Origin of the sequence: Oceanobacillus sp. FSL K6-0118, assembly GCF_038006665.1 — a bacterium.
GTDB classification, from domain to species: domain Bacteria; phylum Bacillota; class Bacilli; order Bacillales; family Amphibacillaceae; genus Oceanobacillus; species Oceanobacillus caeni.
This window is the reverse complement of record NZ_JBBOVR010000001.1, coordinates 1-461,373: the sequence shown is the minus strand read 5'-3', so window position 1 is coordinate 461,373 and position 461,373 is coordinate 1. Positions and strand designations below refer to the sequence as shown.

Below are 461,373 nucleotides of genomic sequence, written 5' to 3'. Positions count from 1 at the left end.
GGACTTCATGACTTGTCTTTTTCTTTGTTCCACGCACAAATACACCATCTGCCTCGGCAAATAAAAATTCCAATTCTTTCCCCTTTGGTAAATAGGCAGCTTCCTCTAATTCAGCTAACAATTCTTCATCAGCTTGCGCTTGTGCTTTTCCTACACGCTTCACCATACTTCCCACTGTCGTATGACTAAGATTCACGGCAGTCCATTCACTTAATATGCGTGCAGTTTCTCGGTACGTACTCTCACTAGCCAACTCCGCCACTTTTACTTCAACTAAAGGACTATGTCGCTGATATTTTCTAAATCCAACCCACTCATCAAAAGGATAATGCGCTTTCCCATTGATATCGTGCATTAATGTATGCGTAAAACGAACTGCCCCAAAGATAAACTGAATTGTCTTTTCATCTTCTCGTTCAACCGTCCAACCCTTACTTTGCATTCTTCTTTTTATCGTTTGATTAAGTTGTGTAAATACGCTCCCCATCAGTTTAGTAAGGAGATCATATACATAAATTTGAACATGTTCCTCAAAGTCAATTAAATCATTTGTATCCTTTAATAATTCGCTGATTTTTGATATAATTGTATTCATGAAAAGGCCTCTTTCAAATGTATTTGCCGGTCAGCATACATTTATGATAGAGCGCCTTTTCTTTTTTTTCTAGAATTTTGTTTCAAATCCCCGAGAACTATTTTACACATAGTCGTGATGTCTTTTTGGAATAACAAGATAGCACATACCAAAATAGAAAGGTTCGTTTAAATTGGATAAACCTAATTTATGGACAAAAGATTTTTTAATTGTATCTTTCACCAATTTTTTCCTTTACTTTATTCATTACCTATTAATTTCCACCATTGCGATATTTACGATAGATCAGTTTCATGCTTCAGAATGCATGGGTGGTTTGGCAGCAGGAATCTTTATCATAGGGATGCTTTTTGGTCGGCTTTTTTCAGGGAAATACATCGACCAAGTTGGCCAAAAGAAAATTCTTTTTATCGGCTTTATTTTTTCTGTTATAACCATACTTTTATATTTTAGTATTACAAACTTACCTATTCTCTTTCTTGTGCGTTTTTTGCATGGTGCTGCTTTTGGAGTAGCCTCTACTGCCACCGGTACGATTGTACAACACATTATTCCAGATACACGTAGGGGTGAAGGTACTGGTTACTACGGATTAAGTACAACACTTGCATCTGCAGTTGGTCCTTTTTTTGGAATCTTAATCAATCAACATTTAGGTTTCAGGATGAACTTCGTTGCATGTACCGCACTTATAGGAATAAGTTTTCTAGTTTCACTTTTCTTAAAGGTGCCTAATGTGGAATTCCATAAAGATCCATTAGAAAAAGAGAAGGGCTTTAAACTGAGCGATTTCTTTGAAGCGAAAGCAATTCCAATTTCCATTGTAAGTATTTTAATTGGCATCAGTTATTCAAGTGTTCTTTCATTTCTGACCGTATATGCACAAGAAATTAACTTGGTCAACGCTGCCGGTTTTTTCTTTGTTGTTTATGCTATTGCCACTTTAGTAACAAGACCTTATATGGGCAAACTTTTTGACATGAAAGGGGATAATGCTGTTATGTATCCCGTCCTTATTGTTTTTGCCCTCGGTTTAATCATATTAGGTCATGCCCATCAAGGGATTATACTTTTATTATCTGGTGCTTGTATTGGGATTGGTTATGGAACATTTATTACCAGCGCTCAAGCTATAGCTGTTAAGGCATCACCTAAGAGTCGTATTGGCTTGGCAACATCAACATTCTTTATGTTTGCAGATTTCGGTGCCGGCTTTGGACCGTTTTTACTTGGATTTTTAATTCCTCTCACCGGCTATAGAAACTTATATGAAACAATGGCCATTTTGGTTGTGGCTGCTACTGTATTATATTATTTCTTGCATGGAAGAAAAAAGAGTCATGAAACGTCTTCTTATGAAGAAACCTTAGTTTGAAAAAATAAGGTTAAAAATCTTTAATAAAAAGCTGCCCTAACAAGATTTATTAGGGCAGTTTTTCATTTGCATTAGAACTATAAGGGGTTCAACCAAGTCTATTAAGCTAGTGATCTTTACTCCACTCCCACAGCTTCAGAAACATTACGTCTTGGAGGCATAAGATCTTGTGGAATTAAACTTTCATACTGATCCCCATCAAGACGGTTTTTAAATTCCTCCCTGGCTTGAGATAATAAATCTTCATCCTCTAAAACACGAATTGCTGTACAAGCCATTGTTTTTCCGGCAAGTAGCATTCCTTGGTGAGCATAGTTCTGCTTTCCTTGCGCTACCACTTGCCATGTATGGAAAGGAGTAGCTAATGCCCATGTAGATGTGTAGCACTGAGCTGTTGGAACCTTCCAGCTAACATTCCCAACATCGGTTGACCCGTTCATGAATGATAATTTCTCCGAGTAAGGAAGAATCACATCAGCAATTGGTCTTTCATCCAATTGGGAAGCGTATTCCTTATCAAATAGTGACTTTGCACTTTCCCTACCTTCATCGGTAAAAGTCTGATACATTGCCTTGGCAAATTCAATATCTTGATCATTCAATTCTGGGAATCCCAATTCATCCATTTGTTGATGCATAACCCGCTCCAATGTACTGTTTGGAATCAAATTATGACAAGATCCTTCAATTTGATGCTCCATTTCTGTTTCAGTCATTAAGGCAGCTCCACGCGCAATATTTTCTACACGTTTATACAGATTTTGTACCTGTTCCGGTTTAGGGGCTCTAATTAAATAGGTAACCTCTGCTTCCTTTTGTACAACATTCGGTGCTAACCCTCCAGGATTCGTAATAGCATAATGAACGCGAGCATCATCAATCATATGTTCACGCATATAATTAACACCAATGTTCATTAATTCAACAGCATCCAAGGCACTTCTTCCAAGATGCGGCTCCTGTGCTGCATGGGCACTGCGACCATAAAACGTAAAGGTTGCATGAATGACGGCGTTTGAACTCGTATGCGGAACGGCATTCATCGTATAAGGATGCCAGGAAAAAGCAACATCAAGCGAATCAAATACACCCTCTCTGGCCATAAATGCCTTTCCATATCCACTTTCTTCTGCAGGGCATCCGAAATATTTAACGGTTCCTGGAAGGCTATTGGTTTCCATATAATCTTTAACCGCAATCGCTGCAGCCAATGAGCCCACACCAAGTAAATTATGCCCACATCCATGTCCATTCCCTTGTGGTATAATCGGATCATATGACTTGCTTCCTGATTTTTGGCTGAGACCTGAGAGTGCATCATATTCTCCCAGTATTCCAACAACCGGTTTTCCTCCACCGAAACTAGCTACAAAGCCAGTTTCAAGTCCTGCAACATCCCGCTCCAATGTAAACCCTTCATCTTCCAACGCATTACTCAATAAATCTGCTGAACGAAATTCTTCAAATCGCGTCTCAGCAAACTCCCACACTTTATTGGCCAATTCCTTAAATTTTTCATCTTTACTATCTACTAAAGTTGATATTTTTTCTGTTACACTCATGATCATATATCCCCTATCTTTAAGTATATTAACAACATTATTTCTCTCGGTCTAAATACCTTCTATGTTAAATAACTCCTTGTATACGCAATACAATCTCGGCTATAATCGCGGAACCAAGAAATGTACCCAATAAAACACATGTTCCAACAACAATACTCCGCCAACCCAATTTTGCAAAATCGGCCCATGAACGCCCGACAGCAATCCCCGCATAAGCCAGGATTGGTGTTGTTAAGGCAAGTAAGTTTACTTCCTCCGTCCATTTAATTAAATACCCTGATCCAGGTGTTACCGGCAAAGAAAGAACCATCCCAATCACAGAGATATAAACAATGGCAGGTAAATTTAACGGCAAAACTTTTTGGATGACCAATCCAGCTACACAAACGAGAATGATAATAATCATTCCGGGAGCTGCCGTTAGCGGCATGACATGATAGCCAACCCAATTGCCCAATATTGCAATGATACCAATAATCGTCAAAACAAAAGTCCATTCCTGAATACTTTTTAACATGTGTCATCCCCCTATTTTAGCCTTTGGTTCGGCATCCTGTTTTGCCTTGTCACCTTTAAATTTCGAAAGTATCTCATAAAGTTTTTCTGTCAATGGAAGTGCGAAAAAAATACTTACAAATAATCCTGTTGAAGCAGAAATAACGTTGCTCGCTGCAGCAAAAGCCACGATACTTTCCTTCATATCAGGAAACATAGTAACCAGCGGACCACTGGCAGCAGCCATCATGCTCGCGCTTCCGACCCCTGACGCCATTGCAAATGCCAACGGATGAATCGGTGTAAGAGAGACTAACAACCCGGAAATTAAGCCCAGGAACATAGCTCCAAATAAGGTTCCATAGATATACATGGCCATTACACCCCGTCCTTCCGGGGAATTGAAACCATATTTATCTGTGATCAATGCTAAATTTCCTTCTCTCCCTAAAGAATGGGTCATTCCAATGCTCTCTCTTTTCATTCCGATTGCAATCGCTACTGGAAGAGCTAGAAATATCGTGCCAAAGTTGCCAAGTTCCTGTAGTAATAAAGCTGGTCCGGCCTTAATAATTTCCTCAATCCCCGGGCCAATCGCGAAACTAAATTTCGTACACAATAAACTTGCCGACAAAAATACAATAGAATCGGCATTTATCGACATTCTTTCTTTTACAACAGGTGTGAAATAGAGCACTAGACCAAAAACCACGGCATAGAGCATGGGTAATAGCAAAATAACTCCTGGTCCCAATGAGATCTCGTGAGTCCCAATCCCCTCCGCTAATAAAACCAATATAAGCACAATAAGATGCAAACGCCAATCTTTCCAAAGTTTAGGCTGCTTTTCTTCCACTTTTCCTTTCCCCCCCTATCATCATTTGCTGATGAAAATTAACCCCATGATTCCAATAATAGGCCTCACCGTCCCATATGTTTGACCGTAGTGAGAATAAGAATTTCACTACAAGTGAAATTCTTATAACTATAAGACTATATGATAGTGTCCCCAACCTATTGGAATCGGTTTCATAATACATTTTCGGTAATGTCCTTAATTATAGATAAAGCTCTATTTTAAGTCAATATGGAATTATTAGAATATTGTGGGAGGTAGGAATAAAAACTAGTTTTGTAACATATTCTATATAATTTTTTAGACGATCACGTGAATAGGTACTTTCCTTACCAATTACTTCCGCATACCCCTTCTTAAAATAACTATAGCATTATCCATAAAATCGGGATATAGTTTGATTGAATCAACGGAGTAACAAAAGAACTTATGTTTGTATCAGAATGGGGAACTTTTAAATACAGAAAATTTAATAAAGGAGAGTATAATCAATGTCCTGGAACTACCAAAAGTACTTACATGTTTACGCTCAGCATAGTCATCATCAAGAATCTTTTATAGTAGGGAATAGAAAGGCACTATTAGAGCTCCGTAAGCTAATAGATATAGCTTTATCGAATGGTAAATCTATGGGAGACTTTTTCCCTTCTGATGATGAAGGGTTTCAACTTTACGTTGGTGTTGTAGAAAGTGAGGATACCTTTAACTCGTTAGAAATGCCCTATACAGAACAATTTGGAGAGATAAATCACAATAATTATTTTATTAATCTTAAAGATGACCCGAAAGCACCTTATTCTCCAGTAATTTTATTTCCTGATAATGAGAAAGAAGAAGATAGTTAGTATTTAACTTAATAACTCAAGTTTCGGAGTTAGAAAACACGCATAAACTTCGAAACTTGAGTTAATTAAATAAACAAATTACGATTAGGAACAAAATCCAGCTATGTTTTCCAGGGAAAGGATGTTTTTATGCGAAAATTGTTTGTTTTACTGTGTTGTTCCGTCTCTATTTTATTTTTGATTAGTGCTTGTGAAAGCAAAGAAGACACATCGGTAGAGATTGGAGAGGAGTTTTTGAAGGAATTCTATAATGTTGAAGATTCAAATGTTGATTTGGAGGAAATGAACGAGGAACAACTAATTGATCATCAAAATAAATTCTCAACTTATTTCACAGAAAAGGAATTTAAAGACCTAGCAGACAAAAGGTTTTTTTTAATACCACAAGAGGTAGCAAGCAAAAAAGATAATACTATTTCTTTAGAAAACATTAAGTTTGAAAAAAATGAACAAGACCAATCAGAAAGTGAATCGTACGATTATAATCATTCATTTACTTTGGTATTTACTGATTCAGAAGGAAATGAGGCAGATAAAGTAAAAATAGAAGGTGAAATGACTATTTTAGATACCGAAGATGGATTAAAAATTGACCGTTATTACGATGGAGAAACCCTAAGGGATATACTGTATCGTTAAACTGCCGTTTCTAATTTAGCTGTTGTTGGGCTAACTGATGATTTAGTAGATGAGGATATATGTTGTGCAAAAAAGGATAGATGAACAGGAGTTTTTTCTGCTTAAATCTATCCTTTTCTTTGTTACCAGACAATAAAACTAGATGGGAATAAATGATGAATAAAAATTTTTCATTGCAGCAAGGATTAAGGGATAACATAACTACAAAAAACTGTTTTCACAACCACAAAACCTTTTCGTTTATAGTTGTTTGTCTTTTATCAATGATTTAGAGAGTTACACACCTATGTTTTGTCTTTTCACAATAACTATTTTATTAATCTAAAAGATGACCCGAGATCACCTTATTCTCCAGTAATTTTATTTCCTGATAATGAGAAAAAAGAAGATAGTTAGTATTTAACTTAATAAAACCTTGTTGTATTTTCTATTTTGAGGGACCTAATTTATAACTTTTAAATCGAGTAGGAGGAGGCGACTAACCTCCGACCTCTCACACCACCGTACGTACGGTTCCGTATACGGCGGTTTCATTTAAGTCCAACGTAATGTTTGATATCGATAATATAGACTCTTCAGCCCTTGGTTTGACCAGTATCGGTCACCAAGGGCTTTATGCAAGATTGGGCTATTGGCTATTCGCCAATAGGCTTTCCTTGTGTTTGCCCATTCCCACGCTTTTCCCTTATTGATTCCTTGTTTCATTAAGTTCTTATACTTTGTTTTGACTTTCTTCCACTCCTTCCAACGTATCATTCGCAGCCTTCTTCGAATCCAGCTATCTAGACCTTTAAATATAGAAGGTGTATCTGCCAGTTGATAATAACCAAGCCAGCCCACTAGGTATCGATTTAACTTCTCAATCCTATCCTTCATGTTCATAGACTTCCTTCTAGAAGTTAGTTCTCTAATACGTTGTTTGAAACGTTGGACACTTTCTTTAGAAACCCGAATCTTCGGTTTTTCCTTATGGACAGTGAAAGAAAAGCCAAGGAATTTGCGTTTCCATGGACGGTCTACTGCACTTTTCTGTTCATTTACTTTTAATTTAAGTTTTCCTTCGATGAATTTAGTAATACTTTTCATCACTCGCAAACCGGCTCTTTTGGAGCGTACATAGATATTACAATCGTCCGCATAGCGGACGAAATGAAGTCCTCTTTTCTCCAGTTCCTTGTCTAACTCATCTAGGACAATATTTGAAAGTAGTGGACTTAATGGGCCACCTTGCGGCGCTCCTTCTGTGTTTGGACGCACTATCCCGTCCTCCATTACACCTGCTTGTAGATATCTGCGAATTAGTTTAAGCACTCTGGAATCATTAATCCTTTGGCTCAATGTACGCATTAATCTATCGTGATTAACTTTATCAAAGAATTTCTCTAAATCCATGTCGACGACCCAACGATATCCTTGTTTAATATAGTTTCTTGCTTCTCTTACAGCGTCATGACCTCGCCTTTTAGGACGAAATCCATAGCTATGTTGAGAGAATGTTGGGTCATAAATATCTGTTAGGACTTGTGCAATTGCTTGTTGGAGGAATCGGTCCATCACAGTAGGAATCCCCAACTTCCTCTTCCCGCCGTTTGGTTTCGGGATTTCGACACGACGAACGGGTTGAGGATAGTAGGTTCCCTTTTCGAGTTGTCCTCGAATGGTAGTCCAGTGTTCCAAGATATGCGCTCGTAGGTTTTGTACGGGCATTTCATCTACACCGTGACTTCCTTTATTTCCTTCTACGCGTGTTAGCGCTTGTATTAAGTTTTCCCGTGATAGTATTCTCTCCAACATGGTATCTAACTCCTACGTGAATTGTCCGTCCTTCTTGTGTGGCAACTACTTTCAGCCCTTCTAATGTCCCCCACGGATTCACCGTTTCCTCCATTAGGAAGGAATAAATGTTTCTGCTTCATTAAGTGTTGCGTACGTAAAGTGGCAATTCTCCTTAAATGATTCAGCCCTTCCTAGATATTCTAGAAGTATCTAGTACTATGGCTTCTGCTGATTTCTGATAGTTCAGCGAACATTCGCATGTTCGGTTACGCAATGTGTTGCGCATTTCTAACAGACCTCCCCGGGTAAGGATGCAATCTTTCCTTCCACCTATCTGCTTCATTTACTCTGTATCACCTTCGACAGAAAGGACTTTGTTTTGTTTTGCAAACTCATCCAATGATACCTAGCCTTATATGAAGTTTGTGTTCCTCAGACCGGAAGTTTGCCGCCCGCTTCCTTCAGATTCCGCGTCACCACGGACACCCTTGCGTTGAGCTAACCGCTACTTCTGTCTTCACGGCTCGGGACTTTCACCCTAGAGATTGCACCCATGCCGGGCGCACAAAAACAGCTGATTTTCCAAACAGAAAACCAGCTGTTCCTTCTTATATTTAGGCTTCAACATCATAGCCTTGTTCTTCAATAGCTTCTTTCATGGCATCCACATTTACTTTTGATTCGTCAAAAGTAACATCTACTTTGCCAGCTTCTAAATTAACTTCAGCTGCTGATACGCCATCTAATTTTTTTAATGCACCTTCAACAGACATTTTGCAATGACCACATGTCATACCTTGCACATTTAATGTTTTTTCCATTACTTTTCACCTCCTTTAAAAGGGAGTTCCGCCTTATAATTTCACACGTTTTAAGCGAAGGGAGTTAGAAACAACACTTACGGAACTTAATGCCATGGCTGCACCAGCAATCCATGGGGCAAGTAGTCCAATTGCTGCAACCGGGATTCCTGCTGTATTGTATCCGAAAGCCCAGAAAAGGTTTTGACGGATATTTCGAATGGTTGCATGACTGATTCTAATAGCTTTCGGTATGAGTAACAATTCTCCACCAAGAATCGTCAAGTCAGCAGCTTCTATAGCCACTTCTGTACCAGTTCCAATGGCAATTCCGATATCTGCAGTCACTAGTGCAGGTGCATCGTTCACACCGTCACCAACCATTGCTACCTTTTTACCCTTATCTTGAATTTCTTTGACCTTATCTGCTTTTTCTTCAGGTAACACCCCGGCAATCACTTGATCGATTCCTACTTGTTTTGCAATTGCTTGAGCTGTTCTTTCGTTATCCCCTGTTAACATGATAACTTCTAAACCTTGTTCCTTTAACTCTCTAATTGCTTGTGGTGCTGTTTCTTTAATGGTATCAGCAACCGCAACAATACCACGATATTTCCCATCAATGGCTATCAACATTGCTGTTTTACCATTCGTTTCAAATTCAACTAATTCCTCTTCATTACCTTTCATATCAATTTGGTAATCATTCATTAGTTTTCGATTTCCAACGAGAACTTGTTTTCCAGAAATCTTAGCTTCAATACCATGGCCAGGTATCGCATCAAATTCATCCACTTCTACAAAGTCCATATTCTTCTCTGTTGCATATGCCACGATAGCCCCTGCAAGTGGGTGTTCTGATCCTTTTTCCGCACTAGCTAACAATTGTAGTGTTTCCTCATCACCAGTAAAGTCCGTTACTTCGGGTTTCCCTTTTGTAATGGTTCCTGTTTTATCTAGAACAATGGCATTTAACTGATGCGTTCTTTCTAAATGTTCTCCACCTTTAAACAAGATGCCACTCTCCGCAGCCCTTCCTGTCCCTACCATGATGGAAGTTGGTGTTGCTAAACCTAACGCACATGGACAGGCAATAACAAGTACAGCAATTGCTGCAACTAAGGCAGATTCAAATTGACCAGGTTGGACAAAGGCTATCCATACGATAAATGTAAGAATGGCAATCCCTACAACGATTGGTACGAAATAGCCTGAAATGACATCAGCCAATCGTTGAATCGGTGCTTTAGATCCTTGAGCTTCTTCCACAACTTTAACAATGGATGCCAGGGCAGTATCTTTCCCAACTTTTGTAGCTTCCATTTCAATCGAACCATTTTTGTTTATCGTTGAACCGATTAAGCCAGCGTCTACTTCTTTTTCAATCGGAATGGACTCCCCTGTAATCATTGACTCATCCACAGATGTTCTTCCCTTTACAACTATACCGTCTACAGGTATCTTTTCTCCTGGTTTTACAACTAGTCGATCACCAACGACCACTTCATCCACTGGAATCATGATTTCCTCGCCATTTCTTATAACGCGTGCCTCTTTTGCTTGTAAATTAAGTAAAGAAGATAGTGCATTCGTTGTCTGGCTTTTTGCTCTTGCTTCCAAATATTTACCAAATAAAATTAACGTAATTAATACAGCACTCGTTTCAAAGTATAAATGCGGCATATATTCAGGGTTGCCAATGGTTTTGAATGCTTCGTATAAACTATAGAAATAAGCAGCACTCGTACCTAGTGCAACAAGCACATCCATGTTGGCTCCACCATTACGAAGGTTCTTATAGGCACCAACATAAAATTGCCAACCGATGATAAATTGAACAGATGTTGCTAAAGCAAATTGGAACCACGGATTCATGAATATATCTGGTATGGTCATATTAAATAAATGAACCAACATGGTTACTAATAGCGGTGCAGCTAATACGGCTGAAATGATTAATTTCGTTTTCTGATGCTTTAGTTCCTTTTCTTTATGCGTTTGCTTTTCAGCTGCTTCCGCTTTAGGCTTCGCATCATAACCCACATTTTTGATTTTTTCAATCAATGCTTTGACATCTGTGAGCCCTGGATTATATTCAATCGATGCAGTTTCTGTTGTTAAGTTAACCGTTGCGTGCTTTACTCCTTCTTGCTTATTCAATACCTTTTCAATTCGGTTCGAACAAGCTGCACAGGTCATTCCAAACACATCTAATTCAGCATTTTCCATTAAAACACCATAGCCGACATTTTCGATTTTCTTCGTAATATCTTCTATAGATGTTTTATCAGGATCATATTCTACAGTTGCCTTTTCTGTCGTTAAATTAACCTGGGCATCCACACCGTTCATTTTATTTAAAGTTTTTTCAATCCGGTTGGAACATGCAGCACAAGTCATTCCTGTTACCCCAAGTGTTGCATGATTTGTTTCACTCATCATAGATCCCCCCTTACTTAGAAAACTGTTTTAATACTCCCATCAATTCATCAATGGCTTCTTTACCTTCCCCTTGTTTGATCGCATCACTAACACAATGGTTGATATGTCGTTCAGTGACAGCGAAACCTACATTTTTTAAGGCGGATTGAATGGCACTTATTTGTACTAAAATATCCATACAATAGCGATCATCTTCCACCATTTTCTGTATTCCACGAACTTGACCTTCTATTCGTTTTAAACGATTAATAACTTTTTGTTTTTCATCTTGTGATCTTGGTTTACTTGGATGATCATGTAAGAATTTTTCCAAATGAATCACTTCCTTTTCTTTTATACTTATACTATACCCCCATATGGTATATTTGTCAATAAAAATACCTTGGAAATATTAAGACCAGGCCCGTTGAATAAAATCCTGAGGCTTCTTTTACTGTACGTTCTTAAAATTATCCACATTCTTATTAACTATACAAGTAAATATGAGTTGTATTTATATCACTTTAGACGATTCATTTTCTCTGTTGAGGTGAGCGAGTAAACAGAAGTGCCAGTAAAGCACCAGGATATCAGTACTCATGCTCGGAAATCGGGACGCGTGCTCGAAATATCAGCACTCAACTACTTAAAGAACTTTATATTAACTTATAAAATGATCCTTGCCGACCCTCTTCCAGAATTAAAAAAATATCTCTCTTTTTTTACCCATTTGTGAATAGGCAGCAATTGTAGGGTATAATTTTTTAGAGGGATATATCTACTCACAGAACGCCGCTGAACAATACTAAAAGGTCCATCACGCGTTGTGCGAGTACAAACATCCCTTAGCTTAATTTATTCTACCGGTGAAAGTTCTGCCTCCGTTACCCATTTATGATTTTCCACTTCCTTACCAGTCTCTGTATCCGTGTAGCTCACCATGTAAATGGTTGTTGGTTCTGCTGAGTCAATCGTAGCTTTTCCGCCATCCATTCCTTCCATATGATCCGCATTTAATACCACTTCATCGCCAACTTCAAATGGTTTTTCTCCAGCATTTTCAATTTCTTCATGAATAACCCATTTATGGTTCTCTACAGGCTCTCCACCAGTTGTTGGGGTGTAGGAAACAGCATAAACCGTTGTCTCAAATGCACCTGTAATGGTTGCTGTGGCACCATCCATTCCTTTCATGTGATTTGCATGCATAACGGCTTCACTTCCAACTGGATAAGTTGCGTTCTCTGCAACTTTTAAATCTTCCGGAACTTCACCTGAACTTGAATGATTCATCTCTAAGTGATCCATTCCCTCTTCCGCGGAATCAGAAGCTTCTTCATTCAAATCCATGTTTTCATTCGACTCACTTTCTGTACCTTTATTATCTTTAGGTGTCGTTTCATCATTTCCTGCACAAGCCGTTAAAACAAAAGCTAGCATTAAAGAAAAAAATCCAATTAATAGTTTTTTATTTTTCATTATCCCTATCCTCCACTCGAGTGAATTTAATGTTACAGCGATCAGATTCTAAGACTTCCTCCTTTTGAACTTCTGAATATTCATGTTGGTTATTTACTTCTAATTCCCCACTTTGAAGTGGATTATTCCCAGTAATTATTCCATAAACTAGGATAACCAACAGCATACACAAAATACCTAAAAAAGCTCAGGTCCATTATTATTCACATACCGGTCAAGGGTATATTTTTTTAAAAAAGAGAATATGCTACAGAAGCTCGACCACCCTACTTATGCAACATCGTAGCCTTGTTCTTCAATAACTTCTGTAATATCTTTCAAGTCCACCTTTTTTGGATCAAAGGTTACGTCTACTTTCCCATCTTGCAAATGAACTTTTACGCTTTCTACACCGTGTTTTATTTGCTATTTGCATTACCTCCTTTTTTATTTGCCTTAATGTTAACATACCCCCATCGGGTATTGTCAAATGAAAAATTTATTTCATTATCCTCGAGATAGTTATCACTAATTCTGAAATGTTTTCTAGATTCCATTTCTCTAACCGTTCTATAACATATGTGTTAATGTGAATTTCCAACAGTAACCGGTAAACGGAATGCGATGCAGATTGTAGGGCAGACATTTGATTCTGTCATGAAACAGTAGTCACGACTTTAAAGAAATACAGCATAAAAAAAGCCTAATTTCAAGCTAAAATAACGAGAAATTAGGCTTTCCTTCATCCACCACTGATGGTTAGTCGCTCTTATCGGACCTTTACAGGCAGTTGATCTCCCACCTACCTTCTTTGTTCCTAAGAAGCTTGAGGGGGGATATGGGGTATTCAATAATTGTTTGCCACTTTAGCAATCATCCTTTTACATTTAACCATGATTCTTAGTGATGATGTGACGGTTCGTTTTTTATTTTGCAAAGAATTGAGTTGTCATGTTTATGCGCCTCTGTCTCTAGTTGAATCGTTACATGCATAATCCCTAAATGTTCAAGGTCGTGTTCAATCTTGCGTAACACATTCTCACTTTCTGCAATCGTTAGCTGATCATCGACCACAGCATGGCAGGAAAGTGCATTTAGTCCACTAGTAATTGTCCAAACATGTAAATCATGAATGCTCTGAATCCCGTTTACTTCTTCAATGGTTTGAATAACATCATTAACATCAACATTTTCTGGTGTTCCTTCCATGAGAACATGAATCGCTGCTTTAGACACATGGTAACCACTTCTTAATACAAGAATGGCGACAATGACACTCGCAAGTGGATCCGCCCAACCCCAGCCGAAGAACATGATAAGCAGTGCAGCAATAATCGCTCCGACAGATCCAAGCATATCGCTTATTACATGTAAATAAGCCCCACGCATGTTTAAGTTTTCCTCTACATCTGCGCCACGTACCATAATCCACGCAACAAGAACATTAACAGCTAGGCCAATGATACTGATAGTTAACATTCCTGTTGTTGCGACTTCAGGCGGATTTGCGAAGCGCCCAATTGCTTCATAGAAAATAAACAAAGCAATAGCAATTAACGTCACACCATTTAATACAGAAGCTAAAATCTCAAATCGCTTGTAGCCAAATGTCTTACTTTTACTCGCTACCTTTTCTCCTAATTTAAACGCAATTAATGCAATCCCTAATGAAATAGCGTCACTTAGCATGTGACCAGCATCTGCTAAAAGGGCAAGACTATTTGTTAAGTAGCCCCCTATCGCTTCCACAATCATATAAACGGTAATGATTAAAAATGATATTAATAGCACTTTTTTATTTGCGCCATGTGTATGATCATGTCCATGGTCATGTCCCATTATAAGTCCCCCCTTATATTTATATATATGCATATAACAATATATTTTACATCGCTTGCCACTTACTTAATTATATAAATGTCAAAACTAACTGTGACAAGCGTGGTCTATCATTTGTTGCAAAATAAGCATAACGTGAGCATCATCGTGGGAATAGTAAAGTGTTGTTCCTTCGCGGCGGTATTTCACAAGCCGTAAGTTCTTCAAAAACCGTAATTGATGAGATACGGTAGATTGTCGGATATCTAAAGTATCTGCAATTTCGTTTACAGAACATTCCTTTTTAAAAAGTAAATTAAGAATTCGGATTCTTGTAGGATCCCCTAATGCTTTAAAAGTTTGTGATACGATAAATATTGTTTCGCTATCTAAATCTTGAGTAAGACCATTTTCATTTCCAAATTCCTCCATTTTATTCCCTAACCCCCTTGCATCATCTCATACAGAATATAATTATAAATTGATTATCCTTATATGAATATATTAACATATATACATTTATGGTACAATGATATACAGTTAAAGTCTCAAAAAATCCAGGTTGGGTAATTTCATTATATTAACGCGGCCATACATAATAAAATCAAGACGTTTTATTGCTTGTTGTGTATTAACTATAGCCACGAAGTCTTTAGATACGTTTCTATATTCGATTATTATTCGAACCCAGACTGAAACAAGTTTATTTTGTTCCAGTCTGTTTTACTTTTTTCAATCTTTCTTCTGCAATCGCCTGTAATTTAAACTTTTGAATTTTCCCGGTTCCCGTCAGTGGCCATTCGGAGGCCTCCACAAACCAAATATGTCTCGGTATTTTAAAACGGGCTACACGTTCCCGGCACAGGTTTCTGATTTCTTGCTTCGAGCAGCTTTCCCCTTCTTTTAATTCAATGAACGCTGCACCAGTTTCTGTTGTTAACTTATCCGGTACACCAACAATATATACTTGATTGACAGCAGGATGCATTGATATAACGTCCTCTACCTCTTTTGGAGCTACGGTTTCTCCAGATACCTTGTAGAGGTCTTTACTTCTTCCTAATAACCGGATATAGCCATTCTCATCAATGGTTCCCAAATCACCGCTACGAATATAGCCTTCTTCATCAATAGCAAAAGCTGTTTCCTCTGGTTTTTTATAATAGCCTTTTGTTACAACGTTGCCTCGAACTGCTAACTCACCAACGGAGCCGCTTGGTAAGGTTTCCCCAGAATCTGGATCAATGACCTTGTATGTTACACTTTTATCTCCAAAATCTGGATCCCCAGCCACTCCTGCTGTTTTCACCTTTCCAACAGTTGTCGATATAATTTCTAAAGGATCACCGATTTCTGTCAGCATTGTTGTAGAGGATGCTTCTGTTCCTCCACAGCCTGTACCAATCTCTGTCACTTCCAGCTCTTCTACTGCACGTTTCCAAAGAGGAACTGGTGATGGAGCGGCACAACATAACAACGCATAGAGATGATTCAGTTTAGTATTTTTAATTTCTGGTCGATTCAATAAAGCTACCAGCATCGAAGGAACCGCCAGAAAATCATGAACTTTGTATTTTTCCATCAATTCCAATGATTGCAGTGGCTGAAAGGCTTGACAGGTAACCATCCCTCCACCTAAAAAGGAGGCTGCAAATAAACCTTCTTGTAGAAAATAAACATGATACATCGGCAACGGTGCATAAATTCGCCTTCCTGTCTCATAAGCTCTTGTACAACAAGTCGCGAATCCGGAACGCAGCATCATATCATCAGTAAGCATCACACCTTTTGGTAAGCCAGTAGATCCTGACGTATAAATAATCGCAGCACAGGAATCGGGATCATTTGTTTCCTGCATACGTTGATCAACAACCGCATTCTCTACCGCTTCGGCTCCCTTTACAAAATGACTCCAATCTTGGTAAATTGCTGGAGCTTCTTCCTTCTTCATTGGAATACAAACAGCCTGTTTAAAAGGACTTTCCGCATCCCCCTGGAGGGTTGCAATTACGCTTTTTAATGATTCCGCATGTTCTTGCTTATTCGCAACTTGATGTAAGAAAAGCCAGTTTGTATCCGATTGACGAAGCATATAGGTCAACTCTTCCTTTTGGAGCTGTGTATTCAACGGAACAACAATAGCTCCAATCATCGAAGAAGCAATAAATAAGGCGATGTAATCTGGATCATTTTCCATTAAGATAGCGACATGATCATCCGGCTGTACACCTAGATGAATCATTGCTTTGGCATAACGTCGTGACCTTTTCCAAATCTCTTCGTATGTCACCGTATATTCTGGCATCATAATCAGCGGATAATCCCGATAATGCTGACATTGCCTCTCAAAGTGGGCTGCAATTGTCCGTTTCTCCCATTTAGGATAAGCCGATTTTAAAGCCTCTCTTCTTTGCTCTACACTTAAACAAGTTTCTAGCATCTTCTATCTCTCCATTCATCATTTCATTCATTAAGGAGCTTGCCAAATAAGAATTCCATTTTGACCACCAAAGCCAAATGAATTACTCATCGCTGTTGTAATACGCTGCTTGCGGCTCTTATTTGGAATGATATCTAACGGTGCTTGTTCATCACGAATATTAGAATGAAGTGTTGCAGGAAGTATCCCTGTTTCTAGTGCTCTTATGCACGCAATACTCTCAATAGCTCCCGCTGCACCAAGTAAATGACCTACACTTCCTTTAATGGAGCTGACAGGTATTTCATCAAGCTTTTCCCCGAAGATAAGTCTTAATGCCTTCGTTTCTGCAATATCTCCAGCTGGTGTTGACGTCGCATGTGCATTAATATAATCAATATCAGTAGGAGTTAATCCTGACGAACGAAGCGCTCGCTCAATTGCCAATGCGGCACTGGTTCCTTCAGGGTCTGGTGACGTATCATGATAAGCATCATTGGAAGCCCCGTAACCTTTTAGTATTGCATAAATATGCGCCCCTCTTGCCTTGGCACGTTCTAATGGTTCTAGGACAAACAAACCTGCCCCTTTTCCCATTACCATTCCTGTCCGCTCTTTATCGAACGGACGAGACCATGTCGAAAAGTCTTCCGGCCCTTTCGTTGCTAGTGCCCCTGCATCTCCTAACCCAGACAGAAATACATTGGACCAAAGGCTATCTACCCCTCCAGCAAGAATATAGTTTAATTTCTGTTATTTCAATGTACTGATTCTCATAATCCGCTTCTAGTTTTTCGAAATTTAGTTCCTGGCCGGCTCTTCTGTTCATATAATCTTTACTCCATTCAATGTCAGATACAGGGCTGATATAGTGAATGGTGAATTCATCCATCGCTGCTATATCATTGTCTTCATAATGGAATATGAGGGATTCATATAGTTCGTCTGGCTGTGCGTTACTTGTATCATCAATAACCATATCTTCAGGGAAATGAAGAGTGAAACCATTTGTCTTTGAAATCAATGGGTAGTAGCCACTTTTAACTTGGTCAGTAGACTGCATATATTCTCTTGTGTATTCATCTTGAAATGCCGGCACATTAGGTAAATCATTCGGATCCATCTCAGAAGGGGAGAGGGACTCTTTTCCATTACTCATATTGCATCCTCCTAAAATCAGCGTTGTAAGTATCACAATGATTGCAAATTTATATTTCACGCAGCGTTACCTCCATAAGGTTTGGATTGTTGCTGTAATGTAGTCCATAAAAATTATACAAAACACATCCAATCATTCCCAGCAATAGTATGGTACTTTTCCTAAAACGGTTCTTTAGTCTCGGGGATATGTACCAGTATGAAGCCATAATGAAAAAGGAGCTTGAACAAATCATCTTGCATTCACTAGCAAAAAAATATCAAAATCAAAGTGATGATAAGTTAAGGGTGCTTGCAACTATATTAAGTTGGATGATTTACGGAGCTTCATTAGATTGGAAAGAGAATAGCAGCAAATCATCAGAGGAATATTTAGAAGAAACAAGTTTATCTATTAGGCAATTATTGAAGAATGAAATATCGTAAATTCAATTGAAAAGCAAATTGATATTGGATTATGATTGGGCCCCCAACGAATTTTGCGTAAAAAAATCCAAAGGTCTGCCGGGAAAACACCGGAAAGACCCTCGGATTGGGAACATTAATTTTATTTAAGGAACGTTAATTTTTTATAGGGACAACCACAAGTATCCTCTAAAATTAATTTATTCTACTGTTACACTTTTCGCAAGGTTTCTCGGCTTATCAACATCACAGTCACGATGTAATGCTGCGTAGTATGCCAATAATTGTAAAGGCACGATGCTAACCAATGGGGTTAGAAGTTCATGAACCTTTGGTAAGACAAAAGCATCCGTGTCTTCTTCTAAACCTTTCATACTAACTATTAAAACATTCGCACCACGAGCTACTACTTCTTGAACATTACCACGAATAGAATAGTTTACATTTTCATGCGTGGTAACTGCAATAACTGGAGTTCCCTCTTCAATTAAAGCAATGGTTCCATGTTTAAGCTCTCCACCAGCAAAGCCTTCCGCCTGAATGTAGGAGATTTCTTTTAATTTAAGTGCACCTTCTAAAGAAACATTATAATCTCCGCTTCTTCCGATGAAAAAGGCATTGCGAGTTGTTGGTAAATACTCTGCAGCTAAACGTTCAATTTCCTCTTTCTCATCTGTTAGAACTTCCATCGCACTAGAAACAATTGCTAACTCTTTAATCAAATCTATTTCTATATCTTTTCCTTTAACAGCTGCTGTGTCTGTTGCCAAAATAGCAAGTACAGCAATTTGAGCAGTATATGCTTTAGTTGAAGCAACAGCAATTTCTGGGCCAGCATATAGCTGTAGTGTATAATCAGCTTCACGAGAAAGGGTGGAACCTGGCACATTTGTAATCGTTAGTGCTGGGTATCCTAGTTCTTTAATTTTTACTAATACAGCACGGCTATCTGCTGTCTCACCACTTTGTGAGAGGAAAATAAATAAAGGTTTTTCGGAAAGCAATGGCGTATTATAAGAGAATTCACTTGCAACATGGACCTCGGTTGGTATGTTAGCTAGTTTTTCCAATAGCTCCTTACCAACTAATCCTGCATGATAGCTCGTTCCTGCTGCTATAATATAAATTCGATCTGCTTTCTTCATTGCATTACGAATATCATTATTAAGTTTTAGTTCGTTATTTTCATCTTGATATTCCTTAATAATATTCCGAATAACAATTGGCTGTTCATCAATTTCTTTTAACATATAGTGTGGGTAAGTTCCCTTTTCTATATCACTTGCATCAATTTGTGCCGTATACGGTTCACGTTCTACAACTGTACCATCTAGTTTTTGAATTTGCACATGATTACGTGTAACTAATACAATTTCTTTATCATTAATTTCAAGATATTGATTGGTTTCCTTAAGTGTAGCCATTGCATCACTTGCAATGACATTAAATCCATCACCTAAACCGATCAATAATGGACTCTTATTTTTAGAAACATATAGTGTTTCCGTATCATCCACATCAATCATTCCGATTGCATAAGAACCTTTTAAAAGTTCCATCGCTTTACGAAAAGCTGTAAGAGTGTCTTGGTGTTCTTGATAAAATTTATCGATTAATTGAACGATAACTTCTGTATCTGTTTCACTTAGGAATGTAACATCACTTAAATATTCTCTCTTTAAGTCTTGATAATTTTCAATTACACCATTGTGTACAATTGTGAATTTACCTGATGTACTTTGATGTGGATGTGCATTTGTTATACTAGGGATTCCATGTGTTGCCCAACGAGTATGACCAATCCCCATCGTTGCTTGTACGGATTCATCCACACTTTCTTTCAATTTAGCAATACGACCTTTAACTTTCGTAAGATGAACGCCCTCTTCATTCAAAACAGCAATACCTGCTGAGTCATAGCCACGATATTCTAATTTTTCTAATCCGTGTAATAAAACATTCTTTGAATCATTATTTCCTATATAACCTACAATTCCGCACATTTCATTGTCCTCCTATGATAGGGGCAGACAAACGTTATACTTATTAATATTAATCCTTGGGGCGCTTTTCTGCCCCTTTCTCGTATTTTTTTCATAGTCATCTTGCATCATTCCTTTGTGCAATAAGTCGCCTTATTGTTTTTGGAACAAAGCTAAACGATTGAGATGTGCAATCGGGAGGCATCCGCCGAAACTTCGATAACCTCCACCTCGTCAACTATTTTCCCCTGTCGTCCGGAAAATAGTCCTGGCGCTTTAAAATAAAGTAACTACTATGCTCCTTTCCATATAGAAATAAGCCTAAAACATATTCTATATTAAATCAGCTTTAGACTTAATTTATTCTACCCAATGAAAACGCCTTCGGTCAATAAAAAGCTTCGAGTAGATCATATTAATTTATGTATAATATGTCTTTCTTGTGAACATGTTAGGTAATTTTGATTTTCTATATAATGTTTTATCAGATAAAATAAAAAAACTGCTCCAGCTTTTCTTGGAGCAGTTTTCTTATTTTATTTAAGACCAAATAAATCCTCTACTATTTTTACAATACGGTCTACGTATTTTTCACATTCTTCTTCCGTTGAAGCTTCTACCATGACACGGATTAATGGTTCTGTTCCAGATGGACGTACAAGAACACGGCCGTTTTCACCTAATTCGTGCTCCACTGCTTCTACTTCTTTAAGAATTTGTGAGTTGTTCAATGCTTCTTCCTTATTGGTTACTTTCACATTTTTCAAAACCTGAGGATAAATTGTCATTTCTGCCGCAAGCTCTGATAAGGCTTTTCCAGTTTCTTTCATTACATTTACAAGCTGAAGGGCAGAAAGCATTCCGTCACCTGTTGTTATGTAATTTAGGAAAATGATATGACCAGACTGTTCTCCGCCAAGATTATAACCGCCTTTACGCATTTCTTCCATGACATAACGGTCTCCCACAGCAGTTTTACTACTTTTAATTCCATTTTCATCAAGAGCTTTATAAAATCCGATATTACTCATAACGGTTGAAACGACTGTATTATGGCGTAAAAGGCCGCGTTCATTTAAAAATTTACTACAAATATACATAATTTGGTCGCCATCTACAATATTTCCTTTTTCATCTACAGCTATTAAACGATCACCATCACCATCAAAAGCTAAGCCAATGTCAGCGCCTTTTTCCTGGACAAATTCTTGAAGCTTCTCAGGGTGTGTAGACCCCACTCCATCGTTAATGTTTAAACCGTTTGGACTAGAGCCGATAGAATAGATTTCTGCCTCTAGATCTGCAAATAAGTGTGTTGCAAGGCTAGAAGTTGCACCATGAGCACAATCAACTGCAATGGTTATTCCTTCAAAGTCATTATCAATCGTATCTTTTAAGAAGGATAGATATTTTTGACCACCTTCGAAGTAATCATTGATTACCCCAATATCTCCTCCTATTGGACGAGGAAGTTTATCCTCTCCATCAATAATTTCTTCAATTTGATCTTCTTGCTCGTCACTTAGTTTAAACCCATCTGGGCCAAAGAACTTAATTCCGTTATCTTCAACAGGATTATGAGATGCGGAAATCATGACTCCTGCATGTGCGCTTAACGCTTTAGTTAGATAAGCTACTCCCGGGGTTGAGATAACCCCTAGCCTCATCACTTCCGCTCCAATGGAAAGAAGTCCAGAAATTAGCGCATTTTCTAACATGGTACCGGAAATTCTTGTGTCACGACCTATTACTACTTTCGGTTTTTCAGTTTGCTGTGTAAGTACATAGCCACCAGCGCGGCCTAATTTAAAAGCTAATTCTGGAGTAAGCTCTTTATTTGCTATACCTCTTACCCCATCTGTCCCAAAATATTTTCCCATGTCTTACCTCTCCTTTATTTCCAATTCAGGTGTTAATAGGGGTTGTAACCAGACTATTCAATATCAACCTGAATTTGTTCCAGTTCGGTCGAAATAGAAATATCATCAGATTTAGCCTTCATCTCTATTTCCACCGGCAAATTATGCTGCCCTTTGTTTAAACCAGATCCATTAGCATATAATCGAATATCGTCCTTCGTAATTCCACCAACTTCTGCTTCATTTCCTACTAACGTGACGTCCATCTTTTTATCTTTAGGTTTTAAAAATTCTACAGCTTGTCCATCTATTCCATCAACATGAACAGGAACATCCTCTAATGTTTTTGTTTGTTCTAGCTCTACACCTACTTCAATTGTATCCTTTCCGGGAACAACTACACCTTCGGGTAAAGCAAGTCCGACCTTAATTACCCCTGTCTCTTTAATTTGGGACAGGTCAATCTCTTCTGTGGAAATAGACTCCATGCCTGCAAGTATATCACTTGTTGCAAAAACTTCCACTTCTTCTATTTTGGGCTTCAATGAAATTAGTGAATATCCTTCAGGTAGTTCACCTTTTGTTTTAATATCTAATTTCACCTTTTTACTTGGATGATTTACTTCCGTCGATACTTTAACCTTCTCTGGAGTAACATTAGCATTAAGAACGTTACCCTGTACGTCATATATATTTACAGGAAGTTCTTGGTTTTCTATAGGCTCTTTAACTCCAGCAACATCGACAAATACTTTCACTACTCCAATACGTTCAATAATATTACGCGAACTTGTTATTGTTACTTCTGAAGGATTAATCGTATAGTCACCAAGTTCATAACCAGCTGGTAATTTGTCTTGATTAACAAAGTCTACGGAGACCTCAAAATTCTTCTCTGCCTTTTCTTCAATATAAACATCAATTTCACTTGGCTCAATAGTCATTTTTAATTGATTGGAAACATCATGTTGAATTTCTACAGTATGTTCTCCTTCTTCCAATCCTTCCAAATCAACAAATACTTCAAAGTTTCGTTGTAAAACAATAGGACGTAAATAATTTGGTGGGCCTTCTAAAGATACCGTCACAAATTCTGGTACACCACTTACAACATAATTGTCATTATCCATCCTAATTTCTACAGGAACATCATCTAGCGTTTGGGTTTCTGTATTACTCTTTGAAACAGCAGAATCCGTATGGGTAGAATTAACGGTAGTATTTACAAAGATGTATAATATGACAGCAAAGGACAATGAAACTAAACGAACAAACCATTTGCTTTTAAACCAATTATCCATTTACATCTTCCCTCCGATTCTTAATCTTCTTTTTGGAGGCTTCTTCAATGTATGACAGATGGGCATTAAGCATTTGTTTTAATGTTTCTTCATTAATATCTCTATGCAATTCACCATTTTTTGTACATGAAATGGCACCTGTTTCTTCTGATACCACAACAGTTAAAGCATCTGTTACCTCACTTATCCCCATAGCGGCACGGTGCCTAGTTCCTAACTCTTTTGAGATAAATGGACTTTCGGATAACGGAAGATAACATGCAGCTGACATAACTTTCCCATCTTTAATAATTACTGCACCATCATGTAAAGGGGTGTTTGGTGTGAAAATATTGGTTAATAATTGGTGTGTTAAATTACCACCTACCAAAATTCCGGTTTCCATATATTCACCAATTCCAGTCTCGCCTTCTATCGTTATCAAAGCACCTATTCTTCGTTTCGCCATATATTTACAAGATTCAACGATAGATTCTATATTTTTAGCAATAATCTCTTCCTCTGATTTTGAACTTCTGGAAAACAAATTACCTCTTCCTAATTGTTCTAAAGCCCTTCTAAGTTCGGGTTGAAAGAGTATAATAATTGCAAGAAAACCCCAAATAATTGCCTGGTTTGTCAGCCATTGTAATGTTTGTAAATTAAAGACATTACTTATCGCCCATACAAGTAATACGACAGCTATCCCCTTTAAGAGTTGGATTGCTTTCGTACCCCGTATTAACATCATTAATTTATATAATACATACCAGACGAGAGTAATATCTACGCCTAATCTAAGTAGATCGAGAAAATCCAATCCCCCATCAAGCATGCGGCACACATCCTTTTTCACTTTATTAGAAAACTTAGCATTCGCTTTGGCTTTAGCGAATGCCGTAGTTGCACTTATGCAAATCTTCACGATGGGGCGAGTAATCGAAGCCCCAGACTGGAAAGATTTCTATCCTTTCCTACCTGCCAAAAAAGTTTAGTAAAATTAACAATTTATTTTTTAAACATGCTGTTATTATAACAAAATATACCTATAGATAGAAAGCAATATGTGAATTTTAAAACGATTCATCTATCTAATTATTAGAGGTTGTTCAAAAGTCCAGGCAAAATGACACTTCCTCCTTGAACAGCACTATTAGAAAAACTGGAATTCGCTATTAATCTGGGCAAATGCCTTTAGTTGGCAGTCATGCAGGATAAAAGAACTAATTCTTTCTTATCCTGCTGAAAAGGCAAAAACATTTTTAAATAAGGTCTTTACTTGAAACCACAACCATTCAAAAACTCTATCTACAATTTGTAGCTCTCCATTAACTTCGCCCGCAGAAGCCATTAGCTTCCCATTTATTGGTTTTTCATTAATTAACTTTCCATTAATGATTGTTACATCCCCATCAACAACACCCATCACTAACAAGTCCCCATTTTGAATAACTAGGTCTTCATCTACGACAACATCTTCTGGCACAATCACAGTATCACCCTGAACAATGAGGTCTTCCTGTTTAGATACGACTAATTCGTTATCTTGATTCCATTGTGAAAATACACCGCTAAGCATTAAAATAAAGAAAATTGCTGCAGCTGTTAAAATAGGATGTGTTTGAAACCATCGTTTGTATTTAATACGTTTCTTTTCTTTAGGTAGTTTACGCATAACATTATTCGTAAATCCAGATGGCGCCTGAATATTTTCCGCACTTTGTATCATACTAATACTTTGTGTTAACTCTTCGAAGTGATTTCTACAAGCCTCACACTTTTCAATATGAGTAAATAGTTCCATTTCTTTTATTTTATCTATTTCTCCATCTAAATACTGGTGCATAAGTATAATCTTTTCCTTATGAATCTCCATAGGTTACACTCCTTTACACGTGACGAAGCCTTTTTCTCAAAGCTTCCCTTCCTCGGTGAATCCTAGTCTTAACCGTTCCAATTGGAATATCCAAAATACTTGCAATCTCTTGAAGGGAAAACTCTTCTAAGTAACGAAGAATTATAATACTACGATACTTCGGTGGTAATTCAGAAATCTCTTGATGAATATAATGGTTTAATTCTGAACTTTCTACTTCTTCACTTGGTAGAGGATCATTAGAAGAAAGCTGGGAATACATCGTCAAACCTTCTGCCCCTTTAATTTCTGCATCAAGGTAATAATCTGGTTTACGCTTTCTGATTCGATCAATCGTTAAATTAGTAGCTATTCTATATAACCATGTTGAAAATTTCCTGTTTTCATCAAATGAATCAATATTAATATAAGCGCGAATAAATGCCTCTTGAGCGATGTCTTCCGCCTCATGTTTGTTACCAAGCATTCTAAAGCAATGTTGATAGATTCTATCCTGGTAGAAATCAACTATCATGCTATATGCTGCTTGATCACCTTTTTTAACTCGTTTAATTTTTTCTCTAATTAATTGTTCCATTAACGTACCTCCGCTTATTTTGCGGTATTTATATTACGAACAGGTTATACATAAGGTTTCCTTTTTTAATAAAATAATTATTTAATATAGACACAAAAAAATGTCATAGTTTCACTTAGTTTAAGTTTGCTTTTATTGGGGTATTTTCATAATATAGTATACTAGATAGGAGGTAAGTTTTGGTGACAAAATATATTTTATTAGAAAAAATTGAAAAATGTCGAAAAGAAATGATTTTATTAAGTAATAATCATGATTTCACTTCCGAGGCTGTTGTTTCTTCTAGTATGAAGCTTGATGAATTAATTAATCTATATCAAAAACTTATATAATGCTTCTCACCAAGAACTTACTATCATAACTAAAAGCATACAATTTTTATATATTAAAGTGCGTGTTCAAAAAGAAGGTTGAAAAGGACCGAGGTTGTTTAAAAATAAAATGGCGCCTATCGTAACTGGATTGTTTTAGACGTTTGTATATGTAAAACACCTGATTTTCCAATTTGGAATAATCAGGTGTTTTTTTCTAGCTATTATTCTTTATCTCTGTAGCACCACTATGATTTGGTTTTATGCTTAATGGCTTGATCCCATTCTCTTCCCAAACCTTTAGTAGTTGTTCCGCTTTTTTCTTTGTCGGCATAAAAGCAATACCGCAGTCACCGCCACCAGCTCCTGATGGTTTTCCAGCACCACCAAGTTCTTCCGCTAAATCACATAATTTTGCTAACATAGGAGTTTCAATAGGTGCATTAGCATCCCGTCCTAGTTTAGCAAGTGCTTTTCTATTTTCCTTTACACCTTTATAGAGTAGTGATTCGTCCGATTGCTTCAACCCCATAAAAAGTGTACGAACAGCCGCTCTGCTATTTTCGAGAAATTCCTCAAAGAGTTTTGGTTTTTCTAATTTTAATTGTAAAACTTTATCTACTAGTTCAGCGGTAGAAGCAGCTTTTCCCGTCCAACCAACACAGAAATATATATGTTCTGGTATTTCTAATGGTTCAACAGAAAAATAAGTCCAATCTCTTTCTAATAATGATGATATAGATAGAGACTTATTATATTCTTCTAATAGCCATTCCGCTTGAAATGAAGCGTAATTTAATATTCCTCCATATGTTGAGGCTGCAACATCGGCTCCAGAACCATTCTTTTGCGCAATAACATGGGACAATGCCGCCAATCTAAAAATAAGATCCTTACTAGGCTCTTCTGGTAGAAACAATTTTAACATTGCAGTTATAACAGATGTTACAACCGCAGCACTTGATCCTAATCCATATTTAATCCCAGATTTATCATCAAGTTCACTACGTATCGTTAGTTGGAAGGGTGATAAAGCCACTCCCTTTTCCTGCAAATATGTACTTGCTATAGTCATCGCTTTCTGAACAAAACTGACCCGCGGATTATCGGTATAAATGCTTACTTTTTTATTCTCAATCGTAAACTTAATGTTTTCCAACTGAAAATCTGATAATGTCAAACTACTTTCAGCCGATTTCTTGATGTCAGCATAAACAAAACGATTTACAGCTAATACAGCCAGATGCTCAGAAGGATGTAATACTGCATATTCGCCAGCAATCATTAATTTCCCAGGCGCCTTAATGGATATAGATTTGTTCACCAATATATTCAACCCCTACAGATAGGTTACTCCAGGTCCTATTTTACTTAAAGTTACATTTTGAACGTCAGGAATATCTTTCAAGATCTTCTCTACTTGTTCTTCATTTTCTGGTAAATAGAGTACTTTAACATTTGGTCCCGCATCAATGGTAAAATATGCTGGTATACCTTTTTCCCGCATTTCCTGTACCGTCTGCATTACTCTCATTGTAGAGTCATGCCAATACGTGAATGGCGGAGCTGCTCCTAACGTTGTTGCATGCATTTTTAAACAATTGGCCTCCGCAACAGCGCCTACTTTTTCGAAATCCTTTGTTGCGATACCTACTTTAATTTCCTTTAAGTCGTTCGGAATACTATCTAACCAACCAGAGTAAAATGCAGAGGTCTCCACTGTACGTTTCATCCCTGCTCTACTGGAAATCTTTTTCATTTTAGAATTCAATTCAACAGCAGCTACACGCACATCCCAATGATTTTCTGTTTGTATTTGAATAGCTTGGGAATCCATACCATCTTCTCTTTCCCCCATATCCCATTCCACAAACCCGCCATATATGGAGCGGCAAGCAGACCCAGACCCTTGTCTAGTTATTCGAGATAAATCCTCATGGGTTAAATCCAATCCTAAAGCACGAGTTCCTGCAGCAGCTAAAGCTGCAAAACCAGAAGCAGATGAGGCAAATCCTGCGGCTGTAGGTACCTCATTAACGGAATTTACTCTTGCATACAAATTCTGTTTCCCTGCTGTCTCTCTAATTAAATGGAGAAACCGGGAAACGCGACGATACGCTTCCCCGGTAATCACTTCATTATTAAGCACGAATATATCTTCAGAAAGATCTTCATCAAAGGCTACAGAAGTAGTTGTATAAAAGCCATCTAATGTGATAGATAAGCTACTATTTGTTGGCAAAATTAATTCTTCGTTTCTTTTTCCCCAATATTTTATCAGAGCAATATTCGTATGCGCCTTTGCTGTAGCCTTCATTTTATATCTCCTCTTTAACCTATATTAATTCTGTTTTTTTAATACAAATGGCCATACGGCATGTGCACCGTATTTCCTTAGCTTTTCAGCAAGCTGTCTTGAATGAACCTCATTTCTTGCTAAGGCAATAATACAGCCGCCATTTCCTCCGCCAGTTAATTTTGCTCCCAAGGCCCCTTCTTGCCGAGCAAAATTAATTAATCGATTTAATCCTGCATCACTAACCCCTAAAGCTTCTAATTCGCGTTGAGCTTCATCAAGTAACCCACCTAAAATGTGTTTTCCTGCTTTTTCTAAGGCACTTTTTGCTTGATGAGTTAATTCACCGATCTTTTCCAATTTACGTTGTATTCTTTTAGGAGTTGATTTAAGCAAGCGTGCAACAGACTCAACAGATAACCGAGTATCGCCTACCCGCCCTGAATCTGCAACAACAAAATAGTAATCTTCTTTTAAATCGAGATACTCGATTGGAAAGTCTTTCTCAAACCATACTGGTGACCTTGACGTGATTGTCAAAGTATCAATACCACTTGGCTGACCATGTGCAAAGGTTTCTGCAATATTAGCTAGCTCCAAAAGCTCATCTTCAGAATACGTTCGATTCGCAAAAGCAAATAAGGAACGAACAATTGAAATGGCTACTGAAGCACTAGAGCCTAAGCCCTTTCCAGGAGGGATAGAAGAGCTAATACGGATTAATAAGTCTTGTTTAGGTATGTCTAAATAGTCTAACGTTCTATTTACACATCTAACAATCCCTTGTAATGATTCAGGGGCGTGAACCATCGGGCCGTGATAAAAAGCACTATCTATTTTAATAGAGCCTGAAACCTGCTCAATAACTGTTTCAACACCTATTAATGGAAAAGGAATCGCAATAGCGGGTTGTCCGTGTACAACCGCATGCTCCCCGATTAATATTAATTTACTATGAGCTACACCAATAGCCGTCTTTTCTGTTGTTGTTACTTTTTCTGCACTCATTTTTTATATTGTTCCACCAATTCTTTAGCTTTTCCAACACGGATTTGCTTTTCTTTAATTAATTCTTGAGCAATAATATCAATCATCTCCCCTGTAGCTCCTGCCGCAATTGCAACAGAGCGGGAGTGCAATGCCATATGTCCTTTTTGAATACCATCTGTTGCTAGGGCTTTGAGCGCACCAAGATTTTGGGCTAATCCTACAGCTACAATAACTTCCGCTAGCTCTTTAGCCGATTTTACCCCTAATAAATCTAATGAAAATTTAGCTAGAGGATGAACACGTGTAGCCCCTCCAACCGTGCCAACCGACATTGGTAATTCCAATTCGCCTACTAAATTCCCATTTTCATCTTTAAACCAATTAGTCATAGAACTATACTGGCCATTTCTTGCTGCATACGCATGAGCGCCTGCTTCTACCGCTCTCCAGTCATTTCCGGTTGCGATAACAATTGGATCAATACCGTTCATAATTCCTTTATTATGTGTTACAGCCCGATAAGGATCCGATGCTGCAAATTGATAAGCATGAATTACTCCGTCGCGTACTTCTTCTCCAGAAAAATCTCCTGTCTGTAATAATTCTGGAGATATGACACAACGTGCTTTCGCAAGACATCTATCTGCATAATTCGATAAAATTCGCAAATATACTTTGCCTTTAGTTATTTCTTCAACAAGCGGTGCAATGGATTCAACCATTGTATTAATCATATTAGCTCCCATTGCATCACATGTATTAATGTAAAGGTGGATGATAAGCATTTGACTATAAACTGAGTCAGAACCCTCATTTAAAATTCTAACGTCAAGATCCTCTGCGCCTCCACCTCTCGAAACAATGCTTGGATAGGCATTATTCGCAGCTTCTAATAAAACCGATTTATTTTGAAGTATTTCTTCTTTTGCTAATATGAAGTCTGAACATCCTACAACTTGAATCTGGCCTATCATCACTCTTTCGGTCGACTCCGTAGTAAATCCTCCAGCGTTTCTCACGATTTTTGCAATATGACTTGCTGAAGCTACTACGGATGCCTCTTCAATAGCCATAGGAATTACGTATTCCTTACCGTTAATCAAGAAGTTCAACCCTAAGCCTAACGGCAATTCAAAGGTTCCGATAACATTCTCAATCATCTTATCCGCTGTACCCACATCTAATGACGAATCAATTATTAAATTTTCAATATCTTCATCCTGAAGTCCATGCAACCTACTCAAAACTTCAAGCCGCTCTTGAACAGTCATATTATAAAATCCTGGAATTCTGGAAGTATCCATACTTATCATCCTTTTTATATACAAAAATTCAAATAAACCAGTGTAAAATGATTCAAAGATTTCTTCTATTTATTATAACATGCATAGGTAAATTCATAATTAAATTATTTTTTTATCATACTATAATTTATCATCATTTTCTTAGAAAAACTAGTATTTGTTCGCCTTTAATATTTCTTATATTAACATTCGCTAAATGATTAGGAGAATGTTGCCTGAATTGCACTCATTCTGAAGAAGATAATTATTCTTTCTTCCTTTCGTTAAAAAAGACTATCTTATTCATTATGTAAAAAGTTACCTTAAAATGCAAATAAACAAGGCCATAGTCTTGACCTTGTTTATATTAAGATATTTCAGTAATTGTTGGTTAATTCATGGTGAGCCATGAAGGATTCGAACCTTCGACCCTCTGATTAAAAGTCAGATGCTCTACCGACTGAGCTAATGGCTCGTATGGCTGGGCCACTAGGATTCGAACCTAGGGTACACGGGATCAAAACCCGATGCCTTACCGCTTGGCTATGGCCCAACGATTCTAGTGGTGGAGGGGGGCAGATTCGAACTGCCGAACCCAGAGGGAGCGGATTTACAGTCCGCCGCGTTTAGCCACTTCGCTACCCCTCCATATTATTACCCAATCTATATTTATAATACTTATTTTTTAGAGGTTGTTCAAAAAGTCCGGTGAAAATGACACTTCGACGTTTCTAGTTGGCTTTCTTTTCCGCTCCTTGGAAAAGAAATTACTTTTCCGGCGTGCAAAAGCGTCTGCTCACGTATTAATTGCATACGTTCCGCTACTCAAAGCTACGCCGTCTCGAACTGCGACGCACACGACGTGCTAATGTCGGCGTTGCAGCAAGATGTTGCGCACTTAGCCGACCTCGGTCCTTTTCATTCTCCTTTTGAACAGCCATTTAAATAAATGATGCCGGCCAGAGGACTTGAACCCCCAACCTACTGATTACAAGTCAGTTGCTCTACCAATTGAGCTAGGCCGGCATGGTGGAGGATACAGGGCTCGAACCTGTGACCCCCTGCTTGTAAGGCAGGTGCTCTCCCAGCTGAGCTAATCCTCCGACACACAGGATGTGTTAGTGCATGCGTTGTAATAAATTTTTACGGTGGGACGAGTAATCGTAGTCCCAGGACGTCGCATACTTAACATGCATTCCTTGAAAATGGTGACCCGTACGGGATTCGAACCCGTGTTACCGCCGTGAAAGGGCGGTGTCTTAACCGCTTGACCAACGGGCCAGTTAAGTTTTTAAACTAGTCAAAGACTGACGAATTTTATTATACATAGTTCCACATAATTTGTAAATAGTTATTTTAAACTTTTTTATAGATTATTGTTATTAACCCTCCATTTAGTAGTAAGTAATAATATCTATTATTAAATATTTTATTTCTATCAGCTTATTAGGTTATAATGGACAAAAAGATAATTATGGAGGGTTAACCATGTCAGGGTTATTAGAAGGAAAAAACATTGTTGTAATGGGCGTTGCAAACGAAAGAAGCATCGCTTGGGGAATTACCAAATCTTTACACCAAGCTGGTGCAAATCTAATATTTACGAATAGACAGGAACGTTCTTATAAAAAGTTAGTAAAACTGTTAGAGAAACACGAAATTGAGCCTAAATTAATTGTATCTTGTGATGTTGCCAGTGACGAGAGTATTAATGAGGCATTTGCCAAAATTAAAGATGAAATTGGTGTAATTCATGGATTAATTCATTCCGTAGCTTTTGCAAACCGTGAAGAACTACAGGGGGAATATGCTGACACTTCACGAGATGGATTTCTTCTTGCTCAAGAGATAAGTGCCTATTCATTAGTTGCAGTTACGAAAGCTGCTAAGGAAATAATGACAGAGGGCGGGAGTATTGTTACTCAAACCTATTTGGGAGCAGAAAGAGTCATTCCAAATTACAACGTCATGGGAGTTGCTAAAGCATCACTGGAAGCAAGTGTGCGTTACTTGGCAGAAGACGTTGGAAAATATGGTATTCGTGTAAATGCTATTTCTGCTGGGCCAATTCGTACTCTTTCTGCAAAAGGAGTATCTGGATTTAATGAAAAAACTCATCTTTTAGAAGAAAAAGCACCTTTACGCCGTGGGGTAGACCAAGATCAAGTAGGTGATGCAACATTATTCTTCGTTAGTGACCTATCTAGAGGAATAACAGGTGAAGTACTACACGTTGACTCTGGGTTCCATATCATCGGTGGGTAATTTTCTTTTAGAAAACTTGAAGATTAATTTTCTACTTTCAGAGTTTTTTGCATAGAAAATTAAAAAGTTGCGTTCTAATGATTTAGGAAAAAACGAAAGTGTGTGACAAGTTTAATGTTAACTTATTACACACTTTCAAATTTTTATTCTATCTCATATCGTGATTTTATCTAGCTGACTATTAAATTAAACGCACCCCTCATTCCTCCCAAACAATTCAAGAAAGGCCCTTTGTTTATCTTTGGATTTCCTATATTCTTCATTCGTGATGGTTTTTAATAATTTTGTTTTTGTTTTTTTGCTCAGGTTGGAATGTTTCACTTTTTCCCGGGCCACAGCAAGGAAACTAAGATATTGTTCATAAGAATCGTCATAGATTTCCCCCAGTTCATTACAAATTACTTTTGACAACCCAGGGCTAGCTCCTTCTGTTGCTACACTGATCGTCAATTTCCCTCTCGATAGCTTCGCGGGGACTTGAAAATTGCCAAGTTCCTGATTATCTACAACATTGACAAGTTGATGGTTTCCGGCTGATGATGCAACGAATGCGTTAACTTCCCTACTATTTGTGGCTGCAATTACAATCCAGGTAGCTTCCAGATCAGTTGGTTCAAATTCCTTATTTCTCCAAGAAATTTGCTTATCAATAAACAGTTTTTCTACATTTGCATGGAGCTTCGGGCTAACGACAGTTACGCTTGCACCAGCCTGTATCAAGCTAACTATTTTTCTGTAGGCGATCTGCCCACCACCTACAACGACCGCATCCTTCCCTTTTATGTTCAGCATTATGGGATATGATTCCATTCTTTAACCACCCTGTAAGCAAACTTTATATAGACCCATTTTTTTATTTTTTAATGTTATAAGGCTTGGCATTCGTCAAGCCTTTGGATGAATGCCGTAGTTGCACTTATGCAAATCGGAGACCTAAAAAGAAAATCTTGTACTTTCCGTTTTGCTACATAGGGCCATTTTTAATCATGGAAGTCTAATCCCGATTGTACTTCTTTCACATGACCTGCACGGATTACAAAGTCCCCAAAATGTTCGCCCTCTTGCCTTTCCTTTGCGTATTGAAAAATAAGCGGCCGAAGCAATTCTAATATTTCTTCTTCACCGATATTTTCCCGGTAAAGTTTATTCAGCCGGTCTCCAGCAAAACCAGCTCCTAAATACATATTATATTTACCCGGCCCTTTGCCGATAAAAGCAATTTCTCCTAAAGCGGGACGTGAACATCCATTTGGGCAACCCGACATGCGTATAATAATTTCTTGATCACGTAATCCCGCCTCGTCGATAATCAACTCCAGTTTATCTAATAGTAAAGGCAGATATCGTTCCGACTCGGCCATCGCCAGCCCACAAGTTGGGAAGGCAACACAGGCCATTGAATTCCGTCGCAATGCGGAATACTGCTTCCCATCTGTTAATCCATATTTCTCAATCAGTTGAATAATGTCCTGTTTTTCGTGTTCCGACACATTACTTATAATTAGGTTTTGGTTCGGAGTAAGCCGGAAATCACCGGTATGAATTTTGGCGATTTCGCGCAAACCGGTCATCAATGGATATTCATCCGAATCTTTAATCCGACCGTTTTGGATAAAAAGAGTAAAATGCCATTTGTCATTACTTCCCTTCACCCAACCGTAACGGTCTCCATTATGATCGAAATGATAGTTACGCGGTGCTTGCAGTTTCCAACCTAACCTTTCATTGAGTTCAGTAACAATCCACTCCAGTCCCCGTGCATCGATGGTATATTTGAATCTAGCATTCTTTCTTACGGACCGGTTACCATAATCACGCTGGATCGTGATCACCTTCTCTGCTACTTCGATAAGCTTATCTGGTGTACAGAAACCAATTACTCGGGCTAACTGAGGATATGTTTCCTTATCACCATGCGTCATCCCCATGCCGCCTCCAACAGCAATATTAAATCCCGCAAGTTTTCCATCTTCTATAATTGCTATAAATCCTAGATCTTGGGAAAATACATCAATATCGTTAGAAGGTGGAACTGCCACGCCAATCTTAAATTTGCGCGGTAAATAGAGTGCACCATACATCGGCTCCGTCTCTTCCGCTGTTTCCTGACTATCAACCACTTTTTCCCCATCAAGCCAAATTTCATGATAAGCGTTTGTTTGTGGCGAGAGATACTCACTTAGTTTCTGAGCCCACCCGTAAACTTCGCTGTGAATTTCGGACTGATAAGGATTCGGATTACACATGACATTTCGATTTACATCACCGCAGGCTGCCAATGTATCCATCAATGCCGCATTAATTTCCTGAATGGTTTGTTTCATATTCCACTTTAAAATTCCATGCATTTGAAACGACTGTCTAGTAGTTAATTTGAGTGTTCCATTGCCATATTTACAGGCCACATCGTCCATCACCAACCATTGCTCCGGTGTCGCAACACCACCCGGAGCACGCACACGTACCATGAACTGGTAAGCTGGTTCTAACTTTTGACGCCTACGTTCATTTCGCAGATCCCGATCATCTTGCAAGTAACTTCCATGAAACTTCATTAATCGATTATCGTCATCGGGTATCCCTGAACTGATCGGATCTTGGATTGTCTCCATGAGCTTCCCACGCAAATAGTTACTCTCACGCTTTATCCGCTCCACATCACTAGGTGTTCCGGGCTGCGGGGGTAAAATCACTTTATTTGTCATTTCGTTAACTCCTCTCACTCTTGTCTCAATATACATCACGTTGATATCGCTTCTGCTGTTGCAGTTTAGCTAAATAATCCGCTGCTTCCTCTGCACTCATGCCGCCTTCCTTTTCAATGATTTTGAGTAAGGTAGCATGGACATCGGTTGCCATGTGCTTTTCATCACCACAAACATAAATGACTGCTCCTTCTTCTAACCATTGGAAAAGTTCTTGACTTCTTTCCAGCATCCGGTGCTGCACATAAACCTTTTCGTCTGTATCACGAGAAAATGCTACATCCATCCGTGTTAGCACACCTTCCTTCAGCCATCGCTGCCACTCAACTTGATACAGAAAATCTGTAACGAAATGTTGATCGCCAAAGAACAACCATGTTTTCCCGCTTGCATCAATTTCCTCCCATTCTTCCAAAAACGCTCTGAATGGGGCGACTCCAGTACCAGGCCCAACCATAATCAATGGTGTATCAGGTTCGTCTGGTAATCTAAAATTATCGTTACGCTGAACATAAACCGGCAAGGTATCACCTGGTTCTGTACGTATAGCACATTGTCCGGAACAGACCCCCTCCCGAATACGACCATGTGCCTCATAACGAACCGTCCCGATTGTGAGATGCACCTCATCCGGGTTTGCCTTAAAGCTACTTGCGATAGAATATTGTCGAGCAGGAATCTTTCTAAGAATCGAAACAAATTCATCAGCAGGAATATCCCACGGTCCAAAATCACGTACAACATCTAATAAATCTCGGCCATAACTATATTCCTTCCATGCTTCGGTTTGCTCCGAATGCAATAATTCCTTTAGGTTATTATTAGACGAAAGCAGTGCCAGCTTTTGCAGTAGTGGTTTCGTTAATACCGTAATCTCGTAATGCTTACGTAATGCTTCTTCCAATGGAATGATCTCGTCGTTCTTCAACTGTATTGGCGTTGCAGCATCCCACCCCATCTCCGCAATCAAGCTATCTACTAAAACGGAATCATTTTCTGGGTAAATAGCTAAGCTATCCCCTGGTTCAAATTCTAAATGAGATCCTTCGAGTGATAATTCCAGATGACGTGTTTCCTTATTCGATCCACGTCCATTCAAATTTATATTTTCAAGGACTTCAGCTTGAAAAGGGTTCGTTCTTGAATAAGTCGATTTTTCCACAACTTCCAAAGTAGCTGCTGCTTGCTTATTAGAAATTCCACCCGTTTTCTCCTGTAATTCTGTTAATTTCGATGTGACACTTGCAAACCATTCTGCAGCCGGATCATCATAATCCAAGTCACAATCAATACGAGGACTCATTTGTTTGGCACCTAATTCTAACAATCGTGCATCAAATTGTTTTCCCGTTTCGCAAAAAGAATCATAGGAACTATCTCCTAAGGACAAAACAGAATAACTTAACTGATCTAACTTTGGCGCTCTTTTGCTAAAAACAAATTCATAAAATGGCAAGGCATTATCTGGTGGGTCACCTTCACCTTGCGTACTGACAATCAACAACAGGTTCTCCAATTTTTTTAATGTCTTCGGTTTAAAATCACTCATTGAAGCAAGGGTTACTTGGAAATTCTGTGCTTTTAACTTTTTAGAGAAGTCTTCTGCCAACGCTTGACCATTACCTGTCTGTGACCCATATAGAATGGTGACTTCCGTTACAGATGCAGGAACTTCCTGCACAGCTGTACTTCCAGATATCTGCGGCTTACTACCTGTTGGGATTGCACTTAAATATCCTCCCAACCAAATTTGTTGCGTCTCCGTCAACATTGGCAGAAGCTGGTTAAGTAGTTCTGCCTGTTTTTCATCAAAGGGACTGTTTTTTACCTGAAGTTGCATTTCTTTCCACCTCTTTCACAAACGGAACTTCCGATTATTTCAATCTGATTTTTTCACTTTTTTCAACTTGAACGACATAGTTATCTTGGATGACTAATGTAATACGCCCATAATTCATCGTTTCTAGCATCGTATTAATTTTTTCAATGGTAAGATTGATATTATTTTGTTTACGATTTGACATCCATACCATCCTTTCAAGAAAATCAATTTGGATTCGGTTCTTTCTCAAGTAACCCCTTTACCTGTTCTACCAGTACTTCTTGGGTATTTTTATGATAACCAAGGTTTTCACAGAGGATGAACTGTTCTTCGGAGGTTGATTGGTCAAAGATTTTTTTTGCTATATTATTCATTAAAATTCCCGTGAATAATAAATACGGAATAATAAATACTTGCTTTTTAGCCGTTTGCTTTAGTTTTTGCAATGCCTCATCAAAACTAGGCTTTGCCCCGTAAAGGAAACAAACATCAACTTGGTTAATCGCATATTTTTCTTTCAGTAGTTGAGCAATCTTGGTTAAATCACGCTTGACAGCTGGATCACTACTACCTCTCCCTACAAGTAAAACAGATGCATCGTTCCTAATAGCTACCTGTTGTTCACGTATCCGGTCGTATAGACTATCTATCATTTTCGTATGAATCCCAAGTGCACTTCCATATGTAAAAGTGACGTTTGGATACTTGTTCTTCCCAATTTCGATTTCTACTGGAATATCTTCTTTGGCATGTTTCGCCGTTAAAAGAAGGATAGGGACAACAGCAATATGTGTGGCACCTTTTTCAACACAGACTGCAATTCCCGATTCAATACTTGGTTTCGCTAATTCTAAAAAGCAAATTTCTTGAATCGGAACATCGATCAGTGGTTTGCAATGTTCAATAAAATGAATAACTTCTTCGACACCTGATTTTATCCGGCTGCCATGACCAACATATAAAACGGCCTGCATATCCATTCACACCTTCCGGGTAGTTATACAAATGTTTCCTCCATAATTCTTTGATTCAATCCTTTTTGTTCAAACCACTGAATTTCCTCTCTTAGTTTCACAACTTCTCCGACAATAATCATGCTTGGATTTTTTATTTCAGACTTTCTAGCAATCTCGGTAATGGTAGAAAGCGTGCCAGTAATCGTATGTTGTTCTTCTGTTGTCCCCAAATGCACGAGTGAAACCGGCGTGCTTTCAGGTCGACCATTCTTCATCAATTGCTCGCAAATGTAAGGTAAATTACCGACACCCATGTAAATGGCCAACGTATCAATACCTTTTGCAAGGCTTTCCCAGTGAATCGTGTCATTTTTACCAGCCTGCATATGACCTGTTACAATAGCAAAACTAGAACTGAGATCACGATGGGTGACAGGGATGCCTGCATAAGCAGGGGCAGCAATTCCCGATGTAATTCCTGGAACCACTTCAAAGACGATTCCATTTTCCGCAAGTGCCTGCGCTTCTTCTGCTCCTCTGCCAAAAACAAAAGGATCCCCGCCTTTGAGACGGGTAACAACCTTTCCTTGCTTTGCATACTTAACCATAAAGTAGTTAATTGTCTCTTGTTTCATAGCGTGATAGGTTGGAAGTTTTCCGCAATAAAGCAAGTCTGCACCTGCTTTCGCATAATCTAACAATTTCTTATTAATTAAACGATCATACAGGATAACATCTGCTTCTTGAATAGCCTTCTTTCCTTTAACAGTGATTAAATCAACATCACCGGGCCCAGCCCCTACTATATATACTTTCCCCATCTCTTTTCCTCCCTCTTACCATTACCACTCCGTAAAATTACTAGTTTTCGATTTTTTCCCGCTGCAATCCTGCTATTAATACATTAATCACTTCTGGACGACTAAAGGTAGCTGGTGGCTGCTCACCGTTTCGGAGCATTTCTCTTACCTTCGTACCTGACAAGATGACATGGTCACTTGCATCATGTGGACATGTTTTTGGTGTTGCCATACTCGCACATTGATTGCAATAAAAGCTATGCTCAAAAAATAATAATTGGATCCCGAGTTCTTCTGCCGTAAAGTTACTGAATATTTTTTGGGAATCATATGTCCCGTAATAATTACCAACACCAGCATGATCACGGCCAACGATAAAATGTGTGCAGCCAAAGTTCTTTCTTACCATCGCATGGAAAACAGCTTCCCTTGGTCCTGCGTAGCGCATTGCTGCCGTAAATACACCTAAAAACACACGGTCTTTTGCATAATAGTTTTCTAGTAATACTTCATAGCTTTTCAGGCGAACATCTGCTGGAATATCGTCTGACTTCGTTTCACCTACTAGTGGGTTTAGAAATAAACCATCCACTATTTCTAAAGCAGACTTTTGAATATATTCATGTGCCCGATGAACCGGATTTCTTGTTTGAAATCCAACGACTGTCTTCCACCCAAGCGCTTGGAATTTCTCACGTGTTTCCCTCGGTTCGAACCTGTAATCAGAAAACTCATCCAGTGGGCGATGTTTAATTAATGTAATGATTCCACCCAAATACACATCTGGACGTTCAAACAACTTTTTCACGCCTGGATGCTCCTGCTCTGTTGTTTGATATACAAGTTGTGCTTCCTTTTCCTTATCCGGTGTAAAAATATCTGACACTTCTATTACCCCGTAGACTTCTCCATCTTTCACCAATTTCACAAAACTGCCAACCGTGATTCTCGCTGCATTCTCCTCTGTTGTTGGTAGTGTAATTGGAATGGTCCACGGCTCACCTGTTGTCAATCTCATATTAGTGAGAACAGAATGATAATCTGCTTCCGTGAGAAATCCACTTAAAGGACTGTAAGCACCGGTTCCAATTAAATCCAAGTCACTGATTGAAATTTCGTCTAGTTCTACAGATTCCGTTATCGTACTGTATGGAAAATCAGGATTCCATCGATTAATTAATTTCCCACCATGTGGTTGGCTTAAGCTCACGTAAATTCCCCCATTTATTATGATTTTTGATGCAAGCCGCACTCTGTCTTTAAGTGATTTGCCCAGCGCCCTTCCCTTGATCCACTCTTTGTGTCGCCAGGCAATGTACAAGGAAAACAACCGATACTTGGATAACCTTGATCATGAAGAGGGTTATAGGCCAATTGATGCTTCTTCACATAGTCCCAAATCTCCGTCCAAGACCAATGAATGAGCGGACAGATTTTAACCGATTGGAACGTTTCATCTTTATTAATAAAATTAGTCTTTTTCCTTGTGGCTGATTGCTCCCGCCTAAGCCCAGATATCCACGCAGTTACACCACTTAATGTTTCCCTAAGCGGAATCACTTTCCTCATATAACAACAGCGGTCCGGCTGTCTTTCCCACAGTTTATCGCCATATTTTTCAGCTTGCTCCTCTACCGTTAAGACAGGCTTTTTCATTTCAATTTCCAATTGTGGATACCGTAGCTTCACTTCTTGAATGAGATCCATCGTTTCCTGAAAATGAAGTCCAGTATCAAGAAACACTACTTTCGCATTCGGTTTTATTTGCGAGATTAAATCAATCATCACAATACCTTCAACCCCAAAACTACAAGCATACACAAGTTCATCATCATAAGTGTCATAAGCCCACTTTAATACGTTTAACGCACCTTTGGATTCATCTTCACTATTATGGAAAAAATCACCGTCATACGTATACCACGACTCGTATGTCAACTTCGCCATCAACATCCCCCTAAAAAAAGGCGACTTTAATCAACCGTTGATTAAAGTCGCCTCTAGTATGTATAGTCAGCGAAAAGCCTTTATAAAATTATAATAGTTATTGTTTCATACCTTATTAGCTTCTAGGTTTCTAGTCAGCTAATAATTATTGATTATAATATACCAACTATTCCGATTAGTCAAGTGCGTTTAAGGAAATACTTACCCCTTTTTTCAAAAGTGTTGCAACCATACATCTTTAGATATATTCTTTATCTTTTAAATAAGTAAGTATGACTTCGACAGATTCTTCAATGCTTAATTTCGTTGTATCTAGCGTTATTTCGGGTTCACGAGGCGCTTCATATGGAGCATCGATACCCGTAAAATTTTTTATTTCTCCCAATCTCGCTTTTTTATAAAGTCCCTTTGGATCACGTTTTTCGCATGCTTCCAAACTTGCTTTTACATAAATTTCGATGAATTCATCGGTCTCAACTAGTTCACGTACTTGATCACGATCTTTGTGATAAGGGGAAATGAAAGCTGTTAATGTAAACAGCCCTGCATCAACCATTAATTTTGACACTTCTCCGATTCTACGTATGTTTTCCGTTCGGTCTTCTGAACTAAATCCTAAATTTTTATTTAAACCATGACGAACATTATCACCGTCAAGGCGATAGGTGTGAATCCCCTTTTTATGCAATGCTGTTTCCAACTTCACTGAAATCGCGGACTTTCCCGAACCAGATAATCCTGTAAACCAGAGAATAGCACTCTTGTGGCCATTTAAATTCCTGCGATCTTCCTTTGTTACTTCTGATTCATGCCAAACAATATTGGTTGACTTTGTCATTATATTTTCCCTCCTAAAACCAAACGTGATAAATAACAGTTACCGCTGTAATCATCACTAATATACTTAGTGGTGTGCCTACTTTTACATAGTCACTAAATTTATAACCACCTGGGCCATAAACGATTAAATTGGTTTGATAGCCGATTGGTGTAATAAAACTTGCTGAAGCCGCAATCGCGATCAATACTGCAACTCCCATTGGATTAAGTTCTAAAGATTGAGCCATTTCTAAACCAATCGGCAACATTAGAATCGCAGCAGCACTGTTTGTAAGAAATTCAGTAAAAATGTTCGTCAAAATATACAACACGATTAAAACTACTATGATTCCAGATGATGCACTTACTACCAGTAAACCTGACGCTATCCATTCTGCTAACCCTGTTTTTGTCATTGCTACGCCAATTCCGAATGAACTTGCGATTACTAGTAATACATCAAATTGTATATATTTCTTCGCTTCTTCCGCATGTATCATTTTTGTAATGAACAAGATAACCACTGCCAATGCCATTGCTTTAACCATGGACAACCAGCCAATCGATACAACTATAATCATTCCAATGAAAAGCGTAATGGAAAACCAATCTCTCCAAGCATCTTGATTCAGAGTTTTCGGCGGATCTAATTGGGAAACAACGTAAAAATCATTTGCTTGTTGATACTTCTCTACAAAATCCATGCCCGCTAATAACAATAAGGAATCCCCCGGTTTCAAAATAACGTCCCCAACCTTCCCTTGAATTCGTTCATTATTCCGATGGATCGCAATCACCCCCGCATCGTAGCGCGAACGGAACTGCGACTGTTTAATGGACTTAGATAAAAGCACGGACTGATGGGAAACAACTGCTTCGATTAAACTTGTTTTACCATTTTTAAGGTCATCAAGTTCCAGATCCGTGCCCGTTCTTAGCTTTAAGCCATGGATTTTTTGCAACTCGGCGATTGTAGCTATCTCCCCCGCAAAGATCAAGCGGTCGCCAGCCTGAATAATGGTTGAATTTCGAACCGGAGAAACACGTTCATTTCGACGAATAATTTCAATTAAATATAATCCATCTAAGTTACGTAATCCTGCTTTCATAACACTTTGATTCACATGTGGAAAGAAATCCTCTACTTCCATTTCCGCAATATACGACTTCACATCTTCCTTCACTTGTTGGCGAAATCCTTTATGATCAGGTAACAACTTTTTCCCTATTGTGAATAAATAAAGAAAACCGACCAGTGTTATTGGAATTCCAATCACTGTTAGTGTAAATAATGAAAATCCCTCCAAACCATAATCAAGTAACATCCCATGAACGACAAGGTTTGTAGAAGTTCCCATGAGTGTAATGGTTCCACCTAAAATCGTGACATAAGATAATGGAATCAGGAATTTCGATGGTGAAAACCCGTGCTCCTCACACCAATTTTTTATAATCGGTGTAAATGTGACTGCAATAGGTGTGTTATTAAGGAATGCAGAAAACATCGCAATAGGTACAAAAAAACGCATCATCGCATCTGTTTGTGTACGACTATTTTTCAACCAATATTTCATCACTCGGTCAATAACGCCACTTTTTTGTACTGCACCGGCAACAATAAATAAAAGAGCAACTGTAAGCATTCCTTCATTAGATAAGCCACTGAATGCTTCTTCTGGAGTCAAAATCCCGGTAATTAATAAGATAATTAAAACTGAAAAAATGATCATTCCCGGTTGCGCTACTTCTAATAACAAGCACACGAGCATCCCGATAATCAAAACAAGTACGGCAATCATTTCCAAAGACATCGTTTCCCCCCTTTCTGTGTTCGATTGATTTTAAACGACAAAAAAGGCACCTTTTTAATCGGGTCACATAACCGATTAGAAAGATGCCTTTAGTTGACTAATAAGCATTTATATTATTCATCTGGAAATTTAAATCAATTCTATATTATCCGAATTCTTCTGTCAATAGAATTCGGTGATTTATTTTTATTAATCTTATAAGTTTACTTGTAATAATTACAGAAAACCATATCCAGAAGGAAACCGTCCGCAATACTCATACATCGTTTAGGGTAAGGAGAGAAAATGTTTAATACCCGAACAATTATTAAATTTATGTTTACAATCGCAACTGAGAGTTATTGAAGCGTTACAAAGATGTAAAAAGAGGATTTCTATAACCTTTTTTATGACATATGCAGAAGATGTCAATATAAAAGTTATAATTTGTTTAGAATCTGATAAGAGTTTTTAAACGATTTATAAGAAGAACGTCGTTGAATTATATAAACTTAAAGTTGAAGGGCCAATTAAAAATATGAGTATAAGAAAAGGAGAAGGAAAAATTTGAGAATGTGTTTTATAAAGTTTAAAAAAGTATTATAATAAAAATTATGTAGATACTATAGAGTGGAAAAGCAAGAATTTTGGTAATATCAATTAAGAGTGATTGGATTAATTAAAGTGGGTCAGGGTATTGAATTAATCAGTTAATTTGAACGGAGTAGGCTGTTTGAAAATTTAAGTAAAGATATTGTCACAATAGAGCAACTCTCATTAATCTATGTATATATGGTTATTTCAGATATGGTATATCACTACTTAAATTTATTGCTCATTGACAATAATGATAAACAGAACGATTCATTTCTTGAAAGTGATCATTATATCGATTCCCAGTTTACTTATGTTTCATTGGACACTCTTCTAGATTTAATTGTAGGAACTTAACCGAAGAGTGTCCATGAAACTTTACTATATAAGTTGTGATAATATTCCACCTAAAAGATAGGTTAACGTGTATAAAATAATGTTAACTTTTATATAAAGTAATAATAATGAAACAATAAAGAAAAGGATAAAGAAATAATTGCACCATTTCATATAAATTAGAACGTACTTAATAACGTCAATAAATGTGATAGCATTAATATTTACTTTTTTATCTACCATAATCTTTTACTTTACATTTTCTCTTTTCTTTTTACTATCCATATAGACCTTAGTTAAAATTAAATAGAAAAACCAAAAAAAGATAATCGTTAAAATAATAGGTGTTAAATTATCGGTATTCACCCCTAAAGTTGTATATAAATCCCAGCCGTCGGCATTTTCCTCGACTTTTACAAATAACGAATTGAAAAATGAGGTTGTATATCCAACTTCATCATGAGTAAACATCAGCTTGATCAAACTAATTACTAAGATTATTACCGTACTTATCACAGCTGACACTAGAGTTCCAATGATAATATTAACTATCTTCATGTAAAAACTCCTCCTTTAGTGTTTTTAATCCCAAACAACTTATGTATATAACGAAAATATATAAAATCATCATTAATATGCTATTGTACAGTTTTGAAAAATTTAGGAATTGTAATATTAATGATATAAATCCTGAAATTATTACGATTATTAAAAATCCAATAAAAGGTGAGAATGGATTGTCCTTTTTTGCCGGGAATAGAATTCCAATCAAAGTTGATAGTATAATTATTAAAAGTAATTGACCAAAAATAATTAGAGTATCATAAAGATTAACGTTACCTTTATTTATAATAAGCCCTAATATCAATATTGGTAATGAAGTTATTAATATGTATAGATACTGACTGATAATTAGATTAATATAATCTTTAATTGCACTATAGTTAAATCTATAGTAATTTATTCTAATTGAATCAGTTTGAGTATAAATATATAGTCCTGATGTAGTAACTAAAAACATGGCATATAACGGATTCAATATATCTAGAATAAGCAAAGAAATCGATAAAAAATATGCAATTATAAGAGTTGTTATATTTTCCACTCTTCTCGATATTTGTAAAATATACAAATTAAACATAGTTAGTCTAAGTTTAGTAGGCTTTTTAATTTTTAAATATAGATTATCTTCTGATCCGAAATTATTAGGAATATAAAGAATGATCATTAATAGTACAAAAATGATTATTACAAAAATTAAGGATGTAACAATAAATCCATAATTACTATACAATTCTATGTAAAATTGAGACCAATGATTAAATTCACCAGTTTTATAATTTATAATATTTATAGATTGCATTATATCTAGATATAATATTGCCAACATAACAATAAAACCTAGAATTGAAACGAGTGCACTTACTTTTTCTAATTTAATTAAATTTAATACGTATATGATTATGGAATTAATCAGTTGTAATAATAAATACCCTGTTAAACTCGTAAAGAAAATTGTGCAAATTAGTAAAGGAATGTAATGAAAGTTAGTGCGTAATACTACTGCAATAATAACGGCGATACTAATTAGAAAAATAATAGTTAAAGACATAAGCAATTCAAAAATAATAAATGAACTATTTCTTTCATTATGTGTAATTGGCAACTGATTTGTTATTTTTAAGAAATCCCCTTTTTTCAAGAAAATAATTCTAGTAAAAACGAATATAATCATCGTCCAAACGATAATATTTACACCTTGCATTTTAATAATAAAATATATAAAGTTAATTTGTTCGGAAACATCGGTGTCATCTAAAAAATTATATAGAAAAACTGTGGTTACCGTAATAGTTACTATTGTAGCAATAAAGATGAAAGCTTTAAATATTTTCTCTTTTAATATACCCACACTTAGAATTCTTCTTAAAATAAATAGGAAATATAGCTTTTGTAAATTAAAAATATTTTTCAATTTCATTTTTCATGCCCTCATAATCTATAAGCTCTTTAAAAACATTTGTTAAATTAGAACCAGTCTTGAGAATGTTTTCAATAAGATCATCTATGTATATTACACCATTATTAATGAGTAACACCCTATATCCTATCTCTTCAACTAATTCTAAATCATGGGTACACATTATTATGGAACCACCACGTCGTTTGTATTGTTCAAATAATAGTTTGGTTGCTTCTTTTGCTTCCACATCTATACCATTCAATGTTTCATCTATAATAATAATTTTATTGTTAATCATAAATGCACTAACTAATTGAATCTTTTTCCTCATTCCATGAGAGTAACCTTCTATCAATTGATCTAATTTAGAATCTAAAGAATAATACTCTACTAAGCGAGATAACTTTTCTTTATCCAATGGTGTATCATAAAAATCACATATCATTTCTATATATTCTTTACCTGTTAAAAAATCCGGTAAAAAATCCTCACTAGATAAATATATAATTTCTTTTTTAACCGATGGATTATCATGGGAAGTTTTATTAATGGAAATAGACCCTTCTTGAATTTTAAGTAAATCTACTATTAACTTAATAAGCGTTGTTTTTCCACTTCCATTAGGGCCAGCAATTGTTAATAGTTCTCCTTTATTTAAATTAAAACTTACGTTGTTTAGAACCGTATTTTTTTTGTCATAAGAATAAACAATGTTATGAATGTTAAGCATATATTCCTCCTATAAGATTAATTATAAATACCTGAATTATTCATAGAAAACTTTTGATAAATTTTGAATGCCTATCTATCAAGCATTTCAACCGAATTGATCATGCATCAAATAAATGAAAAAAGAATCCATTTCTGTTAAAGTTAAATCACGACAAAATAACCACAGAAAGGATTCTTATAATGGCTACTTTACCGCAATTAACGTTAGATTTCAATCGTCAAATTAAAATGAATAATTCAGGATTAAATATATTTATAAAAAATTCATTTGATATAAGACCTGCATCAGAAAAAAGAAAATGCCTTTGATAATAGTGAATTAAATAGTAGCTAAGCATAATCATACCTATGCCAATCCTCGCTAGACTCGGCCCAATAAGAAATCTTTCTTTTGAGATAAAATCTATATACTTATTTATTATTCTCACTAGTTTACCTCCTCTATTAACAACTATAGAACTGGTACGGTTTGTGAATATTCTTGCCACCCTAAATCCATATATTTAGTATCCGGCTTGTAGTTAGGGTTGTTGCGTTCTGAATAAGGAACTGGATCCCTAAACGATAATCGAACTTGAATCATTTCAATATCTTCATTAGGAAGATAATAATTAGCAACGGAACTACCAAATCTATTAATTAATTCAACCCCTTGTTCCGTTGTTAGCTCCTCATGTTCCTTAAATATATCTTCAACTAAGTTATCATCTGATCTTTTTTCTTCTGTTTTTTTATTATACTCAACGTAGATTTCGGATGTTGGATATAGTGACGACACTAATCCGCTAGTTATTCTAGCCATTCGATTTGTTGGACTAATAAAATTTTCATTATTATTTGAAATAAATATTTCTGTACCATTAATCCATTCCGTTTCTACACTTTTTCCTTCCTCATTCTTATACTTATTTAAGTTTACCTAAAAATAAAGATTGACTTCCAACAAAAAACAGGCATTGAAAAGTTCAACCTAATAAATGGACTTTTCGATGCCTATTTTAGTCTTTTTTAATCAAAATGTACGTAATTTATTGGAAATTAAAAAGAAAAAGCCTACCTAAATATGCTAAAATTTTATTTGGACAAAACAAAATATACAGCATAAAAAGGAGTCTTTTTCTATGACCAATTATAACACATTTAGCCAGGCAATTTACACTACTAAACGTTCCATTTATGATTTTTCTTCAAAATTGACAGAAGGAATGCAAAAACCCAATAAAAACTTTATCCTAGATATTTTATTTGGCATGGCAAAAAGCAAATCTGTTTTGCTTTCCAACATTGCACGCACTCTAGAAGAGCCCATCGATACGATACAAACCGTCAAGCGACTTTCCAATCGTATGGATGAGTTTCATGAAACAACCGAGCTGTTGGAGAACTATGAAGAACTAATAAAACCTTTCCTGCAAGAAGAAGATAATCTGATTCTGGTAGATAACTCTGAGATTGTGAAACCCACCGCCTGTAAAATGGAAGCTCTTGGGCAAGTGAGAGATGGTTCGACAGGGAAAATTGGCAATGGATACTGGACAACCAATATGATTGCCGTGGCTCCGAGGACAAAGCATCCGATTTCAGTTTATTCTCATTTATACTCATCTGCTGAAAAGGGATTTATCAGCGAGAATGATGAAACATACAAGGGCTTGGATTACGTAGATCAGCTTTTAGGCGAGAAGAAAGCAACCTTCGTCATGGACCGTGGGTATGACAATATAGAAGTCATGAAAAAAATCCTCAAGCAGGAGAATAACTTTATCATTCGGTTGAAGAAAAATCGAAATTTATTGTATCAGAATAAAAAGTTCTCCGTACATGATTTGGCAATCAGAAGAAAAGGGAAAATCAATTTTCGTTCTGAAATAAAGGGAACCGTCTATGATTTGAAAGTCTCTCATCTTACTGTAGAAATCCCCTCGCTTAAGGGAAAAAAGTTCACGATGATTGTTGTGTATGGATATGGCAAAGAGCCGATGGTGCTGCTTACAAATAAGCGAATCCAGAAAAAAGCAGAGGTAATTTCTGTTTTAAAAGCCTATATTACTAGATGGCGTATCGAAGAAATGTTTCGCGTGCAAAAGCAAGAATTTGAATTAGAGAATATTCGAGTTCGTACCTTGCCCAGACTGAAGAGAATGTTTTTACTCTTGTCCATCATGGTTACGTTTATGACACTGAAAATAGAAAAGCAAAATGGATTTTTTCATAGTGTGATTGAACGGGCAAAGGGCATAAAGGCAAAGGATCAAATTAAGATGTTTCTATATCGTTTTTCGGCGGGAATGGAAGCCATACTGAAAAAAGATGCTTATGGGATTCGACATTTTAAATACATAGAAAAGCCAAAAGATTCACGACAACTAACATTTCAACTTTAGACCAATTAATTGAATAGTCAGAATAGACATACTGCGTAGTATGTTTATTTGTATTGGAAAAAACTTGCTTCTTCATTGAAACTGCAAAAAGTTTTCCCTAAAGAATCTCAATATGACGAAAACATGTTCTTATAGGGGAAAAAAAGGTAAACTTAAATATACTTAGCCTTGACAAGTATTTCATTATCTTTAACTAAAGGATCTGGTGCAAATAAATGCCAATTCTGTGAAAAAAGAGGTTGTGTATAACTATCAATAAAACCTCTATGTTTTAAACTTAACGGGTTAGTAGGTATTACGTGTAAAATAATTATCGAAAAGTGAAAAACGGTAAATAGAATTAAAGATACAGAAATACCGAATAAAATGAACGTTTTTGCATTCTTATTTTTATCCAAAATTTTACACTTCCTTATCTTCAATAATATTAGTAATTTTACGGATATACGTACCATCTTCCATTATTTTTTTTATAAATGGATAAAAATTTCTATTTACAATTTTTCTTTCATACCAATTTAGGTTGTTCAAAACAACAACCACACTTATCTTTCTACTTAATTGATCTTCATAAAATAATGAAATACTTTTACTTCTCTCTGTGTTCCCCTCCTTGTATAAAAGTGTGTTATTACCAAATTTGGATCTGTTTAGTACCTTTTTTAAGTAAGCAACATTCTTAATTTGATCCCCCCTAATTTTCTCCATAAGCACAGCTAATTCTGATGCTGTACCCTTCGGAAGTCTGTCTTCCCATAAACGATTTGTTTTTTTATTATGTAAGTCAAAATCATATTTAATCCTTGTATCATTATTAATTTCTTCTAAGACTGTCTGGGACATCCTTTGATACTCTTGATCATTCATTTTCTTTATTTCTTCATATACTTTATTATTGTTGTATCCTTCTTTTGATAAATACCTATGTGTAAAATAGTTCTCGGGGATTTGAAACAAAATTCTAGAAAAAAAAGAAAAGGCGCTCTATCATAAATGTATGCTGACCGGCAAATACATTTGAAAGAGGCCTTTTCATGAATACAATTATATCAAAAATCAGCGAATTATTAAAGGATACAAATGATTTAATTGACTTTGAGGAACATGTTCAAATTTATGTATATGATCTCCTTACTAAACTGATGGGGAGCGTATTTACACAACTTAATCAAACGATAAAAAGAAGAATGCAAAGTAAGGGTTGGACGGTTGAACGAGAAGATGAAAAGACAATTCAGTTTATCTTTGGGGCAGTTCGTTTTACGCATACATTAATGCACGATATCAATGGGAAAGCGCATTATCCTTTTGATGAGTGGGTTGGATTTAGAAAATATCAGCGACATAGTCCTTTAGTTGAAGTAAAAGTGGCGGAGTTGGCTAGTGAGAGTACGTACCGAGAAACTGCACGCATATTAAGTGAATGGACTGCCGTGAATCTTAGTCATACGACAGTGGGAAGTATGGTGAAGCGTGTAGGAAAAGCACAAGCGCAAGCTGATGAAGAATTGTTAGCTGAATTAGAGGAAGCTGCCTATTTACCAAAGGGGAAAGAATTGGAATTTTTATTTGCCGAGGCAGATGGTGTATTTGTGCGTGGAACAAAGAAAAAGACAAGTCATGAAGTCCATCATGCGATCATTCATGAAGGTTGGAGTAAAAATGGGAAGCGTATTTCCCTAAAGAATCCACAGGTCATCATGACAACCAAACCAACGAATGATTTTTGGAAAGAAGTCCAGGCGTATACAGCTAATCATTATTCCTTAGAAAACACTCAAGTTGTCACCAATAGTGATGGTGGTCCCGGTTATACGGCAGAACGTTTTCAAGAGGCTTTCTCACAGTCTAGTTATCCTGTTTTAAATCAATTGGATTCCTTTCACATTTCTAAAGCACTGAATCGAACTTTTGGAGTTAAAAAGAGCGAGTTTAAAGAAGGTGTACAAAAGGCAATCAAAGAACACGAACTGGATGATTTCATACGTTGGATGGATACATTGGAGAGCACTTTAGAAACGGATAAGCAGTTAGAAAAGGCCGAGGATTTTCGTAGATATATTGGCGGTAATTGGGATCGAATTTTTGATTGGAGAGAAAAAGTTGAGAATCCACCAAAAGAGGCAAGGGGCATGGGTGCAATGGAATCCAACCAACGACATATTTCATTCCGAATGAAAAAGCGTGGAATGCATTGGAGTTTAGAAGGTAGTGAGGCAATGGTGAAGATCAAACAAGGGATTCTAAATAAAACATTACGATCCGTCTATTTGAGAGACCAAAGGCGAAGTGTAAGAAAACAACGAGACGTGAAAAAAGTGGTTCGTATGACTGAATTTCTACGCCAGGAAACCCAGCCGTCAATTGGAGCAAAACAAGGTAAAATAAGCCTAAATACAGCTCATTCATCAGCTATTGGACAGTTAATAAAAAGTTTTAGATAACACCCTGATTTTTAGGTAAGGTTCTTGGTTTTTAGAACGTTACCTAAAAATTGGGGACAGCAAGCGACAAGGGTCGCGCGGTAGCCGAAAAAGTGTACAAAAATAGAGTGCCGGAAATATTGGTGTGAAAGACACACCGAGAAAAACTTGACGCATACGATAAATACTCAGGGATTAACAACGCTCCTGTAAAGGAATATAATGGTTCTTGTCTAGTCAAACCAAGTTCATGTTTAATCGTGTGGTTTATATTTTCTATCCCTAATAATCTAATGAGAAAATCCGTATTGGCATTTGAACTAAAGATCATCATGCCCCGCATTACTTCTTCTAATGTAAATTCTTCTAATTTCTGTCCTTTGTTTTTGTTTACGTCATCTAACCACTTCCTACGTGCCCCTCCATCAGTTTCCTCAACATAAAACCGATTTAATGTTTTAGATTTCACTAATTCATTAGGATCTACAATTCCCTTTTCAACCTGATCTGCGAATTCTATTGCAATAAACCATTTTACTATACTGGCGATATTAAGAGGATCATCCCCATCCTTGTTTAACACCTCTTTACCATTTTCAAAGATTACAATGGAACTCTCATCAGATTTAATAATTTGTTGTAAAATCTTATCTTCATTAATTTTAATTACATTTAAATAATAAATTATTCCAATTATAATTAGTATAATACCAGTAATAGTTGTAACCCTTTTCATCCTTATCCCTCATTTTATTACAATATTAACATAATAGGGTAATTTTTTTGTAAAGTAAATTAAATTTTTACAAAAATACGATATATATATCGCTTATTAATCTACTAGATAACACTTCCACTAAATAAGATTTGGTATATACGTATTAACCTTTTTGTATTAACTTAATTTTGAGACTTAATATAATATATTGACATTAATTGAAACATTATTTAATATTACAGTTGTTAGGGGGGAGAAAACGATGAAAAAGGGGAAAAAAGCTGTAACATTGTCGTTAGCAAGTTTACTAGCATTTAGCGTTTTTACTACTTCAGTAAGTGCTAGTGTCAGTTCTTCAGATGTAGACAGAATACCTGAAACTGTTTCGGTTACTGAATCTGAAGTTGGTACAGTAGAGCCTCAAAATCTTCCTGCTGTGGCTCGTGGGCTTGCTAAGGCAGGTAAGGAAGCGTGGAATTGGTATAAAAAATACCAAGAAGGAACAACACCATACTTAGGTTCAGACCAGAATTTGTCAGATACATCTATCCACGATGAAGTAACTGAAGACTTAGAAGTTATTTTTGACTAATACCAAATAAAAGATTCCTGTCAAATGGGTGATGGAATTTCCATCACCCATTCTGTCTTTCCTTATTATAAATAACTCTGAAAAACACAGTGGTATAAAATTATTTTTGATTATTTACAGTTCAACCAAATACTTTCTAAATTTTTTAAAACATCATTTCTGTATGTAATATCCTCAATTATTTTTTTATTAAACTCCATTAAACTTAAATTAGATTTTTTTCTACCAGTATTATTTATAAAGACACCTAATAAATAGTTATTGTCTTCTTTATCCTCTAAATACATAAGCGAATTGATTATATTTATTGTACTCCCCCCTTTATATGCTACATATTTGTAGGGGGATTCCTTTCGTAAAATACCACTAAATAATTCTTTATGATGCTTGTTCTTTAAAAGTTCTTTAAAGACGCAAACGTAGTCAACCAATCGTCCTCTTATAAATTTATTTGATTGTATTTCTTGTATTCTTAGCGCTGAGGCTCTAAAAATATTATATGTATTTATGAACTTTTTTTCTTGATCTGCTCCAATTTTTTTGTGAATTTCCATACTTAAATTTATATATTCTTCTTCCGATATTTGATTTAACTTATCAATGGCTTTTCTTACCGATAGTTTTTCTTTTTTAATTAAAAATCCTGGTATTAATCCTGCAGAGGAAAAGGGATAGATAAAATCGTGACTTTTTATGTTAAAAGATTTTAGTTTATTGTTTACATTTTGAACTCCTAATCTTTGCAAAAGATATTCAGAGTTTGCGTTTGAGCTAAATTTTATCATTCCTTGACATATATTCATTAATGTAGGTGTTTTAGTAAGTGTTTTTTTCCACATAGCATGGGCTCCTCCATCGCTATGTGGAATATAATATCTATCTATAATATCTAGCCCTACTTCTTCATCTTTATCAAGTTCCCCCCTTGAAACTTGATCTATAAATTCAGATGCTATGATAATTTTTACTATACTTGCTAAAGGTAGAAGTGTTTCCTCTCTGTATTTTACTATCAACTCCCCGTTTCGCTCCAACATAATAGAAGAATTGTTAAAATTATTTATCAATAAATCAACTACTTTTTCCGATGCAGGTTTTCTTTTTAATAATTTCAATTCAATTCATTCCTCCCCATAGAAATTAAACAGCTCAAATAGTTCTTGTATTCTTCAAATTTCCAAAACAAATTCGTCTTTTCAAAGAAACGTTTGTTACCCCAGAATACAGAACATTCTATCATATCTTAATCAATACCAACAATCTAACCGAATAATATTGGATTCATATTCAGACACTTCTTAGATTTTGATGCCCCTATTAGGTATCCACCAAATTTGAACCTCACAGTAGAGCATCTAAAAAAATAATTAATGTTTATATAGAAGTTTCCCATAACTAACTTTTATAATCTCCTGGACAATTAAAAAGAAGGGAATTTACTTCCTTTTAAATATACCCTCTTTCTTTCAAACTAATAAAACCGTTATCACTATAAAATTGATCTAAAAAATGGACACCCAAAATGGAGAGTTTTATACTATAGTCATTGTCTTTTTAGGAGTGTTTAAAAATCGGTAAACATTATGATAAGTCATTTAAGATCAATGCAGCTAAACAAGTAGTAAATGAAAATAGGAAAATTGTAGATGTAGCCAAAGAACTGGATTTAGTACCTCAAACGTTACATAAATGGGTAAATGCTTATAAAGAGAACAGAGAAAATGCCTTTGTAGGGAGTGGAAATAATCGCATAACGCAAAAAATTTTATCCGAAAAAGAGAAGTATATTCGAGACCTTGAGGAATAAAATGCCATTTTGAAAAAAAGCAAACATCTTTCCAACCGCCCAAGAGATATTTATGAGTTTATTCATAATCATCGTGACGAATTTAGAGTGAAGAAAATGTGCCGCGTATTAGACGTTTCTACGAGTGGCTACTACAATTGGGTGGGACATTCACAAAGCGATCAAGAAAAGAGAAGGGAATCTTTAACTAGACAAGTAAAACAGGTATACATCGAATATGAAGCAAAGGTTGGTAGTCCAAAAATAACCCAAATCTTGAACAAAAGAGGTATAGATGTATCTCGGACAACTATCTCTCGTATACTGCATGACAATAAAAATTACTGGAAAAGTAGCTATACGGCATACAGCAACGATATCGGTCTTACTAGCTATGGTAAATATTTAACCAATACTACTGATGTTGTGTTGGATTTCCCTCATAAAGATTGTGTCTTGCAAAATAACAAAAATGGGGAGAACGAATTTCTCCATCGCGTGTTAGCTAAGGATGATATTAGTAAAATACTATCTCCAAGGGTACTTTCTCATATCAAAAGGTATGATGAGAACGGAGAACATCAAATAACAAAGTTTAAAGATACAGACAATCTTATTATTAAAGGGAATAACCTTATTGCTTTATACACATTGAAGGAACGATTTAAAGATAAAATAAAGTTCATATATATTGACCCACCGTACAATACAGGCGTATATCATTTAAAGTATAATGATTACTTTTCTCATTCTACCTGGCTGACTTTTATGAAAAGTCGATTAGAGGTAGCAAAGGAGTTACTAAGAAAAGATGGTGCCATCTATATTCATTGTGACGACAATGAGCAGGCTTATCTAAAAGTTGTTTGCGACGAGATTTTTGGTAGAAGGAACTTTGTTACTCAGATTGTTTGGAAACGTACAAATAGCCAACAGAATTCTGCGCAAATCGCTAATGTTAAAGACTATATACTTATCTTTGCAAAAGACAAGAAACAATATCAGATTAATAAAATCCCTTTATCGGATAGTGCTTATAAAGCTTATAAATATGAAGATGAAAATGGTAAATTTAGGATAGATAAAATCTTTGATAAAGAGCATGGTTACTATACATACGATATTCATTCCCAATCTGGTAAAAAGCTAAGTGGACCGTGGGTTTATAAAGAGTCAGCGTTCATAAAGTTAAATAAAGTTGGAAAGATATATTGGTCTAAAGGAAAAGATGTGTATCCATATAAAAGGCTTATCTAAAAGAGGATACGAAACAAATTCCTCATGATTTCTGGGGAACTGGATTCGGTACAAATCAACAAGGTACTGCTGAAATTAAAAGCCTGTTTCGGGAAAGGGTATTTGATTATCCTAAACCAGAGATGCTCATGTATCATCTATTAAAGATAGGTAGCAATGTAAACGATATTGTTCTGGATTTCTTTATGGGATCCGCAACAACACAGGCTGTAGCGCACAAAATGAATATATCGGTATTGAAAAGATGGATTACATACATAATGTATCAGTCGAGAGATTAAAAAAGGTAATTCAAGGTAAACAGGGTGGCATCTCTAAAAAAGTAGGTTGGCAAGGTGGAGGAAGCTTTGTTTATGCTGAATTAGGTGATAAAATCAAATAAAAAGGTAATCATGCAACAAACCGATGGTCATTACCTTTTAAAAAACTATGACAGTGACGTGTATTAACTGTTTCATTATAACATTTATTTTATCTATTATTGACCCCCTTCCTCATACCCCTTTTCACTCCTATTTTATTTTCAACTATGTTTTAAACTTTACATAAACAGAATAAAAAGGACGATGTGCTATAAACAGTACGCGTCCTTTTGACAACTTCACCGCTCGAAGTGAGGAGTTACTCTAGTTGTTATTTTCAGAAGAAGAACCCTCCATGCATTGTCGCGATTCCGGGTGGTCTTCTTTTTGAGACTTTTTTACTAATTGATTCAACACAGCAGCACATCTTCCATATGCGCTTTGTTGTCATTGATCCTTCTCAATTTCTCCTTTTTATGTATTTTCCGTCACACACCTTATAATCTATAGAGATCCCATCTATATCATTGAGCTTCCCGATTAAAAGTTCAATTTTTCGACTTGCTAATTCAGATATTATTTTATTAATAAATTTATCAAATTGCTCCTCACCTTTAGCAAAGATATCCTGATTATCTGATATTTCTTCCGTTGCTACATAAATAACATCTTCCATTTCAACTATAAGATCCCATCAAATGTGCCCCTGACCCTTATATCAGTTATTTTCCAATTATTTTAACTAAAAGAGCAAATTAATTATTTGTAATAATTTGTAATATTATTTGTAAAAAGGTATTACAAAATTTGGCAAATAATGGTAATTATGAAAAAAAAGGGGGTTTTTAAATGTATAAAAAAATTGGAACTCTATTATTATTTTCAGCTATTTTATTAACAAGCATTTTTGGGGTTCCTTCCAATGAAGCTTCTGCTTACAAAAAGGAAGGGTGGAAGTTAGGCTACCAAGTGCAAAGTTACAAATGGGGGGCTAGTTTGAAGGATGGTGTAATTAAAACTGGTTGGAAAAATGGTGCAAACAGTTGGAAAAGTAAAACTAGCACAAACGTAGGGGTAAACTTTTTTTACCATAGTAGTTCTGTCCATTTTTTAACTAGATTCACAGAGAAGGATTCTAATTATTTTGGAAAAATGAATGTTAATTATAACACAAAAACAAAAGTTGTGACAAAATACGCTGGATATCTAAATGATTATGCAGTAAAAAATTCAAAGGTAGCGCAAAGTACAGCCGTTCACGAATTAGGTCATGCATTAGGGATTGCTCATAATAATGGTACTTCCATTATGAATTCAAATAGAGATAGAAATAAAATGATTACCCCACAAACTGACGATGTAAATGGGGTAAAAAGTATTTATAAATAATAGAATGGAGGGAAAATTATGAGTAAAATTAAGAAGATTAGTATTTTAGTTGCGTCTATTGTTTTTGTAGGAATACTTAGTTTTTCGTTTTATAACAACGTTAATGAAGCTCAAGACAATCAAGAAGAAAAAGGCCCAGAAAATAACAACTCGCAGGATCAAACTATTTTAGCATCAAAAGATTTTAGTTCAACTAGTAGTCTTGATGATATGGTTTATAATTCAGATTTTATCGCCGTTGGTAGCTATGAAAGCTTAGATGAAATATGGAATATGGCTGCAGATCCAGAGAACGAAGACGAATATGTAGAAGGACACTTATATAATTTTTCTGTATCCGAAGTTTTTAAAGGGGAAAATATGAATAGTATAAAAATAAATCACCGTTATTCTGAAAATATTCCAGTTGAAATAACTTCAGGAGACGAGGAGATTTCACCTGAAGGTATTCTAATTAAAGAAGCGACCACAACTGAAAATTTTGTTGTCGAAAACAAAGATCCATTATTTATTGAACCGGATTTTTCCAAAAAATATATTGTTTTTCTAAAAAAAGGTGATACAGGAAATTATTACGCAGCAATTGAGCCTTATTTAATTGAATTTGATGAAAATGAGGTTGCTGTATTAAAAAGTAATCTACTTAACTTAGACGAACAGGATTTGTCAATAGTAACAGAAATTGATGGGCATGAAATAGTTATTCATAATGACATTCACCAAAATATAGACGATAATATTTCCGGAAAAGAATATAGTGAAATTAAGGAAAGTATTATCAGCTTAATTAATTAGTAAAAACTCCCTGCTATTAAACAGGGAGTTTTTAGCCTTCTGATAAAGCCAAATACTTTTTTACTACTCCATTTTCCTCTACAATTAATATATATTCTTCATTTGTCGAAAAAATTTTAGTGTTTGGTGATAGTTTTGATGCAGTCCCATCTTTAAATTTGCTTTTTGAGGTCTCTTTGATTATACCAATTTCCTTATCTTTGGTTACATTAACATCATTTACCCATTCAATACCCGTTTTATATATTATACCTTTTATCTGAAATATATCAGCATCTGGGTCATCTCTTAAGACTTCTTGAGCAGTAGGTGGTTTACTCGAAGTAGTTTTTTCATTAACATCATTATTACAAGCAACAAGAAAAGATAGAACTAGCAACATATTAATACCCCAAAAGATTATCTTTTTATTCATATAACACTTCCTTATTCTTATACTACAATTATATTATCATGTTTGTAACATAATTGTAAGTCTCTTCTGAAAACTATAGCGACAAATAATGCTAGGGAGAAATCCCCTACTTTTCTTTAGATCCAACAATATGGGCTACCCTAAAAAGACTGACGAAATCAGTTTTATTGGTGGTAGAATGGATATGGGAAATACAATGTATAAGAATAAAAATCTATCTTTCGAAGTGAAGAAAGACCTTTTATTGTAACGCAAAATAACACTTAAAACTAGTGAAAAGTAAAATTAAAAGTGACAAATATCACCGAAACGGCCTCAATACTTTTTAAGTTATGATACCATTAGTTTTTAATGAAACAAAAACCAACATTTTCATTCGACTTTTATCTGTTCCTTATTCAACTAAAGCGCAAATCCTTAAAGTCTCTTTATTCAACTTCTTTAGTGGGAGAAATTAAGATACTTAGTCCACCTTCTCCATAATCCCACATCTTAACCCATGGGAGATGTACCATCTGGTAATTCAAACACCCTTTGTTCCAATAGTTTAATTGATTCACTTAAACCAATGCAACCATGTGAAAAAGTAGCTGGATGAATCGTAACTTTTCTACCTGTATCGTTAAAATATATAAACTTCATTACTCTATCCACCCTTCAGTAAAACTACCCGCTTTTTCAATCCCCCCTATATACTAATACGGATAATACCTTTTTTATACTAAATCTGTAATATCAATCATAACCGGTTCTTAAACTCCTTCATTAGAACAGCTCCTTTTCATACTCTTTAACGATTTTATAGAAACTGTTTTTCTTTAATTCTAGTAGTTCCATGAATTGAACGCCAGTTATTTCTTTGCGTTTCCATCTATCGTAGTTTGTTTCCAACGTATGACGCTGATCCTTGCTTAATGTTTCTAAGTTTAATTGAGGACGTCCCAGGTGTTTTCCCTGTGCCTTTGCCAAAGCTATTCCTTCGGCTTGACGTTTACCAATATTCTACGCGTTCACGTTCAGCCATAAACGACAGGACTTGCAGTACTAAATCACTTACGAATGTTCCGAGCGTATCCTTGTATTGAGTCGTGTCGAGCAATGGAATATCTAATACTTTAATGTCCGCCTTGATTACCTCTGTAATTTCCTTCCACTCGTTTTGAATTTCCCTTGAATTACGTCCAAACCTATCCAATGAATGAATATAAAGCAAGTCGCCTTCACGCAATATATTTTTAAGAGCTTGATACTTCGGTCTGTTGAAGTTTTTTCCACTCTGCTTATCAACGAAAATGTCCCGGTCATCAATTCCTAGTTTTTTGATTTCCACTATTTGGCGTCCCTCGTTTTGTTCCTTACTTGATACTCTTATATAAGCAAATGTCTTTGTAGCAATATAGCCAGCCCCTTGTTTATTTTCTTGAATTAAATATACACCAGATGTTTATAAAGGTAAACAGCATTTAACAAACGTTTATAAATTATTTTTACAACGTTTAAGGACAATAAAGTGGTACTGTTTTGGTAGTTTGTAAAGGTATACGTTTATAAAGTAAGCGTCAAATAGCCCACACCTAGTATTAAGGTATGGGCTATTTTATACTCTAACTAAGATTTAATTTGAACTTTGACAGTTAATGGAATAGTCGTTGACCAAGGTAGGAGTTGATCCATCGCTTCTTCGTTTGTTGAATCAATGTTTGGCAACTGCTCAAATAGATACTTCAAATATTCAAATGGGCTTAGCCCATTCTCCTTTGCAGTTTCTACTATACTATAAATAATTGCGCTCGACTCAGCACCCTTTGGTGTATTACTAAACAAGAAATTTTTTCTTCCGATCACGAAAGGTTTAATAGAGCGCTCACTTCGGTTGTTATCAATTTCTAATCGCCCATCCTCTAAAAAGACGGTTAATTTATTCCATTGGTTTCGACAATATTTAATTGCTTTACCGAGGGCACTTTTCGGCAAGACTTTTGGTGTTTGCATTTTTAGCCATGTTGAAAAAGCCTCCAAAATTGGTTGGCTGCGTTTGATTCGTATTTCATAACGTTCCTTTGGAGTCTTATCCAGACACTTGCGTTCAATCGCAAATAATTGGTTACAATATTCCAATCCTTCGGTTGCAGTAACCTTTGATTTGTCTGCCTCTTTTGGCAAGGATTTTAATGCCTCATCAAACTTTCGCCTTGCATGGCTCCAACAACCAGATAAGGTGACATTAGGAAGACTATCGTAACCACCGTACCCATCGACATGCAAGTATCCCTTGAATTCCGATAGGAATCTTTTTGGATGTTTACTTGCTCGTGATCGTTGGTATTCAAATAGAATATTCGGTGGACGGTCACGTCCATTACGATAGAGCCACATATACGATTTCGAATCGGCTGATCGTCCTGGTTCTCGTAAAACTTGAACCGTAGTCTCATCTGCATGTAGAATATCTTCCTGCAAAAGATGATACTTCATTCGGTCATATATTTTGGACAACCAACGGTTGGCCCCCTCTACCATCCAATTGGCTAGTGTTTGACGAGAAAGGTTAATACCTAGATATTTTAATTGGCTTTCCTGTCGATATAAAGGTAGGCCTTCGGCATATTTTTGATTCATAATATAAGCAATAATTGAAGGTGAAGCATAGCTTTTCGGAAAAACAGGCAATGGCATTTTTGCCGTCACGATAGGAGTTTCTATCTCATCCTTTTCACATTGACGACAAGCATACACATGACGGACATGCCTTACGACTTTTACCTGAGCAGGTATCACTTGTAGTTCTTTTCGAATTTCTTCGCTCATTTTGTGTGTTTTATTACCGCAACACGAACAAACCTGTTCCTCAGGAGATAGTTCATATTCTATCGTCTCTATTGGCAGGTTTTCCATCAATTCTTCTCTTGTTTTCCGAGACTTCTTGCGTTGATATGTAATAGTATCAAGCGTAGGTTCTTCAATATTTAAATCAGCTGTATCTTCCGCCTCATTAAACAATGGTAGACTCATTTGATCGTCATTCGTTTTTTCACTGGAAACACCATATTTTTGTTTTTGAAGTAAGCGAAATTGCTCCTCATACCATTTTAGTTTTGCTTCCAACTCTTGATTGCGTTCTTTATAATATTCAATTGAGTCAATTTCATAATTGCTCTTTTTAAAAATACAAAGACTTACAGAATTTCTAAATTGTATTTTTAAAAACAGAAATCATGCAACTTGTTGCTGGTTTAATTGTGCATTAATACGGTCTGCAGCTAGCTTTGAAGCATTGTAAATAAGGGTAACCATGTCAAAGTGAATTTTGGCACGTTTCCCGGTACGATAACGCACATTGTTAAGCTGAAAGAATTCCTTAAGATACGCATTGACCCGTTCAACAGCGGTACGACGTTTGAAGATTTTTTTCCATGCCTGAGAGCCACGGGCTGGCGCGGTATATCTTCGAAGGTCTGTTGTAATCTTTACTTTATACACCTTTTGGCAGATACCTTCGTCAGCCAAAGGACAGTCACTACATTCCTTCGGTCTTGTATACTTTAACGTTTCATACTTGGCATCAAAACTATCATAACGATAAGAATGCTCTCTAAAACAAGTTGGGGCAAAGTGTTTATCAAAGCCAATAGGCTCCCCTTCGTTTCGCTTATTGTATGCAATGACGGATTGTTGTCCCATTCGATGAACCTGTTCATATAAGGGTTCATAATCATAGCCAGCATCCATTGTTTGATAGCGTAATGGAAGTTGGAGGCGTTCATGAATTCCTTTCAGTAAAGGGATAGCTGCCTTACCGTCATTTAGGCTTCCGGATGAAAAAAGAGCTTGTAGAATATATTGACTGGATGTACCAACGGCCAAATGACCCTTGTAGCCAAACCAGAAAACATTTTGTCCCTCTGAGTTCTTTTTCACACCCCATTTAGGGTCTTGAGGAACTTCAGCACGTAGTTCGACTATAGGAACATCTAATTGAGCCTCAATTTTTCTATCATATAAAGGCAAATCGGCATCCGTTTCAGCTTGTTCTTTAAGCCATTGTTCACGCTCTTCTTTGGATTTGCGGCCACGTTTTTTTGGTTCGGGTTTTGGCTTTTCTTCTTTTGGCGGTGCTTGGTCACGTGCTTCAAAATGGGTGGCATCGATGGCAGCTGTATCATCCATGATAAACCCTTCTGCAATTGCTTGAAGAACAACCTTATCTCGTTCTATTTCTAAGACATTGCACGCCTCTAACTTCGTTACAAGTCGAGAATAAGAGGCCTCGGAGGGGACCGAGTCTGATACCAAAAATCCGCAATTCAATTTAAATGCAACATCATCATGAAGCCGTTTAATAAGGTCCTTAATCGTCGGAATACGTTCGACATATCTCACAAAAGTGGAAATAATCATGGCAGCATAATTTAGTTCTTCAGGCGCACCTAACCGTGATTTTTTGATAACTTTAGGATAAATGTTATCCAAATTGATCGCTGATATAATGGCATCATATTTTTGGGTAGGTTCCATGTCGTATAATTCTTGAATGCTAAATAAGCTAGTTTGTCGTATAATGGTCAAAGGGAGCACTCCTTCTGTCTTTTTGGTTGTTTCATCAACTACCATTATACAAGATTTGGGGAGGTGCTTCCTTTTTTATGTTATTAATCCCTTGTCCCGCAGGGGCTGAGAATTATGAAATTCATTCAATTGTGTGCTCATTATTGTTCTCTACTATTTTTTCCATAAATTAAGTATACGAAAAAGAACCCAACTTGACTAGTCGAATTCTTCCTATTTTAATAGATTATTTAATCTATAGAATGGTACGTGCTTTCACCTCTGGATGCGCCTGTTTTTGTTGTATAGGTAGTCCATCTAGTAACCAACGAAGTTGACGATAACTAATGTGCATTGGGGCCTCGTCCTTGTCAGAGGGCCAGTGGAATTTCCCACGTTCCAACCTGCGATAATGCAGCCAAAATCCATTATGTTCCCATTGAAGGATTTTTAATTTGTCTCGTTTTCGATTGCAAAATACAAATAGGCAAGGAGAGAAAGGATCGAGATCAAATCCCTCCTTGACAAGTACAGCTAATCCATCAATAGATTTTCGTAAATCAGTACTTCCACGCGCAAGATAAACACGCTCAATATTTGTCTCATTTAACATCTATTCTTAATGCCTTTACTACTTCTGAAAGAAGAGATGGATCGAATCCATGTTTAATTTCAATAGATGCTTGTCCTAATTTTATAAGGATAGAAGAATCTGGATTATTATCGTACTTATCTACCTCAACTGACAGCCACTTAGATGAAGTGTTATCAACTTTTGGATCAGTATTTAGTTTCTTCTTCCAGTAATAAAACTGGCTTTCATGTACATTATTCTCATCGCACCATTTAGCAATGCTTAGTCCACTTTGTTTGTACGAAGAAATGCGTTCTTCCCAAACTAGCCTTTTCTCTTTGCGTGTCATGAAAAAATCCCCCTTAAAGATTTTCTTAAGGAGATTATTACATAGCCCAATTAATATTAGAAGGTGGTCTATATTTGACGCTTACTTTATAAACAAGAAGATATGAAAAAAACTAATTACTTTTTTGAATTTCTACCAATTCTCATGTAGAAAGTAATATATAACTCGTAAGATTTAATACCGTCTTTTAATGAAATTAAAAAAGCCGATGTTTTAGATCGACTTTTAATTTCTTTTTATTAAACTAAAGCACCCGTTAGTAACAAAAACTACTAATTATTTTACTCATTCTTTTTCCATATATATTGCTAATAATTGTTTTTGTTGTTCTATATCCTCTAATTCATTAATACCAAACTCGTCTATAATCCAACTCATACTGATATTTTCAGTATGTGGTCTCACTACCCTTATATATGGGTTTGAGTCATCATAGTAAAAAGAGGTTGTAAAAGGTATATAATAATAATTAATATCCTGATTACTAATAAATTGCTGCAACCCTCGCACTATATCAGTTATATGCGGTTTATACCTAGTTGGAATACCTGCTCGATATGCTTGGTCAGTTATATTTCCCTTAAATTTAGCTTCACGAATAAAATTAATCTGACTATAGACATTTGTTAGTTCTCCATTTAATAAATGTATTAATAAAATAATATAGTCTATACCAACCCTTTTTCCAATTTCACTATTACTCCTTCCTTTTGTAAATCTATCTCTATAACGATTACTATAAAAGGAAATTTCGTTTATGATGCCATTATATTTAGACTTTTTGCCTATACTTAACACGGATTTAAGAAGCAATTCTAGTAGCTGCATATAAGGTTGCTCAAACGTTGGATTGGTTTCAATTTCATCTACCAATAAATGATACATTTGAGCATCAAAAGAATCTTCTTCTAGAAATCCTTTAATCTGGTTCGAAAAAATTGGATAGTTATTAATTTCTTTACCATGTTCATTGATATTTTTTAATAGTTTTATAAAGGTTTGTCCATTAATTAGATCTATATTTTTATTTTCAGCAAATCTAACGGCTTTTGGTGAAAAGCCACTTGATGTAACTAAAATGCCTTTCAAGGCTTGACGATCTTGAACAACACCATATAAATCTCGTACTTGCGGCTCACCAACATTATTTTTCCAAAGTTTACATTGAATTAAGTAAGTCCCTTTAAAAACTTCCCCGTCATATACAGCTTCAATATCAATACCTCCATCTCCAGAAGCCGGAGTTAAAAAGGTTCGGAAACCCCTAGACCGAAAAATATGGGCTGTTAATTCTTCAAATTCTAATGGAGTAAGTTGACCAAAATTCATTATATTCGCCTCATTTCAACACAGAATATTAATTTATCATCTACAACTCTTCCGCCCGTTAGTTTAAGTACATTTTTTCACATAAACTGCGTTTATCTTAACATACTTATTTTGGCTTCACCACATAGTTTCGAGAAGGTATTTTATATATTCCATTTTTTATTCTTTATGACTTTAGAACAAATATGCACCTTTATCTCTTAAAGAATAGCTAAGAGACAGCTCTCATATTTTATTCATTCAGATGACGTTAGTCCTAAAATAAACTAATTACGTATTTATTTTGCAAGTAGTTTCATATCAACTTTCTCATTCTTCTTGTCCAATTTTTAGACAAATGCTAGTTCAAAAAATAATTACATAAATTATTTTAATGGGTAATAAAAAACGCTATATACAACTTCAGAACCTAGGTATACCAACAGTTAAAGCTTAATATTTTGTTTCCATTTTTCCTTTAGATTACTCGTAAAATTTTTAAGTTGGATAAGAAATTAACCGGAGCATCAATTAACTTGTTTTATACTTAACCTAGTTTCAAACAAATTCAATAGAAGTATAAAGTTAATTCGTATCGAGATTACACTCGAAGTTGATACAACATTTTTGGATTACATTTCAGATGATTGATTAAGTTAGGAGGGATTACAAATTGATCGAAGCACCATTTATAGAAGTTAAAATTGATGATGAAGTTTTAGAACAGCAAATCTTTAAACACATTGAAGAAAAGATGATAGATATCGGACATGATAAAATTTTTTATAGTTTAGATGATTTGACACACATTACTTCATTCTCAAAGGGTCACATTATGAATACTTTCTTTGATGATTCACGTTTCAAACACATTAGACGCAGAGTAGGTCGTAAGTGGGTATTCCCTGTTGAAGAAACAAACGAGTTTTTAAAAGAATGGATTAAAGAACAACCAAACGAATAAAATTGAATTTAGGAGAACCATACGCTATTCTAATAGAGTATGTAACTGTTCTCCTTTAATTTGAAAGGATTGAAGGAAAATATGGCAGTAGAGAAATTAAAAGAAAATGGGATTGTAGTAGCTTATCGCTCCAATGTGTACTATAAAGGTAAGCGATTCATTGGAAAGCGGAGACATTCTAAGAAAGAAGCAGAATTAGATGAATTAGAGCAAAAAAGAGATTTACTTACTGGTAATTACTTTGAGGAATCTCACAAAACATTAGATAGAGGTTTTGATGATTACATGACATTAGTAGCACCTAAACGTTTAGGTGCTACAGCTTTAAAGGGTGCAGAATCTTATTATAAAAAGCATATCCAGCCAGTATTTGGTTTTCGAGAGATGGTAGGAATAAAATCTATTGAGATTCAAAAGTTTCTTGTACGAAAAGAACAAGAGTTATCCAATTCATCCATCATCAAATTGTATACACTAATGAATCAAATTTATAAGATGATGATTAAATGGGATGAATTAAAATCTAACCCTTTAGACGGTGTTCAAAAGCCACAACCTAATTATAAAGAAAAAGAGACGTGGACGAAAGAAGAATGCCATGAGTTTTTATCAGCTGCACAAGAATATCAAAGCTATATAGTATTTTGGCTTGCGATACAGTTCGGTTTACGTTTCTCTGAAGCTCTTGGCTTGCAATGGAAAAATATAGACTTTAAAAATAAAGTCTTACATGTCGAACAAGCGTATCATGAACTAGAAAAAGAATTAGGTAGATTAAAAACAAAATCATCTCGTCGCTCCATTTCATTATCAGACCAACAAGTGGAATTCCTAAAGCAGTATAAAGAAAGACAAAGCCCCAAAAGCGACATTGTTGCTGCGAACTCACACGGAGATTTCATGATGAAACGAAATGTTCGGCGAGCTATGAATCGCATTTGTGAACGTGCCGGAGTTAAACAGATTTCATTTCACGAATTAAGACATACACACGCCACTATAATGTTAGAAATGAATGAGCACGTGAAGATTGTTCAGGAGCGATTGGGACACGCCAAGTCGGAAACAACTAATGATATTTACTCACATGTTCGCCCACAAGTTCATCAAGATGCAGCACAGCGTTTTTCGGATTTTTTCGAGGTACAATAAAAAGGGAAAGGAAAGGTCGTCACTGTTTCGTCACTGAAAACAAAAAGACTTTTATCCTAATATGGATAAAAGCCTTATATATCAAGAGCTTCCAACAGGATTTGAACCTGCGACCCCTTCCTTACCATGGAAGTGCTCTACCTACTGAGCTATGGAAGCACAAAAATGGCTCCACAGGTAGGATTCGAACCTACGACCGATCGGTTAACAGCCGATTGCTCTACCACTGAGCTACTGTGGAATAATCTAAGATTAATATGTAACTGCCTGGCGGTGTCCTACTCTCGCAGGGGGAATCCCCAACTACCATCGGCGCTGGAGAGCTTAACTTCTGTGTTCGGTATGGGAACAGGTGTGACCTCTCCGCCATCACTACCAGACAGCATTTTATGTATGATACAAGTATTATTATATATTGAATCTTATCTAAAGTCAAGTATCGAAAGGTATTTATACCTTAAAAACTAAATAAGAGTAAATTATAACATCAAAAGAATTTAGTTAAGTCCTCGATCGATTAGTATTTGTCAGCTCCACGTGTCGCCACGCTTCCACCTCAAACCTATTAACCTCATCGTCTCTGAGGGATCTTACTCATTTAAAATGATGGGAAGTCTCATCTTGAGGGGGGCTTCATGCTTAGATGCTTTCAGCACTTATCCTTTCCATACGTAGCTACCCAGCTATGCTCCTGGCGGAACAACTGGTACACCAGCGGTATGTCCATCCCGGTCCTCTCGTACTAAGGACAGCTCCTCTCAAACTTCCAACGCCCACGACGGATAGGGACCGAACTGTCTCACGACGTTCTGAACCCAGCTCGCGTACCGCTTTAATGGGCGAACAGCCCAACCCTTGGGACCGACTACAGCCCCAGGATGCGATGAGCCGACATCGAGGTGCCAAACCTCCCCGTCGATGTGAACTCTTGGGGGAGATAAGCCTGTTATCCCCGGGGTAGCTTTTATCCGTTGAGCGATGGCCCTTCCATGCGGAACCACCGGATCACTAAGCCCGACTTTCGTCCCTGCTCGACTTGTAGGTCTCGCAGTCAAGCTCCCTTCTGCCTTTACACTCTGCGAATGATTTCCAACCATTCTGAGGGAACCTTTGGGCGCCTCCGTTACCTTTTGGGAGGCGACCGCCCCAGTCAAACTGCCCGCCTGACACTGTCTCCGAACCGGATCACGGTCCTGGGTTAGAAGGTCCATACAGCCAGGGTGGTATCCCACGGATGCCTCCACGTAAGCTGGCGCTCACGTTTCTAAGGCTCCCACCTATCCTGTACAAGCTGCACAGACATTCAATATCAGGCTACAGTAAAGCTCCACGGGGTCTTTCCGTCCTGTCGCGGGTAATGCGCATCTTCACGCATCGTATAATTTCACCGGGTCTCTCGTTGAGACAGTGCCCAAGTCGTTGCACCTTTCGTGCGGGTCGGAACTTACCCGACAAGGAATTTCGCTACCTTAGGACCGTTATAGTTACGGCCGCCGTTTACTGGGGCTTCGGTTCTAAGCTTCGGGCGAAAGCCCTAACTCTTCCCCTTAACCTTCCAGCACCGGGCAGGTGTCAGCCCCTATACTTCGCCTTTCGGCTTCGCAGAGACCTGTGTTTTTGCTAAACAGTCGCTTGGGCCTATTCACTGCGGCTCTACTCCGTAGAGCACCCCTTCTCCCTAAGTTACGGGGTCATTTTGCCGAGTTCCTTAACGAGAGTTCTCCCGCTCACCTTAGGATTCTCTCCTCGCCTACCTGTGTCGGTTTGCGGTACGGGCACCTGTGACCTTGCTAGAGGCTTTTCTCGGCAGTGTGAAATCAGGAACTTCGGCCAGAAGGCCTCCCCATCACAGCTTGAAATGGCCAGGCGGATTTGCCTACCTGACTTTCTCACTGCTTGGGCGCACACATCCATCCGTGCGCATTCCTTATCCTACTGCGTCCCCCCATCGCTCAAACGGTCATGAGGTGGTACAGGAATATCTGCCTGTTGTCCATCGCCTACGCCTTTCGGCCTCGGCTTAGGTCCCGACTAACCCTGAGAGGACGAGCCTTCCTCAGGAAACCTTAGGCATTCGGTGAAAGAGATTCTCACTCTTTTTTCGCTACTCATACCGGCATTCTCACTTCTAAGCGCTCCACCAGTCCTCACGGTCTGACTTCACAGCACTTAGAACGCTCTCCTACCATTGTTCGTAAGAACAATCCACAGCTTCGGTGATACGTTTAGCCCCGGTACATTTTCGGCGCAGAGTCACTCGACCAGTGAGCTATTACGCACTCTTTAAATGGTGGCTGCTTCTAAGCCAACATCCTGGTTGTCTAAGCAACTCCACATCCTTTTCCACTTAACGTATACTTTGGGACCTTAGCTGGTGGTCTGGGCTGTTTCCCTTTCGACTATGAACCTTATCACCCATAGTCTGACTCCCAAGTTTAAGTATCTGGCATTCGGAGTTTGACTGAATTCGGTAACCCGATGAGGGCCCCTAGTCCAATCAGTGCTCTACCTCCAGTACTCATCATCTTGAGGCTAGCCCTAAAGCTATTTCGGAGAGAACCAGCTATCTCCGTGTTCGATTGGCATTTCACCCCTACCCACACCTCATCCCCGCATTTTTCAACATACGTGGGTTCGGGCCTCCAGTCAGTGTTACCTGACCTTCACCCTGGACATGGGTAGATCACACGGTTTCGGGTCTACGACCGCATACTAAATCGCCCTATTCAGACTCGCTTTCGCTACGGCTCCGTGTCTTCCACTTAACCTTGCATACAATCGTAACTCGCCGGTCCATTCTACAAAAGGTACGCCGTTACGCATTAACGCGCTTCGACTACTTGTAGGCACACGGTTTCAGGTACTCTTTCACTCCCCTCCCGGGGTGCTTTTCACCTTTCCCTCACGGTACTGGTTCACTATCGGTCACTAGGGAGTATTTAGCCTTGGGAGATGGTCCTCCCGGATTCCGACGGAATTCCACGTGTTCCGCCGTACTCAGGATCCACTCCGGAGGAAATTCTTTTTCGATTACAGGGCTGTTACCCTCTTTGGCTAACCTTTCCAGGTTGATTCATCTAAAGAATTTCTTTGTAACTCCTTGTGGAGTGTCCTACAACCCCAGAGAGCAAGCTCTCTGGTTTGGGCTGTTTCCGTTTCGCTCGCCGCTACTTGGGAAATCGCATTTGCTTTCTCTTCCTCCAGGTACTGAGATGTTTCAGTTCCCTGGGTGTGCCTCTTATGCCCTATGTATTCAGACATAAGTCCTGTTCCATTACGAACAGTGGGTTTCCCCATTCGGAAATCCTCGGATCTAAGTTTACTTACAACTCCCCGAGGCATATCGGTGTTAGTCCCGTCCTTCATCGGCTCCTAGTGCCAAGGCATCCACCGTGCGCCCTTATTCACTTAACTAAGTTTACAATGAATAAGCGTGCTATTATATAGCCTTGCTTTAAATCTAGTTTCAGCTCCTAACGACTAGCGTACTTCCTTCACCTTCGTACGATAAGTCAACATCGATTCACTATCGTTCATCGTGTTTCCTTTATCTCCTGCGGCTCAGTCCAGTCCGTACGTCGTTGAACAGTCGCTTCAGCCTTTTGATTGATGTCTTGTTTACTCTTATTTAGTTTTCAAGGTACAAAAATGGAGCCTAGCGGGATCGAACCGCTGACCTCCTGCGTGCAAAGCAGGCGCTCTCCCAGCTGAGCTAAGGCCCCGTTTAAATTATATGATGGTGGGCCTGAGTGGACTCGAACCACCGACCTCACGCTTATCAGGCGTGCGCTCTAACCAGCTGAGCTACAGGCCCATCTATAATTAAAAAATTGCTCTCTCAAAACTGAACCAAACAACACAGTATGCTTCATCCAAATTAGGATGTTCCGTAATGTCCAGCTGCAGCACCCAGCGACTAGCAAACTACCTTCACCTCCGTACGATAAGTCAACATCGATTCACTTACGTTCATCGTGTTTCCTTTATCTCCTTCGGTAGAAGAATGTCCGATTAAAATCGCCGCTTTGCGCGGCAACATCGGACCACCTGGCATGGCCAGGCGCAGTTTGTACGTCGCTAACCGGGTGCTTCCGCTTTTCGTATATCCTTAGAAAGGAGGTGATCCAGCCGCACCTTCCGATACGGCTACCTTGTTACGACTTCACCCCAATCATTGGTCCCACCTTCGGCGGCTGGCTCCAAAAGGTTACCTCACCGACTTCGGGTGTTACCAACTCTCGTGGTGTGACGGGCGGTGTGTACAAGACCCGGGAACGTATTCACCGCGGCATGCTGATCCGCGATTACTAGCGATTCCGGCTTCATGTAGGCGAGTTGCAGCCTACAATCCGAACTGAGAATGGTTTTATGGGATTTGCTTGACCTTGCGGTTTCGCTGCCCTTTGTACCATCCATTGTAGCACGTGTGTAGCCCAGGTCATAAGGGGCATGATGATTTGACGTCATCCCCACCTTCCTCCGGTTTGTCACCGGCAGTCACCTTAGAGTGCCCAACTTAATGCTGGCAACTAAGATCAAGGGTTGCGCTCGTTGCGGGACTTAACCCAACATCTCACGACACGAGCTGACGACAACCATGCACCACCTGTCACTTTCGTCCCCGAAGGGAAATCCCTATCTCTAGGGAGGTCGAAAGGATGTCAAGACCTGGTAAGGTTCTTCGCGTTGCTTCGAATTAAACCACATGCTCCACCGCTTGTGCGGGTCCCCGTCAATTCTTTTGAGTTTCAGCCTTGCGGCCGTACTCCCCAGGCGGAGTGCTTAATGCGTTAACTTCAGCACTAAGGGGCGGAAACCCCCTAACACCTAGCACTCATCGTTTACGGCGTGGACTACCAGGGTATCTAATCCTGTTCGCTACCCACGCTTTCGCTCCTCAGCGTCAGTTACAGACCAGAGAGTCGCCTTCGCCACTGGTGTTCCTCCATATCTCTACGCATTTCACCGCTACACATGGAATTCCACTCTCCTCTTCTGCACTCAAGTCCTCCAGTTTCCAATGACCCTCCACGGTTAAGCCGTGGGCTTTCACATCAGACTTAAAAGACCGCCTGCGAGCGCTTTACGCCCAATAAATCCGGACAACGCTTGCCACCTACGTATTACCGCGGCTGCTGGCACGTAGTTAGCCGTGGCTTTCTGGTTAGGTACCGTCAAGGTCAGGTCAGTTACTACCTGACTTGTTCTTCCCTAACAACAGAGTTTTACGATCCGAAAACCTTCTTCACTCACGCGGCGTTGCTCCGTCAGACTTTCGTCCATTGCGGAAGATTCCCTACTGCTGCCTCCCGTAGGAGTCTGGGCCGTGTCTCAGTCCCAGTGTGGCCGATCACCCTCTCAGGTCGGCTACGCATCGTTGCCTTGGTGAGCCTTTACCTCACCAACTAGCTAATGCGCCGCGGGCCCATCTATAAGTGACAGCTTACGCCGCCTTTCAAACTTCTTATTATGCAATAAAAAGTATTATCCGGTATTAGCTCACGTTTCCGCGAGTTATCCCAGTCTTATAGGTAGGTTGCCCACGTGTTACTCACCCGTCCGCCGCTCGTTCCACTCTCTTCACCCCGAAGGGATCAGAAGAGCTTCCCGCGCTCGACTTGCATGTATTAGGCACGCCGCCAGCGTTCGTCCTGAGCCAAGATCAAACTCTCCAAAAAAAGTTTGTTTAGAATTAACATAATTAATTCTATGTCTTAGCTTTTTAGAAGTGTTACCTTCTATTTTTAAAAGAAAACGAGTTTCCTTTTATCTTAACATACTGGTTGTTTTGTTCAGTTTTCAAAGAGCAATTCATGTCGTCTTTTAACGACAGATATTAATTTATCATACTACATTTTCTTTGTCAACAAGTTTTTGAATGAACTTTAAAATGTTCTTTCGTTTTTCTAGCGACAAGAAATAATATAGCACATGATCATAGTAAATTCAATAGAAAATATAGAAGAAAGAGTATTCTAATTTAAATATACAACTAACCCCACTATTTCCTAGACGCTTTCGGCATATATTTTATACAATCCTTTTCATTCCCTAATCGACGTAGCAATTGAAATAATACATGATACCTATCTTTCATTGCCGCTTTTACACTATTATCAATTCTAGTATCTTCTAAATCAATTCGTATTTCTTCCAATTCTCTTTTAACCATATACTCCATTTCCCTTTTTTCCATTTTATTAATAAGTAAGCCCAACATTTCCTTCACCTCTTCTAAATAAGTAAATTCTTAAACATCTTCATTTACTATTCCCATTTTTTTATAAAAAGTATCCTCATTTTTAATTTTTGTTAAAGTTCATCTAATAGCTTGTTCATATTTATATTTATCCCTCATAGAATCTTATAAGGGATAAAGTTACTTTGGGGGAATTATAATGAAACATTTTCATGTTTGGAAATTCGGTCGCTTAAAGCGATGGGCACTTATTGCAATACTTGCATTTTTCACTGCTATGATATTGTGGGTTAATGAAAATGGGAGTTTTTCCGTTATTTCATCGAAGGAATCGGCTGCTATAAGTAAAGGAAATGCAGATGATCCTAATATCGCATTAACGTTTAACATTAGTTGGGGGGAAGAAAAGGTACATGAGATTTTAGAAAAACTTAAACAGAATAACATCCAAGCTACATTTTTTGTTAGTGGGGAATGGGCTGAGCGTCATCCAACTATATTAGACAAAATAGTAGAGGAAAAGCACGAAATTGGCATGCTAGGTTACCGTTATAAAAGTTATTTAGATCAGGATATAGAACAAGTTAGAAGAGACTTAATTAAAGCGCAAGAAATTTTTAATAAGCTTGGGTATGAAGATGTAAATCTTTTAAGACCACCAAGTGGAAAATTTAATAAAGAGATTCTTAAACTGGCTGAGGACATGAATTATCAAGTTATACATTGGAATGTTAATCCAAATGACTGGGAAAACCCAGGAACACAAACTATTGTGGACAACGTAATGAAAGGCACGAAAAATGGGGATATCATCCTTCTTCATGCATCAGATTCCGTAAAACAAACTGTCGAAGCTTTAGACACCATACTACCAGGGCTTAAAAATAAAGGATATAACTTTATATCCATGACCGAGCTAATCAATCAAGCACACGCAGATTCAAAAATAGTGGATTAAGAAACAAAGGCGTAAGCGCCCGTTTAGCGACGTACGGACTGGACTGATCCGTAGGAGATAAAGGAAACACGACGAACGGAGTGAGTCGATGTTGACTTATCGCACGAAGGTGAAGGAAGTCTCGCTAGTCGCTGGGCGCTGGAGCCGGACGTGGCCTTTTCTGAATAATTATCCACATGCAGCAAATTTTTTAATTTCGCTAAACCATAAAAAAACCACCAATACAGGTGGTTTTTTTAGGCTTTACTATGTGATGGTCTTTTATTATTGGAAGATGACATATTCTTTTTGGAAGTGAGCTCACTAGACTTTTGATTCATTCGATGTAAGGCAAGTATTTGGTAAGTATTACACGCTAATAAGGGGGCAATCATTAACCATGCATATTCCGTGCCTTCTGCTTGGAGACCTGGAACCCACTCCACCGCAGTCATCACAATCATGAAAAACAATGCTGGTATAAATGCATTTTGCTTTGTTTCTTTTGCCTTTCTTTTCGCAACAAACCAACCGTAAACAAAGAACACAAGTACCATCAAGATATACCAACGAATAGAAACCTCCCCTTTTGTTGCTTGATAAGGAAAATACACTAAGTCAAACAGAACAAATGCAATTAACAATAGTTGAACCGTGGGCCAAAATGAACGAAACAAACTAATTCCATACCGATGAACAAATAAATAAGCAAAGAAACCGGTCATACTAAGTACACTGAAAGTTAAACCAAGACCAATATTAAAAATAAATAATCCAATTAATTCCCAATAATTAAATGGGCTTAAATATGATACATAAATATCAAATTGAACAAAAAAACTAATAATAAGTCCCGCAATTCCACCTATAACAGCTGTTTTAAATAGGAAATTCACCAAATAACGTGTTTTCAATCTCTTAATCCTCCTGATCGTACACATTCTATAATGCGTATTCTAACATGAAAACGCATTTCTTTCCTTCATCATGGCTTATGATTCCAGTAAATTTCTTTAATCGGAATAACTAATGAAGTTTTCATCCTATAGGACGTATAGTTTATATTTCAAAAAACCATATTAAGAATATACGGAAGGAGGATTTCCTAATGTATCGCTTTATATATGTGACAATAATAGGATTTTGCCTCTTATTTTTAACCGCTTGTGGTGGTGGAGGTAATGCTTCCACTAATGATAGTGATTATGATCAAACGAAGAAAATGGTTATAGATATATTACAAACGGATGAAGGAAAAAAGGCACTTACCGACACATTATCTGATGAAAAGTTAAAGAAGGAATTTGTCATAAATTCAGAAGAGGTAAAAAAGGCAATCAACGAAACACTTGTTTCCGATGAAGGAAAAAAGATGTGGCAAGAGATGTTTAAGGATCCAAAGTTTGCAGAAGCCTATGCTAAATCAATGGAAGATTCTCAAAAGGATTTACAAAAAAGCTTAATGAATGATTCTGAATATAAACAGCAAATGATTGACTTATTAAAGGATCCGCAAATGATGTCTCATTTTTTAACTGTTTTAAAGAGCCAAGAATTTAGTTCTTATTTGGAGAAAAGTATACAAAAGACTATTGAGACCCCTACATTTCAGGCAAAAATACAAGAGATATTGTTAAAAGCGGCTGAAGAGCAAGCTAAAGGCCAAGGAGGAAAGAACTCCTCTGAAGGTGGCGGCGGTATTCAAGAAGGTGGCGGTAGTAACGAGAAGAAAGACGGCGGCGGACAAGGTGGAGGCAACAGCGGAGACGGATAGCTTCCTATAGAATGAACAAAGAGGACGTCAGAAAACGCCCTCTTTGTCCATTTATTCTTCAATTTTAGCAATAATTTTTGCTGCCATTTTATGATATTCTTTACCATTTGGATGGTCTTCTTGATACACTCCAGGAGCAAATTCTTCTTCATCTATATAAGGCTGCTGTAATTGCAAGCGACCAAGTACTTTTGTTTTAAGTACTTCGGCTAGCTTATCTCCGCCACCTTGGCCAAAAACATGTTCTTTTTCCCCAGTTTTCTTACTTACAAAATAGGACATATTTTCAACTACACCAAGAATTTCATGGTCTGTTTTCATTGCCATCTGTCCAGCACGAGCAGCTACAAATGCTGCTGTTGGATGTGGTGTGGTAACAATCACTTCTTTACATGTTGGAAGAAGTTCGTGAACGTCCATAGCAATATCACCTGTTCCCGGTGGTAGGTCAAGAAGTAAATAGTCTAAATCTCCCCATTCCACTTCAGAAAAGAAGCTATTCAGCATCTTCCCTAACATTGGTCCACGCCAAATAATAGGTGAATTATCTTCTACAAAGAATCCCATAGATACTACCTTTACACCAAAACGTTCAACAGGAATAATTTTTTTACCACGAACGACTGGGCGTTTTTCAATTCCCATCATATCTGGAACGCTAAATCCATATATATCCGCATCAATAATCCCAACTTTTTTACCCAAGCGAGCTAAAGATACAGCTAAGTTTACGGTAACAGTAGATTTCCCTACTCCACCTTTTCCACTAGCGACTGCAACAAATTTTGTATTTGAGTTACCACCCATCAAAGAAGCTTCTTTAGCTTGATCAACAGCAGGCTGATATTTCTTAATTATTTCCTCGGGTAATTGTTCAAAACGCAGACCTACCGTATTGGCACCGTTTCTTTTTAATATACCAACAATTTCTTGTTGCATCTGCATTTGTTCAGCGGTATTTAATTTAGAAATACCAACTTTAACACTGACATGCTTTTTATCCTCTTTAATGTTTACATTAATTATTCCATCTGTTTCTTCTAACGTTTTATGTAAAAATGGATCTTTTACCTGGCTAATTAGTTTTATTACTTCTTCATTTGTTAGCAAAGAACTCACCATCCCTTTATTCCATGTAAAATCAACTTAGAAAACTTGGCATTCGCTTTAGGTATACGAATGCCATAGTTGCACTTATGCAGACAAGAAGATTTTTATACCTTCCTACCTACTAAAATAAGTATAACATAAATTTTGGAAAACCTAATGAAAGTGAATCCCCTTTCACTCATTATCTTCTGCTTTTATCTCCTCGGTTGTATATCGTAAAATCCCTTCGTAAATGCTTGCCGCCATTTTATCTTGATAATCTTCTTGTTTTAATAACTCTCTTTCCTCTACATTTGATAGAAATCCAATTTCCACTAATGCACCAGGAACTTCCGCATGTTTCAATAGATACATTTCCGTTTTAGCGAGAGCCTCACGATTTGTATTTTCTAAATTACGAATGATTTCCGCTTGAATCATTTTAGCTAAATGTTTGTTTTCATCTTTACTTGGATAATAGAACGTTTGTGCACCTCTCCATTCCGTTGCGGGCAATGCATTCAAATGAATACTAAGAAAAAAATCCGCCTTATGGTCATGGATAAAATTCAAGCGATTACGAATATCTTCTGATTTTCTACGAGAGAGTCCCTTCGTTTCCTCACTAGCTAAATCTTTATCCGCTTCTCTTGTTAGGTGTACTGTTGCACCAGCTTCTTGTAGATATGTGCTTAATTTTTTTGAAACTGCAAGAGTGATGGCCTCTTCCTTAGTTCCATCCTTACCAGCGGCACCTCCATCCGGCCCACCATGCCCCGGATCAAGTACAATGGTTTTCCCTGATAGTGGTAAGGAAAATTTAGTTACATCTAAGCTCTTATTCATTGGAAATTGAATGAGAAATACTAATAAAGCTAATCCTAATAACCAAAAGCCAACTTTTATCATTCGTTTCATCCTTCTCGCCCCTTAACTTGAAGTGCGTGTTCAAAAAGGAGGATGAAAAGGACCGAGGTCGGCTAAATGCGCAACGTCCTGTTGCAACGCCGACACTAGCACGTCCTGTGCGTCGCAGTTCGAGGCGGCGTAGCTTTGAGTACCGGAACGTATGCAGTAAATACGTGAGGAACGGAAAAGCAAGCCAACCAGAAACGTCGAAGTGTCAATTTCACCGGACTTTTTGAACAAACTCTTGAACTATGATTATTTTATGGGACAAGATAAAAGTTTATGACAGATTGCAAAATATGGTATGCTATTATAGTAATTGTAAAATCTATATATAACGCTATTTATAATGGAAAAATTGAATAATCGAAAGGGGTTATTATATGCTTTGGCTAGGAATAGGCATATTAGTAATAGGTGTGGCACTATTACTATTAGCTATCGTTTTAATTAAACCACTTTTTAAACTAGCAGGGGTTCTTAGTAATCTGCAGAAAACAACAGATACATTGCCAAATCAGTTAAAGGAGATCACTTCCCAAACAACGAATGTCCTTGGAGCAGGAGTGGACACTTTAAATGAAATCAACACTCAAGTGAAAAAACTCAATCCTATCTTTAATATTATTGGAGAAATTGGTCAGGCAACAAATAAACTTAGTTCATCCATCGTTAGTAAAGTTAATGGTATTAACAACAGAACTGAAGCCGCCGAGTCCATTTCAACCGCAAAAGGATTGGAAGGTTTTTATGCATTAATCGCACTTGTATTTTTACTTTTTAAAAGAAAATAAGGATGCCCTCCCCTAGGGTCATCCTTATTTTAATCCTCTTTATTAATATCCCGCTTTATATCCTGTAATAAATCTGCACGTTTTTTACCTTCTAAATAAAGCTTCCGATCCAATGCTTTGATTCTATCCTTTACACGATTAGAACCACGAAGGTTTTTATAACCTTTTCTTTCCAATAAAGCAGCTGTAAGTCCACTTGCAAAGGCTAGGACTATGGACAATCCTGTTTTATTGTTCATCAAATTTAGTTCCCTCTTCCTTTTTTAATTCATTACGCTTCTTAAACCAGTAATAAGCGAGTGCAAATGTTCCATATAAACCGCCAACTTTATTTTTTTCTGCCACGTCTCGGGCGCCTTCTGTTTTTGACTTCATCGTATCCGTAACATTCGCAACAGAGGATGTGAATTTTCTCGTTACATTTCCAACATCACCAACCACATAAAATAGTGGACTTAATTGTTTCAATTTATCATTAACATCTGCTAAGGTATTATTACTTTCACTAATCATATCTCCTGTTTTCTTCATAATATCATCCATTTGTTTCGGTAATTGTTCTACTGTCTGGTCCACGCCTTTGAGCACATTTGCCAAATTATTCAACGTATGTCCGATAAAAACAGCTAAAACTAACAAAGCCACACCTATTATAATTACTCCAATTCCAATTAGTGTCATATTCTCATCACATTCCTTCCTGTAACTAATTTACCCTTTTCCACTTCTTAATAACTTGCACAGCCGCTTCTCCCCATTTAATCGCTTCTACCGTTGGACGCAGCTGTTTTTTTATTTTTTCATCGGTTATTCCGTCTTTATAAACTCTATACGTATCATTGATACTATTAATAGAATTACCTACATTTCCAATCGTTTCAAATACACTATCTGTCGCTTTCATATCTTCTGAAATTTCATCAATGGTTGTATGTACTTCCTGAATGGTTTTTGTTAATTGGGGGGTTATGTATTCCAATTGTTTCTCTACATCTCTCATCGTTTCCCCTAGTGAGCTTGTAACATTAGCTAACCGTTTTAAGGTTATGGAAATATATATAGCAGCTATAAAAAATGCAATAGAACAAAGCAAAATACCAAAATAAATAATTTCCACCACGTTCCCTCCTTCTTTATAGATGTTATTATACCACTCACAATTAGAAATAAAAATGCTCCCACTTTATTTAGAAAAATATTCTTAGTAAACTTACCTATTTCTTATCATAAACCTTCTGAGCTTAGCATTTCCAATAAAGACTATCTAATTCAACAAGCGAACGCGGCTTTCACTATCGTCAACGTTCGCTTGTTAAATCTATATTAAGAAGATGTTCAAAAAGTCCAACTTCTACTAAGACCGCCCACGTCCTGTGGGCAGCGTAGAAGTCCTTTTCATCCTTCTTTTTGAACACGCATGTTAAAAGAAATCTGGAAAATAGGTTTGTTTCCTCGGTATTAATCTTTCAAGTATGTGGATATCCCTTTCATTTCCACCAATTAATCCTAACTCATATAATTCTGTTGGTCGTTTATATCCAAAGAACATTGTAGTAAGTTGTTGGATATTACAGCTAATACCTTTATTACTTTCGCTTATCCCTTTTTCGTGGATTACATATATTTTACCATCTACTTCTTCAAGACAATATGTACCTGTATTATCTGGTAAAAAATCATCTTGGACATTAATTTGTAAGGAAATATCTTGAAGCCGGGTTTGACTTACATATTGCTTAAGATAGGAATTCACATCGACAATTCTAGCCATAAAATAGGGGGATACCTTTTGCTCAAACCTTGGTTCATCTATTAGAACTGGTAGATTATCATTTTCCGGCATCTCCATTTGTATTTGATCTGCCATGGAGTCGTGGTTGGCTATGAATTGAAGTAATACTTTTAACCCGTTTAATGAGCAAAAGATGAGTTCCTCCACTTTAAATACCCTGTTCTTTACGGAATAAAAGAGATATCCCTCTGGTTTATGTTCGTTGTTATAAGCTACTACCGTTAATGGTTTATTCTTCCATACACGTTGCTTCCACCATTTTTCATCTCTTATAAGTGAGCCATTAAATTTCTTCATATATGTGTGATAAATGGTATTAAAAGTGGCAATCTCAGCTTCTGTCCTTTTGACATACCCACTCCCATTCCAATTCTTTTTTATTCTTTCCATTGGTATCTGATATTTCTTTTTAGCAAAGGCAATCTCCCAACCGTATTTCCGGTAAAAAGGTACAGAAAAGGGATGGAGATAGGACACCAATTGTCCGTTTTCCTTCATTTTATGTAAGGCATGAGAAAGTAAATCCTTCACCATCCCATTTCTACGATACTCCGGCCATGTAGCGACAGAGCCAATACCTCCCATATCCATAGATATCCCATTCATATCTACAGATAAAGGAATAAGATGAAGCTTTGCAGCAATTTTATTTTGATCCTTTATCCCAAAAATCATATGTCGTTCTGCTTCTTCTTTTTTCTTTTGGAATTCTGCTTCTGTTAGTTCATATTGAAAAGCGAATTGGGATAAGGCAGATATCTCATCATAGTCATTTTCATTTAATGCTACTATTTGTTCATACGAACTACCCCTTTCTTTAGTCGATAACATTTTCATGTTGTTCAATCGCATTACCCATACTAACTTATTATAATAATAAAGGAGACTAATAGAAATCTCCATTCATATAAGGCTAACTAATATAAAAAATGGCTTACCTTTTAAGGCAAGCTCATTTTTTACCCGTATTTTTAAATTGTCATACTTAAGTATCCACCATCAAGCAGAAACCCCACCATTCGTTTCCTATCTTAAATTACCATCCTCGTTAAATGGTATCTCATAAAGATCGGAGACTTGTTCCATATTTGGGTGTTCTTTCACGTAATCTAAAAGTGTCTCTGAAACCTCTATCTCACCTACATGTAAGGTATCCAAAATTCGCACCATTTTTACCTTTGAAAAATCAAGAATATTACATGTCTTAATTGCAGCTTGAATGGCTGCTTTGTCTGTTGGCATTGCTGTAGAGATATGAGTTGGCCCTACAACGGTGGACGTCAACCCATTTGCGTATGTAGCTTCTCTGTCCATCTTGTCAACAAGACGTTGGGTAGTGAAGTCTGCTGTACCAACACCATTGGCATTACCCTCTGTTTGTGGCGTTAAATCTAGTACAATCATTTTCGTAACGTCTGGTCCGCCATGTGCATACGGAGTTGGATACCTTCCTGTAATGTTCGGATCCATTCCATCTCCACTAATGTTCTTACCGATTTGATCGATAACTAGAACATCGATTTGATCAACAAAGATTTTTGGTAATAACTTTTTAGCTAAATCTAGTAATTCTGGTTCTTTCTCTTCAATTTCATTAGCACGCAGCACTTCAATCCTTGCCACTTTGTCAAATGCATTCTCAACTGTCGCAATACCGAATAAAATAGGCATCTTCTCAATGGTCATTTTTGCCATTGCAGGAACGTGCTCCGCCATATGCTTAAACCCTAGTTGATGACATGCTTCTGCCCCTTTTTGTTTCCCCAAACCAATACTAATCATCTTCATAATTCCACTTTCTACTTTACCACGGAAAGCAGTATGGGGTTTTACACGGTTAATTACTACAATTCCATCTGCTTTAGATGCATATTTGTCAATGTAAACCGGTAAACCATTCGGTAGTTCGCCAATTTTAATTACTTCCATCGAAGAGCGAATTTCTGCCCCAACACTCTCTTCTGTTACTCCCAAATGTTCTAATACTGCCTTTTGCCCTGGCCCTGTTGCACCACCATGACTTCCCATACTAGGAACAATAAATGGCTTTGCACCTAAATCTATTAGAAATTGAACTGTAGCTCTAGTAATATCAACTAAAGCATCTGTGCCCCTACTTCCAACTGCCAAGGCAATCTCAGCACCTGGTTTAACCATATCTTTCACTTTCTCTAATTCTTGGCTTAATGTTTCTACTACGTCATCTAGTTTTGATTCATCAAACGTTTGCTTCACCCTAGCCATTCTAGGTACCGGAATATCCTGAACCAGTTCTCTGAGAATACTCATAGAAAACCCACTCCCCACTTTAAAGTAATATATCTTTTAAAAAAATACATTTATATGTAAAAATAAAATCCCCTTATCAAATCCTATTCGTCTCACGACTAAAGTCATGAGTGTTCTAGGCTAATTCATAAAATTTATCATATAGATTTTTTAATTTGTTTATTAAACAAATTATCAGCCTAAGAATATCATTGAGGGGTTTATGCGTCAAGAGAAAACGCTATCAACTAGCAGTAATTTTTATGAACAAAAGCGGAAGCGCCCGTTTAGCGACGTACGGACTGCGCCTGGCCATGCCAGGTGGTCCGATGTTGCCGCGCAAAGCGGCGGTTTTAATCGGACATTCCACCGCCGTAGGAGATAAAGGAAACACGACGAACGGAGTGAGTCGATGTTGACTTATCGCACGGAGGTGAAGGAAGTCTCGCTAGTCGCTGGGCGCTGGAGCTGGACGTGGCCTTCCCTATGACAAGATTTAATAAGCTGAATTTTTATACTCTTCTATCTTCCGTAAAAAAACACAAGAAGGTTTCACTTTTAACCCTCCTGCGCTTTTTCTCTTAATCAATTATATTTTTCATGAATAATTTCACGCCATTGTAAATCTCCACGGTCTAATGAATGTATTAATAACTCCGCGGTCCCCATGTTTGTTGCTAACGGAATATTGTAGACATCGCACAATCTCATTAATGCAGAAATATCTGGTTCATGGGGCTGGGCGGTTAAAGGATCCCTAAAGAAAATAACCATATCCATGTTGTTATCAGCAACAAGGGCCCCAATTTGTTGGTCTCCCCCTAATGGGCCAGATTGAAAGAGATGTATTGCAAGTCCCGTAGCCTCATTTATTCTAGACCCAGTAGTACCTGTTGCGAATAACTCATGCTTTTCTAAACTATATTTATACGCCTCCGTAAAACGGACCATATCATCTTTTTTCTTATCATGGGCAATTAAGGCAATTCTCATGGTATCTCCCCTATCTATGATATTAAAATGTACTCTAGATTAATAGACTTTGTATATACATCTAGTGGAAGGAATCCAGAAAATAGACACTTTTTGAAAACCCTTCCATAATTATTTTAAAATGTTATTATTATATTGAAACTTACTATAACTTTGTTTGATAGACAAATTATACTATTAAACAAGGAATAAATCAAAAGGGGAAAACAACGATGGTTACGGGAGACGGAGCGTATATAAAAAGAATTAATAGAAACCTTATACTCCAAGAGATTATGAATAATGGTCTCATATCTAGGGCAGAATTATCTAAAATAACTGGACTTAATAAAGCAACCATTTCCGTCCAGGTACAAGATTTACTCAAAAAAAAACTCATATACGAAACACAGCAAGAGCACCATGCTATTGGTAGAAGGCCTATTATGTTATCTATAAATGGTTCAGTAGGTTATGTACTAGGGATCGATATAGATTTTTCTTCTATCCAATTCGCTATTACCAACATAAAAGGAAAAGAAGTAGAATATATAAAAATAAATCCTGAGACAAAAGACTATGAGTCCATTGTTCAGTTATTAACTAAATATATCCAACATTATATGAATAAGTTCGCAAATAGTCCTTATGGTTTAATTAGTGTCATTATTGCCGTTCATGGCACAGTGAATAATGATGAAGTCATTAATTTTGTACCGAAATTACAATGGAAACGGAAAAATTTAAAAGCAGATCTGGAAAATCAGTTAGATATAGAGATTCACATCGTAAATAATGCAAATCTTTCCGCATATGCGGAGAAGGTTTATAGCGGGCAAAATGATAATCTAATGTCTCTTATGCTTACTTCTGGGATTGGTGCAGGAATTATTATGGACGACCAAATTCATAAAGGATTCAATGGTTATGCTGGGGAAATGGGACATATGATCATATCACCAGATGGAAAAAAGTGTCCTTGTGGAAATAATGGTTGTTGGGAACTTTATGCTTCAGAGTCTACTCTTTTAATGGAGTTGTCTCAATTGCTAAATCGGCCAACTCTAACTTTAAAAGAGATTGCTGAGTTAATTGAAAGACGAGACTCGACAACCATGGAGTATATCAAACAATTCATTAAATATTTATCAATTGGTATTAATAATATGATTAATTTATATAATCCTGAAACAATTGTGATAAATAGTGGAATCTTACGTATTTATCCGAATACAGTAAAAGAAATTAAAAGCCATCTAAAATCTTCCATTAGTGATTATCGTGAAATTACCATTTCAAAGTTAGGGATAAAAGCTTGTGTAATTGGTGCATGTGCATTTGCAATAAGTAAGTTTTTAGGTATATCTAACCTTAGAATTCAGGATTCTGATCAGTTTAAAGAGCAAACTTCTGTAAATAATCAAACCCCTGAATTAGTGAATATATAAAGAAAGGACTTCCGCTTACAGGGAGTCCTTTCTTTTGTATAAATAGAGTTTTTTAGAACCAGTCTGCGTGGAACACGCCTTCCTTATCTTTACGTTGGAAGGTGTGTGCACCAAAGTAGTCTCTTTGTGCTTGAATTAAGTTAGCTGGTAAATCTTCTGAACGATAGCTATCATAATATGCAATTGCACTAGAGAAAGTTGGTACTGGTATACCGTGTTTCATTGCAACCGTGATTACTTCACGTAGTGCGGATTGATAGTTTTCAACAATTTCTTTGAAATATGGATCTAACATTAAGTTAGCTAGTTGTGGATCACGATCAAATGCATCCTTAATCTTTTGTAAGAAATGAGCACGGATAATACATCCACCACGCCAGATCATTGCGATATCGCCGTATTTTAGATCCCAGCCATATTCTTCAGAAGCGGCACGCATTTGTGCAAAACCTTGTGCATAAGATGTAATTTTACTCATATAAAGAGCTTTACGAATTGCCTCAATTAGTTCTTTACGGTCACCATCATATGAAGCCGCTTCTGGGCCGCTTAAAACCTTGCTTGCTTTCACGCGTTCATCTTTAAGACTTGAAATAAAGCGAGCAAATACAGATTCTGTAATTAATGGAAGTGGTACACCTAGGTCTAAAGCATTCTTACTTGTCCATTTACCAGTACCTTTTTGTCCAGCTTTGTCCATAATTACTTCAACAAGAGGTTTCCCTGTTTCGTCATCCATCTTCGTAAAGACATCAGCTGTAATTTCAATTAGGTAACTATCCAACTCACCTTTATTCCATTCTTTGAATACTTCATGTAATTCACTTGCTTCCATTCCAAGAACATTCTTCATAATGTTGTAGGCTTCAGCAATTAATTGCATATCGCCATATTCGATACCGTTATGAACCATTTTCACAAAGTGTCCGGCACCATTTGGTCCAATATACGTTACACAAGGATCACCATCTACTTTTGCTGAGATAGCTTCAAAAATGGGAGCTACTAAATCGTATGCTTCTTTCTGACCGCCAGGCATTAGAGACGGACCCTTTAAAGCTCCTTCTTCTCCTCCTGAAACCCCAGTTCCAATAAAGTGAATTCCTGTTTCATCTAATCTCTGATTACGACGCATTGTATCTTCATATAACGTATTACCACCGTCAATTAAAATGTCGCCTTCTTCAAGATATGGTTGTAAAGATTCAATGGTAGCATCTGTAGCTGGCCCAGCTTGAACCATCATCATAATTTTTCGTGGTTTTTCAAGAGAATTAACAAATTCCTCTATTGTTTCTGCACCAACAAAGTTTTTACCCTTTGCTTCATTTTCTAAAAAGTCCTGTGTTTTTGCATACGTACGGTTAAATACTGCTACAGAGAAACCTCTACTTTCAATATTCAACGCCAAGTTTTTTCCCATTACTGCTAAACCGATAACACCAATTTGTTGTTTAGACATAGCTCTATCCTTTCTGCAATTACAAATTTTAATCTAATTTATTTATATACTATACAAACTTAGATTTCAAACTATATACTATACCTTTTGTGATTCGTAAAAAACTATGACGAAAATAATTCATATTTAGTTAAGGATTAATTTCTTTCCCCTTCTCTGCTTATTTAATAAATAACCCTGCTACTTCATCTTTATTGTTAAAACTTATTGTGAATACACGATTTTCATCACTGTATTTTGCAACAAGAACAACGATATAATAGCCATCTTTTTCTTCTACAGAGGATTTATCGATTTTTTCAAAGTCACCGGATTCTTCAATAATAGGAGTAAGTTCTTCCATTTGCTCTTCTGGTAATTCTGTTTTCATTTGTTCATTAAACATCTCATGAACTTCTTTATAATTAAGTTCATTTAAAAGTGAAACGACTTCTTCAGCTTTTGAAATATATTTTTCTGAAGTCGAATCATCCACTGTGTTTCCCCCACATGCGACAAGTGTAAGTATTGCCATAAAACCCAATATAGTTGCTAAAAATTTTTTCATAGTACCTCTCCCCTTCTTTTTATCCATAAGCTATAATTGAAAACGGCCAGTGCAATAATGGCTATCGTAACTTCCAAAACAATTAATACACTATCTTGTGGCACATATAACGGTATAATCCCTATCAGTGCATCAACAATGCCATGAATTATAATGGCAAGAAAGATATATATAAATTTTTTTCGAACGACTCCTTGTAATACAATGATCGAAAGCCCTATATGTAATAACATGGCAAAGAAACGTTCGGTACCACTTATAAAGAAATCTGTGCTGTATACAATAGCAGTCGGTAAAAATAACAAGTTTATCGCACGAATTCCGACAAATAACACTGCCTCGATTCCACCATGTCCTACACCAAACCAAAACCCAGATTGCCAATCTCGTTGTCTCATAAAAAAGTACATTGCGATAAAACGAGCAAGTTCTTCAACGATACCTGCTGACAAACCGATGACTATAGCAAATAAAACAGGTTGCATCGCATGAAACATCAAATAGGCAGTGCTGTTTTCTCCTAAATATTGCAATATTGGTATCCGTATCAAAACTTGTGATACAACAAATGCAAGTACACCCAATACAAACGGAATATATCGCTTTTTATAAAACGAATATACTAAAGACATAAGTGGTATTCCCATACTTATAGTTAAAGCAAAAATAATACCAGCCATCCATGTCACTCCCTAATTGAAGTGTATAAAAGCTACCCCCTATATATGCTTGGATGTTGGAAAAATTATCAAGGACTATCTATTTCAAGCGAAAAGCAGTAAACTTTATATTTTACATAAAAATACCCCTTCCTGTACTTCTAGGAAGGGGTTGTAAAGCTAGGCAACCATGCTAGCCTCGCTACACTTTATAACTAGCGTAAGATTATAGATTCATATCCACTAAAATTTTACATTGACTACGATCTTTTGTTAGCAATTCAAAGCCTTTCTCAACAATGTCGTCTAAAGCAATTTTGCTTGTAATTACCGCTTGTCCATCAATGGCACCGCTCGCCAATAGTCGAATTACTTCAGGGAATAAGCGGTTATACGCATAAGACCCACTGATCTTTGCTTCCGTCATGACAATCATATTTGGATTGAATTCTACTGGCTTTTCCCAAACACTTACAACTTTAAATTCACCGCCAGGACGAACGGCGCTAACTCCACTTGTAAATGTAGCTTGTACACCCGCAGCATCATTGGCCACGTTTACGCCACCATTTGTTTTTTCTCGGATAAAGGCTACCGCATCTGTATCAACTGGGTTAATACATGTGTTGCCCCAAGTTCTAGTGCCTTTTGTCGGCGTTCCTCAGATACTTCTACAACAAAGATTTCACTGACTCCCGCTGCTTTAACTGCTTGCAACAGCAATAATCCGATTGGTCCGGCTCCAAATATGGCTGCAGTATCCCCAAGCTTTAACTGACTTTGGCGAACAGCGTGAACCGCAACAGCTGTTGGCTCAACAAGTGCACCTAGCTCCAAACCCATCGTTTCTGGTAAAATTAAGCCTTCGACTAGCTTCCTTAAGGTGCCTTAAAAGGCATTTTGTATTCCAAATAAGGCCCTTTTATTGAATAAAGGATTAATTGGACTTTACTTTTGCTCGGCTTCATATAGCGCTTTAATCAGCTTCCAAAGATGATGAAAACCATGTTTATCGCAAAAGATGTTTATACCTATGCCCAAGAAGGAATTGAAAATAAAATTAAGAACGGATGGTTTGAAGAACCCCCGCAAATGGAAAACCGAATCGGAATTATTAAAGGAAGTGAATGAGTGGGACGAGGGGACAGGTTTTGTTGTCCCTCTGTCCCTTACATACTCCTGCTTAAAAATACTAGTCGTTCTATTTCAGAAAATCCGTGTTTTTTGTAAAAACCTTCAGCCGGTATCCCTCTATCAGTTAATAGTGAAATCATACTTACTCCGTCTGATTTTAATTCTTTTATTAAGTTATTCATCATCTTTGATCCAATGCCAGAATTTTGTTTGTCTGCCACTACACACATTTCATTGATGAAAAATTCGTCGCCACTCCACCAATGTTTTAGATTTCCAAAAATAAATCCTATCATTTCTTCCCCGTCAAAAGCGACAATCCCTTTAAAACCCGGTGTATGTGTGAAATCTTCTAAATAATTCTTAGCCGTTTCCTTTGTCCATTCATCATTCCACGGTTCCTGATTAAAAACATCCATAAATGTACTCGTACATTCCGGGAGGTGTTTTTCTTCAAATAATGCTATTTCCATTTATTTCAACTCATTTCTAAGTGTAGTCGGTTTTTTATATTTAAAACTGTGTTTTTAAGATATGACGCGTAAGACCATGAATGAACAACACCTTTTTTATCTACATGTTTTGGATCAAAGGTGATTTCCACATTAATCCCTTTCGTTTTAAGGTAATCATGATTGTAAATGGTGTTTGCATAACGGTCCCCGCGATCCGGAAATATAGCCGCTATGCCAGCGTTTCATTGACGGACTTGCGACGAAGATGAAATATTTCAAGGATTATGGAAATCAAATGGACTTGCTGTTCCGCTACGCAAAGCGGAAGAAAATCATCAAGGAAAATCCGATGGATGAATTGATCTACCCAGCCTACGTGGACGAGTATAGCAGTCAGGAAGAAGATCAAGGGATCGAATTTTGGGAACGGGATACGGTCAATTATTTCTTGAACCGGACGGAGCAGGAATTTCCGTACCGCGTATATGCGATGTTTCGGACTTTACTATATACTGGCATCCGCAAAGGTGAACTTGGTGCGCTACTCGAATCGGATGTATGCAAAAAAAAAGGAATTGCAGATTAGTAAGAACCTCATTTGGATCAACGAGGAATATCTGTTGCTGCGTCCGAAAACGAAGAATTCGGTGCGCACAATGGTAAAGTTGAAGAAACTGAACAAACAACTACGGGAAGACCGTGGCAATCCCGAAATTGAGAAATTTTTTCCCGCGTCCAAGCGATCTGAAACCAATACGGCTCGCGCATCTGAACGAGCGACTTCATTTCGCCTGTAAGAAATTCAAATTGAAAAATATCAGGGTGCATGGGCTGCGGCATACCCACGCTTCTATGTTGTTTGCATCCGGGGCAAGAATGAAAGACATTCAGCAAAGATTAGGACATGCACGTATCAGTACCACAATGGATATTTACACACACATCACCGAAGATGTAGACGGTAGTTTAAGTAAACTTTTGGCGAGCTACTTGAATAAAGAAACCTTCCCAAGCGAAGAAGAATAATGAGATATAAAAAGGTGTGACACGCGCATGTTCGAATCCCTAAAAACAGCCGAGAGTGAGTCCTTCGAAATTTTTTCGAAAAAAATTACATTCAAATTACATTCACTCGGGTGTTTTTCACCGGTTTTTGGTAAAATAAAGCCCATTTGAAATAAATTCCAAATGGGCGAAATCCTTGATACGATTGGATTTTTAACGTTTTGAGAACTGAGGTGCACGACGCGCGCCTTTAAGACCGTATTTCTTACGTTCTTTCATTCTTGCATCACGAGTTAAGAATCCTTCACGTTTTAAAGTAGAACGATATTCAGGATCTGCTTCTAATAATGCACGAGAGATACCGTGACGAATTGCACCAGCTTGGCCAGTGAATCCACCACCATGAACGTTTACTAATACATCATAAGTTCCTTCTGTTTCTGTAGCAGCTAAAGGCTGGTTAAGAATTAGAAGTTGTGTTTCATATGGGAAATAGTCTTTTGCATCACGACCATTGATTTTAATGTTACCTGTACCTGGTACTAAACGTACACGAGCAGTTGACTTTTTACGACGACCTGTTCCATAATATTGTACTTGTGCCAAAATCATTTACCTCCTTTGATTACCCACGAAGCTCGTAAACTTCTGGTTTTTGTGCTTGATGATTGTGCTCAGATCCTTTGAACACATGAAGTTTCTTAGCCATTTTACGACCTAATGGACCTTTTGGAAGCATACCTTTAACAGTACGCTCAATCATTTCTTCTGTATATTTAGAACGCATTTCTTCAGCATTACGCGCTCTTAGTCCACCTGGATGACCTGAGTGGTTATAGTACATTTTGTCATTTAATTTGTTTCCACTTAATTCTACCTTTTCAGCATTAATGATGATAACATGATCACCAGTATCAACATGTGGAGTGTAAGTTGGTTTATGCTTTCCACGAAGGATAGCTGCAACTTCACTTGCTAGACGACCAAGGCGTTGGCCTTCAGCATCCACTACTAGCCATTTGCGTTCCGTATTAGCTTCATTAGCCATGAAAGTTGTACGCATGATAGTTTCCCTCCAAATTTCATTTAATCGTTCAATTTATTGTTATTCTTATTATTATCATAATTAGTTTCCGGGGCTAATCATGGTTTCTTAAGAAATAAAATGCCATAAATCATATTATAATACATGTGGGGCTGTTGTCAAGCTTCTTCGGTTGCTTTTTCTATTAATTGAGGCTTTACCCATAGGTAACTTTCCACATATAAAGTCCATGAGCGTCTATGGTTTTCCCCACAACTCGTCGATCCCTTTTTTCAAGTAGAATAGGTATATCTTCAGGCTCTCTTTTCCCTTGACCAATATCTAGTAAAACACTAACAAGTATTCTTACCATATTGTACAAAAAACCACTTCCTCGAAAGATAAATTCCACTTGATTATCTTCCCATTTACAAGAAGCTTCATAAATGGTTCTGACTTTATCGCCTTTAACCGTCGCCTTAGAAGAAGAAAATGTCGTAAAGTCATGAGTACCTTCTAAATATTGGCATGCTTCCTGCATTTTTTCCATATCCAGCGAATATGGAAAATGGTACATATAATTTCTCTTAAATAAATCAGGTGTTTCTTGATTTAATATGAAATAATGATATTCCTTCTCTATTACATCGAATCTTGCGTGAAAGTCGGGATGTACCTTCTCCACACTCAGGACATGAATATCATCCGGCAATTGCGCATTTAATGCCTTTTTCCAGCCTGTTTCATGGATCTCCATCGTAGAATCAAAATGTATCACTTGTCCCAATGCGTGTACTCCAGCATCTGTTCTACCTGCACCAATGATACGTATATCTTGACCCTTATGCATTTTACGGAGTACCTTTTCTATCTCACCTTGAACAGTCCGTTTATTTGGTTGTACTTGGTAACCGTTAAATAGGGTTCCATCGTATTGAATAGTACATTTAAACCTTCCCATAAGTGTCAATCCTCATCCATAGGTTCTAGTTACAAATAATAAAATAATGACCACGATAAAAATGATATATACGAATATATCCATTTTTTCAATCTTTAATTCTCTTAGTTTTGATCTTCCTTCTCCACCTTGATACCCCCGTGCTTCCATCGCCATCGCAAGTTCTTCTGCACGCTTAAACGCACTTACAAATAAAGGAACCAATAAAGGTATTACTGCTTTGATACGGTCTTTAATTGGTCCTGTTCTAAAGTCAACCCCTCTTGATGCTTGTGCTCTTGAAATCTTATCTGTTTCCTGCATAAGAGTTGGTATGAATCTTAAAGATATAGACATCATTAAAGCTAGTTCATGTACAGGGAACTTTATCCTTTTTAAGGGCCCTAGCATGTCTTCAATGGCATCTGTAATCTCAATCGGCGTTGTCGTTAGTGTTAAGAGGGAAGTTACTAGAATTAATAGAAAGAAGCGAATGGCTATGGCAATACCTCGAATAACACCACCAGAGTAAAATTTAAAAATCCAAAGGTCAAAAACAAGAGTGCCTTCTTTCGTAACAAATAAATGTAGTAAAAAGGTAAATATAATAAGAAACCAGACAGGTGTTAAACCCTTCAGTATAAAACGAATTGGAACCTTTGAAGCAAACATACTAGCAAAAGCAAAAGCAACTAGGATCGCATAGCTTGGTAAATTATTTGCAAAGAATACAATAAAGACAAAAAAGAATATAATCGTAATCTTTGTTCTAGGATCTAGTCGATGTACAATGGAGTTTCCAGGAACATATTGTCCAATAATTAACGAATTATTCATTCCAACTCATCTCCAATCAGAGCCTGTTTGATTTGCTTTGCTAATTGTTCAGTAGATTGATTGGAAAACGGAATAGAAGTATTAAATTTATGATTAAAACTCGTTATAAACTGGACAATTTCTGGTACATCTAATTGAACTTGCTTCAAAGCATCCTTCTGTACAAAGACGTCCTCTGGGGTTCCTTCTAAATATTTCTTACCTTTATTTAAAATGATGACATGATCCGCATACTTTAAGGCATCTTCCATACTATGTGTAACAAGTACAGTGGTTAAACTCTGTTCTTGATGAAGCCTATAAAACATATCCATGATTTCTTTTTGACCTCTAGGATCGAGGCCAGCAGTTGGTTCATCTAAAACTAAAATATCTGGCTTTATTGCAAGAACTCCAGCTATGGCTACCCGGCGCATTTGTCCACCACTTAAATCAAATGGGGATCGATCTAGAAGATTCTCCGAAAGGCCTACCGCTGACAATGCCTCATGCGTTCTTTCTTTAATTTCACTTTCTGATACACCAAAGTTTTCTGGACCAAATCCTATATCCTTTTCAATCGTTTCTTCAAATAATTGATGCTCCGGATATTGAAATACAACACCAACCTTGCTTCGTAGCTCTTTCATATCACCAGGCTTATGGTCTTTTGTTAATAAATACTTACCTACCTTAACTTTTCCATCTGTTGGTATGGATAGACCATTTAAATGACTAATAAGTGTTGATTTTCCTGAACCTGTATGACCGACAATTGCTACAAAGGAACCTGATTTTATATGGAAAGATAAATCTTCTAATGCTTTATGCTCAAATGGGGTATTTCTCTGATAAGTATAGCTTACGTTCTCAAATGTAATGTCCATAGCTCCTCCAACAACTCTTCGTGGTTTAAAGGTTCCTTTGATATACTTACGCCAATATCCTTTAATGCGTCTGCTAAAGTAGTAACAAACGGTACATCAAGTCCAATCTTTCTCAGTTCTTCCTTCTCAGTGAAAATCTCCCTTGGTACAGATTCCTTCCATACTTCTCCCTTATTCATAACAATAACTCGATTTGCCTGAACGACTTCTTGTAAATCGTGAGTAATTGTGATGAGAGCTAAACCTTGCTTACTTTGCAGCTGTGATACAGTTTGCATAATCTCTTTACGACCATTAGGATCTAGCATGGCAGTTGCCTCATCTAAAATTAACACTCTTGGAGAAATCGCTAATACACCAGCAATTGCAACCCGCTGCTTTTGTCCACCAGATAATCGATGTGGTTCAGTAAACTGATAATCCGACATTCCTACAGCTTCTAGTGTTGATTGGATTCTTTCCACCATCACTTCTCTGGTTATACCACGGTTTTCCATACCAAAGGCTACATCATCTTGAACGGTTGCTCCAACAAACTGATTATCTGGATTTTGAAATACCATTCCGACATCTTTACGTATATCCCAAATAGAATCCTCTGTTACTTTCTTTCCACCTATCAAAATTTCCCCTTCTTGAGGAAATAGTAAACCATTGATTAGTTTAGCGATAGTAGATTTCCCAGAACCATTATGACCTATGATTGCGACCCATTCATCTTCTTTAATTGTAAATGTTACATTCTTTAGTACCCAGGGATCTTGCTCACTATATCGAAATGATACATCTTTAAACTCTATTAAATTTCCTGCCATACATAGTCCCCCTGTTAATCTAGTTGGGAAATACAAACCATACTAAAGTATAATGCGAATATGTTGGTTTCCTAGCGTACAAAAAAAGGGCCTGGATTCACCTCGTGAGAGAATTGAGTCCTGCCCTTGCCGCATGTTGTATCATTAAACTAATTCAACGATAGCCATTTTTGCTCCATCACCTTGGCGTTCACCAAGTTTAAGAACACGTGTATAACCACCTTGTCTATCTTCGTAGCGTGCAGCAACATCATCAAATAGTTTTTGAACAACATTGTTGTCATCATCAGCTTCTTTATTATAAAGAAATGCTGCTGCTTGACGGCGCGCATGAAGATCACCACGTTTACCCAACGTAATCATTTTATCAACGATAGTTCTTAGTTCCTTCGCTTTTGCTTCTGTAGTTTCCACACGTTCATGAATAATTAAATCAGAAGCTAAGTTACGAAGAAGTGCCATACGGGCATCTGTAGTACGTCCTAATTTTCTAGCCATGGACTATAACCCTCCCTTTTTTGAAACTCTAGGTGACTGTAAGTATCAGTCGTCTTCACGTAAACCTAAACCAAGATCATTTAGTTTAAGCTTAACTTCTTCTAAAGATTTACGTCCTAAGTTACGTACTTTCATCATATCCTCTTCAGATTTGTTTGTAAGCTCTTGAACAGTATTAATTCCAGCACGTTTTAAGCAATTATAAGATCGAACGGAAAGATCCAATTCTTCAATTGTCATTTCCATTACTTTTTCTTTTTGGTCTTCTTCTTTTTCAACCATAATTTCAGCATTTTGAGCTTCATCTGTTAGGCTAACAAAAATATTAAAATGCTCCGTAATTATTTTTGCAGCTAAAGAAATAGCTTCTTCTGGACGAATGCTTCCATTAGTTGAAATATCTAATGTTAACTTATCAAAGTTAGCGTCTTGTCCTACACGTGTGTTCTCAACTTGGTAAGATACACGTGATACAGGAGTGAAGATGGAGTCAATTGGAATTACACCAATTGCTTGATCATCACGTTTATTTTCTTCAGCTTGACGATAACCACGTCCAGTTTCTGCCGTAATTTTCATATGCAAGTTACCCTTACTGTTTAAGGTAGCTATATGAAGATCTGGATTTAAAACTTCCACATCACTATCATAAGTAAGATCCCGTGCAGTTACTTGTCCTTCACCTTGAACATCAAGTTCTAATGTTTTAGGTTCATCCGAATAGATTTTTAAAGCTAAGTTTTTTAGATTCAAAACTATTTGTGTTACATCCTCTACTACTCCATCAATCGCAGAAAACTCATGCATTGCTCCGTCGATTTGAACGGATGTAACTGCAGCACCTGGAAGTGAGGATAGAAGGATACGACGCAAGGAGTTTCCTAGAGTGGCACCATATCCACGCTCAAGCGGTTCAACCACGAATTTGCCGAATGTAGCATCATCACTAACTTCAACCGTTTCAATTTTTGGTTTTTCAATTTCGATCATTAAATAAAACCCTCCTTTAAAACGTCGAAACCCCGGCTAGACAAAAGTCTAACCGAAATTCCCCAAAGGCAGTTGGCGTTTCTGCACTACCTTATTATTTTACGTACTGGTTTATCATCGATGCTGTAATAGTGACCATAATCACCGACATTTTAGCTATCATAACCCATTATTGACAGGGTGACAAATTCTATACGGTAAAATTAAACACGACGACGTTTTGGTGGGCGACAACCGTTATGAGGAACTGGTGTTACATCTACAATTGCTGTAACTTCTAAACCAGCTGCTTGAAGTGAACGAATTGCAGCTTCACGTCCAGCTCCTGGACCTTTAACAGTTACTTCTAAGTTTTTCATTCCATTTTCAATTGCAGATTTAGCAGCAGTTTCAGCAGCCATTTGTGCAGCAAATGGAGTAGATTTACGAGAACCTTTGAAGCCTAATGCACCTGCAGAACTCCAGCCAATTGCATTCCCTTGTTTGTCCGTAATAGTAACAATAGTGTTGTTAAACGTTGAACGAATATGTGCTACACCTGATTCAACATTCTTTTTCACACGACGTTTACGAGTATTTGTTTTACGTTCCATTTATGTGAACCTCCTTTACTTATTTTTTCTTATTAGCCATCGTTTTACGTGGGCCTTTACGAGTACGTGAATTATTCTTTGTATTTTGTCCACGAACTGGTAATCCTCGACGATGACGTAATCCTCTGTAAGAACCAATTTCCATTAGACGCTTAATGTTTAATGAAATTTCACGACGTAGATCACCCTCGATAGTATATGCATCTACAGCTTTACGAATATTTGCTAATTCGTCTTCTGTTAAATCACGCACACGAGTGTCTTCAGAAACGCCAGCCTCTTTAAGGATTTTCTGTGCAGTCTTTTTGCCGATTCCATAAATATATGTTAATGAAATTACTACACGTTTTTCACGTGGAATATCAATACCTGCAATACGTGCCATGTATGGATAGCACCTCCTTATTAACCTTGTTTTTGTTTATGTTTCGGATTTTCGCAAATGACCATTACTTTGCCTTTGCGTTTAATAACTTTACATTTTTCGCATATTGGTTTAACAGATGCTCTTACTTTCATAAGTTATTCCTCCTTTTATATGGAGAGTCTATTTATAACGGTACGTAATTCGTCCTCTTGTTAAATCATATGGAGAAAGTTCAACCGTCACTTTATCTCCTGGTAGAATACGAATAAAATGCATGCGAATTTTACCAGAAACGTGAGCCAATACAGTATGGCCATTTTCAAGCTCTACATTAAACATTGCATTAGGCAATGTCTCGGTCACGGTACCTTCGACTTCAATTACATCATCTTTCGCCATCGTGTAGATCTCCCTTCTCAAGTTCAGTCACAATCTCATTTATAAACTTTGATATGGCAAATCGTAATTTCCCATTTGTGACACGACCAGTTTCTAGAAGGCTGTTTTGGACTTCAGGAGAAACATAATCCGTCATCTCAATGTGATGCAGATTCTTTTTCTTTGGTCGATTTGTTTTGCGTTTCTCCCCATCTGCTAGCAAGACATAACGATCATCTACTTGTTCAATAACAATCATATACTGGCCTGCTTCACGTCCTTGCAAAACACGAACAACCTGACCTAACGCGCCCTTAGCACCTTCGTTCAACAAGATCACCTGCACTTAGGCTATAGTTTGTTTGTCACCAATAAAGGTAAATTATAAATAGTGTCACTTTACAAAAAAGGTGTACATGAGTTTTCCCAAACTATCATATTTATTATAACGATTACCAAAGAGAAATGCATCTGTTCGGTGAGAACCGTTAAATTTCGGAATTACTTTTCAAGGAATCCTTGAATATCTTGGAAGACTTTATCTATCTCTTGATCTCCATTTACTTTAACAAGATACCCTTCTGATTCATAAAAATCAAGTAATGGTTGAGTTTGCTCTATATTAACTGATAAACGTTTTTTGACCGTTTCAGCTGTGTCATCGTCCCGTTGAACTAAATGTGAACCATCTTTGTCACAAATCCCTTCAACTTTCGGAGGATTAAATAATACATGATAAGCTGTTCCACAAGTTGGACAAATTCTACGACCAGTAAGACGCTCCACTAATTTTTCTTCCGGTACATCTACATGAATAACATGATCAAGTGATAAACCTAATTCACATAGAAGTTGTTGCAAAGCCTCTGCCTGTGCAATTGTTCTTGGAAAACCATCCAGTAAAAAGCCGTTTTTACAATCGTCTTTACTTAAACGTTCTTTTACTATTCCAACTGTAACTTCATCGGGAACAAGCTCACCTTGATCCATGAATTCTTTAGCTCTTTTCCCGAGTTCTGTTCCTTCTTTAATAGCTAGACGAAACATATCCCCTGTAGATATATGAGGGATGTTATATTTATTATTAATTTTGTCTGCCTGTGTACCTTTACCTGCACCAGGTAAACCCATTAATATTAAGTTCATCGTTTTCCCCTCGCTCTTTGTTGGCAGCAGGAAATTACTTAATAAATCCCTTGTAGTGACGTTTCACTAACTGACCTTCTAATTGTTTCATCGTTTGTAACGCAACACCTACAACGATTAGTAAACTTGTGCCGCCAATTTGTACTGCGGTAGGTAGATTAGCAAGACTACCTAAAACCATAGGTAAGACAGCAACAACAGCTAAGAAAATAGAACCAACAAAAGTTAGTCTATTAATTACTCTTGTCAAATATGTCTCTGTATTCTTCCCGGGCCTAATACCAGGAATGTATCCACCTTGCTTTTGTAAGTTTTCTGCCATTTGCTCTGGATTCACTTGAACAAATGTATAGAAATATGAGAAAGCTATAATTAACGCAATATAGATTACCATACCAATAGGTTGTGTATAATCAAATATCTGTGTAATTGTTGCTGCAACCTTTCCATCAAAGAAACTAGCAATCGTACGTGGCGCAATAATAAATGCAACAGAAAATATTACAGGAATAACACCAGCTGCATTTACTTTTATTGGTAGATGAGTTGATTGGCCACCAACCGTAGAACGATTTACCATTTTTTTTGCATATTGGACTGGTATTTTTCTTAATGCCTCGTTAACAAAAATAACGCCAACTATTACGGCCAAAGCAACCAGGGCAATTAAAGCAACAATAACAATATTGATAAACAATTGATCACCAGGATTAATAAAATACTGGCTATACAACTGTGCCACACCATTTGGTACTGCCGCAACAATACCCGCAAAAATGATGATAGAGATCCCATTGCCAACACCATGTTCAGTAATCTGTTCTCCTACCCACATCAAGAATGCAGTACCAGCAGTTAAAACTATAGCAATTACTAAGAACTTCGCAAAGTTAGGATTTTCAATTAACATTCCTCCAGCTAATGCATTAAATCCTATAGACATTGCAATAGCCTGGATAAATGCTAGCACGATTGTGAAATATCGGGTGAATTGAGCAAGCTTTTTGCGTCCCATTTCACCTTGTTTTTTCCATTCAGTAAACTTAGGAACAATATCCATCTGCAATAATTGCATAATGATGGATGCAGTAATGTAAGGCATAATTCCCATTGCAAAAATGGAGAAGTTTTGTAAAGCCCCACCACCGAATGTATTTAGAAATCCAAATACATTTTGCTGATTGTTCATAAAGTCAATAGCATCATTGTTTGTAAATGGTACTGGTATAAATGTACCTAGACGGAAGACAATTAACATAAGTAGAGTGAAAATTATTTTCCGTCTGATATCAGCAACGCGCCATAAATTGGAGAATGTACGAAACATTAAATCACCTCAGTTTTACCGCCCGCTGCCTCAATTGCTTCCTTTGCAGAAGTAGAGAACTTATGAGCTTTTACTGTTAGATTCTTTTCGATAGCGCCTTTTCCAAGTACTTTAATACCTGCATTTAGTTTGCTTACGATACCTTCTTCTAGTAATAGCTCTGGAGTAATTTCTGTTCCTTCTTCAAAGCGATTTAAAGTTTCTAAATTAACTATTGTATATTCTTTACGATTAATATTAGTAAAACCACGTTTTGGTAAACGTTGAAATAAAGGCATTTGTCCACCTTCGAATCCTGGGCGAACACCGCCGCCAGAACGTGCTTTTTGACCTTTATGTCCTCTACCAGAAGTTTTACCATTTCCTGAAGAAGTTCCACGACCAACACGATTTCTGTCTTTACGTGATCCTTCAGTTGCTTTTAATTCATGTAGTTTCATGCGAGCACCTCCTCTTTACACTTATGTTATTAAACTTCTTTTACCGCTACAAGATGAGATACTCTATTGATCATACCGCGTACGGATGGAGTATCTTCAAGAACTACGGATTGACTAATCTTTTTAAGTCCTAATGCTTCAACAGTTTTAACCTGTTTTTCTTTTCTACCTATAACACTCCGTGTGAGGGTGATCTCTAATTTTTTAGACATAGTATTTCCCTCCTTATTATCCTAACAGTTCTTCTATGGACTTACCGCGCAATTTAGCAACATCTGCAGCACGTTTAAGTTGAGTTAAACCATCCATAGTAGCACGAATCATATTGATTGGTGTATTAGAGCCTAAGGATTTAGTTAAAATATCACCTACACCAGCTAACTCTAAGACCGCACGGACTGGGCCACCAGAGATAACTCCAGTACCTTCAAGTGCTGGCTTCATCAATACTTTACCAGAACCATATCTACCATATACTTCGTGTGGGATACTAGTTCCAACTAAAGGCACAGTGATTAAGTTTTTCTTAGCGTCATCGACTGCTTTTTTAATAGCTTCTGGTACTTCTTGAGCTTTACCTGTACCAAAACCTACATGACCGTTTTTATCTCCGACTACAACGATTGCCGCGAAACGCATACGACGTCCACCTTTTACAACTTTCGAAACACGGTTTACCGCAACAACACGTTCTTCAAGATCAAGTTTATTCGGATCGATACTTGTATTCATCCTAGATTTCCCTCCTTCTTCCTTTAGAATTCTAATCCTGCTTCACGAGCTGAATCAGCTAATGCTTTTACACGTCCATGATAAAGGTATCCTCCGCGATCAAATACAACAGATTTAAATCCTTTATCTTGAGCTCGTTTTGCAATTAGTTCTCCGACTACTTTAGCTGCATCGGTATTTGACGTAGATTCAAGATTAACTTCTTTATCTTTAGTAGAAGCACTTGCAACTGTTACTCCAGTCATATCATCTATTAATTGAGCATAGATATGCTTATTTGAGCGATAAACGTTTAAACGAGGACGTTCCATTGTACCAGCTAAATTTCTACGTACACGGTTATGTCTTCTTTTACGTATAACATTTTTGTCAGGTTTTGTGATCATTTACGTCACTCCTTTCTGCTCTTAACCTTTATTACTTAGCAGTTTTACCTTCTTTACGGCGTACATATTCACCAGCATAGCGAATACCTTTACCCTTGTATGGTTCAGGTGGTCTGATCGCTCTGATGTTAGCTGCAACAGCACCAACTAGTTGTTTATCAATACCTTTTACAACAACTTCGGTATTCTTCGGTACATCGATTTCGATTCCTTCGATTTTTTCGATTTCAACTGGGTGAGAATAACCTGCATTAATAACAACTTTATTTCCTTGTTTTTGAACACGGTAACCAACACCAATGATTTCAAGAGATTTCTCAAAACCTTTACTTACTCCTTCAACCATGTTAGCGATGTTGCTTCGAGTAGTACCGTGTAGTGTGCGATGTTCTTTATGATCACTTGGGCGTTCAACAGTAAGAACATTACCATCTATATTAATCTTCATATCATGATGTATATCTAGTGTCAAAGTTCCTTTAGGGCCTTTAACAGTAATTGTATTCCCATCTTGTTTTACTTCTACACCTTCAGGGATTTCAATTGGCTTAAGTCCTATACGAGACATTCATGGCACCTCCTCTAATTAAAAATATTAATTACCAAACATATGCTAATACTTCGCCGCCTACTGCTTGAGAACGTGCTTCTTTATCAGAAAGCACTCCTTTAGAAGTGGAGACAATAGCAATTCCAAGGCCGTTTAGTACGCGAGGTACTTCGCTAGCTTTAGCATATACACGTAATCCTGGCTTACTGATACGTTTAATACCAGTAATAACCTTTTCTTCATTTTGACCGTACTTAAGGAAAATACGTAGAACACCTTGTTTGTTATCTTCAATTACTTCATAATCTTTAACGAATCCTTCACGTTTAAGAATATCCGCTATTTCAGCTTTAATTTTTGAAGATGGTAGTTCTAATTTTTCATGTTTAACCATGTTTGCATTACGAATACGAGTAAGCATGTCTGCAATTGGATCTGTCATAGTCATTACTAAAATACCTCCTTCCCGAATCGGGGATTACCAACTTGCTTTTTTGACACCAGGAATTTGACCTTTATAGGCAAGTTCACGGAAACAAATACGGCAAAGTTTAAATTTACGAATTACTGAATGTGGACGACCGCAACGTTCACAACGTGTATATTCACGAACTTGATATTTTTGTGGACGTTTTTGTTTCGCAACCATTGATTTTTTAGCCACAATTTTCCCTCCTTGTGTTAGCTCTTTAGCTTATTTTTGGAAAGGCATGCCTAGCCCAGCCAAAAGTTCACGAGCTTCTTCGTCAGTGTTAGATGTTGTAACAATAACGATATCCATACCACGAACTTTATTTACCTTATCATAGTTAATTTCTGGGAAAATTAGTTGTTCTTTAACACCCAATGTATAGTTACCACGACCATCAAAAGCCTTTTTAGAGATTCCACGGAAGTCACGTACACGTGGAAGTGATACTGAAATAAGTTTTTGTAGGAATTCGTACATGCGTTCTCCGCGAAGTGTTACCTTAGCGCCGATAGGCATACCTTCACGTAGACGGAAACCAGCGATTGATTTCTTAGCACGAGTAATAAGTGGTTTTTGACCAGAAATTAGAGATAATTCCTCAACTGCACTATCTAATGCTTTAGAGTTTTGAACAGCGTCACCAACACCCATATTGATAACAATCTTTTCTACTTTAGGCACTTGCATTACTGAATTGTAATTAAATTTATTCATTAAAGATGGTACAATTTCATCTTTGTATTTTTCTTGTAATTGATTCATCATGTCGCCCTCCTTCCTGCAGCGAATTATTTATCTAAAACTTCACCGGATTTTTTAGCGATACGTACTTTTTTTCCATCACGTAATTCATATCCTACGCGAGTTGGTTCACCAGTCTTTGGATCGATTGGCATTACATTAGAAACATGGATAGGTGCTTCAATGTTTAAAATTCCACCTTGTGGATTTTCTTGAGAAGGTTTTGCGTGTTTTTTAATCATATTTACGCCTTCTACTAGTACACGTTCCTTTTTAGGGAATGCTTCTAATATTACGCCTTCTTTACCACGATCTTTACCAGACAATACTTTAACTTTATCACCTTTTTTTACATGCATGCTTTACGCACCTCCTTGACACTAAGTTTACGATCTTATAGAACTTCTGGAGCTAGAGATACGATTTTCATGAATTTAGCATCACGTAATTCACGTGCAACAGGTCCAAAGATACGAGTTCCTCTAGGACTTTTATCGTCACGTACAATTACTGCGGCATTTTCATCAAAACGAATATATGATCCATCTTTTCGGCGAGCACCAGATTTGCTACGTACGATAACAGCTTTTACTACGTCACCTTTTTTGACAACGCCGCCTGGTGTTGCCTGTTTTACTGAACAAACAACAATATCACCGATGTTAGCCGTTTTACGACCTGAGCCACCTAATACTTTAATGGTTAACAATTCACGAGCACCAGAGTTATCTGCAACTTTTAAACGAGTTTCTTGTTGAATCATAACACTGTGACCTCCCTTCGGATTTTTTTAAGATCCGACTTATTATATAATTACAGCTTCTTCCACAACTTCGACTAGACGGAAACGTTTAGTAGCTGAAAGTGGACGAGTTTCCATGATTTGAACGATATCTCCAACTTTAGCTTGGTTATTCTCATCATGTGCTTTAAATTTCTTAGAATATTTCACACGTTTACCATATAATTTATGGTTTTTATAAGTTTCTACTAATACTGTGATAGTTTTATCCATTTTATCGGATACAACACGACCAGTGTAAACTTTACGATTATTACGTTCAGACATTTGAGGCTAACCTCCTCTCAGTTAATCAGTTATTAACGTTTAATTCACGTTGGCGAATGACTGTTTTCATTCTTGCAATTGCTTTTCTTACTTCACGAATACGTGCTGTGTTTTCCAATTGTCCAGTTGCAAGTTGGAAACGTAAATTAAATAGTTCTTCTTTTAATGATTTTACTTTTTGTTCAATTTCGGCAGTGGTTAGATCTCTAATTTCATTAGCCTTCATTGTTTTCACCACCAATTTCTTCACGTTTTACAAATTTAGTTTTAATCGGTAGTTTATGAGAAGCAAGACGCAGTGCTTCACGTGCAACCTCTTCAGATACACCAGCGATTTCAAACATAATTTTTCCTGGCTTAACGATAGCCACCCATCCTTCAGGAGCACCTTTACCGGAACCCATACGTACTTCTAAAGGTTTTTTAGTATACGGTTTGTCTGGGAATATTTTAATCCAAACTTTACCGCCACGTTTCATATAACGAGTCATCGCAATACGAGCAGCCTCGATTTGACGACTTGTAATTCTAGCAGGTTCAACTGCTTGTAAACCATACTCACCAAACGCTACGGAAGTACCACCTTTAGCTTGGCCAGTTAATTTAGCACGATGTTGCTTACGATGTTTTACACGTTTAGGCATTAACATAATGCAATTGCCCCCTTCCTTTATTTTTCTTTTTTAGTTGGAAGGACTTCACCACGATAAATCCACACTTTAACACCTAGCTTACCATAAGTAGTGTCAGCTTCTGCAGTGCCATAGTCAATGTCAGCACGTAGAGTGTGTAATGGTACCGTTCCTTCACTATAATGTTCCGCACGAGCGATATCCGCTCCTCCAAGACGACCAGATACTTGTGTTTTAATTCCTAATGCGCCACCACGCATAGCACGTTGAATCGCTTGTTTTTGAGCACGACGGAATGAGATACGATTTTCTAATTGACGTGCAATATTATCAGCTACTAATTTAGCGTTAATATCAACTTTTTTAACTTCCACAATGTTGATGTGTACTCTTTTACCAGTTAGTGCATTTAAAGATTTACGTAGAGCTTCTACTTCAGATCCGCCTTTACCAATTACCATACCAGGTTTACCTGTATGAATAGTAATATTTACACGATTTGCCGCACGTTCGATTTCAATAGAAGAAACAGCAGCAATCTTTAGGCGATTTTCAAGATATTCTCTAATCTTGATATCTTCATGTAATAAGTCTGCATAGTCTTTTCCAGCATACCATTTTGATTCCCAGTCTTTAATAATTCCCACACGAAGACCGGTTGGATGTACTTTTTGACCCACTAACTATCCCTCCTTCTTTTCTGTTACAACCACTGTAATGTGGCTTGTGCGTTTATTTATTCTGCTTGCGCGTCCTTGTGCACGTGGACGGAAACGTTTCAATGTTGGACCTTCATTTACATAAGCTTCTGATACTACTAAGTTATCAGTGTCCATTTCATAGTTGTGTTCTGCATTAGCAATAGCAGATTTTAATACTTTTTCTACTACTGGAGAAGCACCACGTTGTGTATGTTTTAAAATCGCAACTGCTTCACCAACGTTTTTTCCTCGAATTAGATCAACAACTAAACGAACTTTACGAGGAGCAATACGAACTGTTTTTGCAACGGCTTTAGCTTGCATGCATTAACGCCTCCTCTCATTAACGTTTTGTTTTCCTATCATCGCCAGCATGCCCTTTATAAGTACGAGTTGGCACGAATTCACCTAATTTATGTCCGACCATATCTTCGGTAATGTATACAGGAACGTGTTTACGTCCATCATAAACTGCGATTGTATGACCGATAAATTGTGGGAAGATTGTTGAACGACGCGACCAAGTTTTAACAACTTGTTTTTTATCAGTTTCGTTCAATGTATCAATCTTTTTTAATAAATGGTCATCTGCAAAAGGTCCCTTTTTTAAACTACGACCCATGGATAAACCTCCTTCCGCAATTGAAAGACGGGTGATATTTCCCGTCTGTGATTTCGTTTATTTTTTACGTTTACGAACAATATATTTATCAGACGGTTTGTTACGTTTACGAGTTTTGTAACCAAGTGTTGGTTTGCCCCAAGGAGACATCGGTGATTTACGTCCGATTGGTGCACGTCCTTCACCACCACCATGTGGGTGATCATTCGGGTTCATTACAGATCCACGAACAGTTGGGCGTTTACCTAACCAGCGAGAACGTCCCGCTTTACCGACTCTAATCAATTCATGTTCGACATTTCCTACTTGACCAACAGTTGCGCGGCATGTACTTAAGATAAGACGAGATTCACCAGATGCTAAACGAACTAGTGTGTATTTACCTTCACGTCCTAGAATTTGAGCCTCAGTACCAGCCGAACGAGCAAGTTGACCACCGTTTCCTGGCTTCAATTCAACATTATGAATGATAGTACCAACGGGGATATTTTCTAAAGGAAGTGCATTACCAACTTTAATGTCAGCATTTTCTCCTGATTCAACCTCTTGGCCTACTTTAAGTCCTTTTGGTGCTAAAATATAACGTTTTTCTCCATCAACATAATGGATTAATGCAATATTAGCAGTACGGTTTGGATCATATTCAATCGTAGCAACACGTCCTGGTATTCCATCTTTGTTGCGTTTGAAGTCAATAACACGATATTGACGTTTATGTCCACCGCCTTGATGACGAACCGTTAATTTCCCTTGGTTATTACGACCACCACGTTTATATAACGGAGCTAGTAGGGATTTTTCTGGTTGGTCTGTTGTGATTTCTGCAAAATCAGAAACAGACATATTACGACGACCGTTAGAAGTCGGTCTGTATTTTTTAATCGCCATCTTGTTTCCCTCCTTCTCTTAATTTACTTATTAAGCTTCAAAGAAATCTAGTTCTTTACTATCTTCTGATAGTTGAACGATAGCTTTCTTACGATTTGGGCGAAATCCGCCATAACGTCCCATACGTTTAAACTTACCTTTAAGGTTTAATGTGTTAACTTTAATTACTTTGACACCAAAGATAGATTCTACGGCATCTTTAATTTCAGTTTTATTTGCTTTAGTGGATACTTCAAAAGTGTATTTTTTTTCTCCCATTAAATCTGCGGAATGCTCTGTAATGACAGGGCGCTTAATAATATCACGTGGATCTTTCATTATGCAAGCACCTCCCCTGCTTTAACAGCTGCATCTTTAGTTAAGATTAGCTTGTCATGCGTAAGCAAGTCTAAAACATTTAATTCTTCTACTGTTAATACCTTAACAGATTGTAGGTTATTTGCTGAACGAGCAACAACTTCATCTCTATTATCAGTAACGATTAAAGCTTTATCTGCTACTTTTAATGCTTCTAACATGTTAACAACTTCTTTTGTTTTAGGGGCTTCAATAGAGATACCGTCTAAAACTACTAAGTTATCTTCTTTAACCTTAGAAGATAATGCAGATCTAAGAGCTAAACGACGAACCTTTTTCGGTAGTTTATAGCTATAGCTACGTGGTGTAGGTCCGAAAACAGTTCCACCGCCTACCCATTGAGGAGATCGAATTGATCCTTGACGAGCACGTCCAGTTCCTTTTTGACGCCACGGTTTACGTCCACCGCCGCTAACTTCTGAACGATTTTTAACTTTATGAGTTCCTTGACGTAAAGAAGCTCTTTGCATTACAACTGCTTCGTGTAATACATGAGTATTAGGTTCAATACCGAACACCGCATCGTTTAATTCAACTTCTCCTGCATTACTTCCATCTTGATTAAATAGTGCTACTTTAGGCATGACATATCCTCCCTTCGTCTGTAATTAGTTACCTTTTATCGCACTTGTGATTTTAACGTAAGATTTTTTCGCACCTGGAACATTACCTTTAATTAATAGTAGATTTTTTTCAGCATCTACACTAACAATTTCAAGGTTTTGGATTGTAACTTTTTCAGATCCCATATGTCCTGGTAGTTTTTTACCTTTAAATACACGCATAGCATCAATCGCACCCATAGAACCTGGTCCTCTGTGATAGTGCGAACCGTGTCCCATTGGTCCACGTTGTTGTCCGTGACGTTTAATTGAACCTTGGAATCCTTTACCTTTAGAAGTTCCTGTTACATCCACTTTTTCTCCAGCTTCGAAAACATCAACCTTAATTTCTTGACCTATTTCATAATCGTCAAGATTTGCGTTACGGAATTCACGAACGTAGCGCTTAGGGGCTGTATTTGCTTTTTCAGCATGACCTACTTCTGGTTTTTTTGTGCGAGATTGTTTTTTATCTGCAAAACCGATTTGTAGAGCCTCATAGCCGTCGTTTTCTAATGATTTCTTTTGTAAAACTACGTTTGGCTCAGCTTGAATAACAGTAACTGGTACTAATTCACCATTTTCCGTAAATAGTTGAGTCATGCCAATTTTACGACCTAAGATTCCTTTCGTCATCCGTTACACCTCCTATAATTAAACTTAGTTTTATAATTTAATTTCAATGTCCACACCAGACGGTAAGTCAAGTCTCATTAATGAATCAACCGTTTTTGGTGTTGGATCAACAATATCGATTAGACGTTTATGTGTACGCATTTCGAATTGTTCACGTGAATCCTTATATTTATGAACCGCACGTAAGACTGTATAAACTGATTTTTCTGTAGGCAATGGAATCGGTCCAGATACATTCGCTCCAGAACGTTTTGCTGTGTCTACGATTTTTTCAGCAGATTGATCTAATACACGGTGATCATATGCCTTTAAACGGATTCTGATTTTCTCTTTTGCCATTATTTTCCCTCCTTTACGCCCATATCATAACAGACATTCTCCGTGAAAATTCCTTGACAGCCAGCCATGGCAAAGGGGCCGGGCGTGCCAACAACCTCTCACATCATCACTTTATATGACCAACATTAATAGTATATCAAAAGCGATTGGCCAATGCAACCATTACTTTTAGGCTTTTTTTCGGTCACACATCTAGGTATTATACATACTCATATCAACAATTGCAAGTGATTATGGGATTTTTTTAATTTCGGAAACAAAATGCAGCATGATATTTCCTCCCAATGATAAATGGTATAAAAAAACAGGTAACGCAATTATTGCGTCACCTGTTTCAAAATAAGCATTTATTTAATGATTGTTGTTACAACACCTGATCCAACAGTACGTCCACCTTCACGGATAGAGAAGCGAGTACCTTCTTCAATAGCGATTGGAGAGATAAGCTCAACTGTCATTTCAGTGTTATCTCCAGGCATTACCATTTCAGTTCCTTCAGGAAGATTAATAACTCCTGTTACGTCAGTTGTACGGAAGTAGAACTGAGGACGGTAGTTAGAGAAGAATGGAGTGTGACGTCCACCTTCGTCTTTTGACAAAACATAAACTTCAGCTTTGAAGTTAGTATGTGGAGTGATTGAGCCTGGTTTAGCAAGCACTTGTCCACGGTTGATATCTTCACGAGCAACACCACGAAGTAGCGCACCGATGTTGTCACCAGCTTCAGCATAGTCAAGAAGCTTACGGAACATTTCAACACCAGTTACTGTAGTTTTGCTAGACTCTTCGTTAAGACCGATGATTTCAACTTCGTCCCCAACTTTAACTTGTCCACGTTCAACACGACCAGTTGCAACAGTACCACGACCAGTGATTGAGAATACATCCTCTACTGGCATCATGAATGGTTTGTCGTTGTCACGTTCTGGAGTTGGAACATATTCATCAACTGCGGCCATTAGGTCTACAATTGCTTGTTCGTATTTTTCGTCACCTTCAAGTGCTTTTAGCGCAGAACCGCTAATAACTGGTACATCATCACCAGGGAAGTCATATTCAGATAATAAATCACGAACTTCCATTTCTACTAATTCTAGTAATTCTTCATCGTCTACCATATCAACTTTGTTTAAGAATACAACGATTGAAGGTACACCTACGTTACGAGAAAGTAGGATATGCTCACGAGTTTGTGGCATTGGACCATCAGCAGCAGATACTACTAAGATAGCTCCGTCCATTTGTGCAGCACCAGTGATCATGTTTTTAACATAGTCAGCGTGACCTGGGCAGTCTACGTGTGCATAGTGACGAGTTTCAGTTTCATATTCAACGTGAGAAGTTGCAATTGTAATTCCACGTTCTTTTTCTTCTGGAGCACCATCAATTTGATCGTACGCCATAGCAGTACCAGATCCGTTTTTCTTATTCATTACTGTTGTAATCGCAGCAGTTAAAGTAGTTTTACCATGGTCAACGTGTCCAATTGTACCAACGTTAACGTGACTTTTAGAGCGGTCAAATTTTTCTTTAGCCATTTATAGTTCCTCCTTTAAGTAACAAAAATTATATTTTAAATTTTTATGTGTAACTAAGAAATAATAATTAAACTATTATTTCTTAGCCTTCATACATTTGTTATACGTTACATCTACAAAAAAATCAATTATTCTCCTGCATTTTTCTTAATAATTTCTTCAGCAATTGATTTTGGAACTTCTTCAAAGTGATCAAAATGCATTGAATATGTTCCGCGTCCTTGTGTATTAGAACGTAGAGCTGTAGCATAACCAAACATTTCAGATAATGGTACAAACGCTTTGATAATTTGTGCATTACCGCGAGCTTCCATACCCTCTACACGTCCACGGCGTGATGTAACATCACCCATAATGTCTCCCATGTATTCTTCTGGAATAGTAATTTCTACTTTTTCAATTGGCTCTAGAATAACAGGGTTACATTTGTTTTTGGCAGCTTTAAGTGCCATAGATGCAGCAACCTTAAACGCCATTTCGTTAGAGTCAACATCATGGTAGCTACCATCATATAGTGTAGCTTTTACGTCAATTAATGGATAACCAGCTAATACCCCATTTTCCATTGCTTCTTCAACACCTTGTTGAACAGCTGGAATGTATTCACGAGGTACAACCCCACCAACAATGTTGTTAACAAATTCAAAGCCAGCGCCTTCTTCATTTGGTTCAAATTTGATCCAAACGTGACCGTATTGTCCACGTCCACCAGACTGACGTACGAATTTACCTTCAACTTCAGCCGCTGCTCGGAATGTTTCACGATATGCAACTTGTGGGGCACCAACATTTGCTTCAACTTTGAATTCACGTTTTAAACGGTCAACAATAATATCTAGATGTAGTTCACCCATACCAGAGATGATTGTTTGACCAGTTTCTGGGTTTGTTTCAGTTCTGAATGTTGGATCTTCTTCAGCAAGTTTACCTAAAGCAATACCCATTTTATCTTGGTCAGCTTTTGTCTTAGGCTCAATAGCTACTGAAATAACTGGTTCTGGGAATTCCATGGATTCCAAGATTACTAAGTTCTTTTCATCACATAATGTATCCCCAGTTGCTGTGTCTTTCAAACCAACTGCTGCAGCGATTTCTCCAGAATAAACTGTTGAAATTTCCTCACGGTGGTTTGCATGCATTTGTAGAATACGTCCAACACGTTCACGTTTATCCTTCACAGAGTTCTTCACATAAGAACCAGAATCTAATGTTCCGGAATATACACGGAAGAATGTAAGTTTACCAACGTACGGGTCAGTCATTACTTTAAATGCAAGTGCAGAAAATGGTTCACTATCATCTGATGGGCGAGTTACTTTTTCTTCAGTTCCTGGAATGATACCTTCGATTGGAGGAATATCCGTTGGAGCTGGAAGATAATCAATAACTCCGTCCAACATCAATTGAACACCTTTATTTTTAAATGCTGATCCACAAAATACTGGATAGAATTCAACATTCAAAGTAGCTTTACGAATAGCGGTTTTTAACTCATCGATACTGATTTCTTCACCTTCAAGATATTTTATCATTAGGTCTTCATCAGATTCTGCTACCGCCTCAATAAGATTAGCTCGTAATTCTTCAGCTTGATCTCTTAATTCTTCAGGAATTTCACGAGATTCATCAGTAGTACCTAAGTCATCTAGGTAATAATGAGCTTCCATGTTGATTAGGTCGATGATTCCCTCGAATTGATCTTCAGCACCGATTGGTAACTGAACTGGGTGTGCGTTAGCACCTAGACGGTCTTTCAAAGTCTTTGTAGAATATAAGAAATCCGCACCAGTTTTATCCATTTTATTAATGAATACTATTCTTGGTACACCGTATGTTGTAGCTTGGCGCCAAACTGTTTCTGTTTGAGGTTCTACACCAGATTGTGCATCAAGTACTGTAACCGCACCATCCAGCACACGTAATGAACGTTCAACTTCAACTGTGAAGTCTACGTGACCAGGTGTGTCGATAATGTTAATGCGGTGACCTTTCCACTGAGCTGTTGTTGCAGCAGAAGTAATCGTAATACCACGTTCTTGCTCCTGCTCCATCCAGTCCATTTGCGAAGCACCTTCATGTGTTTCACCAATTTTATGAATACGTCCTGTATAGAAAAGAATACGTTCGGTAGTTGTTGTTTTACCGGCATCAATGTGTGCCATAATACCGATATTACGCGTCTTTTCCAAGGAGAACTCTCTAGCCATGTATTTCTCTCCTTTCTATTACAAACTAACTAATGTTCGTATACTATTACCAACGGTAGTGAGCAAATGCTTTGTTAGCTTCAGCCATTTTATGCATTTCTTCACGTTTCTTAACAGATGCACCTGTATTATTAGAAGCATCTAGAATTTCATTAGCAAGACGTTCTTCCATAGTTTTTTCTCCACGAAGACGTGAATAGTTTACTAGGTAACGTAATCCTAATGCTTGACGTCTCTCAGGACGCACCTCAACTGGTACTTGGTAGTTTGAACCACCAACACGACGAGCGCGAACTTCAAGTACAGGCATTACATTCTTCATTGCCTGTTCAAACACTTCCATTGGATTTTGTCCACTTCTCTCTTGAACAAGCTCAAATGCTTTATAAAGGATTTTTTGAGCTTTACCACGTTTACCATCAACCATGATTTGGTTAATTAAACGTGTAACTAATTTTGAATTGTATAGCGGATCTGGCAATACATCACGTTTTGGTACTGGACCTTTACGAGGCATATGACATCCTCCTTTCACTTAATGTTGATTTGAAATTAATTATTTTTTCGCTTTTGGCTTTTTAGTTCCGTATTTAGAACGACTTTGCATACGTCCTTCTACACCTGCAGTGTCAAGCGCACCACGAACAATATGGTAACGTACCCCTGGTAAGTCTTTAACACGACCTCCACGGATTAATACAACACTGTGTTCTTGTAGGTTATGGCCAATCCCTGGGATGTACGCAGTTACTTCCATGTTGTTTGATAAACGTACACGTGCATATTTACGTAATGCAGAGTTTGGTTTTTTAGGAGTTAGTGTACCAACACGAGTACAAACACCACGTTTTTGTGGAGAATTTACATCAGTTAATGATTTTTTAAAGCTGTTGTAACCTTTGTTAAGTGCTGGAGAGTCAGAAGCTTTAGATTTACTAACTCGACCTTTGCGTACAAGTTGGTTAATTGTAGGCATTTTTGTTTTCCTCCCTTCCTTGTTTAATACTGTAATATAATTGCAGTAACTAGATAGTTTTTCGGCATTTGTAATCCCACACATCCAGGCGGTTCATTTTATAGTAAAAAAATCCAGAGGCTTGACCTCTTAATTAATTACCTTTACCGCAACTACAGACGCATCAACTTCAATGCCACATACGACACCCAACTTCCTTTTGGAATCGACTGACTTACGTGGTATATCAAGTTCATCCGCTAAACTAGCTACTTTTTGCGTTATATGCTCATCAGCATCATTAGCAATAAACACTTCACTTACTTCGCCATTTTTCATAGCTTTCAGTGTTTGTTTAGTCCCAATTATTAGACGTGATTTGACTTGTGTTACTTTATCATAAGACATCTATCATCGTATCCTCCAAAGCAACAAGAATAATCGGAAGCACCTTGAATATAGTACCATTCTACTTTTTTAATGTCAATATCAAATGTCTATTTTTTTTGGTGCTTCCTAACAATTATTCCTTTTTGGTTAGATTAATTATTGTACTATTTCCGTTTCTATCTCTTCTGAAACTTCTTCTTCAGGTTTATCTAATATTGGTTTAATGCGACGATATTGTTGCATCCCTGTACCCGCTGGAACGAGTTTACCAATAATAACATTTTCTTTAAGTCCAAGTAATTCATCACGTTTACCTTTAATCGCAGCATCTGTAAGAACTCTTGTCGTTTCTTGGAAGGATGCAGCTGATAAGAATGAATCTGTTTCAAGAGATGCTTTCGTAATACCAAGTAATACTGGTCTACCTGTTGCAGGGTTACCGCCGTCAAGTAACACAGATTTGTTCGCTTCTTTAAATTGATGTAACTCAAGTAACGAACCTGGCAATACATCCGTATCTCCCGAATCAACAACTCTAATCTTACGTAACATTTGTCGTACCATTACTTCAACGTGTTTGTCGCCAATTTCTACCCCTTGCATACGATATACACGTTGAACTTCGCGTAGAATATAAGCTTGAACACCTTCTACACCTTTAACACGTAATAAATCTTTCGGATCAATGGAACCCTCTGTCAATTCTTGCCCAGCTTCTACTGCGTCACCTATAGATACCTTAAGTCTAGCATTATAAGGTACCGCATAAGAACGCTGTTCCACATCGCCTTGGATAACAATCTCTTGTTTATCTTTGTTTTCATTTATCTCTAGGACACTACCGTAAATTTCAGTAATAACCGCTTGTCCCTTAGGATTACGTGCCTCGAATAATTCTTGGATACGAGGTAAACCTTGTGTAATATCATTACCTGCTACCCCACCTGTATGGAATGTACGCATTGTTAACTGTGTACCTGGTTCCCCGATAGATTGTGCTGCGATAATACCCACAGCTTCACCCACTTCCACATCAGAACCTGTAGCAAGGTTACGTCCATAACATTTTTGACATACACCGTGTTTAGTATTACATGTAAATGCTGAGCGGATAGTAACCTTTTCAATACCTGCTTCAACAATTTCTTTAGCTTGGTCTTCTGTCATTAACTCATTCTTGTTAACTATTACCTTGCCAGTTTCAGGGTGTTTAACAGTCATAAATGCAGTACGTCCTATTAGTCGGTCAATTAATGGTTCAATAACTTCGGTACCATCAACTAATGCTTCTACCTCTAGTCCGCGATCCGTTCCACAATCTTCCTCGCGAATAATAACGTCCTGTGCAACATCTACCAAACGACGAGTTAGATATCCAGAATCCGCAGTCTTAAGCGCGGTATCAGCAAGCCCTTTACGTGCACCGTGAGTTGAAATAAAGTATTCCAATACCGTTAACCCTTCACGGAAGCTAGATTTAATCGGTAGTTCAATAATCTTACCAGCCGGGTTAGCCATTAGTCCACGCATACCAGCAAGCTGTGTAAAGTTAGACGCGTTACCACGTGCACCCGAATCACTCATCATGAATATTGGGTTTCGGTTACTTAGGGATTCCATAAGTTTAGCTTGGATCGTATCCTTTGTAGTGGTCCAGATAGAGATAACACGGTCATAACGTTCCTCTTCTGTAATAAGACCACGACGGAATTGTTTTAGCACTTTATCTACCTTTTCTTGTGCCTCATCTAAGATTGCTTGTTTTTCAGGTAATACTACAATATCAGCGATACCTACTGTCATCCCAGCTTTTGTAGAATAGCTGAAACCCAAATCTTTCATTCGGTCAAGCATTTTAGATGTTTCTGTAATTTTATATCGTTTAAATACTTCCGCAATAATGTCTCCTAAGAAACCTTTCTTAAATGGTTTAACTAATTCACGATTCTTAATTTCATCTTTAATATTTGTTCCCATACTAACAAAATAATTCTCTGGAGTTTTTTCCTCTAGATTCAATCGTGTTGGTTCGTTTATAAACGGGAACGATGCTGGTAAAATTTCATTGAAAATTAGTTTTCCAACAGTAGTTAGCAATAACTGGCTATTTTGTTCTTCAGTGAAAGTTTGGTTGTTTAAACTTGAAGCCTTAACCGCAACTCTCGTATGAAGGTGAACATAACCATTTTGATAAGCTATCCTTGCTTCATTGATATCTTTAAATACACTACCCTCACCAACTGCATTTTCACGTTCAAGTGTTAAGTAGTAGTTACCTAATACCATATCCTGGGACGGTGTAACAACCGGTTTTCCATCCTTTGGATTAAGAATATTTTGAGCCGCAAGCATAAGAAGTCGTGCCTCAGCCTGTGCTTCAGCTGATAGTGGAACGTGAACAGCCATTTGGTCACCATCAAAGTCCGCATTGTATGCAGTACATACTAGTGGATGCAAACGAATTGCTCGACCCTCAACCAAAGTTGGCTCAAATGCTTGAATACCTAATCTATGCAAAGTCGGTGCGCGGTTTAGTAATACCGGATGTTCTTTAATGACATCTTCAAGCACATCCCATACATCTGGATGAACGCGTTCGATTTTACGCTTAGCTGATTTAATGTTATGAGCTAGACCTCTTTCCACTAACTCTTTCATTATAAATGGTTTGAATAATTCTAATGCCATCTCTTTAGGAAGTCCACATTGATACATTTTAAGGTGAGGACCAACAATAATAACAGAACGTCCAGAATAGTCTACACGTTTACCAAGAAGATTTTGACGGAATCTTCCTTGTTTCCCTTTCAACATATGAGACAGTGATTTAAGTGGTCTATTACCTGGTCCTGTGACAGGACGTCCCCTTCTACCATTATCAATCAAGGCGTCAACAGCTTCTTGTAACATACGTTTTTCGTTTTGCACAATAATGCTTGGCGCACCTAAATCTAATAGTCGTTTCAAACGATTATTACGATTAATAACACGTCGATATAGATCATTTAAATCAGAGGTTGCAAAACGTCCACCATCAAGTTGTACCATCGGACGAATTTCCGGTGGAATGACAGGTAGAACATCTAGTACCATCCAATCAGGTTTATTACCTGAATTACGGAATGCTTCTAATACTTCTAGTCGTTTGATTGCTCTAGTACGACGTTGTCCTTGAGCAGTTTTTAACTCTTCTCTTAGAGTTTCCACTTCTTTTTCTAAATCAATATCTTGCAATAATTTACGAATTGCTTCCGCACCCATTTGTGCCTTGAATGTATTGCCGTATTTTTCATAATATGCTCGATATTCTTTTTCAGAAAGAAGTTGTTTTTTCTCTAACGGTGTACTTCCTTGATCAGTCACAATATAGGCAGCAAAGTAGATTACTTCTTCTAGCGCTCTTGGCGACATATCTAATACTAGACCCATACGGCTAGGAATTCCTTTGAAATACCATATATGAGATACAGGTGCAGCTAATTCAATATGCCCCATACGTTCGCGACGCACTTTAGATTTGGTGACTTCAACTCCACAGCGATCACAAACTACACCCTTATAACGTACACGTTTGTATTTACCGCAATGACATTCCCAGTCTTTTGTTGGGCCAAAAATACGCTCGCAGAAAAGGCCATCTTTCTCCGGTTTTAACGTACGGTAATTTATGGTTTCTGGTTTTTTAACCTCACCATATGACCAAGAGCGGATTTTTTCCGATGAAGCTAAGCCAATTTTCATATACTCAAAATTATTTACATCTAGCAAGGAGCCTTCCTCCCTTTTAATGTGCGTTTTTTCATCCAATTTTCAAATAGAGAATTGATGGTATGATGAACCATCAATTCTCTTATATATTCTATTTTCCTTCTACTTCAACTTCCAAGTTCAGTTTACTAGCAGAGTGGGTATCATCTTCTTCTAAATCACGCATGTCGATTTCGTCTTCATGGCTGTTAAGCATTTTAACATCCATACCAAGACTTTGTAGTTCTTTAATTAAAACTTTAAACGATTCTGGTACACCAGGCTCAGGGACGTTATCGCCTTTAACAATGGATTCATAGGTCTTAACACGGCCTACAATGTCATCCGATTTAACTGTTAGGATTTCCTGTAATGTGTATGCAGCACCATAAGCTTCTAAGGCCCACACTTCCATTTCTCCAAACCGTTGTCCACCGAACTGTGCTTTACCACCAAGTGGTTGTTGCGTTACTAATGAATAAGGTCCAGTTGATCTCGCATGCAGCTTATCATCGACCATGTGAGCCAATTTAATCATATACATTACTCCGACAGAAACACGGTTGTCAAAAGGGACACCTGTTCTACCATCATAAAGTACGGTTTTCGCATCTCTTGACATGCCAGCCTCTTCTAGGGTTTCATATACATCTTCTTCTGTTGCACCATCAAATACTGGTGTAGCAACATGAATGCCTAAAAGTCTAGCTGCCATACCTAAGTGAAGCTCAAACACCTGTCCGATATTCATTCGCGATGGTACACCTAGTGGGTTTAACATGATATCAACAGGCGTTCCATCTGGTAAGAATGGCATATCTTCTTCAGGTAATATTTTGGAGATTACCCCTTTATTACCGTGTCGACCAGCCATCTTATCTCCTTCATGGATTTTACGTTTTTGCACAATATACGCACGCACCAATTGGTTTACTCCAGGTGGTAACTCATCGCCGTCTTCACGGTTAAAGATTTTAACATCTAATACTATACCGCCTGCACCATGTGGAACACGCAAGGATGTATCACGTACTTCACGCGCTTTTTCACCAAAGATAGCATGCAATAATCTTTCTTCTGCAGATAATTCCGTAACTCCCTTAGGCGTTACTTTCCCAACTAGGATATCCCCATCAGTAACTTCAGCACCAACACGGATTATTCCATTCTCATCCAAGTTCTTCAATGCATCTTCACCGACGTTAGGAATATCACGAGTAATTTCTTCAGGTCCCAGTTTTGTATCACGAGATTCGGATTCATATTCTTCAATATGAATAGATGTGTAAACATCGTCCTTTACAAGCCTTTCACTCATGATGATCGCATCTTCATAGTTGTAACCTTCCCATGTCATGAAAGCAACTAGAACGTTTTGACCTAATGCCATTTCTCCGTCTTGCATAGATGGGCCGTCTGCTAAAACTTCACCCTTTGTTACACGATCGCCTTCTTTAACAATTGGGCGCTGGTTAATACATGTTCCTGCATTCGAACGAATAAATTTTTGAAGTTTGTATCGATCTAGATCACCTTGAACTTCTTTCCCGTTCACTTCAGATACACGACGCACAAGCACTTCTTTCGCTTCAACTCGTTCTACAATCCCCTCATGCTTACAAATCAATGCAGCACCTGAGTCTTTACCATTCACATATTCCATTCCCGTACCAACAATTGGTGCTTGTGGTTTGATTAACGGCACTGCTTGTCGTTGCATGTTCGCTCCCATAAGGGCACGGTTTGAGTCATCATTCTCTAAGAAAGGAATACACGCCGTTGCAGCAGATACAACCTGCTTAGGGGAGACATCCATATAGTCTATTTTCTCTCGATCAACAACAATGTTTTCCCCTCTAAATCTTGCAATTACTTCATCGTTTTCGAATATATTCTCCTCATTTAAAGGAGCGTTTGCTTGAGCGACAATGTAATTATCCTCTTCGTCAGCAGTTAAATAATCAATTTTATTCGTAACTTTACCAGTATCTGGGTCAACTCGACGATACGGAGTTTCAATAAATCCGTAATCATTCACTTTTGCAAAGGATGATAAAGAGTTAATTAGACCGATGTTTGGTCCTTCAGGTGTTTCGATAGGACACATACGACCATAGTGTGAATAGTGAACATCTCGCACTTCCATACCAGCACGCTCACGAGTCAAACCACCAGGTCCTAATGCAGATAGACGACGCTTGTGCGTAAGCTCTGCCAATGGATTCGTTTGGTCCATAAACTGAGATAACTGGGAACTACCAAAGAACTCCTTAATAGAAGCAATTACTGGTCTAATATTAATTAGCTGTTGCGGCGTTACACTTGACGTATCTTGTATGGACATTCTCTCACGGACTACACGTTCCATACGAGAAAGTCCAATACGGAATTGGTTTTGTAATAACTCACCAACGGATCGCAACCTACGATTACCTAGGTGATCAATATCATCTGTATCCCCAACTTCATGAAGGAGATTAAAGAAATAACTAATTGAGGCTAAGATGTCAGCTGTTGTAATATGCTTCGTATCTTTGTCAACATTACCATTTCCGATTACATTAAGTACTCTTTCTCCACTTGGGTCTGTTGGGTCAATGATTTTCACCGTTTGCAAAGTGATTTCATCATCTAGAACCCCATCATGTGGTTGAAACGTGTTTTCGCCAAGCATATTTTCAGTACGTTCTAAATATGGAATTAACTTATTCAATAATTTACGTTCTAATCGGTCGCCTTTTTCAGCTAAAACTTCACCAGTTTCCGGATCAACTATTGTTTCAGCTAAAACTTGGTTAAATAAGCGATTTTTTATATTAAGCTTTTTATTCATTTTATAACGACCTACATGTGCAAGATCGTAACGTTTCGGATCGAAAAATCTAGAAACTAGTAGACTTTTAGCGTTTTCCACTGTTGGTGGCTCACCAGGACGTAATCGCTCATAAATCTCGAGCAAGGCCTTTTCAGAAGTCTCTGTATTATCTTTTTCTAATGTATTTTTAAGGTAATCATTTTCACCAAGTAAATCTATGATTTCCTGATCGGTACCGAATCCAAGTGCACGTAAAAGTACAGTTATTGGCAATTTTCTTGTACGGTCAATTCGTACATGGGCTACATCCTTAGCATCCGTTTCAAATTCAAGCCATGCGCCTCGATTCGGGATAACTGTTGCTCCAATACCGCGCTTACCATTTTTATCGATCTTATCATTAAAATAAACGCTTGGAGAACGTACAAGCTGAGATACAATGACACGTTCAGCACCATTTATAATAAATGTTCCTGTATCAGTCATTAATGGGAAGTCTCCCATAAACACTTCTTGTTCTTTTACTTCACCGGTCTCGTTATTAATTAAACGAACCTTCACACGAAGGGGAGCATTATACGTAACATCTCTAGACTTTGACTCATCCACATCATACTTCGGCTCACCTAAACTATAATCTACGAATTCAAGTGATAAATTTCCTGCGAAATCCTCAATAGGAGAAATATCCTTGAACATCTCTCTTAATCCTTCTTCTAAAAACCAATCATATGAAGAAGTTTGAATCTCAATTAAATTTGGTAGCTCTAATACCTCATTAATACGTGCATAGCTCCTACGTTTTCGGTGCCGTCCATATTGAACTAGTTGACCTGCCAACTGCTTCACCCCTTAAATAATACGTTTTGTAGAAGTTAATTCTACTATTTTACAAAGGCATGTATATATATAAAACACAGCCAATCAAAAATTGGATATGTTTTGACACAAGATTCACACCTCATAACAATGAGGTTTATAGAAATGCTTTATAAAACAGAAATATGTAGCCACCTATCTATTAGAGCGTATGATCTATAGGATGAAAACTATAACCCCTCTAAAGTTGTAACCTTTTTCGCAAATAATAGTTTACAGATAGATTGATTAAACGTTATAATAAGAAAAAGTAAAAGTAATATTTTCTTTAAAAACCCCGTTTACCTTCCATTATAACAGTTTTTCCTATCATCCATTAATTATACATATTTATTTTATAAAGATCCCTTGACATAAAAATCCCATTATTAGCATCTTCCAATGTTAACACAAGAGGCCTGTTTGGTCAAACATTTATTGCCTTAAAAATATAATAACCTTTATCCCTGGCCATGATATCTACCTCGCCAAATAGCGTTTCAAGTTTCTTTTTCGCCGATGGGGCTCCTTGCTTCTTTTGAATTACCACCCACAACTCGCCATTCGGAAGTAAAACATCTTTTGAATCTCCAAACATATCGTGAACAAGCTTTTTTCCAGCTCTAATTGGAGGATTAGTTATAATAGAGGCGAACTTTCGATCCTTAACATTTGTTGTACTATGACTTTGGATAATTTCAGTGTTATCCTCCACATGATTTTCCATAGCATTTCTTTTTGCTAATTCCAGTGCTCTATTATTAACATCGACCATAATAACATTACGTTTTTGGAAGCTTTTAGCTAAGGAAATACCTATTGGGCCATAGCCGCATCCTAGATCTAAAAAATCACCATCAATTGAAGGTTCGTTAAAGGTTTCAATTAGTAATCTAGAACCGAAATCTACTTCATTTTTCGAAAAGACACCTATGTCGCTAGTAAAAGTAAATTCCTTTTCTCTTAAATTATATTTCCAAGTCTTTGGTGAACTTTTTGATTGAGGTTGTTGTGAAAAGTAATGCTCTGACATTCGGCACCTACTTTACTAATATAATAGCGTAAGTCCAGTTCTTATTTGGACTGAAAAACAGAAGAATTTATTATAGTTGAAAAGAGCTCGGTCGAATATCGACGAGCTCTATTATTTTTATATACTTTAATTATTTAACTTCTACAGATGCTCCAGCTTCTTCAAGTTTAGCTTTAACTTCTTCAGCTTCATCTTTAGAAACGGCTTCTTTAACAGCTTTAGGAGCGTTATCTACTAGATCTTTAGCGTCTTTCAAACCAAGACCAGTGATTTCGCGTACAGCTTTAACAACTTTGATCTTAGATGCTCCAGCACTTTCAAGTACAACATCAAATTCAGTTTTTTCTGCAGCAGCGTCTCCACCTGCAGCTGCGCCTGCAACAGCAACTGGTGCTGCAGCTGTAACTCCAAATTCCTCTTCGATTGCTTTAACTAAGTCGTTCAATTCTAAAACAGTCATTTCTTTGATCGCGCTAATCATTTCTTCTTTAGTCATGATATATTGCCTCCTAATTTATAATTTAATATATTTATTATTTTCCAGTTATTAAGCACCTTGTTCTTCTTTTTGTTCTGCAACAGCTTTAGCCGCATAAGCAAAGTTGCGAATCGGTGCTTGTAGTACGCTAAGCAACATAGAAACCATACCTTCGTAGTTTGGTAGGTCTGCAAGTTCGTTGATTTGATCAAGAGTAGCAATTTTACCTTCGATGATGCCACCTTTAATCTCTAAAGCTTCATGTTCTTTGCCGAATTCCTTTAAAATTCTAGCAGGAGCAACCGCATCATCATTACTGAATGCTAGAGCAGTTGGTCCAACTAAAGTTTCGTTTAGTTCACTTAGTTCAGCTGCATCTGCCGCACGACGAGTCATAGTATTTTTATATACTTTGAATTCAACTCCTGCTTCACGTAATGTTTTACGTAATTCAGTAAGCTCACTAACGTCAAGTCCACGATAATCCACAACTACTGTAGTTTGGCTATTACGGAATTTATCAGTAATTTCCTCTACTAGTTGTTTTTTTTGTTCGATAATACCAGACATTGTTCCACCTCCCAATTATTCTCATATACCGTAGCTATAGTTAATCTAGAGCGATCATATCGAAAAAGCCCTCATGTAGACATGAGGGCTTTTTATTACAAACGTAAATTATCCATTCCAGAAAATTTGTTTATAAAAACCTCGGTAGGATCATTAAGCTTTATATAGCCCCTACTGTCTACGGTATAACATATTATTTTATAACAACGGAAATTATTATAACAAACCCATAAAAGGATGTCAATAACTAATTAACGAAAATCAGAAACATCTACTCTGATTCCAGGTCCCATTGTAGATGAGATAGAAACATTCTTCAAGTATGTTCCTTTTGCAGATTGTGGTTTAACTTTAACAATCTGTTCTACTAATGCTTTGAAGTTATCAGCTAGTTTTTCATTATCAAATGAAATTTTACCGATTGGAACATGAATATTTGATGATTTATCTACACGATATTCGACTTTACCAGCTTTAATTTCATTAACTGCTTTTTCTACATCAAAAGTAACTGTTCCAGTTTTAGGGTTTGGCATTAAACCTTTAGGTCCTAATACACGTCCTAATTTACCAACTTCTGCCATCATATCTGGAGTAGCAACGATAACATCAAACTCGAACCAACCTTGGTTGATTTTGTTAATGTATTCAGCATCTCCAACATAATCAGCGCCTGCAGCTTCAGCTTCTTTTACTTTATCGCCTTTAGCGAACACTAGTACGCGTTGTGTTTTACCAGTACCATGTGGTAAAACCATAGCACCACGGATTTGCTGGTCTGCTTTCTTAGGGTCTACCCCTAAACGAAACGCTACTTCAACTGTTTCATCAAATTTAGCTTTAGCAGCATCTTTTGCTAGTTGAACAGCTTCTGTAATTTCATAAGATTTACTACGATCAATAAGCTTTGTAGCTTCTTGATACTTTTTACCTCTTTTAGCCATTATATTTCCTCCTCTATTGTGGTTATAACGGTAATACCTCCCACTTATAAAAGCGTGATAACTTTTATAAATCGTGTGATCGTTTTATCACACTCACGAAAAAGGTTGCGATTTATGGCAATACTCGCAACCCTATACCGTATTAAGAAATCATTCTAGCAGTTTAGCGACCTGCTAGATTAGTCTTCAATAACAATTCCCATACTTCTTGCAGTACCTTCAACCATACGCATCGCTGATTCTACATCAGCTGCATTAAGGTCAGGCATTTTTGTTTCTGCAATTTCTTTTACTTTATCGCGTTTAAGCGTAGCAACTTTATTACTATTTGGTTCACCTGACGCTTTATCAATTCCAGCTGCTTTTTTAAGTAATACAGCTGCAGGTGGAGTTTTAGTGATAAATGTAAATGAACGGTCTTCAAATACTGTAATTTCTACAGGAATGATTAGACCTGCTTGTTCTTGTGTACGCGCATTAAACTCTTTACAGAATCCCATAATGTTAACACCCGCTTGACCTAATGCTGGTCCAACTGGTGGCGCTGGATTAGCTTTACCTGCTGGGATTTGCAATTTAACTACTTTAATTACTTTTTTAGCCACGAGACACACCTCCTTAAAGTCCGTGATGTGGTAATAGGGGTAATATGTCCCCTCCCACTCATATTAAACACTCATACTCAGAGTGTGAATTAACATAGGAATTTTATCATGAATAATAAAATAATGCAAGGTTTTGTCTAAACAATATATAAGGTTGTTCAAACAGTCCGGTGAAAATGACTCTTCGCATTTCTTCGTTGGCTTGCTTTTCATCCTCTTTTTTGAACACACATTATAGCTATAACTTTTCTACTTGAGAGAAGTCAAGTTCTACAGGAGTTTCCCTACCAAACATATTCACATGGACTTTGATCTTTTGCTTATCAACGTCAATGTTTTCAATGGTTCCTGTGAAGTCAGTAAATGGTCCTTCTTTCACACGGACATTTTCTTGCAATTCGAAGTCAACTTCAACACGGGTTTCGTCAACACCCAACTGTTTTAATAGAGTGTCTACTTCATCCGGTAAAAGAGGTGTTGGCTTCGATCCATGTCCACTTGATCCAACAAACCCAGTTACTCCTGGGGTATTACGTACAACATACCATGAGTCATCTGTCATGATCATTTCTGTCAAAACATACCCAGGGAAAAACTTCTTTTTCACTACTTTTTTCTTACCATTTTTAATTTCAGTTTCTTCCTCTTCGGGTACAATGACACGAAAGATTTTTTCTTCCATGCCCATTGTTTCAACACGTTTTTCTAAATTCATTTTTACTTTATTTTCATATCCTGAATACGTATGAACTACATACCATTGTTTCTCCATTAAACTAGGGCGATTTAGCCCTTCCCTCCCTTAGATACTTTTAGAATTTTATGCAATTTAAAAAACCCGTTTTTTTGCGGGTTTTTGCGTCATCATTATTTATTATTAATTATTAACATTATAACATAATTATAACACAATTATTCAAAAGGTTACTAAAGGAGATTTAATCCTAAAGATATTAACTGATCTATAACCATAAAGAATATGGACATTAACACTACAGTAGTAACGACTATAATTGTATAGTTGATTAATTCTTTCCCTTTAGGCCAACTAACCTTCTTCATTTCTCTCGAAACATTTTTTAAGAATTTAAACAAAGTTGTACCCCCCTACTCTACCAAATGCATTCACTAAAGAACCCATTTATTTCGTCTCGCGATGCAATGTGTGTTTTCCACATATCTTGCAAAATTTGCGTACTTCTAAACGAGTAGATTTTGTTGATACATTTTTATTAGTTGAATAGTTTCTACTTGAACATATTGCACACGCTAGAGTAACCTTTTTGTTCATATTTTCACCTTTATACTGAAGTTTCTCTTCTTTTAAATGTAGCACGGCATACTACATGATGTCAATAAATCAACATATTACACATACATTAATTATAGCTTAATCTCAATTTCATTAGATTCTAATAGCTGTTCTAACTTTTTCTTCACCCGCTGAAGCGCATTGTCAATTGACTTCACATGCCTTTTTAAATCTATAGAAATCTCTTGATAGGTTCTACCATCAAGGTATAATTGAAGTACTTTCTTCTCTAACTCGCTAAGTAGTTCAGATAACTTCAATTCCATATCTCCCATTTTTTCTCTATTAACCAATAATTCTTGCGGATCACTTGCTTTTGAACCCTCAATAATATCCATTAAAGTACGCTCTGACTCTTCATCATAAATAGGCTTGTCCAAAGAAACGTAAGAATTTAGCGGTATATGTTTTTGCCTTGTAGCAGTTTTAATCGCAGTAATAATTTGACGAGTAATACAAAGCTCTGCAAACGCTTTAAAAGAGGTTAGCTTGTCCTCATTGTAGTCACGAATGGCTTTATATAAACCAATCATCCCTTCCTGTACAATGTCCTCTTTATCCGCTCCAATAAGAAAATATGTCCGTGCTTTTGCTCGTACAAAGTTTCTGTATTTTTGTATTAAATAGTCAAGAGCATGACTATTCCCCTGATGAATTAGAGCTAAAATTCCTTCATCATCAAGCAAGTGTATGCTTTTATTTTCTTCTTCTAATCGCTCGATATTCAAGAAAAAAGCCCTCCCAATCCCACACAGTGCACTTTAAAGAACATTATACAGTCCGTTTAAACAAGCGTCAATACTCGTTCCGGGTGATTTTTAAAATATATAGAAAAAACGAAAATGACTAAAAATTATTCGACCCTTTTCGTATTCTGTCGACAATATTCCGCAATACCTACTCGGAAAACTCCCCTCTTCTCATTTTTTCGAACTTGTTTAAGATAGATTCATCCAACTCGATTTTCGTTTGAGGTTTGATTTGTTTATGACTTTCAACATTTTCTTTAATTTGCCGTTCAACATCTTTTAGTTCAATATATAATTCGCGCGCTGACTTTCTTAATGCACCTTGCGCAAAAATGGTACGTTGTTCTGTATAGTCTGAGGTTGCCACATATACTTGAGTTTTAACGTTCTTTAGTTTTTTCACTAATTTTTCAATACATTCGTCGGCTGTTTCCTTTTCTTTGGTGTAAATTATTTCAACGTTGAATTCCTGTAACTTACTTTCAATACCTCTAACATAGTAAGCGTCAAATACAACGATGACTCGATATCCCGAATATGACTGATACTCGGCCATCAACTCAATCAAGCGATCCCGTGCTTGACCTATGTCTTTATCCTTTAATTGCTTTAATCCGTCCCATGCCCCAATAATATTATACCCATCTACTACAACGATAACCATTAGTGCTCTCCCATTGGATGCCGTCTTCGATATACTTCATATAGTAATAGACCACAGGCTACAGAGGCATTTAATGAGGAGACCTTTCCTCCCATTGGAAGACTCACGGTCCAGTCACATTTCTTTTTAACTAATCTACTAATCCCTTTTCCTTCGTTGCCTATAACAACCGCAATTGGTAAAGTGCCATCTAACTTTCGGTAATCTTCTGTTGCTTCTGCTTCTGTACCGACAACCCAAACATTCTCTTCTTTTAATTCATCAATTGTATTTGCGATATTTGTCACTCTTACCACGGGAATATGTTCCATTGCACCAGCTGCTGTTTTTGCCACAGTTGCTGTTAGCCCAACAGAACGTCGCTTCGGAATGATAACACCATGAGCCCCAGTGGCATCTGCTGTTCTTAATATAGATCCCAAGTTATGGGGATCTTCTAATTCATCCAATATGATAAAAAAAGGTTCCTCTCCTTTGTTTTTAGCATTTTGAAACAAATCATCTAATGTAGCATATTCGTATGGCGCCACATAAGCTATCACTCCTTGGTGATTACCGGAATTAATTTGATCAAGTTTCGTCTTCGGTACTTTTTGAATAATTGTACCTGCTTCTTTTGCTAATTGTTTTAGCTTCCCTTGTACATTTTGATTTAAATGTTCTGATATCATGACTTTATTAACAGATCTTCCCGTTTTCAAGGCTTCCATAACGGGGTTTTTTCCCATAATAATTTCTTGATCCATTTTCCTTATTCACTCCTTCCTTCGATAACTTGCACAGCCCTTTTGAGTAACTCTTCTAAACGCTCCCCGTTTTTAGCTAAGTAATGATAACCAATTAGAGCTTCAAATGCTGTACTATATCGATACGTTTGGATACTGATATTTTTTGGCGTGGAGCCGGATTTTGCATTTCTCCCTCTTGCAACAATCCGCTCCTCTTCCTCTGATAAAATGCCTTGCTCTAACCATTCTAGAATAACTTCTGCTTGTGCCCTTCCCGAAACAAATGAAACAGCACTTTGATGCAATTCATTAGGCTTTATTTGACCTTTATTTAGAAGATACTCTCTAATATATACCTCATATACGGCATCTCCCATATAAGCAAGACTTAAACTTTTCATTTGTTTCACATCTAAATTCATGACTACTTATCCTCTTTTCCACCGTACTCCTTGTGGTGTATCTTCTAATATAATACCTTTACTTTTAAGCATATCCCGTATTTCATCAGCACGACCAAAATCACGATCTTTCCTAGCCTGATTACGTTCTTCTATTAAATTTTCGATATCTTCGTCTAACAGTTGTTGCTCTTGTTGAATATTAATACCTAAAACATTTAAGAGAGTAACAATTGTATCCTGGAACTTTCTTATAACATCTGTTGACGTTTGCTCTAGTTGCAGATAAACATTGGCTTCTTTTGCTAAGTCGAATAAGACTGAGATAGCATTTGCAGTATTAAAGTCATCGTCCATCTCATGCTCGAATTTTTCTCTTAACTCATTAATTCTGCCAATCCATTCCGTATGATGGTCAACTAAGTCCATACTTGTTTCTTTTCGATGTTCTAAATTTTGATAAGCTGTTTTGATTCGATCAAAACTATTATGTGCACTTTGTAATAATTCTTCCGTAAAGTTTATCGGATTTCGGTAATGAACGCTTAACATAAAGAAGCGAAGAACTTGAGGATCATACTTAGCTATTAAATCTCTTGCCAACACAAAATTCCCCAGTGATTTAGACATCTTCTCATTGTTAATATTGATATAACCATTATGGATCCAATAGTTTGCAAAGGTTTTTCCCGTATTTGCCTCTGATTGAGCAATTTCATTTTCGTGATGTGGAAAGGTCAAATCTTGCCCACCAGCATGAATGTCTATCGTATCCCCTAAATATTTCTTTACCATTGCGGAACATTCAATATGCCAACCTGGCCTTCCTTTTCCCCAAGGCGAATCCCATGAGATCTCCCCTTCTTTCGCACTCTTCCATAAAGCAAAGTCTAATGGATCATCTTTCTTTTCCCCAATCTGAATTCTAGCACCTGAACGGAGTTCATCAATGGATTGGTGAGAAAGCTTCCCATAACCTTCAAAGGCACGTGGTTTAAAATAGACATCTCCTCCGGCTTCATAAGCATATCCTTTTTCAATCAGTACTGCTATGAAGTCAATAATATCATCCATTGATTCTGTTACTCTCGGATTGTGGGTTGCCTTTTTTACCCCTAATGCATTTACATCTTCTAAATATGCATTAATAAACCTTTCAGAAATGGCAGGAACCTCTTCACCTAATTCATTGGCTGCCTTAATAATCTTGTCATCTACGTCCGTAAAGTTTAGAACATAATCCACTTTGAAATTCCGATATTCAAAATATCTACGCACCGTATCAAAGACAATCGCCGGCCTAGCATTTCCTATATGAATATAGTTGTATACTGTTGGTCCACAAACATACATGCTAACTTTACCTTCAACAAGTGGTTTAAACTCCTCTTTTTCATGTGTTAATGTATTATAAATTTTGATTGTCATACTGTTTTGTTCCCTTCTTTCAATTTGGCTATTTCCTCACGTAAGGATTCCACTTCCTGTTTCAATTCTTTAATCGTATTTGCAACAGGGTCAGGCATATTTTGATGATCTAGGTCTCTTCTCACTCTAACTCCATTTTGAACAACCACTCTCCCCGGCACCCCAACGACTGTACAATTTTCCGGAACATCTCTTACAACTACCGCTCCTCCGCCTACCTTAGAGTTTTCCCCTATTGTAATGGAGCCAAGCACTTTTGCCCCTGTAGAAATTAGTGCATTATCTTTTATAGTCGGATGACGCTTTCCCTTCTCATTTCCGGTTCCCCCTAGTGTAACCCCTTGAAATATAGTTACGTTATCACCAATTTCGCAAGTTTCACCAATAACGACTCCCATTCCATGATCGATAAAAAAACGTCTACCTATTTGGGCTCCCGGGTGGATTTCAATTCCTGTAAAAAATCTACTTAGTTGCGATATTACCCTTGCAATAAAGAATAACTTACGTTTATAAAAGGCATGTGCAATGCGATGCGCCCAAATCGCATGTATACCTGAATAAGTTAGAAATACTTCTAAATATGTTCTAGCGGCTGGATCCTGTTCAAAGACAACATCCATATCCTCTTTCATACGCTTAAATATCCCCATTTTACTTTTCTCCACCCCTATCTATTTCTATTAGAAAACTTGACATTTCCTATTAGGTTAGACAAATACCTTAGTTGCACTTAGAATGTTTTATCTTATCTCTCTACTAAAAAAGACGTCTTTGTGTAATAAATACACAGAGACGCCTTTTTGCGCGGTTCCACTCTGTTTGGAGGTTCTCTCCCAACTTGTGCTCCATTAACGGTAGAGTGCCGCTGTCATGTACTACTATTTCCATAACAGACTCCAAGGGGCACTTCAAAAATGTCACTTAAAACCGCTCTCAGCCTAGGCGATTCTCTCTGGATAAGTCAGCCACTTTCTACTTTCCCTTTTCAACGTTCCTTATATAGTTTCAATTCCGCTTTTATATTTCTAATATATTACATCTCTTTACTTTTGTGAATGGTTACGCTCCTAGTTGTTTCAAAACTTTGTCTAGGCGCGATACAATAAGTTCTTTTCCTAATAATTCAATGGCCATTGGTAATTCTGGGCCGTGCATTTGTCCAGTTGTTGCAATACGGATTGGCATAAATAGTTTTTTCCCACGATGACCGGTTTCCTTTTGCGTTGCCTTTATTTGTGCTTTGATGGAATCCTTAGTGAAATCATCTAAGTGAATGATTTTATCTGTAAACACTTGTAAAACTTCCGGAACTTGTTCTTCTTCTAAAACCTTCCTAGATGCTTCATCTAATGTTATTTCTTCTTTGAAAAACAACTCCGTCAATTCTACTATTTCTTGTCCATAACGTAATTGTTCACGATATAATTCAATAACATTCTCGGCCCACTGTCTTGTTTCAGCATCCATATCCTCAGGAAGCCTTCCAGCTTCGATTAAATATGGCATTGTTAACTCAATAACATCTTCCGTATCTCTTGCTTTAATATATTCATTATTCATCCATTTTAATTTTTGTTGATCAAAGATAGCAGCTGAAGTAGATAAACGTTCCGGATCAAAGATTTTAATTAGTGTTTCCTTATCAAAAATTTCTTCTTCACCAACCGGGGACCAACCAAGTAATGAAATGAAGTTAAATAATGCCTCCGGTAAATAACCTAAATTCTTATATTGCTCGATAAATTGAACAATATGGCTATCCCTTTTACTTAGTTTTTTACGATCTTCATTTAGAATCAATGTCATGTGCCCAAATTTAGGAGGTTCCCAACCAAATGTTTCATAAATCATCATTTGTTTAGGTGTATTTGAAATATGTTCTTCTCCTCTTAATACATGAGAAATTCCCATTAAGTGATCATCAATCGCTACTGCAAAATTATAAGTTGGAATACCATTTTTCTTTACAATAACCCAATCGCCAAAGTCACTAGATTCAAAAGTAATATCCCCGCGAACTATATCATTAAACGTATAAGTTTTATCATCCGGAACACGAAAACGAATACTTGGTTTGCGCCCTTCCGCTTCAAAAGCTAAACATTGATCTTCCGTTAAATTACGATGCGCACCAGAATACTTAGGAACTTGTCCATTGGCTTTTTGTTCTTCACGTTCGGCTTCAAGTTCCTCTTCCGTCATATAACATTTATATGCCAAACCTTTTTCTAACAACTCATCAACGTATTTTTGGTAAATATCAAGGCGCTCTGTTTGCCGATATGGTCCATATTCTCCGCCAATATCAGCACCTTCATCCCATTCAATTCCTAGCCATTTTAGGAATTTAAACTGACTTTCTTCTCCACCTTCTACATTTCGTTTATCATCTGTATCTTCTGTACGAATAATAAACTTTCCATCAAAATGTCTTGCATATAAATAGTTAAAAAGCGCTGTTCTAGCATTACCAATATGTAAATGCCCAGTTGGACTTGGAGCATACCTTACACGAACATCGTTTGTCATTTTTGCTTTCTCCTTTCAAGTTAAAGTAAAATTATATATTTAAAGAAGACTTCCATCAGTAGGGTTTTCCTTCATCCCCACTGATAATTAGTCGCACTTATCGGACCTTTACGGGCAGTTGGTCTCACACCTACCTTCTTTGTTTCCCTAGAAACGGTGAGAGTTTTATTGCCCGTTTAGGCAGGATAAATAATTATGTATACCAAAAAGGAAAGTGATAACGAATACTGTTATCACTTCTACTCTCTCCTTATAAGTTATACCGCTTTTATAATGCTTTTTCAAGTAATTTTGGTTTTGCAAAAATCATTCTACCTGCAGAGGTTTGTAAAACACTCGTAATTAATACCTCAATTGTCTTCCCTATATAATCCTTACCTTCTTCTACAACTATCATTGTTCCATCATCGAGATAAGCTACACCTTGGTTTTGTTCTTTACCATCTTTTATTACCTGTACCACAAGCTCTTCTCCTGGTAAAACAACTGGTTTCACTGCATTTGCCAAATCATTAATATTAAGAACACGAACACCTTGTAAATCACAAACCTTATTTAAATTGAAATCATTTGTAACAATAATTCCGTCAATCACTTTTGCAAGTTTAATTAGTTTACTATCTACCTCATGAATTTCTTCAAAATCACCTTCGTAAATTTCCACTTTAACTGGTAATTCCTTTTGAATTCTATTTAACACATCTAATCCCCTACGACCACGATTTCGTTTCAATGCATCTGAGGAATCAGCTATATGTTGAAGTTCACCTAGTACAAATTGCGGAATAACAATGGTTCCTTCTAAAAAATTGGTTTGACAAATGTCCGCAATTCTACCATCGATAATAACGCTTGTATCTAGTATTTTTACTTTTGGCTCGCTTATTTCCGTTTCGTCAGAGTCCGACATTCTACGTTTTTCCTTTTTTGATGTTCTTAACAGATTGATAAATTCGTCCCTTCGTTTAAAACCAACCTGAAACCCGAAATAACCAAGTAAAATCATAATGAAGAGTGGTAGTACTTGAGATATAACATCTATATTTATATCTTGCAAGGGTATGTTAATAAAGTAAGCAATAACTAACCCAAGGATTAAACCAATACTACCAAAGAATAAATCAACAGCTGGAATTTTAATAAGAGATTCTTCAATCCATTTTAAGAAATTAACAATAAATCCGGCCACCCAATAGGAAATGAGAAAGAATATAATTGCGCCTACGACCATACCAAGATATGGGGATGTCAACCAACTTATATCAGTTAATTTTAATAAATGAATAATAGCTGGAATGTATAAGAATCCAATTGTTCCACCAAGTATTACAAAAAATAGATTAACAATAATCTTTAACAACCCATTCACCTCCTAATTCTATTATTACCGTTCATACAATAAATAATCCTAGTAATTATTAAAAAAACTCGAATTCGCCTATCCTTTTGAGAAATAATTCAAATGAATTACTCTACAGAACATACTTCCTGCATAAGTGCGTGTTCAAAAAGGACCGAGTCGGCTAAGAACGCAACGTCCTGGGATTCTGATTACTCGTCCCGCCGTAAAGATTTGTTGCAACGCTGCTCCTACATAGGGTATGCCGATGTTAGCCGCAAAGGCTGCCTTTAGTCGGCCTTTCTCTAATGCACGTCCTGTGCGTCGGAATTTCGAGGCGGTGAAGCTCCCGGTACCGGAATGTATGCAGTTCATACATAAGGGACGGATAAACGAGCATTTTCAAGAAATTCGAAGTGTCATTTTTACCGGACTTTTTGAACAACATCTATTATATATAAAAGAAAAATAATACCAATTAAATCATAGCATAGCTATGATGAACATTCCATTTGGATAAATGCTAAGAAACATCCTTTTTTTGTACAGCGATACAATACTATCGTTCTATCCCTAAATCCAATGCCTCTTGAACTGATTGAACTCCAATTACTTGGATGTCCCTAGGTGGTGTCCACCCATCTAAATTATTTTTAGGACAAATAACTCGTTTAAAACCGAGTTTGGCAGCCTCTTGCACTCGCTGTTCAATTCGAGAGACCCTTCTAATTTCTCCGGTTAGTCCAACCTCACCTATAAAAATATCATCTGGTCTAGTAGGATTATCCCGAAAGCTAGATGCAATACTGACAGCAATCGCTAAATCAATTGCTGGCTCATCTAATTTCACTCCACCAGCAACTTTTATATATGCATCCTGGTTTTGTAGCATTAATCCAACACGTTTTTCCAAAACCGCCATTAATAACGATACACGATTATGATCTACACCGGTTGCCATTCTCCTTGGGTTTCCAAAACTAGATGGAGATATTAACGCTTGGATTTCCACTAAAACCGGTCGTGTCCCCTCCATGGACGCAACAACCGTGGATCCAGATGTGCCATGAGAACGTTCCTCTAAAAATATTTCTGAAGGATTCATAACCTCTCTAAGTCCCTCTTCCTTCATTTCGAAAATCCCCATTTCATTGGTCGAACCAAAGCGATTCTTTACCCCACGTAAAATACGATAGGTATGATGCCTTTCACCTTCAAAATAAAGAACCGTATCTACCATATGTTCTAGCATTCTCGGTCCTGCAATTGCTCCCTCTTTTGTAACATGACCTACAATAAAGATAGGAATGTTATTTATCTTTGCCAAGCGCATTAATTCTCCTGTACATTCTCGCACTTGGGAGACACTTCCTGGGGCACTAGTTACCTCTTCTTTAAATATCGTCTGAATGGAGTCAATCACTACAAAAGAAGGCTTAATTTGTTCCACATGTCTTGAAATATCAAATAAATTTGTTTCGGAGAGCACATATAGTTCTTCTGATTTAATCCCTAAACGATCCGCTCTTAATTTCGTTTGACGGGTTGATTCTTCTCCTGAAATATAAAGCACAGGTAAATGCTTATCTGCTAATTGTGCTGAAATCTGCAATAATAGTGTAGATTTACCAATTCCGGGGTCACCACCAATTAATACAAGGGATCCCATTACAATCCCTCCACCGAGAACACGATTAAACTCTTTCATAGTCGTCGTAATTCTTGGCTCTTCTTGGGATTCAATAGATGTAATCCGTTCAGGTTGGGCTACCGCACTTCTGGCTACATTAAATATATGTCTCCCTTTACCTGATGATGCTTCCATTTCCTCCACTAAAGTGTTCCAATTATGGCATCCTGGGCATTTTCCCATCCACTTTGCAGACTCATATCCACATTCCTGACACACAAACTTTGTCTTACGCTTCGCCAAGCTTCTCGTTCCCTTCTCCCTTTTAATTGTAACTTACTTTTTTAATGTATAGGTTACATCCTCCTTTCAATTAAAAGCAAATGAACCACAACTTTGCCACAATTTTTTAGTACAAAAATCTTTCTTGTCTTGGGCTTTGATTTCTCGCTCTACCATACTGAATTGCATAAGTGTTGCTAAGGTAGAGGCCAAGTTGTCTAAGATGATGGAAAAGCTAGAAGAACATTATTCTTCTAGCTTTTCATGAAAACTTATGAAAGGAGAATAAAATCGCCTTTATTACTTAAACCGATTTTCACTTTCTGTCCTTTTTCTATCGTTCCTTTTAGCATTTCTTCAGATAATAGATCCTCGATATTCTTTTGAATGGATCTACGTAATGGACGTGCCCCATATTCAGGATCAAATCCCTCGCTAGCAATCTTTTCAATTGCCTTATCAGTAAGGGAGAGGTCTATTTCTTGTTCATATAATCGGTCATGTAACTGTTTAACCATAAGCGTAACAATATCTTTCATATGCTTTCTTTCCAAGGAATGGAAGACAATTGTCTCGTCAATACGGTTTAAAAACTCTGGACGGAATGCTTTCTTTAGTTCGTTCATTACTTTAGATTTCATATCTTTATATTCTTGGTTGTCATCTTCCATTGCAAAACCAACATATTTATTTCGTCTCAATTCGCTTGCACCAACATTAGACGTCATAATAATAATTGTATTTCGGAAATCAACTAGACGGCCTTTCGAATCTGTTAAACGACCATCTTCTAATACTTGCAGTAAAATGTTAAACACTTCTGGATGTGCCTTCTCAATTTCATCAAGTAAAACTACAGAATATGGTTTACGACGTACTTTCTCAGTTAATTGTCCACCCTCTTCATAACCTACGTATCCAGGAGGTGAACCAACTAAACGTGCTGTCGCATGTCGTTCCATATATTCGGACATATCGATTCGAATCATAGCATCTTCATCAGCAAACATCACTTCAGCCAAAGCTCTAGCCAATTCTGTTTTACCAACTCCTGTTGGACCTAAGAAAATAAATGACCCGATAGGACGTTTTGGATCTTTTAACCCCGCACGTGCTCTACGAATGGCTTTAGAAATAGCTACAACTGCTTCTTCTTGACCGATTACACGTTTATGCAAAGTTTCTTCCATATTTAGTAGTCGATCACTTTCATCCTTCGTTAATTTAGAAACAGGAACCCCAGTCCAGCTTGAAACAACGCTAGCAATATCGTCTATTGTAACTTTAGAATCCATTTGTCCTTGTTTTTCTTTCCATTCTTTCTTCGTCTGTTCTAATTCCTCACGATAACGCTGTTCAGAGTCCCGTAAGGATGCTGCTTTTTCAAACTCTTGACTTTGAACTGCTGCATCTTTTTCTTTACGAACCTCTTCTAATTTATGCTCCAATTCCTTTAAATTTGGTGGAATGGTATATGAGCGTAGGCGGACTTTAGAACCAGCTTCATCTATTAAATCAATTGCTTTATCAGGAAGAAAACGATCTGTAATATAACGATCCGATAGGGTAGCAGCCGCTTCAATTGCATCGTCTGTAATCGTCACTCGATGGTGTGCCTCATAACGATCGCGTAATCCACCTAAAATCTGAATGGTTTCCTCCACAGACGGCTGATCTACTTGAATTGGTTGGAATCTACGTTCTAACGCTGCATCTTTTTCAATATATTTACGGTATTCGTCTAATGTTGTAGCTCCGATACATTGTAACTCTCCACGAGCAAGGGATGGTTTAAGTATGTTGGACGCATCAATTGCTCCCTCTGCTCCACCGGCTCCAATTAGTGTATGTAATTCATCGATGAATAAAATAATATTACCAGCCTGACGGATTTCTTCCATTACTTTTTTCAAGCGGTCCTCAAATTCACCACGATATTTGGTCCCTGCGACAACAGTACCCATATCTAAAGTCATAACGCGTTTATCTCTTAATGTTTCAGGAACCTCGTTATCTATTATTTGTTGTGCCAATCCTTCAGCAACAGCTGTTTTCCCTACACCAGGTTCACCGATTAACACAGGATTATTTTTTGTTCTTCTGCTTAATACTTGAATAACACGTTCAATTTCTTTTGCTCGACCAATAACTGGATCAATTTTTCCGTCTCGAGCACTTTGGGTTAAATCTCGTGCTAAAGAATCTAATGTTGGTGTATTAGCACTTGATTGCTGGCCCCCTCTACCTTGTCGGCCGGCTTGTGATTCATTGCTACCTAATAATTGTAGGACTTGTTGTCTTGCTTTATTTAAACTAACTCCAAGGTTATTTAAAACTCTTGCAGCAACACCTTCACCTTCACGAATAAGGCCTAATAGGATATGTTCAGTTCCAACGTAGGAATGACCTAACTTCCTAGCCTCATCTTGTGAAAGCTCTACAACCTTTTTTGCGCGAGGTGTATAATGGATGGATTGCATAGGTTGTTTACCAACACCTATTAACTTTTCCACTTCCTCTTGAATTTGGCTAATCTCTAGGCCTAATGATTGTAAAGCTTTTGCAGCAATTCCATCTCCTTCACGTACAAGTCCTAAAAGGATATGCTCAGTTCCTATATTATTATGACCAAGGCGAACTGCTTCTTCCTGGCTTAACGCTAGTACTTTTTGTGCTCTCTCAGTAAATCTTCCAAACATCATAATAGCTTCCCTCCTAATTCTCTAACTGTAATCTTTCACGGATGAGTGACGCCCTAAGTACATCACGTTCTCGGGATGTTAATGTTTTCTTTGCATAGTGTTGAAGAAATCCTGGTTGTATAAGTACCATCAACTCATTAAGTATATTTCTAGAGGTATCTTTAATGATACCTAAATCTATTCCTAATCGCACGTTTGATATGCAATTAGATGCCTCTTTTGATTCGATTATTCTACTATAAGCTAGCACACCATAAGAACGAAAGATGCGGTCTTCTAATGCGGTAGGTGATTCCCTCATAATTAAATCTCTTGCATTTCGTTCATGATCTATTAGCTGATTTACTACACTTTCCAGATCGCCTACAATATCTTGCTCCGATTTTCCTAATGTGATTTGATTAGAAATTTGGAAAATATTCCCTAGCGCTTCACTGCCCTCGCCATAAATCCCTCGAACAACAAGTCCCAACTGGTTAATAGCTGGCATCATTCGATTTATTTGTCCTGTGAGAGCAAGTGCTGGTAAATGCATCATAACCGAAGCACGCATCCCTGTACCAACGTTGGTTGGACAGGTTGTTAAATACCCTTTATTTTCATCAAAAGCATAATTTACCTTTTCTTCTAACCAATCATCTATTTCAAATGCTCTATCTAAAGCATGACGTAACTGTAAACCAGGAAAATAAAGCTGGATACGAAGATGATCCTCTTCATTTACCATAATAGATACTTGTTCATTTTCAGAAATTATTACTGCCGATTCATTCGTATGTTTAGCAAGATTAGGGCTTATTAAGTGCTTTTCTACTAAAACTCGATTTTCAATAGCAGTTAATTCTCTAATAGGGATAAATTCAAAATTATGATAACTATTAAATGACTTGTTTGCATATTCTTTTTCAATGAGTTTCCTTACTTCTGCAAGTTTCTCCTCTTCAGCAATAATAGGATAAGGTATACTTGCTATATTTCTTGCAAGGCGAATGCGGCTACTCATCACAATATCACTACTCGGCCCTTCTTCACGCATCCAAGGGCTAATAGCATCATTCATAAAATGTTCGAGTGTCATGCATTATCACCTGCTTCTTTATCTCTTATATTAGCTTCAAGCTCCTTAATCTGATCCCTTACTTTAGCTGCCTCTTCAAATGCTTCATTTTCTATCAATTGCTGTAATTGACTCTTGTAATGGTTCAACTGACGTTTCATTTGTATATCATTACCTGCACGTTTAGGTATTTTTCCATAATGTTTTGTATTACCCGCATGAACACGTCTTAATATTGGATCTAATTTATCCGAAAATGTTTCATAACAAGTAGCACATCCAAACTTGCCAACTTGCTTAAATTGAGCAAATGTCATTTTACATTGTGGGCATTGCAGATCTTTCACTTTCTGCAAAGTTGGATTATCTATTTTCGACGTATCAAAATTAAAAAGACCTGATAATAAATTATGAAGAGAATAAGCTTCTTCCTCTGGATACGTCACATAACCTTTTTCTTTTGCACATACATTACATACACTTATTTCCGTCTTTTTACCATTAATAACTTGTGTAAAATGCAGTGTCGCTGGACGTTTATGACATTCTTGGCATTCCACTGTTTCTTCCCCCTTTACAACTACTGGTATTAGAAAACTTGGCATCCGCCAAGCCTTTCGGTGGATGGCTTAGTTGCACTTATGCAGACGGGAAAGATTTTATACTTTCCTACCTGCCAAGGTAATTCCCTTTGTATAGTAAATTTAAACTAAAAATACTTTAGTTGTGATAACATAGCGGTTAAGATTCTGGAACGTATTTCATCTCTTAACGGAAGGTTAAATGCTAAAGTGGTACGTTCCATGGCACTTAGCATAATTTTCGCCTCTCGTTCCGTTATAATTTCCTCTTCTAAGAGTCGATCTAGTATGTCAGTAGCCGATCGTTGGGATATAGTTGGATTAGCCATTTCAATAATCTCATCAATTAATGTAGATTTATCCTTATGCCTCACTCGCATAATACGAATGTATCCTCCACCACCACGTTTACTCTCTACAATGTAACCTTTTTCTAACGTAAAACGAGTATTAATAACATAATTAATTTGTGATGGAACACACTGGAAGCGATTGGCGACTTCACTTCTCTTTATTTCAATTGCATTTTGGCCTTTCATTTGAAAAACAGTTTTTAAATATTGCTCAATGATATCTGAGATATTACTCATCAGATCCATCCCCTCTTGCACGTTGTTAATGTCAGTATTTTCAATGCATTTGACTTTGACTATCTTTGACTATACTCTTATTATACGCCAACATTTTTGAGATGCAAATACCTTTTATATATTTTAGACAAAATTATTGAAAACAAAACCTTACACCTAATTATACGTGTAAGATTTTTAGAATCAAAAGCGGAAACTCCCTTACAGCACGTGTTCAAAAGGAAGGATAAAAAAGACCAAGTCGGCAGGTTCTCCTTATCGTGACATGAGGTAAGGGAGGTCTCACTAAAGCTGGACGTGACTTTTCTTAAAAAAATATAATAAGATAAATTAAAGCTTAATTATGATATGTTTCGTACCCCTGTTAATCTTGATAATTCATCATAAAGGTTTATTTTATCGATTCTTTTGTTCCTTTCAACTTTAATTTGAACATTTCTCATTTTTTTCTCGATATTAGTAATTTCAATAGAAAGAATTTTTACATCAAATTGCTCAAATAAATTTACTAATAAACTCAGATTCGTATTATGGTCAATCGTAATATTTACGGAAGAAAAGGAACGCCTACTTTGAAATAACTTTTCAAAGTTGTTCAGGAATACTAAGCTAATTAATATAATTAATGTAGCTAATATAGCCGCACCATACATACCTAATCCAACAACTAATCCTAAACCTGCCACTGTCCAAATAGACGCTGCCGTAGTTAAACCTCTTATTGTTCCACCGTAAACGATAATCGTACCTGCCCCTAAAAATCCGATACCACTAATTACATATGAAGGTATTCGTGCAGGATCGAAACGTATATTACCATAAGTATCAATTAATGATGAAAAACCATAGAGCGACATTAACATCATTAAACAAGAACCAACACCTACTAAAATATGTGTACGGAAGCCAGCAGAATGATTATTCATTTCTCTTTCAAAGCCAATAAGTCCTGATAGAAGAAGTGCAATTAGTAAGCGAATTGCTATAACATAAAAGTCCTCTCCTAATATTTGATTTACGTAAACTATAGGAAATCCCCCCTATCTAAAAGATATAATAACAAAACAACTCTAAAGATAGAGTGGTATTAAAATTTATGTGTCAATCCTTAATTTTATGCTGTCTTATTATAATTAGGTTCCCTGTCATCGACTTAGTATAAAGAAGACTTCCATCAGAGGGGGTTTTCCTTCATCCCCACTGATGGTTAGTCGCACTTATCGGACCTTTACGGGCAGTTGATCTCCCACCTACCCTCTTTGTTTCCAGAAATTTGAGGAGGAAGGCTTGGAATAAATTCTTTTCCTGTTACCAGAGCGTTAATAAAATACTAAATATTTTTTAATACTGTGGTAAAACCCTTTTATGCAACAAGTATACTTTTTTGTTTTTATGCTTCTTATCCTTACGAAAAGCTTCTTTCAAATCGATTTTTTATAGAACAAAAAACACCTAGGTTGATTGTCCTAGATGTTTTTTCATTTGCCTGGCGGCGCCCTACTCTCGCAGGGGGAACCCCCAACTACCATCGGCGCTGGAGAGCTTAACTTCTGTGTTCGGTATGGGAACAGGTGTGACCTCTCCGCCATCGCTACCAGACAATTGATATTCAATTAGGATTTGTATCCTGAAAACTAAATAAGAGTAAATCAAGACATGAAAAGAAGTTAGTTAAGTCCTCGATCGATTAGTATTTGTCAGCTCCACGTGTCGCCACGCTTCCACCTCAAACCTATTAACCTCATCGTCTCTGAGGGATCTTACTCATTTAAAATGATGGGAAGTCTCATCTTGAGGGGGGCTTCATGCTTAGATGCTTTCAGCACTTATCCTTTCCATACGTAGCTACCCAGCTATGCTCCTGGCGGAACAACTGGTACACCAGCGGTATGTCCATCCCGGTCCTCTCGTACTAAGGACAGCTCCTCTCAAACTTCCAACGCCCACGACGGATAGGGACCGAACTGTCTCACGACGTTCTGAACCCAGCTCGCGTACCGCTTTAATGGGCGAACAGCCCAACCCTTGGGACCGACTACAGCCCCAGGATGCGATGAGCCGACATCGAGGTGCCAAACCTCCCCGTCGATGTGAACTCTTGGGGGAGATAAGCCTGTTATCCCCGGGGTAGCTTTTATCCGTTGAGCGATGGCCCTTCCATGCGGAACCACCGGATCACTAAGCCCGACTTTCGTCCCTGCTCGACTTGTAGGTCTCGCAGTCAAGCTCCCTTCTGCCTTTACACTCTGCGAATGATTTCCAACCATTCTGAGGGAACCTTTGGGCGCCTCCGTTACCTTTTGGGAGGCGACCGCCCCAGTCAAACTGCCCGCCTGACACTGTCTCCGAACCGGATCACGGTCCTGGGTTAGAAGGTCCATACAGCCAGGGTGGTATCCCACGGATGCCTCCACGTAAGCTGGCGCTCACGTTTCTAAGGCTCCCACCTATCCTGTACAAGCTGCACAGACATTCAATATCAGGCTACAGTAAAGCTCCACGGGGTCTTTCCGTCCTGTCGCGGGTAATGCGCATCTTCACGCATCGTATAATTTCACCGGGTCTCTCGTTGAGACAGTGCCCAAGTCGTTGCACCTTTCGTGCGGGTCGGAACTTACCCGACAAGGAATTTCGCTACCTTAGGACCGTTATAGTTACGGCCGCCGTTTACTGGGGCTTCGGTTCTAAGCTTCGGGCGAAAGCCCTAACTCTTCCCCTTAACCTTCCAGCACCGGGCAGGTGTCAGCCCCTATACTTCGCCTTTCGGCTTCGCAGAGACCTGTGTTTTTGCTAAACAGTCGCTTGGGCCTATTCACTGCGGCTCTACTCCGTAGAGCACCCCTTCTCCCTAAGTTACGGGGTCATTTTGCCGAGTTCCTTAACGAGAGTTCTCCCGCTCACCTTAGGATTCTCTCCTCGCCTACCTGTGTCGGTTTGCGGTACGGGCACCTGTGACCTTGCTAGAGGCTTTTCTCGGCAGTGTGAAATCAGGAACTTCGGCCAGAAGGCCTCCCCATCACAGCTTGAAATGGCCAGGCGGATTTGCCTACCTGACTTTCTCACTGCTTGGGCGCACACATCCATCCGTGCGCATTCCTTATCCTACTGCGTCCCCCCATCGCTCAAACGGTCATGAGGTGGTACAGGAATATCTGCCTGTTGTCCATCGCCTACGCCTTTCGGCCTCGGCTTAGGTCCCGACTAACCCTGAGAGGACGAGCCTTCCTCAGGAAACCTTAGGCATTCGGTGAAAGAGATTCTCACTCTTTTTTCGCTACTCATACCGGCATTCTCACTTCTAAGCGCTCCACCAGTCCTCACGGTCTGACTTCACAGCACTTAGAACGCTCTCCTACCATTGTTCGTAAGAACAATCCACAGCTTCGGTGATACGTTTAGCCCCGGTACATTTTCGGCGCAGAGTCACTCGACCAGTGAGCTATTACGCACTCTTTAAATGGTGGCTGCTTCTAAGCCAACATCCTGGTTGTCTAAGCAACTCCACATCCTTTTCCACTTAACGTATACTTTGGGACCTTAGCTGGTGGTCTGGGCTGTTTCCCTTTCGACTATGAACCTTATCACCCATAGTCTGACTCCCAAGTTTAAGTATCTGGCATTCGGAGTTTGACTGAATTCGGTAACCCGATGAGGGCCCCTAGTCCAATCAGTGCTCTACCTCCAGTACTCATCATCTTGAGGCTAGCCCTAAAGCTATTTCGGAGAGAACCAGCTATCTCCGTGTTCGATTGGCATTTCACCCCTACCCACACCTCATCCCCGCATTTTTCAACATACGTGGGTTCGGGCCTCCAGTCAGTGTTACCTGACCTTCACCCTGGACATGGGTAGATCACACGGTTTCGGGTCTACGACCGCATACTAAATCGCCCTATTCAGACTCGCTTTCGCTACGGCTCCGTGTCTTCCACTTAACCTTGCATACAATCGTAACTCGCCGGTCCATTCTACAAAAGGTACGCCGTTACGCATGAACGCGCTTCGACTACTTGTAGGCACACGGTTTCAGGTACTCTTTCACTCCCCTCCCGGGGTGCTTTTCACCTTTCCCTCACGGTACTGGTTCACTATCGGTCACTAGGGAGTATTTAGCCTTGGGAGATGGTCCTCCCGGATTCCGACGGAATTCCACGTGTTCCGCCGTACTCAGGATCCACTCCGGAGGAAATTCTTTTTCGATTACAGGGCTGTTACCCTCTTTGGCTAACCTTTCCAGGTTGATTCATCTAAAGAATTTCTTTGTAACTCCTTGTGGAGTGTCCTACAACCCCAGAGAGCAAGCTCTCTGGTTTGGGCTGTTTCCGTTTCGCTCGCCGCTACTTGGGAAATCGCATTTGCTTTCTCTTCCTCCAGGTACTGAGATGTTTCAGTTCCCTGGGTGTGCCTCTTATGCCCTATGTATTCAGACATAAGTCCTGTTCCATTACGAACAGTGGGTTTCCCCATTCGGAAATCCTCGGATCTAAGTTTACTTACAACTCCCCGAGGCATATCGGTGTTAGTCCCGTCCTTCATCGGCTCCTAGTGCCAAGGCATCCACCGTGCGCCCTTATTCACTTAACTAAGTTTACAATGAATAAGCGTTTTATCGCTTTAAAATTTGATGTCTTGTTTACTCTTATTTAGTTTTCAAGGTACAAAGTTTCAGAGAGATTTGCTCTCTCAAAACTGAACCAAACAACACAGTATGCTTCATCCAAACCTGGATGTTCCGTAATAATCCTTAGAAAGGAGGTGATCCAGCCGCACCTTCCGATACGGCTACCTTGTTACGACTTCACCCCAATCATTGGTCCCACCTTCGGCGGCTGGCTCCAAAAGGTTACCTCACCGACTTCGGGTGTTACCAACTCTCGTGGTGTGACGGGCGGTGTGTACAAGACCCGGGAACGTATTCACCGCGGCATGCTGATCCGCGATTACTAGCGATTCCGGCTTCATGTAGGCGAGTTGCAGCCTACAATCCGAACTGAGAATGGTTTTATGGGATTTGCTTGACCTTGCGGTTTCGCTGCCCTTTGTACCATCCATTGTAGCACGTGTGTAGCCCAGGTCATAAGGGGCATGATGATTTGACGTCATCCCCACCTTCCTCCGGTTTGTCACCGGCAGTCACCTTAGAGTGCCCAACTTAATGCTGGCAACTAAGATCAAGGGTTGCGCTCGTTGCGGGACTTAACCCAACATCTCACGACACGAGCTGACGACAACCATGCACCACCTGTCACTTTCGTCCCCGAAGGGAAATCCCTATCTCTAGGGAGGTCGAAAGGATGTCAAGACCTGGTAAGGTTCTTCGCGTTGCTTCGAATTAAACCACATGCTCCACCGCTTGTGCGGGTCCCCGTCAATTCTTTTGAGTTTCAGCCTTGCGGCCGTACTCCCCAGGCGGAGTGCTTAATGCGTTAACTTCAGCACTAAGGGGCGGAAACCCCCTAACACCTAGCACTCATCGTTTACGGCGTGGACTACCAGGGTATCTAATCCTGTTCGCTACCCACGCTTTCGCTCCTCAGCGTCAGTTACAGACCAGAGAGTCGCCTTCGCCACTGGTGTTCCTCCATATCTCTACGCATTTCACCGCTACACATGGAATTCCACTCTCCTCTTCTGCACTCAAGTCCTCCAGTTTCCAATGACCCTCCACGGTTAAGCCGTGGGCTTTCACATCAGACTTAAAAGACCGCCTGCGAGCGCTTTACGCCCAATAAATCCGGACAACGCTTGCCACCTACGTATTACCGCGGCTGCTGGCACGTAGTTAGCCGTGGCTTTCTGGTTAGGTACCGTCAAGGTCAGGTCAGTTACTACCTGACTTGTTCTTCCCTAACAACAGAGTTTTACGATCCGAAAACCTTCTTCACTCACGCGGCGTTGCTCCGTCAGACTTTCGTCCATTGCGGAAGATTCCCTACTGCTGCCTCCCGTAGGAGTCTGGGCCGTGTCTCAGTCCCAGTGTGGCCGATCACCCTCTCAGGTCGGCTACGCATCGTTGCCTTGGTGAGCCTTTACCTCACCAACTAGCTAATGCGCCGCGGGCCCATCTATAAGTGACAGCTTACGCCGCCTTTCAAACTTCTTATTATGCAATAAAAAGTATTATCCGGTATTAGCTCACGTTTCCGCGAGTTATCCCAGTCTTATAGGTAGGTTGCCCACGTGTTACTCACCCGTCCGCCGCTCGTTCCACTCTCTTCACCCCGAAGGGATCAGAAGAGCTTCCCGCGCTCGACTTGCATGTATTAGGCACGCCGCCAGCGTTCGTCCTGAGCCAAGATCAAACTCTCCAAAAAAGTTTGTTTAGAATTAACATAATTAATTCTATCTCTTAGCTTTTAGAAGTGTTACCTTCTATTTTAAATGAAAACGAGTTTCTTTTATCTTAACATACTGGTTGTTTTGTTCAGTTTTCAAAGAGCAAATTAAAAGTTGGTGGAGCCTAGCGGGATCGAACCGCTGACCTCCTGCGTGCAAAGCAGGCGCTCTCCCAGCTGAGCTAAGGCCCCGTTGAATAATGGTCGGGAAGACAGGATTCGAACCTGCGACCCCATGGTCCCAAACCATGTGCTCTACCAAGCTGAGCTACTTCCCGTTTTATATGGCGCGCCCGAGAGGAGTCGAACCCCTAACCTTTTGATCCGTAGTCAAACGCTCTATCCAATTGAGCTACGGGCGCATATGGTGCCGAGGACCGGAATCGAACCGGTACGGTAGTCACCTACCGCAGGATTTTAAGTCCTGTGCGTCTGCCAGTTCCGCCACCCCGGCAAATAGGGTCTGGAGCGGAAGACGGGATTCGAACCCGCGACCCCCACCTTGGCAAGGTGGTGTTCTACCACTGAACTACTTCCGCGTGTAATGATGTTTATGGTGCGGGTGAAGGGAGTCGAACCCCCACATCCGAAGATACTAGATCCTAAGTCTAGCGCGTCTGCCAATTCCGCCACACCCGCATAATGGTGAGCCATGAAGGATTCGAACCTTCGACCCTCTGATTAAAAGTCAGATGCTCTACCGACTGAGCTAATGGCTCTTAAAAGTGGTGCCGGCCAGAGGACTTGAACCCCCAACCTACTGATTACAAGTCAGTTGCTCTACCAATTGAGCTAGGCCGGCATGGTGGAGGATACAGGGCTCGAACCTGTGACCCCCTGCTTGTAAGGCAGGTGCTCTCCCAGCTGAGCTAATCCTCCTAATTAAGTCTGGCAACGTCCTACTCTCGCAGGGGAACCCCCAACTACCATCGGCGCTGGAGAGCTTAACTTCTGTGTTCGGTATGGGAACAGGTGTGACCTCTCCGCCATCGTCACCAGACATTTAATTAATTAAGACAAGATATATTATATCATTGCTTGTCGAAAAAGCAAGCCTTTTTTTAAAAACTAAATAAGAGTAAATCAAGACATCGAAAGAATTTAGTTAAGTCCTCGATCGATTAGTATTTGTCAGCTCCACGTGTCGCCACGCTTCCACCTCAAACCTATTAACCTCATCGTCTCTGAGGGATCTTACTCATTTAAAATGATGGGAAGTCTCATCTTGAGGGGGGCTTCATGCTTAGATGCTTTCAGCACTTATCCTTTCCATACGTAGCTACCCAGCTATGCTCCTGGCGGAACAACTGGTACACCAGCGGTATGTCCATCCCGGTCCTCTCGTACTAAGGACAGCTCCTCTCAAACTTCCAACGCCCACGACGGATAGGGACCGAACTGTCTCACGACGTTCTGAACCCAGCTCGCGTACCGCTTTAATGGGCGAACAGCCCAACCCTTGGGACCGACTACAGCCCCAGGATGCGATGAGCCGACATCGAGGTGCCAAACCTCCCCGTCGATGTGAACTCTTGGGGGAGATAAGCCTGTTATCCCCGGGGTAGCTTTTATCCGTTGAGCGATGGCCCTTCCATGCGGAACCACCGGATCACTAAGCCCGACTTTCGTCCCTGCTCGACTTGTAGGTCTCGCAGTCAAGCTCCCTTCTGCCTTTACACTCTGCGAATGATTTCCAACCATTCTGAGGGAACCTTTGGGCGCCTCCGTTACCTTTTGGGAGGCGACCGCCCCAGTCAAACTGCCCGCCTGACACTGTCTCCGAACCGGATCACGGTCCTGGGTTAGAAGGTCCATACAGCCAGGGTGGTATCCCACGGATGCCTCCACGTAAGCTGGCGCTCACGTTTCTAAGGCTCCCACCTATCCTGTACAAGCTGCACAGACATTCAATATCAGGCTACAGTAAAGCTCCACGGGGTCTTTCCGTCCTGTCGCGGGTAATGCGCATCTTCACGCATCGTATAATTTCACCGGGTCTCTCGTTGAGACAGTGCCCAAGTCGTTGCACCTTTCGTGCGGGTCGGAACTTACCCGACAAGGAATTTCGCTACCTTAGGACCGTTATAGTTACGGCCGCCGTTTACTGGGGCTTCGGTTCTAAGCTTCGGGCGAAAGCCCTAACTCTTCCCCTTAACCTTCCAGCACCGGGCAGGTGTCAGCCCCTATACTTCGCCTTTCGGCTTCGCAGAGACCTGTGTTTTTGCTAAACAGTCGCTTGGGCCTATTCACTGCGGCTCTACTCCGTAGAGCACCCCTTCTCCCTAAGTTACGGGGTCATTTTGCCGAGTTCCTTAACGAGAGTTCTCCCGCTCACCTTAGGATTCTCTCCTCGCCTACCTGTGTCGGTTTGCGGTACGGGCACCTGTGACCTTGCTAGAGGCTTTTCTCGGCAGTGTGAAATCAGGAACTTCGGCCAGAAGGCCTCCCCATCACAGCTTGAAATGGCCAGGCGGATTTGCCTACCTGACTTTCTCACTGCTTGGGCGCACACATCCATCCGTGCGCATTCCTTATCCTACTGCGTCCCCCCATCGCTCAAACGGTCATGAGGTGGTACAGGAATATCTGCCTGTTGTCCATCGCCTACGCCTTTCGGCCTCGGCTTAGGTCCCGACTAACCCTGAGAGGACGAGCCTTCCTCAGGAAACCTTAGGCATTCGGTGAAAGAGATTCTCACTCTTTTTTCGCTACTCATACCGGCATTCTCACTTCTAAGCGCTCCACCAGTCCTCACGGTCTGACTTCACAGCACTTAGAACGCTCTCCTACCATTGTTCGTAAGAACAATCCACAGCTTCGGTGATACGTTTAGCCCCGGTACATTTTCGGCGCAGAGTCACTCGACCAGTGAGCTATTACGCACTCTTTAAATGGTGGCTGCTTCTAAGCCAACATCCTGGTTGTCTAAGCAACTCCACATCCTTTTCCACTTAACGTATACTTTGGGACCTTAGCTGGTGGTCTGGGCTGTTTCCCTTTCGACTATGAACCTTATCACCCATAGTCTGACTCCCAAGTTTAAGTATCTGGCATTCGGAGTTTGACTGAATTCGGTAACCCGATGAGGGCCCCTAGTCCAATCAGTGCTCTACCTCCAGTACTCATCATCTTGAGGCTAGCCCTAAAGCTATTTCGGAGAGAACCAGCTATCTCCGTGTTCGATTGGCATTTCACCCCTACCCACACCTCATCCCCGCATTTTTCAACATACGTGGGTTCGGGCCTCCAGTCAGTGTTACCTGACCTTCACCCTGGACATGGGTAGATCACACGGTTTCGGGTCTACGACCGCATACTAAATCGCCCTATTCAGACTCGCTTTCGCTACGGCTCCGTGTCTTCCACTTAACCTTGCATACAATCGTAACTCGCCGGTCCATTCTACAAAAGGTACGCCGTTACGCATGAACGCGCTTCGACTACTTGTAGGCACACGGTTTCAGGTACTCTTTCACTCCCCTCCCGGGGTGCTTTTCACCTTTCCCTCACGGTACTGGTTCACTATCGGTCACTAGGGAGTATTTAGCCTTGGGAGATGGTCCTCCCGGATTCCGACGGAATTCCACGTGTTCCGCCGTACTCAGGATCCACTCCGGAGGAAATTCTTTTTCGATTACAGGGCTGTTACCCTCTTTGGCTAACCTTTCCAGGTTGATTCATCTAAAGAATTTCTTTGTAACTCCTTGTGGAGTGTCCTACAACCCCAGAGAGCAAGCTCTCTGGTTTGGGCTGTTTCCGTTTCGCTCGCCGCTACTTGGGAAATCGCATTTGCTTTCTCTTCCTCCAGGTACTGAGATGTTTCAGTTCCCTGGGTGTGCCTCTTATGCCCTATGTATTCAGACATAAGTCCTGTTCCATTACGAACAGTGGGTTTCCCCATTCGGAAATCCTCGGATCTATGTTTACTTACAACTCCCCGAGGCATATCGGTGTTAGTCCCGTCCTTCATCGGCTCCTAGTGCCAAGGCATCCACCGTGCGCCCTTATTCACTTAACTAAGTTTACAATGAATAAGCGTTTTATCGCTTTAAAATTTGATGTCTTGTTTACTCTTATTTAGTTTTCAAGGTACAAAGTTTCAGAGAGATTTGCTCTCTCAAAACTGAACCAAACAACACAGTATGCTTCATCCAAACCTGGATGTTCCGTAATAATCCTTAGAAAGGAGGTGATCCAGCCGCACCTTCCGATACGGCTACCTTGTTACGACTTCACCCCAATCATTGGTCCCACCTTCGGCGGCTGGCTCCAAAAGGTTACCTCACCGACTTCGGGTGTTACCAACTCTCGTGGTGTGACGGGCGGTGTGTACAAGACCCGGGAACGTATTCACCGCGGCATGCTGATCCGCGATTACTAGCGATTCCGGCTTCATGTAGGCGAGTTGCAGCCTACAATCCGAACTGAGAATGGTTTTATGGGATTTGCTTGACCTTGCGGTTTCGCTGCCCTTTGTACCATCCATTGTAGCACGTGTGTAGCCCAGGTCATAAGGGGCATGATGATTTGACGTCATCCCCACCTTCCTCCGGTTTGTCACCGGCAGTCACCTTAGAGTGCCCAACTTAATGCTGGCAACTAAGATCAAGGGTTGCGCTCGTTGCGGGACTTAACCCAACATCTCACGACACGAGCTGACGACAACCATGCACCACCTGTCACTTTCGTCCCCGAAGGGAAATCCCTATCTCTAGGGAGGTCGAAAGGATGTCAAGACCTGGTAAGGTTCTTCGCGTTGCTTCGAATTAAACCACATGCTCCACCGCTTGTGCGGGTCCCCGTCAATTCTTTTGAGTTTCAGCCTTGCGGCCGTACTCCCCAGGCGGAGTGCTTAATGCGTTAACTTCAGCACTAAGGGGCGGAAACCCCCTAACACCTAGCACTCATCGTTTACGGCGTGGACTACCAGGGTATCTAATCCTGTTCGCTACCCACGCTTTCGCTCCTCAGCGTCAGTTACAGACCAGAGAGTCGCCTTCGCCACTGGTGTTCCTCCATATCTCTACGCATTTCACCGCTACACATGGAATTCCACTCTCCTCTTCTGCACTCAAGTCCTCCAGTTTCCAATGACCCTCCACGGTTAAGCCGTGGGCTTTCACATCAGACTTAAAAGACCGCCTGCGAGCGCTTTACGCCCAATAAATCCGGACAACGCTTGCCACCTACGTATTACCGCGGCTGCTGGCACGTAGTTAGCCGTGGCTTTCTGGTTAGGTACCGTCAAGGTCAGGTCAGTTACTACCTGACTTGTTCTTCCCTAACAACAGAGTTTTACGATCCGAAAACCTTCTTCACTCACGCGGCGTTGCTCCGTCAGACTTTCGTCCATTGCGGAAGATTCCCTACTGCTGCCTCCCGTAGGAGTCTGGGCCGTGTCTCAGTCCCAGTGTGGCCGATCACCCTCTCAGGTCGGCTACGCATCGTTGCCTTGGTGAGCCTTTACCTCACCAACTAGCTAATGCGCCGCGGGCCCATCTATAAGTGACAGCTTACGCCGCCTTTCAAACTTCTTATTATGCAATAAAAAGTATTATCCGGTATTAGCTCACGTTTCCGCGAGTTATCCCAGTCTTATAGGTAGGTTGCCCACGTGTTACTCACCCGTCCGCCGCTCTTTCCACTAATTTCATCCCGAAGGGATGAAATTAGCTTCCAGCGCTCGACTTGCATGTATTAGGCACGCCGCCAGCGTTCGTCCTGAGCCAAGATCAAACTCTCCAAAAAAGTTTGTTTAGAATTAACATAATTAATTCTATCTCTTAGCTTTTAGAAGTGTTACCTTCTATTTTAAAAGAAAACGAGTTTCTTTTATCTTAACATACTGGTTGTTTTGTTCAGTTTTCAAAGAGCAAATGTTTATCACCGCTTTGTAACAGCGACTTTATTAATATAACATGGCGAGTTTTGAAAGTCAACACTTTTTTAAAACTCTTTTTTGTTGTCTCTCTTATTAGAGAAGCAACGTTTAATAATTTACCACTTATCCATATTAAAATCAAGTACTTTTTTACAAAAAGTTAACAAAGTTAATATAGAGTTGCTTCTGACTAATTGTTTTATCTTTACTTCCCTTTTAAATTAGCCTGTGCTTAATAATTCTCCCAGTTGGATTTTCGAGTGCAATTCTTTGAAGGTAATTTTCGTTGGTACTTTATATTACCTGTTTGCCCTAATGAAACTTCCTTAAAAAGTTAAGATCGTACATTCTCATCTTTACACGTTCCTAACATTTTTACCAATTAGTATTTTTAAGCACTCATAATACCGCCATTTTTTTGCAGCATGAAAAAAAGCTTTGAACTAAAACTTAGTATTAGTTCAAAGCCTTTATATTATTTATTACGCATCTGAGGGAATAAAAGAACGTCCCTAATAGATGGTGAATTGGTCAATAACATGACTAGACGATCAATACCTATTCCAAGCCCACCTGTTGGAGGCATACCATATTCCAACGCCTCTAGGAAATCCTCATCCATAAGATGCGCTTCATCGTTTCCTTCTTCTCTTTCTTTCACTTGTGCTTCAAAACGTTCACGTTGGTCAATTGGATCATTTAATTCACTAAATGCATTCGCATGTTCACGACCAACAATAAATAGCTCAAAGCGATCTGTAAATCGTTCATCTTCTTTATTTTTCTTAGCTAATGGTGAAATTTCTACAGGGTGACCATAAATAAAGGTTGGTTGAATTAATGTTTCTTCTACCTTTTGTTCAAAGAACTCATTAACAACATGTCCAAATGTCATTGTTTCTTTTACTTCAACACCATATTCCTTTGCAAGTTCGCGAGCTTCCTCATCGCTCATTTTATTCCAAAAATCAGCACCTGTTTCTTCTTTAACTGCATCAACCATATGAATTCTCTTCCATTTCGGCTCTAGATCAACTTCATATTCGCCATAGGAAATCTTCGTCTCCCCAAGTACATCTTTTGCAATATGTGCAACTAGGTTTTCTGTTAAGTCCATAATATCGTGATAATCAGCATATGCTTCGTATAGTTCTATCATTGTAAATTCAGGGTTATGACGCGTCGATACACCCTCATTACGGAATACTCGTCCAATCTCATAAACCTTCTCTAATCCACCGACAATAAGACGTTTCAAATGCAATTCGATAGCGATACGCATGTATAGCGGGATGTCGAGTGCATTATGATGAGTAACAAATGGGCGTGCTGCAGCTCCACCAGGGATACTATGCATCATTGGTGTTTCTACTTCTAAATAACCATGATTATTTAAATATTCACGCATGGATTGAATAATTTTACTACGTAGAATGAAAGTTTCTTTACTTTCCATATTAGTAATTAAATCTAAATATCGCTGACGATAGCGTTGTTCTACATCCTTTAATCCATGATATTTTTCCGGTAATGGTCGTAAAGATTTTGTTAATAGGTGAAATTCATCCACTTTAATAGATAATTCACCCATATTCGTACGGAAAATTTCACCTTTAACTCCTACAATGTCTCCAAGGTCAATGGATTTAAATACTTGGTACGCCTCTTCGCCTACCTCATCTTTACGAACGTAAATCTGGATTTGTCCACTTAAATCTTGAATATGTGCAAAGCCAGCTTTTCCTTTTCCTCGCTTTGTCATGACTCTTCCGGCAACCGTAGCTTCTTCTTTAACTTCTTCTAATTCTTCTTTAGAAGAAGATTCAAACTTCTCTATTATATCCTTCGCTAAATGGGTTCTTTCAAATTTACTTCCAAATGGATCTAAACCTTTTTCTAAATAGTCATTTAGCTTCCCACGTCTTACAAGCATCTGTTCATTTAACTCTTCTGACACAATAAACCCTCCAGTCCTATTATAGGTGTAAGTATATAAGAAAAAAACAGTTTATTCACGTATATCGAATTAAAACCTTATCTTCTAACGCATTATAACCTTTTGATTTATTTTAAATACTTCAATTGTATGGTATGTACTTCATCATATTTATTTAAAAAGCTGCCAGTAAAGCCGCTGGCAGATTTCTTGGTAGAAAAGAAGGTATGAAACTTTACTTTCAGCTTCAACTTTTCTACATAGTTATATAAGGATGTAATAATTGATCACGTGATTCAACGAGGTTATTTTCTTTATAAATTACTCCATTGTAATTTCCTCTTTTGGTATATCAAGAACATCCGCAATTTGATTCATTAATTCGTCTGTTACAGGTTTTGTCCCTCTTTCCACATTTCCAATTTGAGAAATAGAAACATTTAATTCCTTTGCAAAATCAATTTGGGTATACCCTTTTAATTTACGAAAGGCTTTTATTCTTCTTCCAATTCGCTTCGAATCCATTTCCTTACTCCCTTTATGTCTGCCTCTTGAAGTTTACTAAGTAGATCTCCTGGATACTTATTCCAAGTCGGAATCATAAAATCAGGGGCAATTTCATGTAATGGAATAAGTACAAATGCACGCTCATGCATTCTAGGATGCGGAATAAGCAATTCTTCTACTGTACTATTTTCGTTATTATACGTTAAAATGTCAAGGTCAATTGTTCTTGGACCGAAACGTATCTCTCTCTTCCTACCTAACTTATCTTCAATACTTTGACAATATTTAAGAAGTTCCATGGATGAAAGGGATGTTACTATACCAATCACGATATTTAAAAAGTCATTTTGGTCTGTATACCCAACTGGCACTGTTTCATAAACGGATGATTGGGCTTTGATGGTTATATTTTCATTTTCCTCAAGTAATTTTAAGGCATCCTCTAAATAATCTATTCGTGGTTCTATGTTCGTTCCTAACGATATATATGCTTGATTCATTTTACTTTCTCCCTATATATCTCTACTTCAACAGATTCATAATGTCCCGGAATTGGTGGATCTGGCTTAATTACTTTTACCGTACAAGCATTTAAACGATTGAAAGATGAAAGTAGCGCATTGGCTATATCCTCCGCCACAGCCTCAAGTAAGTTTTTGGATTCCCCTTCCACAATTCTTTTTACCATTTCATATACCTCGCCATAATGAATTGAATCTAACATATCATCTGTTTGACCAGCTTTACGTAAATCAGTGTATAACACAATATCTACAATAAATCGTTGGCCTAATCTTTTTTCTTCTGGCATTAATCCGTGGAAACCATAAAACTGTAACTGGTTTAATAAAATCTTATCCAAAGTTATCTTCTCCCTTCACGAAGCATTGTGTCCATCATTCTTGCAAGCTCCACATTCAGTCTCACATTATGAACACGAACCATATGAGCCCCTTTAACGATTCCTAGGCATGTCGTTGCGCCTGTCCCTATGTCACGCTTGGTTGGCTCCGTAATATTTAAAGTACTACCGATAAATCTTTTACGGGAAGTAGCTAATAAAAGTGGATAACCCATTTGTACAAACTGTTCCAAGTTATTCATTACCACTAAATTATCTGTTCCGGATTTCGCGAATCCTACTCCTGGATCGAGAATAATATTCTCCCTTCGTACACCAGCTTTTAAAGCTATTTCAATACTTCCCTCTAAATCTTTTTTCATATCATCAATAAGGGTTTGATAATTTTCATTGTCACGATTATGCATTAGAATAATTGGCACATTATATTCTCTTGCAACATTTGCAATTTCTGGATCTTTCTTTGCTCCCCATATATCATTAATCATATCTGCACCCGCTTCAACAGCATGTCGGGCTGTTTCTGCTTTAAATGTATCTATAGAGATGGGTAAATTAACATGCTCCTTAATTGCCTTAATGACAGGTACAACCCTTTCAACTTCTTCCTTGGACGATATAGGGATATGACCGGGTCGTGTTGACTCTCCACCTATATCTATAATATCCGCACCTTCTTGTTCCATTCTTTTGGCCTGTCCTATTGCTTTCTCAATGGTTGTATAATTTCCTCCATCAGAAAAAGAATCCGGAGTAACATTCAATATTCCCATAATGTGTGTTCGCTTAGACAAATGCAGTGTTTTGGTTGCTGTCTTTAATTCCATTTCACTGTCCCTCTTCCGATATGTTTTTATTTAATCCTATCATACTATATAAAGCTCCTTCCAGCTTTCTCCTTGGAAACGAAGAAGGACAAAGGATTATAGTCTAAACTAATCCTTTGTCCTTCTTCATAGAAAGTATAAAGAAGACTTCCATCAGTAGAGGCTTTCCTCCATCTCCCACTGATGGTTAGTCGCACTTATACCCTTGTGGGCGCTTGCGCCTTTGCTCTTAATTTTCTTCATCAAATTGGTAAAGTGGTGTCGACAAATAACGTTCCCCGTTATCTGGAATGATTGCTAATACCTTTTTACCTTTACCTAATTCTTTCGCTACTTTTTTAGCTGCAGCAACTGCAGCACCCGCTGAAATACCACCTAAAATTCCGTTTGTTTTTGCCACTTGGCGTGAAGTTTCAAATGCTTCCTCATTCTCAATCTGGATAATTTCATCATATATATCCGTGTTTAAAATTTCAGGTACAAATCCTGCTCCTAAACCCTGGATTTTATGTGGGCCTGGGTTACCACCAGATAAAACCGGTGATGCTGAAGGTTCAACAGCATATATTTTTATGTTCTTAAATTTTTCTCTTAGGACTTTACCAGCACCTGTGATAGTTCCACCAGTACCAATACCTGCAATAAATGCATCTAGCCCATCAGACATTTGCTCCACGATTTCCTTACCAGTAGTACGTTCATGTACATCAACGTTAGCTTTATTATTAAATTGTTGTGGAACAAAGTAGCCTTTTTCCTTCTGTAACTCTTCAGCCTTGGCAATTGCACCTTTCATTCCATCTGCACCAGGAGTTAGAATAAGCTCCGCCCCATAAGCACGTAATAAATTACGTCGTTCCATACTCATTGTATCTGGCATCACTAAGATTGCTTTATATCCCTTTGCTGCCGCAACCATCGCTAAACCAATACCAGTATTTCCGCTGGTTGGTTCAATGATGGTGTCACCAGGTTTTAATACTCCTTCTTTTTCAGCTGCTTCAATCATAGCCAAGCCAATACGATCTTTCACTGAACTACCTGGATTAAAAAATTCTAACTTCAAGTAAATATCTGCACTATTCTCATCTGTCATATTATTTAATTTAACAATTGGAGTTTCTCCAATTAATCCTGTTATCGAATCCGCCACTCTCACAAAAATTCCTCCTCATCCTAATCCTAGTATTCTTATATGATTAATTTATAACTTTTATTCCATTCTGTCAACTAAAAAGCTGGAAAATCTCAAATGACTTATGATCAATCATATATCCACTTCACATTTAACTGTTCCCATAATGCTTCAGCAGAAAGAGTTTGATCTAATTGCTCTAAGGCTAATTCACTTTCTATATAAGGCTTTAATTCTTCATATGAAAACTCAATAGATGGTAGTTTACGGTGTAAATAAATAATGGCCACCCCATTTTCCGTTTGAAATGGCTCGCTATAAGAATGTTCATTCATGGTTCGCGCTACACTCTCATAACCATTAGGGAAAAACTGACTTTTAGTATGAATAAAGCCAATATAACCGCCATTACTTCTTGTTTCTTTATCTTTTGAGTATTCTTTAGCCAGCAATGAAAAAGTTGCTCCTTCATCTAGTTCTTTTTTTACCTTATTAGCTATCCTAGCATTATCAACGAGAATATGTGAGATTTGCATTGCTTCAGAAAAATTGTATTGACTTTTATACTTTTGATAATAGGTCTGTACTTCTTCTTCCGTTACGGAATGATCCATCGCTAATAGTCTCTCCAATTGATAACGATAAATGATATCGTTTCGTAAATCTCTTTCTAACCTTTTGGCCTCTTCCTTTGTCATTATTCCTTGCATTGATGTCAAAAGAGAAATATCTCTTTTAATTATCTTTTCGTCAACTTCAATATGATATTGATCAGCTAATTGATGTACGACTTCTTGATTAATTAATGTTTTTAGTTGACTCTTTCCGTTCCTATTGATTAATGAATTAATCCATTCTATATAAGTAATTTCTTCCCCATTTATTTCTGCCACGACATCCCGTGCGGAAAGCCTCTCATGATTACTGTCAATCGCTACCTGATGACCTTGATTCAACATGACTAATGTTGCAATATTGGTAATTAGAAGAACAACGATAATACTGATCAGTAATCTTTTGGACATTTTTTATGGGCCCCTTTCATTACCGTTTCAGCTCTTCCAATTCTTCAACTGTAAAATGGTATTTTTCATTACAAAAGTGACAACTAGCTTCAGCCCCTTGATCTTCGTCTATCATACTCTGAATTTCCTCATTTCCCAGTCCAACGATTGCATTAGCGATTCTCTCCTTAGAACACTTACAACGGAACTCAACTGGCATTTTTTCATGAAACTTAACTTCACCTTCACCCAATAAACGTTCTAAGATTTGTTCTGGTGTATTTCCTTCTCTAATTAATGTACTAATAGCAGGGATACTATTCACCCTTTTCTCTAACTTATTAACCAGTTCTTCGTCCGCACCTGGCATAACTTGAACGATAAATCCACCAGCAGCTAAAATGGTATGATCAGGATTAACAAGCACTCCTGCTCCAACAGCACTTGGGACTTGTTCCGATGAAGCAAAATAGTAGGTGAAATCTTCACTTATTTCCCCAGAAATAATAGGAACCTCTCCTGTAAAGTAATCTCTAAGTCCCAAATCTTTAATAACACTTACTCTACCTTGTGTACCTACAGCTCGTCTTACGTCTAATTTTCCTTTTTCATTTAAGTCGAAATCTACATGTGGGTTTATTACGTATCCACGAACCTCTCCTTTCGCATTTCCATCTGTTATAATTGCACCGATTGGCCCATCTCCTTCCACCTTAACCGTAATCGAGTCTTCTCCTTTTAACATGGCTCCCATCATTGCCGTAATGGTAAGAGTTCTTCCCAATGCAGCTGAAGCCGTTGCCCATGTGTCTTGTCTTCTTCTAGCTTCTTCTACCATCTCCGTTGTTGAAGTTGCATAAGCACGAATCATTCCGTTGAACGCTGTTGCTTTTATCAAATAATCTTTCATTTATATTCGACTCCTTTAATGATCGTTTTCTTTGGCGATTTCTTTATAAATAATGTATAAACCTTTTAACGTTAAATGCGGATTCACCTCATCAATTGTAGTAGAGTCCTCCGCTATTAACTGAGATAGACCGCCAGTTGCAATAACCTTTGGTGATGTGTTTAGTTCATCTTTCATTCGGTTTACGATTCCATCTATCATTCCTATGGTTCCATAATAAATACCAGATTTCATGCCATCGATTGTTGTTTTTCCAAGTACACTATCTGGAGATTCGATCTCAATCCTTGGAAGTTTAGATGCTTTAGTATACAAGGCCTCCATCGATATATTCATACCTGGGGCTATAATACCCCCACAATACTCTTCTTTTTCATTAATATAGCAATAGGTAGTGGCAGTTCCAAAGTCGATTACAATAAGTGGCCCGCCATACTCTTCTATAGCAGCAACCGCATTTACGACACGGTCCGCTCCAATTTCCTTTGGATTAGGGTAATTCATTTTCAAATACTTACTGAAGCTTTCTTTACCTATAACATGTGGTTCTAGATTAAAATAATCACGGCTCATTTTTTCTAAAGAGAACATGATTGGTGGGACTACAGAGGAGATTATAATGCTATCTATATCTGTAAACTTAAGATTCTTAAATTCAAAAAGCGATTGGATTAACATTCCAAATTCATCTTCTGTTTTATATCGATCAGTTTTTATACGCCACTCGTATTCTAACGTGTCGTCCTCAAAAACACCTAATACTGTATTTGTATTTCCCACATCTATAACAAAAAGCATTTCTACCAAACCTTTCTTGAGCTATTCTTACACTATTACTCCTTAAAAATACCGATACATACGTGTAAAATATACCATAATTTGCTCTCAAAACAAAAAGCGTGGTCTAAGCGGTTTAAGAGAACTTAGGCAAATCTTTATGTAATAGAGTTATTGGAGTCCATAAAAGACCTTCTACCTGCAAAATAGAACAAAAACAGCCACTTTTACTAAAAGTGACTGTTTTTATCTTATTTATTATCTTTGTCTTCATCCGAAGCTTTGGTTTCTGACTTGCTTCCTTCTTTATCCTTAGCTTCCTCAACTTTATCTTTCGCCTCTTCATATGAAGAACCCACCGCATTCTCATCGTCTTTAGAGTTAATGTTTACTTTCACATCTTCCTTATGATCGATGACGTCAGGGTCTGGCATTTTCCCTTCTTCAAATAAAGATTTAATTTGCTTCGCTTCTAATGTTTCTACTTCAAGTAGAGTTTGTGCGATTAATTCTAATTGTTCTTTATGCTCAGTAAGAATCTTTTTAGCTCGGTCGTAACAATGATTAATAAAGTTTTGCATTTCTTTATCAATTTCATAAGCGATTGTATCACTATAGGTTTGTTCGTTCTGAATATCACGACCTAAGAATACATTACCGCCACCACCGCTAGAGAATTGTAGCGGACCAATTTTATCACTCATACCATACTCAGTAATCATCTTATGCGCAATATTTGTAGCACGTTGGAAGTCATTATGAGCACCGGTACTTACCTCGCCAAAAATAATTTCTTCTGCCACTCGTCCACCGAGTAGCCCTGTTATCTTATCGAATAATTCTGGTTTTGTCATGAAATAACGGTCTTCTTTAGGAAGCATAACTGCATATCCGCCAGCTTGCCCACGGGGTACAATCGTTACCTTATGCACCATATCGGCTTCATCAAGAACCATACCGATAACTGTATGTCCACTCTCATGGTAAGCAACGATATTTCTTTCCTTCTTAGAAATGACCCTGCTCTTCTTAGCTGGACCTGCAATAACACGGTCTGTCGCTTCATCAATATCATCTTTATTAATTGTCTTTCTATCATCCCGTGCAGCAACTAATGCCGCTTCGTTCAGTAAATTTTCTAAATCTGCGCCAGAGAAGCCTGGGGTTCTCATCGCAATTGTTCTTAAATCCACTGATTTATCCAACGGTTTATTTCTAGCATGTACTTTAAGTACAGCTTCACGGCCGTTTACATCTGGACGGTCTACTGTAATCTGACGGTCAAAACGTCCAGGACGTAATAACGCTGGGTCTAATATATCCGCACGGTTTGTTGCAGCGATAATAATAATTCCTTCGTTTGCATCAAAACCGTCCATTTCCACTAGCAATTGGTTAAGAGTTTGTTCACGTTCGTCATGGCCACCACCAAGGCCAGCACCACGTTGTCTACCAACTGCATCAATTTCATCTATAAATATAATACAAGGAGCATTTTTCTTCGCGTTCTCAAATAAATCACGTACTCGGGAAGCACCTACCCCAACGAACATTTCAACAAAGTCTGAACCACTGATGGAGAAAAACGGAACACCCGCTTCACCTGCAACAGCACGAGCAAGTAATGTTTTACCTGTTCCAGGAGGGCCAACAAGTAGAACCCCTTTAGGTATACGTGCACCAACAGCTGAGAATTTACGTGGGTCTTTTAAGAAATCAACCACTTCAATAAGTTCTTGTTTTTCCTCATCTGCACCTGCAACATCTTTAAAACGAACCTTTTTCTTCTCTTCTGTATACATTTTAGCCTTACTCTTACCGAAGTTCATTACGCGACCACCGCCGCCACCGCCTTGAGCTTGACTAAAAATAAATAATATAAATAGTCCAATCAACAAGAAAGGAAGGATTCCAGTTAAGAAAGTTAACCAAGGGCTAGGTTGTTCTTCCTCCGCAACCTGAAGAACTCCTTGATCTGTTGCTGTTTCCGTAACTTGAGAAATAACATTTGTATTGTCAGGTACTTGTGTAACAAATGTTGTTTTATCTTTTAATTCACCAGTAATACGGTAAATTCCATTTGCCGGTTGCAAAGTCATTTCATCAACATTTCCGGCATTTAATTCATCCATAAATTCCCTTACATCAAATTGTTCTCTATCTTCACCTTGTCCTTTGAATACGCCAAAGACTCCGATTACTACAAAGAAAATAAGTATCCAAAAGAACACATTCCGAAAAATCTGATTCATTTCGTACCTCCTCCCGTATGGGGAAAACTATAGTTCATCGTATCATATGGAAAACTTTATTTACAACTAATTTACCTAAAACATTCAATAAATAATATAGTGAGATTTATTCAGTGAGATCTTTCTTCTATCTCCAATTAGTCAGTAAGACAAATAATCTTATTCTCCACCATATATTTTTGGTTTAAGAACACCTATGTACGGTAAATTACGGTATCTTTCCGCATAATCCAAGCCATAACCAACTACAAACTCATTCGGAACATTAAATCCAACTAAATCTGCTTTTATGTTTGCAGTTCTTCCTTCTGGCTTATCCAATAATGTAACAATTTTAATAGAATTCGCCTTACGATATTTAAATAAATCTACAAGATAGCTTAATGTTAAACCACTATCAATAATATCTTCAATAATGACTAAGTCTCGGCCTTCTACTTTTGTATTTAGGTCTTTAACAATTTTCACTTCTCCGGAAGATTTTGTTTCATTTCCATAACTTGAAACATCCATAAAATCCATTTCAACATGACAGTCCATATTCCTCAAAATATCAGACATAAAAGGTAAGGCACCTTTTAAAACTCCTACTGCCAACGGGAACTTCTCTTTATATTCCTCTGTAAGTTGTTGACCTAATTCTTTGCATTTTAACTTTATTTCCTCCTCCGATATTAAGACCTTTTCAATATCTTCATGAATATAATCGTTTTGCATCCATATCCTCCTAGTAGTTAGCTGCTGTGTATTGTATTTGAATCCATTGCCCTTCCATTTGAGTTGTTTTTGGGTTTCCTTTCTTCAAGCCGATAAGCCATAAAATTTCACCTTTATTATCAACTAAAATGGGCCAACTATTCCGTTTATCAATGGGAATCTTCTCATCGATAAAAATATCCTTTATTTTCTTACTGCCATTTAAACCTGTCCAAGTCATGCGGTCCCCAGGCCTTCTCGTGCGAATATGTAATGGTAACGCAACTTGACTTGAATAAAACCCATGTGTAACTTTATTTTGTTCTTTATTCCTATTAATTTGTGCAGATATTACCGATCCATCAGGTAATGTAACTTCCCCGGGAATAGTTAACAGCTCATGGAAGGAATTATCTTCTTCATTCATTGGACGGGAAAATCGAAAAATTATTTTTTCATATGATTTTTCTACTCTTAATTGTAACGGAAAGTTAATACGGTTATTCGCCTTTTCCGAATATAATAATGAAAAGAATTCTTCCTCATGAATATATGACAAATTAGATGGTAAATCATTATATAGATAGTTTAATATTAGATGAAGCGCACGCCTTTGTAAAGCTTGGGGCTTCGTTTTAAATGTTTGAATTTGAAAGGTTGCTGTATTCCTTTTAGCATTAAATTCCACTACATTTTTTACCATTTCCAATGCCTTCTCCTGAAGGTACTTTTCATCTTCGTAAAGGGTTTCACTTAAATGTTGTATGGTAGTATGTATATTATTATTTTTCTCTTTTATTAATGGAAGAATATATTTTCTAAAATAATTTCGGGTATAGGCAGTATCGAAATTCGTTTCATCAATTCGAGGTTTAATATTCATTTCCTTACAATAGTTTTCAATATCTAATTTGGTTAAACATAAGAACGGACGTATAATCCATCCAGTTGAAAACTCTCGCTTCACAGGGATACCGGAGAAGGCTGTTGATGAGGCGGACCTTGTAAGGCTCATTAGCATCGTTTCAATTTGATCATCTCCATGGTGACCCAATGCTAAATAATCTGCTTGAAAGGTTTCCATTTGACTGGAAAAGAATTCATATCTTAACCTTCGGGCTGCTAACTCTGTACCTAAACGTTCTTTTTCTTTATATGTTTTAACATCTAAAGATCCAGAAACAAATTGGATTTCCCATTTGTTACATGTATCACGGACAAATTCTAAATCTAAAAGTGACTCTTCCCCCCTTAATTGATGGTCAACAGAGATAGCAATCACATTAATTTCCCATCTATTTCGATTACTATGTAGAAAATGGAGCAAGGCCATGGAATCTGCTCCACCAGATACTCCAACTAACACAGTTGCTCCTTTCTTTATTAATTGATGTTGGTTTATAAACTTCAAAACAGATTTTTCCATACGTAAACCCCACTAAATTAGCAAACTATTGATTCTACTTACTATTATATAGAAAAAGGAAGGATATCCTCAACTAAAGTGTCAAAAAATCAAAGACAGAATATAAAATCCAATAGCAACAATCGAGATTCCTCCCATTTCTATGTAGAAAGGAATATTCGATATTTTTTGATTGCCTTTTTTCTTTAACCTACTTTTATTTTGCGATTGATAAACGATTTGAAGAACATCATTTTTCATTTCGGAACTCGTCCTGTATTTTCCTGCAATAGCTTTTTTCAATGGATTACGATAAGGCTGTAATTGTTTAACTTGATCTATCTTTTTGAAGAGAAGTTTCTCGGATTGTGTCGTTCTTTCAAATCTTTGTGGATAATAAAGATGGAGAAAAACCATTACTAAGGAAAATAAATCGTAACTTGGTTCTGCTTTTCTTGTTCCTAATCCCCAGTAACCCCTATCATAAAACTCCGTGTATTCCTTTATTGCTCTTCCTGTTTGAGTTGTCCCTCCAACATCAACCCATCGTATTCTTGTAGGAGATGAAAGAACAATTAAATTATCCAGTTTTAAATCACCAAAAACCCATCCTGATTGATGGAGTTGTTCTAAATCCTCAAGAAGTTGAAGAAGAAACACCCCTATCCAAACATTTCCGTTATTCTTGACGAAAAGGGACAAGGATTCTCCTTTTAAATATTCCATAACATAGAAGGAGTACGTTGTTCCATTTGGTGATACCCAATCATCTACATCCAATAAATAAGGCCCAAGCCTAGTTCCTTGGACCTGACCGAGCGACTTTAATACGTTTACTTCAACAGTCATAGAAGTACCTTTATCACTTATCTTAAGGGCAGCTAATTTTCCACCCGATTCACATAAATAAACAGTACCTATTGCACCCTTCCCAAGCTTTCCTCTTATAAGGTATTGATTTTTATACCACTTTCCTGTAATTTTCGTTCCAGGCTTAAGATCAATACCCGAATTCTTCCACGTCTGCGCTCTCATTTCTTAAGCTCCTTAATAAGCTTTTTTTACTAAACTGGTACATCGCCTCACGTAATGCTGGTCCTGTAGGTGTTATTCCACCACTTGTTAATTTAGGGAAGACTTCTGAAATAGAATTTAATTGTGGTGACCAGTCTAAAATCTTCTGTATATCTTTTCTTTTTCCAGGAAAGCTAAAAATACAAAAACGATTTTTCCCAATTCGGGAATTCAGACTAATAGATAAATCGATTAATGATTCCTTTACCGTAGGAAGCTTGTCATACATACTTGCACTTGTATCTACTAGTACTACAACCTCTAAATCACTTGATTCTCCCAAATCCTCTACTACTTCCATGATTTCTCCACGTTTTTCCGGATCTATATTCTCTATCGATTGATTGGAGCCTAATATCTGTTTTAACTCTTTATTTACAAATCCCTGTATTGTTTGAGTCATTGCTTGACGCGTAACCATTTGCACGGTTTGAGATAATATTTCTGGATAAACAATTTGGCTCACACCACCACCTGAAAGAGCAATATCTTCTACTTCTTTTAGACCTCCTACATCCTCTGATTGATTATTTTCTAAAATCCCAATCACATTCACCGTTATTCCTTGTTCATAAGCAAGAGCTGCTACCCCAGCAGGATCTTCACCTTTATTGGAGCAACCATCTGTTATAAGTAAAATCTGCTTTAACGTCCCTTTTTTCAAGAAAAAAACCTCCCTTTTCATTCACTAGCATCATCGCCAAGGTAGAGAGGTTTTATACATTCATAAAGCTTCGGTGTGTGGATGGTCTAGCATTCTAGATTTTCGCATACGGACTCCCTCTCGCACGCGCATCTGTAGTTAAATGTAAATATCGTTTTAGCTCCATTGTTCCGCCCCCACTTAAGAGAGCATTTACATAAATGAAGGTCATTTTCCCAATATTTATATTTGCAATTACTTTATCCTTAATATTAGACATTTGCTTTAATCCCGACTGAATCAATGTTTCTATTTGTTTCGCGCGAATAAAATAAATATAAGCGATTATAAACGTTGTTATTACGTTATTTATCAAATTATTTACACTCCTTATAATGCTTTGGTATTATACATTGGGACTGAAGCCCATTTTGGTTTATTTTTATTTACCTTAGCCACTAATACCGTCATATCGTCATCTATTGTTCCAGATTTTGTTCGAATCACTTCTTCTAACAACAGATCTGCAATTTCCTGTGGATCGTCCGTTGCTATTTCCCTAAGTTTCCTCTTCATCCACATATCGGTATTTTCAACATGCATTGGGCCATCAAATATGCCATCGCTCATCATAATAAGTAGATCCTCTGACATTAGTTGTTCACTTACAATATCCACATCAAAATCTTGTATGATTCCTATTGGTAGATTACTTGCTTCTATTTTAATGACATCCTCCCCTCTTTTGATAAAACTTGGTGTGGATCCAATCTTAAGAAACTGAACAAAAGCATTATGCAAGTCGATAACTGCTAGATCCAATGTTGCAAACATTTCATCAGTAGTCCGCAATGATAGAATAGAATTAATGGACTTAATGGCAACCTTTTCTGGTATTCCAGTCTGTAAAATTTGTTGAAGTAATCTTAGCGTCTCTACACTTTCCTCTCGGGCACGTTTACCATTTCCCATTCCATCACTTATTGCCATCGCATATTTACCTGCTCCCAATTCAATAGTCGTATAACTGTCACCAGATATGAATCCGCCACCTTTTGCAGCATTTGCTGCACCAGTTGTTACTACAAACTCCCTTGCAGATCCAAAAGCTAGATAGCTTGTACCATTTGGAAACGGTGAAATGTCTTCCTGTTTCACTACAACCATTTCATTTAAGATATCGGATAATACAGGAGCAATTAATTTTGGTCCTTCTCCATGATAATTATAGAAGGAAACCTTCATTTCAATATCAACATTTCCCTTTTCTAAAGAATAAATATCGAGTTTCTCCAGTTCGATTCCCATCGCTTTTAATCCTTGTATCATTTGCTCCTCTTGTATTTCATTATTTTGCCTTTCTTTTAAAATCTCTTTGGCAAAGTCACCCATAACCTCTGAAACACCTTGTAACTGATCCGCAACTAAACGCTTACTTTCCAAAACTTGCTGTCTGAGTTTTCGATTCGCTTCAAATAAAGTGATCTCTTCCCGCATGACATCGATGACTTTTTTGGATTTCACACAATGGTTTTCAAACTCCCGTATTACTTTATGATTAGGAGCATTACCGTCTTCCATATCATCTTTCATTTCTTCCATTAAAGAATATGTTGAATCAAATTCCTTTTGCCAACACCTGTCTTTCATAAAACATGATTGGCATGTTCTTTCTGTTACCTGGGATAGGAAATAATCGGTTTCCCTCCTTTTCTCTGCTTCATCCACTGCGTAAAGTTCCGTCGTATCAAAACTTTTCGCTAATGCGTGAAACACACCTGAAAATTGTTCTACACGTTTAGCGGTTACATTTCGCACCTTTTGTAAATAACGCTCTTGCTCATGTGTATATTCCTCTGTTCCCGGGATATATCTAGAAATCCTATTAGACCAAGAAGCAGGAGTAAGAAAGAATAAGGTAATAGCAATTAATGATTCAATAAGAGAAGGGATTAACTCACTTGAGCTACCATAAATACCTATCAGGAAAGTACCAACAAGCAAGCCGATAGATACACCTATTTTTTTTCCTTCTTTTAATAGGCCACCAAGTAATCCCGAAAAGGCTAAAAGACTCATTTGATAGAGATTAGCCACACTTGCTAAAGATAGAATTAATCCAGCTACTACACCAACTGTTGACCCAATCGCCGCACCGCCTACAAAGGCAAACAATAAAACAAAATATCGAGAGAAAACTTGTTCAATAGAAGCACCGTAAATTTCCCAACCTATTGTTCCAGTTAAAATTGAAGCAATAAGAATAATCATGCAAACAATTTCTTCGTTTTTTAAAGTTGATTTATATCTTTTTGGTGATATTAGCGGAATGCTTTGCATAAAGATTAATACTAGTACCGTCCCTAATACTCCTTCAATTGCCAAAAGCACCCATTCATAAGAAGTTAATTGATTTTGGAAAGAATAAAGAAATACTCGAGACAAAATAGTTGATAGAAATACAAATAAAGGCACTAGAATTTGCTGACTCTTTTTATTCTTGAATATGGCTGCTAAAAAGATAAATACAGTCATAGCCATTATTAGGAATAGACTATGTGTGAAAGAATAACTAACAGACCCTACTAGAATAGCAAGCATGGTTGGTAGGGCTTTCGTTCGATCAACGAACCAAATTGTAGCCAAAAATGCAACTGCAAAGGGAGAAACCTCTGTTAAGATAACTGCTCTTCCTAATAGAAAGCCAACTAGAAAAAATAACCAACCTTTTTCAAATAATTGAGACTTACATTTCAATAGTAGTCTTTTACGAAACTTGCCTATCCTTTTATTCTTATCTAAACCAAATCCGCTCGATTCTATTTTTGGGATAGAACTCATCATATAACCACTCCTATCTTTTCTATTAGTAAACCACAATATGTCTTGTTTTTTTGTCAAAACAACGGAGTAAAGTTAAAGATTCGTTCGACTTCTTTCTAAATAATAGGCAAAATCCAACATTCTAGCACAGTCCTAGTAATGTATTGGTTTCACTTGATTCTATCTATACTTCATGAACAATCTAATCATTTATTTCATAATTTATAGACCTTTTTTTTCTTCAATCTTTGGCGAATTGTATTCCGACTTGACGAATTAAGTAACATCAGCTTTATTCTCTATCATATTTATACATGTTTTTCATATCATATAATTGAATATTCAATCTATGTATTTTCCATTGACAGGAGTAACGGTATATAGTATTATATTTTTTGTTGGCATTTTGGCGGCGTAGCTCAGCTGGCGAGAGCGTACGGTTCATACCCGTGAGGTCGTGGGTTCGATCCCCTCCGCCGCTATCATAACGAAAGCGCAAGCTTCTAGTTAAGAAATTCCCTAGTACCTGGGCGCTGAAGCTGAACGTAAAAAAACAGCTATCACAATTGTGATAGCTGTTTTTTTGGTAAGAAGATATTTTTAGATGGATAGGTGAGATAAAAACGTTCTTCCTTCTTAAATGAAATTAAGGCATTTTCCCAACTTCACAGTGAGTAAATGCCTTAGTTTCTTAATATATACAAGAGCATTCGCTACAATTCATAGACAGCAACTGCTAGCCTCGCTTAGCACCTCGACCTCCACGTTTGGATTCAGTATGCTTTTTCAAAGAGGCTAAACGATCCTCAGAATCTTTGAGAAAGCGGCTCATTTTAGCTTCAAAGTTCTCTTGGCGTTCTTTCTTTACTTTTGGACGGGCTGGACGGTCTTTTGCTTTCTTAATAGAAAGTCCAATTTTCCCATCCTTTTCGACATTAATGACTTTTACCTCTACTTCGTCCCCAACTTTTAGATGGTCGTTAATGTCTTTTACATAATTGTCGGCAACCTCACTAATATGAACAAGACCTGTTTTACCTTCTTCAAGTTCAACAAATGCACCAAAATTAGTGATTCCAGTTACCTTTCCTTGCAGCTTGCTGCCTACTTCGATTGACATAAAAAAAATGCTCCTCCTTAAAAGATTAGATAAAATGATACTTCAGTTATGGGGTTTCACACCCCTATACTTGAAGTTCACTTATAGTATATTAATCAAATGAAAAAGTGTCAATATGATGGTTCTTCATCTGGGATAGTAAAGATCAATTCCCCTTCTTTAGATAAGAAGTAATTTGTTCTGGCAATATCCAAAACGTAATCCTCATTGTTAAGCAATTCAATTTCCTCTTTTAAATTCTTTTCCGATTGCTTTAATTCCTTTAGCTCTTTTTCTAACTGCTCATATTGTTCCACTTTCTCAGCATAGATTGCACGCTGTTTCATATGGTATCCAGCTATGCAACCAAATATAATTAACGTAGTTACTGCAAATAAGACTAACCTACGAACTAACCGTTGTTTCTTTCTTTTCTGTCTTTCTTTGTAAGTGTTATATTGCTCCATATAGCTTGAATCAATTTTAGCAACGGTAGTTTTACGAGAAGACAAAGCTTCTACCTCCCCATTGACTTTAGTGTATTAAGCCATTTTACTAATATATTCTTTATTTTACTATAAAATCCTGCAATTTGCTTTAAAAAGTTTTTAAAACTATTTGGCAGTATAGAATAAATGGCCTTTAAAATCCATCCAATTGGAGTAAGTAGAAGCTTTAAAATAAATAAGATAATTTTCCATATTACACGAACAACACCTAAAATGATCGTGACCAATAAAGTAAAAATCCATATGATTGGTTGAACGATAAGAGCTTGTACCACTCTTTTGCAAAAGAGATAAATATTAGTTACGATTCGAATCATATGCTCTAATACTTTTTTATATATAGTTGCTGCAAACACTTGGTACATAGCAAACCCTAATAAGCAGGCAATAAAAATATAGAACCTAATTTCACCTGAATTGACCAGAAATAGAATATAGAATAATATGGCGGTTTGGGTTAACCAAAAGCAAATTTCCATCAAGTAGGCTAAAACTACTTTACGCTTCCAGTATGGAGTAAATCGACGAAAGGTATCAAGGGCTATTCCTAAGTAAAAGCCACTTAGAACCATGGAAACCATGGTCATAAACTGAACACTAATCGTCATCTAAATAACTTGCTAAAGAACCCTTTAGCTTTCTCCTGCCCCTGATCATCTACATAGGAAAGCTCATAAATTTTACCCTTAATCGTCACAACCCCTTCCCCGACATCAAGGTTTTTCAATTGCAAATTTTGGCCGCGTACGATTAAATATCCCATTACTGTTTCCAGTAAGAACTCTTCATTGTCAAAACTATCGACTTCTTTAACCCCAGTTATTTCTAAATCTCTTCTTTGATTTAATTTTAAAAAGTGATCAGTTTGTACACGTGTCACGTTTTCCTTATTCTCATAATAATTCATAATAAAACGCCCTCCTTATCACTATTAATTTATGAAAGGAGGGACAAGTATAGAACTAGTCTTTTGCTTTATTCTTATTCATAAATGCATTCTTGATCATCTTAGGAAGTCACTTAAATTTTCTCTTCCTTCACTAATGTATAAAGAGTCTCTGCTTCATCTTTCTTTACTGTTTCTCGAATATCATTTATCTTAAATGTGACTATCTTTTGTCCAAATTGAATGGTCAATTCATCGCCTTTAGATAAAATAGAGGAGGCCTTTGCCTGATTTCCGTTTATTTTTATCCTCCCTTGTTCTGCAACTTCCTTCGCTAGAGTACGTCGCTTAATAATTCTTGATACTTTTAAAAATTTATCCAACCGCATCCCTATCACTCTCTTTCCTTCGCTTGATCCCAATATTGATCCATCCATTCCAATGATGCCTGTCCTATATCCACACCATCAGCCTTTAATTTTTCCTCTATATAAGTAAATCGAGAAGTAAACTTTTGATTTGTTCTTTCTAATGCTATTTCAGGATTAATTTTATAAAATCTTGTTAAGTTAGCGAGAACAAATAGAACATCACCAAATTCCTTCTCCATTTCTTCCCTGTCATTTTTTGCAATTACCTCTTTAACTTCCTTTATTTCCTCATCGAGTTTTGCCCATATATCGGATACCTGATCCCAATCAAATCCTACTTTCGCAGCTTTTTTCTGTATTTTGTATGCCTTCAATAAAGCAGGTAATGGTTTAGGAACACCATCTAAAGTGGATTTCCGTTTGTCTCCCTTTTCCTGTTTCTTTAGTTCTTCCCAATTTTTCGTAACCTCTTCTGAAGAGTCTACTAACACATTACCAAACACATGAGGATGGCGGAAAATCATTTTATTCGTAACTCCACGAATCACATCGTCTATCGTAAAATACCCATCATCTTCCCCTATTTGGCTATGTAACATAACGTGCATAAAAATATCGCCTAGTTCCTCAATGATTCCTTCATCATCTTGATTATCAATAGCTTCGATTAATTCATATATTTCCTCAATGGAATGTTCCTTTAATGACTCATGCGTCTGCTCACGATCCCAAGGGCAACCATCAGGGGCCCTTAATTTTCTCATAACCTCTCTAAAATTATCAAAAGTATGATTTAATAGATGATTTGGCACTGGTGCAACATAAACACTCGTTAAGTTACTTATCTCCACTTGGTGGTCTAACTCTACTAGTGGTACCGTTCTAATTACTTCCCTTTCACTACCTGCCGCTTCTATAATGGTGACTTCGTAATCAGGTGGTAAATCTTCTAATAGAGCAAGCTTTACATCTGATGCAATAAATTGATCATATACTTGGCAGAAAATTACATGCCCACGATACGAAATTTCACTTCTTTCAAATGAGGTACCATCTAAAAATTGAAACCCTTCAATTGGATCAATCCTTAATGCTGTAAAAAGGGCATCTAAATAACTTTGACCTCCATCGACATTTACATCTACCTCATCTTGCTCCAATAATAATTGAACCGTCCTCTCGGCTAGCATTGGATGGCCCGGAACAGTATAAACGATATTAGTTGATTCTTTTGCAGATTCAGTCAAAGTAGAAACTATTCGTTTATACACTTCTTCAAACGTTTCCTCTTCTTCATATAGATAATCAAAGGATTGGAAATCTACTCCTTCTTCTTTTAACACCTTAATAGCAGGATGGTCCAATGTCCGGGTGTATATGACTCCATCCATATTTTTCAGCTTTTTATATATTCCAAATGGGAGCTGGTTGATGTCCCCAGCGCCTAATCCCAGCACGTCAATTTTTGCCATTACTTTTCCCTCCTTTATATATACGAATAAACCATGACGCTTTAGGCAACAAACTTAATTGTCTTTCCGATAGTGCCTTTCCTCTTATCAAGGTATATAAAAAAATACTCGCACCTATTACAACAACAACCATGACATAAAGGAATAAATGAAATCGACTTTCAAGAAAATGATCCTGTATGAATAAATTTGCAGCAATAAGAAAGATGATCATCGATAACGATGATTTTATGAGTGTTTTCCATTTTATACTCTTTAGAAAATGTAACTCTGGTAAATTTCGTTCTATGTCTATTAAAACAATGACTAGTAATCCTAATAAACTAATTACCGTTGCAACAGATCCACCAATAAGCCCAAATAACGGAACAAGCCAAAGGTTTAATAACCCCTTTAAGATAAACATGATAACGATAAGGCTTGCTGTACGTTTAATATACCCTAAACCTTGTAATATAGATGACGCCGTAATTGCCAAGGAACTTAAGAAAAGCGACATAACAAGTATTTGTAAAGCGAATGTTTCTTTACCATCTTTAAACAATAAAATATTAATTTCTGGTAGTATTACAATCAAACCAATCATTGCAGCAAAAGCTAAATAAAAACTAAAAAGCAATGCACTCCGTATGTAAAAGTAAAATTCGCCCTTCTGATGTTGTAATTTTTCTTTTGAAATAGATGGAATAAGTGCTAATGCAAAGGATGATCCTAATACAGTTCCTATTTGAATTAACGGTTGACCTCTATCAAATACTCCTTTTACCTCCATTGCTTCGGTTGTAGTTAAACCAAAATCCACTAATCCCGAAACTAATGTTAAGGAATCTGCAAATTGAATTACTAATAAAGTCATATGATTTAAGGTTGCAACTACACCAAATATTAAAAGTGTTTTTACATAAAGGCTCCATGGAATAGGATGTGAGCTAAAGGATATAGGTTTTTTGAAAAAGAGAAAAATAAAAAGGATAATAATAGCTATTATTGCCCCTGTCAAAGAAGCAATTACCGCTGCATTTCCAATTATGTAAATATCAAATACTTGATTTGCAATAAGTATTGCAGCCATGATGATGAAAAATACACGAATGAGTTGTTCTCCTATTTGGGAATACGCAGTAGGTTTCATATATAAATTCCCTTGGAAAACACCTCGCAGTAAAGCAGTAAAAGGAACTAGTAAAAAGGTAAATGAAGCAAATTGATAAGTGGAAGCTAGATTAGGATCACCTATCAAATTAGATAATGGATGAGCAAAAAGAAATAAAAATACAAAAAAAACACCATTTACAATAAACAAAATGGAAAATATGGGAATATAGAAACTTGTAAAGGATAGTCTTTTTCCTTCCTTTTTTATTTCTATTATTATTTTGGATATAGCTTGAGGAAATCCATATAAAGATAACATCATTGCAATGCCCAAAAAAGGATACACCTGCTGATAAATATAAAATCCAACATCCCCTGTTAAGTTTTGCAATGGTATGCGGTATCCGGCACTTAATATTTTACTAATTAATCCAGCTAAAGTTAAGAGTAGCGCTCCCTTAACTAGCTGATTAGATTTATTTTCTTCCATTTGTGTATAACCTCAGGTAATTATTAGCTCTATTGTTCGTATTTCCATTTTAATTATAGCACAGTTACCTTTATCATTTATTTATTAAATTAGTAGACCGAACATTTGACTTACTTATATCTTAGTTGTACTTTTTCAGGCAAGGGGAATTTTTATAATTTCACTGCTAAAAATAAGCAAAAACCAGATTAAGCTGATTTTTGCTCATTTTGCTCTACTCCATTTGCCTTGCTAAAAAGCTTGAAGCAGTTTCTGCTGACTTCTGTTCTACATTGGTAAGCTTGTTTCCTTCTTTTGTAAATAGGAGTACACAACCAATCGGGTCACCATTCGCTATAATAGGATTTACACAATAAGAGTCTATTTCTTGTTCATGCCCATCTAAGATTTCTAAACTTTTTACTTCTGTTTCAAATACCTTTGTACGGTTTTCAATTATCTTTGTTATTTCGGAGCTAATAATCTTATTTAAGTAATCTTTCTTAGACTCACCAGAAACCGCAATAACTTCATCACGGTCACAAATGAGTACTGGAACTTGTAATGAATCAAATAGTGCTTCAGCATATTCCTTAGCAAAGTGCCCCAATTCATTAATTGGTGAATATTTTTTCAGTATAACCTCGCCTTCTCGGTCGACGAAAATCTCTAATGGATCACCTTCACGAATCCGTAAAGTTCTTCTAATCTCTTTAGGAATTACCACCCTTCCTAAATCATCAATTCGACGAACGATACCTGTTGCTTTCATTTGAGTAGCCTCACTTTCTATGATGATTACAATTACTTCCGTTTGTAAAATATGTTCGGGATGTTCTATAACCACCAGGTGTGATTTTAGTATAAGACAACTCAATAAGAACTATACATTACCTACCAATTTTTTAGCCATTTCTATCCACTGTATTTAATTTTTTTATGAAGTCCTCAACTATTTTATATCTTTCCTTTGTTTTATCCGTATATTTAACGGTAATCTTAAGCTTATTATTTTCCGTTCCTAATTGGACATTTCGGCCAAACTGATTTGCTAGTTCAAATAATTTTGACCCGTCAATTGCTTGACTTCTATCTTCACTTACGAGTAGTGTAATTTTATTATTTTTTTCTGAGATAGATTCTACTTTTTCCTTCTTAGAATGCATCTTTAGTGCGGAAACGATAAATAGATTTTCTACTTCTATTGGGTAATCCCCGTAGCGATCAACTAATTCTTCCTTTAATTCACTTATTTCCTCACCTGTTTCCAAGGTATTGAAATGTTTATAAATCTCGATTTTTTGCCTTTCATCATTTATATATTCATCTGGTATATACGCATCTAATTTAAGGGAAAGCTCAGGTTCGAATGGCTTAATATTCTCTTCGTCTTTTCCTGCTTTTCGAGCTTCAATTGCTTCTTTCAACATTTGGGAATACAGATCAAATCCAACAGAATCAATAAATCCATGTTGTTGTGAGCCAAGTAAGTTCCCTGTGCCACGGATTGATAAATCGCGCATTGCAATCTTGAATCCGGAACCCAATTCAGTAAATTCTTTTATTGCTTGAAGTCTCTTTTCCGCAACTTCCGTTAATACCTTATCTTTCTGATACGTAAAATATGCATATGCCACACGATTAGATCTACCAACTCGGCCTCGTAATTGGTAAAGCTGACTTAAGCCCATGCGGTCTGCGTTACTTATAATTAATGTATTTACATTGGGGATATCCACTCCTGTTTCAATAATCGTGGTACTAACAAGAACATCATATTCCCCTTCTAAAAAGCTAACAATAACATTTTCTAATTCTGTTTCTGTCATTCTCCCGTGAGCAACGCCAACTCTTGCTTCCGGTACTAGCATTCCTAAATCTCTAGCTATTTTATCAATATTCTCCACTCGATTATATAAGAAGAAGATTTGCCCGCCACGAGCCATTTCCCTCTCAATTGCTTCCCTTACCAATATCGGGTTATATTCCACTACGTAGGTTTGAATAGGGAAGCGGTTTTCCGGTGGCGTTTCAATAACAGAAAGGTCTCGAACCCCAAGCATGGACATATGCAATGTCCTTGGAATTGGAGTGGCTGTCAGTGTTAAAACATCTACATTTGATTTTATTTGTTTAATCTTTTCCTTGTGTTTTACCCCAAAACGCTGCTCTTCATCAACTATTAACAGACCTAAGTCTCGGAATTCAACATCTTTAGATAATACTCGATGTGTGCCAATAACGATATCTACCGTACCCTTTTTCATTCCGTTAATGGTCTCGGTTTGTTGTTTTCTTGTACGGAACCTGCTTAGTAAACCTATGTTAATTGGATATCCTTGGAAACGCTCTCTGATCGTTTCATAATGTTGTTGTGCTAAGATGGTCGTTGGCACTAAAATGGCCACTTGTTTTCCATCCATAATGGCTTTAAAAGCCGCACGTATGGCAACTTCCGTTTTCCCGTAACCTACGTCCCCACATAACAAACGATCCATTGGACGATCTTTTTCCATGTCTTGTTTAATTTCTGCTATACATCTTAACTGATCTTCTGTTTCTTGGTATGGAAAGGAAGCTTCAAACTCCCGTTGCATTTCGGTATCTTTTGAAAAGGCATAACCTTTTCTCGATTCTCTTTCTGCATAAAGCTTAATTAAATCATCCGCTATATCTTCCACACTTGACTGGACTTTTCTCTTTACTTTTGTCCACTCTGTACCACCAAGCTTATAAAGCTTTGGTTCCTTCCCTTCTGCCCCGACATATTTTTGTACAAGGTCGATCTGATCGATTGGGACATATAACTTATCATCACCGGAATAACGAATAAGCATAAAATCTTTGTGAAGGTTGTTTAATTTTAATGTTTCGATTCCTAAGTATTTACCAACCCCATGATTTGCGTGAACAACATAATCTCCAACTTTTAATTCTTGGTAACTTTTTATTCTTTCCGCATTAGAAACCTTTTGCTGTCTTCTAGCTCGTTTTACACGTTTTTTAAATAACTCATTCTCTGTTATAAATACTAGTTTATGCATTGGCAGTTCAATACCACCACTAATATTCCCAACTGTAATCGTTGGCTTTTCTACTGGAAGTTTCAATTCCTTTGTAACAGCTGCATCTATATCATAATCCGTTAAAATAGAGTGGATTTTTTCTGCTCGTTGTTCATCTGGAGCAAGTATAACAACTGAAAACTCCCCTTTTTCCCAACGAACTAATTCATTCTTAAATAAATGCATTTGCCCATGAAACTCTTGCATAACCCTGGAAGATAGGTTAACAATGTTCTGTGGGTTTGTGTTTGGAATATGGCGTAAAAATACAGACATGTACAATCGTTGCTGTGACATATTGTCCATGACAGTTTGCCAATCATATGAAAATCTACTATTCTGAACCATTTTACCTGATTCTAATAAGCTTGAGTACCATTCCGCTTCTTCTGTATCCAAGTTCACCGCTGTTTCTTGTACCCTACTCATCTCATCTAAGATAACTAAACCATCTTTAGTAAGGTAATCTAATAAACTAGCAGGTTCATCATAAAAATAGCCAATATATTTATACATTTCCTGAAACCGCTCAATATTCTTTAATCTACTAATGTCCTCTTCCATCGTTTCAATTAGATGCTCTTTAACTTCTGACTTTTTCATTTTTTTCAAGGAGATAGCTAAGGCATCTTCTAATTTCCCTGCGGCGGCCATAATATCCTCGTCTGTTAATAGTAATTCTGAAACAGGCTTTATAATAATTTCATCAAGTTTGGATAAAGATCGTTGTGTTTCCGCATCAAAGAAACGTATGGAGTCAATTTCCTCATCAAATAATTCAATTCGAATGGGGTTTTCCTCCGTTAGAGGATAGATATCGATAATTCCTCCGCGTTTACTAAATTCACCTGGAGTTGTTACCATTGATGCCCTTTCATAACCCATATCGATCAAAAATGTAAGATATTTTTCTATATCTATTTCCTTGCCTAATGTAAAAGTTAGTTGATATTTATTCCAATAATTTGGTGGGGGCAATATACGCTTTAAAGCGGCTACAGGAGCAATTAAAATCCCTGACTTATTTTTCGTCCACTCTGTTAATGCCTCAATTCGCTGACTTCTTAGTTCTGGGCTTGAAAATGCGATTTCAGAAGCGATTAATTCATTAACAGGATATAAATGAACATTTTCTTCCCCTACAAATACGACCAAATCATCGTATAAGCTTTGCGCATGTACAAGTTGGTGTGTAACTAATAAAACTGGTTTTGTAATAGATTGGTTAATAACAGAAACTAGCATACTTCTTGCGGAACCAGATAAACCAGCAACTAGCTGTTCGTTCATACCACTTGTAATTCCGTTAATAACGGATTGTATGTCTTCTTGTGATTGTAAATATTGTTTAATTCCTTTCATCATATACCCCCGCTTATCGTACGTGTTCAAAAAGGAGGATGAATCCTCCTTTTGAACAACCTCTTATATTGCAATTAAGCGCAAAAATGCCTTGGTCTATAACCAAAGCTGTTCTTGCATTCTTTTATTGTATAAAGAAATCAAGCTCGTGATACTGTGGATTTTCTCCTAGTGTTTCTTGACAACTCTCACAAATCGTTCGTACAAGGATATCTCCATTATCACGATATTGTATCATCTCTTGTTTTTCCTCTGCAGATAATTGATTAAACCCTAATAAGGAAGTATCTATCATTTGATTATCCAGCCTACCAATCTCTAGTCCACAATGTCTGCAATTATAGACAATTGACAAAGAAACTCCTCCTCAAATATCAAATTCCTTATTAAAGAAGTTTAACCTAATTGCATCATAATATACATGTACAGACCGTTGTGGATGCTGAAATGTCTAGCTCCAGCGCTAAAGCCGTAGCGAGACTTCCTTCACCTCTGTGCGATAAGTCTTGCGCTTTTCTTTTATTAATTGTTGTATGTGTTCATTACTTCCAAAAATGGTTTGCCTTTTAGCCATTCTTCACAAGCATCGGCAGATTTATGAATACTTGCCTTAATGGCTTCCTCATCTTCCTTTGGAAATTCTCCAAGTACAAAATCTACAACAGGTATATTGAATTTCGGTCTTCCAATACCTACACGAATTCGCTTGAAGTCTTTTGTCCCTAAGTGATCAATTGTATTCCTTACACCATTGTGTCCACCATGACCACCCTTTTGACGTAATCTAATTTTCCCAGGAGAAAGATCAAGATCATCGTAAATGACGATTATGTTTTCAAGTTCCATATTGTAAAAGTCCATCATGGCTCGTATCGATTCACCTGAAAGATTCATAAATGTTTCGGGCTTTAGGAGAACTACCTTTTCTCCTTCAAAGTGCTCTACGCAAAAGTTTCCCTTAAATTTTGATTTATTTAAATTCCAATTATAACGATTCGCCAACTCATCTATAACCATGAAACCAACATTATGTCTCGTCTTTTCATATTTTTTCCCTGGGTTACCTAAACCTACAATACATTTCATTTTTCCCTATTTCCTTTTTTTAGTTTTTTTCTATTTAAAAATAGCATTTCACTAACTTACCTCATTATATTGGGAAATTTGATTAGAAAACTTGGCGTTCTCCAAGCTTTTGGGTGAATGCCTTCGTTGTACTTATACAAATTTTTACGGTGGGCGAGTAATCAGACCCTAGACGGGAAAAATCTTTATACTTTCCTACCTGCGAAAAAATACAATAACCCCTCCTATAAGAATGGTTATTCCGATTCTTGAAGGAGGGTTATCGTTACAAAATAATATATTATATTTATTTATTCTTACATATCAAGCTTCATTCTTCGTCTGATTCTTGAGCTTCCACTTCTTCAGCATGCTCTTCTGATACTTCATTATCAGGAGCCAATACACTTGCAACAGTTGTCTCAGGATCCTCTAATAATTCAAAATCACCCGATACAGGTATGTTGGATACTGTGATTGTATCACCGATTTCAAGTCCGGATGCATCAACAGTAATTTCTTCTGGGATATCATTAGGTTTCGCTCGTACCTGTAATTCGAATAAAGGTTGTTGTAGAATACCTTGCTTCGGCTCTCCCTCTAATCGTAAAGGAACTGTAACATCAATTGCTTGAGACATATCCGCCATATAAAAGTCAACGTGAATTAATTCACCTTTTAATGGATTCACTTGATATTCATGAAACAACACATCTACTTTGTCCCCAGAATCAATATCTAAAGATAAAACAGCATTTCTTCCTTCACTACGAATTACCTTTATTAGTTCCACTTCATCAACAGATATGGTTTGAGGATCCTTCTCTTTTCCATATACAATACCTGGAACTTGTCCATTTTCTCTAAGAATTTTATTTTGAGATTTTGTTAAGATTTCTCGCTTTGATGCTTTTAATGACACTGACATATTATCCATCCTCCAAAATTTTTTTCGAAATCAAACATACATTAAGAAAAGCATAGACGCCCGGTTAGCAACGTACAAACTGGAGCACTTCGCAATGAGATAAAGGAAACACGGTGAGCTGGAAGCGAACCGATGTTGACTTATCGTAGTGAAGAAGTGTGAAGTTTGCTAGTTGCTGGGCGATGACGCTAGACATTAAAAATACGTATTCCATCTTTCTTAAACCTTGGATATTCTAAGTGATTATATTGCCAATACATTTATTCCCTTATCTAAGCAAGTCTAAACATTTTAAAATGTATAAAGAAGAGTTCCCCAGAAGTTTAAAGTGGGATAAAATTCCCTTCCTATACAAGTGTACCTAATAACGAATATTTAATCAAAGAGAATACTAACAGATTGTAGTTCATGAACACGAATAATCGCTTCTCCAATAAGTGGTGCTACAGATAATTTAGTTATATTCTCAATTTCCTTTTCTGGTGGTAGCGGGATGCTATTCGTAACTACCAATTCCTTAATTTGTGAATTCCGAATTCGCTCAATTGCTGGACCTGATAACACAGGATGTGTACAACAAGCATAAACTTCCTTAGCACCGTGTTCAATTAATGCATTTGAAGCCAATGTAATCGTACCTGCTGTATCTATTATATCATCTATTAAAATTGCCGTCTTCCCTTCGATGTTCCCTATGATGTTCATCACTTCTGCTACATTTGGGCGAGGTCTGCGTTTATCAATGATTCCAATTGGCGCCTTTAGGCGATCAGCCATTTTACGTGCACGAGTAACTCCACCATGGTCTGGTGATACTACAATCACGTCATCTAACCCTTTAGACTCAAAATAATTAGAAAGGATTGGAACCCCTTGTAAATGATCAATTGGAATATCGAAGAATCCTTGGATTTGTGGAGCATGTAGGTCTAATGATATAACACGATCAGCTCCTGCTGTTTCAATTAAGTTTGCAACTAATTTTGCCGCTATTGGTTCGCGTGCACGAGCTTTTCGATCCTGTCTTGCATAACCATAATAAGGCATTACAATATTAATTGATTTAGCGGATGCTCGTTTTAAAGCATCTATCATAATTAACAATTCCATTAAATGTTGATTAACTGGGGCACAAGTCGATTGAATAACGTAAACATCACAGCCACGAACACTTTCTTCAATATTGATTTGTACTTCCCCATCACTAAACTTTGAAACAGTACATTTCCCCAAAGATACTCCTATATGATCAGCTATTTCTTGTGCTAATTTAGGATTAGAATTTAGTGATAATACCTTCAAGGAACCATCGGTATAATTAGATGACATGAATTAGAACCTCCGTTAATCTCTTTTTCTATTTTTTAGTTTTGATGCATAGCCTTCTTTATTCGTTTGTCTTGCCCGAGCAACAGATAGTGCCTCAGTTGGGACATCTTTTGTAATGGTAGAACCTGCAGCTACATAGGAACCTTTTCCAATGGTTACTGGTGCTATTAAATTAGAGTTACAACCAATAAAAGAATCATCTTCTATAGTAGTTAAATATTTATTCACTCCATCATAGTTCACTGTAATTGTACCACAACCTATATTAACATTGCTTCCTACTTGTGCATCTCCGACATAACTTAAATGAGAAGCTTTACTTCCTTCCCCCACGACAGATTTCTTAATTTCTACAAAATTACCAACCTTAGCTCCATGTCCAATGGTTGAATCTGGACGGATATGGGCAAACGGACCAATGTTAACACGGTTACCAATCTTACTATCACTAGCAACACTATGTCTTATAACCGTAGATTCTCCTACTTCACAATTAATTATTTCACTATTAGGGCCAATTTCGGCATTTTCTTTTATAATGGATGCACCTTTAATGATCGTACCCGGATATATAACAACATCAGGTTCAATCATCACTTCGGGGTGAATGTATGTGTTTTCTGGGTCAATAATGGATACGCCATTTCTCATATGTTTTTCATTAATTCTTTGTTTCATAGTTTTTTCCGCCCTAGCTAAAGCAACACGATCATTAACTCCGAGTGTTTCATTAAAATTATCCGTCATAAATGCAGTAACTTTCTTTGAATTATTTCGTAATATTTCAATAACGTCTGGTAAATAATACTCACCTTGTGCGTTATCATTGGATACTTCTTTCAAGGCTTGAAACAAAGCCTGATTATCAAAACAGTATGTACCTGTATTAATTTCAGTAACTTGGAGTTCCGCCTCATTTGCATCCTTATGTTCAACGATTCGTTCCACTTCGCTCGCCGCATTACGAATCACTCTTCCATATCCAGTAGCGTCATCCGCCTTAGCTGTCAAGATGGTAGCACTCGCACCTTCCCCTTCATGATGTTTAATTAGGGCCTCGTATGTACCATTTGTGATTAATGGAGTATCTCCACAAACAACAATAGTTGTTCCCTCTTTATCCTGTAATAATGATTTTGCCTGAATAACAGCATGACCTGTTCCTAGTTGTTCTTCTTGAATGACAAATTTGCTTTGGTTTCCGATTACATCTTTCACCATTTCTGCACCAAAGCCAACAATTGTAACTGTTTCATCTAAATTTAGGGGAGTTAATTGGTCAATTACATGTTGAACCATTGGACGCCCCATTACAGGATGTAAAACTTTATAGAGCTTAGACTTCATTCTTGTACCTTGACCAGCTGCTAAAATCACAGCATACCGATTCGTCATAAGGATACCTCCAATTATTACTATTTTCCATAATAAAATATATCCTAAACAAGTTCTGATTTCAACATATTGATAATATGTATATCATTAGATATTTACTATTTTGCCCAATTTCTGGATATGGTTGCCAATTTATGTGAATGTTGTCTTGTGGGGGGAATATTTTGGGGATTTTTAGTAAATAAAAAGAAGGTCAACCTTACTTAAAAGATTTGACCCCTTTTATTGATCATTTTAGGAAGCTCCTGCTTCTTCATATTCAACTTCAGCCTCACCCACACGGTGGTATTCTTCTAACACTGCGTCTTGAATCTTTGCACGTGTTCCAGAATTAATTGGATGTGCTATATCCCGGAATTCGCCGTCTGGAGTTCTCTTTGAAGGCATAGCAACAAATAAGCCATTATTACCGTCAATAACACGGATATCGTGCACGACAAATTCCTGATCTAATGTAATAGATGCAATTGCACGCATTCTGCCCTCTGTGTTTACGCGGCGCAATCTTACGTCGGTTACTTCCATGATGTCTCACCACCTTTTCCCTTTAACTTACTAATCTTATTCAACAAAATTAATTAAATTCCTGCTAAAAATAGAAAAAAGATTATTTATTTTTCAAAATATCCTCTCTCCACTTTTAGAAAACTTGGCATTCAGCAAGCATTTGGGCGGTTGTCTTAATTGCATTTATGCAAATCTTTACGGCGGGATGGGTAAAATTGGAGTTCCAGATGGGAAGGATTTTTTTACTTTCCTGCCTGTCAAAAAAAAGGAGCCAAAAGTCTTAAATATTAAAGACTTTTTGGCTCCCTTAATATGTAATAGGCAGAAAGGTTTAGAGACTTTCTCCCTACACTTAAAGCATCCATAAAAAACATGACGAATACCTTTAATCAAACTACTACCATTATACTAAAGAAATATTACCATTCTGAACATCAATCGTTTTATGTAATAGATCTACATTAGATATTTTTATCAAAGAAGTATATTCCGTAACAATTCTTTCTTCTTCATCGTCATCAGCTTCCGCTAAGACTCCAATGGCTTGTACTTTTGCATCAAATTCTTCTAATAAGCTGATCATACCATTTATCGTGCCACCAGCTTTCATAAAATCATCAATAATACAAACATTGCTTCCTTCCTTCAAGCTTCTCTTTGGTAGCACCATTGTTTGTATTTTTTTTGATGATCCAGATACGTAGTTAATACTTACTGAAGATCCTTCCGTTACTTTCGGATCCCTTCGTACAATCACAACTGGCACATTTAGGAAAGAAGCAACAGAATATGCCAAAGGAATTCCTTTAGTAGCTACTGTTACTACTACATCTATGTCCAATTTTGAGAAACACGATGCAAAAACACGTCCAATTTCTCGCACTTGTTTAGGATCTCCTAAAATATCGCTCATATAAAGATACCCACCTGGCAGAATACGACTAGGATCCTCTAGTTCATGACATAGTTTCTCAATAAATTGTTTGTTTCTGCTTGACGAAACCTCTGGGATATACTTAACTCCGCCTCCAGCCCCTGTTGTCCGTTCAAGATACCCTAGTTGTTGGTTTTTTAGGACATGCTCAATGATATCTAAATCTTCACTTACAGAAGACTTTGTAGTATCACATAGATTCACGAAGAAAGGTAATTGAGTATGTTTTCTTGGGTTTTCCAAAAAATACTCTGTTAAAATAACTAATCGGTTACTCCTTTTCATTACTACACCTCAGAGCCGTATATTTATATCTTAATATACCACCTTTATACGCATTTTAGCAAACACTCAGCCTAATATCCGAACTAAATAAACTTCAGCGCAGAACCCGCGCATTCCATTATAAATACTTCGAGCCTTATTCTCTTGTTTAACCAATCCATATACAGTAGGTCCACTTCCACTCATTAGCACCCCATTCGCTCCCATATTCTTCATCGCTCGTCTTATTTGAAATACCTCTGGGTGCATAGAGGAAGTAATTGGCTCTAACGAATTCCCTATATTGTTACACAGTTTATGAAAATCACCTTCAGATAACGCCTCTAGCACTTTAACTGTATTAGGGTGATACAATTCATCCGTATCAATTCGATTAAAGACCTTCCAGGTAGATACCCCAATATTTGGCTTTGCCAAGATTACCCAACATGGCGGGGGGGATGTTAATCTTTCAATTTTTTCCCCATATCCTCTAGCAATAGCCGTTTTTCCATAAATGCAGAATGATACATCTGCACCTAATGTTGCTCCTAAATTCGCCAATTCTTCCATTGGGACATTTAAATTCCATAACCGATTAAGGCCCCTTAATACCGCTGCTGCATCCGTACTACCTCCACCAAGTCCTGCTGATACAGGTATACTTTTCTTTATAGAAATATGAACACCCTTTTTGATTCCATATTTATTTTTAAATGCTTGTGCAGCTTTATATGCTAAATTTCGCTCATCATCAGGGACATATCTGCTTTCAATTGATATTTCTATTTTATCTTCACGAATAGGCTTTAATTCAATACGATCGGATAAGTCAATGGTCGTCATAACCATCTCCACATCGTGAAGACCATCTTCTCTTTTCCGCAATACATCTAGCGATAAGTTTATTTTTGCTGGCGCCCTCTCAATCAGTGCCATCCTGTCACCTACTTGTACCATCAAAAGATAAACAAATTGTACCATATTCAAATATAAGTGGCGAGAAATTATCAAGATCAATAGCGGAGGCTTCCTTACAGGTTAAAAACGCGACGTCCTGTCGCAACGCCTGTACTCGCACGTCCTGTGCTTCGTAGCGACGTATTTTTCACCGCACTTTTTTTGAATAACCTCTTTAAGAAAGGAAAAAGGCAATCCAATATTATGAATTGCCTTTTTCAGTCATACTTTGTTGGGCAATTTCAACTGCCCTTTTTACCATATTACCGGCTTCTCTAGAGGTAATACCTCCCCAACCTTCTCGTTGTACAGTGTCGTAAAATCCTAACTCTTTGGCAATCTCTTCCTTCATTTGGTTTGACATCATTCCATTACGTCTTCCCATGAAAGAACAACCCCTTTCAAGTTTGTTCACGACATTTTCAGTTTATGTATTTAAACAATAAACACTCTCGGAAATTTATGTAAACGAGGTCATTAAATATCATGGAAACGTTGATTACTTTAAGGGTGTTTACACAAACCATTAGAAAATTAGGCATTCGCCGTTTCTTGGGACGAATGCCTAGTTGCACTTATACAAATCTTTACGGTGGGACGAATAATCGGAGCTCAGAAAGAAAGGGTCTTTATACTCTCAAAAAAAAGAAAAAAAACAGTAGACGTATGGCTGTCCACTGTTTTACTTTTAAATAATGGAAGTATTATCTTCTAAAAAATTAATTTCTACCGTTTCAGTTAGTACGTCTGCATAGCTGTAAGAAACACGCTCGAATGCATTTTCGTCTTGGTCTAACTCGACAATAAATACAGAAGGATATGTTTCCGCTAAAGTACCTTGGCGTACAATTGTCTTTCGTCTGCCACCGTTAGCCTTTAATCTAAGTTTTCTTCCTACCTGACCTTCAAGACCTTGCTTAATTTCGATTAATGTTTTAGCCAATACACTCCACCTCACTACGAATAGTATAGCACAAACTTGTATAATAGTCAAAAAGTAATATTATAACAAGATGTGTTTTTACATGTCAACAAAAAGTTTTGTCTACTTTTCATATTATTTGTCAAAGTTTTCAATTTATGTATAGAAGTTTCACTTTTGTTAGTAGGAATTTCAATGAACCAACGCGACAAAGCCCTTGTCAAGAACGCGATGTCATGTCGCAACGCCTGTACTCACACATCTTGTGCTTCGTAGCAATGTATAGAGGCGAAGGAAGTCTCGCTACTGCTTTAGCGCTGGAGCTGGACATGGCCTTCCCTATAACAAGATTTAATAAGCTAAATTTTCCTTATCCTTTAAAAAAACTTATCCAGCATTCGGATAAGCTTTTTTCAATCATTATCATAGTTATGATCATCTAAGTCATCATCTAATAAATATGGCATTCCAGTACGGAGTAAACCTTTCGTTTCTACCCCACCCATTCCTTTTTCTCCTGTTAACGTATTTCTAATTGCGTCCCACACACTGACTCGTTCCATAAAAGAGGTATAAGCAATTTTTGCTGCAATATAAACAGGGTCTAACGCATGTATATTAATTCGGGTAGGGGAACTCGCAAAATTTGCTCCTGCACGTATAAGAGACTCAAAATGAGACTGACAAGCACCTGCAAATATAACTAGTTGATCAAGATTAGGATTAATTCGCCTAGCTTCTCTAACTGACTCAGCGAAATACCTTGAATGTCGGTAGGCCCTTAAGTCCTTTTTTGTTCCTTTATTTTTTGAGAAGGAATCGTGTCCTGTTATTACAATCATATCTGGCTGGATTTTTTGAACTAATTCACCAATTTGATTTGGCATTTCCTTTTCATTCAGATGGACACCGTGTACTTGTAAACCTATTCGCTGATAGAGTTCTATACATTTTCTTAAGTACATTTGATCACCATCTAGATGAAGGACTTTTGCGGGCAATTGGAAGTACTTTGCATAGTTTTGATATCCATCTGATGCTTGATAATCGCGTTTTTCCTTCATTAATTGATAATCTTGACGAAATAGCCTATAAGAGAATTCTTCTTTTTCCTTTTCTTTTTTTCTTCTTGTTTCTAATTCTCTATCTTCAATTCTCCGGAGATCTTCTAATGGTGCATCTGCCTCAAGTCGCATGTCTTCCCCATATAAACTTGCTATATTGTCTTTAATATTCGCAATACGGAATAGCAAATCATGGTTATAGGATTTTCTAGTTACTAAATTATTTTTCGTTAAATCCATACGTTCACCCCATAGTCTACTTGAAAGAACGACGCCTTCCCACTATAAACTATGAATGGAAAATAAGTATTGTGCCTTATATGAACTCGATCTCTAGAAAACTTGATATTTAGCCAAGCCTTTTTAGGAAATTGTGCCCAAGTTGCACTTATGCAAAGACGAGTAATTTTTATAAAGAAGACTTCCAACATCGGGGGGTTCCTTCATTCCCCACTGATGGTTAATCGCAAAAAATAAGCTATCTGCCGTGGACAGACAACTTATTTTTGTAGTGCATTAGTAAATGTATTTGCTAAATGTGCAAATTCCTCTATACTTAGGGATTCGCCGCGCCTTTTAGCATCTATACCGGATTGCAAAAGAATATCCGTAATCATGTCTTTATCATATTTATCTTTGAAGAAACTTTTTAAATTATTTTGAAGTGTTTTCCGTCTTTGTGCAAAACTTGCTTTTATTATGTCAAAGAAAAAATCCTCATCTTGTACATGAACAGGAGGCTTCTCTCTTAGGTTTAATTTTAATATGGCTGAGTCTACATTTGGTTGTGGCATAAAAACTGTTTTAGGTACGACCATAACCACTTCAGCCTCCGTATAATATTGTAAAGCAATAGTTAAGGACCCATAACTTTTTGTATTTGGCTCTGCTGCCATTCTCTCGGCAACTTCTTTTTGAATCATCACCGTAATGCTCGATACTGGTAATTTATCCTGAATTAACTTCATTAGAATTGGGGTAGTAATGTAATATGGTAAATTTGCAACGACATGTACTTTTTGATCCGGAGCAAAGTTTTCCTTAATTACTTCCTTAACATTTGCTTCTAAAATATCTTGATGGATGAGATTGATATTAGAATAATCACCTAAGGTATCCTTCAATATTGGTAATAATCGTTGGTCGATTTCAAAAGCAACCACTTTATCCGCATGAATTGCTAACTGCTCCGTTAACGCTCCAATTCCTGGTCCTATTTCTATGGCACCTGCGTCTTTATCTATACCAGCATGTTTCACTATATTTTGAAGTATATTCACATCGACTAAAAAGTTTTGTCCTAAACTTTTCTTAAATGTAAACTTATATTTATTTAAAATTTCCTTCGTACGCGATGGTGTGGCGATATAATTACTCATCTTCTTCCTCCTGATCCAGTTTTAAAATTGCTTGATTAAACTGGTCTTTCGTTATTTGAAATAATGTTAGTCGTTTTAATAACTGCTTCCCATTCGTATGACCTATTTGGAGAAGTTCGCCTAGTCTTTCCCTTCTTTTTCGTGCTTCTTTTGTCCCGATTAATCGTGCTTTAATAATATCTTCTTGATCTATTTCACTTTCTATAGGTTCAGCTAATTCATAAACATCCTTTAGGGCTTGTCTTATATCTTCAATGCTTGCATGTTCAATCCCCAAACTTTTATTATGCGGATGTTTTGCCCTTGCTTTATCTTTCGTTAAAAAAGCATGTTTACAACCCGGAACATATTCATTAATAATTTGTCTAATTCGTTCACCAGGATAGTCTGGATCCGTGAAAATAATGACCCCACGCTTTTCTTGTGCATGTTTGATTTGGGTAAGTGTAGATTTATTAATTGCTGATCCATTTGTTTCTATCGTATCTGCATCGACTGCGTGTTTTATTTTCGTCGTATCGTCTCTTCCTTCAACTACTATGACTTCTTTAATTTTCATTGATTTCCCCTATCATCTATTGTTAATAAAAAGGCCACATCTAGCTCCAGCGCTTTTAAATATAAAAAGCTCCTACCATTTATCATGGTAAGAGCATATAACTTACATACATCTTAATCAAGGATTTTCACTTGGACATCACGAACTCCCCAACTGTATGCTTTCGATTTATCCGGTACATGAACATCAATTCGGTTTCCATTAATATTACCACCAGTATCACCAGCAATTGCCTCTCCATATCCTTCCACCCATACTTTTGTTCCTAAAGGAATGACATTTGGATCTACTGCAATTACCTTATTATTTGGATTATCCTTCAAGTTAATTCCTGTTGTTGTGTAACCAGAACAGCCATTACAACTTGCTGTAAACGCACTTGCAGTCATGGTTATTGTTTTATCACTTGAAGCATTATTATTGCTTGAACTAGAGGTAGAGGTTTCAGATACTACTTGTGCAGGCTCTTTCGTACCTACTGCGACAACACGATTTACCTTTTTCTCCTGAATCGCTTCGTCTAATAATTTACGATCCACCTCTTCTCCATTTTCTAAGGTAACTTCAAAAGTTTTATGGACCTTTCCTTTTTCCCCTTCCGTTACCACCTTTTCTTTCCCTTTTTCTAATGAAGAATCCTCTTTAGTTTCTGTATCAAAGGCAACTTCTTCTACTACTTTCTCCTTCTTTTTTTCCACACGGGTAATCGTAATAACAGTATCTTTAGTAACTACATCGTCTAAGGAAGGAGAAATCTTATCTAGGTCATTTAACTCTATTTCACTTTTCTCTAATAGATTTTGTACGGTTCCACCTGTAACTTTTGATGCTTTCTCTTCTCCACCATCATTTACTGTTACTTCAAACGCCTTTTTCACTTTTATTTCTTGTCCATCTTTTAATATGTCATTATCCTGGAGCGAAACTTCATCATCCTTCGAGAATGAAAGGCTTTGCTCCTCTAAGAATTCTTTTAATGTTTGTGCTGTTGAATAATATGTATGAACTTTACCGTCTATCTCTAAGGTAAGTCGTTTTGCAGATTCATAATCAATCTTCATACCGTCTTCAATATCAGCATCTAAGTTATGGGATAATGCATCATGATCACCAACTTCGATACCTTCTTGATCTAGTATTTCACCAACGGTATTTTTATGTGTCTTTATTTTTTTCTCTTCACCGTTGTTTGTAATGATTACTTCTGCTTTTGTTGATTCAAAAACAACCATACTGGTAAATAAAACTAGTGCAAGTACACCTATACTAGAAATAACCAGCTTCATTTTTGATGCCGGCAATAGCTTTGATACAAATCGCATGCATCTTGCCCCCCTTTGTATGAACGATTATATGAACAAAATATACGTAAAGTAAATGAATTTCCTTTTACGGTTGATTTACAATTCCATTACACAAGCCCTATTCGACATCGTTTTACTTTACTTAAAAAGAGAAGATAATTGATTCTAAAGGGATATGTTGGAATCTATTAGAAAACAAAAATAGGGACTAGCTTATCGCTAATCCCTATTTTCGCCATCATTCTTCTATTAATTCACTTGGGTTCTGGTATTATTTCACTATAATGTTACAGTTATATTTCATTTGATTGCTAACATAATAAAATTAAGGGAAAACAATAAAATACTTTCCCAAAAGATGATTTTTTAATGAAATTATTCTATTCCAAAGAAGCGAAATGCGTTTTTTGTAGTTATTTCACTAATATCTTCATAGCTCATATTCCTAAGTTCGGCAATTTTCTCCGCTACTAGTTTTACATAAGCTGGTTCATTTCTTTTACCTCTATTAGGATGTGGTGCTAAATAAGGTGCATCCGTTTCTATTAATAGACGGTCTAAAGGGACATATTGAGCTACTTCTTTTGGTAGTGGCGCATTTTTAAATGTTACAGGTCCTCCCAAAGAAATATAAAAATTCATATCTAAACAATCATCTACATATTTGACAGAATCACTATAACAATGCATAATGCCGCCAATTTCCTTTGCGTTTTCCTCTTTTAAAATTTGAATAATGTCCTCGGTTGCTTCACGATTATGGATAATGATTGGCATTTTTAGCTTTTTAGCTAGACGAATTTGTTTTCGGAAGACATCTTTCTGGACATCCTTTGGTGATTTATCCCAATGATAATCAAGGCCCATTTCACCTATTGCTACTACTTTAGGATGCTTTGCTAATTCTTCAATCCAATCAAGTTCCTTGTCTGTCATATCTATTGCATCAACAGGATGCCAACCTACAGCTGCATAAATGGTTTCATATGCTTCCGCAATTTCAATGGCAAGTGGAATTGTTTCATGGTCAAAGCCAACTACCGTCATGTATGTTACACCAGCATCGAATGCACGCTGTATTGTTTCTTCGCGATCCTCTAGAAATTGTCTTGCATTTAGGTGAACGTGTGTATCAAATAACATATTTACCTCCTATGAATAAAAAGCCAAGCTCTCCACGAGATTGGCTTTTAAAGTTTGAATTTTACTTACTTCACAACGGATCCATTTGGTAAAGATGAATCTACGGTTGCTAGAGATAAGTTCCCTTTTTCATCTTCGCCTGACAAAATCATACCCTCTGACATTTCTCCGCGTAGCTTGACAGGTTTCAGATTTGTTACACAAATAACCTTTTTACCTACTAATTGTTCTGGCTCATAGTACTTCGCAATCCCTGAGACAATTTGACGTTTTTCCGATCCAAGGTCAAGTTGTAGTTTTAGCAATTTGTCAGCTTTTTTTACCTTTTCAGCTTTTAATACTTCACCAACTCGTAAATCTAACTTCATAAAGTCGTCATACTCGATTTGTTCTTTTTTATCTTCTTCTTTTTTTGGTTCTTCAACCACTGTTTTTTTCATCATTGCTTTAATAGCTTCGATTTCTTTTTCTACATCGAGTCTTGGGAAAATAGGGTCACCTTTTTGAACCTTCGTTCCAGCTGGGATTTCTCCGTCCTTATAAACACTATCCCACACTTTTAAAGATTCATTCGTAATATTTAACTGACGGAATATTTCTGTTGGTGCTTCTGTTAAGAATGGTTGAAGCATCACAGCTGACTTTCTCAATGATTCGGCTAAATGAGCCATCACATTTCCTAATCTTTCATTATTTTGTTCGTCTTTTGCAAGTACCCATGGTTGGGTTTCATCAATATATTTATTTGTTCGGCTAATATATTGCCATAAGGAAGAAAGCGCAACAGAGAACTGCATATTTTCCATCGCTTCTTCTACTCTTTTAATCGTATCCTTAGCAAATTGTTCAAGTTCACCGTCTACTTCTGTTTCAGATGATTTATATACAGGGATTTCTCCATCAAAATACTTTTTAATCATTGCCACTGTTCGATTTAACAAATTACCTAAGTCATTTGCTAAATCATAATTTGTTCTTTCTACGAATCCTTCTGGAGTAAATACACCATCATGACCAAATGGTACTTCGCGTAATAAGTAGTAACGTAAAGCATCTAGCCCATAACGGTTTATCAGACTTACCGGGTCTACCACATTACCTTTTGATTTCGACATTTTTCCATCCTTCATCAAAATCCATCCGTGTGCAAATACCTTTTTCGGTAAAGGTAAATCAAGCGCCATTAATATGATTGGCCAATAAATAGTATGGAATCGAACAATCTCTTTACTCATTAAGTGAACATCCGCAGGCCAATATTTCCTAAACTTCTCATCGTTTTCAGTTCCGTAACCAAGTGCCGTAATATAGTTCGTTAACGCATCTACCCATACATAAATAACATGTTTTGGGTTTCCAGGGACTTTAATTCCCCAATCAAAAGAAGTACGTGATACAGCTAAGTCTTCTAAACCTGGTTTTATAAAGTTATTAAGCATTTCGTTTTTACGACTTTCAGGTTGGATGAATTCCGGATTATCTTCATAATATTGAACTAGTCGATCCACATACTTGCTCATTTTAAAGAAATAGGACTCTTCTTTAACCTTTTCAACCGGACCACCACAATCTGGACAGCTTCCTTCATTTAATTGTCTCTCCGTAAAGAAAGATTCACAAGATGTACAATACCAGCCTTCATATTCATCAAGGTAAATATCGCCTTGTTTTACTAGCTGATCAAAGATTTTCTCAACGACATCTTTATGTCTATCTTCTGTTGTACGGATAAAATCGTCATTTGAAATCTTTAGTTTTTTCCATAAATCTTGAATACCACTAACAATCTCATCTACGTATTCCTGTGGGGTTACACCTTTTTCTTCTGCCTTCTTTTGAATTTTTTGTCCGTGCTCATCCGTTCCAGTTAAATACATTACATCATAACCACGCATACGTTTGTACCTAGCTATTACATCACCTGCAACTGTTGAATATGCATGACCTATATGTAAATTACCACTTGGATAATAGATTGGTGTAGTAATGTAAAACGTTTTTTTCTCCTCTAGCATGCTGCTACCTCCTTAAAAAAACTTGGCTTTAGGGGTTTTTCCGACAAAGTTCTAATTAAAAATTAAAAAGTCTACAAAAATGTCATTTTTAAACTATTACCATTGTAGCTATTATAACGTATTTTGCCAAATACTGTGTATTATTAATTATGGACCAAATCAAGATAAGATAAGCATTTGCATAGGCTTTTTTTAATTTAGCATTCAAATTATAATACCTTAAATATTGACATCGAAATAAAATATTGCTATTCTAAAGCAAAGAAATTGTCAGAAAATCTAAATTATTTAAAAACCACCATTTCCTTTACTAATATAGATAGAATTCAAATTCAAAAATTAGGGGGCTTACTATGAATTCAACCGGAATGTTCCGTAAAGTTGATGAACTTGGAAGGGTAGTACTTCCAGTAGAAATTAGAAATACGTTAGACATTCAACCAAAAGATAAAATGGAAATATCCCTTGATAAAAATAAAATAGTTCTTAAAAAACACCAACCAAATTTGACATGTCAAATTTCAGGTGAATATTCGGAGGAAAACTTGGTATTAGCAGATGGTAAGATTGTTTTAAGTCAAACTAGTGCTAAATTACTACTTAAGGAAATTGAATCCCTATTAAACCACAATGATTAATAAAATTGAAAATAGGATAATTTTCTACAAATTTCTATTTACAAAAACGTAACCCCTTGTTAAAATCAATTAAAAGCCCAAAGAGAGCTGACGCTTGCAGAAGCACGTCAACTCTCTTTTTTAGTAGGTAAGAAGATATAAGAATTCAGCTTATCAAAGCTTGCCATAAGGAAGGCCACGTCCAGCTCCAGCGCCCAGGAACTAGCGAACTTCCCTAACCAGGCTCTTCCGCTTTTGTTAATCTACATGATAGGCTTGATATATTTCTCGTTTAGGCATATTCCTGTCTGTAGCAACTTGTTTTATAGCTTCCTTTGAAGATAATTGACTTTTATGGATATAGTAATTTACGTGTTCCATAATGGTTAAGTCTTTCCACCATATTTCCGTCTCTTCCTCTTCTTCGTCATTTCCAGCAACAACTAAGCAAAATTCCCCTTTTTGCTCATTCTGATTTGCCCACTCAATTAATTCTTCAACAGAACCTCTAGTAAATTCCTCAAACCGTTTCGTTAGCTCTCTAGCAATCGCTATTTGTCTATTTCCCAGAACTTTATGCATTGTTAGTAGGGTTTCTTTAATACGATATGGCGATTCATAAAATAATAAAGAAGCTTGAATATATTTTAAACGCTCTAATTCTGATTCCTTATCTTTCTTCTTTCGAGGCAAGAATCCATAAAAATAAAACTCATTCGTGGAAAGCCCAGAACCTACTAAAGCACAAAGGGCTGCATTCGCCCCTGGTAGAACGACTACTTTCAGTTCCTCCTCTATTGCTGATCTTACTAATTCATATCCCGGATCTGAAATAGCTGGCATCCCAGCATCACTGACAATAGCAATAGACTCCCCTCTTCTCACCCGCTCTAATAATTTTTCTTCTCTAGAAAGCTTATTATGCTCATGGTAACTAATAAGTGGTACATTTATTTCAAAATGGTTTAAAAGCTTCTTTGTGTTTCTTGTATCCTCTGCTGCAATGATTGATACATCTTTTAACGTATTCAAAGCCCTAAATGTAATATCTTCTAAATTTCCAATTGGTGTTGGTACGACATAAATAGCCCCTAGGTTTTCATCACTAAAGCTCTTTTGAATTTTCATTCTGAACCACTTCTTTCAACCAATTCTGGATTAGTAATAGTTTCTCTTTTCTCTTTAGTTGTTTTATTTCATACTCTCTTTTTAAAGCTTCCTCTTTCGTTGCTATTTTTTCAATGTATACAACTTGAAATGGCCCTCTACCTCTCGTATACTTTGCCCCTTTTCCGTCCCTATGTGCCTTCAAACGGTTCTCTAGGTTATTGGTATATCCTGTATATAGGGAATTGTCTTTACACCTTAACATGTAAACGAAATGTTCTTTATCCTCCATATATAATTCCCTCTGCTTCCTTTGTATATGTACCATCTTCGTTGTATATATACAATGGTGGTAGAATTTTCAAATCTGCTTTACCATCTCGGATCCCTTCGATTAAAAGCATATTTGCCTCTTTCCCCATTTTCGGAAATACGAGCTGCATCCGTTTTGGCTCAATGTTGTATTTTCTAAATAGAGCTATCATATCTACAAGTCTCCCTGGTCTGTGAACCATCGCTACTTTTCCTCCAGGTTTTACATGTAGTTTACATGCCTTTACAACATCTTCTAATGTACAATAAACTTCGTGCCTTGCGATGGTTAAATATTCATTTTGATTTTGTTCCTTACTGGAAGGTGTTTGAAAATAAGGTGGATTGCATGTCACTACATCATAAGCGCTTTGCTTTAAAACATGTTTCATCTCTTTTAAATCACCGTGAATGACATGTATTTGCTCCTGCAATTGATTCAATTCAATACTTCGCTCCGCCATACTAAATATACGCTCTTGAATTTCAACACCAGTTATTTCGACCTTGGTCTTTCTAGTTAACAATAAAGGGATAACCCCATTACCTGTACATAAATCTAAAACCTTCCCTCTCCTTTTTGGGACAGAGGCAAAATGTGCAAGTAACACAGCATCTAAAGAAAAGGCGAAAGCAGTTGCACTTTGAATAATACTCATACTTTCGTCAGCTAATAAGAAGTCTATACGTTCATCGTCCAATAATTGTACCATCTATCTCTCCTGCTCCTAATCGAAACTTTAGCTATTACCGTTTAACATATTTATGATCTTTCTATACATTAGAAAACTAGTTATGTAAATTTTATACCAATTAAAAGAAAACTGCCCCTATATAGAGACAGTATTTTTTCGTTTATATGGATTAACATATTTCCGAATTCTACTTTGTTTTATCAAAGAACTCAAGACAAAACATACAATCCTCGTTTCTTCTCGGTCTTCCAAATTCTAAATTACAAATATGGAATCCTTCATCATACAATCTTGCTAAATTGTCATATCCTTCACTTGGTAAGTTATCTTTTTTCTTAGCTGATTTTTCTTTATTAGATGTTTTTTGTTTACCTTCTTCTATCGTATCTAAATGGTTTCTGAGATTATGATTTTCCATAGCAAGTCGATGATTTTCTTCTAGTAATTCACTTAACTTTTGTTTAAGATCACCAAGTTGCTGATATAATTCTCCGATTTGTTTTTCCATATCAGACACTTGATCAAAGATTTGCCGATTCCTCACTCCCACTCACCTCGTTATCTTTGGCCCTGAGCTAAAATTCCCTCTTCAATTAGTTCATCTAAAGTATATTCAATAACACGTTCTTTTTCTGGGATTTCGATTTGAATCAATTTCTCAAGGATATTTAATCCAACCACTTTCCCTTTTCCATAAGGAGTATTCATGGCTTCTCCTATATCTGGTAATTCCCGCTTCGCACTTTCGTATTCGTCATTTTCATATTTTAAACAACACATAAGGCGACCACATAGACCAGATATCTTAGCCGGGTTTAAAGAAAGACTTTGATCCTTTGCCATTTTAATAGATACAGGTTCAAAATCTCCCAAAAAGGTTGAACAACAAAGCATTCTTCCACACGGTCCAATACCACCAAGCATTTTTGCTTCGTCTCGAACACCAATTTGTCTTAATTCAATACGGGTTTTGAACATCGCTGCTAAGTCTTTTACTAATTCTCGAAAGTCTACACGTCCATCAGAGGTAAAGTAAAAAATAATTTTGTTACGATCAAATGTATATTCTACCTCTACTAGATTCATATCTAGCTGATGTTCCTTTATTTTTGTTGTACATATATCAAAGGCCTTTTTAGCTTCTTCCTGATTTTCTAATACGGTGAGTTTGTCTTTTTCATCAGCAACCCTGATTACTTTTTTCAAAGGCAACACAACATCTTCCTCGTCTACCTTTTTATTTTGTATGACTACTTTTCCAAACTCAACGCCACGTACCGTTTCCACAATAACATAACTGTTTAGTAAAATATCTTCTTCACCAGGGTCAAAGTAATAGATCTTCCCCGCCTTTTTAAACCGAACGCCAATAACTTCAATCATTTGTTTCACCTCTGTATTTGAAGAGCCAATTGTTCAAACACTAATGTTGGTTGAACATTTTGCTTCAATTTTCTTTTAGCTTTTAAAATAGCATTTAAGTTATCTATAATTTGCTCTTCGGAAAATGACATTGCTGCTTTTTCAAGTAAAACATCTGTCGATTGATAGAATATAGGTTCATTTTCATTACCGATGTGATAATAAAGAATATCTTTAAATGCTAATAATAATAAATCGAGAAATTTCTCTTGATCTTTTCTTTCTTTTAAGAGAGGTATCAAATGACTATGGATAAATAAGTACACATCTTCTGGTTTGGTTGAAAACATTTCAACCAATTGTATCACTAACTTCCTAGCTTCCTCAAACCACTGATCTTTTGACCATTCAATCGCTTCTTGAAGGTTATTGGTTAAAGCACTGAATAGGATGGCTTCTTGTTTTTTTAGCCCGTTTTCTAGTAGCTTATTTTGAAAGGAAACTGGATTTAGTGGTTTTAAGTCTATAATTTGACAACGTGAACGAATCGTTGGGAGAATGGCTTGACTGTTTTCTGTAATCATAATTGCTGTTGTTTGTCTTGTCGGTTCTTCTAAAAACTTCAAAATACGATTAGAAGCATTTACAGTTAAAGTATCAGCGTCTTTTATTACATATACCTTCCTATTAGATTCAAGTCCAGAATATGTAAATTCCTTTTGCAGATTTTCAACCTGTTCCTTTTTTATAGACTTTCCTTCAGGTTCAATCCAATGAACATCAGGGTGGTTATGGGACTCAATTCGTTTACAGTTTATACATTCATTGCATGGTTCTATTCCATTAAGATCCATACAAAATAGAACCTTTGCAAGAATAATAGCGATTTCCTCTTTTCCAGTGCCACGTTCTCCATGAATTAAATATGCATGTGAAACCCGATCTTTTTTAATACTATTTGTTATTATCTTACTTGCTAAAGGCTGTATCTCTGCAATTTCCGACCACGTCTTCATCCAATATCCATCCTTCAAAACATATCAAATTACCGATTATTCTTAACGACATAGGAAAGTATAAAAATTTAGCTTACGCTTACGTCTTTGTTTCTAAGTATATAAATTAATCAACAAGCCTTTTATTTCTCCTATTAGCCCAAGTATATCAACTGTTTTCTTCTCTTGGCTCATGACTTGCTCCGTTAATTCTATGAGTTTTTCATCTACTTGTTTGATTAAAGTTAAATGACTACTACCATTCCTATTGAAACTTTGTTCCTTTTTAATACGTAAACCGCCAGATACCGTTTCTCCTAAGAAGGATTTAATCAATCTTTTAAATTTAGCAAGATCTTTAAAGTTTCGGGAACGGGCTAATTTTTCGCCTTGTAAGGTAATATTCTTCATCATATTGTCTAATTCCTGTTTTTTTTGCGATAGATATTGGGACTGAAGTGAATGATGGAAAGATTTCATTTCTGTAGTTGCTTGTCTAGTATATGATGGATCTCTTTGCCTATGCACTTCATTTATGATTTTCATTTACTTCGTCCCCTTAAAGAGATTATTCAATATTTAAAATTGATAAAACGATTCAATCGGTAAAACAAACACGGTTGCTCCACCAACCTCTACTTTGACAGGATTCGGTATATAAGAATCTACATTTCCTCCCATCGGGGAAATAGGTGCAACCATTTGTTCACGATTAGAACAGTTATCTTTAATGATTTTTAACACCTTATCTACGTTTCCATCTTCGCATCCAATCATTAATGTTGTATTACCTTCTTTTAAAAAACCACCAGTTGAAGCAAGCTTCGTAGATTGGAAATTCTCCTCACCTAAAACGTTAATTAAGCGATTTGTATCCTTATCCTGAACAACAGCCATTATTAGCTTCATACTTGGCCTCCTCTATATTTTTTTTAAATAAGAATTGATTAATATACATTATGAGATCTTACATCATGAGTGACTAACAAGATTATTTTTTTATATAAAGAAGAATCTTATTCAAAACTTCCTTTCCAACCTGTTCCAATGGTTGATCTGCATTTACGGATTGAATACGGTTGGGAAATTTATCTAAAAGGATTTGGTAACCTTTATACACTTTTTCGTGAAATGAGATAGTTTCCAAATCCAAGCGATTTCTTTCCCTATCTTTATTCGACGCAATACGGCTTAACCCCTTTTTTGGCTCAAGGTCAAATAATATAGTTAAATTAGGCATCTGATCTTTAATTGCAAATTGATTGATTGCAAATACCTCATCCATCCCAAGCCCTCTTGCATATCCTTGATACGCCAAGCTACTATCGATAAAACGATCACATAGAATGACTTTCCCTTGTTCAAGTGCCGGGATTACCTTTTCCACTAGATGTTGTCTTCTAGCGGCAGCATATAGTAATGCTTCTGTTCTTTCTTCCATTTTAGTATTGTTTGTATTAAGAATAACATGACGTATTTGTTCAGCAATTTCGATTCCACCAGGCTCTCTTGTTGAGACAACATCATAGCCTAGTGACTCTAATTTACCGTGAATGTCTTGCAATATCGTTGTTTTCCCCGCACCCTCGACACCTTCAAAAGTAATAAAATATCCGTTCACTCTACTTGTGCTCCTTTATTATGTCCAGCTCAAGCGCCTAGCAACTAGCGAGACTTTCTCACCTACGTATGTCGCTAAACGGGCACTTACGCTTGTCTTATCCATTGCTATATATTTTGATACCATTTGTTCTTTGTTGTATGTTAACCCCTTGCTTAAGCAAATGGTTCACCGTCATAGCTTGAGTTTCTGTTATTTTTTCCCCTTTTAAAATAAGTGGGATTCCAGGTGGATATGGAATAATGGATTCAGCAGCAATTTTCCCTAATCCTTTATCAAGAGTGACAGTTGTATATGTTAATTGATTCATTTCTTGATAGGTTAAAGCTAATTCAGAAATGGCTTCTGGAAAAAGCTTTGATACATCTATTGTAGCATGGATTATATCTTTTTTTAATTGTTCATTGATTCTTTTTATCGCTTTTTCTAACTGCCTAAATGGTTTAAACCGCGCCAATCCATGAATGAGCAATATTTGACGGTCTGTCGTTAATTCCGGGTATATATGAAATTCCTCAAATCCTGAGACTACTTGTTGGACAGAATAGTATGGTTTTACGTTTAAAGATATTTTTAATGGGTCATCTTTACTTGTTAACGGTAATACTTCAAATCCTTTACATTGTCCAAGTAATTTTCTTACTTTGGAAACGCTACTAATGATCTCTTCTGTATCCTCATCTGTTCGTGTAGCTAAATAATTCCTTGCTATATCCAATGATGCCATTAGGGGATAAGAAGGACTACTAGATTGTAACATCTGCAAATAATAAGCAACCTTGTCTTTAAGATTAAAAACACTTTTAATATGTAAGTATGAGGATTGGGTCATGGCAGGAGCTGTTTTATGTGCGGATTGAACGACGATATCCGCTCCTAACTCAAGAGAAGATACTGGAAAAGGAGCTCCTAGAGAAAAATGTACTCCATGGGCCTCATCTACTAAAACAGGAATATGATACTGATGAATGAAGTCTATCATTCTTTTTATATCGTAGGTTCTCCCAAAGTAATCTGGATAAGTAAGAATAACAGCCTTTGCATCTGAGTGTTTCTTAACTGCTGCTACTACAGTTTGATAACTAGGAGAAGTAAAACGACCAACATCCTTATCAAACTCAGGCGCAATAAAAACAGGCTTTGCACCACTTAGTTCTAATCCATGCATAATGGACTTATGGCTATTACGTTGCACAATAACTTTATCCCCTGGTTGAACAGAAGCCATGATCATTGCCAAATTACCAACTGTACTCCCACCAACAAGAAAAAAAGTGTGCTCTGACTTAAAAAATTCCGATGCTAGTTGTTCTGCTTCTTGAATTGCACCGGTTGGGGCATGCAAATCATCCAAACCCGGAAGCTCAGTGACGTCTAATGTTAAAACTTGTTTAAAATATGAACTTGCAAAGTCTGCAAAAATCTCACCATTTTTATGACCAGGAACATGGAAAGATGTAGATTGTTTCCTTGCAAATCTATCTAACAAAGAAAATAAAGGTGTACTTGACTGATCCATTTCTTATCTCCATTCTATTTTTGTTATAAAGTAAGAAAGAATGTATAAATATTGAGCTTATTAAATATTATAATACGGCAAGAAAAAAAGCCTTTGCAAGCAAAGACTTGGACTAGGAGTATAGTTTTGGTGTACTAATATTTTTCAACTTGTGCAAATAATATTTATACTTTTCTTCTCTTGGCTCCGTATGAATCATGTTATGTTCACACTCTGAACAAATAAACATGTTGTATAAATGAATCCCAGTCTCTTTTTCATCTTCACAAATTCCACATCGTTCAAATAGATTTACTTTCTCCATCCTTTCCACCTCCGTTAAAATTTAGTATCTCCTAATCTAACGGAAAGTATACAAGGAATCTTTGAAACTTTAATTTCACCTAAATGTGCGTATTCAAAAAGGAGGATGAAAAGGAACAAGGTCGGCTAAGGTCACCTTTTTGGAACAACCTCTAAATGATGAATAAATGAATGGCGGTTAAGGAGGCTACCCCAAATAAACCTAGAAATCCAGCCACAATGGCGGTATACATATTAATAGGAATATGTAAGCCAATGGCACCGCCAAATACATTTACAAAAAATAGAAATAGAATTCCTATTCCAATTTTTACAGTAGCTTGTCCAATAAATCTCATTGGCTTTATAGGAGCTCCAACTAACAATAAAAGGACAATTAATGCGACCATAATAGTAATAATGAGTGTTGAACTCATAAAAAATCAACCCCTCTTTTTCCGCATATATTTTTATCCCACTAAACGGGTAGTAAGATCCCCACCTCAAGCTTCTGGGGATACAAAGAAAAGTGCGACTAACCATCAGGAGGATGAAGGAAAACACCCACTGATGGAAGCCTTCTTTATCTTATACTTATGACTAAAGGAAAGAGAAAAGAACTAAAAAAGACAAGGAATTACCCTTGTCTTAAAGTTATTCTAGTATTCTATTACTCTATTTTAAAAGCATGCAAATTCCGATGTCTTGCCTCTTTTAATAAAAATATATACTTCGCTTGAGCGAGTGACTCTTGAAGACGACCAACATAAGATGCCTCCACACTATGCTCCATGATAGAATGAATTTGTTTCCATTCTAATTCTAATTGATATATCGAATTTAATAGTTCCATGTCGACATCTTTTTTCTTTATTTTTTTCCCCATAATTTCACCTTTTTAATGCGTGTTCAAAAAGGAAGATAAAAAGAACCGGAACGGCTAAGAAGTCCTTTTCAACCCCGACACTAGCACGTCCTGTACCGGACTCTTTGAACATCTTCTTTTATAAGTCTCTTCTACCCTCTAACGCTTTTGATAAAGTCACTTCATCTGCATATTCCAAATCTCCACCAACTGGAAGACCATGTGCAATTCGGGTTGTGCGAATACCTGATGGTTTCACAAGGCGTGAAATATACATTGCGGTAGCTTCACCTTCAATATTTGGATTTGTTGCAAGTATAATCTCTTGAACTTCCTCATCCTTTAAGCGTTTCAGTAAATCAGGGACATTTATATCCTCTGGGCCAATTCCATCCATTGGGGAAATTGCACCGTGAAGAACATGATATTTACCTCTGTATTCTTTCATTTTTTCCATAGCAATGACATCTTTTGGATCTTGTACAACACAAATAATAGAATTGTCTCTAGATGTATCGGAGCAAATCGCACATGGATCTTGATCGGTAATATGACCACAAACAGAGCAGTGCGTTAGTTCCCGTTTAGCATTCACTAGAGCATTCGCAAAATCCATTACGTCGTCATCCTTCATATTAATAACGAAAAAGGCCAGGCGTACAGCTGTTTTTGGCCCTATACCTGGCAATTTGGTAAAACTATCAATTAATTTTGAAATAGGTTCTGGATAATACATGTTGTGCCTCCTAGAACATTCCCGGCATATTTAACCCCTTCGTAAACTGCCCCATTGTATCATTTGTTTTGTCATCTACTTGTTTTAAAACATCATTTGTCGCAGCAAGAATTAAATCTTGAAGCATTTCAATATCATCGGGATCTACAACTTCCTCTTTAATTTGAACATCAGTAATTTCCTTTTTACCATTTGCAATAACCGTTACCATTCCGCCGCCAGCTGAAGCTTCAAATGTCATTTCAAACAGTTCATCTTGAGCCTTCATCATTTTTTTTTGCATTTTTTGCATTTGTTTCATCATATTATTCATATTTCCCTTCATGGAAATACCTCCTTTTATTTATCCTATTTTCTAAAGAAAATTAATCATGTATTTCTACTAAATCATCACCAAAAAGCTTCTTTGCTTCATCTACTACAGGATCTGGTTGTTCTTTCGTTTTTTCAGGATTACTTTTCTCCTGATTTTGGATAAAATCAGCTCGTAGTTCCTGCCAATCGTGATCAGGTATAGCAATTATTTCCATTTGCTTTCCTAATACACTCATAAGTACGGATTGTACAGTATCTTTATGATCTAAAAACAAGGAGCAATGTATTTCATATTTAAAAGAAACTACTATTGCCTGGTCAGATGCTGCTACTGGTTTACTATCCTGAATAGTAGCATGTGCCGGAGCATTTGTCCCTTTTAACTGACTTAGAAAATTAGCCCAACCCGATTGAACCTGTTTTAGTGAAGGTTTATTTGCTTCTTTAAGAACCCCACGAATTCTTTCATAAGGAACTTTATAACTGCTCTTACCAGTAGCTCTTTGTGGCCTTCTTTTTTCCACTTGTGGTGGATTAGCGGTTGCAACTGGATTTTGCCTCAATTGTTGTAATTGCGTTTCGAGTTGGGATATCTTTTGGTTTAATTTCAATATAGCATCAGAATCTATAGTCCCGGACTGTTGTTCTTCACTATGGTAGCGATTTGTAATCGTTAGGATTGCAATTTCAATAAACACCTTTGGACTATTTGTCCATTTTATTTCTTGCTGACATTGATTTAATTGCATGATAGCTGCTTGAATCCAGTCATTTCCAATTGTTTTGGAAAGCGTTTGAAATGCTTCATCAGCTCTCGCCCTTTCCAAAAGTTCAAGAGCCGGAGCACTTTTATATAAGAGTAAATCCCGTAAAAAGTAGATTAAATCATATACAAATCGACCAGGATCTTTCCCGTTTTGAATAATCGTATCCAACAGCTTTAAAGCCTCTTGAACGTTTTTATTATACATTGCATCGACTATTTCAGTAAGTACCCCTTGGGATACTCCACCGGTAACAGCTAGAACATCTTCTAACTCTACGATATCTTCACTATATGAAACAGCTTGATCTAAAATACTTAATGCATCACGCATTCCACCCTCTGCAGCAAGAGCTACAGTTTCCAAAGCCTCTTCCGTAACAGTTAGGTTCTCCGCTTCTATAATTGTCTTCATTCGATTCACTATCGCTTGATTAGAGATTGGCTTAAAATCAAATCTCTGACATCTCGATAAAATGGTTAAGGGAATTTTATGCGGTTCTGTTGTTGCTAAAATAAACACAACATGTTTTGGTGGTTCTTCTAGTGTTTTTAATAAGGCGTTAAATGCATTATTAGAAATCATGTGTACCTCATCAATGATATACACCTTATAAGGAACAGAGCTTGATGCGTATTTTACATTTTCCCGTATTTCACGAATGTCATCCACACTTGTATTGGAAGCAGCATCAATCTCAATCACATCTGGAATCGTACCATCTTGTATTCCTCGGCAGGCTGCACATTCATTACACGGTTCTTTAACGGGGGCGTGCTCACAGTTAATTGCTTTTGAGAAGATTTTGGCAGCACTTGTTTTCCCAGTCCCCCTTGGCCCTGAGAATACATAAGCATGCGAAAACTTTTGTTCAACAATTGCATTTTGTAATGTACGAATAATATGTGTTTGTCCTGCTACGTCTTCAAATTTCCTTGGACGCCAGACTCGGTATAATGCTTGATAGCTCATAGCGTAAATTCCCCTTTATAGAGGTTGTTCAAAAGGTCCGGTGAAAATGACATTTCGCATTTCATCCTCCCTTTTGAACACGCACTTATATTTATTTTCATTATACCCGATTTGAAGGGTGAATGTGAACTGTCACGAAAAAATCATTTCATTAATAAAGGCTGCATAAGGTAATTTATTGTACAAAAAAAGTTAGAGATGCTATCTCTAACTTTTTATATTCTATGTATACCGTGCACCCATTGTCGATGAGACGACTATATGCGTTACTTAAGTTCATGGCTCAGCCTAGGCTTCCCTGCGGCACACAGAAATGACCACTTACTGCTGCTTCCTTCCGGACCTGACAGGGTTCGTGGGTTTCTGTTGCGCAGGACCCGGGCGTCAACGCCAATTCCTTAAGGACAGACCATACAATCGCCCACCTCGAATGGGGATTCGGCCTCGCTATAGCGGATTGCGAGTATAGGGCACCGCTACCTCCCCGCTTAGCACGGTAATTATCATTATATCGGTATTAGGTTCATTTTGCAATGGAAATAATAGTAAAGTTCAATTAGAGCTATCTTTCTTCCTGTTTCTAAGGTCACGGAAAAAGTCAGTTAATAATTTTGAGCACTCTTCCTCCAGTATTCCGCTAGTTACCTTTACTTGATGATTAAACCTAGGTTCATCAAGTAAATTCATTATGGTTCCTGCACACCCTGCCTTAGGATCATATGCACCATAAACAACATGTGGGATCCTAGATTGAACGATAGCACCTGCACACATAGGGCACGGCTCTAAAGTCACATAAAGTGTACAATCTTCCAATCGCCAACTTCCTATTCCTTTGTTAGCTTCCTCTATTGCAATCAATTCCGCATGAGATAAAGCCGATTGAGAGGACTCACGCAGATTAAAACCTGAAGCAATAATTTCATCTTGATAAACGATGACAGCACCAATTGGTACCTCATTTAATTTACGTGCCTTTTCCGCTTCCATAATAGCAGCATGCATAAATTTTTCATCCATTGTGATCACAACTTTTCTAAAATTATATCGCTAATAATAATGACTCTTCAACAATATATCAAGTATCTTTTATTAATTAATATCATTCCATTGACATAAGTCCTTTCGAATTTTCATACAATTGGTAATAACAAACATTCATTTTAAAGGAGGAAGTTTATTGCAAATTCATGTTGTTCAGCCAGGAGATTCTTTGTATCAAATAGCACGTACATACAATTCCTCTATAAATGCTATTACCCAAGCTAATGAGTTAGAGACTCCCAATCAACTTGTAGTAGGCCAGTCCTTAGTTATTCCAATAATAGGCCAGTTTTATTTTGTACAACCGGGAGATTCCCTTTCCTCCATTTCTAGAAAATTCGGATTATCTTATACAGAGTTGGCTGCTATTAACAACATATCGGTTAACGCCAATTTGCCTATCAACTTTAGATTATATGTCCCCCCACCTAAAAAAAGGGCGATAACATCCATAGCTTATTTTGAACCACTTGGTGGGACTGTTTCCGAAAATCTTGAGAATGCAGCACGGAAAGCATCTCCTTATTTAACTTATTTAGCTCATTTCAGTTACCAAGTGAATCGGGATGGAACGCTTAGTCCGCCTCCTACCGGTAATTTGCCACAAATAGCTAGGCAATATGGTACATCACTATCAATGGTCGTTACCAATTTAGAAGAAGGTTCCTTTAGTTCAGATTTAGCACATATTATATTGACCGTTAGCGCTGTTCAAAATACATTATTAGACCAAATAGTGAATACCGCTACAGCAGGTGGTTATCGTGACGTCCACTTTGATATAGAATTTGTAAACCCTGAAGATAGGGAGGCGTATAATGAGTTTCTACGTAAAGCTAAAGCACGCTTATCCCAGGTTGGGCTTATTATGTCGACCGCCTTAGCCCCGAAAACAAGTGCAACACAACAAGGAACCTTATATGAAACTCATGACTATAGAACACATGGGGAGATTGCTGACTTTGTCGTACTAATGACATATGAATGGGGATATAGTTACGGACCTCCGATGGCAGTTTCTCCGATTGACGAAGTTCGTCGTGTTTTAGAGTATGCCTTAACAGAAATACCAAAGGAAAAAATTGTAATGGGGCAAAATTTATATGGGTATGACTGGACCCTTCCATTCGTCCAAGGAGGACCTGCAGCAAAAGCAGTAAGCCCACAGCGAGCCATTGCAATCGCCCGTGAAAATAATGCGGCCATTGAATATGACGAAGGTTCTCAAGCTCCATATTTTCATTATTGGGATTCAAATGGAAAAGAGCATGAGGTATGGTTTGAGGACGCGAGATCCATACAAGCAAAATTTGACTTAATTCGGGAGTTAGATATACTCGGTATTGCTTACTGGAAATTAGGCTTAGCATTTCCGCAAAATTGGCTATTATTAGGAGACCAATTTAACGTTACAAAGTTGGAATAGTTCATTAAGCGTACTTTATTTATGATAAAAGTGGATTCTTACTTATTAGAGTAGAATCCACTTTTTTATTTTGAAATTCCCATAAGTTCTTTTAGTTCTTGTTCATTTTGGATTAAATCTTGCAAAGTATAACCCTCTAAAACCTTATAAAAGGAATGTAATGCCCTATTCAAAACATGTTTTAATGTACAAGCAGGTGTAATCACACAATGGTTAGACCCCTTATCAAAGCATTCTAATAGTGGTGATTCGCTTTCTAATGCTCGAACAAGTAAACCAATATTTATTTCATCCGCTGGTTTAGATAGACGAAATCCCCCATTTCTCCCTCTTATTGTTTCTAGCAATCCCAGTTTATTTAATTGATGTACTATTTTACCTAGATGATTTGGAGATATATTAAATACTTGAGAGATTTCCTTTATATTAGCAAGTTCCTCTCCCGACTTCATACCTGTGAAAATTAAAACACGCAACGAGTAATCTGTATACTTTTTTAATTGCAAATTATCTTACCTCACTTAAATGTGTGTTTGAATAACCTCTTTATCGCTTTCACAATATTGTAACACAATTACCGTTTTCCCTATTGCTACAATGTAAATATTTTATATACAATAAAGATGTATATAAAATACATGTTTAAAAAACCTATAGAATGGAGTGGTTTTTAATGGCTACAGAAACATTAACATTAGACCAAAAAACAATCGATACTGTAAAGGCAACTGTTCCAGCACTTCAAGAACATGGTACTAAAATAACAAAACATTTTTATAAAACAATGTTTAAAAATCATCCGGAATTAAAAAATATTTTTAACCAAACAAACCAACGAAAGGGAGATCAACAAAAGGCGCTTGCAAATACTGTTCTTGCTGCAGCGATGTACATTGATAACCTTGGAGCAATTTTACCCGTTGTAAAACAGATTGGCGAGAAGCATAGAAGTTTAAATATTAAACCAGAACATTACCCAATCGTCGGTGAAAATCTATTAATTGCAATTAAAGAAGTATTAGGAGATGCTGCAACAGACGATATCATGACTGCCTGGGAAAAGGCATATGGTGTTATTGCTGATGTATTTATCTCTACTGAAAAGGAAATGTATGAAGAAGTTGCAAATAAAAAAGGTGGTTGGGTAGATTACCGTGACTTTAAAGTAGTAGAAAAAGTAAAGGAAAGTGATGTTATTACCTCATTCTATCTACAACCTGTTGATGGTGGGGAAATAGCAACATTTTTACCTGGACAATATATTACTGTTAAAGCAGAAATAGAAGATCAACCTTATAATCATCTACGTCAATATAGCTTGTCTTGTGCTCCAGGACAAAATTATTATCGTATTAGTGTAAAACGGGAAGACGCAATTGGTGATAATCCAGCTGGTATTGTTTCTAATTTCTTACACACGAATTTAGAAGAAGGGAGCGTTCTCCCAATTAGTGCACCCGGTGGAGATTTCGTTTTAGACCTTAAAGATACTCGTCCACTTGTCCTAATCAGTGGTGGTGTAGGGTTAACGCCAATGATGAGTATGCTTGAAACAGTGATTAAGGAACAGCCTGAACGTGAAGTTTACTACATCCATGCAGCAAGAAATGGAAAACTTCATGCTATGAAAGCTCGAGTAGATGAAATTACACGTAATCACTCACAAGTAAAAAGCTATACCGTTTATGACAATCCAGTTGAAGGAGATCAATTTGATAAAGAAGGCTATATTGATTATGAATGGTTACGCACTATTTTACCAACTAACGATGCCGCATTTTACTTCTGTGGACCAAAAGGATTTATGAGAGCTATGTACCAAAACTTAACTAAATTTGGTGCGAATGAATCAGATATCCATTTCGAAATATTTGGACCCGCTGACGATATAACGAATTAATATCGTTTCATGGTAGATTACTAAAAGGTAAAAAATAATAAGCGTGATGCCTTACAACTATTTGCTTGTAGGTAATACGCTTATTATTTTTAGCAAGAAGGAAAATATAAAAGTCCTTCCCATGTGAGACTCCGATTATTCGTCCCACTGTAAAGATTTGCATAAGTACAACTTGGCATTCACAAGCTAAAGCGAACGCCAAGTTTTTTAACATTCTTTAATTTTCTAATGTAGACGTGTCGCCTGTTGGCAACCCTAACTCCCAAGATTTCAATAAACGGCGCATAATTTTCCCGCTACGTGTTTTTGGAATACTATCCGTTATTTCTATTTCACGTGGAGCGGCATGTGCACTTAAGCCAGTTTTTACAAATTGACGAATATCCTCTAATAACTCAGGTGATTCTTCATATCCCTCATTTAATGTAATAAAGGCTTTTATAATTTCCCCACGCTCTGGATGTGGTTTACCAATCACACCAGCTTCCGCTACCGCTTCATGTTCAATTAATTTACTTTCCACTTCAAATGGACCAACTCGCTCACCAGAGGTATTAATGACATCATCCAATCTACCTTGGAACCAGAAGTACCCATCTTCATCACGGTAAGCACTATCCCCAGAAACATACCATCCATTAATAAAATAACTTTCATATTTAGAAGGATTATTCCAAATCTTACGCATCATTGCTGGCCATCCAGCTTTTATAGCCAAGTTTCCCATCTGATTCGGGGGTAACTCATTCCCCTCATTATCGACGATAGAAGCTTCGATACCAGGAATTGGTTTACCCATGGATCCGGGACGTATTTCTAAGGCAGGTATATTAGCAATAAGTTGTGCACCTGTTTCTGTCATCCACCATGTATCGTGAATTCTTAAATTAAATGCCTTCATTCCCCATGTAATGACTTCAGGGTTAAGTGGTTCCCCAACACTCATAATATGTCTAAGGGAAGTTAAATTATATCTTCTTAATTTATCCTCGCCATAGCTAACCAACATGCGTAGCGCTGTAGGTGCCGTATACCAGACTGTAACTTTATTTTTTTCTAATGTTTGATACCAATCATCAGGTGTGAATCTCCCACCACGAATGACGTTTGTCACTCCATGCAACCAAGGAGCAAATATTCCATAGCTAGTCCCTGTAACCCAACCAGGATCAGCAGTACACCAATAAATATCATCTTGTTTCAAATCTAAAACCCATGATGCCGTAGCATAATGCTGAATCATTGCATTATGAACATGGTACACCCCTTTTGGTTTTCCTGTAGATCCGGAAGTATAATGAAGAATCATTCCGTCCTCTAAGTCAACCCATTCCATTTCAAATTCCTCTGAAGCGTCCTCCATTTCTTCAGCATATCGAATATATTTTTTGGAGTTATCATTTATTTCCCCGACAATAATGATTTTTTCCAAGTCTGGTAAGTCGGCTTGTGGTACCCTTTCAAGAAGATCAGGTGTTGTAATAAGAATTCTTGCCTCACTATCTTTTAAACGGTCACGTACCGCCTGCTCCATAAAGGCTTCAAAAAGCGGACCTGCAACGGCACCAACTTTTAAAATACCAAAGAAGGCTGTATAAAATTCAGGACTCCTTGGCATGAAAAGAAATACTCTATCCCCTTTTTCAGTACCATATTTCTTAAGAACATTAGCAAATTTATTACTATCCTTACTCAATTGAGAAAAAGTTAATGTTTCTTCCCTCTCTGGTGAAGAATATAATAAAGCAATCTTATCTTTAGTAATTGGATTTTCCGCATGACGGTCTAGCGCCTCATACGCCATGTTTACTTTTCCAGTCTCATACCAGGAAAAGTTCCTTTCTATAGCATCCCATGAAAAATTCTCACGGAACTCATCATAATTCTTTAAGTTATAATCTCCTTCTCTTGCTGAAATTACTTTCATATCCATTACTTTCACCTCACCATTTGGAATCGATTACATTTCTAACTAAATAAAATAATTAAAATATTAGGTATCTTAATTCCATTTTAGAATATTTTGTGACAATTTTAAAGTGTGAAGTTTTAAAAATTAAAAAAAGCATGCTAAATTAATAAGCATGCCTTTCATATAAGCGGCCCCGGCAGGATTCGAACCTGCGGCACATGGTTTAGGAAACCATTGCTCTATCCCCTGAGCTACGAGGCCATATCGAATGAAATCCGTATCTTATATTATACAAAAAAGCTCACAAAATGAAAAGACCTATAACCTAATCTTATCCAACTGAATTTCAAAACTAGCTGTTCATTTAATAGAACAACTAGTTTTTTATATGAAGATTAGTTTTTTCCCAATTCCTCAGAACGTTCTTTAGCCTTATTTACACAATCCATCACAATACGTTGAAAATGGTTTTGTTCTAAGACATTTATCCCGGCCTCTGTAGTGCCATTTGGGCTAGTTATTTTTTTTCGTAATGTACTAGGAGAGTCATCCGATTGTTGCAACATTTCTCCAGCACCTTTTATCGTTTGTGTAATTAGTTCTTTTGCTGTTTGTTGATCAAAGCCTGATTCTACAGCAGCCTTTACCATAGCTTCGACCATATAGTAAAAGTAAGCAGGACCACTACCAGCAATTGCTGTTACAATATGCATGTCATCTTCTTTCACTAGAGTTGTTGTTCCAATGGTTTTAAAAAGTTCCTCAGCTATCCTTAAATGCTCTTCTGAAGCATGCTGACCTTTACTTAATGCAGTTGCAGAATGCCCGATCATTGCCGATGTGTTTGGCATTACTCGAATAACAGGGGAAGCCATTTCTAATTCTTTCGTTATCGTATCTGTTGAAATACCTGCAAGAATAGAAATAATTAATTGTCCTTTATGAATAAACCCTTTAAGACCCTGTAAAGATTCGTGAAGATCATATGGCTTCATAGCTAAAATAAGTATATCGGCAGAACGGATTGCCATTTCTTTATTCTGTACCGTTGTTACTCCGTACTTTTCCTCTAAATACTCTAAGCGTTGTTGATTACTTCTATTTGTAACAAAGATGTTTTCCTTTTCAATTATCTCCGCATTTACAATTCCAGATAAAATTGCCTCAGCGATTGACCCTGCCCCTAAAAAAGTTATGTTTTTTTTCACTTCACTTCCCCCTTTTTGAACAACCTCTTATAAAGTAATATAAAAAACCCATTCCGTCCTATCATAACATTTAGGACGGAATGGGTTCCGCGGTACCACCTAATTTGGTAAATTCATTACCCTCTCTTTTTTGATAACACAGTATTCTGTGGTTAGCTTCTTAACTAACGACTCATAGGTAGGTTCATACACTTTCTTTCGTAGGAAACTTTCAGCCTATGGCTTCCTTCTCTTTTCGAATAAATATGTACTACTAGCCTATTCTTTGCCTTACTTATTTAGTTATTTAAAGTAATATATGCTTTATTAAAAATAATGTTCGTATATTAGAAGACACCATTACAATAAGTAACGGTGTCCTTTTATCTCCAAAGTTATGTGCGCGTTAATTAAAAATGGAGGAGGTAGAGGGATTCGAACCCCCGCGCGGTTTGACCCGCCTCTCGGTTTTCAAGACCGACCCCTTCAGCCAGACTTGGGTATACCTCCGTAACAACAAAAATTAATATACCATCTTTCGACAAGCATGTCAATAATTTTTATAAAAAAAAGGGAGAAGTTCTCTCCCTTTTTTACTTCAAATATTCTAAACCACCCATATAAGGAACCAAGACTTTTGGTACTTTAACTGAGCCATCTTCCTGTTGATAGTTCTCAAGAATTGCTGCAACTGTTCTTCCGATTGCTAATCCAGATCCATTCAATGTATGAACAAATTCAGGCTTACCATTTGCTTCTCTACGGAATCGAATTCCTGCACGTCTTGCTTGGAAGTCTTCAAAATTAGAACAAGAAGAAATTTCACGGTACGTATTTTGATTCGGAATCCATACCTCTATGTCATACTTTTTAGCTGCTGTAAATCCTAGGTCTCCAGTACACATACTCATTACTCGATAAGGTAATTCAAGTAATTGTAGTACTTTTTCCGCATGATTTGTCAATGTTTCTAATGTTTCATAAGACTCTTCTGGCTTCACAAATTGGACCAATTCTACTTTATTAAATTGATGTTGGCGAATTAATCCTCTTGTATCGCGACCAGCAGATCCCGCTTCAGAACGGAAACATGCACTATATGCTACATATTTTCGTGGTAAATCATCCACATTTAAAATTTCATCACGATGATAATTCGTAACAGGGACCTCTGCTGTAGGGGCTAGGAAATAATCCCAATCTTCTACTTTAAATGCATCTTCTTCAAACTTTGGCAATTGTCCAGTACCAGTCATGCTTGTGCGATTTACAATAGACGGTGGGAGGACTTCGGTATAACCATGTTTATCTGCATGTAAATCCATCATAAAGTTAAGAAGTGCACGTTCTAATCTAGCACCCAATCCTTTATAAAAAACAAACCGACTTCCCGTAACTTTTCCAGCTCGTTCGAAATCTAAAATATCAAGATCTGTTGCGATATCCCAATGTGCTTTATCCTCAAAATCAAATGTTGGAACGTCACCCCACCTGCGAACTTCCACATTATCATCCTCATCTTCACCTACAGGGACACTTTCATGGGGAATATTAGGGATAGAAAGCATGATCTGTTGTAATTTATCTTCTAACTCTTTTAATTCTTTGTCTAATTTCGCTATTTGGTCTCCTACTTCACGCATTTCCTTTATTGCAGGCTCAGCATCTTTTTTCTCCCTTTTTAGGGCGGAAATTTGCTTAGTCACTTCATTTCGTTTTGCTTTTAAAGTTTCTGTTTCTAAAATAAGTCGTCTACGTCTTTCATCGACCTCACCAAAATGGTCTAATTCTGATAAATCTTCACCGCGGTGGTTAAGTTTTGTTTTTACTTCTTCAAAATTATTACGTAAATATTTTAAATCTAACATGACACTTCCTCCTTAAATTTTGGATAAATACAAAAAACCCCCGTCCCAAATAGATAGGGACGAGAGTATAATTCCCGCGTTGCCACCCTTATTGAAGAGATAATCTCTTCCGGCTTTCACGTTGTAACGGCACTTACCGGGTTTACTTACTTGGAGGGAATTCCTTTCCGTAAACCAGTTCAAGGATGGATTCACAGCACTCTAACATCGATTTCCACCAACCATCGACTCTCTTTAGATAGGTGTTACTGTTACTAATTCCTTTCAACACTGTTGATAAGATTGTTTTATTATCATTATCATAATCATTTTTTAATAAAGATGCAAATTAAAATAAACCTTTAATCCAATCTACTGCTGAAGAAAATATATTAGCAAAGAAGTCACCAATAGCTCCGATTGTAAGCATAAACCAATTTGCTTTTTCTACCGCTTGGTCTGTTACAATTGGTACAGACCCTTGATCATCCGTAATATATCCATAATCATTATCGCCTTTATAAACAAGTTTAGCTGTACCAATTACTTCGCCTTTTTCAATTGGTGCAATTAATTCACCATCTTCATTTAATTTGGATTTATCTAATTCATATTTAAGAGTATAATTTTCAGCATCGTCACCTTTAACTGGTACGGTAATGCCTTCAGCTAAAGAAACCTCTACATTCTTTTCTTTCCCTTTAGATACAGGAACCTCCGTTTGTCCTTTTAGTTGATAACCTTTAGGGAATAATTCCTGTGCTGTAAAGTTATTATAACCATAATCTAAAAGTTTACTTGTTTGTTGGAAACGTTGTGCTTCACTTTCCGACTTCATCACAACAGAAATTAATCGTTGTCCGTTTCTTACAGCTGTTCCTGTAAAATTATATCCACCACTATCCGTAAAGCCGGTCTTTAGTCCGTCTACACCTTCGTAATAAAACTGTTTAAAGTTTACTCCCTCATGTGGAAGCATTCTATTCCAGTTATCTATCTCTTGTCCATCAAATGTTGTTTTCGGGATAGAAGCAATTTCTAAGACCTCTGGGAAATCTTTTATAAGGTTATATGCTAGTATTGCCGTAGAACGGGCAGTTAATAAATTCAAATCTTCCACACTAGTACCTTCCGGCTGATTTCCTTCTAAATCTTTATTGTCTAATCCTGAAGCATTAACAAACTTGGATTCTAGGCCTAATTCCTTGGCCTTTTGATTCATCATTTTAACAAATTCAGTTTCAGAGCCGCCAACAAGTTCTGCAAGTGCAATTGTTGTTGCATTGTCTGAGTTAATCGCCATTGCTTGATATAAATCTTTTACAGTATACTGCTTATTTTGTACTAAACCTACGCCTGATAATGAGGTATTAGCTGAGATAGCATAAGCATAATCACTAATTTGTGTAGTTGTATCCCATGAAATTTTTCCTTCTTTAATTGCCTCCATTACTAAATACTCTGTCATCATTTTCGTCATACTTGCTGGAGGAAGTAACACGTTCTCATTTTTTGCGTATAATATCTTCCCTGTATCAAAGTCAACTAGAATAGCTGCCTCTGCATCTATATCTAAGGAAGCCTCCGCTTTTATATTATTAGGATGATAGGTAAGAATTCCTAGTGAAACCGTTAGTAGGAAAAATAACGATATAATTTTCTTGTGATGTTTAAACATTTTTTACCTCCAAAAATTCCCTTTGTCTATTTTTATTAGGTAGAAAGAAATAAAACTTTCTTTTTTTACAAAAATGGCATGTTTTCTATTTAAAATTTCACAGATACTTTGTTATTTTAACATAGCATCTCAAAAAAAAATAGATGAGGAAAGTCCTCACCTTAAAAAAATTTTATAGAGGTTGTTCAAAAGGTTTTACCTAACCATTTAGTTATTGAACGGAATAGTTAGGAGCCTCTTTTGTAATTTGGACATCATGTGGATGGCTTTCACGTATACCAGCATTAGTAATTCTTACAAATTGAGCTTCATTTCGTAAAGCATCAATGGTTGCTGTTCCACAGTAGCCCATACCAGAACGAAGACCACCGCTTAATTGATGAATCGTATCTGCTAACGAACCTTTATAAGGTACTCTACCTTCAATACCTTCAGGAACTAGTTTTTTATTATCTGTATCGCCTTGGAAATAACGGTCTTTAGAGCCGGCTTTCATAGCCCCGACAGATCCCATACCACGATATACTTTATATTTTCTTCCTTGATAGATTTCTGTTTCACCAGGACTTTCAGTAGTACCAGCAAACATACTACCCACCATAACAGCATGCGCACCTGCTGCCATTGCTTTAACGATATCTCCAGAATATTTAAGACCACCATCTGCAATAATTGGTACACCATATTCTTGTGCCGCCATAGCGCAATCGTTTACCGCTGTAATTTGTGGTACTCCAACACCCGCTACGACACGTGTCGTACATATTGATCCCGGTCCGATACCAACTTTAACAATGGAGGCACCCGCTTCAATAAGTTCTCTAGTACCATCTGCAGTTGCAACATTACCAGCAATAATATTTAATTCAGGGTATTCTTTACGTACTTCTTTAACCTGGTCAAGAACACCTTTAGAATGACCATGTGCTGTATCGATGACAATAACGTCTACACCCGCTTCTACTAGCTTATCGATACGCTTCATTGCATCCTTCGTTACCCCAACAGCTGCTCCGACTAAAAGTCTGCCTTGAGCATCTTTAGCAGCATTTGGGAACTCAATTACTTTTTCAATATCTTTAATCGTAATTAAACCTTTTAATACGTTATTCCCGTCCACTAATGGTAATTTCTCAATTTTATATTTTTGGAGGATTTTTTCCGCTTCTTCCAATGTTGTTCCAACCGGCGCAGTAATTAAATCAGTACTAGTCATCACTTCAGAAATAGAAATAGAATAATCTTGAATAAAGCGTAAATCACGGTTGGTAATAATACCAACTAATTGTTGTTCTTCTACAGAATTTACAATTGGCACACCTGAAATACGGAATTTACCCATTAAATGTTCGGCATCATATACTTGATGTTCTGGTGTTAAGAAAAATGGATTAGTAATAACACCACTCTCTGAACGTTTTACACGGTCAACTTGTTCAGCTTGTTCTTCAATCGACATGTTTTTATGAATGACTCCAAAACCACCTTGACGAGCCATAGCAATTGCCATTTCAGCTTCTGTTACGGTATCCATTCCGGCACTTATAAATGGCGTATTTAATTTTAAACTTGGCGTAAGCTCCGTACTCAATTGAACTTGATTAGGTAAAACTTCAGATTTCGCTGGTATTAATAATACATCATCAAACGTTAAACCTTCTTTTGCAAATTTATCTTTTCGCAATGTAACTCCTCCTTCTCAAATTTAAAAGGTATTTAATAAAAGATGAATGACTAAACTAGTAGATAATCTCTATTTTTATATACAATACGCCAACTATCCTTCTTTTTCAACAACATATTATTGAAAAATGAGAAGTAAATAGATTCTGAAAATTACCTTAGGAGATTATTATGAGTAAATCAGATGGATTTTTTTCATTTTTAACCTCACAACAAACTGCTCAAGTTTACTTACAAAGCTGTTATAAAAAGATAAATGAACAGGATGTTGAAGCTAAAAGTTACCAAAATTATAATGCTTTATTATATTATCTTGATCATGGTAGGAAATTTTATGAAATTGGCCATAAGGTAGAGCTTTTTGCTAAACCTGTTTTATATTTTTATGGATTAACCCATTTATTAAAAGCCTGTTTATTAACTAAGCGTCCGAATTACCCAGAATCTACCGTTTTATTGTCACATGGAGTTACATCTAGGAAGAGAAAAAAGCGTAATTATACATTTATGTCGGATGAAGTGAAAGTCCAAATTAATGGGCTTTTTCCATACCTTTCGAAGCATCTATATTCTATTAATCCTGTTCCTTTTGACAAGATTCAAATGGTGGACTTATTTTCCCTTATACCAGAAATGCAAACCTTCTTTTCCTTCCAAGGAACTGAAAAAATGGTAGTGGTTGGTTCAAAGGATTCTCCAATACTTCAATTTCCTACTACAATACTGGATTATTATCACATAACGAAAGATGCTTTTCTCAATCGAATCAAACCCTATTTATCGGTAATCAAACATATGGAAGAGCGTCAGTCCGTCATTACTGTTCAGTTGGAAGAAAGGCTAGAATCATTTAATGGGCCTTTTTACAAACACATGGACGATGATAAAATATATTTTCCACTTAATAGAGAACATTTTCTACCAATATCGGATGTCATGATTCATTATTTACTTTTATATAATCTAAGTATGCTTTGTCGTTATGAAGCCGAATGGTGGGGGGACTTATTATCATCAAAACCGGAAATGGATTACCCTTTCATATTACAGTTTTTAGATATAACAGCAAAAAAGATTCCAAAAATACTAGAAGATGAATTATACAAAAATATGGATAAAGGAAATTAAAATATGGCAATTCCTATGTCCATTTTATTTAAAAAGCTTTGGTGGACAGGGAAAGCCCTTCTTACCAGCTAAAAAAGGTGGCTTTAAAGCCACCTTTTTTATTCATCTATTTTGTTATCTGTTTCCGTTTCAGTTTCTTCTTTAGACCCTAATTCAGTAGCATCTTCATTTTCAGCATCATTTTCTTCTTGTTCAATTTTAGCAACTGTAGCTACCTCTTCATCATCATGTAAGCGAATGAGTCGGACACCCATTGTACTTCTTCCAGTTATAGAAATATCTTTTACAGGAATACGAATGAGTACGCCTCCTACAGTAATTACCATTAAATCTTCTTCGCCATTAACAGCTTTAACAGCAGAGACATGCCCTGTTTTATCATTTAACTTACATGTAATAACGCCTTTACCACCACGGTTTATTCTACGATATTCAGATTCCGGTGTTTGTTTTCCGTAACCTTTATTCGTCACATGAAGAATATGAGAGCCTTCTTCTAATACTTCCATTGATACTACTTCATCATCATCACGTAAAGATATACCTCTTACACCTGCAGCAGTTCTACCCATCGCTCTAATCTGGGTTTCCTCAAAGCGAATAAGATACCCTTGTTTCGTTGCAATCATAATATCTTTACTTCCATTGGTCAATTTAACGGATATAAGTTCATCATCTTCTCGTAATCCAAGAGCAATAAGTCCACCTTTACGTATGTTAGCAAACATAGATAAAGATGTACGTTTGGTAATACCAAATTTTGTAGTAAAGAATAGATAGGCCTCTTCCTTATATTCACTTACCGAAATAACTGCATTAACCCATTCTCCACTTTCTACTTGAAGCATATTAATGATTGGTATACCTTTTGCCGTTCTTGAAAACTCAGGAACTTCATATCCCTTAGCTCTATAAACTTTTCCTTTATTCGTAAAGAATAGAATCGTATCATGGGTAGATGTAGAAACTAAATGTTCTACAAAATCATCTTCATTTGTACCCATACCTTGGATTCCACGTCCACCCCGTTTTTGGGTACGATAAGTTGAGGACGGAAGACGTTTAATATACCCTTTATGAGTTAATGTAATGACGATATTTTCTTCTGGAATAAGGTCTTCATCTTCAAAGAAATCAGTTCCACCAACGACAATTTCTGTACGTCTATCATCATTATATTTTTCCTTAATTTCTAATAGCTCTTCACGGATAATTTCAAGTATTTTCTCGTCATCCGCTAAAATTGCTCTTAATTCAGCAATAAGCTTTTGTAATTCAGTATATTCCTCTTCAATTTTATCTCGTTCTAGTCCTGTTAAACGTTGCAAACGCATATCCAAGATTGCTTGTGCTTGTTTTTCGGATAGATGGAATGTTTCCATTAAACCTGTACGAGCAATATCAGTTGTTTTCGAATTACGGATAAGTGTAATTACTTCGTCTATATGGTCTAAAGCAATGCGTAGTCCTTCTAAAATATGGGCACGTGCTTCTGCTTTCCTTAATTCAAATTCCGTTCTTCTTCTAATAATCACTCTTTGGTGGTTTAAATAATGTACTAAACACTCTTTAATGTTCAATACCTTAGGTTGACCGTCAACAAGAGCTAGTGTGTTAATACCAAATGTTGTTTGCATAGAGGTTTGTTTATATAAATTATTTAAAACGACATTGGCATTTGCATCTCGACGTAATTCAATTACGATTCGCATTCCATTACGGTCAGATTCATCTCTAAGATCTGTAATACCTTCAATTCTTTTATCACGAACAAGTTCTGCTATTTTTTCAACCAATTTTGACTTGTTTACTTGATAAGGGAGTTCAGTGACAATAATGGAAGACTTCCCATTAGCATGTTCTTCAATATTGGCCTTTGCACGAACGGTAATAGAACCTTTTCCTGTCTCATAAGCCTTACGGATACCACTTCTACCGAGAATTTGCCCAGCAGTAGGGAAATCAGGTCCTGGCAAATAGCTTTCCATGATTTCTTCAATTGTAATTTCTGGATCTTTACTTACGGCTAATACCGCATCAATGGTCTCACCTAGATTATGTGGAGGAATATTGGTTGCCATTCCAACGGCAATTCCCGAGGTCCCATTGACTAATAAATTAGGAAAGCGAGATGGAAAGACAACTGGTTCGCGTTCTGAACCATCATAGTTATCCTGATAATCAATGGTATCTTTGTTAATATCACGAACTAATTCCATAGATATTTTGGACATTCTTGCTTCTGTATAACGCATTGCAGCTGCGGAGTCACCATCAACCGATCCAAAGTTGCCGTGACCATCAACAAGCATATATCGATAACTAAAATCTTGTGCCATACGTACCATCGTTTCATAAACTGCTGAATCACCATGTGGATGGTATTTACCGATTACTTCACCAACGATACGAGCTGATTTTTTATGAGCCTTATCTGAATGCATACCTAAATCATTCATTGCATATAAAATTCTACGATGAACAGGCTTCATTCCATCCCTAACATCTGGGAGGGCACGCGATACAATAACACTCATCGCATAATCTAAGAAAGATGTACGCATCTCTTTACTAATATTAACATCCTGTACACTAGGACGGCTTTCTTCAGCCATATATTTTATACCTCCTATGAAAAGCAAAAGAGTAAACATTAGAAAAACTCACATTCGCTTGTCCTTAAGCGAATGTGTTAGCTTTTCTTATACTTGGAACATTAAAATTTTTTGCTACACCGAATCCGCTTCTCGCTCAAATTTTATCCTTTGCCAAGTATAAAAGAATGAGCTAATTGCTCATTCATATATCTTTTACTTCTACTTACCTATCTTTAAATATCTAAATTCTTCACATATTGAGCATTTTCTTCTATGAACTGACGTCTTGGCTCTACTTTATCACCCATTAACATATCAAATACTTGGTCTGCATCAATCGCATCTTCTAATTCAACCCTTAGTAAAGTACGTTTATCTGGATCCATTGTTGTTTCCCATAATTGTTCTGCGTTCATTTCGCCAAGACCTTTATAACGCTGAATACCAGGTTTTGGATTTTGAGGTAATTTATCTAAAATTTCTTGTAATTCCTTGTCATCATAAACGTAATGAACGGCTTTTCCTTGTTTGATCTGGTATAAAGGTGGTTGTGCAATATAAATATATCCATTTTCTATTAATGGGCGCATATAACGATAGAAAAATGTTAATAGTAATGTACGTATATGTGCTCCATCTACGTCAGCATCTGTCATGATAACTACTTTATGATATCTTGCTTTAGAAATATCAAAGTCCTCAGAAATCCCTGTCCCTAAAGCTGTAATCATCGCTCGAACTTCATTATTTGACAGAATTCGGTCTAAACGTGCTTTTTCTACGTTTAAAATTTTGCCTCGTAAAGGGAGAATTGCTTGGAAGTGACGGTCTCGCCCTGATTTAGCTGAACCACCAGCTGAGTCTCCCTCAACGATATAAAGTTCACTAATAGATGCATCCCTAGAAGAACAATCAGCTAGCTTCCCAGGTAAACTTGACACATCTAAGGCACCTTTTCTTCTTGTTAATTCACGTGCCTTTTTAGCTGCCATACGTGCTCTTGATGCCATTAATCCCTTTTCTACAATAATTTTCGCAACGCTAGGGTTTTCAAAAAGAAATGCAGAAAATTTATCGCTGAAAACAGCATCCGTTACTGTTCTTACTTCACTATTTCCAAGTTTTGTTTTCGTTTGGCCTTCAAATTGTGGATTAGGATGTTTTATAGAGACAATTGCGGTGATACCTTCTCTCACATCATCCCCAGTAAGATTGGCGTCTCTCTCTTTGATTAAATTATTTTTACGCGCATAATCATTTATTACACGGGTTAACCCTGTTCTAAATCCAACTTCATGTGTTCCGCCTTCATACGTGTGAATATTGTTTGCAAAAGAGTATATATTTGTAGCAAATCCATCATTATATTGGATGGAGACCTCTACAGAAATTTCCTGATCTTCTCCTTCAGCATAAAAGGGCTCATGTAAGACTTCCTTTTTGGAGTTAATATATTCAACGTAAGATTTAATTCCACCTTCATAATGGAAACTTACAGGTTCTTGATCAATTCTTTTATCTTCAAGTGATATTCTTAATCCTTTATTTAAGAAGGCTAATTCACGAACACGTTGAGTTAGTGTTTCCATGTTATATTCCAATGTTTCAGTAAAAATTTCTGGATCTGGCTTAAAATGTGTAACCGTGCCTGTTATATCCGTTTCTCCAATTACTTTAATTTCGTTTTGTGGAATACCTTTTTCATAACCTTGAAAGTGGATTTTACCATCACGATGCACATAGACCTCCATATTAGCTGATAAGGCATTAACAACCGATGCACCAACACCATGAAGTCCACCAGAAACCTTATATCCGCCACCGCCAAACTTACCGCCAGCATGGAGAACCGTCATAATAACTTCTAAAGCTGGTCTGCCTGTCTTCTTCTGAATATCTACTGGAATACCACGTCCATTATCTTGAACCGTAATACTATTATCTTTTTCAATAGCGATTTCAATGTGATCACAATATCCAGCCAAGGCTTCATCGATACTATTATCAACAATTTCCCAAACAAGATGATGCAATCCACGTTCAGATGTAGAACCAATATACATTCCGGGTCTTTTTCGAACAGCTTCTAACCCTTCTAAAACTTGTATTTGATCAGCATCATAAGCTTGTTCTGTTGTTGTATTTTCTTCCATTGCCATTCTCTCACACTCATTTCTTATGAAAACTAAATCTATTTTAAGAGGTTGTTCAAAAGTCCGATTAATAAAGACACTTCGGTACTAAAGACTTTAGCCGACTCGATCCTTTTTATTCTCCTTTTTGAACCTCGTTTTAATGATAGAAATCATGAATTTATTTGAAATCAAATTTATAGAGAAATTTCATCAGAAAAATCTTGTTCATTACTAATTCCCTGTGTTATGCCTGTACGTTTTTTAAGTGTTGAAACGGAAACTGTCGTATAATATATTTGATTTTCCGTTACAATAACTGATTTGGCATTACTTTTTGGTCCGACAATTTTCTTTTCCTTTTTCCAAGCTTGTATCATTTCTCCCATAATCACAGACGAAGAAATGCTTTGATAATCGATAATTGCTATGACATCTTTAGATTGAATAACATTACCATTTCCTATATGAATAAACATTTTCCAAATCCTTTCTAATTGATTTGGCTAAAGTTCAATGTTACCTTTACTGACACGAAATAACTCCGCTTTTTTTAATGTTTCGTGGTGAATACCATCTACGCTAGTAGTAGAAACAAAGGTTTGTACTTTTCCTTGGATGGTATTTAATAAATGTGATTGTCTATAATCATCTAATTCGCTTAAAACATCATCAAGAAGTAATATGGGATATTCTCCAACTTCTTTATGGATCAATTCAATCTCTGCTAGCTTTAAAGATAGGGCTGTTGTCCGTTGCTGTCCTTGTGAACCGTACGTTTGAACATCTTTCTCATTAACTAAAAAAATTAAATCATCACGATGAGGACCGATAAGAGTGGTTCCCCGTTCTATCTCTTTGTCTCTTATTTCCTGAAATTTATCAAAATAGATACTATTTATTTTCTCCTTATTTCCATCGTCTGATACTTCTATTGTCGCACTATACTTAATTTCTAGTTTCTCTAATCCTCTACTAATGCCATGATGAATGGAATTAGCCCAACCCTTTAGTAAATTTAGAAATATAAAACGTTTCTCTAAAATAATAGCTGCGTGTTCAACTAATTGTGTCGTTAATACTTCTAACATGGCCATATCTGTTTTTTCTCTTCGTTGCATTTGTTTTAAAAGAAAGTTTCTTTGTTTTAAAATTCTTTGATATTGCCCTAGATGATAAATATAGGTAGGTTGAATTTGCCCTAATTCCATATCAATGAATCTGCGTCTAATCTGTGGTGGCCCTTTGACAAGAGTTAAATCTTCGGGCGCAAACATGACGATATTCATTGCACCTATATAGTCACTTAATCTTTTTTGCTCGAGATGATTCAATTTTGCCCTCTTGCCCTTTTTAGAAATAATAAATTCCAATGGGACAGATTGATTTCTCTTCTTTACTCTACCTTCTATTTTAGCATACTCTTTATCCCATTGGATAAGTTCTTTTTCATGTGAAGTACGGTGAGACTTTGTGAAAGCTAATACATAAATTGCCTCCATCAAATTTGTTTTGCCTTGGGCATTTTCTCCAATGATGACATTTACTTTGTCATCAAATTCAATAGATTGACTCTCGTAATTCCGATAATTTTTTAGCTCTAGCCTTTCTATGTGCATAATTAGGCCTCTTTTTTTACAATATAAGAACCATGCTCTTCTATTTCTACGACATCATTTGGATATAGCTTTCTTCCTCGACGATGTTCTTTCTCACTATTAACCATTACACCAACATCTTGTAAGTAAGCTTTAACCATACCACCCGAATCAAAAATGTTTAGAAGTTTAATTAATTGTCCTAATGTAATATAATCCGTTCCAATTTTTACTTCTTCATGCAAATTTCTCACCACAATCTATTTTAATATTTTTATGTCTATTAACCTTCTTATCCTTCTAAAACTTTTATATACCTATTTTACTAAAGTTTTTGCTTTTAGGGAAGGTAAACCCCTAGAAAATAAAATAAATCGCTTAAAAAGGCCTATATTTGATTTTTAGCATAAGGTTTATTTCAGAATACAAAAAAGGAAATTAGTATGAACCAATTTCCTTTTTTCTTTCTACATAGTTTTTTAATACGTTCTTACTGGAAGTATAAGTTGTAAAATAGAATCATCATTTACAGGGCGGATGACAAATGGTCTCATTGCACCAGTAAATGCAATAGATACCTCATCATATTCAATTGCCTTTAATGCATCAATCATATATTTGGAGCTGAAAGAGATCTTTAATTCTTCTCCTTCCATTAGTTGAGCCATTATTTCTTCCGTTACATTCCCAATTTCTGGTGAGTTACTACTAATTTCAATTAATTGTGATTCCTGTGTAGTTAATCGGACAACATTATTACGTTCCTCTTTTGCTAGTAACGAAGCACGATCAATAGTACTCAAAAGTTCTTTTGTTTTGACTTGAATTTGTGTTTTATATTGTTCTGGAATTAAACGTGCAGTTTCTGGATAATTCCCATCTAATAAACGAGATAGGAAATTTAAGTATTTTGTACGGAATAATATTTGATTATTTGTAACACTTATTTCTACCGTTTCTTCTGAGTCAACTAATATTTTATTTAGCTCATTTAAACTTTTTCCAGGTACTACAATATTTTTAAATTCAAGATTTGTATTAGAAATAGGTACTTCTCTTGAAGCTAAACGGTGACTATCTGTTGCTACAAACTTTAATACATTATTGCTTAAATTTAAATTAACCCCAGTTAAAATCGGGCGTGTTTCCATGGTAGAGACAGCAAATACGGTTTGTTTAATCATACCTTTTAATAAATCAATTGGTATTTCAAAACTATCGTCTGTTTGAATTGTTGGTAGCTGTGGATATTCATCCGCATCTTGTCCATTTAGAATAAATTCTGCTTTACCTGATCGAATCGTTACTTTTAAATTAGGATCAGATTCAATTTCGACTGTTTTCTCTGGCAATTTACGTACAATATCAGGGAAATATTTAGCCTGTAAAACAATGTTACCTTCTTCAATTTGCTCTACATTAACATTTCCATCTTCTTCACGTGGAATATAGGATTCAATTGACACATCTGAGTCACTACCTGTTAACGTAATTCCATGTTCTTTTGCTTCAATCTTAATTCCTGTCAAAATCGGAATAACTGGTCGGGATGATACAGCCTTCATTACATTTTGAACACTAGAAATCAATTGCTCTCTTTGAATAATAAATTTCATAAAAAAATCCTCCTAGTTGGAAGTTCTATTTATATTATTTATTTATAAAAATATAATAATAATAGTAATAATACCTGTTATTATGTGGATAAGTGCATTTTATAGTTTTAAACCTTTGTTTTCCACATGTGGATATAGTGTTTATAATTATGATGTTCCATTAACAATATTCACATGTGGATTACTGTTAGTTTCGTCATAATGATTTAATTGTTTCTTTAAGATCTTCAATATCTCGATTAAAATCGGAGTCTTTTTCTAGTAATTTAGATATTTTTTCATGAGCGTGTATAACTGTTGTGTGATCACGCCCACCAAATTCTTCTCCAATTTTAGGCAATGAAAAATCTGTCATTTCACGTGATAGATACATTGCTATCTGCCTGGGAAAGGCAATAGATTTCGTCCTTTTCTTAGCTGCAAAATCCTCCAATTTCACATTATATTTTTCACCAACTGCTTCTTGAATCCCTAGAATCGTTACTACTTTTGGTTTATTTGAAGGAATAATATCTTTTAATGCATCCGCTGCAAGTGAAGCATCAATGTCTTTATTTACTAGAGAAGAATACGCTACTACTCTAATTAGCGCTCCTTCTAATTCACGAATATTCGTATCGATTTGATTAGCAATATAAAGCATAACTTCATTAGGAATATCAAGTCCGTCTGCTTTAGCTTTTTTATTCAAAATAGCAATTCTTGTTTCTAAATCAGGTGGTGTAATATCGGTAATTAATCCCCATTCAAAACGAGAGCGTAAACGATCTTCTAGTGTAGGAATCTCTTTAGGTGGACGGTCACTAGAAATAATAATTTGTTTACTTTCCTCATGTAATGTATTGAATGTATGGAAAAATTCTTCCTGAGTTGATTCTTTTCCGGCTATAAATTGAATATCATCTATTAATAGGACATCAACATTTCGATACTTATTGCGAAAACTTGTTGTTTTATTATCCATAATCCCATCAATAAATTCATTCGTAAATTTTTCAGATGTAATATACACTACTTTTGCTTTAGGATTATGTTCTAATACATAATGGCCAATTGCGTGCATTAAATGGGTTTTTCCTAAACCAACGCCCCCATAAATAAAAAGAGGGTTATACGCCTTAGCAGGTGCTTCTGCAACAGCTAAAGATGCTGCATGAGCAAATCTATTACCAGCACCTATAACAAAAGTATCAAACGTATACTTTGGATTTAGCATCGTTTTTGGAAAATCATTTGCTGTGTCTTTAACCTTTGGAATTGGTTTTAATTCTTCTACTTCCGGGGTTATATCCGGAATAATGAACTTTGTTTTAAGACGTGATCCGGTTATTTCACCGATAATGTCAGAAATTAAATCAGTGTATTGGTTTTCTAGCCAATCTCTAGCAAATTCATTTGGAGCCGATACAACTAACGTATCTTTTTCTAGTGCTTCAGCTTTTGTATTCTTTAGCCATGTATCAAAACTTGGTTTACTAATTTTTTCTTCGATTTTTTCTAAAGTAGCAACCCAAAGCTCCTCAATATTTTCCAATACGGAGTTCACTCCTTTCAAAAAATAACAGAAAAAGCATCCCTCATTTCATACCGAATGATGGAAAAGGCATGCTGAATATAAAGTATATGATGATTTTTGTAGAATTCTTTTGTGGATAATTAAAATATGAATAAAGAAGGGTTAGAAAAGGTTATATACGTTATCCACATGTATGTTTATAAAATTGTTATATAGGGTGTTAATAAATATCCACAGCTTATTCACAGTTTGTGGATAAATTATTTACCAGTTATTTTTTCCACAAGTGAAAACATTAATATGATAACAAAAAAAAACTAGATGTGCAATGGTTTTTGAACACTTATCCACAAAGACAACTACTTGTGCAAAAACACTATCCACACTACTATATTTTGTTATTTACTTGTCGATAATTGTTGTGGATAGAAAAATATTGTCGATTTTTTGTTAAGATAGGATTGTGGATAAAAAATTAATTGAAATATATAGGCGTTTTGGGGGAAGTTAAAATATTTGGGTGGATCTGAGTGAGGATATTAATTTGGAGTAAAGGATGTTCAATTGAAGGAGCTTTAAGTGGGTGATTAAAAAGAAGGATGAAGCGAGGTCGACTAAAAGCGTAATGTATATAGTTAATAGATGAGCAAGTGCACTTCATTCCAGAAAAGTGAGCCAACTAGAAACTTCGAAGTATTATTTCCATTGAACTTTTTGAAAAGAAAGTATAAAAAAATAGCTTATTAAATCTTGTCATAGGGAGGACCACGTCCGGCTCCAGCGCCCAGCGACTAGCGAGACTTCCTTCACCTCCGTACGATAAGTCAACATCGACTCACTCCGTTCGTCGTGTTTCCTTTATCTCCTGCGGAAGTGGAATGTCCGATTAAAACCGCCGCTTTGCGCGGAAACATCGGACCACCTGGCATGGCCAGGCGCAGTCCGTACGTCGCTAAACGGGCGCTTTCGCCTTTGTTCAAAAATAGATTTGACAAATCACCTAGAAATTACGTATAATTACAAAGACTGTCTGATAGATAAGTTATGAACATTAATTTTAGATATGAAGTTTTCCCTTAGGGAGGTGCAAGATAAATGAAAAGAACATTCCAACCAAATAATCGTAAACGTAAAAAAGTACACGGTTTTCGCGCTCGTATGAGCACAAAAAATGGACGTAAAGTTCTAGCTCGTCGTCGCCGTAAAGGAAGAAAAGTATTATCAGCATAGGCCACTGTTGACTCAGTGGTCTTTTTCTACATATCATTACATTAATGAAAGATTGTACATATTAAAAACAAATAGGACAGGCTTGTAAGGGTTAGATAGGTGGTAAGAATGAAAAAAAGATTTCGTATTAAAAATAATGAGGAATTCCAGTTTGTGTTTAAAAAAGGTAAATCCTTTGCTAACCGTCAGCTTGTTATTTACTACATAGAAAAACCTGGACAGAGTCATTTTAGAGTTGGACTTTCGGTCGGTAAAAAAATCGGAAATGCTGTGACACGTAATAGAATTAAAAGATATTTGCGTCAAGCTTTTCAAGAATTGGAAGGTCAAATAAAATACCCACATGATATCGTAATTATTGCTAGAAATCAGACGAAAGATATGGGGTATGAAGAAGTAAAAAAGAGTTTAACCCATCTTTTATATAAAGAACGTTTATTAAAAAGGTAAATGTTTTGGTTAGGTATAAAGTCCTTCCCATTTCATAAGTGCAACAAGGCATTTGTTTAAAGGCTTGGTAAATGCCAAGTTGTTTAAGTTTAAAATAGAAAGTTATGTCTTTTTAATATAAAATATCAATTAGTATATATCCGTGTTTATTTGAGGAGGAAAAGAATTGCGCAAGAAGTATTTATTGCTTCTGGCTTTCGTTGGATTGGTCGTACTACTCGCCGGCTGTACGCAAACTGGCCAACCGATAACGTCAGAAAGTGAAGGTATTTGGAATGAGGTTTTTGTTTATCCGCTTTCATGGGTAATTATTAAAATAGCCCAAATATTTAACAATAGTTATGGTCTATCTATTATTATTGTTACTATTTTCCTTAGACTTTTGATATTACCTTTAAGTGTGAAGCAAATCAAAAGTTCAAAAGCAATGCAGGAAGTTCAACCTAAATTACAAGAAATTCAGAAGAAGTATAGCTCTAAAGATGCTAACACTCAACAAAAGCTTCAACAAGAAACAATGAAGTTAATGCAAGAGCATAATGTAAATCCACTCGCAGGTTGTTTGCCAATTATCGTTCAAATGCCGATTTTAATTGCGATGTACCATGCGATTGTTCGTACTTATGAAATTAGTAACTATAGCTTTCTATGGTTTGAATTAGGATCACCAGATAATATTTTACCATTTATTACAGGTATTCTTACTTTTTTCCAATCCAAATTAATGATGTCAACTAATACATCTGCAAACTCTAACCCACAAGTAGCAATGCAGATGAAAATGATGTTATATGTGATGCCAATTATGATTACGGTTATGGCATTCATGTTCCCAGCTGCGTTAGCTTTATATTGGGCAACTGGTAATGTCTTCATGATTTTACAAACTATTCTTATCAATAAACCTTTGATGAGTAACAATAATAGTGGAGGAGTTAAAAAGTGAAAGAGATAACTGCTAGTGGACAAACAGTTGAAGAGGCGGTCCAATCAGCATTAGAGCAGTTAAACACCACGAAAGACCAAGTGGAAATTACCATTATTGATGAAGGCAAGAAGGGAATATTGGGTTTATTTGGTGCAAAGCCTGCCATTGTAAAAGTTGAAATGTTACCTGATCCAATTGAAGAGGCTGAAAACTATATTAAACAAGTGACAGCTAATATGAATCTGGATGTTCATATAAATACAACAGTAGATGGAAAGCATGTAACATTTGAGTTAAATGGGGGAAATCTTGCAATTATTATCGGAAAACGAGGACAAACATTAAATGCACTTCAATATTTAGTTCGACTTGTGATTAATAAAAATAGTAAAAAGTATTACACTGTAACATTAGATGCGGAAGGCTATCGGGAGAGAAGAAGAGAAACATTGGAATCATTAGCTTCACGAATGGCGGATAAAGTTATTCGTACAAAGACGAAAGTTGCTCTTGAACCAATGCCAGCTTATGAGCGGAAAATTATCCATAGTGTTTTACAGGACATCCCCGAAGTTTCGACTTGTTCCGATGGTCAAGAACCACATCGTCATATTGTAATTAAACCATCTTAAGAACAAAAGCGGAAGCCCCCTTACAGGCTAAAAACGAGACGTACGGGCTGGACGTGGCGATTCTTAAGAAAAGCTTAAACAAACTAAATCTAATACTTACTTTTAAAACCTTGGAAGATCTCCAAGGTTTTTTGGGCTCTACGTCAAGTGACGTTGGTACTGTATTTTAGTCGACTTTTAATATGTATTTGATTATCACACTCTAGGGAAGCTATGCTACTCTAGAGTGTGATTTGTTTACTACGGGTTTCAGTTTAAAATGTAATCTTATTCGGTTTTTGTAATGCTTAAAATTCCGATAGCCATATGCAATCCGATTGAGTACCTTGATTTTATTGTTAATACCTTCAATTCGCCCATTGTTATACGTATATTGAAAACTGTTTTTCGTATAGGGCAAGTGCTTTCTTAATGTTTTAATGCTTGTTCTTAAATAGGTTGATGACTGGGTTGGACACTTTTTGTTTAATGTGTTCTCTAATGCATGATAGTCCTTTTCGTCAATTGCCTCCAACAGGTCCTGATATATACCATAATTGACTTTAAGTTCCTCACTATAATCCAACATTTCTTGCACTATTGAACTTTCAAGACGTTGGCCAAATAAGCCGTAATATTTATATTCTGTATAAGATAAACTCGATCTTTTTTTCAGTAAAAGCTTCCAATAACGTTTAAGGCGGCGATACTTTTTCTGATCTTCCCCATTAGATGTTCTGAGTTGGTTCATGATTTTAACACGCGTTTTGTTCATCGCTCTTGATATGAGTTGAACTAAGTGAAAACGATCAATAATAATATCTGCATTTGGAAACATCTCTTTTATCAAACTTACATAACCTGCGTTCATATCGATTGTCACGGTTTCTACTCGTTGTCTAGCTGATAAGCTATAATTTGTGATGAAGTGATCTGTAATAGACCGGTTATCACGACTATTTAAAATGTCTAAGATGTCACCCGTTTCAACATCGATATATTCAAAAGCCATCTTGCCCTTGGCATACTTAAATTCATCAAACGATAGATGCTTAGGTAGGGCTTTATAATGCGGTTTATATTTATTTGCTTCTTTATTAATGATTCTCTGAACAGTTGCCTCAGATACACCACAATCCTGGGAAATATCTTTAACGGACTGCGCTCCAGCTGATTTAATCATGATTTGGGCTTCTGTATTTGAGGATATAAAACAATGACGCTTTACGATATTTGTTTGTGCAGTAAAACTAACACCACAATGTTTACACATAAAACGCTGCTTACTTAATAATAAATATGTTGGATAAACTCCCATGGTCGGAATGGTAATACGAGATAATTGTGTTCCGTTTTTATAAATAGAAGAGCCTACTTTCTCCACCTGGCAATTTGGGCATTGATCTGCATCATATGTTAATTTCGCCTTAATAAATTTACAAGACTTCCCTTTATGTTTGCCATACGTTACTGCATTTTCGCTCATATAAATATTTTTATCTTGAATATCTAACATATTTCTAATATCATTTGATATAGACAAGTGAGTTCCCTCCTAGGAATGGTTTTCAGCGACTTTAATTCTACAGGGAATCTCACTTGTTTTCTATTTATAAACACAAAAATGACGTAGGTGAGTTTTTCCCACCAACGTCATTTATTGTACAACCGTTTTTTGTTTAAAAATCGCTAATTAGCATAAATTAATATCAAATTCCTTTTTCACATTATGAATGCAATAGGAGATAAATCTAATACTATGCATAATGATTAATTGAAAAAGGAGTTTTTTTTATGGAGCAATATAACGGAGATATATTTAGTGGGGAATTTCTTGAAGACAATGAGAACTTTTATTTAACACAAGTAAAAAGTATGGAAACAGGATCTGAATTGTCTTTAACCCAGCTTATTCAATTACGTAATTATTTAGCGAAACAACAGGATAGCTTTATGCTCACAGTGAATGATCAAATACCTATCATGTTAAAAGAAGAGGAAATGGATTTATTATTAGACGATCTCTCTAACATCTTAAATATTTTAGAATACGGAGGAACTGGACATGCCTAAAAAGGATAGAACAAAATCGGTAGTAGGAGATAAGACGTATCAGCATTCGGATTATCATAGTAATGACCAGCTTTCAAAAGGGATGGCAGAGACCCATGAACAAGTTTCTGATTCGTATATGGAAGGATCAATAGAAGAACATAATATAACCGATGGTAAGGATGGGAAATTACCAAGAGAGTAATTGTCAAAGAGGTGTTCAATAATAGGGAAAAGGTGGATAAAATGGCAAAGAAAAATAAAATTCTTGTCCCAGAAGCTAGAAATGGCCTTGATCAACTTAAAGCAAAAGTAACAGAAGCGAATAGTCCAGACCAAGCTAAATATGAGGTTGCTAAAGAACATGGTATTCCGCTAAGCAACGGTTATAACGGAAATATAAAAGCAAAAGATGCTGGTAAGATTGGCGGAAATATTGGTGGAAACATGGTTAAAGAATTGGTACAAATGGCTAAAAACGAATTAAATAAATAAGATTAAAGCTCTGCAAAAAATTGCAGAGCTTTTTAATGGAAAAATATATGGTTGATAATTTTTTATAGGGCGTTATAATAAAGTGTCTGAAATATTATCCACATGTTGATAATATATTTATTGATTGTTTTTATACCGATTATTGTGGATAAGTTTATTATTTTGAATTTATGTGTTATCCTATTATGTTAGAGACTAAAATTTAAAGTTTATCCACTTAAACGGGCAGTAAGACTTCCACTTCAAGTTTCTAGGGAAATAGGGTAGGTGGTAGGTCAACTGCCCATAAAGGTTCGATAAGTACAATTAACCATCAGTGGGGATGAAGGGCAACTCCTACTGATGGAAGTTTTCTTTATAATATAGATTAGTGTTGAGGAAATGTTGGAGGTGAAGGTAATGATGGAGGCAGATACAATTACTGCAATTTCAACCCCAATTGGTGAAGGGGCCATTGCGATTGTTAGATTAAGTGGGAAAGAAGCAATTCAAATAACGGCTAAGGTATTTAAGGGGAAAGATTTATTGAATGTGGATTCGCATACGATTAATTATGGGAAAATCATCAATCCGGAAACGAAGGAATTAGTGGATGAAGTGATGGTTTCCATCATGCATGCGCCTAAGACATTTACTCGCGAAGATGTAGTAGAAATCAATTGTCATGGTGGTATGGTGGCAGTTAATCGTATTTTAGATTTATTATTATCGAATGGTGCTAGACTTGCAGAACCGGGTGAGTTTACGAAAAGAGCATTTTTAAATGGACGAATTGACTTATCTCAGGCGGAAGCAGTAATGGATTTAATTCGAGCCAAAACAGATAAAGCAATGAATGTGGCATTAAAACAAATGGATGGTAGATTATCAGGTCTCATTCAACGTTTACGACAAGATTTACTAGAAACGGTTGCTCATGTTGAGGTAAATATTGATTATCCAGAATACGATGATGTGGAAGAAATGTCGCATGAAATGATGCGAACAAAAACGAAAGAAGTTCATGCTGAAATAGAAAAGCTTTTAGAAGTAGCAAAACAAGGGAAAATTTTACGAGAAGGTCTTGGAACTGCTATTATAGGTAGACCAAACGTAGGGAAATCTTCTTTAATGAATACACTTGTTCAAGAAAATAAAGCAATTGTTACAGAGGTTCCGGGCACTACCCGTGATATTATAGAAGAATATGTAAATGTAAGAGGGGTTCCATTACGATTAATAGACACAGCTGGTATCCGAGAAACAGAGGATATTGTTGAAAGAATTGGTGTGGAACGATCAAGACAAGTATTAAAAGAATCAGATCTCATTTTATTTGTTTTGAATTATAATGAAGAACTATCTGAAGAAGATATTCGATTATTCGAAGCAGTAAAAGGTCTAGAATATATCGTAATCGTAAATAAAACAGACTTGGAGAAAAAACTCGATCTGGAGCAGGTTAAAGAACTTGCTCATGGTAAACTATTGGTTACTACCTCATTATTACAAGAGGAAGGTATTAACGAATTGGAAAAGGCTATTGCCAACACGTTCTTTTCTGGTGAAATTGATGCTGGCGATATGACGTATGTTTCAAATGTTCGACATATACAACTATTAAATAAAGCCAAAAAAGCCTTAGAAGATGCGATGGAGGGCATTGAACTTGGGATGCCTTTAGATATTGTTCAAATAGATGTGACAAGAACATGGGAATTTCTTGGTGAAATTATAGGTGATACAGCTAGTGATAGTTTGATTGATCAATTATTTTCACAATTTTGTTTAGGAAAATAAAAATAATAGTGGTTGTTCAAAAGGGAGGATGAAAAGGACCGAGGTCGGCTAAAGTCGCAACGTCCTGGGGCTCCGATTACTCGCCCCACCGTAAAGATTTGTTGCAACGCCGACACTAGCACGTCCTGTGCGTCGCAGTTCGAGGCGGCGTAGCTCCCGTTACCGGAACGTATGCAGTTAATACGTAGGGAACGGTGTGTCTTGCCAACTAGAAACGTCGAAGTGTCATTTTCACCGGACTTTTTGAACATATTCTTATAGAGAGGATGAAAATATATGACATACAATGCAGGACGTTATGATGTCATCGTTGTAGGTGCTGGTCATGCTGGTGTAGAAGCTGGTGTTGCGGCAGCACGAATGGGAGCAAAGACATTAATGCTCACACTAAATTTAGATATGATCGCTTTTATGCCATGTAATCCATCCATTGGGGGTCCTGCAAAAGGTATTGTTGTTCGTGAAGTGGATGCTCTAGGTGGAATCATGGGCAAAATGATTGATAAAACCTATATTCAAATGCGTATGCTAAATACTGGGAAGGGCCCCGCGGTACAGGCATTGCGTGCACAAGCGGATAAAGCTTTATATAGTAGAGAAATGAAAAAGTTAATTGAAAATGAAAAGAATTTAACTATACGTCAGGCAATGGTGGAAGAAATTATTGTAGAAGACGGGGTATGTAAAGGAGTTATAACAGAAACTCATGCTGCTTATTATGCAGATGCAGTTATTTTGACTACTGGGACATACATGCGTGGTAAAGTATTGATGGGGGACCTTGAATATGAAAGTGGTCCAAACAACCAACGCCCATCCCTTAAATTATCAAGTAATTTAGAAGCATTAGGATTGGAATTGGTTAGATTTAAAACGGGAACTCCACCACGTGTAAACCATCATACGATTGATTATTCCAAAACGGAGATTCAACCAGGGGATGAAAATCCTAAATATTTTTCATATGAAACAACGGAAAATTTGGTTGAACAAATCCCATGTTGGTTAACTTATACGAATGAATTTACTCACCAAGTTATTAACGATAATTTAGGGTTATCTGCTATGTATTCAGGGGCTAAACGAGGAACAGGTCCACGTTATTGCCCATCTATTGAAGATAAAATTGTTCGTTTTAATGATAAACCTCGTCATCAAGTGTTTTTAGAACCTGAAGGAAGAAACACAGAAGAGGTTTATGTACAAGGATTGTCTACCTCATTACCAGAGGCGGTTCAGCATAAGGTTGTCCGTTCTATTCCTGGTTTAGAAAATGCTGAAATCATGCGTCCTGGTTATGCCATTGAATATGATGCAGTAGTTCCAACACAATTATGGCCAACACTTGAAACAAAGGCAATCCCCGGACTATTTACAGCTGGACAAATTAATGGTACATCTGGATATGAAGAAGCAGCTGGTCAAGGTATTATGGCTGGTATTAATGCAGTTAGAAAAGTATTTGAGAAAGAGCCTATTATTTTAGATAGATCACAAGGTTATATTGGGGTTATGATTGATGACCTTGTTACTAAAGGAACGAACGAACCCTATCGTTTATTAACTTCTCGTGCGGAATATCGTTTATTGCTAAGACATGATAATGCAGATTTACGTTTAACAGATATAGGATATGAAATTGGTTTAATTTCGGAAGAACGCTATGAAAAATTCCTTAACAAAAAACGTTTAATTGAGGAAGAAAAAGCTCGCTTGAAAACAGTAACGATTAAACCAACCGAAACAGTCTTACAAATGATGAGTGAAGCAGGGGCATCACCATTAAAAGAGCCGACAAAAGCGTATGATTTATTGAAGAGACCGGAACTCGAATATGAAAATATCGAAGGAATCATTGAGTCGAACCCTGAGTTAAATAATGAAGTAAAAGATCAAGTAGGTATTCAAATTAAATATGAAGGGTATATTAAAAAGGCAATCGACCAAGTAAGACGTATGCTAAAAATGGAGGATAAGAAGATCCCAGAAAACATTGATTATGATGCTATTAGTGGTTTAGCAACAGAAGCTAGACAAAAACTAAAGAAAATCCAACCATTGTCTATTGGTCAAGCATCACGAATTTCAGGGGTAAACCCAGCTGATATTTCCATTTTACTTGTGTATATTGAACAAGGAAATATAGCAAGAGTCGCTAATTAATAGAATGAATTTGTCCATTAGCCAAAGACGGTTAATGGACGACTTTACATATGTAACATAAATTTTAAAAAACTTGGCATTCACTATTAGGCTGGGTGAATGCCTTAGTTGCACTTTTGCAGATTTTTACGTCGGTGCGAGTAATCGGAGCCCCAGAAAGAAAGTCTTATACTTTCCTACCTGCCAAATTAGTATAATAAAGGAGTTTATTACTCTATGAACCCAGAACAATTTGAAAATGCCTTAAAGGAAAAGGGAATAGAATTAACTAAAAAACAACTAGATCAATTTGCCGAGTATTATAAAATCCTTGTGGAATGGAATGAAAAAATTAATTTAACCGCACTAACAAGTGAAGAAGATGTTTATTTAAAACATTTTTATGACTCTATTTCTGCTAGCTTTTTTTATGATTTTACTAAGGAGCAGACTTTATGTGACGTTGGAGCGGGAGCTGGTTTTCCAAGTATTCCTTTGAAAATTGTTTTTCCAAACATAAAGGTGACTATTGTTGATTCATTACAAAAACGTATTGGGTTTTTAAATCATCTTGCAGCTCAACTAGACTTAACAAACATAGCATTTTACCATGATCGGGCCGAAACATTTGGGAAAAATAAGGATCATAGGGAATCATTCGATATTGTTACTGCTAGAGCTGTTGCGCGTATGTCGGTATTAAGTGAACTTTGTCTACCATTGGTTAAAAAGGGTGGGAAATTCATTGCAATGAAAGGCGCACAAGCAACAGATGAATTATCGGATGCGAAGAAAGCCATTGACTTATTAGGTGGGGAGGTAGAGGAATCACATACATTCTTACTTCCAGAAGAGGAAAGTGAGCGAAATGTCATTTTGATTCACAAAAAAGGAAAAACACCAAATAAATATCCAAGAAAGCCTGGCACACCAAATAAAATGCCATTATAATGAACGAATTTAAACATAATTTTTCTTGCTTGTTGTCTAGGAAGTTATAAAATTTGTATGGCTGTGGCTAACTTAGATACAGAAATAGCCACGTCCGGCTCCAGCGCCCAGCGACTAGCGAGACTTCCTTCACCTCCGTACGATAAGTCAACATCGACTCACTCCGTTCGTCGTGTTTCCTTTATCTCCTACGGCTCAGTCCAGTCCGTACGTCGCTAAACGGGCGCTTGCGCCTTTGTTCTGTAAAACTAGGTATTTGCCAAAGGACTTGGCGAATGCCTAGTTTTCTAATAATGTTAACTTTTTGATGCCTTTATAAGTCTATATATGGTAAAATGGAATGTGAGATTAATACCAATCTAGTCGTATATAATTAGTTTCATATACTGAATTTTTATTATATATATTTAAAGCAAATTGTTTCACGTGAAACAATTTTTTACATAGATAAAAACTAGTCTTATAGAATTTAAGGTGGTGTCAAATGTGGTGCATCCTTTTAATCGATTTTTTGGATTGGGCGATAAAACATCTTCCAAAGACATAGATGAGGAATCTTACCAGTCAGATGAAGTAATTCAACTTCCTGTAAAAGATATAATACCAAACCGTTATCAGCCGAGGTCTATTTTTGATAATGAAAAAATTCAGGAATTAGCGCAAACGATTCATACACATGGGATGATACAACCGATTGTTGTTAGAAAATATGAAAATGATCAATATGAAATAATTGCTGGTGAGAGAAGATGGAGAGCTGTCCAATCATTGGGCTGGGAAACAATCTCTGCTATTGTACGTGAAATGACTGATACAGAAACGGCTTCAGTTGCTTTAATTGAGAACTTACAACGTGAAGAATTAACAGTAATAGAGGAAGCCTTCGCATACTCTAAATTATTAGAAATGCATTCATTAACCCAAGAAGCGCTAGCACAAAGGCTTGGAAAAAATCAATCTACCATTGCTAATAAATTACGGCTTTTAAAACTCCCAAAAGAAGTACAAGATGCATTATTGAATAAATTAATTACAGAACGACATGCTAGAGCTTTAATTAAACTTAAAGACGAAGAAAAACAAAATAAAATTTTACAAATTATTATTGAAAATGAATTGAATGTGAAACAAACAGAAGAACGAGTTGCAAAAATGCAGGAGCCGAAAGAACCTAAAAAGAAACGTCCGAAACTAAAAGGTATTAATAAAGATATTCGTATTGCAATGAACACCATTCGGCAATCATTGAGTATGGTTACCAAAACTGGTGTGGATGTAGAATCCGATGAAAAGGAATTTGATGAGTACTATCAAATAACTGTAAAAATACCGAAAAAGAAATAGCAATTATACACTTCTAATCTAACCCATCTTACAGATATAAGGTGGGTATTTGTATAGGATTAAGAAATATAATTTTCCACTAGGCTATTCTTTATAAAGAGGCTGTGGTTACTTGGCAGATGGGAAAGTATAAAACTTTCTTTCTGGGGTCCTCCACTGTAAAGATTTGCATAAGTACAACTATGTCATTCTCCCAGCTTAATAGAGAATGCCAAATTTTCTAATTCAACCGAATAAATTTGTCAGTTAATTACTCAGCTACGTAAAGATTTTTATATAGAGTAGCTGCCTGCAGAAAGCTAATTAGCAAAGTATACCCAAACAGCCTTTAACTATAAGGATATGAAAAAAGTGTAAATAATATAACCGTTTTAATAGAAAGAGTGATAGAATAACAGTATATAGTTTTAGGAAGGTGTCAACATGGGGAAAATAATGTCCATCGCTAATCAAAAAGGTGGCGTAGGAAAAACAACTTCATCGGTGAATTTAAGTGCATGTCTTGCCCACTTAGGAAATAAAGTGTTATTAATCGATACAGATCCACAAGGGAATGCAACAAGTGGAGTAGGGGTTAATAAGGCAGATGTTAGTCATTGTATATATAATGTCCTTGTTGATGATGTAGAAGCAGAGGATGTTATCATTTCAACTAATGTAAATAATTTAGATTTAATTCCGGCTACCATTCAACTAGCTGGTGCAGAAATTGAACTCGTTCCAGTCATATCTAGGGAAATTCGTTTAAAAAGAGCATTAGAAAGTATAAAGGATTCTTATGACTATATAATAATAGATTGTCCTCCTTCGTTAGGCTTACTCACTTTAAATGCTCTAACAGCTTCAGATACAATCATTATTCCGGTTCAATGTGAATATTATGCTTTGGAAGGTTTAAGCCAATTATTGAATACCATTCGGTTAGTTCAAAAACATTTAAATAAATCATTAATGATTGAAGGAGTACTTCTAACGATGTTAGATGCCCGAACAAATTTGGGGCTTCAAGTAATCGAAGAGGTTAAGAAGTATTTTCAAGATAAAGTATATCAATCTATCATTCCAAGAAATGTACGATTAGGTGAAGCGCCTAGTCATGGACAACCAATTATTACGTATGATCCAAAATCAAAAGGAGCAGAAGTATATCTTGAATTAGCAAAGGAAGTGGTGGCTAGTGGCGAAAGGGTTGGGTAAAGGTATAAGTGCATTATTCCCAGAAGTCGAAGATACAGGTAAAGCTTCCGTTCAGGAGATAGCTATTAAAGAGTGTAGGCCAAATCCGTATCAGCCGAGAAAAACGTTTCATGCTGATGCTATTGAGGAGTTAAAAGAGTCTATCATTCAACACGGCATTCTTCAGCCGATTATTGTACGTCAAAGTATAAAAGGGTTTGAAATTGTAGTAGGGGAAAGACGATTCCGAGCTGCAAAAGAGGCTGGATTAAAGAAAGTTCCTGCCATCGTTAAAGAACTAACAGATGAAAAAATGATGGAGCTTGCTTTATTGGAGAATTTACAGCGAGAGGATTTAACACCAATTGAGGAAGCACAAGCTTATTCGAATTTAATGAATGAGCTAGGCATTACCCAGGAGGACTTGTCAAAGCGACTAGGAAAAAGTAGATCCCATATTGCTAATATGGTTCGCTTATTATCATTACCAGAAAATATTGTTGCTTATATTAACAATGGAGAGCTCTCTATGGGGCATGGTAGAGCATTACTTGGTTTAAAAGATAAAGAACGGTTGATTCCTTTAGTTAATAAAATCAGAAGTGAGAAGTTAAATGTTAGACAAGTTGAAAGGTTAATTTCTACTTTAAATGAAAAACAGCCAATAAAGAAGAAGGATAATCCTAAAAAGGATATATTCCTTGCAGAAAGGGAATCTGTTCTACGTGACCATCTAGGTACAGCTGTATCTATTCATCGTGGAAAACGTAAAGGGAAAATTGAAATAGAATTTTATACAGATGATGATCTTGAGAGAATTATTGAGTTATTAGAAAAATAATAAGAAATGAATGAAGGCTGATGTAAAACATCAGCCTATTTTGGTGTTAGGAAGGTTATCTTACATAAGTACAACTAAGTGTTAAATGTCCATAAAGATGTTTCATTTAAAATAATGTTGTTAAAAGCTACAATCTTTTTATTCCATTAAAGGTACAGATGGTTGGGTAAATTAATTAAGTGAGGTGGTTACTATACCAAATGTAGTTAATAAAACTGTTTTTAAAAGATCAATTAAGTTTTTAATAATTGCTGTAGTACTAACAACTGTTGCAACGGTAATAACATACATAATCAATCCGGATTTAAAAGAAATAACAGAAGGAATTGGAAATAATTTACCGGATCAAGTGAAAGAATCTAATGGTATTAAGAAAGTATGGTCATTTATTGTTAATAACGGATTTATGGTTCCTTTACAAATGCTTATCTTGGCTTCAATTCCAATACAATTTCTATATCTCTTGAATATAATTTCAACTGTTTCTCTTCCCGGAATTCTTTTTGGGATTGCTTTAAAGGCCAATTTCAAAAAAGGCCTTGGCATAATCATTTCAACTATCCCTCATTATATTTTTGAGGTTTACGCCTTTTGTTTACTTGCTGCAGTTCTATTTGAATTAAATCAAGTTGTTAGAGTTAAAATAAGAAGTGTATTTAAGGCAGACGAAGTAGAAACATCCCTAATAATGAAGGTTCTAGAGACAATAAAGATTTACTTCCTTTTAATTTTACCGATAATTATTATGGCGGCATTTTTGGAAACTTATATAGCTGATATTATATTTAGCTTATTTGAATAGCAGATTTTAATAAAAGGAGTGTGAATGTGCAATGCACCTTCCATATTTTCGGATGGTGTATTGCACATTTTTAGTTCGAAAAATAAATAACTTTATTGACATTTCATACTAAGGTGTTCGCTCAGTAGTAATTTCCAGGCTTTCCAAGTGTTCGACAAATTATATGAGAATATAAGTTTTTTAAACATAAATTGTTCCACGTGAAACAATTTGTTATTCTTATAAGAAGGAAAAAATAGTTTAGGTGTTAGTTCTTCATAAATTAATCTTTTTAAAAAATAGGGGATGTTGAGAGAATGGCGTTGTTTGGTACTTTAGTTAATGGGGGATTAATTATTCTGGGGTCTATTATAGGCTTGTTTTTTACTAAAATTCCAGAAAGAATGAAAGAAACAGTTATGCAAGGAATTGGACTAGCAATTATTTTGATAGGATTACAGATGGCCTTTTCCACAGAGCAAATTATTATCGTTCTACTAAGTTTATTAACAGGTGGTATTTTAGGAGAATTAATCAATGTGGAAGAATGGCTTAATAGATTTGGGAATTGGTTAGGAAGTAAATTTACAACAAAAAATGAAAAAATAAGTGTTTCGCAAGGATTTGTAACAGCAACTTTAATCTTCTGTATTGGAGCTATGGGTATCATTGGTGCATTAGATGGCGGAATTAGAAATGATCATGAAGTATTAATTACGAAAGGGATATTAGATGGTTTTACTTCTTTAGTTTTAACTACTACGCTCGGATTTGGAGTTATATTTTCAGTTGTTCCTGTTGTACTATACCAAGGATTTATTGCATTATTCGCTACACAAATTGAAAAATTCCTACCAGAGGCTTTTTTAAATGGTTTAATCACGGAATTGACTGCGGTTGGAGGGTTAATGATTGTGGCAATTGGATTAAATATGTTGAAAATCACTCAAATAAGAATTGGAAATTTACTTCCAGCTATCGTTTCCGTCGTAGTCATTTTTTACATATACCAATTATTCTAACGAGAGAGATAAAAAGTTGGTTGCACTTATGCAGAAAGAAGGTTTTATACATTTCTATCTGCTAAAAAGATACACCATGATGTTAGGTTAAATATCCCATCACGTGTATCTTTTTTTATGAAGGTAATTCTGCTGTCTGTAAACGTCCGATAAGTTCTTCTTTATATTGTTCGTTTCTCCTCTGAATTGCTCCTTAATACAATGGACATTGGGTAGTGGTGTTTTAAATGTTGATCAATAAAATCTAAAACATTCGCCAACTGTTTTGCCATATCCATTACAAATGATAGTCTTGTATTTTGTAAGACTGAATATTCCATAAAGCCCCCAATATTAACAACCGCAGTAATGTGCATGTCGCCGACTAGAGGGAGGGTTTTATTTAATGCTGCACCTGGTTTTAGTGGCCCTTTTGCAGCGATTAAATGTCCAATGGAACTATTTTTCCCTAAGCAGGCATCAATAGCAATAATGTAAGGATTTTTATGCTTTTCCATAATCATTTCCATTGTTTCATGGAGATTGGTTGCATGCACTGGCTGATGTAATGTTCCATATACAGTCATATGTTTAAGCTTTAACTCATTTAAGAAGGTGCCAGTTAGTGGGCCTAGTGAATCACCCGTGGAACGATCTGTCCCGATACATACGATGACATAATCTCGGGGGATTTCCGGCATCCAAGATATGATTTTTTCACTCATTCTTTGATTTAGCGATGGATCGGTATATAACATGCGGAAATTTTCATTAAAATTACTAAATCGTCTTTTTAGACTCATAGCTTATCCTCCAAAATCATATTGGTATAGTATACGGAAATTTTTATTTTTCTATACATGGATTATTAAATATTGGAGGATATTAAATGATAAAAGCGGGCATAAAGTGGATGTTTTTGATCATCGGTACAACAATTGGGGCAGGGTATGCATCCGGGAGGGAAATATGGCAGTTTTTTGGTCATGAAAGTGGACTTGCTATTCTTTTATTTGCTATCTTTTTTATGATTTGCTGTGCAGTCATCATGTATGTAAGTTATCATCATAAGTCTAATCAATATTTACCAGTATTAAAAGAAATTGTTGGAATACGTTTAACGAAGTTTTATGATTTTATGATTTTTTTCTACTTGTTCTCTGTTACCGTTGTTATGATTGCTGGAAGTGGGGCAACGGGACAAGCTTTTAATTTTTCAAAATGGTGGGGAATAATTATCATTGTCATCGTCTTAATTTTACTATTTATGAAAAATATTAATGGACTCCTATCTATTAATTTATTGATTATGCCGATTTTAATAGGTGGGTTACTATTTATTTTAATGAAGTTTATTAATGATCAAGATTTGCAATTATTTTCTCATTGGCATGAACAACGAAATTGGGCGACCGTATTTCCATTTACTGCATTAAATATCTTACCTTTAATAGCAGTACTAGGAGCAGTAGGAGATAAAGTCAAAACAAAAGGGGAAATATATATTGCAAGTATTGGAAGTGGGTTAATACTAGGGGTCATTACTTATATTTATAACAATAGTCTTATTCAAATAGCAGACGAAATTTTGTTATATGAAATTCCTTTGTTTGCCATATTAAAGGATTATCCATTTGAAATTTTAATCTTTATGTCTGTTATGTTATGGTTTGCTATTTTAACTACTGCTGCATCTGGAGTGTTAGGTATTGTTACACGTATACAGGAGAATTTTAATCAACCATTTTCTTTACTTGTAATTGTAACCCTTTTGCTTATGGTCCCTCTTACAACTTTTGGATTTTCTCAATTAATAAGTGTTTTATATCCATTGTATGGTATCTTAAATTTATATGTTTTAACGCGATTACTATTATTTCCGTTATGGCTGAGAAAGGATAGGAATCATAAATTACGATAATAAATCGATAGGCATTTCTATTCATTTTAAGTTATAATAAATATAATAGAGATCCAGTAGTTAAGGAAGGTAAGGCTTCGTTATATGTTGACGTAAGCCTTACTTCTATGTCTGCAGGAGAATGGTATTCATTGAAAAAAGGAGTGGCTAAATTGGTAGAAAAAGAATTCGGATTAAATGATGTAGTACAAATGAAGAAGCCTCATCCATGTGGAGAAAATAAATGGAGAATCATTCGTATGGGCATGGATATTCGGATTAAATGTTTAGGTTGTAGTCATAGCGTGATGCTTCCTAGAAGAGAGTTTACGAAGAAAATGAAAAAAGTACTAGAAAGAGCAGAAACAGAATAAGAAAAAGATCGTTTTTAGATAGACGGATATCTAACTAAAATGATAAAATGTCATAGTATAAGTGTTAAAAATCGTAAATTACTAGGTATATAAAGCAAAAATAGGTATAGGTAGCATGCCTATTTTTGCTTTTTGTTTATTTGTCTTTCTTCGTATGAATCATCTATAATTAGTTTATCGAACGCGTTCTATATGAAAGAATCCTTAAGGAGTGGAATTTTAATGGCATTAACAGCAGGAATTGTAGGACTACCGAATGTAGGAAAATCAACATTATTTAATGCAATAACGCAAGCAGGGGCAGAAGCAGCAAATTATCCATTTGCTACCATTGATCCGAATGTAGGAATTGTAGAAGTTCCTGATGAGCGTTTAAATAAATTAACGGAATTAGTTAAACCAAAGAAAACCGTACCGACAACATTTGAATTTACAGATATTGCCGGTATTGTTAAGGGTGCGAGCAAAGGAGAAGGACTAGGAAACCAATTTCTTTCGCATATCCGTCAAGTTGATGCTATTTGTCAAGTTGTTCGTTGTTTTGAAGATGAAAATATTACCCACGTATCTGGTAAAGTGGATCCAATTGATGATATCGAAGTCATTAATCTAGAATTAATTTTAGCTGACCTTGAAACAGTGAACAAACGTTATCAACGTGTTGAGAAGCTAGCTAAACAAAAGGATAAAGATGCTATAGCTGAATTTGATGTTCTTTCTAAATTAAAAGCAGGTTTAGAAGAAGAAAAACCTGCTCGTGCATTAGAGTTTGGTGAAGAACAATGGAAAATTGTAAAAGGATTACATCTATTAACCAGTAAACCAATTCTTTACGTAGCGAATGTCAGTGAAGATGAAGTAGCCAATGCGGATTCTAATAAAAACGTTCAATTAGTAAGAGATTATGCTGCTAAAGAAAATGCAGAAGTAATTGTTATTTGTGCGAAAATTGAAGAGGAAATATCTGAGTTAGAACAGGAAGAAAAGGAAATGTTTCTAGAAGAACTAGGGATTAGTGAATCTGGCTTGGATAAATTAATTAAAGCTTCCTATAGTCTATTAGGACTTGCAACATATTTTACGGCAGGTGAACAAGAAGTTCGTGCATGGACTTTTAGAAAAGGAATCAAAGCACCACAAGCAGCTGGAATTATTCATTCTGATTTTGAACGTGGTTTTATTCGTGCCGAAACGGTTTCTTATGAGGACCTTCTAGAAGCAGGTACTATGGGGAATGCAAGAGAAAAAGGAAAAGTACGCTTAGAAGGTAAAGATTATATCGTTCAAGATGGAGATGTTATACATTTCCGCTTTAATGTTTAATTATAAAAAGGATAATATGTATCATAAATCAGGATCTCTCGAATGCTTGTCTTTTATAAAAAAATTTGATATAATACATTATTGTGAGTAATTAAATCTAAAATTGCTCCTTGCTCTTTTTTTAAAAAAAGGGCCGCTAAGACCAAAAGGAGGTGTAACGGATGAGAAAATATGAAATCATGTACATCATCCGCCCAGACATGGAAGAGGAAGCTCAAAAAGGTTTAATTGAGCGTTTCAACACAGTTTTAACTGACAATGGGGCGGAGATTGAAAAAGTAAAAGAAGTAGGTAAAAAACGCCTAGCTTATGAAATTGAAGACTATCGTGATGGATATTATGTCTTAATTAACTTTAGCGGTGATGAAAATTCAGTTAATGAATTCGATCGTTTAGCTAAATTTAGTGATGATATTATTCGTCATATGGCAGTTCGAGAAGATGATCAATAATAAGGAGTGGTTCTGATGTTAAATCGTGTCGTATTAGTAGGCAGATTAACGAGGGATCCTGATTTACGTTATACACCAACTGGAGTTGCTGTTGCTAACTTTACTTTAGCAGTGAATCGCCCTTTTACGAATCAACAAGGAAATCGTGAAGCTGACTTTATTAACTGTGTTGCGTGGCGCCGGCAAGCTGAGAATCTAGCTAACTATATGAAAAAAGGAAGTATGGTTGGGGTAGATGGGCGTGTACAAACACGTAGTTATGAAGGTCAGGATGGTAAAACCGTATATGTAACAGAGGTTCTAGCCGAAAGTATACAGTTTTTAGAATCAAGAGGTTCTGCTACGGGTGGACAAAGCGCATCAGGATTTCAACCGAATCAAAATCAGAACCAATTTCAGCCTAATCATAATCAGTTTCAACCGAATCAAAATCAGCCAAACCAAAACCAACCAGAGGACCCATTCAGTAATAATGGGGAACCTATTGATATATCAGATGATGATTTACCATTCTAAAGGATCGCTCTTTAGAAGGAATGAAATTAACGGAAGGAGTGTTCTACATGGCAGCTCGTCGTGGTCGTGCTAAACGCCGTAAAGTTTGTTACTTTACTGCTAACGGAATTACACACATCGATTATAAAGACGTTGATTTATTAAGACGTTTCATTTCTGAACGTGGAAAGATTCTTCCTCGTCGTGTAACTGGAACTTCTGCTAAATACCAACGTAAATTAACAAAAGCAATCAAACGCGCTCGTCAAATGGCTTTATTGCCATATGTTGCGGATTGATTAATAAAACCTCTAATCATATTGATTAGAGGTTTTTGTTTGTAGATAAGGTATATAAACTTTCTTATCTTCCTTTAGCTTCTTAATAATTGGTTATTCTAAATTCTCCTCTTTGGATAATGTAATATCATTTTACATAGAAGAACTGCTGAATAGATAAATGCTATCATTAAATAACTGTCATCCACAGTGAAAAATATGGAAATAATGGTGTATAAAAGAAATGGGATAGTAATGGTAAATGCAGTCATTTTCCATAATAAGGAGTAGTGTAATTTTCTATTTAGTATTTTTGATAATAATTTTCCCAGATAGGATGTAATAAAGATTATCCCAAATACAATAATAGTAAGTGGGAGATAATAAAAAATAAAAAAGTAGATAAGTGTAAAAACGAAATTCATATCTGAGCCAAAACGATCCATGTCTGTTAAACGATGGATGAACGATGGGATGGAAGTAAGAAATAATATCAATAATATATAAAAGATAGCAATGTCTAATCCTACCCGATTAAGTTGAAACATGGCCTTTTTATTTGGAAGCTTTACACTATTTAAAAATACGTTCCAGAAAATCATGAAGTTCATTCCTATTCTATAAATTAATCATAGCTATATTATAGTAGATTTTTTCACTAAAATCGTATATAACCTCTTCTTTTGTATGTAATTGTTTTTATAGCGTAATTATAATTTAATACTGTTAACAAAATGTTACATTTAAAGAAATAGGGTTTTTGCGTTATAATGGAATGTAGGATTTAAAAAGAAGAGAAATAAGAAGGTTTATATTTTCCCTCTATATTAGACAACAAATTCAGTAGTGTATGTTATCATATAGGTTGACTAGGACTATTGAATAGGTAAATTTTTCCCTTTATAGAAGATTATTTGAGGTGCTATAATGAATCAATCCAAAAAAATTATGGATGGAACATTAGTGATAGTTATTTATATGATGCTATTATTTATTACTATTTTTGTTCCATTTTTATCGATGGTTAGTATATTTTTATTGCCAGTACCTTTTGTGCTTTATGCAGCAAAATATAATTGGAAACCATCCTTAGTAGTATGGGTATTAGCTATTTTATTTACTGTCTTGTTAGCATCTATTTATACCATAGCAATACCTATAGTAGTAGGGCTTGGTGGAATTATAATCGGTAGTGCAATTTATAAAGACTTATCAGCATATGAAACATTAGCAAGAGGTGCATTCGGTTTTGTAATTGGATTATTGTTACTTTTTGTATCGACTCAGGTCCTTTTCCAAGTAAACTTTATGACCGAGTTACGTACAATGATTTCTGAATCTGTAGAAATGAGTACGGCCTTTCTTGAAAGTGTAGGAATGCAAGGTCAAACAGAACAGATTCAGGAATTAATGGAAATCCAAATACAGCACTTTATCGATATTCTACCAGTACTATTAATCACAACTGCATTCCTTTTAGCTTTAATTAGCCAATGGGTCAGTTATAAGATGTTAAATAGAATACAGAAGAGGGATTTGTACTTCCCTCCATTTCGTACGTTACGTTTTCCTACAAGCATACTTGGACTATACTTGATTGTAATTATTTTTTCCCTTTTTGAACTAAACTCGTCTGGGATTGTATATTTAATATTTCAAAATGCGGATGTGTTACTTAGTTTCTTGTTAGCAATACAAGGTTTTTCTTTTATCTTTTATTATACACATCATAAGAAATTACCAAAGTTTATCCCAATCTTGAGTATTATACTTACGGTTTTACTTCCTGTCATATTCTTAACCCTTGTACGTATTATAGGTATATTTGATATTGGTTTTAATATGAGGGAACGCCTGATGAGGAAAAAATAAAAGAAGGTGCTTTATAGGAGTTGAAATCTATGCCGAATAACCAAAAGAAACCTACACTTAGTAAGCACTTATGGGTAATCTATACGTTATCCGTGATATTACTCGCATTGATCTGGTATTACGAGTGGATGTTAGGTGTTTTCATGACTATATTACTCTTAGCCTCCATATACTATTCCATTCGAACAGAAAGAACTTTGATAGATAAAACGGAAGCGTATATTTCAACGATTTCCCATCGGGTTAAAAAAGTAGGGGAAGAGGCACTACTTGAAATGCCTTTTGGAATTATACTGTTTAATGACGATTATAAAATTGAGTGGTCTAATCCCTATATGAATAAATTAAGTGAGAAGGATTCTATTGTAGGTGAATCCTTAAATATCATTTCTGAACAACTAATTCCCATGATTAAAGAGGATAAGGAAGAGGTTTTAGTTGAGTTAAATGAATTAAAATTTCTCACTATGATTCGTAAAGAAGAGAAGTTGCTATACTTTTTTGATCGAACGGCGCAAGTGGAACTTAAAGCTAAATATGAAAGTGAACAAACCGTTTTAGCTGTTATCTTTTTAGATAATTATGAGGAAATCACCCAAAACATGGATGATACGGCTAAAAGCCAATTGAACTCCCAGGTAACATCGGTATTAAATAATTGGGCTAGTGAATATGGCCTTTATTTGAAACGTACCTCACAGGAACGTTTTTTAGCAGTAGGAACGAAACAAATATTACAACAACTGGAAAAGGTTAAATTTGATATATTAGATGAAGTTCGAGAGTTGATAGTTGAACAGAATAATCCTGTTACACTAAGTATAGGAGTAGGGACAGGTAATTTGCCTTTACCAGATTTGGGTGAACTAGCACAATCATGTTTAGACCTTGCTTTAGGTCGTGGTGGTGACCAAGTGGCAATTAAGGATGAGTCTGGCAAGGTCCGTTTTTATGGCGGAAAAACAAATCCAATGGAAAAACGGACTCGAGTTAGAGCTAGAGTTATTTCTCATGCGCTGACCGAGCTTGTAAAAACGAGTGATAATGTTATTATTATGGGTCATAAATCCCCAGATATGGATTCATTAGGGTCTGCGATTGGTATTTTAAATATTGCCAAAGCGAATAATGCAAAAGGTTATATCGTATTTGATCCAGATGATGTAGACACAGGTGTTCATCGTTTAGTAGATGCTTTAAAAGCAGACGAAGAGCTATGGCGATATTTTATAGAGCCATTTGAAGCGGAGGAAATCATGACAAGCCAGAGTCTCATTGTTGTGGTAGATACGCATAAGCCTTCTATGGTAGCAGATGCCAGTCTCTTAAACAAAACTGACAATACAGTTGTAATTGACCATCACCGAAGAGGGGAAGACTTTATCGGAAATCCTACATTAGTTTACATGGAACCTTATGCTTCTTCTACTGCCGAGCTAGTTACGGAGTTATTGGAATATCAGCCAAAAAGTTTAAAATTAAAAATGGTTGAAGCAACAGCCCTGTTAGCTGGAATTATTGTCGATACGAAGAGTTTTACATTAAGAACGGGATCACGAACCTTTGATGCGGCATCTTATTTACGTTCAAGAGGTGCGGATACTGTTCTCGTTCAGCAGTTTATGAAAGAAGACATTGATTTGTATATAAAACGTGCTAAATTAATTGAACGTGCAGAGATTTTCAAAGGTAATATAGCTATAGCGAAAGCAGAATCAGGGGAAATATTTGGTCCTGTATTAATAGCACAAGCTGCTGATACATTACTTACGATGACAGGTATTACAGCTTCCTTCGTTATATCAGAACGGGACGATGGTAGAATAGGTATAAGTGCAAGGTCGTTAGGCAAAGTGAATGTACAAGTTATCATGGAAAAAATGAATGGTGGCGGTCATTTAACGAATGCAGCGACTCAGATAGAAGATACAACGATTGATGATGCTACTGAGCTATTAAAAGATATTATAACGGAATATTTAGAGGGGAGAGAATCGGAATGAGAGTAATATTTCTTAAAGATGTTAAAGGAAAAGGTAAAAAAGGAGATGTAAAAAACGTTTCAGATGGTTATGCACGTAATTTCTTATTAAAGAATAACTTAGCCGAAGAAGCGACTCCCGGTAATTTAAAAGCACTTGAGGCGAAAAAGAAAAAAGATGCTGCAATCGAACAAAAAGAAAAAGATGATGCAGTTAAATTGAAAGAAGAGATTGAGAATTTAACAGTGGAAATTAAGGCTAAATCAGGAGATAGTGGCAGATTATTTGGATCTATTACAAGTAAACAAATTGCAGATGTTTTAAATAAAAACTATGGATATAAAATTGATAAAAGGAAAATTGAGTTAGACCAACCCATTAGGTCTTTAGGATACACGAATGTTCCTGTAAAATTACATCATGAAGTATCTGGAACTATCAAAGTTCATGTAGTGGAACAATAAAGTAAAATAAAAGGAGGGAAATCGGCTTAGTGCCGATTTCTTCTGCTTCCAAGACACCAACTTCAATATATATCAACGCATCCAAAAATCTTCAACTAATACAGCGTGTTGAAAAAAGAGGATCAAAAAGATCGAGGTCTGCTAAATGCGCTATCACCAACGAAGAAATGTGAAGTGTCATTTTCACCGGACTTTTTGAACATCCTCTAACAGATAAATTTCTAAGTAGAGCTAAAGGGAGAGAACGAAAAAACTATGAGCCAAACATGGAATGAACGTACACCGCCTCATAATATGGAGGCTGAGCAATCCGTTATCGGTGCTGTTTTTCTAGAACCTGAGGCCTTTTCTACAGCATCAGAAAAATTAGTTCCCGAAGATTTTTATCGTGCCGCACATCAAAGAATCTTTGCAGCTATGATGAAACTTGCAGATCGTGGGGAGCCTATAGATGTCATTACAGTTACATCTTACCTAAATGATGCTAAACAACTAGATGAAGTTGGTGGAGTTGTATATCTCACACAACTAGCTGAAAGTGTCCCAACCGCGGCTAATATAGAATATTATTGTAAGATTGTAGAGGAAAAGGCACTTTTAAGACGTCTCATTCGAACAGCTACTGATATTGTGACTTCCAGTTTTGAAAAGGAAGACGATGTAGCAGATGTTCTAAATGACGCGGAAAAAGGGATACTAGAGGTTTCCAGTCGAAAAAACTCAGGAGCATTCAAATCTATTAAAGATGTATTAATAGATGTATATGATAATATTGAGAGATTACATCAACAAAACGGGGATGTAACAGGAATACCAACTGGCTTTAGAGATTTGGATAAAATTACATCAGGGTTTCAACGGAATGATCTTATCATTATCGCAGCACGCCCATCGGTAGGTAAAACGGCGTTTGCTTTGAATGTTGCCCAAAGTGTTGCAGTGAATACAGACGAAAACGTCGCGATATTCAGTCTAGAAATGGGTGCGGATCAATTGGTTCAACGTATGCTTTGTGCGGAAGGAAATATCGATGCTCAGAGATTGCGTAATGGACAATTAGAGGCAGAAGACTGGACAAAACTAACGATGGCAATGGGGTCTTTATCTAATGCTGGAATCTATATTGATGACTCCCCAGGTATACGAGTTAGTGAAATTCGTTCTAAATGTCGTCGTTTAAAACAGGAACATGGTCTTGGTATGATATTGATTGATTACCTACAATTAATACAGGGAAGTGGAAATTCAGGAGAAAACCGTCAACAAGAGGTTTCCGAAATATCGAGATCGTTAAAAGGATTAGCGCGTGAATTAGATGTGCCACTAATAGCCTTATCACAGCTATCCCGTGGTGTAGAATCACGTCAAGATAAACGACCGATGATGTCTGACTTACGAGAATCGGGAAGTATTGAGCAGGATGCGGATATTGTTGGATTCTTATATCGAGATGATTACTATGATAAAGAATCCGAAAAGCAAAATATCATTGAAATCATACTTGCAAAACAACGTAATGGTCCAGTTGGTACGGTTGAGCTTGCCTTTGTGAAAGAATACAATAAATTCGTAGACTTAGATCATAGATATAGCACAAGTGATATCCCGCCAGTAGCGATGTCATAAGAATAAAAAACAGCCTCACTAGGCTGTTTTTTATGTTAAGCCTTTTGTCATAATTGGGTATAAATTACCACTTAAAGCAAATGTGGCTCTACCTGTTTCCTCAGATACAACGAGAACTAATGCATCAGTTAATTCTGTAATCCCGATTGCTGCGCGATGTCTAGTTCCAACTTTTAAATGGATTTCTTTTGTTGACAGTGGAAGAACATTTCCAGCTGAAACAATCCTATCTTTACAGATTAAAACCGCTCCATCATGCAAGGGATTACCCGTATAAAAGATAGACTCTAGTAAAGGGGAGGATAACTTTGCTTGAACGTTAATACCAGAATGGATAAAGGAATCTAAATGATCATGGCGTTGAATGACAATAAGTGCTCCATGATTTCGTTTAGATAGATGTTGAATTGCGGTAGACAGTACTTCGAATTGATCAGTAAATGGAGCAAGAAAACTCCGTAAATAAAAAGATGCTGCATTTACTTGAACATCATGAAAGAGCTGATGAAGTTCTTCAAAGTCATTAAGAATATCTGTTTTCGTGATATCAGTATGTTTAAGCATGTTATGGATTTGATTAGATAGAATTTCTAGATTCCCTCTTAATTGTGTTATTAAAGGAATTGGCAAGTTAGTGTTTGACATTCATTAACACCCCATGTTTAATATAAACATTATTTTTGGCTATATGATTGTTATTATACAGAGTTATTATGTAAATTATTTAGTTAGATGAAATTAGCCCAAATAAAGACATATTGTTTAATTTGCGGTAAAATAGAGTAAGCAATTGCAAAAGGAAGTGAGAGTATGGCTCAGAAGATTTTAGTAGTTGATGATGAACAGCCAATTGCAGATATATTACAATTCAACTTAGAAAAAGAAGGATACCAGGTTATTTGTGCTTACGATGGTGATGATGCCATCAAATTAGCAGAAAAAGAAAAACCTGACTTAATTTTATTAGATATAATGCTTCCAAATAAAGATGGAAATGAAGTATTACGTGAAATTAGAAAAACACAAACAATGCCAATTATTATGTTAACGGCAAAGGATTCTGAAATAGATAAAGTATTAGGTTTAGAACTTGGAGCGGATGACTATGTGACAAAGCCTTTCAGTAACCGCGAATTAATTGCCCGAGTAAAGGCAAATTTACGTAGACAACAAGTTCCTGACGTTGAACCTGAAAAGGAATCTAGCGACATAGAAATTGGTAACTTAACAATACATCCAGATGCTTATGTAGTGTCACGAGATGGAATTCAAATAGAGCTTACACACCGTGAATTCGAATTACTACATTATTTAGCTCGACATATCGGACAGGTTATGACTCGTGAACATCTACTTGAAACGGTATGGGGCTATGATTATTTCGGTGATGTTCGTACGGTGGATGTAACCGTTAGAAGACTACGTGAGAAAATTGAGGAGAACCCTAGTAATCCGACTTGGATTATCACTCGACGAGGTGTTGGGTATTATTTACGTAATCCTGAACAGGAGTAATGTTGCATGAATAAAGTTGGTTTTTTCCGTTCTATACAATTAAAATTCATTATTATATACATTCTATTACTGTTATTAGCAATGCAGGTAATAGGTACCTTTTTTATGAAAAAGCTTGAAGATGAGCTCTTAATGAACTACACCGAATCGATTAGTGAGCGTATGGACCTGCTTAGTTATAATTTAGAACAAGCTTTTAATAAGGAAAGAACGGAAGACGGGGAAGGACTAACATTACATCAAGAAGTTCAGCAAATAGTAGATGAGATAAGTATTGATACAGCATTAACAAGTATTCAGGTGATTAATAATCAAGGTCGTATTATTGGGACTAATGATTCTAACTATCAGAAAGATATTGGTAAGAAAACAAGTCAGGATATTATTGATAATGCGTTATTCTTTAATTCCTTTAAAGACGATATCATGTTGGATGAGGAAACACAGGAGCGTGTATATGTACAAGCATTACCTTTATATGACAAAGAAGGTACAGTTGTCGGTATTATCTATGCTAAAGCTCCCATTCAAACCGTTTACGACCAATTAAATGAAATTAATGATATTTTTATTCAAGGGTCTATCCTAGCTATAGGTATATCCGCATTTTTAGGCATATTAGTGGCTCGAACCATTACGAAGCCAATAATGGAAATGCGAAGACAGGCACAAATAATGGCTAAAGGGGACTTTACACAGAAAGTAAATGTTTATGGTAAAGATGAGATTGGCCAATTGGCTGAGACTTTTAATGATTTAAATAGTAGATTAAAACACTCCTATGCAACAATTGAAGAGGAACGGCGAAAACTAAGCTCGGTACTATTGAACATGTCAGATGGAGTTATCTCAATTGATAATTCTGGAATCATCACGCTGACAAATGAATCTGCTGGAAGATTAATCGGTCAAAATCCTGATGATATTATCGGGGATTACTTTTTAGATGTTTTACAATTAGAAGATAAAATTGTTGATATAACGGAGCTCCAAGATAGTGGTTCCATTATTATTGATTTTAGTGAAGATGATGAACCTTTATTAATTCGGGCTAACTTCTCTACTGTAGTTGACGATGAGGACGAAATAACTGGGTTTATTGCTGTTTTAAGCGATGTAACAGAACAAGAAAAGGTAGAACAAGAACGACGAGAGTTTGTTTCAAATGTATCTCATGAACTAAGAACACCTTTAACGACGATGAAGAGTTACATTGAGGCATTAACAGAAGGGGCTTGGCAAGATAAAGAAATTGCTCCACGCTTTTTAAATGTTGCACAAAACGAGACAGACCGTATGATTAGAATGGTCAATGATCTATTGCAATTATCTAAGCTGGATCAAGATGAATATCCAATGCATAAGGAACGAACGGAATTTATAGGTTATTTCCATCACGTGATAGATCGATTAGAAATGAATATTCCGGAGCAACTTACTTTTAAACGTGAACTACCTAAAGGCCTGTTTTATGTTTGGATTGATAAAGATAAAATGACCCAAGTATTGGATAATATTATTTCAAATGCAATTAAATATTCCCCTGAGGGTGGAGAAATCCGACTTAAGGTAGAGCAGAAAAGACATCACTTGTTGATAAGTGTAAAAGACGAAGGAATAGGAATAGCGTACGATAAATTAGACAAGATATTTGAACGTTTTTATCGTGCTGACAAGGCAAGATCAAGAAAATTAGGTGGAACGGGATTAGGACTAGCAATTACAAAAGAACTCATTGAAGCCCACCACGGTAAAATTTGGGCTAAAAGTAAAGAAGGTAAAGGGACAACTATTCTCTTTACACTTCCGCTGATGAATCAGAAGCGGAGGGGTAGATGATGAAACTTGAAACGATAAAATCATTTATTTTAATCTTTTTAATAGGAACTAGTTTATTACTTACGTTTGGAATGTGGAATTATAAACCAAGTATAGAACTATTAAGTGATGCGAAGCCTGAGGATTTTAGTCTAAATGGTACGGAGGAGTCCATTCGTACACTCATTGAACCGAGGCAAATAGTTTTTCAAGTTTTAAATCAGCATTATGGGTTCAAAAATCCAGTAGAACAAAGCGACTTTTTTAAGGAAATTCAACAATGGGAATTGTATAACTTTGAATTAGAAAAGATAGAGGACAATAATCGTGCACATGATGTAGAGATTACTTTTCCCACTCCTTTACCAATGGAATTATTAGATAATATTTTTACCTTTCAAGTTAACAATTTAGAATTACCAATATGGTCATTTGATAAGGTTTATCTCACATTGGATAAGGAATTACGTGTTATAAGAGTTGAGTTTCCTTCTATAGATGGAAGGGATAAAGCTGTTGCTGTTATCCAAGACAGAAAGAACTATGAAGAATTAGCATCTTATTTAGAAAAACAAGATCTTAGAAAATTATCTGTATTTAAAAATGGAAACGATAGGTCTATATATATTCCTGAAGGACCTATAAAATTAACAAGACAAACAAAGACATTCAGTAAAATCAATCCGAATAATCTAGTTGATGTATTATTTTCAGATCCCTCTATTGTAAGACAATCGAATTATACTAATCTAGGGACAACGTATTTTACGGATAGTAGCCAAATGAGTGTGACACAAGATGAAGCAAGAATAGAGTATATCAGTCCAGGTTCGATTAATGAAAATCAAGAACCCTTATTTGCAGAGGATTTATTAAACAAAAGTATTTCAGATATAAACTCCTACCAGGGATGGACAGAAACATTTAAATTAATGGATATTAATACAAATGAAAATGTCATTCGTTATCAGATGTATTATAGTGGATATCCAGTATTTAGTCCTTTAAGCATTATGGAACAAAGATGGGGACAACGATTAATAGAGTATAATCGTCCGCTTTTCCGTAGCAATAACTCTCTTAGTGATAATGAGGTTACACTACCTTCTAGTGATGAAATCTTAGATTATCTGAAGCAAAATTATAAACTTGAAGATATAAACGATATACAAATTGGATATCAACTAAATTATGAGAAGGATGAAAACATTATCGTCTATGAACCAAGTTGGTTTATACAACAGCAAATTAATAAAGAGTGGATTCCAATTAATCCTAAAGAAAATGAAAAATAAAAAGGGGGGACTAAGAGATGCAATGGGGTCATATAAAAACACTATTTATCCTTAGTTTCCTAATTCTTAATATCTATTTAGTCTTTCAATTTGTTCATAAGCAGCAAGATGCCGATCTAGGGATTATTTTTAGCCAAGAAACGACAATCGAAGACCAATTAGAAGCAGATAATATAAGTCTTCCTGAATTGGATACGAATGTAAAAGAAGAAACATATATTTTAACTTCGGAAAGAGTTTTTGATGAAAAAGAATTAGAAAAGATTCAAAATAAAGATGGGCAACAAACAGCTGTTATTAATGGTAATTCTATTGTATCTCAACTAGATGATCCAATACCTATCCCGAAGAATGCTACAAAACAAGAAATATCTGATTTAGTAAAAGGTCAAATATTTTTTCCGGACGAATTCGTATATTGGGATTGGTATAAGGATTTAAATGTGTTGATTTTCTTCCAGCAAATTGAAGGTCGTACGGTGTATTATAATGAACATGGACCTGGCCTTTTATTGGTCTATTTAAATGATAAAAATGAAATAACACATTATACAGAAACCTTATTAAGTAAAACAGATGCTCAAGGTTCTGGTTCTAAGCCATTAATTCAGCAAATGCAAGCTATTGAAGCATTATATAATTCAAACGATTTGCATCCTAATGATAAAGTAACAAAAATAGAGTTAGGATATTATTCCAGGTTAATTGAAGAGGGTGAGCAAGTATTTGCTCCTACATGGAATGTAACGGTAAATGGCGGGGAGCGTAATTACTTTATTAATGCTATTGAAGGTTTTACATTCTCCAGCATCGATAAAACTTTTCTTAATACTATGATTGAAGATAACATCTATAAGATTCATTCTTTAGATGATAAAGATGAGAAGAAATTTGAACCATTTTTAGACTTGTTAAACAAAAAGCAACAGTTCAAAAATCGGAGTGAAATAGAAAAATGACTTTACGTTTTAGTGTGTTGGCATCTGGAAGTACAGGAAATGCCTTTTATATCGAATCAGAACGGCAGAAGTTATTAGTCGATGCGGGCCTAAGCGGTAAGAAGCTTACGGAGTTATTTCAAAAAATCCAGGTAGATCCGTCTGATCTATCTGGTATTTTAGTTACACATGAGCATAGTGATCATATTAAAGGATTAGGAATCTTTGCACGCAAATACAATCTACCAATCTATGCAAATGAAAAAACGTGGAAAGCTATGGATAAGTCAATTGGAAAATTGTCAGTAGATCAAAGGTTTTTATTTCAGATGGAAGAAGTTAAGACCTTTGAGGATATGGATGTAGAATCATTTGGTGTATCCCATGATGCAGCAGAACCAATGTTTTATACATTTCACAGTAACGGGAAGAAAGTGGCGCTTGTGACAGACTTAGGTTATGTTTCTGAGCGAATTAAGAAGACCGTGGAAGACGCAGATGCCTATATCTTTGAAGCGAATCATGATGTGGAAATGCTACGTATGGGCAGGTATCCTTGGAGTGTAAAACGTCGAATTTTAGGGGACTCCGGCCATGTTTCTAATGAAGATAGTGGATTAGCATTAGCAGATATTATTAGTAATCGTACAAAGCGAATTTATTTAGCACACTTAAGTTTAGATAACAATATGAAAGATCTAGCACGTATGTCTGTTGATCAAGTACTTCAAGAACGCGGAATTAACATTGGTTTATATGACACGGATCCAGAAGAGCCAACATCATTATTTGAAGTAAGTTAATTTTCCCGTGTATTTTCCCTAAAAGTAGGAAAACTACTGTAATAGTAAATACTAATAAAAAGAGGGAAAATATATGGGCTATTATAACGAAGGGTATCCCCCAAATCCACATCGTAGAAAGAAACGCAAATATTATTGGGTTTTATCCATGTTAGTTGGACTAGGTATTGGAGTATTTCTCGCAGTTCAAGTTATACCATCTTTTGCTGGAACACAAAATGAAAAGACAGAGAGCTTCAATAAAGTGAATATGGAGCAGAATGGTCAGGGTGAAATTCCTGGTGAAATCATTAATACTTCTGTTAATGTAGATGTCTCCACTCAAATTACTGAAATAGTGAATAAGGTTACCCCAGCAGTTGTAGGTGTTTCGAATCTCATGGAAAGTGCTGATTATTGGCATCAATCAGAGGTAAGCGAGGTTGCTACAGGGTCTGGGGTTATCTATAAAGTAAAAGATGGAAATGCTTATGTTGTGACAAACCATCATGTTATTGAAGGTGCAGATGAGGTTGAGGTTGTATTATATAATGAAACCTCCATTCCAGCAGAGATAATCGGAAGCGATATTTTCACCGATTTAGCTGTATTACGAATGGACGCCTCAAATGTAGAAAAGGTAATAGATATTGGCTCATCCGGTAATGTTAAGGTAGGCGAACCTGCTATTGCGATAGGGAATCCTCTTGGTCATATGTTCTCAAGTACAGTAACACAAGGTGTAATAAGTGGAAAAGAACGTACGATACCACAAGATTTTGATCAAGATGGTAGAGCGGATTGGCAGGCGGAAGTAATTCAAACAGATGCGGCAATCAACCCGGGTAACAGTGGTGGGGCACTTATTAATATTTCCGGCCAATTAATTGGTATTAATTCGATGAAAATTAACCAAGAAGCGGTGGAAGGAATTGCTTTTTCTATTCCCATCGACTTTGCACTGCCAGTTATGAATGAATTAGAGACTAATGGAGAAGTGGTTCGACCATACTTAGGTGTTGAAATCTATTCGCTAGATGAAGTCCCGCAAGCGGAATGGAAGGATACTTTAAAACTACCTAAGGATGTAGAAGGCGGAGTATATGTTTGGACTGTCGAACCGTTATCCCCGGCTGATAGAGCTGGTTTAAAGCAGTTGGACGTAATTACTGCACTAGATGATAAACCAACAATGTCAATGATTGATTTACGCAAGATTTTATATCAAGAAAAGAAAATTGGGGAAAAGGTAAAAGTAACCTATTATCGCAATGGAAAACGAAAAGAAACAACTTTTGAACTCGGAGCACAATAAAGAACAAAAGCGGAAGCGCCCGTTTAGTGACGTACGGACTGGACTGAGCCGCAGGAGATAAAGGAAACATGCCCCTTCATAGGGGTATGTCGACGTTGGCCGCAAAGGCCGGTTTTAGTCGACCTTCCTTAACAGTGAGTCGATGTTGACTTATCGTACGGAGGTGAGGGAAGTCTCGCTAGGCGCTGGAGCTGGACGTGTCCTTCTTTAAGAAAGAATTTAATAAGCTCATTTGTATACTTCTGTTCATAAATTTATACACAAGAAAACAGCTATCTTCTGGATGGAAGATAGCTGTTTGTTATTCACAGGTATTATCCACAGCGTGTGGATATACCTGTAGATAAATACAATATATGGTATAGAAAGAATGTTCGGTAACAAAATAACTACGAACATTTGTGCATATGTTGATAAGTTTGTGGATAAATAGCAATAATGTGGAATAAAAGTGCTGTTATTAACTAATTATCAACAGATTTCCAATAATGGTTAATTGTATTTATAAACTGCTAACAATAAAAGAAGCATTACAAAATCTAGCCTAGCTTCAAATAAGAAGTGTAAGAAGGCTCCACTTGAAAGCAGAGGTAATTTGGTCAGAAGAACGGCAGCTAACATAATAACAATTAGTATGGACGAAGCCTTTCTTATATACATTCGAGCACAAATTAAAGTCCCACACACAATTTCTGCTATTGCAACGAGAAACAATAAGAGTTCTGGATAAGGAATACCCAAATTCGCAAAAATTATTTTAAAATCACCATTAATTAATTTAATAACTCCTGATGTGATAAAAACGTAGCCAATTGCATAACAAACCCACCTTGTCATCTGCATCTCTTTCTCAACCCCCTAAATACATTATTACTATATTCATATGCTAAAAGGTGGACAACATTGACAAGCAGTTGATGTGTTTCCTGTTTTTGTGGATATCTTAAATGGTTACATAGAAAAAATACCAGCCTACTTAATGCGAAAGAGACTGGTATTTTTAATGATCAATATTAAATGGTATAGTCCTATTTCTCTTTACCTTATAGTGAAAGGTGCTATCCTTAATTCAAGATTGGCAGTCTACTGCTATAGAAAAATCACCCTATCTTTCCTTTTTCCTTTTACTCCAATCATATGGTTTGTTTATCCACTTCCCAATAGGATAAATTAAAAATAAAAGCACAGAAAAAATAATGTTGTCAACCCAATGTATGTCACTGTTAAAAATGAATTGCTTTACGGTTAAAAAAAGAAATGCAATTATTGGGATTCCAATATTCTTTTTAAACATACTATCCTCCCCATAAGAAGCTATAATTTATTGCTTCCTTTATAAGTAAAAAATAAAAAAAGTAGAAAGATTATCCCCAAGCTTTTGTTATAAGTCTTTTTACAACTTTATGTATGTGTTATGTTCAGCCATTTCATAATGGACTCCGTTATCTCTTCTTTTTACTCTGTTTCCTTGTATTTAATATAACCATGCCTCCAATAATCGCAGAAAAAACAGCCAAGAAAACTATTATGAGTTCATTATCCAACATAATCACCTCGTGTATTTGAAAGTATTTATTTAGGCTAACTCCTTAACAAACTTGACCTTTAGCTCCATAATTCATAATAATAAGTAAAACTAATGAGCAATGATTACACAATTTCCTTTTCAAAAATAAGCTGCAACTTTAATGTCAGTCCATTATAAATCTACTTCCCAAAACAACAGTATTACCAGCACTAATCAATTAATAATAAATACTGAAATCAATAAACTGATTGCAACGGAAATATATGCGATTTGTATGGTTATGTACATTGTAAATTCAAGGGTTGAAAGTTTTCTTTGTTTTTTAGTCCTTTCTAAATGTCGTAAATAGAATGCGGAACTCAAAACAAGTAATGCGCTAGCAACTGCACGTAAAATTTCTACAAAGATGATCAAGTATATTAGCCCCTTTCCCGAACATTGGAACTAAAATTTGGATTTTAGTAATCTAAGCTTAGTTCCCCGATATCCCTTCAGTTTTAAATTATTTTCACTATGGAGCAAAGCTGATTTGACCAGTGAACAATAAGATAATCACAATGATCCAAAATATAAAGAAAGACGATGAGAGGATTAAAGAAATAATAGGGATTACATTTTTCTCCGTTTTCTTAACTATTCCAATGAGGGATAGTACGATGCCAGTTCCCGTAAGTAAAAATGTTATATTATCCCCAACTGAATTCCCGATATTTGCTATTCTTGTCGGCGTTATAAATACAATAAAAAAGCAAATAATGCCATTAACCAAAGAAATATAGCTAATGATACTATGCTTCTTTGATGTAATATTGTTCTTCAAATAATCACAGCCCTCCTGGTCACAGTTGCTCCTTTTTCATGCAGTCGGCGAGAAATGGCTCGGCCAATCTCCGAACGCCCTCCTGGTCACTAGCGCCACCTTGTTTTCAAAATGCTTCATTTGCTTTGTCATTATAATGTGTCTCCTTATTAAACAAATCCTGCCCGCTCACTTAATCTCTCCTTCCCATACTAACATAATATTCGAATAACATTTTTGTATAAAAGAAAAAGACGCCTTCCTATTAAAGAAAAGCGCCCATTAATGGAATATCTAGTTAGTATTTAACAAGAAAATATTTTGACTCGCTTAAATGGATAAATCAAATGATAAAAACTCAGGCAGTTGTTGTTCACGCTTGTCAAGCATAATCTGTTCTGGTTTGATGCCCTGCTCACGTAGTACTTCAATGTTCTGCACGAGGAATTCATCACTACCGACAACATAGAAGAGTCCATCCTTGTCTGCAGCAAGACTTTTCACTTCTTCATAGTAGTCTTTACGGTTATCGACAAACTGTGATGTAAACTTCTTGTCAGGCGCGGATTCAAAAATATTAGGGAATAAGAATTCTTTTGCTGAATCAATGTTCAGGGAATGAATTTGATTGACGTTGTCAGCACGTTCGAAATAATCAAGTACAAGCGGTCTAAAAGTTGCTAGGCCAACACCCGATGACAGCAGGTAAACATTTTTGTTTTCTCTTTTAAGTGGTACATTCGAATGGGTTTTAAATATTGCAACTTCATTGCCGACTTCAAGGTTTCTTAAAATCGATTTAAACTCAGAGCACTGCTCTCTGATGCGTGTTGTGATACCGATTGAATTTTCATGTGGTAAAGTGGAGATGGACATGTGGCGAATTAGGCTGCGATTTGGTTTATCTCCGGCATTAAAACCTTCCAGTCCGAAGTGTGTATGGGAACCTTCTTCCCATGTAAAGTCTTCCGGACAGTCAAGGAGGTACGTTTTAACTTCAGGCGTTTCATCAATAATTTTATTTATTTTAGTCCAATATATTTGCATTATATCTTCTCCTAACTCAATTATTTGTATCGTTACTATCTAATATACAACAATTGATAATAATTCTCAATTAAACGGATTGGTTATTCAGATTCATTATCAGCATATTTTTGTAACCTACTTTCAAAAGTATTTTTCTAGATAATGGCCCGCTGCTGAACAGGGATCAACTAGGTAATTCCACAATCACTCATTCTTTTACAACTAATTCAAAAGATTCCTCGTTATCGTCCCACTTCACTTCAACATGAACGACCATATCCTTCCTCATAATCGCTCCAGATCCACCACCCCTTGAAGTAAACTCTTTAACAGAGACAGGTTCATCAAAGGTTTCCGATAAACTACCTCCTCCAGTTGGACCGTTATATTCATAATCTAATTGTTTCATGGAAGCAATTTCGTTTAAATCTCCTTTATATGTTAACTTAAAGGTATACTCATCTTCACTTGAATACGTGTTTATATCATCGGCATCTTTACCCCATACTTCTTCTGCTTTATATATTAATTCAGCCGACCAGTATTTTCCTTCTCCTACAAATAGATAGTTATGTTGAGTTACCTCTTCATTGTTAGAACAGGCACTTATTAACCCTGTAAATAGAACTAATATAATTATTCTTTTTATTCGAAAAACCCCTCTCCATATATCGATTGCTGTTAAACCGTTGCACTAGTTAGCTTATTGATTTTCCTTTATTTCTTTTAATAAATTTATGATTTCCTCATTTTGTTTAGATGCCTTTCTACTGCTAAAAGTGTGATAACTATGACGACAAAGCCAATGAATATCAATAAAAATCCTCCTACTAATCTGCCATTAAGTTAAGTGTCTTTTTATACAATATTACCATAATGGTTCACCTGTTTAGGGAAAATTAAGACAATTAATTTAGGATTGGCTTCTAAATATTTTAATAAAAAAACTATCCTTAAGAAATGTGAGGATAGTTTTTGGCTAGGGTGTTTAAAGTATTTAGTTTTTACTATAGGAAAAATTTATATAGATATCCTTCTTAATTCATCTTCACTGTTCGGATACATCCATATCTTTCAACATCTGTATCATCATTTCCCTCGGATTAAATAACAGTTCTTCCGTATCAGTTGATGTATCATTTCCCTTCAAAATATTAATTTCATTATTAATATGCTCCATTTTGCGATCAAGCTCAGCTACAGTATCTGCAGCTTCTTTTAATTGCCTAGTTAAATGCTCAGGCACTTGCTTATTGTACTTATAGTAAATCTTATGTTCTAAACTCGCCCAGAAATCCATTGCAATCGTACGTATTTGCATTTCTACATACACATGTATTTTACGGTCTGACATGAAAACGGGAATCTTCATGATAATATGGAGGCTTTGATAACCATTCGATTTTGGATGTTGAATATAGTCCTTCACTTCTATTACTTCAATATCAGATTGTGCTTGTATCATCTTGCTAATCCGATAAATATCAGATGCAAACGAACAAATAATTCGGATTCCTGCGATATCCTTAATATTTTCTTGAATGGCCTCTAATGATAAAGGTAAGCTTTTCCTTTGTACTTTTTTGATAAGACTCTCGGCTGATTTCACACGTGTATTTACGTGCTCAATAGGATTGTAATCATGTACTAAACGAAATTCCTCTTTCAATATATTCACTTTCGTACTAATTTCATCTAATGCAAATTTATAAGCCATGCCAAATCTTGTAATCTTAATGCGTAATTCATCTAATGTTTCTTTATTAATTGGTTCATGTGATGCCATTGTATTTATAGTTCCTTTCTATAAGGGAAAAGTTTTGACTCTGATAAGGTAAATCGTAATTTTGATTACTATCATCATTATAACTTGTAGGGCATAAGAAAAAAATCGTGGGCGTGGATTTCAGTAGGTATTGTAATCAAATATTCTTATTTCATAAAGGCTATTTTTCGACAGAACTTACAAGAAATATGTCGATATTCCCCGGGAAATGAAAAATATTTCCGAAATGCTACATAGTAAATGGTTGAATTGCAAAATATAAAATTGGGAGGAGGATGAAGTAATGAGAAAGGTTATTTCAGCAATTACAGTTTTATGTATTTTAATGATTGGATCTATTTCGTTTTTTTCATTATGGGAGCCAATTCAAGCACAGGAAGAGGCGATTCCTTCCTATGCAAAATGGGGCAGAATGGCCATGAAAGAAACGAGTAAGAAATATCCAAATGCACAAATTATTGATTATTTACATGTTGGGAAGAAGACGAAAGGTGACAACGCAGTAGAACAATTTAAACTATGGTTAAAGGAAAATAACAGGGAATTTGGTGTGTTGATTGATATTGAATTTCATCCCGATACAGATGAAGTCATATCTGTAAATTTTAAAGAGGTTAATCAATAAAGCGGTCGGTTTATTCTTAATTGCTTGCCAGGGGACTTATAAAAATCCACAATGTCGGGATTTAGCATTAGTGTACTAGATATCAGTACTTACGCGGCATATATCAGCGCTCACGCTCGAGATATCAGCACACGTACACTATATCAGCACTCACAGCCAGGATATCGGTACTCACGCATCAAATATCAGCGCTCACGCTCGAGATATCAGCACACGTACACTATATCAGCACTCACAGCCAGGATATCAGTACTCACGCATCAAATATCAGCGCTCACACTCGAGATATCAGCACATGTCCGCTATATCAGCATTCACACCCGGGATATCAGCACACGTCCGCTATATCAGCATTCACAGCCAGGATATCAGTACTCACGCATCAAATATCAGCGCTCACACTCGAGATATCAGCACACGTCCGCTATATCAGCATTCACACCCGGGATATCAGTACTCACGCAGCATATATCAGCACTCACACTCGAGATATCAGCACACGTACACTATATCAGCACTCACACCCAGGATATCAGTACTCACGCATCAAATATCAGCGCTCACACTCGAGATATCAGCCCACGTAACGCTATATCAGCATTCACCCTCCGACTATCATCACATAATATTGTAGGTGTTCAAAATGTTTATTAAAAAGTACATAAAAGTTTTTCTCTTCGCTATATTTTTTGCTCCACTTTTTAATATTGAATTGATTCATGCTTCTGAAAGTATCACCTCAGAAATAAATCCATCATGGTCATTGGAAGAAAAGCTAAATAAAATATTAGAGGATGAGCGACTACAAGGTTCTATAACTGGTATAAGCGTGAGGAAAGCAGTTACTGGGGAGGAAATATACTCTCACCATGGAAATACACGTTTGCATCCTGCTTCTAATATGAAAATATTAACAGCGTCCACTGCCTTAGAAGTTCTAGGAGCAGACCATAAATTCAAGACAAGGATTTACTCGGACGGTGAGCTAGTTGGTGGGGTTCTAAAAGGAAATCTATATATACAAGGCGGAGGCGACCCCACGTTATTAAAGGAAGATATAGATGAACTTGTTAACCATTTAAAGAAATTAGAGGTTCGGAAAGTTGAAGGGGATTTGGTTGCAGATGACACTTGGTATGATAATATTCGACTATCTCAGGATCTGAATTGGTCGGACGAACCATTTCATACGGGGGCGCAGATTTCGGCCTTAACGCTTTCGCCGGATAAGGACTATGATGCGGGAACAGTAATGTTAGAAATAATTCCTGGGAAACGACAAGGGGATGTTGCCCAAGTAAATGTAATACCTGAAACAGATTATGTGAAAATTTTGAATCAGACAAGAACAGTTCATAAAGATGAGAAAAAACAACTAACAATAGATAGAGTACACGGAGAGAATACAATCATAGTAGAAGGTGATATACCCATCGGGGCATCTAAAGAAAAAACTTGGGCAGCTGTATGGGATCCAACTAGTTATGTATTAAATATCTTTGCATCATCGCTTATAAGTAATGGGATCTCTTTTTCATCGGAATTGGAACAACGATTGGATGCGGTTCCTAAGGATGCAACGTTATTAGCAGAAAATCAGTCAATGCCCTTAAAGGAATTGTTACTTCCCTTTATGAAATTAAGTAATAATACGATTGGTGAAGTGTTAGTTAAGGAGATGGGTAAGGCCGTTCATGGGGAAGGGAGTTGGGAGAAGGGGCTTGCAGTTATGGAAGAGTCTATAATAAATCTTGGTATGGATCCGAATCTTTTTCTACTTCGTGACGGCTCAGGAATGTCCCATAAAAACTTTGTTTCTTCCAGCGAATTAACGAAGCTTCTTTATGAGATTCAACAAAAAGATTGGTTCACAGTGTTTGAAAATTCACTTCCCGTAGCAGGTGAGTCGGAAAAATTAGTAGGTGGAACACTTCGAAGCAGAATGGACAATCTAAAGGGGAATGTAAGAGCTAAAACAGGATCCATTACCGGTGTACAAACCTTATCTGGTTATGTTACGAATATAAATGGTGAAAAACTAATCTTCTCTATATTAAATAATAATTATATAGAAGATTCCATGTCAGCCATTCAAGATACAATGGTCACTATTCTTGCAACACATAATTTAAATTAAAAGGGAATCTAACAGGATTCCCTTTTTCGCTTTCTAGGAAATTATAAAATTTGTATGGCTGTGGATAACTTAGATACCGAATTAGCCACGTCTGGCTCCAGCGCCCAGTGACTAGTAGACTTCCTTCACCTCCGTACGATAAGTCAACATCGGCTCGCTTACGCTCACCGTGTTTCCTTTATCTCCTACGGCTCAGTCCAGTCTATACGTCACTAAACGGGCGCTTGCGCCTTTGTTCCTTTTTTTACGGACTAAAATTATTCCCCCTTACCAATTTATGTAATTCCCAGAGTAATAAAATTATTAATTTTAGCTTATATAGTTTAAAATAAAACTATGTTTAAATGAAAAAGGAAGGTACGTATGACGGAAGAGAATATAACTCGTTTACATATGAATGATAAGGAAATTATTCTTATTGGAACGGCACATGTTTCCAAGCAAAGTGCGGAACAAGTAAAAGAAGTCATCGAAGCAGAAAAGCCAGATTCAGTTTGTATTGAATTAGATGAAGCGCGGTACCAATCAATTAAAGAAGGTAACTCTTGGAAGGATATGGACATTTTTAAAGTGATAAAAGAGAAACGTGCAACGCTTTTATTGATGAACCTTGCCATATCTTCCTTCCAAAAAAGAATGGCTAAGCAATTTGGAATCAATGCTGGTCAAGAAATGATACAAGGGATGGAATCGGCTGAGGAAATTGGTGCGGAATTGGTTCTCGCAGATCGTAATATTCAAATTACGTTTGCAAGAATATGGGGAAACCTAGGATTGAAAGGCAAATCTATTCTTTTAACGCAAATAATGGCTAGTATTTTTAGTAAAGAAGAAATTTCCGAAGCAGAATTAGAAAAAATGAAGCAACAAGATACAATTAATGCGATGCTTCAGGAATTTACAGAACACTTCCCAAGACTCAAAAAACCATTAATTGATGAACGAGATCAATTTTTATCCCAAAAGATAAAAACAGCTCCTGGCGACAAGGTAGTAGCTGTATTAGGTGCAGCGCATGTTCCCGGCATAACGAAGGAAATAGAAAAAAATCATGATTTAGAAAAGTTGTCCATACGACCGCCAAAGTCGAATGTACCAAAAATTATTGGATGGTCCATACCAATTCTAATTATTGCCATGATAGCTTACACATTTATCTCAAATCCAGCAGCAGGTTGGCAACAGACCATTAGTTGGGTTTTATGGAATGGTTCCTTTTCCGCATTAGGAACTCTTTTTGCATTAGGACATCCTTTGGCCATTGTCACATCCTTTATCGCTGCTCCTATTACTTCATTAAATCCACTACTGGCAGCTGGTTGGTTCGCTGGAATTGTCCAAGCTTATTTTAGTAGACCAACTGTACGGGATTTTGAAAATCTAGCTGAGGATGTATTTACGGTTAAGGGATTTTGGCAAAACAAAGTATCACGAGTATTATTAGTTGTTGTTTTGGCAAACATTGGTAGCTCTATTGGTACGTTTGTTGGGGGATTTGATGTTGTACGACTATTCTTAGATAATTTGTTTTAAATTGGAATAGGTAAGGAATACTATTCATAGCGCCCAATAAATCATATAAAAATAAATATAAGTTTTTATGGAGCTTAAGGAGGAAATAGGCCCGTGATCATTGCGATCATTTTTTTATTATTTGTTTCATTTTTCTTTTCAGGAAGTGAAACGGCATTAACAGCAACAAATAAAATGAAATTACAGACAAAAGCGAATAACGGTGATAGAAAGTCAGAAAAGCTTTTAGACTTGGTTTCCAAACCTAGTGAATTTATAACTTCGATTCTTATAGGGAATAATATTGCGAATATACTTTTACCAACTTTAGTTACAACGATAGCGATTGAATACGGATTTAATATTGGATTGGCATCCGCTATTCTGACTATTACCATTATCGTTTTTTCAGAAGTACTCCCGAAATCGATAGCGGCTGCATTTCCTGATAAAATTGCAGCAATTGTGTATCCGGTTATTCGCTTCTTTGTCACTATTTTTAAACCAATCACGTTTATTTTAAATAGTTTAACGGGATTCATCACTAGAGCCCTATCAAAAGGGAACCCGGAAGATGTTTCTATTTCAAAAGAAGAATTTCGAACGATGGTTGATATAGCTGATTCGGAAGGGACATTCGGTAAAGCGGAATCGTATCGTATACGTGGCGTCCTTGATTTTCAGAATTTGAATGTAAAAGATGTGTTAAAAACACCTCGAGTAGACCTAGTGGCACTACCAATCAACGCTACATATGAAGAGGTAAGAAAGGTAGTTGTCGAAAACCCATTTACAAGATATCCCATTTATAAAGAAGATATCGATAATATTATCGGGGTATTTCATTCTAAATATTTAATCCAATGGTCATTAGAACCCGAAAAACCACTTAAGCAATTTAGCGATATTGATCCATTACTCGTTTATGAATTTCATTCGGTGGAATGGGTGTTTCTCAAAATGACAAAGGAAAAGAAACATATGGCGGTTGTATTAGATGAATATGGTGGTACAGAGGGAATATTGACACATGAAGATGTGATTGAATCCATGATTGGATTAGAAATCTCCGATGAAATGGATTTAGATACGGATGCTTTAGTTGAAAAGCTAACAGAAACCGAGATTGTTTGTGACGGTAAAATCACGCTTCATCGGTTAAATTCTATCTTTCATACAGACATTCCCGAAGAAGAAGATGTGTTAGCCGGTTACTTATTAAAGGAATTAAATGAATTCCCTGAGGAAGATGAAGTCATTGAGCGGGAGAATTTAACCTTTAAGATTATGGAAATCGATAACCGTACGATAAAAAAAGTACAAATTATAAAATAAGTAGAGAACCCCATTTTATATAAAAGTGGGGTTTTTTTAGGCGAAGGGACGAAGGAAATGAAAATTACTATTGTATCGGTGGGAAAACTGAAAGAAAAATATTTAAAACAGGGAATCCAAGAATATTTAAAAAGGTTATCAGCCTATGCAAAGGTCGATATTGTCGAAGTAGCAGATGAGAAGGCACCAGAAAACTTGAGTGAAGCGGAAATGGAAGAAGTAAAACGGAAAGAGGGAGAGCGTATCCTGTCCCATGTCGGGGACGATACATATGTATTTACGCTTGAAATTAAAGGAAAGATGCTAACTTCTGAAGAGTTCGCAAAAAAATTAGACGACCTAGCGACATACGGTAAAAGCAAAATTGCATTTATCATTGGTGGGTCGCTTGGCATTAGTAAAGAAGTGCAATCCAGAAGCGACATGGCGATATCCTTCTCAAAAATGACGTTTCCGCATCAGGTAATGAGGTTGATTTTATTGGAGCAGGTGTATCGGGGGTATCGGATAAATAGGGGGGAACCGTACCATAAGTAAATGAGGTTTTTTAGTAGAGTGGTTCTTTGTGGCTACTCTTTTTTTATTGGTTAAATATCAACCTTCAAATCACATGCGAACAAGTGTTTTTATTTTTTATTGACTATTGATGAAGTTTATATTAAACTTATAATAACATAAATAAAACTCAAAAAAAGTTTTAATGATATTGTATTGGGGGGATAAACTATTTATAAGTATACTGATGTAGAATTTATGGACAAAGTCAACGATAAGATTGGGAACGTGCGTCTTTTTAAAAAGCATTTGAGAAAAAAAGGGTTAATAGGTAACAGGCAACAATTTTCTGAAGAACACGTAAAATTGTTTGAAAAGATTAAAGGATATAAAATGAACAATCATACTACTTGGGAAATGGCATTTAAAGTAGGAATAGATTCTTATCAAAAAAAGAATCAGGATATGTTTCCGTTACTTAATGAGATTGCTGAATCTCCATCCTGCAGTATTGATGATAAACTTACAGAAATACTAAAAGTATTACAACGAATTGAGTCAAAAATAAACTAAACGTGACATATTTAACTAAAAATTTCGGATAAATTCTCGTCTATTACTAAATAACATAGATGTGATATGATTAAACGAATGAACTTTTGTTAGGAGAAAATCGATGAAAAACCCAATGGAAATAAGAAAAGGTTTATCTGGAACTTTTGCTCTGAATAAAGATGAACCTATTCATAGATGGTATAAATATGATGAAGGTTATTCGAGTGAATTAATATTTAATGAGTTTAAAAAACTACCTATTGAAGTAGAATCAATATTTGAGCCCTTCGCTGGTTCTGGTACCACACCTTTAGTAGCAGCACAATTAGGTATTGAATCCTTCTTTGCTGAAATAAATCCTTTTATGGCTTTTATTACTGAATCAAAGATAAATACTGTAAAAGAAGCATATATGAAGCAAAGTGAAGTCTTAGATACTTTTGATAGTCTAAAAAACCACATACAAGAAAGTGAAAATCAAATTAGTGATGAGAAGATTATTAATTATCAAGGATTTGAGAAGTATTTTGATGAAAGTATATTATTAAAAATTACAATAATAAGGAATTGCATCGATGCGCTTAAAGACCCAATTTCAAAAAGGTTGGCAAAGGTTGCCCTTTCTGCTATTGCTATAAAAGTTTCCAAAATGGTTAAACGAGGGGATTTGAGATATGCTAAAGAAAATGAGAAAAAGGTCGAAAGTTCAGAGGTTTTAGTATCATTCTTTGATAAACTAGACGAAATTGCATCCGATATAGTTGGCTATTCTCAAAGTATACAAGCTTCTACTCATTTTATCCATCCAGATGCGAGACAGGTAAACATATCCAAAGAAGTAGACTGTGTGATTACATCGCCACCATACTTAAACGGAACAAACTATATTAGAAATACAAAATTAGAACTTAAGTTATTAGATTTTATTGAAAGTGAGAAAGATTTGCCTTTGCTTCATTCTAATGGAATTATGGCTGGAATTAACAGTGTTTCAAAAAGAAGAAACATTCCACAGGTTTTTGATGAAGTTAAACCATACGTTAAACGTTTAGAGGAAGTATCTTACGATAAGAGAATTCCCATAATGGTTGGTGGTTATTTTTATGATATGAATAAAGTTTTCCAGAAGTTAAAGGATATTATTAGAAACGATGGTGTTTTCATACTAGATATAGGTGATTCACAGTTTGCTGGCATCCATATACCAACCGATAAATTACTATCTCAAATAGCTAATAAAAATGGCTTTGAACTTTATGAAGAAGAAGTTTTGAGAACAAGAAGGTCTAAGAATCAAATGCTATTATCCCAAAAAATACTGCGCTATCGCTTAAAAAAGTGAGGTGGTCCTATTGGAAACGTTGAAATTGGAAAACACTAATGAAGTTTTTAAAACATTCCAAAATAAGGCTTCGGATTTTATGGAAACCTTGCCTTACAAAGTTAGTCCATATAATGGAAGAAACTGGGGACATGCATGGCACTCTCTTTGCTCATATCATGGTAAGTTAAAACCTTCTATTGCCCACCACCTTATAAAGGAATTTACAGAACCAGGAGATAGTGTTTTAGACCCCATGAGTGGAGTAGGGACTATTCCTCTTGAGGCTTCCCTGCAAGGTAGGGTTGGAATAGGAAATGATTTAAATGAGCTAGCTTATTGTGTCACAAAAGCAAAGCTAGAAATAACAGATAGGCAAGAAGTTGATAGGGTCATGAGCGAACTCAATATCTTTGTCGAGGCATTTAAAAGGAGCTACTCAGACAAAGAAATCCCTTATAGTGACTTTGGATTTAATAATAAATTACCTAACTATTTTCATAAAGACACCTATTCAGAAATTATTGCTGCTAGACAATTCTTTCTAAATAGAATTGCTAAATTATCAACTGAAGAATCATTTGTTCTTTCATGTTTTTTACACATATTACATGGAAACCGCCCATATGCATTGTCGAGAAACTCCCATCCATTAACACCCTATTCTCCAACAGGTGAATTCATATATAAAAATGTTGTAGAACATATCCAAAGGAAAGTTGAGCTTTCATATAAAAAGGGGAACTGGGAAAACTTTTTAAATGGAAAAGCAATATTAGGCGATTTATTTGACTTAGAAGAAAAAATCGAAAAAGGCAAGGTTGATGTAATAATAACTTCACCACCATTTTTTGATTCTATACGGTTTTATAGTAGTAATTGGATGAGACTGTGGTTAGCTGGATGGGAACCAGATGATTTTAAAAAAGCTGATGAGGTATTTTTGGAGGGTAAGCAAAAAAAGAACCTAGGTATTTATGAAGACTTCTTTAAGGTATGTTCAAAGCTCCTTAAAGAAGATGGTAAAGTCATTCTACATTTAGGGAAATCTAAAAAAATTGATATGGCATTAGAGCTATCTCGGTACTCCAAAGAATATTTTCATACTGTTCATATAGGAAACGAAAACGTAGAAAAATTAGAAAAGCATGGAATAAGAGATAAAGGGTCTACAACTGACCATCAATTCTTATTTTTATTAAAAAAGTAAATTAAAGAAGCTGACGTCATGTCAGCCTCTTTAATTCTAACGCTTGTATTTTTGCTCATACTGCTGATTAGCAGCTTTTATCCATGTTGCTGATATACCGGATGAAAAATCAAAAAAGTCAATACCTGTATCATTTTTTATACGGTTTCGTAATTTGATTAATTCATCTATATACTTACTATAGTTATATAATATTGAATCGACAACCGACGTATCTTTCAATTTTTCTAATGCGGCTGCGTTGTATTGAGGCTCACCTGCCATCAAATCATAGGGAATACCAGTTAACACAGATAGTTTCCTTAACTCTTTATCTGTATAAAACTCATTTGGCCAACTTCCAGATTTCTCCCCATTACAAGTTCTGCATAACAAGGTAGCATTTTCTGTACTTAGTGAATAGAGGTAATATACTGGTAATGTGTGGTCTATGTTTCTTTCTATAGATTCTACTCCACTCAAATCTTCATTGCATTTAAAACAATGATGGTTAAATCTTGCGTATACTTTTTCACTATCAAGTTTTGAATGACCTGCTAAATCGGTGTATAATCTTCTCTTTTGGGCAGATTCCCTATGTTGGTCGGTAGTCCTAGTTTGATTTTTAATTTGGTTGTATTTATTTTTACAGATTCGGCATTCACCCTGCCTACCAGTTTTTCTAGGTTTGTGGTGTCCAAAAGCCGTTAATGGTTTCAAAGCATTACATACTATACAGTATTTGTATTCGAGTGCTTCTTCAATGTATTCATCATGATATACTATGAATTGACCATCTTCAATTAGTGATTCCTCACCATCTTGTGTAAGTACTAATTCATAATCGTAGAAGACGGATTCACCACCTTCATACATAATAAACCCACAGTCATTACAAGTAACTTCATGCTTTTGTTCATACTCATCTTTTCTTATTGTAATAAAATTTGTACATTCTGGATTTAAACATTGAAACCCTAAAAATGATACGTCTCCCATTCCTTTAACATGGTCTGCTCTTATTTGATTTTGCTTTTTAACTGTGCTGTATTTTGTCCTTCTAGCCAATTAAATTCCTCCTTCCCTATCTAGCAGAATATTACTTTATATTTTCAACTTTGCCAAGAGAAGTGAAATAAATTGGTATTTAAATATATATTATTAAGGTGAATAATCTGAGGGAGGATAATAGTTATGGGACAAGCAAAAAGAGTTAATGTTGTTTCACTAAAATTAGTAAGGGAATCAAGCATACTTTACAAAGAAAGGTCAGTAAGGTCACCAGAAGATGGATATCAACTGATGAAGCTGTTCCTTGCAGACAAAGACAGGGAGCATTTCATTGTCGCTTCACTCGATACGAAAAATCAACCAGTATCAATTAATATTTGTCACATTGGAAGCTTAAACGCTAGTTTAGTACATCCTAGGGAAGTAATGAAGTCAGCGATTATAAGCAATGCAGCTTCAATAATATGTGGACATAATCATCCATCGGGGCTACCAGAACCAAGTAAAGAAGATATTGAGGTTACAAAGAGATTAGTGGAAGCAGGAAAAATCATAGGTATAGACGTTCTTGACCACCTCATCGTGGGTGACGAATCATTCATGTCATTAAAAGAAAAAGGCTATATTTGAAAGGAGTAAAAAAACAATGAAAACAACAAAAAGCATGATAAAAACAGAAGTCATCTATGATGATGAAATGAAAAACAAGTACCTTATTAGGAAAGAATGGGACAAGAACAGGAAAAAAGCACTTGTTATCATGAAAAACGCAGGTCAGGCAGATGAAATTGCACAAGACCAAACAACGATGTACGTTATTAATAACCTTTCTAAATTGGAATACGGAGTTGTTGATATTGTAAATTTATTTCCATCTATTGATGGAAATGAAACGAAAGAGTCTGCTATTGAAAATTTGAAATGTATTCAAGAAGCTATTGCTAGAGTAGATGATGTCATTATTGCAGTCGGAAAAGGAGCAAAGACAAGCAAGAAAGCTGTTGAACGGTTAAACATGATTTTAGCCTTATTGCTAGATAAGAAGGCAAACATTCTTCAAATTGAAACAAATTTTGGTCGGAAAGGTTTTCATCCTCTCTACCATGCACTGAAACATCAGTGGAAATTAGTACCTTATGATGATAGCCAAAAGGTGAGTTAATAATATTATAAATGAAAGGAGCACGCTATGTTTGGTATCGAGCAATTGATAGGTTTTATGAAAAATAAATTCGGTGTAGTAATTGAATTGAATGCGGTAGGGGAGGAAACGGTACTTCTATACCATGAAGAACTAGACGAGGAACTCATTTCAGGAGAAGTGTTGCAAATATTACCGAATCCTGTTTCATTTCACACATATATATACAATGAAGAGTCAGAGTGGATTATTGGAATTGCCTTAGAAGCAGAAACCAATAATCCACTCTTTTTAGTTTGTCTGAAAGATGGGGTAAGGGTGCATGAGAAATTGCTAAATGGGGGGAAATTAAAATGACAGAACAACATAAGCCACGATATGTAACGAGAGCTATAAATGGAGAATTAAATATAGAAATACAAGTTCTTCTGTGGGAGCTTTTGGACTCAATTGCAGTTAGTAGGAAAGATAAAATGGACTACTTACAGGTTTTTGAAATTGTTAATAGTGGTAACAAATTGAAAATAACTAACCGACAAGAACAACCTGCCATGAAGAAAGAATTGATTATAGAAAGTACATTGGAGATAAAAGATACTACTGTTTGGATTATTAATGAGCCTAACTATCAAACAATGTTGTTCCCAAGTGATTATTAATGGTAAAAGCTATTTCTAATAAGTAAAATAATAGCAATGGATTAAGAAAATCGGGATTGTAAAACCCCCGATTTTTTTTGGAAGTTACATATAAAAAGGAAGAAGGGATATTTCCGATGGATAAAGAAACCTTTAGTTTAACAGACTTGACCAAAAAAATAACGGGTATAGAAGATAAGGATTCTGATGAATTTAACAGAAAAAGAAAGGAAATTTCTAGGCATATTAAGAAGATGAGGAAGTCACTTGGATTGCCAGATGGGACGTTTGAAGCGCCCATTGAGCAAATGGATTCTTATGTGTATATTATCAATGAATTGCTAAATAACTATGATAACGATGAGTTACTTAACTTTTTGAATAAAAGAGTTGCAACAGGTAAGGAACTAAAAGGCGAGTTGGATAATGAGAATCTGAAAAAGTTAACTAATATTTATGCTGAAGCAGAAAGAATGAAATTGAATGCCGATGAAAAAGTGTTATTTGATAAATGGCTACAAGACCAACTTTCTGATGATTATTATAACGAAAGTGAAAAGCAAATAGATGAAATAACAAATTTAGTCAAGGATGACTTTTCCTTAATTAATGATATAAATAACCTTGATGTTAAACTGAAGTTTCAACAAGAATACTTAAATGATATAAAAGCTATTAGTTCTTTGTATCGAAAACAAGTTCAAGAAAAACTATTGTTTGAAAGTTGCTTTCTTGAGGTTGTTTCTCAATATGAACAATTTCAAGATAAACGGATGTTCACACTTTATGATTTCCTATCTTTACCTCATAATATTCAAAATGAGATAAATCTATTAGTTGAAAAAAGACGTTCACAAACTTCTGAAGGGTAATCTTTCAGAAGTTTTTTTGTCAAGGACAACTTTTGATGGTTTTTCTCCCTAAACCTGTCCGTGAACCCCACTAAAATCTGCTCTATACTCGGATTTGTAAACAAAAACAAATCGGAGGTAATGTTCCATGACCCGTAAAAAAACAAATTTCCAAATTGCGTTAAGTGCCTTAACTGATTCCCGCAGTGACCATTATGATGGGGTGAATGCTATTTATCGCCTAGCAGCATGTGTACCAATACCAAAAGGTACTTCTTCTGACGGCATTAGAAGGCAAATAAAGAAATTATTAAAAGACCTTAAGAGATTAGTAGTTTTACCTAATCGTATCAATATTCATGATGACATGATTGAAATTGACTTTTATCCAAAAGGTTATCAGATGGTCATGAATCAAGGGCAATATATAGGGTTGCTAATTGAATTTGCTGATTTTCTAAATAAAGCGCCTATAGATGACCTGTTAATTCAAGAATTTTTTTTGGGTGACGACCCAGAGGATACAGTTAGAAGTATAGGCAACGATAAGGTCAATTTCTTCCCCGAATTCAATTCAACTTGTTTTGGTGCAGAAGATAAGGAACCTATTGAAATTACAAACTGTGCTTTAGACAAGTATAAGGAGGTAGCGTAATGGCACTCAAAAAAGTAAGACGTCCAGTACTAAATAAACCTAGTGAAGATAACGACAAAGGGTTGGAGCAAGAACAGCCTGAAAAAGAAGTTAACGAAAGAGGAAAGGAAGAACCTTCTATGAACCAATTAAATACAGTTAATGATTACAACGTAAACGAAAGTCCCGATAAAATTTCTAGTTCTACTACTAAAGAGGATTCTCCATTGGATAGAATCATATCATTTGAAGATGATTCTGTTTCAATGCAACGGATGGCAAAAGTAGATGAAGGTTTGTTTGACTACCAGATTGATAATATTACAGCTCGTGAAAATGTAGAAACTCGATACGGTTTTAAAGACCAGTATGTGATTGCTTTTTCTCTTTATAGTGAAGGCACCGAGCAAATTACAAAACTATCACTTCCTTATAACAACTCAACTAACCAACAATCTGCACTTATGATGTTTCTTGGAGCCTTCAAAGAAGTATTTAAGGGGCAAAGAATATCAATGAGACACTTAATTGGTTTAACTGGACAAGCAAAAATTCATCATGTGACCTCAGAAGCTGGTAATGTCTTTGAAAAAATTGAAATTTTAACTGTTGAAAATCCAAACACATAATAACAGAAGGGGATTAACCCTTTCTGTTGTAAAGGAGATAAGTAAAAATGAAGCATATAAAGGATGTTTTGAAGAAGGAATTATCACCTTTTATCTCACCTTATACGGTTAGAAAGCTAAGATTACTTGAAAAAAGTGAAAGAACTAGAAAACTACTTGAAAGTACCCATTTGAAAGAACAACTTTCGATGTTAATAACGGCATTGGAAATGATTGTCGGTTCCGAAAGCCTCCGATATTTTAAGGCAATGCTTTATGGTTTTAATCAATCGCCGCAACACCAATCTGCAAAAATATATGAATCTGCAGGTCGTGTTGTGGAGGAAATAATTCCTGAGGAACTGATGACTGAACTACAACAGTTAATCATCATAAGTAAAGCGGAAGAACATGGTTTTCTATACGATGAGAAAAAGAATGCTTATACCTTTAATGCGAATGTCTTTGCCAAGCAATTTATTAGTCGCTGTCATGTTCGTTCTACAAAAGATGGGCGACTATTCCTTTACCATAGGAAAGGTGTCTTCGAGGAACTATCTAAGGTTGAATTAGGTAAAGTAATTCGAACACTGATGCATGAAGGGCGTAGGAATAGCTGGAATAGCAAGGCTGAAGAAGAAGTCGTCAAAGCATTATTACGAGAATCAAACACGGTTGAAGAAATGAACTCTAACAGAAACTTTATCAATCTAAAAAATGGGATGTTGGGTTTGGATAGTTTTGAGTTACATCCCCATCATCCAAGTTATTTATCAACGGTACAATTGCCAATGCATTATGACTCAAACGCTGTTGCTCCAGCATTTATGCAGTTTCTAAGCGAAATAACGTTGGATGATGAGGAGCTTATTCGGGTTCACCAGGTTCACCAAGAAATTTTAGGCTATCTCTTATCGGCTGAAACAAAAGCAGAAAAGGCATTTTTCTTTTACGGTAGTGGTGCAAATGGAAAGAGTGTCCTTGCTTCTATCATTACTAAATTGGTAGGAAAAGAGAATGTTAGTAGCATTCCATTGGCTGAGTTTAGTAAGCAATTTGGTCTAGAGGGTCTAATTAATAAAACAGTGAATATTGCCGCTGAAAATGAAATGGGTGGTAAAGCATTAAAAACAGAAAACTTTAAAGCAATTGTTAGTGGTGACACGATAACTATTAATATCAAATACTATCCGTCAATAACCTATAAACCGCATTGCAAACTCGTCTTTGTTGTTAATAATTTACCAGATTCAATGGATGTCACTAATGGATTTTTTAGAAAGCTTATGCTTTTACCATTTAGACGTACATTTAAGCCAAATGAAAGAAATGTAAATCTAACACAAGAACTATTAGCAGAACTTCCTGGGATATTAAACTGGGCAATAGAAGGTCTGAAACGATTGAGAGAAAATAACTATCAATTTAGCCAATGTAATGTAATTGAAGAATGTCATCAAACATACTATGCGGAACAAAATCCTGTTAAGGAATTTTTCAACGAGCATGTTGTCTTAAAAGAGGGAATTCGGACAAGGCAGTCTGACTTTCATGGAAAATATTTAACATGGTTAACTATGCAAGGTATTGATGACAAAGGGACAAAATCTAAACAAAATTTTTGGAGAAACTTCAAAATTACTCTGGAAAATGAATGTATTCCGATTGTGAAAAAGAAGGTCAGGGGGACCATTTACTATGATGGAATGGAAATTGTTGGATTAGACAATCTCCAAGTACCAGCATTAAATGGAGAATTCATTCAATTTTAGGGGGCTAGGGGGAATGTAAAAACCAAAAAATGGGTGGAAATAAGATTGCAGAAAATCAAATAAAATAAAAGTTTCCATTTTACTCACCACCCCTACCCCCTAACTTAAAAATATAAACAAAAGCAAAATAAAATATATATCATAAATCAGATGAGAGGGACATCAGCATGAATATGGAAGATACACAAGAATACAAATATCAAACTCTTATAGACATATTAGCAGAAATGGTCAAAGGATATTTGACTAATCAACCAACGCAAAAAGAGGGGGAGAAAAAAGATGAATCAACTAATTAATCCATTAGACCAGCTTGAGCTAAATAACCAAAATGGAACACAGAAACGTGTCGCTCTGTATGCTCGTGTATCCACTGTTGAACAAGCTGAGGAAGGTTACAGTATAGACGAGCAGATAAATGTTTTAAGAGAGTGGTGCGAGAGAGAAGGATATACTATTTATAAGGAATATATTGACAGAGGAATAAGTGGTAAAAACATTAAAGGTAGACCTGCTATTCAACAGTTATTATATGAAGCTAATCAAAAGTGCTTTGATATCGTATTAGTGTGGAAAATGAATCGACTTTCAAGAAAAAGCGTTGACCTTCTTAACATTGTAGATAAGTTGCAAAACAAGAATATTGGCTTTCGCTCTTACACAGAAAGGTATGAAACTGAATCGCCAACAGGAAGACTTCAATTTCAAATGATGGCTGCAATTGCGGAATTTGAACGTGCTAATATTGCTGAAAATGTAAAAATGGGAATGATAGCAAGAGCAAAAGAAGGTTCCTGGAATGGTGGGCAAGTCCTTGGATATGATGTAGTAAGTGTTCCTAGCGATAATAGAAAAAGAAAAATATCTAAACTCATAATCAATGAAGAAGAAGCATTTATAGTACGGAAGGTATTTGGATTGTATGTCCAGGGAAATGGATATAAGTCAATTGCAAACCGTTTGAATAAAGAGGGATATAAAACTAAGAAAAATAAAGCATTTTCTATAAACGGTATTAAAACCATTCTTTGTAATCCTCTATATGCTGGATTTATAAGGTATAACGTTCGACGAGACTGGAGTGAAAAGAGAAGAAATAATATAAATCCAAACCCAGTCATTGTAAAAGGTCAACATGAGCCAATTATATCAGATGATATATGGGAACAGACTAAAAGTATTATGAAATCCCGTACTGGAAAACCAAATCGAATTCATAGCGGTGAATTCCCACTTACAGGTATCCTAAGATGTCCAGTGTGTGGTTCGGGTATGGTATTAGGGAGAACCACTAATCGTAATAAAGACGGAAGTAAGCGTGTACTCGAATACTATGTTTGTGGAGCATGGAAAAACAAAGGAACAGCAGTGTGTAATTCAAATGGTGTAAGGACACAGTATGCTGATGAATATGTTCTTCAAAAAATAGCTGATTTAGCCAGTAATGAAGTGTTGGTTAAACAAATTGTCGATAGAATTAATCAAAAGAATGAGGATGGCATAATACCGCTACAGAAGGAATATGAAATGCTAAAAAAATCAATATCTGCTATACAATCTAAAAAGGACAAATACCTAAGATTATATGTAGATGAAGTAATTAGTAAAGGTGACCTTACCAGTCAACTAACTAATCTTGATAACGAAAAGGAACGTCTAGAAAAAAGACTATCACCAATTGAAGGAAAGTTAGAACATGGTGGAATCCAACATGTTAATCATGAGGTAGTTGGGGAAGTTATGAAGAACTTTGTGACCGTCTATAAGAAGTCATTGACGGCAGAGCAACGTAAGAAACTGTTGCAACTCTTGATTCATAAAATAACTCTTTCAGAAGACAGGAAAATTGACACTATACAAATACAACTGAATAAAGGAGTAGCAAAATACTTCACATTTAAGGGAGGAGCAAATTCGTCTATCACGGATGAATTTGCTCCTCCTTTTTCTATTTTCATTGACCTATAAAAAGGAGCGTAAAACTATATGAGTATTATTAAAGTATTTAGAAGTTATATGGAAAAATATCATTCGCATTTAGCATATAAAGATTGGAAAGCGGATGTAAGACTAGTATTAGTGCAGGATATTCCAAATGAACACCTTAAGGCTATAATCCCGAAAGAAATTAGTGAGCCTATAACATGTTGGTTGTTTTATTATGATAGTGGTCTAAATAACATTGTATGTCTGTTACAGGACAAAAGGGGTGTAAAGGAGTTTGCAATTAGTTTATTAAAGGATGGTGAGCTAGTAAACCCTATAAGCTTTATTTGAGTATGCTGTAAGAAGTCTAATAGTATTACTAAAAATTCAATAGGCAATTTCTAACTGGGACTATGATAGTTGCAGTTTATTTGTGTTTGATTAGTGATTTTATAAGGAGGTGAAATGATGTCCTCAATTGACCTATTCAAAAAAGGTGTGTCTTTTGGTGTTTCTCTTTACATTTTAATCAAGGAAAAAATTAATAGGGGGTAATCATAATGCAATATTTCTTAATGGGAACAGTAGTAGGGGTTGTAGCTTGTTATGCATTCGAAAAATTTCAAAGGTCATATTGGAGTGTTAGCAGATGAGAGAAATTCGATGTTTAAAAGACTTTGAATCATTTGCTAGTAAAATAAATGATAATCAATTAGGTTACTTGAAACAGGAATTTTATGGACTTTATGAATATCTAAGCAATGGTGAAGAAGTAGAGGACTTTCTACTTATGCCCTATGAATCTATGATAATATTGGAGGATAAGGAAGAGTTAGACAAGGTAATTGAAAATAAAATGGAATTAGAATTTATAGAAGAAGTATACCTAAATAATAAAGTAGTTTTACGCATTGGCATTAGAAGCTTCGAAGATATTCAACTTCATTACTCAATCTTTGAATATAAAAAAACAAAGGGGGAAATACCATGAATGAATCGAAGGAATCACTTTCTACTTCAAAAATAGAAAGGGCAAAATTACTTTTAAAACGAGCAATACGTTATCAATCAGAATTGTCTCAGACATCAATTGCACATGAAGTAATAGATAGAGCTACCCCTGTTGTTTGGTTTGGAAATACTTCTCCTAATAATTGGGTAACAATTGCAACTAACCCCTCATCAAATGAATTTCTTGATAGAGATGATAATTTGTTGTTAGGCGAAAAATCACGCTTTTATGTAAGGGGTACAGGAGTGTCTTTAGAAAAATATGAGGTAAGTGATAAACAATTAGAAACAACTATTGAAATGTATAACTCTTATTTTGAAAGAGATACAGCTTATCGTGGTTGGTTTGGTAAGAAAAATGGAGCTAGATTAGAAGGCTTCCTAAATGGAATGGGAGGTTCTTTATATTCAAACTATAACAAGAAAAGAGTTGTACACACAGATTTCTTTCCTATTCCTACTAGAAGTCAGATGAGTAGAATAAGACAAAAAGCTAATTTACTTGAATCTCAATTTGCAAAGGATTTCATTAGAGATACCTTGGATTTTCTAAGTCCCTCATTAATTATTGTATTAGGAAAAGAGCATTGTTCTAGGCTTACATTAGAAAAGGAATTTAGCTTTGAAAGTATTAAGTCAATTAAGGACTTTCCAGATTCTAAATATCAAGTTGGCTTTTATCATCCACTAGGAGTACCTGTAGTTGGTCTACACTTTAAACCTTCGGAGCAATTTATTGGTTTAGGGGGAAATAAGGCTGATTTAAATGGAAAGGGTCATGGAGATTATGCAAGAAAAACTTCTTTAAATCAAATGGGAAGTGAAGTTTTAACCGAACTAAAAGCAATTTTCCCTAATCTCAGTATTTGATATTTAGAAGCTAAAGCATATTAAGGTAATAATAATTTAAAAATGGAATTTTATGAGGTGGCAACCATGAAAAAAAGTGAATTTAAGGATGAAGTATTTAAATTATTAGATTACAAGGTCGAAGGATTAGACTTAAATGGAAAAATAAATTTAGTTAGAGCATATTTAATTGAAAAAGAAAAGGATACAGAATATGATGATTCAAACAAAGGAAAAGAATGGTCTGATGATGAGTTACGAATTGTTTTATCCTTCTCTCCTACCAAGACTAATTGCTTATTTTTAGCTAAAGCATTTAAACGTGGTTATGGAAGTATTGAACAGATTTTCAGATGGGCATCTACTAGTGATAGAGTTATCAGCGATAAGGGAAGAACGGATGATAAATTCATACAACAAGTAAAGCGTGTTTCAAAGGAAGTTGGCTGGAGGGTTTAAAAACCTCATTTAGATACATTACGGTGAACCGTATCATAAATAAGATATCCCAATTGTCAAAGACAACTTTTCAACGGTTCTCTTAACAATCATCCTCATTTCTGTATTGCCAGCCATTATAGGTGTCATCCGGGGGAATATGAAGAAAAGATTGGATCAAGTTCATATCGAAGTTGATTTAAATAAACTGGAACTGACGATGTTTTGCTTTCATCAGTTCCAGTAAATAATGATTGGAAATATCCAACAATTTGTGATAGTTATTCTAAATCAACCCTCATTCGGAAGTACGAGTATTTCCACGCGTCTGTTCTTTTGACGGTTTTCTATATTTGTATTCGGTACAGCCGGTTTGTATTCACCATATCCCTTTGCACTAAACAAAGTAGGATCTAAATTACCCTGTCCCAGTATTACTGTCATGAAATTAACCGCTCTTGCTACACTAAGTTCCCAGTTTGATGCATAAGAACTATTGGAAATTGGTGTATCATCGGTATGTCCATTAACTACCACTTCATGGGGTGGATCGGAATAGAGCAGTTTTGCGACCTCTCTCGCCGTACTCTGGGCATCCTTTTTTACTTCGGCACTGCCTTTGTCAAAAAAGACATTATCCAAAATAGTAATCATCAATCCCTCACCCGTTAGTTCCGTGTGAAATTTTCCTGCCAATTCATTTTTGGTAACGTAGGAATCGATGCTTTCTTTTATTTGCTGTAAATCTTGCTGGGCAACATCATTTTGATTTTTTTCATCCTTTGGTTCATCATCTGTAAAAGTATTTGTTTTCTTGGATGATTGATCTTCAGGAGTTTGTCCTTCCTGGGGTTTGCTTTCCTCATCAAGGATTCCAGCTCCCCCTGATTTAAATTCACTTCGAAACACCTCAGCAAGCTTTTCATATTTCTGGGAATCCACTTCACTAACAGCAAATAAAATGATGAATAAAGCTAGAAGAAGCGTGAGCATATCTGAATATGGAAGCAGCCAAGATTCACCGATCTCCGGTCTTTTCTTTTTTTTACTCATATGACTTCTCCTGTTTCAACTTTGCCAATTCTTTTGACGAAAGGAAGGCATTTAATTTCTCCTCAATCATAGCTTTTGATTGACCAAGGGCTATGGAAACAACTCCTTCAATAATCAGTTGCTTCTGCAGTACTTCTTTGTTGGACTTCTCACGTAGCTTATTGGCAAAAGGGTGCCATAGTACATAACCTGTAAAAATCCCTAATAGAGTAGCGACGAAAGCAGCAGAAATTGCATAGCCTAAAGCATCTGTATCTGACATATCAGCTAAGGCTGCTATTAATCCGACTACAGCACCTAAAACCCCCAGTGTCGGAGCATAGGTTCCTGCCTGCGTAAAAACTCCAGCCCCTTCTTCATGCCTTTCTTCCATCGCTTCAATTTTCTTTAACAATACTTCTTTTATATATTCCGTTTCCTGTCCATCCAACATTAATTGCATACCTGTGCGCAAAAAGTCATCTTCTATAGGTTCAATTTCATTTTCTAATGCCAACAAACCTTCTTTCCTTGTCAAATCTGACCATTCGCTAAATTGCTGAATCAATTCCTTATAACTTTTCAATTTCTGTTGTGTAAATACAATACGGAAATACGAAGGAACCTTTCGAATCGTACTTGTAGGAAAAGCTATCATAACAGCACCAATTGTCCCCAAAATAATAATAAGAATGGCTGCTGGGTTGACTAAAGCAGTTAAGCTTACTCCCTTTAGTACCATACCTACTCCAATTGCAATTAATCCGATGAGCAAGCCTAAAATAGTTGCTATATCCATAAATTAACACCCCAATATCTGTTCTATTCAACATCAATCTATTATTACAACAGTTCATCTATCTAGTTCTTTTATCGGGGGTATTTAGATATATATCAAGCTTTCTAAATAAATATGTAAAATTCTGTTTTTCGCTGAAAGTCAAATAAGGTGTGTTTTTGCTTTGTATGAAAGTAGTTATGTTCATGAATGGAAAAACAAAGTATGACCGCGAAAGGGATGAAAATCCTACTGACATTATGAGGTTCTTACTAAAAATAAAAACAATTAATTACTTTGTTCAACTATTGGAAGGATTACCGCAATAACGGTAGTGCTTTTAAGTACGTAAAGGACGGCTGATTTTATTTAATAAAAAAGAGTGTTGACTAGGGCAAAAGTTCTATATGTATGCTCATCGCACAAAAAGGCAGAGGGAACCACCTCTGCCTAATGGCTATCCTAATATTTCCAATGATTCCCGAACAAATGCCGGTATATCATCTGGTGTTCTACTGGTGACTAGTTGGTTCTGGCATACAACTACCTCTTTGTCATGGAAATTCGCACCGGCATTTTTTAAATCAACATGAATGGATTTATATCCGGTTACGTCGCGTCCTTCAAGTGTTTCTGCGGTAATTAGCAGCTGAGGTCCGTGACAAATAGCTAATACTGGTTTTTTAGCATCCATAAATGCTTTACTAAAGTTAACAAAACGCTTGTCTGCACGAAGAATATCCGGAAAAAATCCACCTGGTATGAATAGGGCATCAAACTCATCCGGGGAAACATCATTAATACCTTTATCAATGACGACCTCACTATTTCCTTGCTTGCCCTTCACTGTTTTTCCTTTTTCCATTTCAATTGTCGTTATTTCATGACCTTTTTCCTTAAAGGATTTAACTGGTTCCGTATATTCCGAGTCCTCGAAATAATCCGTTACTAATACAGCAATTTTTTTACTCAATGAAATCAACTCCTTAATATTAAACTACCCGTTTTTATATGATTAAAACATGTATGGTCGATATCAAAAACATAGATAGTTGCTATATACTTTTTTGTAAGCGATGGCTTCCTTTATCTGTTGAATGGCTAACGGGTTGAAAGGTTAATTAGAATAAGGCTTTTTAAGGAAGAGTAACCTTTGCTTTAAAACATAGATTTATGAGGGGCCGATGGGAAATTCACGATAACTTGTGGTTGTGGTCTATTCCTATATTCTCGGCATGTATCCCAGTACTTGATCCCCCATATCCTAACTCTTCCTTCAACCTCTTAATCTCTTTTCGAACGGCATCTGCTTCTTGCGGATTTACTAACATACTTGAATTCTTCAATCGCTTCTTTTGTTCCTTCTGTTCCATAAACCAATCAGGAATCACCTCATGTTTCTTAGGAGGGATATAATGATATTGACGCTGTTTCTTATATCGAAAATCCACATCCTCGGCCATTACCGCATTTACACTACGGATTCCTTTCTTTTTCCACGTTTGTAAAATACTTTTCACATATCCCCAACTCGTTTTATTTCTATCCAATGCACGTTTCATCGCTTCCATCACTAATGTTTCCCCCATGTCCCTTGCCCAATTATTTATGGAATCCTTTAAAAAGGGGTTAATAGCCCCAAAGTTATCTTGATAAAACTTAAATACGCCTTTTTCTTCAGCATCTTTCCTTGTTACTGTTTTACCTGTAGTTTCTTCCTGGCTCTCAACATGTTCCGCTTGTTTCGCTACATTTTCATCAGCTAATTCCGCTGAAACCACATCTGCACCATGCATGTTCGAATCGATCTGTTGTTCCTCAAGGTTTCTTTCTATCAAACTAATTATTTGATAAATGGGTGCTTGATTGCCCCCTTGAGGTTGATAGGAAATGTATCCTTTTTCTTTTAACTCTGTCCTCGCCCGCTTAAAACTTGATTCAGTCAAACCTGATTTAATTAAAAAGTTACGGCCAAAATATGCAAAGAATGCGGATAGTCTTATCATGACATCGCAAATGATAGCGATACATTTTCAAACGGTAGCAGCAGCTAATAACTATTGGAAGTAAGCTAATCCCACTTGGAATACTAAATAAAAGCCGATTCTTATCAAGTAAAGAATCGGCTTTTATTTAGTATTTTTAGATTGGAGAATTCGACTTTTGTCCCCTCTCCCATATCTTATGAATGCAATATTCTCTGCTTTATTTCTTGATTACGTTGTTTAAATATCTCATTATGTGATGATACCATGGCAAATCCTTCTGCATCAGGTTGAATATATTGTTTTGCTTTATTCACCGCATTTGCTGCATCTTGGAATGCACCTGCAATCAAATGTAATTTGCCCTTATGGTGGAGTATATCTCCAGCTGCATAAAGTCCGGGAACAGAGCTTTCACTACTCGTATTACCTGCAATATAGTATCCCTCTGCAATTTCAATATCTAGAGAACTATTTTGAAGCAGGGATGTATCACGTTCATAGCCATGATTAATAATTACTTCATCAATTGGCAAGGAAACGGTTTCCTTTGTTTGATGATTAGTTAACTCAACATGTTCTATTAAATCCCTATTCGTACGAGATATTAATTTCGTAATCGAACAATTAAAGTAGCATACTGCGGAACTATTTAATAAACGGGTAGCCTGTGCTTCGTGGCCGGATAGGACATCCTTACGATACGTAAGATATACATTCTTAGCAATGTTCTCCAGTTCATTGGCCCAATCGATTGCTGTATTCCCTCCGCCAGAGATAATGACCGATTTATCTTTAAACTGTTGGAGTGATTTAACCGTGTAATTCAGATTGGTAACTTCATACCTCTCAGCACCTTCAATATTAAGCCGTTGTGGATTTAAGATTCCGCCACCGACAGCTACGATTACAGTTTTAGAAAAGTGAACTTGGCCAGAAGCGCCTTGTAAAGTGAAAATGCCATCTTCATTTTTACTGATGGATTCCACTTTTTCATTCATTACGACGGTTGGATGAAATGTTAAGCCTTGCTCCGTTATTTGATTGATGAAATCCGCTCCGGAAATAGGTGTTAAACCACCAATATCCCAAATCATCTTTTCGGGATATACATGAACCTTGCCACCAAGAACAGGTTGATATTCGATAATTTTTGTTTTTAATTCTCGTAATCCACTATAAAAAGCCGAATATAATCCAGCTGGGCCTCCTCCAATTACCGTTACATCAAATAATTCATCCTGCTTCACTTTTAATCACTCCTTAAAAGGCTTCTAATTGATTATCATTCTCAGTTAAAAACTCTTTTTTGTCAAGCGATAAAAAGAAAACTACTATATATTGCATGTTTAGTGTAGGAAGAGGAAAGCTATAGTCATATCTAGTTAATGTTTACATATCATCTTTTGGGGATCGTATATACTCCTATGCTCCTTTAGATAAAAAAGCATTGACAAACGAAATCAAGCAAATTATAATTTAAGAGAAAGTAATGATAATGATTATCATTATCGTCTATTTATGAAAATTGAAATGAGGTCCTGATATGTATCGTCTACGGACTGAAAATATAAATATCGGTTATGGAGAACACTTAATTGTAAAAGATCTAAGCGTTGAGATTCCAGATAAGAAAATAACGACGATTATTGGCTCGAATGGTTGCGGGAAATCTACATTGTTAAAAGCAATTACTCGAATTATTTCACATGAATCTGGGGCAGTCATTTTAGATGGCAATGATATATCCAAGCAGGATACGAAAAAGGTAGCAAAAAAAATGGCTATTCTCCCACAAACTCCCGAAAGTACAAACGGATTAACTGTTGGGGAACTAGTATCTTACGGTCGCTTTCCTTATCAAAGTGGATTTGGTCGGCTTTCGAAACGTGATTATGAAGTCATTGAATGGGCACTTGAAGTTACAGGAACCTTGGAATATCGTTTTCTTCCTGTAGATACATTATCCGGAGGACAGAGGCAACGAGTCTGGATTGCTATGGCACTCGCCCAAGAGACAGAGATTATTTTTCTTGATGAACCTACAACATATTTAGACATGGCGCATCAGCTTGAAGTATTAGAACTTTTGCAAAGGCTTAATAAAGAACAAGAAAGAACTATTATTATGGTATTGCATGACTTAAATCAAGCTGCTCGTTTTGCTGATTATATCATTGCCCTAAAAAATGGATGCATTATTAAATCAGGAGATTGCGAAACAGTACTTACCCATGATGTTCTTCGAGAGGCATTTCACATTGATGCCGAAATTGGCAGAGACCCACGTACAAATAAACCGATGTGTATCACATACAATTTAATCAAAGAGGAGAAACTATTATGAAAAAGATAATCATTCCTTTTGCTATCTTATTCATACTACTTATAGCTTGTAGTAATGAAGATGCTGAAACGGATAATACAGATAAGAACTCAGATACGATTACATACGAATCGGAAAATGGACCAATTGAAGTTCCGGCGAATCCACAGCGTGTCGTTGTTCTTTCATCTTTTGCTGGAAATGTGATGGCTTTGGATGTGGACCTTGTTGGAGTTGATTCTTGGGCGAAAATGAATCCTCAGTGGGAAGAGGAATTAGCCGATGTAGAAGAAGTAAGTGATGAAAGTTTAGAAAAAATTATTGAATTAGAACCGGATTTAATTATTGGCCTTTCCAGTATTAAAAATGTGGACAAGTTAAACGAAATTGCTCCGACTGTAACATATACGTATGGCGCTGTCGATTACTTAACACAGCATATTGAAATTGGAAAGTTGTTAAATAAGGAAGAAGAGGCGAAAGCTTGGGTTGATGATTTCAAACAAAGAGCCGAAGAAGCGGGCAATGAAATTCGCGCAGAAATTGGTGAAGAGGCAACGGTTTCGGTTATAGAAAGTTTTGATAAACAGCTTTATGTATATGGAGACAATTGGGGCCGTGGTACAGAAATTCTTTATCAGGAAATGAATTTGAAAATGCCAGAAAAAGTTGCTGAAGTAGCACAGGACGCTGGGTATTACGCCATGTCTTCGGAAGTACTTCCGGAATATGCTGGTGATTATATTATCTTCAGCCGATTCGATGAAACGCACAATTCATTTATGAACTCAGACACTTATAAAAATATACCTGCAGTAGCTAATAATCATGTGTTTGAAGTTAATGGGTATGAGTTTTACTTTAATGATCCTTTAACACTAGAATATCAGCTTGCTTTTTTCAAAGAAGCTTTCCTTAATAAATGAACGAAAACTATAGAGAAAAGATGAGTGATTCATGAAAAGGGAAATAAAAAACGTGCTACCATTTCGTTACAAAATGATAGCTGTCCTACTTCTTTTTATCGGGGCATTTTTGATATCAATCGTATATGGAGCTGCCGATATTCGTGTAATAGATGTATGGCTGTCACTTACTTCCAATGTGGAGGGAAGTGACATTTCTATTATTCGGGAAATTCGCCTACCGCGAGAGGTAGCTGCTGTATTGGTTGGTGCCGCATTGTCTATTGCTGGAGCAATGATGCAAGGAATGACAAGAAATCCACTAGCAGATCCTGGTCTACTCGGGCTAACAGCAGGAGCTAATGCCGCGCTGGCCGTTGCAATTGTTCTGTTTCCAACACTTCATTATTTTGGAGTTATGGTCGTCAGTTTTCTTGGTGCCGCTATAGGGGCAATGATGGTTTATGGGATTAGCGCAGTAAAACGTGGGGGATTTTCACCGTTTAAAATTATTTTAGCTGGTGCAGCTGTATCGGCTTTCCTTCAAGCGGTTTCTGAGGGGATTGGAATTTATTTTAAAGTATCTAAAGATGTATCGATGTGGACTGCTGGTGGACTCATCGGTACAACTTGGGGGCAATTACAAATGGTTGTTCCGTTTATGGTTGTAAGCATGCTAATTGCTTTTGGACTATCTAGACAACTTACCATTTTGAGTTTGAATGAAGAGGTTGCTGTTGGTTTGGGGCAAAAAACAACACAGATAAAGGCAGTACTTTTTATTATCATTGTTTTACTTGCGGGTGCATCCGTTGCATTAGTTGGAAATATGGCTTTTATCGGTTTAATGGTTCCCCATATGGTTCGAGTAATGGTCGGTACGGATTATCGATACATCTTACCAATGTCAGCCTTTGTTGGAGCAATTTTAATGCTCTTTGCGGATACGCTCGCCCGTACCATCAATGCCCCATGGGAAACGCCGATTGTAGCCATTATCTCGGTTATGGGATTACCATTCTTCCTCCTTATTATCCGTAAAGGTGGGAGGTTATTTATATGATTCACCCTCATTTACTGAAAAAACAACGAATCATTTTATGTTCATTAGCAATCTTAATTATCCTTACGGTCTTTATTAGCATGGGGATTGGAGCAGCTGCATTGACTTATGATCGGATCATTCCGACCCTATTTGGTGATGGATCATTTAAGGAAGAGTTTGTGCTATATTCCGTTCGTTTGCCACGGATTATTATCACAATTTTAGCTGGAATGGCCCTAGCGCTTTCTGGAGCAATACTTCAAGGTTTAACTCGTAACGACCTAGCTGATCCGGGAATTATTGGGATTAATTCGGGTGCTGGTGTAGCAGTTGCTATTTTCTTTTTATTTTACCCAGTACAATCTGGTACCTTTATCTATCTGTTACCAGTGGTTGCTTTTATTGGGGCGTTTCTTACCGCTATGCTTATTTATCTTTTTTCCTATGAGAGAAAGCGACCGCTCGAACCTACTCGAATGATCATTATCGGGGTTGGGTTCTCACTAGCATTATCTGGCATCATGATTGTCTTAATCTCTTCACAGGAGCGTGTAAAGGTTGACTTTATCGCCAAATGGTTAGCGGGAAATATTTGGGGAACAGACTGGCCTTTTATCTTAGCGGTATTGCCATGGCTAGTTATTTTCATCCCATACGCACTATATAAAGCAAATCGATTAAATATTTTAGCGCTGAATGAATCTATTGCAATTGGGGTAGGGGTCGCAGTTAATAAAGAGCGTATTCTATTGCTTTTCACTGCAGTAGCGCTCGCAGCTTCTGCGGTTTCCGTCACTGGAGGTATTTCCTTTATCGGACTGATGGCGCCGCACATTGCAAAATCCTTGGTTGGTCCTCGAAACCAACTATTTATCCCTGTAGCAATTCTATTAGGTGGATGGCTGCTATTAATCGCTGATACAATCGGAAGAAATATCGTTTCCCCGGAAGGTATTCCAGCAGGGATTGTAGTAGCTCTAATAGGAGCACCATATTTTATGTACCTATTATTACGAAAATAAAGAGCCGGGGGGACAGGTCCCTCGTCCCAATAGTACTTTCTTGTTTCATACAAGAGAAGTGGGACGAGGGACCTGTCCCTGTGGCTTTTTGCTATTTGACTTCTGTGTTTAAGGGGTCTAAGGCAAGTTTTTTAATTGCATAGGCCACTCCACTTTCATTATTGGTTAGAGTTTGGAAATCGGCGGCTTCTTTAATTTCTGGGATGGCGTTCCCCATTGCTACGCCACATCCAGCGTATTGGATCATGGATAAATCATTTCCATTATCCCCAAAACTCATAATTTCCTCTTGTTTAATACCAAGCTGTTCTGCTAGCTTTTTCACTGCATTTCCTTTGTTGTTTAGGAAACTATAAAATTTCTTGGTTGTGGATAAGTTTATGTTAAAATTTAACTATTACTGATGGAGAGAACAAAGATGATGAAAAAAGGTACAGGTGTTATAAAAGAAATACTAAAAGATCATTTTGCAGGATTTTGGGATTTGCACGATAGAAGGTTTCCCGAATCTTATCGTAATGATATAAAAGAAACTGTTGAGAAGACCATCAAGTGTGGTACCCGTGATATGGGCTTTGCACGTTATGAATGCTTAGGTTGTGAAGGTAATTCCTTACCTAAATTTGTATGTTTCACTTGTAAAAGTAGACTCTGTCATCGTTGTGGGAAAAAATATACGGATGATTGGTCGGATAAACAACAGGAAATGATTTTTAATGTACCTCATCGTCATATGGTATTTACTATTCCTCAAGAATTAAGGAATGTGTTCTTTGAAGATCGTAAAAAGCTTAATGAATTAAGTAAACAGGTGGCGGAAGTTTTTCAATAATTATCACAGAAGTAAAAAAAGAGGATTACGCTCGGGTATTATTACAGTAATACATACTTTTGGACGTGATTTAAAATTCAACCCCCATATACATGCATTGGTAACAGAAGGGGCATTAGATAATAAGAAAGAGTGGGTATCAAGTGGATATATTCCATATGAGTACTTAAGGAAATCATGGCAAAAAGTAGTGTTAGATTTAGTGAAAAAATGGTTTCCTGGGAATCAAAAAGTGAATGAATTGGTGAATGATTTATACCAAAGATACCCTAAGGGATTTTATGTAAATGCAGAAAAGAAAATAACAAACGCCAAAGGAGTAGCACGGTACATTGGGCGATATTTAGCACGACCAGCAATTGCGGAATACCGTATCGTAGAATATGACGGAGATACGGTCCATTATTGGTATGAAGATCATCGTACTGGTAAAAGAGTAGATAAAAAGATCCCCGTTTACAGGTTTATATTTGAAATACTACAACACGTCCCTCCTAAGCATTTTCGTATGGTTGGTAGATATGGATTGTATAGTAGAAGATCCCATCGAAAAGCACAACAAATATTAAGTTTATATGCGTTCATGAGGACAAAACAAATTTCATTATTACTGGAGACGAAAAGAAAAAAGAAAACATACCGTCAACGAATGATGGAGTCATTTGAAAACGACCCATTTCAATGTCCACATTGTGGAAGACAAATGGACCTTGTAGGAATATGGCATAGTGATTACGGATGGATTTATTACTACATGGAGGAAGTAGAAAAGGAGAGATGTAAAAAATATGGTATTGTCCAACAAAAAAGGACGGGATAATTCGGCAGAAAACTTAGGGTGGTTAAATGAAGACGATCCCTTTGGTTTGATTGAAGAAATAAAGATGGTGATTTTTAAATGTATTGATTGTAATAAAACCGATGAAGTTCCTGAATATATTATCGGTGAATTTAGTGTGGATAAAAAAGAGGGAGAAGAAGTAGAATTACATTGCCCCTACTGTAATGGCACCATGTTAGAAGCGAGAAATATCCCAAGTGATTAATTCTCACTTGGGACGTGATAAGGCGCGTTAGCGCTTTTGTTCTTTATATCACTTAAAACAAGCAGTAAGACTCCCACCTCAAGTTTCTAGGGAAAGAAAAAGGGTAGGTGGGAGATGAAGGAAACCCCCCACACTGATAGAAGTCTCCTTTATTTATGGAATAAGACAGCTATAATTGGAGAAATTTGAATGATGGATTAAACCACCCTTTTTAAAATAGTAAAAAAATACTGGAAAATTATGATAAAACTATTGATTTTTCACCCTATTCAGTATACTATTATATTTAAATTTTCAGAAAAGGGGGTTCGGCGATGGTTACTTTTATAGCTTCCATCTTGTTGTTAATTGTTGGGTATATCGTTTATGGGAAGGTGGTTGAACGGATTTTCGGCATTAATGACAAAAATCCAACACCTGCTTATACAAGTAACGATGGGCTTGATTATATGCCAATGAGTTGGTGGAAGGCGAGTTTAATTCAGCTTCTAAATATCGCTGGAACCGGTCCGATTTTTGGTGCAATAATGGGTGCGCTTTATGGCCCTGTTGCATTTATATGGATTGTTATTGGTTGTATTTTTGCGGGAGCGGTACATGATTACTTTTCAGGTATGGTATCGCTTAGGCATAATGGAGCACAATTTCCGACAATTGTCGGAAAATATTTAGGCGAAAAGTTGAAAATCATCACTACGATTGTTTCGATATTTTTAATGATTTTGGTTGCAGCAGCATTTACTGCAGCACCTGCCCAGTTACTAACACAAATTACACCATTTAATTTTACGACATGGCTTATTATTATATTTGTTTATCTAATACTTGCGGCAATCCTACCAATTAATAAAGTAATTGGTAGAGTATATCCTATATTCGGAGCAATATTAATCTTTATGGCTGTATCAATCGGAATTGGGATGTTCTTTTTTGACAATCCAATCCCAAATCTAACGTTAAGTAACTTACACCCTGGAGAGCTACCAATCTGTCCATTATTAATGGTAACCATATCTTGTGGAGCTATCTCTGGATTTCATAGTACACAAAGTCCTATCTTGGCCCGAACATTGAAAAAAGAAAGTGAAGGTAGAAAGGTGTTCTATGGAGCGATGATTGGTGAAGGAGTCATTGCTATGATTTGGGCAGCGGCAGGGATGACCTTTTTCGGTAGTACTGGTGCATTGAATGCAGCACTGGAAGCGGGCGGTCCTGCTGGGGTCGTTAATGAAATCAGTCTAACGACACTAGGAGCATTTGGCGGTATGATAGCGATATTGGGGATTGTCGTTCTTCCGATTACGACTGGTGATACGGCATTACGGTCTTCCAGAATGATGCTTGCAGAATTATTAACACAATTGACAAAGAAAGACTTTAATGGAAAAGGAAAATTAACTTTACTTATGGTACCGGTAGCAGGCGCCACGCTATATCTGACTTCGATTGATTATAGTTTCCTTTGGCGGTATGTTGGCGGATCTAATCAGATAGTTGCTGCAGTAATGTTATGGACGGCAGCTATGTACCTTGTGAAAAACAATAAGTTTCATTGGATCTGTAGTATTCCAGCTTTATTCATGACGGCGGTAGTAAGTACGTATGTCTTTTATGCGCCAGAGGGTTTTAACCTGGACTATGGTATTTCTATGATTCTAGGAATGGTTATTTGGTTGGCTGTACTTGTGTGGTTTGTAAGGCAACTTATTAAACATAAAACAGCTAGCAACTATGAGGATTCGGATGTGAAATTAGGATGATAAAGGGTTTATCCCGCCTCAAGCTTCTGGGGAAACAAAGAAGGTAGGTGGGAAATCAACTGCTCGTAAAGGTACGATAAGTGCGACTAACCATCAGTCGGGGATGAAGGAAAGCTCCCACTGATGGTTAGTCTTCTTTATAGAATACTGGAAACGAACCAGTATCCTATTTTTGTGATTCTTGTATGTGTATTTTGTTCTATTTGGCGTTTTCGTTTAAAGGTTCTAAAGCAAGTTTTTTGATTGCATAGGCCACTCCGCTTTCATTGTTGCTTCGAGTTTGGAAGTCAGCGGCTGCTTTTACTTCTGGGATAGCGTTACCCATTGCCACGCCACATCCTGCGTATCGGATCATGGATAAGTCATTTCCGTTATCGCCAATCGTCATTGTTTCCTCTTGTTTAATACCAAGTTGTTCAGCCAGCATTTTCACTGCATTTCCTTTACTTGCACTAGGATGAACAAATTCAAGGAAATATGGAGCACTTTGAACAATTGTATACTGCTTATTTAGGCTCTTAGGAAGTTCTTCAATGGTACGATTTAATTTGTCTGGATGATTAACAAACATGATTTTTGGTATCGATATATTAGTTGGTATGTCGCTTACTTGGCGATAACCTAATGGGATTTCACTTAAATATGCCTCTAACACTGTATAGTCACTAATATCAGCGTTTGGGGTATAAACCCCTTTCGTATCAAAGAAATGCATTGGTGTTTTCAATTCCATACTAAGTTCATACAACTTCACTAAATCAGCATGTCCAAGTGATAATTCAGCTACAACCTCGTTTGTATGAGTATCTTGCACCAATGCGCCATTATAGGCGATGGCAAAGTCACCCTCTTGATTAAGGTTAAGTGCTTTAATGTAGCTCCGAATGCCACCAATTGGGCGCCCGGAACAAAGGACAATTTTAATTCCTTGCTTTTTTGCCTCAGATAACGTGTATTTTACATCTTCTGGTACTTCATGACGGTCGTTTAAAAGAGTCCCGTCCATATCTATTGCAATTAATTTATACAATTTCTATTCTCCAATCTTCTGTTGATACCACCATTATACGACAAGTTAAGTCAGAGGGACAATTGAGCCAATCGAAGTAATTTAGGATAAAAAAGAAGGGGCTGGATGTATCCCATTGGCTTTCAAATTGAACTTCAAACCATCCAATAAAAAGGAATTGTTGAAAAAATAAACATAAATAACTCTATTTATTCCCTTGACAAGAATGTTAACACAGTATAAAATAACTTTGATGCGAAAAACAACAGTTTAAATACTTTATAAACTATTTCAAGCAGTGAATAGAAAAAAGTGTTGTGAATTATCTCTTTGACGTCACAAGGAAAATGCTACTACCTAGTACAAAATGCCAACTATCTATGGCTCGCAAATGGTGAATGGGGGTAAAGGTAAGTTCAATATTTATTTTAAACCCAATTTGTAAGCGCTCTGAATAGGGTGCGGAAAAAATTTGCTTGTTCATTTATGGAAAGCGTAACGTAGGAGCATACTTATAAGTGATCTACAAAGAAATAAATGCAACATCTTCATATAAAACAAACAGAACTGCTAAAAATTACATCAGGGGGACTAATTTATGCCATTATTAATTGTTGCCATAGGGGTACTATTACTACTTATTTTTATTATGAAATTTAAATTAAACACATTCGTTTCCCTAATCATTGTTGCGATTGTTGTAGCCTTATCGCTTGGAATGCCTATGGGGGAAGTTGTTGAGTCGGTTGAAAGCGGTTTAGGTGGAACACTTGCTCATATTGCGTTAATCTTTGGTATGGGTGCAATGCTTGGTAGATTAATTGCAGACTCAGGTGGAGCTAACCGTATCGCTGTAACGTTAATTGATAAATTTGGTGAAAAGAGAATTCAATGGGCTGTTCTATTTGCTTCGTTTATAGTTGGTATTGCTTTATTCCTTGAAGTTGCAATTGTATTGCTTGTTCCAATTATATTCTCGATTGCAAAGGAATTAAAAGTTTCTATCGTGAAATTAGGACTACCGATGGTTACTGCTGCTTTGGCAACACATGCATTCTTACCGCCGCATCCAGGTCCAACCGCAGTAGCTGCGGAGTATGGTGCGAATATTGGTTTAGTTTTAATCTACGGAATTATTGTTGCTATCCCAACGGTTATTTTTGCAGGAATCTTGTATCCGAAACTTGCGAAGAAAATTGTGCCAACTGCTTTTACTAGAGAGGGTAGTGAATCATTTGGTGTACAAAAGACATTTAAGCTAGAAGAAACACCTGGTTTTGGTATTAGTTTATTTACAGCACTATTTCCTGTGATCTTAATGGCTTTAGGAGCAATCGTTGATATGATTCAACCTGCTCTAGGCTTTTCGGATAATATGCTAGTGAACTTTATTCGCTTTATTGGTAATTCATCAATGGCTATGTTGCTTTCTTTATTACTAGCAATTTATACAATGGGATTGAGAAGAAATATTCCAATTAAGACATTAATGGATTCTTGCTCTTCCGCAATCAATTCCTTAGGTATGCTACTTCTAATCATCGGCGGTGGAGGTGCTTTAAAACAAGTGCTTATTGATGGTGGTGTTGGTGATTATGTTGCAGATATCTTTGCAGGATCGTCTATGTCGCCAGTCTTCTTTGCTTGGACAGTCGCAGCTATATTACGTATTTGTTTAGGATCAGGAACGGTTGCAACGTTAACTACAGCAGGATTGGTTATTCCATCCCTTGCTGGAATACCAGATGTTAACCTTGAACTAGTTGCACTTGCGACTGGAGCAGGTAGTGCCATTGCATCCCATGTTAACGATGCCGGCTTCTGGATGGTTAAAGAGTCTCTAGGTATGACATTAAAAGAGGCTTTTGGAACATATACTGTACTTTCAACAATAGTTGCTGTATCTGGTTTAATATGTACTTTATTATTAGATATGATTGTTTAAAACAACTGAAAAAACAACCATTTTATAGATGTTATAAAATGGTTGTTTTTTATCTTATAATTCTTCCTGTTTCAATAGATTATGGTGAACATTACAAGTGAAACCGTTTTACTAATTACTTTTACTTTAAAGGAATATGGCTTATAATTAATAGTGTTGCAATTTGCATAGTATAGATTATTTTTAAGCTCTTTGTGAAATTGTAAAATCACAAGGTGAATTAAAAGGATTGTTAAGATTATATAATCCATTTAAGTTCCTTTATAGTTTGCTAGATATTAGAAAAATATAGAATACATAACTTGATTTTTGCGACAGAAGGTGAAATAAAATGATAAAAGCATTGGTAGTCGTCCCTTATGAGGGATTGCTTGAAATGATGAAAGAGGTTAGTCAAGAAGTAGAAGATATTGAATTACACATTGAATTAGGTAACTTATATGAAGGTGTCGCAATTGCAAAGAATGCTGAAAATGAGGGTTATCATGTTATTATAAGCCGTGGTGGTACGGCATCAATGATACAAGAGGCAGTATCCATTCCGGTGATAGATATTCAAGTTTCTGGCTATGATGTATTACGCATTTTAACACTTGTAAAGGGTTTTTCCGGTAAGGCTGCTATTGTTGGCTTCTCTAATATTACACAAGGTGCTGCTACTATATGTAAGCTGCTAGATTTAGATATTAAAACATTAACGATTACAAAGGATAATGAAGTAAAAGGGAAATTGACAGGGTTAAAAAAGAATGGATATGAGGTAGTAATCGGTGATGTAGTGACGATGCAAGCCGCTAAACAATTAGGGATGACAGGAGTACTGATTACATCCGGAAAAGAAGCAATTATGGATGCTTTAGAAGAAACAAGAAGGTCCTATCGTTTATTTTCAAGGCTACAACGAGATATTACGTTAATGGAAACAATTCTTGATAGTGATGAACATGCTATCGGGGTTTTTAATCAAGATGAGAAAATAGTTTATGGGAATGAACGATTCCATAACGAATTTCATTGGTTAAATTTAGACAATGCTACTGATGTAAAAAAACTTATACAAGAAACAACCTTAACAAACGAAAAGCAGGTAAAATTGCTTTACATTAATAATAAATTATGGAAAATAACCTCATGCCCAATCAAGGATAAAGTGGCACTATTTTTTGAAAAGACACATTCCAATCAAATAACTACGCATAGTGGGCAAGCGAATCAAACCGCAATTGAATTGCATACATCCGCCTCACGTACCCCTATTTCGGGGAAAAGTGAAGCAATTCAGAAGGTGTTGGAACAAATCGATCTATACGGGGATCGTGAGGAGCCTATCTGGATCATGGGGGAACAAGGGAACGGAAAAGAATTAGTAGCCCATTCCATTTATTTAAAAAGAAAAACTGCAGACGAACCGTTAATTACATTGCGTTGTGATGTAATAAGTGCAGAACAATTGAAAGATCTTATTAAGGATGATTTTTTCCAAAAGTACTCCAATAGAATTATATTCTTAAAAAATATTGACCAATTGAATTCCTATATGCAGAAGGAGTTATTGCGTGTCCTAAAGGATGAAAGCGAGCAGAAGCCACAATGGATTGTATCTTCCAAGGATAACATAGAGGAAAGGATTAAAAATAAAACTTTCCATCGCGAGCTATTCCGATTATTATCTCCATTACAGATTCAAATTCCACCACTTCGGGAGCGTAAAGAGGATATGGAGGAATTGGTTCCCGTATTTATTTCTGATTTGCATCCAAAATATGGGAATAAAGTAGTCGGGATTCGTGATGATGCGTTGGAGCAGATGATGGACTATGATTGGCCAGGAAATGTAGGGCAATTAAAACATGTAATGGAACAATTATTTTTGGAATCACAATCCTATTATATCGAGAAAGCGGAAGTGGATATCGTATTTAAACGACTGAAGCAACAAGAGAAGTGGAATGATGCGCTATCGTATATTGATATTAGCGGTACATTAGAGGAAATTGAGAGGCAAGTAATTACAAAAGTCCTTGAGGATGAAGGGATGAATCAATCCAGGGCAGCTAAACGTTTAGGAATTAATCGATCCACCTTATGGCGCAAGCTAAAAGAATAGCTTGCGTTTTTCTTGTGGCTAAACCCTCTATTTAAATGATGCAAAATACAACATCAATAGAATTAAATGAAGAATTATAATTAAAACATTGCTAAATGCAACATTTTGGTTTATAATTATCACTGAAAGCGTTATAGAATACGTGAACGAGATAAATATAATGCGATATAGATAATAGGAGTAGAAATAAGTGAAAACGCAAGAACTATATACTGAGATGATTGAGAAGGGGGGCGAATGAGTTGAAACTGGCAGTGATAGCAGATGACCTAACAGGCGCAAATGATACAGGTGTTCAATTTGCGAAAAAAGGGTTAAACACAACCGTACTTTTTTCAGATACACATTTACAACCAGCACATTTAAGTGAAGATGTCATTGTTTTAAATTCAGATAGTCGTGCACTTGATTCTCAAAAGGCTTATGATATTGTATTCAATCTATCAACTGAATTAAACAAATTAGGCGTAACAAACGTGTTTAAGAAAGTCGATTCAACCATGAGAGGAAATATTGGTCAAGAAATTGATGCAGTAATGGACGTATTTCAATTTAAGACCTCATTTGTCGTACCAGCTTTTCCAAAAAGTAAGCGAACAACCGTAGATGGAAAGCACTATGTTCGCGGGGTGTTATTAGCGGAGTCGGAAATTGCAAATGATCCATCCTGCCCGGTGAAAGAAAGCTACCTTCCGAAACTATTACAGGAGCAAAGTAAGCGCAATGTCGAACTAATCTCCATTTCGGATGTACGAAAAGGGAAACGTCACTTATTTGAAAAAATGATGGAGAAAACCACAGATGATTCTTCCAAAATTGTTGTCATGGATGCAACGACAGATGAAGAGCTCAAAACGATTGTTGATGCTGCTGAAATGATACAAGAGGAGTTCCTTTGGGTTGGCTCGGCAGGGGTGGCCTCTCACTTTTCAAACACAGGTAACCATGAAGAGGTAGTACTTAACAAGCGAATAGAACAACGTCCACCAGTATTAGTAGTGGCGGGTAGTGTGAACACGATTACGCATCAACAGATTCATGATTTGAAAAAAGGGAATACTGTAGAAGAAATTGTTATTTCTCCGGAAGCATTCTTTTATGAAGATGAGCGAAAGCGTGAGATTAATCGTATTGTTCATGCTGGTCAAGCATTACTGAAAAAAGGCGATTTAGTAATAAAGACTGATCGTGGGCAAGAGGCGATGGATCGAGTGAAACAACGGAAACATGAACTTGATTTATCGAATTTTGAAGTAGGGCATACTATTGCTGAATCAATGGGGATTATTGCCTGTCAGTTAATTGAAAAGAATGACATTTGCGGTGCTGTTTTAACAGGTGGGGATATTGCAGGAGCTACATGTAAAGCATTAAAAGGTGAGGGAATTCAAGTTATTGGAGAAGTTGAAGCAGGAATCCCTTATGGTAAGTTATTTGGTGGTTTATATGACGGCCTTCCCGTTGTAACAAAAGCGGGTGCATTTGGTTCCGAGCAGGCACTTACTAAAGCTCTTCAAACAGTTACCGAAGTGCATGGATATACGAAAAGAAATAACTAATAATTTGTTATAAGCGAAGTAAAGTGATAACGCCAAGCTTATGGTCGACATTTACAATAGGCTTGGCGAAATAAGATATGAAAATAGGAGGATATTATGATGGCTTCTAAAAGACCAAGTATTGCAATTACAATGGGTGATCCTTCAGGAGTAGGCCCTGAGATTATCGCCAAATCCTTAAATGACAAAAATATTTATGAAAGATGCCGTCCATTTGTAGTCGGTGACGCCAAAATTTTAAAAAGGGCGCTACAAGTAACAAATTTGGAGCTTCAATTAAATAGCATTACACAACCCGAAGATGCAATGTACGAATATGGTACAATTGATATTATTGATTTAGATTTAGTTTCTGAAGATTTACCATGGGGACAAGTTTCTTCTGAAGCAGGAAACGCTGCATTCCGTTATTTGGAAAAAGCAATTTCTTATGCCAATGAAGGAAAAATCCAAGGAATTTGTACAGCGCCATTGAATAAAGAAGCGCTTCATAAAGCAGGTCACATCTATCCTGGACATACAGAAATTTTAGCAGAACTAACAAATACGAAAGATTTCGCAATGATGCTATCTGCCCCTGGATTAAGAGTCATTCATGTGACAACACATGTTGGACTAATTGATGCCATTAATAAGATTAATGTCGATCGTCAATATACAGTTATTAAACTTGCACATGAAACACTACAAAAGGCAGGAATTAAATCCCCTCGTATCGCAGTTTGTGGAATTAACCCACATGCTGGAGAAAATGGACTTTTTGGACATGGCGAAGAAGAGGAAAAAATCATTCCAGCTATCGAAAAGGCACAGGAAGAAGGAATTAATGTACAAGGACCGCTTCCGGCAGATACCTTATTCTTTAGAGCAAAACGCGGTGACTTTGATATCGTTGTTGCGCAATATCACGATCAAGGACATGGACCAATTAAAGTTCTAGGTCTTGAAGCTGGAGTAAATATTACGGTTGGTCTTCCAACAATACGTACTAGTGTTGACCATGGAACGGCTTTTGATATCGCTGGTAAAAATATTGCGGACGAGCTATCACTAAAAGAAGCGCTACGCATGGCGGTTGAATTAGCACCTGAAAATTAATTATAAAAAGTTAAGCAAGAGGTTGTTATCAACCTCTTGCTTCATTGGTAAATAGGGAAGTATAGCACTTTCCTATTTTCGTAAACGTAACTAAGGCATTTGCCTTAAGGTTCAAAGTAGAAGAAAACGTAGCGTCTTTATGTCATGAAAATGTTGAAGAATGATATATTTATTCCGCTTTACGGGGATATTTAACATAAATACTGGGCAAAAGAAATACGAAAGGAGTGACATTTAATGTCTTTACCGAAATTTGCAAAAATAAGACAAAGATTTCAAGTGGAAAGTCTGAACGATATTGTTGGAACAGTTTCAGAGCAATTCAACCAAGTGAAAGCGGACGAAAAGATTAAGCCAGGCATGGAAATTGCGATTACTGTTGGAAGCCGGGGGATTGCTAATATTCCACTCATCGTTAAAAGCGTAGCGGATGAAATTAAAAAAAGAGGTGCAACACCATTTATTATTCCTGCAATGGGAAGTCATGGTGGTGCTACTGCTGAAGGACAAATCGAAGTATTAGATGGACTTGGTGTGACAGAGGAATCAACCGGCTGTGAGATCCGTTCTTCCATGGAAGTTGTAGAGGTTGGCAAAACATCAGCAGGAATCCCTGTTTATGTTGATCAACATGCTTACCATGCGGATGGAATTATTGTGATGGGGCGTGTGAAGCCACATACTGATTTTAAAAAGGATATTGAAAGTGGTATCTTAAAAATGGCGTCAATAGGCATGGGCAAACATAAGCAAGCATTAGCGCTACATACGCATGGTATTAGAGGAATTCGTGATATGATGCCTGAGGTTGGTAAAGTGGCCATTGGCAATTCAAATACACTGTTTGGTATAGCGATTGTAGAAAACGCGCATGAAGAAACAGCGATTATTGAAGCAATTAATCCAGACCAAATTGAAGAACGCGAAAGAGAATTATTGAAACGAGCATTTGCCTTGATGCCAAGTTTACCAGTTGACGAAATGGATATATTAGTCGTTGATGAAATCGGTAAAAACTATAGTGGAACAGGTATGGATACGAATATCATTGGTCGGATCCGTGTATTAGGAGTAGAAGAGCCAGAAAAGCCAAGTATAAAATATGTTATTGCCTCTAACCTAAGTGAGGCGAGTCATGGTAATGCATTAGGAATCGGCCTAGCTGATTTAACAACGAAGCGTTTATTTGAAAAAATTGATTTAAAAGCTATGAATGAAAATGTTGTAACAAGTACATTTCTAGATAGAGCTAAAATTCCTATTGTCCTTGATAACGACCGTGAGGCGTTAGAAGCAGCTCTCCGGGCTACATGGGGTATTCCAGCTAACGAGGCAAGAATCGTGAGGATACCAAACACACTTCATATCGGAGAGCTTTTTGTATCAGAAGTAATTTTTAATGAATTGAAAGATAATGACAACATCGAAGTATTAGAGGATTTACATGAAATGAAGTTCGATGCAGATGGGTATTTCCCGCCGATGCAATAGTTTTTTATGTATAGAGGGTTTTCCATTTGGAACCCCTCTTTTTCTTGTCTTTTTACCGGTTCTCTTTTATTTAAGAAACCCTATAATGGATAATATGAATTTAATATTACAAAGCGCTTTGTTGGATAGAATACAAAATGAAGGTTTAAAATAGATGTTGAAAGGATGCGTGATTGAATTGAAATTAAAGGATAAAGTAGCAATTGTAACAGGTGGAGCAAGTGGAATTGGCGAAGCAACTGTACGTCTTTTTACTAAAGAAGGAGCAAAGGTAGTTATTGCTGACCTTTCAGAACGAGGTAACAATCTATCAGAAGAGTTGAATTCAAATGGATTTGACACGTTATTTGTTAAAACGGATGTAACCAAAGAAGAAGATATTAAACAAATGATTAACGAAACCGTGAAGCAATACGGCAAACTGGATATTATGTATGCCAATGCTGGAATTGCCGATGATGCACCAGCAAACGAATTGTCCTATGAAAAATGGAAACGAATCATTGATATTAATTTATCAGGAGTATTCCTTTCCGATAAATATTCGATTGAACAGTTTCAAAAACAAGGTACAGGTGGTGTCATTGTTAATGCTGGATCCATTCATAGTTTTGTTTCCTTGCCAAACCCAACCGCTTATTCCTCAGCTAAAGGGGGCGTGAAGCTATTAACGCAAAACTTATGTACAGCCTATGCAAAGGACGGAATTCGTGTTAACGCAGTCTGCCCTGGTTATATTGACACTCCTTTACTAACTAAAGTTGATTCTAAAGCTAAAGAACATTTAGCTTCGCTTCACCCACAAGGTAGACTTGGAAAGCCAGAAGAAATAGCAAAAGCAGTTCTTTTCTTAGCTAGTGATGATGCTAGTTTTGTTAATGGTACAACACTCCTTGTGGATGGGGCCATACCGCGCAGTAATTTTGACGGCACCGATATTAGCAACAAAGTATAGAGAGGAACCTGTTATACCCACCATTCCTTTTGGAGCAATATCAGACAATAGTGCGCCTGTTACAGTTGACGCAATCCCTTGGCCCAAAAATGCGATGGACATAAAGGCAATCACTATATTAGGGGAATTGGTAAAGTTCCCGCCAATGACTGCACAAGATAATAACAAACCAGCGATAATAGGTAATTTCCGTGCAATTCCTATTCGTTCGAGCGAATGGTGATAAGACTTATTTGACTTTGATTGAGGAACCGTATAGGTAATGCAGTTGTGCCTAGACCGCTATCAATATATAAAAAGCTATTATCCTTTATGTTATAGATTCCCTTTTGCAAATGTGGAAAAAGCCCCTCGTCAGGAGCAACAATTGCACCGATTAATGGCAACCTTACTTGCCCACCATGTGTGTGTCCACTTAGTACTAAATCTACAGGAAGATCCGCATATTTCTGTATAACGCTTGGAGAATGGGAAAGTAAAATATTATATACTTGATCGTTTACCTGATAAAATGCTTCTTCCATATTCTCCCGCTCTGTTGATACATCATCTATACCAATAATATGAAATGTGGATCCATTCTTCTCCAATTCGATATTCTTATTGCTTAGTATTGTAACGCCCCTTGTTTTAAGGCCAGACAAGAATTCTTTTTTTCTTGGATTATCCCACTCGTGATTCCCTGTTACAAAATAGGTTTGTGGATTGATCTGAACTAGCTTATCAATTAAATGAAAAACATCTTGAAAATCCGATGTTTTTCTATCTATTAAATCTCCCGTTAGAACAATCATGTCTACGTTTAAATCTTGAATTTGTTTTATTAGCTCTTCATTATTTTCCCCAAATACCTTACTATGTACATCCGTTATCTGTAAAAGGCTTATCTCTGTGCCCACGTCTAGCTTACTGCTTTGAAGCGATATTCGATTTAGTTTAAAAGTATTTGTATCAATGTGGATCTTTCCGATCATAGATAATAAGAAAAATAATGCAATAGAAACGAATAGCTTCCTAAACTTCCTCTTCGGATGTCTATTGATCTTCTCTCTCTTTTCCATACAATTACTAACCCCTTACCTGTCATTCTTTAACGCACTTCCGAAAGAAGTCTCCCTCTTCAAGCGTGTGAAGGGCGTAGCCCAATGGTAAGGGGGAGATGAATTTCGGTTGGGCGACAGCCCCAAGGCTTTTTCTTTTGCCTTTATTGTTCATTAAGGTATAATCAGTCTTATAAAACATAAGGATTGATATAAAAATGAAATTAGATAGTAATAACCATTCAGTGTTCTCGATGTATTATCATCTTGTGTTAGTCGTGAAGTATCGTAGAAAAGTAATAGATGATACCATTTCAGATTATGCCAAAGATAAATTTGTGACATTGAGTGAAAGGTATAATATTACATTAGTTGAATGGAACCACGATATGGACCATATTCATATTTTGTTCAAAGCACAACCTAACAGTGAATTATCGAAATTCATCAATGCCTATAAAAGTGCCAGTTCAAGACTTATCAAGAAGGATTTTCCTCATGTTCGTAAAAAATTATGGAAAGAAATGTTTTGGTCAAGAAGTTTTTGTTTGTTGACGACTGGTGGTTCACCAATTGAAGTGGTGAAAAAATATATTGAAAATCAAGGGGCAAAGTGAGGTGATTTGATATGGCTAAACAAAATAAAGCGTACAAGTTTAGATTGTATCCAACAGATGAACAGGCTTTGATCATACGCAAAACGTTTGGATGTGTCCGTTTTGTCTACAACAAGATGTTAGCTGAACGTAAAGAGACTTATGATTTATTAAAGGATGATAAAGATGCCTTAAAAAAGGTGAAGAACCCTACTCCTGCCAAATACAAGAAAGAGTACGAATGGCTAAAGGAGGTAGATTCCTTAGCGTTAGCGAACGCACAACTAAACTTGGATAAGGCATATAAAGCATTCTTCAAGGGGAATGCCAAATTCCCGAAATTCAAAAGTAAACGACACAGGCAAAGTTACACAACAAATGTTGTAAACGGTAATATTCAGTTATTGGATAGTCATATCAAATTACCTAAACTAAAAATGGTCAAAATCAAGCAACATAGAAAGATACCATCCGAATACAAAATCAAATCTTGTACCCTATCTATGACCTCATCAGGAAAATACTATATTTCTATTCTTACAGAGTACGAGAAGGAGATAGAGAGCAAAGAAATTGAAAAAGTAGTCGGGTTAGATTTTGCGATGGATGGGTTGTTTGTCGATAGCGAGGGTGAGAGAGCCAATTACCCTAAGTTTTATCGACAAATGCTTGATAAATTAGCAATGGAACAACGTAAACTTTCGCGCAAAAAGAAAGGATCTTTTAACTGGAATAAACAACGTATTCAAGTAGCTAAAATCGGGGAGAAGGTCGCCAATCAACGGAAGAACTTTCTTCATCATAAGTCGAAAGAATTAGTAACTAACTATGATGCTGTTGTGATTGAAGATTTAGACATGAAGGGGATGTCACAAGCACTAAAGTTTGGTAAAAGTGTCGCTGATAATGGGTGGGGGATGTTTACTTCTTTCTTACACTACAAATTAAAAGAACAAGGAAAACGACTTGTCAAAATAGATAAATGGTTTCCCTCTACAAAAACCTGCTCGAAATGTGGGGCAGTAAAAGAAATCAAATTATCAGAACGCACTTATCAATGTGCATGTGGACTAAACCTTGATAGGGATTACAATTCAGCACTCAATATCAAAAAAGAAGGCATTCGATTGTTAGAAAGTGCCTGATAAAAAAATAAACTCTTGGAACAAGAGGGTTAGCTTGGTCAAATTCGTCAGCTACCAAAAGTGGCGATTACCCAAGAAGCCCCCACTTCAAGCAACCCGTGAGGGTGGTAAGAGGGGGTAGTTCACTTATTAAACTATAGCAAAAACAAACTAGAATAGATAGGGGGTTATAAGGATGGGTAAAAAAATTTACTATTGACAAATGGTACTAGCAGTTTTACAATTTACTATTATTAAGAAACAGTTTCTAGTTTTTAAGATAATTTAATAATTAGCTAGCTATGAATGCTATGGGTCACACTATAGCGGGAGCAGCTTCTGGAGAGACCGCTTGGTTAGCGGCGCCGAAGGGTTCACAATCTCAGGCAAAAGGACAGAAGAGTAATGAATATGTATTTGTTAAGCTAACGATTGCTAGCGTAACAAATGGTATTTACTATTCTTATGACCACGAGATTGGAGGACTTCCAATCTCTTTTTTTAATGTTCTTTTATCTGCTCCTTATTTCACATTGAAAGGCTAAACAAATTTTTTTGGAGGAGATATCATTGGCACAACAAGGATTAAAGAAGGATTTAGCAAGTCGGCATGTACAATTAATTGCCATTGGCGGTACGATTGGTACAGGGTTGTTTTTAGGATCAGGTAAAGCCATCCAACTTGCAGGTCCATCTATTATATTTGCATATTTAATCGTAGGAATGGCACTCTTTTTTGTAATGAGGGCACTTGGGGAGCTTCTGTTGTCAAATTCTGGTTATCAATCACTTACAGATATTGCTCAGGATTACCTAGGACCTCGGATAGCGTTCGTAACTGGTTGGACGTATTGGTTTTGTTGGATTATGACGGCTATGGCTGATATCATTGCAGTCGGTGTCTACGTAAGGTACTGGTTTGATATTCCACAATGGATACCTGCTGTCGTATGTTTGGTCATTTTATTAGGATTGAACTTACTTACTGTAAAACTTTTTGGGGAATTGGAGTTTTGGTTTGCCTTAATCAAGGTTGTTACGATTCTCGCATTGATTGGTATCGGAGTGATCATGCTAGTAATGGGCTCTAAGACAGATGCTGGAATAGTAACGATTCATAATCTGTGGGGGCATGGGGGGCTATTTCCGAATGGAGTTTCAGGTTTCTTACTTTCATTCCAGATGGTTGTGTTTGCCTATGTCGGTGTGGAATTAGTTGGTGTATCTGCAGCAGAGACAGCTAATCCAGAAAAAAATATTCCATCAGCGATTAACAAAATACCATTTAGAATTCTCTTTTTCTATGTGGGTGCACTTATCATTCTATTATCTATTAATCCATGGACGGAACTAAATGCGTCGGAAAGTCCCTTTGTTAAAACGTTCAGCTTAATTGGAATTCCACTTGCTGCTGGAATTATTAACTTTGTCGTATTAACTTCTGCGGCATCTGCTTGTAACAGTGGAATGTTTTCAACGAGTCGAATTCTCTTTAGTCTAAGCAATAATGGACAAGCACCTTCTAAAATGACGAAATTAAATAAAAATCACGTACCAAGTCATGCATTATGGATATCCACCATCGTCGTATCTGTAGGTGCTCTTTTGAGTAAGCTAATTCCGGAGCAGGCTTTTGGAATTGTGACAACCATCAGTGCCATTTGTTTTATTTGGGTTTGGGGTGTGATTTTAGTTTGCCATTTAAGATATAAGAAACAACGTCCTGAGTTACAGGCAAAATCAACATTTAAGGCACCGTTAACGCCGTTTGTTAATTATGCGGTACTAATATTATTTGCAATGGTTCTTATCATTATGCTAGTGGCCAAAGAAACACGGCCAGCCTTATTGTTAACACCTCTATGGTTTATTATTTTATTTACTTTGTACTTATTTAAAGGAAAAAAAGAAAAAGATATAAAATTATCAGCTTAGCAGGGATATAGGGACAGAGTACATTGTCTCGGTCTGTATAAGTAATTTTGGGACAGTGAACCTGTCCTTGTGGTTCTTTTTTTACGGAATAGAAAGGAAGTAAAGCAGAAATTGAAATTATATAGGAGATTAATAGTTCCATTCGGTTTATTACTTGTCTTCGGATTGGCTGGTTGTAATAGTAACGAAACAGTAACAAATGTGGGGAAATTAGAATTTCAACAAGCCTTAAAAATACCGGAACTTCTTGAACCTACCATAGAATCCGATGGCACGAAGCACTTTTCCCTAACGATGGAGCCAGGAACTACAGAGTTTTTTCTAGGTGAAATAACGGATACATGGGGGATTAATGGTTCTTATCTTGGTCCTACTATTAGGGTTTCAAGGGGAGATAAGGTTTCTTTTGATGTAGTAAATAAATTGGGAGAAACATCAACATTGCACTGGCATGGAATGATGCTACCTCCAGCTATGGACGGAGGCCCACATCAGATGATTGAAGCAGGAGAGACGTGGTCCCCTCATTGGACAATTGATCAGCCATCTGCCACTACTTGGTACCATCCTCATTTGCATGGGAAAACAGCGCAACATGTGTATCGGGGGCTTGCAGGAATGTTTATCATCGATGATGAGGATTCTAAGAAACTACCTTCTAATTATGGGGTAGACGATATCCCACTCATCGTACAAGATAAATTGTTTACTAGTGATGGGCAATTATCCGAGGATGACGATACACCCTATGGGATGCTTGGTGATGAAATACTCGTGAATGGGACATATGACCCTTTTCTTAAAGTTACGGCTAGTCAAGTTCGTTTTCGACTGCTAAATGGTTCAAATGCAAGAGCATACAATTTTGGCTTTACAGATGGTCGTTCTTTCCAACTAGTAGCAAATGATGCTGGTCTCCTAAATGAACCAGTTACATTAGAACGTTTCATGTTAAGCCCGGGGGAACGTGCGGAAATTGTCGTGGCATTTGAACCGGAAGAGGAGACTATTCTTCGTAGTTATAGCAGTGGAGCTGGAATTACAAATGGTGAGTTTGACCTGCTGAAAATAGTAGCAGATTCCGAATTAACAGGGTCATCCCCAATTAGTAAGCAACTTTCTAGCATAGAGCCAATCGAGGTACCAGCAGATGCGAAGGTACGTCAATTTAAACTGACGATGGAGAACGAGATTAATGACAAATTGATGGATATGTATCGTATTGATGAAGTGGTTCCAGCAGGTACTAAGGAAATATGGGAAATTCACAACTTTGGCTCGGAGCATAATTTCCATATTCATGATGCAGCATTCCGAGTACTAGATATTAACGATAAAGAGCCTCCAGAGTACGCAAGGGGAAGAAAAGATACTGTGTTCATCCCTCATGGAGCAAGCGTTAGAATTGCTGTGGAATTTGGGAACTATACGGATCTTAATTACCCGCTTATGTATCATTGTCATCTATTAAAGCATGAAGATGAAGGAATGATGGGTCAATTTTTACTTGTAGAACCCGGAACAGAATCACAAGCACCAACTGAACTTCGCGATGATGGAGTGGAACATCCACATAATGGTCATTAAGTTTTGAAAAATGGTAAATAAAACTTAAGAAAAAAGGCCGCCAATGACAATATGTTATCATTGGCGGCCTTAAATAAATTTACTCCGCACCACGATTTTTATCAAATTCGCCTTACTACCCTTTTCAAGTTCCATATTTGTTTCTTGAGGGTTTTCGTTATGTGCGCCCTGTTCTTTATCTCTTATATGATCCTCGTTAATTTCATCTGTGTTTGTCTCATCATCATATTTGACGGGTCGATAATCTACGTTTTCCGGGTCATTTGTTTCCTGTTCTTGGTTATTGTCTTCATTCATATTACAGCCTGCTAAAAAGGCTAAAGATAGAATGCCGCTAGAAGCTTTTTCCATTTACTTATCATTTTTATCATCCTTTTACTATAAAAATTGATTGATATGCTTAATTTGTGCAAGAAACAAAATTTTAGTCATAAAAGGAAGGATTATCCCGACATTTGGATTAGTTGCCTGGGTCTGATCTGTTTTCACTTCTGTTTCTGGCTCATTGTTTCCAACAAGTAAGCCACCAAGCGCCCCACCAACAACAAGGCCCCCAACGGTTAAACCTGAGCTTTTCAAAAAGCTACGCCTGGAATTGTTTGTTTCTTTTAAATTACTTTTATCCTTGTCTGACATGAAAAAACCTCCTGCTTCATAAATTAGAAAAACAAAGGTATTGGGTTTTACCTTATTTAGATTGGTAAACTTTTGAGTAAAAACTAAATAAAAGGCATAGGTATTGCATTTTCCAAACAGTCTAGCCAATTTAAAATAAACATTTAATCTAAGAATTTTTAAGTGTTATGGGGAAAGATACCTTGTCTAAATAAATAAAGCACATAGCTACAAGGAGTGAACCTACTCTCTGTAGTTATGCGCTTTCGTACCGAAGGTTTTGTTTTCTTAAGAAAAGTGGAAGGGTGAATTTGTCCACCAGTATTAAATTTGAATGGTACCGATAAGTATAGCAATTGTTAGTAAGACAAGACTAAGACCCCACATCCAAAATAGGGAGTAGCGTAAATGACGTCCCATTTCTAATCCTGATAAACCTAGTGCAAGCCAAACCGCTGGTGCTAATGGACTGACAAATGTACCTACAATATTCCCAATAATCATGGAATATGCGGTCGATAAAGAATCTATACCAAAACCTGTTGCAATTTGTTCTACGACAGGGAATAAAGCAAAGTAATATGCATCCGTACTTAATAATAAATCAAATGGCACTCCTAAAATACCAATAATGATATGCAAGTAAGGTGCAATTACCCCAGGAAGGACACTAACTACATCATTTGCTATAGCTGTTAGCATTCCTGTTCCGTTAAGAATTCCTAAGAATAAGCCTGCTGCAATAATGATGGATGCCATCGTTAGCGCACTTGGAGCATGAGCTTGAATTCTTCCCATTTGATCTTTAACATTAGGGAAATTAATTAGTAAAGCAATACTGACCCCTATCATAAACGCTAATCCTGCTGGAATAATGCCTGATACAAGAACACCAATAACAGCTAGAGTTATAATAGCATTTACCCATTGTAATTTTGGTCGAGCTAATGAATCTCTTTTCGTTGAAGTATCCGAATTATCGGTAGAGGAATCATCGTCTACTTGTTCAGCAGTTGCTGCAATTTCCAAAGATCCATATTTCTTAATAATTCGACGTTGTTCTCGCATTCCAAGGAATACTGCTAGGGCCAACATGAGTACGATACCAATGATTTGAATCGGAATAAGTGGCCTCCATAATTCTGTTGCATCCATTCCAAGAACAGAAGCAGTTCTCCCCAATGGTCCAGCCCACGGAATCATATTGACAATACTCGCGGCACCACCTACCAATAAGAGCAGTAAATATGGGTTCATTTTTAGACGGTTATATACTGGTAGAAGTGCTGGAATCGTTATCAAAAAGGTAGAAGCTCCAGATCCATCTAAATGGGCAATTACTGCAATAATAACTGTTACAACACTAACTAAAACGATGTTACCCCTTGAAAGGGCAACCATTTTATTGATCATTGGATCGAATAGACCGACATCCTGCATAATTCCAAAGAAAATAATTGCAAATATAAACATGACGGCAACAGAGATTACAGATACTACGCCATCCTCAAAAAAGGTGCCAACTTCAGAGAATGTAAACCCAGCTATAAGTGCACCTATAACTGGTGGTATAACCATTGCGACAATCGGAGTTACTTTACCGCTAATAAGCAAAGCTACAATAACTAATATAATAATAAAACCAATCAAACTAAGACTCATATAGTCTCCCCCTCCTGATAATCCTTACTTATAACATCATTAGCATCTACATTGAATGCGTTTACAAGTTACACGGACAAGAACTATCTCCTAAAAGTTTAGATTAATATGAAAATAACACAAGTTTAGGAAGGAGGTAAATAATTTATCCATAAGTAGAATAAACTATATATTACTCATTTTGTTCATAAGTTTCACGGAGAATATATCTGCGTTCTGGTCTTCCAACACTTCCATAAATAAGTTTTGTTTCAATCTTATTTATGGAAACTAAATACTCTAAATACCTTCGTGCAGTGGAACGACTTGTCCCAATTTGCTTGCTGAGCTCTACAGCAGTTATTCCTTCTATGTTTTTTTCCTTAAATAAACGATTAATCTCATTCAATGTAATAGAATCAATTCCTTTTGGTAGATTTGTCGTCGTTATTGTGGAAGAATTAGGTAATTCCTGAAAACCTACAATCCGATCAATCTCCTTCTGACTCAATTCTTTGTTTGATTCTAACTGTTGTCGGAAATCTTTATACCTTAATAGTGTTTGCTCAAAGCGTATGTTATCAAAAGGTTTAACGATAAAGTCAAAAATCCCACCACGAAACGTCTCCTGAATGGTTTCCACTTCTTTTGCTGCTGTCACAACAATAATATCAATTTCATGATACGTTTTACGAATTTCCCAAAAGAGGTTAACACCCTCCACATCAGGTATGTAAATATCCAATAAAATCAAATCAGGTAAACATTTTGTGTTTTTAAGAAAATGTAACGCATCTTTTCCACTATTAACCGTATCCATGACTTTAAATCCATTTACTTTTTCCACATATTGCCGATGAATTTCAGCAACTCTAAAATCATCCTCCACGATGAGTACAGAGAAATTTTGACTCATTTGTTTATCCCCCTAGTTTCTTTGGTATGCTAATGATAAAACAAGCTCCCCCTAATTCCGCTTCTTCTAAAATAATTTCCCCACCAACGGCATATACCGCTTGCTTGGACAATGCTAATCCTGTACCATGATGTACTCCCGGTTTAGTTGAGAATCCTTGTTCAAATAAGTGGGGAATATCCTTTTGTTCAACCCCTGCTCCAGAGTCTTCTATTTCAAATACAACTTCTTTTCCGATATCTGTAAAGAAAATAGATACTTTGCGTTCTTTCTCCATATTATTCTTCACTGCTTCGAATGCGTTCTCAATGATGTTGCCTAAAGAAGTTAAGATGGCATCCTGTTGAGCTTCCGAAAGTTTATATGTTAGCTGACTGTAAGGATTAATCGATAAAGTAACTCCAAGCTCAAGTGCTTGGTTGGATTTCCCCAGTAATAAAGCATGTATCAATGGGTCGGTTACATTTTCTGTTAAAAATTTCAATCTTTCACTTTGCAGGTTATTTTCCTTTTTAATAAAATTTATGGCTTCTTTTATTTTATTGTTTAACAGTAAGCCAAGTATAATATGCAGTTTATTAGAATGTTCATGTGTTTGTGCTCTTTGTGCGTTTGCATATTGCTTAATACGAGATAATTCCTCGGTTATTTTTTGTAGTTCGCTTTTTTTACGAAAAGTAATGACTGCTCCCGTAATAACATTTTCCGAATACACGGGTGTTTGGTTTACTAATACGACTTGGTCACCAAGAACCATTTCCCTATCATGAAATATCTCTCCCCTAGAATCAGTAATTGCTGGTAAGATTTGCTCGATTGAAGTCTTTTTATAATCATAATCTTGTTTGCATTGGAGAATTTGCATTGCGGCTGAATTGATGGTTGTGATAAATCCGTTATGATCAATCGCAATAATTCCCTCATGTGTGGACTGTAAAATAGCTTCATTCTGCAAATACAAATGAGAAATCTCCTCTGGTTCCATATTATACAATAATCTTTTTATATGATAGGAAATAATAATAGCGCCTATAATTCCAATTAGAACAATAATGCCTAATGTATACCAAATGGACTTACTCTGATTGGTAATAATATCTTGAATACTATCATTTAGAAAACCGACAGATACGACACCTATAATCTCTTGATTAGCGTATATTGGTGCTTTTCCCCGAATAGATAAACCAAGCGACCCCTCTTTTTTGGATATGTATGATTGGCCATGTAACAAAGCCCGATCATTGTCTCCCCCGACCATTTTCTTGCCAATTTTATTAGCATCTGGATGTGAATACCTTGTCCCGTTCCTATTGCCTACAACAATAAATTCAGCACCAACTTCTTCTTGTATAGGAGTGACAATATCCTGAATAACAAGTGAGGGATCCCCTAAAGAAAAGGCATTTTTTATCTCCGGAATATTTGCTATACTTTGAGCAACGCTTAGTGCTCTTTTGCCCATTTGATCTTCAATCGTTTTTGATAGGAAATGATGTAGAAATAAGGCAAAAGTAATACATATTCCGACAAGTAATAAGCTTATTAGCGTTATCATTTTCAACTTTAAATTAAACTTTACTTTCGGGTATATGCCAATTTTCCTTATATTTCGCTTCGTATTCGCCATATATGGATGACACCTCAAATTTTGAATGAATATATATCTATTATAGCAATTCAGGTGTCATCGGGATAGATTCCATTCCTACTAGCTGAAAAAAATTAAAGAAGATGACTTCTGGAAGTCATCTTTCTTTAACTTCTTTGAAAGGTAATGGTAATATTATAAGGTAATTCCATTTTAGACATTTTAGCACCCTATTTTACATGTTATTCATAATAATGGGGAAGATAAAAAAACGTAAATTAGGAATGTATATTGGAGGATATAGCATGTTCAAAAAAGCGCCTGATAAGTTTTTACTTTATTTAGTGGATTTTGCTAAACATCTAGACAACACAGTGGAGTACTTTGTAGAGTATAAAGTAAAGGATGCAGAAACACTTAAGGAGTTTGCAGAAAAAATCAAAGAGTACGAATCGATTGCAGATGATAAGGTACATACAATCATCAAAGATTTAAATGAAACTTTTATTACACCAATTGAAAGGGAAGATATCCTTCAATTAACGATGAATTTGGATGATATTGTTGATGGAATGGAGGAATTCACCGCTTATATGGAGATTTTTCAAATTTTATCATCCAATGAATTTATGAATAGATTTACCGATTTTATTCATAAATGTTCCAAGGAAATAGTAATCTCCATAGACTTATTAGCAAATGGACGGTTAAAAGATTTGGAAAGCCATGCGATTCAGATCAAGGATTATGAGAGTAAATGTGACAGTTTATATCATGACTCGCTAAAAGATCTTTTCCAAAATGAAAAGGACCCAATTAAGGTCATTCAATATAAAGAAATTTACGATACGTTGGAGGATATTGCTGATTATTGTCAGGATGTTGCAAGTACACTTCAAAGTATTATGATGAAAAACGCGTAATGAGGGATAACCAATGGAATTAGTCATCATATTAATAGTCATATTTGCACTAGTATTTGATTTTATCAATGGTTTCCATGATACTGCTAACGCCATTGCAACATCTGTATCAACAAGAGCATTGTCGCCAAGAAGGGCAATTATCCTTGCTGCTGTCATGAACTTTGTAGGTGCGTTAACGTTTACAGGTGTTGCACAGACGATTACAAGTGGAATTGCGAATCCTTTCGAGTTAGAAAACGGCCTAACTGTCATTCTGGGTGCTTTATTTGCTGCGATTGCTTGGAATTTAATTACTTGGTATTTTGGAATTCCGAGTAGTTCATCCCATGCCATTATTGGAGCAATTACTGGTGCTGTGATTGTTGCAGCTGGTCTTCAAGCTGTTCATTTCGGTGGATTTTTATCTATTTTAGAGGGACTTCTTCTTTCACCGATTATCGCATTTGTTGTTGGTTACTTAATTTATGCCATTATTAAAGTTCTTTTTAAAAATGCTAATCTTGCCAAGACAAATAAACAGTTCCGTAGCGTACAAATATTAACCGCAGCCGTTCAATCCTATGCACATGGGACAAATGATGCCCAGAAATCAATGGGGATTATCACGATGGCATTGATTGTCGGTGGTTTACATGATACAACAGATGTCCCTTTCTGGGTTCAACTTTCTTGTGCCACGGCAATGGCGCTTGGAACATCAGTTGGTGGTTGGAGAATTATTAAGACTGTCGGCGGTAAAATTATGAAAATACGCCCAGTGAATGGGGTGGCAGCTGATTTGACAGGAGCTGCTGTCATTTTTGGAGCAACATTAATTCATTTACCAGTAAGTACCACCCATGTTATTTCTTCTGCGATTCTAGGTGTTGGATCATCCCATCGAGTAAAAGGAGTAAACTGGGGAATAGCTAAGCGGATGGTTATTACTTGGGTTATTACACTTCCAATCTCTGCAATGTTAGGTGGATTATTCTGCTTAATTCTTAATTTGTTTCTTACTTAATCAAAAGGACCCCAAGCATATGCTTGGGGTCCTTTTTAGCTCTTCGTCCGGCTGAATGCCTATTTTTTTATTTCGTATAATTATCAAAATATCCTTGAATAAAGATGATTGGTGTTCCTTTATCTCCGCTTCCGGAAGTTAAATCAGACAGGGAACCAATTAGATCAGTTAGTTTTCTAGGTGTTGTTCCTTGTGCTTCCATGGCACCAACAAGGTCTTCTTCTTTATTATTAATAAACTCAGAAATAGCCTTTTGTAATTCTTCCCCTTTAAGATCAGAGAAGTTATTATCAGCTAGATATTTTAATTTCACTTCATTTGGTGTTCCATCGAGTCCAGATGTGAAAGCTGGTGATACGACAGGGTCAGCCAGTTCCCATATTTTGCCTACAGGATCCTTGAATGCTCCGTCTCCGTATACCATTACTTCTACGTTTTTACCGGTTTTTTCTTGAAGCATTCTTTGAATCCCATCAACAACCGGTTGACAATCACGTGGGAAAAGTTTTACACGGTCCTCAGATGCTTTATTTGATCCAAGTAAACCATACTCCTCATTATAGCCGCTTCCATCAATAGATTCTGTTAGGATATTATCAAGGCTATATATCTTTTCTCCGCCATTATCTTTAAGGATTCTCTTCGTTCTCAATCTAGTATGAATGTCACAAGCTAATACGCTTGTCGTATATTCTAATATAGATTTTGGATTGTTAGAGAAAATGACTTCACATTCGATTCCATATTCTTCAACAATTGATTTGTAATAGTCGATATAATCTACGCCAGTAAACGTGTGTTTGTTTTCTCCAAAAAGCTCGCGGAATTGTTTCTCTGTTAAAACATCTGTCCAAGGATTAACTCCCTTTTCATCAAGTTGGTCAATATCGACTAAATGGTTACCAACTTCATCAGATGGATAGCTCAACATGAGTACGATTTTCTTCGCACCTTTTGCAATTCCCCTTAGGTTAGTAGCAAAACGGTTACGACTTAAAATGGGGAAAATAACCCCAATTGTATCATCACCAAATTTGGATTGGACGTCTTTAGCGATATGGTCAATTGTTGCGTAGTTACCTTGAGCACGAGCAACAATGGATTCTGTTACTGTTACGATATCTTTATCTTGAATAGAAAAACCTTCTACTTCAGAAGCTTTTAATACACTATCTACAACAATTTCTTCTATTTGATCCCCTTGGTTAATAATAGGGCAACGTAAACCTCTAACAATAGTTCCAACTACTCTTTCCATTTGAATCGCTCCTTAAAAAGTAAGTTCATAACCTCTATTTCCACTATACATTTTTTAAGAATATAAGTAAAATTAATATATATAATAGTAGATATAAGAGGTGGTTATATGGTGAGTAAATTAGACTTATACAAAGTCTTCTGGATGGTAGGTAGGGAAAAAAGTTTTTCCAAAGCGGCAAAAAAGTTATATACTACTCAGCCGGCCGTAAGCCAGTCCATCATGCAATTGGAGAGGGAATTAGGAACCCGTTTATTTAATAGAACTGCAAAAGGGGTTTCTTTAACAGATGAAGGGAGCCTTCTATTTGAGTATGTCCATTCATCCCTTAATCTAATCGATACGGGTGAGCAAAAAATATTAGAAATTAAAAATTTAACGGCCGGTGAATTAAAGATAGGGGTAGGTGACACCATTTCTAGACACTTCTTACTGCCCTATTTAGAAACGTTTCATAATAACTATCCTAAGATAAAATTTAAAATACTAAATGGAACAACCTTTGAAATATTATCCTTTTTAAAATCCGGGGAGGTAGATATTGCAGTTTGTAATCTTCCAGTGGATAATCAATCGTTTGAAGTAATTCCTTACATTGATATTCATGATACATTTGTTTGTGGAGAGAAGTATAAGAGCATCCTTTCCAAACCATTAGATTTAGAGGACCTAGCAAAGCTTCCCTTAATTTTTCTTGAGCCTAGTTCTAATTCTAGGAAATATGTGGAGGATTATCTTTTATCAAAAGGGTTTAAACTTTCCCCAGAGTTTGAATTAGGTTCTCATGACTTGTTATTAGATTTTGCGAAAATTAATTTAGGATTAGCTTGTGTAACCAGAGAGTTTTCGCTCGATTATTTAAATAGAGGATTCGTATATGAAGTACAATTGAAAGAAGAAATACCGAAGAGAAGTATTGGGGTATGTTACTTAAAAAGTGTCTCTCTTTCACCTGCAGCAGCCAAATTTGTGGAACTAATCGGAGAAAGGAGATTGTGAATTTTAGGGGGAATGGGTAAATTTCCGATAATTCTGTGTTAGACTCTCATGTTTGACACTAAAAATCGCCAAAAACACTGCTAAATCAATGTTTATGGCGATTTTTTTAAGGCATAAAACTGCGTACTATTTTTCCCTTTTGGTTTGTTTAAAAATTTTTTTCATATTTTTTTGAGTAACTATTTCGTAGTCAGTTCTAAAGCCAAATGCATCATGTAATGCATCCGTAATTTCTGTTCGAGTATATACAGGTATGTATCCTTCTCCATCCAATTCTAGCATGTTCATATTTCTTAACGTACTAATTAATTCAGGACATGTAAATCTTTCATCCAACTTTTTTTCTAGAATGCGATAGATCAATAAGGACAAAAAGCATGTTAGAAAATGTGCCTTTATTCGGGTTTCTCTTTGCAAGTAAACTGGTCGAGCCTGGAATTCACTTTTTAGTATTCGGAATGTCTCCTCAATCTCCCATCGCCCATGATTTATCTTAATTATTTCCTCAATAGTTGATTCTAGATTGGTACATACGGCATAAAATCCATCATACATGGATTCGTTATCAATCTGTTTCTGATTCAGAGTTGCTTGCGTCTTATCCGCAATTTCACCATTGTCTGTTACATGTGTCGCTTTAATGAATCTCTTTGGGTCATTCTGATTATGTTTATTCAACGAGCTTGGATTTTCCATCTTTTTCTTCGCTCGTTCAACTTGTTTAGCTCGAATGGATGATTGATAACGCTGATAAACAGGGGAGTAGGTGACAATTAACTTTTGTTCTAGATCATTTTCCTTGATCCAACGCTCTTTGTAGTACGTTCTCTGGTCATTTTCGAGATTGCGAATGTCATTCAAATTTATCTTTTTATTACTTCCTGGTATTCGCCACCCTTCAGGATCCAGAGACCATTCCTTCAAAAATTTCTTCAGTTTTTTGATAGACTGCGTAGTTACAAAGGCGCGTTTTCCTCGAGTATTATATATCCGATTCTTATTTGAAGATAGACCGGCATCTGTACATACAACAAATTTTGAAAGGTTAAAGTCCTTTAAAATACGACGTTCCAACGGTTTCAAGGTTGTTTGTTCATTTCTATTTCCAGGTGTCATACTAAAAGCAAGTGGAAGGCCTGACCCATCCATGAACAGTCCCATTTGAACAATTGGGTTGGGGCGATTTTCTTTAGAAACTCCATATTGTTTTAAACCGTCTTCTTCTTCGATTTCAAAGAAAAAGTTTGTGCAGTCATAATATAGAATCTGTGTGTTTCTATCCACTACATTTAGACTGTTTTTATACACCATTTCCTCTATGTAATCTGATTGCTCGGCGAGGACACCAAGTGCCCGATAAATTTGATGTGACTGAAAATGTGCAGGTTCAAGTAAGTCTTTCGAATGTTCAAACGTTCCTTTTTTAGAGGTCGGATGTAGAATCCGTAAATAAAGAAGGCGCGAAAGTATTTCATTCAGATCATATTTGAATTCATACTCCTGAGATATCTTCTGGCAAATTTTATCCAGTTTTAACCCATGGTAAATAGATTGTAAAAAGAGGTAACCAGCATTAAATAGCGTCTGTTTATTCAATGGTATTTGCTTGGCAGGACTGTATTTGGTGACGATTTTATAGTTTCGTTCCTTTTCTTCCAGTGTTAACTTTTTAGCGTATTCTTTTGCCCAGGTATAGGGATCCACACCAGGATGCTTTTCTAAAATTTCTTTGTCATTTCCCAAGGCTTCAACAACTTTGGTTGTCCTTTTATTGCCCCGATAAATATCTTTAATTACAAAATAAGACTTGGAATTTTTAGAACGACTCACTTTAATACGCATAAAATTACCCCCAAAGCAGCTAATGTTACCTTAATTATAGTATATTACGAAATGTTACGCAATAAAATTATGAAAAATTTGACAAAAAAATAAAGCCGTACCAAGGCTTTTGCGCGTTTTTTTTATTTTAGGGTGTCAAACTCCCGACTAATCGGAGAAAGGAGATTGTGAATTTTAGGGGGAATGGGTAAATTTCCGATAATTCTGTGTTAGACTATTTGTATCATAGAAGTATTAATTTGGGGGATTTTTAATGAATGTAAAAGAAGTACAAAATGACTTAATGCAACGAACAAAAAAAGGGGTAACCATGTTTTATGTTGGAAGCCTTTATTGGTTTCTAATGGGAATTTTAGGTCTTTTCGATATGCATATTAACCTGTTAGGATTAATTTATTTAATAGGTATTGGAACGCTATTTCCATTAGGTATCTTAGTCTCGAATCTGCTTAAGATCGATTTTATTGCAAAGGGTAATGAGTTATCGAACTTTGCCGGTGTAATTGGAGGAATGCAACTATTTTTTGCTCCGATTTTAATCATCATTTATATGGAGAAAATTGAGTGGTTACCATTTTTTATTGCTGTCTTGACTGGTGCTCATTTCCTTCCATTTAGCGTTCTTTATAAAAGTAAAGGATTTATATTTCAATCCATGGCGGTTGTATTGTTTTCTTCTATTGTCGGATTTGTTTTTATGGATTACGTTTATAAAATTTTACCTTTTGGCTTAGGAATCATATATTTAATAACTATTATTTTACTTCTGAACGAAAATAAAAAACTGACTCTTGAATTAGAAGGACAATTGATCAAAGAGATGCAAATTTAAAGAAACAAATTTTTACAAAAAACGAGATGTATTTCCCGGGGAATATTTTAATTTGCCATATAATATGGAGAAGTTTGTCGTAATTTTGGTGGAGCGTTTGTCTGCCACTTTTAGGAAAACTTTACCTAAATTAAAAGGTTTAAGTTGGAGAGAATAGTCATTAGACCCATGTTAAGTCTATTTGTATTGGCAAAAAATTACGTATAGTTTTAAAAGTGAAAGTAAACATCTAAAGTAAATTATGGTAAAATAGTGGAATGAACTAAATGTAATATTTTCGCAAATTATATTTTGTCAATTTTGTTTCATTACATATTTTTAGCGAAATTTAAATTATTTAAATTGGGGGGAATATACTATGGTTATTGGTCTTGTTATCATATTATTACTAGTTTTATTTTTACCATTTCTAGTAAAACCCATTGAAGAGAATTTAGAACCTTTCTTATTTGTTATGGGTTTGTTGGCAGCAATTGTAAGTGGAGTGCTTAACAAGGAATTATGGTTCGACGCCTTGAAGGATCCAATATTCATTACATTAGCTGTACTCATCGCTGGATTACTATTTAAATGGATGAAGGGCCCTATTGAAAAGTCCATATTAAGTATTAGTCAGAAAATGAACATCCGCTTATTTTTGGCTTTAATCATTATTATTTTAGGATTGTTATCTAGTGTGATTACTGCAATAATTGCTGCAATCGTGTTAGTATCCATTGTAAGTACATTGAAGCTAGATAGAAAGACAGAAATCCGTGCTGTTATTTTAGCTTGCTTTTCTATCGGATTGGGTGCTGTGTTAACCCCAATTGGTGAGCCGTTATCAACCATTGCTACAAATAAATTAAACGAAGAGTTCTTCTATTTATTTAACTTAATCGGTTTAGAGGTTATCTTTGCTGTAGTTGCGATTGGTATTATTGCATTCTTTACATTAAAACCAGGTAAAAGTGACAGTAGCTTAGAAGGTAGCAATGAGGCTGAGGGATATCCAGAAATTATCATTCGTTCCATTAAAATATATCTATTTGTTATGGGACTAACACTTCTTGGTGCAGGATTCGAGCCGCTTGTAAATATGTACCTATTACATTTACAGCCGGGCGTACTGTATTGGATCAATATGATTTCCGCTATTCTTGATAATGCTACACTAGCTGCTGCGGAAATTAGCCCATCAATGGATGCCGGTACAATTCGTTTCTTATTATTAGGGCTTATTATTAGTGGAGGAATGCTCATCCCAGGAAATATTCCTAATATTATTTCAGCCAACAAATTAGGAATTACGAGTAAAGAATGGGCGAAGTTTGGAGCTCCTTTTGGTTTAGGTGTAATGGTTTTATTCTTTATCTATCTTTTGATTGTTGGATAAGGGATCCATTTAAGACTTAGCAAATGGACAAGCTTTTATTAATAATTAAATATTGGTTAGGGAGTTATGCTCATGCAGAAAGAAAGCTTTATACTCCCTTGCTACCAAAGAAATCCATCTTGTGAAACAAGGTGGATTTTTAATATGTTTAAAAAGAAATGTTAGACCTCCACACCTTTTGTGAAAAAAAAGACTTGTAAAAAGTGAATGACGGGGGACACTAAGTTACTAGTTAAGGAGGTATTTTACTTGAACATAGCAGATACGATGACCATTATAGCATTTATCTTTAGCGCTTTTATTTTGGCGTCTATCATTGTGATCCTACTCTATTTATTTTTTGTAGATCGAAATCAAAGGCAACATCCGGTTTTACGAAATTATCCAGTTTTGGGACGGGTAAGGTATTTCCTAGAACAGATTGGTCCTGAATTAAGACAATACTTATTTAATAGTGATTTAGAAGGAAAACCATTTAATAGAGATGAATACCAGCATGTTGTAAAGAAAGCGAAATATAAACGTGATGTGATTGGGTTTGGATCTTTAAGGGACTTTGAAAAGCCGGGTTACTATATACGTAATTCAATGTTTCCAAAACTGACAGAGGAAATTAATATGGACGTTGATAGTAAGGTGACAACAAATAGATACTTGCTACTTCAGGAACCTTTATTTATGCACCGAAAGGAAATACTGGAAAGTCATGAATCACCTGCATATTTATTAAAAGATGAAGATGCCATCGTAATTGGTAAGGATTGTGAACAGCCTTTCGTTGTGAAAGGACAAATTGGAATGTCTGCGATGAGCTATGGATCATTGGGGAAAAAAGCAATTACAGCACTCTCTGAAGGACTGGGCATGGCAAAAGGGAGTTGGATGAATACTGGAGAAGGCGGACTATCTGAATACCATCTTAAAGGGAACGTCGATATTATAATGCAAATTGGTCCTGGACTTTTTGGTGTAAGAGATCCGAAAGGGAATTTTAGCTGGGAGGCGTTAAAGGAAAAGGCAAAAGTTCCCCAAATCAAAGCATTTGAATTAAAACTAGGACAAGGTGCCAAAACTCGAGGTGGCCATATTGATGCGGAAAAGGTAACAGAAGAAATAGCAAGAATTCGAATGGTGGAGCCATTTAAGTCGATTGATAGTCCGAATCGCTTTAAAGAGTTTAGTGACTTAGCCTCTTTATTTTCATTTATGGAGGATGTACGAACGACGACAGGAAAGCCTATTGGAATGAAAGTTGTTATTGGTAGTTTCCATGAAGCAGAAGAATTAGCAAAACAAATAAAAGAGACTGGAGTAGGGCCCGATTTTATTACAGTAGATGGTGGAGAGGGAGGAACAGGTGCATCTTATCAGGAATTAGCTGATGGGGTAGGGTTACCTATTAAGTCTGCCTTACCATTAGTCCACAAAGCTTTAGTGGACTACGGGGTAAGGGATAGGGTCAAGATTATTGCCTCTGGTAAACTCATTTCTCCGGATCGCGTAGCTGTTGCTCTAGCCATGGGAGCAGATTTAGTAAATATTGCAAGGGGATTTATGATCACAGTTGGATGCATTCAAGCATTGAAGTGTCATTCCAATGCTTGTCCTGTAGGGGTTGCAACGACAGACCCTGACTTACAAAAGGCCCTTGTCATTGAGGAGAAGAAACATCGAACTGCAAACTATGTAATATCGATGAGAAAAGGGTTATTTCGTATAGCTGCTGCTGCTGGCTTAGATTCACCCGTGAAGTTTAAAGAGGAGCACGTCGTATATAAGGATGAAAAAGGTAAGGTATCGCCTTTGGAAGATAGGATATTCTTGGAATAATTCCCCCAAGGGGTTAGCCGTTTTTCAGTCGAAATAAAAGGATTCCTATATATTTTCTATGTCTCAAGGAGTGAACTGTATGTCTTGTTTTTGCCCAGAGATTTGGCCAGAAGATCCAACGCCAAAGATTCAAAAAGACTGTAAAGAATGCGGGTTGTATGATCAAGGATCACGTATGATTTGGGGAGAAGGAACTCCTAGGGCTCCAATTATGATTGTATTAGATAATCCAGGAGCAAGAGAAAATCGTGAAGGAAGTCCCTTTGTATGTGGAACAAGACAGACTTTGCAAAAGGCGGTCTTTGAAACAGGATTAAAGAAAGAACAGATTTACGTTACTTATATTTTAAAAAGAAAACCTATTCGTGCATATGAGAAGGACAGAACAAGGGCAATCTGCATGCGTCATTTGGAAAATCAACTTGAGGTACAAAAACCGTCTCTAATTTTGTGTTTAGGAAATGTCGCGGTACAGTCATTTTTCCGTAATCAGGAGTTGGATGTAAAAGGATTGAGAGGGAGCTGGTATGAAGTCGGAGGATACCAAACAACAGTTGCTTATCATCCACTTGCCGTTCGACGTAGGCCAAATTTATATCCATTATTTCTGGAGGATATGCAATTCGTTGCAGCGGAGTTGAAGGCTAAAAGATAGATGTTGGGATTCATGGGTTAATAAATAAGCTTATAAAAAGGCTTGCCATATCGAGTCATGGAGAGCCTTTTAAAATTTACGAATATAGTCTTCAATGTCTGCTATTCCTAATTTTAATGTTATTACAATATAATATTAATTTCATCTAAAATTTCAATCTCCTCTTTTATGAACAAATCTTTAATCAATCTTAGGTCTTCCCAAGCGGAAGATCCAAGAATAAATAACCCTTGTAAATCATAAGAAAAACAAAGTGTGGGACTTTTTGCTGCTTCAGAAATCCTTATACTTAGGTCATCTAAACATAGCCCTAAGGCTTCTTCTTCATTTGTAACAGCGTTATATAAAGAATCCGTTCCTGACTCAGCCCAAATTGGAAAGAATACTTCTAAATCATACATACTCTTTAGTGAAACTTGAAAAACCTGTGTCCCTTGAGTCTTTTTATGCAATCTGTAATGTATATGATTTTCATTAAGTACCTTTTCAACTTCTTCTCCTGAGTAGGTTTCTATGAACCCTAATATAGGAAATGAACCGAATGAACCATAAGCAGAATCAATAATTTTACGTGCTAATGGTAGGTATAAGTAGGCTGAACTATTTGTTCGTTCCTCAAAAGAAGTTAATTCAATTAAACTCTTTTGTGGAGTAATAAAACGGAAAGGTAATAAAGATTCAAATGAACCTTTGTTCAACGTATATTGACTTACAGAAACAAACATTTGTGAATTCCCCTTTAGAAATAGCATTTTCCTTTTTGTATTTTACAAATTTTTTAGCAGGGTCGGTAACCTATATACAACCAGAATATCAAGGTAATAACAACTTTTGAAGTTTAACCATCTGGTTGTTTAATTCCGAATGCTGAATTGTTTCCCATAATACTACACTACTATAAAAAGGGTTGAATGAGGTCGGAAATTTTGTTAAGATTAAATTAAATTTAAAGGGCTATGTGTAACTGGCGAACGCGGATTACCGCGAGGGAGCACATAGTTTATAAGCCGTTCGCCTGGGCAGAGGTAAGGGATTTGATCGTTCGCGATAGACCCTTGCCTCTTTATGTTTTTAGATGTTGTTCAAAAAGTCCGGTGAAAATGACACTTCGCATTTCTTCGTTGGCTTGCTTTTCCGCTCCTCACGTATTAGTTGCATACGTTCCGGTACTCAAAGCTACGCCGCCTCGAACTGCTCGGTCCTTTTCATCCTCTTTTTTGAACACGGAATTTTAGTGGGAAAATTTACAAAAGGGAAATTTGACCTACTAATAAGTCCTAGATTGTTGTAAAATATAATTACTTTGTTAATTGTTTTGAGTATTACATTTATTTTCATAGATTTTTTATCAAACATAAAGGTGTGAAGGTAACAATGAATAGAGTCTACAATTTCTCAGCAGGTCCTTCTATGCTTCCATTACAAGTATTAGAAAAGGCTCAAAAGGAACTAGTCAATTACAATAATTCCGGAATGTCCGTAATGGAGTTAAGCCATCGTTCAGGTTGGTTTACTGATATTATCACGGAAGCAGAGCAACTTTTAAGAGAATTAATGGGGATTCCTGAAAATTATAAAGTACTTTTCCTTCAAGGGGGGGCCTCTCAACAGTTTGCGGCTATTCCTATGAATTTATTTGGTGAAAACAAAAAGGCAGATTACGTTAATACAGGTTCATGGTCTAAAAAGGCTATAAAAGAAGCGGAGAAATTTGGTGACATCCGTGTTATTGCTTCTTCAGAGGATAAAAATTTCACCTATATACCAGCTGTAAACAAAGGAATGATTGATCCTGAGGCAGCTTATGTTCATATTACGACAAACAATACAATTGAAGGTACAGTTTTTCGCGAAGTTCCAGATATAGGAAACGTACCATTAGTAGCTGACATGTCTTCTAATATTCTATCTGAAGAAATAGATGTTTCGAAATTTGGTTTAATATATGCTGGGGCTCAAAAGAATATTGGTCCAGCGGGATTAACGGTAGTCATTATCCGTGAAGATCTCATTGGTAAGGCACAAGATAACTGTCCAACCATGTTGGATTTCGAAACACATAGTGAAAGTGGCTCCTTATACAACACCCCTCCAACTTTTGCTATCTATATGGCGAAATTAGTTTTTGAATGGATCAAAGAACTAGGTGGGTTAAAAGAAATAGAAAAAGTGAACCGCGAAAAAGCGGACATTTTATACCGTTGTATTGAAGAGTCTAACATGTTTACTTCTCCTGTTGAAAAAAGTTCAAGATCTATCATGAACATACCTTTTGTTACTCCGTCAAAGGAATTAGATGCTTTGTTCGTGAAAGAGGCAAAAGAAGCAGGGTTAGAAACATTAAAAGGCCATCGTTCTGTTGGTGGAATGAGAGCTAGTATTTATAATGCAATGCCGGTTGAAGGAGTTCAAGCGTTAGTAGAGTTTATGAAGAAATTTGAACAAAAACATCAATAAAGGGCGGGAATATAAATGGCTACGGTAACGATGAGTAAAGTAAAAACGATTAAAACATTAAATCAAATTGCTGAAATAGGTCTGAAGGAATTTGATCCTGAAAAATATACAGTTGATCATGATGTTGAAAGTCCAGATGCGGTTTTAGTTCGTAGTTTTAACATGCATGGCATGGAATTTGACCAAAATTTAAAAGCAATTGCACGTGCAGGAGCTGGGGTTAATAATATCCCAATCGATCAATGTACAGAAAATGGAATTGTTGTGTTTAATACCCCTGGCGCGAATGCAAATGCTGTAAAAGAACTTGTGATTACTTCTTTAATGGCATCTTCTCGTAATCTATTTGAAGGAATCACTTGGGCTAAAACAATTGAAAATAAAGGCGAGGAAATTCCTAAACTTGTAGAAGCGGGTAAAAAGCAATTTGTTGGTAGGGAAATTAAAGGAAAAACATTAGGTGTTATTGGATTAGGTTCTGTTGGTTCTCTTGTAGCGAATGATGTTCTACATTTAGGTATGGATGTTATTGGATATGACCCATTTATCTCAGTCAATACAGCATGGAATTTGTCCCGTAATGTACAACGTGCGATGTCTTTGGAAGAAGTATATGCTAATTCTGACTATATTACGGTTCACGTTCCTTTAACGGATGATACAAAAGGAATGTTCAATAGAGAAGCATTTAAGGTTATGAAAGACGGTGTTCATATTTTAAACTTCTCTCGTGGAGAATTAGTAAATGAGGTAGACATGGAAGCTGCACTTGAAAGTGGAAGAGTAGGAAAATATATTACAGACTTCCCTAATGAAACAGTACTCAAAATGAATAATGTTGTTTCTATCCCACACCTTGGTGCTTCAACTAGTGAATCTGAAGAAAACTGTGCAGTAATGGCAGCTCATCAAGTGAAAGACTTTTTAGAAACAGGAAACATTGTAAATTCTGTTAACTTCCCGAATGCAACGCTTCCTTATACAGGTAGACGACGTGTTGCTGCTTTTCATCATAATGTAAAAAACATGGTTGGTCGAATTACATCCGTGATTTCTGAACATGACTTAAATATCGCTGACATGGTTAACAGAAGTCGTGGAGATTATGCCTATACCATGATTGATATCGATGAAGAAGTTAACGGAGATGTTGTTCCTAGCTTGCTAAAGGCTATCGGTGAAATCGACAATATGGTTACTGTTCGCATCATTTAACTAAGATACTCTAAAAAAACAACCTGTTCCTTTCGTGAGGTACAGGTTGTTTTTAGTTGTTAGGTATTTTTTGCAAATTCTCCATCGACTTCAACGGTTTCAAAAATATTTATAAATGCTTTTGCATCGTGTTTTCTAACAATTTCCTTTACCTTTATGGTTTCATAGCGAGTAACGATGATCATTAAGATTTGTTTTTTCTCTAACGTGTATCCACCATAACCATCTGTAATGGTAATACCGCGATATATAGATTGTAATAGATCCTGACGTATTTGTTCTCCTTTTGTCGTAACAATTTGCATCGTAAGCTTAATGTGGTTCGTGTGAATCGCGTCAATAATTTTACCCGTGATATAGATAGATAATAATGTATATAAAGCAAGATCCCAACCAAAGATAAAGCCTGAGAACAGGACAATAACGCCATTCATTGCAGTTAATAGAAGTCCAACACTTACATTACTAGTTCTTGATATAATAATTGCAATAATATCTAAACCGCCCGATGACCCAGAGTACTTTAATATCAGACCAACACCAATTCCACTAATGACTCCACCGAAAATAGCGGATAGTAATGTGTTCTCCGCTATAGCGTGAACTGGCAATACATATAAAAAGATGGAAAGAGAAATGACGCAAAGAAGCGTATTATAGGTAATTTCCTTGCCTAATTTATAGTAACCAAGAATGATAATAGGTAAGTTTAGTACAAAGTTTAATAACCCAATATCGAATGGAGTGATTAAACCAATTAAAATAGCAATCCCACTAAGTCCACTACTTAAAATTTCATGAGGAACTAAGAAGAAATTAAAGCCAAAGCTAATAATAAATGAACTAATAATAACAATAAAGTATTTCATAAACGATATCTCCTCTTACTCATTTCGGTAAGTTTTCTTACCAAAGCCCCATGGAATGAGTTTCTCTTATTATGACCAGGGGATTCACTTTTTAACAGATAGAAGGGTATAAATCTTCTCACGGTATCATTAATCATGTCAAGCTTTCCTAGTGTAACGAACCTTAACAAAACTGTCCAACTAAAATTGTAACCCATTTAACCTTCTTTATTTTCAATTTGGAAATAAAAAGAACACCTCTTTTATTTAGAGGTATTCTCCATGTTAAGCAATAGGTGTTCCGTTTTTAACCGGCTCGTCAGGTTGTAGGAGGACAACATCGCCTTCTTCTGGTACACCACCAATTACTAAAACTTCTGATTTGAATCCTGCAATTCTCATAGGAGGGAAGTTAACGACACTAACCACTTGTCTGCCTATTAACTTTTCAGCCTCATATCGTTTTGTTATTTGTGCCGATGAGTTCTTGAATCCAACTTCTTCTCCAAAATCAATTTTTAACTTGATTGCGGGTTTACGCGCCTCGGGGAAAGGCTTGGCCTCAACAATTGTACCAATTCTTATGTCTAACTTTTGAAAATCGTCAAACGTTGCCATTTGATTCACCTCATTTTTGTTCTTGCTATTATTTTAGCAATATTTGGTAATTTTTAGTATACAAACTTAAAAGTTTTAAATTCTAGGGTTCAGTCTATATAATGTAACGTATGAATAATAATAAATGATAATAGGAGAGAAACCTTGTGAAAAAAAGAGTCGTAATTACAGGAGTTGGAGCAGTGACTCCACTTGGAAATGATGCTTTTACAACTTGGGATAACATAAAAGCAGGTAAATCAGGTATTGCGGAATCTACATTAATAGATAAGGAGAAGGTAGATGTTAAGATTGCTGGTGAAGTAAAGGATTTTAACCCCAGTGATTTTATGGATAAAAGAGAAGCAAGAAGAATGGGACGCTTTAGTCAGTTTGCTGTTGCAGCAAGCAAAATGGCCATGGATGATGCCGGGATGAAAGTTGGGAAAGACGTAAGTTCGGAAAGAATTGGTGTATGGATCGGCTCTGGGATAGGTGGTCTAGGTGAATTTGAGGCTAACTTCAAAAAGTTCGCAGAAAAAGGCCAACGTAGAGTAAGTCCATTTACTATCCCTATGTTCATACCGGACATGGCTGCTGGAAGGGTTTCTATCGAGCTCGGTACAAAAGGTATGGTGAATTGCTCTGTAACAGCATGTGCCTCAGGGACAAACTCCATTGGTGATGCCTTCCGCGTCATTCAAAACGGTCAAGCGGATGTAATGGTTTCCGGAGGATCGGAGGCATGTATTACGAACATGTCGGTTGCTGGCTTTTCTAATATGACTGCACTTAGTAAAAATTCTGATCCAAACAGTGCCAGTCGGCCTTTTGATAAAAATAGGGATGGATTTGTCATTGCAGAAGGATGCGGAATTCTAGTGTTAGAGGAGTTGGACCATGCTTTATCGCGTGGAGCGACTATATATGCTGAGTTAATTGGATATGGTGCAACAGGTGATGCCTATCATATTACCTCACCAGCACCGGATGGAGAAGGTGCAAAGCGTTCAATGGAAGAGGCTATAAAAGACGCAGGAATCTCACCTGATCAAGTTGATTATATTAATGCTCATGGGACTTCCACTTTTTATAATGATTTATATGAAACAATCGCAATCAAACAATTATTTGGCGAGCATGCCTACGAATTATCTGTAAGCTCAACGAAGTCAATGACAGGTCATCTATTAGGAGGAGCGGGTGGAGTAGAGGCTATTTTCTCTATTCTAGCTATTCGTGACTCTATCATGCCACCAACTATTAACTACGAAACCCCAGATGAAGAACTTGATTTAGACTACGTACCAAATGTAGCTAAAGAAAAGAATCTTAATATAACGTTATCCAATTCATTAGGATTCGGCGGACATAATGCTACCATTGTTTTTAAGAAGTTTGTTCAATAAAAGGAAGAATAGAAATGAATGGTGTATTCGCACCATTCATTTCTATTTTTAATGTTTTTGAAACATACAAATAACTCTTTCACATGTTAAAATAAAATATATAGGTTTGAAGAAGGTGAGACGTTATGAAGGTATGGTTCAAAAAAGTATTAGTAGTTCTGACAACGGTTGCAACATTAGGGATGTACACACCAACGGCATTACTAGAAGTGCAAGCAGACCAGGCAAAAGATAATCTCCCTAATTCAGATCAGAATGAGGATTCTTCTAATACAACGGTTCCCATTCAACAAGAGAAACCTATAGATATACAACGTGAACAAACTTTACATCATCATAAAGAATATTTTATAAATGATATGCTCAATCAAGCGAAAGACCAAACGATGACTAAATTCGGTCCGAGAATGGTTAATAAAGTGGAAGATGAATTTACGAATCAAATTCTCCCTACAATGGAGTCTGTACTTGCAACTCTTGTGGATGACGCGGGAGATGATTATATTCATTATGAAATAACAGAAACTCCATCTAATGGTTATGGGGAAAAAATCTTTCATGTCTATGATCATAGAAAAGGGCAAGATGTTGCTAGATTCGATGTTCGCAGGGAGAATCGCCCCTTAGAAGGATATTTTTTTAATTTCCACTATCATCTAAGTAAAGATGGATTTAATGAACATCATGAAATAGGGGATTTATACTGGGATAAAAACATTCCACCTAAATGGATGGCATAATAACGGAATTATTGCTTTGAACCAATCAATTTATTTCAGTAGATGGTTTAAAGTAGGTATCTAATTTTGATTTAAGAATTAGATGCGTTAAAATATAGTGAAATAGGTTTGGAGGGATTGTAATGAAGGAAATATCTGCTAAAGATTTACAGGAAAAATTAGAAAAAGGTGAAAACCTTCATTTAATAGATGTTCGTGAAGATGATGAAGTAGCGCAAGGAATCATACCTGGAGCACTACATATTCGCCTTAGTGAAATTCCAGAACGTATGAACGAACTGGACAAAGATAAACATTACTACATGATTTGTCGATCAGGCGGACGTAGTGGTCGGGCAACGGAATTCCTTAACGAACAAGGATATCATGTAACGAATATGGCTGGCGGTATGTTGGCTTGGGAAGGCGATGTGCAATAATACATTAGGGCTAAACCTCAAATTACTTGAGGTTTAGCCCTTTTCGTTTTAGGAAAATAGCTCCTTATCCAATTCCTGTAGTAGTTCGCCAATTTTCTTGTCTTGTATCACTTGATCTGCATAGTGGTCTAATTCTGTCTTTTCTTGGTTAACAATGACTAGTTTAGCGCCATGTTCCTTTGCAATAAGAGGAAATTGATTTGCTGGTGTAACACTTAATGAAGATCCTAAAACGATAAATAAATCAGATTTTATTGCCTCTTCCTCAGCAAATCGGAAAGCATCCTGCGGCAACATTTCACCAAAGAGTACTATATTAGGACGCAAAATCCCACCACAGCTACAGTGATATTCCTTGTTTACGTACTCATCACTGTCGTATTCCTTCCCGCAGGATTGGCAACGTAAATGTTGTAAAGAACCATGAAGCTCAGCAACACGTTTACTTCCCGCAAGCTGATGAAAACCATCCACATTTTGTGTAATAATGGATTGTAGCTTTCCCTTTTCCTCCCAATCCGCCAGAATATAATGTCCCTTATGTGGATTGAATTCCTTTACTTTTAATACACGTTCTCTGTAAAAATCAATAAATTCATCCACATTATCGTTCAATGCCTCGGTACTTGCAATTTTACTAGGGTCTTTTTTTCGCCAAAGCCCATTATTGGAGGAGCGGAAATCTGGTAGCCCACTTTCTGTTGACATACCGGCTCCGGTAAATACAACCATATTTTTAGCATTTTGAATCCAAGTTTTTAGCATTTCATTCCCTCCATGATTATTATACTATTCATTATAACAACTAATTCCATTGACATGAAAAAATGAATGTGTTATTACATTTTATAGGGATTATCACTCAAACCTTAAGAGTGCTAATAAAAGATGAAGGAGATGTAACCATGGCAAAACAAGAGTTCAAGGCAGAGTCCAAGAAGTTATTGGATATGGTAATTAATTCCATATACTCCAAACGTGAGGTATTCCTAAGGGAACTTATTTCTAATGCAAGTGATGCAATTGATAAAATCTATTATCGCGCATTAACAGATGATAATATTACTTTTAACCAAAGTGATTACTATATAAAAATTGATGTGAATAAAGATAATCGTACATTAAAAGTAATTGATACAGGTATTGGAATGACGAAGGAAGACCTTGAATCCAACTTAGGAACTATTGCCAGGAGCGGTTCTTTCGATTTTAAAAATGAAAATGAATTAAAAGATGGATATGATATTATCGGTCAGTTTGGTGTAGGATTTTACGCAGCGTTCATGGTTGCTGATAAAGTTACTGTGATAAGTAAAGCGTTAGATAGTGACCAGGCATACGTTTGGGAATCTGCAGGAGCGGATGGTTTTACCATTGAACCTACAGATAAAAAGGACGTTGGTACGGAGATTATCTTATCTGTCAAAGAAAACACAGAAGATGAAAATTATGATGAGTACTTAGAAGAGTATCGTATTAAACAAATTGTAAAAAAATACTCAGACTTTATTCGTTACCCAATTAAAATGGATGTAACGGAAAGTAAACTTAAAGAAGGCACAGAAGATGAGTATGAAGATGTGATAGAGGAACAAACGATTAATTCTATGGTACCAATTTGGAAGAAGAATAAAAGTGAGCTAACAGATGAAGATTATGAAAACTTCTATACAGAAAAGCGTTACGGTTTTGATAAGCCATTAAAACATATTCACCTTAATATTGATGGTACAGTTCGTTATCATGCGATTCTTTATATTCCAGAAAATGCGCCATTTAATTATTATTCAAAGGAATATGAAAAAGGCCTTGAATTATATTCGAATGGTGTACTGATTATGGAGAAGTGTGCAGACCTATTGCCTGATTACTTTAGTTTTGTAAAAGGAATGGTTGACTCCGAAGATCTTTCTCTAAATATTTCTAGAGAAATGCTTCAACATGATCGTCAATTGAAAGTTATTGCAAAGAACATTAACAAGAAGATTAAAAACCAATTATTAAGTATTTTAAGAGATGAACGTGAGAAATACGAGAAATTCTATGAATCCTTTGGTCAACAGTTGAAGTTCGGGGTTTATAGCGACTATGGCATGAACAAAGATGTATTACAGGATTTATTACTATTCTACTCATCGAAAGAGAAGAAACTCGTCACGTTAAAAGAATATGTATCTAGAATGCCGGAAGATCAAAAATACATTTATTATGCTACAGGAGATTCAATTGAGCGAATTGAAAAGCTCCCACAAACAGAAATGGTAGCAGAAAAGGGCTATGAAATCCTATATTTTACAGACGAAATAGATGAATTTGCTATTAAAATGCTCATGAATTATGATGAAAAGGAATTCCGTTCTGTCTCAAGTGGCGATTTAGGAATGGAAGAAGATAATAAAGAAACAAAAGAACTAGAAGAAGAAAACAAAGATTTATTCGATGCGATGAAGGAAATTCTATCTGATAAAGTAAAAGAAGTAAAAGCATCTAAACGACTTAAATCTCATCCTGTCTGCCTAACAGCTCAAGGGGATATTTCCATCGAAATGGAAAAAGTAATTAATGCTATGCCTGATAATCAACAAATTAAGGCAGATAAGGTGTTAGAGATTAATGTAAATCATGATGTTTTTGAGTCCTTGAAGGAAGCTTATGATCATGATAAAGATAAATTAAATTTATACACGAATCTATTATATAATCAAGCACTGTTAATTGAAGGTCTACCTATTCAAGACCCAGTGGATTTTACAAATGATATTTGTAAAGTAATGGTTAAATAGAAGCAAGCCTCTACTTTCCTAGTAGGGGCTCATTTTATTTTACAAGGATATATCCACTTATTTTTCTATTAATCTACTAAAGTATATTTTTTAGAGAAAAGGATATACTTTTAAATAGAACGGGTATTGATTAAGGAGTTTTATTTTATCCCACTTTAAGCTTCTTGGGAAACATAGAAGGTAAGTGGAAGATCAACTGACCGTAAAGGCGATAGGAGCGACTAACCATTAGTGAGGGATGAAGGAAAATCCCCACCTATGGAAGTCTTCTTTATCCCATGATTCTGCCACAATTACATGGTAGGGTATATTTATAGGGCAATATGATCAAGAATATGACAAGTTGTCACATGAATTGGTTGACAAATGACATCGTGTCACTTAAACTTAAATTATACAAAAAGTGACATCGCGTCATAAGGGGAATTTGGAGGAAGTGCATTGCCGAAACAAACGTTTTTTAATTTACCCGAGAAAAAAAGGCAACATTTAATTAATGCCGCGGAAGAAGAGTTTGCAAGGGTTCCTTTGCATGAAGCATCTATAGCCAATATAGTAAAATCTGCCGGTATTCCTCGAGGAAGCTTTTATCAGTATTTTGAAAACAAAGAGGATATATATTTTTATCTACTAAAAGAGGAGACAGATGCTAGGAGAATTAAATTTTTCCAAAAGCTGGAGGAACATGACGGTGATATTATAAACGCTGTGACGGATTTTTATTATGAGTTTTTAGTTGAACTCCCCGATGATAGAGAATTTGACTTCCTAAAAAATGCTCTGCTCCATGTAACACATAAAATTGAAGATGCTTTTACAGCAGCTTTTAAAGGGAAACATGACACAGGATTTTTCAATGAAGTAATTGAAATGATTGATAAGGATCGTTTAAATACTAAAAACGATACGGAAATCTACCATATGTTACAAATTGTCATAGCAGTTGTGTTTCGAAACTTTGTAGAAAAGTTTTCAAAAGAGTTGTCTGATGATGAAGCAATTGAACATTTTACAATTGAAATGAACTTATTAAAGAATGGACTATATAAAAACTAATATATTTAACGAATACTATACTAGAATATTTAGGAAAATGGGGTATGATAAATGACAGTTAAAATATTTGGCGCATCTTGTTCATCGACGAGGAAAGCAAGACAATGGTTTAAAGATCAGGACATTTCATTTGTAGAAAGGAATATTTTAAAGAACCCACTAACTGTAAACGAACTTCAAGGGATATTACGAATGACAGTGGATGGAACAGACGAGATTATTTCTACTCGTTCCAAAATTTATAAAGATTTAAATCTAGATATGGACGCGATTCCACTACAAGAGTTACTTGAATTAATTCATCAATATCCAAGGTTGCTTCGAAGTCCGATAATAATGGATGAAAAGAGACTACAAGTAGGGTATCATGAAGATGATATTCGTCAATTTTTACCTCGAAAAACGAGAGAGTATCAGTGGTTGAAGTGGCGAATGAATAATATCCAATTTGCTGAAGGGTAAAACTACTACGAAAGTGCGTAATGTTCATTAATTAAACCCACTTAGGGGGGAGTCTTATTAAAGTAATAGCTGAGCAATCTTATGTAAAGGTTGAAAGGCAGATAAATAGTGTTGAGATGACTCGGGTTGAACATCAACGTACAATATACCTTTATGATAACCGAATTGTAACGGAACATCGCGAATTTCCAATAAAAGATGTTCTGGATATCTCCTATCGCTTCATTGGTGGGGATGGGGGTCTTCTCTATCTATATACATCTTGTGGAGTGTATTCCTACATCGTAAAGTCATCACCGGAAGATTTTGTTCAAACGTGTAAAGAGCATATTTTAAATTATCCTCATTCTTAAAGGTGGAAGTATAGCTGATATACTTCCACCTTTTGTTCTTCAATCATGATTTCTCTTTCGAAAAAACGTAACAATCAAAGTACCAATCAATACTAGTCCTAAGTAACCAATGAGTGGGTAGAATTGACTTACTAAATCAGTAAAGCCGATAAAGCTTAGAATATATCCTAAAATGAGGAAAATAGTCAAGAGCACTTTAAACCTTCTTGTTCCAACTTTTGCAAAACGTGCAGTTAAAGAGAAAAACATACTAATAGCGGTATTGAATATCATCCCAAAAAGGATAACAGACATGATACTCCCAAGTATTGGGGATATACTATTCACGATGGAAAGCATAGGCATATCGTCCGCTGCTACCTTTTCAATTTTTGAGAAGATGGCTAAATTACTTAAAATGATTAATGCACCGAGACCAAGTCCTCCAACGAGACCACCAAGTGTTGCCGTTTTAATATTTTTTTCTGCTCCACCCATAACTAATGTCATAGAGGCACCTAACGCAATATTAAAAGATACATAATTGATGGTAGAAATAATCCAGTTCGGTAGTGGTGTATATACTTCTCTTGCTATTGGATCAAGATTGGCAAAGGATGTATCAAGTGTAAAAAAGGAGTAAATTGAAATAATGATAATGAATAAAACTAGGAATGGAGTGATACTACCAATTACGGAAACTACTTTGTTAATTTTTAACATACCAGTAGTAAGAATTAGAATTGCCATTAGAGTTGTTCCAACGAAGTAAGGTAAACCAAACTGTTGGTTAAGGTTTGACCCAGCTCCAGCAACCATCACAACTCCAACACCGAATAAAGTAAGTATTAGAATAATATCAACTAGTACACCGAGATAGGGGCCGCTAATGGCATAAATCGCATCCTTATGAGAGCTTGTCTTCGTCTTACTACCAATTAACATAAGTACCATTCCGAGAAAGGCAAATAAGGCAGTAGCGATAATTCCCCCAATAATACCTAATAGACCAAAACTTGTATAATACTGCAAAATTTCTTGACCTGAGGCAAAACCTGCCCCAACAATAATTCCGATAAAAGCACTAGCTAATTTCAAAATTTCCCTCATAACGTCCTCCAAAACTTGCTACTTTGCTATTTTATTATAAAATGAAATAATTATAATATATCACTTAACAAAATCAATTACGATTAGTTTGCTTAAAATTGGAGGAAGTAATCATGGCAGTAGGAAGCTATCGAGATACATGGGTTGAAATATCACTAGATGCTTTAAAAAGCAATGTAAAGGCATTTAAGAATCATATTAACCCAAAGACAAAATTAATGGCTGTGATAAAGGCGGACGGCTATGGCCACGGCGCGATTGAAGTTGCACAAGCAGCACTGGAAGAAGGAGCGGATTATTTAGCCGTTGCTATATTAGATGAAGCATTACAAATCCGAAAAGCCAAGATCAATGCTCCTGTCTTAGTATTAGGATATACAGGAATAAGTACAGAAACAGCCGTAGAGGATGCTATAAATTCAAATATAACGTTAACTGTTTTTACCAAGGAAATAGCTAAGGAAATAGTAAAAACAGCTGAGGAATTAAAAAAGATCGCAAAAGTGCATATTAAAATAGATAGCGGTATGAACCGAATTGGAATTAGAAAAAGAGAAGAAGCATTAGAACTCATATCATTATTAACATCAAATTACGTACAAATTGAGGGGATCTTTACTCACTTTGCTGATGCAGACAATTCAGATTCCACATATACAGATAAACAATTTAAACATTTTTTGTCAGTGGTTGATTATTTGGAGGAACATGACATTCAAATACCAATTAAACACTGTTGTAATAGTGCAGCAACTATTTCTTATCCTCACATGCATATGGACATGGTACGGGTTGGTATAAGCTTATATGGATTATATCCTAGTGAACATTTAAAAAATAAAATTAAACTTATACAAGTTATGAGTTTTAAGACGAAACCAGTCCACATTAAAAATGTGGATATCGGTGAACCGATAAGTTATGGTTGTACATTTTCAACGAAAAGTCATTCAAAAATCGCCACGATTCCAGTCGGTTATGCAGATGGTTTTACAAGAGCATTATCGAATAAAGGGAATGTCTCCGTAAAAGGAAAAAGGGCACCAATTGTAGGACGGATTTGTATGGATCAATCGATGATAGATATAACGGATATACCCTATGTTAGCAAAGAGGACACTGTCACCATTTTTGGCGAACCTAGTGACGGTTTTATTTCTTTGGATGAAGTTGCGGAACAGTTACAAACCATCCACTATGAAATAGTCTGTTTAATTGGAAGACGTGTATCACGCGTCTATATTCAAAATGGAAAATTACATCATGCAAAAGGATTATAATAATGAAGTAGTAATGAATAAACACTCCGTAAACCTAAGCGCAGGTTTACGGAGTGTTATGTTTCACTGTATTAAATTCACCTGATTTAACCCGTTTAAATCGACTTCTTGTACATGGTGCATATCATCAAGAGGAAAAATAGTTGCAGTTCCTTCCTGTTCGTTTACTGCTTGAATATATACAGGAATGCCATGGTAGTTTACATTAATCATCTCAATGGATTCCAAAATATCTTGTGCTGTTTTACTATCCATGATGTCCTCCTTAGTACTTGCATTTTACGTCTTTTCTAGCTGTTAGGGGATGGAAGAACCCATTTACTTTTATTTTTTGTAGGAGGGACCGAAATATTCTAATTGATATCATCCATTTTCTTCTAGAGGTCCACTGAGAATCTAATTATTTAGTTTTAAAATAATAATCGTGACCATGGATCTCTACGATTAGTGTCATCACGGTCATCATCATGGTGATGTCTTTTACGGTCGGAACCTCCGTCTTTGTCATCATGATGATGTTTCTTGTGGTCAAATTCTCTATCCCTAACATTATCATCTTTTACAAAAACTTCTTTCGCCTTAATGAAAACTCTGTTTGCATGAATGTTAACGTCATTTACGTTATCATGGTTCTTCTTACTTTTTCTATCCTCACTGTGAGACATGCAGTTTCCTCCTTTCCATATAATAACCTATGTTTATCTAAATGTAGCTGAATAGGTAAAGGCTCAGATTTATATAAAATAGACTAACAACTATTCCTCGATAGAAAATAGAGATTGCTTAACATGGTTTGAGGTAAAAACATTATTAATGACCTTAAGTATTGGACTAAATGAATCATTTATTACTTTTAGTAACCATATAATAAAAGGGAATTAAATATCTTGCAATAAGTTGAAAATGATGTTATATTATTATCAATTAAAGTATGTTTAATTAAAAATAATTTGACATACATTTATCATATAGGAGGAATATAAGTCTATGTTAAAAATAGGTATTATTTTAGGAAGTGTACGTCAAGGACGTAATGGAGAAGCTGTTGCAAACTGGACACTTGACTTTGCTAACAAACGTAAGGATGCTGATGTAGAATACGAATTAGTGGATCTTGCCGATTACAATTTGCCATTTCTAGGTGCTGAGATTCCAGAAACACAACAAGCCGAAGCTGAAAAGGCAATTAAAGCATGGTCAGAAAAGATTGCTTCTTTTGATGGATATATCATTATTGCACCAGAATACAACCATGCAATTGGTGGAGCATTGAAGAACGCATTAGATTATTTAAACCCAGAAGTGAATAATAAAGCTGCTGGATTCGTTGGATACGGAAGTTTAGGTGGAACACGTGCTCATGAGAACCTACGTCTGATTTTAGGTGAACTTCAAGTAGCAGACGTTCGTACTGCAGTAACATTCTCATTATTAGCCGACTTTGAGAATTTCAGCGTATTCAAACCAGCTGATTACCATGAAGCTAATGCAACTGAAATGTTTAATCAAGTAATTGCTTGGAGTAAAGCTCTTAAAACAGTTAGAGGTTAATTATTCGTAGTTTTCGTTCTTGTGAAGATTTAAAAAAAATAGAGTGCTAAAGGATGCACTCTATTTTTTATTAAATGACTCATTCAATTGGGACAATTCCACACTTATCAAGGGGAATTACTTTAACCATATGACTATGTTCATCATATTGATTCATAACAACAGACCTACCATTATAGTTAACAGGGATTAAATCATGGGAATCCATAATTTCTCTTACCCTCTTCTTATCCACTGCATAACCACCTTATTCTTTAGGTAATTATTAATATTCTCTCCACGTTATAATAAAACCATGCAGTTGAAGTCTGATTTAGAACAAAAAAGCAAATTGCATCATAACAATCTGCTTTTGTTCACTCAGGCTCTATATAAATGAATAAATTCAAGGGCGTACATAATGAAAGAAATAGTAAGGAAGATTCCAGTAGTAATGACTAGAATAGCTGCTACTTGTAAGTTTAATTCCGGAAATGCAATAAATAGCCCCATAGCAACATAGAATACCGTGGTTGATACTTTTCCAAACCACTTTGAACCATCTAGCTTTTTTCCTTTTTTTAATAAAATAAGTCCATTGATACCCATAAATAATTCTTTAAGAACCACTAATAATACTAAAATCCACATATATGGGTAATGAAATACAAGGCAAATGACAATTGCGGCTTGGGTAAGTTTGTCAGCAATAGGATCTAACGTTTTTCCGAGTTCTGTTATTTGGTTGAATTTTCTTGCTATAAAGCCATCTAATAAATCAGTTAAACCAGATAAAAAGATAATAAATGCTGCAATATAATAATCATTTGTCTCCGTTGCACTGAAGTAGATATAGATAAAGAAAGGAATAAGCAAGATCCTGATGCAAGATAAAATATTTGGGATAGTCAACCATTCCCTTTTGGTTAGCTTCACACCAACATCCTCCTAAATGTTTTGTAAGTTTTATCCCACCTAAACAGGCAGTAAGACTCTCACCTCAAGATTGAGGGAGATCAACTGCCCGTAAAGATTCGATAAGTACGGCTAACCATCAATAGGAGATAAAGGAAAACCCTTACTGATGGAAGTCTTCTTTATTGTATCATTTTTATCATGTTAATAAGACTATTTCTACTTCTGGCAAATAATATCCATCATTAACTAAAAATTATGTAACAGTCGAAACTAGGATTCTATTGTTTATTTAGGTAAAATATACATACGTTCATCTATTATTATAATTTATGGTTCAAATAAATGTTTTATTATTTAAACATAGACGGAAAGAAGAAAAAGCGGGAGGTTAAATAATGAGAGAAGTAGTTATTGTTAGCGCGGTACGTACAGCGATAGGAAGCTTTATGGGGATGTTGAGTAATACACCAGCAACCGAATTAGGTGCGATTGTTATAAAAGAAGCACTACATCGTGCAGGATTAGAAGGTAACCAGGTGGATGAAGTTATTATGGGAAATGTCCTTCAAGCGGGATTAGGACAAGGACCAGCACGCCAATCTGCACTTAAAGCTGGTATACCTGAGGAAGTTCCAGCAACTACCATTAATAATCTATGTGGTTCCGGTCTAAAATCTGTTCACCTTGCCACCCAATCCATTCAAGTAGGTGATGCAGAAATTGTGGTTGCTGGTGGGATGGAAAATATGAGTTTGGCTCCATATCTTTTACCTAAGGGAAGAGAAGGGTTCCGAATGGGGGACGGTAAAGTTGTCGATAGTATGATCAATGATGGTTTACAATGTGCTATCAATGAGTATCATATGGGGATAACAGCGGAAAATATTGCTGAAACATATAGTTTAACGAGGGAAGAACAAGATGAATTTGCTGCCTGGAGTCAGCAAAAAACGGAAAAAGCAATTAAAAATGGTAAGTTCAATGAGGAAATAGTTCCTGTTGTTATTCCTAGACGAAAAGGAGATCCAATAACATTCGCTCAAGATGAGTTCCCACGTGACAGGGTAACTACTGAGAAGTTGTCAAAATTAAGACCTGCATTTAAAAAGGATGGAACGGTTACAGCGGGGAATGCGTCTGGAATAAATGATGGTGCAGCTGCATTGGTATTAATGAGTCGAGAAAAGGCAAAAGAATTGGGAGTGAAACCTTTAGCTGTTTTACGTGGAAACGCGTCTGCTGGAGTAGATCCAAAAATCATGGGTATTGGTCCTGTACCTGCAACGAATAAAGCCTTTCAAAAGGCAGGAGTTTCGATGAGTGATATTGACTTAATTGAAGCAAATGAGGCCTTCGCAGCACAATCATTGGCTGTTGGAAGAGATTTAGATATTCCCAAAGACAAGCTTAATGTAAATGGTGGTGCTATTGCCTTAGGCCACCCAATTGGCGCAAGTGGAGCAAGAATTTTAGTTACATTACTTTACGAAATGAAAAGAAGAGGCGACCGCTTTGGCTTAGCAACCCTTTGTGTTGGCGGTGGCATGGGCGTTAGCAGCATTGTAGAAATGGAAAACTAACATACGATTTTGGAGGGACGTAAATTGGTTAACCAAAAGGTAGTTTTTATCACCGGAGCAGCAAGCGGAATTGGGTACCAGGTTGCTGTCGAGTTTCTGAAAAATGGGGCAAAGGTTGTTTTATCTGATATTAATGATGAAAAGCTTAAAGAGGTGACGAAGGATTTACAAACGAAGGGTCATGATTGTATCGGTTTAAAGGTAGATGTGACAAAAGAACAGGATATAAAAAGTGCTATCCATCAAACAGTTGAAAAATATGGAAGACTTGATGTTTTAATTAATAATGCCGGACTTCAACACGTCGCACCAATTGAAGACTTCCCAACAGAGAAATTTGAATTTATGATTAATGTTATGCAGATTGCACCATTTATCGCTATGAAACATGCCTTTCCAATTATGAAAAAGCAAGGGTTTGGTCGTGTTTTAAATATGGCATCTATTAACGGGTTAATAGGGTTTGCTGGGAAAGCAGCATATAATAGTGCAAAGCATGGGTTGATAGGATTAACAAAGGTTGCTGCGTTAGAAACGGCTGAAAATGGTATTACGGTAAATGCTATTTGCCCTGGATATATTGATACACCTTTGGTCCGAGGACAATTTGAAGATCTAGCAAAAACACGTAATGTACCGGTTGAAAAGGTGAAAGAAGAAGTCCTTTATCCACTTGTTCCTCAAAAGAGGTTAATTGATGTACAAGAAGTAGCGGACTATGCTCTATTCTTAGCAAGTGATAAAGCCAAAGGAGTAACCGGCCAAGCCGTTGTCCTTGATGGTGGGTATACGGCACAATAAATCAGATTGACTAGTTATACTACAAGTGAGAGAAATAATTTGAAGAAACTTGAAAAGCAACGGAAGTTATTAAGGATATTACAATATATGATAATAGACAAGGTCAACTTTTTGTAAAAAAAGTTGGCCTTTTTGTTATCACGGACAAAACTCATGAAAATGAACGAGGAAAAGGTCGAGAGAGGAGTTATCACGGACAAAACTCATGAAAATGAACGAGGAAAAGGTCGAGAGAGGAGTTATCACGGACAAAACTTATGAAAATGAACAAGGAAAAGGTCGAGAGAGGAGTCATCACGGACAAAACTCATGGAAAAGAGCCAGGAAAAGTCCGTGAGGGGATGCACCTGGTTCTGTCAAGTAGACAGTACTGAAGTGTCTCTAAATTTTCACCTAATACATTGTCTTACCAAATATTTGAGCTCTTATCATATCCGCCACCCTTGCCAAGCATTTGGGTTCGTGGTGGTGAATAAAGTGGCGAATCGGGAAAAATAAAGCTATTAAAGCTCCCTATTCGCACACACAGCGTACCACGAACCATCTCTTCTAAGCTCTCGTTGGTCGGGGCCCCTATCCCCAACACAACGAATCGCCAAGAAGAGGCATGCCTGGCAAGGGCAAGCAGCTCCGCTGTGGCTCCCTGCATGCATTTTTAACTGGCATAACGCTTGATGTATTTTACGGGACTTGTTTGTAATTTTGTGTTGATTCGATTATGATTAAAGTAATGGATATATTGGTTTGCCGCATTTTGAACTTCAAATACATTCTTTGCATTTTCAAAGAAGCATTCTATTTCACACTTGTAATGACTAAAGAAGTTCTCAATGCATGCGTTGTCCCAGCAATTGCCTTTGCGAGACATAGATGGGGTGAGGCCCATCTCTTTGACACGCATTTGATAACCAGCGTTTGTGAATTGTGTGCCTTGATCACTATGTAGAATGGCACCTTTCACAAACTTTTTTTCTTTTAAACGATTTAATGCTTCGTACACAAGTTCTATATCTTGACGATGACTAATTGCATACGCCACAATCTCGTCATGAAATAAATCTTTAATCGCACACAGATAAATATATTTGTTTGGTCCCTTTTCCACTGGTAAATAGGTAATATCAATCGCAAACTTTATTCCAGGTTTCTTCGCTTGAAAGTTGCGGTTTAATAGATTAGGTACTTTTTTATTTATTTCGTTACGCTTGACAGAACGCCTTTGACGGATTTTACAACGAATACCATATTTCCGCATGATCTTGGATACACGCCTCTCTCCAACCTCAATGCCATATTCATCTTTTAATGCCATTTTCATTCTTTTTCTCCCCAACGTACCACGATGTTTATGATGTAATTTGATGATGTAGTTGTATAATTCTTCATCCCTTTGTGCCTGAACACTACCCCCTCCACGTTTTTTCCATTTATAATAACCAGATCGTGATACATCAGTCAGTTGAACTAACATCGTAACAGGATAATCTTTCTCATTCGCTTCTATAAAGGAAAATTGTACCTCTTTCTGCTTTCTCACATCCTTTCCAGCTCCAAAAGCTTTTTTAAATATTCAATTTGTAATGCTTGTCTTTCGATAATTTCATCTTTGGTTTCCTCTTCTTTTCGTTTCTGTTTACCTATGCTTTTCATACCTCTTGTATCTTTTAACGCTTCATAACCTCCTTCACGTACTTTATTAACCCAACGATTCGCTACTCGAGGTGCACTAATGTTATATTCTTTTATCAAATCACGGATCGCGTGCCCCTCGAAATATTTTTCAACTACTGTTTTCTTTAATTCATAACTGTATCTTTTTAGTTGTCTTGCCATATTCATCCCCTAATTTCTATCTTTTTCTACTATAAGATTATCAAATGAATAGGACACTTTCTAAAATTGTCTACTTTACTGATACAATAACAGGAGTTATCACGGACAAAACCCATGAAAACGGGAAAGGAAATGTCCGTGAGAAACCAAAAACTATAAAAAAGTAGCAGGGGCGAACTCGATTCCCGAATTGCTTTCTGCTATTTAACTACGTATTATCTTCATGTGATCAGCGTTCGTTTTTTCTATCTCAAGAGAGTACTATTATAAAAGCATCGATTCCTATCTTTTCGATTCTTTTCAGATGAGCTTCAGCATTTTTCCGGTTTGAAAAAGCACCTGATTGTACTCTATGCCACTTTGCTCCGGATAAAGTGATTGTTTCAATAAATGCTTCGATACCATGAGTCTTTAGAAAAGATACTCGATTTAGTGCCTTTTCCTTTGATTGAAAGGAACCAGCAATTACTTTGTATAAGGAGTCACTCTTTTGATTACCATTTGTTCTTTTCTTCAGTTGAAGTGCTTTTGCAATTCCGTTTACATGATTTTGGGCTATCTTCTTCCTCCATGAGGCTTGTTTCATAAGGGCTGCATCTGAATGATTGTCAATAAAGCCGTTTTCAGATAAGAAGGCTGGCATGGAGGTTTCTCGTAAAACGTGGAAGTTTGCCTTTTTCTTCCCCCTATTTTGTAAGGCAATTCCGTTGGATATTTCACGATGCATGATATTTCTGTATTTTGCACTTTGACTAGAATCACTTAATCCGCTAAAAATAAAATCCTCATATCCCTTTGCTTTTCCATTAAATGCATTACAGTGGATAGAAATGAAATAATTCGCATTCCACGCATTTGCTTCATTTGTTCGTTGGCGTAAACTTTTCGAAATGTCAGTTGTCCTACTCATTTGAATTTCTACATTTTCATATTCCTTATCCAATATGTGACGAATCTGAAGTGCAATATCTAATACAACATCCTTTTCTTTCAGGCCATGCCCTACTGCACCAGGATCTGATCCACCATGGCCTGGATCCAAAAATACCCTTTTCATTTGTCATCCTCCTAGATTTCATTTCACTTCTATAATCGTGATTGGATTGAAAATGGGGGGATGGTACATGCTAAAAAGGGTGAAATATGATAAATTCTTCAATAAGGATGATGTTCAAGTGGATAAAATAGGAATATATATGTCCTCTGCAAAAATAAGGAGAAATATGATATCGCCGCATCTACTTCTTTTATCCCACTCAAAGAAGTTGGGTGGAAGATCAACTGTCCGTAAAAGAAAGTGCGACTAACCATATGTGAGGGATGAAGGAAAACCTGCACTGATGGAATTCTTCTTTATTAGGTACGTTTTTTAATAATCGGACCACCTGGTATGGCCAGACGCAGTCCGTACGTCGCTACGAAGTAAAGCATGTGTGAGTACAGGCGTTGCGACAGAACGTCATGTTCATAGCCTGTAGGGGAGCTTCCGATTTTGATAAAGAATAGCGAGTGACAGACCTCTAGTTATTGCATATAATAAGATTCGTGGTTCGAACATATAAATGACAATATCATTTAAATAGAGGTGTATGATGTAAATATGGAATTCAATATTGGTCCAAGGATGCTTAAAACAGGGCTTGCTGTAACATTAACATTATTGGTTACAGGGATGTTAAATTTGCAATTAGATATCATTGCGGCGATTGCTTCAGTACTAGCCATGCAACAATCCATCATGAGATCTGTTACGTATATTAAGGAAGTATTGATTGGAAATGGTGTTGCTGTCATTTTCTCATTGTTGGGTACTTTTTTGCTTGGGACACATCCACTATCGGTTGGTGCTGTGGTGATTATATCGATTGCAATCAACATAAAGCTAGGATTAAATAAAACGGTCAGTTTAACTGCATTGACCATCATGGCGATGATGCTTGCAAGTGATGATAGTATTAATTTTGTTTATATTGTTGAACGAATATCACTTATTGCGATAGGAGTTATTGCTGCCTTTTTAGTGAATGCTTTTATTTTTCCACCAGATCATAAGAAGAATTTATATAACCTTGTGAAAAAGACGAGTGAAAAAATACATTTTCTATTACGAGTTATTCCAAATAAAACATTAAGCATACCGAAACAAAAAGAAGAAGATCGTGAAATTGAGAAGCTAATCTCAAAGGCTAAGGATTATTATGAAATTATCTCAGATGAACGGAATCGCTTATTTATAAAAAATAAAATGGAATTTTTAAGAAGTATTATTATTTATAAACATATGATTCGAGTATTAGAAAGGCAGTATACATTAATTATCCATTTAGAGAAAAACTTAGGTGAAATAGAAGACTCAAGTACAAGAAGTTATTTGATAAAGAAATTAATAAGTGGACTAAATGGCTATAGTGAAAATATATTCCTTATGTATGAAGAAAAAGTAAAATTAGATTTGAATCTGCAAAAGGAAATAAAGGCTGCGATGCATGTAACGATTAACAACTTAATTGATGAACTTCAAGGTTCCGAATTTACAAAGTGGTCCTATGTATTTCCTATTGCAAATAGCTTAATTGAATTATTTGATGAACTGGACAAATTAGAAAGAATGGTACGGATTAATGAATCGAAAGCTGCTCAGACTTCTGATTAAGGTACAATCTGTTCCTGAATAAATTCCTCCTTCCTTCAAAAACTAATTGGTAGATAAGAAATATAAAAGTTTCTTATCCTGGAGCTGCCGGCGTGAAGATTTGCATAAGTGCATGCATTTGCCGAACTTAAGCAAGGAGGAATTTATTATGGGAAGCAATAAAGCAGGCGGAAACAGACAGTTTAAAGAAAGAAAAAACCATGGGGAAACAAGAAACGGAAGAAAAAGTCCATTTAAGAATTCAAACCCACATGGTGGAGAAACACCAAATGAGTATTTAAGCGATAAAGAACTATAAGTTAAAAAACCACTAAAATAAAAGAAACAGTGTAGCACTTTGGCCACACTGTTTCTTTTATTTTTCCCTTTTTACATTAGGAGGTTCGCTCATTTTCCCTGTTGCAATATCCTCCGTGATATGCACTTGGCATGTTTTTCCTCTGTTATTAACAAATTTAAATATCCCATTATTAAAATCTGTTCCAATCTCCTTATAGAAAATTCCTTCATAAAGATTGTTCTTTGATCTAGTAAAACGTAATCGGTAAGTTTCTCCGTCTTGTTCTAGGAAAGCACGAACGCCTTTTTCAAACATCGTGTCACCTTCACTCTTGAGTGTACGATCAATGGATACAATATGAAGATCTATAAATGTTAGTTCACGTAGAAGAACATTTACAAATGAGCCTTTTGTAATTTCTTCCCAACGATTTTGTGGACTTTGGCCAATGATAATTTGAGTAATGTTATGGTTATGTGCAACTTCTTTAATTGTTTTAACTAGAGGACGACTTTCATTATCTCGGATAATAAATTCATCTACATCCAATTCATCGCATAGTTCTTTCCAACTATCAACATAACCAGACTTTTCAGCGTCGAACTCGTCGTATGGCTTTTGATCTACTGTAAGTACATATAATGGACAATCCATAATTTTGGCCAATTTATGTCCTCGTCTTATTAACCTTTCGCCATTAGGGCCGTAGTACACACAAACTAAAATACTTTCGTCCATTCGACCTTTAATTTTTCTCATGACGGCAAATTCACCTCTTATATTTCATCCATTATATTCTTACTAAAACTTTAATATTTTAACATGATATTTTATTCCCGTGAACCATAAATTTTAGTGCGTGTTCAAAAAGGAGGATGAAAAGGACCGAGCAGTTCGAGGCGGAGTAGCTTTGAGCAGCGGAACGTATGCAATTAATACGTGAGCAGACGCTCTTGCACGCCGGAAAAGTGGTTTTCTTTTCCAAGGAGCGGAAAAGCAAGCCAACGAAGAAATGCGAAGTGTCTTTTTCACCGGACTTTTTGAACATCCTCTCTTTTAAAAAAGGGTTTGGGAAAAAATAATATCTAAAGGTGTTTCCATATAGCATAAGTGATTTGTAACATAAAAACAATATCCAAATCGATAAAACAACAGAAGTGCAATGTTTAGCTCGATAAGTTATAATTATATTATTGATAAAAATTCAATTATCGTCATTTATCAAATAATTCCTTATTATTTCTATCATTATTAATTTGTGCTTATGCACTTATTAATTCCACGATAGATACTTAAAAGATCCCCTTATTTACAATCAATTTTATTAAAGAAATCATAATGTTAATGAGCATTAATAATATATGCATGATGTTCACAGATGGTATGGACGCAATTTTTCTAAAGTAGGTAGGAAAATATAAAAACCTTCCTGTCTGGGGCTCCGATTACCTGCCCCATCGAAAAAACTGCATAAACGTAAGGTTTTCGTCCAAGCTAAAGCGAACGCCAAGTTTTCTAAAGAAAGAAGTCAGACATTTTTGAAATGGAGGTCCCGATTTGTACACTGTTAATTTAGCTATTATTATTCCTTTTTTAGCTGCCATGATTGTACCAATTATTTACAAAAGAATAAAGGGGATTCATGTTGGTTGGTTTGTTTTCTTAGTTTCAACCGCATTATTCCTCTATCTTGTAAGTTATATACCTAACATTGCAAGTGGAGAGACGTATCTATATACATTTGAATGGATTCCGTCCTATAACATAAATTTCATAACATATTTAGATGGATTAAGTTTAATTTTTGCCTTATTAATTACTGGTATAGGTTCCCTAGTTACTATTTATTCCATTTATTATTTATCAAGTGAAGAAAATTTATCTCATTTTTATACGTATTTGTTACTATTCATGGGTGCGATGCTCGGTGTTGTATTCTCTGACAATATCATGGTTTTATATGTATTTTGGGAATTAACAAGTATTTCCTCCTTCCTACTAATTGCGTTCTGGTATCATCGGAAAAGTTCAAGGGATGGGGCTCAAAAATCACTGCTTATTACGATAAGTGGTGGTTTTGGAATGCTTGTAGGTTTTATTATGCTCTATGTAATGACGGGAACGATGAGTATTCGTGAAATGATTACAACGATTTCCGGCTTTCACGACCATCCACTATTTATTCCGGCAATGTTATTAATTTTACTTGGTGCGTTTACGAAATCTGCTCAATATCCGTTTCACATTTGGTTACCAACTGCGATGGAAGCTCCAACCCCTGTTAGTGCTTATTTACATTCGGCAACCATGGTAAAGGCAGGAATTTATTTAGTTGCGAGGTTTACACCTGTTTTCGGTGGAGAACTAACATGGTTCTGGGTAGTCACGATAGTAGGTATCATTACGTTATTCTGGGGATCGTTTAATGCGATTAGACAAACAGATCTTAAGGCCCTTTTGGCTTATTCGACTATTAGTCAACTTGGTATGATCATGAGTATGATTGGGATAAGTTCAGTCGCACTTAGACATGGACATTCTATGAATATGGTCATTTATACACAAGCTGCGTTTGCAGCAATTTTCCACTTAATTAATCACTCCACATTTAAAGGAGCCCTGTTTATGGTTGTAGGGATTGTTGACCATGAACTAGGTACACGTGATATACGGAGACTTGGTGGATTAGCTACCTTAATGCCAATTACGTTTACGATTTCTATCATTGGAAGTTTCTCTATGGCGGGTCTACCACCTTTTAATGGATTCCTTAGTAAAGAGATGTTCTTTACATCTATATTAAGCGTTCGTGAACTTCATTTTACTTCTGAAGTATGGATGGGCTTGATTCCTGTGGTTGCCTGGGCAGCAAGTATACTAACATTTGTTTATTGTATGATTTTTGTTTTCAAAACCTTTCTTGGGAAATACCAGGAAGAGAAATTGGAACACCCTGCACATGAGGCTCCATTTGGAATGCTATTTTCACCGATAGTTCTAGGTTTATTTGTAATTCTAATTTTCTTCTTTCCGAACGTTTTGGGGAATTATGTAATCAAACCGGCTATGTATAGCATTTTCCCTCAACTAGGTGCGGAAGACCTTGGTCAGCATGTTTCTGCGTGGCATGGCTTTAATCTAGAATTAAAGATGACGATTGGTGTTATTGTGTTTGGAGCATTCCTATTTATTTTTCTTCGTCATTGGAAGGGACTATATAATTGGATTCTTCCAGAGAAGTTATCTTTCAATGCGTTGTATGGCAATAGTTTAGAGCTAATCGAAAAGGTATCAAAGATCATTACCAATTCCTATATGACTGGTCATCTAAGAGATTATATGGTCTATATTTACATCTTTTTCATAATTGCTGTCGGTGGAACATTGTTAAATACAAAAGCATTTTTATTCGATATCGAACAATACTCTACTGTAACTGAGTTTGAGTGGCTAATCACGATAGCGATGATTATTGCGGCTATCTCTATGTTACTCGTTAAGTCTCGCCTAACTGCAATTCTTTTAAATAGTGTGTTGGGTTATGGGGTTTCAATATTTTTTGTTATATTCCGTGCACCAGATTTGGCGTTAACCCAAACCGTAATCGAAACAGTAACAACCGTACTATTCCTTGCTGCGTATTATTTTCTACCTGAATGGAAGAAAGAAGATAGTAAAAAACGCTCCAAGATTGTTAATGGCATTGTATCTGTTGCGGTAGGTGTCATATTTACTACGATCGCTTTAGCTGTTCAAAACGGGAAGCTATTTGAATCTATTTCAAGCTTTTATGAAAATGCATATGAACTTGCCGGGGCAACTAATATTGTCAATGCGATTCTTGGGGATTTTAGGGCTTTTGATACAATGCTTGAAGTAGTAGTATTGCTTATCGCAGGACTAGGGGTTTATACGTTCATTAAACTAAAGGCAAGAAAGGGGGATAATCCCCTTGAAGACAAATAACGTTATTTTACGAGCAGTTGTAAAGCTTGTTGTATTTATTATATTAACCTTAGCTGTTTATTTGTTTTTATCTGGACATCATAGTCCTGGGGGAGGATTTATTGGTGGTCTAGTAGTAGCTGCGGCTTTGGTATTGCTTTTTGTTTCCTTTGATATTGAGACGGTACGGGGCGCCATTCCCTTTGATTTTAAAAAGGTTGCTGCTTTAGGAGCGTTTATTTCGGTTACAACGGGCTTTGGCTCGCTCCTTTTTGGTGAACCGTTTCTATCGCAAACCTTTGCTTATTTTGATCTCCCTTTTTTTGGGGAAACGGAGTTAACGACGGTTACTATTTTTGAAGCCGGTGTTGCGTTAGTTGTTGTCGGAGTTGTCGTAACCATTATTTTAAGTATAGTTGAGGATGTGTAATTTATGGAAACTTTAACCACCATCCTAACAGGTGTTTTGGTATCAGTAGCAACATATTTAATTCTTTCAAGAAGTGTGCTGAGGGTTATATTAGGTACAGCCGTACTTTCTCATGCGGCACATTTATTAATTATGTCGATGGGAAGAGGACTTAAAAGCGGTGAAGTTCCTATTTTAACGGATGAGGCGTTATCATACGTTGATCCTCTACCACAAGCACTTATTTTAACTTCTATCGTGATCAGTTTTGCAGTAACTGCTATATTATTAGTTTTAGCCTATCGTACGTACCGTGAAACAGGGACAGATAATCTGTTTGAATGGAGAGGTATTAAAGATGAATAATCTGGTTGTCTTACCAATGGTCATTCCTGTTTTAGCAGGTATATTGTTTGTTTTCTTCCGTAACCAAATTAAGCTACAAAGATGGATTAGTTTCATTGTCATGATAGGTAATATAGGGATTGCTGCTTATTTATTACATCTTAATCAAATAGCTGGAATACAGCGTATTGACTTCAGTGGTTGGATGCCTCCATTTGGTATTTCGTTTGTTGCGGATTCATTCGCATTAATTCTTGTTCTGATCACAAGTTTAGTGGCGGCAATTTGCCTTATTTATGCTTTTTCTTCCATTGGAGAAGCTCGCGAAAAAATGTACTTTTATTCTTTTGTGAACTTTTTAGTAGCCGGTGTGAATGGCTCATTTTTAACCGGTGATTTGTTCAATTTGTATGTTTGCTTTGAAATTATGTTACTTGCATCCTATGTGCTTATTGCCTTAGGAGGAGAAAAAGTACAATTAAGAGAATCCATTAAGTATGTATTAATCAATGTCTTGTCTTCATGGTTTTTCCTTGTTGCCATTGCATACTTATATGGTGCCATTGGAACATTAAATATGGCTCATATTTCAGAACGGATAGCTGAATCAGGTCAAACGCCTTTGTTGACCGTTATTAGTATTGTGTTTTTAACGGTCTTTGCCTTGAAAGCTGGACTATTACTTTATTTCTGGCTTCCGGGCTCTTATAGTATTGCGCCAACCGCAATCGCTGCATTATTTGGAGCATTATTAACAAAAGTTGGGATTTATGCAATGATTCGTGTATTTACACTATTTTTTTATCATGATCCTTCTATTACACACACCTTTATCACTGTATTAGCGGCTTTAACATTGATTGGTGGAAGTATTGGGGCTGTTGCGTATAAAGACATACGTTTAATTGTCACTTATAATGTCGTCATAGCAGTTGGTTTTATTCTGGTAGGTTTGGCTGTAGCAACGCCAGAGGCATTAGAAGGTTCTATTTATTATTTGATGCACGATATGATTGTTAAAGCACTATTATTTCTATTAGCTGGTACCATGATTTCAGTGACAGGCACGACTAGAATTGATGAGATGAGTGGACTTATACGAAATTATCCACTATTAGGATGGATGTTCTTTATTGTCATGTTATCATTAGCTGGAGTTCCACCACTTAGTGGTTTTATTGGGAAAGTGCTCGTAGGTCAAGGGACGATTGAAACAGGGTCTTATATCTTACTTGCCTTAGCTTTCCTTTCAAGTATCTTTGTTTTGTACTCGCTTCTTCGGGTTTTCCTTCAATGCTTTTGGGGAGAAACGATTATTAGCTCAGAAGATGAAATACCTATGAAAAATGGATGGATGATTCCATGCGCCATCCTAACAATTGGGACTATTGTTCTGGGATTGGGTGCTGAGTTCATTTTTCCTTATGTTAGTGATGCAGCAAATACATTATTAAACCCTAGTGATTATATTGATGCGGTATTGACACAAGATTAACTGAAATTCTAAAGTACGTTTTATTAGGAGGTATACCATGCCCGCCCAGTTTATTATAAACTTGTCAATAGCATTCCTATGGATGTTTTTCCAAGATGAGGACCAATTTTATCTTACTACATTTGCGACAGGCTACATTGTAGGAATTGGTATTTTATATTTAATGCATCGTTTTTTCGGGAAACGTTTTTACTTAGGTAGGCTTTTTGCCTTTATAAAGTTGATTCTAATTTATCTATCAGAGATAACCAAATCAAGTTATCAAGTATTAAAGCAAATTCTTAGCCCAAAAATAAATGTAAAGCCAGGAATATTTAAATTTGAGACGAAATTAAGAGGTGAATGGGAAGTCCCGCTTCTCGCCTTACTTTTAATCACAACTCCGGGTTCCGTTGTAGTTGAGGTAACACCAGAAGGGGACGCATTTTATATTCACGCAATCGATGTCCAAGAATCCAAAGAGAATTTAATAAGATCTTTACACAAATTTGAAGAGGCAATTATGGGGGTGACCAGATAATGATTGAAACGATGTTACAAGTATCCTTCACATTATTTGGCGTAGCTATAGTAATAGCATTATACCGAATTATTTTTGGGCCGAGCTTACCTGACCGAGTGATTGCACTAGATATGATTGGGGTTAATCTTATTACAGCGATTGCTATTGTATCAGTGATTTTAGACACGAAGGCCTTCTTTGACGTTATCCTCATATTGGCAGTTTTAGCTTTTATTAGTACAATTGCCTTCTCCAAATTTATTGAGAAGGGCGGCGTTATCATTGAGCGTAAACGGGATGATTGAGTTTATTGCAGCACTCTTGATTTTGGTAGGTTCGATAATGGCAGTAATTAGTGCCATTGGTATTATTCGTTTTCAAGATGTTTATTCTCGTTCACACGCTGCCACGAAGTCCTCTACCTTGGCAGTTTCCCTTACTCTATCTGGAGTATTTATTTATTTATTGGTGTCCGAGTCATTTTTTAGTGTCCGCATGATTATGGGAATTGTATTTGTCCTTTTGACATCTCCCGTCGCTGGTCATCTCATCATAAGAGCGGCATATAGATCCAGTGTGGAAATGACAGATGCAACGTTAGAGGATGAGTTGGCGGAAGTGTTAAAGAAGAAGGAAAAGCAAATGGAAGAAGAAAAGGCGAGTAAAGATACTGGTGTGAAAAGCGATGAAGTATTGGAATAAAAAATCAGTGCAATCTATACTGCACTGATTTTTCTTTATAATAACAAATTCATCATCCATGGAGTAATGACAGAAACAACTACGGCACTAATGGACATGGCGATAGAACTAATCGATCCTTCCAATTGGCTATTCTCAAGTGCTGCGGCAGTACCGATGCCATGCGAGGCACTTCCGAGTCCAATTCCTTTTCCTAGATAATGGTGGATCTTTGTATATTTATAAACATAGGAATGTAATACTGCCCCACCTACTCCGGCAATCATAACAAAGATAGCTGCTAGTGAAGTTATCCCATCCAACGATTCCGTGATGGCCATAGAAATGGGAGTTGTCACAGACTTGGAGCTAATCGTAAGTAGTATTTCCTCTCCAAATCCAGCCCACTTTGCAAGAAGTACTCCAGTAGAAATTCCCACCAATGCTCCTATACAAGTTCCAACAAGGATTGGAACAACCATTTTTTTCAAAAGCTTTCGTTCCATGTATAGTGGATAGGCCAATGCAACAACTGCTGGGCCAAGTAACTTATTAATCCACTCCCCACCTATCATATACGTCTCATAGGATATAGGGATGATGAGTAAAATAAGAACAATGATAATGGTTGCGATTAACATAGGTAACGTAAAAGGATAATGATATTTATGGTGAATCTTTAATGCTGCGTAATAAGTGATAACCGTGCCTATGATTGCTGTAATGCCAATTAATAAATGAATCATACTCATATTCATTCCTTCCTCATGATTAGCCACTGACTAATCCATCCAGAACTTACCATGACAAGTATGGTACTAATGATAACAATGAAGAATAATAGGATACCTTTCCCTAGAAATAAATCGAAGTAGTCGATAATTCCAACCGTTGCTGGAATGAAAAACAAAGTTAAATGGCGAACCATGAACTTTGCTCCTTCATCAATCCATGAAAGTTTCACAATGTTAAAGAATAATAGAATAAAAAGAATGATCATTCCTATCACACTACCTGGAATCAACAGATGAAATGTGTGTTGAATCCAATTTCCTAAAGACGCTAGTAAACATAGGATGATTATATGTAATGTGATCTTCATGACTTTAACCACAATTAACACCCCTATACTTTATGGAATAACTACTAGTATATCAATAAAATTAGATGAGAAGAAGTTATAGAATTCCAAACTCTATAACTTATTACCGTTGATTAATTCCCCGGATTTACAAAACATTTACATTCACATCATACGTTCTTTACATTCAGCTACTATACTATGGAAGTGAGAGGCGGAATGATCCGTTCATCAAAATTTAAAGGACTTATTCGGGGAGGACAAAGTAATGAAGTTCAAAAAGTACCTTATGTTGGTTGTTGTAGGACTAGTACTATTTCTAGTAGCTTGTGGAGGGGCAGCAGAAAAATCAAATACTTCTGGCGATGAAGCATCCAACGAATTAGAAGGAAATGTTGCCATTGATGGATCTGGTACGGTTTACCCCCTAATGTCTAGATTAGCTGAAGAATATATGGTTAACGAACAACCGAATGTATCTGTTGAAGTTAGCCGTGCAGGAACAAGTGCTGGTTTTAAGAAATTCCTAGCAGAAGATGGAACAGACTTTAATGATGCATCCCGTGAAATAAAAGAGGAAGAACAAGCAAAAGCAGATGAGCTTGGAATAGAAGTAATGGAGTTAAAAGTTGCTTTAGACGGTTTAACAATCGTGGTTAACCCAGAAAATGACTTTGCAACTGAATTAACAGAAGATCAAGTGAAGGATATCTTCTTAGGTAATGTAACAAAGTGGTCTGAAATCAATCCGGATTGGCCTGAAGAAGAAATTCAAACATATGGTCCAAATGAAAACCATGGAACTTACGAATTTTTCTATGAAACTATTCTTGAAGAACAGGATTTAGTAAAAACGATTAATCTTCAACAAGATTATTCTACTTTAGTAACTTTAGTAGCAGAAGATGTTAACGCAATTGGGTTCTTTGGATTTGGATACTACGATAGTAACAAAGATAAAGTACAAGCAGTAGGTATTGATTTTGGCGAAGGTGCTGTCGTTCCATCTCTAGATACAATTGGTGAAGAAGGCCCTTATGCTAATTATACACGTCCAGTATTCACATATTTAAATGTGAACCATGCAAAAGAAAAGGCCCAAGTATTCGATTATGCAACTTATGTATTAGAAACCATGAATGACTTTGCTGGAGAAACTGGATTCGCACCTATTCCAGAAGAAGAAGCACAAGCTCAACTTGAAGAGCTAGAAGCTAATAAATAATTGATATTTAGGAAACTTTGAAACCTATTAAGATGAGGGCCAATTGTGCTCTCATCTTAGTTTCTAAAGTTTCCATGTTGGAAGGAGTCCTAACATAATGCAGAAGATCAGCGAGGTAAAGCAAGAAGCGATTCATGTTAGTGAAATAATTGCGCAAAATAAACAAAAGAAAAATGTATCGAACCTAGTTGAAAAATGGATTCCTACCATTTTATTTCTTTTAGCGTCAATAACTATCCTTACGACTCTAGGGATACTCTATACGTTATTATCACAAGCAATTCAATTTTTTAGAGCTGTACCAATTTGGGAGTTTTTTACTGGTGCTGTTTTAAAACCATTAAGTCAAAATCCAGAATTCGGCATTTTACCCCTTATTAACGGTACGCTTATTTCTACTGCTATTGCTATGCTTGTTGCGGGTCCAATTGGCCTTATGTCTGCTATTTATTTAAGTGAGTATGCGTCAGAAAAAGTTAGAAGAGTATTAAAACCATTATTAGAAATTTTAGCTGGTATTCCGACGATTGTATATGGATTTTTTGCTTTTACATTTGTAACACCTCTTATTCGCTCTATTTTTCCAGAAGTAGGAGCTACGAATATTCTTAGCCCTGGCTTGGTAATGGGGGTTATGATTATCCCCATGATTGCATCTCTTTCTGAAGATGCCATGACGTCTGTTCCGAATGCAATGAGAGAAGGATCTTTAGCAATGGGAGCAACAAAATTAGAAACAACATTCAAGGTAGTTATTCCTGCTGCTTTTTCGGGAATTATTGCCTCATTCGTTCTTGGTATTTCCCGGGCTATTGGTGAAACAATGATTGTTACGATTGCTAGTGGGAGTTCCAAAAACTTTACTTTTGACATTACTCAATCTATGCAAACCATGACTGCATACATTGTTGAAGTCGCTGGTGGAGAAGCTGCCGCTGGTACGACGATATATTATAGTCTTTATGCTGTGGCTATTACCCTTTTTGTCTTTACTCTATTAATGAATTTATTTGCAAGATATATTTCCCGTAAGTTTAGGGAGGAATATTGATGATTAAGCAATTTGACGAAACACAATTAAAAAATAGAATGAACTCCCGGGTGAGAAATAATAGAATATGGAAATTCATTTTCTTTTTATCTACTTTATTTGGTCTTTTTGTCCTCGCCATTTTAATGATAAGAGTAGTAATGGATGGGATTAGTTTCCTTCATATGGATTTCCTAACGGGTAGATTATCTACAGATCCTGATCGTGCCGGTATTATGGGTGCTTTACTTGGAACGGTGTGGGTCGTGCTAGTTGTTATTCCGGTTACACTAATAGTAGGAGTGGGAACTGCTATTTATTTAGAGCTTTACGCAAAAAGAGGGAAGTTTAAGTCATTTATTGAAACGAACATTTCTAATCTAGCAGGTGTACCATCGATTGTTTATGGACTATTAGGTTTAACTGTTTTTGTTCGTATGATGGATTTTGGAAATGTTGTTTTAGCTGGTGGTTTAACTTTATCTTTATTAGTACTACCAATTTTAATTGTATCTGCACAGGAAGCACTTAGAGCAGTACCTGGGCATCTAGCTGAGGCATCTTATGGGATGGGGGCTACAAAGTGGCAAACGATTAGAAGAGTAATCTTGCCTGCAGCTTTACCAAGTATTTTGACAGGATCCATTTTATCTCTATCACGTGCGATTGGAGAAACAGCACCCCTAACTGTACTAGGAATTCCAGCATTGTTAATTCCATTTCCGGAAGGGCTGTTTGATACGTTTACAGCTCTACCGATGCAAATTTATTACTGGACTTTGGATTCATCCCTAGTGGCAGAATATGCGAACTTAGCTGCCGCAACTATTATTGTTCTACTTGCTCTCTTATTCCTGCTTAACTCCGTAGCAATTTTTATTCGAAATAAGTTTCAACATAGATATTAATAGTGCGAGTCTCTTGATAGCTTGATACTAGTTTAGAAATTTCGCGAACAATAATCTTCATAAAGGAGTGATGAGAATGGGCGTTATCGCAAATAAAATGGGTTTACAAGTTAATCCCACAGCAAAGGAAAGTATAGCAAAGAAAATAAATACACAAAAAAATAATATTGTTTATGATACAAAAGAATTAAATCTTTGGTACGGTCATACACATGCTTTGAAAAATATTAATTTGGAAATACATGAAAAAGAAGTAACAGCCATTATTGGTCCTTCAGGGTGTGGCAAATCTACCTACATTAAAACGTTAAATCGTATGGTTGAGTTAGTACCAGGTGTTCGTACAACTGGTTCGATTTCTTATAAAGGAAATAACATTTTAGGTAAAACGATGAAAGTAGAAGATTTACGTACAAAAGTAGGTATGGTATTTCAAAAACCGAATCCTTTTCCAAAGTCTATCTATGAAAATATTGCCTATGGTCCCAAAATACATGGTATCCGTAATAAAAAGTTACTAGATCAAATTGTCGAAAGAAGTTTGCGTGGTGCCTATATTTGGGATGAGTTAAAGGATCGTCTAAATGAAAATGCATTTGGACTTTCTGGTGGTCAGCAGCAACGTTTATGTATTGCTAGAGCGCTGGCAATACAACCGGATGTAATCTTAATGGATGAGCCAACTTCAGCGCTTGACCCTAAATCAACGCTTAAAATTGAAGAGTTAGTTCAAGAACTGAAAAAGGATTATTCTATTATTATGGTTACTCATAATATGCAACAAGCAGCACGTATTTCCGATCGAACCGCTTTCTTTTTAAACGGAGAGGTTGTAGAATTCGATAACACGAATAAAATCTTCTCCAATCCATCAGATAAACGGACGGAAGATTATATATCTGGTAGATTTGGATGAGGAATACGGAAGGTAAGGCCTATATTTTTCATTGACAATTTATGATTATTTTGTTTTAATGTAATTAATTTAATACTGGTACCTTTAAATCAGTCCAGAGAGGCTGACAAGGACAACGGAAATGAAGATGGGATGATTATGCTTAGATCAATCCTATCTTTGACTGGGCTTCTTGTCAGAAATGGCAAGGAGCCTTTTTTTTTATTTCCAAAAGTCAATTCTTCGGTGCCAGTCCACTTTAAGGAGGAATTGGTATGCAAAAGGTAGATAAGGAATTTTCATTACAAGCTGTTCCACAGGGAAGTAGAACTGGCTTTTGGAGTATGTTAGCAGTAATGATGAGTTTAACATTTTTCTCAGCTAGTATGTTATCTGGGGGAGAATTAGGTGCAGGCCTAACATTTAAAGAATTTATTTGGATTGTATTTATAGGAAACTTAATTTTAGGATTATATACTGGTGCTTTAGCATTTATTGCATCTAAGACAGGTCTTTCCACACACTTACTTGCTCGCTATGCTTTTGGAGAAAAAGGGTCTTATTTACCATCATTCCTATTAGGTGCCACACAAGTTGGATGGTTTGGTGTTGGTTTAGCAATGTTCGCAGTTCCAGTCCATTTATTTACAGGAATAAATGAGTACGTGTTAATCATTATTTTAGGAACGTTAATGACTGCAACTGCAATTTTTGGAATGAAGGCTTTAACAATTATTAGTATTATTGCAATCCCAGCTATTTCCATTCTAGGGGGCTATTCTGCTATCAGTGCAACAAATACAGCAGGTGGAATTCAGGCATTAATGGATTATCAACCAACTGAAGCAATGGGCGTTGCAGCTGCATTGACTATTTGTGTCGGTTCTTTCGTTAGTGCTGGAACATTAACTCCTGACTTTACAAGATTTGCAAAGAGTGGGAGAACAGCTGTAAGTACTACGATGATTGCATTCTTGATCGGTAATTCACTCATGTTCTTATTTGGAGCAATTGGTACATTTGCATTTGGTTTAGGTGATATCTCAGAAGTAATGTATACACAAGGACTTATTATCCCAGCAATTATTGTATTAGGATTAAATATCTGGACAACGAATGATAATGCATTATATGCTTCAGGACTAGGGTTTTCTAATATTACAAAAATCCCTAAAAGTAAAGTAGTTATCTTTAATGGGATCGTTGGAACTATTGCAGCGATGTGGCTTTACAATAACTTTATGGGATTCTTAACAGTATTAGGTTCCACTCTTCCGTCAATCGGTGCAATTATTTTAGCGGATTATTTCTTAGTAAAAAGAGGAAAGTACGAACCGTTTGAAACAATGAAATTTAAATCAATTAATTGGATTGCTATTCTAGCTTGGATTGGTGGGGTTGTTGTTGCCAATTTAGTACCTGGTATTCCTCCAATTAATGGGATTGTTGGAACTGCAGTGATTTATGTAACCGCAATGAAAGTGGCGGAAAGGCAAATCGAAATAAAAGTAGAAAAGGTGGGTTAGTTCATGATTATTAAAAATGCGAAATTAAGAGGAAAAGATGAGCTATATAGTATCGTTGTGAAAGACGGAAAAATTGAAGAAGTTTCTACACAAGTGGATATGGGAGGGCATGAGGTAATCGATGTTAATGGAGCATTGGTTCTTCCTCCTTTTATTGAACCGCATATTCATCTAGATTCGACGCTTACAGCCGGTGAACCGGAATGGAATCTTAGCGGAACATTGTTTGAAGGAATTGAAAGATGGTCAGAGCGTAAGAAATCATTAACAAAAGAAGATGTTAAGTATAGATCTAAAACAGCTTTAAAGTGGCAAGTTGCCCAAGGTATTCAGCATGTACGTACTCATGTAGATGTCACAGACCCTAAGTTAATTGCACTTGAAGCATTGCTTGAAGTGAAGGAAGAAATGAAAGATTATGTTGACTTACAGCTTGTTGCCTTTCCGCAAGAAGGTATCCAATCTTTCCCTAATGGAGCGGAATTAGTGGAAGAAGCACTTAAAATGGGTGCAGATGTTGTTGGGGGAATTCCACATTATGAATTTACCCGTGAGTATGGCGTTCAATCAATGAAGACAGCCTTTGATTTAGCAGAAAAATATAATGTATTAGTGGATATTCATTGTGATGAAATTGATGATGAACAATCAAGATTTGTTGAAGTGGTAGCGAAAGAGGCTTACGAACGAGGAATGGGTTCCCGTGTTACTGCAAGCCATACAACAGCTATGGGTTCCTATAATAATGCTTATGCATCTAAATTATTCCGTATTTTAAAGATGTCCGAAATTAACTTTGTATCGAATCCACTTGTTAATATTCATCTTCAAGGACGGTTCGACACCTATCCGAAACGAAGAGGATTAACGAGAGTAAAAGAACTACTAGAAGCGGGAATGAATGTATGTTTTGGACAGGATGATATTTTTGATCCATGGTATCCACTTGGCACAGGCAATATGCTACAAGTACTTCATATGGGCATCCATGCAGCGCAATTAATGGGTTATGAGCAAATTGTAGATTCGATTGATCTTATTACAAAAAACAGTGCAAAAACATTAAATATTGAAGACAACTATGGTATCGAAGAAGGGAAGCCAGCTAACTTCATCATCCTAGATGCAGAGAGTGAATATGATACCATCCGCAAACAAGCAAAAGTTCGTTACTCTATTCGTAATGGTAAAATCATTGCTGAAACAAAGCCTAGTGAAACGATGCTTTTATTGGATGGAAGTAATGAGATGGTTGATTTTAATAGAAGGTAAATAAACATAATGCCCCCCTTAGGGTAAACAGATTAAAAAAGTCTGCTTCACTTTAGGGGGGCTTACTTTCATTGTAGTTCATGATATGATAGTGGGATGGGAGATTTTAAATAAAAACCATGTGAATCTGTTACGAAACTGTTTAAATAATTTTAAGGGTTCACATTTGGTTTGATTTAATCTAAAATAATATGTAAACGCTGACAAGAATTACAGGGGGAGGAAGGAATTATGGTACAAAAAAGTATAGGTGCTTTTTGGGGGTGGCTTTGGCAGTCACATGAGAATACAAAACGTTTATTGACCTTTTCTCAATTAAGAAATGTTGAAGAATCTCAAACTTCTAAGGGGCAAAAGGAAAATGGATCTTCTATTTCGGGAAAGGGAAATAAAAAGGGACATAATAAGAAACCGGCCTATAAACCTGCTCAAAAGGTAGGTTTGATCTTAGGGCCTTTATTGTTTTTATTAACATTATTGTTTTTTCATCCGGAGGGTTTAAGTCCTGAGGCAAGATCTGTTCTTGCTGTCACATTGTGGGTGGCTACTTGGTGGATTACGGAGCCAATTCCAATTCCGGTAAGCTCGCTAATTCCTATTATTTTATTACCAATGACCGGGGCATTGGATGGAAATACCGTTGTTTCATCATATGGAAATGATATTATTTTCTTATTCTTAGGCGGATTTTTTATTGCAACAGCTATGGAGAAATGGAACCTGCATAAGCGAATGGCATTATCGATTATTTCTATAATTGGTACAAGCCCACAACGAATTGTATTAGGTTTCATGGTTTCAACCGCCTTCTTGTCGATGTGGGTTTCGAATACGGCAGCTACCATGATGCTAATTCCAATGGGATTGGCAATTGTTCAACAGGCATCAAGTTCCTTGAAAGAAGGGAAATATGCGAGTGATATACCGAAATTTGAGAAGTCGGTCATATTTGGTATTGGCTATGCTGCAACCATTGGGGGTCTTGGGACATTGATTGGAACACCACCCCTCAGTATTCTTGCGGGAACAGTAAGTCAAATGTTTGATACAGAAATATCCTTTGCCGGTTGGATGGCAGTAGGAGTCCCAATTGTTATTCTCTTAATTCCATTATTATGGCTTTACTTGACGAAAGTTGTATATAAAATAAACTTTCGCGAATTACCAGGTGGAAAGGAACAGATTTATAAGGAACGGAAATCACTTGGTAAAATTTCTTACGAGGAAAAAGCTGTAGCGTTTGTATTTGCCTTCGCAGCATTTATGTGGATCACAAGGACGTTTATTTGGGAAAATATCGTTGAGATTCCTGGTATCAGTGATGGCATCATTGCGATGATGGCAACCGTATTACTTTTCTTAATTCCTGCAAAACGGGAAGAAGGAAGTAAAATAATGGAATGGAAGGACTCTAAGGATATACCATGGGGTATTCTCATACTGTTCGGTGGAGGACTTGCCATTGCAGCAGGGTTTACATCAACAGGACTTTCAGAATGGATTGGACATCAGTTGGCAGGACTGGAAGGAATGAACATTCTCCTTGTAATTTTTATCTCAACACTAGTAATTTTACTTTTAACAGAGATTACTTCAAACACGGCTACAGCAACGATGATTATACCAGTAGTAGCTTCACTGGGACTTGCTTTAAATATACACCCATATGCACTAATGGTACCTTGTGCAATGGCGGCTAACTGTTCATTTATGCTACCAGTAGGTACACCACCAAATGCCATTATGTATGGGACAGGTAAATTGAAGATTACCGAAATGGTTAAAAACGGATTCTGGTTAAATAACTTTACCCTTGTTTTAATTGTATTGGTTGTCTATTTTTATTTACCACTTGTATGGGGAATTGATTTGTTTGAGATACCGGCTGAATTTCGTTAAGAACCAATATTTTATTTAAGCAATTCCTTTGATTTCCCCCACATACTTTGAAACAATGTAGTTATCCAAGAGTGAAGGGAGAAATCATTAATGAAAGTATTTCTAATTGGATCAAATGGGCAAATTGGAAAACATTTAGTGAAACTACTTCAAGATAGTAATCAACATACATTAAAAGCAATGGTTCGTAGTGGAGAGCAAGCAAATGCACTTAAGGAATCTGGTGTAGATGCAATCGTTGCTAACCTAGAAGGAAGTGTAGAGGAATTAGCCGAGGCAATGCAAGGAAGTGACGCGGTAATATTCTCAGCTGGATCAGGTGGGAAAACAGGACCGGACAAAACGTTACTTGTAGACCTTGATGGGGCAGTAAAATCAATGGAAGCAGCAGAAAAAGTTGGTGCAAATCGATATATCATGGTTAGTGCATTCCGCGCATTTGACCGTGAGTCCTGGAAAGATAGCCCAATCAAACCGTATATGGTTGCCAAACATTATGCAGATCGTATTTTAACGGAAAGTAATTTAAACTATACTATTTTTGGCCCAGGTCGTTTGTTAAATGAACCCGGGACTGGAAAAGTGCAGGCCGGAAATGACATCGATAAGGGATCTATTCCACGTGAAGATGTTGCAAGAGCTGTTGTACAATCTTTAGATGAGGAAAATACATTTAAAAAGACAATTGGTTTAATGTCAGGCGAAAGCACGATTGAAGAAGCATTCAAACGTTTATAGCCAAAATTAAAAAGCGAACAGTCCTTTTGAAAAGGATTGTTCGCTTTTTAATGTTAGTTCATTTCATATAGATTATATTTACAAAACCGTTTAGTTGCTCTACTTCAAGGAAATGACCATTAAATGCGTGAATAATGGAAGATACTAGTAACTTGAAAGAATCCTTTTACAAACTGGAAATAAACTATCTTCATCCAACGCATCATTGGATTGCGGATAGTGAGCACTATCGGATTTGTTACATAAAACCATTAATTTTATCATTTGGGATTCTTCTCCATGTCTAAAGTAAGGGATTTCAAATTTCATCAGTCGCTTCCCTTTTTAAATAATACTATAACAATAACACATAAATTTCCCCTTTTGATTCCGATTCTGCCCAAAGGGGGAATATTCCAATTTTATAGACTTTGTTTAACTATGTCCGGTTTATCAAAAGAATAAAGAAGAACGCAAGGACGAGATAATTCGACAAAAAACTTATGGTGGTTAAATATAGACGATCTTTTTGGTTTGAATGAAGAAATAAAGATGGTGATTTTTAAATGTATTGATTGTAATAAAACCGATGAAGATCCTGAATATATTATAGGTGAATTTAGTGTGGATTTTAAAAAAAGTGAAGAAGTAGAAATACATTGCCCGCATTGTAACAGCATTACGAAAGAGCAAGAAATACCCCAAGTGATTAATTTTCACTTGGGATGTGATAAGGCGCGTTAGCACTTTTGTTCTCCTCCCACCAATACTATTATTCCAAGAAGAAATGATTGACTGTATAAGATGGTCGATTTCCGGGAATCCGAACATGTACCACCATCCTATAATGTTCTAGAGTATTACAATGTTCTTTCACGTAAATTAATAAAAGGTGTTGTCCCGAGTGTTACGCTATCCAATAAAGAGAGATAATGGACTTACTGACGTTTTACAATTATAGTACCTATACCACTAAAGCACATATATGTGAATATAATTATCCATAGGTAAGAAGTTGGTACATCTTTAATGTCCAAAAATGTGATGGTAGCCAATGAAATGAAAAGTAACCCTAGAAAGATATGCGATGAATACGTGTGAAACCTCAGCATATTTTTGACAGTTCGTTCATCAAGTTCTGGAGTTCTATCTTTTTTACGATTTACATTAATTACATTAATAACAATTAGAATAATTGATACAGGTAATGCACCTATTACTGTAGCCGTAGAGAATTCCCCTTTTGTGAAATAGGTGAAACTTTGACTGATTATTGCACCTAACAAAATACCTATTCCACCGTAAGCTAAAGTCCATTTTCTTTTTCTATTTTTCATTCTTCTCCTCCTCTAATTTAAAAACCTCTTCAAACTGTAAAGCAAAGTATTTTACAATTTTAAGTGCTAGTTCAAGACTTGGATTATATTTATTGTTTTCTATTGCGGTAAACGTTTGCCTTGTCACTTGTAAGTCCTCGGCTATTTTTATTTGTTTTATCCCTTTTTCTTTTCTAATTTTGCGAATGTTATTTTTAACCGCCATAGATCACCACCCCCCTTGTGAAAAAGTAAATATATCTTTACATATTTTATAACATAAACAAGAAAGTAGGTAAAGATATATTTACGATTTAGGGAATATGAACTACTACAATATATGTGTATATTAAGTTTTTTATGGTAAAAAGGATTCAAAAATAGGCTATCCTATTAATTACCATATTTTCCCATATTATGCTTAAATAGTAAGAATAATTCTTCTGGTTAAGTAATTGAAAAAAGGGGGGGAACTTTAGTAATCGTAGTATAAATAATATAAAGGGGGGAACTATTAATGAAAATCTCAAATTCTAGTGTGCTCAAAATTAAAAAATTATTTCTAGTAACAATGGTAGTGATTGTAACAATCTCACTTTCACTAAATAGTGTCAGTGCTAAGGGAATTGAAAGCGGTGACAGTTCAGATGAAAGTGTTAGTGAAATTTTAACAGGTAAAGAAGCAAACGAATATTTAAAAGCGGTTGAAAAAAATAGTACATTTAAGGAACTTTCTACATCTGGAAAGTTAGTTAAAAACAATGCAAAGGTTGAAAGGTTCGAGTTGGAATCTAACAAGGATTTTAAAAACGATATTGTTGTATTACAATCTAAAATTGATGATGAGAAAGAACATACAGGTATTTTGGCTATAGTTGACTCAAAAACTTATGAAGTTTTTTCATTTACAACGGTAAAAGAAAATGATGAATCAACTGGAATGATTTTTACTGAATATGATGGTAAAACTGGACAAGTTTTGCTTGAAAATAATGTAGTTGACAACGAGGTAGTTAATGCAAAGGATGAAACTCAGATACAACCTTTAGCAATTGAAAAAGGAAGTTACTGGTGGAAAGTAATCTGTGGCTTAGCGACCAGTGGTTCATGTTCTTTGGGCTGTTTATCATTAGTCGCTGTTCCGGGAGGATATCCAGCATGCACCCTTCTTTGTGGGGCACTTACCGGGGCAACAGCGTGTTAATTAGTATCTTTTTATAGATTTACAATATGATTGATTAAGAGATTGATTACTATCACAGTCAATCATATAATATAAATTTATTTACTTCACTTAAAAGTACGTTATAGTAAACAAATATTTTTTGTCTGAAAAATTGACGTAAATCCTTACTAATCATTAAGTTTATATGTTTTAAATTAAACCCGAGTAACTCCATTATTCACTTAGAATTAACAGTATTAACTTGAAAAATGTACTGATATTCCTAATAAGTAGAATAGTAAAAGTGATTTTGAGTTAACATTTAATTTAGGGAAATTATACTTATTTTTAAAGGAATAATTCAAGACAAAGCAATAGTATTAGTTTTCTATATCTTAAAATTAAATTACTTTTTAGAAAGCTGTCACAAAACTATGTGGCAGCTTTCTTATGTAATTAATATTGTATTCTCATTTGAATATCTCATTTATATGGCAATTAGGTAGAATTTCATAGTCCTTGTTTTTATAGTTATGAATAAGGAGGACCAGTTACTAAGAAATGAATTTAGAATATATAATGGACCGTCCGTCAAGTGCTTCTCTAATAACAGTTTCCATTTTCCATAAGTAAAATTATAGCATTTTTGATAATTTAATTCTTCCCGGTAGATATCCTTCCAATCACATGGCCAATCCACTAATTTATCCAAAACAAAAAATAAATAAAAAATTTCAAAAAACCACTTGAATTATTATGCACTATGATGCATAATAATTCATTAATAGGACATATTCGAGAGGGGAAATTTTTCATGAAGGATAAAATTGTTTTAGCTTACTCAGGTGGACTTGATACTTCTGTTGCAATTAAATGGTTACAGGATAAATATAACTATGATGTTATTGCGGTTGCTCTAGACGTCGGGGAAGGAAAGGATTTAGAATTTACTAAGAAAAAAGCAATTGATGTAGGTGCGATAAAATCTTATGTGGTAGATGCAAAGGCTTTATATGCAGAGGAATATGTATTACCTTCCTTACAAGCAAATTTATTATATGAAGGAAAATATCCATTAATTTCTGCATTGTCTCGTCCGTTAATTGCAAAAATTTTAGTTGATATTGCTGAAGAGGAAGGCGCGGTAGCAGTTGCACACGGTTGTACAGGGAAAGGAAATGACCAAGTTCGTTTCGATGTTTCCTTTACAGCATTAAACCCAGAATTAAAGATTGTGGCACCTGTACGTGACTGGTCTATGTCTCGTGAAGAGGAAATTGAATATGCAAAAGCACATAATATTCCAATTCCAATTGATTTAGATAATCCATTTAGTATTGACCAAAATCTATGGGGACGTAGTAATGAATGTGGAGTGTTAGAAGATCCATGGGCTGAGCCACCAGCAGAAGCTTTTGAATTAACTCAAGACCCAGTGGATGCCCCGAATGAAGCCCAAGTTGTTCAAATTACGTTTGAAAAGGGTAAACCTATTTCTTTAGATGGAAAAGCTCTACCATTAGACCAATTAATTTTGGAATTAAATGATATGGCAGGAAAACATGGGGTAGGACGTATTGATCATGTGGAAAATCGTTTAGTCGGTATTAAATCACGTGAAATTTATGAAGCACCTGCAGCAATGACTCTAATTGCAGCACACCAAGAACTAGAAGCTTTAACATTACCAAGAGAAGTTGCGGAGTTCAAACCAATGGTAGAACAAAAATTAGCTCAAGCAGTATATTATGGGCTATGGTATTCGCCATTAACTTCCGCATTACAAGCTTTCATTAAAGAAACTCAAGAATTTGTATCTGGTACGGTTAAAATTAAATTGTATAAAGGGCAAGCACAAGTTGTCGGTCGTGAATCAGCTAATTCTCTATATGATTTTGACCTAGCAACATACAATAAAGAAGATTCTTTCGACCATGAAGCTGCATTAGGATTCATTAAACTTTGGGGACTTCCAACAAAAGTTCATGCATCTGTGAACAAAGCAGGTTCAAAATTTAACTCAACTGAAAAAGTGAAACTAGAAGTAAAGGAAGCTGTTAAGCCGTGAAACTATGGGGCGGACGATTCACAAAGCCAACAAATGAATTAGTTGATGAATATACTGCATCGATTTACTTTGATAAGAAATTAGCAAAGTATGATATCCAAGGAAGCCTCGCTCATGTAGAAATGTTGAACGTATGTGGGATTATCTCTAAAGAGGACGCGGATAAGATAACAGAAGGTTTAAAGAAGGTAGCTGCTAAGATTGAAAGTGGAGAAGCGGAATTATCTGCTGAAAGCGAAGATATTCATATGAACGTTGAAAAGCTTTTAATCGAAGAAGTAGGCCCAGTAGGTGGTAAACTACATACTGGACGAAGTCGAAATGACCAAGTGGCCTTAGATATGCGCTTGTACTTGCGCGTTGCACTTGTTGATTTAATAAGTCTTCTTGGAAAGGTGCAAGAGTCGCTTTTAAATCAAGCTAAGGCAAATCTTGATACCGTTATGCCTGGGTACACGCATTTACAGCGTGCGCAACCTGTTTTATTTGGACATCATATGAGCGCCTATGTATTTATGTTTCAACGTGATGTAGAGCGCCTACAGGATAGTTTTAAACGTGTAAACAAATCCCCACTTGGAGCGGGTGCTTTGGCAGGAACAACTTTTCCGATAGACAGAGAGTTTGTTGCGGAAAGATTAGGATTTGATGGTATTTGTGAAAATAGCTTAGATGCAGTTAGCGATCGTGACTTTGTTGTTGAATTTTTAGCAAATGCATCGCTTATCTCCACCCATCTATCTAGACTTTGTGAGGAAATGGTCCAATGGTCTAGTGCAGAGTTTAACTTTATAGAATTGGATGATGAGTTTACAACAGGAAGTAGTATGATGCCACAGAAGAAAAATCCCGATGTAGCGGAGCTTGTTCGTGGAAAAACAGGGCGCGTATATGGTCACCTAATGGGAATGCTGACAACTTTAAAAGGGCTCCCACTAGCGTACAATAAAGACATGCAAGAGGATAAAGAAGGCATGTTTGATACGGTTGAAACATTAAAAGGCGCTTTAGCTTTATTTGCTCCAATGATAGAGTCCATGCAAGTAAAGAAGGAAACGATGTATCAAGCAGTGAAAGAAGACTTCTCCAACGCTACTGACTTGGCTGATTATCTAGTTGGAAAAGGGATGCCATTTAGAGAATCTCATGCAGTCGTTGGGCAAGTTGTGTTGCACTGTATCAATCAAGGACAATATTTACTGGATTTATCTCTAGAAGAATTCCAATCTTTCTCAAATTTAATTGAAGAGGATATTTTCGATGCACTTACTCCCGAAACCGTTGTGAATGCCCGTAATGTAGCAGGTGGGACAGCGAAGAATAGAGTAGAAGAACAAATCGAAAAGGCATCCGCATATATAAAGGAAAGCAAAGAATGGATAGAGGATAAAGGGACTATTATTCAAGCATAAAATACGACTAAATAACAATAGAAATAGCAGGGCAATTCGAATAGAATTTGTACCTGCTATTTTTGACGCCTTAATGATATTTTATGCGATAGTTGAAAAGTCTAATCAAGGACAAAACGCAGCAAAAACCTAAGGGAAAGTCCATGATAACGGCTATCAGGGACAAAACGTAGCAAAAAACCTAAGGAAAAGTCCGTGATAACAGCCATCAAGGACAAAACGCAGCAAAAACCTAGGGAAAAGTCCGTGATAACGGCTATCAGGGACAAAACGCAGCAAAAAACCTAAGGAAAAGTCCGTGACAACAGCTATCAGGGACAAAACGCAGCAAAAACCTAAGAAAAAGTCCGTGACAACGGCCATCAGGGACAAAATGAAGCAAAAAACCCAAGGAAAAGTCCGTGACAACAGCTATCAGGGACAAATTGAAGTAAAAACCCAATTGAAATGTACTTGATAAGATAGTTGGAAAAGAACTTTTAGATTGTTGAAGGTGTCAAAGGTATTTAGAAAGAAAGCAAGGCTTGGTTCTAAAAATGAACCAAGCCTTTGTAATTAAGTTATTACGAGTTTTTGTTATTTTGGGTATAAGTAATATGTTTTACACACCATACGGGAATAGTATGAATGCTTACAATTAATGTCGCTTACTCAACCAAAGTACACCCGACTTCGCTAATCTAGGTAAAAAGCCAATCATTGGGTAGGTCATCATATTTCCAAATCCATCTGATTTACCTAGTGAACCTAATGTTCCTTTTAGTTTAATTTGTTTTGGCTTTTTCGGTTCCTTATCGTGGAGCACCGCAAGTAAAATCTCCGCAATTTGTTCACCTTGTTGCATTGCCAATTGTGCACTTGGTGAATGTTCGGACGCTACACAATCCCCCAACACATATACATTAGGCTGTGTTGGTACTTGGTAAAATTCATTCGTCTTTATTTTCTCATGTTTATCCTTTTCAAAAGGAAGTTCTCTAACTAAATAATTAGGTCGTACTCCTGCCGTCCAAATGGTTACATCGTTAAGATAGCATACCCCGTTATTACAAACCCCATCTTTTTCAACATATTCTACATTGGAGTGATGGACCACGTCCACATTATTTTCAATAAACCATTTTTCAACGTATTCTTGTATTTTAGAATCAAATGCTTTTAGTACGGTTGGTCCACGATCTAACAGTTTAATATTTAAATCTGGTCTACTTTCTCTTATTTCTGATGCAACCTCGATTCCACTAAGTCCAGCACCAATTACAGAAACTTTTCCATAAGGTTTTAAATTGGCGACTTGTAGCCCTGCGTCACATGCTTTTGCAAAGGTTTGAACACTTTTGGTAAATTCCTCAGCCCCAGGAACCCCATGATAGTTGTCTTCACAACCTAAGCCGATGACTAAATAATCAAACGGGAGATTTTCATCTTCATCATCAAAAATAATTTGCTGATTTTCTATATCTATTTTGGATACCTCTCGGAAAAGATAGGTAACACGATCATCTTCTGGAAAACTTACACGTACGTCTGTTTCAGCAGAAGTACCAGCAGCGATGGCATAAAATTCAGTTTTTAGTGATCTAAATGGATTACGATCCACAACATAGATTTGTAAATCTATTGGCAATTGATGATCTAATAAACCATTTAATACTTTAATACCGCCATAGCCCCCACCTAAAATAACTAGCCTTTTCATTTTCCTACCCCCAATGTTGTTATCGCACTATGTTCCATTTAATAGATTAACAAAATTTTGATATAGTGTCACTTTATTAAGGACTTAAAAATAACGATATCCCTAATAAATCAAGGTCATGCTATACTATGAATGCATATATAAATACAACTCTTAATTAATATTTTCCATTTTTCAGGAGGTTATTATGGAGAAATTAAATTTCCCTACTTTGTTAGATGTCATAGGGGAGCTTTTTTCTGATGAAATATCGATAGCAGTAACAAATACAAAGGAATATATTTATTACCGCAGGAGTAAGCGTATTGATTTGAAAATTAAACCTGGTGACCCCATCAAGGAAGGAACGATTGCCTATAAAGCAATATCTTCCAAACAAAAGGTTTCTGAATTTATCAATCGAGAGGTTTATGGGATCCCATATCATGGAATGGCTGTTCCTTTTCATCAGGATACGGAGTTAGTTGGCTGTGTATTAGCGATTTATCCGGCTTATACGGAAGGTAAATCTGTCGTAACTATGAAAACAAGTGATGGATGGAAACCCGTCCCATTTGAAATGGTCCAATACATAGAAACAAAAGATCGAAAAACACATATCTACTCAAAGGAATATGAAGGGACTCATTCCAATACGTTGCAAGAATTTGAATATCTTTTGCCTCGTAAACACTTTATACGCTGTCACCGTTCATTTGTCGTGAACGTAAATCATATCAAGCACATTTATCCGGATACACATTCTACCTTTTTTCTGGAAATGGGTAATGGTGCCAAAATACCTGTAAGTCAATCCTACTCCAGTTATTTTAGAAAGCTATTGGGGTTCTAATTTTCCTTTTCATAAAACAGCATATAGCAACTAAGGCATTTGCCTAAAGGATTGGCAAATGCCGATTGTTCTAAACGGAAAAATGCTGGATTATTCCGTTAGTATAATGATTTAGACCTATATTTCTTGTTTTATCCTGTTTTCCCCTAAATGGATATGTAAGCGCTTATAATGGTGTTGACCATAATATGTGGGGGGATGAGGATGCAGGAGAAAATTCAAAGGATTAAAGCCCCGCAGTTAGTTAATCGAGTTGTTACAGCGGAAGAGGCGGCAACTTGGATTGAAGATGGAATGACATTGGGGTTAAGTGGTTTTACACGTGCAGGTGATGCGAAAGCTGTACCAACCGCGCTCGTGAATAGGGCAGAAGCAGGAGAGCGGTTTAAAGTAAATGTGTATACAGGCGCTTCATTAGGATCTAACATTGATAAGATGTTTGCCGAAGCTGGAATCGTAAACAAACGATTACCCTTTCAAGCTGAACCTGTTATGAGAAATAAAATTAATACTGGGGAGCACTTCTTTGTAGATCAGCATTTATCCCATACTTCAGAATTACTTAGGGCAGGCGCAATTGATTCAATTGATTACGCTATTTTAGAAGCGATTATGGTTACAGAGGATGGATTGCTTATTCCTAGTACGTCCATTGGGAATTCACAAGCGTTTGCTGAATTTGCTGATAACATTATTATCGAAATTAATACAGCACAGCCAGTAGAGTTAGAAGGAATACATGATTTATACAGTCCGAATCAACAAGGGGATAGGGAACCAATCCCTTTAACCCAACCTAATCAACGAATTGGAACAATGGGGATTCCACTTGATATGGATAAGGTGAAAGGGATTGTATTTACTCACCAATTAGATTCACCATCTACTATCGTTGCACCTGATGAAGAAACACAAATGATTGCGGGTCACTTATTAGACTTCTTACGGGAAGAAGTGAAAGCTGGAAGACTATCAGAAAGTCTTATGCCATTACAATCTGGTATTGGGTCTGTAGCTAATGCGGTTCTTCACGGAATGATTGATTCAGAGTTTCATGATTTAGTTGTTTATTCTGAAGTTCTGCAAGATGCTGTTTTCGACCTCATTGATGCAGGAAAGGTAAACTTTGCATCAGCCTGTTCCTTAACATTATCCGAGGATAAAATGAAACAGGTATTTGGTGAATTCGAGAAATATCGTGATAAGTTAATCTTACGTCCACAAGAGATTTCCAATCATCCAGAAATTATCCGTAGACTCGGGTTGATTGCTATTAATACGGCGTTGGAATTTGATATTTACGGAAATGTTAATTCAACGCATGTTAGTGGGACGAGGATGATGAATGGTATCGGTGGATCAGGGGATTTTGCTAGAAACTCGAGATTAGGAATTTTTGTAACTAAATCAATCGCAAAGGGTGGCGATATATCTAGTATCGTACCTTATGTATCACATGTCGACCATACCGAACATGATGTAGATGTTGTTGTTACGGAACAAGGATATGCAGATTTAAGAGGGCTTGCACCAAGGGAACGTGTACCACTAATTATTGAAAATTGCGCGCATCCTATGTATCGTGAACAGCTTTGGGAATATTATAATGAAGCACTGGAACGGGGAGGGCAGACCCCACATGTGCTTGAAAAAGCATTCTCATGGCATATAAGCTTTAAAGAGCATGGAACGATGAAGATGCCATTAAAAGCTCAAATATAAGGTTTTATGATCATTTAAAAGGGGTTTAATTATAATACGGAATATTAGAGACTGATTTTCTCTTGGGGGAGAGAGGATCAGTCTCTATTTTTCAACTTTAGACTTGTTCTTGAAAGGATTTAGGGATATACAATTTTAAATCTACTTTTATTCACGAATGACTATATATTTATGCTAGTAATTGCTATCTCGAAACGTATTCTTTACAATGAAAAAAGAATGTTGGAATAAAGGAGTACATAATGAGTAAAAACCAATCGCTACCGTTTACCGTTTCGAAAACGGAGAATTTCTTTGAAAGACTGGGTGATTATGTTGGGGACGTATTTTATGATATTCTCCCAGAACAAGGCTATGAACTTCGAGACGAACAAATATATATGGCATTTCAACTAGAGCAAGCTTTTAAGAATAAGAGAGCTATCTTTGCTGAAGCAGGTGTTGGTACAGGGAAAACATTTGTTTATCTTATCTATGCGATTTGTTATGCACGTTATATGGGAAGACCGGCCATCATCTCTTGTGCGGATGAAACATTAATAGAACAGCTTGTGAAAAAAGGCGGAGATATAGAAAAGCTGGAAAAAGCATTAGGAATTAATGTCGATGTAAGGTTGGCAAAGTCACGGGAACAATATGTTTGTGTGCGAAAACTAGATGCATTGATAGACAATACTGATGACGAGGACATCATGAAGGTATATGATGCTATTCCGGAATTTGTTTTCGATTCGAAGTCCAAAGTAAAAACCTTTGAACGATATGGGGATCGGAAGGAATATCCTTGGGTTTCGGATGAGACCTGGGAGAAAATTGCCTGGGACCCATTGCAACAATGCCCTACTTGTGAGTGGAGACATCGCAGTGGTCAGACGTTGAATAGGGAATATTACCGACATGCTAGCGATATTATCATTTGTTCACATGACTTTTATATGGAGCATATTTGGACAAAGGAATCCCGAAAACGTGAAGGGCAGTTGCCACTTTTACCTGAGGCTAGTTCTGTTATTTTTGATGAAGGTCATTTATTAGAATTCGCAGCTCAAAAAGGATTAACGTACCGATATAACCTCGACACGATCACAAAAGTATTGACGGGATATATAGGACAAGATGTACGTGAGGAATCCTTATTATTAGTGGAAGATATCTTAATGGATAATGATATATTATTCGATAAGTTAGCCGACACAGCCCGTGTTGTTGAAGGTTCTAATAGGCAGGAGATCACCCTAACGAATGAAATCCTTGAGGATATTAAAAAGCTTGATGCAAAGGTCAATCAATTATTAGAAGAGCTCGTCTTTGATTCAGAATTATTTACAATCGATGATTATTATATCAAGATTATTGAGGAGTTTTTGGAGTTTTTCTCCCATGGATTACGTACGATTTTAAAAGATGATGAGGGCATTTATTGGTTAGAGGAAATTCAAGATACGACAAGTCTTGTCATTATGCCGCGCCTTGTGGAAGATGTACTTAAAAAAGAAGTGTTCACACAAAAGATCCCGTTTGTATTTTCATCTGCCACCCTTTCTTATCAAGGAGATTTTTCTTACACCGCCAAGAGTCTAGGCATAGAAAACGTGGACTCTTTTTCCGTGGCATCGCCATTTGATTATGAAAAACAAATGCAAATTTTTGGGTCAGTAAATAGGGATGATAAGTGGGATAAAATGATTTCGTCCATCAATGAAAATAATGGAAGTTCATTATTATTGTTTTCTTCAAGAGAGGAAATGGATGAATTCCGCCGTTTTATCCATAACAGGGATATACCTTTCACGATCCTTTTCGAAGGGGATCAAGAAATAAGTGAAATGGTAAGGCGATTTCAAGTAGATGAAACAGCTGTACTATGTTCGTATCATTTATGGGAAGGTCTTGATGTTCCTGGAAAGTCACTTACACAAGTGATCATTTCCTCTCTTCCATTCCCACCAAATGACCCTGTTTTTAAAGCGAAAAGAAAACATGCAAATGATCCTGAAAAGGAAGTAGACTTGCCATACATGTTACTACGCTTACGACAAGGTATTGGTAGATTAATTCGTACGAGTGAGGATAGTGGGGTCGTACATATTTGGATAAGTGAAGAGGAAAAACAGGAATACTTGCAGGAACTTAAAGCAGTATTGCCAGTGGAAATTAAATTTTAATGAAAATGCAAAATGAGCATCTGATAAAAAGATACTCATTTTGCATTTTCATTATTTGGCCAAACTTATAAAATGATAAAGTATCTTTGCGGTTAATCCCCAAACGACTCTTCCATCATATTGATAAAACATTTCATTCACATGCCGCATTTGCCATTGGTAGTCCTCTCCACCAATAATTAAATCGAATGGGAAGTCATCAGCCGGCTTTACTTCAAAATGTACTTTATATATTTCTGGTTCGTTCTCTAGAAAATAGTTCAAAGGAATGGTAAATACTTCTTCAACCTCATCCTTATTTGGAATAATTTCCTCGGGATATTTAATTTTGCCGACATATGGGTAAATGATACGCCCCATATCGGCAACAACATAATCCAGTGGAAAGACGTCAACTATATCCGTGTTTTTGATACCTAATTCCTCTGTTGTCTCTCGAACCGCGCAGTGCATAGGCGTCTGGTCTTCTTCATCAATCCTGCCGCCTGGAAAACATATATCACCTGGCTGTCTCCGTAAATTCATGGATCTTACCTCGAATAATATATGTGATTCATGATTTACTTCAACAAGAGGAAGCAGTACAGCAGACTTAAAAAAATGTTCTTCCCCTAAAATAGAGGGTTCTCTATTTTTAAGCTTTTGTATCATTTGGTTTATATCCATCTTTCTCCCCCTTTCCCATCTTTATAATCTATTATACAGAAAATACTGTGAAGTGCTTATGGCTAATTCAATAGTCCCTGTTGAAAGGCATAGCTTGTTAGTTGAACTCGATTTTCTAAATGAAGCTTACTTAATATATTTTTCAAATGACTTTTAACCGTATGCTCCGAAATAAAAAGTGACTCGGAAATTTCTCTGTTGGAAAAACCTTTGGCTACTAATTGTAGCACCTCCATTTCCCGGGTGGATAAAGGTGTTTTCTTTATAGTCTTGGTTTTGTTTTGAGGGAATTCCTTTAAAATCTGAAAGGCGATTTCTTTGGACATTGGTACTTCATCTAAGGCAAAGGCACGTAAATGTTCACTCCATGCTTCTGGTTGAATATTTTTTAATAAATAACCCTGAGCTCCTTTCTTTAATGCATCAAACAAGTCGGTGATATCATCAGATACGGTAATCATGACAATTTTTACGTAGGGGAATTTGAGTTTGATTCTTTTGGTTGCTTCTAAACCGTCCATTACGGGCATTTGAATATCCATGAGAATAATGTCGGGCATTAATTCTTCAGTTAGTTTAATTGCTTCTTCTCCGTTCTTTCCTTCTCCTACAATAACAAAGTCGGTGTGTTCTTCTAAGATTTCTCGAATAGCTTCTCTTGCGTGGGCATGATCGTCTACGATTAATATTCGAAAGGGTTGCATCTATATGTTCTCCTTTTTTAATTCGATGATTGTCTGATTATCCATTCTTTTCATAGAAAAATCCCATTCCATATCTTTGGCTCTATCTTTAATGATTTGTAGTCCATAGCCTTTTTTAGATTGAATCGTTTTATTTGTGAAACCTATTCCTTGATCCCTAATTTGGCAAGTCCATCCATTATCTATTTCCTTTGCATGAATCCATACTTGATTCGTCTTTGCGTGTTTAATCACATTTACAACGGCTTCCTTTATACAGGCGAAAATCTCCACTTTCTCTTTTGGCGATAATGTATTTTCTTTAATTTCCCACTCTAACTGAACATCCATTAAATGTTGATTTTTTAATTCCGCTACGTACTGATAAATAGTTTCTGTCCAATTAAATGGTTCTTCATTTGGTATATACTTCAAATTTGTAATCGCCTGACGAGTATCTTCATGAATATGTTGTAAGGTTTGTTTGATTTTTTGAAAATCTGGATCATCTTTGAGGTCATTATTCCTACCAAATTTATTCACTTTAACAGACAATAGAAACAACGATTGAGCAATTCCATCATGGAGTTCCCTAGCTAATTTTTCTCTCTCAATTAGTGCGGCCTTTTTAGTCTTCTCCTGCCTTAGTTCCTCTTGAATTTTTTCTAAAATCGAAAATAAGTGACGTAAAAAGACGAGTGTAACAATAAAAACTAGTATAGGGGAAAGAATATTCCCCATGTCCATTGAAATATAAGAAAGTAGAAATTTATGACGGATATATTCCCACAAGGCAATGGTGATAGTTGGTATCGTTAAAATGAGCCATTTAATCTGTTTATATTTCATGTCTTCACCGCCTTTTGGCAAAGTAAGTTTTAGTTTATCTTATCATTTATTCGAACTTTATTAATAATTTTCCCCTTAAATCACTCTTTTGGGGGATTATTTCATATTGCAATTTTAATTTATAATGTTTGATGTAACTTGAATCACGAAATAATGATTCATAAAGTTGCTTATACAAATAAGGGAGGAATTACTTTGAAACGTATATTTACAACAGTAGCGGTATTTTTATGTGCTATGTGTATTTCTACTACTGTGTTTGCTCACTCACATTTATCGGAATCCAATCCAACAGATGGTGACGTTCTATCAGAGCCATTAAGTGAAATTGTTCTTGAATTTGATGGTGATATTGAACAAGGTAGCTTTATGGATGTTACAACCACAGATGGGAAAGATGTTGAACTCGAAGAAATTATTATTAATGAAAGTACATTGACAGGTACGGTTGCTGAGCCACTTACAAATGGGGATTTTCAGGTAAATTGGAATATTATTAGTGCAGATGGTCACCCAATGGAAGGGGAGTTCTCATTTACCGTTGATTCCGAAGTTCCTGAATCAAGGGAAGAGGTAACTGAAGACCCTGTTGAAACAGAAGAGACAGAGGTTGGAGACGCGACAGAAACAGCCGAACAAACAACGGATGATGAAGAATCATCTTCTATGACAACCATTCTTATTGTCATTTTAGTTGTTATTGTTATCGTTGGTTTCATCTTACTTATTAAAAGGAAGAAATAGTGAATGGATATCGTAGTGATGGTAAGTCAGGTACTTTTATATGTATGTTTTTCGGTTTTACTAGGGAGCTTTTTACTATTACTTGTGCCAAGCAATAATCGTCCTGAAGTAATTATTCGAAAGCGTATGTTATTTATTAGTGCCATAACACTACCGATTTTCGCCTTTATTCCTGTCCTTGATATTATTGTATTGATTGCACCGCGCTTAGGTTTATTTGAATCAATCAAAATTGTGTTAACCACCTACTCAGTAGGGAATGCATGGAACTTTACGCTTTTCGGTTCCGCTATTTTAGTATTTTTAATCGTTGTTGCTAGGTCTAACGAGAAGCGTATTTTCGCCTTTTTAGGGATGATTCTAACAGTTGGATTAATACTTACTATTGCTTGGTCCAGCCATGCGGGGTCTATTAATCCAACTACAGGGATAATAAGCCACTTTGTCCATCTCACTGCAGTTAGCCTATGGGTAGGTATTCTGTTTGTTGTTGGCTGGTGTGCGATCAATTATAATAATTGGATTGAATTTTTAAGCTGGTTTTCACAGGTTGCTTTTGGGTGTTTAGTTGCGACAGGTCTTAGTGGTTTGTTATTAACAGATGTATTAGTCGAAGGATATACGGATGCATGGATGGTTTCATACGGACAAGGGTTATTAATCAAACATTTATTCTTACTACCACTTGTCTTTTATGCATTCATTAATGGTTTTATCGTGAAATATAAACTGTCCAACGATGCGACATTTAATCCTATTCCTTGGGTTCGAGTGGAGAGTCTTATATTATTTGTCATCTTTATGATTACAGCTGTATTTTCACAGCAATCACCACCCCATGGTAACTATTTAACAAGTGATGTAGTATCGCCTATTTTCCGTTTGTTTCAAAATGGGATTATCGACTCAAGTAGTACCATCGGGTTGGATATAAATTTAAATACTGTACTTTTACTTATCCTATCTATTTTATTTACGGGGTTGATGGTATTATCATTTTATAAAAAGGCATCACTTATTGTATCTTTTCTATTTAGTTGCCTATTTGTAATGAGTATATACTCCATGTTAATGACGGCTGTAGTAGTTCGCTAAAATGCTTATTTTGTTGGATAAAACAGTCCTTATAAATTATGAAAGAAAGATCATGTTTTGATAAGTTTTTTAAACATGATCTTTCTTTTTGTTTTGTTCATTTTAATTTAAAACAAGCGCTCTTCTAAACTGACATACAGGAGGTGCAAAAACCAAACATTAATAGATTGCGAACAACTATTCCTAAGGAAATTGGGGGAAAAGGAGAAGTTATAGTGACATATTATTTAAAATATGTCATAATAACCATATGATAAAAATTTCTACCAAAGAGGTGTTGCAGATGAAGCATGTATACACTGGTAAAACGAAAGATGTATTTGAACTAGAAGATGGAAATTATTTATTAAAGTTTAAAGATGACGTTACCGGTGAGGATGGTGTTTTTGACCCCGGTGCAAATTCAGTAGGGCTATCCATGGAAGGTGCTGGTAAGGCAGGATTAACATTAACACAATTTTTCTTTGAAAAACTAAAAGAAAGAAATATTCCAACTCATTATATAGATGCGGATATTGAAAAACAAGAAATGAAGGTTGCACCAGCTACTGTATTTGGCAATGGACTAGAAGTTATTTGTCGTTTCCGTGCTGTCGGAAGTTTCTTAAGAAGGTATGGGGCATATGTAGAAGAAGGGCAACCCCTTGATGCATTCGTTGAAGTTACGATTAAGGACGACGAACGTCAAGATCCACCGATTAGTAAAGATGCATTAGACATGTTAGGTATTTTAACTACAGATGAATATGAAGTTCTTAAAAGCTTAACAAAAGATATTTCTTATGTCGTGAGAAAGGAATTAGCTAAAAAAGGTATGGAACTTTATGATATTAAGTTAGAATTTGGTAGAAATAAAGCAAATGAAATCATTTTAATAGATGAAATATCTGGTGGAAATATGAGGGTTTATAAAGATGGAAAGTACATTCTTCCATTAGATTTAGAACAATTATTGTTAGGCTAAGGTTTGATTTAGCTTACCTTGAATAATTTGTCGTAATCCAATAGGGTTACGACATTTTTGCGATCAATTTAATATGGGTGACTATCCCTTTTTAACTCTTAATATGACATTTGTCATATTGTTTTCTTGACGTTTATGACTTATATTACTTGCTCGTTTCTTTTAAACTAATAGTAACTTTATTAGTACTGTTCTTAGGAGGAAAAAATGAGCAAACAAAAGCAAGCACAATTAAGAAAAAGTGTTGCTCCATTTGCAACATCTGATGCGAAAATTAGTATTATCCAGATTGTTAATTCGTTTGTACCGTTTTTCTTACTTTGGTTTTTGGCATATCAAAGTCTATCTATCTCATTTTGGTTAAGCCTGCCTTTTTCGATTGTTGCAGCGGGATTTGTTGTCCGGATCTTTATCATTTTCCATGACTGTACGCATATGTCCTTTTTCAAAAGTGGTAAAGCGAATCGTATACTGGGAACGATTACGGGGATTATTACTCATTTTGCTTTTGAAAAGTGGAAACGGGATCATTCCATTCACCATGCTACTAGTAGTAACTTAGATAAACGTGGAACAGGTGATGTTTGGGTCATGACAGTGGATGAGTACACAGAAGCATCTTTTTGGGGGAGATTAGGTTACCGATTGTATCGCAACCCCCTAATTATGTTTGGATTAGGTCCTTTTTATCTTTTCCTCATTTCCAACCGTTTTAATCGTAAAGGTGCAAAACGCAAGGAACGTTGGAATACCTATTTAATTAATGTCTCACTTATTGCTATTTATGCCTTATTGATTTGGCTAATCGGGTGGCAAGCATTATTAATGGTGCAACTACCGATTATATTTATTGCCGGTTCACTTGGTGTTTGGTTGTTTTATGTACAGCATCAATTTGAAGATTCCTATTTTGAGAATGAGGAAGAATGGGATTATGTAAAAGCTGCTGTTGATGGAAGCTCATATTATAAACTTCCAAAAGTCTTGCAATGGTTAACAGGAAATATAGGATTTCACCATGTGCATCATTTAAGTCCGAGAGTTCCGAATTACCAACTGGAAAAAGCGCATGAATCTACTCCGCCATTACAAAAAGCAACAACCATAACATTAAAAACAAGCCTACAATCGATTCGCTTCCGTCTTTATGATCAAGCAAGTCGAACATTCGTAAGTTTTAAAGAATATAAAGCAATGCAAAAGAAAAAGAATTCAAGAGTATCATTAAAAGTAAACACAGCAAAGTTCCAGGAAGAGTAATAAAATGAACCCTTTACAAATTAGTGTAAAGGGTTCCTTTCATAGATTGCTACGCGTATCTTTCACTAATCTGATATACTTATTTAAAAATGAAAGAATGGGTCTTTGAACGGAGGTTTATATGCAAAATTGGTATCATCTTTTTCCTAAAAATACGGGACTAAGTCTATACGCATGGATCATTTTCTGTGTCCTACCATTCTATTTTATTTTCCGGACATTCAGGTGGATGGAAATTTCAATCGGGCTTTTTATGGTTGTTTTATTTTTCGCTACATATCGCTTGGCATTTATTAAAAAAGGTTGGGCTGTTTACGTATCTGTAGGTGTCCAAATGACGATTAGTTTCGTCATGACCATTTATTTTGGATATGTATATTTTTCCTTATTTCTAGCCTTCTTTATCGGTAATATTCAACAAAGGGCAGGTTTTATCACGTTATATATTGTACATGTAGTTACTACCTTAGGGGCTGTTATCCTTGGGTTCATCGTGGATAGTGCAACGTACCTAACGCAACTTCCTTTTGTCATTGTAAGTATTATTGGTGTTATCTTACTACCATTTAATATGTATAACCGTAATAAAAGAGAAAAGTTGGAAAGTGATTTGCAAGATGCCAATGAGCGTATTTCGGAATTATTAGTAGCAGAGGAGCGCCAACGTATTGCACGAGATTTACATGATACATTAGGCCAAAAACTCTCTCTTATCGGCTTAAAAAGTGATCTTGCGGGGAAATTAATTTATCGGGATCCGGATAAAGCAACAAATGAATTAAATGACATCCATCAAACAGCTAGGACAGCATTAAAGGAAGTAAGAGACATAGTTTCTACGATGAGAGCTGTTAAACTGGAGGACGAGATGGTACATATTCAACAAGTATTAAAGGCTGCGCAAATTGATTGTATTATTAATGGAAGTACTCGGCTTTTAGATACACCTTTATTAGTAGAAAATGTTCTAAGTATGTGTTTAAAGGAAGCAGTTACAAATGTTGTAAAACATAGTAAAGCATCTGTTTGTAAAATTTCTATTCTACAATCGGAAAGTGAAATATCCATTACAGTATGGGATAATGGAATTGGAATCACGAACCCTGAGTGGTCAGTTGGGAATGGGTTACGTGGAATGAGTGAAAGATTAGAATTTGTGAACGGAGATTTGAAAGCGGAAGCATTTGAAGGCACGTTAATTACCGTTCAAGTACCAAAAATAACCGGACCAATCAAACGGGAGGGGTAGTATGATTCGTATTGTCATAGCTGAAGATCAAGGAATGCTGCTTGGCGCTCTTGGTGCTCTTCTTGATTTAGAAGAAGATATGGAAGTAGTAGGAAAGGCGAAAAATGGGGAGGAAGCCTTGAAGTTCGTCAAGCAGTATCAACCAGACATTTGTATTATGGATATAGAAATGCCTGTAATGAGTGGATTAGATGCAGCTGAACAATTAGTGGATGATCCTTGTAAAGTAATTATTCTAACAACGTTTGCCCGTTCCGGTTATTTCGATCGTGCTAGAAAGGCGAAAGTCAATGGTTATTTATTAAAAGATAGTCCTAGTGAAGAACTAGCAAATTCTATACGGACTATCATGAGTGGCAGAAAAGTATATGCACCTGAGTTAGTGGATATGGCCTATGAAGAAGAGAATCCTTTGACTGAGAGAGAGGAGCAAGTTATTAAGTTAATTGCAGATGGAAAAAACACGAAAGAAATTGCCAATCAGTTGTTCTTAACAACGGGCACCGTACGTAATTATATCTCGGTTATTCTAGATAAATTGAATGTAAGCAATCGAATAGAGGCAATATCACGCTTTAAGGAAAAAGGATGGTTTAAGTAATCTTTTCGCAGACAGGAAAGTTTAGAAATAAATACTGCATAAGTTTACTCACAAAAATTGGGGGAGGTAATGGTAATGAAACATGCCATTTATCAGATGAATGTTGTAGCTGGGAAACCGGAGGAAAACAGACAAAAAGTTGAAAATTGGGTAAAAGAAACAGTGAAGAAAGAGAAACCGGACACTATTATTCTACCAGAAATGTGGACGACAGCATATACTCTTCCTGAATTGGATGCGTTAGCCGACATAGACGGTGAACCAACCACATCTTTTCTAAAAGAACTAGCAAAAACCTATCAAATCAATATTATTGGTGGTTCTTTTGCAAATAAAAAGGATGGAAAGTTCTACAATACGAGTATCGTTCTTAATCGCCAAGGAGAGGTAGTTTATACTTACGATAAGATTCACCTTGTCCCTATGTTAGATGAACCTAAATATTTAACTGGTGGTCAGAAGAAGGCAAAAGTATTTGAATTAGACGGTATAAAAATGGGACTTATTATTTGTTATGACTTAAGATTTCCGGAATTGGCAAGAAGTTTGGCACTACAAGGTGCACAAATTTTATACGTTGTTGCGGAATGGCCAACAGCCCGCAAAGAACATTGGAAAGCACTTCAGATCGCAAGGGCAATCGAAAATCAATTTTATGTTGTGTCTTGTAACAGTGTTGGCTCTTATGATGGCGAGGACTTCGCCGGCACTTCCATGGTAATAGACCCATGGGGGAATCACCTGCAAGTTGGTAGTGAGGAGACAGAAGAAACCATCGTTGAATCCGTTTCATTAGAATCCGTACCTGAAATACGCCAAAACGTTCCCATCTTTTCAAGCCGAAGACCAGAGATGTATGATGAATATTGAATCCGAATGAAACATGTATTGCGCAAAGACAGGATGGTAAGATGTCGGAAGTAGCTTCAAAAACTCTAGGTGGATAAAAAAATACCCGTGGCTTTTACTGGCCACGGGTATTTTCTAATCCATTAGTTCCGATATAATTTCATAAGAACGTAAGCGATCTTCAAGATGATAGATTTGTGAGCTAATAATTAATTCATCTGCTTGTGTTACTTCTTGGATTCTTTCAAGCTTTCTTTTTACTGTCTCAGGACTACCAATAATCGTTGTATTCGGATCAAGTGATTCTTCCACAGCTGCCTTTTCAAGAGGAGACCAAACATCATCCATATTCTTAACTGGTGGCTGCAGTTTGGAACTGATCCCTTTACGAATATTTAAAAATTGCATTTGATGAGAGGAAGCTAAATACTGTGCCTTTTCATCTGTTTCAGCTGCAATAACATTAACGCCAATCATTGCATGTGGTTTTTCTAACGTTTCAGACGGTTTAAAGTTATCGCGATATAACTTAAGCGCTTGGAGTAAATAAGCTGGTGCGAAATGGCTTGCGAATGAGAAATACAGCCCTTTTTCAGCCGCTAGTCTTGCACTAAAATCGCTAGAACCTAGTAGCCAAATAGGGATATTCAAGCCTTGTCCAGGGATAGCTCGTACCCTTGATATTGGTTCTTCTTTAAAGTAGTCTTGTAACTCATTGACTTGCATTGGAAACTCCTCAGGCCCCATATTTAACGTTCTACGTAATGCGTAAGCAGTTGCCTGGTCTGTCCCTGGTGCTCGTCCTAAACCTAGGTCGATACGTCCTGGATACAAGGATTCTAATGTTCCAAATTGTTCTGCCACCACGATGGTTGCATGGTTAGGTAGCATCACTCCACCTGAACCAATACGCATATAATTTGTCTTTTCCGCAATATGACCAATTAGAATAGAAGTAGCGGAGCTTGCAATTCCAGGCATATTATGATGTTCTGCTAGCCAATAACGATTATATCCCCATTTTTCAGCATGTTGTGCAAGTTCTACACTTTCTTTAAAGGAATCTGCCGCTGTGCTTCCTTCCACAATTGGTGCTAAATCTAGAATAGATAATGGTATATCATTAAACTTTCTTGCTCTTGCATGTATGCTCATTCTATTCACCTCAATAAGTGTTTTCTTAATAAGCAATGATAAAGACTTCCTCTGGTAGAGTCCAATTTTTAGCTTAAGAAAGGCTTGACTAAAGTTTAAAGGCCTGATAAATCAATATTTATCAGGCCCTTAAGGTGTTGCGATATTTGCTGTTATTTACTTCATATGTTTACAGTAGCCCATCGATTTGGCTATTTAAGTTCCTTTATAACTTGTTGAATCTCTTCATCTAAAGCAGTCTGAAGCTTTCTGAAATTAGATGAGATGGTTGTAGCTGATGTTTCGTATTCTTTTGCGACTTCACTTTGAGTAACTTCATTTTCTAGAATTAGATTTTGAACGAGGTAATCTAATGCTCCAGCATACCCTGCTGCCTTTTTAAAATTAGGGTTTTCATTTTTGCAATAGACGTTCCATAGTTGTTCTCCGATGCTTGTATATTTTCCCTCGATGTTTTTCATCCGCATGTGATTGGTAAACTCTTGTACAACATGTTCATGCAAGGGATTATCCCACTCCAACTTCTCATCTTCCTCTTGTTCATCCAACGTAAGAATTTCCGCTAGAAAATCGGGATAATGTTGAACGAGGGAACCGTATTTTTTCGTATATCGGGATGCGATATCGATTACTTGATTCTTCTTAGCATCTCCAAGTAGAACCATCGTGGAGAAGAATTCATATTTCTGAACATATGGAACTAGTATACCGACAGCAAGGTTACCTTCATTTAGCATTTCTGCGTTTCTATAGGCGATATGGAATAATTCATTAGAAACAACATTGCGTAAAGTTATCTTGTTTTCCTGTTCACTTTTCGACATGATTTCGAAAACGCCTGGTTTATATTGATCCCATTTCGAAAATGTTTCTACTACCTTTTTGTATTTTATATTAGACTTATACTTTTCATAGAAGGCATTAAAAGGGGTTTGTTTATTTTCTATAAACGGTACATTAAAGACAGTCCATAATGAAATACTCTTAATATAAATATCTGATCGTTCATCATCTTCTTTAATAAAGGGTTGATGGAAGTCGCTAACAGCCTCGATAAAAGCATCCTGGTGTTTAAATTTAGTAAAGTTTATAAGTTCTGTATGTAATTTATCTAATTCTATATTATAAAGGTCTGGGCTAAAAGCAATTACATTAGAAGCGCCACAACATTTTTTGTATTTTTTACCACTCCCACAGGGACATGGATCGTTTCTTCGTATTTTACTCATATTTCATATACCTACTTTATCTATTAGTATTATCTTTAATTATGAATTAAACCTTGTATTCCTTCAAGTATTTCATTAGACTCATGTATTGTAAAATATACAATAGAGTTCCCCATAATATCCACTATTTTCAATTTGATTTCCTTATACCACATGGAGTATGATGTATGGTAGGACTTTAATGAATCGAAATGAGGGTTTATCGTGAACAAAACATCCATATATGGGCTAACTTTTCATGAATTAGAAGATTGGCTAATGGAGCATGGTGAGAAACGCTTTAGAGCTAATCAAGTATGGGATTGGCTATATAAAAAGCGTGTGAATAACTTTAATGAAATGAAAAACGTGAACAAGCAAACGATAGAATTGTTAGAAGATAATTTTGTATTGCACACACTAGATGAGGAAATTAGACAGGAATCTAAAGATGGTACGAAAAAGTTCTTGTTTAGACTTACAGACGGAAATTTAATTGAAACAGTCCTTATGCGTTTTAGTTATGGTTTATCTGTTTGTGTTACGACACAGGTAGGATGTAACATTGGTTGCTCATTTTGTGCAAGTGGTTTATTAAGAAAGAGCCGTGATTTAACTAGTGGCGAAATTGTAGAACAAATCATGAATGTACAGAAACACCTAGACGAACAAGGAAAAGAAGAGCGCGTTAGTCATATCGTAGTTATGGGAATAGGGGAGCCTTTAGATAACTTCAAGAACTTAATGAATTTCTTATATGTAGTGAATGATGATCGTGGGTTAAATATTGGTGCTAGACATATTACGGTATCTACAAGTGGTCTAGCTCATAAGATTTATGAATTTGCTGATACAGATATTCAAGTGAATCTTGCTGTTTCCCTACATGCACCTAATAACGAATTACGTACTAGTATTATGAAGATTAATAAGGCATTTCCATTAGAAAAGTTAATGCCAGCAATTAAGTATTATCTAGAGAAGAAAAATCGTCGAATTACGTATGAATATATTATGCTTAAAGACGTCAATGACCATAAGGAAGAAGCGATACAGCTTGCTAAGTTACTAAAAGACCACCGTCATTTAGCCTATGTTAACTTAATTCCTTACAATACGGTAGATGAGCATATTCAATATCAACGTAGTGACTCTAACTCCATCCAACAGTTCTTTGAAATATTGAAGGAACATGGTATCCAATGTGGTGTACGTTGGGAAAACGGTGCTGATATTGATGCAGCATGCGGACAATTAAGAAGTAAACAAATGAAAAAATCAAAAGTAGTATAATGCATAAGTCGTGCTAGAGAATAGCGCGACTTATTTTTTATGTGGCTAAGAGGATATAGAAGATTCCCTTCTGGTAGGGGAGGGGTAAAATGTGATGTTTGCAAATATGTATACATGTTTACACTTATAGTAGTTTTGTTTACGTATTATGAATACAAGTATTCAAATACGTGTACATATTGGTATTTCGACATTTGAACGAATGAGTATATGTACTTTAACTTTTGCAAAGAAGTAAAAGCAGCCAAGCATCCATATGGTTATTGGATACTTGGCTGCTTCTGTTTGTCGGAAGGTTGTAGTGAAAATCACTCTTTTTTGGCCCAAATCTATCCCCGATTTTTTCTTAACATAGGAAAACACTTCATCATAAAAGTCAAACCGACAATAGTTTTCCTATATTTAGTTGCATAAAACTACTCTGAGACAATCAAGAATGGCTGTAACCGAATACCTTTTTTAGAGGTCGTTCCAAAATTCTCGCAATGACAAAAGAGACAAATTAGATTATTTCAAAACTACCGTATACTGTTAATTAGTTTATCCCTACTCGATCTTCTGGGGAACAAAGAAGGTAGGTGGGAGATCAACTGCCCGTAAAGGTCTGATCGGTATGTACTCAACGTATTTGTAATTTAAATTAAAATAACCATCTAATAAGGTTGGTTATTTTTTCTAAAGATAAGATAGTATAAAAAAGTAGCTTATTAAATCTTGTCATAGGGAGGGCCACGTCCGGCTCCAGCGCCCAGCGACTAGCGAGACTTCCTTCACCTCCGTACGATAAGTCAACATCGACTCACTCCGTTCGTCGTGTTTCCTTTATCTCCTGCGGCTCAGTCCAGTCCGTACGTCGCTAAACGGGCGCTTGCGCCTTTGTTCATTTGTTGAAATATGAAACTATTATTTCTCTAAGTGTTAATACAATTAGTGCGCCGAAAGTGACGAATAAAGCATCGGAGAGTATAGGGGTAAACAGGTAATATATTATCCCTAAAATGATAGCCAAAACTATGGTTGAGATTAGTTTATTCATAATTGACATCTCCTGTTCCCTTAATAAAATTTCAAAATATGTGTTTGAATTATATATAGTTAAAAGACACCAAAAATGCAAATATATTATCAATGCTTTTTGAACTAAGTAATTTGGTGAGGAAAAGGACTGTGATGTGTTCTTGTCTGGAAAGATAGACCGGTCTGCTTTCTAAATCACTTTTTGTGACTTTAAAGGATTGCTCACTCCTCCACTGACCATCTGCATAGTTCAACAATTCGTTTATCGGATACTGATGTTCACTCGTCATAATGGTGTAGCATCCATCCAATTCCTCTTCTCTTTGCAGCTTATCTTCGTTGAGAATCAGTTATTGTTTGGAACTATCAAGCATTTCTTCTTTTTTCTTAATCAAAAGTAAGATTCTTTACATATTTGGCAGTACCGATTGATGTTTCACTGTTGTATTTGGTAGGGGAGGCTAGCGAGATTGCCTTATCCAATGCAGCTACTGGTCAGCTCTGGTTTTCAAAGCATATTTCCTACTATAAAAAATACTTGTTTTTCTTCTATTATCTTTTATCACTTTTAGAGTGCTCTCTCTAAGATAGATCCTTTATTGAGAAAAGAAAGACGATGATAGATATCGTCGGATTAGAAGTTCACTTTATCCAAAGTCATGTTAGAAAATAGCATGGCTTTTTTATGTAGCTAGAAGGATATAGTGGCCCCCCTTTTTTGGTAGGGTAGGGGTTGAAATATCATGTTTACAAAAATGAATACATGTTTACGTCTATAGTAGTTTTGTTTACGATAAATGATTACATGTAAATAAATAAGTGTACATGTTGATTTGGTAGTGTTTGCGCAAGAGATTACATGTACACAAAAAAGAATACTTCAAAAGTTGGATTGTCAAATGGGAAAAAAACTATTATTCTATTATAGTAAGTAGTTTTTTGAAGGGAGTTTTACTATGATGAAATCTAGAATCGCTGCAGTTGATGTAGGTAACGATGCTTTGAAAGGATTGTTTGGGAAGTTAGAAAATCAGTTGTACATTCCTAACATTATTGCTCCTGATTTAGAAGATCGACCTGTTATTGGTATAGAAGAACTAGATAAGAAGGAAGTATTAGATAACATACATATTCGTGTTCACTCACCAGCATTAGAAGAAAATAATGTTATCTATCGTGTTGGTAATCTAGCAGCTAAGACTACCAATTCTCAAGAACTTGACCCAGGAAGTAGTAAATCAGAAGAAGACCAAACCTTAGTAATGTTATTTGCTGCATTAGCATTAGATGCGGTTGAATCGGATGATTTCAGGGAGAGAAACGGTGTTATAGAAGCTAACTACATGTTAGGAACCGGGCTTCCGTTAAGAGAGGTAAAAGAAGGTAAAGATGTAGGTTATCGTTCTCAATTATTAAGCTCTGTTCATCAGGTTGAATTTTTAGTAACACCGAAGCATCAAGGTAAGAAGATAAATTTAAAATTTGAAGATGTTAAAGTTTATCCAGAAGGTTTCGCTGCTTATGTAAACCTTGTTATGGATAATGATTTGAAGGTAATTAACAAAGAATTATTAGATAAGCAAATTTTAATCCAAGATATTGGTGGGTTATCAACAGATATTGCAGTCATTAAAAACCGTAATGTCGATGATGATAAGGCCCAAGGTTATAACTTAGGGGTTTCTGAATCATTAGAACAAATTCGTGAGGAAATTCGCTCTCGCCATGGTGTGGAACTAGATAGCCGTAGTGATGTAGTAGATATTATTACTCGAAAAAACGACCGCAACCATATTATGGTAAGAGGTAGCAGAACGAATGTCAATGATATAACAGACCACATTTTATTAGAATTAGCTAAGAAGGAGTATCGCTTTTTAAGAAATACATGGGCGAAAAACTCTCAATCTGAAATCTGCTACTTTGTTGGTGGAGGCTCTGCTGTACTTAAAGATTATATTAAAGCATTAAATAATAAATTGGATGGATTTAACATTGAATTCTTTGAAAATGAAGAAGAAAGTATTTGGATGATGGCGAATGCTTATTATAAATTAATCAATCAATTTGTTGGTACATTAAATAAAGATAAAAAAGAAGAAAAAGTTGTCACTGAATCAAAATAGGGTGATTAAATGGTGAAGAAAGGTATAGAACGCGGACAATCTATTACATTCCGTGTCCCGTCAGATACGCCTGATTATCTACTTAAAAAGTTATCGGATTTAAAAGAAAAAGAACGGAGAAATTTTTCCAGCACCATTGCTAGTTTTGTTTTAAAAGGTGTCAATGAATCATTCTCAAAGGAACGGGAAGTTATTTCCGTTCCTTTGCCTAAAAAACTTACGAAAGAGCAAAGAAGTTGGCTTAAGCATGAACATTCAGAAGCAATGATAGGGAGTATTCTATATCATCTATTAAGTGATCCAATGCGTGCTACTTCTCTTTTGTCTTCTTTAAATAGTAATACGATGAATGTGGATGAAATATTTGCTTTTGAAGAAGAGAAAATGGAATCTGGACCAGATCAGGAACAAGAACAAGAACTAGAATCGGTCTATGAATTACCAACTATTGATGAAGAAAGTAATCGGTTAGATGATGTTAAGATAGATATGTTAGAAATTCATAACGAAGAAGAACAAGAAGTGGAAGAGGAAGAATTTGATCCATTAGGGGACTTCTTTTCTAGTATGAATAAATAGCCAAATAAGGGTTAGATGCCTTATTTGGCTATTATTTTATTTTAACAGGTCTCTAAGCTGGGTATCTCTGTTTTCAACAGCGTAGTCAAAGGCAGTTTTCCCTTCAGAGTCTGTTAATGTTTTATCCGCACCGTTTTCTAGTAATAGGTTGACTATTTCAACACCGGCGTCACTGTAAACGGCATTCATTAAAGGAGTGGATCCCCAGCTATCCGTTGTATTAACATCGGCCCCGTTTTCGATGAGCCACTGAGTAGCCTCTATATCTCCCAAAATCACCGCATATTGAAGTGCAGTGAAGTCATCACTATCTTTTTCATCAATATCCGCACCTTCAGCTACTAGCTCTTGAAGAAGTCCCAAGTCCTCATTTATGAGTGCTTCGATAATAGGTGGATAGTCAAACGATTCCTCATCATAAATGTACTCATCATCCTCCAATAAGGAAGAATCAGAAAAAGTAGGTAGAGCAATTGAGTTTTCTAAGAATAACGCGGCTGCCCCTGTAAGGAAAACAACTAATACGATAGAAATGAGGATCCCTAAAATGATCCCTGTTTTCTTTTCGCGGTGAAGTGGATACTGTTCTGGATGAGCCCAATGATCTAATGCATTCATTCTTTTCGGTAAATCAGGATGGCTGGAAAGCTTTTCACTTAGCCAAGCAAAGAAGCCAGATTCCTCCTTTAATTGTTCTATATAGGCATCTTTATTCATTTTTGTCGAGAGCTTCTTGCCGATAGCTAACATGGATAGTGCTTCCTTGGCTGCATTCATGTCACTCACATAATAAGCAGCGTAACGATCACAGGTGTATTCACAAGCTCGTAAATAGGAATTACCGAGAAAGGGAATGAACATGGACGGAAGAAGCAGTAAATGAACCAACACATGACGTCGCTTTAGATGAGCAAACTCATGAGCTAATACAAACATCAATTCTTTTTCACGATTATCTTCAACGAGGTCGAATATTTCCGAATATACAACAACCATGTTCTTACCAAAGAAACGACTCGCAAATGCATTGAGTACCCCCATGGATTCCATGATATAAATAGCAGGTACTTTCTCTAATTCCATATCTTTGGCGAGGTTTACCGCCTTTTGGTAAATATCTGGAAATTGCTGTTCACTCAGTTGAACCCCATTTCGGCGAATGGATGCCATCGATAATGCGTGAAAAAAGTAAGAAATAAGCATAAATCCTAAAATAATTGCAATTCCAATAATCGAAAAAACTAGAACAACATAAACTAAAATACTAAACAATAAAGTGATAATAAAATAAACGTTTTCTTTACGATGAACTAATCTATTCTTCAAATCACTTTCATCAAGCATTTTACTCCCTCCTTGTAACGATTAATCTTTTTATTTATAACAATAAGATTATAAGTGATAGCTAATTAAATAGCTATATAATCTTTGGAAAATTTGTGTAAATGAAGTGGTGCTATTTTTGCAAAGGGAATTGTATAAAAAGTGAAACCTCAAGTCGATAGATTAATGGTGGTTATTTTAGTAGTTATAATAAAATGAAAAAATATTTCAAAAACTATCGCAGTTGGGAAAATAGTATGGTATAATCACGATTAAATATTTAGAAAATTTTATCGTATAAGATGGGGGAAGAAAGATGAAAAAGTTCTTGCAATTACTTGCTATCATTACTTTTATCGCAATACTTACGGCATGCGGCTCTGATTCTGATAATACTGTAGCGGAATCAAATGAAGATGCAACTAATTCTAGTAAAACAGAAGGAGAAACTAGTTCTGATGGTGGAGAAACGTTTACTGTTGGTGCAACGCAAATCTTGGAGCATCCATCATTAGACAAAGCTTATGAAGGATTCCAAGCAGCAATAAAAGACGCTGGTTTAAACGTTGAATATGACTTTAAGAGTGCACAAAATGATCAAAACAACGTTAAAACCATTTCTGATTCATTTGTAGCAGATGGTGTGGATTTGATTTTCGCTAACTCTACTCCAAGTGCATTAGGGGCATTACAAGCAACAAGCGATATTCCCATTGTTTTCACATCTGTATCGGATGCAGTAGAAGCTAAATTAGTGCCATCTATGGATCAGGCGGGAGAGAACATTACAGGTAATGTAGATTTACACCCAGATGCAATCAGTGAAACAGTTAAATTTATCGATCAATATTTCCCGGATTCAAAAGTAGGAATGGTTTATAATGCAGGCGAACAAAACTCTGTAACACAAGTAGATGAAGTTAAGAAGGCTGCTGAAGATACAAGCCTTGAAATCGTTGAGCGTACAGTAGCGAATACTGCTGAAGTACAACAATCTGTAACTACTTTAGTCGGAGAAGCAGATGTTATTTATATTATTACGGATAACACGGTTGTATCTGCTCTTGATAGTGTTGTTGGTGTGGCAAATGATCAAGACATTCCATTAATTGTTGGTGAGCCGGATTCATTAGCAAAAGGTGGCTTTGCAACATTTGGAATTGACTATTATACATTAGGATATCGAACTGGCGAAATGGCCGCTGATATCTTAAGTGGAGAGAAAAAGGTAAGCGAAATTCCTCCAGAATTTCCGCCAGAAATTAAATTATTCATCAATAAAGATGCGGCTGAAGAACAAGGAATTGAATGGAATTCCGATTGGGATGAATCTGTAGTTGAAGCAGAAAAATAATTACCGACATATTAGTACGTTAGAGCCAGTGCATGAACTGGCTCTATAGTGCTTTTTATCCCCTGAAGAATCATACAACATGTTAATTGCACGAAAGGAATGGAAATTATGTTTATATCATTATTTGGAGCTGTAGAATCAGGAGTTATATATGCCATAATGGCCTTAGGTGTTTATTTAACCTTTCGTGTCTTAGACTTCCCGGATTTAACTGTAGAAGGAAGTTTTGTAACTGGCGCATCGGTTGCTGCCTTTTCTATTATCAATGGGGTTCCTCCAATTATCGCTACCTTACTTGCAGCAGTAGCTGGATTTTTAGCAGGTTGTGTAACAGGTGTCTTGCATACGAAAGGAAAAATTAATTCATTATTGGCCGGTATTTTAATGATGACGGCACTTTACTCTATTAATCTACGGATTATGGATCAGCCAACTTTATCTTTATTAAATGAGACTACGTTATTTCAACAATTAACATCCATTTGGGATGCTATTGGACTTGACTCCGTATTTAATGGCCTCCTTTCTGCGATAGGAATGGAAAGATTCCCTAAGACTTGGTCCATCGTTATCGTTATGATATTCGTCACCCTCGCTATTAAACTTTTAACGGACTACTTTTTAAAGACAGAAGTCGGTCTTGCATTACGAGCAATTGGTGATAACAAGAAAATGATCCGTAGTCTTTCCGCAAACACGGATTCACTTATTATCGTTGGCGTCGGTATCTCGAATGCGCTTGTTGCCCTTAGTGGCGGATTAATAGCTCAATTAGGTGGATTCTCAGATGTTAATATGGGGCTAGGACTTATTGTTATCGGTTTAGCTTCTATCATTATAGGTGAGGCATTATTTGGTACAAAGACGATTGTTCGAGCTACTTTAGCGGTCATTCTTGGAGCAGTCATTTATCGAATTATCGTCACACTAGCTTTACGTTTTGACTTCCTTGAAACTGGGGACATGAAGTTGATTACTGCAATAATTGTTGTTGTTGCCCTCGTTGCTCCCAAAATTATTCAATCTAGAAAAGAAAAAAGACGACGTATCATGAAACGTCAGCAACTTAAGGCAGGGGGAGATAGCCATGCTTAAACTACAAGATATTTCTATTACATTTAATGAAGGCACTCCGGATGAAAAGAAAGCTTTACAAAATATCAATCTAGAACTTGAAAAAGGGGACTTTGTCACAGTAATTGGTAGTAATGGAGCTGGTAAATCAACACTTATGAATATCATTTCTGGTGTACTAATCCCTGATGTTGGAGACGTACTGATTAATGAGAAACAGGTGGTAGATTTGCCTGAATATAAGCGTTCTAAATATATTGGTCGTGTCTTTCAGGATCCTATGGCCGGAACAGCACCATCTATGACGATAGAAGAGAATTTGGCGATGGCGTATTCTCGTATAAGAAAGAGAAAACTTAAATTAGGTGTTACAAAACAGCGAAAAGAGATGTTTAGAGATTATTTGAAGACTCTAAACTTAGGTCTAGAAAATCGATTAACTGCAAAAGTTGGATTACTTTCAGGTGGGGAAAGACAGGCATTATCCTTATTAATGTCTACCTTTACACAGCCAGATATTCTTCTTTTAGATGAGCACACAGCTGCTCTAGACCCGTCACGTGCAGAATTAATTACAAGTTTGACAGAAAAGGTTGTCAAAGAATCCGGATTAACAACATTAATGATTACCCATAATATGCAACAAGCATTGGATTTAGGAAATCGATTAATTATGATGGATAAAGGGCAAATTATTTTCGATGTTCGTGGGAAAGAAAAGCAAAATCTTACTATCGAAAATCTTCTGCACGAATTCCAACGCATTCGTGGCGAACAATTTGGTAGTGATCGTGCGGTGTTAAACTAGTATCAAATCTATTAAAATAAAAGGCACAAGGGCATTTTGAAATGCTTTTGTGCCTTTTTATCCCACTTCAAGCCTCTATGGGAGATTAACTGCCGTAAAGGTCCGATAAGTGTGGCTAACCATCAGTGGGGGATGAAGGAAAAAGCCCCCACTGATGGAAGTCTTCTTTATGTATTTTTTGTATTGCTTTCTATTAAACTCTATGATATGTTTGATTCATCAATATATTGTACATAACAGCAAAAGAAAATACTATATATAGTGAATAGACGAATGGTGACTGTAGTCTTAATAGGGAATCTAGTGTAAATCTAGAACTGCCCCCGCAACTGTAAGTGTTACGAAAGAGAAACCCACTGTATTAACAGGCATTAAAGACTGTGATATGGGAAGGGCTCTAGTAGGTTTGATACACAAGTCAGGATACCTGCCATTTTTCTTTAGTTTCAAATCCCCGGGGTGAGGGATGGTGAAATGATAGATTGGTACATACTTTCTGTCGTTTATAACCGTTCATGCATCCTCAGGTGAACGGCTTTTTTGCGTTTAATATATAAGGAGGGCTAAGATGATTGGAGAAATGGTCAAAGAAAGCGAAAAGTTAAATAAGGTGATAGAAAAGGCGGCAAAAGGTCTATCCTTAGACATAGGCTTATTCATAGAAAAAGTAGAGACAAGTCTTAACCATTATCAAGAATATGAAAAAGGATTAGATTTTCTAATAAAAAAGGCGCTAGAAGAAATAGATGAGGCAAACCCAGATTGGTCCTTTTTTGCCGCAAGACTTTATTTACAAAGATTATATAAACAGGCAGCAATAAACCGAAATTACGACGATAAAAATAAAAAATACGGATCATTTCTTAAACTAATAAAGAGTTTAACGGATAAAGGTATATATTCCAGTCATTTCCTGGGAAAGTATACGGAAGATGAAATTAATTATTTTGGGGATTTAATAGACCCAGATAAGGATATGAATTTTACATACTTAGGGATTTATACTTTAGCTACTAGATATTTGGCTACAGATTTTGAGAAGAATACACATGAGCTACCACAAGAACGCTGGATGATTATTGCGATGCATTTAATGCAAAATGAAGATAAATCAAGACGGACGCAACTAGTAGAAGAGGCATACTGGGCACTAAGTAATTTGTATATGACAGTAGCAACCCCAACGCTAGCAAATGCCGGCAAAACCCATGGTCAGCTATCTAGTTGTTTCATTGATACAGTCGATGACAGCCTTCAGTCCATTTATGATAGTAATACAGACATTGCTAGGTTATCTAAAAATGGCGGTGGAATCGGGGTTTACATGGGTAAAATTCGTTCCAGAGGTAGTGATATAAAAGGTTTTAAGGGGATGTCCAGTGGAGTAATTCCATGGATTAAACAGTTAAATAATACAGCTGTAAGTGTTGATCAGTTAGGAACGAGGAAAGGCGCAATCGCAGTATATTTAGATGTATGGCATCGAGATATTGAGGCATTTTTAGATCTTAAGTTAAATAATGGCGACGATCGAATGCGTGCTCATGATATTTTTACCGGAGTTTGTCTACCTGATTACTTTATGGAACAAGTAGATAAGAGAGGGGAATGGTATTTATTTGATCCGCATGAAATTCGTCAGGTTATGGGCTTTTCATTAGAAGACTATTTTGATGAGCAAAAGGGAAGTGGGAGTTTTCGAGAAAAATACGAACAGTGTATCGAAGCACCACTTCAATCCAAAAGAAAAGTGCCGGCAATCGATATCATGAAACGGATTATGAGATCGCAACTTGAATCCGGAACCCCATTTATGTTTTATCGGGATGAAGTGAATCGAAAGAACAGTAATGCACATACAGGGATTATTTATTGTTCCAATTTATGTACAGAAATTACGCAAAATCAATCTCCATCTGAGTTTCTAGAGGAGTATGTGGAGAATGAGGAGACCATCGTTAAAAAATATAAACCTGGTGATTATGTTGTCTGTAATTTAAGTTCTATTAATCTAGGTAAGGCTGTTCCAGAAGGGGTATTAGAACGTCTTATCCCTATTCAAGTCCGGATGCTGGATAATGTTATTGATATTAATACATTACCAATTAAACAGGCTGAACGAACGAATAAAAAGTACCGCGCTATTGGGCTGGGGACATTTGGTTGGCATCATTTATTAGCAGTAATGGGAATCAAGTGGGAAACGGAAGAAGCCGTTCAATATGCGGACACCCTTTATGAAAAAATAGCCTATTTGACCATTAAGAGCAGTATGAAACTAAGTAAAGAAAAGGGACATTATCCTGAATTCCATGGAAGTAAATGGAGTACAGGAGCTTATTTTGAGGAAAAAGGATATAAAGATGATACCTGGATAAAACTCATGGAAGAGGTAAAAGAAAACGGAATGCGTAATGCATATTTAATGGCTGTAGCACCGAATTCAACGACTGCTATGATCGCTGGGTCCACCGCAAGTATTGATCCGATCTTCAAGCCTTTCTATTACGAAGAAAAGAAGGATTTTAAAATTCCCGTAACTGCACCAGACATCGACCATCGTACGTATGATATTTACCGTCGTTCTGCTTACATCGTGGATCAACGTTGGTCCATTAAGCAAAATGCTGCGAGACAGAAACATATTGATCAAAGTATTTCTTTTAACTTTTATGTACCAAATACAATACGGGCATCTGTGTTACTAGACCTTCATCTACAAGCATGGCGTGAGGGACTAAAAACGACATATTATGTAAGATCTACATCAAATGACGTAGAAGAATGTGAATGGTGTCAAAGTTGAAGGCAATAATCGCGTATTTATCTTATAGCGGTAATACAAAGGAAACAGCAGAATTAATTGAAGAAACATTACTAAAAGAAAATGTTGAAGTAGAGATGCACCGGATAGGGATTGATTTGCCTATTAGCCCAGAGCAATATGATTATATTTTCCTTGGAACTTTTACATGGGAAAGAGGGAGTACACCAGATGAAGTTAAGGATTTTGTCCTGGAAATAGGATATAAACCGCCAAATATATTTGTCTTTGGTACGGGAGATACACAGTTTGGTGGAGATGATTTATTTTGTTTGGCAGCTAGTAAACTAGCTATCTTTTACAATAGTTCCTATCCGGAGTTAAAAATTGAGCAGTCACCAAGAGGAAGCCAAGCGAAAAAGGTGATCGATTGGGTAGAAGGAGTGTTATATGGTGCAAAATATAATCTTAAACAAGGCTAAAACACTGGAGCCGATACATCCAAATAAATCAACCGGGATATTTGGTGGTACTTCTAGTGGAATTCTGAATTGGAATGATATTGCGTACCCCCATTGGTACAAAATGTATAAACGTCTAGTAGGGAATTACTGGCAAGCGGATGAAATTAATATGTCCAATGATGTAAAGGAATTTCCGAGATTAACACCTGCTGAACAAGAAGCATACTTAAAAATTATTGGTTTATTATCTACGTTGGATGGACCTCAAACAAGGACAGCTTTACTCCTAAGTTTATATGCAACAGATCCTTCTGTTCAATCGATTATGGCGGTCATTGCACAACAGGAGGCTGTTCATAATGAAAGCTATTCCTATGTCCTATCGTCGGTTGTATCATTGGATGAACAGAAGCGTTCCTTTGAACATGGTAGAAACGATCCAGTACTACTTAAACGGAATCAAACGATCATGAATCAATATAATGATTTTGTAGAGAAACCAACACTTGAAAATATATTAAAAACTTTAGTTTATACAACCCTATTAGAAGGAATGTTTTTCTATTCTGGTTTCGCATTCTTTTATCATTTGGCAAGGGATAATAAGATGGTAGGTACGTCAACGATGATTAGCTATATTAATCGTGATGAACTGGAGCATGGCCGATTCATAACCGAATTATTCCGTGCCACATTAGCTGAAAACCCAGAGTATAACAACGAAACCTTTATCACTTGGGTATATGATCATTTCAAAGAATCTGTTGAACTAGAAACAGAGTGGTCCCATTATGTTCTGAAGGATGTCGACGGCTTTGATTTAGCCGGGATGGAGGGATATATCAAATATCGTGCCAATAAAATGCTTCGGATGATGGGGTTAAGTGAAATATATCCAGAATTCACGGAGAACCCGATGAAGTGGATTCGCGCGTATGCAGATAATATTGACGGAACTAAAACAGATTTCTTTGAACAAAAGTCTAGACAGTATACGAAGACGAGCGATTTAAACGGTTTTGATGACTTGTAAGTAAATTCTATAACCTCTCCTTTTTTAAAATCATAGCATAGGAAGGTAAGAGAATTTCTATGCTATACTGAAAATAAGAGAAGGGGGAGGTTAAATTGTCAGAGAAAGAAGAGGTTCTAAAACTTATTAAAGACTTACCAGATAATGTCTCTTTAGAAGAAATGATGCGTGAGTTATATATTTACATAAAGTTCCAACAGGGTGTAAGGGAATTAAATGAAGAAAAATCTGAGAATAAAACGATAGATATGGAGCCGGAAAAGTGGTTTCATTAGAAAAAATGTAATATAGGTAAATACCAAAAAGAGGTGCTATCCGCATAAGCGATTAGCACCTCTTTTTGGTAGAATGAACTAGGAAAAGTTTAATCCATACCATTATGTTGTTCGTTGTTCTTACTGGTTTTTTAGTCTCTTATTGCTCCAGCCTCTCTAGAAGTCATTGCGCCTTGTCCTTCTTTTATATCCTGTTGAATTTCCTGTTTTACCTTTTTGGCGTCGGTTCCAGCAAATCCTGGTTTCATACTTGGAGTCGAATTTTTATTAGCCTGTTGATCCCGTTGCATACAAATCCTCCTTCCTTCCTTTTATTATTTACAAAAGATTTCTAAGTATAACCTTACAAGAAATGTAAAATAAAAATGGCATACGTCTTTACGCATGCCATTTATCGTTAATTAATTAAAATAATCAATAAGCCCACTTGTAATTGCCTCAGCCACTTGTTGCTCATAATCTACCGTTTGAATAATATTCAAATCATGCGGATTAGTTATAAAACCAAGTTCAATTAAAATGGCTGGTGCTGCTGTATTACGCAATACGTGGTAATCCTCTCTTTTAACACCACGGTTATATAATGTTACATTAGAATAAAGGGAAGCTTGTACACTTTTTGCCAATTGTTGTCCTGGTCGGGAATAGTAAAACGTACTAATTCCTTGTGCAGACAGAATTGGGTAAGCATTAAAATGTAAACTTATAAAGGCATCCGTATTATGCGAGTTACTAATCGCTGCTCTTTGCTCTAAAGATACATAGTAATCGCCTTCGCGAGTAATCGTTACGTTTGCACCTGCATTTCTTAGCCTGTCTGCAACTCTATTTGCTATTGGCGGCGTTAAGCTTTTTTCGTAAATCCCGCCGAGTCCAATTGCCCCCGGATCACGACCACCATGTCCTGGATCAAGTACAATATGACGGTCAGATAAGGAGCCACTTTGTTTCTTCGGAGATAATGTTTTGGCATTTATTTTAGGTTTTTCACTATTCCCACTATTATTTACTGCACTTTTATTCGTTAACTTGGAAGCAACCCAACCAGTTTTACCGCCTTTTAAGGAAACCTTATGCCAATTACCTTCCGTATGTATAAGCTCATATGTTTTCCCTGATGAAGCGGAACCGATAACGGGATATTCTTCACCTGGACCTGAGCGAATATTTACTCCATCCGCTGTAATAGTAATCGTTTCAATAGATAAAACAGTTGCTTGTTTTACCTGACTTACTTGGCTTTCACCTAATGGAATAAGATGGTGTTTTGCAATCCAAGCTTCTTTTCCTTGATAATATGTTTGAACCCACCCATATTGTTCTTGGAATACTTCCACTTGATTTCCTTTTGTAAGTATACCTAGAGTATTCGCGTTAAGTGAAGGTTCACTTCTAACGTTAAGGACACCAGTACTCACTTCATACGTTTTTGCATTTTCCGCATGTCCTGTAATTGGTATAAGTAATACTAATAAAATAAATCCGATTGTAATGATTGGTCGAAAATTCTTCATCATAACCTCCTTTATATGATTACTGGAAATATTTACTATCATATTATGGAATGGAGGATAAGACAACAGTAAAAAAGGATGAATTTAATCATCCTAGTTTCACATAAGCGTTTATCCCGCCTTAAGCTTCCGGGAAAACAAAGAAGGTGGGCGGGAGATCAACTGCCGTAAAGGTCCGATAAGTGCGACTAACCATCAGTCGGAGATGAAGAAAAACCCCCCTACTGATGGAAGTCTTCTTTATAGTTCTAGTAAAGAAGATGCAGCCTTCAAAGCCCTTTCATCGTTAATAATCTGTCCGGGCTTACTCGCTCTTCCAATCACGTAGCCTTCAAATGACATATCATAGAATTGACAGATATAATTAAATTGCTCGATGAGTGGAAGTCCTTTTATAGTAGGTTTATCTCCACCCACAGCAATTAAGTATACTTTTTTATTCTTCAATTCCTCTCTAAAATTAGGGAATTCCGGATCACGCAAAATTTGTGACCAACGATCTATAAATATCTTCATTGGTCCCGACATACTATACCAATAAATGGGGGTTGAGAAGACGATAACATCATGTTCTAACATTTTTTGAATGAGGTCTTTATGCTCATCCTTTACAGGTTTAAATCCATCTTTTGCATGACGTTCATCCACTATTGGTTGAATAAAATGATTTCGCAAATATAAATGAGTCCCCTTATCCTTGGGAACAGCTTTATATGTCAAATATTCCGTATTTCCATTCTCTCGCGTTGATCCATGAATAGTGACTACCTTCATTTATTATCCTCCCCGCGTAGATTGTGATCCTAAAAAGTAACAGAGAATGGCGAAGTTTCCTATATTCTCTGTAGAACAATTCCTAAATATATATAATTACGTTATTAGAGTATATGAACTTGGAATGAAAAACATGTAAAGAATTTAGAAAACTAAGGCATTCGCTAAGCTTTAGCGAATGCCTTAGTTGTACTTATGCAAATCTTTACGGTGGGGTGAGTAATCAGAGCCCCAGACAGAAAAGATTTTGATACTTTTTACTTGCTAAAAAGAACATGGTAGCTTGACTCTTTGATTGTACTCTCATAAACCATAAATAATAAATTACAAACTATCCACTGCGGTTGGATTTTGAGATTCTAAGTTATGTTTACGGGTTAAAAAATAAAAGACACTGACTAAAACAATGAGCCCGCCTATCATTTGCATGCCCGTTAGGCGTTCCCCTAATATGATGAACGCTAAGACACTTGCTCCAACTGGTTCTCCTAAAATACTCATGGATATCGTTGTTGTATTAACATAGTTCAATAGCCAGTTATTGATGACGTGGGATATAGTTGGTACAATTGCAAGAAGAAGAAAGATTCCCCATTCTTTAAATTCATACCCTGCTAGATTTACGCCCGTTCCAATATTGTATAAGGTTAGGAAGATTCCAGCAAAGGTAAAAACTAAGAAACTATAAATCCAGTGTGATACCTTTTTGACAACGCTTTGACCTATTAATAAATAAATGACAACAGCGATTACACTTAAGAAAGATAAAATATCCCCGATGATAGCTCCTGTACTTAAAGCAAAATCTCCCCAACCAATCATAACAACACCAATCACTGCGATGCCCATCGTTAATAAAGATTGAATATTTGTTCTCTCTTTATAAAGAATAAAACCACCAATAACAGCAACAATTGGTTGTAGTGCAAGAATAATCGTAGAACTTGCCACTGTGGTTAATTTTAACGAACCAAACCATAAGGCAAAGTGGAGACCTAAAAAAGCTCCGGAAACAAGGAGAAGGTTCCAGTCCCTTTTTGTTATTTTTTTAAATTCATTTCTCTTTTTCCAAACGATTGGTAATAAAAATAATGCAGCAATCCACATCCGATACATACTTGAAATGGTAGCGGGGGATTCAGACCATTTTACGAAAATCGCCGAAAAGGAAATAGCGATAATGGAAATGGTTAACGGCAACCCAATCGATTTCGGACTTTTACCTTGAGCCAAAAAAACTCCCTCCCGATTCCTTTATAGTAATCAATATTTCTAAATTATATCGGAGGGAGAAAGGGGATGCAATAGATTCCTATGGCACTTATGCTCGAATCCATTTCCAAATTTCTTTAACGGAAGCATTTTTTCCATATAGTAGAATACCAACTTTAAAGATTTTCCCTGCAAGCTTCATAAATAAGACTATACTTACTAATAAAATCGCTAAAGCTATTATTATTTCTAGCCAAGGCCAATGATCAAGTAATACAAGTCTTAAAAGTAATACTCCTGGCGATGTAAAAGGAATATAGGTACCAACTTGTGCCCATAGACCACTAGGATCACCTAGAACAGGCCCTATAAATATAAAAGTAGCAAAAGGTAACATCATGACAAATCCTTGGAAGTTCCCTGCAGTTGAAATATCCGCCATTGTTGCTCCAACCCCAACAAATATTGCAGCAAAGAGTAGATATCCTAATATAGCAATAAAGAGGTATAAAGCAAGTTCAGGTACAAATAAGTACTCCATAAATGGGAAATCAATTTTCCAAATTGCTGCTGGAAGTAAAATAGCAATCGATACAACCGTTTGAATAAGACCTAAAACAAAGTAACCGATGATTTTCCCATTCATTAGTTCTCCTGGAGTTAATGAAGATAAGATAATTTCTGCAATTTTATCCTTTTTCTCCTGTGAAGCGCTTTGGAAAATAGCCATTCCAGTGAATACAATAGATAGCATAACAAATCCAGCAAAAATACCTGGAATGATCTTCTCAAGTGGAGGGCCAGAGCTTTCTTCCGAGTTATTTTCTGTACCAGAATCCCTATCACCTGATACGACCTTTTCAAACGAAATATTGCTTGAAATCATGACTAACTGTTCATCTGTTAATCCCAAATTTTCTAATTGAATTGATTTTAAAGGAGTTTCAAAAACTTGGATTTGATCCATGAAATATGGATTTATTTCTTCACTTGTATAAACGGGTACTATTCCTTGTTCTAGTGCACGCTGATCTATAAAAATATAGGCTGTATTTTCACTGCCTATAAGAGCATCTTGGGCATCACCTTCAGAAATATCAGTTTTCTTTAATTCTAAATTTAAAGCTGTTTGATTTATTGTTTCTTCTAAGCTATCAAACGTATTTAGTTGATCATTTACTAATACTGTAACTTGCTCAGTAGTTAAATCCTCTGAGTCATCATTGAATAAACTGCCAATAAACATAAAGGCAACAATGAGAATAGGGGTGAGAAATAATCCAATAAGGAAGGTTTTATTTTTCATATTTCGCTTGATTTCCCATTTAGCAACTTTCATTGAATTACGCAAGAACTTCACTTCCTTCCTTCATTAAGTTTTTGTCTGTGGCAATATCAATAAAAATTTCGTGAAGGGAAATCCGATTGATATTTAATTCATGAATATTTATTTTATCGGGGAGTTGTTTTAACCAGTTCCCAGGATCAACATCTTTTTCAAGGTAAAGAATGGAGGATTCTCCCTTATCTTCTACTCTAATTACTTCCGGGATGTTCTCTAATTCATGGTGATTGTTTAATCCCCTTATCGTACATTTGAAGTTAGCATACTCTGTTTTTACATCATTTAATGTACCGTATATCACTTTCTGACCACGCTGAATCATGAAGAGGCGGTCACACATTTCTTCAACTAAATTCATTTGATGTGAGGATAAAAGGATAGCGGTCCCATTATCTGCTAAACTTCTAATCTCTTCTTTAAATAATTCTTGACTAACTGGATCCAGTCCGGAGAAAGGTTCATCCAATATGAGGAGCTCAGGTTCATGGATAATGGAGGAAATGAATTGGACTTTCTGACCCATTCCTTTCGATAATTCCTCAACAGATATCTTTTCCTTTCCTTCTAGATCAAACTTTTTTAAATACATGAGTGCTCGTTCTTTGGCTTTATGTAGTGGGTAGTCTTTTAGATCGGCTAAATAAAGTAAAATATCCATGACATTGACATTTTTATAAAGTCCGCGTTCTTCTGGTAAATATCCGATTTTTTCTCTTGGAATCCCTTTTCCGTTATGTTGATGAAATGTAACGGATCCCTTATCAGGATACATAATTCCCATAATGTTTCGTATCGTTGTAGATTTGCCTGCACCATTTGGACCGAGGATTGCCATAATTTCCCCTTTCCGTACTTCGAATGAAATGCCTTTTAAAACCTTTTTATCTTTAAATGACTTCTCAAGGCCTTCAACCGTTAACATAACTTCCATGTCATTTCATCCTTTCTTTTTGGCTTGATGCTTTGTAGTACGAAAGGAAAAGTGGATAGGTTTCAAAAAGTATCAAAATTATTGTTCATACTTTGTTCAAAACATTGTGACCTAATTGTGAAATAGTGAGCAAACACATTTCCAAAAGTAATGAATGATTGTATGATGAAAATGTAATAAGAAACACACAATATATTGTGAAACATTGAACAATAAAATAAAGGAGTGGATCAACATGATTATGGAATTCATTCGCAATAATAAAATAGTAGCAGCGATTTTAACGGTATTAAGAGTTTATATTGGATATACATGGATAACGGCGGGAATTGGTAAATTAACAAGTGGCGGATTTGATGCAAGTGGTTTTTTACAAGGCGCGATAGCTAGTGCGGGTGGAGAGCATCCAGCAGTCCAAGGTTGGTGGGCGACATTCTTAGAAGCGGTAGCACTACCAAATGCGGAACTATTTAGTTTCTTAGTTATGTGGGGCGAGGTATTAGTTGGTACAGCACTCATCTTAGGTATTTTCACTAACTTCGCAGCATTAATGGGTATCACGATGAACTTCGCATTTTTATTCAGTGGAACAGTAAGCACAAATGCACAAATGGTATTAATCACCGTATTCTTAATCGTAGCAGGATTCAACGCAGGACGTTACGGTTTAGATAGATGGGTTATTCCATTCATAAAAGACCACACTCCATTTGGAAAAAACAAAGTCAAAAAAGAAGAAGTTGTAGTTGTATAATAAGAACTAGCCCTGTAAAAAGGGGCTAGTTCTTTTGGGATGAATATATTGAAAAGTGAATTTACCCCCATTTTGTTTAAAAAAATGTTTCATGGCAAAAATGGTATTAAAAATAGATGGAGGATTTTGCCATGAAGCGTTTTATTTTACTAATGTTTCTTACATCAACCGTACTAATGGCTTGCAATCAGACAACACAAGATAAGGAAGAAAATCGGAATTCACAAGAGCCAGAACACCAAGAAGTAAATTCAACGGTTAATAAAAATGTCCTTGTTGACCTGAAAAATAGTGATGGGGAAGTGGTTGCTAACGCATCGCTTGTGGAGTCAGAATCCAGTGGAGTAAATATTTCAATTAAAGGGGAAAATTTACCTCCTGGTGGACATGGTTTTCATATTCACGAAAATGGATCATGTATTGCTCCGACATTCGAATCTGCGGGAGCGCACTTTAATCCAACAGGTAAAAAGCATGGATTTGAAAACCCAGAAGGTCCACATGCAGGTGATTTAAAGAATATTAATGTAGGGGAAAATGGTAAGCTTTCTATAGAAGCGTTGGCAGATATGGTCACCTTGGAAAAAGGGAAGAAGAACTCCTTACTTAAAGAAGGTGGTACATCTTTGGTAATTCATTCGGATCCAGATGATTATGTTTCCCAACCAGCAGGAAATGCGGGAGATAGAATTGCGTGTGGAGTAATTGAATAAACAACGCTACTTCTAAAGTAATGTTAGTCACAGAAACATTCAATAGCAGAGCAATTCGTAAGAGAATTTGCCTCTGCTATTTATACTTTATAATGAATAACGACAAATTGGGATGTTGAAAGGGCATTTTGTCAGTCTCACGGCCATTTGAGGCGTAAAGAGAATGAAATTTGTCCGTGACATGAATCTTTTACTTTTTAACCCACAAAATCGCCGACACTTTAGATGTGGAATAGTAATTGAAATATCCGTTTTAAATCTTAGGGTGTATTGCTCCCGAATAGGGTACCTGTTAATTATCAAGCAGTGCAATTTTAATTTATAACAAATTATTCTGAATACCTGGACTTTATTGTAAATACAAAATTGTGTATAATGATGATGGGTATCTAATATATACAAAAACAGAATATATTTAAAGACAGTTCATTTTCTTTAGTGGCAGATAGAAAAAATCAAATCAATCAAATCTTCTATCTGTATAATTGTGGCTAAAGTATTCACAATGGCCTTATAGCGACCGCTTGAGTTTCCCGAAGAAATGAACTTTCCGTCTTTAGAGAGGGTGGCATGTATGGAACCTTTATCGAAGGGATTGGAATTAAAAGAGGAGGGTAAAATTTGGACACGTGACTTTTTATTAGTCTGCATGGCCAATTTTTTTGTTTTTTTAGGATTCCAAATGACGTTACCCACTATTCCGTTATTTGTGAAGGAACTTGGTGGGGGAGACCAGTTAGTAGGAATAATTGTTGGGATCTTCACATTTTCTGCTTTATTAATCCGTCCGTATGCTGGTCATATTCTGGAATCAAAAGGTAGAGGTTTTGTATATTTACTAGGGTTAATTATCTTTGTTTTCTCTGTTGGCGGATTTGCTTTTGCTCTTAGCATGCTCGTGTTAATTATTCTTCGCATTATCCAAGGTGTTGGTTGGGGGTTTTCTACAACTGCAGGTGGTACAGTTGCGACAGACCTTATTCCTCCTAATCGGCGCGGGGAGGGTCTAGGCTATTTTGGATTGTCTGGAAATATTGCTTTAGCCTTTGGGCCATCCTTAGGCTTAACCCTTGTCGGAGTAATATCCTTTACACAGTTATTTTTATTATGTGGAGCATTCGGGTTGGTTGCATTATTATTAGCATCTAAAATTCATTATAAAAAAGTTGAAGTATCCGAACATAAAACGACTACGATAAAATTTGATATTTTTGAGAAAACAGCAATCCAACCTTCTATTCTCCTGTTTTTCATCACCTTTTCATTCGGTGGTATTACTACATTTTTACCTTTACATTCCTTTGAAAATGGGGTAAAGGGAATTGAACTTTATTTTCTCTTCTTTGCTATTTTTCTAATGATCTCGCGGACGTTTGCTGGGAAACTCTATGACAAAAAAGGTCATTTTTATGTGTTTCTACCAGGAACATTCCTTATTTTTTTAGCAATGCTTTTATTAGCATGGCTTCCAAACACCATGGTACTTTTAATTGCCGCTTCCCTATATGGCTTAGGGTTTGGTGGCGTTCAACCGGCCCTTCAAGCATGGGCGGTTGAAAAGGCCAATGCGAGGAGGAGGGGGATGGCGAACGCTACATTTTTCTCCTTCTTTGATTTAGGGGTTGGCTGTGGTGCTATTATTTTCGGTGTAATTGCAATATTTGGTTACGAAGTGATCTATATAACATCTGCTTTTTCTGTCATTTTATCTATGGTTTTATATGTTTATCTTTATAGAAAGGCAAGAAAAAAAGTATAAAGAAGGCTTCCATCAGTGGGGGTTCCTTCATCCCCCACCTACCTCCTTTTTCCCAGCAAGCTTGAGGTGGGAATCTTACTGCACGTTTAGGTTGGATAAAAAAATATTGAAAAGTTGATAGCGTACTCGTCTATACTAGCTAACAGGTATAATCCTAACTAGATTCCCCAATCCTGGTAATAATAGGATTTTAGGTTGGAAAAGTTTCAAAAAACATTGGACTCGTATAAAATAAAGGTAATGATGTCAGTTTAGAAGGTAGGTTACTAATGTTTTGAAAAGACTTAGTGATATTAATCTCCAAAAGTTATTTCCATCTGTCATTTACAGGCGGGGGCTACAATATTATAAAGAGAATAAAGTAAGTGACCTCTTATATGATATTAATTATCAAGTTTGGACGGCAGTTGTTCATGGGTCTGAGGATTACTTTGTTGAAATAGATATGAAAGAAATGGACAAAGGCTTCGTTCATACGTATTGTGATTGTCCAGCATTCGATACATTTGGATCGTGTAAACATATTGTTGCAACTTTATTAACGATTGCTAATAAAGAAAAAGGTAATTCGAATCCTACAAAAAATTATGATTATCAATTAACTGGACGGTTTATGGAGAGAATTACTTCGGTTACCCATTCTAATGCATACTCAGAAATAGTAACCGGAAAAATACCAATGCATGTAGAATACATTTGTAAATGGTCCTATGATAATCAAATTTTAATTGAATTAAAGGCGGGTATTAATCATCGTTATGTGGTGAAGGATGCATACGAATTTATCTCCGATGCTTTAGAGAATCGAGAGCACTTTTTCACGAAGAAATTCACATATAGTTCGGATACACATTATTTTCATGACCAAGATCTAGAAATTTTTGAAATGCTACAATCCATTCGTAAGAACGAGGAAATCTATGAAGGATTCCGGTTCTATCATTATCAAGGAAATATGAATGATTTACGAAATATCGTCATTCCACCATTTCTATTTAAGACCCTTCTGGAGAAATTATATCAACGAGACTTTAAAGTAGAATCTGGAAATGAAGTATATACGAATATAAGTATTGAAGAAGAGGCATTACCTTTTGAATTTTCCTTAACAAAAAATACTCATGACGATTTAATGTTAACAATGGAAGATGTGAAAGGTGCAATTTACTTCCGCTCTTATGAAGTGTTATTTGCTCAAGGGACATTTTACTTTCCTAAAAAGGAACAAATACCGATTGTACAAGAAATGATTGGATTTGGAATGGAAGATTTAAAACTACCGATTACGAAGGAACAAGCAGATACATTTGTATCGGAAGTATTACCATCCCTAAAAAAGGTTGGAAAGGTAGAAACATCAGAAAAAGTCCGTTCTGAAATTATTCAATATCCTTTAAAAGCAAAAATGTATTTAGAGATGAATGACGATGTGATCACGGGTAAATTGGAATATCATTATGGTGAGCACATGATTGATCCGTTTAATGGACGAAAACAAGGCGATGTTATCATCATTCGTGATGTGGAAAAAGAACAAGATATTATGCAACTTATTGAGCATGCTAATTTTCATTATAATGGGAAGGAACTATATATCCATACGGCGGATGAAGAGGATATGTATGATTTCCTTTATTATGTGATGCCACTTTTAGACCAAAATGTGGAATTGTTCTTAACATCGTCTATTCGCGACATGCTAATGGAGACAGACCCAATCCCTAGTACAAATGTCAGGTTAGAGTCATCCTCGAATTTATTAGAAATTGGTTTTGACATCGGTGGAGTGGACAATTCAGAGATTAATAAGATTTTAGACGCTGTGATTGAAAAGAAACGCTATTATAAATTACCTGATGGAGCGCTACTTTCTCTAGAAGGTGACAAGTTTACTTCTATTAAGCAACTTTTAGAGGATATGGATATTGGGAAACAAGATATCCATAACGGGAATATCCAAGTACCTGTTTATCGGGGAATGCAATTAGATGAATTAATCCAAACCGATAAGAGATACGATTCTTCTTATCGTAAATTATTACATCATCTAAAATCTCCTGAAGAACAGGTTTATGACTTACCAGAAAACCTCCATGCTACATTAAGGGAATATCAACTAACTGGGTTTCAATGGTTTAAATCATTAAGTCATTATCACCTTGGAGGTATTCTTGCTGATGATATGGGACTAGGAAAGACCTTACAAAGTATTGCTTATATAGCTTCTGAACCAGTGGTTGAAGGTCCACACCTAATTGTTGCCCCGTCTTCCGTAGTCTATAATTGGAAAAATGAGTTTGAAAAATTTGTCCCAGATTTGAATGTTGCTATTATGACGGGGACACCCGGGGAGCGGAAGGAAAAGATTAAAGAGTTAAAGGGAATGGATGTTTGGATTACTTCCTATGCTACGATAAGACAAGATATTGAACTTTATCGTGAAATGACGTTTCAAACACTGATTTTGGACGAAGCGCAATATATTAAAAATTACGCAACGAAAACATCAAAAGCAATACGTGAGGTTCGGGCAACTAGAAAATTTGCTCTAAGTGGAACCCCGATTGAAAACTCAATTGACGAATTATGGGCTATCTTTCAGGTTATTCTACCGGGATTAATGCCTAATCAACGGAATTTTAAGCAATTATCCAATGAAAAGATCGCTATGATTACAAGACCGTTCATTCTTCGTCGCTTGAAGAAAGATGTATTAAAGGAATTACCTGATAAGATTGAATCGGTTCATGTCTCCGAGTTAACCAAAGATCAGAAAGAATTATATGTTGGTTATTTAAGGCAAGTTCAGCAAGAAGCTGCTCAAACAATAAAAAAAAGTGGTTTTAATCAGAACCGCATGAAGATATTGGCGGGACTGACAAGGTTAAGACAAATCTGTTGTCATCCATCCATGTTTATTGAAAACTATGAAGGACAATCGGGGAAATTAGAACAACTGATGGAGACGGTAAAAACAACTATTTCGAATGGGAGTAGAATGTTAATCTTTTCGCAATTCACGAGTATGCATGAAATCATTATGGAAAGATTGGATCAAGAAGATATTGATTATTTCTATTTAAGTGGCCAAACCCATGCGAAAGACAGAGTAGAAATGAGTGAACGTTTTAATAACGGAGAAAAGAGTATTTTCCTAATCTCCTTAAAAGCTGGTGGTACGGGATTAAATCTTACGGGAGCGGATACGGTTATTCTATATGATTTGTGGTGGAATCCTGCTGTAGAAGATCAAGCGACTGGTCGAGCTCATCGATTTGGACAAAAAAATGTCGTGCAGGTAATAAGGCTTGTTACGGAAGGTACGATTGAGGAAAAGATTTATGAATTACAACAGAAGAAACGTGAATTAATCGACCAAGTCATTCAACCAGGTGAGACGATGTTATCCAGTCTAAGCGAAGATGACGTTCGGGAATTGTTAAGCATATAAGAAAAGCGTAAGCCCCTTACAGTCTAAGAACACGATGTCCTGTACTCGCACCTCCTATGCTTCGTAGCGACGAACGGAAATGGAAACAGTCTCGCTACAGTTAAATTTCAAAGGCCAGATTCTTTAGGAATCTGGCCTTTAGCTTATTGATTTAAGGTAAATAGTTTTCTCGGTCTTCCTTTTTGGTATGGGCGTTCTTCTCCTGACACGCGGATAACGTCACCACTTAATAGTTTATTAACTGTTCTTTCTGCGCTCCTTTTTGTCACTTTATAATAATTAGCAATATCATTGGAGGAGAATGGTTCATTATTTCGCGTACGGATAAAGTCAATAAAATTATAGGATAGTTCGTTATTTAATCGAGCTTTATGAATAAGCGCGTGATATAGTTTGGATGCATCGAATTCCTTTTTAACCCCAATCGGCCCAATCACTTCTTGCCTTTCATTTACGATATAGCATTTGCTGTCATCTGCTCCATTGCATGTTTCAAGAGCAATCTTCGCATTGATACTAGATTGCTTGGCAGTTAGCCCTAGTCCATACCCAATATTCATAGGTACTTTAAGATCGTTTTTAATTTCTCTAAGTAAAGGAAAATCACGATAATGATTGGTTAAATGGTGTATTAGTGCTTTTGTACCGAAAAGAATAATTTCATGATCATTGACCTGATAGAAGGATACATCGGTTTTTTTACTAAACTTCTCAAGAATCACTGATAATTTTTCCATTACTTCTTTTAATTTCTGTTTAGAAATCGTATTTGGATCTTTAATTTGAATATGCCCACTTACAACTTGTGCACCGATGTTTGAATCGAATCGAATGATAGATTTTGCTTGTTCTAACACCTTTTTTAAGTTAGCTTCCGGAGTTACCATGGAGTGAACTGGTATATTCATTATTCTTAATTTGTCGACAACACTTTTAACCGAAGTAATAACATAATCAATCTTTCCTTCCGACCAAAGCTTGGAATGATAGTCAACGATGGAATCAACGGAAGGATCTGTTTTTAGCCCGTAATCATAGATATAGATTTCATTATTGTTAATCTTTAAATCGCGAAGAACTTCTTTCACTACATTTTCGTTATCGATATCAATGGAGAAACGATTTAGAGAATATCCAGAATTCCTTTGCAAGAATAGATTTATAAGAGTCATATGCTCATCATGTTGTACAAAAACAGTAGGTAACCGCTTTCTTTTAATTCTGTCTTTTACATATAAAGAGGAGAGAGCTTCGGTAAAAATGTAAACATCACAAATGAAAGCCCTTTCAATTAATTCGGCTGTTTCACTTTCGTTCCTATATGTAAATGGGACAAGTTCAATTGTATTCTCTCTATTGGCAATCTCGCTTAATTTTACAATGGATTCTTCTCTTCCAAATACAGCAGCTTTTACGTTCATAGCATTTATTACTCCTTTTCTAACTATATAATAGATATACTATGATGGAAGAATTCGTAAGTTGTAGAATAGCTATTAAAATTATTATTTAACATCTTGTAAAAGTGATAGGTACTATCACAGATAATGAACTAATAATCCATTGTTATTATCATATTGAATCTTCATAATATTGTCAAGAAGGTACCTTCATATAAACTATAAATGATTTGGAAATTGTAAATTCCAAACAGTACATAAATGGGGAATTATTTGACAATTATAATTGGAGTATAATAGAATAAGGTTGGTAAGTTTTATAAAAATAAAAGGGGGATTGTTTTTATGAAAAAGAAAACACTCTTGTCAGTTGCCATGCTTTTAGTACTGGCATTATTTTTAGCTGCATGTGGTGGTGGCAGTAATGATAGCGCTTCAACAACTGACGCGGGATCTGATTCAGGAAATGATGAAGCGGCAGAAAAGCCAAAATTCTTAAGTATGCTTACTGGTGGTACTAGTGGTACATATTATCCACTAGGTGGAGAAATGGCGAAAATCATTACAGATGAAACAGGAATTCAAACAGACGCTGTATCTTCAAATGCTTCTGCAGATAATGTGATTTCTCTACAAGAAGGGGAAGCAGAACTTGCATTTGTACAAACTGACGTTATTGCAAATGCGGTTGAGGGGATAAACGCATTTGATGGGAAACCAGTTGATAATGTACTAGCATTAGGATCATTGTATCCGGAAACTATTCAAATTGTTACGAATGCTAACTCAGGTATAGAATCAGTAGAAGATTTAAAAGGTAAAACTGTTTCTGTTGGTGCGCCGGGATCCGGAACTTATATTAATGCAGAACAAATCTTAGAAATTCATGGATTAACAATGGATGATATTAAAGCTCAAAACCTAGACTTCGGTGAGTCTACTGGTGGAATTCAAGATGGAAATATTGATGCGGCATTTATTACAGCTGGAACTCCTACTGGTGCTGTAGAAGGTTTAGGGGCTACTACAGACGTTAGTATCGTTCCTATTGCACAAGAAAAAATAGATGAATTGGTGGAAAAATACCCATATTATGCAGCAGATACAATTACTGAAGGAACATATGGACTTGAAGAGGATGTAAATACAGTAGCTGTACTTGCTATGCTAGCGGTTACCGATTCTCTTTCTGAGGATGTAGTGTATGACATTACAAAAGCTCTTTATGAGAATGTAGATCAAATTTCTCACTCTAAAGGTGAGTTTATTAAGAAAGAATCCGCTTTAGATGGTATTGATGTTGACTTACATCCAGGTGCTGAGAAGTACTTTAAAGAAGCGGGATTACTTGAGTAATATAAATTAGTTAAATGGCCGGCTGTCAATCCTATTATTGATATAGGTGTTTGCTGCCGGCATTCTTTTACTATAATCCGTTTCGTTCCTCTATACATATTCAGGAATCGAATAGGTGGACAGTCTAATGAAATATAAAAGATTACTTCTTTCCTTCGTAATGCTATTAATTTTAATCATTGCTTTGTTTATTCCCATTCGAACGGCATTAGTGTTTTATAAAGAAAACACACCTAATATCGAAGCCTTTTTGCCTATTAAAAAAGGAGATACTTTCCAAATAATCTTTAAACATTCTATTCACTTAACAGATGTCGTTGAAAAATATAAAGTAACTAAAGACTTAGAAATAAAACAGTATGAGTTTGTGTATGAAGAATTTGGAATCGGGATGCCATCTAATGCTGAAGAAGGGGAGACCTTTGTATACGAAGATGGAAAGTATCATATAAAGAATATGGATAATGTATTCCCGGAAATAAAAGTACGTAATGGAAAAACTGTATCCGAAAACCGCCTTGTTTGGGGTACGAAAGATAATGAAGACCAACATATGGTTTGGTTCAATGATTACTTTGAGCCTGGGGCTTGGTTTACGATTAAAGTAAAAAGTATTTCACTATGGGAAATGATGGGGGGAGTGGAGATTCATGAGTGAACAAAAGGAAAATCAGCAATTAACAGAGGAAGAACAACAGAAATTGCTCGAAAAGTATGATGTGGAATCAAACACAAGGAAACTGACTGGAGCTGCGGGTTGGATCGTATTCATCGGATTAATTGCATTTTCACTATTCCAACTCTATACTGGTGCATTCGGAGTATTCACAGCTTATATTCAACGAACGATTCACTTAGGTTTTGCTTTATCACTTATCTATTTTCTATTCCCGGCTAAGCGTGGAATGAAAAAAGATAGAGTTATTTGGTATGATTGGATTTTAATTGTTTTATCTATCATTGTTACAGGTTATTGGCCTGTCTTTTACGATAAGCTAATACAACAAGTAGGTGGTATTGATAATGCCGAAATGATTATCGGCGGTATAGCTATATTACTCGTTCTTGAAGCTACAAGACGTGCAGTAGGTCTTCCAATAACGATTATTGCAATTATATTTCTCCTTTATGCTTATTTTGGACCGTATATGCCAGGAATGCTAGCGCATAGAGGACTTGATCTAGGTCAATTAATTAATACGATGTTCTTTACAACAGAGGGTATCTTAGGTACACCGTTACAAGTATCTTCCACATACATCTTTTTATTCTTGCTATTTGGTGCATTCCTTGTCCAAAGTGGTGTAGGATTATATTTTAATGATTTAGCTATTGCAATAGCTGGGCGTCGTGTTGGTGGTCCTGCAAAGGTAGCTATTTTCTCAAGTGCATTAAATGGAACGATTTCTGGAAGTTCCGTTGCAAATACGGTAACAACTGGATCCTATACGATTCCAATGATGAAACGTTTAGGATATAAACCAAACTTTGCTGGTGCAGTAGAAGCCGCAGCCTCTACTGGTGGGCAAATTATGCCGCCAATTATGGGGGCAGCTGCATTTTTAATGATTGAATTTGCTGGTGTTCCTTATTGGGATATTGCAAAGGCGGCAGCGATTCCCGCCATCCTTTACTTTGCAGGAATATGGATTATGACCCACTTTGAAGCAAAGAGATTGGGCTTAACGGGACTTTCCAAAGAGGAAATGCCAGATAGAAAAGAAGTATGGAAGAAGGTTTATTTATTAGTACCAATCTTCGCTATCGTATATTTCTTATTTGCTGGCTTTAGTATTGAAAGAACAGCAATTTATGGGATCCTATTTACCATTGCTGTAAGTATGTTTAGTAAAGATACAAATATGTTCTTACATGAAGGTAAATTCACGTTTGGCAAGATTATTACTGCGCTCACGGATGGCGCACGTACAGCTTTAGGTGTTGCAGCTGCAACAGCTTGTGCGGGTATTATTGTTGGTGTTGTAACTAAAACCGGATTAGGTTTGAAACTTGGGAATGGTTTAGTTGATCTTGCAGGTACACTTGCAAATTCAGTTGAGGTCCAGTTAATGTTAACCTTAGTGTTCACGATGATCACATCCATAATTATAGGAATGGGTTCACCTACAACCGCTAACTATATCATTACTTCAACCATTGCCCTACCTGCTATTATTGCATTAAACGACCAATTACCCGTCATGATTCCTATTTTAGCTGCACATATGTTTGTGTTCTTTTTCGGTATTGTAGCAGATATAACACCTCCTGTTGCTTTAGCTGCATTTGCTGCAACGGGAATATCTGGTGGAGAGCCAATAAGAACAGCTCTAAATGCATCGAAGCTTGCGATTGCAGCATATATTATTCCATATATGTTTATATTAAATCCAGTCCTATTGATGATCGACGCAACCGCTGGGGCAGTAATCATATCATTAATCACCGCTATCATTGGTATGATTGCAATTGGTGCCGGGTTAATTGGGTACTGGTACCGTAAACTACACTGGGTTGAGAGAATCATTGCGGTTATTGCAGGATTGATGTTAATCTATCCAGAAGGGTATTCAGATTTTATAGGCTTTGGAATATTTGTTGTCTTAGTGGCAATTCAATTTATGACAAAAGATAAGGATAACGATAAGGAAAAAATGGTAAGTGCTTAATATGCATTAGAAAACTCGGCATTGATTTTAAAATGCCGAGTTTTTCTCTTTTTGGCGAGAGACTATTACGTATTTTTGATATATTAGTAATAACAAATAGATTCGTTGTGTCCTATATATAAAAGAAAGAGGCTTTTAGAATGAAAAAGCAGTATGATTTTACACAAGGAAATATTTTAAAGCAACTCATTGGTTTCTCTGGTCCCATTCTAATTGCCAACTTATTGCAAACGTCCTACCAATTTGTTGATAGTCTGTGGGTTGGGAATTTACTTGGAGCTAATGCTTTAGGTGCTGTAGCGGTTTCCGGTACGATTATATTTACAGTTCTTTCTTTTATTATTGGATTAAACAATGCAGCATTAACGATTCTTTCTCAGCAAAAAGGTCGTGATAATGAAGAAGGATTGGTAAGTTATTTAAATGCATTTGTAGTCATTATAACTGCCATGGCGTTAGTATTAGGTATATTGGGTTTTATTTTTACGGATGGGCTATTGTCTCTATTAGGTACGCCTGAAGTAATGATGGAAGAGGCTAATCGTTATTTACGTATAAATTTTCTAGGAATTTTATTTCTGTTTGGATACAACTTCATTAGCACGGTACTTCGTGCTATAGGGGATAGTAAAACCCCAATGTACTTTGTGACGATTGCGGTGTTACTGAATGTCGTATTGGACCCATTGTTCATCTCTGTTTTTAATTGGGGTGTGGATGGTGCAGCGATTGCAACTATCACATCTCAAGGATTTGCCTTTCTTATTGGGCTTGTTTATGTCTTAAAAAGAAAGCTCGCGCCATTTACCTTACCAAAATTACCTTCCTGGAAAGAGGCACGGTTGATCTTCCATTTAGGTATTCCATCTGGATTACAAATGGCCGTCATATCCGCCGGGTCTGCTGCTATTATGAGTGTCGTAACAACATTTGGTTCCGGTGTAGTTGCTGGATTTAGTGCCGCACAAAGACTTGATAGTTTACTGTTACTTCCGGCTCACGCATTAAGTGCAGCGGTAACGAGTATGGCTGGACAAAATATTGGAATGAAGAATTGGGATAGGGTAAGTAAAATAGCTAAATATAGTGTTTTGTATAACTTTGCCATTATGTTATTTGTTGGAGTTCTTGTTTTATTTTTTGCGGAATTTGGGATGAAATTATTTATACGTGATGATACGGCAGTACAATTTGGGGAAATGTACTTACAGATTATTGCATTATGTTATCCGTTCTTGGGAATTAATTTCGTTTTAAATGGAATTGTACGTGCTGCTGGTGCGATGTATCAAGTGTTAGTATTAAATATAATTTCCTTTTGGATTTTGCGGTTCCCCTTAACAGCCTTTTTATCTAAACTGTTTGGAGAAATAGGTATTGCGCTTGGTATGGGATCGAGTTTTCTAATAAGTAGTGTATTTGCTTTTATGTACTTCCGTTACGGAAAATGGCGGAAAAAGGAATTGTTTGAAACGAGTAAATAATCACACACCTGTACACAAATTGTTGATAACTTATCAATTATTGTGCATAAGTAAGTATAGCTGTGGATAAATAGTGTTTTAGTAGAAAAGAAGAAGGAAATGTGAAAGTATGAAACGTAATAAAAAGACGAAGCAATCAATCGGTAAAGTATTTTTCATCTGCGTTGTGTTATTTGGCGTCATGAGCTTTGTTTCTATTCTATCGAAGAATGATGTGGCTAACTTTACTAATCCACAGGAAAGTTATCCACAAATAACAAAAGAAGTTCAAGACTATCGTCCACTTGTGGAAAAGTATGCAAAAGAGTATGGTGTAACCCCGTATATAGATGTTTTACTAGCCATCATGATGCAAGAATCTGGCGGAAGGGGTAATGATCCTATGCAATCTTCTGAAAGCTACTGCGGAAAGGTAGGTTGCATAAAGGACCCTGAACAATCTATTAAACAAGGAGTCTATTACTTTTCCGAAGTATTAGACGATGCTAAAGGGGATCTAGAATTAGCTGTTCAGTCCTATAATTTTGGCAGAGGTTTTATAAATTATGTCTTAGAAGAAACGGGAAGTTACTCAGAAGAGATAGCCATTGATTTTTCTCAAAAAATGTACGAAAATGCTTCTGATAAATCTATTTATTCATGTTTGAGGGAAGAAGCAAAGCAATACAATGCTTGTTATGGGGATATTTATTATGTTCAATCTGTTATGGAATATAAGGAAGGGCTAGATTTGGAATAAGGAATGAGAAACTGGTAGTATAAATATATATAGCTATTACTAAAAGGAGGATGAAAAAATGGTAAAAGAAATACATACAGAAAATGCACCAGCAGCAATTGGGCCATATTCACAAGCGATTCAAGCAGGGGATTTTGTTTATGTGTCTGGACAGATTCCTATAAATCCTGAAACTGGTGAAGTAGTGGAAGGAATTGAAAAACAAACAGAACAAGTATTAAAAAATTTAAAAGCTATTCTAGAAGAAGCTGGGGTAGGTTTTTCACAAGTAGTGAAATTCACCATTTTTGTAGCAAATATGGATCACTTTGCGAAAGTGAATGAAATTTATGGCAGTTTTTTAGAAAAGCCATATCCAGCACGAGCAACAGTTGAGGTCAGTCGTTTACCTAAAGATGTTTTGGTAGAAATGGATGTCATAGCCTACACTAAATAACTTATAGAGGGGATTTGAAGCATGGATAATTTCAAGTACTATAATCCAACAAAATTAATTTTCGGAAAAGGACAACTAGATACTTTACCAAAAGAAGTGGAGAGATATGGGAAGAAGGTTTTGTTAGTTTATGGTGGAGGAAGCATTAAACGTAATGGTATTTACGATAATGTTTTAGAGAAATTATCAGAAATCAATGCAGAAGTATTTGAACTCTCAGGAGTAGAGCCAAATCCACGAATCACTACCGTTCGAAAAGGTGTAGAAATCTGTAAAAATGAAGGAATTGAGTTTATTTTAGCGGTTGGTGGAGGTAGTACAATTGATTGCACGAAAGCTATTGCAGTAGGTGCGAAAACCGATGTAGATATGTGGGATATTGTAACGAAAAAGGCCCGTGCTAAGGATGCATTACCTTTTGGTACCATTTTAACAATAGCTGCAACAGGTTCTGAGATGAATGCTGGTTCCGTCATTACGAATTGGGAGACAAATGAAAAACATGGATGGAATGCCATTCCATACACGTTTCCGAAGTTTTCTATTTTGGACCCAGAACATACGATGTCGGTTCCCCGTGACCAAACAATCTATGGAATAGTAGATATGATGTCACATGTACTAGAGCATTATTTCCATCAAACGCCAAATACACCAATACAAGATCGATTTTGTGAAGGTATCCTTACAACAGTTATAGAAACGGCGCCAAAGCTCTTAGAGAATCTAGATAGTTATGAACATCGAGAAACGATTCTTTTAGCTGGTACATTAGCATTAAACAATATGTTAAATATGGGGTATGCAGGTGATTGGGCAACACATAACCTAGAGCATGCCGTATCAGCTGTGCACGATATACCTCATGGCGGAGGACTAGCCATTCTTTTCCCTCACTGGATGAGACATGTTTTAGATGATGAAAATGTACATCGCTTTAAACAATTGGCTGAAAATGTATTTCATGTTGACCCATCAAACAAAACGGATAAACAAGTGGCATTAGAAGGAATTGATAGACTAAGCGAATTTTGGAAGAGTATCGGTGCACCATCTAGACTAGCGGATTATGATATCGACGAAACTTCTATTGAGCTAATGGCGGAAAAAACGGTAGTTTCCCGTCCTCAATTTGGTAACTTTAAAAAGTTAACGAAGCAAGATTCCATTGAAATCTTTAAAGCAAGTTTATAACTTGTGGAACAAAGTTCGACAAATATTTCCCAGGTAATAAAAGGAAGTACAGTTTTTATAGCTGTGCTTCCTTTTTATATTTAAATGTTTACTTATTAACTATACGATGGAAACATAGGTTATGTACGGGTGGCTGGTGCAATTAAATGAAAATTCCCTTAATTTTCAAAGCAACATTACTATTTATTATTTGTAATATTAATAGACAAAACTAGTGCAAATGTATCAAAAATATTACAAATGATACAAAATACAAGACACTCGTAATGTTTGTCATAAACTCTTAATTGTACTGTTACTGTTTTCTCTATGAAGCTATGATAGGATTAATCTAGACTTAAAAGGAGGAATCCAAATGAGAAAGTTAGTAGCAGGATTTTTTGCTGGATTTATGATGTTAACAGCAACTGTAACAACCGTATCAGCGGAGGAATACGAAGTTCAAACAGGGGATAGTCTCTGGGAAATAGCAAATGAAAATAATACATCAGTTGATGATTTAATAGATTTAAATGATTTAAAAACAACAGTTATTCATCCGAAACAAATTCTATTATTAAATGAAACATATGTAGTAGAAAGCGGAGATTCTTTAACTAGTATTGCCAATCAATATGGTGTAACGGTAGACGATTTAAAAGATTGGAATAATCTAAAGTCTGATACTATTATTGAAGGTCAAGAACTTCATATTAAAGAATTATCTAATAAAAATATCGCAAAAGAAGAGCCGAATAAAGTTCAAAAAGAAGAAGTAAAAGCAGATAATGAAGTACAAAAAGAAGAAAACGAAGAACAAAAAGCAGATAACGAAGTAAAACAAGAAGAAAAACCAGTACAAGCTGATGTTTCTGATGATAAGCCAGAAGGAAAAACAATAACGGTAAAAGCAACTGCATATACTGCTGATTGTGAAGGTTGTTCAGGTGTTACATATACTGGTATGGATTTGAATAGCAATCCAGATGCAAAAGTAATTGCCGTAGACCCAGATGTTATCCCATTAGGATCAAAAGTTTATGTAGAGGGTTATGGAGAAGCAGTAGCAGCTGATATTGGAAGTGCCATTAAAGGTAATCGAATTGATGTATTTATTCCAAATGTAGATAAAGCCAAAGAGTGGGGAACACGTACTCTTGACATAACAATTTTATAAGATGATAAAAAGAAGGAATACCTGGCAGGATAGTGGTATTCCTTCTTTAAATTTTCCACGGGGTTTGTGATTAAAATAGATTTCTATTAAAAGTGAACTTCCGTAGACACCCCGTTATCCTCGATGATCTCTGTTGGTTCGTCTGTTGACTTCATAACCCCAAACGTTCCGACTGACAATATAACTAATACAAACAGTCCGAATAAAACCTTACGCATTCTAGTTGCCCTCCATCAAATGTACTACATGTATTATAATAGAAATGAAGGGAATTAACCACAGGGAAATCTTTCATATTCTAAAATATAAACAAGTAATCTCATAGTTTCTACTTTTACCCCACCTAAACGGGTAGTAAGACCCACCTCAAGCTTCTGGGGAAATAAAGAAGGTAGGTGAGTGATCAACTGCCTGTAAAGATCCTAACCATCAGTAAGGGATGAAGGAACCCCCCACTTATGGAAGTCTTCTTTATCCTAGATTTCTAATAAATTTCTTCCAATGACGAAAACGTAAGCAGTGTCATGAATATGATGTTAATAAGGGGGCAATACAATGGCAAATCATTTATTAAGGTTATTTTTAGAAAGTAATTTGGCGAATCTGAAGAAAAATGGACTCTATAATGAAATCGATACGGTTTATGGAGCGAACGGCCCAATGATAACCATTGGCAATAAAAGTTTCATTAACCTATCATCTAATAATTATTTAGGGCTTGCAACGGATCCAAGATTAAAAAAGGTTGCTCAGGAAGCTATAGGTTCCCACGGGGTTGGATCTGGAGCTGTACGTACAATCAATGGGACACTGGATCTTCATGATAAACTAGAAAATAAATTAGCTGAATTTAAAGGGACAGAAGCGGCAATTGCTTATCAATCGGGATTTAATTGTAATATGGCGGCCATTTCCGCTGTAATGGATAAGCGTGATGTTATTTTTTCTGATGCTTTAAATCATGCATCAATCATTGACGGATGCCGACTATCAAAGGCAACGATTATCCGGTATGAGCATTCGGATATGGATGACTTAAGGAAAAAGGCGAAACAAGCAATTTCTTTAGGAAAATACGAGAAAATGATGATTATTACAGATGGTGTCTTTTCTATGGATGGAGATATAGCGAAACTTCCTGATATTGTGGATATTGCCGAAGAATTAAATTTAATTACCTATGTAGATGATGCACATGGGTCTGGTGTTACAGGCAACGGCTATGGAACAGTGAAGCAATTTGGATTAGAGGAAAAGATAGACTTTCAAATTGGAACACTATCAAAGGCGATTGGGGTAGTAGGTGGATACGTTGCTGGAAAAAAGGTCTTAATTGATTGGTTGAAAGCACGCTCCCGACCGTTTCTGTTTTCAACAGCTTTATCCCCAGCAGATATAGCGGCTAGCATAAAGGCGATTGAATTATTAATGGACTCTAAGGAATTGAATCAAGCGCTTTGGGAAAATGGTAATTATTTAAAACATGGGCTCGTAAAGTTAGGTTTTAACATAGGCAAAAGTGAAACGCCGATTACACCTTGTATAATCGGTGATGAAAAGGTGACACAACTATTTAGTAACCGACTGTATGATGAAGGTGTTTATGCTAAATCAATCGTCTTCCCTACCGTACCAAAGGGAACAGGGCGAATCCGGAACATGCCAACTGCCGCACATACGAAGGAAATGCTTGATCGAACCCTAGCAGCATATGAAAAGGTCGGAAGGGAAATGGGGTTGATTTAAAAAAGCTTGTAAAGAAGGAGGTTCCAATATGAAGCGTATCTTAGTTACTGGTGCACTCGGTCAAATCGGCTCCTTACTTGTAGAACAACTACGAACGATTTATGGTATTTCTAGTGTCATTGCAGCCGATATTCGAAATTCTTTGATGGCGCAAGAGGAAGGACCATTTGAAAAAATGGATGTAACGGAAGGTAAGGAGTTTTCGGCTATAGCGAAAAGGCATAACGTGGATACAATCATCCATTTAGCTTCTATACTATCAGCAAAGGCAGAATTCATACCATTAGAAGCATGGAGAACCAATATGACAGGTTTGCTCAATGGATTAGAAATAGCTCGAGAAATGGATCTTCAATTTTTTACTCCAAGCTCTATTGCGGCATTTGGCCACTCCACTCCAAAAGAAAACACACCTCAACTTACCATTCAACGGCCGATAACCATGTATGGTATTAATAAAACAGCAGGGGAATTACTATGTGATTATTATTTTAAAAAGTATGGGATGGATACAAGAGGAATTCGCTTCCCAGGGATCATTTCACATAATGAACCAGGGGGAGGGACGACAGATTATGCAGTAGAAATATATCATGCTGCATTAGAAAGAGGTGCATATACATCTTATCTTAAAAAGGATACGACGCTAGACATGATGTATATACCAGATGCATTAGATGCCATTATACAACTAATGGAAACGGACTCTAATAAACTAAAGAATCGAAATGCCTACAATATCTCCTCATTTGCCGCAGCACCAAAGGATTTTGCACAAGCAATCCGTAAACATATTCCCCATTTTCAACTTGATTATAAAATAGACCCAATCCGGCAAAAAATAGCTGATAGCTGGCCAAATCAATTAGACTGTACTGCAGCAAAAAGGGAATGGGGATTCCAACCAAAATTTGACCTAGAAAAAACGACGGAGGATATGTTTCGAAAAATTAAGGGGAAATAGAGAGGTTGCTCCTTGTATGACTAAAGGTGTACGACCTGCAGATATCTGATATCTGAGAAGTAGTACTGATATCTGAAAAGTAGTACTGATATCTGAGAAGTAGTACTGATATCTGAGAAGTAGTACTGATATCTGAGAAGTAGTGCTGATATCTGAGAAGTAGTGCTGATATCTGAGAAGTAGTACTGATATCTGGGAAGTAGTGCTGATATCAGAGAAGTAGTGCTGATATCTGGGAAGGTAGTACTGATATCTGGGAAGTAGTGCTGATATCAGAGAAGTAGTGCTGATATCAGAGAAGTGGTGCTGATATCAGAGAAGTGGTGCTGATATCAGAGAAGTGGTGCTGATATCTGGGAAGTAGTGCTGATATCTGGGAAGTAGTGCTGATATCTGGGAAGTAGTGCTGATATCTGGGAAGTAGTGCTGATATCTGGGAAGTAGTGCTGATATCTGGGAGGTAGTACTGATATCTGGGAAGTAGTACTGATATCTGGGAAGTAGTGCTGATATCTGAGAAGTAGTACTGATATCTTGAGAAGTATTGATATCAGAGGAAAGAATGCTGATATATATTAAGTACAGAATTATAAAAAACCAAAAAGCACTCCCTTATAAATATTGGGAGTGCTAAAGAATTAGCTTGCATACATTTCTTTAATTTGTTTCTGTAATTTCTTATCTCGCACGTATTCATCATAACTCATTTCTTTATCAATCAAGCCGTTTGGTGTGATTTCAATCAAACGGTTTGCAATACTATTAACGAATTGATGGTCATGGGAGGTAAATAAGATAGACCCTTTAAACTTCATTAAACCATTATTTAGAGATGTAATCGATTCAAGGTCTAAGTGGTTTGTTGGTTCATCCATGATTAACACATTTGCATGGGATAACATCATTTTAGAAAGCATACAGCGAACTTTTTCTCCACCAGATAGAACATTTGCCTTTTTCAAAGCTTGTTCCCCAGAGAACAACATTCTACCTAAAAATCCACGTAGGAATGTTTCTGTTTCATCTTCAGGTGAAAATTGACGGAGCCAATCTACTAAAGTGAGATCGCTGTTTTCAAAGAACTCCGAGTTATCTTTAGGGAAATAAGACTGAGAAGTAGTTACTCCCCATTTAAAACTACCTGCATCAGGTTCCATCTCACCCATTAAAATTTTAAATAGAGTTGTTTTGGCAATATCATCCGGACCAACAAAAGCAACTTTATCATCTTTATTTAACGTAAAGCTCACATTGTCTAAAACTTTCTTGCCACCAATCGTTTTTGTTAATCCTTCCACACGTAGTAAGTCATTTCCAATCTCTCTTTCAGGGGTAAAGGCAATGTAAGGATATTTACGAGAAGATGGTTTAATATCATCCAATGTAATATTATCTAGTAATTTTTTACGAGAAGTTGCTTGTTTTGATTTAGATGCATTTGCGCTGAATCGAGCAATAAATGCTTGCAATTCCTTAATCTTTTCTTCCTTTTTCTTATTAGCTTCTTGTGCCATCTTTGTAGCTAACTGGCTTGATTCATACCAGAAGTCATAGTTTCCAATATAAATTTGGATTTTACCAAAGTCAACGTCAGCAATGTGTGTACACACTTTATTTAAAAAGTGACGATCGTGGGATACTACGATAACAGTATTTTCAAAGTTAATGAGGAACTCTTCCAACCACTGAATTGCTTGAATATCAAGACCATTCGTAGGCTCGTCCAGTAGAAGAATATCAGGGTTACCAAATAAAGCTTGGGCGAGCAATACTTTCACTTTATCGTCCTCAGTAAGCTCTGACATAGTTAGCATATGAAGGGATTCATCAATACCAAGTCCTTTTAATAGAACAGCAGCATCAGATTCAGCTTCCCAACCGTTCATTTCAGCAAATTCACCTTCGAGTTCTGCAGCACGCATACCATCTTCTTCGGTAAAGTCACCTTTCATGTAAATAGCATCTTTTTCTTGCTTTACTTTATATAGGCGCTCATGGCCCATTAATACGGTGTCCAATACTTGATGATCTTCATAAGCGAAGTGGTCCTGTTTTAGAACAGCAAGACGTTCACCTGGAGTTAGAGATACATTGCCTGATTGAGGTTCGATTTCACCAGATAAAATTTTTAGGAACGTCGATTTACCTGCACCATTCGCACCGATTACACCATAACAATTTCCGGGAGTGAATTTTAGATTTACATCTTCAAATAATTTTTTATCGCCATATCGTAAACTTACATTCGTAACCGTAATCATGTAACTAAACTGCCTCCAATTTAAAAAGTAATCAAAGTTAGCTTACGTCATTTCACTAGATACGTCAATGAAAAGTAACAATTATTATAGAACAGCCGTAAAATAACTATTGAAAAATATAAAAAAAACTGTCATATTATAAAAAAGCGGAAGCGCCCGTTTAGGAATGTATGAAAGAGATATATAAAACATAAAAGCTTAAGGTATTCCGAATAAACTCATATATGAGAAGAGGGAAAGTCATGGAAGAGAAAGTAATATACTTATTGTTTACGAATACGGGTACCTTGTTAACGAGAGTGATTCGATTGTTTACAGGTCAATCGTTAACCCATGTATCTATTAGTTTTGATCAACAATTAATAGATGTTTATAGTTTTGGGCGTAAAAATGTGAGAAATCCTTTTATTGGTGGATTTGTGAAAGAAGATGTCCGTTGTGGTTTTCTAAGAAAATCGGAATGTGAGATTTATCAACTTTCTGTAGAAGATTTGGAGTATCATCGAATTTTGGAACGAATTTGTGAAATGGAAGCGAAAAAAGATGCTTATAAATACAATTTTATTGGATTATTTGGTGTTCTTTTACAAATTGAATGGAAGCGCAGGAATGCCTTTTTCTGTTCTCAGTTTATTGCTTCTCTATTAAATGAAGTAAAGCAAATTCAATTTTCAAAGTCTATTTGCTTCGTGAAGCCAGAAGATATACGAATGCTGGAAGGCCTTCATTTAATGTATAAGGGAGTTCTTGAAAGTTATTATAAAGAGGAGATGGAAGAAGAAGAGCAACTTCAGCGTTTTTTTCTACCATTCTATTTATCTAAAAAGTTAAAACGTATTAAAATAGCGAAGGGGTGAATTCCCTTCGCTATTTTTTCGCCTAAAAGCCTAACTATTCTAATGCATCTATTCCCAACGTTTTGTATGGAATTTGTATACGGAATGCCAAATCATTTGCTTCTAAATCTATCCGTTCTACCGACACGTTGAAATTACTTTTGATATCCATATCTGTTACTGCAACATATATTTCTTCATTCTTTGGATTAATGGTAACCCACTCGGGCATATCTAAATATTTCCCCATATATTCCATTATTTTCCGATTGGGTAATTCCAATAAGCCAATTGAAATGGAACGCTGCTTCAATATGATGTCACCATTTTCTTGAACAAATGGTTCTAGATGAACGGAAAGAGGAACTGTTGTATTAAAAACAGGTAGTTCTCCTCTTAACTGTACATCGTCTTCTAGTAGAATACGGTATTGATGTCTTGAATTATGAAGCACCTGTTCAAGGTAGGCATTAATCAATTCATTTAGATTTTGTTTTGTTGTTCGAACTACAAACTCCGAACTTTCATTTATTATGTCTTCTGAATGTGGCTTTGGATTCAATTCAGATACAGGCCAAAAAATAAGAATAAGAAGAACTATGAAGACCAGGATATTGAAACCTAATAAACTGTAAAATAGCTTTTTCCACTTATTATTTTCGTTTTTTGTCCCTTCTTGTGTATTCATGGTTTTCAACTCTCTTCACTCATAATGTCATGTGATATATATTCCAATACCCGTTCAGCAATTTTGCGATACCCCTGATAATTGGGATGAAAGTTATCTTCCGAAAATAAACTCGTATCTGTGTCCCGGAATAAATCGCTGGTTGGGACAAACGTTACATGATCATTCATTTCGGCAATGCTTTCTGTTGTGCTATTATAAGTTTCCGCAATAGTGTTTAACTCATCAATGTCTTGAAAATACTTTTCAAATGGATTATAGAAACCAACAAGGTAAATTTCAGCATTTCCATTTAAATTCCTTATTATATTTACGATTTTTCTGAGGTTCTGTTCGTAATGGCCTCTTTGCTCAATAAAATCGTTAAGTTTTAAATTCATAATATTCTCTTTTGCAACTTGCATAATATCATTTGCCCCAATGGTAACGAGGACAATGTCAGCCCTTTTAATAGAAGAACGGATTTCCCTTTCATTTAACCGTTCTAACAATTGGTTCGAGCGGTTTCCGCGCTTTCCGTAGTTTTCAAATTTTGCTATTTCATTATTTTCATTAATCGTTCGTTCCAATATTCCAACATATCCACCTTGGTTTGTTTCATCGCCTACACCTTGCGTTAAGGAGTCCCCAATTGCGACAACTCGTGTATGATTAGACAAGAAGAAGTTTAAGGTGGTTTCTAGTACTTCAGATATCCTGTCTGGAAGGGGCCTTTCCTCTTGAAGAGAAGTATGTTCATTAGGTGTATGTTCTTCCACATCCCTGTTTTCTATAGATGGCTCCGTCTGCTCTTCCGCTTTCGAGGGTTCTTCCTCTTGGTTTGTTACTTCTGCTCTTTTAAAGGTTTGCTGGCTAACAGGTGGGTTTAATTCACTTAAATAAGAAATAAATACGATTGCTAAAACTAATAAAATTCCTATAATAATAAGATATTTACGCTTCATGTCATCACACCTAAGTTGTTTACTTTATTTTATGGTAGTGTGAGTCGTTTCACCACAAAAATAATTTGAATGTTAATTATAACATGTTATATTTTCTATACCCTTATATTTTATTCAATAACATATGATTTAAACAAGAAAGAAGAAAAAGAGTTTAAGTCTTTTTTTACAAGATAAGATATATTAGAATAATTAAAATAGCAGAGCAAATTCAAGTACGAATTGCCCTGCTATTTTTGTATGATTTTCAGTTTTAGTGTTGTAAGCTCCCTTCTAATTACACAAGAGCTGCTTCGTTTATATTACCCCTTAATCGATTTAGTTCATCGTATGGATTTTTGCCAGAAATTACAGTAATTCCATTTGCTTTTTCAACGAAATCAAAGGATTCTTCATCTTCAATCCAAAGAATTTTTACTTGTTTATTCTCAAGATCTTCAATGGAAGAAGCAGATAGGGATGCACTTTTAACCCATAAAGCATCTACTTCATTTGGAATTTCTGCTAAGTTGTTAATAGAAACAATTTGAAACCCGAGTTTTTGTAACTTTGTTGCCGCTTCACTGTTGGAAACAGTTGTTGCAATTACTTTCTTTCTAATTCCTCCATTACGGTCAAATGGGGAAGAGAGTAACCATTTAATTGCGTCATCTTCTGTTTCTTTAATAACTGGAGCTTCACCAGTAGCTTTTACAATAGCTTGGTCTAGGTCTTTTAAGATGTCATCTGTTGATTCAAGCCCAATAGATAGACGAACAAGTTCTTCAGATGTACCGCTCTTCTTCAAGTCTTCAGCACTTAATTGTTGGTGAGTAGTAGAAGCTGGATGGATAATTAGTGATTTCGCATCCCCAACGTTTGCAACGTGAGATAATAATTTAATATTGTCAATAAGCTTTCTTCCTACCTCACGTCCACCTTTAATACCGAACGTAATGATTGAACCGAAACTATCCTTCAGGTATTTTTTCGCCTTTTCGTGGGATGGGTGATTTTCTAATCCAGGATAGTTAACCCACTCGACTGCTGGGTGATTGTTTAGGTATTCGGCAACTACTTGTGCATTTTTCGTATGTTGCTTAATGCGTAAATGTAAGGTCTCCAATCCTTGTAAAAATAGGAAAGCATTTTGTGGACTTAAACACGCGCCTATGTCACGTAATAATTGGACACGTAATTTTGTAATAAATGCTGCTGGGCCAAGGTCTGCATATTTTAACCCATTATAGCTTTCATCAGGTTCTGTAAACCCTGGGAATTTCCCATTCCCCCAATCAAAACGTCCACCATCTACAACGACACCGCCAATGGTAGTACCATGACCACCAATCCATTTTGTGGCGGAATGTACAACGATATCTGCCCCCCATGAGATTGGTTTTGTAACGTATGGAGTTGCAAATGTGTTATCAATGATTAACGGAATTCCATTCTCATGAGCAATGTCCGCAATGGTTTCTACATCGAATACTTGTAAACTTGGATTTGTAATAATTTCACCAAAAACGGCCTTTGTTTTTTCGTTGATAGCAGCTCTTACTGCTTCAGGGTTTGTTCCATCTACAAATTTAACGTTGATGCCATACTTTGGAAGAGTATTAGCAAAAAGATTGTATGTACCACCATATAGGTTGCTGTCGGCCACAATCTCATCTCCGGCTTCTGCAATATTCAAAATAGCAAATGTTATGGCCGCCATTCCTGATGATAGCGACAGGGCACCAACACCATCTTCTAAAGCTGCTATTCGTTGTTCAAACGCATCCAATGTAGGATTCATGATTCGAGAGTAAATATTACCAGGTTCTGCTAAACCAAATAAATTTTGCGCATGCTCGGTATCACGGAAAACATAAGAAGTTGTTTGATAAATTGGAACCGCACGTGAGCCGGTTGTTGGATCAACCTCTTGACCTGCATGAAGTAATAATGTTTCAGGGTTTTGTAAATCGAATTTAGACATAGATAATTCCTCCTTGAGTGTTTGATTGGTATGTTACTATTCCAAATCTGGAGGCAGAGGGGATGAAAAAAAGCCCTCTTCCTAAGAAGAGGGCTTCTATTTATACAAATAGCCGATCCTCCTCTTATCTTCCAGTTCATGTGACCTGTAGGATTTAGCACCGTAGAAAAGTAAGAGTTACTAACTTTCAGGTTGCCGGGCTTCAAAGGGCCTATTCCCTCCACCGCTCTTGATAAGAGATTTATTGATTAATGCTTAGTATAATGGTCGGGATTTTATTTGTCAATACATTTCAAAAAAATAAATAATTTTATCTTACCTCAAGCTTCTGGGGGAACAAAAAAGGTAGGTGGGAGATCAACTGTCCGTAAAAATCCGACTAAGGGGATGGAGGAAAACCTCCACAGATGGTTGTTCTTCTTTATACATTTAGTATTCTAACTATTGTATTTCCAGGGGCTTAAGTTTTTTTAAACCTATTCAATGAAACTTAACTAAATGCATATATATAAGTATGGAAATGGAAGGGGGATAAGGACGGATGGGAAAGAAATATAAACATATAGAAACAGCAATTATTCACGATGGTTATGAGGATAAAGAAATGTTAGGAAGTTTGGCACCACCCATTTTTCAGACGTCAACTTTTACATTTGATTCAGCAGAACAAGGGGAGTTGCGTTTTTCGGGGAAAGAAGATGGGTATATATATTCGAGACTTGGAAATCCTACTGTAACTATTTTGGAAAAAAAGATAGCTACGTTAGAAAATGGGGAGCGGGGACTAGCTTTTAGTTCAGGGATGGCAGCAGTCTCGGCTGTACTAATCTCCTTATCAAAAGCAAACGATCATATCTTATGCTCTTCAGGTTTATATGGGTGTACGTTTGGTCTTTTAACCATGATGAAGGATAAGTATAACATGAAAGTTGATTTTTCAAATATGGACACCGAAGAAGAAATCCGCTCCAAAGTAAAACCTGAAACAGCGGTCATTTATATTGAAACTCCGATTAACCCGACGATGCGTTTAGTAGATTTAGAAATGGTTTCCAAGGTTGCCAAGGAATTTGATATTCCAGTTGTTGTGGATAATACCTTTTCCACTCCTTATTTACAGAAACCACTTGATTTAGGCTGTGATGTTGTCATTCATAGTGCAACGAAATATATTGGCGGGCATGGAGATGTGATAGCAGGACTCGTGGTTGGGAAGAAGGAATTTGTGGATAAGGTTGCATTAACTACTTTAAAAGACATTGGTGGGGTTATGTCCCCGTTTGATGCTTGGCTTTTAATTCGTGGATTAAAGACATTACCTTTACGTATGGACCGCCATTGCGAAAATGCGAAGAAGATCATGGAACATCTCAAAAGTCACCCGAAAGTGGATAACGTATTCTATCCACATGAGTCAACAAATCCTGACTTTAGTATAGGGAAGAAACAAATGAGAAAAGGTGGGGGAATGGTATCTTTTGAGATTAAGGGAAACAAAAAAGATGCACAACAATTTCTTAATGCTTTATCGATGATAAAAATTGCGGTTAGTCTAGGTGACGCAGAATCACTCATTCAACATCCAGCAACGATGACTCATGCTGTAGTACCTGAAGAATCTCGTAAAAAGATGGGGATTACAGATCAACTAATTCGATTATCGGTTGGTTTGGAAGCATGGCCAGACATTTGGGACGATTTAAAACAAGCATTAGATCAGTTGAAATAAGGAATTGAATATCCACATGCCGAATCAAAGAAAGCGGGGATTGGGCGTGGTAGAATGGAATATGAAACAATATGGATGGAATACTAAACTTCAATGCATCGTTCTTATAATTAGTTAAATGAAGGAAAAGTAAGTATAATATGGATATATTATTCCTATAGGAAGAGGTGAAACAATGGGAATACTAACTTTTTTATTCGCTTTTATCATCGTAATGAACATTTTATTAGGTATTTCTATTGTTTTTCTTGAAAGGAAAAACCCACCATCGACTTGGGCTTGGTTAATGGTACTTTTATTTATTCCGATTTTAGGCTTTATCCTCTATTTAATTTTTGGCCGCTCCCTATATAGAAAACGTATTTTTACCTGGGATCGAAAAACATGGATAGCGTTCAGGAAGTCAGTAAAGGATCAGATGGGTGTTTTCCATAACCATCAGTTTCGGTTTAATAATCCGAATATGCAGGAGTATTCGGATATTGCCTACTTGCATCTACGAAATGATGATGCCGTTCTTACCCAGGATAATGATGTTCAAATTTTTACGGATGGAAAAAAAAAGTTTGATTCATTAATAGAGGACTTAGAAAAGGCGGAAGATCATATCCATCTTCAATATTATATAATACGAAATGATGAGCTCGGACAAAGAATTGCAAGAACATTAATAAGGAAAGCGAAGCAAGGAGTAGAAGTACGTGTACTATACGATGATTTGGGGTCTCGTTCGTTAAGTAAAAAATTCCTCCATAAACTTCGAAAGGAAGGGGTTCAGATTGAGGCATTTTTCCCTTCTACATTCTTAAAAATTAACTTTGAAATTAATTATCGGAATCACCGAAAAGCAGCCATCATTGATGGGAGGATTGCTTATATAGGTGGTTTTAATATTGGTGATGAATACCTTGGGAAAAAGAAAAAATTCGGTTACTGGCGTGATACCCATTTACGAATAGAGGGACATGCAGTAAATAGCATACAGACAAGGTTTGTTTTAGATTGGAACCATGCGTCAAGACGGGATATTTTATATAATAAACGTTATTATAATGCTAAACCTAGTGGTAATGTAGGAATGCAAATTGTTTCGAGTGGTCCGGATTCAGAGTTGGAACAAATAAAGTATGGTTACATTAAAATGATTTTATCAGCTAAGGAATATATTTACATTCAAACACCGTACTTTATTCCTGATAATAGTCTTTTTGACGCATTAAGAATTGCGGCATTTTCCGGTGTGAAGGTTAGGTTAATGATTCCGAATAAACCAGATCATCCATTTGTTTATTGGGCAACACTTTCTTATTCTGGAGAATTACTAGCTGCGGGTGCGGAAGTGTATATTTACCAAAATGGCTTTCTCCATGCCAAGACAATTGTAGTTGATGGAAAGATAGCCTCGGTGGGTACAGCAAATATTGATGTACGAAGTTTCCAACTTAATTTTGAAGTGAATGCATTTATTTATGACCAAGAAATCTCCAAACAATTAGTGGATGCCTTTAATCAAGATATAAAATTATCTACGCAGATGACGGAAAAACTATATAATAAACGTACGATCGGGATTCGATTTAAGGAGTCGATTTCTCGTTTAATTTCACCGGTACTATAATGGGAGGATATACACAGAAATGGAATTAGAAGCAAAGGCTTGTTCAGAATCAAGAGCAATAAAAACAACACTTGTACTTCCGCCAGATACGAATAATCATGGAACTCTTTTTGGTGGAAAGTTATTAGCACATATTGATGAGGTCTCGTCCATCGCTGCATTAAAGCATGCAAGAAAAAATGTTGTAACAGCATCCATGGACTCTGTTGACTTCTTATCCCCAGTAACATTAGGGCAAACAATCACAATAGAAGCATTTGTTACATATGCACACCGGACGTCTATGGAGATTTTCGTTAAGGTAGTAACAGAAAATGTAATAACGAGTGAAGAAAGAGTGTGTAATACCGCATTTTTAACGTTTGTGGCATTAGATGAAAATGGAAAACCAGATGTAGTTCCTGCCGTTTATCCAGAAACAGAACAGGAAAGGGCACTTCATGAAGCGGCTATCGAACGTGCAGAACAACGTAAAGCAAGAAGAAAACGTTCGAAAGAGTTTGCGGAGAAATTTGGATTTTAAAAATGAATGGGTGAGTGACCATACAGCTAAAAATGGTCACTCATGTTAAATAAATGATGATAACGTCTAATAGTAAATGTCAATTTTCTATGACTTTGGTTCAACTTCCTCATAGGTGATAAAGTCTTCTGCCCAATTTTGAATTTCCTTTATAACAGGTTCTAAAGCTTTCCCTTTATCTGATAGACTATATTCAATCCGAACTGGAAATTCAGAGTAAATAGTACGTTTAACAATTCCTTCCTTTTCAAGCGTCTTTAAACGATCAGAGAGCAATCTTCCACTTATAGGCAAATCAGTTTCCATCTCTGAAAATCGCTTCGGCCCTTGCAATAATTCAAATAATATAAGACCAACCCAGCGTTTACTAAGAAGTCCCATTGCTTTTTCAAATCGTGGACATAATTTCTCCATTCTGATCACCTCAATCTCATCTATTAATTACTAAAAGTAACTAAATGTCATTTTAGCAAAATCTGAACGATGAGTAAAGAACTTGGAGAAAATGGAATAAGCAATTAAGAAGGTATTTCATATGAAAAAGTGGAATAATAATAGTGGTAAAACTAATTAATTGGAGGGGAAAAGATGGTAGACCATCAATCACTGGAAAAATATGCAGAATTGGCATTAAAAACAGGAGTAAATTTACAGCCCGATCAAGCATTAATGATTAATGCACCGATTGAAGGAGCAGATTTTACAAGAATAGTTGCGAAGAAGGCGTATGAACTTGGTGCAAAGGATGTACATATTAACTGGTCAGATGACGAGTTAGCATTATTAAAATATGAAAATGCCCCAGATGAAGTTATCGGTTCATTCCCAGAATGGCGTGTCATGCTTCATGATATGTATGCAAAGGATGGAGCTGCTGTATTAAGCATTCGTTCTACCGATCCTGATTTACTTCAAAATATTGATCCAAAGCGAGTGGCAATGGCAAACAAAGCAGCAGGAGAGGCCCTGAAAAATTTTCGCAAATATACAATGAATGATAAAATACCGTGGTCTATTATTTCTATTCCTTCAGGCGACTGGGCACAAAAAATATTCCCAGATAAAACAAAAGCGGAAGCTATCGAAAGTCTATGGGACGCTATTTTAAAAATTGTCCGTGTCGATCAAGACGACCCAGTTGCAGCATGGGATGCGCATAATCAAACATTAAAGGAAAAGAGAGAAGAATTAAACGCTAAGAATTACAAGAAATTAATTTTTAAGGCTCCTGGTACGAACTTAGAAATAGAACTTCCAGAAGGTCATATATGGAAGGGTGGCTCTGCTCAAGCAGAAACAGGCGTAACATTTAATCCAAATATGCCGACAGAAGAAGTATTCTCTGTGCCACATAAATATGGTGTGAATGGAACGGTCGCTAGTACGAAGCCGTTAAACTATGGTGGAAGTGTGATTGATCATTTCAGTTTAACTTTCAAAGGCGGGGAAGTAGTTGATTTTAAGGCCGAGCAAGGGGAAGAAGTATTAAAACATCTTTTAGATTCAGATGGAGGGGCACGTCGATTAGGTGAAGTAGCTTTAGTACCGCATGAATCTCCGGTTTCTCAGTCTGGACTTATTTTCTATAATACATTATTTGATGAAAATGCTTCTTGTCATATCGCACTTGGAAAGGCTTATCCAACGAATATAGAAAATGGCTCAACCATGTCAGATGAGGAACTAGACAAACATGGTGTCAATGATAGCCTTATTCACGTGGATTTTATGATAGGCTCTCAAGAATTGGATATTGACGGGGTTAAGCAAGATGGCACAGTGGAACCAATTTTTAGAAATGGTACATGGGCATAAATAATAGCAGGCACAAGGGATAGGCTTTTCCCTTGTGCCTGCTTTTTTGGGTGAATCCTTCCTATGAAAACTAGGGGGATTCCCCATTGGGTTGTTTACGGTAACTCATAGGTGTTATGAGTGCCGGAACAAGCGCCAAAAAATCTAATTCGGTAACTCATCGACGTTATGAGTGCCGGAACAAGGCCAAAAAATCTAATTCGGTAACTCATCGACGTTATGAGTGCCGGAACAAGGCCAAAAAATCTAATTCGGTAACTCATTGGCATTATGAGTGCCCGAACAGACGTCAAAAAGTCTAATTCGGTAACTCATTGGCATTATGAGTGCCCAAACAGACGTCAAAAAGTCTAATTTGGTAACTCATTGGCATTATGAGTGCCCGAACAGACGTCAAAAAGTCTAATTCGGTAACTCATCTACGTTATGAGTGCCCGAACAAGCGCCAAAAAATCTAATTTGGTAACTCATCGGATTATGAGTGCCCGAACAAGCGCCAAAAAATCCAATTCGGTAACTCATCCTGTTTACGAGTGCTCATTTGAGAGTGAAGCGCATGATTCTGGTCACATCATACGAGAAGCAAAAAAGGCTATCGCCCAAAACCTATTGGGAGATAGCCTTCATATTACATCCATCCATTTTTCACAAGCACCGCTTTTATCATCGTATAATTATATTCTTCAGGTAATGCTTCTTTCAATGGCTTTAGTTTATCCTCGGTAATTTGACTTCGAGCTTCTAGAACCACTTTCTCTTCCTCTTCATTAAAAAAGATGTCCCAAGCAACAGGATGTCCATCTTTGTATGCTTTAAAAATATGATTTTCGATTGTTTGGTTAGACATATCACGTATGGCGGCGATATCCTTTAGTGATTTTCCTGACTGAAACATTTGGTAACTAATGAGATGACTTGGTTGATCATCTCCAGGTTGTTTCTTCGTTTTCGGTCTTGGTCTAGTATCTGTAATGCGAACTCTTTCTTTTACATCTGGATGGTCAGTTCTCCATTGTTGGATTACTTCTAAGAAAGCTTCTCCATATTGCTCAAATTTCTTTTCACCTATCCCTTTAATGGCAAGCATATCTTCCCTTGTTGTTGGAAAATAACGACTTAGCTCTTTTAATGTTGCGTCTGAAAATAAAATATATGGTGGAATTCCTTCTTCATCTGCAATTTTCTTACGAAGAGAGCGAAGACTCGAGAATAAATCTTCAAAGAAATCTGTTTCTTCGCTATTAGGAATGGTTGGTGCGAACATCCAAACACTTTCTTTCCCTTTCAAAATATCAACAGATTTTTGATTCAGTTTTAGAGTAGGATATTTTCCCTCTTCGGTTGAAAGCATTCGTTCAGCAATAAGGAGTTGAATCTGCTCTGTGATCTCCTTTTCAGTATAGTTAGACATGAGACCATAGGTAGTTAATTTATTCAATCCAAATGTATAAATCTTCTTATCCTTCGATCCTTTTAATACTTTTGCTGTCATCGTAACGCCAAACCGTTCACCCATTCGTTTGACACAAGAGAGTATTTTTTGTGCTTCTTCTGTGATGTCGGTCTTTTCTTGTCCTTGAATACAGTTACTGCATCGGCCGCAATTTTTTTCTGATTGATTATCATCAAAATAATCTAATATGAAATCTTGCAGGCAGCTGTGAGTGTGGCAATAATTCATCATTTCTTGTAATTTTCGATATTCATTTTGTTTCGCTGACTCGTCCATCAAGGATTGCTCAATCAGAAATTTTTGCAGTTGTACATCCTGCGGGGAGAAAAGCAATATGCAATCACTCGGCTCTCCATCTCGACCGGCCCTTCCAGCTTCCTGATAATACGATTCAATATTCATTGGCATCGCATAATGAATGACGTAGCGAACATTCGATTTATCAATTCCCATACCAAAAGCATTCGTAGCAATCATTACGTTCGTTTCATCATGAATGAAGGAGTTTTGTGCTTCTTTTCTCTCTGTTTCCGACATTCCTGCATGATATTTGGCAACGGACAACCCGAGTCGTGAAAGTTGTTCATATAAACTATCTGCTTGCTTACGTGTAGCCGTATAAATAATCCCAGATTCTACCTTATGTTCGTTTAAAAAAGTACGAATATAACTGGTTCTATCTTTCCCCTTAACAACGTGAAAGGCTAAATTGTCACGGGCAAATCCGGTATTGATAACATGATCGATATGTAAAAGGTTCTGAATATCGTGGATGACCTCTTCCGTTGCGGTAGCTGTAAGTGCTACAAACACAGGAATATTAGAAATTTGTTTTAATGTACTTACAATCGACCTGTAACTTGGCCTGAAATCATGCCCCCACTGAGAGATACAGTGAGCTTCATCAAAAGCTACTAGAGCAATTTGTATTTGATTCATGATGTTAACAAAGAGGCCAGATTCAAATCGTTCGGGTGCAACGTAAACAAATTTGTATCGACCTTGCATGACATCATTCAATCGGAGTTGCTGCTCAGATTGGGAAAGGGAACTATTGATAAAAGTGGCAGGGATACCATATGCGTTTAGTGCATCCACCTGATCCTTCATGAGTGATATTAATGGGGAAATAATGATAGCCGTTCCATCCATGGACAAACCGGGGATTTGATAACATAAGGACTTTCCGCCTCCTGTTGGCATGACAGCAAGTGTATTATTTCGTTGTAGGACATGCTCAATTGTTTCCTTTTGACCAGGCCGAAATGTCTCATAGCCAAAATACGTTTGTAAAACCTTCTCCTCTTTTGTGAGCATGAAACAATCCTCCTTTTTCATATGTCATATTGTTATTTTAATAGTTAATTATATTCTGGTGGTAATCCATGATTAAAACCATTTCTAAACCATTTTTAACATTATTAAACCATTTTAATACTATTATCCTATCATAACTTTACATAAATTGGGCTTTAGAAAGTAATTTTCCGCCTGAAGTTTGAGAGAAAATATTATTTTTGGTAAATTAGAAATCACCATGGCTTTGCACAAGTGATTGCAATCCTTTAATATAACATGGACAAAGAGAGAGGTGGAAAATGGGGGAAATATCACTACTTATTTCAATTGTTTTACTATCTTCGTATCATTATTAAACTTTTTTGAGCACAATTACATTAATGGTACAGTTATGGCGATTGTTTCGTTATTAACGCTTTTTGAATTAATAAGACAGTTAAGAAATAAAGATAACTCCTTAGCGAAAGGCTAATAGAGTACTAATTTTTAACATGTTAAATACTGATATACTAAAAAATATTTAAATATACAGGATTATATATATTGTTGATGGACCAACATGCATAAAACTCTGTATAAAATAAAGAATTAGGAATTGGGGGGTAGCTCAACGAATATTATTCCTCTATGGAGTTTAGTGTTACAACTTTGAAATGTGACTTTAGCAAGTGCACCGATAATTAAACAACTTTATTTTCCTCCGTTCATATTGGACACGTTCTAATGCCTTTTTGCGGTTTTGAAAATTAAACAACTCTATTGTTATGTAACAATTAGCGGTTTCTGGCGCGGAGTATTCATCTAACTTCTTAAATAAATCTATTGTATCTTGATCTAAACCTTCATAAAATCATCTTTCATATTTTATCACCTTTCCCATTTGGCTATGTTACCAAATGATGCTGTGTTATATAAATAGACATAACTAGTTTAAAAACAATCATTTTAAATGTTTTCAAGGTTTTTATCCGAAGCTTTTGTGATACAGTTAAAGTAACCCAGACAAATATTTCATCACTTATCGTTTATTTCTTTTTCATTGAGAGAAATTTATGCCCTTTTTATCTATACAAACATTAGCTCCATGTTTATCATTTTTTTATCAAAATGATTTGTTGCAACCGGAGTATAAATGGTATTGTAAACGCTATATGAATGTATGTTTGTGTATTGTGGAGATTTGATTGATTTTTTGGCTTTTCATTTCTTTCGGTGGTGGGGTGATTTATGATGGAGGAGGAAAATGTCATGAGGCATTTAAACATTCCAGTAGGAGCATCCTGATTTTTTTCGGCAGCCGATTATTCAATTCATCTTATAGAATGAAAAAGCTTGGAGCTTCTAAGGCAGAAAACTTGTTATCCAACAGAGCAAAGACATTCCAAAGACTTTATGGGGGCGTGAGGGCGCTGACATGTCTATCAAACTTAATTTAAAATAACCCGAAAAAGGCATTTTTGGGGGAGTATCACTTTTGTGCTAAATTGTTTTTCAAACTGATTGAATTTTTGTGATATCTATTGTATAACCCACTTTTTGTAAAATTCTCCAACGTCTATTGGCTCTTTTTAATAAAGTCACCCTCATTATCATTAGCATAACCTGTACTTATTAAAGTAAAAAATATCGCTATGAAACGTATAGTTACTATCATCTTCGTTTCAGTTTATCATCCTCTATTTTTTACTTAATTTACTTGCTGATAAAAAACTAGAAAAATTTCCTTTTTAAATTTACAATAGAACTGTAAACGTTTATATTTACTATTTATAAAGGAGTGTTAATTTTGAATGAAAGAGATAAACTAACATATACAATGATTTATTTAAACGCCTTTTTAGCATGCTTTTTGTTAATATCACTAATTTTTTCGTTTAATAAAACTTTTACGAATGTAGTAATATATGCTATTGTGATTTTAATATTTGTTTTTGGTTTTAAATATAAATTAAGTAAAAAAAACAATAATAAATCCAATGGAAATGAATAAACTATGTAACATTCATAAATAAAGGAGACTCCATACTATTATGGAATCTCCTTTATTATTTCTAATCTTATAGGTTTAAGTATCTAAACCACAAGCGGCAAGGAGACCAGTAATACCAAAAAAGTCTTTTATAGCGTCTTTGACCTCTGTGCTTGCCTTACCAGCAGCCCCATCTATTGCCTTATTAAAAGCAAGAGTCTTTTTATATCCGGCTTTTCTATAGGAATCATAAAGACTTTTAGCTTTTTTAACAAACTTTGTTGCTCCACCGGCTGCTTTAATAGCTGATTTTATTTTTGTAATTTTTAAAGGTGCAAATAAATTTGATCCTAGCGCCGCTAAGAGTGCTCCTGCGCAGCCAACCGCTCCGTATGTAGTTATTTCCTCTTTATTTTGATATTTATTTATTGCTATTTCAAAATTTGATTTTAATGCAGCGTTTTCTACATTATCTTTTATCCAATTCATTATAATTAAATCATCACCGCTATCAATAACTTCATCAGGAATGTTTTCAATAGCAAAAAGTAATTCCTCTAGCTGTTCAAATTCCTCGTCCTCTAAAGGTTCAGCGGTACTTGCATCTGCATAAGCTGGTCCAAATGTAGAAAAGATTAAACTGAATGCTAGTATAATGGATAAAAACTTACTAAAACTCTTCAAAACTAACAACCT

446 protein-coding genes, 22 tRNA genes, 9 rRNA genes, 1 other RNA gene, 5 pseudogenes, 4 riboswitches and 4 other annotated features (1 of these 491 only partly in view) are annotated in these 461,373 nt (G+C 36.5%); of the genes and pseudogenes, 180 read left to right on the top strand and 303 right to left on the bottom strand.

The genetic code is table 11. The features are described 5' to 3' along the window. Positions 1 to 595: the beginning of an ISLre2 family transposase gene (locus MHI02_RS02390; RefSeq protein WP_341165619.1), read on the bottom strand. 815 nt of this gene lie to the left of the window's left edge; the window shows 595 of its 1,410 coding nt (coding positions 1–595); the start codon lies at positions 593 to 595; its stop codon lies beyond the left edge, outside the window. A 172-nt stretch (positions 596 to 767) separates the two neighbouring features. Between MHI02_RS02390 and MHI02_RS02385 the strand changes: the two genes are divergently transcribed. Further along, positions 768 to 1,970, top strand: a complete 1,203-nt coding sequence (locus MHI02_RS02385; protein ID WP_341165618.1) for an MFS transporter — start codon at positions 768 to 770, stop codon at positions 1,968 to 1,970. A gap of 116 nt (positions 1,971 to 2,086) precedes the next feature. Here MHI02_RS02385 and MHI02_RS02380 read toward each other — a convergent pair whose 3' ends face one another. The 3 genes from MHI02_RS02380 to MHI02_RS02370 form a co-directional block, all read right to left on the bottom strand. Continuing rightward, a complete protein-coding gene (locus MHI02_RS02380; protein ID WP_216884332.1) occupies positions 2,087 to 3,532 on the bottom strand; it encodes a M20 family metallopeptidase in 1,446 nt (481 codons plus the stop codon). 67 nt (positions 3,533 to 3,599) lie between these two features. Beyond that, positions 3,600 to 4,052 (bottom strand): hypothetical protein, encoded by a 453-nt coding sequence (locus tag MHI02_RS02375; protein WP_047184405.1) that lies wholly within the window; start codon positions 4,050 to 4,052, stop codon positions 3,600 to 3,602. Positions 4,053 to 4,055: 3 nt separating this feature from the next. Then, entirely contained in the window at positions 4,056 to 4,886 is an 831-nt protein-coding gene (locus MHI02_RS02370; RefSeq protein WP_341165617.1) for a DUF3100 domain-containing protein, read from the bottom strand. 491 nt (positions 4,887 to 5,377) lie between these two features. Here MHI02_RS02370 and MHI02_RS02365 point away from each other — a divergent pair, with 491 nt between their 5' ends. After that, on the top strand, positions 5,378 to 5,731 hold the full coding sequence (locus tag MHI02_RS02365; RefSeq protein ID WP_060668901.1) for a hypothetical protein: 354 nt from the start codon (positions 5,378 to 5,380) through the stop codon (positions 5,729 to 5,731). A 129-nt stretch (positions 5,732 to 5,860) separates the two neighbouring features. Next, the gene (locus tag MHI02_RS02360; RefSeq protein ID WP_060668900.1) at positions 5,861 to 6,370 is read left to right on the top strand and encodes a hypothetical protein; all 510 of its coding nucleotides are present in this window, start codon (positions 5,861 to 5,863) and stop codon (positions 6,368 to 6,370) included. Between the two features lie 534 nt (positions 6,371 to 6,904). Here the strand turns inward: MHI02_RS02360 and ltrA are convergent. From ltrA to MHI02_RS02295, 14 genes and pseudogenes are all read right to left on the bottom strand, one after another. Beyond that, positions 6,905 to 8,164 (bottom strand): group II intron reverse transcriptase/maturase, encoded by a 1,260-nt coding sequence (ltrA, locus tag MHI02_RS02355; RefSeq protein WP_047183676.1) that lies wholly within the window; start codon positions 8,162 to 8,164, stop codon positions 6,905 to 6,907. Positions 8,165 to 8,760: 596 nt separating this feature from the next. Beyond that, a complete protein-coding gene (copZ, locus tag MHI02_RS02350; protein WP_047184408.1) occupies positions 8,761 to 8,967 on the bottom strand; it encodes a copper chaperone CopZ in 207 nt (68 codons plus the stop codon). Positions 8,968 to 9,000: 33 nt separating this feature from the next. Beyond that, positions 9,001 to 11,385, bottom strand: a complete 2,385-nt coding sequence (locus MHI02_RS02345; protein ID WP_047184409.1) for a heavy metal translocating P-type ATPase — start codon at positions 11,383 to 11,385, stop codon at positions 9,001 to 9,003. Positions 11,386 to 11,398: 13 nt separating this feature from the next. Next, complete coding sequence (locus MHI02_RS02340) at positions 11,399 to 11,701, bottom strand: metal-sensing transcriptional repressor (RefSeq protein ID WP_047184410.1); 303 nt, start codon at positions 11,699 to 11,701, stop codon at positions 11,399 to 11,401. Between the two features lie 521 nt (positions 11,702 to 12,222). Continuing rightward, positions 12,223 to 12,846 carry a YdhK family protein gene (locus tag MHI02_RS02335; protein WP_341165616.1) on the bottom strand — a complete coding sequence of 208 codons (624 nt, stop codon included), beginning with the start codon at positions 12,844 to 12,846 and terminating at the stop codon, positions 12,223 to 12,225. Continuing rightward, positions 12,836 to 13,012 (bottom strand): hypothetical protein, encoded by a 177-nt coding sequence (locus MHI02_RS02330; protein ID WP_204798655.1) that lies wholly within the window; start codon positions 13,010 to 13,012, stop codon positions 12,836 to 12,838. The genes MHI02_RS02335 and MHI02_RS02330 overlap by 11 nt, the downstream gene beginning before the upstream one ends. Before the next feature lie 104 nt (positions 13,013 to 13,116). Continuing rightward, the gene (locus MHI02_RS02325; RefSeq protein ID WP_204798662.1) at positions 13,117 to 13,248 is read right to left on the bottom strand and encodes a cation transporter; all 132 of its coding nucleotides are present in this window, start codon (positions 13,246 to 13,248) and stop codon (positions 13,117 to 13,119) included. A gap of 76 nt (positions 13,249 to 13,324) precedes the next feature. After that, complete coding sequence (locus tag MHI02_RS18515) at positions 13,325 to 13,471, bottom strand: hypothetical protein (RefSeq protein WP_420874594.1); 147 nt, start codon at positions 13,469 to 13,471, stop codon at positions 13,325 to 13,327. A gap of 254 nt (positions 13,472 to 13,725) precedes the next feature. After that, positions 13,726 to 14,664, bottom strand: a complete 939-nt coding sequence (locus MHI02_RS02320; RefSeq protein WP_257457347.1) for a cation diffusion facilitator family transporter — start codon at positions 14,662 to 14,664, stop codon at positions 13,726 to 13,728. 87 nt (positions 14,665 to 14,751) lie between these two features. Next, a complete protein-coding gene (locus MHI02_RS02315; RefSeq protein WP_047184414.1) occupies positions 14,752 to 15,075 on the bottom strand; it encodes an ArsR/SmtB family transcription factor in 324 nt (107 codons plus the stop codon). A 271-nt stretch (positions 15,076 to 15,346) separates the two neighbouring features. Next, a complete protein-coding gene (locus MHI02_RS02310) occupies positions 15,347 to 17,083 on the bottom strand; it encodes a class I adenylate-forming enzyme family protein (protein WP_341165615.1) in 1,737 nt (578 codons plus the stop codon). Between the two features lie 30 nt (positions 17,084 to 17,113). After that, the gene (locus MHI02_RS02305) at positions 17,114 to 17,665 is read right to left on the bottom strand and encodes a beta-ketoacyl-[acyl-carrier-protein] synthase family protein (RefSeq protein WP_244987024.1); all 552 of its coding nucleotides are present in this window, start codon (positions 17,663 to 17,665) and stop codon (positions 17,114 to 17,116) included. Between the two features lie 6 nt (positions 17,666 to 17,671). Further along, positions 17,672 to 17,758 (bottom strand): annotated as a pseudogene (locus MHI02_RS02300) (hypothetical protein); the annotation flags it as partial. 19 nt (positions 17,759 to 17,777) lie between these two features. Continuing rightward, on the bottom strand, positions 17,778 to 18,221 hold the full coding sequence (locus MHI02_RS02295) for a hypothetical protein (protein WP_052771660.1): 444 nt from the start codon (positions 18,219 to 18,221) through the stop codon (positions 17,778 to 17,780). 209 nt (positions 18,222 to 18,430) lie between these two features. Between MHI02_RS02295 and MHI02_RS02290 the strand changes: the two genes are divergently transcribed. Continuing rightward, positions 18,431 to 18,646 carry a hypothetical protein gene (locus tag MHI02_RS02290; protein WP_047184415.1) on the top strand — a complete coding sequence of 72 codons (216 nt, stop codon included), beginning with the start codon at positions 18,431 to 18,433 and terminating at the stop codon, positions 18,644 to 18,646. 179 nt (positions 18,647 to 18,825) lie between these two features. On the opposite strand, the gene glmS is transcribed toward MHI02_RS02290, so the two are convergent. The 6 genes from glmS to sigW all read right to left on the bottom strand — a co-directional run bounded on the left by glmS (position 18,826) and on the right by sigW (position 26,199). Next, positions 18,826 to 20,628 carry a glutamine--fructose-6-phosphate transaminase (isomerizing) gene (gene glmS, locus MHI02_RS02285; protein ID WP_341165614.1) on the bottom strand — a complete coding sequence of 601 codons (1,803 nt, stop codon included), beginning with the start codon at positions 20,626 to 20,628 and terminating at the stop codon, positions 18,826 to 18,828. A 515-nt stretch (positions 20,629 to 21,143) separates the two neighbouring features. Beyond that, on the bottom strand, positions 21,144 to 22,487 hold the full coding sequence (glmM, locus tag MHI02_RS02280; protein WP_047184417.1) for a phosphoglucosamine mutase: 1,344 nt from the start codon (positions 22,485 to 22,487) through the stop codon (positions 21,144 to 21,146). Between the two features lie 53 nt (positions 22,488 to 22,540). Then, entirely contained in the window at positions 22,541 to 23,767 is a 1,227-nt protein-coding gene (locus MHI02_RS02275) for a CdaR family protein (protein ID WP_047184418.1), read from the bottom strand. Next, positions 23,760 to 24,581, bottom strand: coding sequence for a diadenylate cyclase CdaA (gene cdaA, locus MHI02_RS02270; protein ID WP_047184419.1), 822 nt, complete (start codon positions 24,579 to 24,581; stop codon positions 23,760 to 23,762). Before cdaA ends, MHI02_RS02275 begins: the two co-directional genes overlap by 8 nt. Before the next feature lie 399 nt (positions 24,582 to 24,980). Further along, positions 24,981 to 25,622, bottom strand: a complete 642-nt coding sequence (locus MHI02_RS02265) for an anti-sigma factor family protein (protein ID WP_047184420.1) — start codon at positions 25,620 to 25,622, stop codon at positions 24,981 to 24,983. A gap of 13 nt (positions 25,623 to 25,635) precedes the next feature. Then, the gene (sigW, locus tag MHI02_RS02260) at positions 25,636 to 26,199 is read right to left on the bottom strand and encodes an RNA polymerase sigma factor SigW (RefSeq protein WP_047184421.1); all 564 of its coding nucleotides are present in this window, start codon (positions 26,197 to 26,199) and stop codon (positions 25,636 to 25,638) included. Positions 26,200 to 26,381: 182 nt separating this feature from the next. Here sigW and MHI02_RS02255 point away from each other — a divergent pair, with 182 nt between their 5' ends. Next, on the top strand, positions 26,382 to 26,531 hold the full coding sequence (locus MHI02_RS02255) for an aspartyl-phosphate phosphatase Spo0E family protein (protein ID WP_084824027.1): 150 nt from the start codon (positions 26,382 to 26,384) through the stop codon (positions 26,529 to 26,531). A gap of 196 nt (positions 26,532 to 26,727) precedes the next feature. Here MHI02_RS02255 and MHI02_RS02250 read toward each other — a convergent pair whose 3' ends face one another. From MHI02_RS02250 to MHI02_RS02205, 10 genes are all read right to left on the bottom strand, one after another. After that, the gene (locus MHI02_RS02250; RefSeq protein ID WP_341166094.1) at positions 26,728 to 27,834 is read right to left on the bottom strand and encodes a phosphomevalonate kinase; all 1,107 of its coding nucleotides are present in this window, start codon (positions 27,832 to 27,834) and stop codon (positions 26,728 to 26,730) included. 15 nt (positions 27,835 to 27,849) lie between these two features. Beyond that, positions 27,850 to 28,827 (bottom strand): diphosphomevalonate decarboxylase, encoded by a 978-nt coding sequence (gene mvaD, locus MHI02_RS02245; protein WP_341165613.1) that lies wholly within the window; start codon positions 28,825 to 28,827, stop codon positions 27,850 to 27,852. A 24-nt stretch (positions 28,828 to 28,851) separates the two neighbouring features. Continuing rightward, positions 28,852 to 29,814: a mevalonate kinase gene (gene mvk / locus MHI02_RS02240; RefSeq protein ID WP_047184423.1), complete on the bottom strand. Its 963-nt coding sequence runs from the start codon at positions 29,812 to 29,814 to the stop codon at positions 28,852 to 28,854. Then, positions 29,811 to 31,100, bottom strand: coding sequence for a hydroxymethylglutaryl-CoA reductase, degradative (locus tag MHI02_RS02235; protein ID WP_047184424.1), 1,290 nt, complete (start codon positions 31,098 to 31,100; stop codon positions 29,811 to 29,813). Before MHI02_RS02235 ends, mvk begins: the two co-directional genes overlap by 4 nt. A 378-nt stretch (positions 31,101 to 31,478) precedes the next feature. Beyond that, positions 31,479 to 31,554, bottom strand: a tRNA-Lys gene (locus tag MHI02_RS02230). Positions 31,555 to 31,557: 3 nt separating this feature from the next. Continuing rightward, positions 31,558 to 31,632 (bottom strand) — tRNA-Gln (locus tag MHI02_RS02225). 10 nt (positions 31,633 to 31,642) lie between these two features. Continuing rightward, positions 31,643 to 31,727: transfer RNA gene (locus MHI02_RS02220), tRNA-Tyr, on the bottom strand. 305 nt (positions 31,728 to 32,032) lie between these two features. Beyond that, positions 32,033 to 32,105: transfer RNA gene (locus tag MHI02_RS02215), tRNA-Thr, on the bottom strand. A gap of 1 nt (position 32,106) precedes the next feature. Next, a tRNA-Val gene (locus MHI02_RS02210) sits at positions 32,107 to 32,182 on the bottom strand. 103 nt (positions 32,183 to 32,285) lie between these two features. Beyond that, positions 32,286 to 32,360: transfer RNA gene (locus MHI02_RS02205), tRNA-Glu, on the bottom strand. A gap of 207 nt (positions 32,361 to 32,567) precedes the next feature. On the opposite strand from MHI02_RS02205, the gene fabI reads away from it, so the two are divergent. Further along, positions 32,568 to 33,344: an enoyl-ACP reductase FabI gene (gene fabI / locus MHI02_RS02200; protein ID WP_047184425.1), complete on the top strand. Its 777-nt coding sequence runs from the start codon at positions 32,568 to 32,570 to the stop codon at positions 33,342 to 33,344. 186 nt (positions 33,345 to 33,530) lie between these two features. Here the strand turns inward: fabI and MHI02_RS02195 are convergent, their stop codons facing one another. From MHI02_RS02195 to MHI02_RS02130, 14 genes and pseudogenes are all read right to left on the bottom strand, one after another. Then, positions 33,531 to 34,154 (bottom strand): NAD(P)-binding protein, encoded by a 624-nt coding sequence (locus tag MHI02_RS02195; RefSeq protein ID WP_204798788.1) that lies wholly within the window; start codon positions 34,152 to 34,154, stop codon positions 33,531 to 33,533. A 170-nt stretch (positions 34,155 to 34,324) separates the two neighbouring features. Beyond that, positions 34,325 to 36,049 (bottom strand): assimilatory sulfite reductase (NADPH) hemoprotein subunit, encoded by a 1,725-nt coding sequence (cysI, locus tag MHI02_RS02190; protein ID WP_341165612.1) that lies wholly within the window; start codon positions 36,047 to 36,049, stop codon positions 34,325 to 34,327. A gap of 25 nt (positions 36,050 to 36,074) precedes the next feature. Next, positions 36,075 to 37,889, bottom strand: a complete 1,815-nt coding sequence (locus MHI02_RS02185) for an assimilatory sulfite reductase (NADPH) flavoprotein subunit (RefSeq protein ID WP_216884143.1) — start codon at positions 37,887 to 37,889, stop codon at positions 36,075 to 36,077. A 34-nt stretch (positions 37,890 to 37,923) separates the two neighbouring features. After that, a complete protein-coding gene (locus MHI02_RS02180) occupies positions 37,924 to 38,073 on the bottom strand; it encodes a YezD family protein (protein ID WP_083452620.1) in 150 nt (49 codons plus the stop codon). A gap of 22 nt (positions 38,074 to 38,095) precedes the next feature. Continuing rightward, positions 38,096 to 38,845, bottom strand: a complete 750-nt coding sequence (locus MHI02_RS02175; RefSeq protein ID WP_341165611.1) for a sirohydrochlorin chelatase — start codon at positions 38,843 to 38,845, stop codon at positions 38,096 to 38,098. 23 nt (positions 38,846 to 38,868) lie between these two features. Beyond that, positions 38,869 to 39,648, bottom strand: a complete 780-nt coding sequence (cobA, locus tag MHI02_RS02170; RefSeq protein WP_341165610.1) for a uroporphyrinogen-III C-methyltransferase — start codon at positions 39,646 to 39,648, stop codon at positions 38,869 to 38,871. 40 nt (positions 39,649 to 39,688) lie between these two features. Then, entirely contained in the window at positions 39,689 to 40,837 is a 1,149-nt protein-coding gene (sat, locus tag MHI02_RS02165) for a sulfate adenylyltransferase (protein WP_047184430.1), read from the bottom strand. Between the two features lie 17 nt (positions 40,838 to 40,854). Continuing rightward, positions 40,855 to 41,574 carry a phosphoadenylyl-sulfate reductase gene (locus MHI02_RS02160; RefSeq protein ID WP_341165609.1) on the bottom strand — a complete coding sequence of 240 codons (720 nt, stop codon included), beginning with the start codon at positions 41,572 to 41,574 and terminating at the stop codon, positions 40,855 to 40,857. 238 nt (positions 41,575 to 41,812) lie between these two features. After that, positions 41,813 to 42,412: an adenylyl-sulfate kinase gene (gene cysC / locus MHI02_RS02155; RefSeq protein ID WP_341165608.1), complete on the bottom strand. Its 600-nt coding sequence runs from the start codon at positions 42,410 to 42,412 to the stop codon at positions 41,813 to 41,815. 13 nt (positions 42,413 to 42,425) lie between these two features. Beyond that, the gene (locus MHI02_RS02150; protein ID WP_341165607.1) at positions 42,426 to 44,204 is read right to left on the bottom strand and encodes an SLC13 family permease; all 1,779 of its coding nucleotides are present in this window, start codon (positions 44,202 to 44,204) and stop codon (positions 42,426 to 42,428) included. A 1,158-nt stretch (positions 44,205 to 45,362) separates the two neighbouring features. Continuing rightward, on the bottom strand, positions 45,363 to 45,671 hold the full coding sequence (locus tag MHI02_RS02145; protein WP_047186626.1) for a hypothetical protein: 309 nt from the start codon (positions 45,669 to 45,671) through the stop codon (positions 45,363 to 45,365). Continuing rightward, positions 45,658 to 47,094 (bottom strand): hypothetical protein, encoded by a 1,437-nt coding sequence (locus MHI02_RS02140; RefSeq protein ID WP_047186627.1) that lies wholly within the window; start codon positions 47,092 to 47,094, stop codon positions 45,658 to 45,660. The genes MHI02_RS02145 and MHI02_RS02140 overlap by 14 nt, the downstream gene beginning before the upstream one ends. After that, a complete protein-coding gene (locus tag MHI02_RS02135) occupies positions 47,072 to 47,806 on the bottom strand; it encodes an ABC transporter ATP-binding protein (RefSeq protein WP_047186628.1) in 735 nt (244 codons plus the stop codon). The genes MHI02_RS02140 and MHI02_RS02135 overlap by 23 nt, the downstream gene beginning before the upstream one ends. Positions 47,807 to 48,259: 453 nt before the next feature. Next, a pseudogene (locus tag MHI02_RS02130) lies at positions 48,260 to 48,700 on the bottom strand (DUF5819 family protein); the annotation flags it as partial. Positions 48,701 to 48,929: 229 nt separating this feature from the next. Between MHI02_RS02130 and MHI02_RS02125 the strand changes: the two are divergent. Then, positions 48,930 to 50,192, top strand: a complete 1,263-nt coding sequence (locus MHI02_RS02125; RefSeq protein WP_052771644.1) for a transposase — start codon at positions 48,930 to 48,932, stop codon at positions 50,190 to 50,192. A 152-nt stretch (positions 50,193 to 50,344) separates the two neighbouring features. Here MHI02_RS02125 and MHI02_RS18510 read toward each other — a convergent pair whose 3' ends face one another. Continuing rightward, the gene (locus tag MHI02_RS18510) at positions 50,345 to 50,647 is read right to left on the bottom strand and encodes a DUF5819 family protein (RefSeq protein ID WP_379588867.1); all 303 of its coding nucleotides are present in this window, start codon (positions 50,645 to 50,647) and stop codon (positions 50,345 to 50,347) included. Continuing rightward, positions 50,595 to 51,035 carry a hypothetical protein gene (locus MHI02_RS02120; protein ID WP_047184485.1) on the bottom strand — a complete coding sequence of 147 codons (441 nt, stop codon included), beginning with the start codon at positions 51,033 to 51,035 and terminating at the stop codon, positions 50,595 to 50,597. Before MHI02_RS02120 ends, MHI02_RS18510 begins: the two co-directional genes overlap by 53 nt. Positions 51,036 to 51,226: 191 nt before the next feature. Between MHI02_RS02120 and MHI02_RS02115 the strand changes: the two genes are divergently transcribed. Further along, positions 51,227 to 52,636, top strand: coding sequence for an ISLre2 family transposase (locus MHI02_RS02115; protein WP_341165606.1), 1,410 nt, complete (start codon positions 51,227 to 51,229; stop codon positions 52,634 to 52,636). Between the two features lie 43 nt (positions 52,637 to 52,679). Here the strand turns inward: MHI02_RS02115 and MHI02_RS02110 are convergent, their stop codons facing one another. Next, positions 52,680 to 53,351 carry a serine hydrolase gene (locus MHI02_RS02110; RefSeq protein ID WP_111058531.1) on the bottom strand — a complete coding sequence of 224 codons (672 nt, stop codon included), beginning with the start codon at positions 53,349 to 53,351 and terminating at the stop codon, positions 52,680 to 52,682. Between the two features lie 244 nt (positions 53,352 to 53,595). Between MHI02_RS02110 and MHI02_RS02105 the strand changes: the two genes are divergently transcribed. Next, positions 53,596 to 53,925, top strand: a complete 330-nt coding sequence (locus MHI02_RS02105; protein ID WP_060669267.1) for a hypothetical protein — start codon at positions 53,596 to 53,598, stop codon at positions 53,923 to 53,925. A 110-nt stretch (positions 53,926 to 54,035) separates the two neighbouring features. Here MHI02_RS02105 and MHI02_RS02100 read toward each other — a convergent pair whose 3' ends face one another. Next, complete coding sequence (locus MHI02_RS02100; RefSeq protein ID WP_060669268.1) at positions 54,036 to 55,040, bottom strand: serine hydrolase; 1,005 nt, start codon at positions 55,038 to 55,040, stop codon at positions 54,036 to 54,038. Between the two features lie 455 nt (positions 55,041 to 55,495). Here MHI02_RS02100 and MHI02_RS18505 point away from each other — a divergent pair, with 455 nt between their 5' ends. The 4 genes from MHI02_RS18505 to MHI02_RS18500 are packed head-to-tail and all read left to right on the top strand — an operon-like array spanning position 55,496 to position 57,350. After that, entirely contained in the window at positions 55,496 to 55,732 is a 237-nt protein-coding gene (locus MHI02_RS18505) for a transposase (protein ID WP_083452655.1), read from the top strand. Between the two features lie 9 nt (positions 55,733 to 55,741). After that, entirely contained in the window at positions 55,742 to 56,968 is a 1,227-nt protein-coding gene (locus tag MHI02_RS02095) for a DNA methyltransferase (RefSeq protein WP_060669269.1), read from the top strand. Positions 56,969 to 56,985: 17 nt separating this feature from the next. Further along, on the top strand, positions 56,986 to 57,249 hold the full coding sequence (locus tag MHI02_RS02090; protein WP_275276485.1) for a DNA methyltransferase: 264 nt from the start codon (positions 56,986 to 56,988) through the stop codon (positions 57,247 to 57,249). Next, a complete protein-coding gene (locus MHI02_RS18500) occupies positions 57,213 to 57,350 on the top strand; it encodes a hypothetical protein (protein ID WP_275276484.1) in 138 nt (45 codons plus the stop codon). Before MHI02_RS02090 ends, MHI02_RS18500 begins: the two co-directional genes overlap by 37 nt. A 380-nt stretch (positions 57,351 to 57,730) precedes the next feature. Here MHI02_RS18500 and MHI02_RS02085 read toward each other — a convergent pair whose 3' ends face one another. After that, positions 57,731 to 57,946 carry a hypothetical protein gene (locus MHI02_RS02085; protein WP_341165605.1) on the bottom strand — a complete coding sequence of 72 codons (216 nt, stop codon included), beginning with the start codon at positions 57,944 to 57,946 and terminating at the stop codon, positions 57,731 to 57,733. Between the two features lie 173 nt (positions 57,947 to 58,119). On the opposite strand from MHI02_RS02085, the gene MHI02_RS02080 reads away from it, so the two are divergent. Further along, a complete protein-coding gene (locus MHI02_RS02080) occupies positions 58,120 to 58,659 on the top strand; it encodes a matrixin family metalloprotease (protein ID WP_111058524.1) in 540 nt (179 codons plus the stop codon). 18 nt (positions 58,660 to 58,677) lie between these two features. After that, the gene (locus MHI02_RS02075; RefSeq protein WP_060669273.1) at positions 58,678 to 59,454 is read left to right on the top strand and encodes a hypothetical protein; all 777 of its coding nucleotides are present in this window, start codon (positions 58,678 to 58,680) and stop codon (positions 59,452 to 59,454) included. A 31-nt stretch (positions 59,455 to 59,485) separates the two neighbouring features. Here MHI02_RS02075 and MHI02_RS02070 read toward each other — a convergent pair whose 3' ends face one another. The 8 genes and pseudogenes from MHI02_RS02070 to MHI02_RS02035 all read right to left on the bottom strand — a co-directional run bounded on the left by MHI02_RS02070 (position 59,486) and on the right by MHI02_RS02035 (position 66,666). Beyond that, on the bottom strand, positions 59,486 to 59,869 hold the full coding sequence (locus MHI02_RS02070; RefSeq protein WP_060669274.1) for a hypothetical protein: 384 nt from the start codon (positions 59,867 to 59,869) through the stop codon (positions 59,486 to 59,488). A 492-nt stretch (positions 59,870 to 60,361) separates the two neighbouring features. Beyond that, entirely contained in the window at positions 60,362 to 60,511 is a 150-nt protein-coding gene (locus MHI02_RS02065; protein ID WP_225344216.1) for a hypothetical protein, read from the bottom strand. Positions 60,512 to 60,634: 123 nt separating this feature from the next. Beyond that, positions 60,635 to 61,265, bottom strand: a pseudogene (locus MHI02_RS02060) (recombinase family protein). Between the two features lie 212 nt (positions 61,266 to 61,477). Continuing rightward, complete coding sequence (tnpC, locus tag MHI02_RS02055) at positions 61,478 to 63,037, bottom strand: IS66 family transposase (RefSeq protein WP_341166093.1); 1,560 nt, start codon at positions 63,035 to 63,037, stop codon at positions 61,478 to 61,480. A 45-nt stretch (positions 63,038 to 63,082) separates the two neighbouring features. After that, positions 63,083 to 64,435 (bottom strand): IS1182 family transposase, encoded by a 1,353-nt coding sequence (locus MHI02_RS02050; RefSeq protein ID WP_060669377.1) that lies wholly within the window; start codon positions 64,433 to 64,435, stop codon positions 63,083 to 63,085. A gap of 235 nt (positions 64,436 to 64,670) precedes the next feature. Continuing rightward, positions 64,671 to 65,027: an IS66 family insertion sequence element accessory protein TnpB gene (tnpB, locus tag MHI02_RS02045; protein ID WP_047185468.1), complete on the bottom strand. Its 357-nt coding sequence runs from the start codon at positions 65,025 to 65,027 to the stop codon at positions 64,671 to 64,673. After that, positions 65,017 to 65,337 (bottom strand): IS66 family insertion sequence element accessory protein TnpA, encoded by a 321-nt coding sequence (tnpA, locus tag MHI02_RS02040; RefSeq protein ID WP_047185469.1) that lies wholly within the window; start codon positions 65,335 to 65,337, stop codon positions 65,017 to 65,019. The genes tnpB and tnpA (MHI02_RS02040) overlap by 11 nt, the downstream gene beginning before the upstream one ends. Positions 65,338 to 65,622: 285 nt before the next feature. Then, positions 65,623 to 66,666 (bottom strand): restriction endonuclease, encoded by a 1,044-nt coding sequence (locus MHI02_RS02035; protein WP_060668192.1) that lies wholly within the window; start codon positions 66,664 to 66,666, stop codon positions 65,623 to 65,625. Between the two features lie 652 nt (positions 66,667 to 67,318). Here MHI02_RS02035 and MHI02_RS02030 point away from each other — a divergent pair. Together MHI02_RS02030 and MHI02_RS02025 are read left to right on the top strand one after the other, a co-directional pair. Beyond that, positions 67,319 to 67,609, top strand: coding sequence for a hypothetical protein (locus MHI02_RS02030; RefSeq protein ID WP_047186632.1), 291 nt, complete (start codon positions 67,319 to 67,321; stop codon positions 67,607 to 67,609). Between the two features lie 81 nt (positions 67,610 to 67,690). Then, positions 67,691 to 68,761 carry a tyrosine-type recombinase/integrase gene (locus MHI02_RS02025; RefSeq protein WP_047186633.1) on the top strand — a complete coding sequence of 357 codons (1,071 nt, stop codon included), beginning with the start codon at positions 67,691 to 67,693 and terminating at the stop codon, positions 68,759 to 68,761. An 86-nt stretch (positions 68,762 to 68,847) separates the two neighbouring features. On the opposite strand, the gene MHI02_RS02020 is transcribed toward MHI02_RS02025, so the two are convergent. The 8 genes from MHI02_RS02020 to MHI02_RS01985 all read right to left on the bottom strand — a co-directional run bounded on the left by MHI02_RS02020 (position 68,848) and on the right by MHI02_RS01985 (position 74,981). Further along, a tRNA-Thr gene (locus tag MHI02_RS02020) sits at positions 68,848 to 68,920 on the bottom strand. Positions 68,921 to 68,927: 7 nt separating this feature from the next. Beyond that, positions 68,928 to 69,002: transfer RNA gene (locus tag MHI02_RS02015), tRNA-Asn, on the bottom strand. Positions 69,003 to 69,026: 24 nt separating this feature from the next. Then, positions 69,027 to 69,141, bottom strand: a 5S ribosomal RNA gene (rrf, locus tag MHI02_RS02010). Between the two features lie 117 nt (positions 69,142 to 69,258). Next, positions 69,259 to 72,175, bottom strand: a 23S ribosomal RNA gene (locus MHI02_RS02005). Positions 72,176 to 72,410: 235 nt separating this feature from the next. Continuing rightward, a tRNA-Ala gene (locus tag MHI02_RS02000) sits at positions 72,411 to 72,483 on the bottom strand. 15 nt (positions 72,484 to 72,498) lie between these two features. Beyond that, a tRNA-Ile gene (locus MHI02_RS01995) sits at positions 72,499 to 72,575 on the bottom strand. Positions 72,576 to 72,873: 298 nt separating this feature from the next. Then, positions 72,874 to 74,439 (bottom strand): 16S ribosomal RNA (locus MHI02_RS01990). Together the 16S, 23S and 5S rRNA genes with 4 tRNA genes alongside form the textbook arrangement of a ribosomal RNA operon. A gap of 323 nt (positions 74,440 to 74,762) precedes the next feature. Continuing rightward, the gene (locus tag MHI02_RS01985) at positions 74,763 to 74,981 is read right to left on the bottom strand and encodes a hypothetical protein (RefSeq protein ID WP_047185933.1); all 219 of its coding nucleotides are present in this window, start codon (positions 74,979 to 74,981) and stop codon (positions 74,763 to 74,765) included. Positions 74,982 to 75,159: 178 nt separating this feature from the next. On the opposite strand from MHI02_RS01985, the gene pdaB reads away from it, so the two are divergent. Continuing rightward, on the top strand, positions 75,160 to 75,918 hold the full coding sequence (pdaB, locus tag MHI02_RS01980) for a polysaccharide deacetylase family sporulation protein PdaB (protein ID WP_341165604.1): 759 nt from the start codon (positions 75,160 to 75,162) through the stop codon (positions 75,916 to 75,918). A gap of 236 nt (positions 75,919 to 76,154) precedes the next feature. Here pdaB and MHI02_RS01975 read toward each other — a convergent pair whose 3' ends face one another. After that, positions 76,155 to 76,811 (bottom strand): KinB-signaling pathway activation protein, encoded by a 657-nt coding sequence (locus tag MHI02_RS01975; RefSeq protein WP_060669251.1) that lies wholly within the window; start codon positions 76,809 to 76,811, stop codon positions 76,155 to 76,157. Between the two features lie 194 nt (positions 76,812 to 77,005). Here MHI02_RS01975 and gerD point away from each other — a divergent pair, with 194 nt between their 5' ends. Beyond that, on the top strand, positions 77,006 to 77,671 hold the full coding sequence (gene gerD, locus MHI02_RS01970; RefSeq protein ID WP_341165603.1) for a spore germination lipoprotein GerD: 666 nt from the start codon (positions 77,006 to 77,008) through the stop codon (positions 77,669 to 77,671). Positions 77,672 to 77,722: 51 nt separating this feature from the next. Here the strand turns inward: gerD and MHI02_RS01965 are convergent, their stop codons facing one another. Further along, positions 77,723 to 78,781, bottom strand: a complete 1,059-nt coding sequence (locus tag MHI02_RS01965) for an Mrp/NBP35 family ATP-binding protein (RefSeq protein WP_341165602.1) — start codon at positions 78,779 to 78,781, stop codon at positions 77,723 to 77,725. Positions 78,782 to 78,955: 174 nt separating this feature from the next. Then, positions 78,956 to 79,678, bottom strand: a complete 723-nt coding sequence (gene cwlD / locus MHI02_RS01960) for an N-acetylmuramoyl-L-alanine amidase CwlD (RefSeq protein ID WP_341165601.1) — start codon at positions 79,676 to 79,678, stop codon at positions 78,956 to 78,958. 374 nt (positions 79,679 to 80,052) lie between these two features. Between cwlD and MHI02_RS01955 the strand changes: the two genes are divergently transcribed. Further along, positions 80,053 to 80,463 (top strand): DUF948 domain-containing protein, encoded by a 411-nt coding sequence (locus MHI02_RS01955; protein WP_341165600.1) that lies wholly within the window; start codon positions 80,053 to 80,055, stop codon positions 80,461 to 80,463. A gap of 29 nt (positions 80,464 to 80,492) precedes the next feature. Here MHI02_RS01955 and MHI02_RS01950 read toward each other — a convergent pair whose 3' ends face one another. From MHI02_RS01950 to mgsA, 6 genes are all read right to left on the bottom strand, one after another. After that, on the bottom strand, positions 80,493 to 80,705 hold the full coding sequence (locus MHI02_RS01950; RefSeq protein ID WP_341165599.1) for a hypothetical protein: 213 nt from the start codon (positions 80,703 to 80,705) through the stop codon (positions 80,493 to 80,495). After that, positions 80,692 to 81,144: a DUF948 domain-containing protein gene (locus tag MHI02_RS01945; RefSeq protein WP_047185861.1), complete on the bottom strand. Its 453-nt coding sequence runs from the start codon at positions 81,142 to 81,144 to the stop codon at positions 80,692 to 80,694. Before MHI02_RS01945 ends, MHI02_RS01950 begins: the two co-directional genes overlap by 14 nt. A gap of 25 nt (positions 81,145 to 81,169) precedes the next feature. Continuing rightward, complete coding sequence (locus MHI02_RS01940) at positions 81,170 to 81,580, bottom strand: DUF948 domain-containing protein (protein WP_047185862.1); 411 nt, start codon at positions 81,578 to 81,580, stop codon at positions 81,170 to 81,172. 303 nt (positions 81,581 to 81,883) lie between these two features. After that, positions 81,884 to 83,092 (bottom strand): GNAT family N-acetyltransferase, encoded by a 1,209-nt coding sequence (locus tag MHI02_RS01935; protein WP_341166092.1) that lies wholly within the window; start codon positions 83,090 to 83,092, stop codon positions 81,884 to 81,886. Between the two features lie 189 nt (positions 83,093 to 83,281). Next, positions 83,282 to 84,544: a lactate racemase domain-containing protein gene (locus tag MHI02_RS01930; protein WP_047185863.1), complete on the bottom strand. Its 1,263-nt coding sequence runs from the start codon at positions 84,542 to 84,544 to the stop codon at positions 83,282 to 83,284. Positions 84,545 to 85,108: 564 nt separating this feature from the next. Continuing rightward, on the bottom strand, positions 85,109 to 85,516 hold the full coding sequence (mgsA, locus tag MHI02_RS01925) for a methylglyoxal synthase (protein ID WP_047185864.1): 408 nt from the start codon (positions 85,514 to 85,516) through the stop codon (positions 85,109 to 85,111). Positions 85,517 to 85,728: 212 nt separating this feature from the next. On the opposite strand from mgsA, the gene MHI02_RS01920 reads away from it, so the two are divergent. Continuing rightward, entirely contained in the window at positions 85,729 to 86,943 is a 1,215-nt protein-coding gene (locus MHI02_RS01920) for an ROK family transcriptional regulator (protein WP_047185865.1), read from the top strand. Between the two features lie 52 nt (positions 86,944 to 86,995). Here MHI02_RS01920 and gndA read toward each other — a convergent pair whose 3' ends face one another. The 4 genes and pseudogenes from gndA to MHI02_RS01900 form a co-directional block, all read right to left on the bottom strand. Then, a complete protein-coding gene (gene gndA, locus MHI02_RS01915; protein ID WP_047185866.1) occupies positions 86,996 to 88,405 on the bottom strand; it encodes an NADP-dependent phosphogluconate dehydrogenase in 1,410 nt (469 codons plus the stop codon). Positions 88,406 to 88,565: 160 nt separating this feature from the next. Beyond that, the gene (locus MHI02_RS01910) at positions 88,566 to 88,952 is read right to left on the bottom strand and encodes a DUF3887 domain-containing protein (RefSeq protein WP_047185867.1); all 387 of its coding nucleotides are present in this window, start codon (positions 88,950 to 88,952) and stop codon (positions 88,566 to 88,568) included. Then, complete coding sequence (locus MHI02_RS01905) at positions 88,949 to 89,632, bottom strand: YhfC family glutamic-type intramembrane protease (RefSeq protein ID WP_047185868.1); 684 nt, start codon at positions 89,630 to 89,632, stop codon at positions 88,949 to 88,951. Before MHI02_RS01905 ends, MHI02_RS01910 begins: the two co-directional genes overlap by 4 nt. A gap of 205 nt (positions 89,633 to 89,837) precedes the next feature. After that, positions 89,838 to 90,454, bottom strand: a pseudogene (locus MHI02_RS01900) (zinc-binding dehydrogenase). A 162-nt stretch (positions 90,455 to 90,616) separates the two neighbouring features. Here MHI02_RS01900 and MHI02_RS01895 point away from each other — a divergent pair. Next, complete coding sequence (locus MHI02_RS01895) at positions 90,617 to 90,742, top strand: DUF3231 family protein (RefSeq protein WP_216883864.1); 126 nt, start codon at positions 90,617 to 90,619, stop codon at positions 90,740 to 90,742. A 38-nt stretch (positions 90,743 to 90,780) separates the two neighbouring features. Here MHI02_RS01895 and MHI02_RS01890 read toward each other — a convergent pair whose 3' ends face one another. After that, complete coding sequence (locus tag MHI02_RS01890; RefSeq protein ID WP_047185869.1) at positions 90,781 to 91,218, bottom strand: GNAT family N-acetyltransferase; 438 nt, start codon at positions 91,216 to 91,218, stop codon at positions 90,781 to 90,783. A 247-nt stretch (positions 91,219 to 91,465) separates the two neighbouring features. Here MHI02_RS01890 and MHI02_RS01885 point away from each other — a divergent pair, with 247 nt between their 5' ends. Both MHI02_RS01885 and MHI02_RS18495 read left to right on the top strand, forming a co-directional pair. After that, positions 91,466 to 91,786 carry a hypothetical protein gene (locus MHI02_RS01885; protein WP_204798443.1) on the top strand — a complete coding sequence of 107 codons (321 nt, stop codon included), beginning with the start codon at positions 91,466 to 91,468 and terminating at the stop codon, positions 91,784 to 91,786. A gap of 113 nt (positions 91,787 to 91,899) precedes the next feature. After that, positions 91,900 to 92,226, top strand: coding sequence for a tyrosine-type recombinase/integrase (locus MHI02_RS18495; protein ID WP_083452520.1), 327 nt, complete (start codon positions 91,900 to 91,902; stop codon positions 92,224 to 92,226). A gap of 192 nt (positions 92,227 to 92,418) precedes the next feature. Here MHI02_RS18495 and rpsI read toward each other — a convergent pair whose 3' ends face one another. The 96 genes from rpsI to spoIIE form a co-directional block, all read right to left on the bottom strand. Further along, complete coding sequence (rpsI, locus tag MHI02_RS01880) at positions 92,419 to 92,811, bottom strand: 30S ribosomal protein S9 (RefSeq protein WP_341165598.1); 393 nt, start codon at positions 92,809 to 92,811, stop codon at positions 92,419 to 92,421. Between the two features lie 19 nt (positions 92,812 to 92,830). Beyond that, positions 92,831 to 93,268, bottom strand: a complete 438-nt coding sequence (gene rplM / locus MHI02_RS01875; RefSeq protein WP_047185872.1) for a 50S ribosomal protein L13 — start codon at positions 93,266 to 93,268, stop codon at positions 92,831 to 92,833. Between the two features lie 178 nt (positions 93,269 to 93,446). Beyond that, positions 93,447 to 94,190, bottom strand: a complete 744-nt coding sequence (gene truA / locus MHI02_RS01870; protein WP_047185873.1) for a tRNA pseudouridine(38-40) synthase TruA — start codon at positions 94,188 to 94,190, stop codon at positions 93,447 to 93,449. 12 nt (positions 94,191 to 94,202) lie between these two features. Beyond that, entirely contained in the window at positions 94,203 to 95,006 is an 804-nt protein-coding gene (locus tag MHI02_RS01865; protein WP_341165597.1) for an energy-coupling factor transporter transmembrane component T family protein, read from the bottom strand. Then, positions 95,003 to 95,872 (bottom strand): energy-coupling factor ABC transporter ATP-binding protein, encoded by an 870-nt coding sequence (locus tag MHI02_RS01860; RefSeq protein WP_060668143.1) that lies wholly within the window; start codon positions 95,870 to 95,872, stop codon positions 95,003 to 95,005. Before MHI02_RS01860 ends, MHI02_RS01865 begins: the two co-directional genes overlap by 4 nt. Then, on the bottom strand, positions 95,848 to 96,687 hold the full coding sequence (locus tag MHI02_RS01855; protein WP_047185876.1) for an energy-coupling factor ABC transporter ATP-binding protein: 840 nt from the start codon (positions 96,685 to 96,687) through the stop codon (positions 95,848 to 95,850). Before MHI02_RS01855 ends, MHI02_RS01860 begins: the two co-directional genes overlap by 25 nt. Positions 96,688 to 96,831: 144 nt before the next feature. Continuing rightward, the gene (gene rplQ / locus MHI02_RS01850; protein ID WP_047185877.1) at positions 96,832 to 97,185 is read right to left on the bottom strand and encodes a 50S ribosomal protein L17; all 354 of its coding nucleotides are present in this window, start codon (positions 97,183 to 97,185) and stop codon (positions 96,832 to 96,834) included. A gap of 45 nt (positions 97,186 to 97,230) precedes the next feature. Further along, positions 97,231 to 98,175: a DNA-directed RNA polymerase subunit alpha gene (locus MHI02_RS01845; RefSeq protein ID WP_047185878.1), complete on the bottom strand. Its 945-nt coding sequence runs from the start codon at positions 98,173 to 98,175 to the stop codon at positions 97,231 to 97,233. A 203-nt stretch (positions 98,176 to 98,378) separates the two neighbouring features. Next, positions 98,379 to 98,768, bottom strand: coding sequence for a 30S ribosomal protein S11 (gene rpsK / locus MHI02_RS01840; RefSeq protein WP_341165596.1), 390 nt, complete (start codon positions 98,766 to 98,768; stop codon positions 98,379 to 98,381). Between the two features lie 19 nt (positions 98,769 to 98,787). After that, entirely contained in the window at positions 98,788 to 99,153 is a 366-nt protein-coding gene (gene rpsM, locus MHI02_RS01835) for a 30S ribosomal protein S13 (RefSeq protein WP_047185880.1), read from the bottom strand. 20 nt (positions 99,154 to 99,173) lie between these two features. Continuing rightward, positions 99,174 to 99,287 (bottom strand): 50S ribosomal protein L36, encoded by a 114-nt coding sequence (gene rpmJ / locus MHI02_RS01830; protein WP_010095733.1) that lies wholly within the window; start codon positions 99,285 to 99,287, stop codon positions 99,174 to 99,176. 28 nt (positions 99,288 to 99,315) lie between these two features. Continuing rightward, positions 99,316 to 99,534: a translation initiation factor IF-1 gene (gene infA, locus MHI02_RS01825; protein WP_010095735.1), complete on the bottom strand. Its 219-nt coding sequence runs from the start codon at positions 99,532 to 99,534 to the stop codon at positions 99,316 to 99,318. Further along, positions 99,521 to 99,844 (bottom strand): KOW domain-containing RNA-binding protein, encoded by a 324-nt coding sequence (locus MHI02_RS01820; protein ID WP_047185881.1) that lies wholly within the window; start codon positions 99,842 to 99,844, stop codon positions 99,521 to 99,523. Before MHI02_RS01820 ends, infA begins: the two co-directional genes overlap by 14 nt. Positions 99,845 to 100,014: 170 nt before the next feature. After that, the gene (locus tag MHI02_RS01815) at positions 100,015 to 100,659 is read right to left on the bottom strand and encodes an adenylate kinase (protein ID WP_341165595.1); all 645 of its coding nucleotides are present in this window, start codon (positions 100,657 to 100,659) and stop codon (positions 100,015 to 100,017) included. Between the two features lie 34 nt (positions 100,660 to 100,693). Then, complete coding sequence (gene secY, locus MHI02_RS01810; protein WP_060668145.1) at positions 100,694 to 101,986, bottom strand: preprotein translocase subunit SecY; 1,293 nt, start codon at positions 101,984 to 101,986, stop codon at positions 100,694 to 100,696. Beyond that, on the bottom strand, positions 101,986 to 102,426 hold the full coding sequence (gene rplO / locus MHI02_RS01805; protein ID WP_047185884.1) for a 50S ribosomal protein L15: 441 nt from the start codon (positions 102,424 to 102,426) through the stop codon (positions 101,986 to 101,988). The genes secY and rplO overlap by 1 nt, the downstream gene beginning before the upstream one ends. 29 nt (positions 102,427 to 102,455) lie before the next feature. Next, positions 102,456 to 102,638 (bottom strand): 50S ribosomal protein L30, encoded by a 183-nt coding sequence (rpmD, locus tag MHI02_RS01800; protein WP_047185885.1) that lies wholly within the window; start codon positions 102,636 to 102,638, stop codon positions 102,456 to 102,458. A 16-nt stretch (positions 102,639 to 102,654) separates the two neighbouring features. Continuing rightward, a complete protein-coding gene (rpsE, locus tag MHI02_RS01795) occupies positions 102,655 to 103,158 on the bottom strand; it encodes a 30S ribosomal protein S5 (RefSeq protein ID WP_047185886.1) in 504 nt (167 codons plus the stop codon). Between the two features lie 23 nt (positions 103,159 to 103,181). Next, on the bottom strand, positions 103,182 to 103,544 hold the full coding sequence (rplR, locus tag MHI02_RS01790) for a 50S ribosomal protein L18 (protein ID WP_047185887.1): 363 nt from the start codon (positions 103,542 to 103,544) through the stop codon (positions 103,182 to 103,184). Between the two features lie 31 nt (positions 103,545 to 103,575). Continuing rightward, the gene (gene rplF, locus MHI02_RS01785; protein ID WP_047185888.1) at positions 103,576 to 104,112 is read right to left on the bottom strand and encodes a 50S ribosomal protein L6; all 537 of its coding nucleotides are present in this window, start codon (positions 104,110 to 104,112) and stop codon (positions 103,576 to 103,578) included. A 31-nt stretch (positions 104,113 to 104,143) separates the two neighbouring features. Next, on the bottom strand, positions 104,144 to 104,542 hold the full coding sequence (gene rpsH / locus MHI02_RS01780; protein ID WP_047185889.1) for a 30S ribosomal protein S8: 399 nt from the start codon (positions 104,540 to 104,542) through the stop codon (positions 104,144 to 104,146). Between the two features lie 30 nt (positions 104,543 to 104,572). Further along, positions 104,573 to 104,758, bottom strand: coding sequence for a type Z 30S ribosomal protein S14 (locus MHI02_RS01775; protein WP_047185890.1), 186 nt, complete (start codon positions 104,756 to 104,758; stop codon positions 104,573 to 104,575). A gap of 30 nt (positions 104,759 to 104,788) precedes the next feature. Beyond that, positions 104,789 to 105,328, bottom strand: coding sequence for a 50S ribosomal protein L5 (gene rplE, locus MHI02_RS01770; protein WP_047185891.1), 540 nt, complete (start codon positions 105,326 to 105,328; stop codon positions 104,789 to 104,791). 26 nt (positions 105,329 to 105,354) lie between these two features. Further along, on the bottom strand, positions 105,355 to 105,666 hold the full coding sequence (gene rplX / locus MHI02_RS01765) for a 50S ribosomal protein L24 (protein ID WP_060668146.1): 312 nt from the start codon (positions 105,664 to 105,666) through the stop codon (positions 105,355 to 105,357). A 35-nt stretch (positions 105,667 to 105,701) separates the two neighbouring features. After that, complete coding sequence (rplN, locus tag MHI02_RS01760; protein WP_047185893.1) at positions 105,702 to 106,070, bottom strand: 50S ribosomal protein L14; 369 nt, start codon at positions 106,068 to 106,070, stop codon at positions 105,702 to 105,704. Positions 106,071 to 106,112: 42 nt separating this feature from the next. Further along, complete coding sequence (gene rpsQ, locus MHI02_RS01755; RefSeq protein WP_047185894.1) at positions 106,113 to 106,376, bottom strand: 30S ribosomal protein S17; 264 nt, start codon at positions 106,374 to 106,376, stop codon at positions 106,113 to 106,115. 25 nt (positions 106,377 to 106,401) lie between these two features. Then, positions 106,402 to 106,602 carry a 50S ribosomal protein L29 gene (gene rpmC, locus MHI02_RS01750; protein ID WP_047185895.1) on the bottom strand — a complete coding sequence of 67 codons (201 nt, stop codon included), beginning with the start codon at positions 106,600 to 106,602 and terminating at the stop codon, positions 106,402 to 106,404. Further along, positions 106,592 to 107,026 (bottom strand): 50S ribosomal protein L16, encoded by a 435-nt coding sequence (rplP, locus tag MHI02_RS01745; RefSeq protein WP_047185896.1) that lies wholly within the window; start codon positions 107,024 to 107,026, stop codon positions 106,592 to 106,594. Before rplP ends, rpmC begins: the two co-directional genes overlap by 11 nt. Before the next feature lie 20 nt (positions 107,027 to 107,046). Then, positions 107,047 to 107,688, bottom strand: coding sequence for a 30S ribosomal protein S3 (rpsC, locus tag MHI02_RS01740; protein WP_047185897.1), 642 nt, complete (start codon positions 107,686 to 107,688; stop codon positions 107,047 to 107,049). 3 nt (positions 107,689 to 107,691) lie between these two features. Then, complete coding sequence (gene rplV, locus MHI02_RS01735) at positions 107,692 to 108,033, bottom strand: 50S ribosomal protein L22 (RefSeq protein WP_047185898.1); 342 nt, start codon at positions 108,031 to 108,033, stop codon at positions 107,692 to 107,694. A 19-nt stretch (positions 108,034 to 108,052) separates the two neighbouring features. Beyond that, on the bottom strand, positions 108,053 to 108,331 hold the full coding sequence (gene rpsS / locus MHI02_RS01730) for a 30S ribosomal protein S19 (RefSeq protein WP_060668147.1): 279 nt from the start codon (positions 108,329 to 108,331) through the stop codon (positions 108,053 to 108,055). Positions 108,332 to 108,388: 57 nt separating this feature from the next. Next, on the bottom strand, positions 108,389 to 109,219 hold the full coding sequence (gene rplB, locus MHI02_RS01725) for a 50S ribosomal protein L2 (RefSeq protein WP_047185900.1): 831 nt from the start codon (positions 109,217 to 109,219) through the stop codon (positions 108,389 to 108,391). Between the two features lie 30 nt (positions 109,220 to 109,249). Further along, positions 109,250 to 109,537 carry a 50S ribosomal protein L23 gene (gene rplW, locus MHI02_RS01720; protein WP_047185901.1) on the bottom strand — a complete coding sequence of 96 codons (288 nt, stop codon included), beginning with the start codon at positions 109,535 to 109,537 and terminating at the stop codon, positions 109,250 to 109,252. Next, entirely contained in the window at positions 109,537 to 110,160 is a 624-nt protein-coding gene (rplD, locus tag MHI02_RS01715; RefSeq protein ID WP_047185902.1) for a 50S ribosomal protein L4, read from the bottom strand. The genes rplW and rplD overlap by 1 nt, the downstream gene beginning before the upstream one ends. A gap of 24 nt (positions 110,161 to 110,184) precedes the next feature. Next, complete coding sequence (gene rplC / locus MHI02_RS01710) at positions 110,185 to 110,814, bottom strand: 50S ribosomal protein L3 (protein WP_047185903.1); 630 nt, start codon at positions 110,812 to 110,814, stop codon at positions 110,185 to 110,187. 30 nt (positions 110,815 to 110,844) lie between these two features. Further along, positions 110,845 to 111,153: a 30S ribosomal protein S10 gene (rpsJ, locus tag MHI02_RS01705; protein ID WP_047185904.1), complete on the bottom strand. Its 309-nt coding sequence runs from the start codon at positions 111,151 to 111,153 to the stop codon at positions 110,845 to 110,847. Positions 111,154 to 111,500: 347 nt separating this feature from the next. Continuing rightward, a complete protein-coding gene (tuf, locus tag MHI02_RS01700) occupies positions 111,501 to 112,691 on the bottom strand; it encodes an elongation factor Tu (protein ID WP_047185905.1) in 1,191 nt (396 codons plus the stop codon). Between the two features lie 128 nt (positions 112,692 to 112,819). Then, positions 112,820 to 114,898: an elongation factor G gene (fusA, locus tag MHI02_RS01695; protein ID WP_060668149.1), complete on the bottom strand. Its 2,079-nt coding sequence runs from the start codon at positions 114,896 to 114,898 to the stop codon at positions 112,820 to 112,822. A gap of 46 nt (positions 114,899 to 114,944) precedes the next feature. Beyond that, positions 114,945 to 115,415, bottom strand: a complete 471-nt coding sequence (gene rpsG, locus MHI02_RS01690) for a 30S ribosomal protein S7 (RefSeq protein ID WP_047185907.1) — start codon at positions 115,413 to 115,415, stop codon at positions 114,945 to 114,947. A gap of 39 nt (positions 115,416 to 115,454) precedes the next feature. After that, a complete protein-coding gene (gene rpsL, locus MHI02_RS01685; RefSeq protein WP_047185908.1) occupies positions 115,455 to 115,874 on the bottom strand; it encodes a 30S ribosomal protein S12 in 420 nt (139 codons plus the stop codon). Positions 115,875 to 116,003: 129 nt separating this feature from the next. After that, positions 116,004 to 116,261 (bottom strand): ribosomal L7Ae/L30e/S12e/Gadd45 family protein, encoded by a 258-nt coding sequence (locus tag MHI02_RS01680; RefSeq protein ID WP_047185909.1) that lies wholly within the window; start codon positions 116,259 to 116,261, stop codon positions 116,004 to 116,006. Positions 116,262 to 116,399: 138 nt separating this feature from the next. Beyond that, positions 116,400 to 120,011 carry a DNA-directed RNA polymerase subunit beta' gene (rpoC, locus tag MHI02_RS01675; protein WP_204798446.1) on the bottom strand — a complete coding sequence of 1,204 codons (3,612 nt, stop codon included), beginning with the start codon at positions 120,009 to 120,011 and terminating at the stop codon, positions 116,400 to 116,402. Positions 120,012 to 120,102: 91 nt separating this feature from the next. Next, the gene (gene rpoB, locus MHI02_RS01670) at positions 120,103 to 123,645 is read right to left on the bottom strand and encodes a DNA-directed RNA polymerase subunit beta (protein WP_204798447.1); all 3,543 of its coding nucleotides are present in this window, start codon (positions 123,643 to 123,645) and stop codon (positions 120,103 to 120,105) included. 445 nt (positions 123,646 to 124,090) lie between these two features. Further along, positions 124,091 to 124,696 (bottom strand): class I SAM-dependent methyltransferase, encoded by a 606-nt coding sequence (locus tag MHI02_RS01665; protein WP_341165594.1) that lies wholly within the window; start codon positions 124,694 to 124,696, stop codon positions 124,091 to 124,093. Between the two features lie 130 nt (positions 124,697 to 124,826). Beyond that, complete coding sequence (gene rplL / locus MHI02_RS01660; protein ID WP_047185913.1) at positions 124,827 to 125,192, bottom strand: 50S ribosomal protein L7/L12; 366 nt, start codon at positions 125,190 to 125,192, stop codon at positions 124,827 to 124,829. A 51-nt stretch (positions 125,193 to 125,243) separates the two neighbouring features. Continuing rightward, positions 125,244 to 125,744 carry a 50S ribosomal protein L10 gene (gene rplJ, locus MHI02_RS01655; protein ID WP_047185914.1) on the bottom strand — a complete coding sequence of 167 codons (501 nt, stop codon included), beginning with the start codon at positions 125,742 to 125,744 and terminating at the stop codon, positions 125,244 to 125,246. 52 nt (positions 125,745 to 125,796) lie between these two features. Beyond that, positions 125,797 to 125,946, bottom strand: a sequence feature (ribosomal protein L10 leader region). A gap of 49 nt (positions 125,947 to 125,995) precedes the next feature. Then, on the bottom strand, positions 125,996 to 126,688 hold the full coding sequence (gene rplA / locus MHI02_RS01650; RefSeq protein ID WP_047185915.1) for a 50S ribosomal protein L1: 693 nt from the start codon (positions 126,686 to 126,688) through the stop codon (positions 125,996 to 125,998). Between the two features lie 179 nt (positions 126,689 to 126,867). Continuing rightward, entirely contained in the window at positions 126,868 to 127,293 is a 426-nt protein-coding gene (gene rplK / locus MHI02_RS01645) for a 50S ribosomal protein L11 (RefSeq protein WP_047185916.1), read from the bottom strand. 238 nt (positions 127,294 to 127,531) lie between these two features. Then, positions 127,532 to 128,065 (bottom strand): transcription termination/antitermination protein NusG, encoded by a 534-nt coding sequence (nusG, locus tag MHI02_RS01640; protein WP_047185917.1) that lies wholly within the window; start codon positions 128,063 to 128,065, stop codon positions 127,532 to 127,534. Between the two features lie 155 nt (positions 128,066 to 128,220). Continuing rightward, complete coding sequence (secE, locus tag MHI02_RS01635; protein ID WP_047185918.1) at positions 128,221 to 128,388, bottom strand: preprotein translocase subunit SecE; 168 nt, start codon at positions 128,386 to 128,388, stop codon at positions 128,221 to 128,223. Positions 128,389 to 128,434: 46 nt separating this feature from the next. Next, a complete protein-coding gene (rpmG, locus tag MHI02_RS01630; protein ID WP_083452522.1) occupies positions 128,435 to 128,584 on the bottom strand; it encodes a 50S ribosomal protein L33 in 150 nt (49 codons plus the stop codon). 92 nt (positions 128,585 to 128,676) lie between these two features. Further along, the gene (gene sigH / locus MHI02_RS01625) at positions 128,677 to 129,333 is read right to left on the bottom strand and encodes an RNA polymerase sporulation sigma factor SigH (RefSeq protein WP_047185919.1); all 657 of its coding nucleotides are present in this window, start codon (positions 129,331 to 129,333) and stop codon (positions 128,677 to 128,679) included. 169 nt (positions 129,334 to 129,502) lie between these two features. After that, positions 129,503 to 130,018, bottom strand: a complete 516-nt coding sequence (locus tag MHI02_RS01620) for an NYN domain-containing protein (protein WP_216883860.1) — start codon at positions 130,016 to 130,018, stop codon at positions 129,503 to 129,505. Then, positions 130,018 to 130,764, bottom strand: a complete 747-nt coding sequence (rlmB, locus tag MHI02_RS01615; RefSeq protein WP_216883859.1) for a 23S rRNA (guanosine(2251)-2'-O)-methyltransferase RlmB — start codon at positions 130,762 to 130,764, stop codon at positions 130,018 to 130,020. Before rlmB ends, MHI02_RS01620 begins: the two co-directional genes overlap by 1 nt. A 5-nt stretch (positions 130,765 to 130,769) precedes the next feature. Continuing rightward, a complete protein-coding gene (locus tag MHI02_RS01610) occupies positions 130,770 to 131,168 on the bottom strand; it encodes a Mini-ribonuclease 3 (protein ID WP_047185922.1) in 399 nt (132 codons plus the stop codon). Between the two features lie 6 nt (positions 131,169 to 131,174). After that, on the bottom strand, positions 131,175 to 132,575 hold the full coding sequence (gene cysS / locus MHI02_RS01605) for a cysteine--tRNA ligase (protein ID WP_060668157.1): 1,401 nt from the start codon (positions 132,573 to 132,575) through the stop codon (positions 131,175 to 131,177). Further along, positions 132,572 to 133,222: a serine O-acetyltransferase gene (gene cysE / locus MHI02_RS01600; RefSeq protein WP_047185935.1), complete on the bottom strand. Its 651-nt coding sequence runs from the start codon at positions 133,220 to 133,222 to the stop codon at positions 132,572 to 132,574. The genes cysS and cysE overlap by 4 nt, the downstream gene beginning before the upstream one ends. A 141-nt stretch (positions 133,223 to 133,363) precedes the next feature. Next, positions 133,364 to 133,576: a binding site (T-box leader), on the bottom strand. A 61-nt stretch (positions 133,577 to 133,637) separates the two neighbouring features. Further along, positions 133,638 to 135,107, bottom strand: a complete 1,470-nt coding sequence (gene gltX, locus MHI02_RS01595) for a glutamate--tRNA ligase (protein ID WP_047185924.1) — start codon at positions 135,105 to 135,107, stop codon at positions 133,638 to 133,640. A 268-nt stretch (positions 135,108 to 135,375) separates the two neighbouring features. After that, positions 135,376 to 136,467 carry a PIN/TRAM domain-containing protein gene (locus tag MHI02_RS01590; protein ID WP_047185925.1) on the bottom strand — a complete coding sequence of 364 codons (1,092 nt, stop codon included), beginning with the start codon at positions 136,465 to 136,467 and terminating at the stop codon, positions 135,376 to 135,378. 538 nt (positions 136,468 to 137,005) lie between these two features. Further along, positions 137,006 to 138,379, bottom strand: a complete 1,374-nt coding sequence (radA, locus tag MHI02_RS01585; protein WP_060668158.1) for a DNA repair protein RadA — start codon at positions 138,377 to 138,379, stop codon at positions 137,006 to 137,008. A gap of 251 nt (positions 138,380 to 138,630) precedes the next feature. After that, complete coding sequence (gene clpC / locus MHI02_RS01580; protein WP_257457088.1) at positions 138,631 to 141,060, bottom strand: ATP-dependent protease ATP-binding subunit ClpC; 2,430 nt, start codon at positions 141,058 to 141,060, stop codon at positions 138,631 to 138,633. A gap of 13 nt (positions 141,061 to 141,073) precedes the next feature. Continuing rightward, complete coding sequence (locus MHI02_RS01575; protein ID WP_060668159.1) at positions 141,074 to 142,138, bottom strand: protein arginine kinase; 1,065 nt, start codon at positions 142,136 to 142,138, stop codon at positions 141,074 to 141,076. Continuing rightward, on the bottom strand, positions 142,135 to 142,677 hold the full coding sequence (locus tag MHI02_RS01570; protein ID WP_047185930.1) for a UvrB/UvrC motif-containing protein: 543 nt from the start codon (positions 142,675 to 142,677) through the stop codon (positions 142,135 to 142,137). Before MHI02_RS01570 ends, MHI02_RS01575 begins: the two co-directional genes overlap by 4 nt. A 149-nt stretch (positions 142,678 to 142,826) precedes the next feature. Then, on the bottom strand, positions 142,827 to 143,288 hold the full coding sequence (locus MHI02_RS01565; protein ID WP_047185931.1) for a CtsR family transcriptional regulator: 462 nt from the start codon (positions 143,286 to 143,288) through the stop codon (positions 142,827 to 142,829). Positions 143,289 to 143,629: 341 nt separating this feature from the next. Next, positions 143,630 to 144,214, bottom strand: coding sequence for an MgtC/SapB family protein (locus MHI02_RS01560; protein ID WP_445668980.1), 585 nt, complete (start codon positions 144,212 to 144,214; stop codon positions 143,630 to 143,632). A gap of 558 nt (positions 144,215 to 144,772) precedes the next feature. Then, positions 144,773 to 144,887 (bottom strand): 5S ribosomal RNA (rrf, locus tag MHI02_RS01555). A gap of 68 nt (positions 144,888 to 144,955) precedes the next feature. Next, positions 144,956 to 147,872 (bottom strand): 23S ribosomal RNA (locus MHI02_RS01550). 164 nt (positions 147,873 to 148,036) lie between these two features. Next, positions 148,037 to 149,602, bottom strand: a 16S ribosomal RNA gene (locus tag MHI02_RS01545). A 137-nt stretch (positions 149,603 to 149,739) separates the two neighbouring features. Next, positions 149,740 to 149,815: transfer RNA gene (locus MHI02_RS01540), tRNA-Ala, on the bottom strand. A 9-nt stretch (positions 149,816 to 149,824) separates the two neighbouring features. Next, positions 149,825 to 149,901: transfer RNA gene (locus MHI02_RS01535), tRNA-Pro, on the bottom strand. Positions 149,902 to 149,908: 7 nt separating this feature from the next. Next, positions 149,909 to 149,985: transfer RNA gene (locus tag MHI02_RS01530), tRNA-Arg, on the bottom strand. A gap of 3 nt (positions 149,986 to 149,988) precedes the next feature. Beyond that, positions 149,989 to 150,077: transfer RNA gene (locus MHI02_RS01525), tRNA-Leu, on the bottom strand. A gap of 10 nt (positions 150,078 to 150,087) precedes the next feature. Continuing rightward, positions 150,088 to 150,162: transfer RNA gene (locus tag MHI02_RS01520), tRNA-Gly, on the bottom strand. 15 nt (positions 150,163 to 150,177) lie between these two features. Continuing rightward, positions 150,178 to 150,262 (bottom strand) — tRNA-Leu (locus tag MHI02_RS01515). A 4-nt stretch (positions 150,263 to 150,266) separates the two neighbouring features. After that, positions 150,267 to 150,342 (bottom strand) — tRNA-Lys (locus tag MHI02_RS01510). A 7-nt stretch (positions 150,343 to 150,349) separates the two neighbouring features. Then, positions 150,350 to 150,425: transfer RNA gene (locus MHI02_RS01505), tRNA-Thr, on the bottom strand. Between the two features lies 1 nt (position 150,426). Continuing rightward, positions 150,427 to 150,502: transfer RNA gene (locus MHI02_RS01500), tRNA-Val, on the bottom strand. A 7-nt stretch (positions 150,503 to 150,509) separates the two neighbouring features. Then, positions 150,510 to 150,623: ribosomal RNA gene (rrf, locus tag MHI02_RS01495) — 5S ribosomal RNA — on the bottom strand. 101 nt (positions 150,624 to 150,724) lie between these two features. Next, a 23S ribosomal RNA gene (locus MHI02_RS01490) occupies positions 150,725 to 153,641 on the bottom strand. A 164-nt stretch (positions 153,642 to 153,805) separates the two neighbouring features. Beyond that, positions 153,806 to 155,371: ribosomal RNA gene (locus MHI02_RS01485) — 16S ribosomal RNA — on the bottom strand. Between the two features lie 608 nt (positions 155,372 to 155,979). Next, positions 155,980 to 157,461, bottom strand: coding sequence for a lysine--tRNA ligase (gene lysS, locus MHI02_RS01480; RefSeq protein ID WP_047186926.1), 1,482 nt, complete (start codon positions 157,459 to 157,461; stop codon positions 155,980 to 155,982). Between the two features lie 300 nt (positions 157,462 to 157,761). Further along, the gene (locus MHI02_RS01475; RefSeq protein WP_047186925.1) at positions 157,762 to 157,965 is read right to left on the bottom strand and encodes a helix-turn-helix domain-containing protein; all 204 of its coding nucleotides are present in this window, start codon (positions 157,963 to 157,965) and stop codon (positions 157,762 to 157,764) included. Further along, complete coding sequence (gene folK, locus MHI02_RS01470; RefSeq protein ID WP_047186924.1) at positions 157,935 to 158,447, bottom strand: 2-amino-4-hydroxy-6-hydroxymethyldihydropteridine diphosphokinase; 513 nt, start codon at positions 158,445 to 158,447, stop codon at positions 157,935 to 157,937. Before folK ends, MHI02_RS01475 begins: the two co-directional genes overlap by 31 nt. Continuing rightward, a complete protein-coding gene (gene folB, locus MHI02_RS01465; RefSeq protein ID WP_047186923.1) occupies positions 158,444 to 158,809 on the bottom strand; it encodes a dihydroneopterin aldolase in 366 nt (121 codons plus the stop codon). Before folB ends, folK begins: the two co-directional genes overlap by 4 nt. Before the next feature lie 2 nt (positions 158,810 to 158,811). After that, positions 158,812 to 159,636 (bottom strand): dihydropteroate synthase, encoded by an 825-nt coding sequence (folP, locus tag MHI02_RS01460; RefSeq protein ID WP_047186922.1) that lies wholly within the window; start codon positions 159,634 to 159,636, stop codon positions 158,812 to 158,814. 229 nt (positions 159,637 to 159,865) lie between these two features. Continuing rightward, positions 159,866 to 160,795 carry a cysteine synthase A gene (cysK, locus tag MHI02_RS01455; RefSeq protein WP_047186921.1) on the bottom strand — a complete coding sequence of 310 codons (930 nt, stop codon included), beginning with the start codon at positions 160,793 to 160,795 and terminating at the stop codon, positions 159,866 to 159,868. A gap of 104 nt (positions 160,796 to 160,899) precedes the next feature. Continuing rightward, positions 160,900 to 161,796 (bottom strand): peptidylprolyl isomerase, encoded by an 897-nt coding sequence (locus MHI02_RS01450; protein ID WP_047186920.1) that lies wholly within the window; start codon positions 161,794 to 161,796, stop codon positions 160,900 to 160,902. Positions 161,797 to 161,815: 19 nt separating this feature from the next. Beyond that, positions 161,816 to 162,685 (bottom strand): Hsp33 family molecular chaperone HslO, encoded by an 870-nt coding sequence (gene hslO, locus MHI02_RS01445; RefSeq protein ID WP_047186919.1) that lies wholly within the window; start codon positions 162,683 to 162,685, stop codon positions 161,816 to 161,818. Positions 162,686 to 162,700: 15 nt separating this feature from the next. Next, complete coding sequence (locus MHI02_RS01440; RefSeq protein ID WP_047186931.1) at positions 162,701 to 163,483, bottom strand: type III pantothenate kinase; 783 nt, start codon at positions 163,481 to 163,483, stop codon at positions 162,701 to 162,703. Positions 163,484 to 163,713: 230 nt separating this feature from the next. Next, on the bottom strand, positions 163,714 to 165,714 hold the full coding sequence (gene ftsH, locus MHI02_RS01435) for an ATP-dependent zinc metalloprotease FtsH (RefSeq protein WP_216884169.1): 2,001 nt from the start codon (positions 165,712 to 165,714) through the stop codon (positions 163,714 to 163,716). A 159-nt stretch (positions 165,715 to 165,873) separates the two neighbouring features. After that, entirely contained in the window at positions 165,874 to 166,431 is a 558-nt protein-coding gene (hpt, locus tag MHI02_RS01430) for a hypoxanthine phosphoribosyltransferase (protein WP_244987030.1), read from the bottom strand. 10 nt (positions 166,432 to 166,441) lie between these two features. Beyond that, positions 166,442 to 167,836, bottom strand: a complete 1,395-nt coding sequence (tilS, locus tag MHI02_RS01425; protein ID WP_047186917.1) for a tRNA lysidine(34) synthetase TilS — start codon at positions 167,834 to 167,836, stop codon at positions 166,442 to 166,444. An 81-nt stretch (positions 167,837 to 167,917) separates the two neighbouring features. Next, on the bottom strand, positions 167,918 to 168,850 hold the full coding sequence (locus MHI02_RS01420) for a protein kinase domain-containing protein (protein ID WP_047186916.1): 933 nt from the start codon (positions 168,848 to 168,850) through the stop codon (positions 167,918 to 167,920). Then, positions 168,816 to 169,553 carry a hypothetical protein gene (locus MHI02_RS01415; RefSeq protein ID WP_341165593.1) on the bottom strand — a complete coding sequence of 246 codons (738 nt, stop codon included), beginning with the start codon at positions 169,551 to 169,553 and terminating at the stop codon, positions 168,816 to 168,818. The genes MHI02_RS01420 and MHI02_RS01415 overlap by 35 nt, the downstream gene beginning before the upstream one ends. A gap of 94 nt (positions 169,554 to 169,647) precedes the next feature. After that, positions 169,648 to 169,908 (bottom strand): hypothetical protein, encoded by a 261-nt coding sequence (locus MHI02_RS01410; protein WP_060668382.1) that lies wholly within the window; start codon positions 169,906 to 169,908, stop codon positions 169,648 to 169,650. 14 nt (positions 169,909 to 169,922) lie between these two features. Continuing rightward, positions 169,923 to 172,376, bottom strand: a complete 2,454-nt coding sequence (spoIIE, locus tag MHI02_RS01405; RefSeq protein WP_341165592.1) for a stage II sporulation protein E — start codon at positions 172,374 to 172,376, stop codon at positions 169,923 to 169,925. A gap of 387 nt (positions 172,377 to 172,763) precedes the next feature. On the opposite strand from spoIIE, the gene MHI02_RS01400 reads away from it, so the two are divergent. Beyond that, positions 172,764 to 172,837: transfer RNA gene (locus MHI02_RS01400), tRNA-Met, on the top strand. A gap of 254 nt (positions 172,838 to 173,091) precedes the next feature. On the opposite strand, the gene MHI02_RS01395 is transcribed toward MHI02_RS01400, so the two are convergent. The 25 genes from MHI02_RS01395 to metG all read right to left on the bottom strand — a co-directional run bounded on the left by MHI02_RS01395 (position 173,092) and on the right by metG (position 198,451). After that, positions 173,092 to 173,475 (bottom strand): S1 domain-containing RNA-binding protein, encoded by a 384-nt coding sequence (locus tag MHI02_RS01395; protein ID WP_047186912.1) that lies wholly within the window; start codon positions 173,473 to 173,475, stop codon positions 173,092 to 173,094. A gap of 110 nt (positions 173,476 to 173,585) precedes the next feature. Next, positions 173,586 to 173,966 carry an FtsB family cell division protein gene (locus MHI02_RS01390; RefSeq protein WP_047186911.1) on the bottom strand — a complete coding sequence of 127 codons (381 nt, stop codon included), beginning with the start codon at positions 173,964 to 173,966 and terminating at the stop codon, positions 173,586 to 173,588. A gap of 5 nt (positions 173,967 to 173,971) precedes the next feature. Then, positions 173,972 to 174,571 (bottom strand): spore cortex biosynthesis protein YabQ, encoded by a 600-nt coding sequence (gene yabQ, locus MHI02_RS01385; RefSeq protein ID WP_047186910.1) that lies wholly within the window; start codon positions 174,569 to 174,571, stop codon positions 173,972 to 173,974. Continuing rightward, complete coding sequence (gene yabP, locus MHI02_RS01380; protein WP_047186909.1) at positions 174,568 to 174,870, bottom strand: sporulation protein YabP; 303 nt, start codon at positions 174,868 to 174,870, stop codon at positions 174,568 to 174,570. Before yabP ends, yabQ begins: the two co-directional genes overlap by 4 nt. 113 nt (positions 174,871 to 174,983) lie before the next feature. Then, positions 174,984 to 175,238 (bottom strand): RNA-binding S4 domain-containing protein, encoded by a 255-nt coding sequence (locus MHI02_RS01375; protein ID WP_341165591.1) that lies wholly within the window; start codon positions 175,236 to 175,238, stop codon positions 174,984 to 174,986. Positions 175,239 to 175,243: 5 nt separating this feature from the next. Then, positions 175,244 to 176,692 carry a nucleoside triphosphate pyrophosphohydrolase gene (gene mazG, locus MHI02_RS01370; RefSeq protein WP_341165590.1) on the bottom strand — a complete coding sequence of 483 codons (1,449 nt, stop codon included), beginning with the start codon at positions 176,690 to 176,692 and terminating at the stop codon, positions 175,244 to 175,246. Then, complete coding sequence (locus MHI02_RS01365; protein ID WP_341165589.1) at positions 176,679 to 178,277, bottom strand: polysaccharide biosynthesis protein; 1,599 nt, start codon at positions 178,275 to 178,277, stop codon at positions 176,679 to 176,681. The genes mazG and MHI02_RS01365 overlap by 14 nt, the downstream gene beginning before the upstream one ends. Positions 178,278 to 178,491: 214 nt before the next feature. Then, positions 178,492 to 179,028 carry a stage V sporulation protein T gene (spoVT, locus tag MHI02_RS01360; RefSeq protein WP_047186905.1) on the bottom strand — a complete coding sequence of 179 codons (537 nt, stop codon included), beginning with the start codon at positions 179,026 to 179,028 and terminating at the stop codon, positions 178,492 to 178,494. 133 nt (positions 179,029 to 179,161) lie between these two features. Then, positions 179,162 to 182,683 (bottom strand): transcription-repair coupling factor, encoded by a 3,522-nt coding sequence (gene mfd / locus MHI02_RS01355; RefSeq protein ID WP_341165588.1) that lies wholly within the window; start codon positions 182,681 to 182,683, stop codon positions 179,162 to 179,164. A gap of 124 nt (positions 182,684 to 182,807) precedes the next feature. Next, complete coding sequence (locus MHI02_RS01350) at positions 182,808 to 183,038, bottom strand: anti-sigma-F factor Fin family protein (protein WP_047186903.1); 231 nt, start codon at positions 183,036 to 183,038, stop codon at positions 182,808 to 182,810. A 167-nt stretch (positions 183,039 to 183,205) separates the two neighbouring features. After that, the gene (gene pth, locus MHI02_RS01345; RefSeq protein ID WP_047186902.1) at positions 183,206 to 183,769 is read right to left on the bottom strand and encodes an aminoacyl-tRNA hydrolase; all 564 of its coding nucleotides are present in this window, start codon (positions 183,767 to 183,769) and stop codon (positions 183,206 to 183,208) included. Positions 183,770 to 184,079: 310 nt separating this feature from the next. Beyond that, entirely contained in the window at positions 184,080 to 184,676 is a 597-nt protein-coding gene (locus MHI02_RS01340) for a 50S ribosomal protein L25/general stress protein Ctc (protein ID WP_047186901.1), read from the bottom strand. 375 nt (positions 184,677 to 185,051) lie between these two features. Beyond that, the gene (locus MHI02_RS01335; RefSeq protein ID WP_047186900.1) at positions 185,052 to 186,005 is read right to left on the bottom strand and encodes a ribose-phosphate diphosphokinase; all 954 of its coding nucleotides are present in this window, start codon (positions 186,003 to 186,005) and stop codon (positions 185,052 to 185,054) included. A 15-nt stretch (positions 186,006 to 186,020) separates the two neighbouring features. Continuing rightward, complete coding sequence (gene glmU / locus MHI02_RS01330) at positions 186,021 to 187,400, bottom strand: bifunctional UDP-N-acetylglucosamine diphosphorylase/glucosamine-1-phosphate N-acetyltransferase GlmU (protein WP_047186899.1); 1,380 nt, start codon at positions 187,398 to 187,400, stop codon at positions 186,021 to 186,023. Between the two features lie 234 nt (positions 187,401 to 187,634). Beyond that, positions 187,635 to 187,925 (bottom strand): septation regulator SpoVG, encoded by a 291-nt coding sequence (spoVG, locus tag MHI02_RS01325; protein ID WP_047186898.1) that lies wholly within the window; start codon positions 187,923 to 187,925, stop codon positions 187,635 to 187,637. A gap of 385 nt (positions 187,926 to 188,310) precedes the next feature. Further along, positions 188,311 to 189,126, bottom strand: coding sequence for a pur operon repressor (purR, locus tag MHI02_RS01320; RefSeq protein WP_047186897.1), 816 nt, complete (start codon positions 189,124 to 189,126; stop codon positions 188,311 to 188,313). Positions 189,127 to 189,192: 66 nt separating this feature from the next. After that, entirely contained in the window at positions 189,193 to 190,044 is an 852-nt protein-coding gene (ispE, locus tag MHI02_RS01315) for a 4-(cytidine 5'-diphospho)-2-C-methyl-D-erythritol kinase (protein WP_047186929.1), read from the bottom strand. Between the two features lie 223 nt (positions 190,045 to 190,267). Continuing rightward, the gene (locus tag MHI02_RS01310) at positions 190,268 to 190,450 is read right to left on the bottom strand and encodes a small, acid-soluble spore protein, alpha/beta type (RefSeq protein WP_047186896.1); all 183 of its coding nucleotides are present in this window, start codon (positions 190,448 to 190,450) and stop codon (positions 190,268 to 190,270) included. 303 nt (positions 190,451 to 190,753) lie between these two features. Then, positions 190,754 to 191,008 (bottom strand): biofilm formation stimulator Veg, encoded by a 255-nt coding sequence (gene veg, locus MHI02_RS01305; RefSeq protein ID WP_047186895.1) that lies wholly within the window; start codon positions 191,006 to 191,008, stop codon positions 190,754 to 190,756. Between the two features lie 392 nt (positions 191,009 to 191,400). Beyond that, positions 191,401 to 192,291 carry a sporulation peptidase YabG gene (gene yabG / locus MHI02_RS01300; protein ID WP_341165587.1) on the bottom strand — a complete coding sequence of 297 codons (891 nt, stop codon included), beginning with the start codon at positions 192,289 to 192,291 and terminating at the stop codon, positions 191,401 to 191,403. A 260-nt stretch (positions 192,292 to 192,551) separates the two neighbouring features. Beyond that, positions 192,552 to 193,430, bottom strand: coding sequence for a 16S rRNA (adenine(1518)-N(6)/adenine(1519)-N(6))-dimethyltransferase RsmA (gene rsmA / locus MHI02_RS01295; RefSeq protein WP_145523710.1), 879 nt, complete (start codon positions 193,428 to 193,430; stop codon positions 192,552 to 192,554). After that, positions 193,423 to 193,989: a ribonuclease M5 gene (gene rnmV / locus MHI02_RS01290; protein ID WP_047186892.1), complete on the bottom strand. Its 567-nt coding sequence runs from the start codon at positions 193,987 to 193,989 to the stop codon at positions 193,423 to 193,425. Before rnmV ends, rsmA begins: the two co-directional genes overlap by 8 nt. Before the next feature lie 113 nt (positions 193,990 to 194,102). Beyond that, positions 194,103 to 195,311, bottom strand: a complete 1,209-nt coding sequence (locus tag MHI02_RS01285; RefSeq protein ID WP_145523711.1) for a G5 and 3D domain-containing protein — start codon at positions 195,309 to 195,311, stop codon at positions 194,103 to 194,105. 357 nt (positions 195,312 to 195,668) lie between these two features. Next, positions 195,669 to 196,436 (bottom strand): TatD family hydrolase, encoded by a 768-nt coding sequence (locus tag MHI02_RS01280; protein WP_047186890.1) that lies wholly within the window; start codon positions 196,434 to 196,436, stop codon positions 195,669 to 195,671. Between the two features lie 65 nt (positions 196,437 to 196,501). Next, positions 196,502 to 198,451: a methionine--tRNA ligase gene (gene metG, locus MHI02_RS01275; protein ID WP_047186889.1), complete on the bottom strand. Its 1,950-nt coding sequence runs from the start codon at positions 198,449 to 198,451 to the stop codon at positions 196,502 to 196,504. 353 nt (positions 198,452 to 198,804) lie between these two features. On the opposite strand from metG, the gene MHI02_RS01270 reads away from it, so the two are divergent. Continuing rightward, positions 198,805 to 199,089 (top strand): AbrB/MazE/SpoVT family DNA-binding domain-containing protein, encoded by a 285-nt coding sequence (locus MHI02_RS01270; protein ID WP_047186888.1) that lies wholly within the window; start codon positions 198,805 to 198,807, stop codon positions 199,087 to 199,089. 237 nt (positions 199,090 to 199,326) lie between these two features. On the opposite strand, the gene rsmI is transcribed toward MHI02_RS01270, so the two are convergent. The 18 genes from rsmI to tadA all read right to left on the bottom strand — a co-directional run bounded on the left by rsmI (position 199,327) and on the right by tadA (position 211,633). Then, complete coding sequence (gene rsmI, locus MHI02_RS01265; protein WP_047186887.1) at positions 199,327 to 200,196, bottom strand: 16S rRNA (cytidine(1402)-2'-O)-methyltransferase; 870 nt, start codon at positions 200,194 to 200,196, stop codon at positions 199,327 to 199,329. Then, entirely contained in the window at positions 200,174 to 200,467 is a 294-nt protein-coding gene (locus tag MHI02_RS01260; RefSeq protein ID WP_047186886.1) for a GIY-YIG nuclease family protein, read from the bottom strand. Before MHI02_RS01260 ends, rsmI begins: the two co-directional genes overlap by 23 nt. Continuing rightward, positions 200,457 to 201,200 (bottom strand): tRNA1(Val) (adenine(37)-N6)-methyltransferase, encoded by a 744-nt coding sequence (locus MHI02_RS01255; protein ID WP_047186885.1) that lies wholly within the window; start codon positions 201,198 to 201,200, stop codon positions 200,457 to 200,459. Before MHI02_RS01255 ends, MHI02_RS01260 begins: the two co-directional genes overlap by 11 nt. A gap of 169 nt (positions 201,201 to 201,369) precedes the next feature. Next, entirely contained in the window at positions 201,370 to 201,726 is a 357-nt protein-coding gene (gene yabA, locus MHI02_RS01250; RefSeq protein WP_047186884.1) for a DNA replication initiation control protein YabA, read from the bottom strand. 14 nt (positions 201,727 to 201,740) lie between these two features. Beyond that, on the bottom strand, positions 201,741 to 202,565 hold the full coding sequence (locus MHI02_RS01245) for a PSP1 domain-containing protein (protein ID WP_047186883.1): 825 nt from the start codon (positions 202,563 to 202,565) through the stop codon (positions 201,741 to 201,743). 5 nt (positions 202,566 to 202,570) lie between these two features. Further along, positions 202,571 to 203,560, bottom strand: coding sequence for a DNA polymerase III subunit delta' (gene holB, locus MHI02_RS01240; RefSeq protein WP_047186882.1), 990 nt, complete (start codon positions 203,558 to 203,560; stop codon positions 202,571 to 202,573). A 93-nt stretch (positions 203,561 to 203,653) separates the two neighbouring features. Continuing rightward, entirely contained in the window at positions 203,654 to 204,085 is a 432-nt protein-coding gene (locus tag MHI02_RS01235) for a YaaR family protein (RefSeq protein WP_047186881.1), read from the bottom strand. 33 nt (positions 204,086 to 204,118) lie between these two features. After that, a complete protein-coding gene (locus tag MHI02_RS01230) occupies positions 204,119 to 204,448 on the bottom strand; it encodes a cyclic-di-AMP receptor (protein ID WP_047186880.1) in 330 nt (109 codons plus the stop codon). 82 nt (positions 204,449 to 204,530) lie between these two features. Then, entirely contained in the window at positions 204,531 to 205,160 is a 630-nt protein-coding gene (gene tmk / locus MHI02_RS01225; protein WP_047186879.1) for a dTMP kinase, read from the bottom strand. A 97-nt stretch (positions 205,161 to 205,257) separates the two neighbouring features. Next, positions 205,258 to 206,679 (bottom strand): aminotransferase class I/II-fold pyridoxal phosphate-dependent enzyme, encoded by a 1,422-nt coding sequence (locus MHI02_RS01220; RefSeq protein WP_204798314.1) that lies wholly within the window; start codon positions 206,677 to 206,679, stop codon positions 205,258 to 205,260. A 112-nt stretch (positions 206,680 to 206,791) separates the two neighbouring features. Continuing rightward, positions 206,792 to 206,983, bottom strand: coding sequence for a sigma factor G inhibitor Gin (locus MHI02_RS01215; protein ID WP_047186877.1), 192 nt, complete (start codon positions 206,981 to 206,983; stop codon positions 206,792 to 206,794). Between the two features lie 151 nt (positions 206,984 to 207,134). Further along, positions 207,135 to 207,398 carry a pro-sigmaK processing inhibitor BofA family protein gene (locus tag MHI02_RS01210; RefSeq protein ID WP_047186876.1) on the bottom strand — a complete coding sequence of 88 codons (264 nt, stop codon included), beginning with the start codon at positions 207,396 to 207,398 and terminating at the stop codon, positions 207,135 to 207,137. Positions 207,399 to 207,631: 233 nt separating this feature from the next. Beyond that, complete coding sequence (locus MHI02_RS01205; protein WP_047186875.1) at positions 207,632 to 207,847, bottom strand: YaaL family protein; 216 nt, start codon at positions 207,845 to 207,847, stop codon at positions 207,632 to 207,634. A 118-nt stretch (positions 207,848 to 207,965) separates the two neighbouring features. After that, positions 207,966 to 208,562 carry a recombination mediator RecR gene (gene recR, locus MHI02_RS01200; protein WP_047186874.1) on the bottom strand — a complete coding sequence of 199 codons (597 nt, stop codon included), beginning with the start codon at positions 208,560 to 208,562 and terminating at the stop codon, positions 207,966 to 207,968. 10 nt (positions 208,563 to 208,572) lie between these two features. Then, positions 208,573 to 208,887, bottom strand: coding sequence for a YbaB/EbfC family nucleoid-associated protein (locus tag MHI02_RS01195; RefSeq protein ID WP_047186873.1), 315 nt, complete (start codon positions 208,885 to 208,887; stop codon positions 208,573 to 208,575). 40 nt (positions 208,888 to 208,927) lie between these two features. Beyond that, complete coding sequence (dnaX, locus tag MHI02_RS01190; protein WP_047186872.1) at positions 208,928 to 210,613, bottom strand: DNA polymerase III subunit gamma/tau; 1,686 nt, start codon at positions 210,611 to 210,613, stop codon at positions 208,928 to 208,930. A gap of 231 nt (positions 210,614 to 210,844) precedes the next feature. Beyond that, an RNA gene (gene ffs / locus MHI02_RS01185) (signal recognition particle sRNA large type) lies at positions 210,845 to 211,110 on the bottom strand. 55 nt (positions 211,111 to 211,165) lie between these two features. Beyond that, on the bottom strand, positions 211,166 to 211,633 hold the full coding sequence (tadA, locus tag MHI02_RS01180) for a tRNA adenosine(34) deaminase TadA (RefSeq protein ID WP_047186871.1): 468 nt from the start codon (positions 211,631 to 211,633) through the stop codon (positions 211,166 to 211,168). 160 nt (positions 211,634 to 211,793) lie between these two features. On the opposite strand from tadA, the gene MHI02_RS01175 reads away from it, so the two are divergent. Next, positions 211,794 to 213,083, top strand: a complete 1,290-nt coding sequence (locus MHI02_RS01175; RefSeq protein WP_341165586.1) for a glycoside hydrolase family 18 protein — start codon at positions 211,794 to 211,796, stop codon at positions 213,081 to 213,083. A 65-nt stretch (positions 213,084 to 213,148) separates the two neighbouring features. Here MHI02_RS01175 and MHI02_RS01170 read toward each other — a convergent pair whose 3' ends face one another. Then, on the bottom strand, positions 213,149 to 213,589 hold the full coding sequence (locus MHI02_RS01170; RefSeq protein WP_341165585.1) for an Rrf2 family transcriptional regulator: 441 nt from the start codon (positions 213,587 to 213,589) through the stop codon (positions 213,149 to 213,151). Positions 213,590 to 213,756: 167 nt separating this feature from the next. Between MHI02_RS01170 and hmpA the strand changes: the two genes are divergently transcribed. Further along, on the top strand, positions 213,757 to 214,983 hold the full coding sequence (hmpA, locus tag MHI02_RS01165; protein WP_204798318.1) for an NO-inducible flavohemoprotein: 1,227 nt from the start codon (positions 213,757 to 213,759) through the stop codon (positions 214,981 to 214,983). A gap of 217 nt (positions 214,984 to 215,200) precedes the next feature. On the opposite strand, the gene acsA is transcribed toward hmpA, so the two are convergent. The 7 genes from acsA to guaB form a co-directional block, all read right to left on the bottom strand. Continuing rightward, complete coding sequence (gene acsA / locus MHI02_RS01160) at positions 215,201 to 216,916, bottom strand: acetate--CoA ligase (protein ID WP_204798319.1); 1,716 nt, start codon at positions 216,914 to 216,916, stop codon at positions 215,201 to 215,203. A gap of 167 nt (positions 216,917 to 217,083) precedes the next feature. After that, positions 217,084 to 217,156, bottom strand: a tRNA-Arg gene (locus tag MHI02_RS01155). A 134-nt stretch (positions 217,157 to 217,290) separates the two neighbouring features. Next, a complete protein-coding gene (proC, locus tag MHI02_RS01150) occupies positions 217,291 to 218,103 on the bottom strand; it encodes a pyrroline-5-carboxylate reductase (protein WP_204798320.1) in 813 nt (270 codons plus the stop codon). Between the two features lie 68 nt (positions 218,104 to 218,171). Next, positions 218,172 to 218,378, bottom strand: a binding site (T-box leader). Between the two features lie 121 nt (positions 218,379 to 218,499). Beyond that, a tRNA-Ser gene (locus MHI02_RS01145) sits at positions 218,500 to 218,592 on the bottom strand. An 83-nt stretch (positions 218,593 to 218,675) separates the two neighbouring features. Then, positions 218,676 to 219,950, bottom strand: a complete 1,275-nt coding sequence (gene serS, locus MHI02_RS01140; RefSeq protein ID WP_047186865.1) for a serine--tRNA ligase — start codon at positions 219,948 to 219,950, stop codon at positions 218,676 to 218,678. A 52-nt stretch (positions 219,951 to 220,002) separates the two neighbouring features. Continuing rightward, positions 220,003 to 220,227, bottom strand: a binding site (T-box leader). Between the two features lie 51 nt (positions 220,228 to 220,278). After that, positions 220,279 to 221,607, bottom strand: coding sequence for a D-alanyl-D-alanine carboxypeptidase family protein (locus MHI02_RS01135; RefSeq protein WP_052771800.1), 1,329 nt, complete (start codon positions 221,605 to 221,607; stop codon positions 220,279 to 220,281). A 211-nt stretch (positions 221,608 to 221,818) separates the two neighbouring features. Further along, a complete protein-coding gene (gene guaB / locus MHI02_RS01130) occupies positions 221,819 to 223,291 on the bottom strand; it encodes an IMP dehydrogenase (RefSeq protein ID WP_060668658.1) in 1,473 nt (490 codons plus the stop codon). 170 nt (positions 223,292 to 223,461) lie between these two features. On the opposite strand from guaB, the gene MHI02_RS01125 reads away from it, so the two are divergent. Continuing rightward, entirely contained in the window at positions 223,462 to 224,418 is a 957-nt protein-coding gene (locus tag MHI02_RS01125) for a YaaC family protein (protein WP_047186863.1), read from the top strand. 98 nt (positions 224,419 to 224,516) lie between these two features. Here the strand turns inward: MHI02_RS01125 and gyrA are convergent, their stop codons facing one another. From gyrA to dnaA, 7 genes are all read right to left on the bottom strand, one after another. Further along, positions 224,517 to 227,033: a DNA gyrase subunit A gene (gene gyrA / locus MHI02_RS01120; protein ID WP_060668660.1), complete on the bottom strand. Its 2,517-nt coding sequence runs from the start codon at positions 227,031 to 227,033 to the stop codon at positions 224,517 to 224,519. Positions 227,034 to 227,248: 215 nt separating this feature from the next. Next, positions 227,249 to 229,168 carry a DNA topoisomerase (ATP-hydrolyzing) subunit B gene (gene gyrB / locus MHI02_RS01115; protein WP_204798324.1) on the bottom strand — a complete coding sequence of 640 codons (1,920 nt, stop codon included), beginning with the start codon at positions 229,166 to 229,168 and terminating at the stop codon, positions 227,249 to 227,251. 176 nt (positions 229,169 to 229,344) lie between these two features. Then, positions 229,345 to 229,626, bottom strand: a complete 282-nt coding sequence (gene remB, locus MHI02_RS01110; protein ID WP_047186860.1) for an extracellular matrix regulator RemB — start codon at positions 229,624 to 229,626, stop codon at positions 229,345 to 229,347. A 27-nt stretch (positions 229,627 to 229,653) separates the two neighbouring features. Beyond that, positions 229,654 to 230,766 (bottom strand): DNA replication/repair protein RecF, encoded by a 1,113-nt coding sequence (recF, locus tag MHI02_RS01105; RefSeq protein WP_145524098.1) that lies wholly within the window; start codon positions 230,764 to 230,766, stop codon positions 229,654 to 229,656. Positions 230,767 to 230,768: 2 nt separating this feature from the next. Further along, positions 230,769 to 230,990: a S4 domain-containing protein YaaA gene (yaaA, locus tag MHI02_RS01100; protein ID WP_060668663.1), complete on the bottom strand. Its 222-nt coding sequence runs from the start codon at positions 230,988 to 230,990 to the stop codon at positions 230,769 to 230,771. 234 nt (positions 230,991 to 231,224) lie between these two features. Beyond that, a complete protein-coding gene (gene dnaN / locus MHI02_RS01095) occupies positions 231,225 to 232,361 on the bottom strand; it encodes a DNA polymerase III subunit beta (RefSeq protein ID WP_047186857.1) in 1,137 nt (378 codons plus the stop codon). A gap of 196 nt (positions 232,362 to 232,557) precedes the next feature. After that, a complete protein-coding gene (gene dnaA / locus MHI02_RS01090) occupies positions 232,558 to 233,895 on the bottom strand; it encodes a chromosomal replication initiator protein DnaA (RefSeq protein WP_047186856.1) in 1,338 nt (445 codons plus the stop codon). A gap of 1,077 nt (positions 233,896 to 234,972) precedes the next feature. Between dnaA and rpmH the strand changes: the two genes are divergently transcribed. From rpmH to jag, 4 genes are all read left to right on the top strand, one after another. Then, complete coding sequence (gene rpmH / locus MHI02_RS01085; protein ID WP_010094630.1) at positions 234,973 to 235,107, top strand: 50S ribosomal protein L34; 135 nt, start codon at positions 234,973 to 234,975, stop codon at positions 235,105 to 235,107. A gap of 108 nt (positions 235,108 to 235,215) precedes the next feature. Further along, positions 235,216 to 235,557, top strand: coding sequence for a ribonuclease P protein component (gene rnpA / locus MHI02_RS01080; protein ID WP_204798321.1), 342 nt, complete (start codon positions 235,216 to 235,218; stop codon positions 235,555 to 235,557). A 166-nt stretch (positions 235,558 to 235,723) separates the two neighbouring features. Further along, the gene (gene yidC, locus MHI02_RS01075) at positions 235,724 to 236,503 is read left to right on the top strand and encodes a membrane protein insertase YidC (RefSeq protein WP_047186854.1); all 780 of its coding nucleotides are present in this window, start codon (positions 235,724 to 235,726) and stop codon (positions 236,501 to 236,503) included. Further along, positions 236,500 to 237,117, top strand: a complete 618-nt coding sequence (jag, locus tag MHI02_RS01070; protein ID WP_047186853.1) for an RNA-binding cell elongation regulator Jag/EloR — start codon at positions 236,500 to 236,502, stop codon at positions 237,115 to 237,117. Before yidC ends, jag begins: the two co-directional genes overlap by 4 nt. Positions 237,118 to 237,328: 211 nt before the next feature. On the opposite strand, the gene MHI02_RS01065 is transcribed toward jag, so the two are convergent. Next, positions 237,329 to 238,639, bottom strand: coding sequence for an ISL3 family transposase (locus MHI02_RS01065; protein ID WP_047185367.1), 1,311 nt, complete (start codon positions 238,637 to 238,639; stop codon positions 237,329 to 237,331). A gap of 251 nt (positions 238,640 to 238,890) precedes the next feature. Here MHI02_RS01065 and MHI02_RS01060 point away from each other — a divergent pair, with 251 nt between their 5' ends. From MHI02_RS01060 to MHI02_RS01010, 11 genes are all read left to right on the top strand, one after another. Then, the gene (locus MHI02_RS01060) at positions 238,891 to 239,169 is read left to right on the top strand and encodes a hypothetical protein (protein ID WP_145524096.1); all 279 of its coding nucleotides are present in this window, start codon (positions 238,891 to 238,893) and stop codon (positions 239,167 to 239,169) included. Further along, the gene (locus MHI02_RS01055; protein ID WP_047186851.1) at positions 239,162 to 239,353 is read left to right on the top strand and encodes a YozQ family protein; all 192 of its coding nucleotides are present in this window, start codon (positions 239,162 to 239,164) and stop codon (positions 239,351 to 239,353) included. Before MHI02_RS01060 ends, MHI02_RS01055 begins: the two co-directional genes overlap by 8 nt. 41 nt (positions 239,354 to 239,394) lie before the next feature. Next, positions 239,395 to 239,643, top strand: coding sequence for an alpha/beta-type small acid-soluble spore protein (locus tag MHI02_RS01050; RefSeq protein WP_060668667.1), 249 nt, complete (start codon positions 239,395 to 239,397; stop codon positions 239,641 to 239,643). Between the two features lie 402 nt (positions 239,644 to 240,045). Further along, on the top strand, positions 240,046 to 241,422 hold the full coding sequence (mnmE, locus tag MHI02_RS01045) for a tRNA uridine-5-carboxymethylaminomethyl(34) synthesis GTPase MnmE (protein ID WP_047186927.1): 1,377 nt from the start codon (positions 240,046 to 240,048) through the stop codon (positions 241,420 to 241,422). Positions 241,423 to 241,698: 276 nt separating this feature from the next. Beyond that, a complete protein-coding gene (gene mnmG / locus MHI02_RS01040) occupies positions 241,699 to 243,585 on the top strand; it encodes a tRNA uridine-5-carboxymethylaminomethyl(34) synthesis enzyme MnmG (RefSeq protein ID WP_060668668.1) in 1,887 nt (628 codons plus the stop codon). 216 nt (positions 243,586 to 243,801) lie between these two features. Further along, on the top strand, positions 243,802 to 244,515 hold the full coding sequence (gene rsmG / locus MHI02_RS01035; protein WP_047186848.1) for a 16S rRNA (guanine(527)-N(7))-methyltransferase RsmG: 714 nt from the start codon (positions 243,802 to 243,804) through the stop codon (positions 244,513 to 244,515). A gap of 486 nt (positions 244,516 to 245,001) precedes the next feature. After that, a complete protein-coding gene (gene noc, locus MHI02_RS01030) occupies positions 245,002 to 245,859 on the top strand; it encodes a nucleoid occlusion protein (protein ID WP_047186847.1) in 858 nt (285 codons plus the stop codon). Positions 245,860 to 246,282: 423 nt separating this feature from the next. Then, positions 246,283 to 247,056, top strand: coding sequence for a ParA family protein (locus MHI02_RS01025; RefSeq protein ID WP_047186846.1), 774 nt, complete (start codon positions 246,283 to 246,285; stop codon positions 247,054 to 247,056). Continuing rightward, the gene (locus tag MHI02_RS01020) at positions 247,037 to 247,876 is read left to right on the top strand and encodes a ParB/RepB/Spo0J family partition protein (protein WP_047186845.1); all 840 of its coding nucleotides are present in this window, start codon (positions 247,037 to 247,039) and stop codon (positions 247,874 to 247,876) included. Before MHI02_RS01025 ends, MHI02_RS01020 begins: the two co-directional genes overlap by 20 nt. Before the next feature lie 184 nt (positions 247,877 to 248,060). Beyond that, positions 248,061 to 248,678, top strand: coding sequence for a stage II sporulation protein M (locus MHI02_RS01015; protein ID WP_047186844.1), 618 nt, complete (start codon positions 248,061 to 248,063; stop codon positions 248,676 to 248,678). Between the two features lie 296 nt (positions 248,679 to 248,974). Further along, positions 248,975 to 249,679: a DUF554 domain-containing protein gene (locus MHI02_RS01010; protein WP_047186843.1), complete on the top strand. Its 705-nt coding sequence runs from the start codon at positions 248,975 to 248,977 to the stop codon at positions 249,677 to 249,679. 161 nt (positions 249,680 to 249,840) lie between these two features. On the opposite strand, the gene yyaC is transcribed toward MHI02_RS01010, so the two are convergent. Then, entirely contained in the window at positions 249,841 to 250,461 is a 621-nt protein-coding gene (gene yyaC / locus MHI02_RS01005) for a spore protease YyaC (RefSeq protein WP_216883791.1), read from the bottom strand. A gap of 86 nt (positions 250,462 to 250,547) precedes the next feature. Here yyaC and MHI02_RS01000 point away from each other — a divergent pair, with 86 nt between their 5' ends. From MHI02_RS01000 to rpsR, 6 genes are all read left to right on the top strand, one after another. Beyond that, positions 250,548 to 251,579 (top strand): YkvI family membrane protein, encoded by a 1,032-nt coding sequence (locus MHI02_RS01000; RefSeq protein ID WP_204798089.1) that lies wholly within the window; start codon positions 250,548 to 250,550, stop codon positions 251,577 to 251,579. A gap of 152 nt (positions 251,580 to 251,731) precedes the next feature. Continuing rightward, a complete protein-coding gene (locus MHI02_RS00995) occupies positions 251,732 to 251,932 on the top strand; it encodes a DUF951 domain-containing protein (RefSeq protein ID WP_047186200.1) in 201 nt (66 codons plus the stop codon). Between the two features lie 222 nt (positions 251,933 to 252,154). Further along, a complete protein-coding gene (gene ychF, locus MHI02_RS00990; RefSeq protein ID WP_047186188.1) occupies positions 252,155 to 253,255 on the top strand; it encodes a redox-regulated ATPase YchF in 1,101 nt (366 codons plus the stop codon). Between the two features lie 161 nt (positions 253,256 to 253,416). Then, a complete protein-coding gene (gene rpsF, locus MHI02_RS00985) occupies positions 253,417 to 253,707 on the top strand; it encodes a 30S ribosomal protein S6 (RefSeq protein ID WP_047186187.1) in 291 nt (96 codons plus the stop codon). Positions 253,708 to 253,722: 15 nt separating this feature from the next. Then, positions 253,723 to 254,223: a single-stranded DNA-binding protein gene (gene ssb / locus MHI02_RS00980; RefSeq protein ID WP_047186186.1), complete on the top strand. Its 501-nt coding sequence runs from the start codon at positions 253,723 to 253,725 to the stop codon at positions 254,221 to 254,223. Positions 254,224 to 254,270: 47 nt separating this feature from the next. Then, the gene (gene rpsR / locus MHI02_RS00975; RefSeq protein ID WP_047186185.1) at positions 254,271 to 254,501 is read left to right on the top strand and encodes a 30S ribosomal protein S18; all 231 of its coding nucleotides are present in this window, start codon (positions 254,271 to 254,273) and stop codon (positions 254,499 to 254,501) included. Positions 254,502 to 254,599: 98 nt separating this feature from the next. Here the strand turns inward: rpsR and MHI02_RS00970 are convergent, their stop codons facing one another. Next, positions 254,600 to 255,082, bottom strand: a complete 483-nt coding sequence (locus MHI02_RS00970; RefSeq protein WP_047186184.1) for a DUF1189 family protein — start codon at positions 255,080 to 255,082, stop codon at positions 254,600 to 254,602. Between the two features lie 325 nt (positions 255,083 to 255,407). Here MHI02_RS00970 and MHI02_RS00965 point away from each other — a divergent pair, with 325 nt between their 5' ends. From MHI02_RS00965 to dnaB, 4 genes are all read left to right on the top strand, one after another. Further along, positions 255,408 to 256,352, top strand: a complete 945-nt coding sequence (locus MHI02_RS00965) for a YybS family protein (protein WP_060668967.1) — start codon at positions 255,408 to 255,410, stop codon at positions 256,350 to 256,352. Between the two features lie 29 nt (positions 256,353 to 256,381). Then, the gene (locus MHI02_RS00960) at positions 256,382 to 258,355 is read left to right on the top strand and encodes a DHH family phosphoesterase (RefSeq protein WP_060668968.1); all 1,974 of its coding nucleotides are present in this window, start codon (positions 256,382 to 256,384) and stop codon (positions 258,353 to 258,355) included. Beyond that, positions 258,352 to 258,798 (top strand): 50S ribosomal protein L9, encoded by a 447-nt coding sequence (gene rplI, locus MHI02_RS00955; RefSeq protein WP_060668969.1) that lies wholly within the window; start codon positions 258,352 to 258,354, stop codon positions 258,796 to 258,798. Before MHI02_RS00960 ends, rplI begins: the two co-directional genes overlap by 4 nt. Positions 258,799 to 259,053: 255 nt before the next feature. After that, on the top strand, positions 259,054 to 260,424 hold the full coding sequence (gene dnaB, locus MHI02_RS00950; RefSeq protein ID WP_047186180.1) for a replicative DNA helicase: 1,371 nt from the start codon (positions 259,054 to 259,056) through the stop codon (positions 260,422 to 260,424). 30 nt (positions 260,425 to 260,454) lie between these two features. Here the strand turns inward: dnaB and cdaS are convergent, their stop codons facing one another. After that, the gene (gene cdaS, locus MHI02_RS00945) at positions 260,455 to 261,069 is read right to left on the bottom strand and encodes a sporulation-specific diadenylate cyclase CdaS (RefSeq protein WP_047186179.1); all 615 of its coding nucleotides are present in this window, start codon (positions 261,067 to 261,069) and stop codon (positions 260,455 to 260,457) included. A gap of 165 nt (positions 261,070 to 261,234) precedes the next feature. On the opposite strand from cdaS, the gene yycF reads away from it, so the two are divergent. The 6 genes from yycF (at position 261,235) to MHI02_RS00915 (ending at position 268,087) form a co-directional block, all read left to right on the top strand. Next, the gene (gene yycF, locus MHI02_RS00940; protein WP_047186178.1) at positions 261,235 to 261,939 is read left to right on the top strand and encodes a response regulator YycF; all 705 of its coding nucleotides are present in this window, start codon (positions 261,235 to 261,237) and stop codon (positions 261,937 to 261,939) included. Between the two features lie 6 nt (positions 261,940 to 261,945). Further along, positions 261,946 to 263,778, top strand: coding sequence for a cell wall metabolism sensor histidine kinase WalK (gene walK / locus MHI02_RS00935; protein WP_047186177.1), 1,833 nt, complete (start codon positions 261,946 to 261,948; stop codon positions 263,776 to 263,778). Continuing rightward, a complete protein-coding gene (locus MHI02_RS00930) occupies positions 263,778 to 265,052 on the top strand; it encodes a YycH family regulatory protein (RefSeq protein ID WP_047186176.1) in 1,275 nt (424 codons plus the stop codon). Before walK ends, MHI02_RS00930 begins: the two co-directional genes overlap by 1 nt. A 17-nt stretch (positions 265,053 to 265,069) precedes the next feature. Further along, entirely contained in the window at positions 265,070 to 266,011 is a 942-nt protein-coding gene (locus MHI02_RS00925) for a two-component system regulatory protein YycI (protein WP_257455704.1), read from the top strand. Beyond that, positions 266,008 to 266,793 (top strand): MBL fold metallo-hydrolase, encoded by a 786-nt coding sequence (locus MHI02_RS00920; RefSeq protein WP_060668975.1) that lies wholly within the window; start codon positions 266,008 to 266,010, stop codon positions 266,791 to 266,793. Before MHI02_RS00925 ends, MHI02_RS00920 begins: the two co-directional genes overlap by 4 nt. A 73-nt stretch (positions 266,794 to 266,866) precedes the next feature. Beyond that, positions 266,867 to 268,087, top strand: a complete 1,221-nt coding sequence (locus tag MHI02_RS00915) for a S1C family serine protease (protein WP_341165584.1) — start codon at positions 266,867 to 266,869, stop codon at positions 268,085 to 268,087. A 492-nt stretch (positions 268,088 to 268,579) separates the two neighbouring features. Here the strand turns inward: MHI02_RS00915 and MHI02_RS00910 are convergent, their stop codons facing one another. From MHI02_RS00910 to MHI02_RS00880, 7 genes are all read right to left on the bottom strand, one after another. Continuing rightward, positions 268,580 to 268,930, bottom strand: coding sequence for a DoxX family protein (locus MHI02_RS00910; RefSeq protein ID WP_060668977.1), 351 nt, complete (start codon positions 268,928 to 268,930; stop codon positions 268,580 to 268,582). A 262-nt stretch (positions 268,931 to 269,192) separates the two neighbouring features. Next, positions 269,193 to 269,381: a hypothetical protein gene (locus MHI02_RS00905; RefSeq protein ID WP_047186199.1), complete on the bottom strand. Its 189-nt coding sequence runs from the start codon at positions 269,379 to 269,381 to the stop codon at positions 269,193 to 269,195. 447 nt (positions 269,382 to 269,828) lie between these two features. Continuing rightward, positions 269,829 to 270,029 carry a hypothetical protein gene (locus MHI02_RS00900; RefSeq protein ID WP_047186171.1) on the bottom strand — a complete coding sequence of 67 codons (201 nt, stop codon included), beginning with the start codon at positions 270,027 to 270,029 and terminating at the stop codon, positions 269,829 to 269,831. A 97-nt stretch (positions 270,030 to 270,126) separates the two neighbouring features. After that, on the bottom strand, positions 270,127 to 270,435 hold the full coding sequence (locus MHI02_RS00895) for a hypothetical protein (RefSeq protein ID WP_068676015.1): 309 nt from the start codon (positions 270,433 to 270,435) through the stop codon (positions 270,127 to 270,129). A gap of 309 nt (positions 270,436 to 270,744) precedes the next feature. Beyond that, on the bottom strand, positions 270,745 to 271,461 hold the full coding sequence (locus tag MHI02_RS00890) for a bifunctional nitric oxide dioxygenase/dihydropteridine reductase 2 (RefSeq protein ID WP_047186169.1): 717 nt from the start codon (positions 271,459 to 271,461) through the stop codon (positions 270,745 to 270,747). Positions 271,462 to 271,651: 190 nt separating this feature from the next. Beyond that, positions 271,652 to 271,852, bottom strand: coding sequence for a hypothetical protein (locus MHI02_RS00885; protein ID WP_204798087.1), 201 nt, complete (start codon positions 271,850 to 271,852; stop codon positions 271,652 to 271,654). A 639-nt stretch (positions 271,853 to 272,491) separates the two neighbouring features. Further along, positions 272,492 to 273,229: a GTP pyrophosphokinase gene (locus MHI02_RS00880; RefSeq protein WP_216883980.1), complete on the bottom strand. Its 738-nt coding sequence runs from the start codon at positions 273,227 to 273,229 to the stop codon at positions 272,492 to 272,494. A 283-nt stretch (positions 273,230 to 273,512) separates the two neighbouring features. Here MHI02_RS00880 and MHI02_RS00875 point away from each other — a divergent pair, with 283 nt between their 5' ends. The 8 genes from MHI02_RS00875 (at position 273,513) to MHI02_RS00840 (ending at position 282,419) form a co-directional block, all read left to right on the top strand. Next, on the top strand, positions 273,513 to 273,854 hold the full coding sequence (locus tag MHI02_RS00875) for a YqzG/YhdC family protein (RefSeq protein WP_068676017.1): 342 nt from the start codon (positions 273,513 to 273,515) through the stop codon (positions 273,852 to 273,854). 643 nt (positions 273,855 to 274,497) lie between these two features. Further along, positions 274,498 to 275,991, top strand: coding sequence for a D-alanyl-D-alanine carboxypeptidase/D-alanyl-D-alanine endopeptidase (gene dacB / locus MHI02_RS00870; RefSeq protein WP_257455719.1), 1,494 nt, complete (start codon positions 274,498 to 274,500; stop codon positions 275,989 to 275,991). Between the two features lie 363 nt (positions 275,992 to 276,354). Next, positions 276,355 to 277,524 (top strand): TraB/GumN family protein, encoded by a 1,170-nt coding sequence (locus MHI02_RS00865; RefSeq protein WP_060668631.1) that lies wholly within the window; start codon positions 276,355 to 276,357, stop codon positions 277,522 to 277,524. Positions 277,525 to 277,617: 93 nt separating this feature from the next. Further along, positions 277,618 to 278,838, top strand: coding sequence for a hemolysin family protein (locus MHI02_RS00860; RefSeq protein ID WP_047186164.1), 1,221 nt, complete (start codon positions 277,618 to 277,620; stop codon positions 278,836 to 278,838). Positions 278,839 to 278,895: 57 nt separating this feature from the next. Next, positions 278,896 to 279,375 (top strand): 23S rRNA (pseudouridine(1915)-N(3))-methyltransferase RlmH, encoded by a 480-nt coding sequence (rlmH, locus tag MHI02_RS00855; RefSeq protein ID WP_341165583.1) that lies wholly within the window; start codon positions 278,896 to 278,898, stop codon positions 279,373 to 279,375. A 216-nt stretch (positions 279,376 to 279,591) separates the two neighbouring features. Beyond that, on the top strand, positions 279,592 to 279,906 hold the full coding sequence (locus MHI02_RS00850; RefSeq protein ID WP_262721644.1) for a hypothetical protein: 315 nt from the start codon (positions 279,592 to 279,594) through the stop codon (positions 279,904 to 279,906). A 103-nt stretch (positions 279,907 to 280,009) separates the two neighbouring features. After that, complete coding sequence (locus tag MHI02_RS00845) at positions 280,010 to 281,230, top strand: hypothetical protein (RefSeq protein WP_224443467.1); 1,221 nt, start codon at positions 280,010 to 280,012, stop codon at positions 281,228 to 281,230. 10 nt (positions 281,231 to 281,240) lie between these two features. Continuing rightward, entirely contained in the window at positions 281,241 to 282,419 is a 1,179-nt protein-coding gene (locus MHI02_RS00840; protein ID WP_224443466.1) for a DNA methyltransferase, read from the top strand. A gap of 36 nt (positions 282,420 to 282,455) precedes the next feature. Here the strand turns inward: MHI02_RS00840 and MHI02_RS00835 are convergent, their stop codons facing one another. Then, entirely contained in the window at positions 282,456 to 283,466 is a 1,011-nt protein-coding gene (locus MHI02_RS00835; protein ID WP_224443465.1) for an HNH endonuclease, read from the bottom strand. 126 nt (positions 283,467 to 283,592) lie between these two features. Between MHI02_RS00835 and MHI02_RS00830 the strand changes: the two genes are divergently transcribed. The 14 genes from MHI02_RS00830 (at position 283,593) to MHI02_RS00765 (ending at position 293,298) form a co-directional block, all read left to right on the top strand. Continuing rightward, complete coding sequence (locus tag MHI02_RS00830; RefSeq protein WP_224443464.1) at positions 283,593 to 284,039, top strand: JAB domain-containing protein; 447 nt, start codon at positions 283,593 to 283,595, stop codon at positions 284,037 to 284,039. Positions 284,040 to 284,055: 16 nt separating this feature from the next. After that, positions 284,056 to 284,571 (top strand): DUF1643 domain-containing protein, encoded by a 516-nt coding sequence (locus MHI02_RS00825; protein WP_224443463.1) that lies wholly within the window; start codon positions 284,056 to 284,058, stop codon positions 284,569 to 284,571. 27 nt (positions 284,572 to 284,598) lie between these two features. Continuing rightward, positions 284,599 to 284,907: a hypothetical protein gene (locus MHI02_RS00820; RefSeq protein ID WP_224443462.1), complete on the top strand. Its 309-nt coding sequence runs from the start codon at positions 284,599 to 284,601 to the stop codon at positions 284,905 to 284,907. Continuing rightward, positions 284,904 to 285,209: a DUF960 family protein gene (locus MHI02_RS00815; protein ID WP_224443461.1), complete on the top strand. Its 306-nt coding sequence runs from the start codon at positions 284,904 to 284,906 to the stop codon at positions 285,207 to 285,209. The genes MHI02_RS00820 and MHI02_RS00815 overlap by 4 nt, the downstream gene beginning before the upstream one ends. A gap of 116 nt (positions 285,210 to 285,325) precedes the next feature. Then, positions 285,326 to 286,060, top strand: coding sequence for a hypothetical protein (locus MHI02_RS00810; protein ID WP_224443460.1), 735 nt, complete (start codon positions 285,326 to 285,328; stop codon positions 286,058 to 286,060). Positions 286,061 to 286,187: 127 nt separating this feature from the next. Continuing rightward, complete coding sequence (locus tag MHI02_RS00805) at positions 286,188 to 286,694, top strand: hypothetical protein (RefSeq protein ID WP_224443459.1); 507 nt, start codon at positions 286,188 to 286,190, stop codon at positions 286,692 to 286,694. Continuing rightward, complete coding sequence (locus MHI02_RS00800; RefSeq protein WP_224443458.1) at positions 286,694 to 287,302, top strand: hypothetical protein; 609 nt, start codon at positions 286,694 to 286,696, stop codon at positions 287,300 to 287,302. Before MHI02_RS00805 ends, MHI02_RS00800 begins: the two co-directional genes overlap by 1 nt. Positions 287,303 to 287,349: 47 nt before the next feature. Continuing rightward, complete coding sequence (locus MHI02_RS00795; RefSeq protein WP_341165582.1) at positions 287,350 to 289,053, top strand: DNA primase family protein; 1,704 nt, start codon at positions 287,350 to 287,352, stop codon at positions 289,051 to 289,053. Between the two features lie 167 nt (positions 289,054 to 289,220). Further along, complete coding sequence (locus tag MHI02_RS00790) at positions 289,221 to 289,352, top strand: hypothetical protein (protein ID WP_262735429.1); 132 nt, start codon at positions 289,221 to 289,223, stop codon at positions 289,350 to 289,352. After that, positions 289,336 to 291,021 carry a recombinase family protein gene (locus MHI02_RS00785; RefSeq protein ID WP_319612173.1) on the top strand — a complete coding sequence of 562 codons (1,686 nt, stop codon included), beginning with the start codon at positions 289,336 to 289,338 and terminating at the stop codon, positions 291,019 to 291,021. The genes MHI02_RS00790 and MHI02_RS00785 overlap by 17 nt, the downstream gene beginning before the upstream one ends. Positions 291,022 to 291,039: 18 nt before the next feature. Then, the gene (locus MHI02_RS00780) at positions 291,040 to 291,330 is read left to right on the top strand and encodes a hypothetical protein (protein WP_224443455.1); all 291 of its coding nucleotides are present in this window, start codon (positions 291,040 to 291,042) and stop codon (positions 291,328 to 291,330) included. Between the two features lie 298 nt (positions 291,331 to 291,628). Next, positions 291,629 to 291,970 (top strand): hypothetical protein, encoded by a 342-nt coding sequence (locus tag MHI02_RS00775; RefSeq protein WP_262721956.1) that lies wholly within the window; start codon positions 291,629 to 291,631, stop codon positions 291,968 to 291,970. After that, the gene (locus MHI02_RS00770; protein ID WP_224443452.1) at positions 291,967 to 292,860 is read left to right on the top strand and encodes a hypothetical protein; all 894 of its coding nucleotides are present in this window, start codon (positions 291,967 to 291,969) and stop codon (positions 292,858 to 292,860) included. The genes MHI02_RS00775 and MHI02_RS00770 overlap by 4 nt, the downstream gene beginning before the upstream one ends. A gap of 66 nt (positions 292,861 to 292,926) precedes the next feature. Next, positions 292,927 to 293,298, top strand: a complete 372-nt coding sequence (locus MHI02_RS00765; protein WP_224443451.1) for a hypothetical protein — start codon at positions 292,927 to 292,929, stop codon at positions 293,296 to 293,298. A 270-nt stretch (positions 293,299 to 293,568) separates the two neighbouring features. On the opposite strand, the gene motB is transcribed toward MHI02_RS00765, so the two are convergent. The 4 genes from motB to MHI02_RS00745 all read right to left on the bottom strand — a co-directional run bounded on the left by motB (position 293,569) and on the right by MHI02_RS00745 (position 297,093). After that, on the bottom strand, positions 293,569 to 294,330 hold the full coding sequence (gene motB / locus MHI02_RS00760; RefSeq protein WP_047186150.1) for a flagellar motor protein MotB: 762 nt from the start codon (positions 294,328 to 294,330) through the stop codon (positions 293,569 to 293,571). Next, positions 294,323 to 295,108 (bottom strand): flagellar motor stator protein MotA, encoded by a 786-nt coding sequence (gene motA / locus MHI02_RS00755; RefSeq protein WP_047186149.1) that lies wholly within the window; start codon positions 295,106 to 295,108, stop codon positions 294,323 to 294,325. The genes motB and motA overlap by 8 nt, the downstream gene beginning before the upstream one ends. A gap of 436 nt (positions 295,109 to 295,544) precedes the next feature. Continuing rightward, on the bottom strand, positions 295,545 to 296,060 hold the full coding sequence (locus MHI02_RS00750) for a type 1 glutamine amidotransferase domain-containing protein (protein ID WP_341165581.1): 516 nt from the start codon (positions 296,058 to 296,060) through the stop codon (positions 295,545 to 295,547). Positions 296,061 to 296,280: 220 nt separating this feature from the next. Further along, positions 296,281 to 297,093 carry a DnaD domain-containing protein gene (locus MHI02_RS00745; RefSeq protein ID WP_084824102.1) on the bottom strand — a complete coding sequence of 271 codons (813 nt, stop codon included), beginning with the start codon at positions 297,091 to 297,093 and terminating at the stop codon, positions 296,281 to 296,283. Between MHI02_RS00745 and MHI02_RS00740 the strand changes: the two genes are divergently transcribed. Beyond that, positions 297,044 to 297,157, top strand: coding sequence for a hexameric tyrosine-coordinated heme protein (locus MHI02_RS00740; RefSeq protein ID WP_341166091.1), 114 nt, complete (start codon positions 297,044 to 297,046; stop codon positions 297,155 to 297,157). The two genes, MHI02_RS00745 and MHI02_RS00740, sit on opposite strands and share 50 nt — an antisense overlap. A gap of 112 nt (positions 297,158 to 297,269) precedes the next feature. Here MHI02_RS00740 and MHI02_RS00735 read toward each other — a convergent pair whose 3' ends face one another. After that, a complete protein-coding gene (locus tag MHI02_RS00735) occupies positions 297,270 to 298,322 on the bottom strand; it encodes an NAD(P)/FAD-dependent oxidoreductase (protein WP_047186146.1) in 1,053 nt (350 codons plus the stop codon). A gap of 296 nt (positions 298,323 to 298,618) precedes the next feature. On the opposite strand from MHI02_RS00735, the gene MHI02_RS00730 reads away from it, so the two are divergent. The 4 genes from MHI02_RS00730 to MHI02_RS00715 are packed head-to-tail and all read left to right on the top strand — an operon-like array spanning position 298,619 to position 302,370. After that, complete coding sequence (locus MHI02_RS00730; RefSeq protein WP_047186145.1) at positions 298,619 to 299,419, top strand: ABC transporter ATP-binding protein; 801 nt, start codon at positions 298,619 to 298,621, stop codon at positions 299,417 to 299,419. Then, a complete protein-coding gene (locus MHI02_RS00725; RefSeq protein ID WP_047186144.1) occupies positions 299,416 to 300,324 on the top strand; it encodes an iron-hydroxamate ABC transporter substrate-binding protein in 909 nt (302 codons plus the stop codon). The genes MHI02_RS00730 and MHI02_RS00725 overlap by 4 nt, the downstream gene beginning before the upstream one ends. Positions 300,325 to 300,355: 31 nt before the next feature. Further along, positions 300,356 to 301,366, top strand: a complete 1,011-nt coding sequence (locus MHI02_RS00720; protein WP_111058514.1) for a FecCD family ABC transporter permease — start codon at positions 300,356 to 300,358, stop codon at positions 301,364 to 301,366. Further along, entirely contained in the window at positions 301,363 to 302,370 is a 1,008-nt protein-coding gene (locus tag MHI02_RS00715) for a FecCD family ABC transporter permease (protein WP_047185339.1), read from the top strand. Before MHI02_RS00720 ends, MHI02_RS00715 begins: the two co-directional genes overlap by 4 nt. Before the next feature lie 91 nt (positions 302,371 to 302,461). Here the strand turns inward: MHI02_RS00715 and MHI02_RS00710 are convergent. Next, a pseudogene (locus MHI02_RS00710) lies at positions 302,462 to 302,728 on the bottom strand (HAD-IIB family hydrolase); the annotation flags it as partial. Between the two features lie 60 nt (positions 302,729 to 302,788). Between MHI02_RS00710 and MHI02_RS00705 the strand changes: the two are divergent. From MHI02_RS00705 to MHI02_RS00690, 4 genes are all read left to right on the top strand, one after another. After that, positions 302,789 to 303,202, top strand: coding sequence for a transposase zinc-binding domain-containing protein (locus tag MHI02_RS00705; RefSeq protein ID WP_216883538.1), 414 nt, complete (start codon positions 302,789 to 302,791; stop codon positions 303,200 to 303,202). A gap of 37 nt (positions 303,203 to 303,239) precedes the next feature. After that, on the top strand, positions 303,240 to 304,022 hold the full coding sequence (locus MHI02_RS00700; protein ID WP_216883597.1) for an IS91 family transposase: 783 nt from the start codon (positions 303,240 to 303,242) through the stop codon (positions 304,020 to 304,022). After that, positions 303,991 to 304,248: a hypothetical protein gene (locus MHI02_RS00695; protein WP_341165580.1), complete on the top strand. Its 258-nt coding sequence runs from the start codon at positions 303,991 to 303,993 to the stop codon at positions 304,246 to 304,248. The genes MHI02_RS00700 and MHI02_RS00695 overlap by 32 nt, the downstream gene beginning before the upstream one ends. 314 nt (positions 304,249 to 304,562) lie before the next feature. Beyond that, complete coding sequence (locus tag MHI02_RS00690; protein WP_341165579.1) at positions 304,563 to 306,008, top strand: carbon starvation CstA family protein; 1,446 nt, start codon at positions 304,563 to 304,565, stop codon at positions 306,006 to 306,008. A 199-nt stretch (positions 306,009 to 306,207) separates the two neighbouring features. On the opposite strand, the gene yidA is transcribed toward MHI02_RS00690, so the two are convergent. Next, complete coding sequence (yidA, locus tag MHI02_RS00685) at positions 306,208 to 307,038, bottom strand: sugar-phosphatase (RefSeq protein WP_047183976.1); 831 nt, start codon at positions 307,036 to 307,038, stop codon at positions 306,208 to 306,210. A gap of 577 nt (positions 307,039 to 307,615) precedes the next feature. Here yidA and MHI02_RS00680 point away from each other — a divergent pair. The 6 genes from MHI02_RS00680 (at position 307,616) to MHI02_RS00655 (ending at position 316,172) form a co-directional block, all read left to right on the top strand. Then, positions 307,616 to 308,962 carry a gluconate:H+ symporter gene (locus MHI02_RS00680; protein WP_341165578.1) on the top strand — a complete coding sequence of 449 codons (1,347 nt, stop codon included), beginning with the start codon at positions 307,616 to 307,618 and terminating at the stop codon, positions 308,960 to 308,962. Positions 308,963 to 309,293: 331 nt separating this feature from the next. Further along, positions 309,294 to 311,069 (top strand): sigma-54-dependent Fis family transcriptional regulator, encoded by a 1,776-nt coding sequence (locus tag MHI02_RS00675; RefSeq protein ID WP_060669120.1) that lies wholly within the window; start codon positions 309,294 to 309,296, stop codon positions 311,067 to 311,069. A 242-nt stretch (positions 311,070 to 311,311) separates the two neighbouring features. Further along, on the top strand, positions 311,312 to 312,628 hold the full coding sequence (locus tag MHI02_RS00670; RefSeq protein ID WP_060669119.1) for a four-carbon acid sugar kinase family protein: 1,317 nt from the start codon (positions 311,312 to 311,314) through the stop codon (positions 312,626 to 312,628). 99 nt (positions 312,629 to 312,727) lie between these two features. Beyond that, the gene (gene pdxA / locus MHI02_RS00665; RefSeq protein ID WP_047183972.1) at positions 312,728 to 313,726 is read left to right on the top strand and encodes a 4-hydroxythreonine-4-phosphate dehydrogenase PdxA; all 999 of its coding nucleotides are present in this window, start codon (positions 312,728 to 312,730) and stop codon (positions 313,724 to 313,726) included. Positions 313,727 to 313,963: 237 nt separating this feature from the next. Continuing rightward, positions 313,964 to 315,217 (top strand): lactate racemase domain-containing protein, encoded by a 1,254-nt coding sequence (locus MHI02_RS00660; RefSeq protein ID WP_216884200.1) that lies wholly within the window; start codon positions 313,964 to 313,966, stop codon positions 315,215 to 315,217. A gap of 178 nt (positions 315,218 to 315,395) precedes the next feature. Continuing rightward, positions 315,396 to 316,172: an SDR family NAD(P)-dependent oxidoreductase gene (locus MHI02_RS00655; protein WP_341166090.1), complete on the top strand. Its 777-nt coding sequence runs from the start codon at positions 315,396 to 315,398 to the stop codon at positions 316,170 to 316,172. Between the two features lie 200 nt (positions 316,173 to 316,372). Here the strand turns inward: MHI02_RS00655 and MHI02_RS00650 are convergent, their stop codons facing one another. Beyond that, positions 316,373 to 317,233 (bottom strand): metallophosphoesterase, encoded by an 861-nt coding sequence (locus tag MHI02_RS00650; protein ID WP_083452630.1) that lies wholly within the window; start codon positions 317,231 to 317,233, stop codon positions 316,373 to 316,375. A 197-nt stretch (positions 317,234 to 317,430) separates the two neighbouring features. On the opposite strand from MHI02_RS00650, the gene tnpA (MHI02_RS00645) reads away from it, so the two are divergent. From tnpA (MHI02_RS00645) to MHI02_RS00630, 4 genes are all read left to right on the top strand, one after another. Then, positions 317,431 to 317,829, top strand: coding sequence for an IS200/IS605 family transposase (gene tnpA / locus MHI02_RS00645; RefSeq protein WP_114335144.1), 399 nt, complete (start codon positions 317,431 to 317,433; stop codon positions 317,827 to 317,829). 11 nt (positions 317,830 to 317,840) lie between these two features. Next, positions 317,841 to 318,953 (top strand): transposase, encoded by a 1,113-nt coding sequence (locus MHI02_RS00640; protein ID WP_341165577.1) that lies wholly within the window; start codon positions 317,841 to 317,843, stop codon positions 318,951 to 318,953. A gap of 308 nt (positions 318,954 to 319,261) precedes the next feature. After that, a riboswitch (glycine riboswitch) is annotated at positions 319,262 to 319,340 on the top strand. Positions 319,341 to 319,502: 162 nt separating this feature from the next. Beyond that, positions 319,503 to 320,867 carry an amino acid permease gene (locus MHI02_RS00635; RefSeq protein WP_047186805.1) on the top strand — a complete coding sequence of 455 codons (1,365 nt, stop codon included), beginning with the start codon at positions 319,503 to 319,505 and terminating at the stop codon, positions 320,865 to 320,867. A gap of 111 nt (positions 320,868 to 320,978) precedes the next feature. Beyond that, on the top strand, positions 320,979 to 322,454 hold the full coding sequence (locus tag MHI02_RS00630; RefSeq protein WP_341165576.1) for a multicopper oxidase family protein: 1,476 nt from the start codon (positions 320,979 to 320,981) through the stop codon (positions 322,452 to 322,454). Positions 322,455 to 322,523: 69 nt separating this feature from the next. Here MHI02_RS00630 and MHI02_RS00625 read toward each other — a convergent pair whose 3' ends face one another. The 5 genes from MHI02_RS00625 to MHI02_RS00605 form a co-directional block, all read right to left on the bottom strand. Beyond that, positions 322,524 to 322,751: a hypothetical protein gene (locus MHI02_RS00625; protein WP_341165575.1), complete on the bottom strand. Its 228-nt coding sequence runs from the start codon at positions 322,749 to 322,751 to the stop codon at positions 322,524 to 322,526. 81 nt (positions 322,752 to 322,832) lie between these two features. Further along, the gene (locus tag MHI02_RS00620; protein WP_341165574.1) at positions 322,833 to 323,090 is read right to left on the bottom strand and encodes a twin-arginine translocation signal domain-containing protein; all 258 of its coding nucleotides are present in this window, start codon (positions 323,088 to 323,090) and stop codon (positions 322,833 to 322,835) included. 303 nt (positions 323,091 to 323,393) lie between these two features. Further along, entirely contained in the window at positions 323,394 to 324,731 is a 1,338-nt protein-coding gene (locus tag MHI02_RS00615; RefSeq protein WP_341165573.1) for a CitMHS family transporter, read from the bottom strand. Between the two features lie 172 nt (positions 324,732 to 324,903). Beyond that, positions 324,904 to 325,626: a response regulator gene (locus MHI02_RS00610; protein ID WP_341165572.1), complete on the bottom strand. Its 723-nt coding sequence runs from the start codon at positions 325,624 to 325,626 to the stop codon at positions 324,904 to 324,906. A gap of 4 nt (positions 325,627 to 325,630) precedes the next feature. Further along, a complete protein-coding gene (locus MHI02_RS00605; protein ID WP_341165571.1) occupies positions 325,631 to 327,256 on the bottom strand; it encodes a sensor histidine kinase in 1,626 nt (541 codons plus the stop codon). 266 nt (positions 327,257 to 327,522) lie between these two features. Here MHI02_RS00605 and MHI02_RS00600 point away from each other — a divergent pair, with 266 nt between their 5' ends. Together MHI02_RS00600 and MHI02_RS00595 are read left to right on the top strand one after the other, a co-directional pair. Continuing rightward, entirely contained in the window at positions 327,523 to 328,140 is a 618-nt protein-coding gene (locus MHI02_RS00600; protein ID WP_047186812.1) for a DUF47 domain-containing protein, read from the top strand. A gap of 13 nt (positions 328,141 to 328,153) precedes the next feature. Continuing rightward, positions 328,154 to 329,146 (top strand): inorganic phosphate transporter, encoded by a 993-nt coding sequence (locus tag MHI02_RS00595; protein ID WP_341165570.1) that lies wholly within the window; start codon positions 328,154 to 328,156, stop codon positions 329,144 to 329,146. A 67-nt stretch (positions 329,147 to 329,213) separates the two neighbouring features. Here MHI02_RS00595 and MHI02_RS00590 read toward each other — a convergent pair whose 3' ends face one another. Continuing rightward, a complete protein-coding gene (locus tag MHI02_RS00590; RefSeq protein WP_047186814.1) occupies positions 329,214 to 330,404 on the bottom strand; it encodes a coenzyme F420-0:L-glutamate ligase in 1,191 nt (396 codons plus the stop codon). A 108-nt stretch (positions 330,405 to 330,512) separates the two neighbouring features. Between MHI02_RS00590 and MHI02_RS00585 the strand changes: the two genes are divergently transcribed. Next, a complete protein-coding gene (locus MHI02_RS00585; RefSeq protein ID WP_047186815.1) occupies positions 330,513 to 331,403 on the top strand; it encodes a LysR family transcriptional regulator in 891 nt (296 codons plus the stop codon). Between the two features lie 126 nt (positions 331,404 to 331,529). Here MHI02_RS00585 and MHI02_RS00580 read toward each other — a convergent pair whose 3' ends face one another. Beyond that, entirely contained in the window at positions 331,530 to 333,245 is a 1,716-nt protein-coding gene (locus MHI02_RS00580; protein WP_047184088.1) for an IS1634 family transposase, read from the bottom strand. A gap of 253 nt (positions 333,246 to 333,498) precedes the next feature. Between MHI02_RS00580 and MHI02_RS00575 the strand changes: the two genes are divergently transcribed. From MHI02_RS00575 to MHI02_RS00560, 4 genes are all read left to right on the top strand, one after another. Next, complete coding sequence (locus tag MHI02_RS00575) at positions 333,499 to 334,077, top strand: DUF7010 family protein (RefSeq protein WP_341165569.1); 579 nt, start codon at positions 333,499 to 333,501, stop codon at positions 334,075 to 334,077. Positions 334,078 to 334,435: 358 nt separating this feature from the next. After that, positions 334,436 to 335,452 (top strand): DUF1646 family protein, encoded by a 1,017-nt coding sequence (locus tag MHI02_RS00570; protein ID WP_047186818.1) that lies wholly within the window; start codon positions 334,436 to 334,438, stop codon positions 335,450 to 335,452. 249 nt (positions 335,453 to 335,701) lie between these two features. Then, complete coding sequence (locus MHI02_RS00565; protein WP_047186819.1) at positions 335,702 to 337,282, top strand: FMN-binding glutamate synthase family protein; 1,581 nt, start codon at positions 335,702 to 335,704, stop codon at positions 337,280 to 337,282. Positions 337,283 to 337,361: 79 nt separating this feature from the next. Beyond that, positions 337,362 to 337,937: a uracil-DNA glycosylase gene (locus MHI02_RS00560; RefSeq protein ID WP_047186820.1), complete on the top strand. Its 576-nt coding sequence runs from the start codon at positions 337,362 to 337,364 to the stop codon at positions 337,935 to 337,937. Between the two features lie 122 nt (positions 337,938 to 338,059). Here MHI02_RS00560 and MHI02_RS00555 read toward each other — a convergent pair whose 3' ends face one another. Continuing rightward, a complete protein-coding gene (locus MHI02_RS00555; RefSeq protein WP_257455786.1) occupies positions 338,060 to 338,662 on the bottom strand; it encodes a hypothetical protein in 603 nt (200 codons plus the stop codon). Positions 338,663 to 338,887: 225 nt separating this feature from the next. Beyond that, positions 338,888 to 338,965: riboswitch (ZMP/ZTP riboswitch) on the top strand. A 346-nt stretch (positions 338,966 to 339,311) separates the two neighbouring features. Between MHI02_RS00555 and serC the strand changes: the two genes are divergently transcribed. Then, positions 339,312 to 340,394, top strand: coding sequence for a 3-phosphoserine/phosphohydroxythreonine transaminase (serC, locus tag MHI02_RS00550; RefSeq protein ID WP_047186822.1), 1,083 nt, complete (start codon positions 339,312 to 339,314; stop codon positions 340,392 to 340,394). Positions 340,395 to 340,409: 15 nt separating this feature from the next. Next, entirely contained in the window at positions 340,410 to 341,609 is a 1,200-nt protein-coding gene (locus tag MHI02_RS00545; protein ID WP_047186823.1) for a phosphoglycerate dehydrogenase, read from the top strand. A 59-nt stretch (positions 341,610 to 341,668) separates the two neighbouring features. Here MHI02_RS00545 and MHI02_RS00540 read toward each other — a convergent pair whose 3' ends face one another. Both MHI02_RS00540 and csaA read right to left on the bottom strand, forming a co-directional pair. Beyond that, the gene (locus MHI02_RS00540) at positions 341,669 to 342,478 is read right to left on the bottom strand and encodes a YitT family protein (protein WP_047186824.1); all 810 of its coding nucleotides are present in this window, start codon (positions 342,476 to 342,478) and stop codon (positions 341,669 to 341,671) included. Positions 342,479 to 342,742: 264 nt separating this feature from the next. After that, the gene (csaA, locus tag MHI02_RS00535) at positions 342,743 to 343,075 is read right to left on the bottom strand and encodes a chaperone CsaA (protein WP_047186826.1); all 333 of its coding nucleotides are present in this window, start codon (positions 343,073 to 343,075) and stop codon (positions 342,743 to 342,745) included. A gap of 146 nt (positions 343,076 to 343,221) precedes the next feature. Between csaA and fabF the strand changes: the two genes are divergently transcribed. The 3 genes from fabF (at position 343,222) to MHI02_RS00520 (ending at position 345,622) form a co-directional block, all read left to right on the top strand. After that, on the top strand, positions 343,222 to 344,463 hold the full coding sequence (gene fabF / locus MHI02_RS00530; RefSeq protein WP_204798564.1) for a beta-ketoacyl-ACP synthase II: 1,242 nt from the start codon (positions 343,222 to 343,224) through the stop codon (positions 344,461 to 344,463). 125 nt (positions 344,464 to 344,588) lie between these two features. Further along, on the top strand, positions 344,589 to 345,203 hold the full coding sequence (locus tag MHI02_RS00525) for a YpjP family protein (RefSeq protein WP_047186828.1): 615 nt from the start codon (positions 344,589 to 344,591) through the stop codon (positions 345,201 to 345,203). Between the two features lie 122 nt (positions 345,204 to 345,325). Beyond that, a complete protein-coding gene (locus MHI02_RS00520; protein WP_047186829.1) occupies positions 345,326 to 345,622 on the top strand; it encodes a rhodanese-like domain-containing protein in 297 nt (98 codons plus the stop codon). Between the two features lie 48 nt (positions 345,623 to 345,670). Here MHI02_RS00520 and MHI02_RS00515 read toward each other — a convergent pair whose 3' ends face one another. Further along, positions 345,671 to 346,387, bottom strand: a complete 717-nt coding sequence (locus MHI02_RS00515; RefSeq protein ID WP_047186830.1) for an NAD-dependent protein deacylase — start codon at positions 346,385 to 346,387, stop codon at positions 345,671 to 345,673. Positions 346,388 to 346,527: 140 nt separating this feature from the next. Here MHI02_RS00515 and htpG point away from each other — a divergent pair, with 140 nt between their 5' ends. The 3 genes from htpG (at position 346,528) to MHI02_RS00500 (ending at position 349,923) form a co-directional block, all read left to right on the top strand. Then, entirely contained in the window at positions 346,528 to 348,405 is a 1,878-nt protein-coding gene (gene htpG / locus MHI02_RS00510) for a molecular chaperone HtpG (RefSeq protein ID WP_047186831.1), read from the top strand. A gap of 441 nt (positions 348,406 to 348,846) precedes the next feature. Continuing rightward, a complete protein-coding gene (locus MHI02_RS00505; protein WP_047186832.1) occupies positions 348,847 to 349,461 on the top strand; it encodes a TetR/AcrR family transcriptional regulator in 615 nt (204 codons plus the stop codon). Positions 349,462 to 349,512: 51 nt separating this feature from the next. After that, complete coding sequence (locus tag MHI02_RS00500) at positions 349,513 to 349,923, top strand: Spx/MgsR family RNA polymerase-binding regulatory protein (protein WP_047186833.1); 411 nt, start codon at positions 349,513 to 349,515, stop codon at positions 349,921 to 349,923. 392 nt (positions 349,924 to 350,315) lie between these two features. Here MHI02_RS00500 and MHI02_RS00495 read toward each other — a convergent pair whose 3' ends face one another. Continuing rightward, positions 350,316 to 351,365, bottom strand: a complete 1,050-nt coding sequence (locus MHI02_RS00495; RefSeq protein ID WP_341165568.1) for a YkvI family membrane protein — start codon at positions 351,363 to 351,365, stop codon at positions 350,316 to 350,318. A 113-nt stretch (positions 351,366 to 351,478) separates the two neighbouring features. Here MHI02_RS00495 and alr point away from each other — a divergent pair, with 113 nt between their 5' ends. Continuing rightward, entirely contained in the window at positions 351,479 to 352,645 is a 1,167-nt protein-coding gene (alr, locus tag MHI02_RS00490; protein WP_060668615.1) for an alanine racemase, read from the top strand. Between the two features lie 63 nt (positions 352,646 to 352,708). Here alr and MHI02_RS00485 read toward each other — a convergent pair whose 3' ends face one another. Together MHI02_RS00485 and MHI02_RS00480 are read right to left on the bottom strand one after the other, a co-directional pair. Then, entirely contained in the window at positions 352,709 to 352,900 is a 192-nt protein-coding gene (locus MHI02_RS00485) for an H-type small acid-soluble spore protein (protein WP_216884022.1), read from the bottom strand. A 155-nt stretch (positions 352,901 to 353,055) separates the two neighbouring features. Next, positions 353,056 to 353,310 (bottom strand): hypothetical protein, encoded by a 255-nt coding sequence (locus tag MHI02_RS00480; RefSeq protein WP_341165567.1) that lies wholly within the window; start codon positions 353,308 to 353,310, stop codon positions 353,056 to 353,058. A 322-nt stretch (positions 353,311 to 353,632) separates the two neighbouring features. Here MHI02_RS00480 and MHI02_RS00475 point away from each other — a divergent pair, with 322 nt between their 5' ends. Beyond that, positions 353,633 to 354,196, top strand: a complete 564-nt coding sequence (locus tag MHI02_RS00475; protein ID WP_341165566.1) for an NADPH-dependent FMN reductase — start codon at positions 353,633 to 353,635, stop codon at positions 354,194 to 354,196. Between the two features lie 79 nt (positions 354,197 to 354,275). On the opposite strand, the gene MHI02_RS00470 is transcribed toward MHI02_RS00475, so the two are convergent. Both MHI02_RS00470 and MHI02_RS00465 read right to left on the bottom strand, forming a co-directional pair. Further along, positions 354,276 to 354,431 (bottom strand): small, acid-soluble spore protein, H family, encoded by a 156-nt coding sequence (locus MHI02_RS00470; RefSeq protein ID WP_128715745.1) that lies wholly within the window; start codon positions 354,429 to 354,431, stop codon positions 354,276 to 354,278. Between the two features lie 125 nt (positions 354,432 to 354,556). Next, complete coding sequence (locus tag MHI02_RS00465; protein ID WP_047186839.1) at positions 354,557 to 355,111, bottom strand: CDP-alcohol phosphatidyltransferase family protein; 555 nt, start codon at positions 355,109 to 355,111, stop codon at positions 354,557 to 354,559. Between the two features lie 377 nt (positions 355,112 to 355,488). Here MHI02_RS00465 and MHI02_RS00460 point away from each other — a divergent pair, with 377 nt between their 5' ends. Beyond that, positions 355,489 to 356,673, top strand: a complete 1,185-nt coding sequence (locus tag MHI02_RS00460; protein WP_047186840.1) for an acetyl-CoA C-acetyltransferase — start codon at positions 355,489 to 355,491, stop codon at positions 356,671 to 356,673. 24 nt (positions 356,674 to 356,697) lie between these two features. Further along, the gene (locus MHI02_RS00455; RefSeq protein WP_047186841.1) at positions 356,698 to 357,474 is read left to right on the top strand and encodes a 3-hydroxybutyrate dehydrogenase; all 777 of its coding nucleotides are present in this window, start codon (positions 356,698 to 356,700) and stop codon (positions 357,472 to 357,474) included. A gap of 655 nt (positions 357,475 to 358,129) precedes the next feature. Here the strand turns inward: MHI02_RS00455 and MHI02_RS00450 are convergent. The 3 genes from MHI02_RS00450 to MHI02_RS00440 form a co-directional block, all read right to left on the bottom strand. Beyond that, a complete protein-coding gene (locus tag MHI02_RS00450) occupies positions 358,130 to 359,011 on the bottom strand; it encodes an IS3 family transposase (RefSeq protein ID WP_052771788.1) in 882 nt (293 codons plus the stop codon). Then, entirely contained in the window at positions 359,008 to 359,307 is a 300-nt protein-coding gene (locus MHI02_RS00445) for a helix-turn-helix domain-containing protein (RefSeq protein WP_052771711.1), read from the bottom strand. Before MHI02_RS00445 ends, MHI02_RS00450 begins: the two co-directional genes overlap by 4 nt. Positions 359,308 to 359,557: 250 nt before the next feature. After that, positions 359,558 to 360,364, bottom strand: coding sequence for an N-acetylmuramoyl-L-alanine amidase (locus MHI02_RS00440; protein WP_047185203.1), 807 nt, complete (start codon positions 360,362 to 360,364; stop codon positions 359,558 to 359,560). A gap of 543 nt (positions 360,365 to 360,907) precedes the next feature. Here MHI02_RS00440 and MHI02_RS00435 point away from each other — a divergent pair. After that, complete coding sequence (locus MHI02_RS00435; RefSeq protein ID WP_047185201.1) at positions 360,908 to 361,960, top strand: FUSC family protein; 1,053 nt, start codon at positions 360,908 to 360,910, stop codon at positions 361,958 to 361,960. A 148-nt stretch (positions 361,961 to 362,108) separates the two neighbouring features. After that, entirely contained in the window at positions 362,109 to 362,258 is a 150-nt protein-coding gene (locus MHI02_RS00430) for a hypothetical protein (protein WP_165589181.1), read from the top strand. A 57-nt stretch (positions 362,259 to 362,315) separates the two neighbouring features. Here the strand turns inward: MHI02_RS00430 and MHI02_RS00425 are convergent, their stop codons facing one another. Next, on the bottom strand, positions 362,316 to 362,999 hold the full coding sequence (locus MHI02_RS00425; RefSeq protein ID WP_047185200.1) for a histidine kinase: 684 nt from the start codon (positions 362,997 to 362,999) through the stop codon (positions 362,316 to 362,318). Between the two features lie 798 nt (positions 363,000 to 363,797). Between MHI02_RS00425 and MHI02_RS00420 the strand changes: the two genes are divergently transcribed. The 7 genes from MHI02_RS00420 to MHI02_RS00390 are packed head-to-tail and all read left to right on the top strand — an operon-like array spanning position 363,798 to position 369,638. After that, positions 363,798 to 366,206 carry a Na+/H+ antiporter subunit A gene (locus MHI02_RS00420; RefSeq protein ID WP_216884253.1) on the top strand — a complete coding sequence of 803 codons (2,409 nt, stop codon included), beginning with the start codon at positions 363,798 to 363,800 and terminating at the stop codon, positions 366,204 to 366,206. Beyond that, entirely contained in the window at positions 366,193 to 366,615 is a 423-nt protein-coding gene (locus MHI02_RS00415; RefSeq protein ID WP_047185198.1) for a Na(+)/H(+) antiporter subunit B, read from the top strand. The genes MHI02_RS00420 and MHI02_RS00415 overlap by 14 nt, the downstream gene beginning before the upstream one ends. Before the next feature lie 3 nt (positions 366,616 to 366,618). Then, positions 366,619 to 366,960, top strand: coding sequence for a Na(+)/H(+) antiporter subunit C (locus MHI02_RS00410; RefSeq protein ID WP_047185197.1), 342 nt, complete (start codon positions 366,619 to 366,621; stop codon positions 366,958 to 366,960). Then, positions 366,953 to 368,434, top strand: a complete 1,482-nt coding sequence (locus tag MHI02_RS00405) for a Na+/H+ antiporter subunit D (protein WP_341165565.1) — start codon at positions 366,953 to 366,955, stop codon at positions 368,432 to 368,434. The genes MHI02_RS00410 and MHI02_RS00405 overlap by 8 nt, the downstream gene beginning before the upstream one ends. Positions 368,435 to 368,471: 37 nt before the next feature. After that, on the top strand, positions 368,472 to 368,954 hold the full coding sequence (locus MHI02_RS00400; protein WP_047185195.1) for a Na+/H+ antiporter subunit E: 483 nt from the start codon (positions 368,472 to 368,474) through the stop codon (positions 368,952 to 368,954). Further along, positions 368,954 to 369,241: a Na(+)/H(+) antiporter subunit F1 gene (locus MHI02_RS00395; protein WP_047185194.1), complete on the top strand. Its 288-nt coding sequence runs from the start codon at positions 368,954 to 368,956 to the stop codon at positions 369,239 to 369,241. The genes MHI02_RS00400 and MHI02_RS00395 overlap by 1 nt, the downstream gene beginning before the upstream one ends. Further along, positions 369,219 to 369,638 carry a Na+/H+ antiporter subunit G gene (locus MHI02_RS00390; RefSeq protein WP_341165564.1) on the top strand — a complete coding sequence of 140 codons (420 nt, stop codon included), beginning with the start codon at positions 369,219 to 369,221 and terminating at the stop codon, positions 369,636 to 369,638. Before MHI02_RS00395 ends, MHI02_RS00390 begins: the two co-directional genes overlap by 23 nt. A gap of 35 nt (positions 369,639 to 369,673) precedes the next feature. Here MHI02_RS00390 and MHI02_RS00385 read toward each other — a convergent pair whose 3' ends face one another. Continuing rightward, complete coding sequence (locus tag MHI02_RS00385) at positions 369,674 to 370,369, bottom strand: LrgB family protein (RefSeq protein WP_341165563.1); 696 nt, start codon at positions 370,367 to 370,369, stop codon at positions 369,674 to 369,676. 2 nt (positions 370,370 to 370,371) lie between these two features. Then, a complete protein-coding gene (locus tag MHI02_RS00380) occupies positions 370,372 to 370,731 on the bottom strand; it encodes a CidA/LrgA family protein (RefSeq protein WP_225344113.1) in 360 nt (119 codons plus the stop codon). A 235-nt stretch (positions 370,732 to 370,966) separates the two neighbouring features. On the opposite strand from MHI02_RS00380, the gene MHI02_RS00375 reads away from it, so the two are divergent. The 9 genes from MHI02_RS00375 (at position 370,967) to MHI02_RS00335 (ending at position 380,914) form a co-directional block, all read left to right on the top strand. Further along, complete coding sequence (locus MHI02_RS00375; RefSeq protein ID WP_341165562.1) at positions 370,967 to 371,923, top strand: PstS family phosphate ABC transporter substrate-binding protein; 957 nt, start codon at positions 370,967 to 370,969, stop codon at positions 371,921 to 371,923. 97 nt (positions 371,924 to 372,020) lie between these two features. Beyond that, on the top strand, positions 372,021 to 372,974 hold the full coding sequence (pstC, locus tag MHI02_RS00370; RefSeq protein WP_047185190.1) for a phosphate ABC transporter permease subunit PstC: 954 nt from the start codon (positions 372,021 to 372,023) through the stop codon (positions 372,972 to 372,974). After that, positions 372,974 to 373,861: a phosphate ABC transporter permease PstA gene (gene pstA, locus MHI02_RS00365; RefSeq protein ID WP_341165561.1), complete on the top strand. Its 888-nt coding sequence runs from the start codon at positions 372,974 to 372,976 to the stop codon at positions 373,859 to 373,861. The genes pstC and pstA overlap by 1 nt, the downstream gene beginning before the upstream one ends. A gap of 76 nt (positions 373,862 to 373,937) precedes the next feature. Beyond that, positions 373,938 to 374,777: a phosphate ABC transporter ATP-binding protein PstB gene (pstB, locus tag MHI02_RS00360; RefSeq protein ID WP_084824066.1), complete on the top strand. Its 840-nt coding sequence runs from the start codon at positions 373,938 to 373,940 to the stop codon at positions 374,775 to 374,777. Positions 374,778 to 375,031: 254 nt separating this feature from the next. Then, complete coding sequence (gene codB, locus MHI02_RS00355) at positions 375,032 to 376,282, top strand: cytosine permease (protein ID WP_341165560.1); 1,251 nt, start codon at positions 375,032 to 375,034, stop codon at positions 376,280 to 376,282. A 3-nt stretch (positions 376,283 to 376,285) separates the two neighbouring features. Continuing rightward, a complete protein-coding gene (gene codA / locus MHI02_RS00350; protein WP_047185187.1) occupies positions 376,286 to 377,554 on the top strand; it encodes a cytosine deaminase in 1,269 nt (422 codons plus the stop codon). A gap of 231 nt (positions 377,555 to 377,785) precedes the next feature. After that, positions 377,786 to 379,453, top strand: a complete 1,668-nt coding sequence (locus tag MHI02_RS00345; protein ID WP_047185186.1) for an SLC13 family permease — start codon at positions 377,786 to 377,788, stop codon at positions 379,451 to 379,453. 90 nt (positions 379,454 to 379,543) lie between these two features. Then, entirely contained in the window at positions 379,544 to 380,191 is a 648-nt protein-coding gene (locus MHI02_RS00340; protein ID WP_047185185.1) for an SDR family oxidoreductase, read from the top strand. Positions 380,192 to 380,704: 513 nt separating this feature from the next. Then, positions 380,705 to 380,914 (top strand): hypothetical protein, encoded by a 210-nt coding sequence (locus MHI02_RS00335; protein WP_167507326.1) that lies wholly within the window; start codon positions 380,705 to 380,707, stop codon positions 380,912 to 380,914. 194 nt (positions 380,915 to 381,108) lie between these two features. Here MHI02_RS00335 and MHI02_RS00330 read toward each other — a convergent pair whose 3' ends face one another. Then, positions 381,109 to 381,507 carry a hypothetical protein gene (locus tag MHI02_RS00330; protein WP_047185184.1) on the bottom strand — a complete coding sequence of 133 codons (399 nt, stop codon included), beginning with the start codon at positions 381,505 to 381,507 and terminating at the stop codon, positions 381,109 to 381,111. Then, entirely contained in the window at positions 381,497 to 381,712 is a 216-nt protein-coding gene (locus tag MHI02_RS00325) for a helix-turn-helix transcriptional regulator (protein WP_047185183.1), read from the bottom strand. The genes MHI02_RS00330 and MHI02_RS00325 overlap by 11 nt, the downstream gene beginning before the upstream one ends. Positions 381,713 to 382,003: 291 nt before the next feature. On the opposite strand from MHI02_RS00325, the gene MHI02_RS00320 reads away from it, so the two are divergent. The 3 genes from MHI02_RS00320 to argH all read left to right on the top strand — a co-directional run bounded on the left by MHI02_RS00320 (position 382,004) and on the right by argH (position 386,131). Further along, complete coding sequence (locus MHI02_RS00320) at positions 382,004 to 382,690, top strand: hypothetical protein (protein ID WP_047185182.1); 687 nt, start codon at positions 382,004 to 382,006, stop codon at positions 382,688 to 382,690. 775 nt (positions 382,691 to 383,465) lie between these two features. Continuing rightward, positions 383,466 to 384,719, top strand: a complete 1,254-nt coding sequence (locus MHI02_RS00315) for an argininosuccinate synthase (protein WP_047185181.1) — start codon at positions 383,466 to 383,468, stop codon at positions 384,717 to 384,719. Further along, positions 384,716 to 386,131, top strand: coding sequence for an argininosuccinate lyase (gene argH / locus MHI02_RS00310; RefSeq protein ID WP_341165559.1), 1,416 nt, complete (start codon positions 384,716 to 384,718; stop codon positions 386,129 to 386,131). The genes MHI02_RS00315 and argH overlap by 4 nt, the downstream gene beginning before the upstream one ends. A 637-nt stretch (positions 386,132 to 386,768) precedes the next feature. On the opposite strand, the gene MHI02_RS00305 is transcribed toward argH, so the two are convergent. After that, complete coding sequence (locus MHI02_RS00305) at positions 386,769 to 387,830, bottom strand: NAD(P)/FAD-dependent oxidoreductase (RefSeq protein ID WP_047185179.1); 1,062 nt, start codon at positions 387,828 to 387,830, stop codon at positions 386,769 to 386,771. A gap of 187 nt (positions 387,831 to 388,017) precedes the next feature. Here MHI02_RS00305 and MHI02_RS00300 point away from each other — a divergent pair, with 187 nt between their 5' ends. The 3 genes from MHI02_RS00300 to MHI02_RS00290 all read left to right on the top strand — a co-directional run bounded on the left by MHI02_RS00300 (position 388,018) and on the right by MHI02_RS00290 (position 392,549). Beyond that, the gene (locus MHI02_RS00300; RefSeq protein ID WP_047185178.1) at positions 388,018 to 388,662 is read left to right on the top strand and encodes a LytTR family DNA-binding domain-containing protein; all 645 of its coding nucleotides are present in this window, start codon (positions 388,018 to 388,020) and stop codon (positions 388,660 to 388,662) included. A 204-nt stretch (positions 388,663 to 388,866) separates the two neighbouring features. Continuing rightward, positions 388,867 to 390,384 carry an acetyl-CoA hydrolase/transferase family protein gene (locus MHI02_RS00295; RefSeq protein WP_341165558.1) on the top strand — a complete coding sequence of 506 codons (1,518 nt, stop codon included), beginning with the start codon at positions 388,867 to 388,869 and terminating at the stop codon, positions 390,382 to 390,384. A 242-nt stretch (positions 390,385 to 390,626) separates the two neighbouring features. Next, positions 390,627 to 392,549, top strand: coding sequence for an ATP-dependent DNA helicase (locus MHI02_RS00290; protein ID WP_341165557.1), 1,923 nt, complete (start codon positions 390,627 to 390,629; stop codon positions 392,547 to 392,549). Positions 392,550 to 392,600: 51 nt separating this feature from the next. On the opposite strand, the gene MHI02_RS00285 is transcribed toward MHI02_RS00290, so the two are convergent. The 3 genes from MHI02_RS00285 to MHI02_RS00275 form a co-directional block, all read right to left on the bottom strand. After that, on the bottom strand, positions 392,601 to 393,215 hold the full coding sequence (locus tag MHI02_RS00285; RefSeq protein ID WP_341165556.1) for an NUDIX hydrolase: 615 nt from the start codon (positions 393,213 to 393,215) through the stop codon (positions 392,601 to 392,603). A 62-nt stretch (positions 393,216 to 393,277) separates the two neighbouring features. Further along, entirely contained in the window at positions 393,278 to 393,919 is a 642-nt protein-coding gene (locus tag MHI02_RS00280) for a response regulator (protein ID WP_047185174.1), read from the bottom strand. After that, a complete protein-coding gene (locus MHI02_RS00275; RefSeq protein ID WP_047185173.1) occupies positions 393,920 to 394,747 on the bottom strand; it encodes a sensor histidine kinase in 828 nt (275 codons plus the stop codon). A gap of 195 nt (positions 394,748 to 394,942) precedes the next feature. On the opposite strand from MHI02_RS00275, the gene MHI02_RS00270 reads away from it, so the two are divergent. From MHI02_RS00270 to MHI02_RS00240, 7 genes are all read left to right on the top strand, one after another. Further along, complete coding sequence (locus tag MHI02_RS00270; protein ID WP_052771710.1) at positions 394,943 to 395,491, top strand: copper resistance CopC family protein; 549 nt, start codon at positions 394,943 to 394,945, stop codon at positions 395,489 to 395,491. Between the two features lie 3 nt (positions 395,492 to 395,494). Beyond that, on the top strand, positions 395,495 to 396,586 hold the full coding sequence (locus MHI02_RS00265; RefSeq protein WP_341165555.1) for a copper resistance D family protein: 1,092 nt from the start codon (positions 395,495 to 395,497) through the stop codon (positions 396,584 to 396,586). 283 nt (positions 396,587 to 396,869) lie between these two features. Next, on the top strand, positions 396,870 to 397,550 hold the full coding sequence (locus MHI02_RS00260; protein ID WP_341165554.1) for a phosphoribosylaminoimidazolesuccinocarboxamide synthase: 681 nt from the start codon (positions 396,870 to 396,872) through the stop codon (positions 397,548 to 397,550). A gap of 207 nt (positions 397,551 to 397,757) precedes the next feature. After that, entirely contained in the window at positions 397,758 to 398,810 is a 1,053-nt protein-coding gene (locus MHI02_RS00255; RefSeq protein WP_204798385.1) for a fatty acid desaturase, read from the top strand. A 121-nt stretch (positions 398,811 to 398,931) separates the two neighbouring features. After that, positions 398,932 to 400,059, top strand: a complete 1,128-nt coding sequence (locus MHI02_RS00250) for a sensor histidine kinase (RefSeq protein WP_341165553.1) — start codon at positions 398,932 to 398,934, stop codon at positions 400,057 to 400,059. 1 nt (position 400,060) lies between these two features. After that, positions 400,061 to 400,660, top strand: a complete 600-nt coding sequence (locus MHI02_RS00245; RefSeq protein WP_341165552.1) for a response regulator transcription factor — start codon at positions 400,061 to 400,063, stop codon at positions 400,658 to 400,660. Between the two features lie 75 nt (positions 400,661 to 400,735). Further along, positions 400,736 to 401,530, top strand: coding sequence for a carbon-nitrogen family hydrolase (locus tag MHI02_RS00240; protein WP_257456089.1), 795 nt, complete (start codon positions 400,736 to 400,738; stop codon positions 401,528 to 401,530). A gap of 114 nt (positions 401,531 to 401,644) precedes the next feature. On the opposite strand, the gene MHI02_RS00235 is transcribed toward MHI02_RS00240, so the two are convergent. Beyond that, on the bottom strand, positions 401,645 to 402,664 hold the full coding sequence (locus tag MHI02_RS00235; protein WP_047185206.1) for an LLM class flavin-dependent oxidoreductase: 1,020 nt from the start codon (positions 402,662 to 402,664) through the stop codon (positions 401,645 to 401,647). 191 nt (positions 402,665 to 402,855) lie between these two features. Further along, on the bottom strand, positions 402,856 to 403,893 hold the full coding sequence (locus tag MHI02_RS00230; protein WP_216883746.1) for a YecA family protein: 1,038 nt from the start codon (positions 403,891 to 403,893) through the stop codon (positions 402,856 to 402,858). Between the two features lie 204 nt (positions 403,894 to 404,097). On the opposite strand from MHI02_RS00230, the gene rlmN reads away from it, so the two are divergent. The 3 genes from rlmN to MHI02_RS00215 all read left to right on the top strand — a co-directional run bounded on the left by rlmN (position 404,098) and on the right by MHI02_RS00215 (position 408,887). Then, on the top strand, positions 404,098 to 405,165 hold the full coding sequence (gene rlmN / locus MHI02_RS00225; protein ID WP_060668107.1) for a 23S rRNA (adenine(2503)-C(2))-methyltransferase RlmN: 1,068 nt from the start codon (positions 404,098 to 404,100) through the stop codon (positions 405,163 to 405,165). A 1,973-nt stretch (positions 405,166 to 407,138) separates the two neighbouring features. Next, the gene (locus MHI02_RS00220; protein WP_047185164.1) at positions 407,139 to 408,308 is read left to right on the top strand and encodes a ParM/StbA family protein; all 1,170 of its coding nucleotides are present in this window, start codon (positions 407,139 to 407,141) and stop codon (positions 408,306 to 408,308) included. A gap of 9 nt (positions 408,309 to 408,317) precedes the next feature. Continuing rightward, positions 408,318 to 408,887, top strand: a complete 570-nt coding sequence (locus tag MHI02_RS00215; RefSeq protein WP_047185163.1) for a hypothetical protein — start codon at positions 408,318 to 408,320, stop codon at positions 408,885 to 408,887. Positions 408,888 to 408,923: 36 nt separating this feature from the next. Here MHI02_RS00215 and MHI02_RS00210 read toward each other — a convergent pair whose 3' ends face one another. Continuing rightward, a complete protein-coding gene (locus MHI02_RS00210; protein ID WP_257456032.1) occupies positions 408,924 to 410,231 on the bottom strand; it encodes a M48 family metallopeptidase in 1,308 nt (435 codons plus the stop codon). Positions 410,232 to 410,526: 295 nt separating this feature from the next. On the opposite strand from MHI02_RS00210, the gene MHI02_RS00205 reads away from it, so the two are divergent. From MHI02_RS00205 to MHI02_RS00175, 7 genes are all read left to right on the top strand, one after another. Further along, a complete protein-coding gene (locus MHI02_RS00205; protein ID WP_047185161.1) occupies positions 410,527 to 411,564 on the top strand; it encodes an ABC transporter substrate-binding protein in 1,038 nt (345 codons plus the stop codon). 108 nt (positions 411,565 to 411,672) lie between these two features. Beyond that, complete coding sequence (locus MHI02_RS00200; protein WP_047185160.1) at positions 411,673 to 412,659, top strand: ABC transporter permease; 987 nt, start codon at positions 411,673 to 411,675, stop codon at positions 412,657 to 412,659. Then, entirely contained in the window at positions 412,652 to 413,446 is a 795-nt protein-coding gene (locus MHI02_RS00195; RefSeq protein WP_047185159.1) for an ABC transporter ATP-binding protein, read from the top strand. Before MHI02_RS00200 ends, MHI02_RS00195 begins: the two co-directional genes overlap by 8 nt. A gap of 257 nt (positions 413,447 to 413,703) precedes the next feature. Beyond that, positions 413,704 to 413,895, top strand: a riboswitch (cobalamin riboswitch). Between the two features lie 119 nt (positions 413,896 to 414,014). Beyond that, complete coding sequence (locus MHI02_RS00190) at positions 414,015 to 416,252, top strand: ribonucleoside-diphosphate reductase subunit alpha (RefSeq protein WP_047185158.1); 2,238 nt, start codon at positions 414,015 to 414,017, stop codon at positions 416,250 to 416,252. Further along, positions 416,237 to 416,692 carry a flavodoxin gene (locus tag MHI02_RS00185; protein WP_047185157.1) on the top strand — a complete coding sequence of 152 codons (456 nt, stop codon included), beginning with the start codon at positions 416,237 to 416,239 and terminating at the stop codon, positions 416,690 to 416,692. Before MHI02_RS00190 ends, MHI02_RS00185 begins: the two co-directional genes overlap by 16 nt. Then, positions 416,664 to 417,707, top strand: a complete 1,044-nt coding sequence (locus tag MHI02_RS00180; protein WP_341165551.1) for a ribonucleotide-diphosphate reductase subunit beta — start codon at positions 416,664 to 416,666, stop codon at positions 417,705 to 417,707. Before MHI02_RS00185 ends, MHI02_RS00180 begins: the two co-directional genes overlap by 29 nt. A 95-nt stretch (positions 417,708 to 417,802) precedes the next feature. Beyond that, positions 417,803 to 417,982: a hypothetical protein gene (locus MHI02_RS00175; RefSeq protein WP_341165550.1), complete on the top strand. Its 180-nt coding sequence runs from the start codon at positions 417,803 to 417,805 to the stop codon at positions 417,980 to 417,982. Positions 417,983 to 418,113: 131 nt separating this feature from the next. On the opposite strand, the gene MHI02_RS00170 is transcribed toward MHI02_RS00175, so the two are convergent. The 6 genes from MHI02_RS00170 to MHI02_RS00145 all read right to left on the bottom strand — a co-directional run bounded on the left by MHI02_RS00170 (position 418,114) and on the right by MHI02_RS00145 (position 423,758). Then, the gene (locus tag MHI02_RS00170; RefSeq protein WP_167507327.1) at positions 418,114 to 418,272 is read right to left on the bottom strand and encodes a hypothetical protein; all 159 of its coding nucleotides are present in this window, start codon (positions 418,270 to 418,272) and stop codon (positions 418,114 to 418,116) included. Positions 418,273 to 418,383: 111 nt separating this feature from the next. Continuing rightward, on the bottom strand, positions 418,384 to 419,496 hold the full coding sequence (locus tag MHI02_RS00165; protein WP_244986944.1) for an N-acetylmuramoyl-L-alanine amidase: 1,113 nt from the start codon (positions 419,494 to 419,496) through the stop codon (positions 418,384 to 418,386). A gap of 240 nt (positions 419,497 to 419,736) precedes the next feature. Beyond that, positions 419,737 to 420,270: a flavodoxin family protein gene (locus MHI02_RS00160; RefSeq protein WP_047185154.1), complete on the bottom strand. Its 534-nt coding sequence runs from the start codon at positions 420,268 to 420,270 to the stop codon at positions 419,737 to 419,739. Positions 420,271 to 420,594: 324 nt separating this feature from the next. After that, positions 420,595 to 421,503 (bottom strand): DMT family transporter, encoded by a 909-nt coding sequence (locus MHI02_RS00155; RefSeq protein ID WP_341165549.1) that lies wholly within the window; start codon positions 421,501 to 421,503, stop codon positions 420,595 to 420,597. An 88-nt stretch (positions 421,504 to 421,591) separates the two neighbouring features. After that, entirely contained in the window at positions 421,592 to 422,842 is a 1,251-nt protein-coding gene (locus MHI02_RS00150) for an ABC transporter permease (RefSeq protein WP_341165548.1), read from the bottom strand. After that, positions 422,826 to 423,758 (bottom strand): ABC transporter ATP-binding protein, encoded by a 933-nt coding sequence (locus MHI02_RS00145; RefSeq protein WP_341165547.1) that lies wholly within the window; start codon positions 423,756 to 423,758, stop codon positions 422,826 to 422,828. The genes MHI02_RS00150 and MHI02_RS00145 overlap by 17 nt, the downstream gene beginning before the upstream one ends. Before the next feature lie 235 nt (positions 423,759 to 423,993). Here MHI02_RS00145 and MHI02_RS00140 point away from each other — a divergent pair, with 235 nt between their 5' ends. From MHI02_RS00140 to MHI02_RS00125, 4 genes are all read left to right on the top strand, one after another. Next, positions 423,994 to 424,512 (top strand): DoxX family protein, encoded by a 519-nt coding sequence (locus MHI02_RS00140; protein WP_047185150.1) that lies wholly within the window; start codon positions 423,994 to 423,996, stop codon positions 424,510 to 424,512. Positions 424,513 to 424,643: 131 nt separating this feature from the next. Further along, the gene (locus tag MHI02_RS00135) at positions 424,644 to 425,225 is read left to right on the top strand and encodes a superoxide dismutase family protein (RefSeq protein ID WP_060668115.1); all 582 of its coding nucleotides are present in this window, start codon (positions 424,644 to 424,646) and stop codon (positions 425,223 to 425,225) included. Positions 425,226 to 425,799: 574 nt separating this feature from the next. Beyond that, a complete protein-coding gene (locus tag MHI02_RS00130) occupies positions 425,800 to 426,984 on the top strand; it encodes an MFS transporter (RefSeq protein ID WP_083452567.1) in 1,185 nt (394 codons plus the stop codon). Positions 426,985 to 427,258: 274 nt separating this feature from the next. Then, a complete protein-coding gene (locus MHI02_RS00125; protein ID WP_047185147.1) occupies positions 427,259 to 430,435 on the top strand; it encodes a DEAD/DEAH box helicase in 3,177 nt (1,058 codons plus the stop codon). Between the two features lie 143 nt (positions 430,436 to 430,578). Here the strand turns inward: MHI02_RS00125 and MHI02_RS00120 are convergent, their stop codons facing one another. Beyond that, positions 430,579 to 431,856 (bottom strand): hypothetical protein, encoded by a 1,278-nt coding sequence (locus tag MHI02_RS00120; RefSeq protein ID WP_341165546.1) that lies wholly within the window; start codon positions 431,854 to 431,856, stop codon positions 430,579 to 430,581. Between the two features lie 324 nt (positions 431,857 to 432,180). On the opposite strand from MHI02_RS00120, the gene MHI02_RS00115 reads away from it, so the two are divergent. From MHI02_RS00115 to MHI02_RS00080, 8 genes are all read left to right on the top strand, one after another. Next, positions 432,181 to 433,191: a TAXI family TRAP transporter solute-binding subunit gene (locus MHI02_RS00115; protein ID WP_047185145.1), complete on the top strand. Its 1,011-nt coding sequence runs from the start codon at positions 432,181 to 432,183 to the stop codon at positions 433,189 to 433,191. Between the two features lie 127 nt (positions 433,192 to 433,318). Next, entirely contained in the window at positions 433,319 to 433,849 is a 531-nt protein-coding gene (locus tag MHI02_RS00110) for a DUF1850 domain-containing protein (RefSeq protein ID WP_328150105.1), read from the top strand. Beyond that, entirely contained in the window at positions 433,842 to 435,860 is a 2,019-nt protein-coding gene (locus tag MHI02_RS00105; RefSeq protein WP_341165545.1) for a TRAP transporter permease, read from the top strand. Before MHI02_RS00110 ends, MHI02_RS00105 begins: the two co-directional genes overlap by 8 nt. A 140-nt stretch (positions 435,861 to 436,000) precedes the next feature. Next, entirely contained in the window at positions 436,001 to 437,344 is a 1,344-nt protein-coding gene (locus MHI02_RS00100; protein WP_204798373.1) for an MATE family efflux transporter, read from the top strand. Positions 437,345 to 437,453: 109 nt separating this feature from the next. Beyond that, positions 437,454 to 438,083, top strand: coding sequence for a lysozyme family protein (locus MHI02_RS00095; protein ID WP_047185141.1), 630 nt, complete (start codon positions 437,454 to 437,456; stop codon positions 438,081 to 438,083). Between the two features lie 58 nt (positions 438,084 to 438,141). Further along, positions 438,142 to 438,519: a RidA family protein gene (locus MHI02_RS00090; RefSeq protein WP_047185140.1), complete on the top strand. Its 378-nt coding sequence runs from the start codon at positions 438,142 to 438,144 to the stop codon at positions 438,517 to 438,519. 21 nt (positions 438,520 to 438,540) lie between these two features. Further along, complete coding sequence (locus MHI02_RS00085) at positions 438,541 to 439,713, top strand: iron-containing alcohol dehydrogenase (RefSeq protein WP_047185139.1); 1,173 nt, start codon at positions 438,541 to 438,543, stop codon at positions 439,711 to 439,713. 355 nt (positions 439,714 to 440,068) lie between these two features. Then, entirely contained in the window at positions 440,069 to 440,869 is an 801-nt protein-coding gene (locus MHI02_RS00080) for a LysM peptidoglycan-binding and 3D domain-containing protein (protein ID WP_047185138.1), read from the top strand. Positions 440,870 to 440,955: 86 nt separating this feature from the next. On the opposite strand, the gene MHI02_RS00075 is transcribed toward MHI02_RS00080, so the two are convergent. Beyond that, positions 440,956 to 441,087: a hypothetical protein gene (locus MHI02_RS00075; protein WP_255449109.1), complete on the bottom strand. Its 132-nt coding sequence runs from the start codon at positions 441,085 to 441,087 to the stop codon at positions 440,956 to 440,958. 337 nt (positions 441,088 to 441,424) lie between these two features. On the opposite strand from MHI02_RS00075, the gene MHI02_RS00070 reads away from it, so the two are divergent. After that, positions 441,425 to 442,615 carry a glycine C-acetyltransferase gene (locus tag MHI02_RS00070; RefSeq protein ID WP_047185137.1) on the top strand — a complete coding sequence of 397 codons (1,191 nt, stop codon included), beginning with the start codon at positions 441,425 to 441,427 and terminating at the stop codon, positions 442,613 to 442,615. Positions 442,616 to 442,643: 28 nt separating this feature from the next. Next, the gene (locus MHI02_RS00065; protein ID WP_047185136.1) at positions 442,644 to 443,579 is read left to right on the top strand and encodes an NAD-dependent epimerase/dehydratase family protein; all 936 of its coding nucleotides are present in this window, start codon (positions 442,644 to 442,646) and stop codon (positions 443,577 to 443,579) included. A gap of 638 nt (positions 443,580 to 444,217) precedes the next feature. Here the strand turns inward: MHI02_RS00065 and MHI02_RS00060 are convergent. Then, complete coding sequence (locus tag MHI02_RS00060) at positions 444,218 to 445,840, bottom strand: ABC-F family ATP-binding cassette domain-containing protein (RefSeq protein WP_047184487.1); 1,623 nt, start codon at positions 445,838 to 445,840, stop codon at positions 444,218 to 444,220. 242 nt (positions 445,841 to 446,082) lie between these two features. Here MHI02_RS00060 and MHI02_RS00055 point away from each other — a divergent pair, with 242 nt between their 5' ends. After that, the gene (locus MHI02_RS00055) at positions 446,083 to 446,697 is read left to right on the top strand and encodes a hypothetical protein (protein WP_341165544.1); all 615 of its coding nucleotides are present in this window, start codon (positions 446,083 to 446,085) and stop codon (positions 446,695 to 446,697) included. Positions 446,698 to 446,731: 34 nt separating this feature from the next. Here MHI02_RS00055 and MHI02_RS00050 read toward each other — a convergent pair whose 3' ends face one another. The 3 genes from MHI02_RS00050 to MHI02_RS00040 all read right to left on the bottom strand — a co-directional run bounded on the left by MHI02_RS00050 (position 446,732) and on the right by MHI02_RS00040 (position 450,271). Continuing rightward, the gene (locus MHI02_RS00050) at positions 446,732 to 447,364 is read right to left on the bottom strand and encodes a YpmS family protein (protein WP_047184500.1); all 633 of its coding nucleotides are present in this window, start codon (positions 447,362 to 447,364) and stop codon (positions 446,732 to 446,734) included. 5 nt (positions 447,365 to 447,369) lie between these two features. Next, positions 447,370 to 448,308, bottom strand: a complete 939-nt coding sequence (locus MHI02_RS00045) for an SGNH/GDSL hydrolase family protein (RefSeq protein ID WP_204798372.1) — start codon at positions 448,306 to 448,308, stop codon at positions 447,370 to 447,372. 277 nt (positions 448,309 to 448,585) lie between these two features. Then, complete coding sequence (locus MHI02_RS00040) at positions 448,586 to 450,271, bottom strand: PLP-dependent aspartate aminotransferase family protein (protein ID WP_341165543.1); 1,686 nt, start codon at positions 450,269 to 450,271, stop codon at positions 448,586 to 448,588. 121 nt (positions 450,272 to 450,392) lie between these two features. Further along, a riboswitch (SAM riboswitch) is annotated at positions 450,393 to 450,510 on the bottom strand. A gap of 302 nt (positions 450,511 to 450,812) precedes the next feature. Between MHI02_RS00040 and megL the strand changes: the two genes are divergently transcribed. From megL to MHI02_RS00025, 3 genes are all read left to right on the top strand, one after another. Continuing rightward, complete coding sequence (gene megL, locus MHI02_RS00035; protein WP_341165542.1) at positions 450,813 to 452,000, top strand: methionine gamma-lyase; 1,188 nt, start codon at positions 450,813 to 450,815, stop codon at positions 451,998 to 452,000. A 175-nt stretch (positions 452,001 to 452,175) separates the two neighbouring features. Next, positions 452,176 to 453,618 carry a cardiolipin synthase gene (gene cls / locus MHI02_RS00030; protein WP_204798826.1) on the top strand — a complete coding sequence of 481 codons (1,443 nt, stop codon included), beginning with the start codon at positions 452,176 to 452,178 and terminating at the stop codon, positions 453,616 to 453,618. Between the two features lie 19 nt (positions 453,619 to 453,637). Then, positions 453,638 to 454,141 (top strand): acyl-CoA thioesterase, encoded by a 504-nt coding sequence (locus MHI02_RS00025; protein WP_047184493.1) that lies wholly within the window; start codon positions 453,638 to 453,640, stop codon positions 454,139 to 454,141. 87 nt (positions 454,142 to 454,228) lie between these two features. On the opposite strand, the gene MHI02_RS00020 is transcribed toward MHI02_RS00025, so the two are convergent. Further along, a complete protein-coding gene (locus MHI02_RS00020; protein WP_047184494.1) occupies positions 454,229 to 454,555 on the bottom strand; it encodes a winged helix-turn-helix transcriptional regulator in 327 nt (108 codons plus the stop codon). A 174-nt stretch (positions 454,556 to 454,729) separates the two neighbouring features. Between MHI02_RS00020 and MHI02_RS00015 the strand changes: the two genes are divergently transcribed. Further along, positions 454,730 to 455,956, top strand: coding sequence for an aminopeptidase (locus MHI02_RS00015; RefSeq protein ID WP_060668618.1), 1,227 nt, complete (start codon positions 454,730 to 454,732; stop codon positions 455,954 to 455,956). A gap of 628 nt (positions 455,957 to 456,584) precedes the next feature. Here MHI02_RS00015 and recQ read toward each other — a convergent pair. Together recQ and MHI02_RS00005 are read right to left on the bottom strand one after the other, a co-directional pair. Next, positions 456,585 to 458,726 (bottom strand): DNA helicase RecQ, encoded by a 2,142-nt coding sequence (gene recQ / locus MHI02_RS00010; protein WP_060668617.1) that lies wholly within the window; start codon positions 458,724 to 458,726, stop codon positions 456,585 to 456,587. 2,047 nt (positions 458,727 to 460,773) lie between these two features. Then, the coding region (locus tag MHI02_RS00005) for a hypothetical protein (protein ID WP_341165541.1) at positions 460,774 to 461,373 on the bottom strand (600 nt) is incomplete at its 5' end.

Bases quoted from the DNA above. Each gene is read 5' to 3' on its own strand.
- MHI02_RS02380 (WP_216884332.1), bottom strand. From the start codon at position 3,532: ATGAGTGTAACAGAAAAAATATCAACTTTAGTAGATAGTAAAGATGAA.
- MHI02_RS02375 (WP_047184405.1), bottom strand. From the start codon at position 4,052: ATGTTAAAAAGTATTCAGGAATGGACTTTTGTTTTGACGATTATTGGT.
- MHI02_RS02365 (WP_060668901.1), top strand. From the start codon at position 5,378: ATGTCCTGGAACTACCAAAAGTACTTACATGTTTACGCTCAGCATAGT.
- MHI02_RS02360 (WP_060668900.1), top strand. From the start codon at position 5,861: ATGCGAAAATTGTTTGTTTTACTGTGTTGTTCCGTCTCTATTTTATTT.
- ltrA (WP_047183676.1), bottom strand. From the start codon at position 8,164: ATGTTGGAGAGAATACTATCACGGGAAAACTTAATACAAGCGCTAACA.
- copZ (WP_047184408.1), bottom strand. From the start codon at position 8,967: ATGGAAAAAACATTAAATGTGCAAGGTATGACATGTGGTCATTGCAAA.
- MHI02_RS02345 (WP_047184409.1), bottom strand. From the start codon at position 11,385: ATGAGTGAAACAAATCATGCAACACTTGGGGTAACAGGAATGACTTGT.
- MHI02_RS02335 (WP_341165616.1), bottom strand. From the start codon at position 12,846: ATGAAAAATAAAAAACTATTAATTGGATTTTTTTCTTTAATGCTAGCT.
- MHI02_RS02330 (WP_204798655.1), bottom strand. From the start codon at position 13,012: ATGCTGTTGGTTATCCTAGTTTATGGAATAATTACTGGGAATAATCCA.
- MHI02_RS18515 (WP_420874594.1), bottom strand. From the start codon at position 13,471: ATGTCTGCCCTACAATCTGCATCGCATTCCGTTTACCGGTTACTGTTG.
- MHI02_RS02320 (WP_257457347.1), bottom strand. From the start codon at position 14,664: ATGGGACATGACCATGGACATGATCATACACATGGCGCAAATAAAAAA.
- MHI02_RS02315 (WP_047184414.1), bottom strand. From the start codon at position 15,075: ATGGAGGAATTTGGAAATGAAAATGGTCTTACTCAAGATTTAGATAGC.
- MHI02_RS02310 (WP_341165615.1), bottom strand. From the start codon at position 17,083: ATGCTAGAAACTTGTTTAAGTGTAGAGCAAAGAAGAGAGGCTTTAAAA.
- MHI02_RS02305 (WP_244987024.1), bottom strand. From the start codon at position 17,665: ATGGTAATGGGAAAAGGGGCAGGTTTGTTTGTCCTAGAACCATTAGAA.
- MHI02_RS02295 (WP_052771660.1), bottom strand. From the start codon at position 18,221: ATGAGTAATGGAAAAGAGTCCCTCTCCCCTTCTGAGATGGATCCGAAT.
- MHI02_RS02290 (WP_047184415.1), top strand. From the start codon at position 18,431: ATGAAAAAGGAGCTTGAACAAATCATCTTGCATTCACTAGCAAAAAAA.
- glmS (WP_341165614.1), bottom strand. From the start codon at position 20,628: ATGTGCGGAATTGTAGGTTATATAGGAAATAATGATTCAAAGAATGTT.
- glmM (WP_047184417.1), bottom strand. From the start codon at position 22,487: ATGGGAAAATATTTTGGGACAGATGGGGTAAGAGGTATAGCAAATAAA.
- MHI02_RS02275 (WP_047184418.1), bottom strand. From the start codon at position 23,767: ATGGATAATTGGTTTAAAAGCAAATGGTTTGTTCGTTTAGTTTCATTG.
- cdaA (WP_047184419.1), bottom strand. From the start codon at position 24,581: ATGCTTGATGGGGGATTGGATTTTCTCGATCTACTTAGATTAGGCGTA.
- MHI02_RS02265 (WP_047184420.1), bottom strand. From the start codon at position 25,622: ATGGAGATTCATAAGGAAAAGATTATACTTATGCACCAGTATTTAGAT.
- sigW (WP_047184421.1), bottom strand. From the start codon at position 26,199: ATGGAACAATTAATTAGAGAAAAAATTAAACGAGTTAAAAAAGGTGAT.
- mvaD (WP_341165613.1), bottom strand. From the start codon at position 28,827: ATGAAGGCTACAGCAAAGGCGCATACGAATATTGCTCTGATAAAATAT.
- mvk (WP_047184423.1), bottom strand. From the start codon at position 29,814: ATGAGTGCAGAAAAAGTAACAACAACAGAAAAGACGGCTATTGGTGTA.
- MHI02_RS02235 (WP_047184424.1), bottom strand. From the start codon at position 31,100: ATGGATACTTCCAGAATTCCAGGATTTTATAATATGACTGTTCAAGAG.
- fabI (WP_047184425.1), top strand. From the start codon at position 32,568: ATGTCAGGGTTATTAGAAGGAAAAAACATTGTTGTAATGGGCGTTGCA.
- MHI02_RS02195 (WP_204798788.1), bottom strand. From the start codon at position 34,154: ATGGAATCATATCCCATAATGCTGAACATAAAAGGGAAGGATGCGGTC.
- cysI (WP_341165612.1), bottom strand. From the start codon at position 36,049: ATGACAAATAAAGTGATTTTACCCCCGCAGCCCGGAACACCTAGTGAT.
- MHI02_RS02185 (WP_216884143.1), bottom strand. From the start codon at position 37,889: ATGCAACTTCAGGTAAAAAACAGTCCCTTTGATGAAAAACAGGCAGAA.
- MHI02_RS02180 (WP_083452620.1), bottom strand. From the start codon at position 38,073: ATGTCAAATCGTAAACAAAATAATATCAATCTTACCATTGAAAAAATT.
- MHI02_RS02175 (WP_341165611.1), bottom strand. From the start codon at position 38,845: ATGCAGGCCGTTTTATATGTTGGTCATGGCAGCCGGATAAAATCAGGT.
- cobA (WP_341165610.1), bottom strand. From the start codon at position 39,648: ATGGGGAAAGTATATATAGTAGGGGCTGGGCCCGGTGATGTTGATTTA.
- MHI02_RS02160 (WP_341165609.1), bottom strand. From the start codon at position 41,574: ATGGCGAAGTTGACATACGAGTCGTGGTATACGTATGACGGTGATTTT.
- cysC (WP_341165608.1), bottom strand. From the start codon at position 42,412: ATGACAAAGTCAACCAATATTGTTTGGCATGAATCAGAAGTAACAAAG.
- MHI02_RS02150 (WP_341165607.1), bottom strand. From the start codon at position 44,204: ATGTCTTTGGAAATGATTGCCGTACTTGTTTTGATTATCGGGATGCTC.
- MHI02_RS02145 (WP_047186626.1), bottom strand. From the start codon at position 45,671: ATGAAGATAGTTAATATTATCATTGGAACTCTAGTGTCAGCTGTGATA.
- MHI02_RS02140 (WP_047186627.1), bottom strand. From the start codon at position 47,094: ATGAAATTGAAAAATATTTTTAATTTACAAAAGCTATATTTCCTATTT.
- MHI02_RS02135 (WP_047186628.1), bottom strand. From the start codon at position 47,806: ATGCTTAACATTCATAACATTGTTTATTCTTATGACAAAAAAAATACG.
- MHI02_RS02125 (WP_052771644.1), top strand. From the start codon at position 48,930: ATGACCAATTATAACACATTTAGCCAGGCAATTTACACTACTAAACGT.
- MHI02_RS18510 (WP_379588867.1), bottom strand. From the start codon at position 50,647: ATGGTACGTATATCCGTAAAATTACTAATATTATTGAAGATAAGGAAG.
- MHI02_RS02120 (WP_047184485.1), bottom strand. From the start codon at position 51,035: ATGTCCCAGACAGTCTTAGAAGAAATTAATAATGATACAAGGATTAAA.
- MHI02_RS02115 (WP_341165606.1), top strand. From the start codon at position 51,227: ATGAATACAATTATATCAAAAATCAGCGAATTATTAAAGGATACAAAT.
- MHI02_RS02110 (WP_111058531.1), bottom strand. From the start codon at position 53,351: ATGAAAAGGGTTACAACTATTACTGGTATTATACTAATTATAATTGGA.
- MHI02_RS02105 (WP_060669267.1), top strand. From the start codon at position 53,596: ATGAAAAAGGGGAAAAAAGCTGTAACATTGTCGTTAGCAAGTTTACTA.
- MHI02_RS18500 (WP_275276484.1), top strand. From the start codon at position 57,213: ATGGATTACATACATAATGTATCAGTCGAGAGATTAAAAAAGGTAATT.
- MHI02_RS02085 (WP_341165605.1), bottom strand. From the start codon at position 57,946: ATGGAAGATGTTATTTATGTAGCAACGGAAGAAATATCAGATAATCAG.
- MHI02_RS02080 (WP_111058524.1), top strand. From the start codon at position 58,120: ATGTATAAAAAAATTGGAACTCTATTATTATTTTCAGCTATTTTATTA.
- MHI02_RS02075 (WP_060669273.1), top strand. From the start codon at position 58,678: ATGAGTAAAATTAAGAAGATTAGTATTTTAGTTGCGTCTATTGTTTTT.
- MHI02_RS02070 (WP_060669274.1), bottom strand. From the start codon at position 59,869: ATGAATAAAAAGATAATCTTTTGGGGTATTAATATGTTGCTAGTTCTA.
- MHI02_RS02065 (WP_225344216.1), bottom strand. From the start codon at position 60,511: ATGAAGTTTATATATTTTAACGATACAGGTAGAAAAGTTACGATTCAT.
- tnpB (WP_047185468.1), bottom strand. From the start codon at position 65,027: ATGTTAAATGAGACAAATATTGAGCGTGTTTATCTTGCGCGTGGAAGT.
- tnpA (WP_047185469.1), bottom strand. From the start codon at position 65,337: ATGACACGCAAAGAGAAAAGGCTAGTTTGGGAAGAACGCATTTCTTCG.
- MHI02_RS02035 (WP_060668192.1), bottom strand. From the start codon at position 66,666: ATGAATTTTGGTCAACTTACTCCATTAGAATTTGAAGAATTAACAGCC.
- MHI02_RS02025 (WP_047186633.1), top strand. From the start codon at position 67,691: ATGGCAGTAGAGAAATTAAAAGAAAATGGGATTGTAGTAGCTTATCGC.
- MHI02_RS01985 (WP_047185933.1), bottom strand. From the start codon at position 74,981: ATGTTGGGCTTACTTATTAATAAAATGGAAAAAAGGGAAATGGAGTAT.
- pdaB (WP_341165604.1), top strand. From the start codon at position 75,160: ATGAAACATTTTCATGTTTGGAAATTCGGTCGCTTAAAGCGATGGGCA.
- gerD (WP_341165603.1), top strand. From the start codon at position 77,006: ATGTATCGCTTTATATATGTGACAATAATAGGATTTTGCCTCTTATTT.
- cwlD (WP_341165601.1), bottom strand. From the start codon at position 79,678: ATGAAACGAATGATAAAAGTTGGCTTTTGGTTATTAGGATTAGCTTTA.
- MHI02_RS01955 (WP_341165600.1), top strand. From the start codon at position 80,053: ATGCTTTGGCTAGGAATAGGCATATTAGTAATAGGTGTGGCACTATTA.
- MHI02_RS01945 (WP_047185861.1), bottom strand. From the start codon at position 81,144: ATGACACTAATTGGAATTGGAGTAATTATAATAGGTGTGGCTTTGTTA.
- MHI02_RS01935 (WP_341166092.1), bottom strand. From the start codon at position 83,092: ATGAAAATGTTATCGACTAAAGAAAGGGGTAGTTCGTATGAACAAATA.
- MHI02_RS01930 (WP_047185863.1), bottom strand. From the start codon at position 84,544: ATGAGTATTCTCAGAGAACTGGTTCAGGATATTCCGGTACCTAGAATG.
- mgsA (WP_047185864.1), bottom strand. From the start codon at position 85,516: ATGAGAATTGCCTTAATTGCCCATGATAAGAAAAAAGATGATATGGTC.
- MHI02_RS01920 (WP_047185865.1), top strand. From the start codon at position 85,729: ATGGTTACGGGAGACGGAGCGTATATAAAAAGAATTAATAGAAACCTT.
- gndA (WP_047185866.1), bottom strand. From the start codon at position 88,405: ATGTCTAAACAACAAATTGGTGTTATCGGTTTAGCAGTAATGGGAAAA.
- MHI02_RS01910 (WP_047185867.1), bottom strand. From the start codon at position 88,952: ATGAAAAAATTTTTAGCAACTATATTGGGTTTTATGGCAATACTTACA.
- MHI02_RS01905 (WP_047185868.1), bottom strand. From the start codon at position 89,632: ATGGCTGGTATTATTTTTGCTTTAACTATAAGTATGGGAATACCACTT.
- MHI02_RS01895 (WP_216883864.1), top strand. From the start codon at position 90,617: ATGTTTATCGCAAAAGATGTTTATACCTATGCCCAAGAAGGAATTGAA.
- MHI02_RS01890 (WP_047185869.1), bottom strand. From the start codon at position 91,218: ATGGAAATAGCATTATTTGAAGAAAAACACCTCCCGGAATGTACGAGT.
- MHI02_RS01885 (WP_204798443.1), top strand. From the start codon at position 91,466: ATGAAATATTTCAAGGATTATGGAAATCAAATGGACTTGCTGTTCCGC.
- rplM (WP_047185872.1), bottom strand. From the start codon at position 93,268: ATGCGTACAACTTTCATGGCTAATGAAGCTAATACGGAACGCAAATGG.
- truA (WP_047185873.1), bottom strand. From the start codon at position 94,190: ATGGGAAGGTTTAAATGTACTATTCAATACGATGGAACCCTATTTAAC.
- MHI02_RS01865 (WP_341165597.1), bottom strand. From the start codon at position 95,006: ATGAATAATTCGTTAATTATTGGACAATATGTTCCTGGAAACTCCATT.
- MHI02_RS01860 (WP_060668143.1), bottom strand. From the start codon at position 95,872: ATGGACATTACATTTGAGAACGTAAGCTATACTTATCAGAGAAATACC.
- MHI02_RS01855 (WP_047185876.1), bottom strand. From the start codon at position 96,687: ATGGCAGGAAATTTAATAGAGTTTAAAGATGTATCATTTCGATATAGT.
- rplQ (WP_047185877.1), bottom strand. From the start codon at position 97,185: ATGGCTAGAAAATTAGGACGTACTACAGATGCCCGTATGGCACTTCTT.
- MHI02_RS01845 (WP_047185878.1), bottom strand. From the start codon at position 98,175: ATGATCGAAATTGAAAAACCAAAAATTGAAACGGTTGAAGTTAGTGAT.
- rpsK (WP_341165596.1), bottom strand. From the start codon at position 98,768: ATGGAACGTAAAACAAATACTCGTAAACGTCGTGTGAAAAAGAATGTT.
- rpsM (WP_047185880.1), bottom strand. From the start codon at position 99,153: ATGGCACGTATTGCAGGTATTGATATTCCACGTGAAAAACGTGTAGTA.
- rpmJ (WP_010095733.1), bottom strand. From the start codon at position 99,287: ATGAAAGTAAGAGCATCTGTTAAACCAATATGCGAAAAATGTAAAGTT.
- infA (WP_010095735.1), bottom strand. From the start codon at position 99,534: ATGGCGAAAGATGATGTAATTGAAGTCGAAGGTACCGTGACCGAGACA.
- MHI02_RS01815 (WP_341165595.1), bottom strand. From the start codon at position 100,659: ATGAACTTAATATTAATGGGTTTACCTGGTGCAGGTAAAGGTACACAG.
- secY (WP_060668145.1), bottom strand. From the start codon at position 101,986: ATGTTTCGTACATTCTCCAATTTATGGCGCGTTGCTGATATCAGACGG.
- rplO (WP_047185884.1), bottom strand. From the start codon at position 102,426: ATGAAACTACATGAATTAAAAGCAACTGAAGGATCACGTAAAGACAGA.
- rpmD (WP_047185885.1), bottom strand. From the start codon at position 102,638: ATGTCTAAAAAATTAGAGATCACCCTCACACGGAGTGTTATAGGTAGA.
- rpsE (WP_047185886.1), bottom strand. From the start codon at position 103,158: ATGAATACAAGTATCGATCCGAATAAACTTGATCTTGAAGAACGTGTT.
- rplR (WP_047185887.1), bottom strand. From the start codon at position 103,544: ATGATCACAAAACCTGACAAAAATGTTATACGTAAAAGAAGACATAAC.
- rplF (WP_047185888.1), bottom strand. From the start codon at position 104,112: ATGTCTCGTATAGGACTTAAGCCAATTGAAATCCCTGAAGGTGTAGAA.
- rpsH (WP_047185889.1), bottom strand. From the start codon at position 104,542: ATGACTATGACAGATCCAATTGCAGACATGCTTACTCGTATTCGTAAT.
- rplE (WP_047185891.1), bottom strand. From the start codon at position 105,328: ATGAATCAATTACAAGAAAAATACAAAGATGAAATTGTACCATCTTTA.
- rplX (WP_060668146.1), bottom strand. From the start codon at position 105,666: ATGCATGTAAAAAAAGGTGATAAAGTTAAAGTATTGTCTGGTAAAGAT.
- rplN (WP_047185893.1), bottom strand. From the start codon at position 106,070: ATGATTCAACAAGAAACTCGTTTAAAAGTTGCAGATAACTCTGGTGCT.
- rpsQ (WP_047185894.1), bottom strand. From the start codon at position 106,376: ATGTCTGAACGTAATAATCGTAAAGTTTACACTGGTCGTGTTGTATCC.
- rpmC (WP_047185895.1), bottom strand. From the start codon at position 106,602: ATGAAGGCTAATGAAATTAGAGATCTAACCACTGCCGAAATTGAACAA.
- rplP (WP_047185896.1), bottom strand. From the start codon at position 107,026: ATGTTAATGCCTAAACGTGTAAAACATCGTAAGCAACATCGTGCTAAA.
- rplV (WP_047185898.1), bottom strand. From the start codon at position 108,033: ATGCAAGCTAAAGCCGTTGCAAAAACAGTTCGTATTGCTCCTCGTAAA.
- rpsS (WP_060668147.1), bottom strand. From the start codon at position 108,331: ATGGGTCGTAGTTTAAAAAAGGGACCTTTTGCAGATGACCATTTATTA.
- rplB (WP_047185900.1), bottom strand. From the start codon at position 109,219: ATGGCGATTAAAAAATACAGACCGACTTCTAACGGTCGTCGTAATATG.
- rplW (WP_047185901.1), bottom strand. From the start codon at position 109,537: ATGAAAGATCCACGTGATATTATTAAGCGCCCTGTCATTACAGAGCAT.
- rplD (WP_047185902.1), bottom strand. From the start codon at position 110,160: ATGCCTAAAGTAGCACTATTTAATCAAGATGGAAGTAATGCAGGAGAA.
- rplC (WP_047185903.1), bottom strand. From the start codon at position 110,814: ATGACGAAAGGAATCTTAGGTCGTAAAATTGGCATGACTCAACTATTT.
- rpsJ (WP_047185904.1), bottom strand. From the start codon at position 111,153: ATGGCAAAAGAGAAAATCAGAATCCGTTTAAAGGCATATGATCACCGT.
- tuf (WP_047185905.1), bottom strand. From the start codon at position 112,691: ATGGCTAAAGAAAAATTTGACCGCTCTAAAAGTCACGTTAACGTTGGT.
- fusA (WP_060668149.1), bottom strand. From the start codon at position 114,898: ATGGCTAGAGAGTTCTCCTTGGAAAAGACGCGTAATATCGGTATTATG.
- rpsG (WP_047185907.1), bottom strand. From the start codon at position 115,415: ATGCCTCGTAAAGGTCCAGTACCAAAACGTGATGTATTGCCAGATCCG.
- rpsL (WP_047185908.1), bottom strand. From the start codon at position 115,874: ATGCCTACAATTAACCAACTTGTACGCAAAGGTCGAGTTAGTAAATCT.
- MHI02_RS01680 (WP_047185909.1), bottom strand. From the start codon at position 116,261: ATGTCTTATGATAAAGTAACACAAGTCAAATCACGTCTAATAATTGGG.
- MHI02_RS01665 (WP_341165594.1), bottom strand. From the start codon at position 124,696: ATGTCAGAGCATTACTTTTCACAACAACCTCAATCAAAAAGTTCACCA.
- rplL (WP_047185913.1), bottom strand. From the start codon at position 125,192: ATGACTAAAGAAGAAATGATTAGCGCGATCAAAGAAATGACTGTTTTA.
- rplJ (WP_047185914.1), bottom strand. From the start codon at position 125,744: ATGTCTGGTATTATCGAACAAAAAAAACAACTAGTAGAGGAAATTACT.
- rplA (WP_047185915.1), bottom strand. From the start codon at position 126,688: ATGGCTAAAAGAGGTAAAAAGTATCAAGAAGCTACAAAGCTTATTGAT.
- nusG (WP_047185917.1), bottom strand. From the start codon at position 128,065: ATGGAGAAACAATGGTATGTAGTTCATACGTATTCAGGATATGAAAAT.
- rpmG (WP_083452522.1), bottom strand. From the start codon at position 128,584: ATGAACAAAAAGGTTACTCTAGCGTGTGCAATATGTTCAAGTAGAAAC.
- MHI02_RS01620 (WP_216883860.1), bottom strand. From the start codon at position 130,018: ATGGTTATCGTTGTAGTAGATGGGTATAATATTATTGGGGCATGGGAC.
- rlmB (WP_216883859.1), bottom strand. From the start codon at position 130,764: ATGGATCAAGAAATTATTATGGGAAAAAACCCCGTTATGGAAGCCTTG.
- MHI02_RS01610 (WP_047185922.1), bottom strand. From the start codon at position 131,168: ATGAATTTAGATGTGAAACAAATGAAAAGTTTAAGTCTTGCTTATATG.
- cysS (WP_060668157.1), bottom strand. From the start codon at position 132,575: ATGACAATCAAAATTTATAATACATTAACACATGAAAAAGAGGAGTTT.
- gltX (WP_047185924.1), bottom strand. From the start codon at position 135,107: ATGACAAACGATGTTCGTGTAAGGTATGCTCCAAGTCCAACTGGGCAT.
- clpC (WP_257457088.1), bottom strand. From the start codon at position 141,060: ATGATGTTTGGAAGATTTACTGAGAGAGCACAAAAAGTACTAGCGTTA.
- MHI02_RS01575 (WP_060668159.1), bottom strand. From the start codon at position 142,138: ATGACACTCGAACATTTTATGAATGATGCTATTAGCCCTTGGATGCGT.
- MHI02_RS01565 (WP_047185931.1), bottom strand. From the start codon at position 143,288: ATGAGTAATATCTCAGATATCATTGAGCAATATTTAAAAACTGTTTTT.
- MHI02_RS01560 (WP_445668980.1), bottom strand. From the start codon at position 144,214: ATGAATAATCATTCTGCTGGCTTCCGTACACATATTTTAGTAGGTGTT.
- MHI02_RS01475 (WP_047186925.1), bottom strand. From the start codon at position 157,965: ATGGATTCGAAGCGAATTGGAAGAAGAATAAAAGCCTTTCGTAAATTA.
- folK (WP_047186924.1), bottom strand. From the start codon at position 158,447: ATGAATCAAGCATATATATCGTTAGGAACGAACATAGAACCACGAATA.
- folP (WP_047186922.1), bottom strand. From the start codon at position 159,636: ATGGAATTAAAGACAGCAACCAAAACACTGCATTTGTCTAAGCGAACA.
- MHI02_RS01450 (WP_047186920.1), bottom strand. From the start codon at position 161,796: ATGTCCAAAAGATTACTGATCAGTATTATCGTTGTTCTTCTAATTACC.
- hslO (WP_047186919.1), bottom strand. From the start codon at position 162,685: ATGAAAGATTATTTGATAAAAGCAACAGCGTTCAACGGAATGATTCGT.
- MHI02_RS01440 (WP_047186931.1), bottom strand. From the start codon at position 163,483: ATGCTTTTTGTTATAGATGTGGGAAATACAAATACAGTATTAGGTGTT.
- ftsH (WP_216884169.1), bottom strand. From the start codon at position 165,714: ATGAATCAGATTTTTCGGAATGTGTTCTTTTGGATACTTATTTTCTTT.
- hpt (WP_244987030.1), bottom strand. From the start codon at position 166,431: ATGCAAAACGATTATATTCATGAAGATATTGAAAAGGTCTTAATATCG.
- tilS (WP_047186917.1), bottom strand. From the start codon at position 167,836: ATGGAAAAATCTGTTTTGAAGTTTATAAACCAACATCAATTAATAAAG.
- MHI02_RS01420 (WP_047186916.1), bottom strand. From the start codon at position 168,850: ATGAGAGCGCAGACGTGGAAGAATTCGGGTATTGATCTTAAGCCTGGA.
- spoIIE (WP_341165592.1), bottom strand. From the start codon at position 172,376: ATGATGAGTTCTATCCCAAAAATAGAATCGAGCGGATTTGGTTTAGAT.
- MHI02_RS01395 (WP_047186912.1), bottom strand. From the start codon at position 173,475: ATGTCAATCGAAGTAGGCAGCAAGCTGCAAGGAAAGGTAACTGGAATC.
- yabQ (WP_047186910.1), bottom strand. From the start codon at position 174,571: ATGACGATTAGTGTTCAGTTTATGACCATGGTTTCCATGGTTCTAAGT.
- yabP (WP_047186909.1), bottom strand. From the start codon at position 174,870: ATGAATTATTATGAGAATAAGGAAAACGTGACACGTGTACAAACTGAT.
- MHI02_RS01375 (WP_341165591.1), bottom strand. From the start codon at position 175,238: ATGCGGTTGGATAAATTTTTAAAAGTATCAAGAATTATTAAGCGACGT.
- mazG (WP_341165590.1), bottom strand. From the start codon at position 176,692: ATGGCAAAAATTGACGTGCTGGGATTAGGCGCTGGGGACATCAACCAG.
- MHI02_RS01365 (WP_341165589.1), bottom strand. From the start codon at position 178,277: ATGGAAGAAAATAAATCTAATCAGCTAGTTAAGGGAGCGCTACTCTTA.
- spoVT (WP_047186905.1), bottom strand. From the start codon at position 179,028: ATGAAAGCAACAGGTATCGTTCGTCGAATTGATGATTTAGGAAGGGTG.
- mfd (WP_341165588.1), bottom strand. From the start codon at position 182,683: ATGAAAGGAATTAAACAATATTTACAATCACAAGAAGACATACAATCC.
- pth (WP_047186902.1), bottom strand. From the start codon at position 183,769: ATGAAATGTATTGTAGGTTTAGGTAACCCAGGGAAAAAATATGAAAAG.
- MHI02_RS01340 (WP_047186901.1), bottom strand. From the start codon at position 184,676: ATGTCAGTGTCATTAAAAGCATCAAAGCGAGAAATCTTAACAAAATCT.
- MHI02_RS01335 (WP_047186900.1), bottom strand. From the start codon at position 186,005: ATGTCATCTAATTATACCGATGGTTCCTTGAAGGTATTATCACTAAAT.
- glmU (WP_047186899.1), bottom strand. From the start codon at position 187,400: ATGACGAATCGGTATGCTGTGATTTTAGCAGCTGGTCAAGGTACAAGA.
- spoVG (WP_047186898.1), bottom strand. From the start codon at position 187,925: ATGGAAGTAACCGACGTAAGATTGCGCCGCGTAAACACAGAGGGCAGA.
- purR (WP_047186897.1), bottom strand. From the start codon at position 189,126: ATGAAAAGGAGTAACCGATTAGTTATTTTAACAGAGTATTTTTTGGAA.
- ispE (WP_047186929.1), bottom strand. From the start codon at position 190,044: ATGGCACTGATTGAGAGGGCGCCAGCAAAAATAAACTTATCGCTAGAT.
- MHI02_RS01310 (WP_047186896.1), bottom strand. From the start codon at position 190,450: ATGGGAAGACGTAATGGAATGATGTCAAACCAAATGAAGGAAGAGATT.
- yabG (WP_341165587.1), bottom strand. From the start codon at position 192,291: ATGGATTTAACGAAAAATAATTTAGTAACTAGAAAATCCTATAACCAT.
- rsmA (WP_145523710.1), bottom strand. From the start codon at position 193,430: ATGAGTAATTATATCGCCACACCATCGCGTACGAAGGAAATTTTAAAT.
- rnmV (WP_047186892.1), bottom strand. From the start codon at position 193,989: ATGAAAATTAAAGAAGTCATAGTAGTTGAAGGAAGAGACGATACGACG.
- MHI02_RS01285 (WP_145523711.1), bottom strand. From the start codon at position 195,311: ATGCGATTTGTATCAAAGCTATTGCCGGCATCAAAAATGAAGCTGGTT.
- MHI02_RS01280 (WP_047186890.1), bottom strand. From the start codon at position 196,436: ATGTTATTTGATACACACGTTCACCTAAATGCAAGACAATTTCTAGAG.
- metG (WP_047186889.1), bottom strand. From the start codon at position 198,451: ATGCTAGAGGAGAAAAAAACGTTTTACATTACTACACCAATCTATTAT.
- MHI02_RS01270 (WP_047186888.1), top strand. From the start codon at position 198,805: ATGAATTCAACCGGAATGTTCCGTAAAGTTGATGAACTTGGAAGGGTA.
- rsmI (WP_047186887.1), bottom strand. From the start codon at position 200,196: ATGAAAATTCAAAAGAGCTTTAGTGATGAAAACCTAGGGGCTATTTAT.
- MHI02_RS01260 (WP_047186886.1), bottom strand. From the start codon at position 200,467: ATGGAGGATAAAGAACATTTCGTTTACATGTTAAGGTGTAAAGACAAT.
- MHI02_RS01255 (WP_047186885.1), bottom strand. From the start codon at position 201,200: ATGGTACAATTATTGGACGATGAACGTATAGACTTCTTATTAGCTGAC.
- MHI02_RS01245 (WP_047186883.1), bottom strand. From the start codon at position 202,565: ATGATTGAAGTTATTGGCGTTCGGTTTAAAAAGGCGGGGAAGATCTAT.
- holB (WP_047186882.1), bottom strand. From the start codon at position 203,560: ATGAAGACGTGGTCGGAAATTGCAGAGATACAGCCTTTAGCAAGTAAG.
- MHI02_RS01235 (WP_047186881.1), bottom strand. From the start codon at position 204,085: ATGAAAATCATAAATGAAGTGCATAGGCAAAGAGATCCATCATATACT.
- MHI02_RS01230 (WP_047186880.1), bottom strand. From the start codon at position 204,448: ATGAAGCTAATAATGGCTGTTGTTCAGGATAAGGATACAAATCGCTTA.
- MHI02_RS01220 (WP_204798314.1), bottom strand. From the start codon at position 206,679: ATGGATCAGTCAAGTACACCTTTATTTTCTTTGTTAGATAGATTTGCA.
- MHI02_RS01215 (WP_047186877.1), bottom strand. From the start codon at position 206,983: ATGGAGAAAGTAAATCTATTTGAACGATGTGGAATTTGTGAAGATGAA.
- MHI02_RS01210 (WP_047186876.1), bottom strand. From the start codon at position 207,398: ATGAGTTCAACACTCATTATTACTATTATGGTCGCATTAATTGTCCTT.
- MHI02_RS01205 (WP_047186875.1), bottom strand. From the start codon at position 207,847: ATGGGGAAAAAAATAAAGAAAAAAGATGTCGACATGGAACTATTAAAT.
- recR (WP_047186874.1), bottom strand. From the start codon at position 208,562: ATGTATTATCCAGAACCTATTTCAAAATTAATTGATAGTTTTACCAAA.
- MHI02_RS01195 (WP_047186873.1), bottom strand. From the start codon at position 208,887: ATGAAGGGAAATATGAATAATATGATGAAACAAATGCAAAAAATGCAA.
- dnaX (WP_047186872.1), bottom strand. From the start codon at position 210,613: ATGAGCTATCAAGCATTATACCGAGTCTGGCGTCCAAGGAAATTTGAA.
- tadA (WP_047186871.1), bottom strand. From the start codon at position 211,633: ATGGATGAAAAATTTATGCATGCTGCTATTATGGAAGCGGAAAAGGCA.
- hmpA (WP_204798318.1), top strand. From the start codon at position 213,757: ATGGCTACAGAAACATTAACATTAGACCAAAAAACAATCGATACTGTA.
- acsA (WP_204798319.1), bottom strand. From the start codon at position 216,916: ATGGATATGAAAGTAATTTCAGCAAGAGAAGGAGATTATAACTTAAAG.
- serS (WP_047186865.1), bottom strand. From the start codon at position 219,950: ATGTTAGATTTAAAATATTTACGTAATAATTTTGAAGAAGTAAAAACA.
- MHI02_RS01135 (WP_052771800.1), bottom strand. From the start codon at position 221,607: ATGTTTAAACATCACAAGAAAATTATATCGTTATTTTTCCTACTAACG.
- MHI02_RS01125 (WP_047186863.1), top strand. From the start codon at position 223,462: ATGAGTAAATCAGATGGATTTTTTTCATTTTTAACCTCACAACAAACT.
- gyrA (WP_060668660.1), bottom strand. From the start codon at position 227,033: ATGGCTGAAGAAAGCCGTCCTAGTGTACAGGATGTTAATATTAGTAAA.
- gyrB (WP_204798324.1), bottom strand. From the start codon at position 229,168: ATGGAAGAAAATACAACAACAGAACAAGCTTATGATGCTGATCAAATA.
- remB (WP_047186860.1), bottom strand. From the start codon at position 229,626: ATGTTTATTCATATAGGAAATGGTAATGTTATTCAATCTAAAGATGTC.
- recF (WP_145524098.1), bottom strand. From the start codon at position 230,766: ATGCACATAGAAAGGCTAGAGCTAAAAAATTATCGGAATTACGAGAGT.
- dnaN (WP_047186857.1), bottom strand. From the start codon at position 232,361: ATGAAATTTATTATTCAAAGAGAGCAATTGATTTCTAGTGTTCAAAAT.
- rpmH (WP_010094630.1), top strand. From the start codon at position 234,973: ATGAAAAGAACATTCCAACCAAATAATCGTAAACGTAAAAAAGTACAC.
- rnpA (WP_204798321.1), top strand. From the start codon at position 235,216: ATGAAAAAAAGATTTCGTATTAAAAATAATGAGGAATTCCAGTTTGTG.
- MHI02_RS01060 (WP_145524096.1), top strand. From the start codon at position 238,891: ATGGAGCAATATAACGGAGATATATTTAGTGGGGAATTTCTTGAAGAC.
- MHI02_RS01055 (WP_047186851.1), top strand. From the start codon at position 239,162: ATGCCTAAAAAGGATAGAACAAAATCGGTAGTAGGAGATAAGACGTAT.
- MHI02_RS01050 (WP_060668667.1), top strand. From the start codon at position 239,395: ATGGCAAAGAAAAATAAAATTCTTGTCCCAGAAGCTAGAAATGGCCTT.
- mnmE (WP_047186927.1), top strand. From the start codon at position 240,046: ATGGAGGCAGATACAATTACTGCAATTTCAACCCCAATTGGTGAAGGG.
- mnmG (WP_060668668.1), top strand. From the start codon at position 241,699: ATGACATACAATGCAGGACGTTATGATGTCATCGTTGTAGGTGCTGGT.
- rsmG (WP_047186848.1), top strand. From the start codon at position 243,802: ATGAACCCAGAACAATTTGAAAATGCCTTAAAGGAAAAGGGAATAGAA.
- MHI02_RS01025 (WP_047186846.1), top strand. From the start codon at position 246,283: ATGGGGAAAATAATGTCCATCGCTAATCAAAAAGGTGGCGTAGGAAAA.
- MHI02_RS01010 (WP_047186843.1), top strand. From the start codon at position 248,975: ATGGCGTTGTTTGGTACTTTAGTTAATGGGGGATTAATTATTCTGGGG.
- yyaC (WP_216883791.1), bottom strand. From the start codon at position 250,461: ATGAGTCTAAAAAGACGATTTAGTAATTTTAATGAAAATTTCCGCATG.
- MHI02_RS01000 (WP_204798089.1), top strand. From the start codon at position 250,548: ATGATAAAAGCGGGCATAAAGTGGATGTTTTTGATCATCGGTACAACA.
- ychF (WP_047186188.1), top strand. From the start codon at position 252,155: ATGGCATTAACAGCAGGAATTGTAGGACTACCGAATGTAGGAAAATCA.
- rpsF (WP_047186187.1), top strand. From the start codon at position 253,417: ATGAGAAAATATGAAATCATGTACATCATCCGCCCAGACATGGAAGAG.
- ssb (WP_047186186.1), top strand. From the start codon at position 253,723: ATGTTAAATCGTGTCGTATTAGTAGGCAGATTAACGAGGGATCCTGAT.
- rpsR (WP_047186185.1), top strand. From the start codon at position 254,271: ATGGCAGCTCGTCGTGGTCGTGCTAAACGCCGTAAAGTTTGTTACTTT.
- MHI02_RS00970 (WP_047186184.1), bottom strand. From the start codon at position 255,082: ATGATTTTCTGGAACGTATTTTTAAATAGTGTAAAGCTTCCAAATAAA.
- MHI02_RS00965 (WP_060668967.1), top strand. From the start codon at position 255,408: ATGAATCAATCCAAAAAAATTATGGATGGAACATTAGTGATAGTTATT.
- MHI02_RS00960 (WP_060668968.1), top strand. From the start codon at position 256,382: ATGCCGAATAACCAAAAGAAACCTACACTTAGTAAGCACTTATGGGTA.
- rplI (WP_060668969.1), top strand. From the start codon at position 258,352: ATGAGAGTAATATTTCTTAAAGATGTTAAAGGAAAAGGTAAAAAAGGA.
- dnaB (WP_047186180.1), top strand. From the start codon at position 259,054: ATGAGCCAAACATGGAATGAACGTACACCGCCTCATAATATGGAGGCT.
- cdaS (WP_047186179.1), bottom strand. From the start codon at position 261,069: ATGTCAAACACTAACTTGCCAATTCCTTTAATAACACAATTAAGAGGG.
- yycF (WP_047186178.1), top strand. From the start codon at position 261,235: ATGGCTCAGAAGATTTTAGTAGTTGATGATGAACAGCCAATTGCAGAT.
- walK (WP_047186177.1), top strand. From the start codon at position 261,946: ATGAATAAAGTTGGTTTTTTCCGTTCTATACAATTAAAATTCATTATT.
- MHI02_RS00930 (WP_047186176.1), top strand. From the start codon at position 263,778: ATGAAACTTGAAACGATAAAATCATTTATTTTAATCTTTTTAATAGGA.
- MHI02_RS00925 (WP_257455704.1), top strand. From the start codon at position 265,070: ATGCAATGGGGTCATATAAAAACACTATTTATCCTTAGTTTCCTAATT.
- MHI02_RS00920 (WP_060668975.1), top strand. From the start codon at position 266,008: ATGACTTTACGTTTTAGTGTGTTGGCATCTGGAAGTACAGGAAATGCC.
- MHI02_RS00915 (WP_341165584.1), top strand. From the start codon at position 266,867: ATGGGCTATTATAACGAAGGGTATCCCCCAAATCCACATCGTAGAAAG.
- MHI02_RS00910 (WP_060668977.1), bottom strand. From the start codon at position 268,930: ATGCAGATGACAAGGTGGGTTTGTTATGCAATTGGCTACGTTTTTATC.
- MHI02_RS00905 (WP_047186199.1), bottom strand. From the start codon at position 269,381: ATGTTTAAAAAGAATATTGGAATCCCAATAATTGCATTTCTTTTTTTA.
- MHI02_RS00890 (WP_047186169.1), bottom strand. From the start codon at position 271,461: ATGCAAATATATTGGACTAAAATAAATAAAATTATTGATGAAACGCCT.
- MHI02_RS00885 (WP_204798087.1), bottom strand. From the start codon at position 271,852: ATGAAACAATTAGATTATGAATATAACGGTCCAACTGGAGGAGGTAGT.
- MHI02_RS00880 (WP_216883980.1), bottom strand. From the start codon at position 273,229: ATGGCATCACATGAACCAATTAATAAAGAAACATTAGATGAATTACGC.
- MHI02_RS00875 (WP_068676017.1), top strand. From the start codon at position 273,513: ATGAGAAAGGTTATTTCAGCAATTACAGTTTTATGTATTTTAATGATT.
- dacB (WP_257455719.1), top strand. From the start codon at position 274,498: ATGTTTATTAAAAAGTACATAAAAGTTTTTCTCTTCGCTATATTTTTT.
- MHI02_RS00865 (WP_060668631.1), top strand. From the start codon at position 276,355: ATGACGGAAGAGAATATAACTCGTTTACATATGAATGATAAGGAAATT.
- rlmH (WP_341165583.1), top strand. From the start codon at position 278,896: ATGAAAATTACTATTGTATCGGTGGGAAAACTGAAAGAAAAATATTTA.
- MHI02_RS00850 (WP_262721644.1), top strand. From the start codon at position 279,592: ATGGACAAAGTCAACGATAAGATTGGGAACGTGCGTCTTTTTAAAAAG.
- MHI02_RS00845 (WP_224443467.1), top strand. From the start codon at position 280,010: ATGAAAAACCCAATGGAAATAAGAAAAGGTTTATCTGGAACTTTTGCT.
- MHI02_RS00830 (WP_224443464.1), top strand. From the start codon at position 283,593: ATGGGACAAGCAAAAAGAGTTAATGTTGTTTCACTAAAATTAGTAAGG.
- MHI02_RS00825 (WP_224443463.1), top strand. From the start codon at position 284,056: ATGAAAACAACAAAAAGCATGATAAAAACAGAAGTCATCTATGATGAT.
- MHI02_RS00820 (WP_224443462.1), top strand. From the start codon at position 284,599: ATGTTTGGTATCGAGCAATTGATAGGTTTTATGAAAAATAAATTCGGT.
- MHI02_RS00815 (WP_224443461.1), top strand. From the start codon at position 284,904: ATGACAGAACAACATAAGCCACGATATGTAACGAGAGCTATAAATGGA.
- MHI02_RS00810 (WP_224443460.1), top strand. From the start codon at position 285,326: ATGGATAAAGAAACCTTTAGTTTAACAGACTTGACCAAAAAAATAACG.
- MHI02_RS00805 (WP_224443459.1), top strand. From the start codon at position 286,188: ATGACCCGTAAAAAAACAAATTTCCAAATTGCGTTAAGTGCCTTAACT.
- MHI02_RS00800 (WP_224443458.1), top strand. From the start codon at position 286,694: ATGGCACTCAAAAAAGTAAGACGTCCAGTACTAAATAAACCTAGTGAA.
- MHI02_RS00795 (WP_341165582.1), top strand. From the start codon at position 287,350: ATGAAGCATATAAAGGATGTTTTGAAGAAGGAATTATCACCTTTTATC.
- MHI02_RS00790 (WP_262735429.1), top strand. From the start codon at position 289,221: ATGAATATGGAAGATACACAAGAATACAAATATCAAACTCTTATAGAC.
- MHI02_RS00785 (WP_319612173.1), top strand. From the start codon at position 289,336: ATGAATCAACTAATTAATCCATTAGACCAGCTTGAGCTAAATAACCAA.
- MHI02_RS00780 (WP_224443455.1), top strand. From the start codon at position 291,040: ATGAGTATTATTAAAGTATTTAGAAGTTATATGGAAAAATATCATTCG.
- MHI02_RS00775 (WP_262721956.1), top strand. From the start codon at position 291,629: ATGAGAGAAATTCGATGTTTAAAAGACTTTGAATCATTTGCTAGTAAA.
- MHI02_RS00770 (WP_224443452.1), top strand. From the start codon at position 291,967: ATGAATGAATCGAAGGAATCACTTTCTACTTCAAAAATAGAAAGGGCA.
- MHI02_RS00765 (WP_224443451.1), top strand. From the start codon at position 292,927: ATGAAAAAAAGTGAATTTAAGGATGAAGTATTTAAATTATTAGATTAC.
- motB (WP_047186150.1), bottom strand. From the start codon at position 294,330: ATGAGTAAAAAAAAGAAAAGACCGGAGATCGGTGAATCTTGGCTGCTT.
- motA (WP_047186149.1), bottom strand. From the start codon at position 295,108: ATGGATATAGCAACTATTTTAGGCTTGCTCATCGGATTAATTGCAATT.
- MHI02_RS00745 (WP_084824102.1), bottom strand. From the start codon at position 297,093: ATGATAAGACTATCCGCATTCTTTGCATATTTTGGCCGTAACTTTTTA.
- MHI02_RS00730 (WP_047186145.1), top strand. From the start codon at position 298,619: ATGTATCGTCTACGGACTGAAAATATAAATATCGGTTATGGAGAACAC.
- MHI02_RS00725 (WP_047186144.1), top strand. From the start codon at position 299,416: ATGAAAAAGATAATCATTCCTTTTGCTATCTTATTCATACTACTTATA.
- MHI02_RS00720 (WP_111058514.1), top strand. From the start codon at position 300,356: ATGAAAAGGGAAATAAAAAACGTGCTACCATTTCGTTACAAAATGATA.
- MHI02_RS00715 (WP_047185339.1), top strand. From the start codon at position 301,363: ATGATTCACCCTCATTTACTGAAAAAACAACGAATCATTTTATGTTCA.
- MHI02_RS00705 (WP_216883538.1), top strand. From the start codon at position 302,789: ATGATGAAAAAAGGTACAGGTGTTATAAAAGAAATACTAAAAGATCAT.
- MHI02_RS00695 (WP_341165580.1), top strand. From the start codon at position 303,991: ATGGTATTGTCCAACAAAAAAGGACGGGATAATTCGGCAGAAAACTTA.
- MHI02_RS00690 (WP_341165579.1), top strand. From the start codon at position 304,563: ATGGTTACTTTTATAGCTTCCATCTTGTTGTTAATTGTTGGGTATATC.
- MHI02_RS00680 (WP_341165578.1), top strand. From the start codon at position 307,616: ATGCCATTATTAATTGTTGCCATAGGGGTACTATTACTACTTATTTTT.
- MHI02_RS00675 (WP_060669120.1), top strand. From the start codon at position 309,294: ATGATAAAAGCATTGGTAGTCGTCCCTTATGAGGGATTGCTTGAAATG.
- pdxA (WP_047183972.1), top strand. From the start codon at position 312,728: ATGGCTTCTAAAAGACCAAGTATTGCAATTACAATGGGTGATCCTTCA.
- MHI02_RS00660 (WP_216884200.1), top strand. From the start codon at position 313,964: ATGTCTTTACCGAAATTTGCAAAAATAAGACAAAGATTTCAAGTGGAA.
- MHI02_RS00650 (WP_083452630.1), bottom strand. From the start codon at position 317,233: ATGGAAAAGAGAGAGAAGATCAATAGACATCCGAAGAGGAAGTTTAGG.
- tnpA (WP_114335144.1), top strand. From the start codon at position 317,431: ATGAAATTAGATAGTAATAACCATTCAGTGTTCTCGATGTATTATCAT.
- MHI02_RS00640 (WP_341165577.1), top strand. From the start codon at position 317,841: ATGGCTAAACAAAATAAAGCGTACAAGTTTAGATTGTATCCAACAGAT.
- MHI02_RS00625 (WP_341165575.1), bottom strand. From the start codon at position 322,751: ATGAATGAAGACAATAACCAAGAACAGGAAACAAATGACCCGGAAAAC.
- MHI02_RS00620 (WP_341165574.1), bottom strand. From the start codon at position 323,090: ATGTCAGACAAGGATAAAAGTAATTTAAAAGAAACAAACAATTCCAGG.
- MHI02_RS00615 (WP_341165573.1), bottom strand. From the start codon at position 324,731: ATGAGTCTTAGTTTGATTGGTTTTATTATTATATTAGTTATTGTAGCT.
- MHI02_RS00610 (WP_341165572.1), bottom strand. From the start codon at position 325,626: ATGAGTCAAAATTTCTCTGTACTCATCGTGGAGGATGATTTTAGAGTT.
- MHI02_RS00605 (WP_341165571.1), bottom strand. From the start codon at position 327,256: ATGGCGAATACGAAGCGAAATATAAGGAAAATTGGCATATACCCGAAA.
- MHI02_RS00600 (WP_047186812.1), top strand. From the start codon at position 327,523: ATGTTCAAAAAAGCGCCTGATAAGTTTTTACTTTATTTAGTGGATTTT.
- MHI02_RS00595 (WP_341165570.1), top strand. From the start codon at position 328,154: ATGGAATTAGTCATCATATTAATAGTCATATTTGCACTAGTATTTGAT.
- MHI02_RS00590 (WP_047186814.1), bottom strand. From the start codon at position 330,404: ATGGAAAGAGTAGTTGGAACTATTGTTAGAGGTTTACGTTGCCCTATT.
- MHI02_RS00585 (WP_047186815.1), top strand. From the start codon at position 330,513: ATGGTGAGTAAATTAGACTTATACAAAGTCTTCTGGATGGTAGGTAGG.
- MHI02_RS00580 (WP_047184088.1), bottom strand. From the start codon at position 333,245: ATGCGTATTAAAGTGAGTCGTTCTAAAAATTCCAAGTCTTATTTTGTA.
- MHI02_RS00575 (WP_341165569.1), top strand. From the start codon at position 333,499: ATGAATGTAAAAGAAGTACAAAATGACTTAATGCAACGAACAAAAAAA.
- MHI02_RS00570 (WP_047186818.1), top strand. From the start codon at position 334,436: ATGGTTATTGGTCTTGTTATCATATTATTACTAGTTTTATTTTTACCA.
- MHI02_RS00560 (WP_047186820.1), top strand. From the start codon at position 337,362: ATGTCTTGTTTTTGCCCAGAGATTTGGCCAGAAGATCCAACGCCAAAG.
- MHI02_RS00555 (WP_257455786.1), bottom strand. From the start codon at position 338,662: ATGTTTGTTTCTGTAAGTCAATATACGTTGAACAAAGGTTCATTTGAA.
- serC (WP_047186822.1), top strand. From the start codon at position 339,312: ATGAATAGAGTCTACAATTTCTCAGCAGGTCCTTCTATGCTTCCATTA.
- MHI02_RS00545 (WP_047186823.1), top strand. From the start codon at position 340,410: ATGGCTACGGTAACGATGAGTAAAGTAAAAACGATTAAAACATTAAAT.
- MHI02_RS00540 (WP_047186824.1), bottom strand. From the start codon at position 342,478: ATGAAATACTTTATTGTTATTATTAGTTCATTTATTATTAGCTTTGGC.
- csaA (WP_047186826.1), bottom strand. From the start codon at position 343,075: ATGGCAACGTTTGACGATTTTCAAAAGTTAGACATAAGAATTGGTACA.
- MHI02_RS00525 (WP_047186828.1), top strand. From the start codon at position 344,589: ATGAAGGTATGGTTCAAAAAAGTATTAGTAGTTCTGACAACGGTTGCA.
- MHI02_RS00520 (WP_047186829.1), top strand. From the start codon at position 345,326: ATGAAGGAAATATCTGCTAAAGATTTACAGGAAAAATTAGAAAAAGGT.
- MHI02_RS00515 (WP_047186830.1), bottom strand. From the start codon at position 346,387: ATGCTAAAAACTTGGATTCAAAATGCTAAAAATATGGTTGTATTTACC.
- htpG (WP_047186831.1), top strand. From the start codon at position 346,528: ATGGCAAAACAAGAGTTCAAGGCAGAGTCCAAGAAGTTATTGGATATG.
- MHI02_RS00500 (WP_047186833.1), top strand. From the start codon at position 349,513: ATGACAGTTAAAATATTTGGCGCATCTTGTTCATCGACGAGGAAAGCA.
- MHI02_RS00495 (WP_341165568.1), bottom strand. From the start codon at position 351,365: ATGAGGGAAATTTTGAAATTAGCTAGTGCTTTTATCGGAATTATTGTT.
- alr (WP_060668615.1), top strand. From the start codon at position 351,479: ATGGCAGTAGGAAGCTATCGAGATACATGGGTTGAAATATCACTAGAT.
- MHI02_RS00485 (WP_216884022.1), bottom strand. From the start codon at position 352,900: ATGGATAGTAAAACAGCACAAGATATTTTGGAATCCATTGAGATGATT.
- MHI02_RS00480 (WP_341165567.1), bottom strand. From the start codon at position 353,310: ATGTCTCACAGTGAGGATAGAAAAAGTAAGAAGAACCATGATAACGTA.
- MHI02_RS00475 (WP_341165566.1), top strand. From the start codon at position 353,633: ATGTTAAAAATAGGTATTATTTTAGGAAGTGTACGTCAAGGACGTAAT.
- MHI02_RS00460 (WP_047186840.1), top strand. From the start codon at position 355,489: ATGAGAGAAGTAGTTATTGTTAGCGCGGTACGTACAGCGATAGGAAGC.
- MHI02_RS00445 (WP_052771711.1), bottom strand. From the start codon at position 359,307: ATGGCAAGACAACTAAAAAGATACAGTTATGAATTAAAGAAAACAGTA.
- MHI02_RS00440 (WP_047185203.1), bottom strand. From the start codon at position 360,364: ATGAAAAGGGTATTTTTGGATCCAGGCCATGGTGGATCAGATCCTGGT.
- MHI02_RS00435 (WP_047185201.1), top strand. From the start codon at position 360,908: ATGGAATTCAATATTGGTCCAAGGATGCTTAAAACAGGGCTTGCTGTA.
- MHI02_RS00430 (WP_165589181.1), top strand. From the start codon at position 362,109: ATGGGAAGCAATAAAGCAGGCGGAAACAGACAGTTTAAAGAAAGAAAA.
- MHI02_RS00425 (WP_047185200.1), bottom strand. From the start codon at position 362,999: ATGAGAAAAATTAAAGGTCGAATGGACGAAAGTATTTTAGTTTGTGTG.
- MHI02_RS00410 (WP_047185197.1), top strand. From the start codon at position 366,619: ATGGAAACTTTAACCACCATCCTAACAGGTGTTTTGGTATCAGTAGCA.
- MHI02_RS00405 (WP_341165565.1), top strand. From the start codon at position 366,953: ATGAATAATCTGGTTGTCTTACCAATGGTCATTCCTGTTTTAGCAGGT.
- MHI02_RS00400 (WP_047185195.1), top strand. From the start codon at position 368,472: ATGCCCGCCCAGTTTATTATAAACTTGTCAATAGCATTCCTATGGATG.
- MHI02_RS00395 (WP_047185194.1), top strand. From the start codon at position 368,954: ATGATTGAAACGATGTTACAAGTATCCTTCACATTATTTGGCGTAGCT.
- MHI02_RS00385 (WP_341165563.1), bottom strand. From the start codon at position 370,369: ATGAGTATGATTCATTTATTAATTGGCATTACAGCAATCATAGGCACG.
- MHI02_RS00375 (WP_341165562.1), top strand. From the start codon at position 370,967: ATGAAGTTCAAAAAGTACCTTATGTTGGTTGTTGTAGGACTAGTACTA.
- pstC (WP_047185190.1), top strand. From the start codon at position 372,021: ATGCAGAAGATCAGCGAGGTAAAGCAAGAAGCGATTCATGTTAGTGAA.
- pstA (WP_341165561.1), top strand. From the start codon at position 372,974: ATGATTAAGCAATTTGACGAAACACAATTAAAAAATAGAATGAACTCC.
- pstB (WP_084824066.1), top strand. From the start codon at position 373,938: ATGGGCGTTATCGCAAATAAAATGGGTTTACAAGTTAATCCCACAGCA.
- codB (WP_341165560.1), top strand. From the start codon at position 375,032: ATGCAAAAGGTAGATAAGGAATTTTCATTACAAGCTGTTCCACAGGGA.
- codA (WP_047185187.1), top strand. From the start codon at position 376,286: ATGATTATTAAAAATGCGAAATTAAGAGGAAAAGATGAGCTATATAGT.
- MHI02_RS00345 (WP_047185186.1), top strand. From the start codon at position 377,786: ATGGTACAAAAAAGTATAGGTGCTTTTTGGGGGTGGCTTTGGCAGTCA.
- MHI02_RS00340 (WP_047185185.1), top strand. From the start codon at position 379,544: ATGAAAGTATTTCTAATTGGATCAAATGGGCAAATTGGAAAACATTTA.
- MHI02_RS00330 (WP_047185184.1), bottom strand. From the start codon at position 381,507: ATGAAAAATAGAAAAAGAAAATGGACTTTAGCTTACGGTGGAATAGGT.
- MHI02_RS00325 (WP_047185183.1), bottom strand. From the start codon at position 381,712: ATGGCGGTTAAAAATAACATTCGCAAAATTAGAAAAGAAAAAGGGATA.
- MHI02_RS00320 (WP_047185182.1), top strand. From the start codon at position 382,004: ATGAAAATCTCAAATTCTAGTGTGCTCAAAATTAAAAAATTATTTCTA.
- MHI02_RS00315 (WP_047185181.1), top strand. From the start codon at position 383,466: ATGAAGGATAAAATTGTTTTAGCTTACTCAGGTGGACTTGATACTTCT.
- MHI02_RS00305 (WP_047185179.1), bottom strand. From the start codon at position 387,830: ATGAAAAGGCTAGTTATTTTAGGTGGGGGCTATGGCGGTATTAAAGTA.
- MHI02_RS00300 (WP_047185178.1), top strand. From the start codon at position 388,018: ATGGAGAAATTAAATTTCCCTACTTTGTTAGATGTCATAGGGGAGCTT.
- MHI02_RS00295 (WP_341165558.1), top strand. From the start codon at position 388,867: ATGCAGGAGAAAATTCAAAGGATTAAAGCCCCGCAGTTAGTTAATCGA.
- MHI02_RS00290 (WP_341165557.1), top strand. From the start codon at position 390,627: ATGAGTAAAAACCAATCGCTACCGTTTACCGTTTCGAAAACGGAGAAT.
- MHI02_RS00285 (WP_341165556.1), bottom strand. From the start codon at position 393,215: ATGGATATAAACCAAATGATACAAAAGCTTAAAAATAGAGAACCCTCT.
- MHI02_RS00280 (WP_047185174.1), bottom strand. From the start codon at position 393,919: ATGCAACCCTTTCGAATATTAATCGTAGACGATCATGCCCACGCAAGA.
- MHI02_RS00275 (WP_047185173.1), bottom strand. From the start codon at position 394,747: ATGAAATATAAACAGATTAAATGGCTCATTTTAACGATACCAACTATC.
- MHI02_RS00265 (WP_341165555.1), top strand. From the start codon at position 395,495: ATGGATATCGTAGTGATGGTAAGTCAGGTACTTTTATATGTATGTTTT.
- MHI02_RS00260 (WP_341165554.1), top strand. From the start codon at position 396,870: ATGAAGCATGTATACACTGGTAAAACGAAAGATGTATTTGAACTAGAA.
- MHI02_RS00255 (WP_204798385.1), top strand. From the start codon at position 397,758: ATGAGCAAACAAAAGCAAGCACAATTAAGAAAAAGTGTTGCTCCATTT.
- MHI02_RS00250 (WP_341165553.1), top strand. From the start codon at position 398,932: ATGCAAAATTGGTATCATCTTTTTCCTAAAAATACGGGACTAAGTCTA.
- MHI02_RS00245 (WP_341165552.1), top strand. From the start codon at position 400,061: ATGATTCGTATTGTCATAGCTGAAGATCAAGGAATGCTGCTTGGCGCT.
- MHI02_RS00240 (WP_257456089.1), top strand. From the start codon at position 400,736: ATGAAACATGCCATTTATCAGATGAATGTTGTAGCTGGGAAACCGGAG.
- MHI02_RS00235 (WP_047185206.1), bottom strand. From the start codon at position 402,664: ATGAGCATACATGCAAGAGCAAGAAAGTTTAATGATATACCATTATCT.
- MHI02_RS00230 (WP_216883746.1), bottom strand. From the start codon at position 403,893: ATGAGTAAAATACGAAGAAACGATCCATGTCCCTGTGGGAGTGGTAAA.
- MHI02_RS00220 (WP_047185164.1), top strand. From the start codon at position 407,139: ATGATGAAATCTAGAATCGCTGCAGTTGATGTAGGTAACGATGCTTTG.
- MHI02_RS00215 (WP_047185163.1), top strand. From the start codon at position 408,318: ATGGTGAAGAAAGGTATAGAACGCGGACAATCTATTACATTCCGTGTC.
- MHI02_RS00210 (WP_257456032.1), bottom strand. From the start codon at position 410,231: ATGCTTGATGAAAGTGATTTGAAGAATAGATTAGTTCATCGTAAAGAA.
- MHI02_RS00205 (WP_047185161.1), top strand. From the start codon at position 410,527: ATGAAAAAGTTCTTGCAATTACTTGCTATCATTACTTTTATCGCAATA.
- MHI02_RS00200 (WP_047185160.1), top strand. From the start codon at position 411,673: ATGTTTATATCATTATTTGGAGCTGTAGAATCAGGAGTTATATATGCC.
- MHI02_RS00195 (WP_047185159.1), top strand. From the start codon at position 412,652: ATGCTTAAACTACAAGATATTTCTATTACATTTAATGAAGGCACTCCG.
- MHI02_RS00190 (WP_047185158.1), top strand. From the start codon at position 414,015: ATGATTGGAGAAATGGTCAAAGAAAGCGAAAAGTTAAATAAGGTGATA.
- MHI02_RS00185 (WP_047185157.1), top strand. From the start codon at position 416,237: ATGGTGTCAAAGTTGAAGGCAATAATCGCGTATTTATCTTATAGCGGT.
- MHI02_RS00170 (WP_167507327.1), bottom strand. From the start codon at position 418,272: ATGCAACGGGATCAACAGGCTAATAAAAATTCGACTCCAAGTATGAAA.
- MHI02_RS00165 (WP_244986944.1), bottom strand. From the start codon at position 419,496: ATGAAGAATTTTCGACCAATCATTACAATCGGATTTATTTTATTAGTA.
- MHI02_RS00160 (WP_047185154.1), bottom strand. From the start codon at position 420,270: ATGAAGGTAGTCACTATTCATGGATCAACGCGAGAGAATGGAAATACG.
- MHI02_RS00145 (WP_341165547.1), bottom strand. From the start codon at position 423,758: ATGGAAGTTATGTTAACGGTTGAAGGCCTTGAGAAGTCATTTAAAGAT.
- MHI02_RS00140 (WP_047185150.1), top strand. From the start codon at position 423,994: ATGATTATGGAATTCATTCGCAATAATAAAATAGTAGCAGCGATTTTA.
- MHI02_RS00135 (WP_060668115.1), top strand. From the start codon at position 424,644: ATGAAGCGTTTTATTTTACTAATGTTTCTTACATCAACCGTACTAATG.
- MHI02_RS00130 (WP_083452567.1), top strand. From the start codon at position 425,800: ATGGAACCTTTATCGAAGGGATTGGAATTAAAAGAGGAGGGTAAAATT.
- MHI02_RS00120 (WP_341165546.1), bottom strand. From the start codon at position 431,856: ATGAACGTAAAAGCTGCTGTATTTGGAAGAGAAGAATCCATTGTAAAA.
- MHI02_RS00115 (WP_047185145.1), top strand. From the start codon at position 432,181: ATGAAAAAGAAAACACTCTTGTCAGTTGCCATGCTTTTAGTACTGGCA.
- MHI02_RS00110 (WP_328150105.1), top strand. From the start codon at position 433,319: ATGAAATATAAAAGATTACTTCTTTCCTTCGTAATGCTATTAATTTTA.
- MHI02_RS00105 (WP_341165545.1), top strand. From the start codon at position 433,842: ATGAGTGAACAAAAGGAAAATCAGCAATTAACAGAGGAAGAACAACAG.
- MHI02_RS00100 (WP_204798373.1), top strand. From the start codon at position 436,001: ATGAAAAAGCAGTATGATTTTACACAAGGAAATATTTTAAAGCAACTC.
- MHI02_RS00095 (WP_047185141.1), top strand. From the start codon at position 437,454: ATGAAACGTAATAAAAAGACGAAGCAATCAATCGGTAAAGTATTTTTC.
- MHI02_RS00090 (WP_047185140.1), top strand. From the start codon at position 438,142: ATGGTAAAAGAAATACATACAGAAAATGCACCAGCAGCAATTGGGCCA.
- MHI02_RS00085 (WP_047185139.1), top strand. From the start codon at position 438,541: ATGGATAATTTCAAGTACTATAATCCAACAAAATTAATTTTCGGAAAA.
- MHI02_RS00080 (WP_047185138.1), top strand. From the start codon at position 440,069: ATGAGAAAGTTAGTAGCAGGATTTTTTGCTGGATTTATGATGTTAACA.
- MHI02_RS00075 (WP_255449109.1), bottom strand. From the start codon at position 441,087: ATGCGTAAGGTTTTATTCGGACTGTTTGTATTAGTTATATTGTCAGTC.
- MHI02_RS00070 (WP_047185137.1), top strand. From the start codon at position 441,425: ATGGCAAATCATTTATTAAGGTTATTTTTAGAAAGTAATTTGGCGAAT.
- MHI02_RS00065 (WP_047185136.1), top strand. From the start codon at position 442,644: ATGAAGCGTATCTTAGTTACTGGTGCACTCGGTCAAATCGGCTCCTTA.
- MHI02_RS00060 (WP_047184487.1), bottom strand. From the start codon at position 445,840: ATGATTACGGTTACGAATGTAAGTTTACGATATGGCGATAAAAAATTA.
- MHI02_RS00055 (WP_341165544.1), top strand. From the start codon at position 446,083: ATGGAAGAGAAAGTAATATACTTATTGTTTACGAATACGGGTACCTTG.
- MHI02_RS00050 (WP_047184500.1), bottom strand. From the start codon at position 447,364: ATGAATACACAAGAAGGGACAAAAAACGAAAATAATAAGTGGAAAAAG.
- MHI02_RS00045 (WP_204798372.1), bottom strand. From the start codon at position 448,308: ATGAAGCGTAAATATCTTATTATTATAGGAATTTTATTAGTTTTAGCA.
- MHI02_RS00040 (WP_341165543.1), bottom strand. From the start codon at position 450,271: ATGTCTAAATTCGATTTACAAAACCCTGAAACATTATTACTTCATGCA.
- megL (WP_341165542.1), top strand. From the start codon at position 450,813: ATGGGAAAGAAATATAAACATATAGAAACAGCAATTATTCACGATGGT.
- cls (WP_204798826.1), top strand. From the start codon at position 452,176: ATGGGAATACTAACTTTTTTATTCGCTTTTATCATCGTAATGAACATT.
- MHI02_RS00025 (WP_047184493.1), top strand. From the start codon at position 453,638: ATGGAATTAGAAGCAAAGGCTTGTTCAGAATCAAGAGCAATAAAAACA.
- MHI02_RS00020 (WP_047184494.1), bottom strand. From the start codon at position 454,555: ATGGAGAAATTATGTCCACGATTTGAAAAAGCAATGGGACTTCTTAGT.
- MHI02_RS00015 (WP_060668618.1), top strand. From the start codon at position 454,730: ATGGTAGACCATCAATCACTGGAAAAATATGCAGAATTGGCATTAAAA.
- recQ (WP_060668617.1), bottom strand. From the start codon at position 458,726: ATGCTCACAAAAGAGGAGAAGGTTTTACAAACGTATTTTGGCTATGAG.